The sequence below is a fragment of the Flavobacterium johnsoniae UW101 genome (genome assembly GCF_000016645.1).
GTDB classification, from domain to species: Bacteria; Bacteroidota; Bacteroidia; order Flavobacteriales; family Flavobacteriaceae; genus Flavobacterium; species Flavobacterium johnsoniae.
The window spans coordinates 4,323,901-4,785,273 of the sequence record NC_009441.1 but is presented as its reverse complement, the minus strand read 5'-3'; the positions used below and the strand labels follow the sequence as shown (position 1 = coordinate 4,785,273).

390 protein-coding genes, 1 pseudogene and 1 riboswitch (2 of these 392 cut by a window edge) are annotated in these 461,373 nt (G+C 35.3%); of the genes and pseudogenes, 239 read left to right on the top strand and 152 right to left on the bottom strand.

The window, feature by feature from the left end; translation table 11 throughout:
• Together FJOH_RS20705 and FJOH_RS20700 are read left to right on the top strand one after the other, a co-directional pair.
• A protein-coding gene (locus FJOH_RS20705) for a sensor histidine kinase (RefSeq protein ID WP_012025978.1) crosses the window boundary here: on the top strand, window positions 1-666 show its 3' portion. It extends 351 nt beyond the left edge of the window; only the last 666 of its 1,017 coding nucleotides appear in the window; the start codon falls outside the window, past its left edge; its stop codon occupies window positions 664-666.
• Complete coding sequence (locus tag FJOH_RS20700) at window positions 647-1,414, top strand: LytR/AlgR family response regulator transcription factor (protein ID WP_012025977.1); 768 nt, start codon at window positions 647-649, stop codon at window positions 1,412-1,414. The genes FJOH_RS20705 and FJOH_RS20700 overlap by 20 nt, the downstream gene beginning before the upstream one ends.
• A gap of 271 nt (window positions 1,415-1,685) precedes the next feature.
• Here FJOH_RS20700 and FJOH_RS20695 read toward each other — a convergent pair whose 3' ends face one another.
• From FJOH_RS20695 to FJOH_RS20685, 3 genes are all read right to left on the bottom strand, one after another.
• A complete protein-coding gene (locus FJOH_RS20695; RefSeq protein WP_012025976.1) occupies window positions 1,686-2,498 on the bottom strand; it encodes a helix-turn-helix domain-containing protein in 813 nt (270 codons plus the stop codon).
• Window positions 2,499-2,841: 343 nt separating this feature from the next.
• The gene (locus FJOH_RS20690; RefSeq protein ID WP_012025975.1) at window positions 2,842-3,720 is read right to left on the bottom strand and encodes an oxidoreductase; all 879 of its coding nucleotides are present in this window, start codon (window positions 3,718-3,720) and stop codon (window positions 2,842-2,844) included.
• A gap of 429 nt (window positions 3,721-4,149) precedes the next feature.
• Window positions 4,150-4,551 carry a DoxX family protein gene (locus tag FJOH_RS20685; RefSeq protein ID WP_012025974.1) on the bottom strand — a complete coding sequence of 134 codons (402 nt, stop codon included), beginning with the start codon at window positions 4,549-4,551 and terminating at the stop codon, window positions 4,150-4,152.
• Between the two features lie 138 nt (window positions 4,552-4,689).
• Here FJOH_RS20685 and FJOH_RS20680 point away from each other — a divergent pair, with 138 nt between their 5' ends.
• From FJOH_RS20680 to FJOH_RS20645, 8 genes are all read left to right on the top strand, one after another.
• On the top strand, window positions 4,690-5,292 hold the full coding sequence (locus tag FJOH_RS20680) for a Crp/Fnr family transcriptional regulator (protein WP_235023065.1): 603 nt from the start codon (window positions 4,690-4,692) through the stop codon (window positions 5,290-5,292).
• A gap of 358 nt (window positions 5,293-5,650) precedes the next feature.
• Window positions 5,651-6,205 carry a YceI family protein gene (locus FJOH_RS20675; protein ID WP_012025972.1) on the top strand — a complete coding sequence of 185 codons (555 nt, stop codon included), beginning with the start codon at window positions 5,651-5,653 and terminating at the stop codon, window positions 6,203-6,205.
• A gap of 5 nt (window positions 6,206-6,210) precedes the next feature.
• Entirely contained in the window at window positions 6,211-6,429 is a 219-nt protein-coding gene (locus tag FJOH_RS20670; protein WP_012025971.1) for a tautomerase family protein, read from the top strand.
• A gap of 4 nt (window positions 6,430-6,433) precedes the next feature.
• Complete coding sequence (locus tag FJOH_RS20665) at window positions 6,434-7,168, top strand: SDR family NAD(P)-dependent oxidoreductase (protein WP_012025970.1); 735 nt, start codon at window positions 6,434-6,436, stop codon at window positions 7,166-7,168.
• Window positions 7,169-7,618, top strand: coding sequence for a nuclear transport factor 2 family protein (locus FJOH_RS20660; RefSeq protein WP_012025969.1), 450 nt, complete (start codon window positions 7,169-7,171; stop codon window positions 7,616-7,618). It abuts the gene before it with no gap.
• 16 nt (window positions 7,619-7,634) lie between these two features.
• Window positions 7,635-8,720, top strand: coding sequence for an NAD(P)H-dependent flavin oxidoreductase (locus tag FJOH_RS20655; protein WP_012025968.1), 1,086 nt, complete (start codon window positions 7,635-7,637; stop codon window positions 8,718-8,720).
• 271 nt (window positions 8,721-8,991) lie between these two features.
• Window positions 8,992-9,092: riboswitch (SAM riboswitch) on the top strand.
• 236 nt (window positions 9,093-9,328) lie between these two features.
• Window positions 9,329-10,318 (top strand): TlpA disulfide reductase family protein, encoded by a 990-nt coding sequence (locus tag FJOH_RS20650; RefSeq protein WP_012025967.1) that lies wholly within the window; start codon window positions 9,329-9,331, stop codon window positions 10,316-10,318.
• A gap of 174 nt (window positions 10,319-10,492) precedes the next feature.
• Complete coding sequence (locus tag FJOH_RS20645) at window positions 10,493-11,965, top strand: aminotransferase class V-fold PLP-dependent enzyme (protein ID WP_123875724.1); 1,473 nt, start codon at window positions 10,493-10,495, stop codon at window positions 11,963-11,965.
• Window positions 11,966-12,209: 244 nt separating this feature from the next.
• Here the strand turns inward: FJOH_RS20645 and FJOH_RS20640 are convergent, their stop codons facing one another.
• A complete protein-coding gene (locus tag FJOH_RS20640) occupies window positions 12,210-12,587 on the bottom strand; it encodes a winged helix-turn-helix transcriptional regulator (RefSeq protein WP_012025965.1) in 378 nt (125 codons plus the stop codon).
• A gap of 92 nt (window positions 12,588-12,679) precedes the next feature.
• On the opposite strand from FJOH_RS20640, the gene FJOH_RS20635 reads away from it, so the two are divergent.
• The 5 genes from FJOH_RS20635 to metQ all read left to right on the top strand — a co-directional run bounded on the left by FJOH_RS20635 (window position 12,680) and on the right by metQ (window position 16,952).
• Window positions 12,680-13,678, top strand: coding sequence for an NADP-dependent oxidoreductase (locus FJOH_RS20635; protein ID WP_012025964.1), 999 nt, complete (start codon window positions 12,680-12,682; stop codon window positions 13,676-13,678).
• The gene (locus FJOH_RS20630; RefSeq protein WP_012025963.1) at window positions 13,675-14,169 is read left to right on the top strand and encodes a cupin domain-containing protein; all 495 of its coding nucleotides are present in this window, start codon (window positions 13,675-13,677) and stop codon (window positions 14,167-14,169) included. The genes FJOH_RS20635 and FJOH_RS20630 overlap by 4 nt, the downstream gene beginning before the upstream one ends.
• A 257-nt stretch (window positions 14,170-14,426) precedes the next feature.
• Window positions 14,427-15,458, top strand: coding sequence for a methionine ABC transporter ATP-binding protein MetN (gene metN / locus FJOH_RS20625; protein ID WP_012025962.1), 1,032 nt, complete (start codon window positions 14,427-14,429; stop codon window positions 15,456-15,458).
• Entirely contained in the window at window positions 15,451-16,104 is a 654-nt protein-coding gene (locus FJOH_RS20620; RefSeq protein WP_012025961.1) for a methionine ABC transporter permease MetI, read from the top strand. The genes metN and FJOH_RS20620 overlap by 8 nt, the downstream gene beginning before the upstream one ends.
• Window positions 16,105-16,139: 35 nt before the next feature.
• Window positions 16,140-16,952 carry a methionine ABC transporter substrate-binding lipoprotein MetQ gene (gene metQ, locus FJOH_RS20615; RefSeq protein WP_012025960.1) on the top strand — a complete coding sequence of 271 codons (813 nt, stop codon included), beginning with the start codon at window positions 16,140-16,142 and terminating at the stop codon, window positions 16,950-16,952.
• Between the two features lie 75 nt (window positions 16,953-17,027).
• Here metQ and FJOH_RS20610 read toward each other — a convergent pair whose 3' ends face one another.
• Complete coding sequence (locus FJOH_RS20610; RefSeq protein WP_012025959.1) at window positions 17,028-18,176, bottom strand: leucine-rich repeat protein; 1,149 nt, start codon at window positions 18,174-18,176, stop codon at window positions 17,028-17,030.
• A gap of 306 nt (window positions 18,177-18,482) precedes the next feature.
• Between FJOH_RS20610 and FJOH_RS20605 the strand changes: the two genes are divergently transcribed.
• Window positions 18,483-19,082, top strand: coding sequence for a murein L,D-transpeptidase catalytic domain-containing protein (locus FJOH_RS20605; protein ID WP_044047961.1), 600 nt, complete (start codon window positions 18,483-18,485; stop codon window positions 19,080-19,082).
• Window positions 19,083-19,163: 81 nt separating this feature from the next.
• Here the strand turns inward: FJOH_RS20605 and FJOH_RS20600 are convergent, their stop codons facing one another.
• From FJOH_RS20600 to FJOH_RS20585, 4 genes are read right to left on the bottom strand one after another with little or no spacing between them, the layout of a single operon-like run.
• Window positions 19,164-19,712: a hypothetical protein gene (locus FJOH_RS20600; protein ID WP_012025957.1), complete on the bottom strand. Its 549-nt coding sequence runs from the start codon at window positions 19,710-19,712 to the stop codon at window positions 19,164-19,166.
• A gap of 11 nt (window positions 19,713-19,723) precedes the next feature.
• A complete protein-coding gene (locus FJOH_RS20595; RefSeq protein ID WP_012025956.1) occupies window positions 19,724-20,242 on the bottom strand; it encodes a hypothetical protein in 519 nt (172 codons plus the stop codon).
• On the bottom strand, window positions 20,229-20,687 hold the full coding sequence (locus FJOH_RS20590) for a hypothetical protein (RefSeq protein WP_123875723.1): 459 nt from the start codon (window positions 20,685-20,687) through the stop codon (window positions 20,229-20,231). The genes FJOH_RS20595 and FJOH_RS20590 overlap by 14 nt, the downstream gene beginning before the upstream one ends.
• Window positions 20,688-20,693: 6 nt before the next feature.
• Entirely contained in the window at window positions 20,694-21,149 is a 456-nt protein-coding gene (locus FJOH_RS20585; RefSeq protein WP_012025954.1) for a hypothetical protein, read from the bottom strand.
• 247 nt (window positions 21,150-21,396) lie between these two features.
• On the opposite strand from FJOH_RS20585, the gene FJOH_RS20580 reads away from it, so the two are divergent.
• The 3 genes from FJOH_RS20580 (at window position 21,397) to FJOH_RS20570 (ending at window position 24,624) form a co-directional block, all read left to right on the top strand.
• The gene (locus FJOH_RS20580) at window positions 21,397-23,424 is read left to right on the top strand and encodes a sensor histidine kinase (RefSeq protein ID WP_012025953.1); all 2,028 of its coding nucleotides are present in this window, start codon (window positions 21,397-21,399) and stop codon (window positions 23,422-23,424) included.
• Window positions 23,421-24,164, top strand: coding sequence for a LytR/AlgR family response regulator transcription factor (locus tag FJOH_RS20575; RefSeq protein ID WP_012025952.1), 744 nt, complete (start codon window positions 23,421-23,423; stop codon window positions 24,162-24,164). The genes FJOH_RS20580 and FJOH_RS20575 overlap by 4 nt, the downstream gene beginning before the upstream one ends.
• Before the next feature lie 130 nt (window positions 24,165-24,294).
• On the top strand, window positions 24,295-24,624 hold the full coding sequence (locus FJOH_RS20570) for a hypothetical protein (RefSeq protein ID WP_012025951.1): 330 nt from the start codon (window positions 24,295-24,297) through the stop codon (window positions 24,622-24,624).
• 216 nt (window positions 24,625-24,840) lie between these two features.
• On the opposite strand, the gene nagA is transcribed toward FJOH_RS20570, so the two are convergent.
• From nagA to FJOH_RS20545, 5 genes are all read right to left on the bottom strand, one after another.
• On the bottom strand, window positions 24,841-25,965 hold the full coding sequence (gene nagA / locus FJOH_RS20565) for an N-acetylglucosamine-6-phosphate deacetylase (protein WP_012025950.1): 1,125 nt from the start codon (window positions 25,963-25,965) through the stop codon (window positions 24,841-24,843).
• A gap of 143 nt (window positions 25,966-26,108) precedes the next feature.
• On the bottom strand, window positions 26,109-28,037 hold the full coding sequence (locus FJOH_RS20560) for an OmpA family protein (RefSeq protein WP_012025949.1): 1,929 nt from the start codon (window positions 28,035-28,037) through the stop codon (window positions 26,109-26,111).
• Between the two features lie 11 nt (window positions 28,038-28,048).
• Window positions 28,049-28,972, bottom strand: coding sequence for a PorP/SprF family type IX secretion system membrane protein (locus FJOH_RS20555; RefSeq protein WP_012025948.1), 924 nt, complete (start codon window positions 28,970-28,972; stop codon window positions 28,049-28,051).
• A gap of 28 nt (window positions 28,973-29,000) precedes the next feature.
• Window positions 29,001-39,809 (bottom strand): T9SS C-terminal target domain-containing protein, encoded by a 10,809-nt coding sequence (locus FJOH_RS20550; RefSeq protein WP_012025947.1) that lies wholly within the window; start codon window positions 39,807-39,809, stop codon window positions 29,001-29,003.
• A 242-nt stretch (window positions 39,810-40,051) separates the two neighbouring features.
• A complete protein-coding gene (locus tag FJOH_RS20545) occupies window positions 40,052-42,433 on the bottom strand; it encodes an outer membrane beta-barrel family protein (RefSeq protein WP_012025946.1) in 2,382 nt (793 codons plus the stop codon).
• A gap of 140 nt (window positions 42,434-42,573) precedes the next feature.
• Here FJOH_RS20545 and FJOH_RS20540 point away from each other — a divergent pair, with 140 nt between their 5' ends.
• The 4 genes from FJOH_RS20540 to FJOH_RS20525 all read left to right on the top strand — a co-directional run bounded on the left by FJOH_RS20540 (window position 42,574) and on the right by FJOH_RS20525 (window position 48,609).
• Window positions 42,574-43,596: a sensor histidine kinase gene (locus FJOH_RS20540; RefSeq protein ID WP_044048459.1), complete on the top strand. Its 1,023-nt coding sequence runs from the start codon at window positions 42,574-42,576 to the stop codon at window positions 43,594-43,596.
• On the top strand, window positions 43,593-44,282 hold the full coding sequence (locus FJOH_RS20535) for a LytR/AlgR family response regulator transcription factor (protein WP_012025944.1): 690 nt from the start codon (window positions 43,593-43,595) through the stop codon (window positions 44,280-44,282). Before FJOH_RS20540 ends, FJOH_RS20535 begins: the two co-directional genes overlap by 4 nt.
• A gap of 200 nt (window positions 44,283-44,482) precedes the next feature.
• Entirely contained in the window at window positions 44,483-46,663 is a 2,181-nt protein-coding gene (locus tag FJOH_RS20530; RefSeq protein ID WP_044047960.1) for an HAD-IIB family hydrolase, read from the top strand.
• Between the two features lie 428 nt (window positions 46,664-47,091).
• Complete coding sequence (locus tag FJOH_RS20525) at window positions 47,092-48,609, top strand: glycoside hydrolase family protein (RefSeq protein WP_012025942.1); 1,518 nt, start codon at window positions 47,092-47,094, stop codon at window positions 48,607-48,609.
• A 68-nt stretch (window positions 48,610-48,677) separates the two neighbouring features.
• Here FJOH_RS20525 and FJOH_RS20520 read toward each other — a convergent pair whose 3' ends face one another.
• From FJOH_RS20520 to FJOH_RS20510, 3 genes are read right to left on the bottom strand one after another with little or no spacing between them, the layout of a single operon-like run.
• Complete coding sequence (locus FJOH_RS20520) at window positions 48,678-49,919, bottom strand: MFS transporter (protein WP_012025941.1); 1,242 nt, start codon at window positions 49,917-49,919, stop codon at window positions 48,678-48,680.
• Window positions 49,920-49,922: 3 nt separating this feature from the next.
• Window positions 49,923-50,135 (bottom strand): hypothetical protein, encoded by a 213-nt coding sequence (locus FJOH_RS20515; protein WP_044047958.1) that lies wholly within the window; start codon window positions 50,133-50,135, stop codon window positions 49,923-49,925.
• A gap of 11 nt (window positions 50,136-50,146) precedes the next feature.
• Entirely contained in the window at window positions 50,147-50,740 is a 594-nt protein-coding gene (locus tag FJOH_RS20510) for a TetR/AcrR family transcriptional regulator (protein ID WP_044047957.1), read from the bottom strand.
• 200 nt (window positions 50,741-50,940) lie between these two features.
• On the opposite strand from FJOH_RS20510, the gene FJOH_RS20505 reads away from it, so the two are divergent.
• The 5 genes from FJOH_RS20505 (at window position 50,941) to FJOH_RS20485 (ending at window position 56,470) form a co-directional block, all read left to right on the top strand.
• Window positions 50,941-51,342, top strand: a complete 402-nt coding sequence (locus FJOH_RS20505; protein ID WP_044047955.1) for a DoxX family protein — start codon at window positions 50,941-50,943, stop codon at window positions 51,340-51,342.
• Between the two features lie 277 nt (window positions 51,343-51,619).
• Window positions 51,620-51,955, top strand: a complete 336-nt coding sequence (locus FJOH_RS20500; protein ID WP_235023066.1) for a hypothetical protein — start codon at window positions 51,620-51,622, stop codon at window positions 51,953-51,955.
• Between the two features lie 102 nt (window positions 51,956-52,057).
• Window positions 52,058-53,713 carry a peptidase domain-containing ABC transporter gene (locus tag FJOH_RS20495; RefSeq protein WP_012025937.1) on the top strand — a complete coding sequence of 552 codons (1,656 nt, stop codon included), beginning with the start codon at window positions 52,058-52,060 and terminating at the stop codon, window positions 53,711-53,713.
• A 2-nt stretch (window positions 53,714-53,715) separates the two neighbouring features.
• On the top strand, window positions 53,716-55,071 hold the full coding sequence (locus FJOH_RS20490; RefSeq protein ID WP_012025936.1) for an HlyD family secretion protein: 1,356 nt from the start codon (window positions 53,716-53,718) through the stop codon (window positions 55,069-55,071).
• On the top strand, window positions 55,052-56,470 hold the full coding sequence (locus FJOH_RS20485; RefSeq protein WP_012025935.1) for a TolC family protein: 1,419 nt from the start codon (window positions 55,052-55,054) through the stop codon (window positions 56,468-56,470). Before FJOH_RS20490 ends, FJOH_RS20485 begins: the two co-directional genes overlap by 20 nt.
• Window positions 56,471-56,553: 83 nt before the next feature.
• Here the strand turns inward: FJOH_RS20485 and FJOH_RS20480 are convergent, their stop codons facing one another.
• Window positions 56,554-57,429, bottom strand: coding sequence for an SDR family oxidoreductase (locus tag FJOH_RS20480; protein WP_012025934.1), 876 nt, complete (start codon window positions 57,427-57,429; stop codon window positions 56,554-56,556).
• Between the two features lie 80 nt (window positions 57,430-57,509).
• Between FJOH_RS20480 and FJOH_RS20475 the strand changes: the two genes are divergently transcribed.
• Window positions 57,510-57,878, top strand: coding sequence for a winged helix-turn-helix transcriptional regulator (locus FJOH_RS20475; RefSeq protein WP_012025933.1), 369 nt, complete (start codon window positions 57,510-57,512; stop codon window positions 57,876-57,878).
• 143 nt (window positions 57,879-58,021) lie between these two features.
• On the opposite strand, the gene FJOH_RS20470 is transcribed toward FJOH_RS20475, so the two are convergent.
• Both FJOH_RS20470 and FJOH_RS20465 read right to left on the bottom strand, forming a co-directional pair.
• Window positions 58,022-58,411: a RidA family protein gene (locus tag FJOH_RS20470; protein WP_012025932.1), complete on the bottom strand. Its 390-nt coding sequence runs from the start codon at window positions 58,409-58,411 to the stop codon at window positions 58,022-58,024.
• A 95-nt stretch (window positions 58,412-58,506) separates the two neighbouring features.
• Window positions 58,507-59,109 (bottom strand): Crp/Fnr family transcriptional regulator, encoded by a 603-nt coding sequence (locus FJOH_RS20465; protein ID WP_012025931.1) that lies wholly within the window; start codon window positions 59,107-59,109, stop codon window positions 58,507-58,509.
• Between the two features lie 109 nt (window positions 59,110-59,218).
• Between FJOH_RS20465 and FJOH_RS20460 the strand changes: the two genes are divergently transcribed.
• The 14 genes from FJOH_RS20460 to FJOH_RS20395 all read left to right on the top strand — a co-directional run bounded on the left by FJOH_RS20460 (window position 59,219) and on the right by FJOH_RS20395 (window position 90,552).
• Window positions 59,219-60,283 (top strand): helix-turn-helix domain-containing protein, encoded by a 1,065-nt coding sequence (locus FJOH_RS20460; protein ID WP_012025930.1) that lies wholly within the window; start codon window positions 59,219-59,221, stop codon window positions 60,281-60,283.
• Window positions 60,284-60,735: 452 nt separating this feature from the next.
• The gene (locus FJOH_RS20455) at window positions 60,736-61,494 is read left to right on the top strand and encodes a hypothetical protein (RefSeq protein ID WP_123875722.1); all 759 of its coding nucleotides are present in this window, start codon (window positions 60,736-60,738) and stop codon (window positions 61,492-61,494) included.
• 11 nt (window positions 61,495-61,505) lie between these two features.
• The gene (locus tag FJOH_RS20450) at window positions 61,506-71,081 is read left to right on the top strand and encodes an Ig-like domain-containing protein (RefSeq protein ID WP_012025928.1); all 9,576 of its coding nucleotides are present in this window, start codon (window positions 61,506-61,508) and stop codon (window positions 71,079-71,081) included.
• 61 nt (window positions 71,082-71,142) lie between these two features.
• Entirely contained in the window at window positions 71,143-72,054 is a 912-nt protein-coding gene (locus tag FJOH_RS20445; RefSeq protein ID WP_012025927.1) for a PorP/SprF family type IX secretion system membrane protein, read from the top strand.
• Between the two features lie 2 nt (window positions 72,055-72,056).
• The gene (locus FJOH_RS20440; protein WP_012025926.1) at window positions 72,057-74,018 is read left to right on the top strand and encodes an OmpA family protein; all 1,962 of its coding nucleotides are present in this window, start codon (window positions 72,057-72,059) and stop codon (window positions 74,016-74,018) included.
• A gap of 187 nt (window positions 74,019-74,205) precedes the next feature.
• Window positions 74,206-75,189 (top strand): hypothetical protein, encoded by a 984-nt coding sequence (locus FJOH_RS20435; protein WP_012025925.1) that lies wholly within the window; start codon window positions 74,206-74,208, stop codon window positions 75,187-75,189.
• 4 nt (window positions 75,190-75,193) lie between these two features.
• Window positions 75,194-75,886 carry a hypothetical protein gene (locus FJOH_RS20430; RefSeq protein ID WP_012025924.1) on the top strand — a complete coding sequence of 231 codons (693 nt, stop codon included), beginning with the start codon at window positions 75,194-75,196 and terminating at the stop codon, window positions 75,884-75,886.
• Between the two features lie 303 nt (window positions 75,887-76,189).
• A complete protein-coding gene (locus tag FJOH_RS20425) occupies window positions 76,190-76,732 on the top strand; it encodes an RNA polymerase sigma factor (RefSeq protein WP_012025923.1) in 543 nt (180 codons plus the stop codon).
• An 88-nt stretch (window positions 76,733-76,820) separates the two neighbouring features.
• Window positions 76,821-77,876: a FecR family protein gene (locus tag FJOH_RS20420; protein ID WP_012025922.1), complete on the top strand. Its 1,056-nt coding sequence runs from the start codon at window positions 76,821-76,823 to the stop codon at window positions 77,874-77,876.
• A gap of 161 nt (window positions 77,877-78,037) precedes the next feature.
• Window positions 78,038-81,607, top strand: a complete 3,570-nt coding sequence (locus FJOH_RS20415; protein ID WP_012025921.1) for a SusC/RagA family TonB-linked outer membrane protein — start codon at window positions 78,038-78,040, stop codon at window positions 81,605-81,607.
• 18 nt (window positions 81,608-81,625) lie between these two features.
• The gene (locus FJOH_RS20410; protein WP_012025920.1) at window positions 81,626-82,981 is read left to right on the top strand and encodes a RagB/SusD family nutrient uptake outer membrane protein; all 1,356 of its coding nucleotides are present in this window, start codon (window positions 81,626-81,628) and stop codon (window positions 82,979-82,981) included.
• An 11-nt stretch (window positions 82,982-82,992) separates the two neighbouring features.
• The gene (locus FJOH_RS26350) at window positions 82,993-84,972 is read left to right on the top strand and encodes a TlpA family protein disulfide reductase (protein ID WP_012025919.1); all 1,980 of its coding nucleotides are present in this window, start codon (window positions 82,993-82,995) and stop codon (window positions 84,970-84,972) included.
• 21 nt (window positions 84,973-84,993) lie between these two features.
• On the top strand, window positions 84,994-87,588 hold the full coding sequence (locus tag FJOH_RS20400) for an alpha/beta hydrolase family protein (protein ID WP_012025918.1): 2,595 nt from the start codon (window positions 84,994-84,996) through the stop codon (window positions 87,586-87,588).
• Window positions 87,589-87,735: 147 nt separating this feature from the next.
• Window positions 87,736-90,552 carry a M16 family metallopeptidase gene (locus FJOH_RS20395; protein ID WP_012025917.1) on the top strand — a complete coding sequence of 939 codons (2,817 nt, stop codon included), beginning with the start codon at window positions 87,736-87,738 and terminating at the stop codon, window positions 90,550-90,552.
• Between the two features lie 147 nt (window positions 90,553-90,699).
• Here the strand turns inward: FJOH_RS20395 and FJOH_RS20390 are convergent, their stop codons facing one another.
• Complete coding sequence (locus tag FJOH_RS20390) at window positions 90,700-91,236, bottom strand: contractile injection system tape measure protein (RefSeq protein ID WP_012025916.1); 537 nt, start codon at window positions 91,234-91,236, stop codon at window positions 90,700-90,702.
• A 246-nt stretch (window positions 91,237-91,482) separates the two neighbouring features.
• On the opposite strand from FJOH_RS20390, the gene FJOH_RS20385 reads away from it, so the two are divergent.
• The 4 genes from FJOH_RS20385 (at window position 91,483) to FJOH_RS20370 (ending at window position 95,935) form a co-directional block, all read left to right on the top strand.
• A complete protein-coding gene (locus FJOH_RS20385) occupies window positions 91,483-92,250 on the top strand; it encodes a methyltransferase domain-containing protein (protein ID WP_012025915.1) in 768 nt (255 codons plus the stop codon).
• Between the two features lie 27 nt (window positions 92,251-92,277).
• Entirely contained in the window at window positions 92,278-92,916 is a 639-nt protein-coding gene (locus tag FJOH_RS20380; protein WP_012025914.1) for an NAD(P)H-binding protein, read from the top strand.
• A 143-nt stretch (window positions 92,917-93,059) separates the two neighbouring features.
• Complete coding sequence (locus FJOH_RS20375; RefSeq protein ID WP_012025913.1) at window positions 93,060-93,662, top strand: biliverdin-producing heme oxygenase; 603 nt, start codon at window positions 93,060-93,062, stop codon at window positions 93,660-93,662.
• Window positions 93,662-95,935: an ATP-binding protein gene (locus FJOH_RS20370; RefSeq protein WP_012025912.1), complete on the top strand. Its 2,274-nt coding sequence runs from the start codon at window positions 93,662-93,664 to the stop codon at window positions 95,933-95,935. The genes FJOH_RS20375 and FJOH_RS20370 overlap by 1 nt, the downstream gene beginning before the upstream one ends.
• Here FJOH_RS20370 and FJOH_RS20365 read toward each other — a convergent pair whose 3' ends face one another.
• Window positions 95,936-96,856 (bottom strand): phytanoyl-CoA dioxygenase family protein, encoded by a 921-nt coding sequence (locus FJOH_RS20365; protein WP_012025911.1) that lies wholly within the window; start codon window positions 96,854-96,856, stop codon window positions 95,936-95,938. It abuts the gene before it with no gap.
• 212 nt (window positions 96,857-97,068) lie between these two features.
• Here FJOH_RS20365 and FJOH_RS20360 point away from each other — a divergent pair, with 212 nt between their 5' ends.
• The 8 genes from FJOH_RS20360 to FJOH_RS20325 all read left to right on the top strand — a co-directional run bounded on the left by FJOH_RS20360 (window position 97,069) and on the right by FJOH_RS20325 (window position 107,785).
• Window positions 97,069-97,407, top strand: coding sequence for a hypothetical protein (locus tag FJOH_RS20360; protein WP_235023067.1), 339 nt, complete (start codon window positions 97,069-97,071; stop codon window positions 97,405-97,407).
• Between the two features lie 84 nt (window positions 97,408-97,491).
• Complete coding sequence (locus tag FJOH_RS20355) at window positions 97,492-101,871, top strand: CusA/CzcA family heavy metal efflux RND transporter (protein ID WP_012025909.1); 4,380 nt, start codon at window positions 97,492-97,494, stop codon at window positions 101,869-101,871.
• A 3-nt stretch (window positions 101,872-101,874) separates the two neighbouring features.
• Complete coding sequence (locus FJOH_RS20350) at window positions 101,875-103,005, top strand: efflux RND transporter periplasmic adaptor subunit (protein WP_012025908.1); 1,131 nt, start codon at window positions 101,875-101,877, stop codon at window positions 103,003-103,005.
• 174 nt (window positions 103,006-103,179) lie between these two features.
• The gene (locus FJOH_RS20345; protein WP_044048453.1) at window positions 103,180-104,991 is read left to right on the top strand and encodes a type VI secretion system Vgr family protein; all 1,812 of its coding nucleotides are present in this window, start codon (window positions 103,180-103,182) and stop codon (window positions 104,989-104,991) included.
• Between the two features lie 27 nt (window positions 104,992-105,018).
• On the top strand, window positions 105,019-106,539 hold the full coding sequence (locus tag FJOH_RS20340) for a hypothetical protein (RefSeq protein ID WP_012025906.1): 1,521 nt from the start codon (window positions 105,019-105,021) through the stop codon (window positions 106,537-106,539).
• Window positions 106,540-106,622: 83 nt separating this feature from the next.
• Window positions 106,623-106,859, top strand: coding sequence for a peptidase associated/transthyretin-like domain-containing protein (locus FJOH_RS20335; RefSeq protein WP_123875744.1), 237 nt, complete (start codon window positions 106,623-106,625; stop codon window positions 106,857-106,859).
• Window positions 106,860-107,047: 188 nt separating this feature from the next.
• Complete coding sequence (locus tag FJOH_RS20330; RefSeq protein ID WP_012025904.1) at window positions 107,048-107,401, top strand: hypothetical protein; 354 nt, start codon at window positions 107,048-107,050, stop codon at window positions 107,399-107,401.
• Window positions 107,402-107,452: 51 nt separating this feature from the next.
• A complete protein-coding gene (locus tag FJOH_RS20325) occupies window positions 107,453-107,785 on the top strand; it encodes a hypothetical protein (RefSeq protein WP_012025903.1) in 333 nt (110 codons plus the stop codon).
• Between the two features lie 216 nt (window positions 107,786-108,001).
• Here the strand turns inward: FJOH_RS20325 and FJOH_RS20320 are convergent, their stop codons facing one another.
• Window positions 108,002-108,919, bottom strand: a complete 918-nt coding sequence (locus tag FJOH_RS20320) for a bestrophin family protein (RefSeq protein ID WP_012025902.1) — start codon at window positions 108,917-108,919, stop codon at window positions 108,002-108,004.
• 296 nt (window positions 108,920-109,215) lie between these two features.
• On the opposite strand from FJOH_RS20320, the gene FJOH_RS20315 reads away from it, so the two are divergent.
• From FJOH_RS20315 to FJOH_RS20295, 5 genes are all read left to right on the top strand, one after another.
• Complete coding sequence (locus FJOH_RS20315; RefSeq protein ID WP_012025901.1) at window positions 109,216-111,204, top strand: GAF domain-containing hybrid sensor histidine kinase/response regulator; 1,989 nt, start codon at window positions 109,216-109,218, stop codon at window positions 111,202-111,204.
• 82 nt (window positions 111,205-111,286) lie between these two features.
• Window positions 111,287-111,652 carry a response regulator transcription factor gene (locus tag FJOH_RS20310; protein WP_012025900.1) on the top strand — a complete coding sequence of 122 codons (366 nt, stop codon included), beginning with the start codon at window positions 111,287-111,289 and terminating at the stop codon, window positions 111,650-111,652.
• A complete protein-coding gene (locus FJOH_RS20305; protein WP_012025899.1) occupies window positions 111,652-112,866 on the top strand; it encodes a YaiO family outer membrane beta-barrel protein in 1,215 nt (404 codons plus the stop codon). Before FJOH_RS20310 ends, FJOH_RS20305 begins: the two co-directional genes overlap by 1 nt.
• Before the next feature lies 1 nt (window position 112,867).
• Window positions 112,868-113,689, top strand: coding sequence for a hypothetical protein (locus FJOH_RS20300; protein WP_012025898.1), 822 nt, complete (start codon window positions 112,868-112,870; stop codon window positions 113,687-113,689).
• A gap of 12 nt (window positions 113,690-113,701) precedes the next feature.
• Window positions 113,702-115,135 (top strand): glycosyltransferase family 2 protein, encoded by a 1,434-nt coding sequence (locus FJOH_RS20295; protein ID WP_012025897.1) that lies wholly within the window; start codon window positions 113,702-113,704, stop codon window positions 115,133-115,135.
• 91 nt (window positions 115,136-115,226) lie between these two features.
• Here FJOH_RS20295 and FJOH_RS20290 read toward each other — a convergent pair whose 3' ends face one another.
• Entirely contained in the window at window positions 115,227-118,442 is a 3,216-nt protein-coding gene (locus tag FJOH_RS20290) for a TonB-dependent receptor (protein WP_012025896.1), read from the bottom strand.
• Window positions 118,443-118,809: 367 nt separating this feature from the next.
• On the opposite strand from FJOH_RS20290, the gene FJOH_RS27060 reads away from it, so the two are divergent.
• The gene (locus tag FJOH_RS27060; protein ID WP_167529960.1) at window positions 118,810-118,983 is read left to right on the top strand and encodes a hypothetical protein; all 174 of its coding nucleotides are present in this window, start codon (window positions 118,810-118,812) and stop codon (window positions 118,981-118,983) included.
• A gap of 88 nt (window positions 118,984-119,071) precedes the next feature.
• On the opposite strand, the gene FJOH_RS20285 is transcribed toward FJOH_RS27060, so the two are convergent.
• Entirely contained in the window at window positions 119,072-120,439 is a 1,368-nt protein-coding gene (locus FJOH_RS20285) for a sensor histidine kinase (RefSeq protein WP_012025895.1), read from the bottom strand.
• Window positions 120,429-121,121, bottom strand: coding sequence for a response regulator transcription factor (locus FJOH_RS20280; RefSeq protein WP_012025894.1), 693 nt, complete (start codon window positions 121,119-121,121; stop codon window positions 120,429-120,431). The genes FJOH_RS20285 and FJOH_RS20280 overlap by 11 nt, the downstream gene beginning before the upstream one ends.
• A 187-nt stretch (window positions 121,122-121,308) precedes the next feature.
• On the opposite strand from FJOH_RS20280, the gene FJOH_RS20275 reads away from it, so the two are divergent.
• Together FJOH_RS20275 and FJOH_RS20270 are read left to right on the top strand one after the other, a co-directional pair.
• On the top strand, window positions 121,309-122,088 hold the full coding sequence (locus FJOH_RS20275; RefSeq protein ID WP_012025893.1) for a polysaccharide deacetylase family protein: 780 nt from the start codon (window positions 121,309-121,311) through the stop codon (window positions 122,086-122,088).
• Window positions 122,089-122,220: 132 nt separating this feature from the next.
• A complete protein-coding gene (locus tag FJOH_RS20270) occupies window positions 122,221-122,643 on the top strand; it encodes an MgtC/SapB family protein (protein ID WP_012025892.1) in 423 nt (140 codons plus the stop codon).
• 59 nt (window positions 122,644-122,702) lie between these two features.
• On the opposite strand, the gene FJOH_RS20265 is transcribed toward FJOH_RS20270, so the two are convergent.
• The 10 genes and pseudogenes from FJOH_RS20265 to FJOH_RS20220 all read right to left on the bottom strand — a co-directional run bounded on the left by FJOH_RS20265 (window position 122,703) and on the right by FJOH_RS20220 (window position 133,393).
• Entirely contained in the window at window positions 122,703-123,827 is a 1,125-nt protein-coding gene (locus FJOH_RS20265) for a hypothetical protein (protein ID WP_012025891.1), read from the bottom strand.
• 171 nt (window positions 123,828-123,998) lie between these two features.
• A pseudogene (locus FJOH_RS20260) lies at window positions 123,999-124,357 on the bottom strand (hypothetical protein).
• 148 nt (window positions 124,358-124,505) lie between these two features.
• On the bottom strand, window positions 124,506-125,222 hold the full coding sequence (locus FJOH_RS20255; protein WP_012025890.1) for an urease accessory protein UreH domain-containing protein: 717 nt from the start codon (window positions 125,220-125,222) through the stop codon (window positions 124,506-124,508).
• 8 nt (window positions 125,223-125,230) lie between these two features.
• Window positions 125,231-126,307, bottom strand: a complete 1,077-nt coding sequence (gene hypD / locus FJOH_RS20250; RefSeq protein ID WP_012025889.1) for a hydrogenase formation protein HypD — start codon at window positions 126,305-126,307, stop codon at window positions 125,231-125,233.
• Window position 126,308: 1 nt separating this feature from the next.
• On the bottom strand, window positions 126,309-126,935 hold the full coding sequence (locus FJOH_RS20245) for an FKBP-type peptidyl-prolyl cis-trans isomerase (protein ID WP_012025888.1): 627 nt from the start codon (window positions 126,933-126,935) through the stop codon (window positions 126,309-126,311).
• A gap of 3 nt (window positions 126,936-126,938) precedes the next feature.
• Entirely contained in the window at window positions 126,939-129,209 is a 2,271-nt protein-coding gene (gene hypF / locus FJOH_RS20240; protein WP_012025887.1) for a carbamoyltransferase HypF, read from the bottom strand.
• A gap of 12 nt (window positions 129,210-129,221) precedes the next feature.
• Window positions 129,222-129,728 (bottom strand): HyaD/HybD family hydrogenase maturation endopeptidase, encoded by a 507-nt coding sequence (locus FJOH_RS20235; protein ID WP_012025886.1) that lies wholly within the window; start codon window positions 129,726-129,728, stop codon window positions 129,222-129,224.
• Between the two features lie 7 nt (window positions 129,729-129,735).
• The gene (cybH, locus tag FJOH_RS20230) at window positions 129,736-130,497 is read right to left on the bottom strand and encodes a Ni/Fe-hydrogenase, b-type cytochrome subunit (RefSeq protein ID WP_012025885.1); all 762 of its coding nucleotides are present in this window, start codon (window positions 130,495-130,497) and stop codon (window positions 129,736-129,738) included.
• Between the two features lie 15 nt (window positions 130,498-130,512).
• Window positions 130,513-132,249 (bottom strand): nickel-dependent hydrogenase large subunit, encoded by a 1,737-nt coding sequence (locus FJOH_RS20225; protein ID WP_012025884.1) that lies wholly within the window; start codon window positions 132,247-132,249, stop codon window positions 130,513-130,515.
• 16 nt (window positions 132,250-132,265) lie between these two features.
• Window positions 132,266-133,393: a hydrogenase small subunit gene (locus FJOH_RS20220; protein ID WP_012025883.1), complete on the bottom strand. Its 1,128-nt coding sequence runs from the start codon at window positions 133,391-133,393 to the stop codon at window positions 132,266-132,268.
• 186 nt (window positions 133,394-133,579) lie between these two features.
• Here FJOH_RS20220 and FJOH_RS20215 point away from each other — a divergent pair, with 186 nt between their 5' ends.
• From FJOH_RS20215 to FJOH_RS20195, 5 genes are all read left to right on the top strand, one after another.
• Window positions 133,580-133,921, top strand: coding sequence for a hydrogenase maturation nickel metallochaperone HypA/HybF (locus FJOH_RS20215; protein WP_012025882.1), 342 nt, complete (start codon window positions 133,580-133,582; stop codon window positions 133,919-133,921).
• Window positions 133,922-133,929: 8 nt separating this feature from the next.
• Complete coding sequence (hypB, locus tag FJOH_RS20210) at window positions 133,930-134,784, top strand: hydrogenase nickel incorporation protein HypB (protein ID WP_012025881.1); 855 nt, start codon at window positions 133,930-133,932, stop codon at window positions 134,782-134,784.
• A gap of 2 nt (window positions 134,785-134,786) precedes the next feature.
• Window positions 134,787-135,023 carry a HypC/HybG/HupF family hydrogenase formation chaperone gene (locus FJOH_RS20205; protein ID WP_012025880.1) on the top strand — a complete coding sequence of 79 codons (237 nt, stop codon included), beginning with the start codon at window positions 134,787-134,789 and terminating at the stop codon, window positions 135,021-135,023.
• Between the two features lie 10 nt (window positions 135,024-135,033).
• The gene (hypE, locus tag FJOH_RS20200) at window positions 135,034-136,044 is read left to right on the top strand and encodes a hydrogenase expression/formation protein HypE (protein ID WP_012025879.1); all 1,011 of its coding nucleotides are present in this window, start codon (window positions 135,034-135,036) and stop codon (window positions 136,042-136,044) included.
• An 87-nt stretch (window positions 136,045-136,131) separates the two neighbouring features.
• Window positions 136,132-138,336 (top strand): TonB-dependent receptor, encoded by a 2,205-nt coding sequence (locus FJOH_RS20195; RefSeq protein WP_012025878.1) that lies wholly within the window; start codon window positions 136,132-136,134, stop codon window positions 138,334-138,336.
• A gap of 82 nt (window positions 138,337-138,418) precedes the next feature.
• Here FJOH_RS20195 and FJOH_RS20190 read toward each other — a convergent pair whose 3' ends face one another.
• The gene (locus FJOH_RS20190) at window positions 138,419-138,631 is read right to left on the bottom strand and encodes a hypothetical protein (protein WP_012025877.1); all 213 of its coding nucleotides are present in this window, start codon (window positions 138,629-138,631) and stop codon (window positions 138,419-138,421) included.
• Between the two features lie 296 nt (window positions 138,632-138,927).
• Between FJOH_RS20190 and FJOH_RS20185 the strand changes: the two genes are divergently transcribed.
• From FJOH_RS20185 to FJOH_RS20160, 6 genes are all read left to right on the top strand, one after another.
• A complete protein-coding gene (locus tag FJOH_RS20185) occupies window positions 138,928-139,290 on the top strand; it encodes a hypothetical protein (protein ID WP_012025876.1) in 363 nt (120 codons plus the stop codon).
• 170 nt (window positions 139,291-139,460) lie between these two features.
• A complete protein-coding gene (locus FJOH_RS20180; RefSeq protein WP_012025875.1) occupies window positions 139,461-140,429 on the top strand; it encodes a hypothetical protein in 969 nt (322 codons plus the stop codon).
• A gap of 260 nt (window positions 140,430-140,689) precedes the next feature.
• The gene (katG, locus tag FJOH_RS20175; RefSeq protein ID WP_012025874.1) at window positions 140,690-142,963 is read left to right on the top strand and encodes a catalase/peroxidase HPI; all 2,274 of its coding nucleotides are present in this window, start codon (window positions 140,690-140,692) and stop codon (window positions 142,961-142,963) included.
• A 113-nt stretch (window positions 142,964-143,076) separates the two neighbouring features.
• Window positions 143,077-143,535: an RNA methyltransferase gene (locus FJOH_RS20170; protein ID WP_012025873.1), complete on the top strand. Its 459-nt coding sequence runs from the start codon at window positions 143,077-143,079 to the stop codon at window positions 143,533-143,535.
• 59 nt (window positions 143,536-143,594) lie between these two features.
• Complete coding sequence (locus tag FJOH_RS20165; protein WP_012025872.1) at window positions 143,595-144,443, top strand: helix-turn-helix domain-containing protein; 849 nt, start codon at window positions 143,595-143,597, stop codon at window positions 144,441-144,443.
• A gap of 134 nt (window positions 144,444-144,577) precedes the next feature.
• Window positions 144,578-145,075, top strand: coding sequence for a membrane protein (locus FJOH_RS20160; RefSeq protein WP_012025871.1), 498 nt, complete (start codon window positions 144,578-144,580; stop codon window positions 145,073-145,075).
• Between the two features lie 57 nt (window positions 145,076-145,132).
• On the opposite strand, the gene FJOH_RS20155 is transcribed toward FJOH_RS20160, so the two are convergent.
• The 4 genes from FJOH_RS20155 to FJOH_RS20140 all read right to left on the bottom strand — a co-directional run bounded on the left by FJOH_RS20155 (window position 145,133) and on the right by FJOH_RS20140 (window position 148,564).
• On the bottom strand, window positions 145,133-145,951 hold the full coding sequence (locus FJOH_RS20155; protein ID WP_012025870.1) for a helix-turn-helix domain-containing protein: 819 nt from the start codon (window positions 145,949-145,951) through the stop codon (window positions 145,133-145,135).
• Between the two features lie 29 nt (window positions 145,952-145,980).
• Window positions 145,981-146,976, bottom strand: a complete 996-nt coding sequence (locus FJOH_RS20150) for an SDR family NAD(P)-dependent oxidoreductase (protein WP_012025869.1) — start codon at window positions 146,974-146,976, stop codon at window positions 145,981-145,983.
• Window positions 146,977-147,113: 137 nt separating this feature from the next.
• Window positions 147,114-147,581, bottom strand: a complete 468-nt coding sequence (locus FJOH_RS26345; RefSeq protein WP_012025868.1) for a hypothetical protein — start codon at window positions 147,579-147,581, stop codon at window positions 147,114-147,116.
• 2 nt (window positions 147,582-147,583) lie between these two features.
• Window positions 147,584-148,564: a cytochrome P460 family protein gene (locus FJOH_RS20140; protein ID WP_012025867.1), complete on the bottom strand. Its 981-nt coding sequence runs from the start codon at window positions 148,562-148,564 to the stop codon at window positions 147,584-147,586.
• A 190-nt stretch (window positions 148,565-148,754) separates the two neighbouring features.
• Between FJOH_RS20140 and FJOH_RS20135 the strand changes: the two genes are divergently transcribed.
• Both FJOH_RS20135 and FJOH_RS20130 read left to right on the top strand, forming a co-directional pair.
• Window positions 148,755-149,879 carry a LytR/AlgR family response regulator transcription factor gene (locus tag FJOH_RS20135; protein ID WP_012025866.1) on the top strand — a complete coding sequence of 375 codons (1,125 nt, stop codon included), beginning with the start codon at window positions 148,755-148,757 and terminating at the stop codon, window positions 149,877-149,879.
• 252 nt (window positions 149,880-150,131) lie between these two features.
• Window positions 150,132-150,731: an MEDS domain-containing protein gene (locus FJOH_RS20130; RefSeq protein ID WP_159436646.1), complete on the top strand. Its 600-nt coding sequence runs from the start codon at window positions 150,132-150,134 to the stop codon at window positions 150,729-150,731.
• 19 nt (window positions 150,732-150,750) lie between these two features.
• Here the strand turns inward: FJOH_RS20130 and FJOH_RS20125 are convergent, their stop codons facing one another.
• Entirely contained in the window at window positions 150,751-151,731 is a 981-nt protein-coding gene (locus FJOH_RS20125) for an SDR family NAD(P)-dependent oxidoreductase (RefSeq protein WP_012025864.1), read from the bottom strand.
• A gap of 396 nt (window positions 151,732-152,127) precedes the next feature.
• Here FJOH_RS20125 and FJOH_RS27055 point away from each other — a divergent pair, with 396 nt between their 5' ends.
• From FJOH_RS27055 to FJOH_RS20110, 4 genes are all read left to right on the top strand, one after another.
• On the top strand, window positions 152,128-152,295 hold the full coding sequence (locus tag FJOH_RS27055; protein ID WP_165768449.1) for a hypothetical protein: 168 nt from the start codon (window positions 152,128-152,130) through the stop codon (window positions 152,293-152,295).
• A gap of 73 nt (window positions 152,296-152,368) precedes the next feature.
• Window positions 152,369-152,881, top strand: coding sequence for a PRC-barrel domain-containing protein (locus FJOH_RS20120; protein WP_012025863.1), 513 nt, complete (start codon window positions 152,369-152,371; stop codon window positions 152,879-152,881).
• A gap of 45 nt (window positions 152,882-152,926) precedes the next feature.
• Window positions 152,927-153,301, top strand: a complete 375-nt coding sequence (locus FJOH_RS20115; protein WP_012025862.1) for a DUF4440 domain-containing protein — start codon at window positions 152,927-152,929, stop codon at window positions 153,299-153,301.
• A 528-nt stretch (window positions 153,302-153,829) separates the two neighbouring features.
• Window positions 153,830-154,234, top strand: coding sequence for a response regulator (locus FJOH_RS20110; protein ID WP_012025861.1), 405 nt, complete (start codon window positions 153,830-153,832; stop codon window positions 154,232-154,234).
• A gap of 95 nt (window positions 154,235-154,329) precedes the next feature.
• Here the strand turns inward: FJOH_RS20110 and FJOH_RS20105 are convergent, their stop codons facing one another.
• Window positions 154,330-156,957, bottom strand: coding sequence for a glycoside hydrolase family 3 protein (locus tag FJOH_RS20105; RefSeq protein ID WP_012025860.1), 2,628 nt, complete (start codon window positions 156,955-156,957; stop codon window positions 154,330-154,332).
• An 889-nt stretch (window positions 156,958-157,846) separates the two neighbouring features.
• On the opposite strand from FJOH_RS20105, the gene FJOH_RS20100 reads away from it, so the two are divergent.
• The 13 genes from FJOH_RS20100 to FJOH_RS20040 all read left to right on the top strand — a co-directional run bounded on the left by FJOH_RS20100 (window position 157,847) and on the right by FJOH_RS20040 (window position 188,162).
• Window positions 157,847-160,939 carry a SusC/RagA family TonB-linked outer membrane protein gene (locus FJOH_RS20100; protein WP_012025859.1) on the top strand — a complete coding sequence of 1,031 codons (3,093 nt, stop codon included), beginning with the start codon at window positions 157,847-157,849 and terminating at the stop codon, window positions 160,937-160,939.
• A 12-nt stretch (window positions 160,940-160,951) separates the two neighbouring features.
• Window positions 160,952-162,892, top strand: a complete 1,941-nt coding sequence (locus FJOH_RS20095) for a RagB/SusD family nutrient uptake outer membrane protein (RefSeq protein ID WP_012025858.1) — start codon at window positions 160,952-160,954, stop codon at window positions 162,890-162,892.
• Window positions 162,893-163,037: 145 nt separating this feature from the next.
• Window positions 163,038-164,753 carry a glycoside hydrolase family 43 protein gene (locus FJOH_RS20090; protein ID WP_012025857.1) on the top strand — a complete coding sequence of 572 codons (1,716 nt, stop codon included), beginning with the start codon at window positions 163,038-163,040 and terminating at the stop codon, window positions 164,751-164,753.
• Window positions 164,754-164,808: 55 nt separating this feature from the next.
• Window positions 164,809-166,053 (top strand): SGNH/GDSL hydrolase family protein, encoded by a 1,245-nt coding sequence (locus FJOH_RS20085; RefSeq protein ID WP_012025856.1) that lies wholly within the window; start codon window positions 164,809-164,811, stop codon window positions 166,051-166,053.
• A 51-nt stretch (window positions 166,054-166,104) separates the two neighbouring features.
• Window positions 166,105-167,787, top strand: coding sequence for a sialate O-acetylesterase (locus tag FJOH_RS26660; RefSeq protein WP_012025855.1), 1,683 nt, complete (start codon window positions 166,105-166,107; stop codon window positions 167,785-167,787).
• A 22-nt stretch (window positions 167,788-167,809) separates the two neighbouring features.
• Entirely contained in the window at window positions 167,810-170,335 is a 2,526-nt protein-coding gene (locus FJOH_RS20075; RefSeq protein ID WP_012025854.1) for a glycosyl hydrolase 115 family protein, read from the top strand.
• Window positions 170,336-170,353: 18 nt separating this feature from the next.
• On the top strand, window positions 170,354-172,651 hold the full coding sequence (locus FJOH_RS20070; protein ID WP_012025853.1) for a glycoside hydrolase family 127 protein: 2,298 nt from the start codon (window positions 170,354-170,356) through the stop codon (window positions 172,649-172,651).
• 32 nt (window positions 172,652-172,683) lie between these two features.
• The gene (locus FJOH_RS20065) at window positions 172,684-174,240 is read left to right on the top strand and encodes a glycoside hydrolase family 43 protein (protein WP_012025852.1); all 1,557 of its coding nucleotides are present in this window, start codon (window positions 172,684-172,686) and stop codon (window positions 174,238-174,240) included.
• 42 nt (window positions 174,241-174,282) lie between these two features.
• Window positions 174,283-176,877, top strand: coding sequence for a xylan 1,4-beta-xylosidase (gene xyl3A / locus FJOH_RS20060; RefSeq protein WP_012025851.1), 2,595 nt, complete (start codon window positions 174,283-174,285; stop codon window positions 176,875-176,877).
• Between the two features lie 60 nt (window positions 176,878-176,937).
• Entirely contained in the window at window positions 176,938-178,881 is a 1,944-nt protein-coding gene (locus FJOH_RS20055) for a glycoside hydrolase family 97 protein (protein WP_012025850.1), read from the top strand.
• Window positions 178,882-178,975: 94 nt separating this feature from the next.
• Window positions 178,976-183,097, top strand: a complete 4,122-nt coding sequence (locus FJOH_RS20050; protein WP_012025849.1) for a hybrid sensor histidine kinase/response regulator transcription factor — start codon at window positions 178,976-178,978, stop codon at window positions 183,095-183,097.
• Window positions 183,098-183,648: 551 nt separating this feature from the next.
• Window positions 183,649-186,657, top strand: coding sequence for a SusC/RagA family TonB-linked outer membrane protein (locus tag FJOH_RS20045; RefSeq protein ID WP_012025848.1), 3,009 nt, complete (start codon window positions 183,649-183,651; stop codon window positions 186,655-186,657).
• A gap of 8 nt (window positions 186,658-186,665) precedes the next feature.
• Entirely contained in the window at window positions 186,666-188,162 is a 1,497-nt protein-coding gene (locus tag FJOH_RS20040; protein ID WP_012025847.1) for a RagB/SusD family nutrient uptake outer membrane protein, read from the top strand.
• Window positions 188,163-188,389: 227 nt separating this feature from the next.
• On the opposite strand, the gene FJOH_RS20035 is transcribed toward FJOH_RS20040, so the two are convergent.
• Window positions 188,390-189,850 carry an MFS transporter gene (locus tag FJOH_RS20035; protein ID WP_012025846.1) on the bottom strand — a complete coding sequence of 487 codons (1,461 nt, stop codon included), beginning with the start codon at window positions 189,848-189,850 and terminating at the stop codon, window positions 188,390-188,392.
• Window positions 189,851-190,634: 784 nt separating this feature from the next.
• On the opposite strand from FJOH_RS20035, the gene FJOH_RS20030 reads away from it, so the two are divergent.
• Complete coding sequence (locus FJOH_RS20030) at window positions 190,635-191,927, top strand: glycosyl hydrolase family 8 (RefSeq protein ID WP_012025845.1); 1,293 nt, start codon at window positions 190,635-190,637, stop codon at window positions 191,925-191,927.
• A gap of 230 nt (window positions 191,928-192,157) precedes the next feature.
• Window positions 192,158-193,072 carry a glycoside hydrolase family 16 protein gene (locus FJOH_RS20025; protein ID WP_012025844.1) on the top strand — a complete coding sequence of 305 codons (915 nt, stop codon included), beginning with the start codon at window positions 192,158-192,160 and terminating at the stop codon, window positions 193,070-193,072.
• A gap of 193 nt (window positions 193,073-193,265) precedes the next feature.
• Here the strand turns inward: FJOH_RS20025 and FJOH_RS20020 are convergent, their stop codons facing one another.
• The 7 genes from FJOH_RS20020 to FJOH_RS19990 form a co-directional block, all read right to left on the bottom strand.
• Window positions 193,266-194,657, bottom strand: a complete 1,392-nt coding sequence (locus FJOH_RS20020) for an endo-1,4-beta-xylanase (protein WP_012025843.1) — start codon at window positions 194,655-194,657, stop codon at window positions 193,266-193,268.
• A 348-nt stretch (window positions 194,658-195,005) separates the two neighbouring features.
• Entirely contained in the window at window positions 195,006-196,109 is a 1,104-nt protein-coding gene (locus FJOH_RS20015) for an IPT/TIG domain-containing protein (protein WP_012025842.1), read from the bottom strand.
• A gap of 8 nt (window positions 196,110-196,117) precedes the next feature.
• Window positions 196,118-197,641: a RagB/SusD family nutrient uptake outer membrane protein gene (locus tag FJOH_RS20010; protein WP_012025841.1), complete on the bottom strand. Its 1,524-nt coding sequence runs from the start codon at window positions 197,639-197,641 to the stop codon at window positions 196,118-196,120.
• Between the two features lie 58 nt (window positions 197,642-197,699).
• Complete coding sequence (locus FJOH_RS20005; protein ID WP_235023068.1) at window positions 197,700-200,759, bottom strand: SusC/RagA family TonB-linked outer membrane protein; 3,060 nt, start codon at window positions 200,757-200,759, stop codon at window positions 197,700-197,702.
• 485 nt (window positions 200,760-201,244) lie between these two features.
• The gene (locus FJOH_RS20000) at window positions 201,245-205,399 is read right to left on the bottom strand and encodes a hybrid sensor histidine kinase/response regulator transcription factor (protein WP_012025839.1); all 4,155 of its coding nucleotides are present in this window, start codon (window positions 205,397-205,399) and stop codon (window positions 201,245-201,247) included.
• Window positions 205,400-205,761: 362 nt separating this feature from the next.
• On the bottom strand, window positions 205,762-208,041 hold the full coding sequence (gene bglX / locus FJOH_RS19995; RefSeq protein WP_012025838.1) for a beta-glucosidase BglX: 2,280 nt from the start codon (window positions 208,039-208,041) through the stop codon (window positions 205,762-205,764).
• A 321-nt stretch (window positions 208,042-208,362) separates the two neighbouring features.
• Window positions 208,363-209,439 (bottom strand): calcium:proton antiporter, encoded by a 1,077-nt coding sequence (locus tag FJOH_RS19990; RefSeq protein ID WP_012025837.1) that lies wholly within the window; start codon window positions 209,437-209,439, stop codon window positions 208,363-208,365.
• Window positions 209,440-209,757: 318 nt separating this feature from the next.
• On the opposite strand from FJOH_RS19990, the gene FJOH_RS19985 reads away from it, so the two are divergent.
• The 9 genes from FJOH_RS19985 (at window position 209,758) to ppk1 (ending at window position 222,109) form a co-directional block, all read left to right on the top strand.
• A complete protein-coding gene (locus FJOH_RS19985) occupies window positions 209,758-210,336 on the top strand; it encodes an RNA polymerase sigma factor (protein WP_012025836.1) in 579 nt (192 codons plus the stop codon).
• 192 nt (window positions 210,337-210,528) lie between these two features.
• Window positions 210,529-211,377 carry a FecR family protein gene (locus FJOH_RS19980; RefSeq protein ID WP_012025835.1) on the top strand — a complete coding sequence of 283 codons (849 nt, stop codon included), beginning with the start codon at window positions 210,529-210,531 and terminating at the stop codon, window positions 211,375-211,377.
• Between the two features lie 150 nt (window positions 211,378-211,527).
• A complete protein-coding gene (locus FJOH_RS19975) occupies window positions 211,528-214,761 on the top strand; it encodes a TonB-dependent receptor (protein ID WP_012025834.1) in 3,234 nt (1,077 codons plus the stop codon).
• Between the two features lie 423 nt (window positions 214,762-215,184).
• Window positions 215,185-216,483, top strand: coding sequence for a hypothetical protein (locus FJOH_RS19970; protein WP_012025833.1), 1,299 nt, complete (start codon window positions 215,185-215,187; stop codon window positions 216,481-216,483).
• Between the two features lie 72 nt (window positions 216,484-216,555).
• A complete protein-coding gene (locus FJOH_RS19965; RefSeq protein ID WP_012025832.1) occupies window positions 216,556-217,410 on the top strand; it encodes a T9SS-dependent choice-of-anchor J family protein in 855 nt (284 codons plus the stop codon).
• Between the two features lie 38 nt (window positions 217,411-217,448).
• Window positions 217,449-218,237 (top strand): hypothetical protein, encoded by a 789-nt coding sequence (locus tag FJOH_RS19960; RefSeq protein WP_123875746.1) that lies wholly within the window; start codon window positions 217,449-217,451, stop codon window positions 218,235-218,237.
• A 42-nt stretch (window positions 218,238-218,279) separates the two neighbouring features.
• Window positions 218,280-219,632 (top strand): S41 family peptidase, encoded by a 1,353-nt coding sequence (locus FJOH_RS19955; RefSeq protein ID WP_012025830.1) that lies wholly within the window; start codon window positions 218,280-218,282, stop codon window positions 219,630-219,632.
• 25 nt (window positions 219,633-219,657) lie between these two features.
• Window positions 219,658-219,927, top strand: coding sequence for a hypothetical protein (locus FJOH_RS19950; protein WP_012025829.1), 270 nt, complete (start codon window positions 219,658-219,660; stop codon window positions 219,925-219,927).
• Window positions 219,928-220,087: 160 nt separating this feature from the next.
• On the top strand, window positions 220,088-222,109 hold the full coding sequence (gene ppk1 / locus FJOH_RS19945) for a polyphosphate kinase 1 (protein ID WP_012025828.1): 2,022 nt from the start codon (window positions 220,088-220,090) through the stop codon (window positions 222,107-222,109).
• Window positions 222,110-222,185: 76 nt separating this feature from the next.
• Here the strand turns inward: ppk1 and FJOH_RS19940 are convergent, their stop codons facing one another.
• Together FJOH_RS19940 and FJOH_RS19935 are read right to left on the bottom strand one after the other, a co-directional pair.
• Window positions 222,186-222,509: a nuclear transport factor 2-like protein gene (locus tag FJOH_RS19940; RefSeq protein WP_012025827.1), complete on the bottom strand. Its 324-nt coding sequence runs from the start codon at window positions 222,507-222,509 to the stop codon at window positions 222,186-222,188.
• Window positions 222,510-222,531: 22 nt separating this feature from the next.
• Window positions 222,532-223,314 carry an SDR family oxidoreductase gene (locus tag FJOH_RS19935; RefSeq protein ID WP_012025826.1) on the bottom strand — a complete coding sequence of 261 codons (783 nt, stop codon included), beginning with the start codon at window positions 223,312-223,314 and terminating at the stop codon, window positions 222,532-222,534.
• Between the two features lie 135 nt (window positions 223,315-223,449).
• Between FJOH_RS19935 and FJOH_RS19930 the strand changes: the two genes are divergently transcribed.
• Window positions 223,450-223,815: a winged helix-turn-helix transcriptional regulator gene (locus FJOH_RS19930; protein WP_012025825.1), complete on the top strand. Its 366-nt coding sequence runs from the start codon at window positions 223,450-223,452 to the stop codon at window positions 223,813-223,815.
• 104 nt (window positions 223,816-223,919) lie between these two features.
• On the opposite strand, the gene FJOH_RS19925 is transcribed toward FJOH_RS19930, so the two are convergent.
• A complete protein-coding gene (locus FJOH_RS19925; protein ID WP_012025824.1) occupies window positions 223,920-224,663 on the bottom strand; it encodes an SDR family oxidoreductase in 744 nt (247 codons plus the stop codon).
• A gap of 106 nt (window positions 224,664-224,769) precedes the next feature.
• On the opposite strand from FJOH_RS19925, the gene FJOH_RS19920 reads away from it, so the two are divergent.
• On the top strand, window positions 224,770-225,117 hold the full coding sequence (locus FJOH_RS19920) for a winged helix-turn-helix transcriptional regulator (RefSeq protein WP_012025823.1): 348 nt from the start codon (window positions 224,770-224,772) through the stop codon (window positions 225,115-225,117).
• A gap of 100 nt (window positions 225,118-225,217) precedes the next feature.
• Here the strand turns inward: FJOH_RS19920 and ilvN are convergent, their stop codons facing one another.
• Window positions 225,218-225,721, bottom strand: coding sequence for an acetolactate synthase small subunit (gene ilvN, locus FJOH_RS19915; RefSeq protein ID WP_012025822.1), 504 nt, complete (start codon window positions 225,719-225,721; stop codon window positions 225,218-225,220).
• Between the two features lie 688 nt (window positions 225,722-226,409).
• Here ilvN and FJOH_RS19910 point away from each other — a divergent pair.
• Together FJOH_RS19910 and FJOH_RS19905 are read left to right on the top strand one after the other, a co-directional pair.
• Window positions 226,410-227,183 (top strand): AraC family transcriptional regulator, encoded by a 774-nt coding sequence (locus FJOH_RS19910; protein WP_012025821.1) that lies wholly within the window; start codon window positions 226,410-226,412, stop codon window positions 227,181-227,183.
• Between the two features lie 78 nt (window positions 227,184-227,261).
• Window positions 227,262-229,052, top strand: a complete 1,791-nt coding sequence (locus tag FJOH_RS19905; protein ID WP_012025820.1) for a S41 family peptidase — start codon at window positions 227,262-227,264, stop codon at window positions 229,050-229,052.
• 135 nt (window positions 229,053-229,187) lie between these two features.
• Here FJOH_RS19905 and FJOH_RS19900 read toward each other — a convergent pair whose 3' ends face one another.
• Together FJOH_RS19900 and FJOH_RS19895 are read right to left on the bottom strand one after the other, a co-directional pair.
• On the bottom strand, window positions 229,188-230,450 hold the full coding sequence (locus tag FJOH_RS19900; protein ID WP_012025819.1) for an MFS transporter: 1,263 nt from the start codon (window positions 230,448-230,450) through the stop codon (window positions 229,188-229,190).
• Between the two features lie 149 nt (window positions 230,451-230,599).
• Window positions 230,600-233,917, bottom strand: a complete 3,318-nt coding sequence (locus FJOH_RS19895) for a TonB-dependent receptor (protein ID WP_012025818.1) — start codon at window positions 233,915-233,917, stop codon at window positions 230,600-230,602.
• A 432-nt stretch (window positions 233,918-234,349) separates the two neighbouring features.
• On the opposite strand from FJOH_RS19895, the gene FJOH_RS19890 reads away from it, so the two are divergent.
• Together FJOH_RS19890 and FJOH_RS19885 are read left to right on the top strand one after the other, a co-directional pair.
• The gene (locus FJOH_RS19890; RefSeq protein WP_012025817.1) at window positions 234,350-235,402 is read left to right on the top strand and encodes a DUF1852 domain-containing protein; all 1,053 of its coding nucleotides are present in this window, start codon (window positions 234,350-234,352) and stop codon (window positions 235,400-235,402) included.
• 33 nt (window positions 235,403-235,435) lie between these two features.
• Window positions 235,436-236,467, top strand: a complete 1,032-nt coding sequence (locus FJOH_RS19885; RefSeq protein ID WP_012025816.1) for a methionine synthase — start codon at window positions 235,436-235,438, stop codon at window positions 236,465-236,467.
• Window positions 236,468-236,560: 93 nt separating this feature from the next.
• Here FJOH_RS19885 and FJOH_RS19880 read toward each other — a convergent pair whose 3' ends face one another.
• Window positions 236,561-237,553 (bottom strand): bile acid:sodium symporter family protein, encoded by a 993-nt coding sequence (locus FJOH_RS19880; protein ID WP_044047941.1) that lies wholly within the window; start codon window positions 237,551-237,553, stop codon window positions 236,561-236,563.
• Window positions 237,554-237,716: 163 nt separating this feature from the next.
• Between FJOH_RS19880 and FJOH_RS19875 the strand changes: the two genes are divergently transcribed.
• Window positions 237,717-238,169 carry an Lrp/AsnC family transcriptional regulator gene (locus FJOH_RS19875; protein ID WP_012025814.1) on the top strand — a complete coding sequence of 151 codons (453 nt, stop codon included), beginning with the start codon at window positions 237,717-237,719 and terminating at the stop codon, window positions 238,167-238,169.
• Between the two features lie 255 nt (window positions 238,170-238,424).
• Here the strand turns inward: FJOH_RS19875 and FJOH_RS19870 are convergent, their stop codons facing one another.
• Window positions 238,425-240,185 (bottom strand): alpha-keto acid decarboxylase family protein, encoded by a 1,761-nt coding sequence (locus FJOH_RS19870; RefSeq protein ID WP_012025813.1) that lies wholly within the window; start codon window positions 240,183-240,185, stop codon window positions 238,425-238,427.
• Between the two features lies 1 nt (window position 240,186).
• On the bottom strand, window positions 240,187-241,908 hold the full coding sequence (locus FJOH_RS19865) for a flavin monoamine oxidase family protein (protein WP_012025812.1): 1,722 nt from the start codon (window positions 241,906-241,908) through the stop codon (window positions 240,187-240,189).
• A gap of 482 nt (window positions 241,909-242,390) precedes the next feature.
• Between FJOH_RS19865 and FJOH_RS19860 the strand changes: the two genes are divergently transcribed.
• Both FJOH_RS19860 and egtB read left to right on the top strand, forming a co-directional pair.
• The gene (locus FJOH_RS19860) at window positions 242,391-243,383 is read left to right on the top strand and encodes an L-histidine N(alpha)-methyltransferase (RefSeq protein WP_012025811.1); all 993 of its coding nucleotides are present in this window, start codon (window positions 242,391-242,393) and stop codon (window positions 243,381-243,383) included.
• A 12-nt stretch (window positions 243,384-243,395) separates the two neighbouring features.
• Window positions 243,396-244,583, top strand: coding sequence for an ergothioneine biosynthesis protein EgtB (egtB, locus tag FJOH_RS19855; RefSeq protein ID WP_012025810.1), 1,188 nt, complete (start codon window positions 243,396-243,398; stop codon window positions 244,581-244,583).
• A gap of 133 nt (window positions 244,584-244,716) precedes the next feature.
• Here the strand turns inward: egtB and FJOH_RS19850 are convergent, their stop codons facing one another.
• Window positions 244,717-245,025, bottom strand: a complete 309-nt coding sequence (locus FJOH_RS19850; protein WP_012025809.1) for a hypothetical protein — start codon at window positions 245,023-245,025, stop codon at window positions 244,717-244,719.
• Between the two features lie 260 nt (window positions 245,026-245,285).
• Here FJOH_RS19850 and FJOH_RS19845 point away from each other — a divergent pair, with 260 nt between their 5' ends.
• A complete protein-coding gene (locus tag FJOH_RS19845; protein WP_012025808.1) occupies window positions 245,286-245,861 on the top strand; it encodes a hypothetical protein in 576 nt (191 codons plus the stop codon).
• A 3-nt stretch (window positions 245,862-245,864) separates the two neighbouring features.
• A complete protein-coding gene (locus tag FJOH_RS19840) occupies window positions 245,865-247,985 on the top strand; it encodes a cation:proton antiporter (RefSeq protein WP_012025807.1) in 2,121 nt (706 codons plus the stop codon).
• A 104-nt stretch (window positions 247,986-248,089) separates the two neighbouring features.
• Here the strand turns inward: FJOH_RS19840 and FJOH_RS19835 are convergent, their stop codons facing one another.
• The 4 genes from FJOH_RS19835 to FJOH_RS19820 all read right to left on the bottom strand — a co-directional run bounded on the left by FJOH_RS19835 (window position 248,090) and on the right by FJOH_RS19820 (window position 250,897).
• Complete coding sequence (locus FJOH_RS19835) at window positions 248,090-248,374, bottom strand: hypothetical protein (RefSeq protein ID WP_012025806.1); 285 nt, start codon at window positions 248,372-248,374, stop codon at window positions 248,090-248,092.
• A gap of 206 nt (window positions 248,375-248,580) precedes the next feature.
• On the bottom strand, window positions 248,581-249,321 hold the full coding sequence (locus FJOH_RS19830; RefSeq protein ID WP_012025805.1) for an SDR family NAD(P)-dependent oxidoreductase: 741 nt from the start codon (window positions 249,319-249,321) through the stop codon (window positions 248,581-248,583).
• 77 nt (window positions 249,322-249,398) lie between these two features.
• Window positions 249,399-249,965, bottom strand: a complete 567-nt coding sequence (locus FJOH_RS19825) for a Crp/Fnr family transcriptional regulator (protein ID WP_012025804.1) — start codon at window positions 249,963-249,965, stop codon at window positions 249,399-249,401.
• A 227-nt stretch (window positions 249,966-250,192) separates the two neighbouring features.
• Window positions 250,193-250,897 (bottom strand): SDR family oxidoreductase, encoded by a 705-nt coding sequence (locus tag FJOH_RS19820; protein WP_012025803.1) that lies wholly within the window; start codon window positions 250,895-250,897, stop codon window positions 250,193-250,195.
• A gap of 360 nt (window positions 250,898-251,257) precedes the next feature.
• Here FJOH_RS19820 and FJOH_RS19815 point away from each other — a divergent pair, with 360 nt between their 5' ends.
• Complete coding sequence (locus tag FJOH_RS19815; RefSeq protein ID WP_012025802.1) at window positions 251,258-251,641, top strand: response regulator; 384 nt, start codon at window positions 251,258-251,260, stop codon at window positions 251,639-251,641.
• A 72-nt stretch (window positions 251,642-251,713) separates the two neighbouring features.
• On the opposite strand, the gene FJOH_RS19810 is transcribed toward FJOH_RS19815, so the two are convergent.
• Window positions 251,714-251,932, bottom strand: coding sequence for a hypothetical protein (locus tag FJOH_RS19810; protein WP_044047938.1), 219 nt, complete (start codon window positions 251,930-251,932; stop codon window positions 251,714-251,716).
• A gap of 149 nt (window positions 251,933-252,081) precedes the next feature.
• On the opposite strand from FJOH_RS19810, the gene FJOH_RS19805 reads away from it, so the two are divergent.
• Window positions 252,082-252,492, top strand: a complete 411-nt coding sequence (locus FJOH_RS19805) for a hypothetical protein (RefSeq protein ID WP_044048435.1) — start codon at window positions 252,082-252,084, stop codon at window positions 252,490-252,492.
• 99 nt (window positions 252,493-252,591) lie between these two features.
• Here FJOH_RS19805 and FJOH_RS19800 read toward each other — a convergent pair whose 3' ends face one another.
• Entirely contained in the window at window positions 252,592-254,088 is a 1,497-nt protein-coding gene (locus FJOH_RS19800; RefSeq protein WP_012025800.1) for a PAS domain-containing sensor histidine kinase, read from the bottom strand.
• A gap of 18 nt (window positions 254,089-254,106) precedes the next feature.
• The gene (locus tag FJOH_RS19795; protein ID WP_012025799.1) at window positions 254,107-254,589 is read right to left on the bottom strand and encodes a response regulator; all 483 of its coding nucleotides are present in this window, start codon (window positions 254,587-254,589) and stop codon (window positions 254,107-254,109) included.
• Between the two features lie 772 nt (window positions 254,590-255,361).
• Here FJOH_RS19795 and FJOH_RS19790 point away from each other — a divergent pair.
• Window positions 255,362-255,817 (top strand): response regulator, encoded by a 456-nt coding sequence (locus FJOH_RS19790; protein ID WP_012025798.1) that lies wholly within the window; start codon window positions 255,362-255,364, stop codon window positions 255,815-255,817.
• A 119-nt stretch (window positions 255,818-255,936) separates the two neighbouring features.
• Entirely contained in the window at window positions 255,937-258,204 is a 2,268-nt protein-coding gene (locus FJOH_RS19785) for an ATP-binding protein (RefSeq protein ID WP_012025797.1), read from the top strand.
• Window positions 258,205-258,251: 47 nt separating this feature from the next.
• Here FJOH_RS19785 and FJOH_RS19780 read toward each other — a convergent pair whose 3' ends face one another.
• Entirely contained in the window at window positions 258,252-258,716 is a 465-nt protein-coding gene (locus tag FJOH_RS19780; protein WP_012025796.1) for a response regulator, read from the bottom strand.
• 753 nt (window positions 258,717-259,469) lie between these two features.
• Between FJOH_RS19780 and FJOH_RS19775 the strand changes: the two genes are divergently transcribed.
• Window positions 259,470-260,300: a T9SS sorting signal type C domain-containing protein gene (locus FJOH_RS19775; protein WP_012025795.1), complete on the top strand. Its 831-nt coding sequence runs from the start codon at window positions 259,470-259,472 to the stop codon at window positions 260,298-260,300.
• 148 nt (window positions 260,301-260,448) lie between these two features.
• Here FJOH_RS19775 and FJOH_RS19770 read toward each other — a convergent pair whose 3' ends face one another.
• Both FJOH_RS19770 and FJOH_RS19765 read right to left on the bottom strand, forming a co-directional pair.
• Complete coding sequence (locus FJOH_RS19770) at window positions 260,449-261,441, bottom strand: serine hydrolase domain-containing protein (RefSeq protein WP_200799106.1); 993 nt, start codon at window positions 261,439-261,441, stop codon at window positions 260,449-260,451.
• 547 nt (window positions 261,442-261,988) lie between these two features.
• Complete coding sequence (locus FJOH_RS19765) at window positions 261,989-262,351, bottom strand: winged helix-turn-helix transcriptional regulator (protein WP_012025793.1); 363 nt, start codon at window positions 262,349-262,351, stop codon at window positions 261,989-261,991.
• Window positions 262,352-262,467: 116 nt separating this feature from the next.
• Between FJOH_RS19765 and FJOH_RS19760 the strand changes: the two genes are divergently transcribed.
• From FJOH_RS19760 to FJOH_RS26330, 3 genes are all read left to right on the top strand, one after another.
• Complete coding sequence (locus FJOH_RS19760) at window positions 262,468-262,914, top strand: nuclear transport factor 2 family protein (protein WP_012025792.1); 447 nt, start codon at window positions 262,468-262,470, stop codon at window positions 262,912-262,914.
• Window positions 262,915-263,076: 162 nt separating this feature from the next.
• Window positions 263,077-263,664 (top strand): Crp/Fnr family transcriptional regulator, encoded by a 588-nt coding sequence (locus FJOH_RS19755; RefSeq protein WP_012025791.1) that lies wholly within the window; start codon window positions 263,077-263,079, stop codon window positions 263,662-263,664.
• Window positions 263,665-263,763: 99 nt separating this feature from the next.
• Window positions 263,764-264,744, top strand: a complete 981-nt coding sequence (locus FJOH_RS26330; protein WP_012025790.1) for an SMP-30/gluconolactonase/LRE family protein — start codon at window positions 263,764-263,766, stop codon at window positions 264,742-264,744.
• Between the two features lie 190 nt (window positions 264,745-264,934).
• On the opposite strand, the gene FJOH_RS19745 is transcribed toward FJOH_RS26330, so the two are convergent.
• The 8 genes from FJOH_RS19745 to FJOH_RS19710 all read right to left on the bottom strand — a co-directional run bounded on the left by FJOH_RS19745 (window position 264,935) and on the right by FJOH_RS19710 (window position 272,495).
• Window positions 264,935-265,438: a 4'-phosphopantetheinyl transferase family protein gene (locus FJOH_RS19745; RefSeq protein WP_012025789.1), complete on the bottom strand. Its 504-nt coding sequence runs from the start codon at window positions 265,436-265,438 to the stop codon at window positions 264,935-264,937.
• On the bottom strand, window positions 265,435-265,689 hold the full coding sequence (locus FJOH_RS19740) for an acyl carrier protein (RefSeq protein WP_012025788.1): 255 nt from the start codon (window positions 265,687-265,689) through the stop codon (window positions 265,435-265,437). The genes FJOH_RS19745 and FJOH_RS19740 overlap by 4 nt, the downstream gene beginning before the upstream one ends.
• A 4-nt stretch (window positions 265,690-265,693) precedes the next feature.
• Window positions 265,694-266,968, bottom strand: coding sequence for a beta-ketoacyl-[acyl-carrier-protein] synthase family protein (locus tag FJOH_RS19735; protein WP_012025787.1), 1,275 nt, complete (start codon window positions 266,966-266,968; stop codon window positions 265,694-265,696).
• On the bottom strand, window positions 266,965-267,402 hold the full coding sequence (locus tag FJOH_RS19730; protein ID WP_012025786.1) for a 3-hydroxyacyl-ACP dehydratase FabZ family protein: 438 nt from the start codon (window positions 267,400-267,402) through the stop codon (window positions 266,965-266,967). The genes FJOH_RS19735 and FJOH_RS19730 overlap by 4 nt, the downstream gene beginning before the upstream one ends.
• Before the next feature lie 14 nt (window positions 267,403-267,416).
• Complete coding sequence (locus FJOH_RS19725) at window positions 267,417-268,469, bottom strand: type III polyketide synthase (protein WP_012025785.1); 1,053 nt, start codon at window positions 268,467-268,469, stop codon at window positions 267,417-267,419.
• Window positions 268,466-269,179 carry a methyltransferase domain-containing protein gene (locus FJOH_RS19720; protein WP_012025784.1) on the bottom strand — a complete coding sequence of 238 codons (714 nt, stop codon included), beginning with the start codon at window positions 269,177-269,179 and terminating at the stop codon, window positions 268,466-268,468. Before FJOH_RS19720 ends, FJOH_RS19725 begins: the two co-directional genes overlap by 4 nt.
• On the bottom strand, window positions 269,180-270,307 hold the full coding sequence (locus FJOH_RS19715; protein ID WP_012025783.1) for an NAD(P)/FAD-dependent oxidoreductase: 1,128 nt from the start codon (window positions 270,305-270,307) through the stop codon (window positions 269,180-269,182).
• Between the two features lie 340 nt (window positions 270,308-270,647).
• On the bottom strand, window positions 270,648-272,495 hold the full coding sequence (locus tag FJOH_RS19710; protein ID WP_012025782.1) for a glycoside hydrolase family 97 protein: 1,848 nt from the start codon (window positions 272,493-272,495) through the stop codon (window positions 270,648-270,650).
• A 228-nt stretch (window positions 272,496-272,723) separates the two neighbouring features.
• Here FJOH_RS19710 and FJOH_RS19705 point away from each other — a divergent pair, with 228 nt between their 5' ends.
• The 6 genes from FJOH_RS19705 (at window position 272,724) to FJOH_RS19680 (ending at window position 282,791) form a co-directional block, all read left to right on the top strand.
• Window positions 272,724-273,293, top strand: coding sequence for an RNA polymerase sigma factor (locus FJOH_RS19705; protein ID WP_012025781.1), 570 nt, complete (start codon window positions 272,724-272,726; stop codon window positions 273,291-273,293).
• Between the two features lie 201 nt (window positions 273,294-273,494).
• The gene (locus FJOH_RS19700; RefSeq protein WP_012025780.1) at window positions 273,495-274,631 is read left to right on the top strand and encodes a FecR family protein; all 1,137 of its coding nucleotides are present in this window, start codon (window positions 273,495-273,497) and stop codon (window positions 274,629-274,631) included.
• A gap of 227 nt (window positions 274,632-274,858) precedes the next feature.
• Window positions 274,859-278,401 carry a SusC/RagA family TonB-linked outer membrane protein gene (locus FJOH_RS19695; RefSeq protein ID WP_235023070.1) on the top strand — a complete coding sequence of 1,181 codons (3,543 nt, stop codon included), beginning with the start codon at window positions 274,859-274,861 and terminating at the stop codon, window positions 278,399-278,401.
• A 3-nt stretch (window positions 278,402-278,404) separates the two neighbouring features.
• The gene (locus FJOH_RS19690; RefSeq protein WP_012025778.1) at window positions 278,405-279,829 is read left to right on the top strand and encodes a RagB/SusD family nutrient uptake outer membrane protein; all 1,425 of its coding nucleotides are present in this window, start codon (window positions 278,405-278,407) and stop codon (window positions 279,827-279,829) included.
• 5 nt (window positions 279,830-279,834) lie between these two features.
• Window positions 279,835-282,273 (top strand): zinc-dependent metalloprotease, encoded by a 2,439-nt coding sequence (locus tag FJOH_RS19685; protein WP_012025777.1) that lies wholly within the window; start codon window positions 279,835-279,837, stop codon window positions 282,271-282,273.
• Window positions 282,270-282,791, top strand: a complete 522-nt coding sequence (locus FJOH_RS19680) for a DUF3347 domain-containing protein (protein WP_012025776.1) — start codon at window positions 282,270-282,272, stop codon at window positions 282,789-282,791. The genes FJOH_RS19685 and FJOH_RS19680 overlap by 4 nt, the downstream gene beginning before the upstream one ends.
• 253 nt (window positions 282,792-283,044) lie before the next feature.
• Here the strand turns inward: FJOH_RS19680 and FJOH_RS19675 are convergent, their stop codons facing one another.
• The 5 genes from FJOH_RS19675 to FJOH_RS19655 form a co-directional block, all read right to left on the bottom strand.
• The gene (locus FJOH_RS19675; protein WP_012025775.1) at window positions 283,045-283,620 is read right to left on the bottom strand and encodes a DUF4833 domain-containing protein; all 576 of its coding nucleotides are present in this window, start codon (window positions 283,618-283,620) and stop codon (window positions 283,045-283,047) included.
• A 23-nt stretch (window positions 283,621-283,643) separates the two neighbouring features.
• Window positions 283,644-284,069: a GtrA family protein gene (locus FJOH_RS19670; protein ID WP_012025774.1), complete on the bottom strand. Its 426-nt coding sequence runs from the start codon at window positions 284,067-284,069 to the stop codon at window positions 283,644-283,646.
• A gap of 1 nt (window position 284,070) precedes the next feature.
• On the bottom strand, window positions 284,071-284,757 hold the full coding sequence (locus tag FJOH_RS19665) for a CDP-alcohol phosphatidyltransferase family protein (RefSeq protein WP_012025773.1): 687 nt from the start codon (window positions 284,755-284,757) through the stop codon (window positions 284,071-284,073).
• Window positions 284,758-284,911: 154 nt separating this feature from the next.
• Window positions 284,912-285,718 carry a phytanoyl-CoA dioxygenase family protein gene (locus FJOH_RS19660; RefSeq protein WP_012025772.1) on the bottom strand — a complete coding sequence of 269 codons (807 nt, stop codon included), beginning with the start codon at window positions 285,716-285,718 and terminating at the stop codon, window positions 284,912-284,914.
• A 232-nt stretch (window positions 285,719-285,950) separates the two neighbouring features.
• Window positions 285,951-286,739 (bottom strand): SDR family NAD(P)-dependent oxidoreductase, encoded by a 789-nt coding sequence (locus tag FJOH_RS19655; RefSeq protein ID WP_012025771.1) that lies wholly within the window; start codon window positions 286,737-286,739, stop codon window positions 285,951-285,953.
• Window positions 286,740-287,724: 985 nt separating this feature from the next.
• Between FJOH_RS19655 and FJOH_RS19650 the strand changes: the two genes are divergently transcribed.
• Window positions 287,725-288,906, top strand: a complete 1,182-nt coding sequence (locus FJOH_RS19650) for an AhpC/TSA family protein (protein ID WP_012025770.1) — start codon at window positions 287,725-287,727, stop codon at window positions 288,904-288,906.
• Between the two features lie 380 nt (window positions 288,907-289,286).
• Here the strand turns inward: FJOH_RS19650 and FJOH_RS19645 are convergent, their stop codons facing one another.
• The 3 genes from FJOH_RS19645 to FJOH_RS19635 all read right to left on the bottom strand — a co-directional run bounded on the left by FJOH_RS19645 (window position 289,287) and on the right by FJOH_RS19635 (window position 291,342).
• Window positions 289,287-289,868 carry a hypothetical protein gene (locus tag FJOH_RS19645; RefSeq protein ID WP_012025769.1) on the bottom strand — a complete coding sequence of 194 codons (582 nt, stop codon included), beginning with the start codon at window positions 289,866-289,868 and terminating at the stop codon, window positions 289,287-289,289.
• Window positions 289,852-290,640, bottom strand: coding sequence for an alpha/beta hydrolase (locus tag FJOH_RS19640; RefSeq protein WP_012025768.1), 789 nt, complete (start codon window positions 290,638-290,640; stop codon window positions 289,852-289,854). Before FJOH_RS19640 ends, FJOH_RS19645 begins: the two co-directional genes overlap by 17 nt.
• Window positions 290,641-290,727: 87 nt before the next feature.
• Window positions 290,728-291,342, bottom strand: a complete 615-nt coding sequence (locus tag FJOH_RS19635) for a Crp/Fnr family transcriptional regulator (protein WP_012025767.1) — start codon at window positions 291,340-291,342, stop codon at window positions 290,728-290,730.
• 852 nt (window positions 291,343-292,194) lie between these two features.
• Between FJOH_RS19635 and FJOH_RS19625 the strand changes: the two genes are divergently transcribed.
• Both FJOH_RS19625 and FJOH_RS26325 read left to right on the top strand, forming a co-directional pair.
• The gene (locus FJOH_RS19625) at window positions 292,195-292,380 is read left to right on the top strand and encodes a hypothetical protein (RefSeq protein WP_044047933.1); all 186 of its coding nucleotides are present in this window, start codon (window positions 292,195-292,197) and stop codon (window positions 292,378-292,380) included.
• A 554-nt stretch (window positions 292,381-292,934) separates the two neighbouring features.
• Window positions 292,935-295,415 carry a PAS domain-containing sensor histidine kinase gene (locus tag FJOH_RS26325; RefSeq protein WP_159436647.1) on the top strand — a complete coding sequence of 827 codons (2,481 nt, stop codon included), beginning with the start codon at window positions 292,935-292,937 and terminating at the stop codon, window positions 295,413-295,415.
• A gap of 8 nt (window positions 295,416-295,423) precedes the next feature.
• Here the strand turns inward: FJOH_RS26325 and FJOH_RS19615 are convergent, their stop codons facing one another.
• Complete coding sequence (locus tag FJOH_RS19615; protein ID WP_012025765.1) at window positions 295,424-295,882, bottom strand: response regulator; 459 nt, start codon at window positions 295,880-295,882, stop codon at window positions 295,424-295,426.
• Window positions 295,883-296,419: 537 nt separating this feature from the next.
• Between FJOH_RS19615 and FJOH_RS19610 the strand changes: the two genes are divergently transcribed.
• Window positions 296,420-296,797: a response regulator gene (locus FJOH_RS19610; protein ID WP_012025764.1), complete on the top strand. Its 378-nt coding sequence runs from the start codon at window positions 296,420-296,422 to the stop codon at window positions 296,795-296,797.
• Here the strand turns inward: FJOH_RS19610 and FJOH_RS19605 are convergent, their stop codons facing one another.
• From FJOH_RS19605 to FJOH_RS19580, 6 genes are all read right to left on the bottom strand, one after another.
• On the bottom strand, window positions 296,798-297,700 hold the full coding sequence (locus FJOH_RS19605) for a magnesium transporter CorA family protein (RefSeq protein ID WP_012025763.1): 903 nt from the start codon (window positions 297,698-297,700) through the stop codon (window positions 296,798-296,800).
• 201 nt (window positions 297,701-297,901) lie between these two features.
• Window positions 297,902-298,573: an SRPBCC family protein gene (locus FJOH_RS19600; protein WP_012025762.1), complete on the bottom strand. Its 672-nt coding sequence runs from the start codon at window positions 298,571-298,573 to the stop codon at window positions 297,902-297,904.
• Between the two features lie 28 nt (window positions 298,574-298,601).
• On the bottom strand, window positions 298,602-298,826 hold the full coding sequence (locus tag FJOH_RS19595; protein WP_012025761.1) for a hypothetical protein: 225 nt from the start codon (window positions 298,824-298,826) through the stop codon (window positions 298,602-298,604).
• Window positions 298,827-299,064: 238 nt separating this feature from the next.
• A complete protein-coding gene (locus FJOH_RS19590; RefSeq protein ID WP_012025760.1) occupies window positions 299,065-299,553 on the bottom strand; it encodes a SpoIIAA family protein in 489 nt (162 codons plus the stop codon).
• Between the two features lie 80 nt (window positions 299,554-299,633).
• On the bottom strand, window positions 299,634-300,392 hold the full coding sequence (locus FJOH_RS19585) for an SDR family oxidoreductase (protein WP_044047931.1): 759 nt from the start codon (window positions 300,390-300,392) through the stop codon (window positions 299,634-299,636).
• Window positions 300,393-300,470: 78 nt separating this feature from the next.
• Window positions 300,471-302,660 (bottom strand): hypothetical protein, encoded by a 2,190-nt coding sequence (locus tag FJOH_RS19580; protein ID WP_012025758.1) that lies wholly within the window; start codon window positions 302,658-302,660, stop codon window positions 300,471-300,473.
• A 588-nt stretch (window positions 302,661-303,248) separates the two neighbouring features.
• Between FJOH_RS19580 and FJOH_RS19575 the strand changes: the two genes are divergently transcribed.
• Complete coding sequence (locus FJOH_RS19575) at window positions 303,249-303,494, top strand: hypothetical protein (RefSeq protein WP_012025757.1); 246 nt, start codon at window positions 303,249-303,251, stop codon at window positions 303,492-303,494.
• A gap of 183 nt (window positions 303,495-303,677) precedes the next feature.
• Here the strand turns inward: FJOH_RS19575 and FJOH_RS19570 are convergent, their stop codons facing one another.
• From FJOH_RS19570 to FJOH_RS19555, 4 genes are all read right to left on the bottom strand, one after another.
• The gene (locus tag FJOH_RS19570; protein WP_012025756.1) at window positions 303,678-304,256 is read right to left on the bottom strand and encodes an IS3 family transposase; all 579 of its coding nucleotides are present in this window, start codon (window positions 304,254-304,256) and stop codon (window positions 303,678-303,680) included.
• Window positions 304,257-304,320: 64 nt separating this feature from the next.
• Window positions 304,321-305,481 carry an IS3-like element ISFjo2 family transposase gene (locus FJOH_RS19565; RefSeq protein ID WP_012025755.1) on the bottom strand — a complete coding sequence of 387 codons (1,161 nt, stop codon included), beginning with the start codon at window positions 305,479-305,481 and terminating at the stop codon, window positions 304,321-304,323.
• Between the two features lie 379 nt (window positions 305,482-305,860).
• Window positions 305,861-309,352, bottom strand: coding sequence for a T9SS type A sorting domain-containing protein (locus tag FJOH_RS19560; protein WP_012025754.1), 3,492 nt, complete (start codon window positions 309,350-309,352; stop codon window positions 305,861-305,863).
• A gap of 16 nt (window positions 309,353-309,368) precedes the next feature.
• Window positions 309,369-309,896 carry a DUF6252 family protein gene (locus FJOH_RS19555; protein WP_012025753.1) on the bottom strand — a complete coding sequence of 176 codons (528 nt, stop codon included), beginning with the start codon at window positions 309,894-309,896 and terminating at the stop codon, window positions 309,369-309,371.
• Window positions 309,897-310,249: 353 nt separating this feature from the next.
• On the opposite strand from FJOH_RS19555, the gene xseA reads away from it, so the two are divergent.
• Window positions 310,250-311,698, top strand: a complete 1,449-nt coding sequence (gene xseA / locus FJOH_RS19550; RefSeq protein WP_235023071.1) for an exodeoxyribonuclease VII large subunit — start codon at window positions 310,250-310,252, stop codon at window positions 311,696-311,698.
• On the top strand, window positions 311,658-311,882 hold the full coding sequence (gene xseB, locus FJOH_RS19545; RefSeq protein ID WP_235023072.1) for an exodeoxyribonuclease VII small subunit: 225 nt from the start codon (window positions 311,658-311,660) through the stop codon (window positions 311,880-311,882). The genes xseA and xseB overlap by 41 nt, the downstream gene beginning before the upstream one ends.
• A 197-nt stretch (window positions 311,883-312,079) precedes the next feature.
• Here the strand turns inward: xseB and FJOH_RS19540 are convergent, their stop codons facing one another.
• The 6 genes from FJOH_RS19540 to dinB all read right to left on the bottom strand — a co-directional run bounded on the left by FJOH_RS19540 (window position 312,080) and on the right by dinB (window position 320,529).
• The gene (locus FJOH_RS19540; RefSeq protein ID WP_012025750.1) at window positions 312,080-314,443 is read right to left on the bottom strand and encodes an ATP-dependent helicase; all 2,364 of its coding nucleotides are present in this window, start codon (window positions 314,441-314,443) and stop codon (window positions 312,080-312,082) included.
• 291 nt (window positions 314,444-314,734) lie between these two features.
• Window positions 314,735-314,983 (bottom strand): hypothetical protein, encoded by a 249-nt coding sequence (locus FJOH_RS19535; RefSeq protein ID WP_012025749.1) that lies wholly within the window; start codon window positions 314,981-314,983, stop codon window positions 314,735-314,737.
• Between the two features lie 149 nt (window positions 314,984-315,132).
• Window positions 315,133-315,450, bottom strand: coding sequence for a DUF3606 domain-containing protein (locus FJOH_RS19530; RefSeq protein WP_012025748.1), 318 nt, complete (start codon window positions 315,448-315,450; stop codon window positions 315,133-315,135).
• A 187-nt stretch (window positions 315,451-315,637) separates the two neighbouring features.
• Window positions 315,638-316,258 (bottom strand): alpha-ketoglutarate-dependent dioxygenase AlkB family protein, encoded by a 621-nt coding sequence (locus tag FJOH_RS19525; RefSeq protein WP_012025747.1) that lies wholly within the window; start codon window positions 316,256-316,258, stop codon window positions 315,638-315,640.
• Window positions 316,259-316,287: 29 nt separating this feature from the next.
• Complete coding sequence (locus tag FJOH_RS19520; RefSeq protein ID WP_012025746.1) at window positions 316,288-319,344, bottom strand: DNA polymerase III subunit alpha; 3,057 nt, start codon at window positions 319,342-319,344, stop codon at window positions 316,288-316,290.
• Complete coding sequence (dinB, locus tag FJOH_RS19515; protein WP_012025745.1) at window positions 319,345-320,529, bottom strand: DNA polymerase IV; 1,185 nt, start codon at window positions 320,527-320,529, stop codon at window positions 319,345-319,347. It lies immediately after the preceding gene.
• Window positions 320,530-320,957: 428 nt separating this feature from the next.
• Between dinB and FJOH_RS19510 the strand changes: the two genes are divergently transcribed.
• Complete coding sequence (locus tag FJOH_RS19510) at window positions 320,958-321,407, top strand: response regulator (RefSeq protein ID WP_012025744.1); 450 nt, start codon at window positions 320,958-320,960, stop codon at window positions 321,405-321,407.
• A gap of 62 nt (window positions 321,408-321,469) precedes the next feature.
• On the opposite strand, the gene FJOH_RS27270 is transcribed toward FJOH_RS19510, so the two are convergent.
• A complete protein-coding gene (locus FJOH_RS27270) occupies window positions 321,470-321,790 on the bottom strand; it encodes a DUF6965 family protein (protein ID WP_012025743.1) in 321 nt (106 codons plus the stop codon).
• 384 nt (window positions 321,791-322,174) lie between these two features.
• Here FJOH_RS27270 and FJOH_RS19500 point away from each other — a divergent pair, with 384 nt between their 5' ends.
• On the top strand, window positions 322,175-322,642 hold the full coding sequence (locus tag FJOH_RS19500; protein WP_012025742.1) for a JAB domain-containing protein: 468 nt from the start codon (window positions 322,175-322,177) through the stop codon (window positions 322,640-322,642).
• 320 nt (window positions 322,643-322,962) lie between these two features.
• Here the strand turns inward: FJOH_RS19500 and FJOH_RS19495 are convergent, their stop codons facing one another.
• Entirely contained in the window at window positions 322,963-324,144 is a 1,182-nt protein-coding gene (locus FJOH_RS19495) for a WG repeat-containing protein (protein WP_012025741.1), read from the bottom strand.
• 129 nt (window positions 324,145-324,273) lie between these two features.
• Complete coding sequence (locus tag FJOH_RS19490) at window positions 324,274-324,573, bottom strand: hypothetical protein (protein WP_012025740.1); 300 nt, start codon at window positions 324,571-324,573, stop codon at window positions 324,274-324,276.
• A 309-nt stretch (window positions 324,574-324,882) separates the two neighbouring features.
• Between FJOH_RS19490 and FJOH_RS19485 the strand changes: the two genes are divergently transcribed.
• From FJOH_RS19485 to mobC, 3 genes are read left to right on the top strand one after another with little or no spacing between them, the layout of a single operon-like run.
• Window positions 324,883-325,272: a plasmid mobilization protein gene (locus tag FJOH_RS19485; protein WP_012025739.1), complete on the top strand. Its 390-nt coding sequence runs from the start codon at window positions 324,883-324,885 to the stop codon at window positions 325,270-325,272.
• On the top strand, window positions 325,260-326,525 hold the full coding sequence (locus FJOH_RS19480) for a relaxase/mobilization nuclease domain-containing protein (RefSeq protein ID WP_012025738.1): 1,266 nt from the start codon (window positions 325,260-325,262) through the stop codon (window positions 326,523-326,525). Before FJOH_RS19485 ends, FJOH_RS19480 begins: the two co-directional genes overlap by 13 nt.
• Window positions 326,526-326,557: 32 nt before the next feature.
• Window positions 326,558-328,534, top strand: coding sequence for a conjugal transfer protein MobC (mobC, locus tag FJOH_RS19475; RefSeq protein ID WP_012025737.1), 1,977 nt, complete (start codon window positions 326,558-326,560; stop codon window positions 328,532-328,534).
• A 123-nt stretch (window positions 328,535-328,657) separates the two neighbouring features.
• Here the strand turns inward: mobC and FJOH_RS19470 are convergent, their stop codons facing one another.
• From FJOH_RS19470 to FJOH_RS26870, 6 genes are all read right to left on the bottom strand, one after another.
• On the bottom strand, window positions 328,658-328,936 hold the full coding sequence (locus tag FJOH_RS19470; protein ID WP_044047925.1) for a hypothetical protein: 279 nt from the start codon (window positions 328,934-328,936) through the stop codon (window positions 328,658-328,660).
• A gap of 236 nt (window positions 328,937-329,172) precedes the next feature.
• Complete coding sequence (locus tag FJOH_RS19465; RefSeq protein WP_012025736.1) at window positions 329,173-330,357, bottom strand: DUF3570 domain-containing protein; 1,185 nt, start codon at window positions 330,355-330,357, stop codon at window positions 329,173-329,175.
• Between the two features lie 12 nt (window positions 330,358-330,369).
• The gene (locus FJOH_RS19460; RefSeq protein WP_235023078.1) at window positions 330,370-330,540 is read right to left on the bottom strand and encodes a DUF4266 domain-containing protein; all 171 of its coding nucleotides are present in this window, start codon (window positions 330,538-330,540) and stop codon (window positions 330,370-330,372) included.
• Between the two features lie 59 nt (window positions 330,541-330,599).
• The gene (locus FJOH_RS19455) at window positions 330,600-331,550 is read right to left on the bottom strand and encodes an FAD:protein FMN transferase (RefSeq protein ID WP_012025735.1); all 951 of its coding nucleotides are present in this window, start codon (window positions 331,548-331,550) and stop codon (window positions 330,600-330,602) included.
• Window positions 331,534-331,968: a thioredoxin family protein gene (locus FJOH_RS19450; protein WP_012025734.1), complete on the bottom strand. Its 435-nt coding sequence runs from the start codon at window positions 331,966-331,968 to the stop codon at window positions 331,534-331,536. Before FJOH_RS19450 ends, FJOH_RS19455 begins: the two co-directional genes overlap by 17 nt.
• Before the next feature lie 99 nt (window positions 331,969-332,067).
• Entirely contained in the window at window positions 332,068-332,265 is a 198-nt protein-coding gene (locus FJOH_RS26870; RefSeq protein ID WP_073099528.1) for a VIT1/CCC1 transporter family protein, read from the bottom strand.
• Between the two features lie 140 nt (window positions 332,266-332,405).
• Here FJOH_RS26870 and FJOH_RS27385 point away from each other — a divergent pair, with 140 nt between their 5' ends.
• The 4 genes from FJOH_RS27385 (at window position 332,406) to hemA (ending at window position 335,222) form a co-directional block, all read left to right on the top strand.
• Window positions 332,406-332,519, top strand: a complete 114-nt coding sequence (locus FJOH_RS27385; protein ID WP_316916991.1) for a DUF5777 family beta-barrel protein — start codon at window positions 332,406-332,408, stop codon at window positions 332,517-332,519.
• Between the two features lie 131 nt (window positions 332,520-332,650).
• Window positions 332,651-333,085 (top strand): hypothetical protein, encoded by a 435-nt coding sequence (locus tag FJOH_RS19445; RefSeq protein WP_012025733.1) that lies wholly within the window; start codon window positions 332,651-332,653, stop codon window positions 333,083-333,085.
• A 20-nt stretch (window positions 333,086-333,105) separates the two neighbouring features.
• Window positions 333,106-333,696 (top strand): globin family protein, encoded by a 591-nt coding sequence (locus tag FJOH_RS19440; RefSeq protein ID WP_012025732.1) that lies wholly within the window; start codon window positions 333,106-333,108, stop codon window positions 333,694-333,696.
• A gap of 221 nt (window positions 333,697-333,917) precedes the next feature.
• Window positions 333,918-335,222, top strand: coding sequence for a glutamyl-tRNA reductase (hemA, locus tag FJOH_RS19435; protein WP_012025731.1), 1,305 nt, complete (start codon window positions 333,918-333,920; stop codon window positions 335,220-335,222).
• A gap of 382 nt (window positions 335,223-335,604) precedes the next feature.
• On the opposite strand, the gene FJOH_RS26865 is transcribed toward hemA, so the two are convergent.
• Window positions 335,605-335,862, bottom strand: coding sequence for a hypothetical protein (locus FJOH_RS26865; RefSeq protein WP_123875748.1), 258 nt, complete (start codon window positions 335,860-335,862; stop codon window positions 335,605-335,607).
• An 81-nt stretch (window positions 335,863-335,943) separates the two neighbouring features.
• Between FJOH_RS26865 and FJOH_RS19425 the strand changes: the two genes are divergently transcribed.
• Window positions 335,944-336,396, top strand: a complete 453-nt coding sequence (locus FJOH_RS19425; RefSeq protein ID WP_012025730.1) for an Hsp20/alpha crystallin family protein — start codon at window positions 335,944-335,946, stop codon at window positions 336,394-336,396.
• Between the two features lie 295 nt (window positions 336,397-336,691).
• On the opposite strand, the gene FJOH_RS19420 is transcribed toward FJOH_RS19425, so the two are convergent.
• The 3 genes from FJOH_RS19420 to FJOH_RS19410 form a co-directional block, all read right to left on the bottom strand.
• Complete coding sequence (locus FJOH_RS19420) at window positions 336,692-337,243, bottom strand: zinc ribbon domain-containing protein (RefSeq protein WP_012025729.1); 552 nt, start codon at window positions 337,241-337,243, stop codon at window positions 336,692-336,694.
• A gap of 493 nt (window positions 337,244-337,736) precedes the next feature.
• Window positions 337,737-338,555 carry a helix-turn-helix domain-containing protein gene (locus FJOH_RS19415; protein WP_012025728.1) on the bottom strand — a complete coding sequence of 273 codons (819 nt, stop codon included), beginning with the start codon at window positions 338,553-338,555 and terminating at the stop codon, window positions 337,737-337,739.
• Between the two features lie 30 nt (window positions 338,556-338,585).
• On the bottom strand, window positions 338,586-339,581 hold the full coding sequence (locus FJOH_RS19410) for an SDR family NAD(P)-dependent oxidoreductase (RefSeq protein ID WP_012025727.1): 996 nt from the start codon (window positions 339,579-339,581) through the stop codon (window positions 338,586-338,588).
• Window positions 339,582-339,938: 357 nt separating this feature from the next.
• Here FJOH_RS19410 and FJOH_RS19405 point away from each other — a divergent pair, with 357 nt between their 5' ends.
• From FJOH_RS19405 to FJOH_RS19395, 3 genes are all read left to right on the top strand, one after another.
• Window positions 339,939-340,703 (top strand): SDR family NAD(P)-dependent oxidoreductase, encoded by a 765-nt coding sequence (locus FJOH_RS19405; protein ID WP_012025726.1) that lies wholly within the window; start codon window positions 339,939-339,941, stop codon window positions 340,701-340,703.
• A 67-nt stretch (window positions 340,704-340,770) separates the two neighbouring features.
• A complete protein-coding gene (locus tag FJOH_RS19400; protein WP_012025725.1) occupies window positions 340,771-341,205 on the top strand; it encodes an ester cyclase in 435 nt (144 codons plus the stop codon).
• Window positions 341,206-341,299: 94 nt separating this feature from the next.
• Entirely contained in the window at window positions 341,300-342,211 is a 912-nt protein-coding gene (locus tag FJOH_RS19395) for a helix-turn-helix domain-containing protein (RefSeq protein ID WP_012025724.1), read from the top strand.
• 238 nt (window positions 342,212-342,449) lie between these two features.
• Here FJOH_RS19395 and FJOH_RS19390 read toward each other — a convergent pair whose 3' ends face one another.
• The gene (locus FJOH_RS19390; RefSeq protein WP_012025723.1) at window positions 342,450-343,958 is read right to left on the bottom strand and encodes a sensor histidine kinase; all 1,509 of its coding nucleotides are present in this window, start codon (window positions 343,956-343,958) and stop codon (window positions 342,450-342,452) included.
• Between the two features lie 110 nt (window positions 343,959-344,068).
• A complete protein-coding gene (locus FJOH_RS19385; RefSeq protein ID WP_012025722.1) occupies window positions 344,069-344,362 on the bottom strand; it encodes a TIGR03643 family protein in 294 nt (97 codons plus the stop codon).
• Between the two features lie 246 nt (window positions 344,363-344,608).
• Between FJOH_RS19385 and FJOH_RS19380 the strand changes: the two genes are divergently transcribed.
• From FJOH_RS19380 to FJOH_RS19370, 3 genes are all read left to right on the top strand, one after another.
• Window positions 344,609-345,292, top strand: coding sequence for an SDR family NAD(P)-dependent oxidoreductase (locus FJOH_RS19380; RefSeq protein ID WP_012025721.1), 684 nt, complete (start codon window positions 344,609-344,611; stop codon window positions 345,290-345,292).
• A gap of 12 nt (window positions 345,293-345,304) precedes the next feature.
• The gene (locus tag FJOH_RS19375) at window positions 345,305-346,717 is read left to right on the top strand and encodes an SDR family oxidoreductase (protein ID WP_012025720.1); all 1,413 of its coding nucleotides are present in this window, start codon (window positions 345,305-345,307) and stop codon (window positions 346,715-346,717) included.
• A 192-nt stretch (window positions 346,718-346,909) separates the two neighbouring features.
• Complete coding sequence (locus FJOH_RS19370) at window positions 346,910-347,410, top strand: response regulator (protein ID WP_012025719.1); 501 nt, start codon at window positions 346,910-346,912, stop codon at window positions 347,408-347,410.
• Window positions 347,411-347,539: 129 nt separating this feature from the next.
• On the opposite strand, the gene FJOH_RS19365 is transcribed toward FJOH_RS19370, so the two are convergent.
• Window positions 347,540-348,496, bottom strand: coding sequence for an AraC family transcriptional regulator (locus FJOH_RS19365; RefSeq protein WP_012025718.1), 957 nt, complete (start codon window positions 348,494-348,496; stop codon window positions 347,540-347,542).
• A 98-nt stretch (window positions 348,497-348,594) separates the two neighbouring features.
• Between FJOH_RS19365 and FJOH_RS19360 the strand changes: the two genes are divergently transcribed.
• From FJOH_RS19360 to FJOH_RS19345, 4 genes are all read left to right on the top strand, one after another.
• Window positions 348,595-349,893, top strand: coding sequence for an amidohydrolase family protein (locus FJOH_RS19360; protein WP_012025717.1), 1,299 nt, complete (start codon window positions 348,595-348,597; stop codon window positions 349,891-349,893).
• 158 nt (window positions 349,894-350,051) lie between these two features.
• Window positions 350,052-350,459 carry a cupin domain-containing protein gene (locus tag FJOH_RS19355; protein ID WP_012025716.1) on the top strand — a complete coding sequence of 136 codons (408 nt, stop codon included), beginning with the start codon at window positions 350,052-350,054 and terminating at the stop codon, window positions 350,457-350,459.
• Between the two features lie 136 nt (window positions 350,460-350,595).
• On the top strand, window positions 350,596-351,513 hold the full coding sequence (locus tag FJOH_RS19350) for an alpha/beta fold hydrolase (RefSeq protein ID WP_012025715.1): 918 nt from the start codon (window positions 350,596-350,598) through the stop codon (window positions 351,511-351,513).
• Window positions 351,514-351,584: 71 nt separating this feature from the next.
• On the top strand, window positions 351,585-352,097 hold the full coding sequence (locus FJOH_RS19345; protein ID WP_012025714.1) for a RidA family protein: 513 nt from the start codon (window positions 351,585-351,587) through the stop codon (window positions 352,095-352,097).
• A 1,009-nt stretch (window positions 352,098-353,106) separates the two neighbouring features.
• On the opposite strand, the gene FJOH_RS19340 is transcribed toward FJOH_RS19345, so the two are convergent.
• The 3 genes from FJOH_RS19340 to FJOH_RS27430 form a co-directional block, all read right to left on the bottom strand.
• Complete coding sequence (locus FJOH_RS19340) at window positions 353,107-353,559, bottom strand: carboxymuconolactone decarboxylase family protein (RefSeq protein ID WP_012025713.1); 453 nt, start codon at window positions 353,557-353,559, stop codon at window positions 353,107-353,109.
• Between the two features lie 68 nt (window positions 353,560-353,627).
• On the bottom strand, window positions 353,628-354,203 hold the full coding sequence (locus tag FJOH_RS19335; protein WP_044048396.1) for a Crp/Fnr family transcriptional regulator: 576 nt from the start codon (window positions 354,201-354,203) through the stop codon (window positions 353,628-353,630).
• Window positions 354,204-354,326: 123 nt separating this feature from the next.
• Window positions 354,327-354,527, bottom strand: coding sequence for a DUF6965 family protein (locus FJOH_RS27430; protein ID WP_394330589.1), 201 nt, complete (start codon window positions 354,525-354,527; stop codon window positions 354,327-354,329).
• 1,439 nt (window positions 354,528-355,966) lie between these two features.
• On the opposite strand from FJOH_RS27430, the gene FJOH_RS19330 reads away from it, so the two are divergent.
• The 7 genes from FJOH_RS19330 (at window position 355,967) to FJOH_RS19295 (ending at window position 370,512) form a co-directional block, all read left to right on the top strand.
• Window positions 355,967-357,628, top strand: a complete 1,662-nt coding sequence (locus tag FJOH_RS19330; RefSeq protein ID WP_012025711.1) for a T9SS type A sorting domain-containing protein — start codon at window positions 355,967-355,969, stop codon at window positions 357,626-357,628.
• 3 nt (window positions 357,629-357,631) lie between these two features.
• A complete protein-coding gene (locus FJOH_RS19325; protein ID WP_012024729.1) occupies window positions 357,632-361,090 on the top strand; it encodes an RHS repeat domain-containing protein in 3,459 nt (1,152 codons plus the stop codon).
• A 13-nt stretch (window positions 361,091-361,103) separates the two neighbouring features.
• Window positions 361,104-366,365, top strand: coding sequence for a DUF6443 domain-containing protein (locus tag FJOH_RS26320; protein WP_012025710.1), 5,262 nt, complete (start codon window positions 361,104-361,106; stop codon window positions 366,363-366,365).
• A gap of 2 nt (window positions 366,366-366,367) precedes the next feature.
• The gene (locus tag FJOH_RS19315; RefSeq protein ID WP_012025709.1) at window positions 366,368-367,090 is read left to right on the top strand and encodes a hypothetical protein; all 723 of its coding nucleotides are present in this window, start codon (window positions 366,368-366,370) and stop codon (window positions 367,088-367,090) included.
• 465 nt (window positions 367,091-367,555) lie between these two features.
• Complete coding sequence (gene ltrA, locus FJOH_RS19305) at window positions 367,556-368,953, top strand: group II intron reverse transcriptase/maturase (RefSeq protein ID WP_012025708.1); 1,398 nt, start codon at window positions 367,556-367,558, stop codon at window positions 368,951-368,953.
• A gap of 214 nt (window positions 368,954-369,167) precedes the next feature.
• A complete protein-coding gene (locus tag FJOH_RS19300; RefSeq protein ID WP_012025707.1) occupies window positions 369,168-369,938 on the top strand; it encodes a hypothetical protein in 771 nt (256 codons plus the stop codon).
• A gap of 127 nt (window positions 369,939-370,065) precedes the next feature.
• Window positions 370,066-370,512 carry a hypothetical protein gene (locus FJOH_RS19295; protein ID WP_012025706.1) on the top strand — a complete coding sequence of 149 codons (447 nt, stop codon included), beginning with the start codon at window positions 370,066-370,068 and terminating at the stop codon, window positions 370,510-370,512.
• 129 nt (window positions 370,513-370,641) lie between these two features.
• Here the strand turns inward: FJOH_RS19295 and FJOH_RS19290 are convergent, their stop codons facing one another.
• The 5 genes from FJOH_RS19290 to FJOH_RS19275 form a co-directional block, all read right to left on the bottom strand.
• A complete protein-coding gene (locus tag FJOH_RS19290) occupies window positions 370,642-371,121 on the bottom strand; it encodes a hypothetical protein (RefSeq protein ID WP_012025705.1) in 480 nt (159 codons plus the stop codon).
• Window positions 371,122-371,294: 173 nt separating this feature from the next.
• Window positions 371,295-371,654, bottom strand: coding sequence for a hypothetical protein (locus tag FJOH_RS19285; protein WP_012025704.1), 360 nt, complete (start codon window positions 371,652-371,654; stop codon window positions 371,295-371,297).
• Window positions 371,655-371,704: 50 nt separating this feature from the next.
• Window positions 371,705-371,875 (bottom strand): hypothetical protein, encoded by a 171-nt coding sequence (locus tag FJOH_RS27050; protein ID WP_012025703.1) that lies wholly within the window; start codon window positions 371,873-371,875, stop codon window positions 371,705-371,707.
• 217 nt (window positions 371,876-372,092) lie between these two features.
• Window positions 372,093-372,344: a hypothetical protein gene (locus FJOH_RS19280; protein ID WP_012025702.1), complete on the bottom strand. Its 252-nt coding sequence runs from the start codon at window positions 372,342-372,344 to the stop codon at window positions 372,093-372,095.
• 77 nt (window positions 372,345-372,421) lie between these two features.
• Window positions 372,422-372,838 carry a helix-turn-helix domain-containing protein gene (locus FJOH_RS19275; protein ID WP_012025701.1) on the bottom strand — a complete coding sequence of 139 codons (417 nt, stop codon included), beginning with the start codon at window positions 372,836-372,838 and terminating at the stop codon, window positions 372,422-372,424.
• A 176-nt stretch (window positions 372,839-373,014) separates the two neighbouring features.
• On the opposite strand from FJOH_RS19275, the gene FJOH_RS19270 reads away from it, so the two are divergent.
• From FJOH_RS19270 to FJOH_RS19250, 4 genes are all read left to right on the top strand, one after another.
• Entirely contained in the window at window positions 373,015-374,739 is a 1,725-nt protein-coding gene (locus FJOH_RS19270; RefSeq protein ID WP_012025700.1) for a hypothetical protein, read from the top strand.
• A 19-nt stretch (window positions 374,740-374,758) separates the two neighbouring features.
• A complete protein-coding gene (locus tag FJOH_RS19265) occupies window positions 374,759-375,385 on the top strand; it encodes a hypothetical protein (RefSeq protein ID WP_012025699.1) in 627 nt (208 codons plus the stop codon).
• Between the two features lie 58 nt (window positions 375,386-375,443).
• Window positions 375,444-375,785: a hypothetical protein gene (locus FJOH_RS19260; RefSeq protein WP_123875767.1), complete on the top strand. Its 342-nt coding sequence runs from the start codon at window positions 375,444-375,446 to the stop codon at window positions 375,783-375,785.
• A 1,031-nt stretch (window positions 375,786-376,816) separates the two neighbouring features.
• Complete coding sequence (locus FJOH_RS19250) at window positions 376,817-377,290, top strand: hypothetical protein (RefSeq protein ID WP_012025697.1); 474 nt, start codon at window positions 376,817-376,819, stop codon at window positions 377,288-377,290.
• Between the two features lie 6 nt (window positions 377,291-377,296).
• Here the strand turns inward: FJOH_RS19250 and FJOH_RS19245 are convergent, their stop codons facing one another.
• Entirely contained in the window at window positions 377,297-377,587 is a 291-nt protein-coding gene (locus FJOH_RS19245) for a DUF6922 domain-containing protein (protein WP_012025696.1), read from the bottom strand.
• Between the two features lie 209 nt (window positions 377,588-377,796).
• Between FJOH_RS19245 and mobA the strand changes: the two genes are divergently transcribed.
• From mobA to FJOH_RS19160, 16 genes are all read left to right on the top strand, one after another.
• Complete coding sequence (mobA, locus tag FJOH_RS19240; protein ID WP_012025695.1) at window positions 377,797-378,231, top strand: conjugal transfer protein MobA; 435 nt, start codon at window positions 377,797-377,799, stop codon at window positions 378,229-378,231.
• Window positions 378,232-378,235: 4 nt separating this feature from the next.
• Window positions 378,236-379,531 (top strand): conjugal transfer protein MobB, encoded by a 1,296-nt coding sequence (mobB, locus tag FJOH_RS19235; RefSeq protein WP_012025694.1) that lies wholly within the window; start codon window positions 378,236-378,238, stop codon window positions 379,529-379,531.
• Window positions 379,532-379,989: 458 nt separating this feature from the next.
• The gene (locus tag FJOH_RS19230; RefSeq protein WP_012025693.1) at window positions 379,990-380,553 is read left to right on the top strand and encodes a hypothetical protein; all 564 of its coding nucleotides are present in this window, start codon (window positions 379,990-379,992) and stop codon (window positions 380,551-380,553) included.
• 4 nt (window positions 380,554-380,557) lie between these two features.
• Complete coding sequence (locus FJOH_RS19225) at window positions 380,558-382,228, top strand: hypothetical protein (RefSeq protein WP_012025692.1); 1,671 nt, start codon at window positions 380,558-380,560, stop codon at window positions 382,226-382,228.
• A 162-nt stretch (window positions 382,229-382,390) separates the two neighbouring features.
• On the top strand, window positions 382,391-383,308 hold the full coding sequence (locus FJOH_RS19220) for a tyrosine-type recombinase/integrase (RefSeq protein WP_012025691.1): 918 nt from the start codon (window positions 382,391-382,393) through the stop codon (window positions 383,306-383,308).
• A gap of 10 nt (window positions 383,309-383,318) precedes the next feature.
• Complete coding sequence (locus FJOH_RS19215) at window positions 383,319-384,188, top strand: tyrosine-type recombinase/integrase (protein ID WP_012025690.1); 870 nt, start codon at window positions 383,319-383,321, stop codon at window positions 384,186-384,188.
• A gap of 199 nt (window positions 384,189-384,387) precedes the next feature.
• The gene (locus tag FJOH_RS19210; protein WP_012025689.1) at window positions 384,388-385,482 is read left to right on the top strand and encodes an AAA family ATPase; all 1,095 of its coding nucleotides are present in this window, start codon (window positions 384,388-384,390) and stop codon (window positions 385,480-385,482) included.
• 1 nt (window position 385,483) lies between these two features.
• Window positions 385,484-386,167 (top strand): DUF4276 family protein, encoded by a 684-nt coding sequence (locus tag FJOH_RS19205; protein WP_012025688.1) that lies wholly within the window; start codon window positions 385,484-385,486, stop codon window positions 386,165-386,167.
• A gap of 245 nt (window positions 386,168-386,412) precedes the next feature.
• On the top strand, window positions 386,413-387,225 hold the full coding sequence (locus FJOH_RS27260) for a DUF6973 domain-containing protein (RefSeq protein ID WP_012025687.1): 813 nt from the start codon (window positions 386,413-386,415) through the stop codon (window positions 387,223-387,225).
• Window positions 387,194-387,649 carry a hypothetical protein gene (locus FJOH_RS19195; RefSeq protein WP_012025686.1) on the top strand — a complete coding sequence of 152 codons (456 nt, stop codon included), beginning with the start codon at window positions 387,194-387,196 and terminating at the stop codon, window positions 387,647-387,649. The genes FJOH_RS27260 and FJOH_RS19195 overlap by 32 nt, the downstream gene beginning before the upstream one ends.
• A 474-nt stretch (window positions 387,650-388,123) precedes the next feature.
• Entirely contained in the window at window positions 388,124-388,774 is a 651-nt protein-coding gene (locus FJOH_RS19185; protein WP_012025685.1) for a hypothetical protein, read from the top strand.
• A gap of 357 nt (window positions 388,775-389,131) precedes the next feature.
• Window positions 389,132-389,707 carry a tyrosine-type recombinase/integrase gene (locus tag FJOH_RS19180; protein ID WP_044047912.1) on the top strand — a complete coding sequence of 192 codons (576 nt, stop codon included), beginning with the start codon at window positions 389,132-389,134 and terminating at the stop codon, window positions 389,705-389,707.
• A 477-nt stretch (window positions 389,708-390,184) separates the two neighbouring features.
• On the top strand, window positions 390,185-390,751 hold the full coding sequence (locus FJOH_RS19175) for a hypothetical protein (RefSeq protein ID WP_012025683.1): 567 nt from the start codon (window positions 390,185-390,187) through the stop codon (window positions 390,749-390,751).
• Between the two features lie 4 nt (window positions 390,752-390,755).
• Window positions 390,756-392,435: a hypothetical protein gene (locus tag FJOH_RS19170; RefSeq protein WP_012025682.1), complete on the top strand. Its 1,680-nt coding sequence runs from the start codon at window positions 390,756-390,758 to the stop codon at window positions 392,433-392,435.
• Window positions 392,436-392,546: 111 nt separating this feature from the next.
• Window positions 392,547-393,464, top strand: coding sequence for a tyrosine-type recombinase/integrase (locus tag FJOH_RS19165; RefSeq protein WP_012025681.1), 918 nt, complete (start codon window positions 392,547-392,549; stop codon window positions 393,462-393,464).
• A 12-nt stretch (window positions 393,465-393,476) separates the two neighbouring features.
• The gene (locus tag FJOH_RS19160; protein WP_012025680.1) at window positions 393,477-394,343 is read left to right on the top strand and encodes a tyrosine-type recombinase/integrase; all 867 of its coding nucleotides are present in this window, start codon (window positions 393,477-393,479) and stop codon (window positions 394,341-394,343) included.
• 66 nt (window positions 394,344-394,409) lie between these two features.
• Here FJOH_RS19160 and FJOH_RS19155 read toward each other — a convergent pair whose 3' ends face one another.
• Together FJOH_RS19155 and FJOH_RS19150 are read right to left on the bottom strand one after the other, a co-directional pair.
• The gene (locus FJOH_RS19155; protein ID WP_012025679.1) at window positions 394,410-395,021 is read right to left on the bottom strand and encodes a hypothetical protein; all 612 of its coding nucleotides are present in this window, start codon (window positions 395,019-395,021) and stop codon (window positions 394,410-394,412) included.
• A gap of 25 nt (window positions 395,022-395,046) precedes the next feature.
• On the bottom strand, window positions 395,047-395,418 hold the full coding sequence (locus FJOH_RS19150) for a hypothetical protein (RefSeq protein ID WP_012025678.1): 372 nt from the start codon (window positions 395,416-395,418) through the stop codon (window positions 395,047-395,049).
• 105 nt (window positions 395,419-395,523) lie between these two features.
• Here FJOH_RS19150 and FJOH_RS19145 point away from each other — a divergent pair, with 105 nt between their 5' ends.
• The 5 genes from FJOH_RS19145 (at window position 395,524) to FJOH_RS19125 (ending at window position 398,995) form a co-directional block, all read left to right on the top strand.
• Window positions 395,524-395,745 carry a helix-turn-helix domain-containing protein gene (locus tag FJOH_RS19145; protein WP_044047910.1) on the top strand — a complete coding sequence of 74 codons (222 nt, stop codon included), beginning with the start codon at window positions 395,524-395,526 and terminating at the stop codon, window positions 395,743-395,745.
• A gap of 236 nt (window positions 395,746-395,981) precedes the next feature.
• The gene (locus tag FJOH_RS27145; RefSeq protein WP_081432677.1) at window positions 395,982-396,824 is read left to right on the top strand and encodes an RHS repeat-associated core domain-containing protein; all 843 of its coding nucleotides are present in this window, start codon (window positions 395,982-395,984) and stop codon (window positions 396,822-396,824) included.
• 7 nt (window positions 396,825-396,831) lie between these two features.
• Window positions 396,832-397,365, top strand: coding sequence for an STM3941 family protein (locus tag FJOH_RS19135; RefSeq protein ID WP_123875769.1), 534 nt, complete (start codon window positions 396,832-396,834; stop codon window positions 397,363-397,365).
• A 125-nt stretch (window positions 397,366-397,490) separates the two neighbouring features.
• Window positions 397,491-398,078 carry an STM3941 family protein gene (locus FJOH_RS19130; protein ID WP_012025675.1) on the top strand — a complete coding sequence of 196 codons (588 nt, stop codon included), beginning with the start codon at window positions 397,491-397,493 and terminating at the stop codon, window positions 398,076-398,078.
• A 254-nt stretch (window positions 398,079-398,332) separates the two neighbouring features.
• Window positions 398,333-398,995, top strand: a complete 663-nt coding sequence (locus FJOH_RS19125) for an IS1 family transposase (RefSeq protein ID WP_073099585.1) — start codon at window positions 398,333-398,335, stop codon at window positions 398,993-398,995.
• Window positions 398,996-399,748: 753 nt separating this feature from the next.
• On the opposite strand, the gene FJOH_RS19120 is transcribed toward FJOH_RS19125, so the two are convergent.
• On the bottom strand, window positions 399,749-400,312 hold the full coding sequence (locus FJOH_RS19120; protein ID WP_012025673.1) for a hypothetical protein: 564 nt from the start codon (window positions 400,310-400,312) through the stop codon (window positions 399,749-399,751).
• Window positions 400,313-400,353: 41 nt separating this feature from the next.
• Window positions 400,354-400,668 carry a DUF3892 domain-containing protein gene (locus tag FJOH_RS19115; RefSeq protein ID WP_044047909.1) on the bottom strand — a complete coding sequence of 105 codons (315 nt, stop codon included), beginning with the start codon at window positions 400,666-400,668 and terminating at the stop codon, window positions 400,354-400,356.
• Window positions 400,669-400,921: 253 nt separating this feature from the next.
• Here FJOH_RS19115 and FJOH_RS19110 point away from each other — a divergent pair, with 253 nt between their 5' ends.
• The 6 genes from FJOH_RS19110 (at window position 400,922) to FJOH_RS19085 (ending at window position 407,743) form a co-directional block, all read left to right on the top strand.
• Window positions 400,922-401,665 carry an NERD domain-containing protein gene (locus tag FJOH_RS19110; protein ID WP_073099587.1) on the top strand — a complete coding sequence of 248 codons (744 nt, stop codon included), beginning with the start codon at window positions 400,922-400,924 and terminating at the stop codon, window positions 401,663-401,665.
• A gap of 476 nt (window positions 401,666-402,141) precedes the next feature.
• Complete coding sequence (locus FJOH_RS19105; protein ID WP_012025671.1) at window positions 402,142-402,933, top strand: hypothetical protein; 792 nt, start codon at window positions 402,142-402,144, stop codon at window positions 402,931-402,933.
• 412 nt (window positions 402,934-403,345) lie between these two features.
• On the top strand, window positions 403,346-403,801 hold the full coding sequence (locus FJOH_RS19100) for a hypothetical protein (protein WP_044047906.1): 456 nt from the start codon (window positions 403,346-403,348) through the stop codon (window positions 403,799-403,801).
• Between the two features lie 77 nt (window positions 403,802-403,878).
• Entirely contained in the window at window positions 403,879-405,075 is a 1,197-nt protein-coding gene (locus FJOH_RS19095; RefSeq protein ID WP_012025669.1) for a hypothetical protein, read from the top strand.
• A gap of 3 nt (window positions 405,076-405,078) precedes the next feature.
• On the top strand, window positions 405,079-406,863 hold the full coding sequence (locus FJOH_RS19090; RefSeq protein ID WP_012025668.1) for an ATP-binding protein: 1,785 nt from the start codon (window positions 405,079-405,081) through the stop codon (window positions 406,861-406,863).
• Between the two features lie 184 nt (window positions 406,864-407,047).
• Entirely contained in the window at window positions 407,048-407,743 is a 696-nt protein-coding gene (locus FJOH_RS19085) for a competence protein CoiA family protein (RefSeq protein WP_012025667.1), read from the top strand.
• Window positions 407,744-407,817: 74 nt separating this feature from the next.
• Here FJOH_RS19085 and FJOH_RS19080 read toward each other — a convergent pair whose 3' ends face one another.
• Together FJOH_RS19080 and FJOH_RS19075 are read right to left on the bottom strand one after the other, a co-directional pair.
• Complete coding sequence (locus FJOH_RS19080; RefSeq protein WP_012025666.1) at window positions 407,818-409,062, bottom strand: relaxase/mobilization nuclease domain-containing protein; 1,245 nt, start codon at window positions 409,060-409,062, stop codon at window positions 407,818-407,820.
• Window positions 409,050-409,442: a plasmid mobilization protein gene (locus FJOH_RS19075; RefSeq protein WP_012025665.1), complete on the bottom strand. Its 393-nt coding sequence runs from the start codon at window positions 409,440-409,442 to the stop codon at window positions 409,050-409,052. The genes FJOH_RS19080 and FJOH_RS19075 overlap by 13 nt, the downstream gene beginning before the upstream one ends.
• A gap of 519 nt (window positions 409,443-409,961) precedes the next feature.
• Here FJOH_RS19075 and FJOH_RS19070 point away from each other — a divergent pair.
• Genes FJOH_RS19070 through FJOH_RS19045 form a run of 6 tightly spaced genes read left to right on the top strand, consistent with a single transcriptional unit; the run spans window position 409,962 to window position 413,875 of the window.
• Entirely contained in the window at window positions 409,962-410,702 is a 741-nt protein-coding gene (locus FJOH_RS19070; RefSeq protein WP_012025664.1) for a DUF6882 domain-containing protein, read from the top strand.
• A gap of 1 nt (window position 410,703) precedes the next feature.
• Window positions 410,704-411,636 carry a tetratricopeptide repeat protein gene (locus tag FJOH_RS19065; protein WP_044048383.1) on the top strand — a complete coding sequence of 311 codons (933 nt, stop codon included), beginning with the start codon at window positions 410,704-410,706 and terminating at the stop codon, window positions 411,634-411,636.
• Complete coding sequence (locus FJOH_RS19060; protein WP_012025662.1) at window positions 411,633-412,124, top strand: contact-dependent growth inhibition system immunity protein; 492 nt, start codon at window positions 411,633-411,635, stop codon at window positions 412,122-412,124. Before FJOH_RS19065 ends, FJOH_RS19060 begins: the two co-directional genes overlap by 4 nt.
• A gap of 44 nt (window positions 412,125-412,168) precedes the next feature.
• Window positions 412,169-412,825, top strand: coding sequence for a DUF4240 domain-containing protein (locus FJOH_RS19055; RefSeq protein WP_012025661.1), 657 nt, complete (start codon window positions 412,169-412,171; stop codon window positions 412,823-412,825).
• Window positions 412,826-412,874: 49 nt separating this feature from the next.
• Window positions 412,875-413,186: a hypothetical protein gene (locus tag FJOH_RS19050; RefSeq protein WP_012025660.1), complete on the top strand. Its 312-nt coding sequence runs from the start codon at window positions 412,875-412,877 to the stop codon at window positions 413,184-413,186.
• A 29-nt stretch (window positions 413,187-413,215) separates the two neighbouring features.
• The gene (locus tag FJOH_RS19045; protein ID WP_012025659.1) at window positions 413,216-413,875 is read left to right on the top strand and encodes a hypothetical protein; all 660 of its coding nucleotides are present in this window, start codon (window positions 413,216-413,218) and stop codon (window positions 413,873-413,875) included.
• Between the two features lie 74 nt (window positions 413,876-413,949).
• On the opposite strand, the gene FJOH_RS19040 is transcribed toward FJOH_RS19045, so the two are convergent.
• Complete coding sequence (locus tag FJOH_RS19040; RefSeq protein WP_012025658.1) at window positions 413,950-414,366, bottom strand: helix-turn-helix domain-containing protein; 417 nt, start codon at window positions 414,364-414,366, stop codon at window positions 413,950-413,952.
• 173 nt (window positions 414,367-414,539) lie between these two features.
• Between FJOH_RS19040 and FJOH_RS19035 the strand changes: the two genes are divergently transcribed.
• The 16 genes from FJOH_RS19035 to FJOH_RS18960 all read left to right on the top strand — a co-directional run bounded on the left by FJOH_RS19035 (window position 414,540) and on the right by FJOH_RS18960 (window position 428,230).
• Window positions 414,540-415,397: a hypothetical protein gene (locus tag FJOH_RS19035; protein ID WP_044047902.1), complete on the top strand. Its 858-nt coding sequence runs from the start codon at window positions 414,540-414,542 to the stop codon at window positions 415,395-415,397.
• A gap of 12 nt (window positions 415,398-415,409) precedes the next feature.
• Window positions 415,410-415,739, top strand: coding sequence for a hypothetical protein (locus FJOH_RS19030; RefSeq protein WP_012025656.1), 330 nt, complete (start codon window positions 415,410-415,412; stop codon window positions 415,737-415,739).
• 29 nt (window positions 415,740-415,768) lie between these two features.
• Window positions 415,769-416,098, top strand: a complete 330-nt coding sequence (locus FJOH_RS19025) for a hypothetical protein (RefSeq protein WP_012025655.1) — start codon at window positions 415,769-415,771, stop codon at window positions 416,096-416,098.
• Between the two features lie 362 nt (window positions 416,099-416,460).
• Window positions 416,461-417,024 carry a hypothetical protein gene (locus FJOH_RS19020; RefSeq protein WP_012025654.1) on the top strand — a complete coding sequence of 188 codons (564 nt, stop codon included), beginning with the start codon at window positions 416,461-416,463 and terminating at the stop codon, window positions 417,022-417,024.
• Window positions 417,025-417,028: 4 nt separating this feature from the next.
• Window positions 417,029-418,699, top strand: a complete 1,671-nt coding sequence (locus tag FJOH_RS19015) for an RNA-dependent RNA polymerase family protein (RefSeq protein ID WP_012025653.1) — start codon at window positions 417,029-417,031, stop codon at window positions 418,697-418,699.
• 177 nt (window positions 418,700-418,876) lie between these two features.
• A complete protein-coding gene (locus FJOH_RS19010; protein ID WP_012025652.1) occupies window positions 418,877-419,794 on the top strand; it encodes a tyrosine-type recombinase/integrase in 918 nt (305 codons plus the stop codon).
• 11 nt (window positions 419,795-419,805) lie between these two features.
• The gene (locus FJOH_RS19005; RefSeq protein WP_012025651.1) at window positions 419,806-420,681 is read left to right on the top strand and encodes a tyrosine-type recombinase/integrase; all 876 of its coding nucleotides are present in this window, start codon (window positions 419,806-419,808) and stop codon (window positions 420,679-420,681) included.
• A 98-nt stretch (window positions 420,682-420,779) separates the two neighbouring features.
• Complete coding sequence (locus tag FJOH_RS19000; protein WP_012025650.1) at window positions 420,780-421,292, top strand: hypothetical protein; 513 nt, start codon at window positions 420,780-420,782, stop codon at window positions 421,290-421,292.
• A gap of 5 nt (window positions 421,293-421,297) precedes the next feature.
• Window positions 421,298-421,768 carry a helix-turn-helix transcriptional regulator gene (locus FJOH_RS18995; RefSeq protein WP_044048381.1) on the top strand — a complete coding sequence of 157 codons (471 nt, stop codon included), beginning with the start codon at window positions 421,298-421,300 and terminating at the stop codon, window positions 421,766-421,768.
• A gap of 303 nt (window positions 421,769-422,071) precedes the next feature.
• On the top strand, window positions 422,072-423,124 hold the full coding sequence (locus FJOH_RS18990; protein ID WP_012025648.1) for a protein kinase domain-containing protein: 1,053 nt from the start codon (window positions 422,072-422,074) through the stop codon (window positions 423,122-423,124).
• 2 nt (window positions 423,125-423,126) lie between these two features.
• Entirely contained in the window at window positions 423,127-424,686 is a 1,560-nt protein-coding gene (locus FJOH_RS18985) for a tetratricopeptide repeat protein (protein WP_012025647.1), read from the top strand.
• Between the two features lie 106 nt (window positions 424,687-424,792).
• Window positions 424,793-425,056 carry a hypothetical protein gene (locus FJOH_RS18980; RefSeq protein WP_044047899.1) on the top strand — a complete coding sequence of 88 codons (264 nt, stop codon included), beginning with the start codon at window positions 424,793-424,795 and terminating at the stop codon, window positions 425,054-425,056.
• A gap of 20 nt (window positions 425,057-425,076) precedes the next feature.
• Window positions 425,077-426,126 carry a hypothetical protein gene (locus FJOH_RS18975; protein WP_012025646.1) on the top strand — a complete coding sequence of 350 codons (1,050 nt, stop codon included), beginning with the start codon at window positions 425,077-425,079 and terminating at the stop codon, window positions 426,124-426,126.
• Window positions 426,127-426,341: 215 nt separating this feature from the next.
• On the top strand, window positions 426,342-427,238 hold the full coding sequence (locus FJOH_RS18970) for an RHS repeat-associated core domain-containing protein (RefSeq protein WP_235023096.1): 897 nt from the start codon (window positions 426,342-426,344) through the stop codon (window positions 427,236-427,238).
• Between the two features lie 8 nt (window positions 427,239-427,246).
• Window positions 427,247-427,681: a DUF5958 family protein gene (locus tag FJOH_RS18965; RefSeq protein ID WP_012025644.1), complete on the top strand. Its 435-nt coding sequence runs from the start codon at window positions 427,247-427,249 to the stop codon at window positions 427,679-427,681.
• A 354-nt stretch (window positions 427,682-428,035) separates the two neighbouring features.
• Entirely contained in the window at window positions 428,036-428,230 is a 195-nt protein-coding gene (locus FJOH_RS18960) for a hypothetical protein (protein ID WP_044047896.1), read from the top strand.
• Between the two features lie 512 nt (window positions 428,231-428,742).
• On the opposite strand, the gene FJOH_RS18955 is transcribed toward FJOH_RS18960, so the two are convergent.
• Window positions 428,743-429,207, bottom strand: a complete 465-nt coding sequence (locus FJOH_RS18955; protein WP_012025643.1) for a JAB domain-containing protein — start codon at window positions 429,205-429,207, stop codon at window positions 428,743-428,745.
• Window positions 429,208-429,830: 623 nt separating this feature from the next.
• Between FJOH_RS18955 and FJOH_RS18950 the strand changes: the two genes are divergently transcribed.
• Both FJOH_RS18950 and FJOH_RS18945 read left to right on the top strand, forming a co-directional pair.
• Complete coding sequence (locus FJOH_RS18950) at window positions 429,831-430,565, top strand: hypothetical protein (RefSeq protein WP_123875709.1); 735 nt, start codon at window positions 429,831-429,833, stop codon at window positions 430,563-430,565.
• 186 nt (window positions 430,566-430,751) lie between these two features.
• The gene (locus tag FJOH_RS18945) at window positions 430,752-431,732 is read left to right on the top strand and encodes a hypothetical protein (protein ID WP_123875708.1); all 981 of its coding nucleotides are present in this window, start codon (window positions 430,752-430,754) and stop codon (window positions 431,730-431,732) included.
• A 276-nt stretch (window positions 431,733-432,008) separates the two neighbouring features.
• On the opposite strand, the gene FJOH_RS18940 is transcribed toward FJOH_RS18945, so the two are convergent.
• From FJOH_RS18940 to FJOH_RS18910, 7 genes are all read right to left on the bottom strand, one after another.
• Window positions 432,009-432,383: an ASCH domain-containing protein gene (locus FJOH_RS18940; RefSeq protein ID WP_012025640.1), complete on the bottom strand. Its 375-nt coding sequence runs from the start codon at window positions 432,381-432,383 to the stop codon at window positions 432,009-432,011.
• The gene (locus FJOH_RS18935) at window positions 432,361-433,869 is read right to left on the bottom strand and encodes a PIN domain-containing protein (protein ID WP_012025639.1); all 1,509 of its coding nucleotides are present in this window, start codon (window positions 433,867-433,869) and stop codon (window positions 432,361-432,363) included. The genes FJOH_RS18940 and FJOH_RS18935 overlap by 23 nt, the downstream gene beginning before the upstream one ends.
• The gene (locus FJOH_RS18930; RefSeq protein ID WP_012025638.1) at window positions 433,866-434,387 is read right to left on the bottom strand and encodes an ATP-binding protein; all 522 of its coding nucleotides are present in this window, start codon (window positions 434,385-434,387) and stop codon (window positions 433,866-433,868) included. Before FJOH_RS18930 ends, FJOH_RS18935 begins: the two co-directional genes overlap by 4 nt.
• Before the next feature lie 156 nt (window positions 434,388-434,543).
• Window positions 434,544-436,457 (bottom strand): UvrD-helicase domain-containing protein, encoded by a 1,914-nt coding sequence (locus FJOH_RS18925; protein WP_012025637.1) that lies wholly within the window; start codon window positions 436,455-436,457, stop codon window positions 434,544-434,546.
• A complete protein-coding gene (locus FJOH_RS18920) occupies window positions 436,454-438,835 on the bottom strand; it encodes an ATP-dependent nuclease (RefSeq protein ID WP_012025636.1) in 2,382 nt (793 codons plus the stop codon). Before FJOH_RS18920 ends, FJOH_RS18925 begins: the two co-directional genes overlap by 4 nt.
• A 242-nt stretch (window positions 438,836-439,077) precedes the next feature.
• Window positions 439,078-440,322: a relaxase/mobilization nuclease domain-containing protein gene (locus FJOH_RS18915; RefSeq protein ID WP_012025635.1), complete on the bottom strand. Its 1,245-nt coding sequence runs from the start codon at window positions 440,320-440,322 to the stop codon at window positions 439,078-439,080.
• A complete protein-coding gene (locus FJOH_RS18910; RefSeq protein ID WP_052295200.1) occupies window positions 440,307-440,702 on the bottom strand; it encodes a plasmid mobilization protein in 396 nt (131 codons plus the stop codon). The genes FJOH_RS18915 and FJOH_RS18910 overlap by 16 nt, the downstream gene beginning before the upstream one ends.
• Window positions 440,703-441,203: 501 nt before the next feature.
• On the opposite strand from FJOH_RS18910, the gene FJOH_RS18905 reads away from it, so the two are divergent.
• Genes FJOH_RS18905 through FJOH_RS18890 form a run of 4 tightly spaced genes read left to right on the top strand, consistent with a single transcriptional unit; the run spans window position 441,204 to window position 444,167 of the window.
• Window positions 441,204-442,424 carry an immunity 26/phosphotriesterase HocA family protein gene (locus FJOH_RS18905; RefSeq protein ID WP_012025633.1) on the top strand — a complete coding sequence of 407 codons (1,221 nt, stop codon included), beginning with the start codon at window positions 441,204-441,206 and terminating at the stop codon, window positions 442,422-442,424.
• Between the two features lie 29 nt (window positions 442,425-442,453).
• Window positions 442,454-443,110, top strand: a complete 657-nt coding sequence (locus tag FJOH_RS18900; protein ID WP_012025632.1) for a DUF4240 domain-containing protein — start codon at window positions 442,454-442,456, stop codon at window positions 443,108-443,110.
• A 55-nt stretch (window positions 443,111-443,165) separates the two neighbouring features.
• On the top strand, window positions 443,166-443,477 hold the full coding sequence (locus FJOH_RS18895; protein WP_012025631.1) for a hypothetical protein: 312 nt from the start codon (window positions 443,166-443,168) through the stop codon (window positions 443,475-443,477).
• A 30-nt stretch (window positions 443,478-443,507) separates the two neighbouring features.
• Window positions 443,508-444,167 (top strand): hypothetical protein, encoded by a 660-nt coding sequence (locus FJOH_RS18890; RefSeq protein WP_012025630.1) that lies wholly within the window; start codon window positions 443,508-443,510, stop codon window positions 444,165-444,167.
• A gap of 90 nt (window positions 444,168-444,257) precedes the next feature.
• Here FJOH_RS18890 and FJOH_RS18885 read toward each other — a convergent pair whose 3' ends face one another.
• Entirely contained in the window at window positions 444,258-444,674 is a 417-nt protein-coding gene (locus FJOH_RS18885) for a helix-turn-helix domain-containing protein (RefSeq protein ID WP_012025629.1), read from the bottom strand.
• Between the two features lie 173 nt (window positions 444,675-444,847).
• On the opposite strand from FJOH_RS18885, the gene FJOH_RS18880 reads away from it, so the two are divergent.
• The 13 genes from FJOH_RS18880 (at window position 444,848) to FJOH_RS18825 (ending at window position 454,476) form a co-directional block, all read left to right on the top strand.
• Window positions 444,848-445,705, top strand: coding sequence for a hypothetical protein (locus FJOH_RS18880; RefSeq protein ID WP_012025628.1), 858 nt, complete (start codon window positions 444,848-444,850; stop codon window positions 445,703-445,705).
• A gap of 11 nt (window positions 445,706-445,716) precedes the next feature.
• Window positions 445,717-446,055 (top strand): hypothetical protein, encoded by a 339-nt coding sequence (locus FJOH_RS18875; RefSeq protein ID WP_012025627.1) that lies wholly within the window; start codon window positions 445,717-445,719, stop codon window positions 446,053-446,055.
• Between the two features lie 28 nt (window positions 446,056-446,083).
• Window positions 446,084-446,413 (top strand): hypothetical protein, encoded by a 330-nt coding sequence (locus FJOH_RS18870; RefSeq protein WP_012025626.1) that lies wholly within the window; start codon window positions 446,084-446,086, stop codon window positions 446,411-446,413.
• A gap of 365 nt (window positions 446,414-446,778) precedes the next feature.
• On the top strand, window positions 446,779-447,342 hold the full coding sequence (locus tag FJOH_RS18865) for a hypothetical protein (protein ID WP_012025625.1): 564 nt from the start codon (window positions 446,779-446,781) through the stop codon (window positions 447,340-447,342).
• Between the two features lie 4 nt (window positions 447,343-447,346).
• On the top strand, window positions 447,347-449,017 hold the full coding sequence (locus FJOH_RS18860; protein ID WP_012025624.1) for an RNA-dependent RNA polymerase family protein: 1,671 nt from the start codon (window positions 447,347-447,349) through the stop codon (window positions 449,015-449,017).
• Window positions 449,018-449,233: 216 nt separating this feature from the next.
• The gene (locus tag FJOH_RS18855) at window positions 449,234-450,109 is read left to right on the top strand and encodes a tyrosine-type recombinase/integrase (protein WP_235023095.1); all 876 of its coding nucleotides are present in this window, start codon (window positions 449,234-449,236) and stop codon (window positions 450,107-450,109) included.
• 11 nt (window positions 450,110-450,120) lie between these two features.
• Window positions 450,121-450,996, top strand: coding sequence for a tyrosine-type recombinase/integrase (locus FJOH_RS18850; RefSeq protein ID WP_012025622.1), 876 nt, complete (start codon window positions 450,121-450,123; stop codon window positions 450,994-450,996).
• A gap of 40 nt (window positions 450,997-451,036) precedes the next feature.
• Window positions 451,037-451,660: a zeta toxin family protein gene (locus tag FJOH_RS18845; protein ID WP_012025621.1), complete on the top strand. Its 624-nt coding sequence runs from the start codon at window positions 451,037-451,039 to the stop codon at window positions 451,658-451,660.
• A complete protein-coding gene (locus tag FJOH_RS27040; RefSeq protein WP_165768443.1) occupies window positions 451,609-451,773 on the top strand; it encodes a hypothetical protein in 165 nt (54 codons plus the stop codon). Before FJOH_RS18845 ends, FJOH_RS27040 begins: the two co-directional genes overlap by 52 nt.
• 316 nt (window positions 451,774-452,089) lie before the next feature.
• Window positions 452,090-452,818, top strand: coding sequence for a hypothetical protein (locus tag FJOH_RS18840; RefSeq protein WP_012025620.1), 729 nt, complete (start codon window positions 452,090-452,092; stop codon window positions 452,816-452,818).
• A 6-nt stretch (window positions 452,819-452,824) separates the two neighbouring features.
• Window positions 452,825-453,460, top strand: a complete 636-nt coding sequence (locus FJOH_RS18835) for a hypothetical protein (protein ID WP_012025619.1) — start codon at window positions 452,825-452,827, stop codon at window positions 453,458-453,460.
• Between the two features lie 114 nt (window positions 453,461-453,574).
• Window positions 453,575-453,898 (top strand): DUF6572 domain-containing protein, encoded by a 324-nt coding sequence (locus FJOH_RS18830; protein ID WP_012025618.1) that lies wholly within the window; start codon window positions 453,575-453,577, stop codon window positions 453,896-453,898.
• A gap of 38 nt (window positions 453,899-453,936) precedes the next feature.
• Window positions 453,937-454,476, top strand: coding sequence for a hypothetical protein (locus FJOH_RS18825; RefSeq protein WP_012025617.1), 540 nt, complete (start codon window positions 453,937-453,939; stop codon window positions 454,474-454,476).
• A 36-nt stretch (window positions 454,477-454,512) separates the two neighbouring features.
• Here FJOH_RS18825 and FJOH_RS18820 read toward each other — a convergent pair whose 3' ends face one another.
• The 4 genes from FJOH_RS18820 to FJOH_RS18805 form a co-directional block, all read right to left on the bottom strand.
• Entirely contained in the window at window positions 454,513-455,109 is a 597-nt protein-coding gene (locus FJOH_RS18820; protein WP_012025616.1) for a hypothetical protein, read from the bottom strand.
• 25 nt (window positions 455,110-455,134) lie between these two features.
• Window positions 455,135-455,569 (bottom strand): hypothetical protein, encoded by a 435-nt coding sequence (locus FJOH_RS18815; RefSeq protein ID WP_012025615.1) that lies wholly within the window; start codon window positions 455,567-455,569, stop codon window positions 455,135-455,137.
• 28 nt (window positions 455,570-455,597) lie between these two features.
• A complete protein-coding gene (locus FJOH_RS18810; protein ID WP_012025614.1) occupies window positions 455,598-456,377 on the bottom strand; it encodes a hypothetical protein in 780 nt (259 codons plus the stop codon).
• Between the two features lie 181 nt (window positions 456,378-456,558).
• A complete protein-coding gene (locus tag FJOH_RS18805; protein WP_123869539.1) occupies window positions 456,559-457,179 on the bottom strand; it encodes a hypothetical protein in 621 nt (206 codons plus the stop codon).
• Between the two features lie 201 nt (window positions 457,180-457,380).
• Here FJOH_RS18805 and FJOH_RS18800 point away from each other — a divergent pair, with 201 nt between their 5' ends.
• The 3 genes from FJOH_RS18800 to FJOH_RS18795 all read left to right on the top strand — a co-directional run bounded on the left by FJOH_RS18800 (window position 457,381) and on the right by FJOH_RS18795 (window position 458,289).
• Window positions 457,381-457,584 (top strand): hypothetical protein, encoded by a 204-nt coding sequence (locus FJOH_RS18800; protein ID WP_035621482.1) that lies wholly within the window; start codon window positions 457,381-457,383, stop codon window positions 457,582-457,584.
• A 65-nt stretch (window positions 457,585-457,649) separates the two neighbouring features.
• Window positions 457,650-457,817: a hypothetical protein gene (locus FJOH_RS27035; RefSeq protein ID WP_159436659.1), complete on the top strand. Its 168-nt coding sequence runs from the start codon at window positions 457,650-457,652 to the stop codon at window positions 457,815-457,817.
• Between the two features lie 67 nt (window positions 457,818-457,884).
• Window positions 457,885-458,289, top strand: a complete 405-nt coding sequence (locus tag FJOH_RS18795) for a hypothetical protein (protein WP_123869541.1) — start codon at window positions 457,885-457,887, stop codon at window positions 458,287-458,289.
• A 21-nt stretch (window positions 458,290-458,310) separates the two neighbouring features.
• Here FJOH_RS18795 and FJOH_RS18790 read toward each other — a convergent pair whose 3' ends face one another.
• From FJOH_RS18790 to FJOH_RS18780, 3 genes are all read right to left on the bottom strand, one after another.
• Window positions 458,311-459,960, bottom strand: a complete 1,650-nt coding sequence (locus FJOH_RS18790) for a hypothetical protein (protein ID WP_123875707.1) — start codon at window positions 459,958-459,960, stop codon at window positions 458,311-458,313.
• 245 nt (window positions 459,961-460,205) lie between these two features.
• Window positions 460,206-460,457 carry a hypothetical protein gene (locus tag FJOH_RS18785; RefSeq protein ID WP_012025610.1) on the bottom strand — a complete coding sequence of 84 codons (252 nt, stop codon included), beginning with the start codon at window positions 460,455-460,457 and terminating at the stop codon, window positions 460,206-460,208.
• Window positions 460,458-460,561: 104 nt separating this feature from the next.
• Window positions 460,562-460,969, bottom strand: coding sequence for a helix-turn-helix domain-containing protein (locus tag FJOH_RS18780; protein ID WP_012025609.1), 408 nt, complete (start codon window positions 460,967-460,969; stop codon window positions 460,562-460,564).
• A gap of 173 nt (window positions 460,970-461,142) precedes the next feature.
• Here FJOH_RS18780 and FJOH_RS18775 point away from each other — a divergent pair, with 173 nt between their 5' ends.
• Window positions 461,143-461,373 carry the beginning of a hypothetical protein gene (locus tag FJOH_RS18775; protein ID WP_012025608.1) on the top strand. The gene runs 1,407 nt beyond the window's last position, so the window shows 231 of its 1,638 coding nt (coding positions 1-231); it begins with the start codon at window positions 461,143-461,145; the stop codon falls past the right edge of the window.

Sequence of the window (461,373 nt, the reverse complement as noted above, 5' to 3'; positions counted from 1 at the left end):
TTAATCAATTTAATTGTCTATATGTTCCTGCATTTGCTTTTTCAAAATTATCAAACCCAGCAAATGGGAGTAGAACTGGAGCGTACCAAAGCTGTACATCTTGGAGCGCAGTATGAACTTTTGAAACAGCAGGTCAATCCGCATTTTTTGTTTAACAGTCTAAATACTTTAAAATCGATGGTTGATATGCAGGATCCTCAGAGTTCTGATTTTATCCTGAAATTATCTGATTTTTATCGATTTACCCTAGAAAGCCGAAAAATGGATTTGATTCCGTTAAAAGAAGAATTGCAGATTCTGGATTCTTATGTATATCTGCTCAAAGCCCGTTTTGAAGATGGATTTGAAGTTATAAAAGAAATTGATGCCCAGCAGTACGATTGTGCAATTCCGCCTTTTTCACTACAGTTATTGATCGAAAATTGTATCAAACACAATATCGTTTCGCTTGATAAACCTTTGAAAATTAAATTATATACCGAAAATGATTTTCTGGTAATCGAAAACCCAATCCAGCTGAAACGAGGCACTTTGTCAACAGGCGTTGGACTGAACAATATCAATCAGCGATTCCTTCATTTGGTGAACAAAGAAATTGAAATTGACAAAACCGAAACCCATTTTAAAGTTAAAATACCACTAATTTATGACTATCATAATAATTGAAGATGAAGTAAAAACGGACAAAGCGCTTGGTCAGCTTATTTTGAGTATCAGACCCGATGCTCAGATTTTGTCGTATATTCAAAGTATAGACGGTGCTGTGAGTTATCTTTTAGAAAACGATCAGCCCGATTTAATTTTTATGGATATTCAGCTGGCGGATGGTTTGAGTTTTGAAATTTTCAAAAACGTTGAGGTTTTATCGCCGGTTATTTTCTGCACCGCTTTTGATGATTATGCAATCGACGCTTTTAAATCAAACGGAATCGATTATGTATTAAAACCTTTTTCAAGAGAAAGTATTTCGCAGGCCATTAAAAAAGCAGGCGAACTGAAAAATTTCTTCCAAAGAAACAAAAAAATGATGCCCGATTTCGATTATCTCTTAACAAGAACGGGCGAAAACAAAGGTAAAAGCAGTTTTTTGGTTTTTAAAAACAATAAATACCAAACCATCCAAACAGAAAATATTGCTTTTTTCTACATCAAAAACGAAACACCAACCATCGTAACTTTTGATAAAACAGAATATCAAATTACACAATCTCTGGATGAGGTTCATAAGCTGTTATCTCCCATTCAGTTTTTCAGAATCAACAGACAATATTTGGTGAACTTTTCGGCAATTAGAGAAGCAGAACATTATTTCTCAAGAAAATTGATTCTAAAACTGACCATTCCAACAGAAGAAAAATTATTAGTTGGGAAAGAGAAAGCAACGGCGTTTTTAAGCTGGCTGGAGAATCGATAGGTAAGGATTTAACCGCAAAGCTCGCTAAGTTTTTTAAAGCAGCAATTCTATAAAAACGCAAAGGTCGCAAAGCTATATGAATAATAGCTTTACGATCTTTTTTTTGCCACAGATTATTAGGATTAAAATGATTTAAAAAAATCTGTGGAAATCAATCTAATCTGTGGCAAAAAAACTTTGCGACTTCGCGTCTTTCCGAGATTAAAAAAAAATGCTCCCGATAGCTATCGGGATTGCGTAAACCTTTGCGTACTTTGCGGTTAAATAAAAATCAAACTTTAGAAGGAGGCATTCCAAACTGTTTTTTAAACGCAAACGAAAAATGCGATAAATCTTCAAAACCTACTTCCAAATAAACTTCAGAAGGTGTTTTTCCTTTTTCTTTAATTTGATAATACGCTTCCTGTAATCTTTTCTGAATGAGCCATCGGCTTGGCGAAATATCGAAAATACGCTGAAAATCCCTTTTAAAAGTTGCAAGACTTCTGCCGGTTAAATACGCAAAACGATCTAGTTGCACGTTAAAATGGAAATTCTTTTTCATAAACGCTTCCAGATCAATTTTTCCGGGTTCGTTAAAATCAAAAAGAATATCTTTTAATTCCGGATTGCATTGCAGTAAAATCGTAATAGCTTCATTTACTTTTAAAGCCTGAAGTTCTTCGGTAATTAATTGGTCTTCGTTTATGTACGGAATCAGCGAATTCATAAAGCTTTTTAATAACGGCACTTCTTTTAACTGAAGAACCATTTCTGTTTCCGGGCTTTTAATTAAACTCGTTTTTTGATTGTATTGAATAGAATAATCCCGAAGCGCTTCCTGATTGAGATAAATCGAAATAGACTGAAAAGCTGTATTAGGATCCGGTTGTTTGATGAATTTTATGAGCTGATTTCTTCTAATGAATCTAAAATCACCAGGATTAAAAACATATTCTTTACTGCCGTTATTAAGAGTCAGTACTCCCGAAATTTGGAAACTCAAAACATGCTGTGAAGCAAACTGTTCGCCTTCTCTGTTCTGTGTGTAATAACAGGAATAAGCAATTGGCGAGTTTTTCTGATTTATTTTAGAATCGTTCATATCACAAAATTATGAAAATTAAAGTTGGAGAATATTTTAAACACATAGAAACATAGATTATATTCTAAATAAAAGATGTTTAAAAAATCTAGATTTTCACACATAGCTTTGTCTTTAAAATATTTCACGCAGATTTTAATGATTTAAGCAGATTCAGCAGATTTTTTTTTAAATTTAATCTGCATAAATCTGCCAAATCTGCGTGAAAAAATATTAAGCTATGTTTGTTCAAAACAAGTGAAACGCCTTTATAGACAAAGAAAGCTATGTTTCTATGTGTTTAAAAAATTATGCGTTATAATGATCTCATTGTTATTGCCATTGATATTGCATTTTGTAATTGTTATTTTTTACCGCTAAACCATTTAGCTTGCGCAGAATCTAGAAAACTCTCAGAATCTACGTGATCTGTAGACAAACTTACATTCATCCATTTTTCCATTTCTTCAGTTCTGTCCTGATCAGCGCTTTGCAAGATTCCAATAGCCTCACTTCCCAGCACTAGATGCACAGGCGGATTTGGGTGTGAGGCGAGATCAACCATAACTTTTGCAGCTTTTTCAGGATCACCAACCGGAACAAAATTTCCAGCTTTAAAGAAATCGGTACGTTGTTTTACAGCTTCGTAACCTTCAATATCTTCAGCGTATGTCATTGATGCGCCAGCCCAATCAGTACGGAAACCGCCTGGCTCAACACTGGTTACAAAAATTCCAAGTGGTGCAACTTCTTTGCCTAAAGCCTCTGTAAACCCTCCAAGACCAAATTTTGCTGCCTGATACATTGTTAATCCCGGATTTCCAACACGTCCGCCAACAGAGCTGATTTGTAAAATACGTCCTGATTTCTGTTTACGCATGTAAGGCAGAACGGCACGCGTAATTTCAATTGGCGCATATAAATTAGTTTCTAACTGACTGCGAACCTGTTCGCTTGTATAAGCCTCTGCTGCACCAATAATTCCGAATCCTGCATTGTTAACCAAAACGTCGATTCTTCCAAAATGCTCAACGGCTTTTTCTACTGCCTGATGTACTTCATCATAATTGGTAACATCCAATTTTAAAGGCAGAATCTGATCCTGAAATTTTTCTTTTAAATCATTTAACTGATTAATGTCTCGTGCAGTTGCTGCAACTTTGTCACCGCTTTCTAAAACTGCCTCAGTAAGATTACGACCTAATCCTCGAGAGCTTCCTGTAATAAACCATATTTTGTTCATTGTAATTGTGTTTTTAAGTTCATTACAAATTTACGTCGAAAAGGAAGGTTGTTGCTTTGTTGAAAAGCTCAATTTAATTTGTTTTAAAGCTCAGGTTTTTAAGTTACAAAGGTGCAAAGGAGCAGAGGGACAAAGGTTTTTTTAAGGATTAAAAAGATTTTTTATGCATTTAAATAATTATTAATGTGCATAAAGTAATTATTAGTTTTAATTGCCTCCAGCTTTAGCTGGAGGTTACTTAAAGTCTGTTTGAGGGGCTTTAGCCAAAATTTTGAGTTCAGGTTAAAAGTATTTTGTTTCAAGCAGATTTAAAAGATTTAAGCAGATGTGAGCAGCTATTTTTAAAAATCTGCCCAATCTGCTTAATCTGCGTGAAATAAAACTTTGTTCCCGGATAACTATCGGGATTGTGAGATTAAATAAGACATCTTAATTTTCCTCAAGAACTCTTGCCTTATAAGTTACGCTGTATAATTTTCTAAACATGATATAAGTAACACTTACCATTACAAAAGCAATAATGGCATCAACAGTTGCGGGGAAACCTAAGACAACCAGTTTTGAAAAGAAAGCAAAGATGATGTCAAAAAATACGCCCGCAAATACCCATTCTTTTAATCGTAATAATTTGTTAGGAATTAATAAGGTGATAACTCCAGAAACCTTCATAACACCCAGGATGTAAATAAAATGTGCAGGATAACCTAAAAGTTGTGTGATTTCCCAAACTAATTTGTTTGTTGTCAATTCAAAAAATCCGCTGGCACCAAACCATAAAGAAGTTAAAATAATTCCTGTCCAATAAATAATTTTTGTTGTTTTTGCATTCATGATTTTAAATTTTAAGTTGTTAAACAGGACAAAATTGCGTCAACGGCAGTCGATTTCATATTGGTATTTTGGTGAAACGGACAAATTGAAATGCGAAATAGACAATCGATAAGTTCATTTGATTTTATAACTTTACAAATGACTTTCAAATCAAAAAATCCATTTAAAATGCAGGCTAAAACACTTTTACAAGAGCATATCGCTAAAACAGCTTCGCTTACTCAAGAAGAATTTGATTATTTCTTTTCGCATTTCAAATCTTTGACTTTTAAAAAAGGACAAACGATTATCAGCGAAGGCGATAAAGTCGATTGTGAATATTTTGTGATTTCAGGGTGTTTGAAAGCTTTCTTTATAAATGATGAAATCAAAATGTACATTCTTCAGTTTGCCATGCCAACCTGGTGGACATCTGATTATAATGCACTTTATAACCAAACTCCCGCACAAATAAATGTAGATTGTATTACAGATGCCGAAGTACTGTGTTTATCCAGCGCCGATCGCGAAAAACTCTGTGCAGAATTTCATCAAATAGAACATTTCTTTCGCTGGAGAACCAATAAAGGGTATATTGCTTCTCAAAAACGCCTTCTATCATTTATGAATAATAATGTAAAAACGCGTTATGAAGAACTTTTGGCTTTATATCCGCAATTGTACAATTTAGTGCCAAAACATTTAATTGCTTCTTATTTAGGAGTTTCCAGAGAAACTTTAAGCCGGCTTCATAATTCTTAGCTTTTTTAGCCACAGATTCCACAGATTAAAATGATTTTTTTAAGCAGATTTGTTTTCACGCAGATTTTGCTGATTTGAGCAGATTGTTTTATGGATTACTATAGTAACATTGCCTGTGGTTTTAACTACGGAAATTTAGATTGAAACTATACATTGTGTCCCTGCGGTTGAAACCGCAGGCAATGGTTTAAATTAGGTGTCATAATGTTTTAATTCTACATCTATATAAAAAACCTTAGGACCTTAGCAACTTAGTATCTTAGAACCTCAAACCTAAAAAAAACGAATGTGATCTACATCACCTAACCCATTTCTATAACCGCCGTTCCTTTGTATTGTACTTTTAAATACAATAAAAATGGAAACAATAAATTTTAATATCGTAAGCTCAAACAGCAGCGTAGAATGGACTGGCAGAAAAGTTACCGGTGCTCATAATGGTACAATTGGTATCAAAAAAGGTAATTTCATCTTTAATGATGGAAAAATAAAAGGAGGAAACATTGTTATCGATACAGCCTCTATCAAAATTCTGGACGTTACAGATGCGGCAACAAATGCTCAGTTTGCAGGACATTTGGCTTCAGATGATTTTTTCTCTATCGAAAAATTCCCAACTGCTTCTTTTGATGTTTTAAGTGTAAAAGAAATATCAAACACTGTTTATTTCCTGGAAGGAAACCTGACCATAAAAGATATTACACATCTTGTGGGTTTTGAAGCTGAAATAAAAAACATCAGTAATAGTATTTCACTTTCAGGGAAATTAATTATAGATCGTACAAAATACGATATCAAATTTCGTTCAGGAAATTTCTTCAAAGATTTGGGAGACACTTTAATCTACAACGACTTTGAGCTTGATTTTAATATCACAGCCGAAGCCGTTTTTTCAGGACAATCTAAAAACTAATTATCATGCCTTACGTAAAAATCGAATTGACCCGCGAAGGAGTAACACGCGGGCAAAAACAAGAATTAATCAGCGGTATTACCAATCTGATTACAGAAGTATTAAATAAAGATCCGCATTTAACCCATGTTGTGATTCAGGAAATAGAACTGGACGATTGGGGGTATGCAGGAGAACAAGTATCAGTATTAAGAGAAAAAGGCATAACAGCCGATAAAAAATAACATCATGAAAAAACAAACTATAATCGTTACCGGAGCTGCTTCGGGAATTGGAAAAGGAATCGCTAAATATTTTTTAGACAGAGGCGATAATGTAGTAATCAATTCGTTAACAGAAAGTGCATTAGAAAAAACGTTCAATGAATTTGGTGCAGGCGATAATCTGGCAAAATTTGCCGGAGATGTAAGCGATAAAAAAACAGGAGAACAACTGGTTAAAATTGCTTTAGAAAAATTTGGTTCTGTAGATGTATTAATCAATAATGCCGGAATTTTTGCCAGTAAACCATTTTTAGAAGTAGACGAAGCGTATTTAGATACCTTTCTAAAAACCAATTTAAAAGGAACTTATTTCACAACTCAATCTGTTATTCCGCAAATGCTTAAACAGCAGGGAGGCGTAGTAATTAATATCGGAACGCCATTGGTAAATCATGGTTTAGGCGGATGGCCCGCTTCGGCACCTATTTCAAGTAAAGGAGCAATTCATGCCTTGACGATTCAGTTAGCGGCCGAATTTGGAAAACAAAATATTCGTGTCAATACCGTTGCTCCGGGTGTAATTCGTACGCCAATGCATGGTGACAATGCTGATCAGAGTGCCGGACTGCATTTATTAAACAGAGTAGGAGAGACCGATGATGTTTCTGAAATTGTTTACACTGTTGCCAAAAGTAATTTTATTACCGGAGCCATTATTAATGTTGACGGCGGAAAAGGTGCAGGACACAATTTAAATTAAATGAAAACGATTTTATTAACTGCTTTTATGCTCTGGAATTTTCAGGGCATAAAAGCTCAAAATACAATTAAAATGGAAAATCAAATAGAAATTCAGGCTATTACAGATGCCATAGAAAATTATTATTTTAAAGGCATTTATGAAGGTGATGAAATACTTTTAGGAAGTGTTTTTCAACCCGGAACATTCCTGTTTGGGGATGTAAAAGGACAGCCTTATTTTAAAACAGTCGATTTGTATCTGGATGGTGTTAAAAACCGACAAAGTCCAAAGGATTCCGGTAAACCGTTTAAAGGAGAAATTCTGCATATAAGCGTTGTAAATTCTATTGCTGTGGCCGAATTAAATGTTAAAATGTATGACTTTAATTATCGGGATTTTTTATCTTTCCATAAGATTAACGGCCGATGGCTGATTGTTAACAAAATGCTGACTGATACCAGCAGATAATTTAAATCTTGAAGCAATGTGGTACAATACAAAAGCTAAAGAACTCTTAGGAATTGATTATCCAATTTTACAAGGACCTTTTGGAGGCAATTTATCAAGTGTAGAATTAACCGCTGCAGTTTCTAATGCAGGCGGATTAGGCGGTTATGGAGTTTATACAATGAGTCCGCAGGAAATTTTCGACATTGATAAACAGTTAAAAGCAGCCACAAATAAACCCTATAATATCAATCTTTGGGTTTCAGACCATGATATTCCCGAAGGCGGTTTAACCGATGAACAGTTTGAGAAAACAAAAGCCGTTTTTAAACCGTATTATGATGAAGCTGGAATCGCACTTCCGGAAAAACCAGCTCCATTTCAATCTAGATTTGAAAATCAGCTGCAGGTAATTTTAGACGTTAAGCCAAAAGTTTTCAGTTTTATGTTTGGCGTTCCCTCAGATGATGTTTTAGAACAATGCCGAAAATCAGGAATTGTAACAGTTGGAGCTGCAACAACTCTCGATGAAGCTGTTTTTTTGGACAGCAAAGGCGTTGATATGATTATTGCTTCTGGTTTTGAAGCAGGCGGACATCGTCCTTCTTTTTTAGATAAATCTGAAGTTTCTTTAACCGGAACTTTTGTTCTATTGCAGTTAATGCGCGAAAAAATAAAAACACCCATAATTGTAGCCGGCGGCATTGCTGATGGAAAAGGAATTGCAGCAGCTTTAACATTAGGAGCAAGTGCTGCGCAAATAGGAACCGCTTTTTTAGCTACAGACGAATCTAATGCACTGCCAATTCATAGAGAAATGCTGTTTTCTGATGCTGCAAAATACACCACACTTTCACGCGCTTACACAGGAAGACTCGGACGCGGGATTACAAGCCGGCTTGCTAAAGATATAATGGGAAAAGAATCAGATATTCTGCCTTTTCCATTACAGACTACTTTTATTGCTCCACTGCGAAAAGCAGCGCTTGATAAACAAAAATGGGATATGATATTATTTTGGGGCGGTCAGATTTCTCCAATTTTAAAACATACTAAAGCTTCTGTTTTGATGAATGCTTTGATTGAAGAAACTACAGCTTATTTTGATGGATTAAAATCATAATACTAAATAGAAACTCATTTCATAACCGAAATGAGTTTTTTTTATGTCATATAAAAACAAACTAATCAATTATATTGCAATTGATGTATGAATTTCCATTATAAATTGATTGCGTCTCTTAAAATTATAATTTCATGTAATTAGTTTAAATACAGTGATTTATATTTTGTTGAATAACACTTTTTCAATAAAAATGAAAAAAACTTAATTTATACTTGACTAATTCTGTAGAATTAATATATATTTGTATCACAGAAAATTTATATAATGATACTTATCCAGAAAGACTGAGGGAATAGGCCCAATGAAGTCTTAGCAACCTGTTGCCGAATAAGGTGCTAAATCCTTCCGCTATAAGCGGGCAGATAAGAAAGATTTCCTCAAAATCTGAATAAGTTCATCGATTAAAATTTATTAAAATGAAAACAGAATCAATTTTATACGCCGGTTATGAGCTTTTGAATATAATTTTAGAAGAAAATAGTCTGGCCGTTTTTCGAATGTAAAAACACGAATTCTCTCTTAAACCTTCTTTTTAAAATACAATCTGCTGATGGTTTTTTCATCGGCCTGAACCCCCTTTGTCTAATCTAAAAACTAAAAATAAAATGAAAAAAATACTATTAGGTTTTGCTTTGTTTCTTGGAGCTGTTCAAACTCAGGCACAGGAAAGTAATTTACAATTAAAAGGAACTGTTGTCGATACCGTTGCACAATATGTTTACTTACAGAAGTTTCACAATAAAATGTTTACCACAATAGATTCAGTAAAAGTAAAAGACGGAAATTTTAGTTTTAAAACAAAAGTAAAAACGCCTGAATTATACGGATTAAGTGTAAACACAGAAAGTTCGCCTTTGTATATTTTCCTTGAAAAAGAACCAATTACAGTAAAGCTGAGTCCGAAGAAATATTATACAGCTTCTGTCGTTGAGGGTTCAGCTTCTCAGGATTTGTTCGAAACCTATAAAAAGAGCAAAGATGCAGAAATCAGCAAATTTATAACTGAACATCCAAAATCTATTGTTTCTGCTTATGTCTTGTATAGAAATTGGTCATACAGATTAACACCTGAGCAGATTACACAAAATATTGCCCTGCTGGATAAAAGTCTTCAAAATACCACTTACGTGAAAGAATTAAAAGAACTGGCTGTTGTTTTAGACGGATTAGCAGTAGGTAAAAAAGCCCCGGATTTTACAGCCAATGATCCTAACGGAAAGCCAGTTCGTCTTTATGATAATCTAAAAGGTTACACTTTAGTCGATTTTTGGGCTTCATGGTGCGGTCCATGCCGAAGAGAAAATCCGAATATCGTAGCCGCTTACAAAGAATTTCATGACAAAGGATTCAATATTGTGGGAATTTCATTGGATAAAAAGAAAGAAAACTGGATTAAAGGAATTCAGGACGATAATTTAACCTGGACACATGTTTCTGATTTACTTTTCTGGAACAGTGCCGTTGCAAAATTATACGGTGTAGGAGCTATTCCGGGAAACTATTTAGTAGATTCAAAAGGAATAATCGTTGCAAAAAATCTTCATGGAGAAGAATTACAATCTACACTAAAATCACTTTTAGAAAGTAAAATTTGATAAAGAAATACGCAATCTTGTCATTCCGAGGAACGAGGAATCACACTAGAGAATCCATATAGAAAGTCGTCAATCTTTGTCGAGTTACATGTGTGATTTCTCCTCCGTCGAAATGACAAAAAGAAGAATAAAACACATGCAAATACAATTTAGTTAATTAAAATGATAAAGGAAATGAATGCTATTGAGCCAACAACAAAACCAACAGAGTCTGAATGTTACTTTTCTAAGTTTAGAGAAAATACAGTAGGAATTGATCATACTTTCGAATCGGTTTACGGAGAGCAAAATCTGATATATGCTGACTGGGTTGCCAGTGGAAGGCTGTATATCCCGATCGAAGATATAATGCTCAATAAAATCGGCCCAATGATTGCCAATACGCATTCACTTTCAAGTCAAACAGGAAAAACGTCCACGTATGCGTATCAGTATGCAAGAGATATTATTAAAAAATCGGTTAACGCTAATGAATCAGATGTTTTGATAACAACCGGAAGCGGTATGACAGCAGCTTTATCGAAACTGCAGCGTATTATGGCTCTGAGAACAAAATCAGATCAGGATAGACCTGTCGTTTTTATCACACACATGGAACATCACTCCAATCAGGTTTCGTGGTATGAAACCAATGCCGAAGTTGTGATTTTACCGCCTGATGAAAATAATTTAGTTGATCCGAAGGTACTTTCTCAGGAAATCAAAAAATATGCAGACAGAAGCTTAAAAATAGGTTCATTTACGGCCTGTTCGAATGTTACGGGAATTATTACGCCTTATCATGAATTAGCCAAAATTATGCACCAAAACGGGGGACTTTGTTTTGTAGATTTTGCAGCTTCGGCACCGTATGTCAAAATCGATATGCATCCAAAAGATCCAGAACAGCAATTGGATGCAATTTTCTTTTCGCCTCATAAATTTTTGGGCGGACCCGGAACCTGCGGTATTTTAGTTTTTAATGAAAAATTATACCAATCTGATTTTCCAGATAATCCGGGCGGGGGAAATGTAAAATGGACCAATCCGTTAGGAAAATATTGTTACAGCGATGTAATAGAAGTGAGGGAAGATGGCGGGACTCCGGGGTTTCTGCAGGTTATTAGAACTGCTTTGTCTTTAGAATTAAAAGAACAAATGGGAGTTGAGAAAATCAAAAAGAGAGAAAAAGAACTGCTTGACCTTTGTTTTTCGAGACTTCAAAAAATACAAGGATTATCCATTTTAGGCGATTTAACCACAGAAAGAATTGGCTGTGTTTCTTTTGTAATCGAAGATATTCATTACAATTTAATTGTTAGGCTTTTAAATGACCGTTTTGGAATTCAGGTTCGCGGCGGCTGGTCTTGTGCAAGTACTTATGCGCATTATTTGTTTAACATCAACGAAAAAAGATCGGCTGAAATTACAAATGAATTGTTACAGCGAAATCAATCCAATAAACCGGGCTGGGTGCGTTTATCACTGCATCCGATTATGACAAATGAAGCGCTTTTTTATATCTGCGATGCAATCGAGAAAATAGCTTCGAATTATAAAAAATGGAAGAAGGATTATGAATATAATCCGGTTTCAAATGAATTTGAAAACCCTGAAATAAAAGAAAATATAGCAGAAGAAGTAAATGAATGGTTTAAGTTAGTTTAAGTATAGTTAATTAAGTTTTAAACCCGACAGGTTTTTAAAACCTGTCGGGTTTATAATGAGTAATATTCCGTAGGAATATCTCGCTGGTAGAAAAATGGTATCGTTTTGTGTTATGTTCTGTAAGGACATTTGTTTGATTGAATTTGATATTTACGTCATTCATCAAACGTTCCTATGGAACGTGTAACCAAAATTCAATTTTTGTTCTACCGACCAAACATTTCCAACGGAATGTTTTTTAGAATTATTTAAGTGATTCGATAATCTTTTCCCGGTGTGCCAATCCCCAGTTAACTAAGGTTTCTGTAACCGGAAGCACTGATTTTCCATATTCGGTAATGGCATAAATTACGGTTGCGGGTTTGGTATCTTGTTCGGTTCTTGTAATAAGCAGATTAGTTTCAAGTTCTTTAAGTTCCTTGCTGAGCATTTTAGCCGAAATACCGTCAATTTCACGCTGCATTTTTTTAAAATGAATAACCTGATGAGTTCGGTTAGTTAAAAATCTTAGAATCATCAATTTCCATTTTCCGCCTAAAACGTCAAGGCTGTCACGCATTGCCATAAGTTCTTCAGAACAATTCGCTTCTCGAAGTACACCGTTATCATTAATTTTTGCCATACTAGTTTCTCTTTGGTAACCGGTTACCTTGGGTTAACCCATAACAAAAATAAAGTATTACGGCGATACTTTTGTAAACTAAAACGATAAAAATGAAAGCAGTTATATTACAGGAAAACCGAGAATTTAAGCTCGAAACAGTGGCAATTCCACAGCCAGAACGTAATCAGATTCAGGTAAAGATTACAGCTTCAGGATTTAACCCAATTGATTATCAAATGACTGAAAATAAATCTGAAAGAAAACTGATTCATTCACCAATTCTGGGACGTGAATTTTCAGGAATAATTACAGCAATTGGTACAGAAATAACAGAATTTAAAATTGGAGATGCCGTTTTCTGCGGTTCAGGCAGTATGGGATCTAATGGAACTTATGCCGAATATATTTGTGTTCCAGAGGAAATCGCAGTTAAAAAACCTCAAAATATTTCTTTTGAAGAAGCAGCAGGAATTCCATCGGCAGGACTTACGGCATTACAATCATTTAAAAGAATGAATGCTTCTGCAGCTGATTCGATATTTATTACGGGTGCTGCCGGCGGAGTGGGAAATATGTTTATAAAACTTCTTACAGCTAATAGTTTTAAAAAATTTTGGGTAACAGCCGGAAATGATGAAAGTATCGCTTCTTTGATAAACCTTGGAGTAAAACGAGAGCAAATCATCAATTATAAAAAAGAAAATGTATACGAAACTGCTCTTTCTTTAAACGAAAATAAAAAGTTTGATATCGTTGTGGATTTGGTTGGAAATAGTATTGCTGATATCGCTGCAAGACTTTTAAAAATAAACGGAACTTATATTGACGTCACAAATTTTTTAACGGCTGAATCCCGCAGTATTCTTTTTTCTAAAGGCGTTGCAATTTACAATATTTCTAATTATGCATACGGAATTGAGAAGCAGTATGAATATTACAAAAATGGTTTAAGTGAGTTGAGTTATTTAATAGAAAATGAAATAATTAGTCCACCCAGTATTTCTGTAATTGGTGAGCTAAATGCGGAAACTGTCAATAAAGCGCTGGCTATTTTGCGTGAGAACAAAACGTATGGAAGAAAATTAATAATGAAGATTAATAAAGAATGAAAACAATACCAAGAAGAATCGTTACGGGCATACGAAACGGAAAATCAATTATCGAACAAAATGAAATCGTGAGCAATGTATCAGAGCATTTTCCGGGATTAATTATTTCTGATATCTGGTCAACTGATAGTACACCGGCTAAATTTGAAGAAAAAAGAATTGAAAATACCGCTTTTCCCAATACACCAAAAAACGGAAGTTATTTTCGGTATGTACAAATTCCGCCCGATAAAGATTTAGGAATAGAAGCACCTCAAGGTCAGCCTCATCCGTTAATGCATCAAACTGATACTTTAGATTACATCGTCATTTTGGCAGGTGAGATTTATTTGATAGTTGATGAAGAAGAAACGCTTTTACAAGCTGGAGATATCGTAATTCAGCGTGGTACAAATCATGCCTGGAGCAATCGTTCAGATTTGCCCTGTATTCAGTTAGCTGTTTTACTGGATGCCAAAAAAAGAGTAATTAATTTCAAGGAATTGTTATAGTAATCTACTATTTTGATAGGTCAATAAAAGTTTTGTATTTTTTACATAAAAATTAAAAATATCTGTTTAAATTTGCAACCGCAATGAGAAACGAGAACCAGAATTTGAATTATTATTATAGCTGCAGTATGATGTGCTGTGCTATTGCTATGAAATTCACTGATCTGGCTTATATATAAAATAATACAATTTATTTCAAAAAGCCTTTCATGAAGATTTGAAAGGCTTTTTTGTTTTAAAACCTTGAATTTGAACAAATGATTGAATTAAAAAATGTTACCAAAATTTTTCATCAGAAAGACAGGATAGTTTCTGCTTTGGATGGTGTTTCGCTCATGGTGCCGCCAGGAAAAATCTTTGGTGTAATTGGAACTTCGGGAGCGGGGAAAAGTACTTTAATCCGTTGTGTCAATTTATTAGAGAGACCCACATCTGGAGAAATTATTGTAGATGGAAAGGCTTTAATGCAGCTTTCAAACGCTGAACTGGCGATTGAAAGAAGACAAATCGGGATGATTTTTCAGCATTTTAACCTGCTTTCTTCAAGAACTGTTTTTGAAAATGTGGCTTTTCCACTTGAATTAGTGGGAACTCCAAAAGATGAAATTAAAAGACGTGTTTTTGAATTGCTTCAACTAGTTGGTTTAGTCGAAAAAGCAAACGATTATCCAGCAAGCCTTTCGGGCGGACAAAAACAAAGAGTTGCCATTGCCAGAACTCTGGCTAATAATCCGAAGGTATTATTGTGTGATGAAGCTACAAGTGCACTTGATCCGGCTACAACACGTTCTATTTTGAATTTGCTGAAAGATATTAACCGTCGTTTAAATATCACGGTTTTATTAATTACGCACCAAATGGAAGTTGTAAAATCGATTTGTGATGAAGTTGCTGTTATCAGCCACGGAAAATTAATAGAACAGGGAAGTGTAGGTGAAATTTTTGCTGACCCTAAACATGAGCTGACAAGAGAATTTATTGCTTCGTCTCTTCATTTAGAAATACCAAGCGTTTACGAAGAAAAATTACAGAAAGAAGATAACGGAACCTTAAATCCGTTATTGAAGCTGGAAATGACCGGAAAATCGGTTAATGAACCTGTTATTTCAGAGGTTTCAAGATTGTTTGATACCAATTTTAAAATTGTGAGTGCACAAATGGATCAGGCTGGAGATGTAAATTTTGGTGTTATGCTGATTGAATTATCAGGAAAACGCGAAAACTACGACGCTGCGATTCAATATTTTATTTCAAAACACATTAAAACAGAAATTATAGGTTATGTCTGATTCACTTATTGACTTATTAGTAAAAGGAACCTGGGAAACCATTGTGATGACATTTGTGTCAGGCTTTTTTGGTTTTCTAATCGGACTTCCAACGGGAGTTTTGCTTTTCCTTACCCGAAAAAATCAAATATTGGAACAAAAGGTTTTAAACAGAATTTTGTCTGTTGTGGTAAACGTTTTCCGTTCTATTCCGTTTATTATTTTAATCGTTTGGATGATTCCGTTTACACGCGCTATCGTGGGAACTTCGATTGGTGTAAGTGCCGCTTTGGTTCCGTTGAGCATTGGCGCGGCACCATTTATTGCCCGTTTGGTTGAGAACAGTTTATTGGGACTTCCGTCAGGATTAATTGAAGCGGCAAGAGCTTTAGGTGCAACACCTTTCCAGATTGTATATAAAGTATTACTTCCAGAAGCATTGCCTTCATTAATAAATGCAGCATCGATTACTTTAATTACCCTTGTAGGTTATTCTGCAATGGGCGGAGCAGTAGGCGCAGGAGGTTTAGGACAAGTAGGATATCAGTATGGCTATATTGGTTATGATGCCTTAACAATGAATTCGGTTTTGGCTTTGCTGGTGCTATTAGTATTTCTTATCCAATTTGCGGGAGATGCTTTGTCAAAGCGATTTGACCACAGATAATCTCAATTATAATTAACAATTTACAATAAAAATATATGAAACGTACTATTTTAAAAACGGCTGGAGTTTTGGCTTTGGCACTTGTTTTATCAAACTGCGGAAAGAGCAAAAATAATGATCCTCATTTTATAAAAGTGGGAGTTGCTGCCGGACCAGAATTAAAAGTAGCAGAAGCTGCTAAAAAAGTTGCTAAAGAAAAATTTGGACTAGAAGTAGAATTGGTTTCCTTTAACGATTATGTAGTTCCAAATGAAGCTTTAAGCCAGGGAGATATTGATGCTAATGCATTTCAGCATAAACCTTATTTAGATGAGCAGTCTAAACAGCGTGGTTATAAACTTGCCATTATTGGTAATACATTTGTTTATCCAATTGCCGGATATTCTAAAAAAATCAAAAGTCTTTCTGAACTGAAAAATGAAAGCACGATTATTATTCCAAATGACCCAACAAACGGAGGACGTTCGTTGTTGCTTTTACAGAAAAATGGTTTATTGAAACTGAAAGACGGCGTAGGTTTACTACCTAAAGTAACTGATATAGTAAGTAATCCTAAAAACTTAAAAATATTAGAGTTAGAAGCGCCTCAATTACCTCGCGCTTTAGACGACGCTAATGTTTCTATTGCGATTATCAATAATACTTTTGCTTCTCAGGCGGGATTGGTTCCGTCACGTGATGCTTTGTTTATTGAAGATAAAGAATCGCCTTATGTAAACTTAGTAGTAAGCCGTGAAGACAATAAAAACGAAGAAAAAGTAAAACAGTTTTTACAGGCTTTCCAATCTCCTGAAGTAGAAAAAGCAGCCGAGCATGAATTTAAAGGCGGTGCTGTAAAAGGGTGGTAATAGATTAGAAAAATAAAAGACCTTCAAAAGGTCTTTTATTTTTTATATAAGTTTGATTTATTTTCTTAATCAAATCTATTCTATATAGTTTACAGTAGCACTTCTGTTTGAAATTGCATATGCAAGATCTGGTTCAGGTACTCCTGAATTAATTGTCTGTTGAATTACATTTGCAGTAATAATAACTCCAGTTTTCATAAGACGAAATACATTATTATTTACAGAAGCGCTAGATCCAATTGAAGTTGTACAAGATCTAATATCAATTGTTTGTAATCCAGTTGTATTCTCGAAAATATCATTTGATAATATACTTAAATTAGTAATTTTTGAAAAATCAATATTTTTAACTCCACATTGATAAAATGCCCTGTAACTATTTGTTATTAAAGTTTCTAGATTTGGAGTATTGAGTGTTTCAAGCAGTGGAGTATTAGAAAATGATGTTAATAAATTTCCAATAACTGCATTTGGCAGGTTTAATGTTTTTAATTTTACGCAATTTAGAACAAAATTTTGCGGAATAAAATTCAAAGCTGTAAGATTGATATTCTCTAAATTGATGCAATTGAAAAACATATTGTGCCCATTACTGCCGTTTGCTATCAATGTTAGATTAGGCGCATTAAACGTGACTAAGGATGACATTCCACTGAACATAGTTGTAGAAGCGTTTAAATTACATAGACTCACATTTGGGAAATGTAAATCTGTAATAAGTGTACAATTTTGGAAACACATATTGCCTAATGTAGTTACAGTTTTAAAGCTATTATTTAAATTAATAAGCTTCCTGCAATTAGTAAAACTTTCTGAGCTGACCTCTAGAAGGGAATTGAAATATATTGTTTCCAAGTTTACACATTCACAAAAAGATCTATAACCTAACTTGATCATTCCAGGAAGTCTGACCCAATTTAAATTTGATGCTAAATAAAAAGCATTTCCAAAAGGACAATCAGTGATTAATCCAAGTGTATCATTAAAATAGGTGATATCTGTATTTCCATAAAATGCACTTCCAGCTAATACGTAATTTCCTCCAGTCACATTAAATTGAATATCATTTCCAACAACACTAAAAGATTTGATTCTATTAACTGATATACCAAGTTTAGAAGCAATTAAAGCAGAAGTGTTTAAAGTGTTACCAACTCCTCCAATAAAAGTATTAGGTTTATATTTATTTTGACCAAAAATGGTGTTTTGAAGTAAGTTTCCCATATAGTTGTTTTTATATTTTTAAAATTATATTTAACAAAAATTGATTATAATATTATCATATAAAAAGAAGTGTACAGAACTTGAACAGATTTGCAAGGTAGTTTAACAATTACATAAATATTTGTAGTATAGATCTAAGATGTAGATTGTCTTTTCTTAAAGAAAATTTATAATAAGATGCTTCATTTAAAAAATGGTAAGTGATTAAACAATATGTCTTATTGTTTTGTTTTTCAGTCTTTTACTGGATGTTTAATTTTTTTATGCCAATTACATTTGCATCGTAAAAACTTGAAAAACAACTTTATGAAATTCTTAAGTCTGACTTTGTGTTTTGTATTATTTTCTTTTGGAAATCCTAAAGAAAGTAAAAATGAGATTAAACCCATAAATCTTGAAATGGAGCGATTTAGTTCTCAGCTTGCAGATGTAAAAGCAATGATTAAAAAGAATGCTTCTTATAATACTAAAATTGCCTTTTTTATTGATATGAGAATCAAATCAGGGAAGAACAGATTTTTTGTTTATGATTTAGAAAAAGATCAAATCCTTGAAGAAGGACTTGTTGCAAACGGCGCAGGTTCTGAAACAGGAATCAGGGGAGAATTAAAATTTAGTAACGAGCCTAATTCTAAATGTACTTCTTTAGGCAGATATACAATTGGTAAATCCTATAAAGGAATGTTTGGAAAAACTTATAAACTGGCAGGTTTAGACGAAACCAATAATAATGCAGCTAAACGTGTTATTGTTTTACACTCGTATTCTGCGGTTCTTAATGAAGAACAGGATTATTATATTTCAAACAGCCAGGGATGTCCAATGGTGAGCGAAACTTTCTTTAAAAAGCTGGAGAAAATAATCGACAGTTCAAAGTCGAGTATTATTTTGAATATTTATTATTGAGTTATGAGTTATGAATTATGAGTTTACAATTAACAATTAACAATTAACAATTCACAATTAATTCATAACTCATAACTTTTTTTAGAATCTTTTATACTCTACACCGTGCTTGTCGGCATAAGGTAAAAGTAAATCCATTACTTTTTTATATTTTTTATCCAGTTCGATTCCTTTTGTATCATCAAGCTGTTTTGCTGCAAGATTGATTTCTTCCTCACTTTTTCCGTCGTCTATCATTTTGGCAATTTTAGGGAAATCGTTTGTTTGAACTTCCTGAGCATATTCAAATAATTCAATTCCGGCTTTTATAATGGGTTCTGTTTCATCGGTTTTGCTTAGGGCGTTAATTTTTTTGATGTCTTCTTTAAACGTGTTTCCGTAATAAAAGTTAACCGCATCAACACAATTAGAAGAACGCATCGATTTTTGATCATCGGCAAGAGCTTGCAAACTTCCATTTTGTTTCTGCTGATAGTATTCTTTAAATACACGCTCAAAGCTTTGCGGAATTTTATTGGCATTTAAACCAATAAGTTCAAAAACTCTGTTTGGAGAACTGTCTGTAAAAAAATTACATGAAAACAATAAGGTTGATACAAATACTAAGGCGAAGATTTTCTGGATTTTCATATATAAAATAATTAAGATTGTACAGGTTGAACAGATGCTGTCAGCTGGTTTAATTTTGCCAGAATATGTTTTTCATATTCGACTTGTTTTTGATCGCTTTTTCTGCCTGAGCTGAAGTTTTCGCTGATGAAATAGTTTTTAATAAAATGGCTTTTTCTGGCGCCTAAACTATAGTGCCAGCTTCCCATTTCGGAACTTACAAAGATAACAGCTTCTTCTAATTTCATGATTTTTTTATCAGGAAATAATGGTGTCATTTTGTAAACCGCATTATTTCTGCTGTCAAAAGTATAGCGAATCCGGGCCCTTATGTAAATATCATACAAACTATGCAGTACGCCATAAGCTAATAAAACGTAAAGGGAATAAAACCATACTTCGCCCAGTTTCTCTTCAAAAAAAGGAAGTACAATTGCCGCAGCGATAATACCAGCCAAAAACCACTGCGATATTTTTTGCAGTGGTTTAACAGGCTGGAATGAAAAAGAATGGGCAGATTCTGTTATATTATATTTTTCACGAATGTTCATTGCTGTTCAGTATTTCATCAATTTCATTGGCCAGATTTTGAATTTTTCTGCTGGTAAAAGCTTGTGCAATCATGACACATTTTTCTTTTCCATCTTTTAAATAATAAGCATTCAGAGAAGTATTTGTAGTAAGCATATACTGCCTAATACGTACTAATTCGAAGTTTTGAAAATCTTGCAGCGGAATACGAACAGGCGGATTTATAATACCAATTTTTGCTGTTATTTCTTTTTTGTCCATGTCAATACTCACTTGCTTCATCCAAATTGAAATAAAGCACAGAACTGCGAGAATGTCAAAAATCCAAAACATAACAGCTTCATGGAGCCAAAGACCCGCAGCTGCAAAAGCTGCCATTCCAACACTCACTATAATGCCAAAACCATATTCTCGTTTCAAGGTATATTGACTGCCGTTTTTTTCAAAATATTTTAAATGCGTCATTGTCATTTATTGTATGGTTACACCATCGATAATTATAAGGGAGCAATACAATGAAAAATAAGAGCTTGAATAATCTCCGGTAAGCTGATCGCTCAAACTGTCTAATTTAGCGCCCTTAAATTCAAATTTTCTTGAAGGTGTTTTTCCGTACGTATCGACCATTGTAATCTGTCCGTCAAGACCGTTTTTGCTGGTTGCAAAAGCACGCAGTAAATTAATATCCTGCTTTTCAAAATCCAGAGAGAAAAAGTAGCTTCTGTTATCTGTTTTATCTTCAGGATCTTTATAATTGGCTCCTTTGGTAAACGAAACCGTAGCCGAACGTAAAGGAACCGTGATTGTTTTGTTTCCATCTTTTATTGAAATTTCAATTTTGGTGCGTTTATCATCGCTCTGTCCAAATGAAATTTGTGTTAGAAAACAAAAGCAGATTAATAGTAATGAAAGGATTTTCTTATTCATAATAAATTTGATTTTAAAATTATTTTAGACAGCAAGATTACTTCATACCAAATCCATTAACAATTGCGAATTGGTAAATGGAGTGTTTAGATTTTTATTTGGTTAATTTTGAAATATATCAGGAATAATGCGGTTTTACAGCCTTAATTAAGAGGTTGTAAGTAAGAGTTTTATCCTTTAAAAACACAGGTAAATTGTTTGGTTTGTATAATGACAATTTGTACTTTGCCGTCAATTACCACTAATTATGCTCCAAAAAATCACAATTGATCTTCAAAATTTCAGAAAACAAAAACGGCTTTTTTATGTTTTGTTTTTGGTTTTAACTGCATTCAAAATTCAGGCACAAGATATTTCTCCTATCGAAAAAATAGCAGCAGAAGGATATGCAAAACGTTTTTCTGATACTGTTTCCTGTATAAAAATTCAGAAACAGGCACTTCATCTTGCACACAAGAATAAGAACAAGGAAGACGAAGTAATTAGTTATGCTTATCTGGCGCTTACCCAAAGACGATTGCTTCATTTAAAAGAGTTTATGCATTATGCAGATACGGCTTTTTATCTTTCGCAGCATATAACTAAAATAAGAGCAAAAGCCCATGCATCGGCTGCAATGGGATCTTTAAAATCTTATATTGAAGACAAGCCCCAGGCATTGAATTATTTATTAGAAGCCTATACATTATTTTCTAAAGTCAATGCACACGATCAATGTGCTAAAATTGCTTCGGATATTTCGTATTTGTTTTCTCCGGCATCGCCTACCAAAGTCGAAAAATATGCCAGAGAAGCCCTTGCACATGCAGAAAAATCCGGTGATGCAGAAAGCCAATTGTATGCAAGGCTTGCTTTTGGCGGTTTTTTGGCAGATAATTTAGAAACGGGCGGGATTTTAGAATGGGCAGCGGCGGTTAAGTTTTTTGAAGAAACAGTCGCTTTGGCTGAAAAAAATGCAGACAAAATTGTGAGCAAAAGTAATATTGGAATTGCTTATGTAAATCTGGCTGATCTTTATACAAAAGGACCAAAGCCTATAGATGAAAAAGCTTTTTTGTGGAATCTGCAAAAAGCAGAAAGTATTGCGAAAAAGTATAATGTGAAAATTATTCTGCGAAGTGCCATTGGACTAAAAGGGTATTATTTTATGCAAAAGGGCGATTATATTAGGGCTGAACTTCTTTTTACAGAAGGTATTAATTATCAAAAAAGCCTGCCGTATACAGATAATTATCTTTTTACTGCTTTTTACAAGAGTTTAAAAGATGTTGCGGTAAAGAGAAAAGATTTTCAGGCGTATTACGGTTACGATACACTTTATTCAAAATATACTCAGTTAAAATATAAGGAATCTACGCAGGCGCTGCTTCAAAATGCAGATGCCCGTTACGAATCTTCTAAAAAAGCAGAAAGAATCAAACAGCTGGAACTGGAAAAAGAACTGGAGCAGAAGAATAAATTATTGGGTTATGGTATTGCGGGCGTATTGTTAATTGGTCTTGTATTTATGTTTCGTTCGTATTATTACCGCCAGCGTTATTATCAAAACAGAGAAGATTTTCTAAAGCAGGAGCAGGTGCATAACGAACTTAAAATGCAGCTGATGGAAAAGGAAACGATCGAAAATCTGGCTGCGCGATTGTCACTCGAAAGAAGATTGCTGCGTTCGCAGATGGATCCGCATTTCATTTTTAATGCTTTAGGGAATATCCAAAGCATGATTTTACAAAAAGATACTATTCCTGCGGTTTCGTATTTAAATAAATTTGCCAAGCTCACCAGACAGGTTTTAGAGCAGTCGCGAAAAGAAACCATTTCGCTGGAAGAGGAAATTAATACTTTAAAAAATTATATCGAATTGCAGCAGCTTCGTTTAAATAATGGTTTTGATTATGTTATTGAATGTGATGAAAATGTTGAAACTGATATTTTGATACCGCCTCTGCTCATTCAGCCGTTTATAGAAAATGCGGTCGAACATGGTTTAAAACCTCAGGAAAATAGTGTAAAAGGTTTGATCGAAATTTATTTTAAAGAAGATGAAGAACAGCACAGTTTAATTTGTACGATTAAGGACAACGGAATTGGATTAGCGGCTTCGAGAAAATTAAAAATAAACGATACGCATCAGTCGCTTTCGACTACCATTACTGACGAAAGGCTGTCTAAAATGCAGAAAGAAAACCCAAATGCCGGATTTACGGTTAAGGAACGTGATCCTGAAACTGACGGCCGCGGTTGTATAGTAATTCTAAATATCCCGATTTTATCATGATTTATAAAACGATAATTATTGAAGACGAACATCGATTAAGAGAAGCTTTGTCGATTATGCTCGAAATGGTTTCCGGCGATACGATTCAAATTGTTGGTTATGCCGAAAGTGTTCCCGAAGCTGTAAAAATGGTTGACAGACTAAAACCTGATTTGGTTTTTATGGATATTATGCTGAAAGACGGAACTGGTTTTGATGTGCTGCAGCAAATTTCATTTAATTCATTTCACCTGATATTTACAACGGCTTTTGAACAGCATGCCATTAATGCGTTTAAATACAGTGCTGTAGATTATCTCTTAAAACCAATTGATCCGCAGGAATTAAAAACGGCTATAGACCGCATTGCGATTCTAGAAGAAAGGGTTTTAGAAAAACAGCAGATTACAGAATTGCAGACGAATTTATCAAAAACGCCGGACCGGCTTGTTCTGCCTACGCAGGAAGCAATGTATGTGGTAAAATTGGATCAGATTTTAAGATGTGAAACTTCGGGTTCGTATACAACGTTTTTTTTAACAGACGGCAGAAAAATAATGGTTTCTAAGCCTTTAAAGAATTATGAAGATATTCTGCTTCCGCCGATGTTTTTCAGGGTGCATCAATCGCATTTAATTAATGTTAATTCTATTTTGAGTTATTCGCGTGAAGGAATGGTACATATGAACGATAAATCGGTTGTGCCGATTTCGAGAGGAAAGAAAGAACAGTTTTTTAAATTAATGAAAGATGAAATTTAATTTCGGATAGTTCCTGACGGTTTATGTATTCAATTTATGCAAATACCAATTAAAAGCAACCAATGACAAAGTGCGGGTTTGGGAGCTGTTTTATTGTATCTATTTTTGACCTGTAACAAATAATAGAACCATGAACAATAAAACTTTATCAATCCTGAGCTACGTAACCATTATTGGCTGGATCGTAGCCTTTGTACAAAGCAAAGATGCATCACCAAAAAGTGATCTTGTAACGTATCACCTTAAACAAGGTTTCGGAATTTTTCTATTCTCATTAGTGGTAAATATTTTACTTTCTGTTGTAGTCTCAATTGTGCCTTCACTTTATTTTTTAAGCTACATTGGTTATGTAATTTTCATTTTATGGATTTTCGGAATCATTAATGCGGCTAATGAGCAAAAGAAACCTATTCCTGTTATTGGGCAGTTGTTTGAAGGTAAATTTGGTTTCATTAACTAAACCTTCAATTTTACACTTTTAGCAGTGTTTTTTTATTTTTTTGGATAGTATTATTCTCTGTTAGGGAATACTAAAACAGATCAGTTTCTATTAGTTTAACTTGTAGTTTGTTATTGAGGTTACTGAGACGTTTAGAACGGCACGCAATGCTGACAATAATTCTGATTTGAAAAGAGACAGTTTTTAACTGTCTCTTTTTTTATGATTTAAATGCTGTTATACAGCAGGAAAATTTAAGGTTTCTATTTCTGATAAATTATCGTTGAATTTTACAAAACTGGCAGGAAATCCTGTTTTTATCTTTCCAATTTTATTTTCTAAACCTATGGCAGCTGCGACTCTTGATGTTGCCATTTTTAGGGCTTCATCTGCCGAAACATTTAAATGATTGTAAGCATTTTGTACAGCTTCAAGCATCGAGATTGTGGCACCGGCTAAGTTTCCGTCTTCGTTTCTGTAAAAACCGTTTTCTAAATGGGCATCAAAATTATCCCATTTAAAGTTTTCTACTTTGCGTCCCAGGAAAGTAGCGTCGCTTATTAAAAAGAATTTTTCCTGTTTGAGTTTGTAAGCCACTTTTGCGGCCGCATAATCGCAGTGTGCTCCGTCTAAAATTATGGGAGCATACACTTTTTCATTTTCAAAAACAGCACCAACCAAACCTGGTTCACGATGACCAAACTGTGTCATGGCGTTGAATAAATGGGTAACGAGATTGATTCCTTTTGAGAAATAATGCTGTGCTTCTTTATAACCCATTGTAGAATGTCCTGCAGAAATTGTTATACCGCTTTCCAGCAGCATATTTAATTGTTCATCAGTAAAACATTCCGGAGCAATGGTGATTACTTTTATAACGTCTTTTCCGTGTTTGATGATTTCTTCCAGTTCAGCATTTGTTGGTTTACGAACCTGATCGATGCTGTGCGCACCGCGTTTTAAAGGATTTAAAAAAGGTCCTTCTAAATGCATTCCAATTACACCATTATTGTGTTTTTTAATGTAATTGCGGGCAGCTTCAATTCCTTGTAAAATGGTTTCTTTTGATGATGAAATTAAACAGGGCAAAACATGTGTTGTTCCGTATTTCAGACTCGAATTGTAAATATCCTGAATAGTTTCTTCATTTGGAGTCTGGCTGAAATAATGTTTTTCTCCTCCGTTTATCTGAATATCTATAAATCCGGCACCAATATGTTTTCCCTGCAGATCGATGGTTTTTATATCATTCGGAATTTCTTTTTGTACAGAAAGAATAGTTCCGTTTTCGATGATAATGACTCCATTATCAATTATTTCGTCACCAGTATGTATTATGGCATTAACAATTGCCTGTTTCATTGTAGTTGTGTTTCTTATTTTTATTTGAAAGTGAATTTCCAGAATTACAAATGTATCAATATCATTCGTAAGTCATCTTATTTAAAAATAAAATAAAAGATGCACAACCTGCAAATTAAAATGTTTTAAGGTCGATTTTTGGGTTACATTTTGGTGATAATAAACTCGCTTCGTCTGTTCATTTGATGCTGTGCTTCGGTACACGGAACTCCGTTTGAGCAGTTATTAATAAGCTGTGTTTCTCCATAGCCAATGGCACTTTCGATTCTTTCCGGAGCAATTCCCTGCGAAATGATGTAATCTCGGGTTGCTTTGGCACGTCGGTCAGAAAGTTCCAGATTGTATTGATCATTTGCGCGGGAATCAGTATGAGATTCAATTTTTATGACTACGCTTGGATATTGGCTCATTAACAAAACGACTTTGTTTAATTCTATAGCGGCATCATACCGAACATCTGATTTATCGAGATCAAAGAAAATAATACCAATTTTGATTTTCAGTAAACCGTCTTTTCTTTCGATCAGCGATGGATCAAGACCAATAGGAACTTGTGTTATTCCAGAATTTTCTGGTGTAACAATCGCTTTTGTTGTTGTGGTAAAATTGTCTTTTGATGCTTCAATTGTATAAGGCGTACTGCAATTGATGTTTTCGCTGAATTCGAATTTTCCATCAATTTTAGAAACGGTTTCATCAACTTTTTGATTTTCATTGTTTTTAAGAGTTACAATAGCGCCGGCAATTTTGTTGTTGGATGTAGCATCAAAAACATACCCTTCAATAGCTTGTGTACAGCTTCTTTCGAAAGAATAAATATCATCATCGCCTTTTCCGGTTTTTCTGTTCGAACATACAAAACCTTTGTTGGTTTCTTCGTTTACGATATAACCAAAATCGTCTCGATTGCTGTTTAATGGCGCGCCAAGATTGTTTGGAGAATCGAAAATTCCGTCGTTTAATCGGCTTTCGAAAACATCGAGTCCGCCCAGGCCTAAAAATCCGTCAGAAGAAAAATACAAAGCTTTGTCAGTTATAAACGGAAACATTTCGCGTCCGCTGGTATTTATTTTTTCGCCTAAATTCTTTGGGTTTGAATATTGGTCTTCGCCTAAAATATCGACTACAAAAATATCTGAAGCACCAATTGTTCCGGGCATGTCTGAAACGAAATACAATTTTTTCCCGTCTTTGCTTACAGAAGGCTGCCCAACTGAATAGTTATCACTGTTGAACGGCAGTTCTTTTACGTTTTCCCATCGAACGGTTCCATTGTTGTTTTCTACCGCTTTTGCCGAATATATTTTTAAGTTATTAATGCCTTTGCTGTCTCTTTTTAGTTTTCCGTTGTAATTATTTCGTGTAAAATAAATTGTTTTTTCATCTGGCGAAAAAGCGACACAGGCTTCATGAAACTGGGTTGTGATTTCTTTACCAAAACGTTCTTTAAAAGTAACATTGGCTTGGGTTGGGCTTATTTTGCCTAATTGCAGGTTTAAATAAGGCTGATCGTTCCAGCCGTATTTTGCTGTTTTTAGATAAGAGGAATCTACGGTAGTAGAATATACCAAATCGCCTTTGTAAAACATAGGTCCAAAATCTGAATAAGCTGAATTGATTTCGAGGTTTTCGAGTAAAAACTGTGGTTTTATTTTTTTTATATCTTCGAGTGTTACGGTTTTAAGCGAAAAATTCTGCGCTCTGGAATCTGATGTTTTTTGTTTTTCAGAAAAGTTTTTCATCATTTTTTTTGCCAGATCATAATTCTGAATTCCCTGTAAAGACTGCGAGTATCTAAAATAGTATTCCGGAGAAACTTCGTTTGGATAATCTGCAATCAGTTTTCCGTACCATTTGCTGGCACTTGTCATTTGTGTATTAAAATAATGTGCATCTCCGGCACGCTGTAAAATTTCTTTTGAAACGTCACCGCTTTTTATGGACATTTCATACGATTTTGCGGCTTCGATATAATACATTTTATCAAACAAAGCATCTGCCGATTTGTTTTTGGTCTGTGAATACAGGATTTGCATTGCCAGAAGTAGGAGTATAGTAATTCTTCTTTCCATAAAGCATAGTTTTAAAAGAATCTGGGAGATTTTAATCCCTTTTTACGAGACACTAATTCAAATCGAAGCATTATTTCATGCGTACCGCTGTTGTAAGTCTGTAGTTCGGTTGTGGTATAATCATACGCATATCCAACCAAAAACTGAGGCGTAATTTGTAAAGAGGCCATTGCACTTACAGAATCTCCTGTACGATAAGAAGCACCAAGTGTTATAGCATTATTGAACATGAAATTGGCTGAAAAATCAGCGATCAGGGGTGCACCGGCAACGTATTTAACCAACACGGCAGGTTTAAATTTAGTATGCGCGGAAAGGTCAAAAACAATTCCTCCAATTAAGTAAACGTGCATTCTTTCGTTTACAAGATCATCGGCTATATCATCGTAATTATATCTTTCGCGGGTTAAAAAGTTAGGAATGGCAATTCCAATGTAATCTCTTTCGCCGTGCCAGTATAATCCGGCGCCTACAACGGGAAGGAATTTATTGGTAATGTTTTCGCGAAACTGAACGTCAGGATCTTTGTGGCTTCCTTTTGTCCAGTCGATGTTAATGACTCTTCCGCCGCCTTTAAGACCAAAAGATAATTTGTAAGTCTGCCCTGATTGTATGGTATAAGAGAAATTAGCATCAATATATTGTTCTTCTGACGGGCCTATTTCTTCGCTGACTACAGATAAACCTAATCCAAGATTTTTTGCAATGGGTGTATCCAGAGTAAAAGACTGTGTATTTGGGGCGCCTTCAAGACCCACCCATTGTGTTCTGTATATTCCGGTTATGGCTAAATGACCTAATGAGCCGGCATACGCAGAGTTTACACTTAGCGTATTATACATATACTGCGTGTATTGCGGATCTTGCTGTGCAGCAACACCAAATACAGAAAGCATCGTAATGATTGTGAAAATCTTATTTATATTTTTAATCATAGCCAATTCTTATTTTGGTTATCCTATTTTATTTTAAATAAAGCCATCCGGATTTTTTAGCCGAACCGTTTCCGAGATCAAGAACGTAGAAATAAGTACCTTCTGGAAGTGTTTTTGCAGATCCGTCGGCTTTTCCGTCCCAGGTATTATCATATCCTTTTTTGTAATACACTAAATTGCCCCAGCGGTTAAATATCTCTAATTGATTATCCGGATACTGTGTGATACAATCGATATAGAAAGTATCGTTTTGTCCGTCGTCGTTTGGAGAAAACTCATTGTAAATTTTCAAACAGTTTGGCGATACGGCTGCACTATCCTGATTATTGGATGAGTTGGTATCTATCTGATCCATTTTTACAAGATGGGCTGTATTTAAATAATCATTAAAATCTACTACTTTGGCGTTAATGGTTAAGGTTTGTGTGCTTCCGGCATTTACACTCGGGATTGCCCAGACACTAGTCGAGCTGTTATAAGTTCCAGATGATACTGTAGAACTGTTTAACAAATATCCTTTTGGAAGAATATCCTGAACCTCAACATTTGTGGCTGTCAGGTTTCCAAGATTTTCGGCGGTAATAGTAAAAATTACTTCACTGCCCATAGCGGCATCGGTTTGGTCGACTTCTTTATTTATGGCAATATCTGTTGAAGGAATATTTACAAACTCAGAATCTTCGTCGTCTTCGCTTTGATCGCCGTTATCATTATTCGGTTTACTGTCCGGATCAAACTGATTGCTTGCCGTTACCTGAGCGATATTTAAATAATCGTTTGCTTCTAATCCGTGCGGACTTCCAACAGTCGCCTGATAGGTTAAGGTTATACCGCCGACAGGAACGGTTAAGTCAACCCATTTTATAATGCTTTTACTAAATATTCCTCCATTAGTAATGCTGCTGATATTTGAAAAACCGATAGGAATTAAATCTTCGACAGCAACACCCGTTGCTGTACTTGGGCCTTCGTTGTTAATTTGTATCGTATAGGTTACTACTTCGTTTACATTTGCGTTTTTATTGCTGACTGTTTTCTCTAAACTTAAATCGGCAACAGCCACTTTAATCTGCAGACTGTCATAATCGTCTTCTGTTGTAACTCCGTTATTTGGCGTTGAATCCGGATCAGGCAGGTTGCTGGCAATAACTTCTGTAGTGTTGGTATATTGGCCTGCAGCTCCAGACGGTGGATTTACTGTTGTATAAATATCCAAAGACTGGTCTGTTCCGGCAGCAATAGAGCCTGCGTTCCAAACTCCGGTTACGTAATTATAAAGACCGCTTGTAGGACTGCTGGTTACATACGTGAATCCGGGAGGCAGTAAGTCTTTAACCATTACACCAGTGGCATCTGCCGGACCATCATTGGTAACTGTAACCGTAAAAATAACGGTCGAACCAACATCGTGCACGGCATCTTGGTTTAATGCTGTTTTAGCTATAGATAAATCGGCCATAACAATTACCGGCGTTACCGAAATGCTGTCGTAATCGTCTTCTGTCGCAACCCCATTTCCCGGCGTGCTATCCGGGTCAAATTGGTCTGCGGTCATGATTTCGGCAGTGTTTAAATATTCATCTGTGGTTCCGGTTGGGCTTTTTACAAAAACATTAATCAATAAGGTATGACTGTTGCCCGGAAGTATAGTTCCCGGTGTCCATATTCCGGTATTTTGATTGTAGCTTCCAGAGGTAGAATTGTAAAAAATGTATTCGTAACCAGACGGAATAATATCTTTTACGGTTACTCCGGTCGAAATACTCGGACCTGAATTGGTTACGGTTACAGAAAATGAAATCTGCGAACCAACATCGGGTGTAAGATTGTTGTTGATTACATTTTTCTCTATTGAAAGATCTGCGACAGCTGGAACAGGAGAGAGTAATACAGATGAAATGTCGTCTTCTCCAGAAACATTGTTATTGGGTGTACTGTCCGGATCTAATTCGTTTGAAGCATACACTTCGGCTGTGTTTTGATAGTTTCCGGTTAGATTTACTTTTGCAGATATTAAAAGCGATTCTGATCCTCCGTTTGGAATTGTTCCGATATCCCAAATTCCGGTTGTATTAAAATATTGTCCTGCGGTTGAGCTGTAAACTACATAATCATAACCGCTTGGCAGTAAATCGATGACTTTTACTCCGGTTGCATTTTGCGGACCGTCGTTTTTGACCGTGATTTCAAAAGTAACTGCTGCACCAAATATTGGACTCAAATTACCGCCGACAACTGCTTTTACAAGAGATAAGTCAGCCAAAGCCTGAGATGGAGTAACAGCAGCTTCTGCATAATCGTCTTCGGTTGGAACACCGTTATTTGGAGTTGAGTTTGGATCTGGCAGACTGCTTGCTGTTACCTCAGCAATATTGTTATAATTTCCGGCAGGATTTACCGTTGCTGTAATTTGCAATGTCTGCGAATCACCATTTAACAAAGAACCAATATTCCATTTTCCTGTAGTTCGGTTATAAGTTCCTTTGGTTGCTGTAAAACTGCTATACGTATATCCGTTAGGCAGTAAATCGGTTACTTCGACACCTGCAGCATTTTGAGGACCGCTGTTGGTAACTACAATTTCAAAAGTAACTAATGAACCTACTAAAGGCGTTGGATTATTTACGGTTTTGGTTAAAGATAAATTGGCTGCCTGATTGATTGGAACTGTTATTGCCGAATCATAATCGTCTTCCGTAGTAATTCCGTTATTTGGCGTTGAATCGGGATCGGGAAGAGCAGCGGCAGTAACTTCGGCAGTATTTAAATAATTTCCAGCAGTATTTACTGTGGCAATAATTTGTAAAGTTTCAGATTTTCCATTGATTAAATTACCCACATTCCATAATCCTGTTACGGGATTGTAAGTTCCTGTAGAAATAGTAAAATTAGTAAAGGTATATCCTGATGGAAGTAAGTCTGTTACTTGTACGCCTGTATTATCCTGCGGACCATTATTGGTTACTACAACTTCGAAAGTAACTAAAGAACCTGCTAACGGCGTCGCATTGCTCACTGTTTTAGTTAAAGATAAATCTGATGCCTGAGTTGTTGGCGTAATTGTGGCTGTTGCATAATCATCTTCTGATGCGGCACCATTATTTGGCGTTGAATCTGGATCAGGAAGATTTGCTGCTGTTACTTCTGCCACATTCAGATAATTTCCTGATGCATTTACAGCTGCGGTTAATTGCAGTGTTTCAGATTTTCCGTTAATTAAATTACCAACAATCCAAATTCCGGTTACAGGATCATAAGTTCCGGTAGAAATAGTAAAACTATTATACGTATATCCGTTAGGAAGTAAATCAGTTACTTGTACACCTGTATTATCCTGCGGTCCGTTATTGGTCACGATAACTTCAAAAATAACCTGCGAGCCTACTATTGGTGTTGTATTATTTACCGTTTTAGTTAAAGATAAATCCGATGACTGATTCGTTGGCGTAATTGCAGCTTCGGCATAATCATCTTCTGTCGTAACACCATTATTTGGTGTTGAATCTGGGTCAGAAGCTGAACTTGCTGTAACTTCAGCTGTATTCAAATAATTTCCGGAAGGATTTACCACAGTAGTTATTTGTAAAGTATGTGAAGCGGCAGCAGGAAGTGTACCCACATTCCATAATCCTGTTGTTGGATTATAAGTTCCAATAGTAGTGTTGTAGGAAACATACGTATATCCGGAAGGCAGTAAATCGGTTACTGTTACATCATTTGTTTCCTGGGGTCCTGCATTGTTTATTCCAATGCTAAAAGTTACCTGAGAACCAATTATTGGGGTACTGTTATTAACTGTTTTTGTTAAAGATAAATCGGCAGAAGGCTGAACTGGAACTGTCGCAGCTTCGGCATAATCGTCTTCTGCAGCTACACCATTATTTGGAGTCGAATCGGGATCGGGAAGATCACTGGCAGTAACTTCGGCAGTATTAGTATAAACTCCCGTATTATTAACAGAAGCAACGATCTGCAATGTTTCAGAATCTCCGCTGGCTAAATTGCCAACCGTCCAAATTCCGTTAGAGGTGTTATATGTTCCTGTTGAAACGGTAAAGCCAATAAAATTATAACCGCTTGGCAATATATCTGTTACCTGAACTCCAGTATTGTTTTGAGGTCCGCTATTGGTTACCACCACTTCAAAAATAACCTGAGATCCAATAAGAGGCGTTGGATTATTAACCGTTTTGGCTAACGATAAATCTGAAGACAACGTTATTGGTGTAGTAAGAACTTCGGCATAATCGTCTTCTGTCGTAATTCCGTTATTTGGAGTAGAGTCTGGATCCGGAATAGCAGCAGCTGTAATTTCAGTGCTGTTTAAATAATTTCCGGAACTATTTACAGTGGCCGTAAGCTGCAGGGTTTCAATTTTTCCGTTTACCAAATTCCCTACAGTCCAAACTCCAGTTGCCGGATTAAAAGCCCCTGTTGAAACTGTAAAACTATTGTACGTATATCCCGAAGGCAGTAAATCTGTTACCTGAACGCCTGTATTATCCTGAGGTCCGTTATTAGTTACTGTAATCGCAAAAGTCACCTGACTGCCCACCAAAGGCGTGGCATTAGTTACCGTTTTTGTAACAGATAAATCAGATGAAGGCGGTACAGGTGTTGTTGAAACTTCGGCGTAATCATCTTCAGTCGTAACGCCATTATTTGGTGTTGAATCCGGATCAGGAAGATCACTTGCTGTTACTTCGGCTTTGTTAAGATAATCTCCAGAGGCATTTACGGTTGCTGTAATTTGAAGTGTTTCAAATTTTGTATTCACTAAATTGCCAACGGTCCAAACACCAGTTAGGGGATTATAAACTCCTGTTGAAACCGTAAAACTATTATACGTATATCCGGAAGGCAGTAAATCAGTAACCTGAATACCTGTATTGTCCTGTGGGCCGTTATTGGTCACAATAATTTCAAAAGTAACTTGTGAACCCACTAAAGGCGTTGGATTATTTACTGATTTGGTTAAAGATAAATCGGCTGAAGGCTGGGTTGGCGTAATAACAGCATTGTCTTCATCGTCTTCGCTTTGATCACCGTCGTCGTTATTTGGTGTTGAATCCGGATCAGGAAGATCACTAGCCGTTACCTGAGCAATATTAGTATAAATTCCTGCTGGCATTACTTTGGCATCTATAATAAGAGATTCAGAAACACCAACATCTACCGTTCCTACATTCCATAAACCCGTCACCTCATTATAAATTCCTGCTGATGAGCTGTAGTTTACAAATTCAAAACCTGACGGAAGTAAATCGGTTACCTGAACTCCGGTTGCATTATTTGGACCGCTGTTGGTAATAACCAATTCAAATGAAACCTGGCTTCCCACAACCGGACTCGTATTTCCGGCTACTACATTTTTAACTAAAGATAAATCAGCAGACGGGCCTATAAAAGTAATTTCGGCTGTATCCTGATCGTCTTCTGTTGGAATATTATTATTTGGCGTACTATCAGGATCTGGTAAATCACTTGCTGTTATCTGAGCAGTATTTACATAACTTCCTAAAGGATTTACAAAGGCGCTGAAAGTTAGGTTTGTATTGGCACCGTTTGCCAAAACTAAATTGTTCCAATTTATAGAAGCATTGGCTACCTGATATAAACCGCCATTTGACACTGATCCCGGAATCAGCGTATAACCAACCGGAATAATATCCTGAACACTAACTCCCGTAGCATTTCCAGGTCCTTTGTTTACTACATTAATAGTAAAATTGACTTGCTGTCCTGCTGCTGCAGTAGTTGGTGAAACCGATTTGGTTAATTCTAAATCAGCTGATTTTAGGGTGACATTGGTACTTGCCATATCGTCTTCAGGAAGACCATTTCCCGGTGTACTGTCAGGATCGACCTGATGTGCTGTTTGTATTTCGGCAGTATTTACATAATTGGCAGCTGCTGCAACATTTACTTTTGCTGTAATTTGTAAAGTAAGCGAGTTTCCGTTGTTTAGGTTACCAACATTCCAAATCCCTGTTGTATTGTTATACTTTCCTGCTCCATTATCGCTTACATAGGTATATCCCGGAGGAAGATGATCTGAAACAGTAATTCCGGAAGCATTATTTGGTCCGCTGTTCGTTACTCTAATCGTAAACACAACATTGTCATTGATGCTGACCGATGTTGGTGAAACTGTTTTTTGAAGAGATAAATCGGCAACATCTAATATTATAGCTGCATCATCCTGATCATCTTCTGCCAAAACATTATTATTTGGTGTACTGTCCGGATCAAATTGGTCTGATGCAATTATTTCTGCGATATTAGTATATGATCCTGTTGATTTAATTACAGCCTGAAAAGTTAAAGTTATACGGCTTCCAACAGGAACAGTAAGATTACTCCACGTAATGGTATTATCACCAAGATTATATTGTCCGGCAAAATTTGCTGATCCCGGAACTATCGTATAACCAGAAGGAATATAATCCCGAACTGATACTCCGGTAGCATCAACGGTTCCTCCTAAAGAGTTATTATTGAAAATCTGAATATTGAAGGTTACGATATCTCCAGCACTTCCTGTTATGGGAGTAACTGATTTTGTTAATTCAAGATCTGCTACAGACAAAATAGTAAGAGTCATGGTATCTGATGAAACAGCGCAATTTCCGTTAGTTACCGTCCATCTTAAAACATACGTTCCTGAAATAGTACCTGTAACAGCTGTTGTAGGAGATGTTACATTAGTAAATCCTACTATACTTGGTCCAGATACCTGTGTCCATTCTCCGGTTCCAACGGCTGGTGTACCGGCATTCATATTTACAGGAGAAAACTGCGGAATAGTTTGATCTGGCCCTGCATTCGCAGTCGATGGCTGATCGTAGATGGTTACTATAACAGAATCCTGTGAAATACATCCGTTTAAATTTAAAGTCGTAACAGTCCAAAGAAACTCATAAGTCCCCGGAATTAAACCTAACATTAGAGAGTTTTCACTGTTTGGTGAAGCAATATTTGCAGTATTTGGGCCAGAAGTCATAGTCCAGGTTCCCAGACCTGAAGTAACGGCCTGAGCGGCCATTGTGGCGGTATCGACATCACATAATTCCTGATCCGGTCCTGCATTTGCAATGGAAGGCGGAATATCATTAAAAGTTATTTCAACAGTATCTGAAGAAGGCTGACATAACGATGGATTGGTAAAAGGTCCGTTTGTAACCGTCCATGTTAATCTGTATGTACCTAAAGTTGTAATATTAGACAGCGTGGTTACAGGACTGTTAGGATTATTGATTACTACGGCACCTCCGGATGGATCATCTCCCGGACTGGCAAAAGACCACGTTCCGATACCCACAGCGGGCGGAACAGCGGCAGTTTGATATGTGGTTTGACAGGCAGCAGTATCATCAGGACCTGCATCGGCAGTGCTTGGCGCTGCGTTCATTTCGATTCTTACTATATCTGATAATGTTCGGCAGGAATTACTTTCAAATACCCATTCCAGAATATAAAGTCCCGGAACTGTTAAACCTGTAACTGTAGTTAATGGGGCAGAAGGGGTGGTAATTACAGCAACACTTCCTGAAGGCTGATAAACAAAACGCCATTCGGCTACGGATACATCGGGAGGAGGCATATTTCCAGTCAGAGTTGCAGTTCCTCCAACATCAGCAATACATAAAGTTTGATCTGCTCCGGCATTTGGATCTATACTCGCGCCGCTGTAAATAGTAACATTTACAGTATCTGATGATCCCGGACAAGTACTGCCATTAGGATAGGTTACAGGACTGGTTGTATAAGTAAAAACATAACTGTTTCCGGGAACAACAGTTGCATTTGCAACATAACTGTTTGGAGGCGATTGTGTAATAACAACATCATTACTATTTCCTGTAGTGCTGGTAAGCGTCCAGATTCCCGTTGAGTTTTCATTTCCTTTAAGCTGAATACTGGTAACATCACAATAGTTCTGATCGATGCCGGCATTGGCGGCTGGTGCGACTACTACAACTACATCATCAAAAGTTCCCTGACACAGGAAAATGCTTTTTGCTGTAATCGTCCATCTAAAAGTATAAGTACCGGCAACAAGTCCGTTAATTACAGTATTTGGACTTGAAGGATTCACAATATTAGGCTGATTTGGCGCACCAGTCAAAACCGACCATTGTCCGCTTTCAAAGAAACTGTCATAAGTACTTCCGGCCATTGTAACACTGGTACTGCCGCAGATATTTTGATCAGGCCCTGCATTGGCTGCAATAGGCGGGATTCCAATAGTTAAATTAATATCATCAAATGCCTCACCGCAGACTTCGGCATTAATAGTCCATCTAAAAATATAAAAACCGCTGTATGCAAAAGTAAACACCGCATTAGGATCATGTTCGTCACTTATTGTATAACCTCCAACACCTGAAATTCTTGTCCAGGTTCCTACACCGCCGCTGCTTGGTGTTGCGGCCATAGTAATGGTATTACCGCATATTTCCTGATCCGGGCCCGCGTTTGCAGCAGGAGGTGTGTTGGCAATAGTAATCGAAACAGAACTTCTGTTAGGTTCGCATAATCTGGTTATGGTTTCAATTGCCCATGTAAATACGTACGTTCCATTTCCGGGAACCGTTACCATGGTATTTGGATCATTTTCGTCAGCAATAATAACTCCGGCAGCAGGCACTACCGTCCAGATTCCGGTTTCTAATATTCCCGGTGTATTTCCGCTTAGATTAAAAGAACTTGTGCCTGAAGGATAACAAGCATCCGGCCCGGCATCAGCACTGGATGAAGCAGTGGCATTATTTGTGGCAATAGTTACCGTATCAGAAATAGATGCACTGCAGGAAGGTCCCGGATGAAGATAAGCTATAGTCCATTGTAATTGATATGCAGATGCAGCTGTAGTAAAACCTGTTGCAATCGCGTTTGGATCATTTACATTAGAAAAAGTTATCGTACTTGGACCAGAAACCTGACTCCAGGTACCAATTTCGCCGCTTAAAGGAGGACTTGCGGCAAGAGGCACTTGTGAATTGGTGCAGACTATCTGATCGGGTCCTGCATCTGTTGTGCCTAAATTGCTTCCTGATACATGTATCGTTACATTAGAAACCGAGAAACCGCATTTTGCACCGCCGCCTTTTGTAATATATTCAAAAACATAAGTTCCGGGAATTAATCCGGTTACTTGCGTGTCAACTGCAAAATTGTCAACAATTACAGCTTCATTTGGCCCGCTCAGCTGACTCCAGAAATGCATTCCTTCATCTGTTGCAACTCCTGATAAAACCGTAGTTGTGTCTCCGCATGGCAGACTTACATCAGAACCTGCATTTGAAGGCGTTGGTTCGCCAGAAACTAAAATATTCAAAGAGTCGAAACCATAATCGCATCCTATAGGAAGTGATCCGTCTTGTTTTCGAACAAATTCAACAATATATTCACCAGAAGTGGTGAGCGTAAGAGTTAAGGAATTTCCAATATTGGTATAGGCAGTTGGAAAAGGACCTAATGGCGAACCTGCAGGACCGCTAACGATTCTATATTGGTTATAACCCGTTCCTGTAACCGTAAGCGGAATTGTAAATACAGTTGCATTACAGTTCCCTATTAAATCATCACCATTATTAGCGACAATCGTTCTTGTAGCACTATTAAACTGAACAATATAATCTTTAGTAAAAATACAGCCTGTATTACTGTTGGTAAGCGTATATCTAAATCTGTAAGGATCTCCGGCATCAGATATGTTAGTCACCAAAGTAGTAGGATTAGTCGGTGAAACAATTACTGCACCTGTGTCTCCTTCAATCTGCGTCCATTGTACCGTTTCACCGGCATATAATGGAGTCTGAGCTACAAGTGTTACCTGATTAATACTGCTGTCGCAAAAGAATATATTTTCATCTCCGCCCGGCAGTGTTGTTACATCCTGTGTGGCCGGAGGAACTGTAATCGTAACAAGATCATTTCCGGAGGCACAAGGTCCTGTAACCGTCCATCTAAAAGTATAAGTACCTTCAACAAGGTTAGAAATTTGAGTATCGTTAGAATTTGGACTGCCAATAGAAGGTGTATTTGGACCGCTTACAAAAGTCCATTGACCATTTTGCCCGTTAAGACCGCAGCCGCCATAAGTTCCCGTAAGATTTGTACTTTGTGTAGTAGTATAACAATTGCTTAAAGTTTGATCTGCTCCGGCAGAAACCGGCTTAACACCGCCGTAATTGGTAACCGTAATTTGAGATGTCGTTCTGCATCGCTGCCCTGCAGCATATTCTGGCCCTTCTATAACCCATTGAAGTGTTGTTGTACCGCAGCTTGTCTGCGGTAAAGTTATAGTTGAGGTAGGCAGATTTGGAAAATTGATTACAACTCCGGCATTGTTAGCGCCTACTATTTCCCAATGAGCCGTTTCTCCTGTGTTTTGAGGAGCATTAGCAGAAATTGTTAATGTTCCGGCACTATTGGGACAGCTTGTTATATTACCTCCCGCATTGGCAATAGTGATAGGCTGTACATTAACCACTTTATCCTGATACGCAAATACGCCGTCTCCGCAGGTTGCACTATATCTAAAAATATACGTGTTCCCTCCTGTGTAACCAGAAATCGTAGTCGTAGGATTGTTAGGAGAATTAATAACAACAGTAGGTCCTGAAATCTGAGTCCATAACACATTTCCAATAATGGGAGACGGGTTATTTCCAGTCAGTACCAGAGCATCTGTTTCGCAGATAGTAACATTAAGAATACCGGCATTTACAGAACAGTTTTGCCCATACAGGTCTGTTGTATAAATAAAAAGAATAAAAATACTTAAAACCAGTTTTTTGAAATACTTCCTAATTAGTATAGATTGTTCCATAGGCTTCGGGATTGAAAAGTGGACACGAACAATTTATAGAACCACGTTATATTAATAAATTTATGTTGTAAATTCAGGTAAAATGACGTTAGGCTGGGTAGAGTGGGGATTTCAAATTTACATAAAGAAAGATGTAAGAAATTTATTTAGATGTTTCAAGTTATAAAATGCAACCATTTTTTTGTTTTGAAACACTGTATTTTGGGCAGAAAATCAATTTTGATAAAAAAATAAGGGCAAAATTAATTTGCCCTGTTTCTTTCTTCTTCATTTCCGAAATTGCTTTGTTTAGACTGAATTTTTTGGTTTCCAAATTTATAGCTTAACGAAATTCTAAAACCTCTTGTATCGCTGTAGCTTTTTGCATTGGTTTTAATGCCGTTTGATTGGTAACTAATTAATGGTTTTTGTGCATTTAAAAGATCTTCGCCAACAATGGTAAGCGCCAGTTTTTTATTTAAAGTGAGAACTTTAACCGAAACATCTAAAATATGTAAAGTCGAAATATTAAAAATCTGATAACGTCCCGGAAGCTGCAACCCATAATTCACACCCAAAAACAAAGTTTTGGTATGGTTTATCGTAAAATCATTATTGGTATAAAAATACCCGTTATAACCTTCAATTGAATTTATAAAATCAGTTTTAGATTTTACATTTTGATAGTTCAGATTAAAACCTGTAAAACTGTTCCACCAAGACCATTTGTTGAAATTATATGAAGTCGAAAATCCAATTTGATATGTATCAGCATAATTTAAAGGCGTACTTCTCGTAACGTTTGTAACGGGATCGATAATTGATAATTCCTGTCCGAAATCTGAAACCTGAGAAAAATAAACAGAATTCACCCATTTTTGGTTTCGAATAAATGAAAACTCGAAATTATCAATAATAGAAGGTTTCAAATACGGATTTCCCTCTGAATAATAATACGGACTTGTTTTAATAACAAACGGATTTAGATAATCAAAATCAGGTCTGCGGATTCTTCGGCTGTAATTCAACGAAAAAGTATTGTTTTCATTCGGTACATACGTCACGTAAGCCGTTGGAAATAGTTTAATGTAATTATTGGTATTCGTTTGGTTTAAATTTTCTGAGAAACCTTTTGTCTGCGTAGCTTCAAATCGCAGACCAATCTGCGTTTCCCATTTAGGATTTATTTTTTTACTTCCGGAAAAATACAAAGCCTGATTGTATTCTTTATAATTAAACACATTCGACTGATTGGTATTTAAAACTGGATTTCCCGTTTCATTATCATACACCACAAGATTGTTATTTGTGTTGGTATGAAAAGCCTTTGCACCAAAACTAAGATTGGCCCAGACAGCAGGAAAGGTAAAATCGACAGCGGCTGAATAATTGTTTATTTTATTAAGATTGCTGTTTGTAGAAGAAAAAAAACTGTTAGAAATAACATTCTTATCAGCATCTAATTCATTGCCGAAAAAAAAGCGGTAATCGTCTTTTTGATAATTAAAATAATCAAGATCAACCGAAATATTTTTTCCTAAACTATCCAAAACAAAAGTATTATGAAGATTTACAGAATTCATTTTTGGAGCATTTTCAGCTTTTACATCAGATGCGATATAAGAGTTTACAGCATCATCAGTATATATAGTCGTAAACGGATTATTAGCAGAAACTCTATTATTAAAACTGCCCAGATAGCTCATTCCTGCAGACCATTTAGTACTTAGTTTATAATCTATTCCAAGACTTAAACTCAATAAATCGTTTTTAGTTTTATTGGCTGTTTGCTGTTTCCATACTTCATTTGGGTAATAAATTTTACTTTCAGAAGTTCTTAAAAGCTTTCCTGTTCCTTTGCTTACAGAAGTCTGTAGAGAAAGTCTATCTTGATTATAAGTAAATAATCCGTTAAGGTTGCCGCCTGCGTATGTTTTTTGTGTGTACGCACTTCCAATATTAGCATTCCATGAATTTGCTTTTGCCGTTTTCAGTTTAATATTAATTAATCCGCTGTTGCCTTCAGCATCATATTTTGCCGGAGGTGTTGTAATCACTTCAATACTTTTGATATTATCTGACGGAATAGATTTAAGAAATGCAGCCAAATCTTCCTGAGGCATTTTTTGTAAACGATCGTCAATCATAACCAGGATTTCTCCCTTACCCACAATTGAAATAACTTCATTTTGCACGCGAACCGTTGGAGTTGCTTTTAGTGCGTCTAATGCAGTTCCGCCGGCAGCTGTTACCGAGTTTTCTACATTAAAAACAAGTCGGTCAACCTTTTGTTCAACCAGTTTTTTTCTTGATTGTATCGTCACACTTTCAAGCTGCACCGTTTCTTTAATTTCAATCAATCCAAAATCCATGTTTTGGTCAAGTATAATTTCTTTGTTGAGGTATTCTGTTCCAAATTGTTCCAGTAACAGTTTGTAAGTTCCTTTTGCAGCTTTCATTTCAAAATTCCCTAAGCTGTCGGTAGAAACAGATACAAGTATTTTATTGTCTTTTAATAAACTGGCAATTACAAACTCGACAGCAGTTTTATTTTGATTTACTACTTTTCCTTTCAGTTCAAATTGCTGACCGAAAGAATTGATTTTAAACAGAAGAACAAATACTAAAAGAATAATTTTTTTCATGGTTTTAAATTAATTACCCTGCAAAACTGTATCGAAAAAAGGCTGAAAACTACTTTTATCGACAAACCCCCGCGAATAATCTACAAACCCTGTTTTGGGCTTTTTTTTGAATGTATATCTTTGAAAAAAATTACAAAAACATGCATAAGGGAACTTTATCAAAAAAAGCAGAAATACTAATTCATATTGTCTACTGGTTTTTGATGGCCTATTTTACATTCATTAAAAACCCAATACGAGCAAGACTTTATGTGCCGGATTTGTTTTTTATAACCTATCTGATTGTTTTTATCCTTACTTTCTATTTTCATTATTTCGCAGTAATGAAATTCGTTTTTAAATCCTTTCAATGGAAAAGATTTTTTGCAGGCGTTCTCGTTTCTTATTTGTTTTTTACAGCTTTAAGATGGCTGATTGAGCAGGTTATAACTCATATTTTATTTCAAAGAATAAATTATACCAATACTGCATTTTTAAATTATATGTTCGATAATCTGCAATACAGCAGTATGCCGATTATTTTGAGTTCCCTGCTTTGGTTTGTTATTTATTTTATCCGTCTTTTAGAGTACAACCAGATTATTTTAGAAGAAAACAAAAGCACGGAGATTAAATTTTTGAAAGCCCAGATAAACCCGCATTTTATTTTTAATACGCTCAATAATATTTATTCGATGGTTTATTTTCAGTCGGACAAATCGTTAACAGCGATCGAAAAACTGAGTCAGATTATGCGGTTTACGACTTACGAATCGCAGAAAGAAAAGATTAAATTATCAGATGAAATCGATTATATAAAAGCTTATATCGAGCTCGAACAACTAAGACATCAGGAAACTGCTTTTGTTGATTTGAAAACCGAAACCGAAAATGAGTTCGAAGAAATTCCGCCTTATATTTTATCACCTTTAATTGAAAATGCTTTAAAACACGGCAAAACTTCTACAGAAAATCCTATTACAATTGATTTAAAAGTAAAAGACAAAAAACTCATTTTTAAAGTTCTAAATGATATTGGAACACAAAAAAAAGACAAACTGGGAGGAATTGGATTAGAAAACCTCAAAAAACGATTAGAAATATATTATCCGCAAAAACATCAAATAAAATTTACGAACCAAAACAATCAGTTTACAGCCGAACTTGAAATAGATTTAAAATGAAAAAAATAAATTGTATCATATTAGACGACGAACCTTTTGCAGTAAAATTACTGGCAGATTATGCCTCAAAAGTGCCAAGGCTGAATGTTTTATATGCCGATTCTGATGTTTTTAAGGCCATTGAAATACTAAACAACGAATCTGTCGACTTGGTTTTTATCGATATCCAAATGCCGCAGTTAACCGGTTTAGAATTAATGCAGATGTTCAATCAAAAGCACAATTTCATTATTACTTCGGCGTATCCGGAATATGCTTTAGATGTTTTTCAGTTCCATGTTATTGATTATCTGCTGAAACCTATTGTTTTTAATCGATTTTATCAAAGTGTTGAGAAATTTATACGCTGGCAGGAAACCTTTCAAAATCTGGATTCAGAAGATTATTTATTTGTAAAAGCCGATAGAAAACACCATAAAATAGCGACAGATCATATTTTGTATATCGAAGGCTTAAAAGATTATATCCGAATTCATACTAAAGATGAAAAAATTATGGTTTTGGAGAATATGAAAGACATTTTAGAGAAACTGCCGTTAAATCAATTTGTGCGCATTCATCGTTCGTTTATTATTCCCAAAAACAAAATCAAGGTCATCGAAGGCAACCAGATTAAGATGACAAACGGGGAATTTCTGCCAATAGGCGAAACTTATAGAAAACTAATAAGTGACTGGTTAAGTTAAAAAGTAAAAAGCTCTCAAAATAATTGGGAGTTTTTTGTTTATAAAGCTGATTTTCTTCTTAATAAATTACAATTTCGTTTTAATAAATCAAATGTTTTCAGAGGCTTTTCATGTGGGAACTATGTAAATTTTAAATGTAATTATTTCTATTTTATCGGAATGGGCATAGTAAATTGAACTTTCAAATAACAATGCACCAAATGATGAAAAAATTACGAATATCATTAATTAATATACACGGACTTTTAAAAGGGTCAGGTCTTGAAATAGGAAAGGATGCTGATAATGGCGGACAGACGAAATATGTGTACGAACTGGCCGAGTTTTTATCACAGCATAAAGATGTAGAACATGTTCATTTATTTACAAGATTAATTGATGATCCTGCACTTTCGCCAGAATATGCAGTTCCTGTTGAAATAGTTAATGACAAATTAGATATACGCCGAATCCCGTTTCTGGGAAAAAAATACAAACCAAAAGAACAATTATGGGAAGGACTTGACACTTTTGTAAATGGCGTTGTACAGCATATTAAAGCACATAATATTTTTCCCGACTGGATTCATTCGCATTATGGCGATGCCGGATATGCCGCGGCAGAATTATCGGCAGTTTTAAATATTCCTTTTGCACATACAGGACATTCGCTTGGTTTTTATAAAAAGAAAAAACTGCTCGAAAGCGGTTTAAGCGAAGAAGAACTTGAAAAAAAGTTTAAGTTTAAACAAAGAATCGCTGCCGAAGAAAAAACATTAGAATTATCTGAATTTATTGTTACTTCGACAGAACAGGAAATAGAAACCTACAAAATTTATAAAAACTTTGAGATGGGAAAATACCATGCTATTTCTCCCGGAATCGACACCAGAAAATTTGCTCCTTATTATTTTCAGGAAACCGATATTGACAAACAAATGGAAGAAACGCAGCGAAAATACTGGGTTTCAGAAACCATTTCTAAATTCCTGACCAATCCGCATAAACCTTTTATTCTGGCGCTTTCGAGACCAGACCGTCATAAAAATCTTCATACGCTTATTGATGTTTATGGTAAAGACAAAGAATTGCAGAGTATTGCCAATCTGGTCATTTTTGCTGGAATCCGTAAAGATATTGCCAAAATGCCGGAATCTGAAAAAGACGTTTTAACCGATTTATTATTGTTGATGGATAAATACGATTTGTACGGAAAAATGGCGATTCCAAAAAAGCATGATGTCGAAAATGAAGTTTCAATTATCTATCGTTATGCCGCTGAAAAACGAGGCGTATTTGTCAATCTGGCCTTGCATGAAAATTTCGGTTTAACCGTTATAGAATCGGCAAGTTCAGGGCTTCCGGTTGTGGTTACGAAGAATGGCGGGCCTTCAGAAATTATTCCGGTATGCCAGAACGGAGAATTGGTCGATCCGCAGGACGAAAATCAAATTAAAAAAGCCCTTCGAAATATTCTGACCGATGAAAATAAATGGAAATATTATTCGAATAACGGCGCTATAAACATTCAAAAACATTACAGCTGGCTGAGCCACGTTAACCAATATGTTGAATTGGTCAACGAAAATTTATCCTTGTCATCTGGCGCAGGAATAAAAAAACTGCATTATCCTAATATTAATGTCGACCGCTTGAAAAGGAAAATCGATCATTTATTAGTTTCGGATATTGACGGAACGCTGATCGAACCTAAACTGAACAATCCGGGATTAAAGGAATTAAAAACACATCTTGTAAACCGTACAGAAAAAATGGCTTTTGCCATGGCTTCCGGCAGAAATCTAACGCTCGTAAAAAAAGTTATAGACGAAGAACAGTTTCCGCTTCCTGATTTTATAATTTGTTCTGTTGGTACAGAGATTTATTATACAAACGGTAAAGACTATATTCTGGACAAAGGCTGGGCAAAATTCCTCGCCGGACGTTGGAAAAGAGACGATATTGTCAATCGCTTAAAAGAAGTCAAATGGATTAAACTTCAGGAAGAAAACGCCCAGAATCCGTATAAGATTTCTTATTACTACGAAAAAGAACATTATGACCATGAAGAACTCATTCGGGTTCTGGGAACAGGCTGGTACAAAGTAAATATAATTCCAAGTCACGGTCAGTTTCTGGATTTTATTCCCAAAAGAGCTTCAAAAGGAAATGCGATAAAGTTTTTATGTCGTAAATGGGCTATTCCGCTAAGTAATGTAATTGCTGCCGGAGATTCAGGAAACGATATTGATATGTTTAGAGGTCCCGTAAAAGGCATTATAGTAGGAAACCGAAGCGCAGAACTGGCAGAATATGAAACCAGCAAAAGTATTTATGTTGCCCAAACTTTTGCTTCTGAAGGCATTTTAGAAGGATTAAAGCATTATAAAATAATTAAATAACAATGTTGGTTTAATGTGAAAATGCTCCAGAGAAGCGAAATATATATTGATTAAAAATATGCCGCTCCGCTGGAGCTTTATGTACATGAAAATAAATTATGCTATAAATATTATGCTCCTCCGGAGCTTTCATAGCAAATAAAAAATTAAATAATCGACAACTTTTGAAGGTATTAGGAGGATTAAACATTAAATAATCATGTATGTGAAAAATGCTCCAGCGGAGCATAATATTTATAGCATAATTTATATCGCAATATGCACACCGTGATTTTGAGCTCCAGCGGAGCGAAATATATATGGTTTAAAATATGCCGCTCCGCTGGAGCTTTATGTGCATGAAAATAAATTATGCTATAAATATTATGCTCCTCCGGAGCTTTCACAGTAAATAAAATTATAAACAACCAATTAAATAAGTAGTAAAAATGTATTCAGGATCAGGATTTAGCAACTGGGAAATAGGAGACGTTGATATATTTATAGACGAAAATGGTGTACATCATTTATTTCACCTGATTATTCCCAATCACGATTATATTGCCCACGCAGTATCAAAAGACGGACTTTCATGGAAAAGAGTAAAAAATGCTCTTTGGGTTGGAGAACCCGGTGAATGGGATGATGATATGTTGTGGACAATGCATGTGAGTAAAATATCAGGTGGAAAAGGATATGAAATGTATTATACCGGACTTAAACGTCAGGATAAGGGAATCGAACAGAAAATAGGAAGGGCGTTTTCAAAAGATTTAATTATCTGGAAAAAAGAAAACTTACATGGACTTCCTTTTAAAAGTGAAGCACCGCATTACGAAAGCCCGTCAAATAATCCTCGTGAATGGATTAGTTTTCGAGATCCTTTTAAATACCATTATCAGGGAGAAGATTATTTATTGATTTGTGCCCGAAGCGCTTCTGGACCAACTTACAGACGCGGCTGTATTGGAGTTGCGAAGCTGGAAAAAGAAGGTTTTGTACTTCAAAAACCACTTCATATTCCGTATGTATATGATGATGTTGAATGTCCCTGCGTTGTCGAAATTAAAGGGTCGCATTATCTTTTGGGTTCCATTAGAGAAGATATTAAAGTGCGATATTGGATGGCTCCTGATTTTAAATCAGAGTATTGTGCTTTTCATAATAATGTATTGCTGCCACAAGGAAATTATGCTGCGCGGGTTGTAAAAGACGGTGACCACTTTTTAATTTATAATTTTTATTTTGCCGATGGAAATGTAAATACGCATCGTGTAATTCCGCCTCCAAAAGAATTGGATATAGATAAAAGCGGAAGGCTTCTTTTAAAAACCTATCATCATTGGAACAATTTGTACCAAAAGACAATTTTGCAAAAAGACCTTCCGCAGCCAATGCCTATTTTAGGAAACCCAACTGCCGAATTTGAAATTGAGAATGAAAATAAATGGAGATTTGGATGCCGAAGCGGTTATGAAATTTACTGCTTCGAAAAACCATCGGTAGATTTTGTCTGGGAAGGAACACTTGCTGTAGAAGGAATGGGAAAAACCGGATTTGTAATTGAATGTGATAAAGAAGGAACAGGATATTATATTTCTATAGATTTTATGAACGGTTTTGTGCAGTTTAGAGCCTGGGGATTTAATGAAAAAGATGTGAAGAACAATTTCATTTTTGAAAACATTCAGACCAATCAATTTGAAATTCACGAAACCAAACAAATTTATTTCAAGATAATCCGTTACGGAAATTATTACGAACTTTCGATTAACGAAATCGTAAAGCTGACTTTACTGGATTTTAAATACAGCGAAGGAAAAATAGGAATCTACGTTTGTTCTGCCATAGTGGCCGTGACAGATTCACAAATTCACACGATTCCAGAACCCGAAAATGAATATGCAGCAGCTGACCCTGATAAATATTTGAAAGATTATATGAGAATCACACAGATTCAGAATTAGGTTGTAAAACAAAAAAACTCCCAATTGTATTGGGAGTTTTTCTTTTTATAGATTTTATTCTATAGAAATTAGAATTTATTTGGTTTGCTTTCCACAATCTTACTCACTTTAAATACTAAGTAAATCGTAAGTAACATAATGGCAGAAGCTACCATTGCTAAAATATCATAATGTTCCAGCGGTGCATAACTGTCTTTTTGATAGATAATTAATCCGGCAATTACAGCACCAAAACCTCCGGCCATTTGCTGTAAAGAGGAGTTAATACTCATAAACGCACCACGATCCTGCGGATCCGGAACAGCAGAAGTTAAGGTTGTCGACGGAACCATTCTGCTCATGATAGTTGCCATCATAAATACATTTATAACCAAAACAATCCAGAAAGGCGTAGGACCAAAATGAGAGTAAATATTAATTAAAATCACAGCAGATACGGTTGCAAAAGCAAAGATTTTAAATTTATTTACCTTGTCACTCAGTTTACCAATAAAAGGCATGGTAAATAGAGTAGCGATTCCTGTAATCATGAATAACAAAGGCAATTCTTCATTCGTAACTTTAAGGTTGTTAATGGCAAAAGCGCTTCCAAAAGGCATCATCATAAAGCCGCCAATAGAAAGCAGGGCAGTAGACAGAAAACCAATTTGATAATTCTTTTTTGAAATGGTATGCACTAAATGCATAATTGCTGTTTTTTCTTGTTTTAATTTCAAGTGCTCTGTAATAGGCTGTAATTTAGCATAAAGAATGATTGTGATTATAGCCGCCATTGCTGCAATCCATAAAAAAGGTACGTGCCATCCCCATGCATTTGCAATGTATAAACCAATCGGGATTCCAAGAACCTGGCTTACACCAAATCCCATTTGAATAAATCCCATAACTTTTCCTCTCTGCTGTAAGCTGAATAAATCAGCAACAATAGCAAGAGAAATAGAACCAATTACACCGCCAAATAATCCGGTAAAGATTCTTGCGGCAACTAAAAGGAAAAAGTTAGGTGCCAAAGCACAAAATAAAGTTCCTATAGTAAAACCGATGTAAAAGAAAAGCAGCAGTTTTTTTCGGTCAAATTTATCTGCAAAACCTGCAGTAAGCAAACCAGAGACTCCGGCGCTGAAAGCATAAGCAGAAACGGCAACACCAAATTGTGAGGCCGTGATTTTTAAAGTCTTCATCATAATATCTCCAAGAGGCGACATTACCATGAAATCTAATACAACAGTAAATTGTGTAATGGCTAATAAAAATATAACCAGTTTTTGATAGCCGTTAAAACTGGGTTTCTGAGTTTGATTTTCGTTCATATATTATTGTAATTCTTTGCAGTCAAAATCGTGAAAATTCAATAAATCGATTATTTGGCCTGCGTTTAGTTTTTCGCTTATAATTCTAAGTACACAGTCAATATCCTCCTGATCGATTGTCCATTGTAATATTGATTTATTGGCGTTTAGAAACGTCGCGATTTTGTTTTTACTTGACTCTGTTTTTATATTAGTTGCGAATATCAGTACATTCATAACATAAAAATTTAAGGTGTTAATGCTTTAATTATTAAGCTTAATGTTTCTTTTTGGACTTCTTTTGTTAACGTGAAAGGCGTGTTACCACCAAGTCCTCTTCCTTTTTCATGAAAACGAAGTAAATTGTATAAAGGCCCGTAAGCGATACTCCAGAAAACTTCTTTAGAAACAGGAACAATCTCTTTTCTTTCGATAGCTCCCTGCAGAAACTGCATCATGATTACCTTAAAATCAGCCAGGCTTTCTTTAATTATATCTTCGCCATAATTAGAGTTTTGAAGAATTTCCCAGCAGGCAATTTTATCTGTGTTTTCCATCATAAACGACGAACGGTTTTCCCATTGTTTGGCAAGACCTTCTGCAAAAGGCATGTCAGGAGAAAAATCTTTTAAAGAACTTTTAAAAAAATAAGTGCCCAGTTCGGTTCCCACTTTTTTGATCAAATCTTCTTTATCAGTATAATAAATATAAAGAGTCGCTACAGATATACCACATTCTTTTGCTAATCGATTCATCGCAAAGCCCTCGATGCCATGCTTTACAATCATTTCAATGGTTTTCTGTTTGACTATTTCTTCTTTATTAGTATCTCTCGTTCTCAATATAAAAGGATTTTGTTGATGCAAAGTTATAATAATAAATGAATGTTTGCTTATTTATGAAAAATATTTTTTTTTAGAATAATTATATTAAAACAAACTGTTAGGCTTTTTTTATTATTTTTACCATTAACAGCTATCATATTAACCTGATTTTGTATGAGATACTGATTTTGCTTTACTAACTTTTAATTACTAAAAAAATGAGAAAAAACAACGATTTTGGTCTGCTGATACTTCGTATTGCAGTAGGACTTTTGATGCTTCTTCACGGTATTGGAAAACTTGGCGGCGGTTTAGAATTTATAAGCGGCATGCTTGAAGGAAAAGGAATTCCGGGTTTCATTGCTTATGGAGTTTTAATAGGCGAAATTTTAGCACCTATTTTAATTATAATTGGTTTTAGAACCAGAATCGGAGCTTTACTTTTGGCAGTTAACTGTTTAGCCGCTGTTCTGTTAGTTCATTCTGCAGATATAGCTAAATTAAGTGATACCGGAGGCTGGGCAATAGAGCTCGTTGGATTATACTTTTTTGGTGCGCTTGCTTTATTTTTTACAGGCGGAGGAAGTCTGGCGGCTTCAAAAAACAACAAATGGGATTAAATAATAAAAACAGAAGTATATTACAGTTAATCAGTTATTTGTAATAAAATTCTACAGATATAAAAAAGAGGCTTTCGAGTCTCTTTTTTGTACATTCTTTTAAGAAAAAAATAACAGCATCAGTACCCAAAATACCCAAATTCTAATGTTATTTTAATGTAGCACCCAAGATTTCGTTCTAACTTGCGCCCCTTTAAGGATTGGAAAAATGTTGAGTCAAATTAAAAATAGTATTTTATGTAAATGCCTTCAGGCGTTGCTGATCGGCTATTTTTTAATGAGCAGTATTAACGTATCAGGCACCTTCGGAAGAATTATAAATAATAATACCGAAACACATTCTGTTAAAGGAATGACTTGTAATTTTTTAAAGAAAATTTTTAAATGCGACGGTATTCCCGAAGAACTGGATGATTACGAAACAAAAGATACCAAAACTACAAAACTTGCCAAAGGGATTCCGTTATTAGAATATCTTGTTCCGGCTCATACCACACTGGCTGGTTATAGTTTTCAGCTGCAGGCTAAAGAAAAAAATTACATAGACAATTCTGTTTTTTCGTTTGGGTTTCATGGCAAAATTGATATACCGCCTCCACGAGTTATCATATAAATACTTAATTTTGTAAGGATTAGACTTTTTTTTGTAATCCTTAATATGGTTTTTACCGTATATTAATATCTATCTATTAATCTTGTATTTATATATAAATTCATGACACCATTACAACGTTTTTACAACTTACTCAGACTGGATAAGCGCGATGTATATCAAATTATATTTTATGCTGCTTTTGCCGGTTTGGTCAACCTCTCACTTCCTTTAGGAATACAGGCGATTATTAATTTTATTCAAAGCGGACAACTGAGTGTTTCCTGGATTGTTTTAGTAATTCTGGTTACTATTGGTGTAGGTTTTGGCGGTATCTTAACCATTTTACAGCTTAGAATAGTTGAGAATTTGCAGCAGCGAATTTTCGTTCGTTCGTCTTTTGAATTTGCGTACAGAATGCCTTTAATTAAATTTAAAGAAATGTATTCTGAATATGCACCCGAAAAAGCAAACCGTTTCTTTGATACTTTAATGGTTCAAAAAGGAACAGCAAAACTATTACTGGACTTTTGTACGGCATTCCTGCAGGTTGGTCTGGGGATTATTTTACTAGTTTTGTACCATTCTTTCTTCATGGTAATAGGCCTTTTGTTTATTGCGATTTTGTATATCATTTTTAAATTTTCGTACAGGGACGGACTTGAAACGAGTCTTAACGAATCGAAGTTTAAATATAAAGTAGCAGCATGGCTTCAGGAAATTGCACGCAACCGGGAAAGCTTCCGCAGAAAGGGAGGTTTTGAATATGCATTAGAAAGAAATGACGGTTATGTTAGTCAATATGTCAATTACCGTGAAAAACACTTTCAGGTAATGAAAAAGCAATATATTCAGCTTACTATATTTAAAGTAATTGTTACAGCTGCCTTATTGTCGATTGGTGGTTTTCTGGTAATTCACCATCAAATGAACATTGGGCAGTTTGTGGCAGCTGAAATTGTAATTGTACTTTTAATCAATTCTGTAGAAAAAATAATCTTTGGTCTGGAATCTTTTTATGATGTACTAACCTCTGTAGAAAAAATTGGACAGGTTACAGATATGGAAACTTCATGTATCCCAAACACATCAGATGTAAGTGATACTGGTATTAATATAGAAACCGAAAGTGTAGCTTACAATTATCCGGAGCACAATAAAAAATCTCTTAAAAATATTAACTTGAAAATCTCTCAGGGAGAAAAAATTATTTTAAGAGGAACAAACGGTGCAGGAAAAAGTACATTATTGCGATTACTGGCAGGATTACTTGAACCGGAAAGCGGTGCAATGTATGTTACAGACAATTACATGAACCGTCTGGATGAAGATACTTACAGAGCGCAGGCGGGAACTTTTTTACAAGGCGACACGCTGTTTGCGGGAACGATTAGAGAAAATATTCTTTTTGGAAACGAAACACTTAATAATGACGATTTAAAATGGGCTTTAGACAACGTTGGTTTAACGCCTGATATTAAAACTTTCCCGAACGGACTGGAACATCAGATTCATCCGGGCGGACGTGAACTTTCGGCTTCTGATGTTCAAAAAATTCTTTTGGCAAGAAGCATCGTGAACAAACCTAATATATTATTCCTTGAAGATCCGGTTGATAAAATGGATGAATTGACTTCTGGTAAAATTGTTGATTTTTTACTTTCTGAAGAAAATGACTGGACGGTAATTGTTACTTCTAAAAATGACATGTGGAAGAACAAATGCGGCCGTATGATAACGATTGACGATGGAAAAATTATTAACGACATAAAGCTATAATCATGCTCAATATATCTAAAGATAATAATATACTTATAACTCCAGGCAAATACAAGTCGATTACAAGTGTTGCCAAGAGACCGCATTATCAAATTTTAAACAGGGTAATTATTGGATTTCTGATATTTTCAGTTGCCTGTCTGTTCCTGCCGTGGACTCAGAATATTTCGGGAAGCGGTTCAGTTACTACTTTAAAACCAGACCAAAGACCGCAGACAGTACATAATGCAATTGCCGGACGTATCGAAAAATGGTATGTTCAGGAAGGTGATTATGTAAAGAAAGGCGATACAATCGTTTTTATTTCTGAGGTAAAAGAAGATTACTTAGATCCTAATTTGGTTAACAATACCAAACAGCAGGTCGATGCCAAAAAAATGGCTGTTGAATCTTATGGAGACAAAGTAAACTCTCTTGATGTACAGGCTCAGTCGCTTAATACAGAAAGAGAGCTGAAACTGCAGCAGGCTCAAAATAAAATTAAACAAGCCCAGCTGAAAATTAAAAGTGACAGCATGGATCTTGAAGCGGTAAAAACGCAGTTAAGAATTGCTAAAACGCAGTTTGACCGTTCTACAGCGCTTAATAAAGAAGGTTTAAAGCCGCTTACAGATGTGGAGCAGAAAAGATTAAAACTTCAGGAATCTGAAGCTTATATCATTACACAGCAAAATAAACTATTAAGCAGTAAAAACGAATTGATTAATGCCAGAGTTGAAATTAATCGTATCACGGCTGAATATTCTGAAAAGATTTCGAAATCAAGAAGTGATAAATTTACCGCTTTAAGTACACAATACGATACAGAAGCCCAGGTAAATAAACTGGAAAACCAGTATACAAATTATAGATTAAGAAACGGTTTGTACTATATTACAGCGCCGCAAAGCGGTTATGTAAACCGTGCTTTACTGGCTGGTCTTGGAGAAACTATTAAAGAAGGAACTCCAATTGTGAGTATTATGCCGTCTAGTTATGATATTGCCGTTGAAACTTATGTTGATCCTATCGATCTTCCGCTGGTTCACCGCGGTGCAAAAGTGAGAGTTTGGTTTGACGGATGGCCGAGAATTGTTTTCTCTGGATGGCCGGGATTATCATACGGAACGTATGGCGGTAAAATTGTGGCAATTGAAAACTTTATCAGTGCCAATGGAAAATACAGAGTCCTGATTTCACCAGATGGTGTAGATAATAAATGGCCAAAAGAACTAAGTATTGGAGCAGGAGCGCAAAGTATTGCTCTGCTTGAAACAGTTTCTGTTTGGTATGAAATATGGCGTAACCTAAATGGTTTCCCTCCAAATTATTATAAAGCAGACGAAAAAGACGCAAAAAATGGAAAAGACAAAAAATAAATTGAAATACGTTGTACGACTGTTTTCTCTCTTATTTTTATTCGGTTTTTCGACTTCTTATGGTCAGGATTTTAATAAAGAGGAACTTAGTTACAGCGAGTTTTTAGGATATGTAAAAAAATACCATCCGCTGGTAAAACAGGCTAATCTGGAAATAAGCAATGCTCAGGCGGCGCTTATGGCTGCGCGTGGTGGATTTGATCCGAAAATTGAAGTAGATTACAGTAAAAAAGAATTTAAAGGAACCGAATATTATTCATTACTAAACAGCAGTTTCAAAATCCCGACCTGGTACGGAATTGAAATTAAAGCGGGTTTTGATGATACAGACGGACAATATTACAATCCGCAGAATCGTACGCCGGAAGCCGGATTGACTTCTCTGGGAATCAGTGTTGCACTGGGACAGGGAATGTTTATCAATCAGCGTATGGCTGATGTCAGGGAAGGAAAACTGCAGTTGAAATTAAGCGATGCACAAAGAAAACTAAAAGCAATTGAAGTTTTGTACAAAGCGAGTGAAGCGTATTTTGAGTGGAGAAAAAGCTACAATGAAGCTGAACTTTATAAAAGGTATTTAGGTTTTGCAAGCACTCGTTTTCAGGGTGTAAAAAAACTGATAGAGCTTGGCGATGCGCCTGCAATTGACAGTGTTGAAGCCGGAATTACAGTTAGAAACCGTGAATTAAACGTTGAAAACGGAAATTTGAAACTGGCAAAAGCGCAATTGTATCTGTCTAATTATTTATGGATTGAAAACGTTCCGGTTGAATTGGGAGAAATGGTAAAACCCGAAGAAAACTTAATTCTTACGCTTGAAGGAACACTAAAAACAGATGCTATGATGGTTGATGTTGAAAGTTTAGAATCTCACCCTAAAATTCAGGCTCTGGAAACTAAAATGGACATGCTTGAAATTGGCAGAAAACTAAAAGCAAATTCATTGCTTCCAAAATTAAATGTAGGCTATAATTACATTTCAGAACCTGCTTATTTTGATTCTTTTAATGCTGATGATTATAAGTTTAATGTAGATTTTAGTATTCCAATTTTCCTGAGAAAGGAGAGAGGTAGCCTTAAAATAGCCAAACTTAAAATTCAGGATTTAAAGTTTGATATTGAACAGCAGCGGCTTGAACTGAAAAATAAAATTAAAGCACAGCAGACTGAAATTGCCTCTTTAAAAAGACAAAAAAGAGTGATTGATAATCTGGTAAAAGATTATACGACTATGCTTAATTCTGAAGAAAAATTATTCTCTTTTGGAGAAAGTTCCATATTCCTGATTAATTCAAGAGAAAATAATCTGGTGAGCGCCAAGTTATCTCAGATAGGAATAGAGAATCAGTTTTATATTTCAAATGCCGAATTGTATAAGATTCTGGCAAATCCGGATTAATTTTTTTTCAGCTTAGTTATTGTTTTAAAAAAAAGCAGCAAATATATTTGCTGCTTTTTTTGATTGATATCAGAACTTACATTTTAGAATTTTGAGGCAAATTCTTTTGCAAAATCTCCCAGTTTTGTTTTTCCATCAACAGACAAATTGCTTTTTAAGAAATCTTCGGCAATTTTTCCATTGCGTAAACCTGTTCCCATTTCAGTATACAATTTAGCTATTTCTTCAGGAATTCCGGCTTGTGCCATTCCTTGAAGTGATTGTTCGTCTGTAAATTCAATCCACGGTAAATCAGATTTATCAATTGCAGTTCCTAAAACTTTAGCTAAATCTCCCGGTGTACGAACATCACTGATAATATAACGGATGTTTTTTCCAGATGGATTTTTTTCTAATTCTTCGGCTGCAGCCTGAGCAATATCTGCTGGGTGAACTAAAGGTATTTTTGCATCCGAAGGGAAATTTCCGCCCATAATTCCAGCTCTTTTAATCATCGGAACATCATTATAAAAATTGGTATAAAAATAGCCCGCTCTTAAAAATGTAATTGACGTGTTTAGTTCGTTGTACAATTTTTCGATATTGTAAAGTCCGGCAATTGGACCATTTCCGGTTGGTAAATCAGCTCCAATACTGCTTAACATCACAATACGTTTTATGTTGGTTGCTGCTATAGCTTTCGCGAAAGCGTTTCCTGCTTCGGTAGTATTTGCAATTACATTCTGGCCTCCCAAATTTGGCGGAGTCATGGCAAAAAGAGCGTCGGCACCTTTTAATGTTTCGGTTAAAAACGTACTGTCGCTTACTGAACCAATCGCTGCTTTGGCACCTAAATTTTCGATTGCTGCTTTTTTGTTTAAATCACTGCTGATTACTGTAACGTCGTGTCCTGCACCTAAAAGTTTTTCTGTTAAAGGTTTTCCGATGTTCCCTAAAGAACCTGATACTATAATTTTCATATATATAATTTTTTTTATTACAGTTACAAAGGTATCTTTGTACTTACTTTTATACAAGTACTTACCCTAAAGTATGTATCATGACAGCAATTAAAGAAACATCGACAATTCAGGAAAATAAGCAGTATGCCTTAGAAAAATGCCCCGTAACATTTGTAATGGAAAAAATAGGAGGGTATTGGAAACCTATAATTCTATATCATTTATCAACTGGCGATAAACGTTACAGCGAATTAAAAAGGGCAATTCCGACTGTAACCGAGAAAATGCTCATTCAGCATTTAAAACAATTAGAAGCAGATGGTTTGGTAATAAGAGAAGCAAAACCTGTTGTTCCGCCTTTTGTAACTTACAGACTCAGCACTGCCGGTGAAGGTTTGCTTCCTGTTATTGATGCTATGGCTTCGTGGGCTTTTAAGGTGAAAGACGGGGTTTATTCGGTGAAATGAAAAAGAGGTACTGAAATGAAAAAGAGGTACTGAGATGCTAAGGTTCTAAGCTTCTAAGTTTTTTACAATCTTTGTCAAAGCTTAAAACCTTGAAAAAGAAAGCTCAGTATCTTAGCATCTTAGCACCTCAGTACCTTAGCCCCTTATTTAACAACCGTAGCTTCAAGTTCTACTTTTAAGGTTTCAAAAAGGCTTTTTACTTCCATTAAAGTTGTGGCTTGTTTAATATTATGCTTCGCTGCCCAATCCTGAATAATAGAAAAATGAGGCCACAGTTCATGAGTTGCTGTAGTGTAAATATTCAATCTCACAATACCGCTGCATTCATAACCGGCTTCTGTTATTACTTGTTCGAGGTTTTTTATGGCAAGTTTTAACTGTGATTCCATATCTTCATTACTCGAAATTCCGTCTGCACTTATGGCGGTTTGTCCGGAAACGTATAATGTTCCCTGCGGATTTTTAACTTCTACGGCTTGTACATAACTGCGTTCGTTTTGCCATTCCCACGGATTTATGATTCTTTTTTCCATTCCTTTTTTATTTAAAATTTATACTGCAAAATTGTAAATAAGAAACGGAATCAGGTCTTGACATTTCTCACGAATAAAATGTGAGGTTTATCACATCAAGAAGATAATCTGCTTAGAGTTTCTCTAGAAACACCTAAATAAGAAGCAATTAAACTTTTCGGAATTCGCTGGATTAGTGAAGGATATTGTTTAAGAAACTGCTCGTAACGCTCTTTTGAACTGAAAGCCATTGAGGAAATAATACGGCGCTGCGAACTAAGGAATCCAAAAGTGGCTTTTTCCAGAAAAAAGCGTTCCATTTTCTGCAGACCGCTGCATAAGTTTTTATAATCTTCAAATGAAAAACAAAGTACTTCGGTATCTTCCAGACATTCTAACGACATTGTTGCTTCGGTCTGGGTAAAGAAAGCATAATAATCGCTTTCCCACCAGTCTTCCATGGCAAAGGAAACAATATGTTCTTTTTCGGAATCATCGGTGTAAACCAATTTTAAAAGACCTGAAACTATAAAAAAGGAATAAACGGATTTATCTCCTTTTTGAATTAAAAACTGATGTTTTTTGAATTTTTTTACTGAAAAGTGCTGACTTACAAATGAAAATTCTTCATCTGTCAGGGGTACAATTTTTTCAATATGTTCGCGGAATTTTAACTGCATAGGAATTTCAAAGTTATTTAAAATTATCAATGAAATCATATTTTTTTAAAGATTATAAAATTCATTTTTTTTATTTTTGTATGCTAAAATCCTTATTGACTATAAGGTAAGAACAAATTTATATCCGCCTCGAACTGCTTTAATTTTTATGACTTTAGATAATTGGCCTAAACATATTCAGAAATATCTTTTTTTATTAAAAGACGGTTTCTTTCAATTTCCTTATTTGTTCAATTCTCCGCAAATAATGTTAGATAGTATGTTGAAACTGCCTATTACAAGGCATTTTCCTGAAAAACGTCTTATTACTTTTAATACGTCATTGTGTAAAGCAAAAATGTATTACAGAGAAATGGATCAAGGTTTTTGGCTTTTGACATTTTATTTAAATATGAAGGAAAACATTATGGCGCTTTCGGGCTATGATGATAAGCACAGCAGTGAATATTACCTTTTAACTTTTTCGATTTTTGAATATAAATTTCCTTTGAAGGACGGCAGCGCTTTAAATCTTCTAAGTACTTGCTGGACAATCAGCAAACCTAATACAGAGATTTCCAGTTATTTTTATAAACAAGCCAATGGAAAATTCTTCAGCATTGCCATTAATAAAGATTGGGCTAAAAAGAATTTAACTTCTAAAAAATTCAAACAAAGAAAAACGATTTTAAATTTCCTGAATGGAAAAAGAGGATCTTATACCTGGCTGGACATTTCGCAGAAGGCGCATGAAGTTGGCGCTGAGTTATCTGATTTATTGGAAAAAGAAAACAATTTTGAAGCAGATAACATTGCGATCAAAAAGAAGTCAATGAAATTAGTAACAGAGTTTTTTGATAATTGTTTTATTGATACTCGTATTGAAGATAATATTTCTTTAACCAATCTGGATTATCTGAACGTATCGAGAGCAGAGAAGATTATCCTGCAAAATCTTCATCTTCCTTTTATTGGAATAGAGTATATAGCCAAAGAAGTTAACATGTCGACTACCAAATTAAAAGCAAATTTTAAAGCTGTTTTTGGATTTTCGATGCTGCAATACCATAAAGAAAAAAACATGATGCTTGCAGAACAGCTGGTTAAAAAATCAGATTTCAGTATTCAGGAAATTGCTGTTGTTGCAGGTTATGATTCGGCAGGAAGATTCGCTTCTAGTTTTAAGAAAAGATTTGGCAAACTGCCGTCAGAAGCTCGTTTTCAGGTGATTTGAAAACTAAAATTTCCAAAAAAAATATTTTCTTCCCATTTTGTGATTTAATTCTTTGTAAATCAGTAAAAACATAATTATTTCATTTATAGTGTTTTAAAAACACTTATTGCGGTTTTTACGTAGAGTTTTTCTCGCAGGTTATATAGATTCTTATTTCGACTAAAATATGTCCGAATTGACTATTCACAGCTTTATTTTTCCTCTACATTTGGCCGCGAAAGAAGTGATTGACGCTTTTTAGAAATTATATATTTCAGCTGTCAGCCCTTTGTCTTTGCTGTTCTTACAGCATTTTATAAAATTTTATTACAAACAGAAATGCGCCGGATTTCAAAAAAATGAAATCTGAGCGTACAGGGATTTTTTATGCTTTTTTGTGAATTTTTAATTATTGATTATATATGGTGAACTTTACTTATTTTAAAAACTTAACGTGTAATAAAAATCGGGCTTTGAAGGAATTCTTGGTTAGGTTTTTATTATTTTCTTCTGCTGAGAATGATTTTATGCAGATAGGAAAAAATGCTTCAACAACAAGTTTAAACTTTAAAAAACAAGTTGTTTCTCTTTTTATTTTCATTTTATTAATTGGTTATACATCTGAAGCTCAGAATCAAATTGGTTCCGAATCAAATCAGTTTTATAAAGTGATTTCATTTGGAGAAAAAATTGATTTCGGAACTATCGATGAATCTGTAACATGGACCATTGCTAATTCTGCAAAGAATATTCACGCTGCAATTCGTGGTAATGAAATTAACAACTATTCATTTGAAGAACCGGGAGAATACGAAATTAATTTTCACGAAAATAAAAAACATGATGAAGAATGCTATCATCCAGCGTTTGAAGAAAGATTTAAAGTAAAAGTTGAATCTGTGAGATTGACTTTTGATTTTTCTAAAATCACTTTTTCTGAAAAAATCACAAGAGGAAGAAATTATAAAGATTTGATAATTACTGTTCCGGCAAAAATTACAGCAAAAGACAATTCCAATACAAAATTACCTGCACCAGTAATGTCAGTTGCGGGATTAGGGGTTTCATTTACTGTTGAACCAGTAGAAAAAGAGATTGTTATTGGCAATAAAACACAATTATTGAAATATAAAGTATCAGGAATCGTCGATCAGGAAACGTATCTGATGTTTGATTTTTATGATTTTAATAATCAGGTTCAGACCTATAATCTTCATCAGGTAATAAAATAATCGAGTTATTTATGATAAAAAACTACTTTAATTTTAATAGTGTATTCAATGTAAAAAAGGCAATTCTTTTGTTTTTTGTTTTTTTTACATTCAGTCAGGTATCGAACGCACAATGTGCTATTCCAGTTCAAGGATGTTCAGGTACCAATTTATCAAATTTTGGTGCTGATTCTAATAACGATGCATCATCTATAGAATATGATAACTTTATTTCGAGTTTTCACAGTACCATCGTAAGAACTTCAGATGGTTCTCTTCAAGTTTGGGGAGAGAAAGTGGCAAATGATGGAACAAATGTAGTTTCACCTTTAACAATAAACAAAGCGAATTTTGCGGGTTTAAATTCTGGAGTTACAGTATTGAAAGCAGCACTGGGGAGTAATTCTACAAATGGTACCCAAGGAATAGTTTTGGCTACAGATGGATTGTATGCATGGGGTACAAGAGGTGCGGTTTTAGCTGCGAGCATTACTACCAATGCAACATTTCAGAAAGTCACAATTGCTTCAAATGCTAGCGGATTACCAACTGGTGTAAGTCCCAGTGATGTAAAAATGATGTTTGCTACTTTTAATACATTAGCTATTACGACATGCAGCGGCGATGTATGGGTTATTTCTCAAACGGCTAGTGTTAGAGGAAATGGAGCCGCAGGTGATGCTTTAAATTGGTATAGAGTAACAACTTCAGAGACTGGTAATCCATTTTTGACCAACGTTGTGGTTTGTAGAGGAAGTTATAACGGTCTTATGGCCCTGAAATCAGATGGTACAGTCTATGTTTGGGGTAATAATGTATATCTAGGAGATAATAATCCTAGCGAAGCTAGTCAAACTAGAGCGGCTCGAATGACACTGCCAGCTTCTATAACTCCAAAAATGATTGGATCTACATGTAATAGAGATAATCAAAGAAGTTATTATATATTGGCAACTAATAACAATCTGTATTCTCTTGGGGCGAATGCGAGTAAACAATTAGGAGATTGGTACACTACTGAAAGACAATCATGGGTACAGCCAAGGTATACTTCCCGTACTGGGCAAGTTATGAATAATATCAAATGGATTAGTGTACAAGAACATGATACTGAATATGGTGCTGTAAATGTAATTACCACTGATTATAATTTATATGCATTTGGACAGAATGATAATAGATTACTTGGTCGTGGAAGTAGCGGCTCTGTAGATCCACTAATGCCAGATGGTGTATCAGCTTCTGATAAAATTTTAGCTGTTGAGACAGGCGGACATACTTCAATGATTGTTAAAGCCTGTGAATCAAGATTTGGTTATGTTGGCCATAGAATTAATGGCAGTATGGGGAGTGGACCGACTACTACTACTGGTACTGAAAATTCTTATAATTTTACAACTGCTAATGTTCAAATCTGCGGTGCAGAATCAAATCCAGTTATTCAGCCTATTTCATTAGGAGGAGGACCAGATTCTAAATATTGTATTGATGATCCGGTTTTATTAAATCCTACTCCAGCAGGAGGAACATTAGAGCTTATAAGTGGTCCGGCAACCTTGAATACAAGTACAAATACTTTACGTTTTACAGGAGAAGGTACAGTTCAAGTTAGATATACAGTTACTACTTCGTGCGGAGGTACTACAGTAACAAACAGAAGTTTTGAAGGAGTACTTTGTCCTGCAGATCTTCAAATTTCAAAAACGGCAGATAATTCTAACCCAAGTGTTGGAAATAATGTTGTATTTACAATTACAGCCAAAAACAACGGGCCATATAAAGCTACAGGAGTTACCATAAATGATGCACTTCCATCTGGGTATACTTTTGTAAGCGCAGTACCTTCAACAGGTACGTGGTCTGCACCAAACTGGACAGTTGGATCTCTTACAAACGGTTCAAGTGCAACTTTAGCCGTAACTGCCACAGTAAAAGCTACAGGATCGTATGCTAATACGGCAAGTATTTCTGGAAATAATCCAGATAGTACAACAGGAAATAATTCGGCAACAGCTACACCTTTAGTTCAGACGAATCTTTCGGTAACGAAAACGGTAAATAATACTACTCCTAATGTGGGAGATCAGGTTACTTTTACTATTACAGCTTCAAATGCCGGACCTAGTGGTGCGACAGGCGTAACAGTTACAGATAATCTTCCATCAGGATATACTTTTGTAAGTGCAACGCCTTCTACAGGTACATGGTCTGCACCAGACTGGACGATTGGAGATCTTGCCAATGGTGCAAGTGCAACCCTTAGCATGACAGCAAGAGTAAATGCAACAGGTTCTTATGCTAATACTGCTTCTATTTCAGGTTCGCAAAATGACCCAACACCAGGAAATAATTCTGGGTCAGCTACACCAACTGTAAATCATAATCCAACAGCAGTATTAGATACTTATACAGTTGCAGAGGACAACACGGTTACTTTAACTCCATTAAGCAACGACTCAGATGTTGATGGTAATACTATTAGTATTGTTTCAATCAACGGAACAGCTTTAACAGGTTCAGCACAAGTTATCACAGTTCCAAATGGAACGGTTAACATTTCAGCAGCGGGAGTAATTACTTTTACGCCTTCAGCAGATTTTAACTCAACAACACCGATCAGTTTCCCTTATGTGATTACTGACGGAAACTTAACAGCTACAGCCAATATCGAAATCACGGTTACAGCCGTAAACGATGCGCCGGTTGCTGTAAAAGATGAATATACAGTTGCGGAAGACAATACGGTTACGTTAACGCCACTTGTAAATGATACAGATGTTGAAGGAGATACGCTTTCTATCGTGTCAATCAATGGAACAACATTAACAGGTTCAGCACAAGTTATTACAGTTCCAAACGGAATAGTTAACATCTCAGCTTCGGGAGTAATTACTTTTACACCTTCAGCTAATTTTAACTCAACAACGCCAATCAGTTTCCCTTATGTAATTACTGATGGAAGCTTAACCGCAACAGCTAATATCGAAATCACGGTTACAGCCGTAAACGATGCACCGGTTGCCGTAAAAGACGAATACACAGTTGCCGAAGACAATACGGTTACGTTGACTCCACTTGTAAATGATACAGATGTTGAAGGAGATACGCTTTCTATCGTTTCAATCAACGGAACAGCTTTAACAGGTTCAGCACAAGTTATCACAGTTCCAAATGGAACGGTTAACATTTCAGCAGCGGGAGTAATTACTTTTACGCCTTCAGCAGATTTTAACTCAACAACACCGATCAGTTTCCCTTATGTGATTACTGACGGAAACTTAACAGCTACAGCCAATATCGAAATCACGGTTACAGCCGTAAACGATGCTCCGGTTGCTGTAAAAGACGAGTACACTGTTGCCGAAGACAATACAGTTACTCTAACACCGCTTGTAAATGATACAGATGTTGACGGCGATACCTTGACAATTTCGTCAATCAATGGAACAACATTAACAGGTTCAACACAAGTTATTACAGTTCTAAACGGAACAGTTAACATCTCAGCAGCGGGAGTAATTACTTTTACACCTTTAGCTAATTTTAACTCAACAACGCCAATCAGTTTCCCTTATGTAATTACAGACGGAAACTTAACCGCAACAGCTAATATCGAAATTACGGTTACAGCCGTAAACGATGCACCGGTTGCCGTAAAAGACGAATACACAGTTGACGAAGACAATACGGTTACGTTGACCCCACTTGTAAATGATACAGATGTTGAAGGAGATACGCTTTCTATCGTTTCAATCAACGGAACAGCATTAACAGGTTCAGCACAAGTTATCACAGTTCCAAATGGAACGGTTAACATTTCAGCAGTGGGAGTAATTACTTTTATGCCTTCAGCAGATTTTAACTCAACAACGCCAATCAGTTTCCCTTATGTGATTACTGATGGAAACTTAACCGCAACAGCCAATATCGAAATTACAGTTACAGCCGTAAACGATGCTCCGGTTGCTGTAAAAGACGAGTACACTGTTGCCGAAGATAACACGGTTACATTAACTCCATTAATCAACGACACAGATGTTGACGGAGATATATTGACAATTTCGTCAATCAATGGAACAACATTAACAGGTTCAGCACAAGTTATTACAGTTCCAAACGGAACAGTTAACATCTCAGCTTCGGGAGTAATTACTTTTACGCCTTCAGCAGATTTTAACTCAACAACGCCAATCAGTTTCCCTTATGTAATTACAGACGGAAACTTAACAGCAACAGCTAATATCGAAATTACAGTTACAGCCGTAAACGATGCACCGGTTGCCGTAAAAGACGAATACACAGTAAATGAAGGAGCAACTTTAAATGTTCCTGCAGCTACAGGTGTTTTATCAAACGACACAGATGTAGAAGGCGATGCCTTAACAGCAATTTTAGTTACAGGACCATCTCATGGAACTTTAATTTTAAATGCAGATGGATCTTTCACTTACATTCATGACGGAAGTGAAACGATAACAGACAGTTTTACTTATAAAGCCAATGACGGAAACTTAGACAGTAATGTTGTAACAGTTGAAATCACGGTTAATCCAGTAAACGACGCTCCGGTAGCGGTAAAAGATGAATACACAGTTGCAGAGGATAACACAGTTACATTAAATCCATTAAACAACGATACAGATGCTGAAGGAGATACGCTTTCTATCGTGTCAATCAACGGTACAGCATTAACAGGTTCAGCACAAATTATCACAGTTCCAAACGGAACAGTTAACATCTCAGCTTCGGGAGTAATTACTTTTACGCCTTCAGCGGATTTTAACTCAACAACACCAATCAGTTTCCCTTATGTAATTACAGACGGAAATTTAACCGCAACAGCTAATATCGAAATTACAGTTACAGCCGTAAACGATGCACCGGTTGCCGTAAAAGACGAATACACAATAAATGAAGGAGCAACTTTAAATGTTCCTGCAGCTACAGGTGTTTTATCAAACGACACAGATGTAGAAGGCGATGCCTTAACAGCAATTTTAGTTACAGGACCATCTCATGGAACTTTAATTTTAAATGCAGATGGATCTTTCACTTACATTCACGACGGAAGCGAAACGATAACAGACAGTTTTACTTATAAAGCCAATGACGGAAACTTAGACAGTAATATTGTAACAGTTGAAATCACGGTTAATCCAGTAAACGACGCTCCGGTTGCTGTAAAAGATGAATATACAGTTGCAGAGGACAACACTGTTACTCTAACACCGCTTGCAAACGACACAGATGTTGAAGGAGATACGCTTTCTATTGTTTCAATTAACGGAACAGTTTTAACAGGTTCGGCACAAGTTATTACAGTTCCAAACGGAACAGTTAACATCTCAGCTTCGGGAGTAATTACTTTTACGCCTTCAGCGGATTTTAACTCAACAACACCAATCAGTTTCCCTTATGTAATTACAGACGGAAATTTAACCGCAACAGCTAATATCGAAATTACAGTTACAGCCGTAAACGATGCACCGGTTGCCGTAAAAGACGAATACACAATAAATGAAGGAGCAACTTTAAATGTTCCTGCAGCTACAGGTGTTTTATCAAACGACACAGATGTAGAAGGCGATGCCTTAACAGCAATTTTAGTTACAGGACCATCTCATGGAACTTTAATTTTAAATGCAGATGGATCTTTCACTTACATTCACGACGGAAGCGAAACGATAACAGACAGTTTTACTTATAAAGCCAATGACGGAAACTTAGACAGTAATGTTGTAACAGTTGAAATCACGGTTAATCCAGTAAACGACGCTCCGGTTGCTGTAAAAGATGAGTATACTGTTGCAGAGGATAACACAGTTACATTAACTCCATTAAACAACGACACAGATGTTGAAGGAGATACGCTTTCTATTGTTTCAATCAACGGAACAACATTAACAGGTTCAGTGCAAGTTATTACAGTTCCAAACGGAACGGTTAACATTTCAGCTTCGAGAGTAATTACATTTACACCTTCAGCAGATTTTAACTCGACAACGCCAATTAGTTTTCCTTATGTGATTACTGACGGAAACTTAACAGCAACAGCGAATATCGAAATCACGGTTACAGCCGTAAACGATGCCCCTGTTGCAGTAAAAGACGAATACACTGTTGCAGAAGATAATACTGTTACGTTAACTCCGCTTGTAAATGATACAGATGTTGAAGGAGATACGCTTTCTATCGTGTCAATCAACGGAACATCATTAACAGGTTCAGCACAAGTTATCACAGTTCCAAACGGAACAGTTAATATTTCAGCAGCGGGAGTAATTACTTTTACGCCTTCAGCGGATTTTAACTCAACAACGCCAATCAGTTTCCCTTATGTGATTACTGACGGAAGCTTAACCGCAACAGCCAATATCGAAATCACGGTTACAGCCGTAAACGATGCCCCTGTTGCAGTAAAAGACGAATACACTGTTGCAGAAGACAATACGGTTACGTTAACGCCGCTTGTAAATGATACAGATGTTGAAGGAGATACGCTTTCTATCGTGTCAATCAACGGAACATCATTAACAGGTTCAGCACAAGTTATCACAGTTCCAAATGGAACGGTTAACATTTCAGCAGCGGGAGTAATTACTTTTACGCCTTCAGTAGATTTTAACTCAACAACACCAATCAGTTTCCCTTATGTGATTACTGACGGAAGCTTAACAGCAACAGCCAATATCGAAATCACGGTTACAGCCGTAAACGATGCCCCAGTTGCTGTAAAAGATGAATATACAGTTGCAGAAGACAATACGGTTACGTTAACGCCGCTTGTAAATGACACAGATGTTGAAGGAGATACACTTTCTATTGTTTCAATCAACGGAACAGCATTAACAGGAGGTGTTCAGTCAATCACAGTTCCAAATGGAACAGTTAACATCTCAGCAGCGGGAGTAATTACTTTTACACCTTCAGCAGATTTTAACTCAACAACTCCAATCAGTTTTCCTTATATAATTACAGACGGAAGCTTAACCGCAACAGCCAATATCGAAATCACGGTTACAGCTGTAAACGATGCGCCGGTTGCTTTAAAAGATGAATACACAGTAGATGAAGGAGCAACTTTAAATGTTCCTGCACTTACAGGTGTTCTATCAAACGACTCAGATGTCGAAGGTGATGCCTTAACAGCAATTTTAGTTACAGGACCATCTCACGGAACTTTAACTTTAAATGCAGATGGATCTTTTACTTACGTTCATGACGGAAGTGAAACCACAACAGATAGTTTTACTTATAAAGCTAATGACGGAAACCTTGACAGTAACACAGTAACAGTTAAAATAACGGTTAATCCGGTTAACGATGCACCAGTTGCAAACAGTGATACAAACAATGTAATTGCTTCAACAGCTGGACCAACAACTATCAATGCTTTAACAGCAACAGGTGTTGACGGAACAATAGCTAATTATACAATTTTAAGCTTACCAGCAAATGGAGCTTTAAGTTTAGCAGGAAATCCAATTGTGTTAAGTCAGATATTGACACCGGCAGAAGCTGCAATGATAACGTACACGCCAAGCGGAACATTTACAGGAAACGTTACGTTTACATTTACCGCAACAGACAATTTAGGATTGTCTGCAGTAACACCTGCAACAATAACAATTCCGGTTGGTAATAATGCACCAGTTGCACATGACGATACAAATTCACATATTCCTTCAAGAGCAGGAGCAACAGCAATTAAAGCGCTGACTGCAACAGATACAGACGGAACAATTGTAAACTATATCGTAGTTACTTTACCATCTCATGGAGTATTAGCTTTATCTGGCGTGCCAGTTACAGCAAATCAAACTTTAACTCCTGCACAAGCTGCAATGTTAACGTATGATCCAAGCGGAGCATTTTCAGGAAATGATACTTTTACATTTACAGCAACAGACAATAATGGAGCAGTAGATGCTACTCCGGCAACAATTACAATTCCGGTAGATAAAACGGTATTAGTTGCCACTCCGGATCCTGTAGGTACTGTAGTAGGTATTAATGAAACAGTTGAAGTAGTAAATGTTTTAGATAACGATACACTAAACAATGATCCATTATTACTAACAGATGTTAAGTTAGATGTTTTAGTTCCAGATCCAAATAATGTATTAACATTAAAACCAGACGGAACAGTTGAGTTAATTCCAAATGCTCCTCCAGGAAACTATACTTTAACTTATGAAATCTGCGAGAAAGCAAATTCTTCTAACTGTACTTCAGCGTCAGTTACAGTAACGGTTGAAGCTCCGAAAATGACAGTAACAGCAAGCAGTTATTGTTCAGACAATGCGCCTTATGTTCAATATAATGTAAAGGCTGATAATTTCACGCCAAAAGGTTTAATAACTATTACCTGGATTGACAGTGCTAATAATGTTGTAGCGACTCAAACCAATATGCCTTTAAGCAGTACTGTTTTATGGCCGGGTACAGTTCTTGACAGTAATAACAAACCAATTGACTGGCCGGGATGGATATTCGTAAACGGACAATGGATTGAAGGTAATGACGGTTTCCAATTAACAAGACCAGCAGTTACTATGCAGTTTTCATTAAATCCGACAGAATCTATAACAGTGAATTATCCTGCAGCAGTTTCTGGATGTAATGCAAGACCTCATTTTGGTATTGAAGCAGAAAACGACGACGATAACATAATTGCTGACGGACTTAATGGTTCGCCGGAAGTAATCAATGTTTTAGACAATGATAAATTAAACGGTGTTCCGGTAAATTCTGCAGATGTTATTTTAACACCTCGTGATTTCCCAACAGGAATTACCTTAAACAGCGACGGAACTATTGATGTAGCTCCGGGAACTAAAGGAGGAAGCCATACTCTGACTTATCAAATTTGTGAAAAAGCAAATCCTGAAAATTGTACAGATGCAATAGTTAAGATTTTTGTCGAAGTGCCATCGATTACAGTAGTTATGAAAGTAGAATTAAACGATCATAACAAAAATGATAATGCAGAAGCTGGAGAAACATTAACCTACACATTTACGATTACAAACAATGGTAATGTTCCGCTTCATAATATTACAATTTCGGATTTATTGCCGGGAGTTGTAATCACAGGAGGACCAATAAGTTTAGGAGTAGGCGAAAGTGATTCACATACTTTCACAGGAACTTACACTCTGACTCAGGCAGATATTAATGCAGGTACAGTAGTAAATCAGGCAACAGTTACTGGAACTACTCAAAGCGGTATAAAAGTAGAAGACAAGTCTGATGCTGCAAATGAGAATGGAGATGCTCCAACAGAAATTGATGTAAACGGTTGTAAAATTAAAATCTTTAATGCTATTTCTTTAAACGGAGATAATATGAACGAGAGATTTTACATCAGAGGAATCGAATGTTACCCGGATAATACGGTTCAAATCTTTAACCGCTGGGGAGTTCTCGTATTCGAAAGAGATCATTACAACAATAATGATATTGTATTTAAAGGTTTCTCAGAAGGAAGAACTACTGTTAAAGAATCAAACGGACTACCAGAAGGAACTTATTATTATATAGTAAGATATAAGGATAACAATTCTAATCCTAAACAGGAGGCAGGATATTTATATCTAATTAAATAATAGTCCAAATCAATAAAATGGCTTAGCCATTAGGTTAAGCCATTATCTTAAAAATAAGTAAATGAAAAAAATAGCTTTAGTTTTATTGTTTTGTTCTGCCGTAGGATTCGCACAGCAGGATGCTCAGTATACACAATATATGCATAATACCATAAACATAAATCCTGCTTACGCTGGTTCAAGGGGAGTTATGAGTATTTTTGGGTTATATCGTACACAATGGGTTGGACTTGACGGAGCGCCCGAAACGAGTACTTTATCATTAAATACACCTATAAACAGTAGTAATGTAGGATTAGGATTTTCATTGGTAAATGATAAAATCGGACCGACAACCGAGAACAATTTTTCGGTAGATTTCTCTTATTCTATTCAAACATCTGCAACAGCAAAACTTTCATTTGGTATCAAAGGATCTGCAAATATTTTCAACCTTGATCCAAACAAGTTAACGCCGGAACACCAGGGAGACCCGCAGTTTTCTGACTTTAAAAATAAGTTTTCACCAAACGTAGGGGCAGGGGTTTACTGGCATTCAGATAAAGGATATATTGGTTTATCTGTACCAAATTTCATCCAGACCAATCGATATGATGATAACGATGTGGCCATTTTTAAAGAACAAATCAATTACTATTTAATTGCAGGTTACGTATTCAATTTAGATCGTTACGAAACCATCAAATTCAAACCTGCAATTTTAGGGAAAATGGTCGAAGGTTCGCCGCTTCAGTTAGATGCTTCGGCAAACTTTATGTTCAACGACAAATTTGTTGTGGGAGTTTCATACCGTTGGAGCGCTGCTTTAAGTGCACTGGCAGGATTTCAAATCAACAAAAGCATGTACATTGGTTATGCTTACGACCGCGAAACAACCAAGTTAAACAATTACAATTCCGGCTCGCATGAAATCTTCCTGCGTTTTGAATTTATGAAAGGTTATAATCGAATTACATCACCAAGATTTTTCTAATTATGAAAATGAAAAAAATAGTATATACACTTTTTTTATCCTTCTTTTTCTTTAACGCAATAGCACAAAAAGCAGTTTTAGCTAAAGCCGAAAAAGAATACAATGATTTCGCTTACGCGGATGCCATTGCCATTTACGAAAAGCTTGCAGCCAAAGGTTATGAAGATGAAAAAATGTTCCAGAGATTAGGAAACGCTTATTATTTTAATGCCGAACTGCCAAAAGCCGCCGCTTGGTACGATAAGCTTTTTGCCTTAAATGCACAGCAGGAACCAGAATATTTATACCGTTATTCACAATCTCTAAAATCAATTGGAGATTATGCAAAAGCAGATAAAATGCTGGACGCCTTCAATAAAAAAACAAATACAGACAGCCGAGGGATTTTGTTCGAAAACAACAAAAATTACTTAGAGCAGATTAAATTAAATTCTGGCCGATTTGATATTTCGAGTGCAAATGTAAACTCAGAAAGTTCAGATTTTGGAAGCGCTTTTTATAACAACAATTTAGTTTTCAGTTCAGCCAGAAAAATTGGTAAAGCAGAGGGAAAAACTTTTAAATGGACCAATAAATCTTTTACCAATTTATACATTGCTCCTATAAAAGCAGATGGAAATGTTTACAATCCGGTTCTTTTAAACAAAGAAATTAATTCTAAGTTCAACGAATCGACTCCGGTATTTACAAAAGATGGTAAAACAATGTATTTTACCCGAAACAACTATTTAGACGGAAAACGCGGTAAAAATGATAAAAATATCACTTTACTAAAATTATATAAAGCCACTCTTGTAGACGGAAATTGGTCAAACATAACGGAACTTCCTTTTAACAGCGACCGTTACAGTACAGCACATCCTGCTTTAAGTTTAGACGAAAAGAAATTATATTTCGCTTCAGATATGCCGGGAACTCTTGGACAGTCAGATTTGTACAGCGTTACTATTAATGCAGACGGAACATTCGGGAAACCACAAAATTTAGGCCCCTCAATTAATACGGAAGGAAGAGAAACTTTCCCTTTTATTTCTGGAGACAACGAATTGTATTTTGCAACCGACGGACGTCCGGGACTTGGCGGACTTGATATCGTAGTTTCTAAAATTTTAGAAAACGGAACATTCGATCAAGTACAAAATATTGGTGAACCAATAAACACAAAATTTGATGATTTCGCTTTTATCATAGACAGTCAGACACGCAAAGGATATTTTTCTTCAAATAAAAAAGGCGGTGTTGGCAACGATGATATTTACAAATTTACAGAAACCAAAAAACTGGTTTGCGAAAGAACTTTAACCGGAACTATTTTCGACAGCAGAGCCAGCGAAAAAATAGAAGGAGCAAAAGTTATTTTGTTTGATGAAAACCATCAGCAGATTGAAGAAGTAACCACAGCACAAGACGGATCGTATTCTTTTAAAGTAAACTGTAACAAGAAATATTTTGTTAGAGTTGAAAGAAAACAATATCCGGCAAAAGAAAGCAGTTTTGCGGTTACAACTAGTATCGATAACAAGTTAGATTTTACTTTAGAAAAAGAAAAAATCGCAGCTATCGAAATTCCGGAAATAAAAGCCATCAAAATTGGAACAGATTTAGGTAAAACCCTAAACATCTCGATGATTTATTTTGATCTTGGAAAATGGAATATTACAGATGCAGCTGCAGTTGAATTAGGAAAGATTTTAGCAGTAATGCAGGAATATCCAAAAATGAGAATCGATATACGTTCGCATACAGACAGCAGATCATCGGCAAAATCAAATTTGGTTTTATCAGATAAAAGAGCAAAATCTATTATGGCGTGGCTGGTAAGCAAAGGAATCGATGCCAAACGTTTGAGAGGAAAAGGATATGGAGAAAGCCAATTGCTAAACAGATGTAAGGACGGCGTTAAATGTTCTGAAGAAGAACATTTAAAAAACAGAAGAAGCGAATTTATGATTATTTCTATATAACAAAGTTCATTTTTTAAATTTTTAGTTTTAATTAAAAACCGGCAGTTTATACTGTCGGTTTTTTTATTTAATACACAAATGAATCATATTTTATGTAAATTTGATTAGATGAGTATCGAAAAAAATCTTACAACATACTCAGGCAGGTATAAAAACGTTTTTACAATATAACCCCAAATACTAAGGAATGAAAAAATATCTTTTGTCCGGATTTTGGATGCTCTATATGCTCTTCTTTGCAATTCCATTTCCAATGATTATATATTATGCTGTAAGCAGCGAATTCGATATCACAACATTAAAAGACAAAGATCCGTGGCTGGCATTAAGCCTTGTTGCTGTATCATTAATTCTTTGGCTGATTGTTATAATCGGTTTTTTCCAAAAATGGATATTGTCGAATTTTATAACGAAACAAAATCTCGAAAACATTAAAAGAAACGGTGTAATTCGTGAAGCAAAAATTCTAAAAGCAGTCAAAATATCAGGAAATAATGCCAAATACAATACGTATGAACTCGAATTACTGTTTAAAAATTTAGCCGATACCGAGATTACTCATAGAACAGAAATCAGCGATACAAAACCGCATGAACGACGTTTCGAAGCAGGAAAAAAACTAAACCTAATATTAAACCGAGAACCCAAAAAACTTCCGGTTTTTGTTATTGCAAATTCAGAAGGAGCAATAAATCCTATAGGTTTAGCTTTAAGAGTTTTGGGCTGGCTTTTGGTTCTGGCTCTGGTTGGCGGTTATTATTTTTATTCCTATCAGGACGAAAGCCACGGAATGGGCTGGAGATTTATGAGTTTTGGGCATCCTTTAATTATATGTCCTCTAGTCCTGATTTTCTACAGATATTTATTGAGATTTATCCTCAACAAACTCACAGGCGCAAACGGTGATTCTGTTTTAATTAAATTTAAAGGAATAAAAACCTGGGCAAAATTAATTAATGTAAGTCAAACGGGGACTTATATAAACGAACAGCCCATGATGCGTTTTGAACTCGAATATACAGACAACAAACATCATGTTCATCGAAAGAGCCTTAAAAAAATAGTAGGACTTCTAGAACTGGATATCACCAAAAAAGAACAAGTAGAAATTTTTTATTTAGCAGAAAATCCAAATCAGATAGCCCTTGCAGACGATTTAAAAAAAATGTAATAGAATGAGAAAATCAATCATCATTATAATTTGTTTTCCTCTTTTTTTAGGATGCGAACAAATCTCTAAAAGCATAAACGAAACATTCAGCCCCAGCGATTCACTGGTAAGTAAAGAAACAAATTCTGACACGAAAACCGAAGCTAAGGAAATCGATGTTCAGAAAATGATAAACGAAGCTTTAGACAAACACAACGCAGCTGTAAAACAGTTAGAAAACAAAACTACAGTTTTATTAAAAGACAAAAACGAATTAAACAAAGCCGAACAAGCTTTAAAAAAACTGCCTCAATATGCAGGAAAAGAAATCTTTGTTTATTCGACCTTATATTTTTACAATGATGGAAGAATAAATATTATGCTCCAGCATCCGGAGAATAAAAAATATGTTGATACATACGAATATAGAAATGGCGTCTGGTCAGATCCTAAACCAGTTCAATTATCAGTTCGCGAAGATGTTCAAAAACGATTAGTGCCGCTTAATACAATCAGTTTTACAAATGCCGCCAAAGTATTCGAAATCTACAATAAAAAAGTAGAAGAAGTTGAAGGAGCAAGTCCGGCAGCAAACATTTACATTTCAATATGGGACAATAAAATAAGATGGTATCCAACCTCAATCAGCGGCAGTCGCGAAAGATATTCAATACAGTTTAACGACGACGGAACATTAAAAACTTTTACACAGGATTAATGTTTTTTTTATCCAAAATTAATACGAATGACGTTTATGAAATTTTCTTTGTAGTATAAAGATTATACGATAAAAAAAGCAAGGAAAATTTCAGTAAAAAAATTTGTAAGTTTTGTTGTTATTCCAATAAATAAAAGAAAATTATTCTGAACAATAATTATCAAAAAAATGAAAACTGTAATCCTTTTTTTGAGTTTTGATAATTTTTTACATTGTTTGAAATAATTATGAAAAATTAATTGAAAATTTTTGAAATTCTTTAGATTTGTATATAAAACAAGTCATAAAGCGGAAGAATCTTCAATGAAGGGTGAAAAGAGAGATATTGATTTATGGAGTCAAATAAAAAAAGGAGATGTTCACGCTTATCATGAATTATATGATCGGTATATAAATGTGCTTTTTACGTTTGGAATGCAGTACACTAATGACGAAACTTTAGTGCAGGATGCCATACATGATATTTTTGTAGACCTTCACCGTTACCGCAATACAATTGCCTCAGATGTTGTTGTAAAATCCTATCTTTTCACATCACTTCGAAATGATATTTTTAAGAAATTAAAATCGCAGACCAAAATCGTACACCTCGATATTGTTTCTGAAGGTTCTTATAAAACCGATTCTGCCGAAGATGAACTTATCTTTAGTGAAACTACTTTAAATAAAAATGCCAGTTTAGCTCTGGCTTTATCTTCCCTTACCCCAAAACAGCGTAATGCACTTCATCTTCGTTTTAGCGAAGACCTCTCTTATGAGGAAATTTCTTCTACTTTAGAAATTAGCTTAGAATCATGCAGAACATTGATTTATAGGTCTTTAAAGGAATTACGAGCTAAGCTTTAAAAAAACTTTAAAAAAACATTATTTTTTTTGTCTATGTTTTTGCCTTTTAGTTCTTATAGGAATATAGAGATTCTAAAAGAAAAATATTTTGTACCCAAATTTCAAAATTTTACCAGAGAAAAATAAAATTGATCTAAAAGCAAGAATTGCCGAAAGTATTGCATTAGAGAAACAACGTGCCAGAAGAAAAAGGCTTCGCACAATTTCTTGGAGTGCTGCTGCTGTACTTTGCTTAGGATTAGGAATTACCATTGTATTAAAACAGGAACAAAAAGAAATAAGCCCAATTGAACAGTTTGCCAACAACAATAAAACAAGCGGTTCTTCTTTTGAAAAAAGCAATCAGGTGCAGCTGGTTTTATCAGATAAAGAAGCTGTTAATGTAAGCGACAGCACAACAATAGCTTATGATGCCTCAGGAAATAAAATCAGCGTTAACAACAAACAGATTAAACAGAAAAATTCTCTTGAACCGCAATACAATACCGTTTTAGTACCGTATGGAAAAAGAGCACAGCTAAGCCTTGCCGACGGAACTCAGGTTTGGCTCAATTCAGGATCAAAACTAATTTATCCTACCACTTTTGACGGCTCATCAAGAGAAGTGTTTTTAGAAGGAGAAGGAATTTTTGATGTAGCACATAATGCTTCAAAACCTTTTTATGTAAAAGCAGCGAATAATTACAGCGTGCGTGTATTAGGAACCTTGTTTAATGTAAGCTGTTATGCAAAAGATGCTAAAGTTTCGACAGCACTTTTAAGAGGAAAAGTACAGGTTTCTTATGCTAAAAAAGGTCTTTTTAGTTCAGATACGCTTCAGACAATTTTAAAACCTGGAACAATTGCTTCTTTAGATAAAAAACGAGAAACAATTAAAACCACTGCACAAAATGTCGAGCCTTTGTTTTCATGGAGAAAAGGATATTACGAATTCTCTCAGGAAAAACTTCCGCTGGTTTTAGACAAATTAACGCGCTATTATAATGTTGATTTTGTAATGAACAAAAAAGTAAGTTCCGGCGAAACATATTCAGGAGCTTTTAAACTTAACGATGATTTAGATAAAGTGGTAAAAACATTAGAAGCCACTACAGGATTCGAATTCGTTTACGATGCCGAAACAAGAAAAATAACTATTAACTAAGTATGAATGACTAAAAATTAAGAATGCCTATGATATAAAACAAATTTGAAAATAAAGTAATCTAACCAGACCAAAAAAAAACCAAAAGATGCGGGAACATCTCTTGGCTTATGTGAAATTTTAATTGCGTCTGCAATTATTGAAATAACTAAAACAAAATTATGAATAAAAATCATGATATAGGCCTGCTATTGCCTAAAAAAATCATCAACCTTACTTTTATTTTATTTATGAGAGTATTCATTTTAGTTCTGTATTTAGGATTAACCAGTATCTACGCTAATAGTGCCAAAGCACAAAATGAAATCTCAGTAAAGGTTCAGGGAGCTTCTTTGCAAACCCTTTTTACAACCATTCAGCAGAAAAGCGATTACGTGTTTTTTTATAACGACGATCTATTGTCTTCTGCAAAAAAAGTAAGTTTAAACCAATACGCCACCGTTACGGAAATTTTAGATACAGCTTTGTCAAACACAGGATTAACCTATACTATTATTGACAAACAAATTGTAATTAAAAAAAGTAAAAAAATACAGCCCGTTCAACAGCAGGAATATGATATTACCGGTACTGTAACCGATAAAAGCGGAAATCCTTTAATTGGCGTTAACGTAATTCTCGTTAGTAATAAAAGCAATTGGGACATAACACGCGAAAAAGGTGAATTTAGAATAAGAGCCGCAGCTTCAGATTCATTACGTTTTGATTATTTAGGATATAAATCAAAAACGGTAGGGATTAATAACAAAAGAGTAATCAACGTTATCCTGACACCAGATGTTATGGAACTTACAGGTGTGGCAGTAGTAGCTTCAAACGGATATACTGATATTCCAAAAGAAAGAGTAACCGGAGCTTTTGAAGTTATTGGAGCCAAAGAACTGGCCGAAGTTCCAACAGTTGACATTCAGTCAAGACTTGAAGGAAAAATGGCAGGTGTAAATGTAGATCCAAGAACAGGTTCAATCACTATTAGAGGAACAAACAGCTATAGCGGAGTAGGATCGCCTCTTGTAGTTATTGATGGTTTTCCGCAGCCTATAAATGATTTTTACTTTAGTAAAAGAGGCGTTTCGGGTTCTTCTATTTTAAGTTATCTTAATCCGGATGATATAGAAAGTATTACTGTTTTAAAAGATGCCGCTGCAAGTTCGATCTGGGGTTCACGCGCCGCTAACGGAGTAATTGTAGTAACTACTAAAAAAGGCAAAAAAGCAGAACCAACAATCAGTTTTACCACCACGACTACAATTGGTGAAAAAATAGATTTAGGAAAACTGCGCGTAATGAATACAGCTCAATATGTTGATTACGAAAAAGATTTAGTTGCAGGCGGATTTGTTTCAGACGATATCAGCAACTGGCAGGCTAAAAATCCTAGTGCTGCTCAGGAAATCATGTTCAGACAAAAAAGAGGCGAAATTTCACTTACCGAAAGAGATCAGTTATTAAACCAATTATCTCAAAATGACAATCTGGGGCAAATCAATAAATATTTGTTAAGAAATTCAATTACAACACAATACGATTTATCGGTAAGCGGCGGAAACGAGAAAAGCACTTATTATTTGTCTTTAGGCTATAATAAAGATCAGGCAGCAATGAGAGGAAACGAATCTCAGTCTTATAATATTACCCTTAATAACTCTTTTCAGCTAAAAAGCTTTTTAAAATTAAACACAGGATTTAATTACGTTTCTACAAACTATCAGGTTAATAATACTGCAAACGAAGCATTATCAAATGTATCCAGTTTTGCACTTCGTCCGTATGATATGATTGCAGACGAAAACGGAAATGGTCTTGATCGTTATATTATTTTCAGACCAGAAGTCGCAAAAGGATTTGAAGCAAAAGGATATCTGCCTTGGTCTTACAATTATTTAGATGAATTAAACTACTCTAATGTAGTAACAAAAGGCGCCAACATTCGATTAAATGCCAGTTTAACCGCAACTGTTACCAACTGGTTAAATTTTGAAGCATCTGGAATGTATACTTCAATTGCAAACAAAATCAAATCGTTAAGTGAACTCGACAGTTATTTTGCAAGAAACATGATTAACGAAGCCACATCTGTAAATACAGCAGGAAAATTAGTGTACGGTATTCCGGTGGGTTCGTATTTATACAATACCACATCAGGAAATGATTCGCAAAGCATGCGTATTCAGATGAATATCAATAAAAATTTCAATGACAATAACAGCCTGCACTTTTTAGCCGGTTCAGAAATTAGAGAAGAACGCAGAGAAGGTTCAAGCCAGAGATTTTACGGATACAATCTGGATACTAATTCTGGCCAGTCAGTAAACCCAACCGTTTATTATACTACAATTTATGGATGGCAGAATATCATTGGAACTTCAGATAACAGCATCAGCAAATACAGAGACCGTTATTTATCATATTACGGACTAGGTTCTTATGATTTTAAAAACAGATACCATTTATCTTCAAGTATTCGTTTTGACGATTATAACTTATTAGGAGCTTCAAGAAAAAACAGAGCGCTTCCATTATGGTCTGTTGGTACAAAATGGGATGTTAATAAAGAATTTTTCCTTAGAAATGTAACTTGGCTAAACGACTTAGCATTCAGAATTACTTACGGAAAAGCAGGAAGTGCACCGGGAGGCGGTTTCGGCAGCCAGAGTGCTGTTATTGGCGTAGGTTCAGTAGATTTCAATACCCAATTGCCAACAGCTTATATATCGGTTCCCGAAAATCCTGAGATCAAATGGGAAACAACATCAACCTTAAACTTTGGTTTAGATTATGCTGTTTTTAATAATCGCTTACGCGGAGGTGCCGATTTGTACTATAAAAAATCAAAAGATATTTTAACCAATCTGCCTTTTAACCCAACAACAGGCTGGGGCTATTTAAACTATAATACCGGAACACTTGAAGGACATGGAGTAGATTTAAATATTGCCGGAACTATTATAAATGCCGCTTTTAAATGGAACAGCAGTTTTAATATTTCATACAATACAAATGAAGTTACAGATTCTCGTTTTACAGCCACAACTACAAATCAATACTTATCTGGTGTAACTACATTAGGTAAACCTATTGGATATCTGTATGCTTATAATTGGGCAGGATTAGATGCAAATGGTCAGTCTACGGTTTATAAAAAAGACGGTACAGTTGTCAATGCAAATCAGGGAATTTCAACAATTGATAAAGATGATTTAAAATACATGGGAACTACGTTTGCTCCATATTTTGGAGGTTTTATGAACGACTTCTCATATAAAAATTTCAGACTTGGAGTACAGATTACCTATTATGCAGGTCACGTATTTAGAAACACAGTATTACAGAATTATCCTTCTTATACAGGAGTACAATATGGTGCTGTTGCCAAAGACGAACTTATTGCAGACCGATGGAGACACGCCGGAGACGAAGCAACTACAAATGTTCCTGGTTTAGCTAACATTAGTTATAATAGTTTGAATCGTTATCAAAATGCAGACATCAACGTACTGCCGGCAGATAACGTAAGATTACAGCAGGTTTCATTAAGCTATAATGTGCCAAGCCAATGGTTAGAAAAAACTTTTATAAAGTCATTGAGTTTCAATTTGGCAGCGAGAAATTTAGGATTATTGTGGGTTAAGAATGATTTAGGCATCGATCCGCAGTACTTATCAAATAATAACTATAATACATTGCCGCCGCAGCGTAATTATACTTTACAGTTTAATTGTAGTTTTTAATTTTAAAAAACAGATTTTATGAAATTTCTAAAATTCACACTATATATTTTCCTGCCGGTACTTTTATTAAACTCTTGTAGAGATTATGTTGAAGTAGAACCAGTGGGAAACAACAGAATCTTAAAATATACTTCTGATTACAGAGGTTTGGCAAACAATTATAACGATATGACTTCCTCAGGAGGAATTTATCTTCTTTCTAATGCAGACGCCGAATTTCCAACCACATACCAAAACGGTGTTTCCACAATCTGGGGTAATAGTTATACATGGCAGGATAGAATATACGATCCTTCACAAGGCGATGCAGACTGGATTGGTTTATACAAAGCAGTATATTACAGCAACGTAATTCTTAACGGAGTTATGGGAAGCGAGAAAGGAACAGATGCAGAAAAAAAAGAAATTTATGCCGAAGCCTTTGTACACAGAGCTTTTGCTTATCTGCAATTGGTAAATACTTACGGTCCGCAGTTTGATCCGGCTTCTGCCAATTCAGAAAAAGCAGTTCCGTTATTATTAAAACCAGAATTGTTTTCTTCTCTGGAAAGAAGCACAGTAGGACAGGTATACGACCAGATTATTTCTGATTTAAAAGATGCATTGGCAAATGATATTCAGGATTCACCACAGTTTAATGTACTGCCTTCAAAAAGAGCTGTTTATGCGCTGTTAGCAAGAACCTATTTATATATGGGATCATATCAGTTAAGTTTAGACAATGCAGAAAAAGCCCTTGCAATGCAAAACGGTTTAATTGATTTAAACAGTTTAGCAACAGGATTCAGCTATCCGGTTTTAATTCAAAATCCCGAAGTTATATTTTCAAAAACATTACTAAACGGTTATGTTGGCATTCCTTTGTCAAACGATTTATTAAACAGTTTCGAAACCAATGATCTGCGTTACAACTTTTACACAATGGCCGGAACAAATTTTTTTCCAACGTATACCGGGAGGGGTTTTGGAATACCAAGATACAGCCAGACAACGGGAATTAACGTTGGAGTATCAGTTCCTGAAATGTATTTAATTGCTGCCGAATGTTATGCCAGATTAGGACAAACGCAAAAAGCAATAGACAATCTAAATATCGTAAGAGCCAAAAGATATAAATCAGGCCAGACATATCAGGTTTCGGCTTCAATAAGCAAAGAAGCATTAGATTTAGTTTTGGTTGAAAGACAAAAAGAATTCATAGGAAAAGGATTCCGCTGGTTCGATCAAAAAAGATTAAATCTTGATCCTGCTTACCAAAAAACATATACCAGAGTTTTTAAAGGACAAACCTATACACTGGCACCAAACAGCGCTGGATATGTATTCCCAATCAATCAAAATTATATCGATTTAAACCCTGAATTAGGGAAATAAAAAACACAGCAATGCTAAAAAAAATAATAAATATCAAGTTACTGGTATTGGTTTTTTGTGCCTTTACCTTACAAGTTACAAGTCAGGAAACAAAGCTGAGATTAACCGGAATGGCAGATGTGCCCATTCCGGGTGCAGTTTTAAAGATGACCTATGATGCTAAAGGCGGACCGCTGGAAAACATTAAAGATATCAATGGTTATGCCTACGTTTTTAATGATTACCGATGGGAAATTGAAGACCTGAAAATGAAGAAAAACGGCGCTGTTTGGAATGTCGAATTTACGGTTCCAAAAAACTGTGCTTTCATGGCTTTCAAATTTTATGGCAATACCGATAATGGTCTGGTAACTGATACCGGACAAGACACCGGATATCTTTTAGTAGCCTTTAAAGAACCAAAAGTAAAAATGCCTGGTGCAGATTTAGCCTGGGCAACTTTTAGAAACAAAGATTTCAACGGTCAGTTTGGCGGTTATTTCAAAGAGTTCACTATCAATGGAGATGCTACAGAATATTGGTTAAAGAAAGAAGTAGCCGATAATGGAAACAGATTTCCTGAATTTTTTGATACCTATTTTAAAGTTTTGAAAGTACAAAAGCCTGAAAAATTTCAGGAATTAGGAAGCCGTTTTCTGGGAGATTTCACCAAAAATATGAAAGGAATGCCAGAAGAAGTATATCTGAAAGTGCATAACATTTACGCTTATGAATTAAAAGATAAAGCAAAAGCTGATTCTATAGAAAACGTAATTGTAAAACAATTTCCAAAAGGTGCTTTTTTAAGATTCAAAGCCTATCAAAAAATTATGCCTATTGCAGATGCTGCCGAGAGAAACAAAGTGATCACTCAGTTTTTAGCTGATTTTCCATACACAACAGATGTACCGGATTCGCAAAAATATTTCTATGACAACATCGTAAAAATGCAGTTTGGATATTACTTTGAAAATAAAGATTATAAAAGCGTTTTAGCCTTAATTCCAACCATGAATTTTGCTAATTTAAATGATGCTTACCATCAAAATATTTCAAAAGCATTATATCTAAAAGTAGTAGATCCTGCAGTTATCGAAACAATGGCAGTGCCGATGATTAAGCTGATGCAGGAAAAAGTAAACGATATGTCATACATGCAGGGCATTTACTGGTCACCAAATCAGGCTACAGAAAATGCAAAAACACAATTGAATAATGAATTGGTGATTCAGATTCGTATGTACGATATGTTGAAAAAATACAAAGAAGTTTTAGAAACTTTTGAATTACTGCCATTTCAAAAACGTTACGAAAAAGCCAGCATAAACGACATTCATGTTAGAGCTTTAGAGGCTTTAAACAAACCAATAACCGAAGTGCTGAAAAATGCTGCAAAAGCCAATACTTTATCAGAAGGATTAACAGCAAAACTAAAAGAAGCCTTTATAAAAGAAGGAAAAAAAGAAGCTGATTTTCCGGCTTATTTAGAGCAGTTGAAAAAAGAAAACAATTCTGAAGAAAAAATCACTTTAATGAATCCGGTTCCGGCTCCGGCAATCAAAGTTCAGAGCGCAGACGGAAAAACAAAAGAGTTAGTGTTAAACAGCGGCAAAATCATTGTAATCGATTTTTGGGCAACCTGGTGCGGACCTTGTAAAAAAGCATTTCCGGCTATGCAGCAATTGGTCAACAATTTTAAAGAAGACAAACAAGTTGAGATTTATTTCATAAGCACTCAGGAAACAAAAGAAGGCTATAAAAAAGAAGCTGCGGCTTATTTAAAAGAAAAAGGTCTAAAGCTTGACACTTATTTTGATTTAGTAAAAAAAGGCGGCGGCACAAACAATGCTTCATTTTCAAACTATGCGGCAATTTTTAAATCAAGCGGCATTCCTCGAAAAGTAGTAATCAAGAATGGCCAGATTCGTTTTACATCAGAAGGATATTCAGGTAATCCAGGACAGCTTGTAGACGAACTTACAAACGTTATTAATGCTTTAAAAAACGAATAGTTTTTTGAAAATCAGAAATATATGAAAAAAGTATTTTTACTGTGTACACTCGCTTTGAGTGTACATAGTTTATCGGCACAGAAAAAAGCGGTTGACGAATCGGCTTACCAAACATGGAAAAGAATCAACAGTAAATCATTGTCATATAATGGTAAATGGTTGTCGTACAGCACCGTATTTCAGGATGAAGAAAAAGAAAATCAAAAACAGATTATCATTCAGGAAGCTCCAAAAGGCAAACGTTTGGTTTTAAATAATACCAGCGATTTAAAGTTTATTGGAAAAAAAGACTGGATTCAGTACAGCGTAAACGACAGCACTGTTTTGCAAAATCTAAAAACAGGTGTAAAAAAACTCTGGAAAAGCAAACATTATACAAATGCTCTAGAAGGAACAGATTTTCTTTATTATACACGACCAGAATCTGCAAAAGGAGAATTTTTCCTGCAGCGTTTGGTTTGTTACAATTTAGAAAGCAATGACAGTGTGTTTGTAAGCAACATAAAATCGTCACGTTTTTTAAAGAACAAATCCATTGTATATGTGCAGATTGAAAAAGACAAAGTATTTTTAAAACAAGGAATTCCGGGAGGAAAACAGCAGACAATTTACACCACAAAAGCTTCAGATTTTGGCGATTTTCAGTTAAACAACAAAGAAGACGGCGGTACTTTTACACTTAAAACCAACAACAATGCTGATTTTAATATGGTGTATTATTTCAATTTAAAGACCAATTCAGTAACACCATTGTTCAATTATGATGATATAGTTTTAAACGATCCGTTATATTCAATCTCAAAAACGGCGTATAGTTTAAACGAAAATGGCAATTACATTCAATTGCAGCTTTTCTCTAACAAGCGTCCTGAAAACAATCAAATGCCGAAATCAAATGCCGAAATCTGGAAAACGGCACAAGGCGCTATGGAACGCAGGCAAGAAATGCTTCGCAATTCAAAAACGCAGCCAAGCGAACAAAAATACATTTACGATATTAAAAACAAAAAAGTCATTAAACTGGCTGCAACAGGAGAATTTGATCAGGTAATTATACCGGAATCAGGTAATTTTAAAGGCGTTTTTGCAATCGATAAAAAACCATACGCAGTAGAAGTTGACTGGACATTTAACGAGCGCAGCGATATTTACTGGATCGATGTTGCAACAGGAAAATCTACAAAAATACTAACAGGCGTTTTTGGCGGCATAAGCTTGAATCCTCAGGGAACTTTTGCGGTTATGTATGATGAAAAGCAAAAAGTGTGGACTGTTTTTGACAGCTCTTCAATGCAGTTTAAGAACATAAGCGCACAAATTCCTTTTCCGGTTTCAGATGATAATGTCGATATGAAATCAGCCAATACCGCTTACGGAATTGCCGGATGGTTAAACAACGGAAACACAGTCGTAATTTACGATGAATTTGATATGTGGGCAATTGATCTTTTAAATCAAAAAGCACCGTACACTTTGACAAAAGAATACGGAAGAAAAAACAAAATTGCACTTCGTTACGGCGAAGAAGGTTTTATAGGCGATTTTGAAAACAGAAAAACCGTAACTCTGGTTGGATTTGACACCCAGCATAAATCTAAAGGAATTTACAAACTCGCAGGAAATACAATAACCAAAGTATTTGCAAATCCGGATTACAATGTTAGAATCGAAGCCGTTTCAGCAGATGATTCGAGTGTTTTGTTTTCTAAAGAAAGTTATACCATTTTCCCTGATTTATGGTGGGGAACTGCTGCTTTTGGTTCACAGCAAAAAATTACAGACATCAATCCGCAGCAAAAAGAATATGCGTGGGGAACTTCAAAATTAGTGACCTGGAAAAGTTTCAGCGGCAAAGAAAATCAAGGAAACCTTTATCTGCCGGATAATTACGACAGCAAAAAAACATATCCTGTCATTGTTCATTTTTACGAAAAACATACTGCCGAATTAAACCAGTATCAGATGCCGGAATTAAGCAGCTCAAATATTAATATTCCTTTATTTGTAAGCCAGGGATATATTGTTTTTCAGCCAGATGTACATTACACATACGGAGATGTTGGAAACAGCGTTTATAATGATGTGGTAAGCGGTGTAGAATATTTAATATCAAAAGGCATTACAGAAAAAGGAAAAATTGGAATTCAGGGGCATAGTTTTGGCGGTTACGAAACGTCATTTTTAACAACCAAAACAGACATTTTCAGCTGTGCAATTGTAGGTTCGGGAGTCAGTAATTTTACGGCAAACTATCCCGTAATGCGATCAAACGGTATATCGACTATGTTTAAATACGAAGCCGATCAATACCGTATGGGAAGTTCTTTATATGATAATTTAGACGGTTATATCAAAAACTCGCCAATTTTTTCAGCTAAAAATATCAAAACGCCAATTCTTATTTTTCATAATGACAATGATCGTGCAGTGCCGTATCAGGAAGGACAGTCTTTATTTTTTGCACTTCGCCGTTTAGGAAAACAAGGATGGCTTGTGAATTATAAAAAAGAAGGTCATAGTCTCGATGGTGCCGAAAACAAAAAAGACTGGACAATCAAAATGCAGCAGTATTTTGATTATTATTTAAAAGGTGCAGCGCGCCCAGACTGGATGTAATATAAGCCGATACATTTATACAACCCGAAGACTGTTATTTGAAGGTTTCTTAGGAAGCCTTCAAACTAACAGCAGGAATTACTTATAGTAATTTCAAAAAACAATTCAGAAAAAATCAATCAAAAAAGAACATTAAATATCAAATAAATGAAAGCAAAGATATTTTTAGCGCACTTTTTAATACTGGGTTTATCTCAGGTTTCAGCGCAGTTTAAAACTACAATTCCGCTGCGGAAAGATGTAGTGCACGGAACTTTAAACAACGGAATGCAGTATTTTATTCTGCATAATGAATGGCCGAAAGAAAGAGCCGACTTTTATTTTGTGCAGAATGTAGGTGCTATTTTAGAAGATGACAATCAAAACGGACTGGCGCATTTTCTGGAACACATGGCCTTTAACGGAACAGAACATTTTAAGGGAAAAGGAATCATTAATATGCTGGCAAAACACGGTGTTACTTTCGGACGTGATATTAATGCCTATACAGCACACGACGAAACGGTTTACAACATTAGCAATGTGCCGGTTAAAAATCCTGTTTTATTAGATTCTTGTTTGTATGTTTTACACGACTGGTCAGGATTTTTGTCTTTAAAAGATGCTGAAATTGATGCCGAAAGAGGCGTAATTCACGAAGAATGGCGTACCAGAAGAAACGCTGATCTGCGAATAGGATCGCAGCTGGAACCTGTTTTATACAACGGTTCAAAATATGGAAAAAGAGACGTTTTAGGCGATATGGATCTTATTGATCATTTCAAATACAAACAACTTAGGGATTATTATAAAAAATGGTATCTGCCAAATCATCAGGCGGTAGTAATTGTGGGCGATATCGATCCTGCAAAAATAGAACAGCAGGTTAAAAAAATAATGGGATCAATTCCAATGCCTTCAAATCCGGCAGAACGTACTTATGAATCAATTCCGGATAATGATAAACTGCTGTACAAACTGGCAGTTGACAAAGAAGCACAGAAAACCTCCATTACATTTAATTTCAAAAAGAACAAACCGCTTGTTCAGGATTTTACAGAATTTGGAAACAGCATTGCAGAACAATTAGCGCTGCAAATGATGAACAATCGTTTTAGAGAATATATTGTAAACAATGAAACCGCTTTATTATCAGCAGGTGTAAGCCATTCGAGTTTAACACGTTTATCTTCATTATTTACCTTAACCGTAAATCCTAAAAACGGCAGATTGTTAGAAGCCTTTCAACAAGCTTATACCGAATATGAAAGAGCAATTCAAAATGGTTTTACAAAAGAAGAACTCGATCGTGTAAAAGAAAATATGCGTACTGGTTATCAAAATCAGTTAAAAAACAAAGATAAAATCAGTAATGAAAGCTGGGCTTCGCAATTGCAGAATTACTTTTTAGAAGCCTCTCCTGTAATGAGTCTGGAAGAAGAAGTTGAATTTGTAAAATCGACTTTGGATAAATTGGATATTAATGAGGTTAATAAACTCTTCCGTGCGCTCCCAACAGAGAAAAATCAGATTTTAACTGTTTCTGGTCCGGAAAAAGAAAACGTGACTTATCCAGCTGAAACTGATTATAAAACTGCAATTAAAAAAATAAAAGAACAAAAATTAGAACCTTACACCGAAACAATTGCAAACACAGACTTAGTAACTGATAAGCTGACTGCAAAACCAGTTTCTAAGAAATTTGAAATTAAAGGAATTGCAGCAGCAAAAGGATATGTTTTAGCAAACGGAGCAAAAGTCATTATTTACCCAACAACTTTAGCTCAGGATCAAATTTTGTTTTCAGCTTTTAGTCCCGGCGGGGTTTCTGTACTTCCTGAAAAAGATTTGGCATCTTCGCAGATTGCTACAGTTTTAGCCAAAAATTCAGGATTGGGAGATTTTAAAGTAACCGATCTTCAAAAACAGCTTTCAGGAAAAACCGTAAAAGTAAGCCCGTTTATTGGCGAACATTACGAAGGTTTCAGCGGAAGTTCAGTAAAAAAAGATCTGGAAACGCTTTTAGAACTCACTTATTTATACTTTAAAAATCCAAGATTTGAAACTCAGGCATACAAACGTATTATTGATTATTACAACAATGCACTGGAAAATGTAAACGAAAACAACAGTAAAATATTTGGCGATACAATTGCTTTATTAGATACCAATCATAATAAAAGAACTTTTTTGTTAAGCAAAGAAAACCTGAATCAGCTAAAGTTTGATGATGCTTCGAGAATCTATAAAGAGCGCATTTCTAATGCTTCAGATTTTACGTTTGTTTTTGTTGGAAACATTGCCGAAAACGATCTTGAAACCATTAATAAATATTTAGGGAATATTTCAGGAAATCAAACTCAGGAAAAATTTACCGATCATAAAATAGGAATGGCAAAAGGATCTGCCAAAGAAAAACTGGTAAGAGAAATGAGTGTTCCTAAAACCAGTATTTATGTACATATTGAAAACAGAAGCGTCATTTTTTCTGAAAAAAACCAAATTATGGCGTATATGCTTTCGCAGTTGTTAGACAAACGTTATTTAGATAAAATCAGAGAAGATGAGGGCGGAAGTTACGGTGTACAAACAGAAAGCGCATTGTCTAAAAATCCATCTCCGGTTTTTTCTCTACGTGTGAGTTTTGACTGCAATCCGGAAAAAGATGCTAAACTGCTTCAAATTGTGTATGATGAATTAGATACCATCGTAAAAAGTGATGTTTCACAAAAAGATTTATCAGATATAAAGGAAGATTTAATAAAAAGCAATCAGCAGAATATCAAAGCAAATTCATACTGGATGAACATTATTGTCGATCAGTTAAAAACAGGAGACAAGTTTGTAAGCAGTGCCGAATATGAAAAACTAATTAAAAGCATTTCTGTAAAAGACATTAAAAAATATGCAGGCGAAGTATTGACAAAAGCAGATAAAGTAGAAGTTGTAATGCAGCCTAAAACAAACGAAAGTACTTTAAAATAGACTTTCATTATTCTAAGAACGGCAATTCTTTACTTTAATTTTAATAGTCTCTGGAAAGAAAAAAACTTATGTTTCTTTTAAATTTGAATTAGTTATAAAATTTGTAGACTAGAAAGAGCTGTTTTGCCGGACAGCTCTTTTATTTTTTTAATAAGCCCAATTAATATATAACGGTTTATTCATCCACTGAAATTTTACAATTGAAAACGCAAAAGGAGATCTGTTGAGCAAAATATCATAAGCTCTTTTTTCTACTCTAAGTTCCCATTTGTCTTCCAGTTCGCTGAGAATTCCGTCGCGAATAAACCAATTTCCTCGAAAACCATCTACAGAACAGTCTCCTATTTCAGGCCAATGACTGATTACTGCTTGTAACATGCCTTGAATTAAGTTTCTTTCCTGATTTGTAATTTCAATTTCATCAGCAACCTTATCAGTTACAGAAAGACCGCATAAAATTTTATTCAGCGGTAAATACACTTCATCAGTGTTAGGCAGTCCGGTAACAACATACTGCAGATATTTTACAGCCTTTTTTTGATTTTCTAAACTAGTGAATTTGTTATTGACTGTAAGTTCAAGTCTTTCAAAAAGCATTGGAATGTAATTATTTATAATTACTACTCCAGCATTCCGTACAGCAATATCATTTTTAGTTGGAGTCTTCATCTTTAAAACTTCCATTCGGGGGTATTTTTTGGTTAGTTAACAGCGATATAAAATTATAAATCTTTTCGTAATAAAGCACAAGTATTTATACCTAAAAATGAAAAACACTTAGAATTAATTAATAATGTGAGTAAAAAACAAAAAACACTTGAAGATTTAATAATTCTGAATGCTAAAACAAGCAGGAAATTTGTACTTTAGTAAAACACTTGCATTTAGTTAACGCTGTAAGTTGTTTTTTTAATATAAAAATTGATATAAATGCCTTGGAATCCAGAAATATACAATACATTTAAAGACATTCGTTATAAACCATTTTATGATTTGGCTGATTTGATAAAGCCAGTCAAAAATAAGAAAGCCATTGATTTAGGATGCGGTACAGGCGAACAAACCGCTATTTTAGCAGATAAATTTAAAGAAGTCCATTTTCTTGGTGTTGATTCTTCGGCAGAAATGCTCGAAAAATCAAAAGCATTAGAAACAGAAAACCTGCATTTTCGCAGAGCATCAACCGAAGAAATGATTGAAAATGCCGAAAAATGGGATTTAATTTTTAGCAATGCCGCTTTGCAATGGTCGAATAATCATGAAATTTTGTTTCCTAAATTGATACACCTTCTTAATTCAAAAGGGCAGTTTGCAGTTCAAATGCCGATGCAACCAGAAAATAAACTCAACAAAATTTTAATCGAATTGGTTAACGAAGAACCTTTTAAAACGTATCTAAAAGGCTTTAAAAGAGATTCACCCGTTTTGAGTATTGATGAATATGCGCAGATACTATTTGACAGCGGACTCGAAGATATTCAAATCATGCAGAAAGTGTATCCCATAATTGCAAACGATCACGATACGTTGTATAATTTCATTTCAGGTTCAGCTTTAATTCCATACATGGAAAAACTTGAAGGCGGACAGAAAGAACTTTTTATAAAAACATACAAAGAAAGAATAGCAGAAAGTTTTCCTAAACTTCCGGCAATTTATTCTTTTAAAAGACTTTTGCTTTACGGAACAAAAGCATAAATACTTATTTTCTAAACACATTACAATATGAAAGCATTAGTAATTGGGGCGACAGGCTCAACAGGAAAGTTTTTAACAGAAGAGCTTCTTAATGATAACGATTATACTTCGGTTGTAACTTTTGTTAGAAAACCTTCCGGGAAAACGCATCTTAAATTAACAGAACATATTGTCGATTTTGAAAACGTTGGGCATCTTAAAAATTTAATTACAGGCGATGTTTTGTTTTCCTGCCTCGGAACGACTTTAAAAGATGCGGGCTCAAAAGAAAAACAATGGAAAATAGATTTTGATATTCCCGCTGCATTTGCTGCAGAAGCACAAAAAAATCAGGTAAAATCGCTTGTTTTGGTTTCTTCTTATGGTGCATCGGCTCAAAGCAGTGTTTTTTATTCTAAGATGAAAGGAAAACTCGAAGATTATATTGCTGCTCTTAATTTTGAGCAGTACATTATTTTTAGACCTGGACCATTAGTACGACAAGATTCTGATCGATTGGGCGAAAAAATAACCGTAAAAGTTATAGGAATACTCAACAAAATTGGACTTTTTAAAAAATTCAAGCCGCTTGAAACTTCACTTCTGGCCAAAAAATTAGTGAAAGCTCCAAAAATACTTTCCTCTGGAACTACGATAGTTGAGCTCAATAAAATTTTTGAATTTTAAAATTTGGTCTTCAATACAAAAAAAAATGACCGAAATTGAACTTGCTTTTTTTAATAATTGGAAATGTTTTTTTATAAATTTGTTTCAAAGAGAAGTAAAAAAACAGTTTAACTTTTCTTAAAAAATCAATATTATTACCTGCTATGACTACAAATACAACCACATTTCTGTCTTCGGATTTTTTAACAGATATAAAAACTCAAACTTCAGATTCTCATAAAAAATTAGAAAGCCTTCCTGTTTCTGCTTCTATCTTATCTCCGGACATGAAAATAGAAGATTATATACATTATCTTAATTTAATGCACGATGTTCACAAAAACACAGAAGAGCTTGTTTATCCGCTGCTTTCAGAAATTATTCCGGATTTAGACCAAAGAAAAAAGAAACATTTAATAGAAGAAGATCTTTTATTTCTTAACAGCAATAAAACTGCTACTTCTAAAGTTTTTGATAAGACAGAAATGTCTGTGCCTTTTGCTCTTGGCGTATTTTATGTTATAGAAGGGTCGAGCTTAGGCGGAAGATTTATATTAAAAAATATTGTAAACAACCCACAGCTTTCTAATGATCAGGGCGTATCGTATTTTAAAGGTTATGGAGATAAAACAGGCAGTTATTGGAAAAATTTCCTAAACGTGCTTGCAGAGTATGAACAAAATAATAATTGCGCAAATAGTATTATAGAAGGAGCTGTATATGCTTTTGATAGTATTTACAATCATTTCGGGAGCATAAAAAAATAATGAATATTAAAGATATAGTCAATCGCGATCTTGTTACCTTAACCAATTGTGAACACGAACCCATACATATCCCGGGAAGTATCCAGCCTCACGGTTTTTTGATAGGTCTTGATTCTGATTTGAAAATAGATTTCTGCACAGCAAATATTTCTTTATTTGTCGATTTACAGCATACCGATATTTTAGGGAAAAATTTTACAGCTATTTTTGGTTCAAAACAGCAAAAACAAATTCTTGATTATATCAATGAAGATAAAATTCAGAATGTATTTCCTTTAGAAATTAATTTATTAGGAAAGTCATTTCAGGTCAGCATACATAAAAGTTATGATATTTATGTGCTGGAAGCAGAACTCAAATTTGCCGACAGAGAAAAACTGGCCGATGTTTACACACAAACGATTCAGTTTGTGACCCAAATGAATAATACAACTTCGCTTAAAGACTTGTGCGCGCTGGTTGCAGAAGGAACACGGGAAATTACAGGTTATGACCGTGTAATGATCTATAAGTTTGACGAGCTGTATAATGGTGAAGTATTTGCCGAAAGCTGCCGTGAAGATCTTGAACCATTTTTGGGGCTGCATTATCCGCATACTGATATTCCGGTTCAGGCCAGAGAATTGTATATCAAAAATCAGCTTCGATTAATTGTAGATATTAATTATAAACCCGTTCCAATATTTACGATTGATGATAATAAAGAAAATAAAAATCTCGATTTAAGCCTTTCTATATTAAGAAGTACGTCTCCAATTCACGTAGAATATTTAAAAAATATGGGAGTTGGCGCAACACTTACCATTTCGCTTATTCATCACGACAGACTTTGGGGATTAATTGCCTGTCATCATTATTCTAAAAAGAATATTTCGCCGGAAATTAGACTGGCAGCAAAACTTCAGGGACAGTTTATAACTTCTCAAATTGATATCAGGCAATCAAATGATGAGAATGTAAGCGCGCAAAGAGCATCTTTAGCTCTTGAAGAATTAACGAGTTTAGAACTGCCGCTTTCAGATGACTCATTAGAAACGATTGTCAATACTCAGGAAATTTTAAATTTATGCAATGCCTCTGGTGTATCTGTTTCAACAAAGGATAAAATTTATAAAAGTACTTTAGCACCTTCTGATGATTATATCAGAACCTTAACAGAGCAGATTACCAAACAAATACAGGATAAAACTTTTGTTACCAATAAGCTGAGCGATTATTTTTCTGAAATAGAACGCTGTCCTGATTTTGCAGGTATTTTGTATCATTCTCTAGACAGTCACAGCCATATTATTTGGTACAGACCCGAAACAATATCTGAAATTAATTGGGGAGGAGATCCGGAAAAAGCGATTGTAAAAGACAATAACGGACTGCATCCTCGAAATTCATTTAATATTTGGAAACAGATTATAAAAAACCAGAGCAATACCTGGAAACAATATGAAATAAACACGGCAATACGCTATTCGCATACGCTTCACAATCATTTAATGCTGATAATGCTCAGCAAGGAAGAAGAAAAATATCGTACGCAGAGTGAGGTATTGAAAGAAACCAATTCAGAACTTGAAAACATCAACTGGATTAGTACACACGATTTACAGGAACCCCTGCGTAAAATTCAGATGATTACTTCAAAAATGCTTACTGAACTTGATGTTATTCCTCTGGAATCTATTCACAGCTCATTAGTAAGAGTATCAAAATCAGCAGGCAGAATGAGAATTCTGCTCGAAGACATTTTAAAATTTACCAGAATAAAAAACACCAGAGATGTACTGCAAAAAGTAGATTTAAATCAAATTTTAAAAACTACAACGGCAGAAATGAAAGAAAACATCAAAGAAAGCAAAGCGGTAATACAAAGCGAAAACCTTCCGGAAGTTTATGCCGTAAGTTTTTTAATGAGACAGCTGTTTTCAAACCTCATTCAAAATTCGCTAAAATATGCATCGCCGGACAGATCTCCGGTTATTAAAATCACAGCTTCTCAGGAACCTGAGCTGTTTGGGCATTTAAACAAAATTTACTGCCATTGGGTTAATTTTTCAGATAACGGGATTGGTTTTGAACAACAATATGCCGAAACGATTTTTAAAGTTTTCTCCAGACTTCATAATCAGGATGAATATACCGGTTCTGGAGTAGGTCTGGCTTTATGTAAAAAAATCATGCAGACCGTTGGAGGTAATATTGAAGCTGTTGGAAAAGTAGGAGAAGGGACCGAAATAAAAATTTATTTTCCGTGTGACCCGGAAGAAACTCTTTTGTAATTATATCCATTCTCCCGAAGCATCATAATTACCGGGTAAATAAGTAAGATACTGTACCATTCTGGGGTTCTTGCCTTTATTTGGCGTTGCACAATGCGGTAAAGTACTGTCCCAGATTATAAAATCGCCAGTATTGCCAATTACAGGTTCCGGTTTTAGTGTTAGAAGAGCTTTCTGTCTCGGATCTTCATCGGGTTCCAGATTATTCAGCCAGTCATTTATTTTAGTATGAAAACCTGGCACACAATGAAAAGCACCATCATCCGGGCCGCAGTCCGTAAGATAAAGCAGTCCCTGAAGTCCAAAAACAATAGGCTGTTTTAAACTCGTATCCCAATGAAGTCCGCTTCCTAAAAAACTAAAACTTTCATTTTCAGGCGGATTAAAACTTACTTTGTCAATAGTTTTATAAATATTCTTTGAATTGTAAAGCTGTTCATACGCTTTTTTTATTCTGGGAGAAAATCGGTTTTTATTTAAAGTTTCGTGATCAGAAAAATTAAGCATTAAACCTTTTTGATCCGGATGTCTCTTATACCAGGTTTCGTTATTATCAGGTTCCATTTCCAAGTATTCCCAAATAGCTTTTTGAGCCGCTTCACAGTCACTTTTTGAAATAGCATTTTTTACGATTACATAACCGTTTTCATTCCAAAATTGAAGATCCTTTTCAGAAAGAACATCTTCTAAGGAGTCTTCATCAACTAAGGTTGTTTTCTTTTGCCTGCTGGTAATCCATGTTTTAAAAGTTTCAAAATCAGGTTTTTCAAAATACAAAAACTGCAGAGTATCTTCCATGCTTATACCCAGCTCATATAAAGTCTTAATTTCCAGATCCCAGGTTTGAGAAGTGTCGGCAGCAGTAATTTTTACTGGCTGTAAAGAACGTTTCCATAGTTTTTCAAGAATAGTCCAAGGCATAGAATAAATATTTTTTTCAAGTGAAATTAAAAAAATGAATTGACTTGAAACCAAGTAATTGTACGGGATTTTTGTTTCTTTTATTTAACACAAGAATGCCCAAAAACAGTTTCTTAATCAAAATATAATAATTTAAGTTAGGTTTATTTTGTTTCATAAAGTAAATTTGCGATGTGCCACGAAAAATAGCTTACATATTTGTTTTTATTATAATGTCAAACATTGGCATTTTTCAGCAGTTTTATAAACTGCCGGTATTAATTGAGCATTTTCAAGAGCACCAGCAAAAAAGAAACTTAAGTTTCATTGATTTTCTGGAAATGCATTATTGGGGCGAAGATGAAAATGACAACGATGCTGACCGCGATATGCAGCTTCCTTTCAAGAATATTTCAGGACACTCATTACAGCTTGTCTTTGTTCCTGTAGAAAAACCGGTAATCTGTGTTCCTTTTAATTCTGGATTTTCAGAATACCGTATTATTCCATACACTTCAAATTTACATTCGAATCCTGCTTTATTCGGCGTGTTCAGACCACCTTTAGCATAATTATTTTTTAAAGAATTCTCTTTGCGGTTAAGGCATTTTTATGTTTTAACGGCATTGTATTTATTTCTAAAAATTTAATACATTATGCTTAATAAAATCATTCAGTTCTCAGTTAAAAATAAACTGGTAATTGGGATCTTTACACTGCTGTGGATTATCTACGGTGTGTTTGAAGTAACCCGTTTACCAATTGATGCCGTTCCTGACATCACCAACAATCAGGTTCAGATTATTACAACCGCTCCGTCACTGGGCGCAGAAGATGTTGAACGTCTTATAACTTTCCCGATAGAACAAGCCATAAGCAATATACCGCAGTTAAAAGAAAGCCGCAGTATTTCGCGTTTCGGGCTTTCGCTTGTTACGATTGTTTTCTCAGATGATACCGATGTGTATTGGGCGCGCCAGCAGGTTACAGAGCGTTTGCAGAAAGTAGAAATTCCCGAAAATGCCAGTTTACCCGAAATGGCGCCTGCAACAACAGGTCTTGGTGAAATCTATCAGTATGTTTTAAAGCCTCAGCCCGGTTTTGAGAAAAAATATTCGCTTGAAGATTTACGAACAATCCAGGACTGGACTATTCGCAGACAGCTTTTAGGAACGCCCGGAATTGCTGATGTAGCCACTTTTGGAGGGAAATTGAAACAATATGAAATTGCAGTAAATCCAGCCCGGTTAAAAGCACAAAACCTGACTATAAAAGAAGTTTTTACCGCATTAAGCAGTAATAACGAAAACACAGGCGGTGCTTATATTGAAAAAGGCCCTACCGTATTATATATCCGAAGTGTCGGGCTTACCCGAAACATTAAAGATATACAGAATATCATTGTAAAAAACACGCAGGCCGGAACACCTATTTTAATAAAAGATGTTGCCGAAGTAAAAATGTCTTCGGCTATACGTTACGGCGCTTTAACAACCGATGATTTTGGAGAATCTGTAGGCGGGATTGTCATGATGTTAAAAGGCGAAAATGCCAATAATGTTATTGCAACCGTAAAAAAACGTGTTACAGAAATTGAAAAAATCCTGCCGGAAGGTTTAAAAATAGAACCTTTTCTGGATCGTACCAAAATGGTAGATAATGCGATTGGTACTGTAGAAAAAAATCTAATCGAAGGTGCATTGATTGTAGTTTTAGTTCTGGTGCTTTTTCTAGGAAATTTAAGAGCCGGATTTATTGTTGCATCTGTAATTCCGTTAGCGATGTTATTTGCCATTATTATGATGAATACTTTTGGCGTAAGCGGTAATTTAATGAGTCTTGGTGCGCTCGATTTCGGTTTAATTGTAGATGGAGCCGTAATTATTGTTGAAGCCATTCTGCACCACATGCACAGCGCTAAAAAGTATAAAAATGTCGATTCTGTTTCGCAGGAAGAAATGGATAAAGAAGTTACCGGATCAGCAGGGCGAATGATGAACGCGGCTGTTTTTGGGCAGATTATTATCCTGATCGTATATCTTCCAATATTATCATTAGAAGGAATTGAAGGGAAAATGTTCAAACCAATGGCACAGACAGTTGCTTTTGCTATTTTGGGTGCTTTTATACTATCATTGACGTATGTGCCAATGGTAAGTTCTTTATTCATCAGTAAAAAAATAAGTCATAAACCAAATTTCTCCGACAGGATTATGGCAAAACTGGAAATCTATTATGAAAACTGGCTTTCGAAAGCATTAAATGTTAGAAAAGCAATTGTAGTTTCTGCCTTTGTTTTATTCGGAATTGCTTTGATATTGTTTGCCAGAATGGGAGGAGAGTTTATCCCGCAGTTAGAAGAAGGCGATTTTGCAGTAGAAACCAGATTACTGCTGGGAACCAATCTTTCGACCACAACAGAAACCATTCAGAAAATATCAACTGAACTAAAAAATAAATATCCCGAAGTCGAAAAAGTAGTCTCAAGAATTGGAAGTGCCGAAATTCCAACCGATCCAATGCCAATTGAAGGCGGTGATATGATTATTGTACTGAAAGATAAATCAGAATGGACAAGCGCATCATCTTTCCCTGAAATGGCTGATAAAATGACCGAAACCGTTAAGCAGATTGCTCCTGGAGTTACAACAGGATTTCAGTTTCCGGTTCAAATGCGTTTTAACGAATTAATGACAGGAGCCAAACAGGATTTGGTATGCAAGATTTATGGGGAAGATTTAAATAAACTGGCGGAATATGCTGAGAAACTGGGAGCTATAAGTAAAACAGTTTCGGGTGCGACAGATTTATATGTTGAAAAAGTAACCGGAATGCCTCAAATTGTAATTGATTACGAATGGGCAGAAATGGCAAAATACGGCATTTATGTATCTGATATAAATAAAACCGTAAACGCCGCTTTTGCCGGAGCGGCAGCCGGAAGTATTTATGAAGGCGAAAAACGATTTGATATGGTCGTTAGAGTTGAAGACAGCGGCAGAAAAGATATTTCGGATGTTCGTAATTTATTAATTGCCACACCATCCGGAATGCAGATTCCGCTTTATCAGGTGGCTTCTGTAAAAGAAGTCGAAGGACCAAACCAAATACAGCGTGAAGATGCTAAACGCAGAATTATCGTTGGTTTTAATGTCCGCGGGCGCGACGTTCAGTCTATTGTAGAAGAATTACAGAAAAAAGTCGAAACGCAGATCAAATTTGATCCGGGTTATTATATTACTTACGGCGGAACGTTCGAAAATTTACAGCAGGCAAAATCAAGACTTGGCGTTGCTGTTCCTGCTGCTTTATTTATGATTTTGGCATTATTGTATTTTGCTTTTAGATCGTTTAAAGAAGGTTTGATCATTTTTACCGCAATTCCGTTATCGGCAATTGGAGGCGTTTTTGGACTGGCTTTGCGCGATATGCCTTTTAGTATTTCGGCTGGAGTTGGTTTTATAGCCCTTTTTGGAGTAGCGGTTTTAAATGGAATTGTGTTAATATCAGAGTTTAACCGAATTCAAAAACAAGGCGAAGTTTCAGATCCTTTTCAAATTATTATTATCGGTACCAAAAACCGACTTCGACCTGTATTAATGACGGCTGCTGTGGCATCTTTAGGATTTCTTCCAATGGCTTTAAGCAACGGAGCAGGAGCAGAAGTACAGCGTCCGCTGGCAACTGTTGTAATTGGCGGACTTATTACAGCAACACTTCTTACGCTGTTTGTTCTTCCGTCTATTTATTTAATGACGTTTCACACTAAAGTATTTTCTAAAAAAATGAAAAAACATAAAATAGATAAACTGACTTTATTGTTAATTGGTTTATTGGTTACAGCTTCGGTTCAATCACAGCAAAAGCCAATTTCTCTTGAAGAATCATTGTCAAAAGCAATTCAGTATAATAAAAGAATTAAGGCTTCACAATTGAATGAAAAATCAAAAGAACAGCTTCAAAAATCGGCTTTTGATATTCCAAAAACCGTTGTAGATGCAGATTACGGACAGTTTAACAGCGGCGTAAATGATACCCGTTTCGGAGTAAGCCAGACTTTTGCTTTTCCTACCGTTTATGCACATCAAAAAAAGGCTTTAAAAGAAAATTATAATTCGGCGAAAGCCCAGTCTCAATTGACTTCTCAGCAGATTAAATCAAATGTAAGAAACTTGTTTTACGAGTATATCTGGCTGAAAAGCAAAAAAGATTTATTGACTTATGCAGATTCTATTTATCGATTAATGGAACAGAAAGCATCGCTTCGCTATAAAGTGGGAGAAACGAATGTTTTAGAAAAAACCGCTTCGCAGTCGGCAAGACAGTTTTATTCAAATCAGCTTACAATGATTAATAAAGATCTGGCAATAACACTGAATTCGTTTAATGCCGTTCTTCAGGACAGCACAGTTTATGAACCAGCTTTGAATAAAATAAAAAATGATTTTAATTTTTCGGTAAATGAAAAATCAGATGTTGCTTCACTTCCTCAGGTACAGCTTTCGAATCATGAAGCCGAAGCCGCAAAATGGAAATGGAGATCAGAACAAGCCAAAATGATGCCTGATATTACTTTGGGTTATAACAATTTAAGCATTATAGGCACTCAGACTAATTCGGCCGGTCAGGATGTGTATTACGACAGCAGCCACAGGTTTAATTATGTAAATGTCGGACTTTCGATTCCGTTGTTTTTTTCCAGTCAGTCAGCACGAAACAAAGCATCAAAGATCGAATACGAAAATTACAAAGCACAGGCAGAAACTATTAAAATTGAAACCAAAGCAGAAATTAGTAATGCCGTAAGCGAGATGGAGAAATACAAAGAAAGTCTGCTGTATTATGAAAATGACGGACTTAAAAACGCTTCGATTATTATTGATGCGGCAAACAGCCAGCTTGAAAATGGAGATATTGATTATCTGCAATGGGTAATGGTTATCAATCAGGCTGTAACGATAAAAAACGAATATTTAGACATGGTTAACAGTTATAATAAGGCTGTTAATACTCTTCGAACTCTTCAAAATTTATAAAAAATGAAAACTTATATAACAGCTGTTTTATGTCTTGTTTTGATGATATCATGCAAAAGTGATAAAAAAGAAGAACAAAAAACTGAAGTACAAAAACAGGAAAACACAATTGAGTTAAGCGATTCGCAGGTAAAAAACGCCAGATTGGCAACAGGAAATCCTGAGGAGAAAAATGTAAAAGGAATTTTAGAACTGCAGGGAACCGTTACGGTGCCTCCCAAAAGTGTAGTGAGCGTAAGTATTCCGTTAGGCGGCTACATTAAAAAAACCGATTTAATGGCCGGAATGCATGTTAGAAAAGGGCAGTTATTGGCTGTAGTGGAAGATATGCAGTACATTCAGCTGCAGCAGGATTATTTAACTGCAAAAGAAAAATACCAGCTGTCTCAAAGTGAATATAACAGACAAAAAGAATTGAATGCAAAAAAAGCAAGCAGTGATAAATTGTTTGAACAAACTGCTGCAGAAATGCAGACACAGCGTATTTATATGGCATCGCTTGCACAAAAACTTTCTTTGTCAGGAATTAATGTAAAAACATTATCGGCATCTAATATCAGTAAAACGGTTTCGGTTCTTTCGCCCATAACCGGTTTGGTTTCTAAAGTAAATGTAAACGTTGGAAAATATATTTCTCCTACTGATATGCTTTTTGAATTAATGGAAACCAGCGATGTAGTTTTGGTTATGAATGCTTTTGAAAAAGATGTTCATCTGCTTTCTGTTGGGCAGACTGTTTCTGTTTTTACCAATGCCGATCCTTCAAAAAAATATGCAGCAAAAATTGCCTACATCAATCAAAGTCTTAACGGAGACCGTGCCGCCGAAGTTGTCTGTAAATTGAATGCATACAACAATGCATTAATTCCCGGTTTATTTATTAATGCCGAAGCTGAATTTGAAAACGAAAAAACGCTTACAGTTCCGGAAGATGCAATTGTAAAATGGCAGAATAAGTTTTATGTTTTTTCAAATACTGAAAACCAAAAATACAAAATGATTCCGGTAGAAACGGGAAGTTCTAGTAATGGATACCGACAGATTAAATCATCTTTAATAGATAAATCCTCAAAAATTGTAGTCAAAAATGCTTACACGCTTTTAATGACCTTTATGAATGGAGGCGATAATTAACAATAAAACAAATAATACAAAACAAAAGGCTGTCAATTTAGACAGCCTTTTTGATTTATAAGCCTTCATTAAAAATTTACCTTATTCTGTTATAATAATACCTTTTAGAGGCTGTTTCTGAAAATTTGTAAAGATATGTTTACAAGTATATTAATTACTAAAAAACATGTTCTTATGGCAAGATTTTCAGATCAGGTAAAAATAACTATCGATGACTTTAGCAAAAATGTTGTTTATTATGACTTAGGGATCACTCAAAAAATGATGGATCACCATTATTTCTCTTTTGTCTGGCAGCATGCGGCAGAAGCAGTTATTGATCCGCTAAAACAAGCCGCTGCAATTCGCAGATACCAGGGGCGGGAAGTTATTTTTACTTTTAAAAGCCTTACCGGAATCCAGTTAATGGCAAAAGGAATTATTACAAATCTCGAATCTTATGATGTCGGCGGAAGTCCGGGCGGACTTTATGTAAAAGGAATAAGCCATACTATACTGCTTGATGATTTAAAAAAAGCCCGAACATTTTTAGACCGTAACCTGCAGGAAATTGCGCTTGATATTTTTGCTAATGAAACTGCCGGCGAATTTTATAACAGAGAGGCAATAGCGCCTACTTTTACCACAATTTTTGATTACAAAGCGCAGTACAACGAAACAAGTTTTAACTTCCTGAAACGACTTTCCGCCTGTTACGGACAATGGCTGTATTTTGACGGAATGCGCATGCAGTTTGGGCAGCTCAAAAACAGTAAGGTAAAACTTATCAATGGAGCTTCACTGCATAAATTTGGTATTCAGACTCATTTAGCATCGCATAAAACAGCTTTTGGAGCTTATGATTATAATAATGCAAAACAAATTGTCAGTTCTCAGCCCAAAACAAATCAGGGAAGCGGTGACGGTTTTTCCAGAACAGCTTTAGACAGGCAGGCATCGGTCGCTCAGCCCAATTTGTTCGTTGCCGCTTTTACCAATCAGGTAAAAAATGCATCTCAAATAGAAGAAATGGTAAAACTGCAAACGGCAGGCAGAGATGCAAACAGTGTTTTTTATACAGGTGTTTCGTATCTGCCAATAGGAGTGGGACAGATTTTTATTATTCAAAACGAAACTGTCGAACATGAACTTGTAGCTGTAGAAGTTATACACCATTCTGAAGTTCACGGTAATTATACCTGTGAGTTCAAAGCGATTCCTGCCGATGTTTCGGCACCGTATTATACCAATGTAGAAATTTTTGCAAAAGCAGAAAACCAGCCCGCTATTGTAATAGACAACAATGATCCCGAAAGTTTAGGACGTGTAAAGGTCAGCTTTTACTGGGGAACAGGAAGCACAAAAACTGAATGGATTCGTGTGATGCAGTATTATTCCGGTTCTTCAAGAGGAATGTACTGGAGACCAGAAATTGGGGACGAAGTATTGGTAAGTTTTGAAAACGGCAACATTGACTTTCCTTATGTATCCGGTTCACACTACAACGGACAGGCAAAACCTGAGTTTTTTGACAGCAAAAACAGTATTAAAGGCTGGAAACTCCGTTTCGGGATGTTACTAAAATTTGTTGAAAAAGTAGGAATCTGGCTTTCTGACCCAAGCGGAAATGAAATTCATCTAGACGAAGAGAACAAAAACATAAACGCCACAACGCCGGAAACTTTTACCATTAGAGCAAAAAATATTGTTTTTGAGGCAACGGAAAGTATTACAGTAAAAGCCGGAACTAATATTCTCGAAACTGCGGGTATAAATAAAACTTTACAGGTTGGGGGGATTATGGATACTCAAGTTATAGGTAGTAATCTACTTCATGTAAAAGGAGACTTTCATGAACAAATTGACGGTGATCTCCATTCTGAGACAAAACAAGATAGAAATACAATAAGTCATTCTGACTTTACTTCGCTAAGTCAAGAAAATGCTGAATTTCACTCAAAAAATGATATTCAAAATAATAGTACCGAGGATACTACACAAAATTAAAAACTATTAAATTGAAATTAAAAGAATATGTCTAGGACAAGAATTGTAAAAGGGAAAATTACTGAAATTACAGGCGGAACTTCAAGAATTTTTGCGAAGAGTATCAAAATTAATTCAGGAAGAAGCATAAATTATTATGCTAAAAATTATACTTATGGTGAGCCACAAGACCCGCCTGCATCTAAATATGCAGAGTTCGATATAGATTTTGAACTTAATATGGATGAGAATACTATGGTTCCCTTTGGTATTTTAGATTGTGAAAATAACATAGAAAATCCTTACTTCAGTTTTAAATATGCCTTAAGAAATGATGATATAGATTCTTTAGGCTTTAAAATTACAGACGAGGAAAATGAGATAATTTATCAAATGGGATATTTAAAACCTGTAATTATACAAGCCCGAAAAAAACCTTTAGTACTTTTTGAAGCAAAAAAAACAACTGAAGGACCACTTATTTCAAAAACCTGGGAATATCAAAAAATTTTTGAACCTTATGTTTTAACTGAACCAGATTATACCAAAAAAGGTGAATATCATTTAAACTGGGATGGTTTTGATAATGATGAAATATACGACAGTACACGTTTTGCAGGCAAAAAATTAAAAGCAACAATTACGGCAACTAAAGGGGACATTGTAAAAGCTAAAGAAATTGAACTTGAAGTATCATATAGTGAAGTGGATTGGGTTGATATAAAAATTGACAAAACCGCAAAACGTATCGATGTTACACTAAGAGTGAACCTAACAGATGGTGGAGAAATTGGATTGACCTGCCAGACTATAAATGCAAATATGTATGGAACACCTGCAAGGACAGTTTGCGATTGGGATAAAATACCTACTCCAATAATAAACCCAAGTGATCCTATTATAAAAAGCAGGACAAGAAGCTTTTCAGATTTAGAAAAACTTGCCTTAGATGGATTGAACTATCACTGGGGAAGAAATAAAAATCATGCAGTAGCAAAAAATGTAAATATTGGAAGTGATGTATTTGAACTATACATTAAAGCTGTTAATACTAAAAAATACACAATGAATGCGGTTAAGTTAACTTACAATACAAATAGTGATTGGATGCGTTCAGGAAATCCTAGCGAAGCTAAAGATGTTGTATCCACTTTTGGAAAAGTCATATCAGGACAGAGAATAGCATATAATATTGGATATTTGAATAATGTTGACTGGTATGAGATATCTAAACAAAATTGGTACTATGAAGATGAAAAGAAATATAAAGTTGATGAAAATTTTTCAGATACATCAGCACATGAGATAGGTCATACAATTCTTCAAGCCTATGGTGGAACTGAATATTCTTATACTCATGCAGGCACTTCTTACATAACGCAAGAAGTTATCAAAATTAGTAATGGAGGGAAAAGCTATTTCCATGAACTGAAAACAAAGGGAGAAATTGATTTAATGTACTACTATGAGGATGAACCATGGCCAGGAAATCGTGATTATGCAAAATATGTTGCATCCGAAAAAGATGCCTTAAGTTTACTTTGGTTAACTAAAATAAAAATATCATGAGAAGTTGTCTAATTATTTTTATGAATATCTTTTTTATATCGTGTAACAATGAATTAAAATATGGGTATGTATACGATATAAAAATGAATGTTCCAATTGAAAATGTTAAAGTGTTTGATGCTGATAACAATATCACAAGTTATACAAATAAAGATGGTTATTTTGAATTGTCATATACCCAAAATTACCCTTCCAAGCTAATTTTTAGTGCAAAAAACTATAAAATTGATACCCTTCCTTCTTTTGGATGTAGTAATTCAGGAGAGACATCAAATAAATGTTTTAGAGGACAAAGAATTTATCTTTATCCTCAGAAATAAATTCTATACTATATATATTTGATTTTATTAGTGAATTGAGTATTCCCTGCTGGCGCGAGCGTCTCACTCGTGTAATATTCCTTTTGAATTAACCACGATAAGACTCCTGTAATTAAAGATAGAAAAAGAACAGTAGCTAATGAAAATGATGTCTTAGGACTGTTATGGCTAACAAAAATAAACATAAAATGAAAAAAATAAATCTATTAATATTAGCATTATTATTTATGTCATGTGTAAAAGATACCCAAAGAGTAGAAATGAAATGTTATATATACGATTTAGCTTTAAAAACTCCAGTTAAAAATGTAGAAGTAGTACAATTATTAGATGGAAAACATGTAGTTATTACTATGTCCTCTGTAAATGGCTATTTTGAAGTAAGCAAACAAACCAAACTGACAATGGGAATAGAATCTCATAATTTGGGTAATTTAATTCTTTTAAAAAAGCAAGGTTATTTGACAGATACAATTGAAATATATGGAAACTCAAATGATTTGTATAAACGAGACTCAATTTTTATGAAAAGATCAGAATAAAAATTTCCCTTCTGACGAGAGTTTGGCTGATTAAACTTAAAATTAATTTGAATGAAAAAAAAAGTTTTGTGCTTAATTGGAATAGTTTTACTTGGAATAATATTGTTTTCTATTTATAGAAAACAATATGGATATATTAAAGATATAAAATCTAATTTACCAATAGAAGGCGTTTTAGTCAAAGATTTTATAAATCAAAAAAGATATACTGTTACAGATAAAAATGGTATGTTCTCGTTTTCAAATTGTAATGATTTATTAATTTCTAAAAAAGAATATAAATCAGATACTTTAAAAAAATATGGATGCAAACCTACAGGAAAATGCTTCAATGGACATGTTTTTTATATGACGCTTTTAGAACAAAAAAAAGATAAAAAATAGACAAACTAATGAGATATATAGAAACTATTTTTATAAAGTAATTAGTCATGAAACAAAATATTATACTCATTATACTATTCTCTACTGTTGGCGCGAGCGTCCCACTCGTGTAATATTTATTGTCTAGTCTAAAATGTATTGACAAATTTTATAATAGAATCATATAAACCAGCCATAGATTTTCTTGGTTGGTTTTTTAATTTTTGATCGTAAATTTTAAGTAATAAAATAGTCCTTTGGTTTTTCAACAGGAAGCATTTTTTTATTGTTTAATTCTAAAAGTGTATTCTCGATCATTTGCGACATCGCATCAAGAGCGAGATCATTTGGCTGTAACCCGAAGGGATCTTCGAGTTCGTCGGCAATGGCTTCAAGCGCTACAAAAGTGTAAGCAATAAATACAATAACAAATGGTGTAATCCAGCCCATTGTTTCGACAAAACCAAACGGAAGCATGAAACAATAAATATAAACTGTTCGGTGAAGTAAAACACTGTAAGTATAAGGAATTGGAGTACTTGCAATTCTTTCGCATCCGCCCACAATATCCGAAAGTTTGTTTAAATTTTCTTCAAAAGCCAATTGTGCCATGCTGTCAATTTTTCCTTCTGCTTTGGCATTTTTTACCCAAATTCCCAATTCTCTCAAAAGCACAATAGGTTTGTAATGTGCATTTTTTAGTTGTTCTGCTGTCTCTTTTGGAAGCAGACGGTCTAAATCATAATCGGGATTTGTATGTCTAAGCTGGTGTTTCAGACTGTAAACAAATGCCGTAAGAAGATTGATAAAATTGTCACGTTTTGCGTCGTATTCTTTGTCTTCTACAAGCGTAATGCTTTGGCGGGCAAGTGAACGTGTATCGTTAAGCAGGGCTCCCCAAAGTTTTCTTCCTTCCCAAAAACGATCATAACTTACATTGTTCCTAAAACCCAGGAAAATAGCAAGCGCAATTCCGAATAAAGTAAAAACCGCCGGATTAATATGTAGATTTTTTTCTATAAGAAACGGTTTGAAATACACGATCGAAAATGAAAATAAAAGCAGTAATAAAAGTCTTGGTAAAAGCTGCGGTAAAACAGAACCTCTCCATTCAAAGAGCATTTTAAACCACGTGTTTTTTTTCTTAATGATCATTTTTCAACACAGAATTAGGAGATAATATTGACTGAGAATTTAATGAAAACACATTAATACGCAGTGATTACAACAAAAGTAGAAAAAATAGAGGTTATTGAGTCTGTAAAAACGGATTGGTTTTAGAAATAATACAAGGAAAAATTATTGTTTTCGTTTTAATTTAAGAACACAGTTGTTTATTAATTTTAGGTCTTTGGTTTTCTCTGTCAAATTAACACCGTGAGTCATAAAATATTTTAATCCCGTTTTATCTCAAATTATTTTTATATTTATGCATTTTACCACTAGTTACAATGAAAACTCCAGAATTACCAATACCATCCAACGAACTAGAACGTTTAGCCGCTTTAAAACGTTACAATATACTAGATACGCTTCCTGACAATGCTTTTGACGATGCTACCAAACTAGTTTCTTATATATGCGGCGTGCCAATAGCGCATATTTCATTTATAGACGAAAGCAGGCAGTGGTTTAAATCTGAAATTGGAATTGGAATTTCTGAAGTGCCTCGTGAAATTTCTTTCTGCCGATATACCATTTTGGAATCAAAAATGGTTGAAATAAATGATACTTTTAAAAATGACAGGTTTAAAGACGATCCTAACGTAAGGGGAGGTTTTAATGTGAGATTTTATGCTGGTGTTCCTTTAACAACACCAGACGGTTATAATATTGGTACTTTGTGCGCTGTTGACCATGTTACGAAAGAATTAAATGAAGATCAGCGAAATGCACTTAGAATTGTTGCAAAACACGTAATCAGCCAGCTTGAACTTGGAACAAAGAACGTTCAGCTAGATGCACAGAAAAAAATTGCAGAAAGAGCCGTATTGGCAAAAGATAGTTTTCTGGCCAATATGAGTCATGAAATCAGAACGCCGTTAAATGCAATTATAGGTTTTACAGATCTGCTTGCGCAGACAAAACTTAATGCTGTGCAGCGAGATTATATAAACAGTGTGCAGATAGCAGGAGAAAATCTGCTTTTGATTGTGAATGATATTTTGGATTTGTCTAAAATGGAATCGGGTAATCTGACAATTGAAGCTGTGCCTTTCAATTTAAAAAACACCTTAAAACATGTTTATAATTTACTTAAAATAAAGGTTCCTAAAGAGGTTGAATTCAATCTTTTTCTTGATGCCGATATGCCGGAAATGGTTATTGGAGATGAAGGAAGATTAAACCAGATATTAGTTAATTTAATTGGTAATGCACTTAAGTTTACTCATGAAGGAGAGGTAACCGTTTCTGTAAAAATGATTGAAGAAACAGAAACCCATTATTCGCTTAAATTCTCGGTTAAAGATACCGGAATTGGAATTCCTCCCAAAAAACTTAAAACTATTTTTGAACGATTTACTCAGGCAGAAGACAGTACAACAAGAAAATTTGGAGGAACTGGTCTTGGCCTTAATATTGTAAAGCAGTTAATCGAACTGCAGAATGCCGAAATTAATGTAAAAAGCGAGCAGAATAAAGGTTCAGAATTTTTCTTTGTTATTAATTATAAGAAATCAGATAACACCGAAGAAACAATTGAAGAATTGACAGGTGAAAGTCTGGGGAAACTTAAAATACTGCTTTGTGAAGATAATGTTTTGAACCAAAAACTGGTAAAAAGCGTTATGCAGAATTTTGGTTTTGAACTAGATATTGCAGAAAATGGCGAAGAAGGAATCGAATTTTTATTAAAAAATGAATATGATTTGGTTTTGATGGATCTTCAAATGCCAATTAAAGACGGATATCAGACTACTGAATATATTCGAAACGAAATGAACTCAACCATTCCGATTATTGCAATGACCGCGCATTCGCTTATGGGCGAACAAGAACGATGCTATAATGTAGGAATGGATGGTTATGTGCCAAAACCTTTTAAACAGCCCGTACTTTTAGAAACCATAAAAACGGTGCTGAATCCAGATTATAAGCTTACACGAAAAAGAAGGGTAAATCTGTCTTTTATCAATGAAATGGCCTGCGGTGATTTAGGTTTTAGACAGGATATGATTAATCTTTTTATCGAAAAAATTCCTGCCGAAGAAGCTTTACTCGAAGAAGCATTTAAAAATAATGATTATCTTAAAGTAAAAAATTTAGCGCATAATATGAGATCCAGCATGGATATGTTTATGCTTGATGATCTTAGTAATTGTTTAGCTGTTATTGAAGAAGAAGCCAGAAACGAAAAATTTTCTAGTGAAGCTGCAGACAAGGCAGATATCTTTCATTGCGGTATAATTGAAGTAGTTAAATATTTAAAAGAGCTATGATAAAAGCGAAATAAATTTTAGCTTTACGTAAGTTTCTTGATTTTGCAAGATAAAGATTACCCCCAAAGACAAATTTTGAAACATGAGAATAATTTTAGCCGAAGATAATGATATCCTGCGCAAATCATTATCCTTTTTCTTAGAGTCTAAAGGATTTACAGTTGACCAGTTTTCTGATGGTAAAGACGCACTGGAAGCTATTAAAAATAATGGCTGCGATTTAATCCTTACAGACATAAATATGCCGGGCATAAGCGGAATGGAAATTACGCAGTATGTTAGGCAGACCCTAAATTCAGATATTCCTGTAATTATACTTACTTCTTCGGGAGTTGAACAGACAGAGCTTGATTCTTTTGACATAGGTGCAAATGAATTTATAGCAAAACCTATAAGTCCGGCCGTACTTTTGGTGAGAATTAATAAATTACTAAAAACACGTGTTTAATGAGATTTATATACTATTCAATTATCCTGTTGTTTATTTCTATTACTGCGGCAGGACAGGAAATTAATATTGATGAAACTCTGGCAAATGCAAGAAGTGAAGCAGAGAAAGGCAGTTATGATAAAGCATTATCATTAATTGATCCTTTACTTAAAAAATATACTGAAAATGAAGATATAAAAACTTTTGCAGGACGTGTATACAGCTGGAAAAAAGAATATAAAACAGCAATACAAACCTTATATCCAATGACAGACAGGATTAATCCTAATCCTGATGCTTTGCTGGCGATTATAAATGTGTATTATTGGACAGAAGATTTTGAAAAATGTATTTCGTACTGCGATCGATATTTGGTAACAGATCCTGATAATATTGATGTTTTAAAAATAAAAGTGACCTGCCTAGAAAAAATCGGAAGAGACAAAGAGGCACTGGAAATTATAGAAAAAGCATCGGTTAACGAAAACAGCACTCAGGCTTTTAAAGGAATCCGAACGCTTATTGGCCGTAAGACAAAAAATGCGGTTTCGGCTTCTTATTTAAATATTTCTACATCAAATCCGGGACAGGCGCCAATGCATTACGGTTATGTCGAATATGCGCATAAGTTTAGTAAATCAGCTCTTGTGGGGCGAGCAAATATCGGGCATATAGAAAATGATACTCAGGCATTGTTTGAAGCAGATTATTATCAGACTTTTTCAAAAAAAGATTATTTGTATGTGAATGCAGGTGTTTCAACCGGCGAAACGATATTTCCTGTGGCAAAAGTTGGTGCCGAATATTATTTTAGACCTCAAAAAAGATTTGATTATGCTTTAGGAGCCAGGTTTATGCATTTTGAGACAGATGATGTAACATTGCTGACCGGACAGATTTCGTATAAAATGGGTACTAATACAATTGCGTACAGACCGTATTATGATACCGGAAACGAGTTATTCTCTCATGTTTTAAGTTTTCAGCATACTAACGAAGAAAAAGAGCGTGTAGTGAGATTTGAACTTCAATATGGAAACGTACCTTATTTATACTTGTACAGCAATTTTACACAACCGCTAAAAGCCTATAGAGCAGGGGTGCAGTATCAGCACCGTTTTGGTGATTCATTTTTTGTACGTCCAATTTTTCTGTATGAATACGAAGAATATCTGCCAGGTGAATACAGAAACAGGTTTAATGCTCAGATAATTATCACGAAACGATTTTAAGATGACTGATTTATGGGAATTTTATAAGAGAGGAACATGGGTAGAGCCTTTTTTAACTTTGTCAATCTGCTTGTTTGTATTGACATCGTTATTCCTGTACCTTTTAATTATTAAAAGCCGAAATAAAAATATAATAAAAGCAAGACGTAAAATTGAATATGATGCCTTTATAGATAAACTGCTTTTTTCTGTAGTTTTTGAAGATATTTCTTTCTCAGATGTTTTAAAGAATAATGAGTATGTATTAATGTCTCAAAAAAAGTTTTTTAGAGAAGTTATTACAGAATCGGTTATAAATCTTCATAAAAATTATGATGGTATTTATGCAAAAAAATTAGAACAGTTTTACAAAGATTCTGAGCTTAAAAACGACTCATTTAAAAAACTGAAAAGTTTAAAATGGGATGTAAAGTGCAAAGGAATTACAGAACTTGCAGAAATGAATGTTTATCATGCTTTTGATCTTATTATAACCTTTTCCCGTGCGCGAAATAAAATTTTACAAATTACGGCAATAAATGCCTGTATTAAGCTGGCAGGAACAAAAGGAATTGTTCATCTTTCTGAACATACAAATCCTATTGACGACTGGACTCAGGTTAATATTATTCATGCCTTTAAAAAACATGATATAGGCGATACAAAAGGTATTGAACTTTTACTGGAATCACAAAATACTACAGTTGTTACACTTGGTTTAAAGCTTATAAAAGAGCTTAAATTGACTCAAAAACTTTCTTATGTTGAGCAATTAACAGAAAGGACTTCAAATACATTAATAAAGTATGAAGCTCAAAATGTTCTGCATACACTAACAGTTTAACAAGCATTGCTGATGACTTTTTTTAATCACGAAATAACAATCTTTACCCACATATATTTAATTCTCATATTGGCTTATGCGATATTGATTATGTCGTCTTATCTCATATTGGCTTATCTTTCCGGGAAGGAATTAAGAGGCTATCTAAAAAAGAATAGTTTTATAGATTATGATGTACTTCTAACAAGTGAATTTGCTCCTAAACTTTCCTTAATTGCACCTGCTTATAACGAAGGTTTTACTATTGAAGAAAATGTAAAATCGCTGCTTTCACTAAACTATAACCAATATGAAGTAATTGTTGTTAACGATGGAAGCAAGGACAATTCTATGGAGGTTTTAATTAATACCTATGATCTTGTCCTTACAGAACTTGCTTTTCATCAGCAGATTGAAACAAAAAAAATCAGAGGACTTTATGTTTCCAGAAATGCCGCTTTTAAAAAATTAATTGTAGTTGATAAAGAAAATGGAGGTAAAGCCGATGCTTTAAATGCCGGACTTAATATTGCACAAAATCCGTATGTTGTTTGTATTGATGTTGATTGTATTCTTGATAAAGATTCACTTCTAAAACTTGCAAAACCATTTCTGGAATCCAGTGGACAACGTATTATTGCAACGGGCGGTGTGGTGAGAATTGCAAACCAATGTATTATTAAAAACGGACGTTTGATAGAAGTAAATGTACCGGATCTTTTACTGCCAAGAATTCAGGTTTTAGAATATCTAAGAGCTTTTCTTTTGGGAAGAATGGCGTGGGGCAGACTCGATGGATTATTACTAATAAGCGGTGCGTTTGGTGCATTTGATAAAGAAATAGCATTGCTTGCAGGCGGTTACAGCACCAAAACAGTAGGAGAGGATATGGAACTTGTGGTAAGAATGCGCCGTTATATGCTCGAAAATAATTTGCCTTATTCTGTGCGATACATTCCAGATCCGCTTTGCTGGACCGAAGCTCCTGAAGATTTTAAAATATTTAAAAAACAGCGCAGCCGATGGATGAGAGGAACAATTGAAACATTAGATTTTCATAAAAAAATGTTCCTGAATCCAAAATATAAATTGCTGGGAATGCTGAGTATTCCGTATTGGACTTTATTTGAATTTCTGGCTCCTGGTATTGAGTTTATCGGACTTGTAATTACTATTGTATTTTTCATATTTGGACTGCTCAATTGGCATTTTTTCCTTCTGTTATTATTGTTTGTATACACTTTTGCTGTTTTCTTTTCGGTTATTGCTTTGTACAGCGAAGAACAAACGTATCATAAATACCCAAAACAAAGAGATTTTTTCAAGCTTTTACTAGCCGCTTTTATCGAGCCTTTTTATTTTCACCCTTTAACGGTTTATGCCGCTTTAATTGGTTATAAAGAAAAAGTAATGGGAACCAAAGGCTGGGGCGAAATGACTAGAAAAGGTTTTACAAAAAAAGAATAATTTTTACGGTTTTAAATTTTCCTTTAAATAAAAATCCCCTAGTTTCCAGGCATAGAAACTAGGGGAAATTAAAAAAAATAAAACACAATCTTTAGAACGAGTATCTCACACCAAGCTGTCCTTGGAATCGTGAAGCTAATTGATCTATAGTATAAGGTGCAGATGTAGGTTTTTGGAAAGTATAAGTAGGATCTCCAGTTGCAAGACCTCCTAAGTTTCCAGATTTTGTTAACCCAATACTGGCTGTTGAATTGTATGTATTTGGAACAAAATAACTTCTTCCCCAATCTTTATTAATCAGGTTTCCAATATTTGCCACGCTGAATGAAATTTGGAATGAACCTACTTTGTCAACTTTTATTTCGTCCATTAATTTCAAATCAGCCTGAATGTTCCAAGGCGTTGTATCACCATTTCTTTGAGTAAATGTTCCTCTTCGGCTTTTTAAGTAATCATTTCCATTAATAAAAGCTTCGTAATCTGCTACTTGCTGTGCAGCTGTTGCAGATGGAACTCCTGCATTATTTACCCCAATATATTTAGCCGCTTCTGCTGCATCTTTAAAGATATAAGCCAATCCTGCTGCTTGTCCTGTTCCTGCGATTGTTGAGTTAACAAATCCCCATGAAAAAGGATTTCCTGATTGTGCATTAAAATACACATTGGCAGAGAATGTATTGTTATCAGCTAATTTTACTGCATATCCTACATTAGAAACAATTCTGTGTTTGATGTTAAAATTAGAAGTTGCCAATTGAGGATCGTTAGGAGTTAAAGACTGATTCATCTGGAAGTTACTTTCCATCGAATTACGAATTCCGTTTGTTACGTCTTTTGAATCTCCGTAAGTATAAGCCACCATGAAATTAACTCCAAAATCGTATGTTTTTGAGATCATCTCAGTAATGCTGTATCTATATCCTTTGTTTGTATTTGAAAGTAAGTAAGCATTTGAAAATGCAGCATTAATATTAGCCGCATAAATTGGCATTTCGTGTTTTGTATCGTAAGAGAAATAAGTTGGATTATCTGTTTTATTTACCTGTTGAAATTCAAGATCACGAATTACTTTTGTATAAATAGCTTCGGTTGTAAACTTATATCCTGCAATAATTTTATCTATAGCAAGCGAATTTCTTAGTACAGCCGGCATTTTAAATTTATTGTCGATTAAGTCAGCTTGTACTTTTGGTGTTGCATCATGATATCCGTTTAATCCATTTGCAGATAAAGGATCACCAGCCGCTGCAACCTGTGCAGCAGTTAGGTTGTTTTTGTCGTAACTTCCATAACCTACACCATCATTATAATAAGCATATCCTAACCATGCAAACGGAACTCGGCCTGTAAAAACTCCAGATCCACCTCTTAAAACAAGCGTTTTGTCTTCGTCTACATTATAAGTAAATCCAATTCTTGGAGAAACTAAAGCAGTGCTGAAAAAGTTGTTTTTTATCTGGCTTAATGGCGTATAGCTGTAAGTTGTGCCATAGTTTGGATCAGCAGGAGAATTTTGAACCTGTGTGCTTAATTTTGGTTTATTAGGCAGATCAGTATAATCAATTCTAACACCCGGAGTAACTTTTAATTTGTTTCCAATTCTAATTTCATCCTGAACATAAACGCTGTATAGATTTACTTTGAATTTTGCATAAGGATTATTAAAGATTTCATCTCTTGTAGAACCATCAAAAGGATAAGTACCACGAACACGAGAAGGCAGTTTATTGTAAAAATCAGCTAATGATTTATAAGAAACCCTTCCGTTTAAAGCATTTACAAATCCGTAATTAATATCGTAGAATTCGTTGTGCGTACCAAACAATAAAGTATGATTTCCAGTTTTATAAGTAAGGTTGTCTGTAATCTCAGCAGTATTTTGTTTCATGTTGAAAACAGTAGCTTCACGATCGTTTCCTAAAAAGATAGTACCGCCGTTGTAACCAATTTCTACCTGAGGAAACATTACATTATTTGATTTTGGATCACGGTAATCTTTAATAGCCGAATAACTTGCTATAAAAGAGTTAGACCATTGGCTGTTAAAGTGGCTCTTTAATTCTAAAACCGTACTGATTGACTGGTTTTTCTGTGTAAAATCCATGTCTGAGAATCGGAAGTTTGCCGCATCGCGCTCTAAGTTTGTAGCCTGAGAAACTACTGTATTGTTTCGTAATGAGATGGAGTGTTTTTCGTTAATTTTCCAGTCTAGTTTGTTGAAAAATTTACGGCTCATTGCAAAATTGTTGTATGAATTGTAAGTTCCCGGATCAAAACCATAGTTCGTTTTAACAAAGTTCGAAATCTGATCTGCAGTAGCATTATCAACCAATGAAGTTAATTTTCCGTTTGCATCAGTTTGTCCGGCATTGTAGAAAATAGGATCTGTTCTTTCAGCATATTCCATATTTGTAAAGAAAAACAATTTGTCTTTTACAATAGGAAGTCCCAATCTGAAACCAATTTGGTAATCACCAAAAGATTTTGGCATTTTAGAACCGTCTCCGGCATTGTTTGGACCTGTAATAGAAGCATTTCTTCCGTAGCTGTAAATAGATCCGCTTACAGTATTTGTTCCGCTTCGGGTAACAGCATTAACACTTCCTCCTAAAAAGTTTCCTAATTTAATATCATAAGGAGCAATGTAAACCTGAATATCCTGTATTGCATCTAAACTTATTGAGTTAGATCGTGTACTGCTTCCAGGCATTCCTGATGTTCCGGACTGTCCTCCTAATGATGGACTGAAACCAATAGCATCATTATTTATAGAACCGTCGATTGTAACGTTGTTGTATCTAAAATTGGTTCCGGCAAAAGAGTTATTAGAACTTTGAGGAACTAATTTCGTAACGTCCTGAATTCCTCTGTTTATTAACGGAAGGCCATTTACCTGTTTTTCGTTGATATTGGTTCCGTTATTTTTAGAAGAAGGTTTAGAGCTTGTTATTACAACTTCTTCTAATATAGTATTATCAACTTTGCTTAGTACTATTGTAGGCAGATCATTGTCGCCAAGTGCTAAATGAATCTGAGAGTTAGTGTAATCTTTGGTGTCTTTACTTTTTATTTCTAATTCGTAAGGTCCGCCGGCATTTAAATTTTCAAAGCTGAATCTTCCTTGCTTATTCGTTACAGCTCTATAAACTGCGTTAGTAGGAATATGAGTCAAGGTTACTTCAGCATCTGCAAGAGGACTTGTACCATCATTAACTTTAGCAGATAAAGATGACGTTGTAATTTGAGCAAAAATGTTCCCGATGGTAAGGAGCATTAAAGCTGAAAAAAAGAGTTTTAGTTTTGTCATATTTTTTAGTTTTTATTTGACAAAGAAACTCAGTTTGTTTCGATCAGATTTAATGCTTTTGTTAACTTAAAATGATATAACTATTTATTGTTAACTTAAAATTATCAGCGTGTTATTATTGTGAAATCATTTTATCGCTTTAAAATCAATGCTTTGTGTAAATGTTTAAAAATAAATAGATTAGACTTATATTTAAAGTAGATTAGAAAAAGATTAGAGTGTTAAGTGAATGTTACCGATGAGAAAAATCGAAATTCTAAAGTAATAATCTATTAAGAATTTTTCACACAGATTTAAGTGATATAGCTGATTTTTTTTGTCTAATTAAATCTCCTAAATAGTGAGAATTAATTAAAATTCCGCAGGAATGATTTATATTGTAGCGACGGACTTTAATCCGTCGAAAATTGGGGCGTATTTTAGAGAGTTCCCATCGGAACGATTCATATTGTTGATTATTTATTACAGCGAAACCGGATTAAAATTTAGCTTTATAAAAATGGGCCGAACCTACGGTTCTTTGATTCGTGATCTTCCTTGATTGACCGGATTGAAATCCGGCCCTACAATATGGATTGAGCCCATGGCTCTTTATGTTACTTTGTATGAATATCTAATAATTAATTCTTTCAAGGAAATAATAAAGAAAAAGTAGTTCCTTTTTCGAGTTCAGAATCTACTTCTAATTCAATATTATGAAGTTTAAGAATCTGCATGGTAATAAAAAGTCCTAATCCCTGACCTTTAATATGGCGGGTGCGATCGCTCCTAAAAAACAGTTCAAAAATTGATTCCTGATCACTTTTAGAAATTCCGGCTCCCTGATCTATAATTTTTATTAAAAGCTTACCTTCTTCTGAATAAACCAAAACTTCAACTTTTTCAGGAAATGAGAATTTAATCGCATTATCTATAATGTTATAAAGAGCTGTAAAAAGCATATGTTTATTGGCATAAACAGAAAGCAGATTTTCCTGATCTGCAATAGCGTCGAGATTTACAGACACTTTTGATTCAGGATATTCAATTGCCTTTTTTTCTAATACATTCCATAAAATTTCATCTATTCTTACCAATTCCATTTGTTCTGGTTCAGAAATCTGTAATCCGGATAAAATCAAAAGTCCGTCTAATATAGATTTAAGATGAAAAGTATCTTTTCTGAGCGATTTTAGAACTTCTTCATATTGCTCGTTAGTTCTGGGCTGCTGCAACGATACATCAATATCACCAATAATAATGGTAAGCGGTGTTTTTAGTTCGTGCGATGCATTTTTTAGAAAATTCTTTTGTATTGTTACCCCGTTTTCAAGACGTTCTAATAAATAATTAAAAGTGGTTATAAGTTCTTTTATTTCATCTTTTCCGCTTACTGTGGGCATTTCGAGTCTCGAATGCAGGTTTTCTGTTGTAATGGTGTTTACTTTTGCAATAACATCTTCAAAAGGCCTGAAAGTTTGTCTTGCCAAAAATCTGCCTAAAAGAAAATTCAACGGAATGGCCAGCAGATAAAACCCAATAAACATTAAACCCAATACATCAAATTGACGGTCACCAACAGTATCAATTCCAGATACTACAATAATAAAATCACCCTGGTTATCCTTATAATATAAACCTGTAAATTGTCTGTCTTCTTTTATGAAATGCAATATTCTGTTTTTAGAAATTGCTTTTAATTCTTTGTCAGTCAGTGTAATATCAATATCGTCTTTCAAATACAATTCTTTGGTTTTTGCATTGTATATCCTGATCGTCTGATTGGTGATTTTTTTATATTGAATTTCTATTCTTTGGTAACGGGAACTGTCAACTTTTGTAATTTCATCTTTTTCAAAATAAAAAAAAGCAGTTATTAAGGCACTGTCTTCGAGTCTTTCAAAATAAAGATCCTGTCTGTGTTTTTTAAAAAGCAAAAAAGAACCAGCCAGAACGAGTCCAACAGTAAAAGCAAATAACAGCGTAGAATTTACAGAAAGTTTGTTTTTAAGATTCATGTGTTTTTTTCTTAAGCATATATCCGGTTCCTTTTACTGTATGGATCAAAGGTTCAGAAAAGTTTTTATCGACTTTGTTTCTTAAGTAATTTATATAAACATCAACCGTATTTGAGTTCATGTCAAGTTCAAGATTCCAGACAGCTTCTGCAATTGCAATTCTCGAAAGTGCTTTTTCGCGGTTTTTCATAAAGAAAATTAAAAGCTTAAGTTCTCTGGACGAAAGATTAAGTTCTTTTCCGTCTCTTGAAGCACTTTGTTCTTTCATATTGATTTCGATTCCCGCATAAGACTGAAAATCTAAAATTCCGGAGCTGAATTCGGCACGGCGAAGCTGCGCATTTATTCTCGCCAAAAGTTCTTCAAACAAAAAAGGTTTAGCCAAATAATCATCTGCGCCGGATTGTAAACCTTTTACCTTTTCGTGAGGTGTATCAAGCGCGCTTAAGATAAGAATGGGAACGATTATTTTTCTGTTTCTTAAAATCTCACAAACTTCAAAACCAGTAATATCAGGAAGCATAATATCGAGAATGATAATATCAAAATCATTTTCCATGACTTCGTTTACAGCTTCATATCCTTTTGAAACGGTTTTTACCTGATATAGGTTTTCTTCAAGACCTCTTAAAATAAAAGATGCAACACGCGGATCATCTTCTACTAATAATACTTTGTTCATTGCAAATGAGAAATTAATGTGATAAAAGTAATTAAAAGATGTAGTATTCCCCGAAAAAAAACAGGAAAGAATAAGAGTTTTAATGAGTTGTTTTGTTGTAAGTAAAATATTCTAAATTGTTTTCTATATTTGAAATGTTATTTCTGTAAAATTTATTTAAAGTCTCAATTTAATTCTAATCTGTTATATGAAGATATTCTTTTTAAAAACGACTTTGTTTTTAATGTTCTTAACTCTTTTTTCTTGTGAAACTAAAAAGCAAAAAGCCGAACCTAAGGCTTATAAAGCTGGAGTGATTTTGTCTTTTGATGATGCTTATGTCGATGAATGGGCAGAAGCGGATGCTGCTTTAAAAAAATACGGATGGAAAGCAACTTTTAATGTATGCCGAATAGATTCTATAGGAGCGCCCGAAATAAAAAAACTTCTTCAAATGCAGAAAGAAGGCCATGAAATTGCCGGACATGGTTATCACCATTATAATGCTTTGAAATTTGTAAAGCAAAACGGAATCGATGCTTATATGAAACAGGAAATAGATCCTATGATTGTTTCTATGAAAAAGAAATCGTTTAAAGTTACTTCGTTTGCTTATCCGTATGGCGAAAGATCGGATGAATTAGATAAAGCTTTGTCAAAAAAGTTTAAAATTATAAGAGGAAGAGCTTTTGGAGGTGAAGCTCCGGAAAAGCAGGACAGCTATTTTAATAATTCAAAAATCGTATTTGCTTTTGATATCGATAACAGTCACATTCATTTTAGCATTCCGTATGTTTTAGAACTGCTGGATTATGCTAAAAAGAACAATAAAATACTGCTTTTATGCGGTCATAAACCTGTAAGAAACGTGACTGAAAATTATCAGACTAAGATTGAAACTTTAGAATTTATATGTAAATACATGAAAGAGAACAATCTTAAATTTTACACTTTATCAGATTTAGATAATCTGCTTCCTGAAAATTAGTTCAAAAAATAAGAGCCTTTAATTTGAGATATAAATTAAAGGCTCTTTTGATAACAATTTTTTTAACATTATAAGAATATCCTAAACCATAAAAAAAACAGGCTATTTTTAATCTTAGAAAACAGAATAATTATGACTACAACCGAATTTTTCACACGACTGGTAATTGCCTTATTTGCCGGATTGATTATAGGATTTGAAAGACAATGGCATCATAAAGAAACGGGTTTAAAAACCAATATGCTTGTAGCAACCGGAGCCGCTGCTTTTGTTTTATTGTCTATAAAAGTGGCAGCAAATGCCCCAAATATCGATGTTACCCGTATCACGGCTCAGGTTGTTATGGGAGTTGGTTTTTTGGGTGCCGGTGTTATATTTAGAGAAGGTTCAAATGTACACGGATTAAATTCGGCGGCAACAATATGGTGCAGTGCGGCAATTGGCTGTATTTCTGCTTCTGGTTATTTTATTGAAGCTTTAATTTGTACATTTTTGGTAATTATTGTCAATACAGTTTTAGAACCTGTAGAAAAGTGGATGAGGAATAGGAAGTGAATTGACAATTGATAATTCACAATTATTAATTGTCAATTTTTAATTATTAATTTTTGTTTTCAGCCTTCTGTGTAGGGATCATTCCATAATGAATTTGGTTTTAGATAGACTTTATTCTCCTGAAAATCCAATATAGTATTGAATCTTTTTAGGAATTCGCTTCCTAAAATATGAGTTTTGAATTGTGCTGGATTGCTTGTTGCAAGCAGCTGAACCGGCACATCATTCAAACATAAATTTCCCAAAAACAATTTTTCATTCTTTACAGTCAAAACCGGAATTTCTTCACCTTGTCCGTTTTTTAAAATTGTTTTTTTTAAAACAGGCAGAATTTCTTTTGGATATTGCTGTTCCTTTATTAACTGCTGATCAAGCATCGCGGTACGCTGATAACCATTATCAAAAAGAAAACGCCCTTTATAAGCTTTATCTTTTATTTGCAGTGAACCCTGAATACAAAACAAAGTATGCGTAAACTCCATATCCAGTTTTGTGTAACTTTTGTCTCGTTTAGGCAGTTTCGAATGTATTATAAAAAGCTTTTTATCGTAATCAATTTCTACAATTTTACCATCAAATAAATTCCACCCAAAACGACCTGTAGTGCCTTGTCCTGATAGTTCAACAGGGAAAATCTGCTGTTCTCTCCAGATTTGGTTTCCAAGCTTAAAACTATGCCCGTTTAGACTCTTAAGTTGTAATTGTTTCAATATTTCATTTGTTAAAAGAAAATCAGTTGTTCCAGAATCGAATTTTAAATCAAGCGTTTCTTTATCATCTAATGTGACTTTAAAAATAATATTGTTATACTCCGAAAGCGCAAAAGGAATTGTATCGTGTATTTCCGGTTTCAGCTTTGAGAAATCTTTCAGAGCCGGACATTCAATGCGCGTATAGCAACTGTCTTTTTCATTTAGCAGAACTACAAAATCAGATTTTTTTCCCGGTTTTAGTTTTACGGTTAAAGAATCCTGATTGGTGTAAAAAGTAACGGTTTTTCCTTTCGGACTTTTGTTTGTTACATACAAATCAGGTTTTGTTTTGGGATCTAAGTTCCATTTTGTTTTTTCTTCATTTCCTTCTTTTATGTAACAGGTTTTAGATGAAGCTTTAATAGCAGGAATTTTTATTTGAGACTGACAAATCGTTACAAATCCCAGTATAAAAATAAGAGATATCTTCATAGTGTATAATTTCAATTTTTCTAAAAATCTATAGATGAAAATTAATCAATTTCAATTAAATAATATACTTTCGGCGAATTTTATAAGATATTTGGTTTTGCGTAAAAACACTTATTTTTTTGTTGTATGTATTTTATAATCAATTATAAAGCTTTTGGAAAAAGGAGAGGACTAGTTTAGTTTTTCAGTAGTTTCCAATCGTAAACAATGCTCAGTTCCTAAATAAAGCGGGTTACCGTGTTTTTCAGACCAAAAGCCGTCCAGAACATCTTTGGTAATGCATCTGTAAACCGCAACACCTTTATAGGTTTTATTATCGTCTCCTTTATAATTGAAATTTATAACCAGAATATTGTCTTTAAAGAAACCGTGTCCTTTTGTATCTGCGAATTGTTAATAATCCATTTGGCAATTATTCTATTGTTTTTGTCAAGCGACAAACTCAAAATTCCTTTATATGTTATTTGATTGCTTTCGTCCTGATTACTTCCGGAAATGGAAAAATTGCCAGCTAAATCCTGTATTGTCATTTACTTTTTTGATGTAGAAAATTAATTTACTGTTTAGTGATAATTTTGTTGGATACTATATAAAATATCAGTCAAACAGTACCATGCAAAAGTAAAGAATCTAATATTGATTTTAATAAAACAGTACGTTTTTTAGCTGCAGTAGATCTTAAAGTAAATTGGTATAAATGATTTTAAATCCGAATATAATGCATATTGCAGATGAAAGTATAATTAATGCATATTGGAGTTTTTGAGATTTAAGAATGCTTTTGGTAAATGGAATACTAAACAATCCTGATGCGATAAACATTCCAATTATTGATCCCACTCCAAAAATCAAAATATAAAGCAGACCTTCCAATGGTGTTTTCATTTGCGAAATAACCAAAATAACCAATGAACCGCTTCCTGCCAAACCATGTACCAATCCTACGCCAAATGCCGTTTTATAATTGGTTGATCCGTCATAATGAGCATGTTTAAAAGAGGCAATAGGATGCGAATGAAAATAAGTATGAGCATGCATGTGTGTATGCGTGACTCCGTTGCTGTGCGTATGTTCATGACTATGATAATACGTATGCGAATGCCTTTTTTTGTATAATAATTTAAACAAACGAATTATTCCTAAAACAATCAGCATTAAACCAACAACCGCTTCAAGATAGCTGAATACATTTTCGCTTATCGAAATTTTAAAACCAATCATAATAACGCCCACAATAAAAATAGTGGCAGTATGACCAACGCCCCAAAACATTCCGTCTTTTAAAGCATCTTTAATTTTAGTTCTATTTGTAACAAGATTGTTTACTGCCAGTAAATGATCAGCCTCAAAAGCATGTTCAAGTCCGGCGTAAACGGTAATAAGTAATCCAATCATTTTAAGTTTTATAGATAGTTGAAATAAGCGGCACAAGCACCTTCAGACGAAACCATTGGCGCTCCTAACGGAAAAGAAGGTTTGCATTTTTTTCCGAATTCAGGACATTCGTTTGGTCTTTTATTTCCCGTCAGGATTTGGCCTGCAATACACAAATTATCCGTTTTGCTATTCGTTGTTTCAATAGAAAATTTGATGTTCGCATCATACATTTTATAATTTTCTCTCAATACAAGTCCGCTGTTTTCAATTTTACCAATGCCTCGCCATTCCTGAGTTCCAATAGTAAAAATGGTATTTACGACTTCTTTTGCTCTCAGGTTTCCTTCTTCTTTTACCAATCTTGTATATTGATTTTCTACTTCATGTTTTCCTTGTTCCAATTGCAAAACGGTATGATAAATCGCCTGCACCATATCAGCAGGTTCAAAACCGGAAACGACGATTGGTATTTTGTATTTTTCGGCAATAGGATAATATTCTTCCAGACCTACAATTGTACAGACATGCCCCGCACCTAAAAAAGCATTTATGGTGCAGAATTTATCTGATAAAATAGCTTCCATTGCAGGCGGAACTAAAACATGAGAAACCAATAAACTAAAATTGGTTAAACCCAGTTTTTGGGCATGAAGAACGGCCAGCGCATTGCTGGGCGCAGTAGTTTCAAAACCAACAGCAAAAAATACAATTTCCTTATCCAGATTTTTAGCCGCAATATTTACAGCTTCTAAAGGAGAATATAAAATGCGTAAATCACCGCCTTCAGCTTTGGCCTGCAATAGACTTTTTGATGAACCGGGAACCCGAATCATATCTCCAAAAGAACACAGAACGACACCTTGTTTCATTAATTCAATTGCTTTATTGATTAACGAAACAGGCGTAACACAAACCGGACAACCCGGCCCGTGTATCATCCTAATGTTTTTTGGCAATAAATCCAGCAGACCGTTTTTGACTAATGAATGCGTCTGACCACCGCAAATTTCCATGATATTCCATGGTTTTGTGGTTATTTTATGGATTTCACTTATGTAGTGTTTAACCAGTTCCGGATTTCGATATTCAGACAGGTATTTCATTTTAAACGATATTTAAAAGTTCTATAATGAATACTAAAGTAGAGTTGGGCTGAATGATCGGCGGCGCTCCCATTTCGGCGTAAGCCAAATCATGCGGGATATAAATTTTCCAGCGCGAACCTTCGGGCATTAACTGCAGTGCTTCCTGCCAGCCTTTTATGGTCTGCAATACTCTCATTTTTTGAGGGCCTGTATCTTTGGTTGAATCAAAGACATCTTTATTTATCAAATAACCTTCATAAATTACATTTACGGTATCAGTTATTTTTGGTTTTCTGCCGTTTCCTTCGGTTAAAACTTCATATTGCAAACCGCTTGACAATACAGTAATACCTTCTTTTGAGGCATTTTTAGCCAGAAAAGCAGTTCCTATTTCGGCATTTTTAACTTTTAATTCTTCCTGCAGCAATGCCACATAATTGTTGAAAATATCAATAGAGCGTTTTGGCGAAATTTTTTCTCCGGATTTATCAAAAACTGATTTCATTCCGTCTACATAATCTTCATATTTTATTTCTTCAAATCCAATATCTTTCAGACTTAGAGCCATTACAACTCCAGCTGAATACGAAATTTTATCTTTTTCTTCGGTTTTACCAATGTGTCCTAATAGTTCTAAAATGTCCATAATTTATTTTTTTAGATGTAAATAATAATTGAGTTGTCCAAATGAAATATTTTCATCATTTGGAGAAAGTGTTTCATGAAAATGCAATTTGTAATTTGGCTGTAAATGATCTATAATTAAATCAACCAGAACAGAGTTTTGAAAAACGCCTCCGCTGAAAGCAATTTCTTTTGATTTTGAAAACAAAGCTGTTTTTTCAATGCACTTCACTAAAGTGTGATGAAAGTTTAAAGCAATAACATTACAGTCAATATTGTTTTGAAAAGCTTTAACGATCTGCACCAGCAGTTTTTTTGACGGGATTATATTCGTTATGTTTTCATCCTTTAAATAATCCTTTAGTTTTACGTTTGATTTGTAAAAAGCCTTTTGTGCCAGATTTTCTAAAAACATACCCGTTTGACCTTCAAAAGAAATGTTTCCTTTAAAACCCAATGTAAAAGCAACAGCATCAAATAATCTTCCTATCGAAGAAGTTTTTATAACACTGTTTTCAATAAGTTTACTGTAAACTGTTAATTCGTTTTTATTGAAAAAAGACTGAAAATAATCATCATTTTGACTGATAGAAAGCGCCGACATTTTTGGATTTAACGCCATTTTATCTCCTAAAATCCAGGGGAAATATTCTAAATGCCCTATTCGGGTAATTTCGTCGCGATTGTATTTAAAAAATTCTCCGCCATAAATTTCGTTTTCATTTCCAAATCCAGAACCGTCCCAAATAACGCCTAGAATTTTAGACTTTTTCCAAAGCTTTTTTTCTCCCAAAATCGCTGCAAAATGCGCTTCGTGATGCTGAACTTTTATAGTTTTCAGTAAAGGATTTTCTTTTAAAAAATCAGAAACAATTTTATTGTTATCGTAACTCGGATGCTGATCGTAAACTATTGTCTGCGGAACGAAATCAAAAAAATGCTGATAGTTTTGTATTCTATTTTCAAACCTTTTATACGTATCATAATTCAAGACATTTCCAATATATTCACTTTGATATATTTGCTGGTTTGAAATGGTAATTGTGTTTTTTAATGCTGCTCCTAAACAGAGTATTTTGTCTGAAGTATTATTCAGATGAAAATTATCAATATTTGGCGCCAGACCTCTCGCACGGCGCAAAACAATTTTTTGTTTGTTTTTTCTCGAAAACCGAATTACCGAGTCATCTTGTGAGTTTTGAATTTCAAGATTGTGATGCAGATAATAATCTGCAATGGAGTTTAAGGATTGAACGGCTTCATTTTGATTAAAAAAAAGGGGAGAACCATTAAAATTACCGCTCGTTGCAACTAATGGTTTCTGAAACAAATTAGAAATTAAATGCAATATTCCTGAATTGGGAAGCATTGCTCCAATAGTTTTCATATTGGGAGCTATTTCATTTACAGCTAATTTTTTTTGATTTTTTATGGGTAAAATTACAATAGGCGCCTGTGTCGATTTTAAAAGTTTCTTTTCTGTTTTATCATGTAATAAATGCTTTTTAATTTGTTTAAAATCAGAGAATAATACAGCAAAAGGTTTTGCTGAACGTCTTTTTCTATTTCGTAATTCCTGAACAGTTTGATTATTTGAACCATCGCAAAGCAGTAAATAACCTGAGGTATTTTTTACGGCAATTATTTGTCCCTGATTTAATTTCTCTGAAATAGATTCGAAAATTTCTTTGTTTGTTCCAGAAATAAGAGTTCCATTATTATCTGTAAATACAATCTGAATACCGCATTCAGGACATGAATTGGTCTGCGAATGAAAACGTATATCGTTTGGATTGAGGTATTCTTCCAGACAAGTTTGGCACATTTTGAATGGGCTCATACTTGTATTTTCTCTTTCAAAAGGAAATTTTTCAGCAATGGCATATCTGGGTCCGCATGACGTACAACTTGTAAACGGATAATAAAAGCGTCGGTTTTGCGGATCCAGAATTTCTTCTTTACAGTTTTTACATATAGCAAAATCGGGTGTCAAAGGCGCGTTGATCGAAATGCCTTTTTCTGTTGGTTTTATAAAAAAGAGGTCAAATCTTTCTTCCGTTTCAATTTCTGAAACCTGAATAGTATTAATTATCGCTTTTTTTGGATGTCTTTTTTTTAGTTGGGCTACAAATTCTCTTATTGTTTTTTCTTCTTCCTGCACAATTACAACAACACCAAATTCATTATTAGAAACAAAGCCTTTCAGGTTAAACTGAATGGCAGTATTGTATACAAAAGGCCGAAAACCAACACCTTGTACAATGCCTGAAATTGTTATTTGAAATGTTGGTGTCAAGAAAAGAGGGTATTAAATTTTTATTTTTTCTATCTGCTGTATAATTTCAGCCGTTACTTTTTCTATCGCAGCTTCTACTTTAGGTGAAAGCTGCATGCACATGGGATCCATTTTTAAAATGGTAATGGTGTACAAATAGATTTCGGGCATGGTATCTGTTATAGACAGGATTTCGACCATATCTTTAAGTCCAAAATTGTGTCCGCTCAGTGAAATAGGGAAGTCTTCTGAGAAACGCGGTTTCAAAAGCGAAATAGTTCCTTCTTCCTTGCCATCCATTGTAGCATCTACAATTATTACTTTTTGGTGACTTTCTATGTAAGGAATTAACGTAAAACCGCCAGTTCCGCCATCGATAAAAGATATGCCTTCCGGAAATTGGGCTTTATCAATTCGGTTTATAAAATGCACTCCAACACCTTCGTCTCCCATCAAATAATTTCCTATTCCGAGTACCAAAATGGTATTTCCATCAGAATGGAATTCGTCTATTTTTCTAATGCTGACTGCTGTTTCCATATTTTTTTTAGCTTAAATCTTCTGCCTGTGCTGTATTTTGATTTGTTATTTCAGTTTCAACAAGTTCATCTTCTTTTTTCACTCTTTCGGTTCGAACAAATTTATAACCGCTTACCATTGCCGATGTTTCTCCTAAACCTTCCAGCCAGTCATGAAAGAAAACCAGATAAATATGAACTATTGCAAACAAAATAAAAGTCCATGTTGTAAAATGATGTATCGCTCTGACGTTTAAATCTCCTCCAGCCGCGTTTACTACCCAGCCGAACATTTTAGGAAAAAACCAGGTCGAAGTAGGGGCATACATGGCAAATCCTGTTGCAATCATGATGAGTGCCATAAAAAACATAACGAGATAAGAGGCTGCCGCTACGCTGTTGTGACCTACAGCACCTGTTGGAGAGCCGTGTGTTTCTTCATTTTGAAGAAAAATATCATATTTAATAACATGCCACATTCTTTTAAAACCTTCTTTTTTAAAAGGGAAAAAGACACGCCAGTTGGCATATTTATTTCCTTTAAAAGCAAAATAAACTCTCAAAATCATGACTGTAACCAATAAGTAAGCACACATAAAATGAATCTCCCGAATGTATCCAAACCAAAATTGGTTTGAAGCTTCTTTGGTAGAAATGATTCCCGGCGGATTCCCAATAATAAATCCTGTAGCGACAAGTCCTGTAATAGCCCAGGCATTTACCCAATGAAAAATTCGTACGGGTAACTGCCAGATATAAGCTCTTTTGTAATCGTTAGTTTTTGTTGGCATACTGTTCAGTTTAAATTAAACGGTGCAGATAGTTATGTCATTTACTTCTTTAATGATATCGCCATTTTCGTCGTACAAATGCACGGCACAGGCAATGCAGGGATCAAAGGAATGTATGGTTCTAATAATTTCAAGAGGCAGTTCTGGATTTGCAATTGGCGTATTTAATAAAGTACTTTCATAAGGAGATCGCTGTCCTTTTGGATCTTTTGGAGAAGCATTCCACGTTGACGGCACGACCTGCTGATAATTAGCAACTTTAGCATCTTTTATTACAATCCAGTGGCTCAAAGCGCCTCGCGGTGCTTCTACCAATCCAACTCCCTGAGATTCTTTCGGCCAGGTATTGGTTTCCCATTTTTCCATATTGGCCATTTTAGTATCGCCGTTTTTGATGTTTTTAATTAAATCATCAAAAAACTCCAGATTCCAATTGGCTACTAATTGCGATTCTAAGGCTCTTGCAGCAGTTCTTCCTAAAGTCGAGAATAAAGCAGCGGCAGGAATCTGCAGTTTTGATAAAGCACCGTCTACGATATCTTTAAATTCTTCTCTCCCAGATGCATAACCAACCAGCATTCTTGCAAGCGGACCGACTTCCATAGCGTGGCCTTTCCATCTTGGTGTTTTAATGAAACTGTATTTTTCGTCAACATTTAAATGAGTGTAAGGCGGTTTTGGCCCCGTATAATTTATTTTTGTTTCTCCAGACCACGGCTGTCTTCCTGAATTTCCGTCTCCTTCATAATCATACCAGGAATTGTTTACATATTCTTCTACCGTTTTTAAATCTCTTAAATCTAAATCATGAACTTTTGTCAAGTCTTTGTTTAAAATAACTCCCGCTGGAAATTTAAAAGTATCATTGTTGGTATTATTATGACCCTGTGTTGGAAAATCGCCAAAAGTCATAAAGTTATGAAAGCCTCCAATAGCGCCCCAGTCTTTATAATAACCAGCAATAGCAAGTACATCCGGAAGGTAAACTTGTTCTACAAAACGTTTTCCTTCTTCCAGCAGCTGTCTCACAAAAGCAAGTCTTTCTGCATTTAAACCGCTTGCATCATCAAGATTAATAGAACACGCCATACCGCCCACTAAAAAGTTTGGATGCGGATTTTTACCTCCAAAAATGGCATGTACTTTTACAATTTCCTTTTGCCATTCCAGAGCTTCAAGGTAATGGGCTGTAGCCATTAAATTGGCTTCGGGAGGTAATTTCATCTGCGGATGTCCCCAATAACCATTGGCAAAAATTCCTAACTGACCGCTGGCAACAAACTTTTTTAATCGTTTTTGTAAATCTGAAAAATAACCCGGCGAACTTTTTGGCCAATTTGAAATGGACTGTGCCAATTGTGAAGTTTTTACAGGATCTGCATTTAAACCGCTCAAAACATCTACCCAGTCAAAAGCATGCAAATGATAAAAATGCACTACGTGATCGTGTAAATACAAAGCACCCAGCATAATATTTCTGACTATTTCTGCATTTGGAGGAACGACAATTCCAAGTGCATCTTCAACCGCCCTTACAGATGCTGTAGCATGAGTCGAAGTACAAACACCACAAGTTCTTTGTACAAACGCCCAGACATCTTTAGGGTTTCTGTCTTTTACAATATTCTCCAGACCTCTTACCATTGTTGAAGATAAGAAGGCTTCTTTTATAGTGCCGTCTGAGATTTCTACTTCGGCTCTTAAATGTCCTTCTATTCTTGTAATTGGGTCTACAACTATTCTCTCTGCCATTTTATTTCTATATAGGTTATAAATCCTCTAAGTGTTTTTCGTTTTCAGTTCCCTGACTAATTCTCTGATTTAATTCTTTTCTTTTAGATACATTCGAAAGAATCGCGTGAGCTCCAATTCCTGCGGCAACACCACCAAGAGCAACTTTGCCCAGTAAATCGGCGTTGGCCTCGATGCTTCCTGCATTTATAGAAGTATCTCTTGAGTAAAAGCTTCCAGCATCCCAAAAATCTTTGGCACTGCAGCCAATACATCCATGTCCGGATTGAATAGGATAACTCACACCGCCGTTCCATTTCATATTACCGCATGCATTGTAAGTACTTGGCCCTTTACAGCCCACTTTGTATAGGCAGTATCCTTTTTTAGCATTTTCGTCATCAAAGTTTTCAGCAAATAATCCTGCATCAAAATAAGGTCTGCGATAACAGCTGTCGTGAACTCTTTTAGAATAAAAAGCTTTTGGACGACCAGAACTGTCTAATTCAGGCAGTTTTCCAAATGCGACAACGTGTACAATAATTCCGGCCATAACTTCACCAATTGGCGGACAGCCCGGAACATTTATAATAGGTTTATCGGTAATAATTTTATTGATAGGAACAGCTCCTGTAGGATTTGGTTTTGCAGCCTGCACACAGCCTGTTGTTGCACAGCTTCCCCAGGCAATAATAGCTTTTGCTCCTGCAGCAGATTCTTTTAGAATATCAATAGCACTTCTTCCGCCTATACAGCAGTAATTTCCGTCAGCTCCCATAGGTACAGAACCTTCAACACAAAGAATGTATTCTCCTTTGTATTTGTCCATAGTTGCTTTTTTCGCAGCTTCGGCCTGATGACCAGAAGCGGCCATAAGTGTTAAAGTGTAATCTAAAGAGATTTTGTCTAAAATAATATCGGCAACAATAGGATGGTCTGATCGTATGAAAGACTCACTGCAGCAGGTGCATTCCTGAAAATGTTCCCAGATTACCGGGAGACGGGGGGTGTTTTCGAGCGCTTTGGTAATCTGACCAATTGCAGAACTCTGCACGCCCATATAGGCGCCGATGTAAGCAACAAATTTTAAAAAATCTCTCCTGCTATAACCTTGTCTTTCAATGCTGTTATAATAGGTTTCATTTACTTTTATTTCATCTTTCATGCTAAAATAGGTTTAAAGAAAGCCTTAGTTTATTTAAAAAAGTTCCTAAAAGCATGAGGAACTTTTTACTGAATCTATTTTCAAAACTATTTAAACATTTGATTCTCGGAAGTGATAATTATCAGGTTTTGATTTGATTCTTTGAATTATCTTTCGCGGTTGTAATAATCTGTTAAAAAAAAACAAATGCATGAGCTTTCGGTTGTTACTTCGATTGTGAAAATTGTTCAACAAGAAGTAGATAAGATAAAAGGTAAAAGCGTATTAGAACTCTATCTGGAAATTGGAAAATTATCAGGAGTAGAAATGTCTTCTTTTTATTTTGTGTGGCCGCAATGCATTAATGGAAATATTTTAAGCAACACGAAATTATTTGTGGAAGAACCAGAAGGAAAAGCCCGGTGTGCAGAATGTGAAACGGAATTTTACATTGAAAAAAGTTTTGACAGCTGCCCAAATTGTAAGAGTCCGTTTAAGGAAATTATTGCCGGCAGAGAATTGAAAATAAAGAAAATAATCATAAAATAAACTGAGTTATGTGTACCACTTGCGGATGCAGTTCTGATGAAAACGAAATACGATTTACCAAAATAGGAGAGAAACAATTCCATTCTCATTCCGGTCACTATCACCACCACGATCACGATCATGACCACCACCATGAGCATCATCACGACCATGATCATGACAACGACGATCACAATCATCATCATGACCATTTTCACAATCATTCTCATGAAATAAGTGTGATACAGTTAGAAAAGGATATTTTGTATAAAAACCAGCTTACTGCTGAGAGAAACAGAGGATTTTTTGAAGCCCTGAATATTTTTTCTATCAATCTGGTAAGTTCTCCGGGCTCCGGAAAAACCTCTTTATTAGAAAGAACCATTTCAGATTTAAAAGACAAAATTGCTTTTTCTGTAATCGAAGGTGACCAGCAGACTACAAATGATGCCGACAGAATCCATAAATTAAATGTTCCTGTAATTCAGATTAATACAGGAAAAGGCTGCCATTTAGACAGCGAAATGATATCAAAAGCCGTAAAAGAATTAAAACCCGTTCAGGATTCTGTTTTAATGATCGAAAATGTTGGAAATCTGGTTTGTCCGGCTATGTTTGATTTGGGAGAATTAAAACGAATCGTAATTATATCAGTTACCGAAGGTGAGGATAAACCGCTTAAATATCCGGATATGTTCTCAGGATCGCAAATCTGTATTATTAATAAAATTGATCTGCTTCCGTATTTGAAATTTGATTTGGAGAAACTGAAAGAATATGCAAAACAGGTAAATCCGCATTTGACTTTCTTTGAAGTTTCTGCAGCATCAGGAGAAGGTTTAGCAGCCTGGTACGATTATTTAACAAAATCTATAAAACAATAAGTATGTGTTTAGCAGTTCCCGGTCGACTTGAAAAAATCACAGATGAGCTTGATGAAACGTTTAGAATTGGAAATGTTTCTTTTGACGGTATTATCAAAGAAGTCAATTTAGCACTTGTTCCAGAGGCAGTAGAAGGTGATTACCTTTTAGTTCATGTTGGCGCTGCAATTGGAATTATTGATGAAGATGAAGCCAAAAGGACAATGGAGATTTTAAAAGAAATGGGCGAAGAGATTTAATGCATAAAAAATGGAAAAAGAACAGGAAGTAATTCACCTGCATCACGGAAGCGGCGGTGAACACATGACCAAATTACTCAATGAAGTAATTTTTAAGATTTTAAAAAATGATATTTTAGAAGTCCGTCACGATGGCGCCTTTTTAAACGTACAAGGAAATCTGGCTTTTTCTACAGATAGTTATGTTATTTCTCCCGTATTTTTTAAAGGCGGCAACATTGGTGAACTTGCCGTAAACGGAACTGTAAATGATCTTTCAATGTGTGGTGCAGTTCCAAAATACCTTTCGCTGGCCTTAATTATTGAAGAAGGTTTTAGTTTAGAAGAATTTACAGAAATTATAAAATCAATTAAACAAGCGGCAGATAATGCAGGTATTCAAATCGTTACCGGAGATACTAAGGTTGTAGAAAGAGGAAAAGGAGATAAAATTTACATTAATACTTCGGGAATTGGTGTTGTTCACAAAAAAGCCAATATCAAAATTAGAAATATCCAGCAAAATGATGTTGTTATCATAAACGGGCCGATAGCATCGCACGGAATGGCCATTATGTCGGAACGTGAAGGACTTGAATTTGAAAGTGATATTTTGAGCGATACCACAAATTTAAATCACATCGTTTTTGATTTAATAGAACAGTTTGGTGATAAAATTCATTTTTTGAGAGACGCAACCCGCGGCGGACTGGCTTCTGTACTGCATGAAATAACTACCGAAATTAATTTCGGCATTTCTCTTTTTGAAGAAAACATAAAAGTAGAAAGTCAGGTAAAAAGTGCCTGCGAACTGCTTGGTTTAGATCCGCTTTATGTAGCTAACGAAGGAGTTTTTGTCTGTATTGCAGCACCAGAAATTAAAAATGAAGTATTGAAGATTTTACAAAAAACAAATCCAAAGGCATCAGAGATTGGTTTTATAAGCGGAGAACATCCATCAAAAATAATTATCGAAAGTGCTTTTGGAGGAAAAAGAGTTGTAAATCCTTTAGTTGGAGAACAGCTGCCAAGAATTTGCTAAGCAGTATTTTTGAGTTTATTTTTATCTGAAATATTAAGTTGTAATTTGACTTTATATTTTATTATTTCGCATTTTTATTACACTTCTATGAGATTTTTATTTTTACTTTTCATTTTTATTCTTTCTTTTTCAACAAATGCGCAATCTGTAAGCGGGATTGTAAATAATACCGACGGAAAACCTTTATCAGATGTTTTAATTCGGGATTTGATTTCTAAAACACACGCTCATACTGATATAAACGGAAAATTTACATTAGAACAAACCAAAACAAATGACAGCCTTCAAATTTCTAAACAAGGTTATATTACACAAAAAATAAAACTGTCTTCAGATGCTTTTCTTTCTATTCAATTAGAAGAAAAACCTTTTTTATTAGAAGAAGTTACCATAACCAACAGTCTTAAATATTTAAATACTATTTCTAAAATAGATTTAGAGATTCAGCCTGTTTCAAATTCGCAGGATTTACTGCGAAAAGTTCCGGGGCTTTTTATAGGCCAGCATGCGGGCGGGGGAAAAGCAGAACAAATTTTCCTGAGAGGTTTTGACTGTGATCACGGAACTGATATTAATGTTACAGTAGACGGAATGCCGGTAAATATGGTTTCGCACGCACACGGACAAGGTTATGCCGATCTTCATTTTGTAATTCCTGAAACAGTTGATAAGATAGATTTTGACAAAGGTTCTTATTTTGTTGATAAAGGTGATTTTACAACAGCCGGATACGTTGGTTTTAATACTAAAAATGCCTTGCAGAATAGTTCTGTTTCTTTTGAAGGAGGTCAGTTTGATACTTTTCGCACCGTTGCTTTGTTCAATTTATTGAATAAGGAAAATCAGTCGGCTTATTTTGCAGGCGAATATATGATGACAGACGGATATTTTGATGCACCGCAAAACTTCAATCGAATTAATTTATTTGGAAAATATTCGGCTAAAATGACTAATGGCGACCGATTGGCAATTTCGGTTTCGCATTTTAAAAGCCAATGGGATGCGAGCGGACAAATTCCGGATCGTGCTGTAAACGACGGAACAATTTCTCATTACGGAGCAATCGATCCAAATGAAGGAGGAAATACAGGAAGAACTAATTTTAATTTACAGTACGATGCCAAAATTGATGAAAACAGCCAGATTAAAAACACGGCTTATTTAAGCAAATATGATTTTGAATTGTATTCGAATTTTACTTTTTTTCTTAATGATCCTGTAAACGGAGATCAGATCAAACAAAAAGAAAATAGAACCATTGTAGGTTTTCAGTCTGAATACGATCAAAAACTAAATGAAAAATGGCTTTTTAAATTAGGTGCAGGACTGCGAAATGACAATAACAAAGATGTAGAATTATCGCATACCGTAAATCGTAAAACTGTTTTAGAGTATTTGAGTTTAGGAAATGTAAACCAAACGAATCTTTTTGCTTATTCAAGCCTTGATTTTACGTCAGGAAAATGGTTAGTAAATGGAGGTTTACGTTTGGATTATTTCAAATTTGGTTACGAAGACCAATTGGCACCAACTTACAGCAATCAAACGCAGACGAAAGCAATTGTGAGTCCAAAACTGAACTTTTTATACACTCAGAATGATAAAATAAATTACTTTTTAAAATTAGGAAAAGGGTTTCACAGCAATGATACACGTGTAGTAGTGGCTCAAAAAGGAGAAAAAATCCTTCCGGAAACGTATGGAGCAGATTTAGGAATTAACTGGAAACCTTTTCCAAGAATGATTATCAATTCCGCTGTTTGGTATTTGTATCTGGCGCAGGAATTTGTATATGTGGGAGACGAAGCTGTTGTTGAGCCAAGCGGAAAAACAGAACGAAAAGGATTCGATTTTGGTTTTAGATATCAATTAACCAATTGGTTATTCTGGAATACTGATTATACTTATACACATGCAAGATCAATAGAAGAACCAAAAGGAAATGATTATCTGCCATTGGCTCCGGCTCATACTTTAATGAATGGATTTTCTGTAAAAGACCTAAAAGGATTTTCTGGAAGTTTGAGAACAAGATTTTTGGGAGATCGTCCGGCAAATGAAGATAATTCGGTAGTTGCCAAAGGATACTGCATCACAGATTTTTCAGTAAACTATCAAATTAAAAAGGTATCGATAGGACTAAACATCGATAACATTTTTAATACAAAATGGAAAGAAACGCAATTCTTAACAGAATCAAGATTAGCAAATGAAACTGATCCTGTTGAAGAAATTCATTTTACCGCCGGAACGCCATTTAATGCAAGATTAATTTTAAAATATAGATGGTAAAATCGAACATTTAGTTTTATAAAAAAATCCCTCAAAACATTTCTTTTGAGGGATTTTTTTATTTTTTTTATAATTGAGTCAGTTAAAACAGAATTTCTTCATTTGAACTGCTTTTAGAAGCATCATTTAAAACCTGACTGCAATTAAAATTATTTTTTTCAGGTTTTTCGTCCCAGTCTCCCCAATCTCCTTTATACGTTTTAATACAGATTAGTTCATTATTATCTCCTGAATATATCCGTGTACCACAAATACTGCTGTAGTTTTGGCTGTATTTTATTTTTAAATTTTCCATGATATGATGAGTTTAAGTTTTGTTTGGGTATGTTTTGACAAGTATTATTGGTATAAACATTGCGTTTATTAAATATATGTTTCGGAAGTAAAATTAATTCTATTGGTTTTCAGTTAGTTATATTATTTTTTAAAACACTTTCATAATTCACATTTTTAAAACAAAAAAAATTTAATGCTTTTTCAATTTACTGATAAATAGATTGTTATGAATATTGTAAAATCAATATGCAATTATGAAACATATAAAGTTTATAACAGTCTAAATTTGAAATATACACGCAAAAATTATAAGTTATGAGAACAGTTTTTAAGTTACACGTTATGCTGGTTCTGGTTTTAACAGGATTATTAGGTTCATGTAAAAATAATCAGGACGGATACAGTGATGAAATCCAGACGAGTGAAACGCCAATTGACAGCACAAAAACAGCTGCTGACACTACACAAACTGCTAATGGCTCTGGTGTGGGAGAAGAAGGGGCTAATACAGGAGCCATGAGTTCTGGAAGTAATAACAGTTCTGCAACAACAGCCGGAAAAGGAAGCGGACCAGGAGAAAGTGCTGAAGATGGTTCGACTTATTCAAAATCTTCAGGATTACAAAAAGACAGTATTAAGTCTAAAGTTAAAACAGCTAAAAGCAAAAATGAAAAATAGAGATTCTACATTTTATGTTTGTCTGCGTTAAAAAAGCCTCTGAATAACTTTAGAGGCTTTTTTGATTTTTATAATGATTTGTACGAATTTTAAATAAAAATATTCCATCTTTATATAAGTATCTGAAAAGATATAACAATTGCAATAAACCAGAACCAATAGAATACTCCATGAAGAATATTTTACTTTTTATCCTCTTATTCTGTACGATATGCAATGCACAGGATACTCCTAATGCAGATATTGCCAAAGAAATTTATTCACCGTCAAATAAAGAAAAACTTGCTGCAGATGCATATGAGGTTTTTAAAACCAATAAATTTCTAGATTTTAAAAATAGGGAAACCCTTATAGAAAAAATTGAAGGTGCTGTTTATAAGAAAATGGATTTGAATGATTATTTCCCAAATAAAAAAGATTGGGATAAAATTGAAAAGGAAGATATAACCACATTTGAAAAAGAAAAAAATGCCCAATATTCTTATTCAAATAATACTTTAACTGAAATTAAAACAGAATTTGGAAGTTATAATGTCCGCAAAGAGATAAAAACAATTTACAATTCTAAATGTTTTGTACTTCTGTATGAGAAAAAGTATTTTGTTGGTGACAATTACAATCGTACAGAAAGCACCATTAATGAGTATATTAATGACAATCAAGTTGTGAAAATAATTAGAAAAATAGAATATCCTAAGAAAGAGAATAATTCACAATCAGTAATCAGGGTAAAATACGAAGATGATATTTTAAACATTGCCAGCGAAAACGGAAGTATTTTATGTGAATTTATTGAGAATAAAATGCCTGCTGAATCTATTTCTAAACTGACTCCAAACCAAACCACAGATTATTTTCGTTATGCTTTAATACAACAGAACATAGGTGCTGCAAAAAAACATTGTACCGAAAAGATGGCACAGAAAATTGAAAGTGTTTTATTGCCTTATCCTAATATTACAGATATTAACAGTTTGGGAGGAAGTGGCAGTTTTGGTGAAAAAGTAACGATCAATGAAAATTGGGGCATTATTTTGAAAGACAACAAAACAGAAAAATGCAATGTTGTTTTACGATTTGTTAAACAAAAAAATGGCTGGAAAATAGATGATTTTGAGATTATAAAAAAGCCTTTATAACAAAGTTTTGTTTTAAGTATCTATAAAAAATAGTAACTTTAATATTCTATGATAAAAAGCTTTAGTAACATATAATAGTTTTATTATTGATTTTAGATATCTGCTGATAAAACTACCCTAATATATTATTTAATGGTAAAACTAATTTGAAAATATTTTTCAATAAGTTTTATCTATCAGAAAAGAATTAGAAATGATAAATACTCAGGATTTTCTCTTTCTATACTTAGTAATTTAGTAAAAAATAAAAATTTCGAATTATGGAGAATCAATCAAACGACATTAGCAAGTGCCCTTTTCATAATGGCAGTATGGATAATCAAGCCGCATCAGGTACAAAAAATAATGACTGGTGGCCTAAACAATTAAAGGTGAATATCCTGAGACAGAATTCATCTCTATCAAATCCTCTCAGCAAAGATTTTGATTATGCAGAAGCTTTTAAAACTCTTGATCTTGAAGCTGTAAAAAAAGACCTTCATGTACTTATGACAGATTCACAAGATTGGTGGCCGGCAGATTTTGGTCACTATGGAGGGCTTTTTATCCGTATGGCATGGCACAGTGCGGGAACTTACCGTGTACACGACGGGCGAGGCGGAGCAGGAGCGGGACAACAGCGTTTCGCACCTTTAAACAGCTGGCCTGATAATGTGAGTCTTGATAAAGCCAGAAGACTTCTTTGGCCCATAAAACAAAAATACGGACAAAAAATTTCGTGGGCTGATTTAATGATACTGACAGGAAACGTGGCTCTTGAATCTATGGGTTTTAAAACTTTTGGATTTGCAGGAGGAAGAGCAGATGTATGGGAACCGGACGAATCTGTTTACTGGGGTTCTGAAACAACATGGCTGGGAGGCGACGAACGTTATAATAATGGTTCTGATGGTGTGCCGAAAGATCATGGAGTTGTTTCTGCAGATGATGATGCCGACGGGAAAGTTCATTCAAGAAATTTAGAAAAACCTCTTGCAGCAGTTCAAATGGGACTTATATATGTAAATCCAGAAGGTCCTGACGGAAATCCTGATCCTATTTTAGCAGCAAAAGATATACGAGATACATTTGGCCGAATGGCTATGAATGATGAAGAAACGGTTGCTTTAATTGCCGGAGGCCATACTTTTGGTAAAACTCACGGTGCCGCTTCATCTGATCACGTAGATAAAGAACCTGAAGCTGCTGGTTTAGAACTGCAGGGTTTTGGGTGGAAAAATAGTTTTGGATCAGGTAAAGGTGCTGATGCTATTACAAGCGGACTTGAAGTTACATGGACCAAAACTCCAACACAATGGAGTAATAATTTCTTCGAAAACTTATTTGCTTTTGAATGGGAACTTTCTAAAAGTCCGGCAGGCGCGCACCAATGGGTTGCAAAAAATGCCGAAGCCATTATTCCTGATGCTTTTGACAGTACAAAAAAACATCTTCCAACAATGCTTACTACTGATTTATCTCTAAGGTTAGATCCAGAGTATGAAAAAATATCACGCCGCTTTTTAGAAAATCCTGATCAGTTTGCCGATGCCTTTTCCCGTGCCTGGTTTAAGTTAACACATCGTGACATGGGACCGCGTGCACGCTACCTTGGACCAGACGTTCCTCAGGAAGTATTGTTGTGGCAGGATCCTATTCCAGAAGTAAACCACAAATTAATAGACGAAAATGACATAAAACAGCTGAAAGAAAAAATACTAAATTCAGGATTAAGTATTTCTCAGTTAGTTGCCGCTGCTTGGGCTTCAGCATCTACTTTTAGAGGTTCTGACAAGCGAGGCGGTGCAAATGGAGCACGTGTAAGACTGGCTCCTCAAAAAGACTGGGAAGTAAATAACCCAGCCAAGCTTGCTCAGGTTTTAAGTAAATTAGAAACTATTCAAACAGAGTTTAATGCTTCGCAAAATGATGGTAAAAAAGTTTCTTTGGCTGATTTAATTGTTTTAGCAGGTTCTGCCGGAGTCGAAAAAGCGGCTAAAGATGCAGGAAGCTCAGTTACAGTGTCTTTTAATCCTGGTCGTATGGATGCATCTGCAGAAGAAACTGATGTTGAATCATTTGGATATCTGGAGCCAAAAGCAGATGGTTTTAGAAATTACAGAAAAACAAAATCAGCAGTTTCTACAGAGGAACTTCTTATTGATAAAGCGAATTTGCTGACTCTTACAGCACCTGAACTTACGGTGCTATTAGGAGGTCTTCGTGTACTTGATATTAATGCAGACGGTTCAAAAAATGGTGTATTTACACATCGTCCGGGTCAATTGACCAATGATTTTTTTGTAAATCTGTTAGATATGAATACACAATGGCAGGCTGTTTCAAATGATAAAGAACTCTATGCAGGAAATGACAGAAGCACAGGCCAGCCTAAATGGATTGCAACACGTGCAGATCTTGTTTTTGGATCTAATTCAGAATTAAGAGCTGTTGCAGAAGTATACGCAAGCACTGATGCAAATGAAAAATTTGTAAATGATTTTATTAAGGCATGGACTAAAGTCATGAATCTGGATAGATTTGATTTAGCTTAATAGCTGAATATTTATAATTGTATATAAGACGCCATTAATTGGCGTCTTTTTTTTGATACAAGTCATCCTGATAAAAATTGATTTCTATACTCACAGTTTGTACTTTTGCCCTTATGAGTGATAATTTTACAAACGAATATTTTGGCATAGGAATACAAAATGGTAAAACACCAGAAAACTTAGGTGTTTTGTGGAGATCAGCACAAAATCTGGGTGCATCTTTTATATTTACCATAGGAAACCGATATGCCAAACAAGCCTGTGATACCCACGATGCAGTAAAAGCAATTCCTTATTTTCATTATGAAACTTTTGAGGCCTTTTTTGAAAATTTACCAAAAGGCGCACGTCTGGTTGGAGTTGAATTATCTGAAAAAGCAGTCGATTTAGAAACCTTTGAACACCCAAGACGATGCGTTTATTTATTGGGAGCAGAAGATCATGGTTTATCGAAAAAAGCAATGGATAAATGCCATCATTTAGTAAAATTTAAATCGGAAAAAAGTTTAAATGTTGCTGTGGCGGGAACTGTTGTGATGTATGACAGGAATTTATCCAAACCAAGATCTTAAACGAAAAATTTAATAATTTGTATTTCATAATAGTTAAAGAAAATTAGCAGATTTTTTTTATGATAAACGACTATAAAAAGCATGATTTATATGGCATGACATTAATTCAAAAAATTGAATTAACACCGCCGTTTAAATTTGATTTTCCAATTACTGAACAGGCTTGCTTTTTATATGTAAAAGAAGGAGAGATTGATTATTATATTGATAATGAAAATGTGAATGTTTCTACAAATTATTCCTTATTAGTGAATTGTATGGATTCTGGTAAGCAATTGCACAATTCAAATTCCAATAATAATTGTGAAATAGTAATTGTAACGTTCTATCCTAAAATATTAAAGAAAATATACGAAAAGGAACTTCCATTATTGTTTCAAAGACCTGAAAGTTTAATATCGAATAAATCAAGTGAAAGAATAAATAACGATTTTCTAATTCAAAAGTATATTGAAGGATTATTGTTTTATTTTGAAAATCCGTCTTTAATCAATGAAGATATCTTAGTTCTAAAATTAAAAGAAATTATACTTTTATTATCTCAGACACAAAATTCAGAATCAATACAGCTGATATTATCCCAGCTTTTTTCTCCAACGACTTATAGTTTCAGACAAATAATCGAAGCAAATTTGTTTTCGCAGCTCACTATTGAAGAATTAGCACAACAGAATAATTTAAGTGTTTCATCGTTTAAACGCGAATTTTCAAAAATATATCACGATACTCCCGCTAATTACATTAAAACTAAAAAACTTATGAAAGCGGCAGAGATGCTTCAGGTTTCTGACCAGCGTATTACTGAAATAGCTTTTGACTGCGGTTTTAATGATCTGGCAAATTTTACCAAAAGTTTTACCAGCAAATATGGTATCAGTCCCACAAATTACAGGCAGAAACTTAAATAGTAAATACTAATTAGAATTTTATTTAAAGTTTTTCATGAACGAAATCACCAAATAATTGAACTATTTGACAAAACCATTTCTGTTAATCTATCGGAAGTTTGTACTGTTTTCAAACAAATTTAAATTAATACAAAATGGGATTATCAAGTTTAGGAATTTTTCACACTATTATTGGTGTAGGCGCAATTATAGCGGCGTTAGTAGATTTTATCAAATATGGTAAAATCAATTTGAACAAATTATCTGGTAAGATATATTTTTACGGAACGATGATTACATCGTTGACTTCATTAGGAATCTCTAAACATGGAGGTTTTAATCCGGGACATGCTTTTTCTATTTTTATAATCTTTTTGATACTGGGAGCTTATTTTCTAAATGCAAAGAGAAAAAATAGTGTGAGAGCCCGTTATTTCGAAAATTTCTGGTTGTCATTTAGTTTTTTTCTTTCACTGGTTCCAACAGTCAATGAAACTTTTACCAGAATTCCTGTTCATCACCCTTTAGCAAAAAATATTACCGATCCAATAATAGGAAGAACACTTCTTTTTCTCCTTTTACTTTTTGTTATTGGTTCTGTTTATCAGTTTTTTAGACAAAGGTTGATTAATAGATCTGAAATTTTAGAATAAAACTCAGGACTATATTTAATAGTAATCCTGTTCCATAACCGGAACAGGATATTGTTTTTAATACTCAGTATTTGATTTTTGTACTCTCGCGGGAGAATATCCAAACTGCTTTTTGAATGCTGAGGAAAAGTGCGATAAATTTTCAAAACCTGTTTCAAAACAAACCTCAGAAGGTTTTTTGTTTTTTTCTGCCAGCTGGTAATGTGCTGCTTCCAGTCGTTTTCTGGTAAGCCATCGCTGCGGTGTTATGTTATATGCCTTATGAAAATCACGTTTAAAAGTGGTAAGACTGCGTCCTGTTAGATATCCAAATTTTTTTAAGGACATATTAAACATAAAATTTTTTTCCATAAAAGGTATCAGATCAATTTTTCCCGGTTCTTCAAAGTTTGATAAAATAACATCGATGTCTTTATCAATTGTATGTAGAATCGTTATGGCTTCGGTTATTTTTAAAGAAGCAATAGATTCCGGAAAATTATCCTGCATATCAAAATACGGAATCAGCGAAGCCAGAAAACTTTCCAACAGCGGATGTTTATGAAAACTAACAATTTTTGATCTGGCAGTTTTGTGTTCTGATTTTTTTTCACTGTAAAATTCACGCAGTCGTTCCGTTGACAAATGCATAGCAACGGCTTTATGAGGCAGTCCGTTTTTGGGTACGTTGATTATTGCAGCCAGCTGGTTTCTTGGAATTATAAAGGTACTGCCGGGACCAAATATAAAGCTCTGGTCGGCTTGAATAATTTTAGTTTCACCAGAAATTAACCATACCAATAAATGATCTGAGAATGCCGCTTCTGTTTTAAAAAGCTTCCCAGTATAATTAGAAAGTTTAATTTCCGGAGTTATATAATTTACCGTATAATCCATATTTTGAATGTGTTTATAAAGATACAAATTTAACGTACATCAAATGTAATTCCAGTAAGCTGTTCCGTGAGCTTCCATAATTTTTGAACATTTGATTTGTCTAATGAATAGGTCGCAATACCTCCTGTAACTGCCATATTTTCATTTATTTCAGCTATATCCACGTGTTCACAGTAAACTCCTCCTATATGATTTAGAAGCGGACTCGTTGCAGCCCATATACTTGTTGCCGCACCCTGCGGAATGGTTTTTAATGAGGCCGCTACTTCTGGCAGTATATTTCCTTCTGCATCGCTGAAACCTAGTTTTTGGAATAAATCAATGGGAGCTTCTCTCGATAATTCTGTTTCTCCAACTGCTCCTGGACATAAGGAATAACTGCGGACATTGTAAGCTTTGGCGCGGTTGTCAAATTCCAAAGAAAAAAGATTGACCGCTGTTTTAGATTGTCCGTATCCAAGCAGTGTTTCGTACTCACGGTTCAGGAAATTAGGATCTTCAAAATTAAAATCAGAAAATTTATGTCCTCCAGAAGATACATTAACCACTCTGGCGCCGTCTGCTTTTTTTAATGCCGGCCAAAGCCCGGCTGTTAATTGAAACAATGCGAGATAATTGGTTGCCAGCTGTGATTCGTACCCGCGTATGTCTCTGCGAAGCGGTACCCACATAATCCCGGCATTGTTAATCAAAAGATGCAGTGATCTTCCTGTATTTATAAATTTCTGTGCAAAGGAATGGATAGATTCTGGCTGCATTAAATCCATTTCTTCTATCGTTACATTTTCTATTCCTTCAAGGTTTCTTTTGGCTTTTACAATGTCTCTTGCCGGTACAATGACATGAGCTCCTGCAGCAGCAAGTGTTTTAACAGTTTCGAGACCTATGCCTGTATTTCCGCCTGTTACAATTGCTGTTTGTCCTGCAAGATTGATTCCTTTTATAACTTCCTCTGCTGTTGATGCTGCATTAAATCCTGAATTTAACTTTTTCTGCAAGGCACCTTGATAATTATTTTGTTCCATCTTTTTAAATTTTTATTATTAATGATTAGACAAAATTAGATGTGACAGCAAAGATTTGTTTTGTTTAAACGTCCTAAGATACTTTGTTTAAACGTCTGTTTTTTGAGGCAAGAATTTAGAAATCAGAACTAATATCTTTAGGGAGTCTCTGCCATACGCTGGGATAGTATTAAAAGCAGTCTTTTATTTTTATCATTAATATAAACTTTTTTTAAAGGATGCCCGGCATATAATTCATATTTTGGATTATTGTTTTCGATAAATTGTACTTTTTCTACACTAATTATTTTATCAGGAATATTGGCGCCATACCATAGTGAATCTGCTTTTTGTCTCCAGGTCACTTCATATAAAACAGATCCTTTTGGATAAGCATTATCAGCTTTAGTTTTTGCATGCTCAAAAGCGGTTTTATTACCGTATAAAGTTGACATTGAAGCTTTATTTGGATTAATAGAAAATGTAATAGGTGACAATAAGAGAGGGTTTTCCGGTAATTCATCTAAAATTGATACAGAAGCTTTTTCATTCACATTGTCTTTATTTGTGTTGCATCCGTAAAGTGTAATTATAAGAGCTGTTATGATGGAGTGAATTGGTTTCATAATTATTGGTTTTTGCTGTAAATATTAAATTTATTGATATCAAGATGCAGGGGTGATGTAAAAACATAATCATTGTTTTTAACAGGACTATGACAGGAAATACATTCCTGATCAAAGCTGACGCTGTCGCCATACGGCTTTAAATCTTTTCCTTTCCATCTTGCCCAGCCCCAGCCTTTTGAAGACTCATATTTTTTTGAATCCTTTATCATGAATTCGACCTGAATGAATTCGCCGGGAGATACACTTCCATCAGCTTCTGTTTTTTGCTTCCAGGCAGTTTTGGCGAAAATAGCACCATCTGGCCACGGATTTGTTTGATGTTCTGCAATCGCTTTTACAGCGGTTTTATTTCCGTATATAATTCGCATGCTGCCATTGTCAAAACGGTCAGTTGTACTAATAGCTTTCCAGCTTCTAAAATCTGGGATGTATGAAATTTTATTTAATGACGGTTTTACTTTCTTGTAGTCAGTTATTTTTTTATCTGGATGATGTACTGCATCTGCTTTTGATATAGAAACAGATGATACTTCTGGATTTGTTTTTCGGGCTGCCAGGGTTTTTACATAATTTTTTAAAACCGTTATGGAGCGGCTGTCTAATTTTGCTGAAGGATGAAGGGCTGTGTAACTTAAAAGAGGCATTTCGCCTAATAGAATCTTATTGAAAGAATAAAACATAACAGCACTCTGTTTTTGCTTGTCTAATGTATCCCAATTAGAAAAATTCAATGCTTTTCGGCCATCTTTAATATGCGAATCGACTATAAAATTTGCAGGTGTTATTTTATCAAACCATGCAAGATTTACAGAGTTAGAATGGCAGTCAAAACAAGAATTTCTTAAAATAGTATTTACCTCTGAAGGAACGTTCGTTAAATTTTTTGCAGGTGAGCTGTATTGGATTTCTTTGGGTTTCCAAAACTGCAAAACAGTAAATACAAACAGTAAAACTGCTAAGATCATAAGTCCTTTTCTCATTGTTTTATTTTTTTTAGTTAGAATAAATAATCAAATCAAAATTAGGCTTAATGCCAGTATTTAAAAGGTTTAATAAGCTCAAAGGGAAATTTTGGACCTTAAAGCCGAAATATTGAAAGATGAATAAATTGCTTATTTTAGCCTAAACAAAATTTTCTAAACGATTTTCATTTAAGGAATATAAAAATACATGAAAAAAGCACGGCTTTATACTTTGACACTTATAGGTATTAGTATTGTTGTTCTAATTATCAGTTTCATTTCTTCCACTTACCTCTATCACTCAGCTAAGGAGAAATTGTGTAATAGTAAATTAGAATCAGGAGAAAGAGAAGTAAGGGAAATTTCACGGCTTTTAGAACAGCAGCTTCGCGGCGGTTTGTCTAAAGATCAGGTAATTCATAATCTTCAAATAAGTATAGAGAATACAGATATAAAAAGTGATTTTATCTGTATGTATGATCAAAAAGGAATTGAACTGTGTCATCCTAATCCGGCATTAGTGGGTTTAAAAATCAAGGAAGATAATTCTCAGGTTAACAGAACAGGACAGAAAGAGTTTAAACCCTTAAGTACAGTTTTGGAACAGGGAGAAAAAATAGGAGGTATCCGCACATTTCCTAATAACCCGGAAAGAAAATCAGAAATTATAAACATAAATCCTGTTGCCGGAACTGACTGGATGGTTGCTTCACATGCTAACCTTGCAGTTTTAGAGGAAGAACTTTCTGATCTGTATCTGCAGTTTGCAGTAAGTCTTTTTTTGAGTACAGTATTTATAAGCATTTGCTGCTACATAATGATACGGCTTATATACAGAAAGTATGAGAGTGTTTTTGATCTTGAAAAAGAAGAGTTAAATTATAGAGTAAACGAACTTCAGATTTTGAACCTGCAGTTAAATTCAAATCAGCAGAAACTGCAAAATTTGACCCATGATACCATTGAAGATGATAAATCAAAAGATTCTGAAACTCCAAAGAAAAGAATACTGACTTATCATAAAGATGAATTGATAAAGCTGGATATAGAAAATATAGCCTATGTTTTGCTGGATACCGGAATAACTTACATTTATACTTTTGACAATCGTCAGTTTACAAGCAGCAATAGTCTTGACGAGATAATGAAATGGCTTGATCAGACCATTTTTTACAGGGCAAACAGACAATTTATAGTCAATATTAATTCTATCAGCAGTATATTGCTTTATGGGAAAAACCAATTGAAATTGATTATAAAACCTGATTCAAAAATTGATATTATTATTAGTAAAAATAAAGTATCAGAATTTAAGAACTGGTTAGACCAGTAATTAATGAAAGCGAATGCTGTTAAAGCTTCTATATACCATTTAAATCAGGATTGTAGAATATCCCTTTATTTTTTCAGGAATTTATTATTATAAGATTATTCATGTTTTTTGTTTTTGGATACAGATTTAAAAAGGTAAAAAATCTTAAATAAATTTTAAACTTTTATATGGTGAAGTTGAGTTGAAGAAAATTAATTTGCGTACATTTGAGATATGAATAAAGAAGCATTTTTTTCAGTTTGCGGCGAATCATTGTCAGCACCAATGCACATCTGCGGTTTTTTCGATTCCAGAGAACAGCAGTATGATGTAATCATTCCATATATTATGGAAGGGCTGGAAAGCAATGATAAAGTCATTAACATTCTGGAAGGAAACCGCCACGGTGAACATTGCCGCTGTCTCTCGGATAATGGTGTATCAATTTCAGATAAACTATCGAGCGGTCAATTAGAAATTTTAGCTTCTGAAAATACCTACATCAAAGATGGCGAGTTTGCTTCAGAAAAGATGTATAAAATGCTTGAACAGACTTTGTTGTCAGCGTCAAGAGCCGGTTACGAAAGTGTTAGAGCCTGCGGAGATATGGTATGGGCACTTAAGAATCTGCCAGGAACAGATGAGCTTTTAAAATACGAGGCTAGTCTAAATGTACTTACTCCTCAACATTCCTGTTCATTGATCTGTATGTACGATATCAATAGTTTCAGTCAAAGTACGCTTACAGATATCCTGCTGACCCATCCTTATGTAATTAAAGATGGAAAGATCAGCAAGAATCCGCATTATATTGAACCTTCAACTTTGATTCCAAATTTTTCCGATTTTTCATCAAGCCCTCTACAATCCTAAAGTAAAACAGTACCATGCTTTATTTTTTATGAAATAAAAGCAGGCCGATACCAATTCCAATTCCGGCAAACATTGCCAGTTTAAGATCTGATGTGTTTTTTGCAGATGGATTTCCGTAAACTCGCAGCGGTTCTTTTGACTTCGTCAAAACATTACCGGGGTTATTTTCCTTATTCTTATTAAATTCCATTTTAGTACGCACAACTGCAGATGCAGCGTTGATAATTACTTTAGGAAATAATCTGTAAAGGTTTGTGGCGGCGGCAGCCTTAAAATCTGGGAACAGATCTTTTTTAGGATTTTTAGCGAGTTCTACCATTTTAGAGGCTGTATCACGAGGATCTGACGCAATAAAAGGTATTGTCATATCAAAACCGGAATATTTTGCTGAATGAAGATTACCAGTAGAGTTTTGGAGCTGCGGATAAAGATTGCAGATGTGAATGTGCTTTCGGTTTGATATTTCACCCTGCAGGCATTCCATGAGACCCCTTATTCCATATTTGCTGGCAGAATAAACCGCACTGTAAGGTGCTGGCATATAACCGCCTATCGATATGTTATTAATTAAAATACCTTCATTTTGTGTTTTAAAAATTTTAATGGCATTATAAGCTCCGTGCATGTAGCCAAACAAATTGGTCTTGATTACCTGATGATGGATTTCTAAAGGGATTTCTTCAAATTTCCCGCTGGCCATAACTCCCGCATTGTTGACCCATATATCGATTTTCCCTCCTATTGATGCAGCTGATGCGGCTACTTTTTCTACCTGCTCTGGAATAGACATATCTGCCGAAACGCCAACAGCCTGCATACCTAATTCACGGCAGAATTTCACTATTTCATCTAATCCTTCCTGTCCTCTGGCCGCTAAGATCAGGTTGCATCCTTCATGGGCAAATGCTTCCGCCGCAGCTCTGCCTACACCGCTGCTTGCTCCTGTAATGACAACGTTTTTCCCTTTAAGGCTATTTTGGACTATTGTTTTATCTGTCATAATTCTATTATTTAGATGGTTAACTTATAAATTGAAGTGGGTGAGTATATTTTTGAATGTCGTGACACTGCTTTTTTCATTAGCTCTGCTTGAAGTGCTTTTTATAAAAAGTTTTTTTTCTGAAGTTCTTGAACTCAGTGTTCTGTTCTTCTGATTTAGAAATTTCATAGCGCATAATTTAATAATGAATAATTGTTTTGCGGTAATTATAAAATTATGCTAAAAGATTTCGTTGCGGTTATATAATTTTTAATGTTAATTACTTAATTAAGAGGCTGCTTGTGGAATGACTTACTGGTAATTTTATAAAATCAGAATGAAATTAAATACTTCTGTAAGCTGTAGATGTTTGTAATTTTATTGTAGTTAAAATATTTATAATCAAAATAATAAGTTATGGCAGAAATTAAAATTGAGAAGAAAAAGCCTTTATGGCCATGGATTGTGGCAATCCTGTTAATCGCGGCTGTTGCCTATTATGTCTTTATACAAGATGATGGGACAAATAATAATATGCGCGTAGAAACCGAAAATGCCGTAGGCACAGACACTATAGCAAAATAATAAAGAGCAAGACAGGCACGATTAGTTTTCAAGTCTGTCAAAAAAATTAAGTGTAACACATAAACAAAATACCATGGATACGAAACAAAGAAATTTATACCGACTGGATGAACTTTCTGATTATAAGATTGCTTCTAATTACTCAGATGTAAGAGGATGGAAAATAGTAGATGCTGACAACCGCACTATAGGAACTATTGATAACCTTTGGGTGAATAAGGATATGCAGCGAGTGATTTATCTGGATGTTAAGGTCGATAAAAAATTAATAGAAGACGGACGCAAGGAAGTACACGATGCTATTGCTTACGACAATGGAAAAGAGTTTGTTTATAAGGATGGAGACAGCCACATTATCATTCCCATTGGATCGGTAAACATTAATAAAGACACAAAGATTGTTATGGCCAACAGCATAGGATATGACACCTTTAGAAATACAAGCAGATATAACAGCCAGGATAAGTTCGACAGGAACTATGAAAGAAATGTAATGCGATCTTATTATCCTTCTAACGATCCTGAATTTTATGACAGTGATGATGATAAATTTTACAATCGTCGAGAGTTCGAAAATCATTTATAATTTCATTACTCCAGTATAACTGTTCAATAATAAATAGAATTAATTATGGAAACAGAGATTTTTAATTTAGAAAAAAAATATTGGCAGGGCATGGAGGATCACCAATATGAAACAGTAAAAAATCTCACTCATTTTCCCTGTATAATAGCTGGAAGAAATGGAGTGCAGAGTGTAGATGAACCCAGTTTTAAAAAAATGTTTGAGTCCGGCGAAGGCGATAAAATAAAAGTATTGGGTTATTTAGATTTTATATCTCAGCAGCCGACCCAAGAAACTGCGGTAACAGCTTATATAATCGAATTATTGGATACAAAAGAAAATAAATCTGTCAAATGTGCCTGTACTTCTACATGGATAAAAGAAAATGACCGCTGGCTGTGTATGCTTCATACCGAAACAGAATTATCTTCTAAAAAATAAAAAAATGAATATATTGCAGAACAGCATTCCACAGCTTTTAATCATTGCTTTGGAATGTTTTTCTTTTTCTGAAACCTTTGGGTCTACAACTGGATATTTTCTATAAAAATGAGTAGTTATTCTTCCCAGCTCAATTCATAAAAAAGCAGGTCTTCTTCCTGAGTCGTATCTTCTCCAATTCCTTCAGGCGCATAATAGTGTTTTTCGTATTCCATGTTTTTTCTGTTTATGTGGTTAGTTTAATACTCTCTCTCAGAGATATTGGTTTCATTAAAATTATTTTTTTTACTTTAATTTGTTTTATATAATTTCATTTCAGCCTTTTAAAATTTACATCTTTCAGGCTTCAATTTTTAGCACTTATCTGAGTACATATAAGTGTAAATAGTATGTTATTACAAAGTTTTTCAGACTTATTACAAATTAGTGTTAGTGTGCTGTGATATCGTTTTATTTTGTTATAAAATTGTATTCGATTTAAAGACAAAACGACTTTATTCCAGACTTTTTCCCTTAAATAGTAGTGGCATGAAATACAAAAACATATTACTAGTCAACGATAATACAGATGATGCAGAGATTTTTGTGTCAGTTTTGAATGCAATCAGCCATGAAATCAGATCTTCTGTAGAGGAAAGTGCACTTGAGGCTTTAAAAAAGCTTAAGGATTCAAAAATCTGTCCTGATATAATCTTTTTGGATTATAATATGCCTTATTTTGATGGGAGCGGATTCCTTAAATTACTTCGTGATATTAAAGGCCTAAGAAAGATTCCAATTGTACTTTATTCCCGAAATTCAGGAATTATGCTGCAGGATGAAATAGACAAATTCAAAAGAGTGAAATTTTTGAAGAAACATGGCAGCTTCAAAAAGCTTTTTGAATCATTGCAAAAAATAATTATAGGTAAAAAAAGAGAAGATTGTACTTGAAATTATAATTTCATGCACGGATTAGATTTAACTACAAATTCTTAAATAAAAAAGGTTTTGAGTATTCTTAAAACCTTTTTTATTGCAGTTGTTTTTTAGTTTTCTAATTGCATAATTTTAGAAACAACATTGCTTTTTGTCAGCAGTTTTTCATCTGGCTGACTTCCTCCAATTGAAATTTTGATTTTGCCTTCATATTGCTTTAAACTGCCTTCTGGTGTAACATACGAAAGATCTTCAGGAGAAAGATTAAAAGTAATTGTTTTATTTTCACCAGGTTTTAAATTGAATCGTTCAAATCCTTTTAAACTTTTCAAAGGTGTTTTTATTGCTGTATCCTGATTAATTAAGTACAGCTGCGCCACTTCTTCGCCTTCTGTTTTTCCGGTATTTGCTACTTTAACCAAAATAGAAACTGACTGTCCTTTTTTAATTTTAACTGGTGTTTTTAAATCACTGTATTTAAATGAAGTATAACTCAGTCCGTATCCAAAGCCGTATAGCGGCGTTCCTTTAAAATAACGATACGTTTTATTATCCATTTTATAATCTACAAAAGAAGGTAAATCTGAATCGTTTTTGTAAAAAGTAACAGGAAGTCTTCCTGCCGGGTTATAATCTCCAAAAATTACATCGGCTGCTGCGGTTCCTGCCGATTGTCCGCCGTACCAGATATTTAATATTGCCGGAATATTTTCTGCTTCCCACGGAATGGCTATTGCGCTTCCCGTCATCATGGCAAAAACTACTGGTTTTCCAGAAGACTGAAGCGCTTTTAAAAGTTTGGTCTGCACCTCCGGAAACAGGATAGAGGTGCGGTCACCTCCTTTAAATCCGGGAAAATCGACAGGCATTTCTTCTCCTTCCAGCTGTGGCGAAATACCGCCGGCAAAAATAAAAGCGTCAGCATTTTTATGATGTTCAATTAAATCTGCAAAATTGGTTTTTACAAAATTTCCGGTCTGCAGCGATACTTCTGCTTTTCCTTCTCCCTGCCAATATTCCAATACTATTTTATAAACTGTATTTTTTTTGGTTTCAAGTTTAAAAGTTTTTTCTCCCCATCTATTCTTCTGCCAGGCATTTACAACTTCTTTTCCGTTTATTATAAAACGATAACCGTCATCGGCTTTAAGTTCAAAAGTAACAGAACCGTCCTGATCTGCTGTAAAGTTTGTAGTATAACGCGCAGAGAAATGATTTGCTTTGATGTTTTGAATTACAACTTCTCCTTCCTGCCAGAAATTATTGATTTCTGATTCGCTTCTAACCGCTTCAGGCTGTCCTGAAAGAGTAGTATTATTGTAATATTCAGCTTTGAAACCTTGTTTGCCTTCGTATGAGTATTGATTCTTCAAGTCTTTGTAAACCAGTAAAGTATCATTTGTAAAGTTAACTGCTTTCTCATAAATAACTTCTGTATCAGGACTCACTTTCTCTTTAATACCCTGCAAAACTGTAGTCAGTTTAGACGGAGTTCCGTTATAATTTCCCAATATTGAAATAGCATTGTCGGCGTTTGGTCCCAGAACCACAATCTTTTTTAGGTTCTTATTTAAAGGAAGAATATTTTTTTCATTTTTAAGTAAAACGATCGACTGTCTTGCCATTTTTAAGGCATGTAACTGATGTTCTTTGCTTTCTAAAACAGAAGATGGGGTTTGGGCATATTTGACCATTGATACTGGATCAAACATTCCAAGTCTGAAACGAATCATAAAAAGACGTTTTACAGAAATATCAATCTGTTTTTCGCTGATTTTTCCATTTTTAACAGCCTGAACAAGTGCTTTATAAGCATCGGTGCCGCAATCAATATCAGTGCCATGAAAAACGGCATCGGCAGCAGCAGATTCAGCATCGGGATGTGTTTTATGATTCTTAAAAAAATCGTCAATCGCCCAGCAGTCTGAAGTAACATAACCGTCAAATTTCCATTCTTTTCTCAGAATATCATTCATTAAAATGTCACTTGCACAACAAGGCTGTGTTCTAAATGCATTGTAAGCACACATAACACCGGCTACATTCGATTCGGTTATTAATTTTCTAAAAGCAGGAAGATAAGTGTCCCAAAGTTCATAAGGCGTTACATCAACATCAAAAGTATGTCTTAGCGATTCCGGACCGCTGTGAACAGCATAATGTTTAGCACAAGCGGCCGCTTTTAGGTATTTAGGATCATCTCCCTGTAGGCCTTTTACAAAAGCATCACCTAAGACAGCTGTTAAGTAAGGATCTTCTCCATAGGTTTCCTGTCCGCGTCCCCAGCGAGGATCACGAAAAATATTGATATTTGGAGTCCAGTAGGTGAGTCCCAAATAACGTTCGTTGGTTCTTTTAAGTTCAACCGCTTTATTGTATATGGCCCTGCCTTCAAGAGCTGAGTAGTCGGCCATTGTAAAGAGTGAATTTTTATCGAAAGTTGCCGCCATTCCAATAGCTTGAGGATAAACCGTTGTTTTAAATGGAGTTCTCGCAACTCCATGCAAAGTTTCGTTCCACCAGTCATAAGCAGGAATACCTAATCTTGCAATTTCAGGTGACGAATTTAGCATTTGAGAAACTTTTTCTTCTAATGTTAAACGACTCACAAGATCATCAACTCTCTGTTCAAAACTCAGTGACGGATTTTGAAATTGAAAATCATACTTTTTGTCTTGTGAATAGGAATAAAAGCAAATTAAAAATATGAGGCAGTATATCGTTTTTTTCATCTTCATGGAATTATTTTTTTGGTGTAAAAGAATTAAGGTTAGATAGTAAAGGTGATTGCAACCGATTGTGTAAATAAAATAAATTTTTTCCAATTAGATATTATTATGCTTAAAAAATAATGGTATTTGTATTAAATAGAGAGTAGTATTGATTTTTATTGACTTTATTTAGGTATTTATAATTATTTTATAAACTGACTGATTGCTTTTTTATGTTGTACCAGCCATTTTAAACTATATTTTAATAAGAGAAGAGGGGATTAAATTTTTGGAATTGCATTTCAAAAAATGATTTCATAATTTATTACCTATTTATATAAGATAGTTTAAAAATATATAGCTGTAAAAAGTTATTGTAAAACAAATAAATCATTAATCTGCCTCTATATACTATTGTAGTATAAAGTTGTATTAATTGATTTATAAAAAAATGGATTGAACTTATTCTTAAAAAAATGAATACTCTCTGTTTGAACACTGTATAAATTAACAACCGATTGTTTAAATTGACTTTTTCGTCGTTTTTTGGCTTTAATTTATTTTTAATTTCTATAGTTATTTACAGCTTTTGTATTGAAATATCTTGTATTTAACATTATTTTTACTTCAATTTTTTCTAAATACACCAAATATTTACTCTTTTATTCTTTTGTTAAATTTTATAAAAAATCATTTTATAATTGATAACAATCGATATCTTCTGAAATGTTTTTTTAATAAAAAATCAATATTTTAATTGTAAAATTAGTTTTTACATTTTTTTTTGAGGCTTTTTTTTTGTAATTATCAATAAAAATTTACACAACCGATTGTGTATTATTTGTTTTTCTATATATTTGTTTTAAATACACTTATTAACTAAACCAAAGTTCTAACTTAATTTAAATCAATTTTTATGACTAACTTTTTTGTTACAAGTAAGCACAAGCGTTTTAAATGCTTATGTTTTTTGATGTTAATGCTTGCGTTTTCCTATCATATGGATGCGCAGACAACAGTCACAGGTATGGTATCAGATGCCAATGGACCAATTCCTGGAGCGAATGTAAATTTAAAAGGTGCTAAAAATGGAGTAAGCACCAGTTTTGATGGTAATTATTCTATTAGTGTTCCTTCAAATGGTACTCTTGTTTTTAGTTTTATAGGTTTGAAAAGCAAAGAAGTTGCTGTAAACGGACAAAAAACTATTAATGTTACTCTTGAAGAGGATTTAAGTACATTAAAAGAAGTTGTTGTTATTGGGTATGGTACTCAAATGAAAGAGTCTGTAACAGGTTCTGTTGCCTCGATAGGAGGTAAAGAGTTAAATGAAGTTCCTGCTGCAAACATAACGCAGGCTCTTCAAGGAAGACTTCCGGGGGTCGAATTAACACAGACTTCTTCAAAACCGGGAGCGGCAATGCAGATTCGTATTCGTGGAACCAGATCACTTACAGGAAGTAATGATCCTTTGATTGTACTTGACGGAGTTCCATTTGCAGGTTCGATAGGAGATATTAATCCTGTTGATATTAAATCTGTTGATATTTTAAAAGATGCTTCGGCAACTGCTATTTATGGTTCGAGAGGAGCAAATGGTGTTATCATGATTACCAGTAATAAAGGACGTAAAAATCAGCAGGCAACATTTAGCTATAATGGTTTCAGCGGTATAAAGCAGGTTTTTGGCAAATATCCAATGATGAATGCTGAAAGGTTTGCAGCGCTTCGTGATTATGCCGGATTATATACAGATGGTGTTGATGAATCTAGAAGCACAAATACAGACTGGCAGGATTCACTTTACGGAGCTGGTGAAATGATCAGCCATGATGTGAGCGTTGCAGGTGGAACTGAAAAAGGTTCATACAATGCAGGATTAGGTTATTATAAAGAAGAATCGGTTCTTCCGGGACAAAAATTCGAACGTTACAGCCTTAGAGCGGGTGTAGACCAGCAGATTGGAAGTGCATTTCGTATAGGATTTACAACAAATAGTAATTACGCTGTAACAAATGGAGATAACATTGGAACAGGAACTATTTTAGGAACTTCTCCGCTTGCAAATCCTTACAGAGCTGACGGATCTTTGAAAAGAATAGTAAGTATGGGTGCTGATGATCAGTGGGTTTACACAAGACAATCAATTAAAAACTTAGGTGAATCGTATATTAATTTAACCAGAGCTTTTAGTTCATACAATAATATTTTTGCAGAATTAAAAATTCCGGGAGTTAAAGGTTTAAAATACCGTCTAAATACGGGATTGAATTTACGTACTTCAAACAGCGGTTATTATGAAGGGCAGGGAGTTTTTGATGTAAACCCGGCTACTTTGTCTAATGCTTCTATAACGAATGCATTGTCTACTCAATGGCTTATTGAAAACCTTTTGACATACGACAGAACATTTGCTGATAAACATACAGTAAACTTTGTTGGTCTTTATTCAAATGAGCAGTATACAGGAAACAGCTCTCAGATTTCAAGAAATGGAATTACTTCTGATGCATTTCAGTTTTACAATTTAGGTCAGAGTGAAGAAGAAGCAGTTATAAATCCGGCAAATCAGGATTATACACAATGGGGACTTCGTTCTTATATGGCCAGACTTATGTATTCGTATGACAATAAATACTTCATTTCAGGAACGATACGATCTGATGGATCTTCAAGATTATCTGACGGTAATAAATGGGTAACTTACCCGGCAGTTTCTGTGGGTTGGAATGTTTCAAATGAGTCATTCATGAAAGGCATTAAGGAAACAGTTAATTTAGTGAAACTGCGTGCTGGTTATGGAGAAACTTCTAATCAGGCAGTAGCACCTTATGCTACTTTGGGAGCTTTAAGCACAAGACCTTACAATTTTGGAAATACAAATTCTACAGGTGTTTATGTAACAGAACTGCCAAACCCAAATTTAGGATGGGAGTTTTCTACTACATGGAATTATGCTCTTGATTTCGGATTATTTAATAATCGTCTTTCTGGTACTTTAGAATATTATAATACACAAACAAAAGACCTTTTACAAAGAGTAGGACTTCCTGCAACATCTGGTGTAAGCAGTTATGTAGCTAACGTGGGAGCTACAGAAAATAAAGGATATGAAATATCTTTAAACGGAGTAATTCTTGACAATCCGGAAGGATTAAGCTGGTCTGTTGGGTTTAACTTGTATGCTAACAAAAACAAACTGGTTTCTCTTGCTTCGGGAGCAGAAAGAGACGAAGCAAACTCTTGGTTTGTGGGACGTAACATAAACTCAATTTATGATTATGAAAAAGTTGGAATCTGGCAGGAAGGTGATCCTTATATGTCAATTTTAGAACCTGGACCAACAGGAATCAATCAGCAGGGAACAGTTGTGGGATCAATCAAGGTAAAATACACAGGAGATTTTAACCCAGATGGATCGCCAACCAGAGCTATAAATGCAAATGACAGACAAATTATAGAAACAGATCCTGATTTTCAGGGAGGTTTCAACACAAACTTAACTTACAAAGGTTTTGATTTTTCAGCAGTTGGAGCTTTTAAAAGCGGTGGTGTATTAATCAGTACGCTTTACGGCGGTGCAAGTTACCTTAACTTAATGAACGGCCGTAGAAGTAATGTTGAAGTTGATTACTGGACGCCAGATAACAGAGATGCAGAGTTTCCTAACCCAAGAGGTATCAGAAGCGGGGATAATCCTAAATACATTTCAACAATGGGGTATTTTGATGCTTCTTATGTTAAAATCAGAGCCCTTACTTTAGGATATACATTAGATCAGGATTTTATTAAAGATTTAGGTATTAATAAACTAAGAGTTTATTTTACAGCACAAAATCCATTTGTATTTTTCTCTCCTTATCATAAAGCATCAGGAATGGATCCTGAAACCAACTCATTTGGAGATGAAAATCAGGCAGTATCCTCTTACCAAAGAAGATTTTTGGTTATTGGTACTAATACCCCTAGTACCCGAAATTATTTATTTGGACTTAACTTAACATTTTAATCAAGAAGAACTATGAAACGATATATTTTTAGAAATTTAATAATAGGATCTGTAGTTTTATACTCCTTTGCCAGCTGTACTGATATTCTGGAAGAAAAGCCGCATGATTTTTATGAACCGGGTTATTTTAAAACAGAACAGGGAGTAATACAAGGATTAACCTCTCATTATGCACACCTTCGTTATATTTACGGACAGGCTTATTTTTATAATGCTACACAAACAGGTACAGATGAAGCAACGTATGCGCAGAGTGCAGACGGAAATTTTAAAGATCATGATTTATCGGGAGTTGGTGTAATTAACCCTAATTCAAGCCGTTCAGATGTTTTATGGAACAATTCATACAATGATATCAACACGGCCAGCGGTATAATCGAGAACGGAGCTGCTGTAGGAGTTTCAAGCAGTCTTATTGCCGAGTCAAAATTTTTCAGGGCTTTCGATTATTTCTTATTGGTTCAGACTTTTGGAGGTGTGCCATTAGATTTAGGAGCTGGAGAATTGAAATTTAACAGTAAACCTTCGAGATCTTCAAAACGTAATACAGTTCCAGAAGTTTATACAAAAGCTGTTTTTCCAGATTTAAAAGCAGCAGTTGCTGAACTGCCGGATGCTGCCCGATTAACAGGTACTGCAACCAAAACATTAGCTCGTTTAATATTGGCAAAAGCGTATTTGACTTATGCATGGTGGCTGGAAAATCCAAATAATATTCCAACTTATCCTGAAGCACCGCGTACAGATCCTGACGGACATAATGCACAATGGTATTTTCAGCAGGCTTATGATTTAGCCGTAGAAGGAATTAATAATCCTGGTCCTTATGCCTTACTGGATTCTTTTTATGATGTAAACGCAGGTCCAAATGACAGAAACAAAGAAGTAATGTTATATGCAGATCATACTGAATCAAGCGAATATTACAATGGAGGAAGTCTTACTTACGGAAGCGGCGGAGCTCCTGATAACTTCGCAGGCTGGATGGTAACCTGGAATTACACTTCTATTAGAAGTAAAAACGGAAGCGCTTCGGTTTCTTCTGTTCAGCGTGAAGCCAATCAGTTTTTAGGACGTCCATGGACAAGAATGGCGCCTCCAATTGAAGTTTTTACCAAAACTTTTGCAGATAAAACAAATGATTCAAGATATGACGGAACTTTTGCAGCAGTTTACCGCGGTAACTGGAATTTGCAGGGAACAGGTCTTACAACTGTGCCGACTTTAACCAATGCAAACGGATTAACGATTAAACCTGGCGACGCTGTATTAACTTTTTTAAATGATGAACCATTAACACCAATTACTTATCCTTCTGGACAAGGAGACAGCGGTGTTGGAGCAGGAATTTTACCGGGAAGAGCAGATTATGTTATTTCTCCAAACGGAATAAGCAGAATTGTATATCCAGGTTTCTGGAAATTAGGACCATATCGTACCGATAATGCGGGCGGATTAGGACAACCTAATGCTGCAAGTACAAGACCTTACCCTGTAGCAAAATTCTCTGAGTTGTATCTGGTTGCGGCAGAAGCTGCTGTTAAAGGTGCAACAGGAACACTAAGTGCAAGAACTCTTGTAAATGTGATAAGAGCAAGAGCAGGAAAATGGCGCTGGGATAATAACGGAAATACAGCAAAAATAGCAGACAACAGTGCGGCTATGACTACTGCAACCCCGGCAATAATTGATATTAATTACATTTTAGCGGAACGTTCACGTGAGTTTTTTGGAGAAGGATACCGCTGGTATGATTTAGTAAGAACTCAAAAATGGAATGAGATTGCAGGAAAATATTCAATTGGCGGATCTAACTATGGTCAGCATACACCTGAAGTTGTAACCAGAACTATTGATGCACATCATTATTTAAGACCAATTCCTCAAGGACAGCTAGATGGTATGGAAATGAGTGCAGATGAAAAAGCTAAATATCAAAATCCGGGTTACTAGATTAACTTTTTAAACAAATTTAGATCCTATTTATAAGAGTTGATTTTACGGTTACTTTTTGATGATCTTAAGTTTGTAAGTTGAAAGCCGAGGGCATTTTCTCTCGGCTTTTTAATATTTTTTTGAATAAATAAATAATACACAAATGATTAAAGGAAATATCTTTTTTTTACTGGCAGCAGCACTTCTGTGTTCTTATACAGGAACTGCTCAGAAAAAAATGCAATCAAAAAAAACAGCTGTTTTTTCTAATGTCGTTTACAATGGTGATGATCAGATTTATAAAAATAATCCATTAAAACCAGACGAATTTTATACGCCTATTTTACAGGGATGTTATCCAGATCCTGCCATTACCAAAAAAGGAGATGATTACTACATGGTATGTTCTTCATTTGCAATGTTTCCCGGCGTGCCTATTTTTCATTCCAAAGATTTAGTAAACTGGACAGATTTGGGAGGTGTTTTAAACAATGTATCCGAATTTAATCCGCATGATACCGGAATCAGCGCAGGAGTATATGCACCCGGAATTACCTACAATCCGCACAATGATACTTTTTATATGATTGTGACAGCCTTTTCAGGTGGCCTTGGAAATATCATTGTCAAAACAAAAGATCCCATGAAAGGATGGGGAAGCCCTATAAAATTAGACTTCGGCGGTATTGATCCTTCAATCTTTTTTGATGAAAATGGCAAAGGATATATCGTTCATAATGACGCACCCGATAAAGGAAAAGAATTATACGAAGGACACCGTGTAATTAAAGTTTGGGAATATGATCTTACTACTGATAAAGTAATTCCCGGCACCGATAAAATTATTGTAGACGGAGGAGTAGACCTTTCTAAAAAACCTATTTGGATTGAAGCACCGCATTTATATAAAAAAAATGGGAAATATTATTTAATGTGTGCCGAAGGCGGTACAGGAGGAAATCACAGCGAAGTTATTTTCACCAGTGATAGTCCAAAAGGCCCTTTTAAACCAGCATCAAATAACCCGATTCTTACCCAGCGTTATTTTCCAAAAGACAGAGCCAATAAAGTAGACTGGGCAGGCCACGCTGATTTAATACAAGGACCGGACAATAAATATTACGGTGTTTTCCTGGCAATCCGACCTAACGAAAAAGACAGAGTAAATATAGGAAGAGAAACTTTTATACTTCCTGTAGACTGGTCTGGCGAATTTCCTGTTTTTGAAAACGGATTAGTTCCTATGCAGCCAAAACTAAAAATGCCGGCTGGAGTTACAAACCAAACCGGAAAAAATGGGTTTTTTCCAAATGGAAATTTCACTTTTACCGAAAATTTCACTTCTCAAAAATTAGATTACAGATGGATAGGATTAAGAGGTCCTCGCGAAAACTTTAGTTCAGTAAGTAAAAAAGGTTTAGAAATAACGCCTTTTGAAGTAAACATTAAAGAAATGAAACCTACTTCGACACTTTTTTACAGACAACAGCACAATACTTTCTCATTTACAGCATCAGTTGATTACAAACTGCAGTCAGAAAAAGATCTGGCAGGAATTGTATGTCTTCAAAATGAACGTTTTAATTATGTTTTCGGGATTACTAAAAAAGGAAATGATACTTTTATAATACTGGAAAGAACAGAAAAAGGACAGTCAAAAATTATAGCAAGTTCTAAAATCAAAATAACAAATACACTTCGTCTGCAGGTAAAAGCTGCGGGAGACAATTATGAATTCAGTTATGCTGTAAATGGAGTTGATTTTGAAAATTTAGGCGGAACCGTTTCTGGCGATATTCTTTCAACAAATGCTGCCGGAGGTTTTACAGGGGCATTAGTAGGTTTATATGCTACTTCGGCTAATGATGCTCATCCATAATCAGGATAAAAATTAATTTTTTTTATTCGAAAATGAACTTATAATTTTTAATAAAATGAATGTAAAAATAAAGTCTGTTAAATGGATCGTACTTTTAAATCTGCTGTTTGTAATGGCAGGGTGTACATCGAATAAAGCATTAATTAAAACGGGAGATAAAAAAGAAGATCAAAACTGGACAGGCACCTGGGCAACAGCTCAAATGCTTGTTGAACCAAAAAATATGCCTCCTGAACCCGGATTAGCACAGAATACACTTCGTCAGATTATTAAAGTATCGCTGGGCGGTAAACAGATTAGACTTCGTTTTTCTAATCTGTTTAGCGATCAGCCTGCCGTTCTGAAATCGGTAAGTGTTGCCAATGTTACAGAAGCTCCGGCTGTAGATATAAAAACACAAAAAATATTGAGTTTTAAGGGCAGTCCGCAAGTAACACTGGGAGCTGATGAGGTAGTATATTCAGATGCTTTTGATTTTGAATTACAGCCAGGACAGCTTTTAGCCATTACCATTCATTATGGCGAAATTTCATCAAACGTATCAGGTCATCCCGGTTCCCGCACAACTTCTTATATTTTACAAGGCGATCATATCAATAACGAATCTTTTGCAGGAGCAGTAAAAACAGACCATTGGTATTCTATTATGGGAGTCGACATTAGTTCAGTTAAAAATGAGAGTAATGTTGTATGCTTAGGAAATTCAATTATCGACGGCCGCGGATCTGGAACAAACAAACAAAACCGCTGGACAGATATTTTAGCATCACGTCTAAATGCGAATAAAAACACAGCCCATATTGGTGTGCTTAATTTAGGAATTGGAGGGAATTGTGTAGTAAGGGGAGGATTAGGACCAACGGCCTTAAATCGTTTTGACAGAGATGTACTTTCTCAAAGCGGGACCAAATGGCTTATTATTCTGGAAGGAATAAATGACATTGGCGGCATTCGAAAAGCAGAAGATGCATCAGTCACAGCAAAAGAAATTATAGAAGGCTATAAAGTTATGATTGATAAAGCCCATGCCAAAGGTATAAAAGTATTTGGCGGTACAATTCTGCCATTTGAAAAATCCTTTTATGATGCGCCTTTTAAACAAGATGCACGAGATATTGTAAACGAATGGATTAGAACCAAAGGCAATTTTGATGCTGTAATTGATTTTGATAAAGCAATGGCTTCAGACGTTGGCTCTAAAACAATTTTGCCAGATATGCACGACAACGATTTTTTACATCCCAATGAAAAAGGATATCAAAGAATGGGAGAAACCGTTGATTTAGATTTGTTTCAATAACACGATTTCACAAGACTAATTTTTAATTGCAAATTTTAATTAAAGTATAAAATGAAATTAATAATCAGGTTTTCAATATTTACGATTCTTTTTTTAACAGCACAGAAAGGATATTCCCAAGATCCGAATTTCCATGTGTATTTAAGTTTCGGACAATCGAATATGGAAGGTTTTGCCAAAATAGAACCTCAGGATAAAACAGGTGTCAACGAACGCTTTCAGGTTTTGTCGGCAGTTGACTGTCCTGAAATGGGACGCGAAAAAGGGAAATGGTATACAGCTGTTCCGCCTTTATGCAGATGTACCACAGGACTTACCCCAATGGATTATTTTGGAAGAACTATGATATCGAACCTTCCGCAGAATATAAAAGTCGGTGTTGTAAATGTTGCTGTTGGAGGCTGTAAAATAGAACTTTTTGATAAGAATAATTTTGAAAGTTATGTCGCTAATTCTCCCGACTGGTTAAAAAATATCGTAAAACAATACGACGGTAATCCATACGGGAGATTGGTAGAAATGGCTAAAATTGCTCAGAAAAAAGGCGTTATAAAAGGCATTCTGCTTCATCAGGGAGAATCAAATACAGGCGATACACTCTGGCCTCAAAAAGTAAAAATTGTTTATGATAATTTAATTAAAGATCTCAATCTTGATCCGAAAAAAGTACCATTACTTTCCGGAGAAACCGTAAATGAAGATCAGAATGGTAAATGCGGCAGTATGAATAAGATCATTGCAAAACTGCCTCAGGTACTGCCAAACTCTTATATTATTTCTTCAAAAGGATGTAAAGCAGATGCTGATTTCCTGCATTTCAGCCCCGAAGGTTACAGAGAATTAGGCAAACGTTATGCCGATAAAATGCTGTCCCTATCAGGATATATGCTATTTAACGGCAAAGAACCTTTTATTGTTCGTGCCCCTCTTGGATTTGATGAGGTAAACGCAAATGCTCCGCAAGGCAAGGTCGAAATAGTAAGTTACGAATCTAAAACAGTAGGTTCAACCAGAAAAGCAACTATTTATACGCCTCCGGGATTTAATAAAAATAAAAAATATCCGGTTCTCTATCTGCTTCACGGAATAGGTGGAGATGAAAAAGAATGGCTAAACGGTGGACAGCCCAATGTTATATTGGATAATCTTTATGCTGATGGAAAGCTTGAACCTATGATCGTAGTAATGCCAAACGGCAGAGCAATGAAAGACGACAGAGCCGGCGGCGATATCATGGCGGCAGATAAAGTAAAAGCTTTTAGTGTTTTTGAAAAAGACCTTTTAAACGATTTAATTCCTTTTATCGAAAAAAAATATCCGGTTTTAAAAGACAGGGAACATCGTGCTATTGCAGGTTTATCTATGGGAGGCGGACAGTCTTTAAATTTCGGATTGGGGAATTTAGATCAATTTGCGTGGGTTGGAGCTTTTTCGGCTGCGCCTAATACAAAAATAGGAACAGAATTATTAGCAAAACCCGAAGAAGCAAAAAAGAAACTCAAACTGCTTTGGATTTCATGCGGTGATAAAGACTGGCTTATAGAAAACAGCACCCGCACACATGATTATCTGGCTAAAAATAATGTTCCTCATATTTACTACATCGAGCCGGGAGTACATGACTTTAAAGTCTGGAAAAATGGACTTTATATGTTTTCACAGTTTTTATTTAAAGAGGTTGATCCCTTAGTTTTTCAAAAATACAGCATATCTGCCTATACTATCGAGAAGTAATTTTTAATTAAGAGAAAATAAAATGAAAAGTCTTTCAACATGGATTGCTTTATTGATTATTTGTATTTACAGCCCTTTAAAAGCGGCAGAACCTTTCATTACCCATGAAAAAAGTTCTAACGTTATAGTGCTGAAAGAAAAATCAGTACAGCCGTCTTTTTTCATAAATACTACGCTTGATGCTGGTATCATGCGCGCCGTATACAATCTCCAATCAGATTTTGAAAAAGTTACGGGTTCAAAACCTGTTATTCTAAATCAAAACCCAGCAGATTCTTCTCCTCTTATTATAATTGGAATGGCAGGAAATTCAGTCATTGATGATTTAATAAAGCAGAAGAAAATCAACGGAAAAGATCTTAAAGGGAAAAATGAAAAATTTATTATCCAGCACGTCAAAAATCCATTTAAAGGAGTTGAAGAAGCCATTGTAATTGCCGGCAGTGACAAACGCGGGACAATTTACGGCATATATGAATTATCCAGACAAATTGGAGTTTCACCTTGGTATTACTGGGCAGATGTTCCGGTAAAGAAAAGTGAAACACTTTATTTTATAAAAGGAACGTACAGCGATGGAGAACCGGCTGTAAAATACAGAGGAATCTTTTTAAATGATGAAGCTCCCGCATTGAGCGGCTGGGCAAAAAAAACATTCGGCGGATTTAATAGTAAGTTCTATGAGAAAGTTTTCGAATTATTACTTCGTTTAAAGTCCAATTATATGTGGCCTGCCATGTGGGGGAATGCTTTTTATGATGATGATCCGTTAAGCGGACCTCTTGCTAATGAAATGGGAATTATAATGGGAACATCCCACCATGAACCAATGGCTTTGGCTCAAACAGACTGGCACCGTTATATCAAAAAAAACAATCTTCCTAATGTTTGGGATTATTCTAAAAACAAAACTGTTTTAGATGAATTCTGGAAAAGCGGTATCGTACGAAGTAAAAATTGGGAAAAACTAGTAACCATAGGTATGCGTGGAGACGGCGATGAAGCTATGAGCGAAGGAACTAATATAAGTCTGCTTGAAAATATCGTAAAAGAACAGCGCCGTATTATTTCGCAGGAAACCGGACAAAGTACAGACAAAACACCTCAGGTTTGGGCTTTATACAAAGAAGTTCAGGATTATTACGATCAGGGAATGCGTGTTCCGGACGATGTAATTTTATTATTCTGTGATGATAACTGGGGAAATGTCCGTAAACTTCCAGATTTAAGAAAACCTCTGCACAAGGGCGGTTACGGTATGTATTATCATTTTGATTACGTTGGAGGTCCAAGAAACTCAAAATGGATTAATATAAGTCCGATACAAAGAGTATGGGAACAAATGAATCTTAGTTATGAGCATGGTGTAGATAAAGTCTGGATTGTAAATGTTGGTGATCTTAAACCAATGGAATTTCCTATCAGCTTTTTTCTCGATATGGCATGGAATCCTAAGAAATTTAATCCGCAGAATTTATTTGAATTTACCGAAAAATGGGCTGCAGAGCAGTTTGGAGAAAAACATTCAAAAGAAATTGCCGGATTTTTAAATACGTATCCCAAATTCAATCGTCGTGTAACACCAGAAATGCTCGACAGTCAAACTTACAGTCTTGAAAATTACAATGAATTTCAAAATGTAGTAAACGATTATAAAAATCTGGCACTTGATGCCTACAGAGTTTATAATGATTTACCAGAGGAATATAAAGATGCTTATTTCCAGCTCGTTTTATATCCTATAGACGCCTGCAGTAATCTCTATGAAATGTATTTTGCACAAGCGTTGAATAAAAAATTATACAAACAGAAAGATATTCAGGCTAATTATTATGCCGATTTGGTGAAGACTAAGTTCGCACGCGATTCTGTTCTTCAAAACAAATACAATAACGAAATTGCCAATGGAAAATGGCCTCACATGATGGATCAGATGCATATTGGTTACAAAAACTGGTTTGATACTCCTAAAAATATTTTACCTGAAATACAATATATTACAGCCTCTGAAAAAACAGAACGAAAAGTATTTGTAGAAAAAGACGGTTATGTTTCTATAGAAGTCGCACATTTTTCTAAAGTAAACGATTCAAAAAGAATTCATTGGGAAACAATTCCTGATTTTGGAAAAACAAAAAGCGGTATTACGACATTACCTCAAAACCTTTATCCGGACACAAAGGAAAATATTTTTGTAGAATATGAAATTGATTTTACTTCGACTGGAACTTTTAATGTTGAATTATTACTAGCGCCTACACTTAATTTTAACAGCAACAAAGGCCTTCGTTATGAAGTTTCTTTTGATGATGAAAAACCACAGCTTGTAAATTTTAACGGAAAATATCGCGGCGAACTCGGAAAATGGCAGGCAGAACACATGATCCATTCCCTTACGTCACACCAGATTTTAAAACCAGGCAGACATACACTGCGTTTTCGCGTACTGGATCCCGGAATAGTTCTTCAGAAGATTTTAATAAATACCGGAGGATTAAAACCGTCTTATCTGGGTGCGCCCGAAAGTGACAGGGTTTCACAGGATTAGTTTTAATTCAATAAAATTATGGTAAATATCTTTGAGAAATATAATAAACTAGGATGTTTAATAGCAGTATGCATTACATTTTCAGCAGCAGCTCAAATGAAAACATTTCCGTTACAGGAAGTGAGATTAGAAGACGGACCTTTTAAAAAGGCACAAGATGTTGATCTTAAATATATACTTGCCCTTAATCCCGATAAGCTTCTTGCGCCTTATTTAATTGATGCTGGTCTTCCGGTAAAGTCAACTCGTTACGGTAATTGGGAAAGTCTGGGGCTTGACGGTCATATTGCCGGACATTATTTATCGGCCTTGTCTATGATGTATGCTTCTACAGGAAATCCTGAGCTTAAAAACAGATTAGATTATATGATTTCTGAATTAGCCAGATGTCAGGATAAAAACGGAAATGGATATGTTGGCGGGATTCCGCAGGGAAAAGTTTTTTGGGACCGCATTCATAAAGGAGATATTGACGGAAGCAGTTTTGGCTTAAACAATACCTGGGTTCCCATTTACAATATCCATAAACTTTTTGCAGGATTAAACGATGCTTATCAATATACAGGAAACCAGCAGGCAAAAGAAGTTTTAATAAAATTGGGAGACTGGTTTATTGAAATGATAAAACCGCTGAGTGACGATCAGATCCAGAAAATTCTAAAAACAGAACACGGAGGCATCAACGAGTCTTTTGCAGATTTATATCTTATTACGAAGGATAAAAAATATCTGGAAACAGCTCAAAAAATTTCCCAAAAGAGTTTTTTAGAATCTTTAATAAAGAAAGAAGATAAACTTACCGGGCTTCATGCCAATACTCAAATTCCTAAAGTTATTGGTTTTGAAAAAATTGCTTCTATTTCAGCAGATAAAGAATGGTCAGAAGCAGTTACTTTTTTTTGGGATAATGTAACTCAAAAACGAAGCGTGGCTTTTGGCGGTAACAGTGTTTCAGAACATTTTAATCCTGTCAATGATTTCAGCGGCATGCTTAAGTCAAATGAAGGACCGGAAACCTGTAATTCCTATAACATGGAACGTCTCAGCAAAGCCTTATTTCTGGAAAAACAAGAAATGAATTATCTCGATTTCTACGAACGCACACTTTACAATCATATATTGTCAAGCCAGCATCCGGAAAAAGGAGGTTTTGTTTACTTTACACCCATTAGACCCAATCATTATCGGGTTTATTCACAGCCCGAAACCAGTATGTGGTGCTGTGTAGGATCAGGATTGGAGAATCATACAAAATATGGAGAATTAATTTACAGCCATTTTGATGAGGCTGTTTTTGTCAATCTCTTTATAGCATCAACCTTAAACTGGAATGAAAAAGGAATTGTAATCGAACAGCGTACAAAATTCCCTTATGAAAACAGCACCGAAATTGTTCTTAATCTCAAAAAAGCAAAAACTTTTGATTTAAATATCCGTCGTCCAAAATGGGCAGAAAACTTTAGAGTATTCATCAACGATAAAGAACAGAAAACAGAATTAAAACCATCGGGTTATATCAGTCTTAAAAGAAAATGGAAATCAAAAGATCATGTACGTATTGAATTTGAAACGAAAACCCATTTAGAGCAATTGCCTGATGGTTCTAACTGGAGCGCTTTTGTAAACGGCCCAATTGTTTTAGCTGCCAAAACTTCTAAAGAGGCATTAGACGGATTATTTGCGGATGACAGCCGTATGGGGCATGTCGCTTCGGGAAAATACATGCCAATGGATAAAGCTTATGCGCTTGTAGGCGAAAAAGCAAGTTATGTTTCCAGACTTAAAGAACTTGGCAATATGCGTTTTGCTTTGGATTCTTTAGAATTAGAACCCTTTTTTGAACTGCATGATGCACGTTATCAAATGTATTTCCAAACTTTTACTAAAGATGAATTTAAAGAAAAACAGGAAATACTGCGACAGCAGGAAATAAAAGAAATGGCGCTTGAAGCGAATACCATAGATAAAATTAATTGCGGAGAACAACAGCCCGAAGTTGATCATTTGTACAGAGGAGAAAAAAGTAATTCAGGATATGACGACGGCCGATTTTGGAGAAATACCCAGTCTTATATTTCCTATCAAATGATAAACAAAGACAAATCAGGAAAGTTCCTTGATATAAGTATTTTGGATACAATCAATGCCAATGATATTACTATAACGATCAACAACAAACCAGCAGAAATAGTCTCTTTAGAAAATAAAAAAATCAGGCTCGATATTGCAAAACAAGACGTTATAGCAATTAAAATAACAGCTAAAGACGGAAAAGTAAGTCCTAAGTTTTACCAATTACGAATAGTAAAAAATTAATCGGAAATTTTAAAAGTTCAGAAAATAAAACCATGAAAGTACTCTATAACCTATTAGCGATTTTTTTAATTCTTACCGGATCTAATGCGCAGGATAAAAAAGCCCAAAACCCTGTAATTTTTGCAGATGTTCCAGATTTATCCATTATCAGGATCGGAAGTAATTATTATATGAGCAGTACCACAATGCACATGAATCCGGGCGTTCCTATAATGAAATCAAAAGATTTAATTAACTGGAAAATTATAAACTATGCGTATGATACTTTAGGAAGCAGTGATGAACTAAATCTGGATAATGGCAAAAACACTTACGGACGAGGTTCATGGGCAAGTAATATCAGATTTCATAACAATATGTTTTATGTAACCACTTTTTCCCAGACTACCGGAAAGACGTATGTATATACCACAAAAGATATAGAAAAAGGGCCTTGGAAAGAAATTAGTTTTAGTCCCGCGTATCACGATCACAGTATTTTGTTTGATGACAATGACAGAGTTTACATGGTATATGGAAATGGTAAACTTTTTATTAAAGAACTACAATCAGATTTATCAGGAATAAAAGAAAACGGACTAGATCAGGTATTGATTGAAAATGCCAGCAGTCCGGCAGGAAATAACATTATGCTGGGAGCAGAAGGTTCTCAATTGTACAAGATAAACGGAAAGTATTATCTGTTTAATATTGTCTGGCCCAAAGACGGAATGCGTACAGTGCTTATTCACAGAGCCGATAAAATTGCAGGACCGTGGGAAGGAAAGATTGGTTTACAGGATTTAGGTGTTGCACAAGGAGGTTTAATTGACACCCCAGACGGAAAATGGTTTTCGTACTTCTTTAGAGATTATGGAGGCGTTGGCCGTATTCCATATTTTGTGCCTGTAAACTGGGTCGACGGGTGGCCTGTTTTGGGTGAAAATAATAAAGTGCCTCAATATCTTGATTTACCCGAAAGTAAAGGATTAATTCCGGGAATTGTGAATTCAGATGATTTCAGCCGAAAAAAAGGAGAAAAAGATCTGTCTTTAGTCTGGCAGTGGAACCATAATCCTGATAATTCGTTATGGTCTGTTCAGGAAAGAAAAGGATACTTACGATTAAAAACCGCTTCTATAACTAACACTTTAACTCAGGCAAAAAATACGCTTACACAAAGAACGTTTGGACCAGAATGTTCAGGAACGACACTTTTGGAAGTTTCTCAAATGAAAGATGGTGATTTTGCCGGACTTACTTTATTTCAAAAAGATTTTGGACTTGTTGGCGTAAAAGCAGAAAACGGATCAAAAAGAATTGTCATGATTGAAACAGTAAACGGCATTTCAAAAGAGATTCAAAGTGTTCCTTTCTCCGGAAATAAAATCTATTTCAAAGCTTCATGCAATTTTAAAGACAAAACAGATTTAGGACACTTTTACTACAGCCTTAACGGAAAAGAATGGATAAGCATAGGAAATGAAATAAAACTGCCTTACACGCTTCCTCATTTTATGGGCTACAGATTTGGTCTTTTTAATTATGCAGAGAAAAGCTTAGGAGGTTATGTCGATTTTGATTACTTCCATCTTGAGAATAAAAATTAAATGATAAACGAACAGCAGCATCTTTAATTCAAAAGAAAAAACATGAAAAATAATTATCTGTATCTTTTAAGTTTACTATGCTTTTTCAATTTAAACGCACAGCAGTATCCTTATAAAGATCCGTCGCTTAGTTCTAAAAAACGTGCAGAAGATTTAATTTCCCGATTAACGCTCGAAGAAAAAGCAGCTTTAATGTGCGATCAGAGTGATGCAATACCCCGATTAGGAATTAAAAAGTTTAACTGGTGGAGCGAGGCTTTGCATGGTTATGCCAATAACGATAATGTTACTGTTTTTCCTGAACCAATAGGTATGGCGGCATCGTTTGACGATCAATTGGTTTTTCGTGTATTTGATGCCGTTTCAGATGAAGGCCGTGCAAAATACAACCAATGGATACAAAACGGAAATGAAAACAAACGTTTCTTAAGCCTTTCGGTCTGGACGCCCAATGTAAATATCTTTAGAGACCCACGCTGGGGGCGCGGACAGGAAACCTATGGCGAAGATCCTTATCTGACTTCCAGAATGGGAGTTTCGGTTGTAAAAGGACTTCAGGGACCAGCAGATGCAAAATACCGAAAGCTCTTGGCCTGCGCTAAACATTTTGCCGTTCATTCAGGACCTGAATGGAGCAGACATGAATTGAATTTGAATAATGTAAAGCCGCGTGAACTATACGAAACCTATCTGCCTGCATTTAAGGCATTAGTACAGGAAGCCGATGTAAGACAGGTAATGTGTGCGTATCAGCGATTAGACGATGAACCTTGCTGCAGTAACACCCGATTATTACAACGTATTCTTCGCGATGAATGGGGATTTCAATATCTGGTAGTTTCAGACTGCGGTGCTGTTACTGATTTTTATACCACACATAAGGTTTCATCAGATGAGGTTCATGCCGCATCAAAAGCTGTATTGGCAGGAACTGATGTAGAATGTGTATGGGATAAATATCCGTTTAAAAAACTTCCGGAAGCCGTTGAGAAAGATTTAATCAAGGAAGAAGAAATTAATAAAAGTCTGCTTCGTGTTTTAATAGGCCGTTTTGATTTGGGCGAAATGGACGATGACTCGATTGTGCCTTGGGCTCAAATTCCGGCAAGTGTGCTGAATAGTAAAGAACATCAGCAATTGGCTTTAGAAATGGCTCAAAAGTCAATGACACTTTTACAGAATAAAAATAATATTCTCCCTTTAAATAAAAACGTAAATAAAGTGGCAGTTATAGGTCCAAATGCTGATAACGAACCTATGTTATGGGGAAATTATAACGGAACTCCCAATAAAACCATTACTATTAAAAAAGGAATTGAGGGAAAACTGGCTGCAAATAAAGTCCTGTATGATAAATCTTGTGATTTAGTTGAAGACAAAGTAACAGAGACTTATTTTGATCAAATTTCTTTTGAAGGAAAAAAAGGAATGAAAGCAGTTTATTGGAATAACCCTAATAGAGAAGGAAACAGTGTTATTTCGCAGCAAATATTAAATCCTATAAAAATGACCACAGCAGGTCAGCATGAATTTGCTTCAGGAGTTAAACTAGAAGGATTCTCTGCAAAATATGAAGCCGAATTTACAGCAAAAGAAACCGAAAACCTTGTTTTTAAAACCGGAGCGACTGGTGCTTTTGAATTGTTAGTTAACGGTAAATCGATCGCAAAGTATACCAATTGGCGTACTGTTCCTGGAAAAATCCCGTTTCCAGTTGAAGCAGGCATGAAATATAAAATCGAAATTCTTTTTGCACAATCCAATGATTGGCAGGCTAACTTAGAATTTGATTTTGGAAAAGAGTTTGATATCGACTTCAAAGCCTTGATTCAAAAATTAAAAGGTATTGACACCGTAATTTTTGCAGGAGGACTTTCGACTTTATTAGAAGGAGAAGAAATGCCTGTTTCTTTCCCCGGTTTTAAAGGTGGTGACAGAACTAATATTGAACTCCCTGCTGTGCAGAGAAAATGCTTAAAAGAACTTAAAGCAGCAGGTAAAAAAGTAATTTTTGTAAACTGTTCTGGATCTGCTATTGCTTTAACACCAGAAACAGAAAGCTGTGATGCTATTCTGCAGGCGTGGTATCCGGGAGAATCAGGAGGACAGGCTGTCGCCGATGTACTTTTTGGAGATTATAACCCTGCGGGGAAACTGCCAATTTCATTTTATAAAAACTCAGATAAATTAGGCGACTTCGAAGATTATTCTCTTAAAGGGCGCACGTATCGTTATACCACAGATGTTTTGTTTCCTTTTGGTTTTGGCTTAAGCTATTCTAAATTCGATATTCAGGCTGGAAATCTAAGTAAAAACAAGATAAAACCGAATGAAGATACACAGCTGAAATTTTCAATAAAAAACAGCAGTAAGCGCAGCGGAACAGAGATTGTTCAGGTGTATGTCCGAAAATTAAATGATACAGAAGGTCCGTTAAAAACATTAAAAGCTTTTAAACGAATTGAGTTAAAGGCAGGCGAAAAACAAAATGTTACAATCGATTTACCCGCATCTTCATTTGAGTTTTATGATGCTAAAACCAGAGGAATGAATATAGCTTCCGGCGAATACGAAGTGTATTATGGAAACAGCTCGGATACTAAAGATTTAAAAATGACTAAAGTGGTTATTCAGTAAACTAAAGACTGCCTCTTAAATTTCTTTATCAAATAAAAAGTAATTAATCTACAGCGAATTATGAGTTTTAAATATGTTTTATGTTTATGTCTGTTTAGTTTTTTAAGCCTAAATGCACAATCAGTTATAAAAAGCCCCGATGGAAAACTTAAAGTTTCTCTTTTTGTTTCTAACGGCCAGCCTTTTTATAGTATTTCTTATAATGAAAAAACGTTTTTAGAAAAGTCACCTCTTGGTCTTAAAACCAATGTCGAAGATTTTACAACCGGATTAGCTTTAAAAACAAATCCGGTTCAAAATAAAATTGACGAAAACTACCAGCTTCCTAATATAAAAAACAGCAATGTTCATTATGAAGCCAATGAAGCTGTTTTCTCTTTTACTAAGGAAAATAAAGCAGCGATTGACATTATATTTAGAGTGAGTAATAACAATGCGGCTTTTAAATATAAAGTATATCCGCAAAAGGAAAGCCGTTCCTGCGTGGTAGAGGGAGAAGCTTCAGGTTTTCTTCTGCCGGAAGGCACCACGACATTTCTTTGTCCGCAGAGTAAACCCATGACCGGATTTGCCAGAACTATGCCCAGCTATGAAACCTCATATACATTAGACGAACCTATGGGGAAAAACGGAATTGGAGAAGGATATACATTTCCTTGTCTTTTTAAAGTGAATAGTAACGGATGGGTTTTAATTTCTGAAACCGGTGTAGACAGTGGTTATTGCGCCAGCAGATTAATAGGACACGAAAAAGGATTGTACACTATTGGTTTTCCAATGGCAGGAGAAAATAACGGAAACGGAACAACAGCTCCCGGTATACCGCTTATTGGCGAAACGCCGTGGAGAACTATTACTGTGGGCGAAACTCTGAATCCTATTGTAGAGACAACAATTCCTTTTGATTTAGTAAAACCAAAATACGAAGCTTCAAAAGAATATAAATATACCAAAGGTTCGTGGAGCTGGATTATAAAAATGGATAACAATACTACGTTTCCGGTGCAGAAACAATATATAGATTTTAGTGCCAGGATGGGATATGAGACCATTTTAGTTGATGCACTTTGGGATACTCAGATAGGAAAAGATAAAATCGCCGAACTGGCACAATATGGGACCGAAAAAGGTGTCGGCTTGTATTTATGGTACAATTCAAATGGATATTGGAACGATGCGCCTCAAGGACCAAGAGGAATGATGGATAACAGTATCATTCGCCGTAAGGAAATGGCGTGGTTAAAAGAAATTGGTATAAAAGGCATCAAAGTAGATTTCTTTGGAGGCGACAAACAAGTGACCATGAAATTGTATGAAGATATTTTGAATGATGCTAACGATTTTGGACTGATGGTTATTTTTCACGGCTGTACATTACCAAGAGGCTGGGAGCGTATGTATCCTAATTATGCTTCAAGTGAAGCGGTGTTAGCGAGTGAAAATCTGCATTTTGGACAAGCAAGCTGTGACAAAGAAGCGATGAATGCGTCAATACATCCATTTATTAGAAATACAGTAGGAAGTATGGATTTTGGCGGAAGCGCTCTAAACAAATTTTACAATAGTGACAATACTCCCAATAAAGGTTCAAAACGAATTACTTCAGATGTGTTTGCTTTGGCGACGGCCGTACTTTTTCAAAGCGGTGTACAGCATTTTGCACTGGCACCAAACAATTTAACTGATGCTCCGGATTGGGCAGTAAAGTTCATGAAAGAAGTTCCCACGACTTGGGACGAAGTTCGTTTTTTAGATGGATATCCGGGTAAATATGTTATTCTGGCCCGCAGAAAAGGAACAAAGTGGTACATCGCAGGAGTTAATGCTCAAAAGGAAACCTTAAGCTTAAAATTAAAACTTCCAATGATGGTTTCTGATGCATCATTAACCTGTTATTTTGATGATGAAAAACTAAACGGAAAAGTAAAAACAGTACATCTTAAAAAGAACAAGGAAATAGAAATAAAAATTCCAGCCAACGGTGGAATACTAATAGTGAACTAAATTATAAAAAGAACATCTTCTGATATAATCTACCCAATATTGTGTTTTTATAAAATCAGCCATATATAGATTTTAATTTAAAAATCATTTAAAAATGTTTTCAAAGAAATGTTTTGCTGCTTTGTTTTTTATTATCAATAGTTTGTTTTCTCAAAATACATTTGAAAACTATCGATTTCGTCTGGTAGATAATACAACTTCAAAAAGCGGTATATATACCATTGCGCAGGATCAGTTTGGAATTATGTGGATGGGAACAAATGGTGCAGGATTGTATAAATATGACGGAATCAATTATATTGGTTATGAACAAGACTCCAAGCGAAATAATTCTATAAACAGCAATTTAATTTATACGGTTTATGTAGACAGGCAGAATCATTTGTGGGTGGGTACTGATGAAGGTTTATGCATATACAATAGAAATTTAGATACTTTTGAAAATATTGATCTTCGAAAAAAAGAAGACAAAGAAACTGTAGTTTCTGTAAAAAGTATCATAGAAGACAATAATGGCAACATTTTTTTAGGAACATTTAATAATGGTCTTCTCAGGTTAGATACGAAAACACATGAAATTACAAGGTTTAAACTTGATACTCCAAATGTTTCAAATTATTTAATCAATTCTTTAGTAAAAGATAAAAAAGGCACTATTTATTTAGGTACTAATTTTGGTCTAAAAGTAGTAGATCCAATAAAAAATGAAGTCAAAAAAGTAATCCTTCCTAAAGACAATGATTTAATCTCAGGCTCAATTGTATCTATGTTTTTTGACAGCGGCCAAAACCTATGGATTGGCAACGGATACAAAGGACTGGTAAAAGCCAATTTATATGCTGCGGTAAAACAAGCTGTCTCTTTTCCAATTACCAAAAAAAGAATCATGTGCATTCGCGAAGCAGATGATCACACCATTCTTTGTGCTACTGAAAATGACGGTTTAATCATTGTAGATGAACTGGGTGCTGTTCAAAAAAAATATGTAAACAGCAAATACAATAATCGCAGTCTCGGATCTAATTCTGTATGGTCTTTACTTGTAGACAAAGAAAAAAGAATCTGGCTGGGGTATTATAATAAAGGTTTGGGAGTTTTTGACCGCATAAACAGTAAGGTAAACGGAATAGAAAGTCTTCCCGGAAACCCGCAGTCGCTGCAAACCAATTGTGTTACCGGTATTGCCAAAGATCATCTGGGTCAGTTATGGATTTCTATGGAAGGCGGGGGCGTAGATATTTACAACCCCGAAACCAAAAACTTTCAACATATTACAAAATCAGACACCCGTTTTTATTCGGGATTAACAAATGACAATATCACAAAAGTTTTTATTGATCAAAAACAAAATGTTTGGCTTGCCAGCTGGAACGAAGGAATCTTTTTTCTAAAAAAAGGAAGCAGCACTTTTATTAATTACAATACAAAAAATACTCCGGATCTCACCTCCGACAATATAATGAGTATTGCCGAAGATTCCAGAGGTGTAATATGGATTGGAACTTTTTCAAAAGGACTTCATTATTACACACCAGCTGACGGGCGTTTTCATCATTGCAATCAGAAATCTTTTTATGCAATTGGATTAGCAAATGCAGACATTCGGAAAATCATGGTCGATTCTGATGATGAAGTCTGGGTTGGTTCTACAACCGGCTTATATAAAGTAAGTACAACGAATTTTATAACTTTTTCAGTAATGTCCCTAAGAGATAAAATGTCTGCAAAGCTTAAAAATCGTAAAAGCACGCATACTATCAATACTTTGTATCAAACTAAAAATAAAGAAATCTGGATTGGAACCGATGGTGCGGGATTGTTTACCTACAATAAAAAAAAGGATGATCTAAAATGGTATATAGATTTTAACGGCCTTCAGGAAAAATCAATAGCCTCTATTGTAGAATCTAATGATGGTGCGATATGGTTAAGCGGCAAAAAGGGAATCAGCAGGCTGGACTTAAAGAGCAAAACAACAGTAAATTATTCTACCTATGATGGTTTACTGGGGAATGATTTTAACAACAATTCGGTATTAAAAGATGAAAACGGAATTCTTTATTTTGGAGGTTATGAAGGCTTAAATTATTTTGATCCTTCAAATTTAAAAAAAAGCCGAAAACAGCTTCCAATTTATTTCACAGACCTGAAGCTATTTAATAAATCTGTAAAACCGCTGGAAAAAAACTCACCGCTTATAAAAGTAATATCAGAAACAAAAAAGATAATCCTTAAACATGATCAATCTGTTTTTACGATCGATTTTATTGGTATAAATTATTCTTTTCCCGCCAGAACAGAATTTGCTTATTACTTAGAAGGGTTTGAAGATTCCTGGAACTATGTAGGCAGTAAACGCTCAGCAACCTACACAAATCTTGCACCCGGAAAGTATATTTTTAAAGTTAAAGCTTCTGAAAAAAACGGAGTCTGGAGCCAAAAACCTTTAGAATTAAAAATTGAAATCCTGCCGCCCTGGTGGAAAACATCATTTGCCTATTTATTCTATTCTTTATTAGTATTAGCAGCGATTCATTTTGGCAATCAATATTATCAAAACAGGTTTAAACAAAAACAATTAATACAATTTGAAAAGAAAAAAGCAGCTCAAATTGAAAAATTAAATGATAAAAAGTTACAGTTCTTTACCAATATTTCACACGAGTTTAGAACACCGCTTACTTTAATTTTAAATCCCTTAGCCGATTTACTTAAAAACAACAGCACAGAACTTTCAAACGGTGTTTTGAATAAGCTGCAGACCATTCAAAAAAGTTCTGACAGACTTTCAAGATTAATCAACGAGCTGATGGATTTTAACCAGCTGCAGTTTAATAAAATGCCGCTCAAAGTACAGCAGTTAGAAGTAGTGGGTTTTACAAAAGATATTATAAGTTATTTTGATGAAGAAGCCCTGAGCCGTGGGATTGACCTTAAATTTGAATCGGATAAGAAAACATTAAAAGACTGGGTCGATCCGAAAATGTTCGAGAAAATTATTTTTAATGTAATATCAAATGCTTTTAAGGTTACTCCAGATAATGGAAGAATAACAATAAAATTAGTGATGAATCAGGAATTGGTTTATTTTCCGTCATTGACTCCTGCTTATACAAATCCTTCTTTTTCGGTTATTGTTGAAGATACCGGCGCAGGATTGGACAAAAAAGATATTAAACGAATTTTTGATCGTTTCTATCAGGTAAATAATTTGAATAAAGCCTATTACGGAAGTACAGGAATAGGTCTGGAAGTAGTTCGCGGTTTTGTTGAACTCCACAAAGGAATTATTGAAGTCGAAAGTGTATTAGGAGCAGGCACCACTTTTAAATTAATATTTCCCACAGGAAAAGACTTTTTTAGTGAAAATGAAATACTGCATGAAGAATTAAAAAAGGAGAAAAAAATAAGTTTCACGCCCATAGTTGAAAAAGAAGAAATTCAATTACCGGAAGATCAGGAAAAACAAGATCGGGTGTATACTATTTTGATTGTGGAAGATAACACAGAACTTAGAAATTATCTAAAAAACGAACTTAAAAAAGAATACAAAGTACTGACTGCCGAAAACGGTCAGATTGGTTTGGAAACTGCTTTACAAAAACTGCCCGATTTGATTTTGACCGATGTAATTATGCCGGTTATGAATGGTTTAGAGTTGTGTAAAAGTATTAAAGCAGATTTAAAAACAAGCCATATTCCGTTAATGATGCTTTCGGCAAAAGCATTAATAAAAGATAAACTCGAAGGAATAGATTCCGGTGCAGATATGTATCTGAGTAAACCATTTGACATGGATATTTTAAGGTCCAGTCTGGTACAGCTGCTAAAAAGCAGGCAGATTATGTTCAATAAATTCTACAACGGCATTACGCCAAAGGCAAAAGAAAAAACCACCACGCTGGATAATGAATTTATAAAAACAGTGCTGCATTATGTTAATGAAAATATTAACGAATACGAACTCAGTGTTGAGGTTCTGGCATCGAAGGTATTTTTAAGCCGAAGCCAGTTGTACCGAAAAATAAAAACACTTACAGGAGTTTCAGTAAATGAGTTTATACGCAATGTACGTTTAGAAAAAGCAAGAGAATTAATAGAACTTGGCAATGATAATATAACCGAGATTAGTATTAAAGTTGGTTTTAGTTCTCCTTCATATTTTACAAAATGTTATAAAGAAAAATACGGACAACTGCCTACGCATAATAAATAGTCAGTTTCTTTTTTAATTATTTCTAAAGACGGTTTTATACCGTCTTTTTTTTTTGCTCTAACAGCAGAATTTTTTTTACATATGAAGGCTTTAATTGTTGAAAATCAGAATGATTAATGTCAGATTTCTTTTGAAGTAATTATCGAATAATTGCAATCAGCATCTTTTTTTATTTCATACATAAAAAAAGAAACACATTATTATTAAAATCCTATTTCTGTTTTTTTAGTAAATGGCTTAATAACAGTCAATTAGGCGATTTCTGTAGTTTTCATGCTACAAAATTGATAGTTTTTGCATCATTTTTAATAGGTAAAATTTAGGTTAAGCTTATATTTTTGGATTGTAAGAAAACTAAAACAACCCATAAAACAAGTATTAACAATTTTAAAAATTACAGTATGAAATGAACACTAACTTATTTATTAAATCCTTATTTGAATAAAATTAGAAGAGCTGCAACAGCTTTTCAATTTTATAAGTAAGCCTGCAATAAATAAAAAAACTTTACAACCGAATAACTATTTAAACTAATCAAAAAACCAATTGAAATGATGTTAAAATTAAAATTTGCAATAATTACATTGCTAATAATCAGCAGTCATACTATAATGGCACAGTCTAAGACTATACATGGGGTGATTACAGATCCTTCGGGGTTTCCTCTCCCGGGTGCCGGTGTTAATGTAGAAGGTTCAAAAAACAGCACCTCTACAGATTTTGACGGAAAGTATACTTTAAAAGATGTTAATCCTACAGATAAAATTACCTTTTCGTTTGTAGGTTTGATTTCTCAAACAATTACAGTAGGAACAAGAAGCAATATTGATGTCACACTGGCATTATCCACACAAAATTTAAATGAAGTTATAGTAGGATACGGAACGCAAAAAAAAGCTAAAGTAACCGGAGCAATCTCTACAGTAGGTTCAAAAGATATTGCTGCAGTACCCATTACAAATGCAGAATCGGCTTTACAGGGAAGAGCTGCCGGTGTTACTGTTGTAAATGGCGCGCCGGGTTCTAATCCTACCGTTACCATTCGTGGTTTGGCTACTATGGGAAATAGTGCTCCTTTATACGTAATTGACGGAGTTTTGACAGGAAACCTTTCGGGACTGAGTCCTAATGATATTGAATCGATGTCTGTTTTAAAAGATGCTTCAACAACAGCTTTATATGGTTCAAAAGCTTTTAATGGAGTAATTATGGTAACCACAAAAAAAGGAAAAAAAGGACCAGGTCAGCTCACTTTTAGCACTTACGCCGGTTTTCAAACTATTACCAAAAGATATGATGTTTTAAATACACAGCAATATCTGCAGTATGCTAAAGATCTGGGAAGTGATTTAACAGCAAGAGCAGCTGAATTTGGAAACATTAATACCAACTGGCAGGACAAGATTTTTCAAAGCGGTTTAATGCAGGATTATAATTTAAGTTTTTCAAATGGTACCGAAACTTCTACAGCCCGTTATTCTGCCGAATATTTAAAGCAGGAAGGAGCCGTTATTAATACAGGTTTTGAACGTTATTCTTTTAGAGCCAATAATACACAGGATATCGGCAGACTTAAAGTAGGAAGTAATATTGGAATATCTTTCAGTACAATCAATCCGGAACGCAGCTCAGGAGGAAGAACATTACTTGAACATGCAATAAAAATGGCGCCTTATTTACCAGTTTACAACGATGCTAGTTTAGGAGGTTATCAAGGACCAAGCGCTATTGACGGCAATGATGCAGAAAATCCTGTTCGTGTAGCAAATTTAGGGTATCAAAAAATAAACAATCTCTCAATAATAGGAAATATCTACGCTGAATTAGAGATTTTAAAAGGTTTAAAATTTAAATCACAAGTTTCATTGGATTACTACACAGGTAAAGATCATACATTCGTACCGAGCTACGCTGATGGTTCTTACCACAGACAGGCGTTTTCTACAACAAATGAAACCAACTCGCAAGGCCAGACTATTGTTTACGATAACAGCTTAACATACAAAACTACTTTTGCTGCAAAGCACAATTTAGAAGTTTTAGGTGTTATAACGAAAATTGACGGAAAGTCACAAAATCTGGTAGCAGGAAGCCGTTACAATATTTCAGACGAAATTGATCAGCTGCGATATAATGAAGGAAATTTAAGTTCTGCAAATTACGTAGAAAAGAATATTGGATATATTGCCCGTATCAATTATGATTATGATGATAAATACCTGCTGGCTGTTTCCGGACGCCGTGATGCATCTTCTCGTTTTGGAGCTAATAACCGCTGGGGGAATTTCTATTCAATAGCGGCAGGATGGAATATAGCCAAAGAAAGTTTTATGGAGAATTCTATTTTCAGCACTTTAAAACTTAGAGCAAGTACAGGAACAACCGGAAATGACAGAATAGACAATTACCAATACGCAGCTACATTGCTTGCTGATTATAATTACCCAATTGCAGGCGGAAATGCACCGGGTGTATCTCTGGGAGTTGCTTCAAATCCTGATTTGAAATGGGAGTCTAAAAAGGATAGAAACATAGGTGTAGATTTTGGTTTGTTTGACGATCAATTCACAGGATCTTTTGAATATTTTAATAATAAAAGCAGTGATATCCTTTTTGCAGTTCCTTTAGCAGCTTCTGTTGGATCTGCCGGAGGCGGAACTCAAATTCAAAATATTGCCGATGTAAAAGTATCCGGATATGAAATCAGTTTAAGTTACAATGACAGAAAAGGAGATTTCACATGGTCTGCTACAGCTAATTTAGGAACAAGTAAAAATGAAGTAACAAGTTTAGCACCGGGAGTTACCAGTGTATTGGGAGGTCCAACTGCAAGAGCAGGTTTAGAGAACTTTTCTAGACTTGAAGTAGGCCAGCCGTTATTTTACTTTTATGGTTACCAGACAAATGGAATTTATCAAAACCAGGCAGAAGTAGATGCTGTTTTTGGACCGGGTCAGACAAATATACAGCCGGGTGATATTAAAATTGTGGATCGTGACGGAAATAAAGTCATCAATTCAAACGACAAAACGAATATTGGAAATCCATATCCTGATTTTACGTATGGTTTAAATATTACTGCAGCTTATAAAAAGTTTGATTTTAACTGTTTCATTACAGGAGTTCAGGGGAATGATATTTACAATGCCAATACTTTTGACTTAAAAGGAATGAATCGTTTGTTTAATGCCAGTACTGATGTTTTAGACAGAGCAATAGTTGCGAATGGAGTCGTTACAAATCCATCGGCAACTCTGCCTAGAGCGCAGGGAGCAGATATTAACTGGTCTTCAGCAAATCAGCGCTATATTGAAGATGGTTCTTATACGAGATTAAAAAATATCACATTAGGATATACCTTATCAGGAGAAACATTTGATAATCATTTTTCAAATATAAGATTCTATGTAAGCGGTCAAAACCTTATTACTATTACGAAGTATACGGGATTAGATCCTGAAATTGCACGTGCAGACGGAAACGCAAATTCTGCAGGTATCGACTTAGGAAGATATCCACAGCCTAAATCAGTAATTTTTGGACTTGATGTTAAATTTTAATTTATAAGATGATGAAAAAAATAAAATATATAGTTGCAGCATTGTTGGGAGTTTTTGCAATGCAGTCATGCGACACTGCGGAATTAGAATTAAAAAATCCAAATACGCTTTCGCCCGATACTTTCTTTAAAACTGCAGCACAGGTAGAATCTTCTGTAAATGCAGCGTATGCAAATTTACAGACAAGAGGACTTTATGCCCGAAACCTAGCTTTTGCAATGGATCTTATGGGGCAGGATGCAGCAGGAAATCCCCAGTTAGAAGGGAATAAAAAGCCTTTTCAGGATTTTTCTTTTAATGCCGGAAATGATATTATTCAGTATTATTGGGAATCTTGCTTTTTAGGAATATCCAGAGCTAATTTTGTACTGGATAATGCAGATAAGATTAATGCTCTGCCAGATGTAGTTTTATCACAAGAGAGAAAAAATAAATTTTTGGGAGAAGCACATTTTTTAAGAGCTTATTATTATTTCCTTTTAGTAAATCGTTTTGGTGATTTACCAATTTATAAAACCGGAACTATTGTAGGCGCGGCAAGAAGCCCTAAAGCAGAAGTTTATAATTTGATTAGAGATGATTTTGAATTTGCTTCTCAAAACCTTCTTTCTAAGAATGGTGAACAAGCAGGAAGAGCCACAAAAGAAGCTGCTTATGCTTATCTGGGTAAAGTATTACTTTATGAAAAGAAATACGATCTGGCTTTAGCCGCTTTAAACAATGTTACAGGATTCAGCCTTGAAGATAAAGGCAGTTTTTACAACAACTTCATGGAAGAAACAGAACATGGAAAAGAATCTGTTTTTGAAATTGAATTTAATGAAAACAACGGAACTGGTAACAAATGGGATGATGCAGGAAATAGCGGCGGAACTGGTTTTGCTGAGTCAACTCTGAGAGGACAGGAATACGGTAATTTGAGCTGGTTTAATGTGTATCCGCCAGATGCGCTGCTGGATTCTTATGAGGCTGGAGATTTACGTTTTGACGATACTTTTTATGTTCCGGGTTCAAAATATTTAAAAGGAACCCTAACTATGACAGCGCAAAATTTTAATACATCTGCAGGACTTAGAAGAGCAGGCTGGAAAAAATACCAGAATTATTATAAAAAAGAGGATGAAGCAACACAATCGAGTATCAACTTCAAAGTTATGCGTTATTCAGATGTACTGCTTATGAAAGCAGAATGCGAAAACCAAAGAGATGGAGGTTCACAGACTGCCGCCATTGCCTATATCACACAAGTAAGAGATCGTGCAGGTTTAACAACTGCCATTGCTCCAACAAAAGAAGCTGTTTTTGCTGCAATTGTGCACGAACGTAAAGTTGAATTTGCAGGAGAGCAAAGCCGTTTTGATGATATTATCAGATGGGGCATTGCGAGCACAGAGTTAGCAGGAACAGGTTTTCAGGCTGGTAAAAATGAATTATGGCCAATTCCAAACAGAGAAACATCTTCTAATCCAAATATAAAACCAAGCGATAACAATCCTGGTTATTAATGATTAAATTATGTTAGATTGAGTTAAGTAAGTTAGTATTTAGGTAAACAGCGCATTTTAATGCGCTGTTTATTTTTTTATAGGGATGTGAAAAGTCGAAAGTCGAAAGTCGAAAGTCGAAAGTCGAAAGTCGAAAGTCGAAAGTCGAAAGTCTGCAATCTACAATCTAAATTCTACAATCTAAATTCTAAAATCCAAACCCTACAATCTAAATTTCCCCATCATCATTATCGTCTTTCTTTCAAATCAGTTTCAATTTGAATTTCCATTTTTTTATCTATTACATAAAAGCATAATAGAACAGCGCTAATAATAAATATAAAGCCGGGATAAATACTTATTGAAAGTTTAATTCCTTCTACCGCTGCAGGGACCTGATTAACTTCTTCGGCTACATAACCATATTTAGAAAGAAAAGCCGCGCCTAACGCACTGCCAATACTAATGCCAATTTTTAATCCAAATATCATGGCCGAAAAAATGACAGCGGTTGCTCTTCGGTTGTTTTTCCATTCGCTGTAATCAGCTACATCAGCAATCATAGCCCATAATAGGGGAATAGTTACCCCATAAATAAATCCATGAAGTAATTGAGTCAAAAATACCATAGCAACGGCTGATCTGCTGTAAAAATTAAATGCCAGCAGACTTAACGCAGATAAAAAAATGAAAGTAATATAAACGTTTCTTTTGCCAAAAGCATCAGCCAGAGGTTTTGAAAACATAATTCCGAAAATCATAAAAATAATTCCTCCGGCATTAAAAAGGCTGAATGCAGAAGTCGGCGCATCCTTCGGCCAGTGAAAATCTATAAAACCCATTGCTGTTAAAGAATGATTCAAATGTTCGATAAATGCTGTAAAACCAATATCATGTAAAAAAATAATTTGGGCATCCGGATCCAAATAATATTTAAAGTAAAAAACATACATACCGCCTTTTAAAGACAAAGTGATAAATACCAGAATAGTAACCAATAACATAACCAGCCACGGACCGTTTTTAGATAAATCCATAAAATCCTGCTTAACGGTAGATTCCTGATTTTTTGCCGGAATGATTCTTTCTCTGGTAGTAAAAAAAGTAACCACAAAACAAATCACTCCAATAACAGCAAATAGTATCATGGTATTTTTAAAACCAACAGCTTTATCGCCATTTCCTAAAATTAAAACAAAAGGCAGTAAAAGTGACTGAACTATAAATTGGGCGATCATTACAGCAACAAAACGATAGGAGGAAAGACTGTTTCGTTCTTTCATGTCGCCTGTCAAAACACCGCTTAAAGCTACATAAGGTAAATTGTTTGCAGAGTAAATTAATACAAGGAAGAAATAAGTCAGCAGGGCATAGGCTATCTTTCCTGATATTCCAAAATCCGGACTTAAAAAAGAAAGAACAGCAGCAATTCCAAAAGGTAAAGAAGTCCATAAAATCCAGGGCCTGAATTTCCCCCAGCGCGTTTGAGTACGATCTGCAATAACTCCCATAATGATATTAAAAAAAGCACCAATAAAACCGCCCGTAAAAATAATTACACTTGCTGTGCCGGCTGGAATTTTATATACATCTGTGTAAAAGAAAGCCAAAAATGTAAGCAGAGTCTGAAAGATCAAATTCGCTGCAAAATCACCTAAACCGTAACCTATTTTCTCCAGTACAGAAAGTTTCTTCAATGTAGTATTCATAAATATATCAAGTGCTTTTTTATTGGCTTTTATTTTACCATTTTAATTGCTTTAAAGTGTTTTTTATCAAATAAATAAACACTTTATCTCATTCCTTATATAGAGAACGCTACTGTAAAAATAGCCTGAAAGTTGAAATAAGTGTATCATTTTTGAAGCCTATACTATCATTTTTGAAGCATGAGTTTGTTTCAGTAAATCTATCGAATATAAATGCCTGTTTTTATTTGAGAAATTGAAAAATATAATTTTTAAAACTCGAACTTTTATTTGAATAAAAATGAAAATTCTTTTTTTCAATATTCAAAAAATCAAACATAATTACACAACCAGTTGTTTTGTTTGTTTTTTATTTTATGTTTAGATGAATTTTTATATTGTATTGTGCTGATAAATAGTTGTTAATGGGTGTTTTTTGATCGTTTATATTTTTTGCGAGTTCTTTAATAAAAACAATAAAACTCATTTTAATCATTATTTTTAAATTGCAAATTATTCTTGTTGTTGCGTATTATTTGTTTTTTGTTCTTTAATAATGAATATATGTTTTTTAAATTAGATGTTTTTTAAATAATTAGTATAAAATTAAATTACAATCGGTTGCGTATTTATTGTTTTTTGATTATATTTGTTATAAATACACTTATAAATAAAGCTGAGAACCTGAACGCAATACAATAGCTTTATTATAGAGTTGAGTTATGTTAGTTAGTTTTTCAAAAAGTCGAAAGTTTAAGCGCTTTCGGCTTTTTTTAGGATAAAAGAAAATCAAAAACCAAAAAATATGACAGTACATCATAATATTACCAATGGATACCTGAGTAAAATACATCTTCTGCTATTGATTTTTGCTTTGATTGTTCCAGCTTTTGTTATTAGCCAGAATAAAAAGAAAATAGATAGAGAACTCAAAAAGCCTCAATACCGTAATCTTTTTAAGGAAGCAGGTTACAGCCAGGATGATATTGATAAGAAATTAACCAAAGCGTATTATGATGTTTTTGAAGGACCGGATAAAGTTTATTTTGAAGAAGGAGATTCTTTAGGATACGTCTCTGATGTTAAAAACAAAGATGCCCGTACCGAAGGCATGTCCTACGGAATGATGGTTGCTGTTCAATTCAATAAAAAGGATGTTTTTGATCGTCTCTGGCGATGGTCGGTTAAATATATGCAGCATCAGGACGGACCAAGAGAAGGATACTTTGCATGGAGTGTTAATCCGCAGACTAAAAAACAGAATTCTGCAGGTTCTGCTTCAGACGGCGAATTGTATTATATAACGAGTCTGCTTTTTGCTTCTAATAAATGGGGCAATGATACAGGAATTAATTACTATAAAGAAGCCAGAAGAATTTTAGATGCCATGTGGAAAAAAGACGGCACCGGAAATATCTATAATATTATAAATACGGAACACAAACAGATTTCCTTTGTACCGGAAGGCGGCGGTTACAACTGGACAGATCCTTCTTATCATGTTCCTGCTTTTTACGAAATATGGGCATTGTACGCCAAAGACGGTCACGAACAGTTTTATAAAGAATGTGCCGAAGTTTCTCGTAAATTTTTGCACAAAGCCTGTCATCCTGTAACGGGTTTGACTTCAGATTATACTGAGTTTAACGGCGAACCGCATCCAACTCCATGGCTTCCTCCCGGATTTCGTTATGATTCCTGGCGCGTTCCTATGAACATCGCAATGGATTATACCTGGTACGGAAAAGACAAAGAATGGCAGGAAGATTATGCGAAGCGATTTCAAAATTTCCTGAGATCAAAAGGATTAGAAACTTATGAGGATCAGTTTAATCTGGATGGTTCTACTCCGGAATTTATTCTTCAGGCAGGACCGGTTAAAAAGCTGAGACATTCAATTGGGTTAGTAGGAACAGCTGCTACAGCATCATTAGTAAATAAAGATAAAGCAAGTATAGATTTTGTTCATGCGGTTTGGAATGCCAAACTAGAACCTTATGAAGACGGTTACTTTGATCCGTATTATGATGGATTAATGTACCTCTTCAGTTTAATGCATCTGAGTGGAAATTACCAAATTATAGTCCCAAAAGGTTAACCCATTTTTTTGTCTGGCGAAGCAGGTTTTACACAGACAAATCAGGAATAATCGTTTTTTAAAAAAAAGGAAACTTTTCAGCGTCTAATTTCTGTTTTTCTGCATCAATTTTTTCATAATAACGTAAAATACAACATCTATGCTATTAACTGCCTCAAATGTAGTATTCTGTTGTATTATATAGAGTTATTTTTATTATTTAATAAATATTAACATCTAAACCACAAATTATGAGAAAGTTAAACAGTATTACATTATTGATGGCATGTGTCTTAGGATTTTGTTCCTGCGCTGAAAATTCTGCAACAGAAAAAACATCAGAGGAGATGAGTACAAATGGAAGTACTAAAAAAATAGCCGGAGCTCCCTGGGTAAAACAATTTGAAGATACCTTTGATGTAGGCTCGAATTTGTCACAATGGACAAAAGAACAACGTGCCGATTACAATTCCTGGTATTGTGATTATGCCAGTTCTGTACCTACCACACAATGGCGCGACGGAAGACAATGTTTGGAAATCAAGACTACAAAATTAAGCACGTACAAGTACCAATCTGGTTTTATTACTTCTAATTACCAATACAAACCGGAAAATAATACAGAGTATATGCTTTCGGCTAATATTAAATTAATAGCGATGGATGGCGGGACTTATAAGTCTTTTAAAGATACTTATGGTGCGTGGCCGGCTTTTTGGTCTGTACAAGGAAACGGCTGGCCTACAAAAGGAGAAATCGATATTATGGAAGGTTATTCTTTTGCGCCTAATGCAAGTCGTTTTACTTCGAACATTTTTTATGGAACTACTGTTGGAAACAATTCATTAGGAAATTCTGCTGAAAGAAATTATCCGGCTAGTTTTAATATTGACGGAAATAACGGATGGCACTTATATGAATCTTTCTGGAAAATGCAAAACAATGTAGTTACCGTAACCATTAAGGTTGATAATGTAACAGTTGCCACGTATACAAACAGCAGTGTATCGAATTTAAATTTTAATAATTTTGGAACACATGCTATTATTTTTAATGTAAATGTAGGTTCAAAAGACTCGAATTTTATTGATCCTAATAAACTAAACTTATTTTCAACTGTAATGATGTGGGTAGATGATGTTACGGTTTACAAAAGACCAATTTAATATTGCCATTTTAAGAGTCAATTTTAACACATAGAGACATAGATCCCCAGGCCTTAAAAAAGGCGTTTCACTTATTTAAAATAAACATAGGGGCTATTTGTTAGAAAAATAACTCATAAATCACGATCAAATAAAAAAGCCTGCGAAATCTATGTTTCGCAGGCTTTTATTTTTTATTAGGTAATCTTCAGATTTAATCTAAACCTTCTAAAAATCCGGTATGTGAACTTTTGACTGCAAAATTAGAATCATACAATAAAGGCCAGTCATTTCCTGGATGGTTCAGTTCAGTGCTGTACAGAATCCATGATTCATTATCTTTCATTCCCCAAATGGTTAAGGCATATTTATTTGCTGCCGGAAGCGCATTATAAATTTTTACTATTTCTTTGTATTTTGCTTTTTGAGCCAGTCTTCTTTCGTTTGTAAAACTAGAAATATCATTAAATTGGTTTACTTGTATATCCAATTCTGAAACATGAATTTTTAAACCTTTTGCCACCGCTCTGTTTAGATCTGTTTCTATCTGTGCTTTGGTTGGGCTCAAATAAGTGTTGTGCATTTGAAAACCAACACCGTCAATAACTTTTGCAGTTTTTAAATCCTCTAGAATAGCAAACACTTTATCTTGTTTTGCAATATTAGTTGACGTAGCATAATCATTATAGAACAACAATAATGAAGTGTCACCTGCAGCAATTGCAGCATTTCTGGCCCATTGAAAACAGTCTTTTACATAGTTTGGTCCCATTCGCTGCAAGAAAATTGTATTTCTCATAGCACCGCCGTTATCATCAACAGCTTCGTTAACCACATCCCATGATTTTACTTTTCCTGCATAATGTGTAACCACATCTGTAATGTATTTTTTTACTTCTGCAGCAAACTCAGCATCAGTTCCAGAGAAATCTTTCAGCCACTGCGGCACTGCATTATGCCATACTAAAGCATGACCGTGCACATTGATGTTATTGGCATTTCCGTACGCCACAATTTTATCAGCTACAGTCCAGTTGTAAACACCGCTTGCAGTCGAAATTTGATCCATTTTCATTTCGTATTCTGCAGAAATACTGCTGAATTCATTTCTCAGGATAACATCATAAGGTGTTCCGTTTGTAAGCTGTGAAGCTTTTATTGCCATACCTACAAAAAACGGGTTCGCTAATTTATTTACTTTAACCTTTAAAAAAGTAGGATCTTCGGGAATGCCATTAGAACCTGTAGTAACAACACTAATCACATTTGAATAATCCGAAATTTGGGCTTCTGTTTTAGCTCTCACTCGGTAATAATATTGTGTTCCGCCGGTTAAACCTGTTACAACTTCATTTAAATCAGTAACTTCTTTTGAATTGTAATTAGGAAGAATAGTGGTAAAATCTTCGCTGGTTGAAACATCCAAAAGATAACTTTTTGAATGGGAAACATAATTCCATTTTGCTTTAAAACCGTTATCATTTACATCTTTTGGAGCGTTGGCAACTGGTGTTTCCAGAATTTCAGCAGCGTCGTTATCGTCTTTTGAACACGCATTTAGAAAAAAGACGACGCTTATCAGCATTAATAAAAATTTACTTTTCATACTGTTTTTTATTATAGAATATTCTCTATTGTTAAGATGAATACTCTGATTTATAGTTTCTGTTTTTTATTATATAACACATTGGTTGTAATTACTTTATTCGTTTTTCAAGAATCATAAAAAAATAAACTCATAGAAACATAGATTACAAAGCCTTAAAAAAGGCATTTCATTTATTGAAAATAAACATAGTGCGCTATGTGTTAGATACATGTTTCTTTTTATAGTCTTTTTCAAGAAATAAAAGCTATGTTTCTATGTGTTAACATAATTATACCAATGGGGTTATATAGTTTACTTTATAAAAGAGGCTGTTTTGACCACAGCCTCTTTTTAATTTAAGAGAAATTATTGATAACGAATTTTAATATTATCAAATTTAATGGCACTTGGATTAGGTGAATCTCCCTGAGCCACTCCAACTTTAATTTCGTTAATTTTAGAAGGGTTTAAAGTTGCAGCTGTATTAGATCCAAATCCGTAATTATCTTTAAAATCAGCAATTGAAATGGTTTTTGTAGACCAGTTTACATCGGTTATTTTAAAATTATATCCATAATTTACGCCGTCGATAGTATTTAACTGGATTGCAAAATTAGCCCCAACAACATTTGCACTTACATCAATATCGATAAAAGCTTTTGTAGCATCTGTATTAGAAGCACTTAAGAAACTGGCTCCGCCGCCGCCACTGCTTCCGTTATAACCATTTGCATTTGAACCGCCCCAGGCTAACGTAGTGTAATTTCCTGTTGGACCGCCTGTTGAAGCGGTATTAAAACTTTCTATATCGCCGTAAGAAGTCCATTCTGTTCTGGCTCCATTTCCGTCAAAATCAGATACCAACACGATCGTTGCAAAGTCGATTGTTTTCTTTGCAGTACCACCCGGTGTAGTAATAGCAAGTTCTGATCCTGAAACGGCATTTGCAGGCAAACCAATAACAATAGAAGAAGATGATTTTACAGTATAACTTACCGCTTTTCCGCCTAAGGTTACTGATGAAATATTATAAAACCATGTTCCTTCAATTTCCAATGGAAATCCCGGAGTTGCTACTGCCGGAATTATTTTTGTAATTGTTGGATCAGGCTGTAAAATTTCAATATTCTTAGTTACCGAACCAGATGCGGTTGTAAATGTAATGGGCTGAACACCAAATCTGCTTCCTAATTTTTCATCAAAAGGAATAGTGAAAATAAACGATTTATCTGAATTATAGTTGGGATTGAAAGTGATGTTAATAGTATTATCCAGCGTAATTTTTTTTAATCCCTGCAAACCATTGCCTTCAACTCTGACTTTGTTTTGAGGGAACGCCTGATTAAGTAAATCTCCGGGTTCAGCAACCATAGCTTCTACGTTTGCAGTAACCGCATCGTCATTCTGGCAGGCTGTAAAAGAAGCCAGAGCCAAAAGAATCAGAATTCTATATTTTATTTTATTGATCATGGTATAAGTTAGTTAAAGTTAAATGGAACCGGAGGTTCTAATAATGATGGATTAGTATCAATAGCAGACTGTGGTAATGGCAGTTCAAAATAATTGCTTCCCGGAGTTATCTTTCTTGAAATCAATTCTGTTCTGGCATCATCAGAATAAAAACCAACTTCCTGCTGTGAAATAATAGCTGTTGCTTCTGCTAATCCACGGCGTTTAAGGTCAAAGAAATATTGTCCTTCCAGTGCAAATTCAACTCTTCTTTCGTTAAACAATTCATCTCTTGTCAATACTGTTTTAGCCGGCAGTCCTGCTCTTGCTCTTACTTCATTAAAAGAACTTAAAGCAGATGCAGAAGTTGTAGAACCAGCTCCGGCCAAAATCGCCTCAGAATTCATTAATAAAATATCAGAATATCTTAAAATGATGGTGTTTTGTGAAGTTCTCATAAAGAATACATCGTTTCTTTCTGCGGCAGAACCTACAATGTATTTTCTGAAATTAGCCGCTGTAGAAGAGTATATTTTTTTATACGTAAATCCGCCTTGGTTTTTTAATAATTCAGGGTAGAAGTCACCATCTGTCATGATTGTGCTTTTCTTTCTGGTATCTTTGGGTTCGAATCCATTTTGTAATGAGATAGAAGGAAGATAAACGCCCCATCCGTCACCACCGCCTGTAATTCCTGTACCTCCCGGAACGATATAAGCCTGATTGGTATTTTGTGTTCCCCATTCTGTTGCAATAGCTTTCCATTGCAAAGCAAACATACTTTCGGCACTGTTATTATTTTCCGGACTGCTGAATAAGTTTCCGTAATCCTGAATTAAAATATATTGGTTACCAATAATTTTTTGAGTTAAAGCGGCACATTCTCCATATTCATTTAATGTCAAGTGTACTTTTGCCAAAATTCCCATTGCTGCATATTTGGTCACATATCCTTTTTTTGCAGCTCTTTCTGGTAAATTTTCAACGGCATATTCTAAGTCTTGTTTGATGAATTTATAAACATCAGAAACAAGATTTCTTTTTGGCTGTGCTGCAGAACCTGCTTTATTTATGATTGGCACAGCTCCAAAAGTTCTTACCAGGTAGAAATAAGCATTTGCTCTCATGAATCTTGATATGGCGATAGCATTTTTATAGGATGCTTCCGGCAGTTCGCTTTTTCTGTCCTCAACTAAACTCATTAAATTATTAGATTGATCGATAACCGAAAACAACGAAACATATCCTTCTGTTAGAATTGGGTTTTGTGACGTTACCTGAGCATCTTTAAACTGAGCATAAGCACCATCAAAAGTAAAAGCATTACCGGCGTACATATCTCCAACAGCAATCAGGAATTTATCATTAAAGGTGAACCACGGTTTAAAATACAAACTCTCGGCAATTCCGTCAAAAGCCGTAACGCCTTCAGGTAAATCGCCTGGTGTTAATTGATTTTCAGATGGTGCATCCAAAAAATCATCTGAACAAGAAAATAAAGACAGCAATGGTATCAGCATTCCCATCATAAAAAGTTTAAAAAGTTTTTTCATAACTATTTTTTTATGTTAATGATTATGAATCATTAAGTTAAATGTGTTTTTATTAATCTTAGAATTCTAAATTCACTCCTGCAGAAATTGTTCTTGGCACTGGGTAACGTCCTAAATCAATTCCGCTCAAGGTTATATTCTGGTCTAAATTTCCAAGGGCAGGGTCAAAGCCGCTATATTTTGTAAATGTGTATAAATTTTGAACGTTTACGTACAATCTTACTTTAGAAATAAAAGAGTTATCGAATATTTTGCTTGGTAAATCGTAGCTCAACGAAACATTTTGAATTCTTAAGTAAGAACCATCTTCCACAAATCGATTCGAAATTCTTCCGTTGCCATTTGGATCGTTAAGAGTAATTCTAGGCACATCAGTATTTTCGTTTACACCAGGTTCAAAAGCATGTATTGCCTGAGTGCTGACATTTCCAAATCTGTCCCCAAATCCCGGATAAATTCCGTCTATGTAATGACGTGTAAAATTGTAGATCTGGTTGCCTTGGCTTCCTGTTAAAACTATTCCAAGATTGAAGTTTTTGTATCTAAAGTTATTGGTAACAGCATAGGTAAAATCAGGAATAGCATCTCCAATAGCAGTCTGGTCTTTACTGTCAATTTTTCCATCGCCGTTAAGATCCTTAAAACGAATATCTCCAATTCCTGTTCCTGCTTCCTGAACTGGTCCTGCAGCTAGTTCAGCAGCATTTTTAAATAAACCATCGGTTACATAACCATAAAATTGTCCTACCGGCTGTCCTTCTGTAGTTCTGGTAACGTTGTATAAGTCGAATTGAACTTTTCCTAATAACGATTTACCTTCACCTTGAAAACGAGTCAGCTCGTTATTGTATTTTGAAAAGATAATTGTAGTGTCCCAGTTAAAATTTTCGGTTGCAATATTTCTTGTATTCAAAGTAAGTTCGATACCTTTTGTTACAATTTCACCCGTATTCAGGTAATAATTTAGCGCACTTTGATTTGATTCGTCATTGATTTGTTTGGTTAAGAAATCAGATGAGTTTTTAACATAATAATCAAAATCTAATTTTACTCTATTGTTAAGCATTGCCAATTCGAAACCAGTATTGAATGATTTAAGAGATTCCCATTTGATATTTGGGTTTCCTAAATTGTCAATTGTCGGCGATACACCACCAAACGGAGAAGAAAGCAATGACAAGATAGTCTGGTATCTGTTTGCGGGAATGTTTTGATTTCCAACTGTACCATAACCTGCTCTGAATTTTAAGTAATTGATACTGTTTGATAATGGTTCAAAAAACTTTTCGTTACTAACTGTCCATCCTCCTGAAAAAGAAGGGAAATAACCCCATTTATTATTAGGTCCAAAGTTGGATGAAGCATCTGCTCTTATTGAGGCAGAGAAAGAATATCTATCAGAGAAACTATAATTTAACCTTGAAATATAAGAAGTCATTGACCATCTGCCAGAACCATTTCCGTTTACTGCCGTATCAATATCACCAATATTTAAATTTGTGAAATTTTTGTTTAAAAATTCACCTGATCTGTAACCGCTTAAATATTCATAACGGCTTTCCTGCGCTTCCTGACCTAATAAGAAAGTAAAATTGTGTTTCTCGCTGATTGTTTTATTGTACGTCAAATAGTTTTTGATGTTCCAATAATAACTTTGATCCTGCTGTTTGAATGATTTGTTTAAAAGTTCATTTACGTTTCCTAAAGTATATTTAGGGGCAAAAGTGCTGCTTTTTGCAAAATTTAAATCGTATCCTAATTCAGTTCTAAAAACTAATCCTTTTATCAGCGTAAAATCGGCAAATAAATTTCCGTTAATTTTAAATCTTTCGGTAGTCGAATTATTGTATTCAGACAAAGCGATTGGGTTAGTTGCCTCATTTGCCGAAGATCCTAAACCGCTGGTTGGTCCTGCATAAGAACCATCTGGAGTTCTAACTGGTAACTCTGGAGATTGTCTTAAAGCGTTCATAACCAATCCGCCTCTGTCATCGTTTCGTACTACTTGCTGAGATGATTTACTAACTGATAGGTTGTTCCCAATTTTAAGCCAGGATTTTACATTAGAATCAACGTTTAATCGCATAGATAATCTGTTGAAATCTGAATTTAAAACAATTCCTTCCTGATCAAAATAGTTTAAAGAGGTATAATAACGTGTTCCTTCTTTTTCGCCTGAAAATGACAGCTGATGATTGTACATGGTAGCAGTTCTAAAAAGTTCATCCTGCCAGTTTGTTCCATTTCCTAATAAATTAGGTTTTTGATATTGATACGGAACTGGTTCACCATTTAATTTATAAATTTTTGCCTGATAAGCGGCGTATTCAGGCAGGTTTAAAACATCAACGGTATTTCTTATTTCCTGAGTTCCTAAATAAGTTTCGTATGTAAATTTTGATTTTCCTTTTTTCCCTTTTTTGGTTGTAATCAAAACGACACCGTTAGCTCCGTTAGCACCATAAATAGCAGTTGCCGATGCATCTTTTAAAATGTCAATAGTTTCAATATCTGAAATATTCAGACCAGACAAAGCTGAATTTTTAGTTTGTCCGTTTCCTCCGCCTAAAGCACTGAATGAAAATGTGTCGTTGTTTTTATCTGCAAAAACCGGAGTTCCGTCAATAACATACAAAGGTTCATTTCCGTTAATAGACGTAATCCCTCTAATCTGCACAGAAATTCCTCCTCCGGGTGTTCCTGAGTTTTGAGTCACGTTTACACCTGCAGCTTTACCTACAAGCGCCTGATCGATAGAAACAAAAGGTTTGTCCTGAATTTCAGAAGCTTTAATAGAGGAAACGGCACCATTTATATCTTTTCTTTTTGATGTTCCATATCCAATAACAACTACTTCATTTAATTTTTCGAGGTCACTTATCATGGTAATCTGCATAACTGATTTTGTGTCTGCTGGTATTGAGAGGTTTTTATATCCTACATAACTAAAAAGCAGCAACGCTTTTGGCTCTACATTGTTTAATACAAAACTACCGTCAAAATCAGTAACGGTTCCGTTTTTTGTTCCTTGTACTATTACGCTGACACCAGGCAGGTTGGCACCGCCAGATGTTACTTTACCTTTAACAGTTTGAGCGTAGAAAAAATTTCCCCACATACATACTATTAAGCACAATAGTTTTTTTAATGTTCTTTTCTGCATAAAAATTTGGTTGTTAGTTTACTTTAATAATTAGTTAATCGTTAAGTTTTATAAAAAACATTTAAAATTTGGGTCTTTTGCCTGTTGGTATTTTTGAGTTTTGACAGCGGCACTTTTTTTCTTAAATATTTCTTAACGAAAGTATATTGTAGAGGTGTTGTATTGTAGAACGGATGATGCATATTGTGCAACAGATGATGCAAAAAAAACATCTGAACCCCCGAAATCAGTAAAATAAACACCCTGATGCATCAAAACAAGTACTGAGGTATTGCTAATTTTTTTGCATAAAAAATACTGTTTGTTTAAAATATCGAGTCAATATTTTTTATATGTTGATTTTTGCCTGAAATTCGAAAGTCGGTTTTTTGAAAAAATTCACTGACAAAAAAAGAGCTTCGATTGTAATCGAAGCTCTTTTAAATTGATTTTTATCTGCTTTATTCTTTTGTTCTTTTTTCCTGAGTAGGCAGATAGCCGTATTTAATTTTATAACATTTGGCAAAATAGGAGGGAGAAGTAAAGCCAACTTTATAGCTTATCTCATTAATATTATTGTTGCCTTGTTCTATGAGCTGTTTTGCTTTTTCTAATCGTACATTTCTAATAAATTCGTTTACAGAAACGCCTGTCAGTGTTTTTATTTTTCTGTACAGCTGGCTTCTGCTCAGGTAGATTTTAGAAGACAGGAGTTCTACAGTCAATTCCGGCTCGCTGATATTTTCATTGATGAAATGCAGAATTTTTTGAATGAAGTCATTATCCAGTGATGTTGTTTTTTCTTTTCCTTGTTTGGTAATGCCGCTGTAAAATTTCTTAAACATGATCTGTCTGCTGGTAATAAGCTGCGCCAGACTTGATTTTAAGATATCCAGTTCAAAAGGTTTACTCAAATACATATCTGCGCCAGAATCTATGCCTTCTAATCGGTCTTTGACCATTGCTTTTGCCGACAGCATTAACAAAGGAATATGACTTGTTTTTAAGTCTCCTTTTATGTTTTTACACAGCTGTAATCCGTCCATGACCGGCATAATGACATCTGTAATGATTAAATCCGGTAATTTTTGTACGGCAAGTTCGTAGCCTTTTTTACCATTTTCGGCTGTAATAACTTTGTATGATTTGCTTAGTTCCTGTTTTAGGTAATTTCGCAGTTCAGGATTGTCCTCAACAATTAAAACGGTATATGATTTTGCAGTTTCTTCTGCAGCGTTGTCGATTGACGTTTCTGTAAAATCATCTTCATCTGTTTGATTATTAGCGGCGTCAAATAAAAATTGATTTTTGTTCTTTTCTATTTTAAAAACCTCATCGATAATTTCACTTTTCTTATAAAACGAATTGCCTAAAGGAAATGTGACTTTGAATTTTGTGCCTTCTCCAACTTGGCTTTCAACCTCAATTTTTCCTTTATGAAGTTCAATAAATTCTTTTACAACCTCTAAACCAATTCCGGTGCTGCCATAATAATCTTTGTTTACATTATTGACCTGATAAAAGCGGTCAAAAATTCTATTGAGATCTTTTTTGCGTATTCCAGAGCCGGTATCCGTAATGGTTATAGAGTAGGAAGGAACTTTTTCTCCATCAATTATTAAAGCATTATCTGTTTCGGCTGTGTCTATAAAAATGGTGATAGAACCATTATCAGGCGTAAATTTGAATGCATTAGAAATAATATTAAAAAGTATTTTTTCCAGCATTTTAGGATCCAGCCAGTCTTCAAGTTCATCTTGAGATGATTCAAAGTTAACGGTTATGTTTCTGGCTGCTGCCTCTTCATCAAAATAGCCAATAATTCCTTCTGTAAAAGCTGTGACATCTACTTTTTTAGCCTGAAGTGAAATTTTATTAAACTCTAATTTATTAAAATCCATAAGCTCATTAATAAGTCTCGAAAGTCTGTCAGAGCTTTTATGTACAATTTTTAATTTATTATGAATTTCAGGTGATAATTTTTTGCTTCTTAAAATGTCTTCCAGCGGATTAATAATAAGCGTTAAAGGTGTTCTGAATTCATGTGAGATATTAGTGAAAAACTGTAATTTTTTATTGTTTAATTTTTCTAGCTGAATAGATTTTTCTTTTTCTAAGATAATGGCCTGCTTCGCTTTAAATCGGTTTTGATAGATTTTATTTAAGTATCTAATCAGGAAAATTAAAATAGCGGTATATATTAAATAAGCCCAAATAGTTTTCCACCACGGAGGAAGTATTTTTATTTTTAATTCTAATTGACTGTTGCTCCAGGTACCGTCTGCATTGGCTGATTTTACTTTAAAAGTATAATTGCCCGGCGCCAGATTGGTATAGGTTGCCGTTCTGTTATTTCCGGCATAATTCCAGTCTTTTTCAAAACCTTCCAGATAATAAGCGTATTGATTTTTTTTAGAATAATTGTAGTTAATTCCCACGTATTCAATCGTAAAAACCGATTGTGTATAGTTGAGTGTAATTTCTTTAGTCTGCGAAATTACTTTGGTTAAAGGCGAACCTTCTTCATTTGGTTTTACAGATTTATTAAATAATTTGAAATCGCTGAAATACAATCTTGGTGCTTTTTCTGCTTTTTTAATTTCGTTGGGATTAAAATAATTTACGCCTTCGTAACCGCCAAAATACAATTCTCCATTTCCATCTTTAAAGACGGCGTTATTATTAAAATCGTTGTCAATAAGACCGTCATCTTTATTAAAATTGGTGCTTTTTTTATTTTTAAAATCTAGTTTTGTCAAACCAGATCCGCCGCTTACCCATAAAGAACCATTATTGTCTGAAATTATAGCACGAACAGATTTTTCCTTAAAACCCGGAAAATCATCATAATTAGAAAATATCTTATTTTTTTTATTGTAGCTAAATAATCCCTGACCATCTGTTCCTATCCAGATCGTTTTATCGTTAGATTCATAAATAGATAAAATAGTTTGAATGCTGTTGTGTTTATTTATGCCGCTAAACATGGCATCGCGCATTTTCGTTACTTTAAAATTTGTTTCATCTTTTAAACTAACCTGATACAAACCTAAAATTGTTCCTACCCAAAGTACATTGTCTGAGTCTACAAAAACTTTGCGGATAAAAGCGTTATCTAAGGTGTTTTCTGCAAATGGTTTAGAATCGCAATGTACAAATGTGCTGGTTTTATTATCAAAATAATGCAGTCCTTTTATAAAAGTTCCTATCCAGATTCGGCCTTTAGAATCTTCGGCAAAACTAAAAATCCGATTAGATTTCAGTCCGGATGTATTAGCTGTATTGTAATTTACGAATCGGGAAGTTCCATTTTTTAAAAAGTAAATACCGCGGTCCCAGCTTCCTATCCAGATATTTTGCTTGCTGTCTATAAATATGGTCTGAATATCAACTGCATCTAAACCGGAATAATAGTTTTGATTTGTCTGGTTAACGTGAATGTAACTTTTATCAATAAGGTTATAAATATCGAGTCCGCCGCCTTCATTGCTTATTAATAAATTTCCTTTTTTATCTTTTATAACAGATGTTACATAGCTGGTCTGTAAAGAATTATCGTTATTGGCAAGAGATTCCAGCGAATTGAATTTGTTATTGGGTTTGTCAAAAACACCAAGTCCTTTATTGAAATATCCCAGCCAAAGTCGTTTTTCCTTGTCTTCATACAGCGACCAGACAGAATTAGATTTTAAACTGAAATTATTGTATTTGCTGTGCAGGTATTTTCGTAGTACTTGCCCTTTGTAATTTACAACCAGTAATCCGTCATTTTCTGTACCGCATACAATATAATCCAGACTGCTTTGTACAATAGACAGGATTTTATTTTTGGTAATAGGGTAATTTTCAAATTGGTAATTATCGGTTTCGGGTTTAATTTTTATCAAACCATTTTCTGTTGTTCCCAGCCATATATATCCAAATTTATCTATGACAAGATTTTCTATATCGTCGAGTAAAGGTTCTCTTTTAAATTTGTCTTTATAAACCTGTTTTACTTTTCCGTTTAAGTCGATTTCTAAAAGGCCGTAACTGGTTCCTAAATAAATAATTCCCTGTTTACTTTTTATCGAAGATTTTATTAAAAAATTAGGCTTGTCCAACACTTTTGACTGCACTAAAGAAGCCTTTAAAGTCTTTATATTAAGTTTGAATAATCCGAAACCATAAGCGCCTAAGAATAAGTTGCCGTTATTGTCTTCAATAATTGTTTTTACAGTAATGGGCTCACTATATCCTTTTGTTATAACATCTTCAATATTAATCTTGGTAAAATTATCTAAATCTCTGTTGTACAAACATAAACCTTCATCAGTACCAACCCAGAGGTTATTATTAGAATCGATAAACGTGGCATAAATAAAGTTGCTGTTTACAGAGCCGGGTTTTTTATCGTATTTGTATCCAAAATAATTTACACCGTCATAACGATACAAACCCGCACCGTTTGTGCCTATCCATATAAAACCATTATTATCCTGAATGATAGAAGAAACAGCTCGTTTTGAGGTAGTTTCCTGTATGCTTCTAAATTGATAGCTGTCAAATTTACCTTGAGAAAACAGGCAGTTTATAAAGCTGAAAAAGCATAAAAGGATAGTGGTGGTATTTTTCATTTAGATGTAACAGTATTGATTATCCGCTTGTTTGTAAAATGTTTTTTTAGGATATAGAAAACAATATTAATAAAACTAAACAGAACACTTAATTTTTTTTATTCAAATCTGGCATATTGCCAAAATCCTGAGTATGATAAATAGCCAAATAAGGAATTATCGTACTCAGGATATATAGTTGTAAAAAAAACTATTCTGCTGGAGTAGTTTTTTTAACACATAGAAACATAGCTTTTGTTTACTTAAAAAAAGGCGTTTCACTTATTTTTAATTCACATAGCTGTGTTTGATAAATGAGTTTCTTTTTAACTTTTCTTCACAAATAATGAATCTATGTTTCTATGTGTTTTTTTTTAAATACTTTATTTTAGTTCAAATTTAGTTGTAAGTCCATCATTAGAATTCCAGCCCACCATAACATTGAATAAACCTGGTTCTACTAAAAATTTACCGTCATTGTCATAAAAACCAAGAGCTGAATCAGTTAAAGTAAACTGAACTGTTTTAGTTTCTCCTTTTTTTAATTCGATAAGTTCAAAACCTTTTAATTCTTTTACAGGTCTTACAATACTGGCGGCAGGATCGTTTATGTACAATTGAACTACTTCTTTTCCGTCAAAATTTCCTGTATTGGTAACCTCAACAGAAACTTTAATTTTTTCTCCTTTTTGAAATGAAGGTTTTGCAATTTTTAAATTTTTATAAATGAAAGAAGTATAGCTTAATCCATAACCAAAAGGATATAAAGGCGTTTTTTCTACATCAGAATAGTGCGACCAAAACACATTTTTATCTTTATCTGTAGGTCTTCCGGTATTGTATAAATTGTAATAAATAGGGCATTGGCCTACATTTCTGGGAAATGACATTGGCAGTTTACCACTTGGGTTATAATCTCCGTATAAAACCTGTGCAATTGCGTTTCCGGATTGTGTTCCTAACTGCCAGGCTTCAACAATAGCAGGAATATGTTCTGCTGCCCATGGTAAAGCTAACGGACGTCCGTTGTTTAAAACCAAAACAATATTTGGATTTACTTTATAAACTTCTTCTAATAATTGCTGCTGGTTTCCAGGTAAGTCTAATTCTGTTCTGCTTCGTCCTTCACCGCTTTGAAAACCAATTTCACCCAGCACCATTACTACAACTTCTGCTTCTTTTGCTGCTTTTTTTGCCGCTTCAAATCCAGAAAAATCGGTTGTATTAATTTTTACTTCGTCTACGAATAATTGTTTATTTAAGGCTACATCTGTTCCTTTTTCATAAACTAAGGCGCTGTTTTTATATTGCTGCATTCCTTCTAGTACAGAAACAGCGGTATTATCATCAGCAGCAATTCTCCAGCTTCCTAAAGGGCTGTTTTTATCATTTGCCAAAGCACCAATTAAAGCAATTTTAGCTCCCGATTTTTTTAAAGGCAGAAGGTTTTTATCATTTTTTAATAAAACAATCGATTTTTTTGCCATGTCCAGAACGTCATCATTATTTGCCTTGCTGCCAATGTTTGCCTTTTCACGGGCTTCATCACAATATTTATAAGGATCGTCAAATAAACCTAATTCAAATTTTACTCGAAGAATTCTGCGTACAGCATCGTCAATCACGCTTTCTTTTACAGATCCTTTTTTTACTAACTGAACTAATTCTGTTACATACACATTCGATTCCATATCCATGTCTGAACCTGCAATAGCCGCTTTTTTAGCCGCATCGGCTGCATCTGCAGCGTAACCGTGAGTAATCATTTCGGCGATAGAAGCCCAGTCAGATACTACAAATCCTTTAAATCCCCAGGCACCTTTTAAAATGTCTCTTTGCAAAAAGACACTTCCTGTTGCCGGAATACCATTTAAGGTATTAAATGAATTCATAAAAGTGCGTATTCCGGCATCTACCGTTGCTTTAAAAGGCGGTAAAACGGTATTGTACAATTTAGAATTGCTCATATCTACACTATTGTATTCTCGGCCTGCTTCTACAAAACCATAAGCGGCAAAATGCTTCGCGCAGGCAACAATAGAGGTATTACTGAAACTTTCACCTTGAAAACCTTTTACTCTTGCCGTTGCAATTTTACTTCCTAAATATGGATCTTCGCCTGCACCTTCCATAACTCTCCCCCATCTGGCATCATTTGAAATGTCAACATTAGGAGCAAAAGTCCAGTTTAATCCTGAAGCTGAAGCTTCGAGTGCTGCTACTCGTGCCGAATTTTTGATGGCTTCTAAATCCCAGCTTGCCGCTTCTGCCAACGGAATAGGACTTAGGGTTTTGTATCCGTGTATAACATCAAATCCAAAAATAAGCGGAATTCCAAGTCGGGTTTCTTCGACAGCGATTTTTTGTACTGCTCTGACTTCCTTAACACCGCGAACGGTAAGCATAGAACCGACCCATCCTTTTTTTATGTTATTGTATTTTTCTTCATTAGAACCAGATTCTGGTTTTGGTCCGGTAACATCCCATGAACCATTATATTGATTCATTTGACCTACCTTTTCTTCTAATGTCATTTCTTTCATCAAAAGTGAAATACGGTCTTCAATTGGTTTTTTGGTATCCATATGTTTTTTGGTTTGTGCATATCCGTTCATAGAAACAGCTAACAGTAGAAAGGCATAATTTTTAATTTGTTTTTTCATTAGGTGGTTTTGTTTATATCTTAAATATTTTTGGTATTAGTTGTTGAAGTTTATTTTTTTAATGAATAATATAATTTTGCTGTTTTATTTGTGCGAAATCGGCATTATTTAAGGTTGTAAATTTAGTTTTACAACAATAATTTCAATAGTAAATTTGATGCATTATGTAATACAAATGATGCATTTGCAGTCTTTTGGACTGAAAAAAAGTAAAAGAGATGTTGTGTGCAGTGAAAAAGGACAGTGATTCTAAAAAAATAAAATGCATCAAAGAACAAATCATAAAGTTTGTTCTTTGATGCAGATACAGCAAAAAGAAAATTACGGATATATCATAAGGAAAATAAAAGCAAATAAGTTAACCAGAAGTACAACTCCGTAAACTATATTCGACTTTCCTTTACTAAGTGACAGCATTACGGTAAATACAGATAAAGCTAATAAAACAATAGATTTAATATCGAGCCCTAATATAATGGGCATATCCATTATAATGCAGACTGCCGCAACGCTGGGAATCGTTAATCCAATACTTGCCAAAGCTGAACCCAAAGCTAAATTTATACTGGTTTGTAATCTGTTTTTTCTTGCTGCGATAATAGCAGCCACAGCTTCGGGCAGCAGAATAATAATGGCAATTATAACTCCAACCAGACTTTTTGGAAGTCTGTAACTCACAATAATACTTTCGATAGTAGGTGAGAGTGTCTTAGCAAGTAATACTACAATGCCTAAACTGACAATTAGAAATACCAAACTGGTATAGAATGTTTTAGTATCAATTGTAATACGTTTAGCAGTATCGTCATTCTCATCCTCACCCTCAGTCAGGAAATATTGACGGTATCGTGTAGTTTGTGCAAACAGAAAAGAGGAATAAATTACTATGCAGGCAATAGAAGCAAAAACAAGCTGCGGTTCTGAATAATATGATCCTGAAACACTTTCTGTAAAAGTTGGAAATACGAGTGTAAATACTATAATTGAAATAAGGGATACTAAACCAATGGTTACAGAAGAAGCAGAAAAATTCTGCTCATAATGTTTTAAACCTCCAATTAAAAGACAGAGCCCAATAATTCCGTTAAGAATAAGCATGGTTGCCGCATATACTGTATCTCTGGCAAGTGAAACTGCTTCCGGGCCATCTGACATCATTAAGGATATAATTATCGAAACTTCTATTACGGTAATTGATATGGCCAAAATAATTGTTCCGTAAGGCTCTCCAACTCTTTCTGCTATTATTTCGGAATGGTGTACAGCCGACATAACGCTTAAAATAAGTAATATACTAGCTGCAATTTGAAAAATACTGCTTCCCTCTATAAGTCCGCTGAAGAAAAGGATCCATGATAATGCCGGAATGATAATAGTCCATTGTAATAATCGTTTCATTTTTTTAATTTAAAAATTAATATTTGGCCAAAATCCCAACAAAACTGGCCTTTCCCAATTTGTAATATAGGGCTTTTTTGCCGGAATTGATAAAAAAACAGGGTCAAAAGCTTAAATTATAACTAATCTGCATTAAAAAATCTTCAAATTTGAATTCTCGAACAATGTTAGTCTAAGTTTTTTTAATGCGATTTAAGCGAAGCTCAAATTGGGAGTTCATCAATATTAACAAATTATTAAATGACAAAAATCAAAAAATAGCAATAAAGGTTTATCATACTTTTGTAAGGGTCTTCTTTAACAATTGAAATTTTTATTATGAGTTCTAATTTGATTATACGGTTACGTGCTGGTGATGATTCATGTTTTAAACAAATATATGATTTATACCATTTTAAGGTATTTTGTTTTGTTAAAAAATATACTTCACAATTGGCTGATTCTGAAGATGTGACACAGAATGTTTTTATTCATCTTTGGAAATACCGTACAAAATTAGACCCTGAAGTCAGTCTGGAAGCCGTTCTTTTTAAAAGCTCTAAGCAGGAAATTTCAAGATGGTATAAAAAACAAAACCGAATCTTTTCGGTTGAAGATGATAAATTAATAAAAGAACTTGACAGCAAAACACAGTCTGAAGAAGAAGTGAGCCTGCAAATGGAAAAAATAGAATATCTTCTGGATAAAATCCCTGCTAAAAGAAGAAAAATATTCAGTCTCCATAAGTTTGAAGACCGCAGTTATAAAGAGATTGCCGAAGAAATGGATATGTCTCCGGGGGCTGTTGCAAACCAAATTTCTAAAACCTTACAATTTCTTAAGAAAAACTCTGTAAATAATCATGAGTTATATTGGTTTGCTTTATTCTTTCTATATCAGACAGAATTAGTTTCGTAGAAAAATTAGAATATCCATACCTTTTTGCCGCATTTAAGAAGTATTTTTCATTCTAAAACTCAGCTGCTAAATCTTTACTCACATTAAGAAAACGTTAATAGTAATACTGCCCCGTGATATTTGCATAAATGGAAATCTAATGTAGTTGAATTGATATGTGTACTTAAATTTCAATATTAAATTTTAACTCTAATGAAGTCCAAAAGAATGAAAGAAGAATGGAATGCAATACCTAACCGAGGAATACTTCCTAACGATACGCAGGCCAGAATGTGGAACAATATACGCAGAGTTACTATTGATAAATATAAAAAGATATACAACTGGACAGTTGCCGCTTGTGCAGTGTTTATTATCTCAATTGGAAGTTACCAATTCTTCAATCAGCATAAAAAAGCAGAAATTGGAATTACTTCAACGATTACTTTTAAAAATGATATTCGGCTTATAAACCTTCCAGACGGAACCAGAGTATGGCTGAACCAAAATTCTAAAATAGAATATCCGGCACATTTTTTAAATACTGAAAGAAATGTGACTTTAAAAGGTGAAGCATTCTTTGAAGTAAAACGCGATCCTTCAAGGCCATTTGTAATTACTTCCGGTACAATAAAAACAACAGTTTTAGGAACTTCATTCAATATTAAAGCTTATAATGAAAAACAGCCTGAAGTAAATGTCAGAACCGGAAAAGTTAAAGTTGAGGGAGAAACTAATTCTGTACTGCTTTTAAGAGGTGATAAAGCTGTTTATACCGCAGAATCTTCTAAAGTAAAAAAAGAAAAGACCAATGTTCTGGAACCAGAATGGAAAAAAGCACTTTTGTATGTTGATGGTTTAACTCTGGAACAGGTTTTAGAAAAATTAAAAGAAGAAAATAATTTTGAGGTAAATTATTTAGAAGATGATTTAAAAAACCTAACCATACAGGGTACGCTGGACAGCAGACAGGGGCTTTATGAAATGCTTCAGACTATCGCTTTTGCCTTAGAAATAAAAATCAGATCTACTGGCAATAATACCTATTTAGTCAGCAGATAAAAAGCATATCAAATTTTTACTAACGTTTTTGCCGCTTATAATTCTTTAAAAAAGTTTTATAAGCAGCCAGGGATTTCCATGTCCTGATTTAAAGATTTAATCAATTATAATATTCAAAAACAAATTCTAATAAACTAACAATTATCAATTATGAACAATGATTTTTCCAGGCAGTATGCTCTTGTCTTGTGGATTTTATTTTTTGGAGTTTTTCTCGGAACAAATACTATTTATTCACAGACCGGCACTGTATCCGTTGATTTTAAAAATTCGTCACCTCAAAAAATTATAGATAATTTAAAATCACGTACTCCTTACCAATTTATCTACCAGAAAGACCTAGATCTTAGTTCGCCTCTTGTAACGCTAAAAAAAGATAACGTTTCGATAGATGAAATTTTGAGTGATCTGCAAAAGATGACCAACTTAAATTTTAGAAGAAACGAAAATAATATAGCCGTAAATAGTAAGGACGCTGACAAAAAAAAAAAGAAAGGAAAAATTACAGGTAAAGTTGTAGATATAAACGGACTTTCGCTTCCGGGCGTTAATATAAAAGTATCGCTGCTCAATTTTGGAACACAGTCTGATATTGATGGTAACTATGTTTTAGAATTAGAACCTGGTGAATACACTATTGAAATTAGTGCTATTTCTTTTCAAACACAGCAAATTACCGGCGTAAAAGTAACTGAAGGAGAAGATACACCATTGGTAGTTTCTTTAAAAGAAGATGCACAGTCGCTTAAAGAAGTTGTAATTGTACAAAATTATAAACAGGCAACAGCTTCTGTTCAGGGATTGTTATTACAGCAAAAAAAAGCAGCACAGTTTTCTGATGGTATTTCAGCAGAGCAAATTGCCAGAACGCCGGACAGAGATGTAGCAAGTTCTTTAAAACGTATTACCGGAGTTACTACAATCGATAATAAATATGTAGTTGTACGCTCGATGGGAGAAAGATGGAATCAGGCAGTTATGGATGGAATCGCGCTTCCAAGTACAGATGCTTATCAGCAAAATTTCTCTTTTGATATTATTCCAACTTCTATGGTAGAGAGTATTGTGGTGAGTAAATCTGCAACTCCAGACATGAATGCTAATTTTGCCGGAGGATATGTAGAAATAAAAACGAAAGACATACCAAAAGAAAATTTTACAAGTTTTTCAATAAGTTCTTCATATAACAGCCGAAGTGCTTTTAAAGAAAGGTTAACCAAATCAGAGGGTAAATACGATTACTGGGGATTTGATGACGGCCGACGCGATTATCCTAATTTACAGCCAATAGAAATTCCAACAAATGAAGCTTCTTCGGGGCCGTTTATAGAACAGTCTAAAAAATTTACGCAGGACAATTTTTCTACTTATAAAACTTATGGCGCGCCGGGAACAACAATTCAGTTTGCCATAGGAAGGTCTTATAAATTAAAAGACAACAATAAATGGGGATTTGTAGGATCTCTTCTTTTTAAAAATACTCAGGAAAAACTGGATATTGAGCATACAGAAAGAGGAAGATTTTTAACGAATACCAGATTTGTACAAGAAGGACAGGGCGGAAGGGAATATTCTGTTTTTGAAAAATTTGGATTTAAAAATTCTGGTGCTAATTACAATTTTAATTCCACTTTGGGAGGAATGTTTAATACTGCAATTCAACTTGGCGATCATAAAATTACAAGCCGTAATACAGTAATGCATATCTACAACAATCAGCTCAATCAAATTACAGGATGGGACAAAGGTACCGGTGTTCCTGAAGTTTTAGATGGTACAAACCTGCCTTCAACAACAGAAACAAATTATCCAGTATATCAAACTTTTATTCAGAATAAAATAGAAGGAAATCATCGTTTTAATAAGTTGGAAGTGAACTGGTACGGAAGTTACAGCAGTATAACAAAAGATACAAAAGATGCCACTTTTTTAGAAACATTTCGAAAAAATATTGGCGATGATATGCTCGAATATCATAGTGTTTATAATAGCGGCGGAAGATTTCCTTTCAGCAGGGACAATTATACTAATGACGAATCTGATTATAATTGGGCTGCCAGTCTTGACTATTCATTCAATTTAGGTGAAAATAGTAAAAACGATATTAAAGCAGGTTATTTTGGAACATACAAAAAAGCTTCAAATCAGCAGCGTTCTGCAAAAGTTGTAACTGTAGGGCAGGGTACAGACAGAGCAGATATATACGAACCTCTTTCTGAATTTTTAGATGGCTCACAATATTATTATGGAGGTTTTGGCTGGATGGATTATGGTAAATACGGAGACAAATACGAAGGAGAAGTAAAAATTCATTCACCTTATTTAATGCTTGATAACAAAATTGGACGCTTTATTAGATTTGTATGGGGAGTAAGGGCAGAGAGCTACGTCTACAATGAAATTTCAAATCAGTTTGAAGCTCCGGGAGAATTTCCTTTAACCAACGTAGACAAGAAATGGCAGTTCCTGCCCTCAGCAGGTTTAACCATCAGCCCAACTCAAAAAACAAATCTAAGACTTGGTTATAACAGGTCTGTACTGCGTCCTCAATTTGCAGAACGCGTAGGAACTCCATACTATGATCCGATACGTTCAGCTAAAATTTTGAACTGGTCTGCCGGAATGATTTCTAGTGTATCCAATAATTATGATTTAAAATTAGAATGGTTTCCCTCCGGCGGTGAAGTTTTATCATTTGGCGTTTATCATAAAGATATTAAAGATCCTATTGAATCTGTAGGGACGGTAAATGGTAATTCAGGAATTATTTATAATCTAAATTCTAATAATGCCAAGTTGTGGGGTGTAGAAATGGAGTTTTATAAAAACCTTTCTTTCTTAGGTGATGGTATTATTTTAGAACAATTGTTTGTTTCAGGAAATGCATCCTTTAACGCTACAAAAGTGACTTCTTATGTAAATGTTGATGGAACTGGAGGTCTTTATGAAGCTAATAGACCGCTCTATGGTCAATCGCCCTATACTTATAACCTGGGTTTAGATTATACAGGAGACAGACTAGGTTTCAGCGTTAGACATAATGCTATTGGCGATCAGTATATTTTAGTAGGATTTGAATATTCTCGTGAAGAAATTAGAATGCCGTATTCTACAACAGATGCTCAGATAAGTTATAAGTTTTTTAAAGATAAAAATCTGGAGTTAAAATGCAGTATGAGAAATATTTTCGATACAGGAATTCAAACCTATAACAATGCTAACAGCTACTCACATCTCGAAGATGTATCGTATGGTTCAAATCCGCGTGACCGATACACATTAGGAGCAAATGCAACTAAAAAATACGACGAAGATATTGATCAGGTAATATTTAAAGCTTTTAGCGGACGAACTATAAATGTGTCTATTAATTACTCATTTTAAACAGCTGTAAATCAATAATAAAACCAACGTATTAAGAAACTGTTAACAATAAAAAACAGTGGTGATATTTTGTTTTTATAAAGTCTAATATAGTTGTAGTAAGATTAATTTTTCAGCATCATTAATCAAGGTCTATTGTTTTTTTATTCAGTTTCTGTATGGTCTTTTAAATACTTGCAGTGTTATAAAAAGACCTGCAGCGACTGCAGAAAAAATCAAAAGAATGGAAAGCAATCCTTTCATTGCGTTGGAAACCCTAAGAATGAAAGATGGAATTTAGGTATAAGCCCCCGGCGGTAAAGCGGAACCAGTTTATCAAAAAGATCTTTACCAAAAACGAGAAAGACCTAAGGAAAGATATTTTGCTGCTCTCTCCAAAGGCCTAGTTTGATTAGCAGCAAATATAGCAATAATTAAATTATTATGAAAAAATTTTTTCTATTTGCAATGGTGGCTCTAGTTGTGAGCTCTTGCCAAAATGATGATTCTTCTGCAGATTCTTCTTTTTCAATGAAAGCTTCTGGTGCTGATTACGTTCATCCTGCAACGGTTCAAACAGTAAGCGGTGCTATTACAAGCAACACAACTTGGACAAACGACAGAGTTTGGGAAATCGATGGTGTTATCACTGTAAAAGATGGTGCTAAATTAACTATTCAGGCTGGTACATTTATTAAAGCAAAACCTCTTGCAACAGGTATTGCAACGGGAGTTTTGGTAATTACTAAAACAGGTCAGATTGATGCACAGGGAACTGCAGAATCTCCAATTATTTTTACAAGTTATAATTTATTAGACGACAACGCTAATACTGTTGCTTCGCCAGGAGATTTTGGGGGAGTTGTTATTTTAGGAGACGCAGAGGTTAATACTGGTTCTACAACAAATATTGTTGAAGGATTAGATGACCAGCCTAATTTTGCTGAATTCTACTATGGAGGTTCAAACAATGCTCACAATGCGGGAATCCTAAGCTATGTACGTATCGAATTTGCAGGACGTATTTTAGATACAGATGTTGAAATCAACGGTTTAACATTGGCTGGTGTTGGAAACGGAACTACTGTTAACCACATTCAGGTATCTTATGGAAAAGACGATTCATTTGAATTTTTCGGAGGTAAAGTAAACGCTACTCATTTAGTATCTTTTGCTCCGGATGATGACAACTTCGATTTCGATTTTGGTTACACAGGAAGCATTACAAAAGCTATTGCACTTGCTGACAGTAATTCAACTCACAGTTTAAGCGGTGGTAATCCTGATTCTAACGGTATCGAATTAGATAACAATGCAACAGGAGCAATTACTTCAATTATTACACGTCCGGTTATTTCTCAATTGTCTATCATTGGTGTTAGTTCTACAACAGTAGCTGATTTGTATGAAAATGCAATTCACGTGCGCAGAGCAGGAAACATCAGCCTTACAGATGTGACTGTAACAGGATACAATACAGGAATTAGATGGGAAGCTCCATCAGTTCCAAGCGGTTCATCTTATTTAAGAGTTTCAATCCACGGATTTGATAACGTAGCGTTGCCAGCAGGAACAACTTTGTCTGGGCCTGGTACAACTACTTCTACAGTAAACCCAGCTACAAAATGGAGTCTTTCACAGCCTTTCTTTAATGATGGTTCTCTTAATTTTACAGGAGCTACCGGAGCATTTAGAACAGAAGCTAACTGGACTAACTCTTGGACAAAATTTTCTAATTTCTAATTAGATAAAAACAGCTTACTTACATAAATACTGCATGGGCAGAGAAATCTGCCCATATTTAAAATAAAAAATATGAAAAAAACTTTACTTTTTTTAGCTTTTACGATGATTACAACCCTATCGTCTGCTCAATATACAATCTGGGAAGATGATTTTGATGATTCTGATGCTTCAGACTGGATTTTATTAGACCAGGATGGAAACGGCAGTAACTGGACAGCAAGAAAAAATATTCAGTTTGATGCCAATACAGGAGCTATTGTAGGAGGAACTTATGATGTTTTAGGAACTTATAATATAGATCTAACCAATGGTGGAAGCCAATTAGAAACAAGCGAAAATAATCTTGCAATAAGTCCTGTTTTTGACACATCGTTTTATTCAGGAAAAATTACATTAACATTAAACGCACAGCCAAGTGTTTATGACACTAATGAGGATATTTTAATTTATGGTTCTACATCACCTGATCCTGCTTCATTTACGCTTATAAAAACGGTTACTTTAGAAAGAACAACAATAGAAGATGCAGAGTTTAAAGATTATACAGTAGATATTTCACAATTTGCAGGTAAAACTGAAGTATACATTGCTTTTGGAACTATTTCTAATCCTTTTATTGGTTATGAAATTGATAAAATTTCAATTATGGCCGAAGCTTTATTAGGAACCGATGATAATACTTTAAAATCGTCATTATGTTATTTAAAACAAAACCCTGTTCAGGACAATCTCGTTTTAGAAATAGCAGAAGAATACAAAAACGAAGAAACACTTTTAAAAATATATAATACAAGCGGTGTTTTACTAAAAGAGTCTTCTTACAGACCAGAAGGATTATCTGTCAGCGATTTATCACAAGGCATTTATTTCCTTTCTGTAAATAATAATGGTGCATCAAAAAAAATAAAATTTATCAAAAAGTAATTTGATTTTCAAATCAACTTATGCTAACAAAAACAAACATGAAGAATTTATTGCCGGGTTTATTCATTTTTACAATTTTAGTTACTCTTGTAATATCCTGCTCTCCTGATGAGCTGGTGCCTTTTTACAGTGATCAAACCAATCAGCCGGGAAAAGTAACTATTAGTGGTTACAGTGTTTTAAACGATTCGCTGCAAATAAGTGTAAACGACAAAATCATTGAAATTAATAAAGACAAAAAAACAGCCTTTGTAAAAAAAATTGAGAAAGACTATGACTTCGTTTATTTCGGTAGTCAGGAAAAAACCTTTTCAATTATAAATAAAACCACTAAAGAAGTATTGCATACCTATCATTTCAATGCACAAAAAGTAAAAGATACGCTTTCTTTTTTTGCAAAAGATAATCTTTGGATCGATAATATTTCACGTATAAAAACAGGAGTTTTAAGCAAGCCCGGCAACAGCGGTTACCGATTTATTTTCCCAAATCAGAATGTATATTCTAAAAGCGGTTATACTGGCAATATTGATGGAATTATTCGCAAAATTAACGGACAGGTTCTTGGCACTGTAGAAAATATTAATAAAGAAAAGTTTAGTCCTTTTATTGAGTTTCCATTTAGTTCGCCTCCTACGATTTTAATGGAACTTGTAAAACACGGCACAACAGAATCGTATATTCCGGGTCAAAAAGTAACTGTTATTATGACTATGACAATAAATAAATCAAAACTGATTGTTCTTGAAGAAAAAAGAGATGCAAACGGTGCTTTTTCTGGTGTAGATGGTATTTTGAACCTTACGGATTATTTTGTTTTTAAATAATTCATTACGAATATAAAAACGATACTAATAACTAAACTATAAATGAGATATACCAAAATTACATTCTTGTCGATGCTTCTTTTTTTATCTGTTTTTATATTCTCATGTTCAGATAACGATTCTTCTGCTCCGGTTTATGAAGAAGGCACAAATGAATATGTAAATGAGTGGATGTATCAGCAGATGAAAAGATATTATCTCTGGAATACTTCAATGTCACAAAAAGGCAGTTTGTCTATTTTTCCTCAGGATTATTTTGCGGGTCTTCTCGAAAAGGGAGACAGATATTCTTATGCTGTGCATCCCGAACTTCCTGAAACAGCAGGGCAAAGCTTAAGACGTAAATTTGGATTTGACGTTTCCTTTTTTGAATTTGAAGCAAAATATTATGCCGTTATTCTATATGTGCTCGAAGATTCTCCTGCTAAAAGAAACGGTTTAAAAAGAGGACAGCTTATCACAAAAGTAGAAGGAACGCCGCTGAACCAGAATAATTACGATGAACTGTATTTAAAAATGACATCGGCTTCACAGCTTAACATACAAACCGTTTCTTATACAGCACAAACCGGATTTTCTAATTTAAAAGAAGTTTCAATACTTCAGGGGTATACATTTTCACAGCCTGTAAAATATACAGTTATTGAAGATAAAAGCAAAAAAATCGGATACGTCGAAATCTCTCATTTTGATGTGGGGCAGGCACAGTTATTTCTTCAGACTTTTCAGGAATTAAAAAATAAATCAATTACAGAACTTGTTGTAGACTTGCGGTATAACGGAGGCGGGGATATCGCGTCTGCTGCAGCATTGAGTATTATTCTGGCTCCGGATATTCAGTCTGGCAGTCTTTTTATAAAATTTGAAGGAAATACTAACGGCGGAAAAGTTGATCAGTCATTTAAAGAAGCTTTAGCAGGCAACGAATCTAAAATAAGTTTTGAGGCACTGCGCGGCGCACATCCTTCTATAAACAAAGTTTATATTTTATGCGGTAAACATACAGCATCCGCTTCAGAGCTTATTATAAACAATTTAAAACCTTATATGGAAGTTATAACGATTGGTGATAAAACATTTGGCAAAGATGTTGCCGGTTTTCCAATCGAAGATGATAGAATATCAGGCAAGAAAGGCTGGACTTTGTATCCTGCAATATATAAAATATTCAATTCAAGACACGAAGGCAATTATTCGCAGGGAATTGACCCGCTCATTTCTGTAAATGAAATTCAGCAGCCAGAAGTTTTTCCATTAGGAAACAGTTCGGAAATCTTATTAGCCAAAGCTTTAAATTCTATTACCGGAAATACAGCCAAAACCTTTTCTCCCTCAGTAAAATGCTTTCCCATTTCAGTAAATAAATCAGATACTGACTTTTTGATAATTCACTAATTCTTAAAAAATATTTTATATAATTATGCAGGGCATTGATAAAAGAGAACATCGAAATCTGGAAGATGTTTTTAAAAAATATAAAAACAGTTATCATAATTCTAAAATTGATTTAGAGGACAATCGTAAAATCTGCCAGAATATGGAAGAGCTCGATGTCCTGTATAACAGTTTTATGATTCTGCTGAGTGAATTGCAGAGATGTACCAGAAATTATGAACATAAAAAAACGGTTACAAGAAGCATAATTCACAAAAACCTGAGAATATTGCATGCAAAAAGCACTTCAAAATAAATGAATATCAACACAAAAACGTCAGGAGATATTGTGATATGTTAGTATTAGGTTATTTTTTGGTTAATTGCTTGGTTTTATGATAAATTGAACGAAAAATAATGACTTAAATTTACGAAGTTAGTATTGTTAATTCAGTTTTAATCTCAAAATGTAGCAAGTGCAAAACTATCTTATTCCTTCAGAAATATCTTGGCTTTCTTTCAATAATTGTATTTTGGATGAAGCAGAAGACTTAAATAATGCAGTATATGACAGAATTAAATTTTTGGCTATACATTCCTCTAATCTGGATGAGTTTTTCAGGGTTAAAATAAATAAACTCCTAAAAAAGAAAACTAAGAAAAGCAGTGACCTTCTGGAAAATGTTTTAAATGAAGTAAACCTTCAGCAAAATAGATTTGGAAAAATATGGAGTTATTCGATTCTGACTGAATTGGCTTTAAATGATATTATATATTATGAATATCAGGAACTATTGCCGGAACATTTAAATGAGATCGAATATTATTTTAAAAGTATTATTCTTTCTTATATACAAGTAGTTTATATTACGCTGAATCAGCCTAAAACCTATTTCTTAAACAATCGCAGTTTATACTTTTTAGTAAAACTTAAAGACAGCAAAGGCAATTATAATTTTGTTTATTTAAATATTCCTTCTGATAAACTAGATCGTTTTAAACAGCTGCAAAGCATAGAAAACATACATTATATTATTTCAATTGATACTATAATTCGAAAATGTTTATCACTTATTTTTCCATCAGATAAAATCATTTCGTGTAATGCCATAAAATTAAACCGAGATGAAAATTATTTGATAGAAGACGAAAACACAGGCGATTTAATAGCCAAAATTGAAGCAAAGGTTGAAGAGCGAAAACGAGGTTCTGCTACACGATTTCTGTATGATTCTAATATGGATGCTGATTCTTTTTCGATCTGTAAAAAAGCATTCAAACTTTACAAAAGTGAAATGATAAAGGGAGGAAGCCATCATAATTTTTTCGATTTATTCAGATTTCCAAATCCGGTTACCCCAAAGTTACAGGGAGCGTATTATCCAAATCTTCCGCATCTGCCTTTTGAAAACAATAAATCAATTTTTGATGTCATAAATAAAAAAAATCAATTACTTCATTTTCCTTATCAATCCTATTATTATGTGCTTCAGTTTTTTAATCAAGCAGGAATTAATAAAAATGTTACCGAGATTAAAATTACGCTGTATCGCATTTCTTCTCAATCCTTAATCGCAAATGCTTTAATAAGCGCTGCAAAAAATGGAAAAAAAGTAACCGTTTTTGTTGAAGTAAAAGCGCGTTTTGACGAACATAATAATTTGTACTGGTCTAAAGAAATGAAGAAAGCAGGCATAAAAATTATTCAAAGTCTGCCGAATTTAAAAGTACACGCCAAAGCGGCCATGATTACCATGAAAGATAAATACGGTAATAAAAAGAATTATGGATATCTGTCAACTGGAAATTTTAATGAAAGTACGGCAAATATATATTCAGATTTTGGTTTTTTTACAGCAGAAACGGCCTATACAAATGATTTAAAGAAGATTTTTTCATTTTTAAAAACCAAGAAAAAAACAACTGAACCAAAACATATTTTAGCCGCTGGTTTTAATATGAAAGAAAAAATACTGGAATTAATAGATACCGAAATAAAAAATAAAAAAGCAGGCAAATCGGCTTCGGTATTTTTAAAAGTAAACGGACTGGATGAAAAAGATATTATTGATAAACTTATTGAAGCAAGCAGGGCAGATGTTGAAGTTACATTAATAGTTCGTGGAATATGCACGCTTTTACCGGGAATTAAAAAAATTTCACAAAATATAAAAATCTATCGTATTGTCGATATGTTTTTAGAGCATTCCAGAATTTACAAATTTGCCAATAACGGACAGGAAAAAATCTATTTATCTTCTGCCGACATGTTAAGCCGAAATTTAAACAGAAGAATCGAAGTGGCTTTCCCTTTGTATGATGAAAGGCATATTGAAGAAATCAATAAAATAATTCAGCTGCAGTTAGAAGATAATACAAAAAGAAGAATTGTAAACATTCAGGGCAGTAATGAATTAGAAAATAAGGATAATGAAAATCCACGTCGGGCTCAAACAGAAACTTACAACTGGATAGCAGATGCAAATAGAATATCCTGAATTAGTTTAAAAAAAATCTGAGCTGTTTGCTCAGATTTTTTTTAGATATTTATCGCATTTTAATGTCGTTGGTTTCTTATCCTGTTACTTTTAAATTCTGGATTTTTCCATCTGCGATATCAAAGTGAAATTTTAGGATAATTGGACTTCCGTCAAATGTACCTGAACACTCAGCTGATAAAATACTTGAAGTGCCGTTTTCTGTATATTCAAGAGGTTTCATTACTGATCTGTACTTTTGGTTTGATTCTTCGATCCAATTCTGAATATCCAGTTTTCCATTATGCGTTTTGCCTTCGTCAAACACTTGGGCATTTTCAGAAAAACAATTGGCGTAGGCAATGCTGTCAAAACTGTTCTGTGCATTAATCAGGTCTGTTATTACTTTCGGTAAATTCATATTTTTTTATTTTTACAGATTATTAAATAGTTGGTACAGTTCCGCCGTCGATTACAAATTCAGTTCCTGTTAAATAACTGGCTCTTGGTGAAACAAGAAAACCAACTAATTCGGCTACTTCTTCCGGTTGTGCAGGTCTTCCATAAGGTATTCCGCCTAATGCATTCATGACATTTTGCTGAGCTTCTTCTACAGTAATATTAGAGTTTCTTGAAATCTCACCCAGCCAGGCTGTCGATGCTGTTGTATTTATCCATCCCGGTGAAACGGTAAGTACGCGAACACCTTTTGGCGTAACTTCATTTGATAAACTTTTACTATAATTTATCAATCCGGCTTTTGCGGCAGCATACGGTAAAGTAGAATCAAACAAGGGCAGTCTGCCTTGAATTGAAGCTATGTGGATAATAACACCACTTTTTTGATCTATCATTTGAGGTAAAAATCCTCTGTCCAGTCTAACAGGAGCAAGGAGATTAGCCTGCAGTGTTGATTCCCAGTCTTCATCAGTTAATGCCTTAAAACCGCCGGCGGGAGTTGTTGATGAACCAAGGTTGTTTACAAGAATATCCAGCTTTCCATATACTGATAACACTTCACTGATTACTTTTTGTGTTCCTGCAGCTGTGCTTAAATCCGAAGCAATGAAACGCATATTACTGTTTTCTTTTTCCGGTGCATTTCTTGCGGTAATAATAACTGTTGCACCTGCTTGCTGCAGCCTTTCTGCAATTGCTATTCCAGTGCCTTTTGTACCTCCTGTTACTAAAGCAATTTTTCCTGATAATTCATTTTGATAATCCATCTTGTATTTGATTAAAATTTCTATTGTACAAATCTCCGAAGTACGTTAGTTCCTCACAAGTACGGAGTTACGATTCATATAGGGATAAATTTTTCCCCTATTGCACGGATTGGGATATACGTTTAAATTTGCAATATGTATGAAAGAAAAACAACCCCAAACTTAAATTGCGGTCTTGACCTGATAGGTGAAGTACTTTACGGTAAATGGAAAATACGTTTGCTCTGGTTTATAAACGAGGGACACAAACGACCAAGTGAATTACAGCGTAAAATACCAGATGCTTCTCGCCGGGTTTTGAATATTCAGCTCAAGGAATTGGAGGAACATGAACTTGTTTCAAAAATTATATATCCTGTTGTGCCTCCAAAAGTAGAGTACAGCCTGACTGATTTTGGGAAAACATTAATTCCTGTAATTTCTGCAATTGGGAATTGGGGAGATGAGCATGAGGCGCGTTTACGAACGTTAATTTTGAGACGTTTAGACTCAAACCAATAATATATAATTTGAGAGCTGCATCAATCTAAATAAAAAATGCTAAATCACATGATTTAGCATTTTAATTATATCAAATTATCGTAATTTAATATTTAATGATCAATTTATTTTAGAGCATAGTTTATATATCCTCCGTCTGCCAAAAGCTCTGTTCCAGTAATAAAGCTTGCATTTTCTGAAGCAAGAAATAATACAGTTTTGGCTATTTCAGATGAATCTCCTAGTCTCTGCATTGCTGTAGCACCCGCCAGATATTCTTTTGCTTCCTCAGGTACTGCATTATGAAGTCCAGGTGTAGAAACCGGACCGGGACTTACAATATTAACGCGTATTTTTCTGCCTGCTAATTCATTTGCCGCAATTTGAGCAATTTTGTTCAAAGCTCCTTTGGTAGCCGAATATATACTGCTTCCTAAATTAGAAGCTGTCGCCACTGTAGAGGAAGTAAATATTACTGATGAACCTTCGGCTAAATGCGGCAGTAATTTTTGAAGTGTGAAAAAATGACCTTTCACATTGGTATTAAACTGTGCATCAAAATCGGCTTCAGTTACATCTTCGATTGAAGTAAATCTTGCTATTCCAGCGTTTAAGAAAAGAACATCTAATGGAGCGTTGTTTTCTGCGAAAGCTTTTTCTAAAAGAGAAAGATCAGATAAATTGGCAGTATCAGAAACTATCGTTTTTAATTTCTGACTATTAATTTCGTTAGCAGCTTTTTCAAGGTTTTCGCTGTTTCTTCCGGTAATCCAAACATTTGCGCCTGCTTTTATAAACTCTTTTGCTGTTGCTAATCCAATTCCTGTAGTACCTCCGGTAATAAGGACATTTTTATTGGTAAAATCCATTTTTAGTATGTTTTAAAATTTATACAGGCAAAGTTAGTTTAGTGAAGTTTATTATTGTTACTTTGTAACTAAAAGTAACAGTAACATTTGAGTAACCAAGTAACCTATGAGTAACGAATGTCAGATTGAACATAAAAAAGAGATAATGGCTGTCCACGATACTATGGACATATTAAATGGAAAATGGAAAATTTCTATTATTTCATCCATCTGTTATCATAACAAAAGAAGGTTTACAGATATTTTAAATGATGTAAACGGGATATCCAATAAAATGTTAAGCAAAGAATTAAAGGAATTGGAAATCAATAAACTTATCAAACGTATAGTTTTAGATACTCAGCCTGTAACTATTCATTATCAGCTCACTGAGTATGGACTGACATTAAAGACTATCATAAATGATCTTGCTGAGTGGGGGATAAAACATCGCAAGGTGATTATTGAAGGTTAGTGCAAAAGCAAACAAATAAAAAACGAGTTAAGAATATTGTTTAAATATTTTTAACTCGTTTACTTGTATTTGTTTTGTGATATTTCTCTATTTGCCGATGTTAGTAAATATCGAAAGCATGACTATTGCTGGCAACTGCAATTCGGGCAGTTTTTATAAATTCGATTAATCCAAAGTTCCTCAATTCTGCAGCCAGATTATCGAGTTCTTCTTCTTGTCCTGTTGCTTCAAACACAATGAAATCTTTTTCTATTGTTATAAATCTGACGCTTTGTTTTCTAAGTAGATGGTTCATATTTTCCTCGTTAATGAAACTTGAAGTTATTACTTTAAACAATCCCATTTGTTTCCAGATGATTTCTTCGTTAGTGCTGCAATAGCATTTGAAAACCTCGATTATTTTTTCGATTTGAAGCGCAATATTTCTGGCGATTTCAAAAGTTTCTTCTATAACCAGAGTACATCTGTACATTTTATCAATTTCGCAAGTAGAGATATTAAGACTTTTTATACTGATTTTTCTTCGCGAAAGTATGACCGTTATTTTATTAAGTAATCCCATTTGATCTTCTGTGTAGGCGGTAAAAGTATATTCCTGTTTCATTTAAAAAGTGTCTGATTTTTGAATTATTATTAGTTTGTGTTTTTTAGAAATAAAAAAACCTTTCTCATTTATGACTGAGAAAGGTTTTTATTGCACAATAGAATCCTGCCTCGTCATAACAAACGAATAATGATAATTGCGCTAATGATAATTTGTACTGAATTTTTCATGTATATTCTAAATAAAAAAACCTCCCAAAAAGGGAGGTTTTAAATTGTATCTGTGTACTTATTTATATAACATCCCTGATCATTATCTAATGATAATAATTCTGCTAATGATAGTGATGTTAATTGAGTTTTTCATTTTGTATTTCTGATATGCGGCAAATGTATTGATTTTTATAACGTTAAAAAAAGTTTTTAATGAAACTATTTGTTTCAAAGCGAATGTATTTTAGAATAATTTTTTGAAGGCAGAAGATTATTCCAATAGTTTTTTGACCATTTCATCTGAATTTGACCTGTAGTCATATTACTTTGATTACAGGCAAGAATGACAGAAAAAGTATCAGGTTAAAGACTGCTGCGTTATAAATAGAGACAGATTTCAAGAAGGTGTATTAAGTAAATAAATCCTGTTTATATTTGTGTTGTAAACGAAGTATAAGATACTCTTTTTCTGCATGAAGTATTGAAGAGATCAATTATCATAATGGAATGTTTTTTATTAGTTTAATCAAATACTTATGACAGTTGTAAAAAATCATAATACATTTCACAAACTTCCCATTCTAGACGGTTTAGAGCTTTTGAATGCCCAAAACAATACGGTAAGCTTTCCTTATCATACACACGATACATTTAACATTGCATTAATTTTAAAACATACTTTTGACACTAAGCTGACTAATAAATATCTGCAGGCACCGGCAGGGACCTTATCAATAACAAATCCTTTTGAGGTTCATGCGACACCCTGTGATGGAAAAACCGGCAATTCATTTTTTACCTTTTATATTGCACCGGATGTTATGAAAATGATCAACAATAACAACGACGTTTTTTTTGATCACAAGATTATTTATGACGAACAGCTGTTTCGGGAATTTTATTTCTTGTCTCAAAATTTTGAGAGTATTGAAATTGAAAAAGCATTGCTGGCAGTATTAGAAAGTCTTATCCGACGCTGGGGAAAAAATCAAAAATTTAAAAACTCCGAAATTAACTTGTTCTCAAGGTTTTTGGAAGATAAGATTAGTGAAAAATTTTCATTAGAAGCAGCAGCAAAAAGTTTTGGACTTGACAAATATAAGTTTTTGAGACTATTTAAATATGAGACAGGAATGACGCCAAACAGTTATGTCATTTTAAAGAGAATCGAAAAATCAAAAATTCTGCTCAATGATGGGATTGATTTAGCTGATGCCGCAATCGAAAGCGGATTTTACGATACAGCGCATTTTTGCAGAAAATTTAAAGAATTCACCGGAGTAACACCTCTGCAGTATAAAATTTCTTAAATTTCCTAATACTGCAATATCGTACAACAGAGTTTTGTTACAGCATTGTATTTTTGGGTATTCTAATTCTGATATGAAATGAAAAAAAGATTTTTCTCAATATTTTTAGCACTATGCGTTTGTATTTCTCTTACTGCACAGCACAAAAAGCAGACTATCAAATTAAACCAGCTGATTGACAATCTTGAAATAAAAAGAGGTGAGGAGCATTTTTTTAAAATTAAACTTACCGCAGACACCTATTATGCTCTAAATGTACAGCAGCAGGGAATAGATCTTATAGTTTCGATTATAAACAAAGAAGGGAAACTAATGGCCGAAGTTGACTCTCCAAATGGCAAGAACGGTCCTGAGAAAATTTTGTTTTCTCCTGACAAAACCGATGAATTTGAAGTTGGGATTAAACCTCTTGATGAAAAATCAAATTCAGAGTCTGGAAAATATACAATTCGACTGCAAAAAGTTCCTAATACACTTGAAAAAATCCCGGTTAAAAATCTTCTTTCTGATTTTGATTTACTCCAGAATGCCTATTACGAAACCAGAGTTGGTCTTTGGTACAATTCAAGAACACAATTTGACAGTATCTGTAATCTGCAGAAAAGCAAAATAAAAGCACCTATGAATGCTTTAGAATTTTACAGGATACTTGCTCCGGTGGTTTCGTTTACCAAGGAAGGACACTGCAACATTAAAATTTCTGATGAAACTACAGCTTTTTTAAAGCAAAAGGGAACTTATCTGCCATTTGGAATTAAAGTTTTAGATAAAAAAATATATGTCATAAATGATTATAAAGATTTCAAATTAAAAGGTCTTGTTCTTTCAAAAATAAACGGTGAAGCCATAGAAAATATCATGGCAAAAATGCTGGAAATTGAGCCCGCAGACGGATTTAATATGACGAGTAAATACCGATGGATTGAAGGAGCATTTTCTAAATATTATGCACGTTATTTTCCTGCTTCCAAATTTATTACACTGGAACTTCTAAATCCTGATAACAATACTAAAATAGTTTATGAAAACATTCCTTCCTGCACTTTTAAGGAGTTCACAAAACTATATGAAGAAATTAAAAAGCAGGTTCCTAATTATACATTCAGTAAATCATCTGATTTTTCTATAGATCCAATAACTTCAACAGCAGTTATTACGGTCAACACTTTTAGTTTGGGAAGTTATACTGATAAGCGAAAAGGATTTCAGTTATTTCTGGAAAAAGCCTTTGACAGCATTTCTTCTCAAAAAATAAAACATCTGATTATTGATATCAGAAAAAATGAAGGAGGAGAGCAGGGAATGGAAGATCACTTTTTATCTTACCTGACCAATGAAGAGTATAAAAAATACAAATATGTAGAGATTCCAGGGTTTACCTATTCATTTCTGGAGCATACTAATTATGCAGGTCAAAAAGAAATCCTGATCGAAGAATTAAAGGAGGATTTTTATCTTTCAACTGACGGCAGATACTTAAATAAAGAGGGACATTATATAGGGGAGAAACCGAATATAAAAAACTTTAAAGGAGACCTTTATATTTTAATTTCGGGTCTCACTTTTTCGGGAGGTTCAGAATTTGCCGCACTGGCAAAAAACTATACTCATGCAAAATTCATTGGTGAGGAAACCGGCGGTGGTTATTACGGGAATTCAAGCGGCAGTTTTCTAAGTTTCACTCTTCCTAATTCTGCTGTAACAGGCCGTATTCCCTTATGTAAATTTGTAATAGAACCTAAAGCTGATTCAATTCCCTTTGGGCGCGGCGTTTTGCCTGATTATGAATTACAGCCAACCATCAAGGAGTATCTTGCAGGATATGATAGTGAAATGGAATATGTAAAAACACTGATTAGAAAGAAATAAATAAAGGATCAATTTTGCTCTACATGATTATCAAAATTGTTAGTTAAAAGGATTGCTTTTTTCTCTTTACTTTTTTCTTTCAGATCGCTTTTAATTACTGAAGATTATCAGATAAAGTCCATTTTGTATGAAGCTCTATTTGATAATTTCATCAGTCATATCAATAGTTTTTGGATGCAGGCTCACCAGTTGTAAAACAATTGCACTAAAAACTACAAATAAGAGTAGTACAAAAACGTGTCTCATTCCTCCATTATCAGCGGCTTTTCCTAAAAACTCTGTAATAACAGCTCCTGCCGAAATACCAACAAAATTCATAATTCCATATCCCGTAGCCCTGTAACGGGGAGCAACGAACTGACAAAGAATAGGCATATTATTGGTGTCGTATATTCCAAATCCAAGCCCGAAAAGAACAGCGCCAAAAACAATAGCTGCTATGTCACAGCAATAGCCAAATAAAAACAACGCTGGGATGGTAAGAAACAGTCCAATAACGCTGGTGTAAATTCTTCCTTTAAGATGTTTCATTACCCATCTGTCTGAAATGGCACCTCCAATTAAAACGCCAAAAAAGGAAGACATCGAAATGGTTACCGTTGCAATTGGTCCTGCAAGAGACATGTCTAAATGTAAAGTTTCAGTAAATAAGGTGGGTAACCAGTTTTTGGCCGCCCAGCCTGGTAAACTTGGTGCAGAGAAATAAAAGAGCAAAACCCAAAAGGAGATATTACCGAATAATATTCCTAATCCTTTGAACATCTGCCTGAATTCATTGCCGACAGATGACTTTTTTGTGGGATCTAAGAAGTATGTTTTCTTTTCTTGTATAAAAAATATCAGTATTAAACTGTAAAGTACACCAAATAAACCTACTGAGTGGAAGCTGAAATGCCAGGAAAAATACTTAGAAATAGTGGCACCAAAACCACCAAGTGCCTGTCCTAAATAAATTCCGGTGGTATGAATCGCAATGGCAAAAGAGCGTGTTTTTTCCTGATGGTAATCTGCAATTAAGGATAAGGCAGCCGGAATATAAAAGGCTTCGCTAAAACCCATAATGCCGCGCAAAATATAAATCTGATTGAAAGTTGAGGCATAACCCATCGCCATAGTCACCCCGGACCAGATAAAAAGACTTCCAATGATGATTCTTTTTCGGTTAAACCGATCTGCTATAATTCCGGAAACAGGACTCATAAGTGCATAAATCCAAAGGAAAACAGCCATCAAAAGACCGAAATTTTCAGCTTTAGCCAATTCGGGAATATCATCCATCATTGCTGATTTCATAGTCGACAGCATTTGTCGGTCTAAATAATTCAATAAAGCAACAAACCACAGCAGGCCAACAACAATCCATGGATAGGATTTTTTTTCATTCAATTTAGCAATCATTCTCTTTTTTCAAAATAAAGGCCGAATATACGAATTCAAACGCAACAGGAAAGAATTGTTTTCTTTATAAAAAGGCACTAAATATAAAAGCCCTCTCAAGTAAATGAGAGGGCTTTTTTTAAAAAACAATAAACAATAAAAATATTTTTTTAATTACCAAAAGTATATCTAATAGTAAATTGTGCCTGCCAAACATCAAATGTTGATGTGTTTTTTTGGAAAGTATCTTTTATTAGAGTTCTCATTCCATTTGTATCTGTTTGTGTAGCTAACTGATAAACTGGTATGTTTCCTGCAGCTGTTGAGTTGTAAGCCAGAACGTTTGGATTAGTTGCTCTTTGTGTAACTCCCCAGTCTTTATTAAGCATGTTTGTAAAGTTTAGAATATCTGCCCTTACTTGGAAAGAATTCTTTTTACCGCCTATTTTAATATAGATATCCTGAGTAACAGAAAGATCTAATCTGTGAAGCATTGGAAGGATAGCTCCATTTCTTTCTGCATACTGACCTCTTCTTGTACGAAGGTATTTATCCTGGTTAATGTAAGCATCGAATGCAGCCTGTTGTTGTGCTTCAGTGTAAGTGGTTACAACATTTGCACCATTTACAGTATTAGTAACTGATAATGGAGCGAAACGAATTTCAGAAGCGCTGTTTGGTATGTACATAAGATCATTTCCATTTACTCTGTCTCCATTCATATCTCCTCCGTAAGCATACGTAAATGGGTTTGCCTGTTCACCAATATAACCTAAGTTAATAGAAGTAGCACCTCCTAAACCTTTTCCATATTCAATTCTATAACCAAGTACCCCAACGATTCTATTCGGTGTATTGTTATTTGAAGCCGAAACAGCTAAGTCATTATTTCCATTGATAGATCTTGCACTAGTCCATGAACCAGATGCGATTGATCCCGGAGAAATTAAATCTGCAGCTTCAGAATGTGTATAAGCAATCGATCCCCAAAGACCGTTTTGATATGGATATTCTAATTTGAAAGTAGTAGAGTAGAAGTATCCTTTATCAGAGTTTGTTAAAACAATTCCATTAGAAACATTATCATTAACTCTGGTTCCTGCATCATTTCGAGAGTATCTTGGTCTGTTGTCAGGGCCTCCAAAAGTTCCTACTGGTGCATCTAAATTTGCGTTATAATAATTGATAGCATTAATGTTTTTCTGGATGATTCCTTCAACAGTACCTACGAAACCAAAAGGAAGTTTTTGATCAACTGCCATTGTTGTTTTCCAAACCTGAGGATATTTGAATTTTTTGTCTGTAAAAGCTAAATCAAAACTTGTAGGCAGGGTTGGAGTTTCTGGTGTAAAATATTGTGCAGGTCTAGGAGTAAAACCGTATCCGCCTGCAGCCAAAGCAGCACCGCTGACATCAACAAATCCTGTAAGAACACCATTGTTTCCAATTTGATTTGAAAGGTAAACTGAAGGAGCTCTTCCTGTGAAAATTCCTGAACCTCCGCGTAGTAATGTAGAAGCATCCCCGTTTAAATCCAAGTTGAAACCAACTCTCGGTTCAAATAAATATTGTGCATCAGGCATCTCTCCTGTATTGAATTTTTCTCCATTTGCAAAAGTCATCGCAGTTACTGTTGGATTCTCTAATGCTGTATCAGCAAACCAAACTCTTGAAGCTCTAAGACCAATGCTTAATTTAAAGTTGTCGCTCAATTTAATTTCATCTTGAGCATATAAATCAAGTTTGTTAGATTTTAAAATCTGCAATGGTTCTTCACCGCCAGGTAAAGCAGAATATCTGTATTGGAAACGTGCAGGTGAAGTTGCTGTAGCCGAAGACGGAGCACCTCCATTTGCTGCAGATTGATCAGCAGCTGCATAAAAATCAGCTAAAGAGTTAAATACATAAACTCCGTTTGAACCAGAGAAAAACAAGTTGCTTGATTTGAAATATTCAAAATTAGCACCTAAAACAATAGAATGTTTTCCGATAGTCTTTGTTAAATTATCTGTAAAGTGAAGAGTAGAGTAGCTAAGTTTATTACCTTGTGTAAAAGGATCTAAACCAACTGAAATATAAGTATTTGCTCCATTCTTAATGTCAATCGTTGGAAATAAGCCGCCACCTTGAAGCCCTCTGTCTTCAATTTGTTTGTCATAACCAGCAATAAAGTTGTTGTACCATGAGTTTCCAAATTTACTGTTTAATTCTACCACAATAGATCTTGTGTTATCTAAAATGGTATAACCGCTGTTTTTATAAGACATAGCCAATACACTTGTTCTTCTGTTTCCAAAACCTAATGAGTTTGAATTTGAAGTTAATTCGTCAGAAGATGAATTATGGAATACGTAACGAGCTGTAAGTTTATGATTATCGTTGATATTCCAGTCAATACGAGTTAAGAATTTTTTAGATGTTTTATTTGCATCATAATTTTCCCATGGACCTGTTTCATATCCAAATTTGTCTTTCATGTAATTTGAAAGTGTCTGCATTTCAGTATAAGTCGGATTAGAAATCTGCGAACCTCCAGACGGAGAGCCAGTAGATGTCCAAGTAGTAGCCGGGCTTGTATTTTCGATAGTTTCGAAGTTACCAAAAAAGAATAATTTGTTTTTGATAATTGGCGCACCAACACGTGCTCCCCATATTTTTTCATTAAATGTTCCAGGTTTGATTGTTACATCTTTACCAGGATGAGTTCCAATAAAAGTCTTTTTGTTGTTTCTGAAAGAATTGTAAACAGACCCTTCAATCTCATTTGTACCACTTCTGGTTACAGCATTGATACCTGATCCTAAAAATCCAGACTGACGAATATCAAAAGGAGCAATGTTTACCTGCAGCTGCTCAATAGCGTCTAAAGAAATTGCTGTAGATCCTGTTCTTCCTCCAGCTTGTGACTCTGAACCCAGACCGAATCCATTATTAAAAACAGAACCGTCAATTGTAAAATTGTTCAATCTTGAATCCTGTCCTCCAAAAGTACCATTGGCACCAGCATTTGCGTTGTATTTTGTTACAGAGTTTACAGATCTTGATCCTAATACTGGAACAGCTGTAATTTCTCTGTTTGAAAACTGTTGTGATGCTCCAGTTCGGCCTTTGTTAAAGTTTCCTTTTGATTTTGTAGAAACCACAACTTCTTGAAGGGCATTTGATTCCTCTTCAATTTTAATGTTAACCGTTAAATTACTTCCTAATCCAACGTTAATATCAGTTATTTCAGAAGTCTTATATCCTACGTAACTAACTTTAACAGTATAGGGTCCGCCTGGTCTTAAACCTTGTGCAGAATAACCGCCGTCATAATCAGAAGTAGAAAAATACTTTGTACCAGTAGGTTTGTGGATAATTTCTACGGTAGCTCCGGGAAGTACTTCTCCTTTGGTTGATCTAACAGTACCTGACATAGCTGATCCAGTTACCTGCGCATGTCCTAATGTTGTTAGAAGAATAAACAAAACAAATAGAGTTTTTTTCATTTTGGTGTATAAGTTTATAAATTTTTTGGCAAAATTATAACATATAAGAAGGAAGGTGTTAATACAATATTAACAAAAGGGTATTTTAAGTTTTCCTTGTAAATGGAGGAATTTGGCTGGTCTTTTTGAAAAGCTTGTAACTGAAAAAGCTGATTCCAAAGGAAGATTACTTTTCTTTTAGATAAATTGATTTTATTATTTTAAGATATCAATTCCACATCTTTTTGAACATTCTATATACTCCAAATCAATCATATTTAAGTTTCTCTAAAGAATAATTATCTGTTTTTTTTAGTATTGTATTCTTGAAAAGATAAATATTCTTTAAATATACTGGTAAAAGGAATATTTATCTGAGTTTTACTCATTGCTAAAATAATTCGTCTTTTATATTCAAATTTGCAAGGTAAAAAAACTAAAAGTTATCATCAAATGAAAGCGAACGTACAAGAAGATTTAAGAATAAACGAAAAGCAAGATATTGAAAACATCCAGAATGCAATAAAGAATGATTTTACATTTACATTAGAGAGCACTTGTTTAGATGAAAACTATCACCCCTCAAGTCAAACGCGTTTGACAACCAATTTTGCAAACTTGGCTAGAGGAGCTAATCGCCAGCAAAACTTACGTAATGCCTTAAATATGATTAACAATCGATTTAATGCATTGGCTCATTTGGATAATCCAAAAGGTGATCGTTACCTTGTAGAACTTGAAATCATCACAGTAACGATGAATATTGATGATAAGAATGGTAGTAACACTCTGCCGTTGATTGAAGTTTTAAAAACGAATATTTTTGACCATAAGACTGGCGAGCGTATTGAAGGTATTGCCGGAAATAATTTCTCTTCTTATGTTCGTGATTATGATTTTAGTATTTTGTTGATTGAGTACAATAAAAACAAAGCTAATTTTTCTATTCCTGAAGATTTTGGTGATTTGCACGGAAAACTTTATAAGTGCTTTGTGAATTCAGTCACTTATAAAGAGCACTTTAAGATGTCACCTATCATTTGCCTAAGTGTATCTAGCAACAAAACTTATACCCGCACCGAGTATCAGCATCCGGTTCTGGGTTTTGAGTATCTGCAGAATGAGTATTCTCTCACTGATGAATATTTCTCTAAAATGGGCTTAAAAGTTCGTTTTTTCATGCCTCAGAACAGTGCGGCACCAATGGCTTTTTATCATTCCGGAGATCTGCTTGCTGATTATACTGATTTGGGACTAATCAGCTCAATCAGCACTATGGAGACTTTCCAGAAGATTTATCGCCCTGAAATTTACAATGCAAATTCAGTAGCTGGGAAAATCTATCAACCTAGTCTTAAACACGAAGATTTTTCGCTGACTCGCGTGGATTATGACCGCGAAGAGCGCAGCCGACTGGCTGTAGAACAGGGTAAATATGCAGAAGAGCATTTCATTAAGCCTTACAAAAATCTACTGGAACAATGGTCTGCTGATTTTTCCCTTTAATTAATTACAACAACACATTAAAATTATTTTATTATGAAGAAATTATTATTACCCACCTCAATTGTTGGAAGTCTGCCCAAACCTGCCTGGCTTGCGCCACCTGAAAAACTTTGGTCACCTTGGAAATTAGAAGGAGATCAGTTACTTGAAGGGAAACAAGATGCTTTGCGCATTTCTTTGCATCAACAACAATTGGCTGGGGTTGATATAATTTGTGATGGTGAGCAGACACGCCAGCATTTTGTAACTACTTTTATCGAGCATTTAAGCGGTGTAGATTTTGAAAATCGTAAAATTGTAAAAATTCGTAACCGTTATGATGCGAGTGTTCCTGTTGTTGTTGGTGAAGTTGCACGTCAAAAAGCAGTTTTTGTTGAAGATGCTAAATTTTTACGTAAACAGACTAATAAACCTATAAAATGGGCATTGCCAGGTCCGATGACAATGGTAGATACCTTATACGATGACCATTACAAAAACAGGGAAAAATTGGCGTGGGAATTTGCAAAAGCGCTCAATCAAGAAGCAAGAGAACTTCAAGATGCGGGAGTAGATATTATTCAGTTTGATGAACCTGCATTTAATGTATTTTTTGATGAAGTAAACGATTGGGGAATGGCAGTATTAGAAAGAGCTATTGAAGGCTTAAACTGCGAAACTGCAGTACATATTTGTTACGGTTATGGAATACAAGCAAATACTGATTGGAAAAAGACATTGGGTTCTGAATGGCGTCAATACGAAGAAATTTTCCCAAAAATTCAAAAATCTAATATTGATATTGTGTCATTAGAATGTCATAACTCACGTGTACCTTTTAATTTAATGGAACTTGTTCGTGGTAAAAAAGTAATGGTTGGTGCAATTGATGTGGCAACAAACACTATCGAAACACCAGAAGAAGTAGCTGATACCCTGCGAAAAGCTCTTGAGTTCGTAGATGTCGAAAATCTTTACCCTAGTACAAACTGTGGTATGGCTCCATTATCCCGAAATGTAGCCATAGGGAAGTTAAATGCTTTAAGCGCAGGAGCAGAAATTATACGCAGAGAACTTGCTGTTTAATTCAATGTATTAATTATAAAATGGAGCTTTTTTTTTAACTCCCTCTGTCCGTAGAGTTAAGATACTCTACGGACTAACAACTGGCTCTTAAAATTATACTTTTTTTCGTCGAGCCATACCCTGAGCGATGATACTTGCAGCAATCAATTGCAAGGCATGATAAATCATAAGCGGCAACAATACGATACCGGTGATAGTACTGTGCTGAAAAAGCACTTTTGACATGACGGTGCCGTGTACCAACGACTTTTTAGATCCGCAAAATAAAACCGTAATACGATCTTCATCCGAAAAACCAAGTAAGCGGCTGAGAAGCCCGACACAAAGGAATACGGCAAAAAACAAGACCATCATTCCTGCAGCGAGTCCCGCAAGCTCAAGGGCTGTGAAACCTTCGAAAAGATGTTGTGTGAATGACTTACAAAACGATGTGTAAATGATGGTAAGGATGATAGCCTGGTCGAAATATTTGAGCTGTTTCTTGTATTTTTCAGCAATGGCTCCAAAACGAGAGTTGAGGCTGATGCCAATGATGACAGGCAATAAGACTTGAAAAACCAACTTTATTACGATATCAGTGACATCAAAATCGCCTGTTGCAGAAGCTATGAACAATCCAACCCAGAGCGGTGTAACGATTACTCCGATCAAACTGGAAATACTCGCATTGAAAATAGCTGCGGGAATGTTGCCCTTAGCAATAGAAACCATGACCACTGAAGAGGAAACTGTGGATGGTAAAGCTGCCAGAAAGAATACACCCAGCCAAAGCAGCTCAAAACCTGCGTTGATAAACAAAGGGCGAAATGCCAAAACGATAAGCGGAAAAAACAAAAAGGTTGTGAACTGAACGACAATGTGCATTTTCAAGTTGGCAAGTCCGGCTTTTAATTTCTCAACACTCAGGCGCAGGCCATAAAAAAAGAAAATCAACGATACACCTGCATTGGCAATCTCTTCCAGCGAAACAGGTTCTTTGATTATGCCCGGCTTCGGCAAAAAATAAGCCAGCAGGATCATGGTGCCTATCATTAACAGGAAACCGTCGAAACCTGCTTTACTTAATACTTCTAATAACTTTTTCAATGTGCTCTTATTTTAATAGATTTTTATACTGCAAAAGTATATTTTGAAGGTCATTAAATCTTTGGTTTTATTAAAATAAGGTTTTTATGTTGTTTTTTGTTACATTTGAAGATTATTATTCTTTTTTGTAAATTAATTTAACCTTTTTTAAGTAAAATATTCTATGGAGCAGATAGACGATGTTGATCTTCAATTACTAAATATACTTCACGATAATTCTAAATATACTGTGAAAGAACTGGCCAAAATGGTAAATCTTTCGGCATCACCTGTTTTTGAGCGTATTAAAAGATTAGAAAACAACGGTTATATTAAGAAATATATAGCTCTGCTGGATGCAGAAAAACTAAACAGGGGATTTATCGTTTTCTGTAATATCAAACTTAAACAGCACGATCGTAATATTGGGAATCAGTTTGTTAGTGATATTATGAAAATAGAAGAAATTGTAGAATGTTACAATATCTCAGGAGATTACGATTTTTTAATGAAAGTTTCTGCCAAAGATATGAAGCATTATCAGGATTTTGTATTTAACAAATTAGGCTCAGTTGAAAGTATAGGGAGTACCCAAAGTACCTTTGTTATGTCAGAAATAAAAAATATGTATGGATAGTCCTGTGATGGTTTATTGGTTTGAAATTGGTAAAGTTTTTTTATCTGCTTAAATTTTTCCTCAACTAAGACTTTCATTTCATCAAAGTCCTGCTTTTTCCAATTAAGCAGTGTATTAAGTTTCTGCCACAAAAGACATGCTGGCGTTTATTTTTAAAATTCGCCTTAGCTTTTGCGGCAGAAAATGTATTAAGTTCATTCGGTAAAAAGTATGTTTCTGCCGGTTGAATAATTTTAAAATGTGCCTATTTTGAAATTAACATAAACTCCAGTCTTTATCCAGAAATTCATCTTCTCCAGGCTCCTCTGTCTTATAAGCAATTGATTCAGGAATAGATGTTTTAGGAATGTTTACATGAACGATAGTATTTTCTTTAATGTTCTCAAGATGTTTTAAAACTTCGTTAAGTTCGTCGAGAGTGCTGACTTCAAAACCTCTGCCTCCAAATACATCAACAAGTTTTGCATATTTCCAACGGTGCATCTGGTTGTAATCATAAATATCGTTTAGATCGGGAATGCTGTATTCAACCTTTTCTGCACCGCGAAAAGGATTTGGATTAACAAGCATTTGTTCAATACCATAAATTCCATTATCCAAAACAAATACAACCGTATCGTGTTTTAGTTTATTCTGTGTAGATATAGCTTGGCATGTTTCCTGAAAAGCACCGTCTCCAACAAATACTACGGGTCTTTTATCTGGTCTGGCACATTTTATTCCGGTGGCGGCGGGAACGGAATAACCTATCGAAAGCCATGATGCCTGCGCTACAAATCCATTTGGTTCTGCAATACGAATTCCCTGTGCACCCAATAAAGGAAAACCGGCATCTGCCACTACTATATGCCTTTCGTCAATAAAAGTATTGATCCGTTTGAAAAAGGTATCATAAGTAAGCGTTGGTTTCGCATTTTTTCTAATGCTTTGATCCGCTACAAAAAATGATTCAGGCAGCTGTTCTGCGTCATACATTTCATAAGCACTAAATTTAACTTTAGTAAGTTCTTCTTTTAGAAATATCATAAAATCCCGCAACGATACATTGGCGATGTAAGAGGCGCCAATCCTTACACCGCTGTGATTGGCAAGTACAGTATCATCTTTCCAAACATCAAAACCACCCAGGTTTTTGCCTGTGGTCCATACGCCAAGGCCGATTTTAAGCTGGGCTTTTTCGAATTTTTCCTTGACATCTTTTGGCGATGCCTTACCGTTAAAAACGCCTTTGAACTTAGGATGGTTTTCCGACACAATTGATTTTCCAAGTATTGAGGTCACAAATTCTGTATCGGTTGTTTCAATCAAATCCAAAAATTCTTTTTGAATACCATAGCGCTGGATCTCAATTCCTCCCCAGAAAATAATTTCTTTGCCCTGTGCCATTGCAGCTACTCTTTTAGCAGCCTTGCGTGCACTTGATTGACATTTAGATACTTCTCTTTCTGCTAATGGAGCGTCAGGCGGATTGCATTCCATTCGCCAGGCATCTTCAAAAACTTCTAGATAAACCGGTCTTCCATATAAAATACAGGCATTCAGTACGGAATCAATTTTGTAAGGAGCATCAGATGAACCCGTAATTTGTTCTGCTGCAACGGTAACGTTTCGAAAAACATTGATATTACTATACATGTCTCCCGTCATATGTGATGCCAGCATACCCTGAACCAGGCTTCGCTGCTGGTCTTTGTTGGTAGGCCCTCCATTAATAACAAGCACGGGACAATGCTCTACATAAGAACCTGCAACTGAATTAAGCAGTGTAAATGCGCCTACGCCATAGGTTACCGCTACTGCAGCGAAACCGTTTTGACGTGCATAGGCATCAGTACAGTGTCCGGCATTTATTTCATTTGTGTCGTTAACGATTTTAATTTTCGCATTTTTATCTTCGTGAATTGTATTTAAAAAGGGTGCAGTATAATTGCCTGCAATCCCAAATAAATGTGTTAATCCTAATTGTTCAAGACGTATCTGCAGGTATTTTGCAACGGATATTTTTTTCTGTCCCATCTTAAATCGGGTTATTAAGGTTACCAGTATTTTCGTTGACTTCAAGCGCGGTGCGGATTCCAGATTCAATTGCACCTTCAATCCAGGCATGTTTCAGAGAAGTATGCTCACCTGCAAAATGTGCTTTTCCATTCCATTCAGTTGAGATGATATGGCGCTGCAATAAGTGCAATTGTCCCGGATTAAAGATTGCGGCTTCACCATAAGCATACGGGTCGCGCATCCAGCTTTGTGTTGCGCCGCCAATTAATTTTCCGTTTTTGTACTTGCGCTCCTTAATGCTCGAGCTGATTACGGCAAGGTCGATAATACGCTGCTGTTCCTTTTTATCATCAGAGTGCATAATGGCCAGGTTCTTAAGTGCATAAAAATACCTGTCATCGTCATCCATAGAATCCCAGCGGCTTGCTTCATCAGACCAGCAGTAGGATGCTAATACAACGCCATGTCCGTTACTGCCTAAGTCATTGCTCGGGTAATAGGTGAAACGGTTTGAAAAATCAGTAATCGTACCGCCGCCAACAATATTATAAGGTTCTTCCTGCCACCATTTCTCGCGAAATTCCAGCAGTATTTTAGTTGCAGAATCATAATGCAGTTCGCGGATCGCTTTTCTTTTAAGCTGCTTGAACTGTGGTGTTACATACACATGTCTTAAAGCTGAAAACGGTATTGTGACAATTATTTCATCAAATTCCAGGTCACTAACAGGTGTTTTTAAGGCTTTGAATCCTGCATCTTCATAAAATTGAAAGTCACGCTGCACCTCAATATCCACCTCAACCTTCACCTTATCGTTAACGAGCATCATTTTAGTCATCCTGCAGTCAAAATAGGTGTTTTCTTCCAGACTGTGAGCTTTGAAGAGTGCATTTGGCAGCAGATCGCTTCCTCCGACAATTTCCAAAAAGCGAGTAGAATCTTTGATGATATTCTGTTCAATAAAACTCTGGATAAAGTCATAAGCCATTCTGGACTCCAGATTCTGCATAACCCCAATCATCTCGATGGCGTTCTCTGAATACATCGAATTTTCCTTTAAAAAACGACGCATCGAATATTCTCCGTAACGCTCAATAAGCAAAGGCCAGTTTTTCTCAGGATCTTCTGCAATAAAAGCTTTAAGAGGATTAATAAGATTAGCCATTAACTGGTCGGCACGCATGTTTTCACTGCTGCTCAAATGAAAGTCCAGCAGTTTGTTTACATCAACGACCTTAGTTGTATCTTTTGGAATATATTCATTTTGAACAACACGTTTGCGGTTAACATAAAAAAGGGAATTTCTGGTCACCTCAGGCTCAGGTTTAGAAGGGTCTGCTTGATGTGCGATTGCTTGTTTTTTGTCAACAGACAGATAATAAAATGGCTCCGTTTTGAGTCCGAGTTTATCGATGTATTTGAGCACCATTTGATGTATGGTTGGGATGCGCATTGCACCAGCTTCACCATAGACACTATCATCTTCAAAATATTTTTTGTCTTTAGAGTTCCTAAAAGTCTTGATTCTGCCGCCCACTCGGGTGTTTGATTCGATTATAGTAACATTATGGCCAGCTTGTTTTAACATACCTGCTGCTACCATTCCAGCCATTCCGGCACCAATAATTAATACGTCTTTTGGTTTATCCGTAGGCGGGATTCCCTGGTCAATGTACTTTAAGTACTGCTGGATAATAATGTCATTGTCTTCGTCAAGTAAGCCGTGTAAGTAGTTTTCCATAATCAGTTTGGTTATTAGTTTATTATTTAAATGAGGTAGGATTTAGAGTCGAATAGACCAATTTTTTCTTTTAGTAATTAGATAAATAGGAACGTGCATGGTTAATGGATTAACGGTTTGCATATTAAATCGCTTGCAGGGCGGTTTACCCTTAGACTGTTTTTCAGCATCGCGTTTATAATAACCATCGTAAAGTGCTTGATTGGAATCTAAATTATAGCAGATATAAAATAAACCTAAAAGAAATGACATGAAGCGGAAATTATTGGGTATAAGAGTGATTTTATATGCAATAAAATTTTTAAAACACCACTGCACCTTTATGTATCAAAAGCTGCTGTTTCAGTTTTTTTAAGTTAAGATTCTTTTTAATAGAGAACTCATTAGAGCGCGGCAAGGTATACCTTTATGTAAATAGCAGGCTTCATCATATAATGGTATAATGGGAACTGCAGTACCACAAATGCAAAAAACAAAAAACAATGAAGTTATCAGAAACATTTACAGCACAAAATAAAGAAACAGAACAGCAGACAGCCAATACTTTTCTTGAGGATGTAACAGCTGGTCTGCGGCAGCATCCCAAACAGCTGCAGTCGAAATATTTTTACGATCAGCGCGGCGACAAGCTTTTTCAGGAAATCATGAGCCTTCCAGACTATTACCTGACCCGATGTGAAATGGATATTTTTAAGAGTAAAACTGCTGAGATAGCCTTAGGCATCAGCGCAGATAATACTCCCTTTGATTTAATTGAACTTGGGGCAGGAGATGCCTCTAAATCCATACATCTGCTGCAATACCTGAAAAATCTGGACACTGATTTCAGATATATGCCTATTGATATATCTGGCAATATCCTTTCGGTTTTAGATGAAAGACTGAAAAAAGAAATACCAGGGCTTGATATAGTTAGTCTTGAAGGAGAATATTTTCAGATGCTTTATAAGGCATCTCAGCTTTCTTCCCGTAGAAAAGTGATCTTGTTTCTGGGAAGTAATATAGGGAATATGGAACTGGAAGAAGCATACCGATTCTGTTTTGAACTGCGTAAGAATCTTAATAAAGGCGATGTTGTCATGATTGGTTTTGACCTGAAAAAAGAACCTAATACTATATTAAATGCTTACAATGACGCAGAGGGAGTGACTGCCTCGTTTAACCTGAATCTGCTGGAGCGTATCAATAAAGAGCTTGGTGCTGATTTTGTGTTAGATCAGTTTGAACATTATGAAACTTATGATCCGGTTACAGGTGCCTGCAGAAGTTATCTGATCAGTCTTGCGGATCAGAACGTTTCTCTTGACGGCGATGTATTTCATTTTGCTGAAAACGAACCTGTTTATATGGAAGTGTCTCAGAAATTTTCCATAGAAGACACCCAAAAAATGGCATTACAGTCTGGATTTAAGACGGTTTACAGCATTATGGACAGCAGAGAATGGTTTGTGGATGTTTTTTGGACAGCCGTTTAAATAAGAATAATTATGGAACAGACAATAACACATTTTGATACCCGCCTTTTACTGGCAAAGTATAAAAAAATACGCATGCAGTCAGAGCTGCTCTGTAGTCCGTTGGAAACAGAAGATTATGTAGTGCAGCCCATCGCAGATGTGAGTCCTCCTAAATGGCATTTAGGGCATACGACCTGGTTTTTTGAAACCTTTATTCTTATTCCCCATTTTTCAGGTTATAAGGAATTTAATACGCAGTATAATTTTGTTTTTAACAGTTATTATGAAACAGTAGGCGCAAGAGTTTTGCGTACGGACCGCGGTAACTTGAGCCGTCCGTCGGTTGCTGACATTTATGCTTACAGGACTTATGTAGACCAGCAGATGGAGGTTTTTCTGGAGCATTCAATGCTTTCAGATGAACTATCTGCTATACTGGAATTAGGTTTGAACCACGAACAGCAGCATCAGGAGCTTCTCCTGACAGACATTAAATACATACTGGGTCATAATCCTCTTTTCCCACCTTACCGTGAAACAGACAGAGTGGAGGAAGATTTAAAACCTTCCATAGATGCTGGGTTTATTTCAATGGCTGAGGGTATTTATGAAATAGGATTTAAAGGCACTGGTTTCAGCTTTGATAATGAGTGGGGACTGCATAAAAAATATTTAGAAGCTTTCGAGATCGCAGCTTCCCTTGTAACTAATGGAGAATATCTGCAGTTCATACATGAAGGCGGCTATGAGAATTTTGTGTGGTGGCATTCGGAAGGATGGGATTGGGTAAAACAGCAACAAGCAAAAGCACCTTTATACTGGCATTTTATCGATGGAAAGTGGATGTATTATACACTTAGCGGATTACAGGTTGTTAATCCGCATGAAGCGTTATGTCATGTTAATTTTTATGAAGCTTCAGCCTTTGCCGCGTGGAAAGGCATGCGCCTTCCTACAGAAGAAGAGTGGGAGGCAGCCTGCGGTGATTTTAATTGGGGAAAAAGATGGGAATGGACAGCAAGTGCTTATCTTCCTTATCCCAGATATACTAAACAGTCTGGAGCCATTGGTGAATATAACGGAAAGTTTATGGTAAACCAGATGGTACTGCGGGGAGGCTCAATTGCTACCCCGGAAGGGCACACCCGCGCTTCCTATCGTAATTTTTTCCATCCAAGACACCAGTGGCAGTTTTCAGGAATCCGTCTTGTAAGATGAGACAAATTGATTCCTGTCCATAGTATTTCACGAACGATAACCAGAATTTTTAAAATAATTAAGTGTTTATTCTTTTTTAACTGAAAAGAAATAATTAGGAAAATTTTGAGAATAAACACTTGAGATTGGCTGTTTAATAATAGGTTGACTCCAGGTATGGGTCGTAGATATCTGCATCCCACTGGTTATCATCAAATTCATCCAAAAGATCATCTTCAGATTCAGGATCAATTATACTTTCGTTTTCGGATTGGTTATGAGCTGCATGCAGAAATTCGCAGTCAAAGTCAGGTTCATCCTCAAATTTACGGTATAAATCTGTTAGAAGATCTAAATTTTGTATTTCACGTTGAGTTGCCGCGTGTGAAAAATTGCTGTTAGACTGTCTGCTTGATGGAGATAATGATGTAATGACTGGAAGCACTGCTGCTGTGGTTTTCATAATGTAATTTATTTGTGGTTCTATAATTGTCTGAGGCAAAAATAACCGATTGGGAAAGCTTTTAAATTACAGAATTCTGCCTTGGAGTTACATAATTTTGAATTATTAAATAGCTTGTAACTGTGTGACTTACTTTAAATGAAATTTACTTATTACAGCCGACTGTGCAGAACTTTAATGCAGGCTTCCGTTTTTTTAGAGCCCTTTTATTTTGTAAGGCGGTATATTTTGGTTAAATTGTATATCCAAAAAAAACTTTTATGAAACAATTATCCCTATTATTAATTCTTACCTGCATTTTTATCTCATGCGAAAACAGAAAAGAGCAGGAACTGCTCAAGAGAGAAAAGGCTTTAACTTTAAAGGAAGAAGAATTTGAAAAAAAAGAAGCTGACTATAAAGTATTATTAGCCATGCGAGACAGCATCTCTGCCCTAAAAGATACTGTCAATAATGATGCTGAATTAATAACGGAATGGCCTGAGAAACTTAAAGGATTTTGGAACAGTAAGATGCTGTGCAGAGAATCAAACTGCGGCCAGTATGTTATAGGAGACCAGCGTAATGAAACTTGGGAATTTGTATCTGATTCGACAGGAATTTTTACAAATGTTTTAAATAATAAAAAGCTGGTAAGAGTATTTAAGGCAAAATACCTTAAAGACAGGATACTGCTTGAATTCAGCAGTGACAGTGTTTCTAAAAACAGAGTAAAAATGAATGTGGTTCTTGATGATATCAAAGAGAATATTATTAAAGGCACACAGACTATCACTGGACAAGAGAACTGTTCTGCCAGGTTTTCGGTTGAACTTACACTTCCTCAAAAAAAATAATTTATGTTATTAAGTATACAGCATGTCAGTCTTCCTATTGAAGATCCGGTATTAAAATTCCTTATCGAGCTTATTATAATTTTATGTATTCCTCTTTTACTCAATAAAATAAAAGTGCCGCACCTGCTGGGTCTTATTATAGCCGGTGCCGTTATTGGTCCAAATGGATTTAATGTTCTTGCCAGAGACAGCAGTGTAGTGGTGACAGGTACTACTGGACTGCTCTATATAATGTTTCTTGCCGGACTTGAGATAGATATGGGCGATTTTAAAAAAAATAAATGGAAAAGTATCACTTTTTCGCTCTATACCTTTATTGTGCCATTTGCACTGGGGCTTGTGGGTGGTTATTACATACTCCATTTTTCGCTTTTAAGCTCGGTATTATTTGCCAGCCTTTTTTCTTCCCATACTCTTATTGTATATCCAATGGTGAGCAAATTAGGGATAGCAAAAAAGCTTGCGGTAAATGTAACGGTAGGCGGCACGATGATTACAGATGTACTTTCGCTTGTAGTACTGGCTGTTGTGGTGGGCATGTCACAGGGAGAAGTTGGAACTTCCTTCTGGGTTAAGCTTTCTGTTTCCATGCTTGTATTTGCTTTAATAGTTCTGCTTCTTTTTCCTGTCTTGGCGCGCTGGTTTTTTAAGAATGTCGAAGACAAGATTTCCCAGTATATTTTTGTTATTGTGATGATTTATCTAGCTGCTTTATTGGCAGAGCTCGCTGGAATAGAAGCCATTATTGGAGCATTTTTTGCCGGTCTTGCGCTAAACAGGCTGATACCGCACAGTTCATCACTTATGAACAGGGTAGAATTTGTAGGGAATGCTATTTTTATTCCATTTTTCCTGATTAGTGTTGGTATGTTGATTGATTTTAATGCTTTTATCCAGAGCTGGGAAACACTGGGAGTAGCTGCAGTTATGCTTACAGCTTCAATTGGAGGGAAATACGCGGCAGCTTTTTTAACGAAAAAGACTTTTAGATTTACAAATGATGAAGGCAGTCTTATTTTCGGTATGAGTGCGGCTTCTGCGGCAGCTACGCTTGCTTCAGTAATGGTGGGATATAATATTATCTTATCCGAAAATGAAGCAGGTGAGCCTGTCAGACTTTTAAATGAACATGTGCTTAATGGCAGTATTCTGCTTATACTTATTTCCTGTACTATTTCGTCATTTGTGTCAATGGCAAGCGCTCAAAGGATTGCCGATGCAGATAAAGAAGAAACCGCGGCAGGTGCAGGTGATGAGGAAGAAAAAATTCTGCTGGCTGTAAATCATGAACATACAGTTGAGAAAATGGTTAATCTGGGGCTTCTCATAAAAGGCAGAAACAATAAAGACAAACTTTTTGCACTTAATGTCATTAACGAAGACAAAAGTGAATCATCTTCAAAAAATGCAGAAAAACTGCTGGGTGCGGCTGTAAATATAGCATCCTCTGCCGATGTTAAATTAAATCCGATAACCCGTCATGATAATGATGTGATTGCAGGGATTAATAATGTGGTAAAAGAACAGAATATTACTGATTTGATTATTGGCCTGGAAGAAGAAAAAGGATTTTCTTCATCCTTTATTTATAATCTTTATAACGGCTACCTGCAGAACAAGAATATAAATCTGATTATTTATCATGCGGTTCAGCCGGTGTCAACCATTAAAAAATATGCTGTGCTTATCCCTGCTGATGCTGAACTGGAACCGGGATTTTTTCATTGTTTATTAAGAATTTGGAACATCGGAAAAAATACGGGGGCTAAAATGAGTTTTTATGCAAACCAGAAAACCATTGGTGTATTGAAGAGTATTATAGTAAAGGCAAATATTGAAGCTGTTTTTAATCCTGTGACCTCATGGCAGGAAGCTGAAAATACTGCGGGCAGTCTGGAAGAAGACGAAGGTCTTATTATTTTAATGGCTGACAGGGGTATGCATTCTTATTTCCCTCAGATGAAAGAAGTGCCAGAAATTTTAAATAAAAAACTGAGCAGTAATAACTATATATTAATTTATCCTTTCACAAAAATTGATAATACGGTTATAGAAAAAAGAGCTGTAAGCAATCTTGATGATTTTGCTGATATCGGAAAAATTATCGGCCGAATTTTTAAGTAGAACTTGGTGTACTTCTTAGAGATTTAATGATAAAAAGTTGCTGTCTTTTTATTAAGACAGCAACTCTATTTATTTTGTGATTTGTCAGTTACCGGCAGTAAAAACTAATTGCATAAAACTTTATGATTTACTTTCATCAGACCCTTTATGGTAATAACACTTCGGTCGGTATCAGAATTTAAAAATATAAGCCCCTGATCATTGAGATACAGTAAAGCATCTAATACTGAAGACTGATGCATTTTTTCAACGTATAAACAATCTGTAAAAGACATAGAGGTGTTAACGATCTGGTTAACCAGCCTGGTAAGCTCTTCCAAAGAACAGCTTGTTCCATATCGTTCTGCAAGTATTTGCAGTACTTTTAATACAACAGGTGATGTTTCCATGATAATACGGTTTTTATTCATATACGAGAATAAATACATTTTAGTTTTTGCCGCGGGTTTCTTCTTTGTTATAAACTTTGTAAAATTTTTATTGAGTTTTTATCTCATAAAGGGGAGGTTGGCTGGAGTGGAGGTTGATTTGAACAGCATCACCACAGCAGTAAGAGGTTGAATAAAAACAACCTCTTACTAACTAAAATACTCTTTTACCACTGTATCAAACCAGTTTCTGGATTTGTTTCTTCACTGAAAAATCCGCCGGTTGGTCCAGCATTATCAATTATGACATATTTAATAATTCTATTCGCTGCTACTTCGACTTCACCACCATTAAAGAACGTAAAATCGGTTTTTGTAAGCCCCGGACAAACAGCATTTACCTTAAAATTGGTATTCCGCAGTTCATATGCTAACTGTATGGTATACATATTCAATGCTGCTTTGGATACAGCATATACTCCGTATTTGGCATAGCTGTAAGCAGGCCATTGCGGATTACTTTGTAATGCAAGAGAACCAACACTGGTACTAACATTCACTATTCGGGGTTCCGAAGATTTTTTCAGCAGATCAATAAAGATTTGCGTTACATTGGCTGTACCAATTAAGTTGGTATTAACAGCATCCAAGTATTGGACGCTTGAAGCTTCCAGTACAGTATAAGGAGGGCTCCCGCCGTTAATACCTGCATTATTGATCAGAACATCTAAAACTGATACCTTTTCAACAATTTTCTCACGTGCTGTCTGTATTGAGCAAAGGTCAGTAACATCCAATTCTATACTTTCAACATTTGAAAATCCTTCTGCCTTGAGTTTCTCGAGAGCCGTCAGACCGTTACCTGGATTGCGGCTTGCAATAAATACAAAAAATCCCTTTTGTAAAAGCTGCCTGGCAGTTTCAAAACCAATTCCTTTGTTTGCTCCTGTAATTAATACTGTTTTCATATTTTGTAATTTTAAAATTTCAATACAAAATTCAAGTATTAAACAGCGGTGTCATTTACCATTTGGTAAAAAGCCCATCAGCGTATGTTTTTCCGGATTCTGCTTAGAGATTGTTGTGTTACTCCCAAATAGGTAGCTATATAGGATAATGGAACGCGATTGATCAGTGAAGGATAATTTTCCATAAACTCCAAGTATCTTGTGGTTGCATCCTGAGAAATAACCGGGCCTTTTCTTGATTTCTGGTGCATGCACAACTGCACCATTTTATTTTTAATAGTGTCCCACTCCACAATAATACGGGAGAGTTCTTCCCAGTCTTTCTTAGAAAATATAATGAGGCTGCAATCTGTAACGGCCTGCAGATATTCGGAAGATGAAGCCTGAGCCTCAAAGTTAACGTAATCACATACCAAGCTGTTTTCGCTGATGAAACAACGGGTGATTTCTTCGCCTTTATTATTATAATAACAGCCGCGGATAACCCCTTGAGTGATAAACCCAACCTGTCTAGGAATTTTTCCAGCCTCAGAAAAATAATCGTCTTTTTTTAAGTTGAAGATTTGTCCCTTACTGATCACAAGGTCAATCTGCTGTGTATTGAGACTGCCAAACTGCAGGATATATTGAATCATTTTTTCCATTTGTGCAATTTAAAAAGAATATGTTTTCTCTGATTTACCATTTGGTAAAAAATAAACTGTGATACTACTTTTTAATAGCGGAATAATTTTGTATTATTAAAATATCTGAGGATTATTTACCGTCTGAAAATCAATTATAAAGCATTGTTTTTTTCGGACAGACAAGCTTGTGTTTTAGATTGTGTAAGTGTAATTATTGCACATGTATTTTTGACAGTTCATTTTATTTATTTCGTTTTCGTTGGACGGACTTCTATTTTGCTGGGCAGCACATTAGGGTTCATTCTTAAGAGATCCACGACCATCTGTCCTATATCAGAGGGCTGGATTTTCCATTTATCCTCTTCACTTGGAATATGGCTGTTGAAGTTGGAAGTAACCGACCCGGGCATAATAGTAGTGCACTTTACATCATAATCACGCAGATCCAGCATGGCAGCCTGGGTAAAGCCCACCAGGCCAAATTTTGAAGCATTGTAACCTGCGCCTTTAGCAAAGAAATTTGCTCCGGCCAGGGAGGCAATTGAAATGTAATAGCCTTTGTTTTCTTTGAGCTGTTCCACTGCTGCTTTCAGGGTATGGAAAGCCCCAGTGAGATTCGTGTCAATCATCGTATTCCATTCCTCAAGTGACATTTCGTCTATAGGTGCAAATTTTCCGATTCCTGCATTGGCAATGACAATATCCAGTTTACCGAATTCAGATACGATATGTTCAACAGCTTTGCGTTCATCATTGAAATTTCTGATATCAGACTGCAGGATCAGTACATTTTGTTTCCCTAATGCCTGCTGCGCCTTTTCAAGTGCATCGGTATCCCTTCCTGAAATAGCTACTTTTACTCCGTTTTTTACTAAAGCTTCTGCAATACCAAAACCGATGCCTTTTGCCCCTCCGGTTATATACGCTGTTTTGTTCTCTATGTTCTGCATAGTTATTTTTTACTTTTATTGTTTTTACTTTCTTATCTAAGTCTGATGTTTTGTATATATTTTGTTTAAAAACAAGATAGGTTATAAAAATACGATAAATTAAAATATTCTCACTTTTCTATTTTATTGTAACACTTGCTGGGACTAGATGTTTCTTTAAATAAAAGAGTATTTAATTCTGTCAGCTAAAGCTGACCAACTAAGTTAAAATTAAGTAATAAGGTTTCATAAATGCAGCGATTTAACTCAAATGTAAATAGAATAATATAAATTTGAATTTATAATCGTGTATGCTGCTCTTTGATCATATGATTATATTTGTAAACCTATTGCAGTTTGACTGCTCTTAAAAAAAGAAATATGTCCTATAGAAATATACTTTTGATTGACGATGACCAAGACGATACACAGTTTTTTGTGGAAGCGGTACAGGCGGTAAATAAAGAGGCTGTATGCCTTACTTCAGAAAATCCGGTCAAAGCACGCAAAGAACTAGAAACAACCGAACAGCTGCCAGATATTATTTTTTTAGATTATAACATGCCGGCAGTAAACGGGCTGGAGTTTCTCAAACGCATGGGGCAGATCGAACGTCTCAAAAATATTGAGGTTATTGTTCTTTCCACGCCTCCAGAAGAAGTCATGGTGCCCTGGCTGGACCGTAACAATATCAGGGTTAAATACATCTCAAAACCAGTCCACATGGAAGAGCTTCAGGAAATACTAAAGGAGCTGTTTTACTAGAACGGCATGATCTAAGATTTCTTAATGGCAGCTGTAAATGAGCAACAGGTGCGGATAATTTTGGCTTAACGGCTATCCGTTTATTTTTTCCTTATGGTGCTGCGCGAGCCATTTTTCCATTTTGTGGAGCAGCTCTATTTCATTGAAATTTCCCGATGGATCCGACAGGCCGTTTATGGTTCTTTCATAATTGAAACGGTTGGACTCAAAAAGACAGGTAAATTTAGGGTATTCATGATGTGACACCATCCATTGGTTCTGGTCTGTTCTTTTAATTTTAAACTTTTTCATTCTGGTACTGCTGCTAAAGGCGTATATTGGGTTAGATGGGGAGCAAAGTTAGCACTGTGATTTATAGATGGCAATACCTGATTTCATGGATATTTTGTTTTCCCATGACCGCCACTAAGATCAAAAAAAATATACCTTATCATATTAAAATGAACATATCTATCAAAATCAAAGTAATACTACCTGTGTTTTTAGTTCTGGCAGGCTGCAATAATTCACAAAGAGAAAAAGAATTGGAACTTAAGGAAAAAGAATTATTGTTAAAAGAAAAAGAACTTTCTATAAAAGAAAATCAAAACAACAGACCTAAAATAACTACAAATGATGCCGTCAGGCTCGCAGAAAAACAATTCAAAAAGTATTTGCCAAAAAATTTAGAATCCCATGATGCAGTACTTGATGGTACGGAATCCTATACTGGAGATTTTACAGGAGACGGCATTGAAGACGTCGCAATCTATTTTTCTCTTGTTCCAAGAGATGGAGGCAATGCAATTGTCGGGCAGGGCTTAACCCTATATCAGAATAGCGGCTATGATGTTAAAGTTATTGCAGGATGAGCTTTTGCGGTATGTCTCTATATGATTACTGATTTTAATCGCACCAAAAGCAATTCGTAATGAGCTGCTTTAGTCTGTAATTTTACATGTAAAATTACATTAGTGTAAAATTGATGCCGGTAAGATAATTTCAAAAACAGCACCTGTAGTTTCAGGTTTAACATACATCATTTTCCCGTTATGGCGTTCAACTATTTTTTTGCAGAGCGCCAGTCCTAACCCGGTTCCTTCATACTCATCTTTCGAATGCAGCCTCTCAAAGACATTGAAGATTCTCAGGGAATTTTCGATGGAAATCCCTATACCGTTGTCCGTTATTGTAATTAGCAGTTTTTCAGAGTCAAAACTACATTCAATTTTGATATGAGAATCAAAATTATCACGAGAAAACTTCAGGGAGTTGGCAATAAGGTTATAAAACAGCTGATGGAATAAAATTTTTGACCCGTTTAAAAGAGGCATTTTTTTGTGCTCAATGACTGCATGTTTTTCGAGAATTTTTATTTCAAGATCTTCCTTTATATTTTCAATAATATGGTTCAGGTCGACAACTTCGTTCAAATCCGGACTTCCGGCAGAGGAATAGTTTAATATAGAGTCAATCATTTCTGTGAGACGTGCAGCGCTTTTATTGATTTTATGGGCATACTGGCTCATTCTCGGTTTTTTATCATTATCTAAATCTTCTTTAAGAATATTGGAGAACAATAGCAATTTGCGAACCGGCTCTTTTAAGTCATGGCTGATCACGTGCCCAAACTGTTTCAGGTCATCATTAGAGCGTCTGAGTTCAAGTGTGCGCTGTTCCACCAGCTGCATAAGCTCCTGGGCATTTTCTTTCTGTACAGTAATGTCCTGAGCTATTCCTACGATAGTATTCTCCTTATCATCACTCTCTGATAGTGAACCGGAAAATCGTATCCATTGCAGTTTTTTATTGTTTATCACCCTCAGCTCACAGTTTAAGTCTGCTGTTTCTGAGAGTGTTTCGAGCGCATTGTGCCATAACGCTATATCTTCCGGATGGATAAAAGACACCAAAGTATTGAGTGTAAACTCACGCTTTTCCAGTCCAAAAAAGTTTGTAAAACGTTTTGATCCTCTCATAAGACCTTTTTTGATATCTATCTCGAATATTCCAAGCTGCGAGGATTCAACAGCTAGTCTTAATTTCTTTTCAATTTCTATAGTCTGCTGCCGGGCAACATTAAGTTCTGTTACTTCAGCAGCCGTATTCATTACGCCGTAGACTTCTCCTTCCGCGCCGAAAATGGGCGTAAAGTTGTAATTGAAATAGTGCGGTTTCAATTTGCCATTTACAACAATGTCAACTCGTGCATTTTTTGCTTCATATGATTTTCCTGTATGCAGCACCTCGCGGAGCTGATCAAATATCTGCTGGTTTTCAAGTTCAGGAAGAATTTCTGTATAGTTTGTCCCTATCACATCAGGTCCTTTTCCATAGGTTTTAATCATGGACTGGTTTGCCAGTACAATTTTCATTTTATCTCCTGTGTATACTCCGATTGGAAAAGGCGCTGTATCTATAACATCACGTAAAACCTTTTCTCTTATTGATTCTGGAAGATCCATCATGCTGGCAAAAAATAATAATTAAATTTTAATGTGAAAGTTCTCAAAGGCAGGCTGCCGTACATCTGTGTGAGATACCAGAGACATCGCTTTGCTGATCAGTCTGGAAAGATGATTGTATTCCGAAGGTTTTGTAATGAAATAATTGGCGCCAAGCGAATACATTTTCTGAATGTCGTCGGGACTGTTACTGGTACTGAAAATAACAATTACATGGTTTTTTAACTCCGTTGAAGTTCTGATTTTTTCTAGACATTCGGGTCCTGATACTACAGGCATGTTAAGGTCTAAGAAAATCATGTCTGCTTTTGGATGCGGTGGGCCCTCAAGCAGTGTTAGCAATGCCCCCCCGTCATTTGAAACAGACAGCTTGACATCCGGAAAGTTAGTTTTAAAAACATCGGAAAAAAAATCACAGTCATCTAAATCGTCATCTGCCAGCAGAATATGTTTAAATAATTTTTGAGTCATAATAATTTCATTATCATAGTTCTTTATTAGCATAAGCACAAATATGCATTTTAATAGCCCATAACGATGGGTAAATATATCCAGAATTTTTAATACGACCTATACTATTAATATAATAAGCCCGCTTAAAAAGCCCGCAAATATTTTTAAAATCATGTTCTGAATCTTTAAAATTCCTGCCTCATGAAAAATAAGTGCCTGATTAGGTAAGATAGATAAGAAGAATTATATGCTGGAAATGTAAATGACTTCATATATGTATATAAATTTATTGCAAAAATCAAAAATAGGTTAGTCTGCTTATTTTTTACTTACATAATTCTGTGCTGTTTTTATATAATTTAAAAGTTTTAGATTGAATTTATCAGTTATTTCTACTTATTACAAATTGTTAATAGTAAATGAATTATGTATAACAGGTTGCATTATAAATATTTAAATTATGTAATATAACTTATTCAATCTATAAACTTAGCATTTTTGTATTTGGTTAACTTTGCTTATAATGTTTTATTAATTGAATTGATATTGCTGTAAAGCGGATTGAAAATATAAATAGTGTAAAGTTTTTTTTATTTTTATATCCTTTAAGAGATTTAATATTTAAAAAATTACCTTATTATAACAAAATAATCATTATCAATTTCTTGAAAATATAAGCATTTATTAAAAAAGAAATTATTCTTGATTACTTATTAATTTTAGAAATAATTTTCTCTTTCTCTTGTTTTCAAGAGAATGTATACCTAAATTTACTTACATCATTGCGGCTCAAAAATAGTGCTGTAATACTATATTAATATAAATGAATAGAAAGATAATTTTACTGGTGGATGATGATTGTGATGATGCTGAATTTTTTAAGTGGGCAATGGTTGGAACAGAAGAAAGTTTCGCCGTTAAATTTGTGGACAGTGGTGATGCTGCGCTGGATTTACTGTCCCAATTAGATTCACTGCCTGATTTGATATTATTGGATGCCGGGATGCCGAAAATGAACGGCTGGGAGTTGCTTAAGCTTATTAAGCAGGATCTGCGTTTTGGAGAAATACCAGTTGTAATGATGGCTACTTCATCAAGAATGAAAGGTATTGACGACGCTCATTCTTTAGGTGCGGAAGCATACATTGTAAAACCTTCAGACTTTGATGAATTAAAGCAGATCATGCAGCAGCTTTGCATTGGTGTGCAGACAGATTTAAAAAGCACGCTGGCAGACATGCGCTCCAATTTACCAGAAAATATTTATACATTTAATTGATACAATAAGCAATTATTTTAAATATAAAATATCGACAATTTTATAATTGTTGCAGTAACGTTACAGATGTAGTTTCCAGCTCTAAAAGCATGAAGAGTGCTTTCTAAATTCAGTTATTAATGAAGTTTAAAGATATAGTTAACCGTGATTTGGTTACGTTGACCAATTGCGACCAAGAACCTATACATATTCCGGGACAAATCCAGCCGCATGGCTTTTTAATTGGGCTTACTAATGATTGGATAATAGACTATTGCACCAGTAATATTTCATCTTTCATTCCTCTAAGCCATACTCAGGCATTAGGAAATAAATTTGCAGCTGTTTTTGGTACACAAGCGCAGGAACGTATTTTTAGTTATATAAATTCAGATACGGTGCAGGATGTGTTTCCTTTGGAAATAGAACTTCTTAACGAAAAGTTTCAGGTCAATATTCACAAAAGTGATGATATTTATGTTTTAGAAGCAGAACCTCAGTTCGACAAACAGATTCTGGCAGACGTTTATACACAGACTATCCAGTTTGTGACACAGATGAACAACACAAAATCGCTGAAAGATCTCTGTGCCCTGGTAGCAGAAGGTACAAGGGAAATAACTGGGTATGACCGTGTAATGATTTATCGTTTCGATGAGCAGTATAACGGTGAAGTTTATGCAGAAAGCTGCAATAAAGATCTTGAACCATTTTTAGGATTGCATTATCCGCATACTGATATTCCGGTACAGGCCAGAGAACTTTACATAAAGAACCAGCTCAGGTTGATTGTAGATATTAATTATCAGCCAGTTCCTATTTTTACAATCGATGACAGCAAGGACAAAAACCTTGATTTAAGCCTTGCGATTTTAAGAAGCACATCGCCCATTCATGTTGAATATCTTAAAAATATGGGTGTCGGCGCAACGCTTACTATTTCACTTATACACCATGACCGTTTGTGGGGTCTTATTGCATGCCATCATTATTCGAAAAAGAATATTTCTCCTGCGGTGCGCCTTGCTGCAAAACTTCAGGGGCAGTTCATTACCTCGCAGATTGATATCCGGGAATCAAACGATGAAAATATTAATTCAAAGAAATCCATTGAAGCATTAGAGCGTTTAACAGCTCTTGATCTGCCGCTGTCTGAAGATTCCTTGAACGTTATAATCAAAATGCCCGAGCTGCTTGCCTTATGCAATTCAGGAGGAGTTTCGATAATGTTTCGAAATAAAATATACAGAAATGGTCTGACTCCAGAAGATGAACAGATAGAAGCTTTAGTGGAGCGAATAGAGAATAAGAGAGTCGCCGAATTTTATGCGACCAGAAAAATCAGCGATGATTTTCCTGAACTGGAAAGATCTTCCAATTTTGCCGGAGTAATTTATCATCCTCTTGGAAATTCCAATCACATCATCTGGTACAGGCCTGAAACTATCTCAGAAATTCACTGGGCAGGTGATCCGGAAAAAAGCATTGTTAAGGATGAAAAAGGGCTGCATCCAAGAAACTCATTTAATATCTGGAAAGAGACTGTTAAAGGACAGAGTACTATCTGGAGACAGTATGAAATAAATGCAGCGGCTAAATATGCCCATTCTCTTCATAATAATCTGATGATGATTCTGCTGAGTGAGGAAGAAGAAAGATACAGACTTCAAAGTGAAATCTTGAGAGAGACTAATTCTGAACTGGAAAATATAAACTGGATCAGTACACATGATCTTCAGGAACCTCTTAGGAAAATACAAATGATTACCTCTAAGCTGCTTTCTGAAAAAAAAGGCGACCGCGAAGATCCTGAATTTGATTCACTGGAACGTGTATCAAAATCTGCTGCAAGGATGCGTGGACTGCTGCAGGATATTTTGAAATACACCCGTATTAAAAACACCAGAGAGGCAGCTGAAAAAATTGACCTTAATCTCATTTTTGAAGATACATTAGATGAAATCAGCGAAGCGATAACTGAAAATAATGCGGTTATTGAGTGTGAGAAACTTCCGGAAGTTAATGCAATTGGGTTTCTCATGAAGCAGTTGTTTTTAAATATTATTCAAAACTCCTTAAAATATGCTTCGCCTGACCGATCACCTGTAATTAAAATTACGGCTTCGCAGGAGCCGGTACTTATAAAAGAATCGTTTAATGTATATTGTTCCTGGGTTAAATTCTCGGATAATGGTATCGGTTTTGATCAAAAGTACGCAGATTCAATATTTAAAGTTTTTACAAGACTTCATACCCAGCAGCAATACAGCGGCTCTGGAATTGGACTGGCGCTGTGCAAAAAAATTATGCAGACATTAGGAGGAACAATTACAGCAGAGGGAAAAGTGGACCAAGGTACCTCCATTACCATTTATTTTCCCTGTGATTCGCAGGATACCCTTATCTAAAATTTAATATTTAAGAAAAAGCAGCCTGATTCCGGCTGGCAGAAAAATCAGATCGTAATATTGAAATTTTCAAACGACGGCTGTTTGGTATGCGTCTCGGCCGCTAAAGACATAGCTTTGCTGATCAGCTTAACCAAATGCTGGTATTCAACCGGTTTGGTAATAAAATAGTTGGCTCCCATAGCATACATCTTTTCGATGTCAGAAGGGCTGCTGCTGGTGCTGAATATAATTACGATATGATTCTTTAGCTCAAGTGATGATCTGATTTTTTCCAGGCATTCTGCTCCTGATAGTATCGGCATGTTCAAATCTAAAAATATCAAATCGGCTTCCGGATTTGGAGGACCTTCAAGAAGATTGATTAAAGCGGCGCCGTCATTTGAAATGGAGAGTTTAACCTCTGGAAAATTCTCGTTGAAAACTTCAGAAAAAAAATCACAGTCATCCGGATCATCATCCGCTAATAAAATATGTTTATATGTTTTTTGGGTCATAATTCCTTGCTGCATTATGGCATTTTATCAAAGGTAAGATTTTTATGAATTTTGACAAATACCATGAAATTGTGCAGCTTTTCTTCTAAAATTTGTGGACAGCCGTTCTACAATAGCAGCAGGTTTCAAAAATACAGTTCCTTGCTGATGTATAAAAAGCCATATAGGGCAGTCTAGAAAGGTTTGGGCAGTATACAAAATAATGTCGGAACTAAATATCTGTACCAGCTTTTGATATCTCTATATGAAAAAAATGTTATATATAACAATGTTATATTTACATAATTTCCATTTCTAATATGGAAATTATGTAAAAAAAAGTTTTTAAAAAATATCTCTTCCACTAAGAAGGCTGCCTTTCTTTAAAAAGCGCCTAAAATCTACTCACCGGATTATTAAAAAGTATCAAATTCAGCTTGATTTTTATTGAAAAATAGTTTTATAATTATAGATATATTCTTAACTTAAATATAGTATTTGATCGTTAAAAAGCAAAAAACATCGATGTAATGCCTTGTGAAATGGTATTCACTTTAATTTTTTTTTGAGAATGGCCACTCAATTAACTGTTTTTTGCCAGACACTTTTCAAATACAATCTTTAATTTTAAATAGCAGCGATAGCAAAAAAACTACTTTCATTTACGTATAAAAAAAGTTGTATTTTCAGAACATTTAGAATGTTCATGATTTTCTATTGATGTTATTTAAATTTTAGAGAAAGTGTGCGCCGGCGCGTAATCCTTTAATAATTTTTAAATCAACACCTATGAAAAAACATTTCACCTCACCAAAATATTTTTTTATGCTATGGATTTTGCTGCTAGCTTCAAATCCTGTTCAATGTAATGTTTCGCCTGTAAGCATCGGATTTTTTAATTTTAAAAAAAGTCCTTCTTCAAAGACATTTGCCCCGCCGGAAGAAGAGAAACACCGCGTTTGGCTTAATTTAACTAATGATCAGGGGCTTTTCAAACAAATTTTGATTGGTTATATACCCGGAGCGACAAATGGATGGGATCATAATTATGATGCTCTGACCATGGATGCTAATAAATATGCTGATTTTTACAGCATTAATGAAGATAGAAAGCTGGTTATTCAGGGACGGGCAGTTCCATTTAACCCTGCAGATACTATACCTTTGGGCTATAGATCCACTATCATGGGTAATCTTAAGATATCTATTGATCATGCAGATGGTAATTTAACGGATGCGGATATTTATCTGCAGGATAATCAGACTGGTATTACGCATAATTTGAAATCCGGTCCTTATACATTTTCAACCCTTACTGGGACCTTTACTGATCGCTTTGTAATTAAATACGCCGGTAAAAACCTGGGAGTAAATGAATCTAAAACAATTGCCGATACCTTTACAGTTGTTTCTAAAGGTAAGAGCATTATTTTGAGATCAACTGATAAAACGCTTCGAGAAGTCAATGTTTTTGATATAACCGGAAAATTGCTCTATAGTAATCAGAAAATTGGAGACCGCCAATTAGAGATTCACAGTATTTGCTCCGGCACTCAAGTCTTAGTAGTTAAAACTACATTGGAGAATGGAGACATAATAGCCAGAAAAGTGCTCTTCTGATCTTTATAACGTAAAAAATAACCCGCAGCTATCGTTTGAGATACTGCGGGCTTTTTTATAAGATATGATTTGAAAATTAAAATCCGACTAAGCTTTTGCAGAAGAATTAGGTAGAGCTCCAGCATGGATTAATGATGAAATTAACTATTCAGAAATAAAAATCTGCTAGTTTTTCGATAATTTCTTCTGGACCAGCACCCGTCAGATTTGTAAAAAGAATGATGGCAAGTTTATCTTCAGGGTAAATAATAAAAGCGGCGCGGCCACCGCCAATAGAGGCAACTGCAAAATGGTTTTTCCTTGTAATTACCGGCCATCCTAAAGCATAAGCATTTAAAAGTCCGCCAAAGCCGTCATAAGAACCATTTTTCAATTTTACCGGTTCCCAAATGGCAGCTATATCTTTATTATTGTTAAGGAGTTTACCCGTTTGAAGTCCGATTATCCATTTTGCCATTTCTTCAGCTGTTGTAAATGCACCTGCATCGGTTATCATTTTTGATGGAAATTCTTCATAAGTCTCCTTTAATTTTACTCCCTTGATATATTCACCCGTTGTTTTGTCTTGACTATAATAGCTGTAAGTCGGGCATTTATTTTTAATTACATCATAAGAGTTTCCGTAGAATATTTGTTTGATTCCTAAGATATCAAACTGATTTTTTCGGACAAACTTTTCAAATGGTTCACCACTGCATTTTTCAATAATCCGCTGTAATATATAATAGTTAGTCGCATTATAATTAAACTGCTCCCCAGCTTCTGATAGTAATGGTAATTTTTTTACTTTCAGCCACGCTGAATCCTGCCCCTTATCTCCAATTAAGCCTTTCTCATCTTCAATGTCCGGAAGCCCCGATGTGTGGCTCATCAATTGTTTAATAGTTATTTTTTTCCAGTTTTCAGGAATTGAATCCATATAGATGGAAATGCGGTCATTAATATTGAGTTTGTTCTGGTTCTGTAATTGCATCACAGCAACTGAAGTAAAAACTTTAGAGATTGAATTTATTGAAAAAACAGTATTCTTTCTGACAGGTACCGAAAATGGCAGGTAAGCGGTTCCAATAGCTTGAGACAGCACAATTTTATCATCTTTCAGCACTATCAGCTGGCATCCTGGAATTTTTTTGTCCTCCATTTCTTTTTTGAGACAATTGATGATTTCTGTTTTTTTATGCTGGGACAAAACCAGATTAAATGAAAAAAATGATAGCAGTAAAATAAAAAAAATATTTCTCATCGGATTGTTAAGTTTCTCAAAGTTAAAAATATTAACGTATATCGAGTGTAAATCTAATCAGCTGCCACTGAAGCGGCTGTATCCCTAAGTTGTTAAATTTAATTAATTCAATTGGATTTTTTCTTTACTTTTCTTTTAGCTGGTGATTGGACAGTCAGAAGAGGTTTGTGGTCGGAATAAGAAGATTATCTATTACTCTATTATAAAAGAATCAACAGCTTGCTATTGATACAAAAGGGAGAGTAATTCAAAATAGTATTTGAATCTGCCGTAGACGGGTAGTATAAATACTGGTTTTTTTCTTTTATAAAAGTAATATTAAAATTAATTCTGAATTATTGTGGTCAATTAAAATTGAATAATTGTGTTCAACGCATTTTGAAACTACTGGTCAAATTATACAAAGTGCAGGGCTGATTAACCAATTTTCAATTTTAAGACTATTTCATTTTGCATGTAAACATTTGTGTCGTTTTCCCCACTGTTCCATTTGCTGGATTATCGGTTTTAATTCATAGCCAATTTCTGTTAACTCATATTCCACTTTAGGAGGGACTGCAGCATATACCATTCTCTTTATGATATTATCATGTTCCAGTTTCCTGAGCTGCAGGGTCAGCATACGTTCGGTTATATTAGGTATAGATTTTTTTATTTCGCTAAAACGCATTTTGCCTTGTAACAGCCAGGAACAAATTACAAGTGACCATTGGCCGCCAATTATGTTTGCGGCGTATACCTCTGAACACTCATCTTCTAAGATTTTCTTATTTTCAAAATTGGTGCTTGTAATCTTAACTTTCGACATAACTTACATTTTTGATAGTACCTTACAATTGGTTGTCAATAAAGCTAATATAACTTTTATGTTATAGCTTCGCAGAACTATTAGTTAATAATTTAAAGTTCAAAATTAAATCAAAAATGATAACGATGAAAAAAGGCTTGACAAATATTTTATTAATGATGGCTGTACAGAACATTTATTCTCAAAATGAAAACTTAAAATTTAAAAAGACAATAAACATGAAAAACACATCTATATTAGTTAATGCAAACGAACATGTAAGAAAAGGAGAATACGAAGCATATTTATCGTATCTCACTGAAGATACCAAATGGGTCTTTGTAGGTGAGAGAACCCTTTTGGGAAAAGAAGCAGTAAGGCAGTATATAAAAGATTTTTACCTTTCACCGCCAGTATTTGATATGGAAAAAGCCATAGAAGAGGGAGACTTTGTCACTGCAACAGGAAACATTGCCTTAAAAAATGTGAATGGAGAATATGATCACTATTCCTATTGTGACATTTGGCGATTTGATAATGGTAAATTAGCCGAATTAAAAGCATTCGTTATTGAGAAAAAATAAAAAATAACAGTTTTACAGGTTTGGCTTTTGTGCGAATGAAATAGAAGAGGTGCGTACCAACTTAGCAGTATTCAAAATTAGTTTTATTGAAAGAGATTGTAAAAATCTAATTTATTTTCAGCCGGGCTTTGCTGTTCAGGTTAACAGCGGTATATTTGTTATGTGAAAGATTTACTGCCCGTTATAAATTATATTTCAAGATTTGTTGATTTAACCGATGATGAGAAAAATCATCTAGCCTCTTTTTTGAAAATAACTAAGGTAAAAAAAAGACAGTTTATAGTCCAGCCTGGTTTTGTATGCAAATATAAAAGCTATGTGGTAAAAGGAGCTTTCAGGGGCTATCTGGTAGATCATGAGGGAAAGGAACATACTTTGTCATTTGCTATTGAAGATTGGTGGATTTCTGATTACAGCAGTTTGATTTATCAGGAACCCGCTACCTTGTTTATTGAAGCGCTCGAAGATTCCACTCTTATCCAGATTGCTTACGAAGATGAACAAAAAATTCTAGCGCAGATTCCAAAACTGGAAAAGTTTGAGCGGATCATCACCCAGCGTTCCCTGGCATTTCAGCAGAAAAGACTTCTTTCTAATTTCACTAAAACTGCAGAAGAGAGGTATGAGGAATTCATGAATAAATACTCCGTAATTGCTTCACGTGTGCCTCAGTATGCACTTGCTTCCTATTTGGGTTTCAGCAGTGAATATCTAAGCAGAATCCGCAGCAGGAAATCCTCAAAAAGTTGATCTAGTTCAACCTTATTTCTTAAACCAGTTCATTTTTATTTCTGCTTTTCTACACCAGATTTGCATTGTCAATAAGACAATAATCTAAAATGAAATAAAATGAAAAATACCTTTTTTATGCTGCTATGCATGGTTGTCTCAGCAGGATGTGACAGCGAAAAAAAAACATCGGGTACTCCAGTGGTTCTTAAAGGCAGATATACGCTGACAGAGACTGGACTTTATCCTGAAGGGATTGACTATGATTTAAACAATGGAAGGTTTCTGTTGAGCTCCCTTTATAAGGGTGTTGTCTATTCAGTAAATCCAAAAGGCGAAATGGCTGTTTTTGCATCAAGCAGTAAACTTGTTCTGCCTACAGGCGTTTTTACAGATGAAACCAGAAACCGATTAATAGTGGCTAATGCTGATTTAGGTGTTTCGCAGAAAAGCACCGCTTCAAGTGCCGGAACAATTGCCTCGGTAAGTGTTTTCGATCTTTCATCAGGAGCGTTAATCAAAGAAATTGATTTAAAAAATTTCACGCCAAATAAAGGTTCGTGTCCAAATGATATTGCGGTGGATAATGAAGGAAATATTTATATAACCGATTCGTTCGCTCCCAATATCTATAAAATTGATCTTAATTATAATGCGTCGATATTTGCCAGCAGTATGCTTTTTACACCCGCCGCTGATAAATTCGGATTAAATGGAATTGTTTTCCACCCAGACGGCTATCTGCTGGCCGTAAAAACAGATGACGCTAAGCTGTATAAAATTTCTCTCCCTGTTCCGTCATCCGTTACTGAAGTGAAGGGAATGTCTTTCAGTTCTCCAGACGGCATTGAGCTTGATAAAAACAATAATCTTGTGCTGGTAGAAAACGGCCTAGGCCAGGGTACTGCATACACGTTTTCCAGCAGTGATAAATGGAAAACGGCCGTAAAAATCAAGCAGACCAATATTGGAAAGCAGGAATTTCCAACCACAGCGGCAATGGCATCAGATGGGAATATATATGTTGTGAATTCGAAATTAGGAGAACTTCTTTCGGGAGATCGATCGCAGTCAATTTACACCATTCAAAAAATAGACTGATTTAGACAAGGTGCTTTAGCTTGTTTAGATTACATTACACACAAAAAGGCTGCATACCGTCAGAGACTCATTTTGGCGGTCTGTAGTTTATTAGAAGCGAATAAATCTTATGTAAAAAGCTTTAAACCTACGATAAAGTATAATAATTGTTGAGAAGAGCACTTTATGTTGTGGAACCGGCTCTTTTTAATCAACTGCTGATTGTGACTGCTTTTTCAAACCTTCCATGATGGCTTATTGAAATATCCTGCAATCTATTTTGTGAAGAAACATCTAAATAAGGAATTCCATACTGATCTTTTACGATTGATTTTTTTTCAACCTCTATTACTTTATTCAGATCATCTAAAACGCTCACCGCTATGGTATGAATACTGTCTTTTGAGAAAAGGGTTTGAGTATAGTAGATGTTTTTCAAGCAGGTAACTTTTCCATTTATAGAATTCTGGTTTTGTGATTCTATCTTGCATATCAGCTTTTTAGGAATATATTCCCTTATTTTTGTTTTCCGATTATGCACTTTATAAGCGGCTTCTTTCATGCTCCAAAGTATCCAAAGCATACTTTCCGGATCTGTAGATTTTTCAATGAGCAATTGTTCCTCATCGTTAAATAGTTTTGCTATAAATCCACTGCGCTGCCAATTGCTTTCCCTGCGGGTCTGCAGAATATCGATGACATCATTGCCTATCATTTTTCGGCCAGTTTTGTTTCTATGATTTCTACCGCCGTTTTTACATCCAGCATACGCTCCATATCCGTGTTGTCAATCACAACATCAAATGTTTCTTCAATATCCAGAATAATGTCTACCAAATTAGCCGAATTGATGCTTAAATCATTTATGAAATCAGTATTTTCAGTAAGGCTTTCAAACGCTTGGATATTTGCTGCATATGGCTTTATAATTACTTTGAGTCGAGCTATAACTTCTTCTTTGTTCATACAATTATTTTTGAAATTTTTTAAATATTACACAGGCATTTACATCACCAAAGCCAAAACTTGCCTTGGCAATTATATTAGGTTTACAATCAATTGTTTGTAAGGGTATTTTTGAAGAGTTTATATGAGCACTTATTTCAGGATGAAGATCTTCACAATTCGTATTTCCAAAAACAAAACCTTCATAAAGCTGTAGTACCGCCGCGATGCTTTCTATGCTTCCCGCTGCGCTTAAACAGTGTCCTGTCATGCTTTTTAAGGAGTTTATATACGGAAAATCAGTTCCCTTCCGGTTTAAGGCTTTCGTCCAGTTTTCAATTTCAAGACTGTCCTTTGCAGTGGCGGTAAGATGTCCGTTTATGGCATCTATATCATCGGCAGAAATACCTGAATTTTGGATGGCTTTTTTAATGCATTGCTGTACGGCACTGCTGTTAGGAGCGGTCATGCTTCCATTGCCGCGCTGTCCCCCGGAATTTACGTTACCGCCTAATATTTCAGCATAAATCTCCACACCGCGTTCTAAAGCACTTTCCAGATCTTCGATTACCAATGCTCCCGCGCCGCTTGCGGGTACAAATCCTGCGGCAGTAACACTCATGGGGCGTGAACCCTGCTCAGGTTTGTCATTAAATTTTGAACTGCAGACACGTAAAGCATCAAATCCTGCCCAAATGTAAGGTCCGCTGTCGCTTGTACTTCCTGCCAATATGCGTTTTGCCTGTCCGGATTGTATACGCTCGTACGCCATTATTATAGCTTCCGTTCCCGTTGCACAGGCAGATGAATTGGTGGTAACCTGGTTTCCGAGTCCCAGTTTCCCGCCAAGATAAGCACTGATACCGCTGTTCATGGTTTGTGCCACTACAGTACTGCCTAACCTTCGGGTTTGTAATTCATCTATCTTATAAATGCTTTCGCGGAATTTATCGATGCCTGAGGTGCCAGATCCAAAAATAGTACCGCTGTCCCAATCCGGCTCTTCATTATTTTCTATTGGTAATCCGGCATTTTCCCAAGCTTCCATTCCAGCAATAACACCGTATAAAATACCCGTACTGTTAAAACCGCGAAGTTCAAGTTCTGTAAAATATTTTGACTTGAGTTCTTCGGATATTTCAGGTCTACCCGCTATCTGACAGGAAAACTGGAGTTCCTCCAGCTGCTTGTCATGCCTGATTCCTGATATTCCATTTTTTAAAGCATGGCTGAAGGCAGCAATTCCAACGCCGTTTGGAGCTGCAACACCCAGACCTGTTATGACAACTCTTCTGCTCATAATTTATTGGTAATCATGCCCGACAGAATGCCTTTGCAGACTTCCTGTCCAGCTTGGTTTTTCATAATGACATCACATTTTAATTTTCCAAACCTGAAAAATGATTTTTGAGCAGTTACCGTTACTTTTTCATTAGGGTATACGGGTTTTAAAAACTGCATATCAGCTGATGTAAATGCAATTACAGTGTCTTTATTAAAAGCATCCCCCAGCAGATATATTCCAAGACAGACCATTCCAATCTGTGCCATAGTTTCAGTCAGGATCACGCCGGGAGTTACATGATTACCTTTAAAATGTCCTCTGTAAAAATCAAGGTCTTCCTTAAAAGTATAAGTTCCGGTAATACTATTTTCATTCACATCAAGCAGTTCATCTACAAATAAAAAGGGCTTGCTGTAAGGCAGTCGTATTATAATATCCTGTACTGTCATAATCTATTTTCTAATTACCATTGCAATAAAACTCTTTGTGCCGAAAATCCTGGACCAAAACTAAGCATAAGTCCTCTTTCTCCCGATTTTGGATTTCCATCCATAATACGTTCTAAAACATATAATACAGTGGCACTCGACATATTGCCATACTGCTTGAGAACTTCTTTTGTATCGTCTATATTTTTTCCCAAACCTGCAAAAAGCGATTCAACGGTCGTCACAATCTTTTTGCCGCCGGGATGAAATATCATGTGGTCTATATCCTTGATTTCTAAATTGTTTTTTTGAAGAAACGGATGAATAATATCGTCAAAATTAGAAGCAATAGTGTCGGGAACTTCAATGTCTAAAACCATCTGCAGACCAGTATTGGTAAGTTTGAATCCCATCATATGTTCAGCTTCATAAAAATGGTACATTTCTTCCTGTAGTATTTCCGGACCCGGATCATCTTCGTAAGAAGATAACAAACAGCAGGCCGCACCGTCTCCAAAAATAGCGGCACTGACAATATTAGGCATTGAAAAATCATCAAGCTGAAAGGTGGCAGTTGGTGATTCTACAGCTATGACCGCTGCGCGTTTTTGTGGATTTGCCTTCAGAAAATTTTTAGCATATATAATTCCTGATATACCGGCAGCACAGCCCATTTCTGTAACAGGAAGACGTACAATATCCTGTCTCAGGTTCATTTTATTGATTAGGTATGCATCTAAGGAGGGAATCATTATGCCGGTACAGCTTACGGTAATGATATAATCCAGAGTTTTTGGATCCCAATCTGCTTTTTCAAGTGCTTTTTGAAGCACCTGCTCGCCCAATAGAATAACTTCACGCGTATAAATGTCATTTTTTTCTTCAAATGACGTGGCAGTAAAAACTTCTTGCGGCTCCATTATTGAATAACGTTTATCAACGGCGGCACCTTCAAATATTTTTTTTACTTTTTTTATAAAACGTTCATCCTGCCCGTCAAGCCAGCCTTCCAGCATAGGAAGTATGTCTTTGGTTTCGCGTGAATATTGCGGCAGCTGCTTGGCAGTTGTTACTATTTTTACACTCATTTGTTTGTAATTATCCACTGGTAGCGAAACGCCCATTTCCAGTTTATGGTATAGTTTTTTAAATTCGTTTTTTTAGAAAATTCTTCCAGTTCCTTTTTCTTAAATCCTCTTAAAATTGATACCAGTCCATCTTTACGTGACATGCTGCTTAGATTAAAAATAAAACAGATCATTTCAAAAAGCCGATATGCCATTTTACTTCGATGCAGGTCATTAATGATGATTCCCGCCGCGGCATTTTTCTTAAAGATAGTAATTATATTTAATATTTCATCATCTGTAAAATGGTGCAGGGTAAGAGTGCATAAAACGATATCATACTTCACTAGTTTAAAATCCTCACTAAAAATATCCATGCATTGGTATTCAATATTGGGATATGATGCAGACAATGTTTTGGCATAATTTATAGTAAAATCGTTGGCATCTATACCGATGATTTTAAATGTGTAATTTTTCCTTTTACTGAATCGTGCCAGCATACGAAGCATATCTCCATTGCCGCATCCAATATCGGCTATTGTGATTGTTTTAGTGCGGTCCAGTTTTTTTAGTATTTTTTTTACGCCGTGAAGTGTTACTTTATTCCCGCCTAGTAATTGATTAATACGAGCAATTTGATCAAGGGCTTCTTGTAAATCTTTTCCCTGAAGAAAAAAATCATCCATTATTTCTGATTCCTGCGTTCTATATTGCGTGTTTATCGGCATTTAATTAATTGTTATAGGTTTTCCGTGCGTTTGTTTGATGATCGCTGATAAAAGTTTGGGAAATGATGCTGTTATGGCAGTAAATACATTAGTAATTGTTCTATGGGTCAGGATGTGCGCCAGAATTCGCCCCATCCATATTCTTTTACCAAAGTGTTTCTTCCATTCTTTGGTATATTTTTTTTCTAATACTTTGCGGGACGCTTTATCATCTGAATAATATTCCAAGATTAATTCTGATGCAATTTTAGCACTGTGAACTGCCATGGCCATTCCGTTACCGCAAAGCGGATGAATAAGACCGGCAGTATCTCCAATCATTATAATATGGTTCTCTACCGCTTTTTTTTTCTCAAAAGAAATCTGGCTTATTGTAAGGGGTTTTTCAAAAAGAAGCATACTGTTTTCAAAAACAGCTTTAAGATGTTTGTTTTTGTAAAGTACACCCTCCTGGTAATCCTGAATATTTTTGTATTGTTTGAAAGTGGCATAATCTGCCAGATAACAAATGTTTATAATATTGTTTTCTACTTTAGCAACACCACAGTAGCCGCCTTTAAAGTTATGCAATGCAACAAGATCATCCTCTAAATTACCCGAATAATGGGCTTTTACAGCCAGCCAAGGTGATTTTTTATGGAAGAAGCTGCGATCTAAAGCCTGATCTAAATTGGAACGTTTGCCAAATGCACCCAATACAATTTTAGCCGTTAAAATTTGATTTGAAGAAGTAACAGTAAACAGGTCATCACTGAATGAAACATCAATAACATTTTCTTTTATTATCAAACAGTGGTTTGCTATTGCTTTTTGATATAAAAAATCATCAAGGGCGTACCTGCTTATGCCGAATCCTCCCAGAGGAAGTTCTACCATTGCCGTTTTTCCATTACTTGCAGTGAATTCAAATTTGGAAATGCTGGAGGGATTAAGTTCTGTAACATCGGCGCCAAGCCAAGTTAGGTAAGGTAAAATTTCATTGGAAATATATTCACCACAGACCTTATGTCTGGGGAAATTAGATTTTTCGATAAGAATTACTTTTAGATTTTTTTGAGACAGGTGTATAGCCGCTGTCAAACCTGCGAGTCCGCCGCCAATAATTAATACATCTGCATTGATCTTCATACAAGCAATTTACGAAAAAAAGCATTTAAAGAAAAGAAAACAGAGCTGTTATTTCTAGTTGAAACTTTTTTAAACAACGGTGAGTTTATTTCTGAAAAAGAATGCTGCTATAGAGAAAAGCCGGTATATCTAGATTTTGGTATAAGTATTTTAAAAAGATTTGAAAGTCAATATAAAAAAAGAATCTCCTGCTGAAGATAATTTAAGCGGATTTTAGTGTATTAATTTGATTTTTGTCCATAGAATCAGCCAGTAAATCACTATCGTTTTTAGTAAATAAAACGGTGTCAAAACTTAATCCCTTGAAAAAAAACTTCGATAGTCTTATCCTTAAAATCAACTATTTTTCTTTTTGTAATAAAATACAAGCTCCTCCTCCTGGAGCAAGTTTAATAGGAATAAGGTCGTTGCGGTTCACTTCTTTAGAAATGGTTTTATGGCTTACTTTATTGGTTCTGAAATCGGCATCGTCTCCGTCTTGAACAATGACCGCTTTGTAAGTGCCTTTTTCTAATACTTTAAGCGGAATGTGAATCTGACGGCTTTCTTCATTTGTCGCTGCAGCTATCAGCCAATCTCCTTCTGCATTCTGACGTGCCATAACAATATATTCTCCAATTTGACCACTGATTGTTTTACTTTCCTGCCAAGGCTGTTTTTGAGCACTGATAAACTGTAATAATTCCGGATATTTATTATAGTTCTCAGGAATATCAGGAATGATGGTTGCGCCAGAAAATGTGATCAGGGTGCGGGCTGCTTCCGCTGTAAGGGTAGAAGGTACCGGCATTGGATTGTCAACTCGTCCTTTTTGCTCCATATCAAAGGTCCCGTTGTTCATATCAAGAGGTCCTGCCACCATATTGACAAATACAGAGGTAACAAATGTCTTGGGTTCAAAAACTCTGCGCGCATCCAATTGTGCTTGGCAAAACTCACGGGTAACCGCGTTTGGCCATGTTCTCATCTGACCGTAGGGATGAACTGGATCATCATGAAAATCGACCATTAAATGGTTTTCAGCACAAAGTTTGGTTATATGCTGTGTATGCGCGTTTTTCTCCTCTGGACTGCCCTGCATAAAACCATATTTTACACCAGAAGCTCCCCAGTCACCATATTGCTTTAATGTTTTTTCTAGAGGATAATTTTTTCCTCCAACATCATTAAGATACAGCCAGATTCCTATATTTTTCTCTTTTCCGTAAGCAATGATCTGATGTACCTGCTGTACTTTACCTCCTTTTAAAGGATCTGATTCTTTGCTGAATTCTTCACCGTACCAGTTGGCATCCAAGACCAGCGATTTCATTCCGTTGGCAGATGCCAGATCGACCATGCGTTTCCAAGATTCCAATGACATCTCATATTTGAATCCATCAACTGCTGCGCCATCAATGCGCCAATCCCACACAGCGACACCCGGTTTTACCCATGAGAAATCTACATTCTTTACAGGTTCAGGATTAAGTAATTCAATCAGATGAGAATCAATTAATTCTCCCGGAGTTCTTCCATGCATCACAACTCTCCATGCCTTTGCATTTTTAGAAGGCACTGAGAAGAGATTCGTTCCTTTATGCGGCTGTAAAAGTAGGGGTTCACCGCTTTCAAGATTGGCCTCGTGCACTGCCATGTAACTATTTTCAGCTGCTTTAACAACCATGATCGGTTTTCGGGTATCAGCTGCTTCGTGCAGTTTTTCAGGACCAATATTGTGCTGCTCGCCATTATAGTACCAAGCAGAATAGTTATCTGCAAAGTTAAATTCTGTCAATTCTTTCTCCGACGTTAAACCTTCATATCTGAAAGCCATTCCATCATTGTACACTCTTACTTTTATTTGATAGGAAGTAAGATCTATTATGGTTTGGTTGTAATGATCAGGCACATTTTTTCTTTTCCCCCAAATAGGCTTCCAAACACTTTTTACCGATGAAGTGCTCACTTTATTCCAACGAATATTGTTTACTGCTTCTAATCCAAGCCTAGATTTTTGTATCAATAGATGACCGTCAGCCCGAAAAGTGTATTCAATTGTGTTTGCAGTGGTTTGTTCAATTTGAACTACAAGTTTTTTATCTGGGGAAGTGATTGTGACCGATTGTTTTTTTGATTGTGCAGACAGCACTGCAGAAAGTTGAACCAATACAGATACAAAGACAATTAATTTCGTTTTAAATTTCATTTTTTGCTTTTTATTATTCCGGAAAAGAATTCTGTCTTATTTCGGGTAGATAGCAGATACTACGTAAACTTTAATTTTTTTTACGCTACTAACAAAACTAGTGAATCCGAATAATAAAAACCAGATAATTTAAGCTACTGATTGCATAAAAAATCGCAGGTGCCTCTTTTAGCTTTTAACATAAAAAATGTTTAATATTGCCTTTTTGATTAGCACCCCTTCAATTTAATGTCTGTTTATAACGAATATACTGATGATTTCTTATTGAATCTTCTTAAGGAAGATAATCAGTCAGCGTATACAGAGATTTTCGAGCGATATTCTAAACTTTTAATTAATCATGCGTATAAAATTCTTGAAAATCAGGATGAAGCAAATGATGTAGTTCAGGAAGTGTTTCTCTCAATCTGGAACAAACGTTATGAATTAAACATTACAGGTTCCCTTTCTTCTTATTTATACAAATCTGTAAAAAACAGAGTACTCAACCACATTGCTCATGAAAAAGTGGTTTCGCGTTATGCTGATTCAATTTCAAACTTTATAGAAGAAGATTATGTTTTTGCGGATTCGAATCTGCGAGAAAAAGAATTAGAAGCTATAATTGCTAAAGAAATTGCACTGCTGCCTGAAAAAATGCGTGAAGTTTTTCTGTTGAGAAAAGTAGAAGAGCTTTCGTATGATGAAATTGCGCTTCAATTGAATATTACGGATAAAACAGCCAAACAGCAAGTGTATAATTCTCTTAAAATTCTTCGAGAAAAGCTGAAATCTATGATGAATCTTTTTGTTTGGTGAATTATATTTATGTTTTTTGTTAATTTTTTTGAATGATTTTCAGTTTTGTAACTCGTTCGTTATTAAACAGAAAGCTAATATTTCTATCCATTTCTTAAAGATATAGTAATAATTTTTTAATTTTTTTTTGTCATTGTCTATGACAAAATCTCTTTCTAACTGTCTTACTATTAAACAAGACAAAAATTTCGTGTAGTAATTATGAATAAAACCCAAATCTCAGAATTGCTTAAAAAATATCAAGAAAAAACTTTATCTGATGAAGATCTGGATAAACTTGATGCGTGGTATTTGAAAAAAGCGTCAAACAGCAATTTACAGCTTAATGAATACGAGCTGGAAGATAGTTACAAACTTCTAAAATCGAAATTACCGCTGCAAGAAGAAACTAAAGTAGTTCGTCTTTGGCCTCGAATAGCTGTTGCGGCTTCAATTGCTGTACTAATGGGTACAGGAATATTTTATTTTACACAGCCAAAAGAAGAAAAGGTTCAGGTTGCCACAAAACCACAGGAAATTGCTCCGGGAGGTACTAAAGGTGTATTGACACTTTCGAACGGAAAACAAATTGTACTTTCTGAAATTACGGCAAAAGATACTATTGCGCAAGAAGGAGAAGAAAATGAAGTAACAATCAAGATGAACGCAAATGGAGAAGTTACCTATATTATAAATCCAAATACAGACGGAGGTAAAGATGATAATTCATTCAACACTCTTTCAACACCAATAGGAGGACAGTATAATATTATTTTAGCGGATGGTACCAAAGTATATCTAAATGCGGTTTCTTCTATTAAATATCCAACACAATTCAACGGAGATAAAAGAGTTGTTGAGTTAGAAGGTGAAGCTTATTTTGAAGTAGCCAAAAACAAAAACAAACCTTTTATTGTAAAATCCAATAACCAGTCTATTGAAGTATTGGGAACACATTTTAATGTTCATTCGTATAATAATGAATCGGTTGTTAAAACTACTTTGTTAGAAGGAAGCGTAGCTGTTACTTATAAAAATCAAAAAGCGATTTTGAAACCTGGACAGCAGTCTGATGTATCTGATAATTTTTCTAAAATTAAAGTAAAAGAAGTAGATCCGGAAGAAGCGGTTGCCTGGAAAAACGGCCGTTTCAAATTTGACAATGCCGATCTGAAAAATGTAATGCGACAGTTGGAACGCTGGTACGGAATAAAAGTAGAATACCGTGGGAATGTCTCTGATGTTCGTTTTAACGGAGGTACATTTAGAAATAAAAATTTGTCTGAAGTATTAAAAGTACTTGAGCTTAGTAATATAAAATTTAAGGTTGAAGGAAAAACAGTAATTGTAGATCCCTGATTTTAAGTTTACCTGAATATACTGTGACTATAAACTAAAAAACCAGAAGCAGTTGCGATGCTTCTGGTTGTTATAAAAGTGTATAGCCAGTATAAGTTGTCCACCTATTGTTTAACTATAACCAATGTAAATGTATGAAATTAAATTTACAACCAAAAAAACCTTACAAAAATCTTGGAAAAAAGATTCCCAGATTTAATTTTTCTACCTATTTAACCGTGTTTATAATGCTGTTTTTCAGTTATTCAGCACAAGCACAAAATGTTACCATCAATTTTAAAGATGCTTCTCTTGAAACAGTTTTGAAAGAAGTGGCGAAACAGGTCAATTATGAAGTTTTTTATACTCAAAAACTGCTTAAAGATGCTAAACCTGTTACGATTAATGTAAAGAATTCATCTTTAAAGGAAACTTTAAACCGAATTTTCAGCACTCAAAATTTGAAGTACAATCTTGCCAATCAGACAATTGTAGTAACCGCTTCAAAAGATAAGACAGAAAGCTTGGGAAACGACCTAATCCGCGTAAGCGGAAAAGTTACCAATAATAAGAACGAATCTTTTCCGGGTGTAACAGTAACGTTATCAGGAACAAACAAAACCAGTATTACTGATTTTGACGGAAGTTTTACATTTGATAATGTACCCTCCAATGGAATTTTAGAGCTTTCCGGATTAACAATAGAAACAAAGTCTATCGCAATAAATGGCAGAAATACGCTAACCGTTATAGTTGAAGACAAAGTGGCTGCAATGAAAGAAGTGGTAGTTACAGGTTATCAGACTATTGCAAGAAGTAATTTTACGGGTGCAATTTCTAAAATTGATGAAAAAACATTAAACGAAAACATCAACTCTAATTTATCAAGCGCGATTGAAGGACGTGTTGCGGGTTTGATGTTTCAAAAAAATCCAAGCGGACTTGGTTCAGATCAGCCTATTTTAAGAGGAATTGGTACATTTTCTTCAGATCAAGTTGGTTACAGCCCGCTTGTAGTAATTGATGGTTTACCAACTGAGTTAACTTTAGATGAGATAAATCCATATGATATTGAAAGTGTAGACGTTCTAAAAGATGCGGCTGCAGCTTCTATATATGGTTCAAGAGCGGCAAACGGAATTATCGTTTTAACTACCAAAAAAGGAAATGGTAAATTAAAAGTAACGATAAACTCAGATTTCTTTATTTCAGATAAACCAAATTTGAGAGATATGAATTATGCCTCAACAAGCGATATGATCGATTTTGAACAGGCAGTTTACAATAGAGAAAGAGCCAGATTTGCAGACACTGCAACTATGTTTAGCAGTTATGGAGACATTGGAAACAGTAGTTCGAAATATTACAGTCCTCTTTATCAATTAAATAGAAATTTAGAAGAAGGAAAAATTGACAATGCTGCTTATAACAGCACTCTTGCACAGTGGAGAAAAAACGATTACAATAAAGATTATCGTGATAATGTTTGGCAAAATGAATTAAGACAGCGTTATAATGTTGCCTTTTCTGGAAGTACAAGTAAGCAGAATACTTATGTATCGCTTAATTATGACCAATCAAAAGGTCGTATAAAGTACAATAGCGGACGCAATTTTAACCTTTACGCAAAAAGTAGTTTTCAGGTAAATAACTGGTTAAACGCTACTTTTGGAGTAAATGGAACTTATAGTAATGAGGATGTTACAGAATACGATCTTGGCAATTATGATATTCAAAAACGATACGAGCGTATTACAGACGATAACGGAAATTTAGTTCAGTCTTCATTTTCATCAGTTAAAGATGGTTTTACTTCCAGTGGTGCTCTTAATCCAGCTATGGTCGAAAAACTGGCGGGTTTGAGTGGTTTTAAATCGACGAATTTTAATGTTTTAGATGCTCTTAAAGAAGGTCTTGAAGAACAAAATTCATTGAGCTTAAGAACTTTCGCTAATATTAAAGCTAAATTGTGGAAAGGTTTAAGTTATAATACCCAATTTCAATATGAGGTAAGAAAAAATGACAGGGAACAGTACTACGATATTAATTCGTATAGAATGCGTTATGCTATTAATGCATTAACAGGATATAATCCAACCACAAATGCATATACGTACGTTGAAGGTTTCTCTACAGGAGGACGATATAAGCAGTCAAGTTCTCAGGCGAGCAATTATTCTTTTAGAAATCAGTTAGATTTTAATCAAGAATTTGCAGATGGAAAACATTCTGTTAATGCCTTGGTTGGTACAGAAATGCGCGAAACTTTTCTTCCAAGATCAATCGAACAGGTACGTTATGGTTATGATCCAGTGACACTTAGTTCTGCTGTATTGAACAATCTTGCATTGAGTCAGACAGGAGTTCCTAGTTATATCTTCGGAAACAATAGAACGTTGTCAGCTTTAGGAAGAACACAGCAGGAAATTTTACACCGTTATTTTTCAATTTTCAGTACTGCGAGTTATACTTATTTATCTAAATATAACATTACAGGAAGTTACCGTATTGATAAAGCCGATTTATTTGGAGTTGATCCAAAGTACAAAAACCGCCCTTTATGGTCTGCAGGTTTAGGATGGAATGTCAGCAATGAAAATTTCATGAAAGAAGTTAAATGGGTAACTATGTTGAAATTAAGATCTACTTACGGAATTAATGGAAACGTAGATCAAAGTACAACACCTTATATAACGGCAACGAGAAGAAACGATAATTTATATCAGTCGTTGCAATATACAAACATCACGGCACAGCCAAATCCAATGTTGAGATGGGAAAAAACTCAAAGTACCAATGTTGGTATTGACTATAGCTTATTCCGTGCTAAATTAAACGGTTCTATCGATTTGTATCACAAATACAGCACTGATTTATTAGCCACTACAGATCTTGATCCTACAGTTGGAGCTTTATCAAGAAGAATTAATGCTGGAGCACTTTTAAACAAAGGTGTAGAATTTACAGTTGGTTCTGAATGGTATAATAATGGTAATTTCCGCATTAATTCAAATTTAGTTTTTGCCTTTAACGAAACAACTGTTAAAAAAGTAACAAGAGCACAAACTACAGCTGCGTCATATGTTTCTTCACCAACTAATTTCTTTGTAGAAAATGATTTCTTCAATAGTATGTATGCTTACCAATATGGAGGAACGGTAAATGGCTATCCGTATGTTTTAGATGAAAACGGCAATCCATCTATTACTTTTGATGCCAATGGAAATCCCATTTCAACAAGTATCAAATCGATTACCAATCCAGATGCTTTAGTAAATGTGGGAACTTTAATGCCAACTTATACAGGTTCATTATCACAACGTTTTTCTTATAAACAATTCGAATTAAACTTCTTATTTGTTTTCTCTGGCGGAAATGTAATGCGTAAAGAAACGATTGACATGAGTTCTGATGCTGTAAATCTTTCTGGTATTACAGATCGTTATACAGATGCAAATCCAAACGGAAATACTCGTTTGTATGTAGATTTCGACGAAAGTGTTAGAAATTATGCAGGAACTATAAGCAGTCAATGGAGAAATTCAACTGCAAATGTTGTAGATGGTGATTATATTAAATTGAGAAACATTTCTTTTGGTTATAGTCTGCCTAAAGCTTTTGCAAATCGAATCAGTATAACATCGGCAAAATTTACTTTCCAGATGAATAATATTTGGTATTGGAGTGCTGCCGGAAATCGTATAGATCCAGAAGTTTACACTGTAAATTCTGGCACACGCAATTTACCATTGCCAAAAACATATTTATTTGGATTTAATCTTACTCTTTAAAAAATGAAACAGATATATATAACAGTACTGTCTTGTATGATGTTAACGATTTCATCATGCGAAGATTACACGGAAATCACACCCAAAGGCGCTTTAGTTATCGAAACTCCGCAGCAATTCCTTGAATTAGTATCTCTGCCTGGACGTGGTTATCCAATTAACAACTTTCAATACTTATCAGACGATCAATGGATGAGAGAAGCCAATGTGATAGGAAGAACTCCAAACATTGATATCATTAATTTTACATTTGATGAAAGTGTAGATAGAGTTTCGTTAATAACTGGTTCTAGTTTTTATAATCAAGCTTACAGTTACATCAACCGATGGAACACTATTATTTCACTAGTAGATAATAGCAAAGGAGATGAAAATATCAAAAGATTAGCAAAAGCTGAAGCTAAGATTTACAGAGCTTATGATCACTTTTTATTGGTAAACACTTATGCAAAAGGTTACGATCCGCAGACTGCAGCTGCAGACGGCGGAATCTGTATCATGGAAAAATTTGACCTTGAAACACAGCCTTCAAAATCTACTGTGGCACAGGTTTATGATTTTATTCAAAGAGATATCGAAGATGCGTTACCTTATCTTCAGGAAAAACCTGTTGATGTTTATCATCCTTCTTTAGCATTTGCTTATGCGTTTAAAGCCAAAGTTCATTTGTTTAAACGTGAAATTGCACAGGCTCAGGCAGCAGCTGAAAAATCATTAAGCTATAATAATCAAATATTTGATATGGTAGCTTACAATAAACAAGGAGGCCCAACTGCAGCAGCTGTTCCGGCTGCAAATAATATTGAAGTATTGAGTTATATGTACATGACAGGGTATAACGAAATGAATTTCGGACAGCTTTATATCATCAGCCCGGAATTAAGAACTTTATTTGGAACAAATGACGCGCGTTTCAATTTATTTTTCAATTCAACTAGTACAACCAATCTCGACCAAGGTTCAGGCACAGCGTATTGGGGCACGCAGTACACAAGATTTTTCTATCCTACAGTGGGTATGAAAACAACTGAAGTGTATTTAATTCTTGCAGAATGCTATGCAAGAGACAATAAACTTAATGAAGCAGTTGGAGTCTTAAATGCCTTAAGAGCAAAACGTATTCTTTCGGGTACTGTAAATTTAACGGTTCCGGCTACAAGAAAAGAAACAATGGATTTGGTAATAAATGAAAGAAGAAAAGAACTGCTTTTTGGTTTTAACCGTTTCTTTGATTTAAAGAGATTAAATACAGAAACTGAGTTTGCCAAAACCGTTACAAGAGTATTTCCATTGGTAAACAAAACTGTTCCTCAAAAAACATATACATTACAGCCCAACTCTCGATTGTATATTATTCCGTTTCCATTATCTGCTTTGCAGAAAAACCCGAAATTGACCCTAAACACAGACGAAAAACTTCCATTTTAATTTAGATGAAGAAATTATTTATAATGCTGATCATGCTGTCTTTTGGACAGCATGGTTTTGCTCAAACTCCGGAAAAAAAAGCCGACAGCACCAGCACGCAGCCAAAAGGAATGCAGGCTTACAATAAAGTGATCACAGATAAGGCCAAAAGCAAGTCGGGTCTTTTTATGGTAAGTCAGGTCGATACAAAATACTATTTTCAAATTCCAGACAGCTTGTTTAATCGTTATATGTTGGTAGTAACCCGTTATCTTTCGACTCCGGAAGGAATGGGAATTTTTGGAGGGGAAAAGGCCAACGAGCAGACTATTTATTTTGAAAAAGGGGCAAATAATACTGTTTTTTTAAGATCATTACAGTACAGACAAGATGTTCGTTCTGCTGACTCGATGCTGGCAAAAGCATTGGCGGGAAGCAATGAAAATCCAATTGTTGCGGCTTTTCCAATCAAAACAACTAATCCGGATAACGGAAATGTGGTTATCGATGTAACCGATGTTTTCAAGAAAGACAACGCAATGTTTGCTATTGAAGGCAAAGAAAAAACAGAGAAAAAATTAACCTCTCTTGCTGATGATAAATCTTTTATTGAAAGTATAGATACCTATCCGATTAATATAGAAGTCAAGACAACAAAGACGTATACAAGTTCTACAGCAAGCAGCGGCAGTATTACATTGCGATTAAATACTTCAATTGTATTGCTTCCAAAAACGCCAATGCGTAAACGTTTTTTTGATGAAAGAGTAGGGTATTTTGCTAATAAATATGTTTTGTTTGATGATGATGAACAAAGCGCACAGAAAAAATTTATTGTACAGCGTTACCGTTTAGAGCCTAAAGAGAAAGACATCAAAAAGTATCTAAGAGGCGAATTGGTCGAACCAAAAAAACAGATCGTTTATTATATTGATCCTGCAACACCAAAAAAATGGCGTCCATACCTAATTGCAGGAATCAACGATTGGCAGAAAGCTTTTGAAGCTGCAGGTTTTAAAAATGCAATTATAGGTAAAGAATGGCCGGAAAATGATCCAGCAATGAGTTTGGAAGATGCAAGATATTCTGTAGTACGATATCTGGCTTCTGAAACACCAAATGCTTATGGTCCCAGAATCAGCGATCCGAGAAGCGGAGAAATTATGGAAAGCCATGTTGGATGGTATCATAATGTGATGAAATTAGTCCAAAGATGGTACATGATTCAGGCAGGACCATTAGATGCAAGAGCCAGAAAAATGCATTTGGACGATGAATTGATGGGACAATTAATTCGTTTTGTTTCTTCGCACGAAATTGGGCATACCATTGGTCTGCGTCATAATATGGGGGCGAGCAGTGCGACTCCTGTAGAAAAACTTCGTGATAAAAAATGGGTGGAAGAAAATGGTCATACCGTTTCTATTATGGATTATGCCCGCTTTAATTATGTAGCGCAGCCGGAAGATAACATTAGTCCAAAAGGAATTTACCCAAGAATAGGGATGTACGATAAATGGGCTGTAAAATGGGGTTATACCTATTATCCAAACGCTGAAGATGAGTTTGAAGAAGAAAAGACCCTTGCTAAATTAACGACAGAAAGTTTAACGGCTAATCCTAAATTATGGTTTGGAGGAGAAGGAAAAGACGAAGATCCTCGCAGTCAGTCAGAAGATTTGGGAGACGATTCTGTAAAGGCAAGCGATTATGGAATTAAAAACCTAAAACGAGTAGTTCCAAATCTGGTTGAATGGACCTATCAGCCAAACGATGCTTACGATAACCTATCAGATATGCATAAAGCAGTTGTATCGCAATATAGCCGCTATTTGTATCATGTATTGAAAAACATTGGCAATAATTATGTAACCAAAAGAACGGTTGACGAAAAAGGAGCGGTTTATCAGCCAATTCCAAAAGCAAAAGTAAAGGCAGCTGTTGATTATGTTGGCAGACAATTGTTTACAGCACCATTATGGATGTATCCAAAGGAAATTGAACAGCTTATTGCGTTGAAAACGGCAGACCAAATATCAGATCAGCAGAATCAGGTTTTAAATATGCTTTTGAGTTCCGGAATGCTTTACAACATTAGTGTGAAAGCCATACAGTTTGAAGGAGCTTACACCGTTCCGGAGTTTTTAAATGATCTGGAGCAGACGGTTTGGGTAAAATTCAGCGGTGACGAAAAACAAGATTTTTACAGAAGAAGTTTGCAGCGCGCTTATGTCGAAAAATTAGGCATGCTTTTACTGCCAAAAGAATTAGAGCCTGGAAAAGCAGCCAATGCAGCGCAGCGCAGCGATGTGAGATTGTACGCGAAACAGCACTTAGTAAAATTAAGAGATGATGTTGTTAAGTTAATGAACGGAACATCAGGTTTAAGTAAAGATCATTACGAAGCAATCTTGATCGAAATGGACAAAATAGTTACAAAATTAAACTCAATTACAACGATATGAAAAAAGTATTAGTGATCGTATTCATCTTCTTAAGCGGTCTGACTCAGGCCCAACTAACATCAAAAGAAGAAGTAGCGCCAGAATTGGTTCAAAAAAGAGAAGAGCAGAAAAAGGAAATTACTAAAAATTATCTGGCTTTAAAAAACAGTTTAATTACTTCAGATAGTTTAGCGGTGGTAAAAAACGCAGAAGCTTTAAGGAATTCTTTAAAGAACTTCAAATTTAAAAAGCTGAGTTTAGAACAAATGAATGCAGCGACAACAACAAGAAAAGCAATTTCAGATTTAGCAGCTGAAATGGCATCAACTAAAAATATTAATAAACAGCGCAAAATTTTTGAAACACTTTCTGTGAAATACTGGGAAGCGGCTTCAAAATTCAAAGCAGCTGATGCAGCATTATACCTGCAGGTCTGCCCAATGACAGGTGCTGTATGGACAAGTGATAGTAAAGAAATTAAAAATCCTTATTATCCCAAAAATATGCTGACTTGCGGTGAAGTAAAAGCAAGTTTGTAGTTTTTTTAATTTGAATTAGTTTGATAAATACGGTATTCTGAAAGGAGCCGTATTTTGTCGTTTATCATATTTTTTATGTATGAGAAAAAAATATAGTAAAAGGATCAAATGCCGGGCCGAAAGGGCTGGCATTTTTTTATTACCGACATTCATTCTAAGTAATTGTCTTTGCAATCAGTAGATTTACCTAAAATCTTATACAGCAAAACTATAAGAGATTTATGCAAAGGCTTTTGGAAATTAAAACTCTGATTTAAAATACTATTCTTTCCGTAATTTTTTGATTTGAGGAAGCATCAATTCCGGTAACTTCGGCATACTTTACGTTTGGTAACCAAAAAGATCCCCCTTCAATACGCACAAATATTTTTTCTACCTGTATCCTTTTCTGATTTACATTTACAAAAACATGATATTTTTGATCTGAATCCATCTTCTCCAGGGTTAGGGGAAACTTTTTATAGGATACAAATTGAAACTCAAACTCGTCATTATTTAAGGTTTTACTTTCTATTCCATATGCAAATTTGCGTTGTATATAGCTGAAATTTTTTTGTTCTCCTTTCTCAGCATATCGAATCCAGTAGGCTTTTATAGGATTGCTTTTGTTTATTTTCCCATTTTCCTGATAATTTAAGGCATACACAGCAGTGTTTGTATTGGGATCTCGCTGAATGTAAAACAGCATGTTATCTATATTCTTGGGTGTTGGAAAATTTAATGGTGATGGATTTTTGGATTGTGCCAGTAAATTTTGAGCCATTATATTTACTAAGATCGTTATAACGATTAGGGATTTTGTAAAATAATTAAAGGGTAATTTATTCATAACAAAATACTTATGATTTAATTTTATTTTAAGACATTTTGTTTTTTGTTTAACCTAAAAACCCAATATTTAATCAGCGGGTAATTAAATCCATACGAAACAAAACTATCTGTGATTAATCTTCCGATTCTGTAATCGATTTGAAATGTTTTTTGTAAAATTAGTGTGCCAAATGATTTTAATGAAATACTTCCTAGTACAACTACCGCAAATTTAAAAAGCTGACTATTGATGTGGCAGCTATACCCACATTGATCTTTAAATACCCAAAATCTATTGATGCTGAAATTGATGATTGCACCAACAGTTCCTGAGATTAAAATAGAAAAGGTAAAATGCAGCTTAAATACTTCTGTTAATAGAATCATTAAGGTATAATCGGTAATACCGCCTAAAAATGCCGCAACTTGTGCCTGCAGAAAAGTTAAAACAGCTTTTTTTCTGAACATTTCAGTCTGTTTTTTTATCTTTTAAATCGCCCAGCTTTAAGAGTTTCATGCTGTCTATCGTATTAATTATAAATAATGCAATAGTGATTAAGCCTGCCAAATAGGTAATTGATCCAGTAAATAAAACTTCTATAATTAAAATTAAAGCAATAATAAATCGAAGTTCTGTTGGACCAACAAAGCCGGAATCAATACTATATTCATTTGTAATTTTATACCGTAACTGACTGATGATGATCGACCAGCCATACAATGCAACAAAAGCAAAGGCTAATACTTGTGTGCCATTTTTAGCATAAATGTAGTAGCCAAAGCCTATAAGTACAATACCAATCCAGTCGGCGATAATATCGAGTGCAAAACCATACCAGCGGCGCGGGGTATTTCTATAATAAGCCAATCTTCCATCTAAAGAATCGCCTAACCAATTTACAGCCAATCCAATAATACCCAAAAGCAAATACCAATCAACCAAATAAGTTCCTAAAACAAAAGCTAAAAATACGAATCCTGAACCAAGAGTTCCCATTAAAGTAAGCAGGTTTGGCGAAATGAATTTAGGCACTTTTGGAAGCAAAAATACAATCGTTAACTGTTCTGCTCTTTTTAAAATATTAGTCCGCTTGCGGTCTGAAAATGTTCTTTGCGCAATTGCATTATAATCCTCAACCTGTATTTCTTTTCCCATTATCAGCCCAATATTTGTAAACCTGACAGTATAGCCAATTCTATTTTTGCCATTTTCAATTTGATTTTTCTTTGCTTGCTTTTAAAAAAATCGGTGGTACTTTTTAGTTTACCTGATCTAACCAGATAACTAAATGCGAGAACAATCAGCATAATTATTTAACAATTCCTGCAAAACGCTGATAGAAAACCGTTGGACTATTCTCGTTTTTAGGAGCATATTTCCCTGCGATAATCGGAATATAAATAACTCTTCTTCTGCTTTCTTCGCCACGGATAGATGATTGTGCAACTCTGTGCCACAAACGTCCATCGTGAATAGTTAAATCTCCAGCTTCGGGATTGATGGAAACTTCTTGTGGATCAGGTTGATGATCTAAAAAGTATTTTTTACGGAAAAGCATTTGATAAATACTTTGCTTATGTGTACCCGGGATGATTTTAAGACCGCCATTTTCAGGTTTTAAAGTACTTAAGTGAATACCCACATTTAGCATCGGGTTTAATTTTCCACCATAAAAAATATCTCTTAAGCCATCTGTGTGCCAGCCCATTTTTGTAAACTTACTTTCCGGCCCGTTGATATAGTGATTGAAAACCATTCCGTCTTTTTCTTCAGTACCTAATCTTGCGCCATCGCCGGCCAATGGCAGTAAACCATTGAATCTTGGATCGAGTAAAAGACCGCTTAAGGTCTGATGATGCTGGTTGATAAAAGCAAAGCGCTGCACAATAGGAGAGCCGTCTAAATCCTTTCCGTATTTAATAGGAACACCGTTTACTTTTTGAAGATCATTGTCAATCCATTGTTGCTCTACTTGTTTCGAGGCTTCAATGATGGATGAAACAGTTTCCGGATTTATAAATTTTTTGAAATGGATAAAGCCATGTTCGTTAAAAAAGTTTATTTGCTCATTATTTAATTGCTCAGCAAGGGTGAAGGTTTTATAAGAAGATACCATGATAATATAGATTTAATAAATGAAATAATATAGTTTGTAATTTTATCTAAAACAGAATAACAACAACAGCAGCAACAAGACATTAGCATGTTGGCGTGCATTCGGTTTTCAGATAAACTAAACATATTTTTTCTTTTATTTGACATACTCTATAGAATTAGTAGAATTTTATACAAACTTACTATAATTTTTCTTTTGCAAAGAATATTTTTTTGATTTTTTTTGAAAAAAATTAAATTTTATAAATTCCAGCAGCGGTTTTTTCTATAAAAGCCTTTGGCAGTATACGATTGGCATAAACCGAAATGATATTAGTAAAACCCGGAATAACTTCTGATTTTTTGCTGAACATAGCTTTTACTGCCATTTTTGCAACTTCATCAGGCTGCATATTAAACTTTTCAGCCATTTTGTTTAAAGCACTTAAACCAGCTCTTGCAGCAAAACCAGTATCAACCGGACCCGGACTAAAACAGGTTACTGAAATTGAAGTTTGGGCAAGCTCGAAACGTAAGGCACGGGTAAATGATAAAACAAAAGCCTTAGTAGCCGAATAAACAGCCAGAGTAGGTACAGCTTGATATGCAGCAGTACTCGATATATTTAAAATATAGGCTTGTTTTTGTTGTGAAAGTATGGGTACTAATAAATGTGAAAGTTCAACCACTACGTTCATGTTGAGCTGCATCATGCCAAGCTGATCGTTTAGGGAAGATGCACTAAAATCACCCCACACCCCATATCCGGCATTATTAACTAGAACTGCAACCGGATAGTTATTACTTTTTATCCAATTGGTTATTTTTTGTGATGCGCCATTTATTGAAAGATCAATCGATAAATAAAAAATATCGATGTTATACTTAACTTCAAGATCATCAGATAATGCTTTCAATTCCTGATCACTTCTTGCGGCAAGCAGCAATGGATAACCCTGTTTAGCTAATTCATGAGCGATAGATTTTCCAATTCCTTTACTGGCGCCGGTTATCAAGGCATACGGTTTAGTTGTATCGCTCATTTGTATTAATTTTGGTAATCAAATATAAAGATTAATTTTAAACTATAGGAGATTAATAAAATGCTTTGATTTATTCTTTAAGGGGCTCTTGAAGATGAATTAATAGTAGTACAAAAAGCATGGTAATGCTTTTTTTCGGCTGTGACTTTAATTTTAAAAAACTGAAATCACAGTATAAATACTGGATTCTATATTCATTTAACCAAGTCTGCAATCCGTAGAATAACATTTATTTTCTCAATTGATTAAAAAGATTTAGAAATTTTTAATAAAGTTTCTAAACCTATACTGAAATAGTAGTTAGTTATAATTTTCTTCTTTTTTTTCAGACTTATTTTATTTTTGATTTTGACCGGTGACGGGAGAGGTAGGATGGAATGGAAAGTTTATTTTAATAGGAAGATTATTTTAGGGTCAGTTTATTTCTAATGGTTAAATAAGATTAGTAAAATATTGGTAAGGATTCTGGTTTCGCTGTTATTTTACGCCTTAATTTGTTGAGGAAATTTAAATCATTAAATGTCGTTGGACTGAAGTTAAAAATTGAGTTATTTCTTTAATATAATGTTAGTTTTGCTTACTGGATAGACAATTGAATTAATTGTGTTTTAAATTTTATTAATTTTATAGAATTAATATATTTGCATCGAAATAAAATCTGACAAATTTTTTATTGATGAAGCTGTGAGTACGATTTAAAAAACATCGGACCAATTTTGCAAAAGTTGTATAGAAGATTGTACTGTGAAATACATTAATAAGTGTATTTAAATGAATGCGGAGGCGATGCAGGATGCTGTGATGGATGCTGCGGCTACTGCAGACGAAAAGTGCGACTGCTAAGATTATCCAATCCTGGTTAACAAAGTAAAAGAATTGCATGCAGTTCCTTTGACATTAAAATTTAGAGATGCCAATGCAGTATTTTTAAAAAAAACTGCTTTTTGACTGTTCTGAAATCAACTGTTTAGAAAATACAAAAAAAATGTTCAAACCGGCTCTTCTTCTTTTTTTAGTTTCCATTTCTCTATCTGCCCAGAAATTAGGCAATAGAACCGCATTCGAACTAAGGGGTGCAGGTAAAGGATTAAGTATTGATAAGATCTACCTGGTTTACGAAGTTGGCGACAAAAGAATTTATGACTCAGTTAAAATAGATAATAGCAAATTTATTTTGAAAGGAAATATCGATTATCCCATTAGAGCCACTTTATGCAATAATCGAGAGTTTAGTATGAGCAAAAGTAATTCTATAGAATTGTTCCTTGAACCAGCGATAATGGAAATTAAGTTAGATTTTTATGATTTTTCAACAGCAGAGATGAAGGGCAGTAAAACACAAGACGAATATTCCCAGCTTCAAAAAGTAAAAAATGTCGTATTTAGTAAAAGAGATTCTATCTCATTGCTTATAAGATCGTATTTTGACAGGATCACTGCCGCCTCAGACCCGCAGATTAAATTGGAACTGGAACATCAATTGGAAATTTTGGAAAAGCTGTCAGATGAAAATAAAATCGCAGAAATGGAGATAGATTTTAATTTTATCAGACAGAATCCATCTTCGTTTACAGCGCCCTCTTTACTTTATTACAGATTGGCTAAGAAAGAAGGGCTTTTACATTCTGAAACTATTATATCTCTTGCTGATGGGTTGTCAAAAGAAGTAAAAGAATCTCCGTTGGGAGTAAGGCTTTTTAAAAGGATTTCTGATTTTAAGAACAGTAAAGTGGGAAGCATTGCTCCTGATTTCATATTAAAGGATTACAATGGACAGATAGTGTCTTTGGGTTCCTTTCGGGAAAAAAAATATGTTCTGATAGATTTCTGGGCAAGTTGGTGCGGGCCTTGCAGGCAAGACCTGCCTTTTCTTAAAGATGCCTATGAGAAATATAAAGATATGGGATTTGAAATTATCAGCATATCGAGAGACAATAATCTGAATTCATGGAGAAAAGCAATAGTCGATGAAAAAATAGGATTTTGGAAGCATATATCCGTTGCCGAAAATCAGACAAAAATGGAAGATAATTACCTTGTTACGGCAATTCCTGTCAAGATTCTGATTAACAAACGGGGCGAAATAATTCGACGATGGAAAGGTGGTGGAGATGAAAACAAAATGCAATTAAAAAAAATACTTGAAGAAACTTTTGACAGAGATTAGATTCTATAAAACATTTAGATAACCCCCTTAATATACGACCGAAAACTTTGCGTATCTTTTTCAGTATTTAGAAAAAGAAGAATTGCCAATTGATAAATGAAAATAGTTTTTATGCAATGCTTTATGTTGGTCTTAAAACTAAATTAACCGATTCTGCACCCAATTAAAATTAAGACTCTATTTCTCCCATTAACCTCTTTGTGGATATCGGGTCCACTTTTGTCCTGACGGATGTTGTTCTTCTTTGTATAAAAAAATGGTAGTGTGCAGATTAGATATTTTTATAGTTTAACCGCGCAGCTAACTGAAAAAGAGAAGGCCTGCTGGCCGTCTCTTTTTTGTCTTTCATTTTACATTTTAATGAAATTTAGAAAAGAACATTAATGAATAAACGTTGTAGTCCAGCCTATTCCAAACTGATAACCTGATTGCGCCTTGTCGACTATTAAAGGTAAAAAACCATATACTCCGATATAATTGTTGCGATTGATCTTATATTTTGGAGCAAAAAGTAAACCATAATTTATAAACACTTCACAGTTGGAGTAATCTGTTTCAAATCCTGCACGCTTATTTACCAGGGTTCCCTTGGTATATGCAAAACTGGCACCCAGAGGAACTTCGAAATTTAATTGTATTTTGGAGAAATTTAAAGAATAGCCAAGGTTTATTGCAGGCACCAGTCGCATGTCAACATCATTCCTTAAATATGCTAACGGTTCTGATTCGCCTTTAAAATCAAAATAAGCAGCAAGAAATATTCCTACTGTAAAATAATGTTTGCTTTGGGATAAGGGTACTGTATACTTGCTATACACACCATAATAGATGGCTTCATCACCGGCTATAATTGCCCCGCCTTCTATTGAATTATTGTTTTTTCTGCCGTTTTGAGAGAAAGTAAAATTAAAATACAATAAAGTAAAAATAACAAGAACGCTTTTTCTAATTGCTGAACACATAATCTAATCCCTTTTTAAATCCTTCATTAACAGCACCTGAATGGCCGCTTTTTTTAATATATTCTGATTTGTGCTTAAAGTTTGAAAAAGACCTGCTGTCTAATGTATTATTCATTTGCTCAAACGATCCCAGTGAAACACCTCCTTCCAGAGTTCCCATGCCATTGAAAAATTTTACCGGCAGATCAGTATGTGTATCTGCATATTTTTTTTCGTATTCGAAAATAATGCCTGAGTCATACCAATAGGATGTTCCAATAGCCACAAATTTGTCAAAAGGGTTTGATATTCTGTCCTTAGCCATAACGTACTGAGTAAATAACCCTCCAAATGAGTTGCCAATCAATGTTTTATTGTTGGACTTGTCTATATTATATCTTGCCTCTAATTCAGGAATTAATTCATCTTTTAAAAACAGATAAAAATTGTCAGCCCCGCCTGAACCTTTGTCATATGCAGTGGGTGTGTAGTCTCTATTTCGTTTTTCACTGTTGCCGATGCCAATAAATATCGATGGTGGCATACTGCCCCTTAGGACTTTGTTTGAAATTAACTCAGAAATAGTATTAAAGTGCAAATCACCATCCAGACCAATTACTAACTGATTAACTGATTGCGGACTATAATTTTGCGGCAGATATACATAAATAACGTAGTCTTCTTTATGTATAGTTGATTTTAAGACAAACTCTTCAGTTGTCCCAATGATCTTAAAATCCTCAGCTCTACTGCAGCTGATTAATAAAATCAACAATAATGAAATGTATCTCATGTGTGTAAAAGTTATTATTTTTTTTACAAAAATAGAGTAACTTTATACAGTAAAACTTATTCGAAATCAAGAAATTCCGATAAGATGCTAAGTCTTTTTTAGGTACTTTTTTTTAACTCTGCTATATGTTTCAGGAGTTAAACTCAGATAGTTGGCAATTAGTTTTTGAGGAACTTCTTTTAAAAAATCCTCTGATTTTGCGATTGAAAGTAAAAATAATTCAAATTTTTTATAAGCATTTTTATATTGTAATACCAAAGATCTTTTTTCTCGTTCCAAATGAACCTGTTCATATAATTTAGTGTAGATGTAACAGAAATCGTGGTTTTCCAGCAGTAATCTCTCAGCATCAGATTTTTCTATATATATGATTTCTACATCAGTTAGAGCTTCTTGTATTTGGTTTGAAGGACTGTTTTCTACATAGCTTGTAAAACAGTTATAGCTCATGCCGGCAAGAGAAAAATCGATTGTGCATAAATTGCCATCCACAATTACATACTGATGGACAACCCCTTTTAATACTAAACTGGTTTTAGTTTCAATTTGTCCTAGATCTAAAATTATTTCATTTTTTTTGTAGGTCTTCTTTTTACAGATTTTTGCAATAGGTTCAAAATTTTGGTTTGATATCGAGTGAACCTGATTAAAAAAATTAAACAAAATTTGCTTTTCTGATGATTGAATGTCGGTGTGATTCATTTAGTTTGCATGTATGAAACATTTTTGGGATTACGTGCTGATTTCAATTTCGCAAATTACAAAAGCTTATCTGCGGCAGATGAATTTAGAAAATTATCTAAACACCAGTTTTTATAAAATCGTCATTACTAAACAATTTAAGTCCAAAAAACGAATGATAATTTCCGATGATGCAAAGTCATTTTGTGCCATTGTTGTTCATTTTTAGATCTCGGTTAGTCTGCAAGACCGTCGATGTATTGCAGCTACATCTCAAAGATACACCGTTTTTTTATATTGTTTTAGTATTATTTTAAAGGAAAGAAAATAACAGTAAAATGATCAAACTTACTTTATTGATTTGGTGTATAATAAAAAATGTAACCAATTGGCGACATCTGTCTGAGTGACCTTACAAGGATTCGAAGAGTGTTTTCACTGGAGATTTGAACCTTTTAATGTAATTATTCCTTAGTTAGTTAGTTAGTTAGTTAGTTAGTTAGTTAGTTAGTTAGTTAGTTAGTTAGTTAGTTAGTTTTTCTTCTCTTTTAGATTTTTTTTAGTTTTTGTTTTGTTTTTGTTTTGTTTTTGGCCAGCGATGGGGGAGTTGGGAAAAGAAAACTTTCCCAACCTTTTACATCACAGAAGCATCTATCTAGGTAGAAACTGGAAACGAAAAAATCGAATGATTATGAATCCCTATCTGAAGGTTTTAAGCATGAATTAGACGAGGTCACTTTAGAAAAAATAAATGAAGTTAAAAAAGATAGCTGGACAATTTTTTCGTCAGATATTACAAAACTTGACTTTAAGAATTTAGACACTAAAAGATTATAACTAAGAATAATAAATTTAATTGGAAAAGATTCCAAAATGAGCGATTACAATATAGAAGGCACACCTTTCAGCGTTAGTTTTTCAGATTATTTTGATAGTCAGAAAGCTGAATTTAAGATCATTCAAGAAAAAGAAGCATATCCAAAAGGAAACGAATGTAATAAACGAGTTAATGTATTGATTAACAATATTTTAACTCGTTTATTTGTTTTTATTTTGTAATATTTTGCCTTCTACTTGCCGATGCAGAAATTAGCACTTCTGTATTTACAAGGGTTTTTAATGGTCGAGGTACAACTGAGGTACAAAAATTTAACAAAGGATTACAAAATAAATACAAATAAAAAATCGAAATTAAAATCTGATATAAGGACTTTTTGATCTATATTTTTAAGAACACATTAAACCAGTGGTTAAAGCAAATTTAATAAATTTTTTATGAAGATACTTTTTGATAATTATTTAGTTTTCAAAATACTATTTCTTTGTGTCTAATATAATGGTTATGTTTTTTTGCAATGTTTATCTTTTTAAGAATGTGGGTGGATCTGTCATAATTTACTGTTTGATTTGTTAATCATGTGTATGAAAAAAGATATTTCGATATTTTTCGAAACTTATATTATTTCTTTACGGTTTTATAAAATTCCCATTTTTACTTTGAAGAAAGCTTGATTCATGGTGTTTTAAGATGTAATTTGCTAGTGCAGATATTTTGAAATATTGCGGGTATGCCAAAATTGCACTACTTTTAGAGCTGAACCAAATCTATGACCGTGAACACAGAAGACCAATTGCCTGAGTATTCATTTTTGAAAAAGGGAGGTGAAGCCGGATCCATTTTACTGCAAAAAGACTGGAGCATCACAGCTCTGGGCACTCCGAATAACTGGACGGAAAGCCTTAGAACCGCTGCTGGAATCATGTTTTCTTCACGTGTGCCCATGTTCTTAGTCTGGGGTAAAGAAAAAACTCTTTTGTACAATGACCCTTTTATTATATTCCTTAGAGAAAATAATAAACATCCTTATGCATTAGGAAAAACACTAACAGATGCCCTGCCCCAGGATTGGCTGGTGGTCTGCGATGCGGTGCAGGGAATTATTGAAAAGGGAATTTTAAAATCCGAATCCAACATTACTGCCACAGTAATGAGAAACGGATTGCAGCAGAAAGTATATCTTACTGCAGGTTACAGTGTCATAACAAATAAAAACGATACCATTGAAGGCGTTTTTGTGACCTGTCTGGAAAATTCTGCCGTTATCCCGGATATGATCGGTTCAAGTTCTGTCCGTTCGCAGCTTAACAGCCTGCTGATGCAGTCGAATGCAGGAATTGCACAGGCCAATATCCAGGGGCGCGTTGTGGAAGTGAATGACCGCTACTGCCAGATGCTAGGGTACAGCCGTGAAGAAATCCTGCTGATGAATTTAGGTGAGCTCACTCATCCGGATGATTTGCAGCGAAATATGCTGTTGTTGCAGGACTGCATTGAAAACGGAAAAGATTTTTTAATTACCAAACGTTATATATGCCGTGACGGATCCGTAATCTGGGTTAATAATAGCATTTCAGTTGTTATGGACCAGCTGGGTGAAAAGTACATAACGGCCATAGCTATCGATATTACTGATCAAAAAGAAAAGGAGGAAAAACTGCTGGCTAGTGAAGCTCATTTACAGCTTTTAAGAGATACAGTGCCGGCCATGATTTTTTATCTTGACCAAGAGCAGCGCTATGTCACTTACAACACTGTTTTCAAAGAGTGGTTTTCCATTGAAGGCGATCAGGCCGTTGGGAAAACTGTTCGGGAATTTTTGGGTGAAGCCGCTTATGCAAAAACGCTTCCTCATCTTAAAATAGCTTATGGCGGAAAACAGGAAAAATACGAAATGTTTGCGCCGTCAAGAATGGGAATTAAAAGATGGCTCAGTATCGTTTATACACCCCACAAAAACCCTAAAGGAACTGTTGTGGGACTTATCGTGCATGCTACCGATATTACGCAGAGTAAACTGGCAGAATTCGCCCTTCGTGAAAGCGAATCAAAGCTATTGTCTGCCGTAGAGGTGGCCCAGCTGGGTACTTGGTCGCTGGATATTGCTACGGGTATCAGCACCGTCTCGCAGCGCCATGCCGATATGTTTGGACTGAGCGGTACTGTGATGCCGGCCGAGGCTATCAGGACTTTGATCAGACCTTCGGATTATAAACGTGTAACGGAAGCCTTTTTAGGAGCCCAGAAGCAAGGTTCTAACGGCAGTTACGAGGCAGAGTATAGAATTATGCATGGGAAGAACGGCAGGGAAAAGGTTATTCATGCCGTTGGACGGACCCATTTTGATGAAAATGGAAATGCTTTGTTTATAAGCGGTACTACTCAGGATATTACCATTTACAGGGAATTGCAGCTGGCGTTGGAAAGCGAAGTAGAAGTGCGAACCAATGAACTTGCTGTTGTTTTAAAAGAACTTCAGGAAGCCAACAAAGAGCTTGAACAATCTAATAGAGCTCTAAAACACTCCAATGAAGAGCTGGCACAGTTCGCCTATGTTGCCAGTCATGACCTTCAGGAACCCCTGCGCAAAATTCAAATATTCGCTGCCATGCTGCAGGATGGGAATTCAGGAAGGGATCCAAAGACGATTATTGGCAAAATAACTGCTTCAGCGGCGCGTATGAGCCAGCTGATCTCTGATCTGCTTGCCTTTTCAAGACTGATCCAGCCTGAAAAAAATCTCCAGACAGTGGATCTTAACCGGCTGATGGAAAGCATATGGACTGATTTTGAACTGACAGTTACCGAAAGTGGAGCCGAATTAGATTTCGATAACCTGCCTGTGCTGCAGGCTGTGGCATTACAGATGAACCAGCTGTTTTATAATCTGGTAAGCAATTCGCTTAAATTCATTAGTCCGGACAGGACTCCGAGAATAAAAATAAGTTCAGTGTTGCTGCCTTATGAGCAGGCCGCCTTACTGAGCAGTTCGGTACTGCTTTCTGTAAACTACTTCCATATATCTTTTATTGATAACGGTATTGGTTTTGAAAAAGACCACGAACAGCAGATTTTTGAAATTTTCAAGCGCCTTCATGTTCAGACGGTTTTTCCGGGCAGCGGCATCGGTCTGGCATTGTGCAGGAGGATTGTTATGAACCATCAGGGTTTTATGTACGCTGAATCTCAAATTGGACAGGGAAGCACTTTTCATATTTTCCTTCCTGACCTACCTGCCGGAGAAATCCAGTACTAGTTTTTATCTTACCTTTTGTAAAGACTGTAAATTTTCTCACTTGTAAAAAAGTTGTTTTTGGTCACAACGTGACTCTGCCAGTCTATTGAAATTACATATTCAAGGGATTTTTTTAGATCTTTCAATGAAATTGACTTCTGTACATAAAGCGAAGCGCCAAGATCCAGGCATCTGTTGACAGTATCTGAATTGTTGGTTGTGGAAAGAATAATAACCGGTATATTTTTAAGGTTTTCCGCTTTTTTGATTTCCTGAAGAACTTCAAATCCGTCTTTAATGGGCATATTCAGATCGACGAATATAACAGAGGGATATGGCGGCGGGTTTTCCAGCTGCAACAGCATCTGGTCACCAAATTCAAAAAGACTGATTTTTTCACCGATCTGCTGGGTTACTTCTTCAAAAAACATTCTGTCATCCTCATCGTCATCCACATAAAATATTGTTGTACAGGTGTCTACTGCCATAAAATTAAATTCAGTAGGTAAAGGTAAAATTTTTGAACTGATTAACTAGTAAAACTTTACATTTTTGACTGGTTTTCAAACAGTGAAATTTCGCTTTTAATCTAGACATACATAAGCTTTTAGAGAGTGGCTGCTCTTTCGAAAAGAGTGCACTGGCAGCGATTTCCATGTTCGTATTTTTGCCGATAATGAAATAGGGATGGACAGCTTGCTAGGGAAAGATTGTTGCTATGTTCCAGCACTTTCACCTAAGGGAGAGTGAGGTAATGGGATCGGCTTGATTTATTCAGACGTATAGTCGAAAAACATAACGGGGGTGTAAGTTTTACCAGTACTCCCGGTGAGAATCCTACTTAGGGATTTATCTTCCCAAAAATTTAATCGGAGGTTCTTATGTTGGTGCTTTTAAATATATTGGAAACTGTGTTGAATTTGAAAATATTTTTTTTTCTATTTTTACAATTACTGCAAACCCCAGTAAGATAAAATACGTATTTATAACTACTGCGGTTAAATAAAGCAGTTAAAATAAAAGTCATGTTATATAAAAATATTTTACTGATTGACGATGATCATGATGATGCTGAATTGTTTCTGGAAGCCGTTGCTTCTCTTAACAAAGAAATTTCAATACGATGGATAGCAAGCCCTCGGGCTGCAATGGAAGAATTAATTTCATCAGAATACCTTCCGGATCTTATTTTTTTGGATTATAATATGCCCCTAATTAATGGAGGGGAACTGCTGGAAAAGCTAAAAAGTAATAACAGGCTTTCCAGTATCCCTGTAATTTTAATATCAACCCCATCTGAGGAATTCATGAAACTGAAGCTTGAACAAAATGCAATCATAAAGTACTTTAAGAAGCCTAACAGTTATTCAGAACTTATTGCGATACTCGATTCAATTTTGTAATCAAAGCCATTTCTTTCTTTTAAACCAGAAAAAAATCAAAATAGATATAACAAACATTGATATAATGGTGAGAGGGTATCCAAAAGGCGATTCTAATTCAGGCATAAATTTGAAATTCATCCCATATATTCCCACTATAAAAGTAAGCGGCATAAAAAAGACCGAGAAAACCGTCAGGATTTTCATAACATCATTAGTTTTACGGGCAGAGAGGGAAAGATAAATATTGAGCAGGTTGTTGGCATCTTCCTGTACCTGATCATAGAGCAGGACCAGCTTGGTATGCAGGTCACGTACATCACGCTGCGCAGGACGTTCTTCTCCCTCCGCTTTGATCGAGTTTACCACTTCGTTGCTCAGCAGGAGCAATTTTTTGTAGAGCCCTGCACGGTTTTTCAGATAATAAATGTCTTCGATCATATCATCGGGTATATTTTTCTTTAAAAACAGGGTGGATTCATAAGAATCAATATCGGCAGATAGTTTCATGGCAGGTTCTTCAAATGAACGAAGGGCATCACCCACAATATGTATGGCAATTCCTGAAGCAGATTTTATTCTTCCTGTACTAACCAGGCTTTCCCTGATATTCTTAATCAAAGGCTGTGCACAGCGGTGTATGGTAATAATAAACTTATCAGTAAAAAACACGGCAATTTTGCTGCTCAGGCTTTGTATGGTGGGAAGTTTCTGTTTTTCGTCGTGCAGGAGCCTGATAATAAAAAAATGAGTATCATTATGCTCTTCATATTTTGGAAGATGATCTGGATCGAGCGAGTCGAGCAGGGCATACGAATTCAGGCTGTATTTACTGCTGAATGATTCAATGTCTTGCTGTGTAGGATTGTATATATCAATCCAGGTGATCTCAGTACCTTTTATCTGACAGCTGCTTAGTGCCATAATCTTTTTTGTTTGTATGGTGAATTGGCAATAAGACGTATAAGACGGAATTCTACAATATTTTTCATCATGATTTTATAAGTAGAAATTTTTCTTTTTTTATTAATGTTTTTATTTAAAACCAGACAGGAAGTAAAAACCTTTTGAAATCCTGATTCAAAAGGTTTTAAGAAACAATCAAAAAATCTTGTTTATAACTGTTTATTGTTTGGTTTCAAGGTAAGATTTAAATCCTTTAATATCATCGCGTACGATTTTCTCAAAAATAGGGTTCAGCAGTTTTGCTGCACCTTGACCGGCAATTCCCAGAGGGGCACGATAAGATATGGTGATGTCTATTTCGGTGGTGTCTCCATGAGCTTTGAACAGTACTTTTCCAAAGTTTTTAACCGGCGCATCATGGGTAGACTGCCAGCTTAACATCTTTTCCTTTTGGTCTTTAATGATTTCCGCTTTCCAGCTCAGTGATCCAATGCCTGCTGGTCCTTTAGCGGTCCATTCTGATTGTGTACTGTTGATTGTTTTCACTGATTCCAGATGGTTCATGAATTTTGGAAGATTCTCTAAGTTGCGCCAAAAGCCATAAACCTCACTAATAGGTTTATTGATAGTAATATTGGTCCTAATATTAACATTAGAGCCTTTGTCATTTTTAAGATGATCTACAGCGCTGTAAATTGGGCAATAGCCGCTGATACCTCTGGCAAGCATGGCGCCTCCAGATGTAATCTGCGAAATGTTTTTCTTTTCCTGGGTCAAACCTTTGTACAACAGATAAGATCCTGCCGCTGTCATAAGGATGCGTTCAAATGGAGAAACATTTATATTGCTTTTTGAGCTTACTTTTCTATTGGATATAGTTGAAGTGTGCATAGCTTATATTTTTAAAAATTATATACTGTTAACTATTAGTTGCGGCGCTTCCTGTGCTTCCGGCACCTCCAGAATTGTTGTTGCCGCCTTCTTTTTCATAACGGTCAGGATCTGTTCCGTCTTCATCACGCTCTTCGCCCCAATCTCCTGTGTTGACATGCTCATTTGGATTCTTATCTGCAGCTGCATTTAACTGTTGGTGGTACGGACATTTTTGAAGTTCCTCATTGCTGTAATTATGTAAATTTTTCATGACTATTAATTTTAATATTTTAATAATCCTAAATTAAAACAAGATGATGCTTTTCAGATTACATGGTAAATTGTTTTTTTTATCAAATTACCATTGCATTGCAGACACATTTTGGTAAAATTATTAGAAGTATAAAGTAATAAAAGCAATTACCGGAAGTATAACATTCTCAATACTTTTCTAATCTTTTAAAAAATAATATGGCATCAGATATAAAATGAGATTTGTAATATCTAAATTATGGTTTGTAATTATAATCAATATCATCAGAATCTGAATAGCCGTTAGATTGATTTTCTTCACCTAAATCATCAGGATCAATAAAGGGTTCATTTCCTACTTCCTGTGTATTAAAAACCGGAAGTTCTTTTCCCTGAACCCAGTTTAAAGCCTCCTGAAAACTTTCTTTTTTATAACATCGAAATTCGCCTGATACAATGTACCGAAATGAATTGGTAAAAGAAATTGCTTTTTCACATTCTGTTACCACAGCTGTACGATTCCATTTTCCAAGATTACGAAGTCCGATCAGAGTATCCTCAAGCCAGGCAGAAGTATTGAAATTTTCGACTTTGTTATCAATTAAAAATAAAAAATTGATCTCGTTGATTCGTTTCATTAAAGCTGTTATAGAGGGAATTATTACTGTTTTGTAATCATATGCCGTAATCTCACCGACAGTTTTAAAAGCCGCTGCGTTGTCTGATGTTTCAATTTTTAGGATCATATTGAATAAAAATTAAATCTATTTTTCTTTGGGGAACATTTTAGCTGCTTTATAAAAATCAGCAATGCTTCCTGGTTCAATTAAATAAGCTGAAGATGAGGTCTGATCTGCATTGTTACAATATCACATCTTTTGGGCTGGGAAAGACAAAATAATGTACTCATTGCAATATCGTATGCTTCAAGCATCTCCATTTTTTCTATCTTCTCTTCCTGTTCTGCATTGGTTCCGGGCTGCATGTCGCTTGTCACCGCTCCCGGTTCAATTAATGAAACTTTAATTCCTAATGGATTTAATTCCTTTCGCAGCGAAGTGCTGAATCCTCTTATAGCAGATTTAGTTGCTACATATATTGTACTTTTTGCTTCTTTACTTTCTGCACTCATCGATCCGATATTGATAATATGTCCTGATTTTTGCTGCTTCATCCTTGATGCTGCTTCCTGAGCAAATGCGAGATAACCGGTAATATTGGTATCTATAATATATTTATAATCATCATAGCTTTCGTTAGTTATTCCTGGAGCTCCCAATGCCGCATTGTTGATGAGGATGTCAATGCCGCCGAGTTCATTGTCTGCTATTTCTAAGATTTTCTGAATATCTTCTTTTTTAGTGACATCTGCTGGAGTACCGTAAACTTCGCTTCCGGGAAATTGTTTTTGAATATCTGCAACGGCATTTTTGAAATCCTTCTCATCTCTTCCAAAAATCAGCACCCTGCCGCCAAGTGATACCAGTACATCGGCAATTGCTTTTCCTATTCCGGTTGTTCCTCCTGTTATCACTATTTTTTTATCTTTTATGTTCTGTCCAAAATAATCTGTTAATTTTTCCATTCTATATTTTTTTATAAAGTAATTACTATTTATTGTTTGAGTATTGCGCATTCTGCCATTTTGATACTTTGCCTTGATTCAATATTCCCATTTAATTTTAACCAGACCTCTGCCTGAAATTTTATAGTCATGTATTTCTGCAGTCTTGTGGAAAGCACTGAGAAGTTTCTTATCCTGAAAGACAGTCATTTTAATACTTCTCTTACCCAATTTCAGTATTTTCAAATTGCAGCACATTTCCTTATCGCCGTCAAGATGGATGGTAATTGATTTTCCTGTCTTGCTTTGGTGCATAATGGGATAGTCGATAAAAATTAAAAAGTCTTCATCGATTTTGATGTATTGTCTTGGTACCACGCCAAATGCCATTCCGGCACCGTAAACTTCCTGACCTACCTGACCGCTTTTTTCCCAGCCATTGTAGAGATCTTCCAAAGGGATCCACAAATCATGCTGGAGCTCACCAGTTTTTACTTCATCAGAAAGCATTTCTTTCGGAAGTAAGGGAGGATAGTAGTAGGCAATCCTGTTAACGGCATATTTAACAAACTCAGGAATGAGTGTCTTTACTGCAGGCAGTAATTGCACATCTTCGGCCTGAATTAAATATTCTGATAAAGCGGCATATACTTCCAACTCTTCATATGCAGCAGTGTAAGGCGCATCATTGAGCGGAAATATCGAAAAGAAATTGGTGTAATTTTTTCCAAATCCATACCTGCAGTCATACAGCTGTACATTTTTAAATAGCCCGGCAAGACATATATAACTAAGATCGAGATATAATTTTTTTGAGGTAATTTTATATAATTCTAACAAAGCGCCGGCAGCAAAGGCAGTATTATTGGCTTGGTATAAAATAGAAACGCCGAGATCCTCTAGTTTTTTTGCCGCTTTTTCAGCTTCTTTTAAATACCGTTTTTCTTTTGTCAGCTTATATACTAAAAGCATTAAATGAGTGTAGGAACCCGGAACATCATTTTCTCCTCCGGCTCCGGGTGCAGTTTCTTTTTTTATAATTTCCAGTGTTTCCATGTTGTAAAATACAGGCCATTTATAATCAAAATGATGGGCGGTCCTGATTACATAATCAATAGAATCTAATAGAAGTTGCTCAGCTGTTTTATTACCATGAAGCGCCAGTCTTGCCAAATTCATAAGCGGATGGTGGAGGTACCAGGAATCCATCACCATTTCTTTTTTCTGTTCTTCTGAGCCATCCAGCAGCTGCGCAAGAGAGGGAAGCCAGCGGTTTATACACTTTATTTTTGGATCGTAAAATGCAGGAAGTCCTTTAATTAAATCATCACATACCGGTTGTTTCTCGCTGCTCCATTTTTCATATTCTTTGAAAGGAATTAGTACAGCCAGCTGCACCATACTTTCAGCGGGAGTTTCATAATCGCATAAGTAGGCATTTAGATACGGGATTCCGTTTTTTTGAGTCCATGCACCCTTATTATTTGTTAAATCGGTAATTACCTTTTTTGCAATGTCTGGCCAGTTGTTATATTCAATTTCAGGCTGTTGCAGCACTTTATATATCTTGACAAGATTGTTTAAAAAGTGTTCGCAAATGACAGCTGGTTTATTTACAACTTCAGTCTGCAGTATGACATAAGCATCTGAAAGGATAAAAGCTTTACCGGCAGGAAGAGGCAGTTTATCAGTGGAGGGCAGCTGAAAACCAACTTCAGGCCATTTTCCGCCAACTGTATTTTTAGATTCAGTTTGAGTAGCTTCACAATATTCAGATAATGAGGTGAGATTTTGGAAATAAAAAAACGACCCAGTCTTAGGTTTTGTTATGCTGGCAAACAATAATCCTGAGCGGGATCCAAATTGTTCCATATGAATTATACCATTCGTATTTTCAACACTTCCATTTTTTGTCAGTGGAATAATGTCACGGGGCCAGAATGGTATCATCAACGGAACAGCAGCCGTAAATGTGGTGGTATAGTGTAAGACAGGCACTGCTGTATCCGGAAAATTTATGCGGACTTCATAACTGCCAAGTCTTGAATCCAGAATAACCACAATACTATCCTGGTCATCAAATAGATTGGATAACTCAAAACAGCTGTTCATGGCAAAGGCGGCACGAAAAGCTATTTTTCCGCTATTGGGCATAATGGCTGTAATCCAGAGAGAATCACCTGTGTTATAAAGCTGATAGGTAAAGGAACTAATTTTTCTTTCTAAAAGTATTTCACTATTTTCAATATCTGCCTGAGCAGTCGCGCTCCAAGGGGTAACTGTATGCATAATGATAAATTTAGTTCGTTATATAATATGCTTAGTAATAAGCATCAGCCGCATTTAGTTCCTGCGGTGGAATCAATCTGGTATTAAAGATAAATTCCCGCTATCACCGTACCGAAAGAGATAGCCATAAAGTAAATGAATAGTCCGTACCTGCGTAAAAATGCCTCCATGATATTTTTATTTGTAACAAATTTCAGCAGAACCACTACTTTATTCTTTACATAATTTATTTTACATTTTATAAGATTTTGTCTAGTGAATCCAAGAACTGTATTCATAATATTATATTCAACTGAGTGGCAGGGTAATTTGTTTATTACGAGTGTATTACCAGTTTTCTGAATGTTTTGGAGGCAATGTTCTCATAAATATCCAAATAGAAACACGGCCTGCAGTTTCCATATGCGCAAGGAGTAGTCTATACTCTTATTTAAGGTACGGATGAAGCGTATAAATAGTAATAAAGAAAGAATAGAATATTTTTGGAATCTTGACCTATTTTTTTAACAATCTCTATTATAGCAGTAATTGCCTAAATTATTATATTTGATTAGAATAATTCCGATATAACTATACAAATCTTTCACAATGGAAAAAGCAATACAATTAAAAGTGAGAAAAGATTTGGACGCACGCCAGCAGCTCACTGTCATTAAGCTTAAAGGGAACCTGATTTCAAAAGGATATACCGAGATTATCCATATTCTAGATCAGGATGACGAGTACCATATCAACACTTTTGAAACGGATTCAGACAAACGTAATGAAGTCCAGCAGTATATTGCGGCTTTTATCGATCAGGAGAATCTTGTAGATACAATCACATTAAAGTAAATCCAATTTTCAAACCAGAGCCCGCCCTATATCAAGCCGACGGGCTCTGAACTTTAATTCTGATAAAAAGCATTGAGTCTTATTGGATTTAAACTTTCATTAGAAATAATATAGAAATATTTTTGATGACAAGACCTTTTTTGGTAATTACTTGTCTACAAAGTACTGCATTCTGAAAATATCTTAAACTTTGCATTCTAAGTTTAGTTCCTTCATGTATTTTTTTATTGTTTTACGAGCTACTTTATAGCCCAGATTTTGAAGTTCGACCTTAATCCGAGGCGTACCATAGCGTCTTTTTGCATTATGAAATATGATTACTATTTCTTTTTTAATTAATTTCTTTCTGGTCTTTTTATTTGAAATAGTCTGGTTTTTCCATGTATAATAGGTGTCTCTGTTAAAATTTACTGCTTCGCACATTAATCGTACAGGATATTCTTTTTCACTTTCTAACATAAAGCTAAATAGGATTTCATTTCCTTGGTCAATATATTTCAAAGCACTTTTAAAAAATTGGTATTTTAATTCAGATCTTTTAATTTTCTGTTCAAGTATTTGAATTTTACTTCCTTCTTTTAGGGGCTTGTCTTTTTCTATATTTGCATTTTGAGCTTTTTGAAAAGCTATTTTCCAATTGTAAATAGCACCCGGATAGAGCCCAAGTTCTTTTTCAAGTTTTCCAATATTCTTTTTTTCGCAGCTCAGCTGAACAGCTTTCTCTTTAAATAACTTGTTATATGATCTGCGTTGTTTTTTCATACACTTATGACATTTCAATTATGTTTTTAAAAGCAGGTACATATTAGTTTTGTATCCATCCATACTATGAATTTAAAGTGTTAAACTCTTCTATAGTTTTAAAATTCAGCGACGTGTGGATTCTTTTTTTATTGTACCAGTTTTCAATAAATTCAGATATCTGATTCCTCATCTGCTTTGGTGTCATGACTCTATTTTCACCTCTGATCAATTCCCTTTTTAAGGTGCTGAAAAAGCCTTCCGCAACGGCATTGTCAAAGTGGTTTCCTTTACCGCTCATACTTCTAATGCAGTTGTAGGACTCCAGTTTTTCCGCGAAGGCTTTACTGGCATATTGAACACCGCGATCAGAATGGAATACCAGGCCCTCCTCGGTTTTTCGATTGCGTACAGCCATTTCCCAGGCCGGTATTGTGGTTTTTATTGTGGAAAGTTCCGAGCTGATATTCCATCCTATTATTTTTCTATCATACAGATCCATGATTATGGTCAGGTATAGAAATCCTTTAGTGGTATGAAGATAGGTAATATCAGAAACCCAGAATTTACCAGGTTCGGAAACTGTAAAGTTTCTGTTTAGTACATTAGGTGGAGTGTAAAGACTGTGTTTTGAGTCTGTTGTTGTTATTTTAAATTTTTTTTTAATCCTGCGCAGTCCTAGAGTTTTCATATGAAATGATACTCTCCTGTGATCTATAGTAAAGCCTCGGTTGTTGAGCTCTTTTGTTATTTGATTCTTGCCTTTGAGCTTTTTAAAATCTAAAAAAATGGAAGTGATCTCTTTTCGTAATAAGATTAAATATTTTTTTTTCTCTGAAATACCTTTGTATTTCCAAGTTAAGTATCGGTTTGAACCAATACCTAAAACCTCGCACATTCGCACAACACCGTATTTTTTTTCATTGTCTTTTATAAATTGATAGGCTGGCAGGTTTCCCTGCAAGAGAAATGGCGCTCCCTGTTTTAAAATTTCAAATCTCAGTTCGGATTCCTTTTTTCTTTTTTCGAGCTCAAAAGTTCTTTTCTGATCCGGATGAACCCTGACAAATCCCGGTCCCTGAAAACTGGCGGTTCCAAACTGCTGAAATTCCTTGCGCCATCTGGTAAGTAAGCAGGGCAGTATCCCAATTTCTTCAGCATATCGCTTAAGGCTGTTTTTTTCATAGCTTACTTTAACTGCATTTATTTTGAAATCACGATCATATAATTTTCGGTTTATTTTCATAATTCAATTTCAGTTATTTAAATTATTAAGTTGTACCGTTGTACATTTTGGTTTTGAGGATAACTAGTTGGTATATTGAAGGTAGAGTAAAATACCAAGATGATAAATATAAAACGGACCTTTTTAATTCTGATTAGTTCACTTACAGTCACGTCCGGGACAGGGGGAGAAGGTTCATATCAAGATATTTGAGACCTCCTTTGAGTATAGGAACGAATAAAAGCAGTTTATTGCCGGTTTAATCAGCAGAAAAACCTATCGAGACGATTTCGTTTCAGTAACAAAGATTTAATTTAATCCGTTCAGAGTCTTTAAAAAAAGAAAACCTTTTGGGATCAACCCAAAAGGTTTTTTATCAAAATTGCTAGTTTCTTTTGTTTTATTTGACCAGAACCTGATGGCTTTCAGTCTTACCATCAACATTTATTCTAAGCACATAAACACCGAGCGGCAGAGCGGAAACATCAAGCTGGGCCGTGTGATTTTTAATTGTCACGGCAGATTTCAGATCACCTGAAATATTATAAAGTTCTGCGCGGATTAGACTGCTGGAAACCGGCCTGTAATTTTCATCTGCCAGATTTATATTTATAATATTACTGCTTGGGTTGGGATAAATTTTATAACTGGTTTGATTACCGGCAGATCTGCCCTCTATTGGTCCGATTGGTTCCAGTGGACCGGGATCTAAGAAACCAAGACAAGTGATTGCAACGCCTCCTGGAATTGAACGGACTACCCCGCATCGAGAGGTACAGGTCAGTGTGTAATCCAGAACAGGACATTCTATTTCATCTGCCATATATTGCGGAACCCAGAAAATATATATGCCGTTTGTTCTTCTTTCAATATTAATATTTACAGGAACACCTTTTATTTTAAAGTCAGAAAAGGTATACTCGCTGTCAGGATTATTGGGGTAAACCCACATATTGAAAATCAGATTTCCATTGGCAGGATAGTTGTTGTATAGATCGGTCGGATATTGGAAAACGGTTTTTTGCGCTCCAAAATATTGATTGTCTCCAATTTCTACATACTGAGTCATGGTTGAACCGTCTGTAGGGAAAGTTGCCGTAAGCTGTCCTGTTCCCGCCATTCCGGTATTTTCCTGAACTGTAACGGAATATCCAGAAGTAGAAAGTATAGTTAAGTTGGGCGTAACCGACCATTGTATTACAGGTATATCAGGACAGGTTCCAGGAATGGTGTAGGTTACTGTCTGGTTTTCACAGATATCATGAGGGCCTTCTATAGAAGATGTGTAATGTATATTTCCAACATTGATTGTTTTGGATATAGTTTTGTAACCGCATTCAGGACTGCTGAGTGTAAGGCTTAATACAATCTGACCCGTTGCTCTGGGAGCCAGCAGCTGAAGTGAAATTGAATTTGTTCCGTTTCCGGTAAGAGCAACCAGATTGGCGCCTTGCGTTACACTCCAGGTATAACTTTGGGCAGCGTTGGGAACACTATATACCGCTGTATTACAAAGCGAACTGCTGCCGCTGATCTGCGGGTCAGTGCATATGAAGGAACAATTTGATTGGATAGGGTTGGGAGAAGGATTTCCCACTGCATTAAGCTCAGAGGCCAGCCAGTCTCCGTTTCTTTTGTTAAAACTAATGTGAGGTTTGTTATGTGCAGCGGTGTTTGTATTGCTTATATCAGCCGTAAAATTTGCAAATGGACTGTTTTTAGGAGCCTGAGGCGGAATGGCGCCAATATAAGAGTTTGTATAATCAGCATTTGTCAATGATATATTTCTTTTTCCTATATCCAATGCACTTGCAGTTGGAATAAAGTTAAAACGATCTCTGATCATCACATTCAAATCAGGGATAGTATTGTTTGAATTTAGGTTTTTAGTATCATAATAACCACCTCCATAGGTATCAAAAGGCAATAAGTTTGAAGGCTGGTTTTTGCCAACGTTAGTGAAATCAACTGTGATTTTTACGAGCCAGAATATTTTCTTTGTATATGAAATTTTTCCTCTGTAGATTCTATTGCCTTCAGAGGCATACAATGACTTTGCCTGAAAATCCGCTGCATAGGTAGAATGTCCCGGATGCAGTCCCAGAAACGCTACGGTGTAAAAGTTACGGTTTATAAATTCACCGGCCAGGGTGCCTCCCAGGGGATTGATTACTAAACTTGCCAGATCTTCTAAAAAATTTAAACTTTTATTGTATTGAACATTGACGATGTCATCTCCGGGATTAAAATTCTGCGGTGTACCGCATTCACTTCCGTTGCTTATAGCAATATTGCGGCACTGAAGGGGATAACCTCCGCTGTTGGGCAGTCCTTTTGATTTTAATTCGTTGTAAAAGCTGGTATATTCGGTATTGTCTATGGCATAATTTGTATTTACAAAATTGGCAATTAACTGTTTGGAGGCCGGGGCATCAAGAATTGACAGCGAATTCACAACATTATATTTATCATCGGCAATGGGAATAGTTACTAAATTCCCCCAGGTAGTATTGCCCACCTGTGCAAATTGTTTGGTAATATGACGAAACATGTATTGAAGTGAAACCGGTATATTGGCTCCCTGCTGGGGTGAATCATGTGATATAAATAAACTGGTCTGATGATCTATGCCTCTTTGTTCCATATCAGCAAGCGCATATCGGGCAATTACACCGCCCATGCTTTGTCCCAAAACTACTGTTTTTGCGTTGGTTACTTTACGGGAATTTACATAACTGATTACCTGTTCGAGCACATACGCATTTCGCTGCATGTAATCTACCCCGTTATCCCAGTCAACGTAAATGATATCATAATGCTTGCCTTCCCCAAAAAGTAAGTTTCTCAATTCGATGCTGCTGGAATTCATTACAGAGGTTCTAAAAGTGGCATAATCCGTATTCCCATATGTTTTTTCTGGTTCCAGTAAAATGCCCAGGTCAAAGCCTTCTACAACAATTAACGGATTTCGGATTCCCAGACTTGGTTCCCCGGCATAATCTATAGTCAGTTTGGCAGAACCCGTCATGCCCAGATAAGGTATTGTTCCCGTTATCTGAACCGGTGATTCATTCGGATTTACTCTGCACAATTCGCATACAGGTTTTGGCGGCGGCCATATAAAATCACCGAAATTTTCTTCTCTTCCAATTTTCATTAAAGAGTGGCTGTACAGAGAAGTCCCGTCAGAGAGATTTAATTTATACTTCCAGATTTTAGTTCCTGTTGTGGTATAGGTTACGGTGATATTTTGATTCAACGGCACATTTACATAGCCTGAACCATTACTGAAATCAATTTGGATGCTGGATACTGAGTTTTGTGCATTACTTAAGAATATGCTCGATGGGATCCTTACCTGCAGCACTTTGCTGTCCTCCTGCATAACGCCCGGCGACATAGCAAACGCTTTCATTTCCTGATACGGATTCTGCCAGACACCATTTACAAATTTATCATAAAATATGTTGTTCGACAGTGTGAGTTTGTTGGATGAAAGGGCATTAGCGGCAAATTGTGAATATTTATAGAACAGACCGCTTACGGTCAGTACCCCGGATGTTTTTTCTGAATTCCACAGAGTATCGTATTCGGCAGGACTAATCCAGGCGGGGCTGGATGCCTGAACCCTGCTGGTAAGAAGGGTTTTATAAATCTGTTTTAATATTGTTTTATTGCAATAGGTGCTGTCGCTTAATATACCGTTAAAAGCAGGTACATTGGTAAATTCCATTCCATAATCGAGTAAAATTCCATTGGGTATTCTGGAACGGTCTAGAGAACCAAAGATCTGGTTCATTTGTGAGCTGAATGTTGTATTAATTTCTTCCTGTTGGGCATTCATGCTGCTGTAAAAGAAAAGCGTAAAAAAGAGAAGTAAAATTTTCTTCATATATTATATTTAAGGGTTAGTATTCCATATCAAACCGGCCTTCCCGTACTTCAACTTTTTCGCCTTTATCATTAACGGCATCAAACCAAAATGTACCGCTGATGGTGGCTTTTTTGTAATCATGGTTTGTGATTTTTAATTCACCTTTAACAATGGAATTGGTCTGATAGAGATTATCACTAAAATCCTCACTGAACACCGCATACTCTCCAAATTTGGAATTTTCTCCATATTCTTTTAATTGGTACACCTTATTTACTTCAAGTGTTTCATTTAAACTGGCAACATTGACAGTTCTGATTGTATTGCTGATTTTTTCATTAATGGCAATACTGAAGTGTTTCTGATCTGTATATTGACAAAACAGCGGAGCCGGCAGATTGCCTTTGGGCAGAAAAGCTTCGCCATTAACCAGACATCCTGCAGTATTAGCTCCCGTAGAAGTTAATACAGGAAGCTGTTCTAATGCAGTTTTTGGGTTATCGTCTTTATCGCAGGAATTCAAAAATGTCAGGAAGACGAATAAAATTAGCAGATTTTTCATGGTTTTTAAGGTTTATATAAAGATGAAATATTTTTTTAAATATAGGATAAAATTTACATTGTGGTATTGTTATGCCAATTTAATTTTTAAGTTTTTTCTTAACTGTTACTAAATAATGGGGCTGGAATCCAGTATATTGCAGTACCGTATGGACAGCAGTTCTTCGCATGCCGATTTTTACGGTATAATAAAAAAAATTGTATAAAAAGTTGGAAGTTATCTGCCGGCTCAATACTATAGTTTTCTAATAAAGCTGTTTATTAGGATCCTAAAGAGTACTTTGGAGATTGCGTTGTATTATTAGTACCTTAGCAGAAATAAAAACAAGCAGAGAAAAAACATAAAGTGCAGCCTTGAAGAAAACTATGCAGCCAGTCCAGTATATAAAACTCTCACAGCTCAACGACCAGATCCAGGATACGATCAATGCCCGCTTTAAGGGACAGACCTACTGGGTAGTGGCCGATATTACCAATCATTCTTTTAAAGCGGATAAAAAGATCCATTATTTTGAGCTGGTTGAGAAATCAGATAAAAGCAGTGCGATCACAGCAAAAATAATGGGCAAGAGCTGGGGATCCGGAGCACTGAGGATCCTTGATTTTGAAAGCAGCACCGGACAGCGCTTTACCAACAACCTGCATGTGCTGGTGCAGGTAAGCGTGGATTTTCATCCGCTGTACGGCCTTTCGGTGAACCTTCTGGATATCGACAGCAGTTTTATGCTGGGGATTTTGGAACAGCAGCGCAACGCGACACTTGAGAGGCTTGTAAAAGAAAATGATTTTATACACAAAGAAGGTGATGGGTACTCTACGCTGAACAGCCGTCTTAAACTTGGGGCAGTAATCCAGAGAGTTGCGGTCATTTCTTCGAGCAGTTCAGCAGGAAACGAGGATTTCCGCCACACCATGCAGCATAATGATTTTGGCTATGTTTTCCAGATCGATGACTATCACACCGTTGTTCAGGGGGACAATAATGCCAAACTTTTTTTAAACAAGCTTATTGAGGTCTACAATACTGGGATTCCTTACGATGTCATTGTTATTACAAGAGGCGGCGGATCACAGTCCGATTTTCTGATTTTTGACAATTACAATATTGGAAGGGCTGTCGCTAAATTCCCTATTCCTGTTATAACCGGCATCGGGCACCAGAAAAATATCAGCATTACCGACCTCATGGCCCATACCCATACTAAAACGCCAACCAAGGCCGCGGAGTTCATCATTGCCCATAACAGGAGTTTTGAGCTGGGAATACTAGCGCTGCAGAAAAACATCGTCATAAAATCCCAGCAGCTTTTTCTGCAATATCATAACGAGCTTAACAGTCTTAAAAATGCTGTTGCCCATAATGCCAGGAAATTGATCTCAGTGCAGAAAGAAGAACTGATGATGGCCCGGCAGCATATTGTTCAGACAGGAAGATCCCTGTTAAATGACAAGAAACAGCAGCTGCTTTTAACGGCGCAGCTTACCCTACAGCGGCCGCAGGGTATCATCCAGCAGAAAAACAGTAATCTGCGGCACTTAAAAGCAAACTTAAAGATTTTTACCAGCCATTACCTGCGCAGCCGCAAACTGCAATTGGAGGACTGCCGGAAAACCATAAAACTGCTCTCTCCGCAGCATGTACTGAGCAGAGGGTATGCTGTTGTACGGGTTCATGATAAAATTATAAACGGAGCCGGCAGTATACAAGAAGGAGAGCAGATTGAAATACTATTAAAAGATGCCATACTGAAAAGTACGGTCAATGAAAAAATTCATTATGATGGAAAACACACTGACTTATGAGGCAGCTGCCAAAGAACTGGCATTAATTGCCAAAGAAATGGAAGATGAAACGATCTCTGTGGATGAGCTGGCTGCCAAAGTCAAAAGAGCATCTGAACTCATTGAGTTCTGCCAGGCAAAACTTAAATCTACCGAGACTGAAGTAGCTAAAATTATCAGCGCGATGGAGAACGCGAAGGAGTGAATCTGTGTCATGCATACTAAAACCGTGTTTTCGGCGTTATAGCAGTATATACGCCGATTAAAAGCGCCTGCATGATAGTCTGCTGGTCTTATACAAGCCGGAAAACGTACAAAAGCCCATTGTTTACATAAAAAAACACTGGGCTTTTGCATTGCTGCTGGATGAAATGTAAAAATAGAGAAGCAGCAGCAGGACTTTTAAAGCTTCCACCATTTTTTTGAATCTTTTTTGTCTGGCTTCGTATTTTCACTTAGATCCGGCATAGGGCCGGAATCAAAAATACTGTCAGAAGATAACGACGTGATGCCCTGTGGTTTCAAAGCAGTATCCTGCTCAAAAGGGTCAGGTGCTGTTTTCAAATGCGCTGCCAGATCCAAAAGTTCTTTCGGCCCTTCAGCATCCCCGCTGTCTTCGGAGAAACCCGTCAGATGTTTGAACCCAAAATCGATGGGTTTTACTTTTCCCATATCAAAAAAATCCACCAGATATTCTTTTTTTTCCAGGTCGACCGTTTGTATTTTTCCTTTATTCCAGACCGGATGCATTACGAAATCCCCTTCTTTGAAAGCTGTATTTTCCTGCAGCTGTCCAGGGCTTTGATGATTGCGGCTGTTTTCGATAATCTGCTGGGAGAGTTTTCCTTTGCGGACATAAAATTCGTCTTTGATCTCAAAAAGGAACCTTGATGGATATTTATTGAGTCCTGTGGTAAAATTAAAACCTTCGGAATCAGTCATGTAAAATCGTTTTTCTGCCCGTGTAACGGCCACATACATGAGCCTTCTTTCCTCTTCAATAGCACGTGCCCTTCTTTCTTTGACAGAAAGGGCGCTGGGCAGTACACCTTCGGTAAAACCGCACAGGAAGACATAGGGAAACTCAAGTCCTTTCGAAATATGAATGGTCATCAGTTTAACCTTGTCCTGATTTTCGGTATCAGTATTCAGATCGGTGTAGAGGGATATTTCCTGGAGATACTCAATAATGTCCACCGGAGCATTGTTTTCTTTTTCCAGCAGCAGCATCGAATTGACAAGTTCCTTAATGTTCTCAAGCCTGTCTTCATCACCGTCTTTGCGGTATAGTTCAGAAAGCCCGCTTTTATCGAGTATAATTTTGACCAGATCTGAGATGGACTTTGTTTTGGCTGTTTCACGCAGCTCTGCAATCAGTTCCAGGAATTCAACAGCGCCTTTTTTTGCCAGTTCTTTGTCGGTGATGTTGCGCTCCAATGCCTGTAAAAGGGAAAGGTTTTGTTCCCCTGCCAGAAGACTGAGTCTTTCGAGGAACTTTTTGCCAAGTCCCCTGGCAGGGTGGTTGTGCATGCGCAGAAAGGAGAAGTTGTCTCCCTGAACAATGAGCCTTAAAAGAGAGAGCACATCTTTAATCTCTTTTCTTTCAAAGAAACGGATGCCCCCAAAAATAGAGTAGGGAATATTATCTTTGATAAGGGCCTGTTCAATATTTCTTGAAAGGTGATTCGAACGGTATAATATGGTGATATCGGAATATGCGGCCTGTTCAGCCTGCAGTATTTCCTTGATCTCAGAAGCAATCCACTGGCTTTCCTCAAAGTCATTCTTTCCGTGAAAATGCACCACTTCAAAGCCTTCGGGTTTGTCGGTGATCATGTCTTTGTCGACCCTTACCGTATTGTTCTTGATGATGTGATTCCCGATCTTGAGGATGTTCGGCGTAGAGCGGTAATTGCGGTTCATGATAATGGTCTGGGTATCGGGGAACATGCTGTCAAACTCAACAAGATATTCCGGTTTCGCCCCGCGCCATTCATAAATGGTCTGGTCGGGATCCCCGACAAGGAACAGGTTTTGATGTACACGAGACAGGATTTCCACCAGATGAAACTGGTTCTCTGAGCTGTCCTGCGCCTCATCCACCTGAATGTAATGCAGGTTTTGCTGCCATTTTAAAAGCACATCGGGATTATGGTCCAGAATAAAAGCAGTAAAATGGATCAGATCATCAAAATCCAAAGCATAATTGCGTTTGAGTTTGTCCAGGTAAATCTGAAAGATACGGCTGGATAATGAATCACTTGGGTCAGGTTCAAACCCTTTATTTTCAAGTATATACCCCAGGTAATTTGAAGTGCTTTTCTGCTTGGATATAAAGCGCAGCACCTGTTTGAAAGTCAGGTGTTTGGAGTTGATCTGAAGTTCGTTGAAAATATCACGCAATATGCTTTTCTGATCTTCCGCGTCCAATATTATAAAATTCTTTGGAAAATGTATTTTGTTTATTTCTTCACGGAGGAACCTTACGCAGAAGCCATGATAAGTGGTAATAAAAGCCAGATCATAGGTATCACCGATGAGTGCCTTGACGCGTTTTTTCATTTCCTGGGCGGCCTTGTTGGTAAAGGTTACACAGAGTATATTGGAGGAGTTTATGCCAAGTCTGTCCACAATGTAGGCAAAGCGGGAGGTAAGGGCTTTTGTTTTTCCAGATCCCGCACCGGCAATAACACGCACGTATCCTTCTGTGGTTTTCACTGCTTGGAGCTGGCTGGGATTGAGATTTTCTAGAATCGGGTCGTTCATTTTTTGAAGCAATATTTTTTGATCTAATTCCTTTTACAAAACAGTTAGATCAGTACCTGTTATGCAAATTTAGACAATTAATTTGAAGAGGTAATAAATCACAGACAACAGAAAATAGCATCAAACAATGATAAAAGTAATGGTCGTAAAGCTTTCAGGTAATATTCTGCAGCATAACGGCTCTGGTATTCAAAGTAAAATCCTGAAGAGAATTCTTAAATTAGTTCAATTAAAAAATCTATTCAGGATCTTATCTCGTTTTCTCTCTGCAGGAGAGTTTCAAACAGCGGTTTAATTGTCTTCATCCTGGTCTTCAACCGCTTTTTCCTCGTCAAGGGTTCTTCTGTCAGCATCAGGATCACGTTCATCGGGACGAGGATTGGGATGTTCTGAAGTATCGCCGTGTATACCGGTAGTATCATTTTCGTGCTGGTTGATCGCCGGATCTTTTTTCTCCATAAGTTCTGAATTTATGGAATCATCTGCCGCGTGATAACTGCGTTCATCCTGATCGCAGTTATCGTAATTTTCTCTAGACATAATCTTCTGTTTTAGTGTTATATTAAAATTTAGTAACGTTTTCAATAATTTGATTTATAGTTTTTTAATTTTATGTTATTCATTTAAAACTTTAAGATGGATAATTGTAAAAAATAAACTAAATATTTTTGCATACGGCTTTTAAAAATTTAAAGCTGTGATAATTTTGAGGGGTCTGTTGCCTCTTCAATGCTTTTTCCTTCAGGATTATCATAGCGGCTCTTTTGATGATCATCATGCCATGGCCCGTCTTTTAAATGAACTGCCTCTGAGGCACTCTCTCTGCAGGGAGGATTTTCATTAAGATGTTCGATTACTTCTTCTACACTAGTGCCGGCTGCCCTCACAGCATCTTTTAATATCTCTTGCGGCACATTTAGTTTTTCTGCCCATTGCTGGATTTCACTTTGTTCGGAGATATTGATATGTGTAGTATTCTCTTGTCCTATGTTGTTTCTATCGTCCATGATTATTAATTTTATTAGTTTACCCAAAGTTAACGTGAGTAAAAACAAAGCTGTTATATTATATAACTGGATTATTATAGGATTGCAATGATTTCCAATTGTTTATAGTTTGCATCTAAAACAATAACTTAAGGACAGTAAGCCTGTATAAAAGGAACAATAGGTATTAAAATGATCTAAGGAAACTTTAGGTTTCCCTGACTTGACGAACAGTAAGGTTGATCCGCGGCAATACAGCACGAGCCGTCTTGGGCACCTGATGTTCCCAATACGTATTGGTGCTTCCTGCCATAAGCAGAAAAGTGCCATGGTGCAGGGGAATTTCTATCGGCGCAATATGTTTTAGTGTTTTATGGCGAAGCCTGAACAGACGTGTTTCCCCAAAAGTCACCGAGGCTATGTTCATATTCTTATTGCTGGAAGAAGTTTTATCACTGTGCCATCCCACACCATCTGTGCCGTCCCTGTACAGATTAAGCAGCACGGCATTAAAACGGATCTGGGTTTCATTTTCTACACGCTCACGGATTTGAAGCAGTTCCGAAGGCCAGTCTGGATTGGATTTTCTCTCCGGTCTGTTGGTATCGCCGTACCATGAAATCATCCTTGGGGCTGTTACAACCTTATCATACATCGGCATTTCGTATTCCCGCCACTGCGTGCCGTGGTATAAAACCTTATAATAGTAATCCGATTCGGCTTTGCTGAAAAAATTATCTATCAGCAGCAGGTCAGCATCGGGTACGTCAAATATTCTTTTGCCGCTGTTTCCCGATGAAAAAATTTCGGTCTCATCAAAAAGCATCATTTCTTTTAGTATTAGAATTAATTAGGGGACTAATCTGTCATTTTATGTCTGGGCAGGTTAATTTCATGCTCCTGCGGATAGGGCGCCCTGTGGGTCATGCTGACATCTTCTCGCAGTTTCTGCTGGGTTTTGTATTTCCAGTCGTTTTCATGTTCGTATCGGGGATCCGGTATAAAGGGCATTTTAGCCATTTTGGTAACCGTAATGGTAGGGAAGTGGTAATCTACCTCAACGCTGCCCAATAACAGGTAACAGCCGCCGCCCTGAAAGGGATAATCCTTGAGGCTTCCCGTAAAATGGGCCGTGTCAAAGAACTCGCCTTGTGCATCAATCCAGGTGCCGAAATACATAGCGCCCATTTTAGTAGGCACATGTTTGCGCGAGATCAGATACGCCAGCATACGCACCTGCTTTTTATGATGCCCCAGCAGGTCCTTTGCCATCACATCCCCCCGGAAAGAAGTCTGCAGCAGCTCAAAAGGCGAGCAGGAAACCGGAAAACCCAGAAGTTCAATCTCATCGAAAGCATCCTCAAATAAAGAGCGTTCCAATGCAGGAAGCTGAAACTCTTTGGCGGGTTCCTGTATAAGTTTCAGACTGCTGCTGTTTGGTTTATAATTAACCAGCAGCAGCCTTGAGATGACTAAAAGCTGGTTTTTGGTTTTACCGGTAAAATGAAAAGCCCCTATAAAAATTAGAATCTGCACCCCTTCAATGCCTATTGGGATTCGGTTGATAAAATCTTCCAGCGATGTATAGTCCCCATTTTTACACCGCTCTTCTTCAATCATAACAGCTGTTTTGTATTCCAGCCCCTGCAGGTGCATAAAGCCCAGATAGATGTTCTTTCCGTACAGGGTGGTTTCATACCCGCTTTTATTTACACATGGGGGATGGATAATGCCTCCTGACATCCTGGCTTCATGCACATAGACTTCCGTACGGTAAAACCCGCCCTGATTGTTGATTACCGCTACCATGAATTCTATGGGATAGTTTACCTTTAGATACAGGCTCTGGTAGCTTTCCACCGCATAGGAAGCGGAGTGCGCCTTACAGAAAGAATACCCGGCAAAGGATTCAATCTGGCGGTAGATTTCTGCGCTCAGCGCCTGAGGATGTCCCTGAGCGGCGCAGGATGCAAAGAAATTGTCCTTTACTTTCTGCAGTGCCGCTTTAGAGCGTCCTTTGCCTGACATGGCACGGCGAAGAATATCACCGTCAGCGGCAGGAAGCCCGCCAAAATGCTGTGCAATTTTAATTACGTCTTCCTGATACACCATAATGCCGTAGGTTTCTCCAAGCTGCTCCTTAAACACCGGATGGAAATACTCAAACTTATCGGGATGGTTGTGCCGGTAGATGTATTCCTTCATCATACCGGACTGGGCCACTCCCGGACGTATGATAGAAGAAGCGGCTACGAGCGTTTTGTAATCACCGCATTTCAGCCGGCGCAGGAGACCGCGCATGGCGGGACTTTCAATATAAAAGCAGCCAATTGTTTTTCCTGCAGCTAAAAACTGGTTGCATAGGGCTTCATCTTTAGAAATCGAGGTGTCACGGATATTGATGCGTATTCCGGTGTTTTTCTCAATAACTTTAACGCTGTCATCAATATGCCCGATGCCGCGCTGGCTCAGGATATCAAATTTCTCTAGTCCAATGTCCTCTGCGGTATGCATATCAAAAAGCACAATGGGAAAGCCTTTGGGAGGCATTTCCAGCGGTGTATAGTTGGTAATTGGCTCTTCAGAAATCAGGATACCGCAGGAATGCATGCTGCGCTGGTTAGGGTATTTTTCGAGCAGCATGCCGTACTGCTGCACCTGTCTGACTACTTTGTTAGTGGGGTGCAGGTTCATCGGGTTTTTGGCCAGCGCATCGAGTTCTTCTTTCGGCAGTCCGAAAACCTTACCCACTTCTCGAAAAATCGAGCGGTATTTGAATTCCACATTCGTCCCGCAGAAAGCCACATGATCGGCTCCATAACGGGAAAAAATATATTCAAGAATAACATCACGCTCTTTCCATGACCAGTCTATATCAAAATCAGGAGGGCTCTTACGGTTCAGGTTCAGGAAACGTTCAAAATACAGGTCCAGTTCCAAGGGACAGATATCGGTTATACCCAGGCAATAGGCGATAATACTATTGGCACCGCTGCCGCGTCCAATATGCAGAAACCCCTTGCTGCTGCTGTAGCGGATAATGTCCCAGGTGATGAGGAAATACCCGCTGAATTCAAGCTGGTCAATCACTTTTAGCTCTTTGATCATTCGGGCCCCGGCCTCGGTATTGTCTTTTCCGTAACGCCATTCGAGTCCCTGCTGGGCCAGGATAGTCAAAAGTTCAATATCGGTCTGGCGGTTTTGTGTATAATATTTTTTATTTTTAGGAGTGCTGTAATCAAATTCAAAATTACACTGCTCTATTATGTACTCTGTGTTGGCAATGATCTGAGGGTAATGCTGATAAAAGAAAAGCAGTTTTTCTAACCGCATCATTGTATCAGACGCCCTGCAGCAGTCTTCAGGTTTAAGCCTGGAGCCTAAAACATTCAGATCTATGGCACGCAGAATTTTATGAAGCTGGTATTCGGTTTTGGAGCGGAAAGTTACCGGCTGGAGCACCACCATTTTATGCTGTCTGTCCTTCCATTCAGACAATACCAATTTTTGCAGTTCTTCAGGCTGGATGCCGATATATTCATTCTCTCTTAACACCTGGGGCGTATTTTCAAGGGGATAAATAAAGAAAGCATCTGCAATCTCAGGAGCATGCAATGGCAGGGGAGTTCCGTCAAAATTATGGCCGGTCAAAAAGCGGTTCATTCCCGCAAGTCCCTGCGTATTTTTTGCCAGTCCGATATAATGCAGCTGGTGCCGGCAGCGAAATTCCATACCTATAAGGGGCTTTATGCCGGCTGTATTGCATAGTTTTATGAAATCGTAAATCCCTGTCACAGTATTGATATCGGTCAGGGCCATGGCTTGAACACCCAGCGACACAGCCAGCTGCACCAATTCCTCAACCGGAATAGTGCCGTAACGCAGCGAGTGGAAAGAGTGGCAGTTGAGATACATTTAGTCTGATTTACGTTTTAAAATTTCATTTTTATTGTTGGGTTTGAAAGAAGCGCCGGCACAGCGCATTACCGCATCAAAGCCGTAACGGTTTTTCATGCGGTCCATAGCCTGATAGAGCGCCAGCATTTCTTCAGTATCATTGAAAAGATCAATCTGATAGGTCCCTCTCACCAGCCCGCTGAAACGCACCCCGATAAGACGCAGCCTCATACGGCGCTGATAGAGTTTGTCAAACAATTCCGTTACGGTCTGGGTCAGGATATGATCCGCAGAGGTATACTGCACACGGCATTGTTTGGTTTCGGTATCAAAGTTGGCATATCGGATTTTAACCGTTACAGTTGATGTGAGCCACTGTTCGGAACGGAGCTGGTAAGAGAGTTTTTCTACCATCCCCAGCAGCACCCTGTTCAGCTTTGGTATGTCAATCGTATCCTGGGAGAAGGTATGTTCAGTGGAAATAGATTTTCTTTCCGTGTAGGGTTCTACCGGATTATTATCAATACCATTGGCTTTTTTCCAGAGCTCGATTCCGTTCTGGCCGATCATCCGCTGGAGCGCTTCAGCCGGCATTTCGGAAAGGGTCTGGATTTTCCTGATCCCGATCCGGGAAAGGAGCTGAAATGTCTTTTCACCCACCATCGGGATTTTACGGATAGAAAGCGGATTTAAAAAAGACTGGACCAGCTGCTGCGGGATTTCAAGGTTCTGTTTCTGCTTTCCTTCCCCTGTGCCGATTTTAGAAACGGTTTTGTTAACCGAAAGCGCAAAGGTGAGGGGAAGGCCGGTTTCTTTTGTAATGCGTTGGGCGAGTTCATCGGTCCATTTATAACTGCCGTAGAATTTATCCATTCCGGTTATGTCCAGATAAAATTCATCTATGCTGGCTTTTTCAACCACAGGCGCTTTTTCCTGGATAATTTCAGTAACCTCATGGGAGAGCCTTGAATAGAGTTCCATGTCGCCTTTCATGATTTTGGCCTGAGGACATAACTTCATAGCCATATGAATCGGCATGGCAGAACGAACCCCAAAACGGCGTGCCTCATACGAACACGATGCCACGACACCTCTATCACCGCCGCCAATAATAAGCGGAATGCCGTTAAGTTCAGAATTCGTCAGTCTTTCACACGATACGAAGAACGTGTTCATGTCAATATGTACAATGGCCCGGTTCATGATCTGTTCATTTTTATACAGATCAAAATTAGTACAGATAAGAACATTTTTTAAAAATAAAATGTTCTAAATAATAACAAAATTTTAAAATCCTTATTTTACAAGTGCTTCAAAAATTCATTTTTAAGGCTCATATTGCTTTATTCAGAATTTACAGCATCATTAGTATTGTAAAATTCGAAGTGTTCGAAAAAGTAATGCAACTCTCTTTTTTTTGAAAAAAAATCAAAAAAATGTTAATCATTTTGAAATTTTCAGCTTCTTTTTAGTTTTGTAGTAATTTATTTAATTTTAAGACTTAACTTTGTAAGCTATTAACTGCTTCACGGATGTAAGTCGATTGTTTATTGATTTACAAAGGTTTATTTACAGACGTGTGAAAATCTTTCGATTCTTATCATCTGCTGTCTGCACTAAATAAATGAGTCATGAGTAAATTAAATCACCCACAGAAATTTGTATTTATAGCTGACGATGATGAAGATGACAGAATGTTGTTTTTTGATGCGGTAACAGATTTAAATCTCCCAGTTGAAGTGAAGGCTCTCGAAGACGGACAACAGCTTTTGAATGCCCTTTATGATTCCTTAAGACGGCTCCCTGAAATTATTTTCCTTGATATTAATATGCCGGGTAAAAATGGTTTTGACTGCCTCGAAGAAATCCGCGCAGCAGATGACTATTTCAAGGATATAAGGATAATTATGCTTTCGACCAGCGGCAGCCGCTCCCATATTGAACTTTCCTATAAAATGGGGGCCGATTTTTATGCGATAAAACCCAGTACTTTCCAGGGACTCAAAAACTTGATTGCAAACCTATTGGGAACGGACTGGGCTCTTTTCACAAAAAGCGAAAAAAATTTTCTGCTGGCTTAATAATTTTTGCTGTTTTTTAACAGGCAGATACCCAATATACTATCCTGATTTCAGACCTGCCATTATAGGTTTGAAGCTTCCTCTTCCTGTTCTTGTATTTCTTCTGCAGGACTATTCTCTATCCCGGATACCGTTTCTTCAAGGGAAACAGTTGGTTCAGACGAAGCGGCTTTTTGGACTGTACTGCGCTTTATCAGCAGGTAAAAATCCCTGAGATGCCACCATGCAGGACATCTCTCAATCGGGCCGTTAAAATTGTTAATTCCAATGTAGCAGCTTTTTAAAAAAACCTGCGTATCGTTGATTTTTGCCCATGGAGTCCATACGACTTCTTTGGGCGGCGGATTGTTCTCAAAATAGCGTTTTATTTCTTCATGATTCATGCGGCAAAAATAGTTCAATAAGGTACATAATACAAGGCAGCAAGCGGTCTTAGATCATATTTTCAGCTGTTTTTTTGTATGGTTTTCCCACCGTTTTGATGGTCAGCTGTTTGCCTGAGCCGTACAACTGTTTTTTTTATTGTAACAGTGCTGACGAGTACTTCCTGCAGTTTGCTCCGACATGCTTTGACTTTTTCAGGCAGATATTCCGGGGATGTAAATACCGTTTAATTCCATCACAAAGTTCGGGCACAGCGGCTCGGGGCGCTGCAAAAAATTCCCCCATAAATGCAGGACAGCCGTCCTGCTTTATTGCGTTGCTTTCTGCGCTTGCTCCCTTCTGCCCGAAGGCGGTGCTAAAATTAATCTTAAATATTTAGCATCATGAAAACTCTACAAAACAACAGCTGGAAAAACGTGTCAGAAATCGATCTGATTTATAAAACAAAAATTAAAAATTCCCAGAGACCCCATGTTACATCTTCCCAATATGCCTATAGCCTGATAAAAGACTGCTGGGATCCCGGCAAGATTGAATTTCTGGAGCAGTTCAAAGTACTGCTGCTCAACCAGTCCAATAAAGTACTCGGCATTTATGAAGTTTCCTCAGGAGGCATCACCAGCACTGTAGTGGATGTCAGACTGCTCTTTGCCGCGGCGCTTAAAGCCGGTGCCGCAGGGCTGATCATTGCCCACAACCATCCATCGGGAAATGTCCTGCCTTCAGAACCAGACAAACATATTACCAAAAAGATTTCCATGGCAGGCGAAGTTCTGGATATCAAGCTGCTGGATCATCTGATTGTTACCTCAGAGCATTATTATTCCTTTGCAGATCAGGGCGCTTTATAGCGCCTTTTACTATTTTTTAAACCTCTTAATACGGTTCTGGAGTGCTGTATGGGAAAAGCTTATAATCCTGTAAGGACGTGCGAAGATCTTGTAAGGCAGTAATTGCTTTATTGGCGTAAATTTGATGGTATATCGGTAAGGATACTTTTGTGATCATTCAGAAAAAAGAACAGGGGACCGGCGGGGTTCGTCTGGAGGTTCTGCTCAATGATTTAGTTAGTTACCGCATACCCTTTCAGGCACCCGCCGGCTGCCGAAGAACTCCTTAAATTTTTAGGGAGTTTTTTCGTTTATGGCTGCAGGCAGTTACCCATCATGCGCTACAAGTATATGGTAATGGCATCTTCCATATCAAGGATGCTCATGTCGGCTCCCTCTCTGTTAAAGAATATGATCTTGTCGCTGTAAAAACGATTGTATTTATAAACAGGCTCTACTATGATTTTGTTCTGGGAGTCAATAAGTCCCCACAGACCATCTTTGACGTACCACACCCCGTCTTCCTGTTCACCCCGATAATAATACATCAAACCTGAAGGATTGATTAAAAACAAATCATCATTAAAAGTATGATCAATCCAGTTGTACTCAAAGGGAACAATAAGACTGCCGCTGTGGTCATACACGCCCCATTTTCCACCGTCCAAAGTATAAAAGCATTCGGCTCCCTGTGCCTCTTCCGATTCGTAATCACGGCCTATTACCGCATTTCTTTCTTCGTAAACCAGAATAAACTTTTCACCCATAAAAATCAGATCATAAAGGGGCGGAATTACAATTTTGAAGCTGTCATCCAGCAGTCCCTGTCTGCCGATCATCGTGGTATAGTCTACATAATCGCTGTAGAATACTCCTATGTCATAAACAGTATAAAAGGAAGGATGGCTGGCAAAATTAACCAGTCCGTACTCAAGGGTTTTAAGCAGTATGCCGTTCTGGTCATAGATCCAATACCTGCTGCTTTCTTGGTCTTCATTAGTAATTTGTTCTCTGGCTTTGAAAATTTTTAGTGCAGCATTGTACTTAATTTCCCTGAAATTTAAAGGAATAATTATGTCAAATTTTGCATTCAGTATGCCCGCGTAATCATCAATAAAGGCCAGATAATGGTCTGCATTAATGTCTTGTAATGAATCGTACCGTGCAGGAAGCAGGATTTCAAAATTTTCATCCAGCACGCCCGCTCTGGTAGTTTTATAATTATCAGGCTGCTCTCTCAGTTCACTATAAAAAAGGACGTTTCTTTTGGTGAGAGACTGATAAACCGAGTAATAATTATGGGTGTCTATAAGAACCTCTGCCGTTTCCGAAACTTTCAATACTCGGGTTTTATCTCCCTTGTCCTTGTAGATATTAAGAACAACAAATCCTCTTGTATCGCGGAATCCAAAAAAACTGCCGTACTTCAGGTTCAGTCTGCTGCAGATGAGATCAAAAACAGCTCTGGTCTGCTGCATTTCAGTTTGTCTTTCTTCAAATCCTTTTAGTTCTTCCGGGGTCATATATTTGCTATTAACTGTTCAAAAATAACATAAAAATTATAATGTATTTAATACTCTCAGGAGCAAAATGACTTTCAGCCTGATACCAATAAAAAAGCCGTCAGTTATTTGGGCTGACGGCTTTTCTTTTTAGCTTTTACTGTTTTTTTCTGTTCCAAGACCGGCGAGTTTTTCATGGAGTTCGGTAAGGCCGGCCCTGGCCAGGCAGTCAGCGGAAAGCTGTTTTATTTCTTGAATGTTTTCCTGGGCAGTGCGCCGCAGAAGCATCGAAGGACTGCTGTTGTTTTCAAGCAGGCCCCGCTCGATAACATGGTGTAAAAGAAGTACGTTTTTTCGTGAAATTTTCAGATCAATCCTCACTGGCTCATTCATGCCCGGGATACTCAGTATGGTATCAAAAACCTGGGCGGCATCATTTTCTGTCAGCATAATTCACATGTTTTAAATTTATAATCTACCTATTCAAAGATAAGAAGATGCTTTGATAATACCCCGTTCAAAATATGGCCGGGATAGGCGGAATCCGGCGGGCTTTTCTATTTTAGCCCGAAGATGAGTGAAGCGATTCTTTACGGCTTTACTTTTTAAAAGACAGCAGGACTGCCTCGTTCCTGCAGTCGGCCAGATGTCCGTTTGTTTAACAAACGCATCCGGCTGGCTTGTGCTCGGAACTCGCGCGCAGTGATTTTACAAGAAGGAGACTGACAAATACTGTTTAAAAAATGAAAAGCAAACAAGATGAGGAAAGACAATGCAAACCGAAACCGTATTGCTGCCGTGCGTTTTACCGCCGCTGAATTTACTGCAATAGAAAAAAGATTTAAGGCATCCACCTGCCGTCAGATGAGCCAGTACCTTAGGGCATGTGTTTTGAATAAGCCCATAACAACCCTGTATCGCAATGCATCCCTGGATGAATATATGCTGGAAATTATCAGGCTCAGAAAAGAGCTCAGCGCGCTGGGAAATAATTTTAACCAGGCTGTTAAAAAACTCCATACCCTGAGACAGCTTCCCGAATTCAGGGATTGGATCACCAGCACCGAAGCCCAGCGCGCAGAGCTGCTGGAGAAGATCCAAACCATTGAGAGACTAATGGAGAAAACGGCTGAAAAATGGTTGCAGTGATAAAGACCGGACACTGCGTGCGGGCGGTTGTCAATTACAATGAAAACAAAGTCAAACAAGCAAAGGCCCAGTGCATCGGGGAAGGGAATTATCCTATGGAAGTTTCGCGTATGAACCTTTCAATGAAACTCAGCCGGTTGCTGCATCAGAATGCCCTGAATGAAAATGTGAAAAGAAACAGCGTGCACATCTCACTGAACTTTCACCCCAGCGAGAACTATTCAAAAGAAAAGCTGCTCCAAATTGCGGCCGCTTATATGGAAAAAATTGGTTTTGCGCAGCAGCCGTATCTGGTCTACCAGCATCATGATGCGGGGCACCCCCACATCCATCTGGTGTCCATCAAAGTAAGGGAAGACGGATCGAGAATTGACATGCAGAACATCGGCAGGAACCAGTCGGAAAAGGCCCGAAAAGAAATTGAAAAAGAGTTTAATCTGGTGCGGGCAGAAGGGAATAAAAAACAGGAGACACCGCTGCTGAAACCTGCCGCTGCGGGTAAAGTTCTGTACGGGAAAACCGAATCCAAAAGGGCGCTCTCCGGGGTGCTGGAGTCCGTGCTTTTGAACTATACATACGGTTCGCTTGCCGAGCTTAATGCCGTGCTGCAGCTCTATAATATCAAGGCCGACAGGGGCAGCGTCGATTCGAGGATTTTTAAGTCCGGCGGACTGGTGTACCGCATACTGGACCAGGATGGAAAAGCGGCAGGGATTCCCATCAAGGCAAGTGATTTATCCCTGCGCCCCACACTTGGTTTTCTGGAAAAAAGATTTGCCTTGAACAGTACCGAAAGGATCTCTGAAAAAAAGAGGATCCGAAGTGCTGTGGACCGTATTTTTTTCGCAAAGCAAATCCGTCTGGACAAGCTCATGCTGCTGCTGGAAAAGGAAGGAATCAGTATGGTGCTGCGCAAAAGTGATGCCGGTCTGGTATACGGTCTGACCTATGTGGACCATGTTACCAGAAGCGTGTTTAACGGCAGCGCGCTGGGAAGAAATTACAGCGCCAAAGCAGTATTGGAGCGCTGTGGGGCTGCGGGCGGGAAAGAGAAGCCCCAAGCGGCCGGTGAGGTTTTGAAAAACAAAGCAGATCTAAGTGAGAAGCAGTCTGCTGGGAATACCATTCAGGGGAGCAGCACCAAAGAACTGGAAGAACTCATGAAGCCCGAATGGCAGGGAGAGTACAGCAGCGGAAAGTTTAAGGCAAGACGCAGGAAAAGAAAAAGAAAGAGACGTTCGGATCTGAATTAATCCTGAACCAGTAACCGTAAAAACAGACAGCTATGCAGACAGGAGAAAATGAACAGGCACTGAGAAAAATACTCGATATGACAAGACTGATGAGCATCATGGTGCTGCTGCTGCATTTTTATTATTACTGTTATGGGGCATTCCGGTTCTGGGACCTGACAGGAACTTTAGCAGATCAGATTTTAACTTCGGTTTATAAGACCGGACTGTTTGGCAGTTTTCATTTTTCCAAATGTATTTCGCTGGGGCTGCTTGTGATTTCACTGCTCGGCGCCAAGGGAAGAAAGGACGAAAAAAGACAGTTTAAAACGGCTTTTTATTATACGGCTTTCGGACTGGCGCTGTATTTTCTGAGTGGTACGGCGCTGCTCTTTTACGGGTCCGAGCCGCTTCTTGCAGCGCTGTATATAGGGACAACTGTTCTGGGTTTTCTGCTGGTGCTCTCGGGAGGCACAATGCTCTCCCGCATTATTAAAAACAGACTCCCTGATGCGGATATTTTTAACAGCGAAAATGAAACCTTTCCCCAGGAAGAACGACTGCTGGAAAATGAATATTCGATCAACCTTCCGGCGCGTTATTACCGCAGGGACAAAATCCGAAACAGCTGGATCAACATCATCAATCCTTTCCGCGGCCTGCTTGTTTTGGGTACGCCGGGTTCAGGCAAATCCTATTTTGTAATCCGTCATCTCATCACCCAGCATATTGCCAAGGGATTCAGCATGTTTGTCTATGATTTCAAATACGATGACCTGTCCAAAATCGTTTACAATACTTTTGAGAAATACAAACACGCCTACACAGTGGTGCCGAAATGTTACTTCATTAATTTTGATGCAATCATGCACCGCTGCAATCCGCTGGATCCGCAGAGTATGGAAGATATAACCGATGCCTCGGAATCCGCACGCACTATCCTTCTGGGGCTCAACCGGGAGTGGATCAAACGCCAGGGCGACTTTTTTGTGGAATCGCCGATCAATTTTTTATCGGCCGTGATCTGGTATCTCAGAAGGTACAAGAATGGGGAATTCTGCACCCTGCCGCACGTTATTGAACTCATGCAGGCCGACTATGACAGCCTCTTTACCCTGCTGCGCACCGATAAGGAAATTGAGGTGCTCATCAACCCTTTTGTCAATGCATATCTTAACGATGCCATGGAACAGCTCGAAGGACAGATTGCCTCGGCTAAAATAGCCATGGCCCGGCTTTCTTCCCCCCAGCTCTATTATGTATTATCGGGAAATGATTTTACCCTGGACATTAATAATCCCCTGGAGCCCAAGATTGTCTGCATGGGAAACAACCCGCAGAAAATACAGATTTACGGCGCTGTTTTATCGCTCTATGTCAACCGGCTGATCAAACTGGTCAACAAAAAAGGAAAGCTCAAATCCAGTCTTATTTTTGATGAGTTTCCCACTATTTATCTCAACAACATGGACAGCCTGATTGCTACGGCCAGAAGCAACAAAGTGAGCACCTGCCTGGGGATACAGGATTTCAGCCAGCTCAGAAAAGACTATGGGCGCGAACAGGCCGACGTGATCATGAACCTCACCGGAAATATCATATCAGGGCAGGTGGCAGGGGATACGGCCAAACAGCTTTCGGAACGTTTCGGGAAGATCATGCAGGACAGGGAAAGTATTTCCATCAACAGTTCGGATGCCTCCATCAGCCGCTCCAGACAATTGGAAGCCGCCGTGCCGCCATCCAAGATTTCATCGCTCAGTTCAGGGGAATTTGTGGGCATGACTGCCGATGATCCGCAGTGCCGCATCAAACTGAAAACCTTTCACTGTGAGATTGTAAACGACCATGAAGCGCTGCGCAGGGAAGAGGAAAACTATACGGAAATACCGCCTGTGCGGCATTTGGATTCCGGGATGATACAGCGGAATTTCCAGCAGATCAAGTGTGATGTGCAGGATATTATTTATACCGAGATGGAAAGACTTCTCAATGACCCCGCGCAGCAGCATCTTATTGTAAAGAAGTGAGATCTTTTCGGGTATTTTCTTTGGCGTGTTTTTGGATGACTGCCTGTGAAATCTTATGTAGACCACTGCCCTTAATGTTGATTTCGATCAAAAGATAAGACGGTCAGGCACCGGCAGCACAAACTAATTCCATAAAAGCTTGTTATTTACTTTCATCAGGCCCTTTATGGTAATTACACTTCGGTCGGTATCGGAATTTAAAAAGATAAACCCCTGATCATCCAGATACAGCAAAGCATCTAATAGGTAAGACTGGCGTTGTTTTGCAGCGTACAAACGATCTGTAATTGAGCTGTGAACCTTCAGGTGAACCAGACTGGTCAGCTCTTCCAAAGAACAGCTTTTTCCATATCGGTCTGCAAGAGTCTGCAGTACTTTTAATATAACAGGTGATGTTTCCATGACAATACGGTTTTTATCCCTATAGACGGGCATACATGCATTTTGGTTTTTGCTGTGGTTTCTTTCATATTATTATAGACTTAAACCTTTTGTGGTAAAAATGGCATGCCCTTGAAAAATGGGAATGGTTTGTTTTTGGCTGCTTGAATAGAGATATTCGCATCTCAGTATTGCTTTCTTGTTTTAAGAGCAACGTAAAAAGCCCAATTTTATATTTGGGCTTTTTATATCCAATGCTATTTATACTTGATGTTTAAACTAATGATATCAGAGCTCATGTTAGTGGTTCTGTTGTAATGTCCGTAACGGATCTCAAGAGTATTCCAGTGTTTAAGCCCAAAGATTCCATTAGGGGGAGTAAATTTCATTCCCATTCCAAAGAAACTGCTCTCGAATTTAGACAAGTCATAGTTGCTGGTGTAATATTGATCAGCTGCAGTATGCTGTGCATAACCTTTGAAATACTTTGTGCCGCTCTGAGTGTAGTACCTGTAAAACGGACTAAATGAAAGTGATTGTGTTACCTTCACCGGGATTTCAAGATCGGCAGTATGCGCCTTTAGGCTCCAGTCATCAGTATAGTAACGATAGTAAGCCCGTATAATTATAGCATCACCCAGAAAATAACTGGCCCTGATCCCCAAGGGTATTTTTAATCTGCTGTCGGGCATTTTTTCCTGATGAACCGAATAGTCGTTAAAATATACCCTGTGAAACGGCAGGCTTAAATAGCCGTTCTGGCTGATTAAATCAGCCACGAAAAGCAATTGCAGGTTTTGGTTTACTATTTGGGAATAGCTCAGGGTTCCGGCAAACGTATTGCGTCCGGCAGTGTCATAACCTTCGCTTCCCGGGCTGCGAAGTTCAAGGGGGGCAATGAGTTTGAGCTGGTCAATAAAGGTTTGAAATTTAGCAGTAAACTCGCCGTTTCGGTCTCTTGTTTTCTGGGAGAAGCTGATATTTGCTCCAAATGACTGGTAGTCAAACTCTGTAGAGGACGAAACCCCGATGCCGATCGTTCTGCCTTTTTGCTCATTTTCTCTAAGATACATCAGGGAAGGGTAGAAGCGGTTGTCTGAGGAAGAAGCGGATGAATTGGCGCTCAAATCAATCCTATCGGATGAGGCTGAAGTGTAATGGTCAATTCCGGCTTCAATATCAAAAGTATGTTTGATTCCGGTCTGTCCGTACTTGACCAGTTTAACATCAATGGTGTTGGCTATATCGGTCAGATGCTCCGAACCTATGCCGCCGGTAACAGCCGAATTGTTCCCGTCTTGTTTGTAATAGCTCGATACCAGGTTTACCTCTTCGAGTTTTAATTTTCTGCTTTTGTATCCTGTGGAGTCACTTGGGACATCCTGCGCCTTGGCCTGAAAGAGCATCAGCAGCGCAAATCCGGTAATGAATTTTCTTTTCATTTCTTTTTGCTATTAATTACAGCCGCAGCCGCCGCCGCTTTTTCCTGAATTTGCCCCGGAAGCTCCCTCTCGGTAGGATTGAAAACTAAGTTCTGTCTTTTCGATTTTTCTATTGGAAAGCACCATTTCAGAATCGTTGATTTTTCCCTTCTGGTATTCTTTTACCGGGGTGCAGGAACCCATAAGGATACCGGCAAATGCAGTACTGCATAAAAGTTTTAGACTTTTTTGTTTTGGTTTTTTCATCTCAGGTGAATGTTTTTTGAAGTGTAAATTTGATTACTCTCGTCAATGATAATACAATATAGATCCGGTATCTGATCTATTAAAAACAGACCTGCCTGAATGCCCATTACCGCAATAGGAGTGGCCATGGCATCGGCAAATTCAGCGTTGGATGCAATGACGGTCACGCTTTTTATTCCGGTTATCGGCAGTCCCGTTTTTGGGTCAATGGTGTGGGAATATTTTTTACCGTCGATTGTTACGTATTTTTCATAATTACCCGAGGTAGCCACCGCTTTATTAGAGATTTCCATATAAGAGAATGCTGCGTTTGGAGAATCGGGATCCGCCACGCCGATGGTCCATTTTTGCCCGTTTGGCTGCAGTCCCCAGGCGCAGAGATCTCCGCTGGCATTGATGATGCCGCTCTGCACATTATGCTTTAAAAGTACTTGCTTGGCCTTTTCTGCGGCATATCCTTTTCCAATACCCCCAAAACCGATCCGCATGCCTTTCTCTTTCAAAAATACCGTCGTGTTTTCCCTGTCCAGGATAATATTTCGGTAATTGATAAGATGGACCATTCTAAGTGCTGTCTGGGAATCCGGCAGGCTGTTCATGGATTTATCAAAATTCCAGAGACTTTTGTCTATGCTTCCATAAGAAATGTCAAAAGCGCCCTGTGTAATTCCTGAAATTCCAATTGACCTTTCGATAAGATCAAACACTTCCAGATCAATTTTGACCGGCCTGATTCCTGCATTTTCATTGATCAGATTGGTCTGGCTGTCCGCTTTGTAGGTGGTCAGGAGTTTTTCGATCCGCCTGATTTCTTCAACAGCCAGGTTGATGTACTCATTACCGGTCTTTTGATTCTCGGCCACAACGGTAATGGTAAAACTGTTTCCCATCAGTTTTAGCGACTGGGAATACTTCTGCGTTTTGGGAATGTTATTTTCGGCTGTCACAGATCGCTTTTATTTCGGCAGTCCACTCCTCAGGTGTTTTTTCGGGTTTTCCATGCCAGGTTTTGATTACTCTGCCCTCAGCATCCAAAAGAAGCGTTAAGGGAAAACTGCCTTCCTTGTTATATATTTCGGCTAATGCTTCGTTTCGTTTCACCTGTTCCGGGGTTCCGGTATTTTTCTTTTTTCTCGGAAAATCAGCATTAACCAATACTAAATTTTGATCTGCCATAGCTGTAAAGGCAGGATTTTCAAAATAATCCCTTCGTGTTGCAATGCAGGGGCCGCACCAGTCCGAACCCGAGAAATTCAACAGGATTAATTCGTGCTTTTCCTTTGCCGTCTTTTTAGCATTATTAAAGTCAGGTTCCCAATTTATAGGCAGAACCGTTACCAGCAGGAGTAATGTAATGAGTTTCATTTCCAGTTGTTTTAGAGATATACGATAAAACGAATTGAGCGGTTTCTTATTTTTTTAAATTGCTTAAGATTGGCTTAAATTTTAAAGCAGATTTTATTTTTATGAGGTCTGCACCCCGAAAATGTATCCGGCCAGTGCGGATGCGGCCATTGCAAAAGTACCCCAGATACAAATACGCAGGACTGCAGTCAGCATGTTTGATCCTCCTGCCCTGGCGGCCAAAAAGACCGACAATGCCAGAAATGCGATAGAGCGGCCGTATTGGTAAAATACCGTTTGAAATTCCCAATATGCCATAGGATTTGGAGGAAGATATTAATTCTCTAAGCTGCTGGTCCTTAAATATGGATTATGCGGCGCATTTAAACAGGGCGCCAAATTCTCTTTAATTCATTATTTATAGGTTTTGATCTGGAAACCGGCGGTCATGTTTTCAGATCCATTTTACCAGTTCACAGGCAATTGATCAGGCTGGGTATCTGGGAAGAATCACTGGCGACTGGACAAAAGGAGATATATTTTTTGGATTTAATCTTACCAGAGTTTACTAGTACCTGCTTTATAATTAAATTATTAGGTAATTTCTGTATTTAAAACGATTCTAAATTGATCAATTTGTAATTATTTCTAAAACCGCAGGGCTAAAGTACACGTAAGTAACTTTAAAAAACTTACAAAAATTATGAAAACTAATAAAATAATCAAAAAAGGACTTTTTATACTCAGCGGAATTATTGGAGTCTTTATCGCCATTTTGCTTTTTCACATTATAACAGCCAAACCGCCCGTTTATGACACCCCAAATCTTCAGGTAAGCAGAATCGATTTTAAATCAGACATCGATTCTATGCAGGCCAGAAAAATCTGTGCCGACCTGAGAAACATAAAAGGTCTGACATCAGACTCTATTATCGTTAAAAGAAATGTTGTGGTCTATTTCCATAATAATAAAATTACAAACTCGGAGAAAGTTTTCAACGAGCTGATGGCTAAAGGTCATTATGATGCGCAGCGTTATATACTGCCGGCAAATTTAGCAGACAAAGAAGTCTGCCCAATGAACCAAAATAGTTTGAGCTATAGACTGTCTCAAAAGATAAATCGTTTTTTTAATTAACCCTTTAATACTTTAAATTTATGAAAGTTTATTCAAAACTTACACTTAGTGTACTAATTGCTGCATCGGCAGCTATGATTTCCTGCAGCAGCAATGACGATGAAACCCCAGCACCGATTAAGGCTTCTATCTATGAGCGATTAGGCGGAACTAAAATGGTTTCTGATCCTGATAATTCCGGCCAGATGATTGAGCAGGGACGTTTGAGTTTCCGCAAAGTGGTAAATTCAACTATCGGATTGATTGTTGCCGATATCCAATCGAATGCTTCAGGCAATCTGCAGGCACATTTTGCTCCTTTGCTGGCAGAAACGGGAACGACCCAGTCTACCAATATTGCTAAATTATCAGATAATCTGACTGATTTCTTTTCGTTTAATACGGGAGGAACAAATGCTGTAAATACATATTCTGGTTTGAACATGGTTGCAGCTCATGATCCTGCAAAAAATCCTCGTATGGGAACAAAATCCAGTAATGCAGACTATACAAAATTCGAAGGATATGTTGGAGCTGCGGCCAATGCAAATGGTGTTGCTTCAAATACAGAACTTTATACCGATATAGTTGCTGTTTTGGAATCATTGAGAACTCCTATAGTTCAAAAATAAATTTCTTCTCAAAACGCTGCCTTTTTCAGGCAGCGTTTTATATTTCAATACTATTTGAAGTATATAAATATTTTTGAAAAGCTGTCAGCTTTATAATATAAGGAAATTATATAAAACCGCAGTTTAAATCCATTTATCCCATAGTGATCAAAAAGCACTTCCGGCGCTGTTATATAAATCTGCAGTTACTAATTTTTGAACTTTTTAAGGAAACCATAAATATGGAAAATTTTAATATGCCCAGATCTACGACTTTTTACGCATTAGGATTAAGTTACAAGAAAGCAGATGCAGTTATAAGAGGAAAATTTAGTTTAGATGCCCAGGCACAATCTGATTTATTGCTGCAGGCTAAGGCAGAAGGCATAGAATCATTGGTTGTTACCTCTACCTGCAATAGAACTGAAATTTATGGTTTTGCCCATCATCCTTATGAACTTATCAAACTGCTTTGCGAAAACAGCAATGGCTCCATAGAAGAATTTCAGCAGGCTGCTTATATATATAAGAATGAAGAAGCTGTCAGCCATATGTTCCGGGTAGGAACAGGTTTGGACAGTCAGATTTTGGGTGATTTTGAAATCATCAGCCAGATTAAAACCGCTTTTAACAATAGTAAACAGGAAGGCTTGGTCAATACATTTCTGGACCGGTTGGTAAATACAGTTATTCAAGCCAGCAAAAAAGTTAAAACTGAGACGAAAATTTCTTCCGGGGCAACGTCAGTTTCTTTTGCATCAGTGCAGTATATAATCCGAAATGTGGCAGATATTGGAAGCAAAAATATTTTGTTATTCGGAACAGGGAAAATAGGAAGAAATACGTGCGAAAACTTAGTAAAACATACTAAAAACAGTCATATTACTCTTATAAACAGAACAAAAAACAAAGCCGAATTATTGGCTGGCAAGCTGAATGTTATTGTAAAAGATTATGCTGATTTAAAACAAGAACTGCACCAAGCCGATGTGCTGGTTGTAGCTACAGGAGCACAAAATCCGACTATTGACAAAGCATCGCTTGCTTTACAGAAACCCTTATTGATTCTGGATTTATCCATCCCGCGCAATGTAGATGCCAATGTAGAAGAAATACCCGGTGTAACTTTAATACATCTGGATGCATTATCTCAAATTACGGATGACACGCTGGAAAGAAGAAAACAGCATATACCTGCTGCAGAAGCCATTATTGATGATATGAAATTAGAACTGAATACCTGGGTAAACGGCCGAAAATGTGCTCCGACTATTCATGCATTAAAATCCAAGCTAAATGATATTGTATCTGCCGAATTTGCTTTTCAAAAAAAGAAAATAACCCATTTTGATGATGCTCAGATGGATTTAATAAGTTCCAGAATTATTCAAAAATTGACAAACCATTTTGCCAGCCATTTAAAAAATGAAAACACTTCAGTGGATCAAAGTATTGAATTTATTGAAAAAATATTTCAGATCGGACAGCTTGCACCCAATAAGACTTCTTCACCAATAGCTGATAAATACAAAATCAATCTCTCATAAATACATAATTTACTATTAAATCGGAATAGTAAGTCCAGATATGATGAATTACGTTTTTTGAGTGGGCACAAAATAAAAAATGAATTTCGGAATATGGAAAGGCTGTGATTTAGAGGTATATTTTATGCAGGCTGAATTCTCACTGCTTCAACTATTATGGGGTTATGGAGTGTTTTTTAGGCATTTATTTTGTGCTTGTACTAAAAAAAGTGTTTTTGCTGCACTGGGCCAAAGGTTTATTTTACCCTGTTAAAAAATTGTTTTTTGTTTCAGAAAAAGAATATTTCCCAGGGAGACTCCTAAGGAATCTTCCCTGTCTTACCGGTCTGTTTTTTCTTGTGATACCGAGCAGCTATTTTTCATTTTCCTGCGCGGCAGTATCTTATTTTGCGGATCCTGCAGGGTAGGTAAGAGCTATGATGGTCTTTTCAAGAATGAATCTCTTATCTTCAAAGCGGCAGGTATTGGTTTTAGTGATAAACCGTTTCTCCATGGTTCTGACCCGGCAGTGTTCGGGGAATTTAGACCGGAAGATCTTACCCTTCTGATGTGAAGCTTTCCTTCCTCTATAAAGACAGGGTAAAACTGACAATTTTTCGCTTATGAAAACTGAAAAAATGTCATTTTTTTTCTCTGGCATAATTTTGGTTTTTTTTGTGACTGGCACTGCAAAAGCAGTGTATGTTCAAAAATATTGTATAACAATTAAAAGTAAAATGTTATGAATCTTATCAAAAGAAATGCAAACCAGCATCGTGCTTTGCCGCATACGTTCTTTGATGACGTTTTTGGCCGCGAGCTTTTCAATTGGGAAAACAAAAATTTTTCTACAACTAGTACCACCCTGCCATCGGTAAACATCAAAGAGACTGCAGAACATTATGAAGTCGAAGTGGCCGCCCCCGGCCTGGAGAAAGACGATTTCAAAGTGACCCTTGACGGAAACCTGCTGACTATTTCTTCGGAAAAAGAAAATAAGCAGACCATCGAGCAGGAGAATTTTACCCGCAGGGAATTCAGCTACCAGTCTTTCCAGAGAAGCTTTGAGCTGCCTAAAAATGTGGTCGACGAAGAAAACATCACTGCACGTTATGTGAATGGCCTGCTTCATCTGTCCATACCCAAAAAAGAGGAAGCCAAGCAGAAGCCGCCTAGAATGATTGAAATTGCCTGATTTCTAATCGATTATTTTAACCTTTTTTATTTTAAAGCTGTTCTCCGGGACAGCTTTAATTATTACAAAAAGCTATAGCCATCTTCTCTGCCCTGGCCGTGCTGTGCCGTTTACGGCAGTGCTGTTTTGCAAAATTTCAGCCGGCATTTGTAAATATAGGACGTCCCCCGGCAAGGGACCACTGGGCTGTAAAGGAGTCCGCTAGTAGTAGCTGTCTGATCTGGCCGGACTTTTGCCAGTTGTTAATTTGATGCTGCCACAATACTTGAAGGGTAATTCTGTACAGCTTATACAGCTATTTGTACATTTGCGGCGTCACAGTATATTTGGTAATAAAGGCGCCGGTCTTATCTGCGTAGGAGTAATTTAAAGTAATATCATTATCTCTGAAAAATTTCATATCAGGATGGGTTTTTGCATACTGGAGCACCTGAGGAAAAATATATTTTTTAACAGTATCCACCTGGACTTGCTCTTTTGTGATCCCGACCAGTACATAATTGTATTGAATGGTTTTATCCGGTAAAACCGAAATATTTTTCAAGGTAGTATACTGATCCACACTCATGGGACAGGTTTTATTAAATTCATTGGCAAATTCAGTGAGCTGCTTGTCCATGGATGGTTTAAAAAAGAATTGCGTAGCAGCAAACATGATCGCAAACCCGATGGTGAAACCTAAAAGTGTTTTCAAATCAAATTTTTTATCCGTTTTTGCTGCCTTTCGGGGTGCAGTCGCAGTGCTGCTGTTTTGATCTTCCGTGCCATGTAATTGATAACCGCAGGCAGAACAGTATTTCGCGTTTGTATTATTTTCATTCTCACAGTTCAAGCAGGTATTTTTCATGCATTCCTATTTTTTTATTTTTTAATGAGTCATCTGGTAGTAATCGAAAGTAAGTGTTGTATATAGAAATTTTAGTCTGATAAAATTACTGATGACGAATTTAAATAAAAACGATGCAGAAATGTTACGGGTTTCCACATTTTATAGGTTTTTAAATTGGTTGAGTTCCAAAGTTAGCGGTACGAGATCTTGGATTTCTACTTTTTGATGTAAGCAGCGCTTTAAAAATAGTTAGTTCTAGTAATCTTCTTTCTTTTAGGTTGATTTTATATTTTTGGAGAAATGGCTGAAGTGCAGCGGTATCGGTAAAATTTCAATAAAATGCAAAGGGGGCTGCTATTCAAAATAAATAGCGAAGAGTGTGATTTTAATCATTACGGCACATGTGAATAGTATGCGCCGCGATCCTGCCGCAAATTTTGAAACAGCAAATTAATTGTAAATTTGCCATAGCTTTTTGTATCGTTTTTAAAAAAGGCACTCAGAAAGAGCGCTAACAGTTCGTATTGCTTTTTTTCAGTTGAGTTGGCGGGTAGCCAAATTGTTTTTTGAATGCAAATGAAAAATGCGATAAATTCTCAAATCCTATCTCGTAAAAGATATCAACAGGGTTTTTATTATTTTCGGCAAGCTGGTAATGGGCTAATTCTAATCTTTTTTGGGTTAGCCAGCGTTGCGGTGTAGTATTGAAAGCCTTATGGAAATCGCGCTTAAAAGTGGTAAGACTCCGGCCTGTTAAATAGCCAAATTTTTCCAAAGGCATATTAAACATAAAGTTTTTCTCCATAAAAGCAGTTAAATCAATTTTATCAGGTTCTTCAAAGCTGGCCAGTACAGCATCAATAGCGGGATCAATGTTTCTAAGAATTGAAATTGCTTCAGTGATTTTCAATGAAGCGATATTCTCAGGAAAGTTGTCCTGCATGTCAAAATAAGGAATCAGCGAAGCCAGACAGCTTTCCAGCAGAGGATGTTTATGGAAACTGAAAATTTTTGGTACGGCAGTTTTTAATTTTGCATTTTGGTGATCGTAAAATTCACGAAGCCTGTCAGCCGATAGATGCATCGCAGCTGCTTTGTGGGGCAGTCCATCTTTTGGAATATTAATGATTGCCGCCAATTGGTTTCTGGGAATTAAAAAAGTACTGCCCGGGCCAAATACAAAAGTTTGATCTGCCTGGATAATTTTGGTTTCACCTGAAATTAACCACACAAGCAGATGGTCATTAAAGGCGGCTTCCGTTTTAAACAGCTTGCCGCTGTAATTGGAAAGTTTGATGTCTGGGTGTATGTAATTGACCTGATAATCCATAATTGCTTGTGCGGTATAAAGATACAAATATTAACTAAGATCGAAATGTATTCCGGTCATTTCCTGGCTTAATTTCCATAAACGTTTTGCATTTTTTTCATCTAATGAATAAGGTGCAACACCTCCAATAATTTTTTCATTTGAATTTAAAGATGCTATATCTGCGTTTTCACAATACACACCGCCAATATTGTTAAGCGATTTGCTTGTCGCAGCCCAAAGGGTTGTGGCTGCACCTTGCGGGATCGTTTTTAATGACGCGGCTACTTCCGGCAGTATATTTCCTTCAGCATCACTGTAACCGAGTTTTTGGAACAAATCAGCTGGCGCTTCTCGAGCTAATTCTGTTTGCCCAACAGCGCCCGGACATAAGCAATAACTTCTCACATTATACTTTTTTGCACGCGTGTCTAATTCCATAGAAAAGAGATTCACCGCTGTTTTTGACTGTCCATAGGCCTGTAAGGTCTCATACTCCCGATTTAGAAAATTAGGATCTTGAAAATTAAAATCTGAAAATTGATGCCCTCCTGAAGAAACATTGACGACTCTGGCGCCATCAGCTTTTTTTAGTGCAGGCCATAATCTTGCCGTAAGCTGAAACAGTGCCAGATAATTGGTGGCTAATTGTGATTCATAGCCTCGGGAATCCCTGCGCAGCGGCACCCACATAATCCCTGCATTGTTAATGAGCAGATCAAGCGGTCTTTCTGAATGCAGATACTTTTCAGCAAAAGCATCAAGAGAACCGGGATTCATTAAATCCATGTTTTCTATTATTACATTTGGAGTTCCCTCGAGATTTCTTTTCGCTTTCTCTGCATCTCTGGCCGGTACAATGACCGTTGCCCCTGCCGCCGCAAGTGTTTTGGCCGTTTCCAGGCCAATGCCTGTATTCCCGCCCGTTACAATGGCAGTTTTCCCTGTAAGGTCAATTCCTTTTATAATTTCCTTTGAGGTAGATTTTGCGTCAAATCCCGAACCTGTGGCTTTCTGTAATTTTCCGTGATAATTATTCTGTTCCATTTTTTTAATTTAAATTATTTTAACAGGACAAAATTAGAGGATGAAACAAGCAGCCACTTTGTTTAAACGTCTTAATATGGTTTGTTTAAACGTCCAAAACAAAATGATCCCTGCCATCTTCTTTACTGCTGCTGTACTGGTATTACAAAGGAGCTGTTATTCCATACGCCTGCCGGCATTTTTCCCCTGGCTGTGCTTTCAATTTTACCAAAATGCGGGTTATAGATATTCAATAATCTAAATTGCGTTTTGAAAATTCCATGTTACCGTTTTTGGCTACTTAAATTATGGTTTTGGCTAAATTTTCTTTCCTGTATCTGCGCAAATTTGCAGCATAATAATACTAAAATAATCATTATGTCATCACAAAGTAAAATTGCAGTAATAACAGGAGGGAGCCGCGGTCTTGGAAAAGACATGGCTGTAAATCTTGCCAAAAACGGATTGGATATAGTTTTAACCTATAACACTCAAAAACAAGCAGCAGAAAATGTTGTAAAACAAATTCATGATCTCGGACAAAAAGCGGCCGCTATAGCATTGGACGTCTCAGATTTTTCCAGTTTTGATTTTTTTGAAAAAAATCTTAAAGACCAATTAAACAATTATTTCAACTCAGATGGTATTGATTATCTGATCAATAATGCTGGGTTTATTCACTATGCAAATTTTGATGTTATCACTGAAACTCAATTTACAGAAATGGAAAATGTACATTTTAGAGGCCCATTTTTCCTTACTCAAAAATTACTGCCTTTAGTAAGAGCTTACGGAGGAATTGTAAATGTTTCATCTGGACTAACCCGCTTTGCCACGCCGGGATTTGCAGCTTATGCGGCACTAAAAGGAGCAATGGAGACATTGACAAAATATCAGGCAAAAGAACTTGGCGCAAGAAACATACGAGTAAATGTTATTGCTCCGGGGGCTGTTGAAACTGATATTATGGGAGGTGCGGTACGAGATAATGTAGAAATGAACCGATACCTGGCCTCGCAAACGGCTCTTGGAAGAGTCGGAGTACCCGAGGATATTGGAGGAGTGGTAGCCTTTTTATGCAGTGATGCCGGCGGGTGGATTAATGCGCAGCGTATCGAAATTTCGGGAGGTTCAAATTTATGATCAAGCTTAAAAATAGTTAGCATATTGTTGAAAAACTGAATTTTACAGATAATTAGAAGCATATAAAATGGAAAAAGAAGATAATGGAGTTGTAAAAGCTCTGACGAAACAGGAAATAAATACCATTGAAAGGTTTTATGCAGCGTGGAACCTTAAAAAGCCAGAAGTACTGGATGAAATCTGCATGCCCGACTGGAAAGATATTCCACTGGCACCGCAGCAAGAAGATAATCCAAAAGGACTGCAGGCAATTATGAAATTTTTGTTCGAATTATGTCCCGATATAGAAATTGTAATTCATGAGATATTTGGCAGCCATGAGCGTGCAGCGGTAAGAGCTTCAATGCAGTTTACGCATGTAAATGAAATTATGGGAATTGCTCCAACGAATAAGAAAGTAACAGTAGCGCTGCACGAATTTCATTATTTGAAAAATGGTAAACTGACCCATACCTGGCATTTAGAAGACTGGTTTGGTCTTGTAATGCAGAGCAAGCAATAAAAATCAAATAGCATATTGTCTAATAATTTTTTGAATATACTTTTAAAAGTACCCATGAGAATTAAGAGTGTCAAAAAACTGTAAATTTGCAGCTATGGAAGTAATTAGAATAAAAAGCATCACAGAGTATCATCGGTTTAGAGGTCTTCCAAAGCCGGAACATCCACTAGTAAGTCTGGTCGATTATTCACAGGTAAAATTCCCGGATGATGAAAATACGACAAACATGGTGATGGATTTTTATTCTATTGCTTTAAAACGGGATATTGGAGCCAAGCTCTATTATGGCCAGCAGCTTTACGATTTTGACGAAGGTATAATGTCATTTATAGCACCAGGGCAGGTCCTGCGACTGGAGCAGGATCCTGATTCATTACATAATGGCACGGGGTATTTATTGCAAATTCACCCAGACTTTTTATGGAATTCATCATTAGCAAAAAATATTAAGAGCTACACGTTTTTTGATTATTCAATTAATGAAGCACTATTTCTTTCTGAAAAAGAAGAAAATACCATTGTAAGTATTTTTGAAAATATAAGAGACGAATACCATACCAATATTGATAGATTTACGCAAGATTTAATAATTGCGCAGATAGAATTGCTGCTCAAATATTGCGACAGATATTACAGCCGCCAGTTTCTTACAAGAAAAATCAGCAGTCATCAAATACTATCAAAAGTGGAAGATTTTTTGAATAATTATTTTGATGATAAAAACCGGGATGAAAGAAATCTTCTTTCTGTCCAGACCGTTGCTGATAATATGAATGTTTCCTCAGATTATTTAAGCAGTTTACTGAAGCTTCATACAGGTCAGAATACGCAGCAGCATATTCACAATAAACTCATAGAAAAAGCGAAAGAAAAACTTGCTGCCACTAATTTGTCAATTGGTGAAATTGCGTATGAACTGGGATTCGAACACCTTCAGAGCTTTAGTAAATTCTTCAAAAACAAAACAAATGCAACACCTTTAAAGTTCAGAGCTAAGTTTAATTAATTCTTTTGTATTTTCAAGTTTTTTCAAAATTCTCTATTTAAATAAAAAAGCAAAGCGGTCTTAAAGAAGAGTCGGAAACTAAAATGAAACTAAAATGAAAATAAAATGAAAATAAAATGAAAATGATTCAAAATAAGCATGTTAAATAAAGTTAAACAATAAATGGCGTCAATTGTCTTCAATTGTACTTAATATCTATGTAAAATTCCTCTAATGGATTGGTTGTAAATTTCAATTTCTACAGCGTATCGGCTTTTTGTTGTAAAGGAAGGGTCACCGTAAATTCAGCGCCGTTGTCCTTTTCCCCGGCTGCAGTTATTTTACCATTATGCCTTTCGGCAATCTTTCTGCACAGGGCAAGCCCAAGGCCATTTCCCTCGTACTGGTCTTTGGAATGCAGTCTTTCAAATGCCGTAAAAATCTTTTCTGCAAATTCAGCCTCAATTCCAATACCATTATCCTTTATTTTTATCTGTACAAAATCCTGGCCGTCACTATTGATGATGCTGCTTGTTATGATAATCCTTGGAGGCTGGTCCGCTTTGGAAAATTTTAAGGCATTTTGCAGGAGGTTATAGAAAAGCTGGTTAATTAAAATCGGCGCTCCCTGAATCTCGGGAAGATCAGAAGTAACTAAAATAGCACCTTTTTCCCTTATTATGAGCTCAAGGTCTATTTTTATGTCTTCAATAACCTTATTAACATTAATTGTTTCTATAACCTGTGAAGTTTTGTCAAGGGTGGAATAGGTCAAAATTCCCTCTATGATATTTTCCATTCTCTGGGCAGACTGGCTTACTTTATGAAGGTATTTTTTAGATTTTTCATTAACATTTTCTTCTATGTCATTTCGTAAGAGTGTATTGAAAAATTTAATTTTTCGCAGCGGCTCTCGAAGATCGTGGCTCACTACGCTGGCAAAATGCATCAGATCACTATTGGAACGCGTGAGCTCATTTGTACGGCTTGCGACCTGCTTTTTTAGTTCCTCCTGAAATTCCTTATGCTCGTGTATATCCTGAACAATACCAATGATGGTCTTTGCAGACCCGTCTTTGTCCTTGATAATCTTTCCGTTGATTTTAGCCCAGCGGTAGGAGCCGTCATCATTTAAAATCCGAGCCTCATAGCATATTTTTCCCGTTGCCTCCGCCTGCTGATGGGCTTTTTCGCGCGCATGAAGGTCCTCTGGGTGCAGCTTTGCAATTAAATCGTCATTTGTTGTTTCGCTTCCAATGGAACAGATCGTATTGAAATTTGCTGAAGTCTTGATTTTTTTGGTTTCAAGGTCTATTTCATAACTTCCTATCCCGGAGCTTTCTATGGCTATGGTTAATTTTTCATTTGCTTTCAGGGTTTCTTCTTTTGCTTTGTGCAGATCTGTGATGTCAGCGCCGGTGTTAAGCACGCCATAGACTTTTCCATGCTCGTCAAAAAGCGGAATAAAACTATAATTAAAGTAATATTCGGTCATAATTCCCTGCATGACCAGATCTACTTTTCTGCCCACAGCATGAAAAGCTGTTCCGGTTTTAAAAACGCCAAGGGCCTCATCGAGAATCTGCTGGTTTTCAATTTCAGGAACAACACTCAGATAGGTTTTTCCAAGTACATCATTTCCTTTGCCCCATGTTTTGATCATGGCATCATTGGCCAGTGCAATTTCTAAATTATCTCCCACATATACCCCGATGGGAAAGGGAATAGCATCAATTATATTTTGTAATAGCGCAGGATTTCGGTACATAGCGTTAGGTTTGTTTGGTATATTTTAATGGCGAAGCTATTATTTTTTAGGAGTTTAGGGTTACATGAATTCTGCATTTTGTATCATAATTCCAATAATACAGATTGTCTCTATTGTTTCTGGTTTGATTTTTTGTTATTGGAAATGGTCCGCTGCTCACTGTACTTAAAGCGGTTAACTCCCGCACTGCGTTTCCGAAGATGCTTTGTTTGACAGTTTTCTACCCTTTTGCGCCAAAGTCTATAGCTGCAGGGTTTGAGTTCCTTCTTCATTAAGGCTTTTACATCAGCCTCCTGAAATGCAAACTGGCAGGCAATGGCCTCGAAAGGAGTTCTGTCTTCCCATGCCATTTCAATGATGCGGTCCAGGTCAGGATCGGCAAAGTTCCGTTTTACTTTTTTCATAATTGCTTTTTTTTCGGGATTCCCAGTCGGGAATTAAGGAGAGCATAGCGAAGTTAAATAAAATAGTTTTTATTTTGTTTAATATTTATTAAAAATAGTTAAACAATTATTATCTTTAACATTAAGATATCATCTTATATGAAATACCGCTTTTGGTCCTTTTGATATTTTATAAATACTATCTTATTTAATTGAAAATCATAGCATAAACAATCAGAACGGTTCTTTAATTCTAATCTTAAAAAAATGAAAACTATTGTAATTGTTGGCGGCAGTAAAGGAATCGGTAATGGTGTTTTAGTGCAGCAGCTGGAAAATTATAAGGTAATCAATATCAGCAGAACAGCTCCCGATATTACCCATCCAAATTTAATTCATTTTTCAGTTGATGTGCTCCGTGATGCTTTGCCTGAATTTGAAAGTATAGATGCCCTGGTGTATTGTCCGGGGTCCATAAACCTCAAACCCATTCTGGGCTTAAGCCTGGATGATTTCAGAAAAGATTTTGAAATTAACGTGATGGGTGCCGTCAAAGTGATTCAGCATTATCTGCCTGCGTTAAAGAAAGGCGAAAAACCTTCTATTGTTTTATTCAGTACCGTTGCGGCAAAGCTCGGAATGCCTTTTCACTCCAGTATTGCAGCCTCTAAGGCAGCAGTGGAGGGTCTGGTTAAATCGCTCGGTGCTGAACTTGCCCCGTTAATTCGTATAAATGGTATTGCCCCGACTATTACAGAGACTTCTTTGTCGGAATCTATTTTAAGAAACGACCGTATGAAAGAAAATATGATCGAGCGCCACCCCTTGAAAAATTACCTCAAGCCCGCAGAGGTGGCCCGCATGGCAGGGTATCTTATTTCTGAAGATGCAGCATCAATTTCAGGCCAGATTTTCGCGATGGATTATGGTTTGGTAAGCTTTAAATTGTAAAACAGCTCAGAGATGAAAATTTTATTAACAGGTGCTACAGGTTATATCGGCAAGAGGCTGCTGCCCTTGCTCCTGGATCACCGAAATGAGGTGGTCTGCTGCGTCCGGGATAAAAACAGGTTTTATTTTCCTGAACAGTTTAAAAATAAAATACAGGTCATTGAAGCTGATTTTCTGGATCCGGAAAGTCTTAAAAATATCCCTGATGATATAGATGCAGCTTTTTACCTGATCCATTCCATGTCCGGCGCTTCCAATTATGATGAATTGGAAAGCATTTCGGCACATTATTTCACTCAAAAAATAAACCAGACAAATGCAAAACAAATTATTTACCTGAGCGGAATTGTAAATGATAAATCACTATCCAAACATTTATCATCAAGAAAGGCGGTGGAAGATATTTTAAAGACCGCAGCAGTGCCATTAACTGTACTTCGGGCGGGAATAATAGTAGGATCAGGAAGTGCCTCTTTTGAAATAATACGCGATCTGGTGGATAAACTGCCCATTATGGTTACCCCTAAATGGCTCAATACAAAATGCCAGCCGATTGCTATTAGCGATGTTTTGGAATTTTTAATCCGCTCGCTGTTAAACCCGGTAGTTTATAATGAAAGTTTTGATATCGGGGGACCTGATATTTTGACCTACAAGGAAATGCTGCTGGAGTTTGCCAGAGTAAAAAAACTCCAAAGATACATTTACACCGTACCGGTGATGACCCCGAAATTATCGTCTTACTGGCTGTATTTTGTGACGTCAACTTCTTTTAAGCTGGCCTCGGCGCTGGTTAGCAGCATGAAAGTAGAAGTCATCTGCGGAGATAACAGAATTAATAATTTACTGGGAGTTACACCTATTGCTTACCGTCAGGCACTAGAGAGGGCTTTGAAAAAGATCAGTGATGATGATATCATCTCGAGCTGGAAAGACTCCCGTGTCAGCGGACAGTTTAAGGGAAATGTTTCCCAATACCTGAAGGTTCCAAAAAAGGGATGTTATATTGACAGGAGAAAAAGAGCAATCATAAACAGGGAATATACCATTGCACGAGTTTGGTCCATAGGCGGGGAGACAGGGTGGTATTATGCCGACTGGCTTTGGGATCTGCGCGGGTTCATCGATAAGATTTTTGGCGGTGTAGGCACAAGGAGGGGAAGGACACATAAAAAGGAAATACATGCAGGAGATGCACTGGATTTCTGGAGGGTGGTATACGCCGATAAGAAGCAGGGCAAACTGGTTTTATATGCCGAAATGAAACTTCCCGGCGAAGCGTGGCTGGAATTTAAAATAATCAACAATACCTTGTATCAGGCGGCCACTTTTAAACCGCGCGGTATTATGGGCAGAATCTACTGGTATGCTGTCTTGCCATTCCATGGTTTTATATTTAACGGCATGCTTAAAAAACTCATTTAAGGATACAGCGGACAACATGGGCTGGCTCGCAACTATTTTACAGCTGGGGGTTATGGTATTGGGATACCTTATTTTACTATACTGCAGAGTTTAAAAGGGTTTGTAAAATGAGATCATGGGAGTATTCTTTTTACAGCATATAATTTCATTTGGACATTTTTAGTACATTTAGACATTGCAAAACTGCTTGATATGATAAGTGTTGATAATCAGGATACTGAAAGCCCAGAAGAAAAAGAGCCGGTAAAAATTCTGCTGGCCGAGGATGATACCGAAGACCAGGAATTATTCATCGATGCCCTGGATGAAGCGAAGATTGCTTCTGAGGTAACGACTGTTGAAAACGGGCAGGAGCTCCTCGATACGCTCAGGGATGAATCCCAGAGCGATCCCGATATTATTTTTATAGATGTCAATATGCCCGTTAAAGGGGGTAAAAAGGCGCTGGAAGAAATAAAGAAAGACGATGAGCTTCGCGGCATTCCCACCGTTATGCTCTCCACCTGGGACCATCCTTCGGATATTGAAGATGCCTTTGCTAAGGGGGCGGACCTTTATGTGCAGAAACCAAATTCTTTTAACGCTTTTGTGCTGCTGCTGAAAAAAGTCTTTCTTCTGCACTGGGCAAAAGCCTTATTGGGTCCAGTCAGAAATTTATTTTTTGTTTCGGAAAAGAATGTCGGAAAGGAGTAAAGAACTGCTTTATAGTCTGCGTGTTTGACCTTGCGCGATCATTTAATTGATTTGGCTGCTTTAGTTTCAGGCTGCTCAGGGAACTTTATAAAACTTTGGGCTGTCGAAAACCCGGTCTATTCTTAAATTCTATTTTAGTTTTTGGAATGATTTTGGCTTTATTCCAATATGTTGTTCAAAAGCTTTGGCAAAATGACTTAAATTAGAAAAACCCATCTTAAAGCCAACCTCTGAAACAGTCATTTTATTTTCTTTTAGCAATCGTGAAGCTTCCTTCATTCTGAACTTTTGGTAATAGCTAAACAAACTGTCGCCAAAAATTTGTTTAAATAATCTTTTAAACTTTGATTCGCTCATCCCTACTTCTGAAGCCAGGTGTTTTATAACTGGAGCCACAGCAATGTTATTCAAAATTAGATCTCTCACCTTATAAATTTTTTGAACATCAATTTGATTTAGTGCGTGTGTAGTTGGATTTTCTCTTTTAAAAAGCTCTTTTAGAGTCAGGCATATTAATTCTTCGGCTTTGATTTTAAAAAAGAAATCAGTCAGGGAATCCGGAACGTCAGTCTGAATAATTTCCATGGCCACCTGCTGAATTTTTGGCGAAAGCAGCTCTTCAAATAAAATCGGCTGTTCGCTGGTAATAATATTTCTGAAAATTTCATTGTGAATATTCACTCCTAGAGTTTTGGCTAATTTATCGGAATCAATTCCAATGAAAATAGAATTGAATTTAGTTCTGCCCGGATAGAATGTTTCAATATTAAGTTTTCCCTTAAAAATTTGAATTGAAGGAAGATTTCCTGAATATTTGTTTTTTGAATCAGCATCAGGAAAAATAGTATTGAAAGAAAATAGTATTCGATTCAGTGTATTTTGACCTCCTAGTCTTTTCGCAAGCACATTGTCATTAAACTCATAAAAACTTACAAGCATATTTATGGAATTGTCTAATCTAAATCCTCTTAAATAGCCTTTCCCTTTATTATCGGGTATCACTAATATTCCATTGTTTACTTCTGTGCCTAATAAATCGGCAAAACCCGCTAAGAAACCGAATTCTTCCTTTATATGTAATTTCATTAGAATGACCTTTTAGAGCTATTATTGTGCCAAATGTAGCTATTTTAATCATTATTGACTAGATAACTTTGTCGGAAAATTATTTTAAACGATTCAAAATGACTAATACTAAAAGTAAAGCCATCATCAATGCCAATGTATTTGATGGCAAAAATGTAATTGGTAAAAAAACAGTTGTCTTTAGTGGCGGGGTAATTACTTCAATTTTAAATGACTTACCAGCTGACATAGATGATGTGATTGACGGTGAAGGCTGTACTCTGCTGCCTGGTTTAATAGATGCCCATGTGCATACCTCTGTAGAGTTTTTAAAAGATGCATTAAAATTTGGTATAACTACCGAATTGGAAATGATGGGAGGATTTACAAGTAAAGGACGTGAAAGCCAATTAATAGGAGTTACCGGTGCTGCCGATGTGCGTTCTGCTGGTATGGGCCTGACAGCTCCCGGCGGTCATCCTGACGAACTTATTCCTAAAGGTGACGGCATTCCTGAATTTGTCTTAAAAGAAATGGAGAAAATGACTGAAGAAGAAAAGGCCGTTTTTGCAGCTGCCCACCAGGCTCAAAAAAAAGAAGAAGAATTAAGTGCAGATGTTACTTCACTTAACGGAGCGATAGATTTTGTGCGTCGTCAGGTAAATAACGGCGCTGATTATTTTAAAATAATGATTGAAGAAGGAACTGTAATGAATGCACCTGGATTACCTCTCATTGAAACTCCTGTATTACAGGCAGCGGTAGACGAAGCTCATAAATTAGGCAAAATTGCCATAGCCCACGTTTTAACAGCAGAGGCGGCAAAAACGGCGGTTGAAATTGGTGTTGATGGTTTGGCACATTTGTTTATTGACAGACCAGATTGGACGCAAGATCTTATTGAAGCCATCGCCAGCAAAGGAATTTTCGTAACACCCTGCCTGGTATTGAATTCATCGATTATAGGAAATTCTGCCTGTCATGTTGCACATGATGAAAGAGTTGAAAATAAATTGAATGAAGACTGGAAAATGACAATGTGTTCTTGTTTCAATACTTTTCCAGAAGGCAGTATGGAGGATAACTTTAATAATGTGAAGGATTTGCATGATGCTGGAGTAGATATACTTGCTGGAACAGACGTTTCAGTACCGATGCCCCATTTAGGAGGTCTTGCCCATGGTGTGAGCGTTCATCACGAAATGCAGCTGTTGGTACAAGCCGGATTAAGCCCCATTGAAGCATTACAATCTGCAACATCGGTAACTTCCAAAAGATTTAATTTATCGGACAGAGGATTAATTGCTGAAGGAATGAGAGCTGATTTGTTATTAGTAAAAGGTGATCCTACTAAAAATATTTCAGATTCTCTGTCTATAATGGGTATATGGAAAGAAGGAGAATCTTATTACAGCTAGTTTTACAGGATTGCTTTATTCATAATACTCATAACGCCGCTTTTGTCCACTTCATTTCTCAGTTTGTCCATCTGGGCAATATTATTAGTTCAATGCAGGTAATGCCATGGTACTTTTGACAAGGAAATTAATAAAACAAATACATAAAATTATACAATATGAAAACTTTAAATTTTGCATCAGCCGCAGTTTCTGCTCTCAGCTTTTTAGCATTGATTCTTACAAGTACTGTTTCTGCTCAGCAATCAGGAATAAAACGTACAGATTTACAACGTTACGATCTTACTGTACCGGGATACCAAACGGTTCAGGCACGCATCGATTTTGAAGCTCATACCGCTTTTGGAAAACACTCTCACCCCGGTGAGGAGGTTATTTATGTCCTTGATGGCGTACTAGAGTATGAAGTTGAAGGTCAGTCTGCTGTTAGGTTAAAGGCTGGGGAAGTACTTTTTATTCCGGCTGGCGTAGTTCACTCAGCAAGAAATAACAGCCATGTAAAAGCTTCTGAGCTGGCAACATATATAGTAGAAAAAGGAAAACCAGTTTTGGTAATGCAAAAGTAAAGAGCTGATTATTATTAAAATTTATAACAACATAAAATTATTAATCTGATTTATAATTAAAGAAACCGCAATTTTGTCCGGTCAATAAGAAATAAAAAAAATAAAAACTTTAAATAATAATTAAAACACAAAAGAAATGAAAACCAATTTAAAAACAATCTTAACAACAAGCTTCGCCATTTTTTTAGCAGCAGTAACAACTGCATTCTCTCAAAGCCAAAGAAAACCGGCAAGCCTTGGAAGAGAAGAATATATTGAAGTAGAAAAAAATGTAAAACTGCATGTAACGGATTTAGGAGAAGGAAAACCGGTTGTACTAATTCACGGATGGCCATTGAGCGATGCGATGTACGAATACCAATATGCAGAACTTATCCAGAAAGGATATCGCGTTATCGGAATCACCTTAAGAGGTTTTGGATTATCAGACAAACCGGGCGGGGCGTATAACTATGATGTTTATGCAGATGATATCAAAGTGATTCTGGACAAACTTAAAATTGAAAATGCAACTATCGGTGGATTCTCTATGGGAGGTGCGACAGTTATTCACTATGCAGCAAAATACAATGCGGCCCATGTTTCAAAACTGGCATTGTTTGGTGCGGCAGCGCCTTTATGGACAAAAAGAGCTGACTTTAACTATGGTTTCTGGACAAAAGAAGATGTAAATGGTCTTATTGCCCTTAATAATACCAACAGACCACAATTGTTTGAGAATTTTGGAAAAATTTTCCCGGCCAATGAAACAAGCGTATCTGCAGGACAAGGTGCATGGCTGGGAACTATTCAGGCGCAGGCTTCTCCCTATGCAATGGCTGAATCTATGAAAGCACTTCGTGATACAGATTTAAGAGAAGATTTGAAAAAAATCAAAATTCCAACTCTTATTCTTCACGGAACACAGGACAAAATTTGTTCTTACGAATTAGCTGAGCAAATGCACAAATCAATTAGCAATTCTACTTTGGTTCCATTCGAGAAAAGCGGTCATGCCTTGTTTATTGAAGAGCTTCCAAAATTTAATGCCGAATTGATCAAATTCATAAAATAAGTAAAAACAAAATCAGGAAAGCTGTCTTTTAAAGACGGCTTTCTTTTTTAGATAATTATAAGAGGGAAATAATGAAAAATATAGTAATGCTTGCATTAGGACTATTGAGTTTTAATTTGTCAGCACAGAGTCCGGAGAAAAAATTAAGTCAGTTAGGAATTCAATTGCCCCAAATACAAGAATCCTTAGGAAGTTATGTGGATATGGTGCAAGTTGGAAATCTGGTCTTCCTTTCGGGAAGAGGACCGCTTAAAGCAGATGGGAAATACATTGTCGGCAAAGTAGGACAGGAACTCACCACTGATGACGGTTACCGAGCCGCCAGATTAACGGCTATAAATCAGCTGGCGATACTTAAAGGTGCTTTTGGAAGCCTCAATAAAATAAAAAGAATAGTAAAGGTAAACGGTTATGTAAATACTGCCGATTTGTTTACTGAGCAGTCAAAAGTAATGAACGGCTTTTCAGATTTATTAATTGAAGTGTTTGGTGAGCAGGGCAGGCATGCGCGTACTTCCGTGGGGGTGTATACCCTTCCGCAGAACATGGCCGTTGAAGCAGAAATGATTATAGAAATGAAATAACTGCTTAAGCAGAATTAAATTCGCTCCGCCATTCGAACCTAATTTGCGAAGACTTTGATTTTAATGATTTAAGCTTGATGACAAGAGTGATAAGCCACGATTCTGCCACAAAATTTCAAATGGAGGATTATTGGTAAAATTGTCATTTTTTTGTGGCAAAAAGAGGCTGACCTGTGCTGTCATAAATGTCAATTACCGCAGTAAGGTCAAGACAGCCTTAATCGGTCTCAAACAAGATGCTTGATTTTAAAAAGTCTTTTCCGTTTATATTATCAATAATTTAATGATCAGGCCCAAAACGGCTTCGTCCGGTGAAGGCAGGGCCGGTTAGAGGATAGAATCTTTTAGTAATTATCCGGATAAGATCAGGGGATCTAATACTTGTTATTTAGAAAATTTCTCCAGTTGGTTAGTTGGTTAGTTAGTTAGTTAGTTAGTTAGTTAGTTAGTTAGTTAATTTTTCTTCTTTTGTAGTTTTTTTTTATTTTGACCAGTGAAGGGGAGGTTGGCTGAAAGGGAGGAGTATTTGAAAAATTGGTCGCAGGCTATAGGTCCGATTTAATATACTCGAATTTAGTCTTTTTAAGTATTGATTTTATTTAGTATATCCTATTCAGAATTCGATGTGCGATGATTGTACCACAAAACGTTCCTCACTGAAAAAAAACTGTAAATTCGCCTCAAATGTTTGTGGCATACATGTTATCAACTCCACATAGTCAATATGGCTTTTTGAGTCTATTTATAAGGGATTTTTTAGATATGCTTTAATTGGGTTGTTGAAAGGGAAGGCCGAGCTAAAAGGCAGTTTTTAGAAGAAATCTTTTTTTATTTTAGTCATATGCTGCCGGGGGCTGAGTTCTTATTTTTGAACTGTGATGCTGCTGATTGGCTTTGGTATTCATGAAAAAGAAATGAGCCCGAAACAAACGGGCTCATTATTATCAGACCTGATTATAATTCTAAGGTTTTGTATGGAGTCTTTTTAAGCCCGCATTAGCTTGCAGTTTTATGCCAGACTTTGTCCTATAGGCAGTCGGGTGCTCAGTACAACCCTGTTCCAAAGATTGATGGTAATTACGGCAGTTATGATATCTGCAATCTGTTTTTCGCTGAAAAAATGCACGGCGCTTGAATAGGTCTGGTCTGATAATCCCTGTTGATGTATTAATGTTATTTCTTCCGTTATCGCCAGCACTGCTTTTTCTTCTTCTGTAAAAATATCCCCCGCTTCCCTCCAGGCGCTCAGAAGAAAAATGCGCTGGTTTGTCTCGCCGTTTTTAACCGCGTCCTGGGTATGGATGTTGATGCAGTAGGCGCAGCCGTTGATCTGCGAGGCGCGGATCTTTATGAGTTCTTTGGCTGTCTTGGAGATGGAAATCTTTGAAAGATAGCTTTCAAGGCCGATCATCGCTTTCAGTGCATCAGGGGCGGCCTGTTTGATGTTTAGTCGTTTTTGCATGGTATTGTTCTTTTAAAATTCTTCAATGCAAAATTGCAGGATAAGAAAATGAAAAAACTTAAACCAGTTTAAGAAAGAAGCCTTCTTCGGATCTCGCTCAAATATTCGGGGGTGAATCCCAGATAGGAAGCGATCAGGTACTGGGGAACACGCTGGATGAATTCAGGGTGGTTGCGGACTGCCTGAAAATAAAATTCTTCTTTTGAGAACGAGAAAAGGAATTTGATGCGTTTCTGGGCCGCAGCATAAGCCCGCTGGTAGACAAAACGGAAATAGCGCTCCATCACCGGAAACTCCTCCAGCAGCTTCTGCCGCTTCTCGGGAGTGATGCAGAGCAGTGTGGATTTTTCCACTGCCTGAATATAAAACTCTGTCGCGAGCTGGTTCTCGTAGGCAAAGTTATCGGTTAGCCACCAGGTTTCTATCGCAAATTCAGTGGTCTGCTCGGTGCCTTTCTCGTTGATGTAGAATTTTCTGAGCAGCCCCTCCAAAACAAAGTAATGGTGCCGGCAGATCTGTCCCTCTTCTAGCAGGTTTTCTTTTTTGGCCGCTTTCTTGATGTCGAAGAATTTGATGATCTGCTCGAATTCATCGTCAGTGACCTGTGCGAACTTGGCTATATGGTTTTTGAATATATCATGCATTGGAGTTAATGGCTTATTGGTTTTGACTCTTGGCCTGCTTCTATAATCCGAACGGCGCTGTTGCATCCTTTTTGGTCTTGGTGCAGCCTGCAGGCTTTTTAGGCAAATATAGCAATAATATGCCTAGGTCTTTTCTCCATGAAGATCCGATGTCTGCCCGGGCTGGGGGGTTTCTTTACAGGCGGGGGACATTTCCAACGGTCCGCTGAAAGTCCTGATTCCTGTATAGCAGCTTTTTAAAAAAAGCTGGGAATCGGTAATCTTTGACCAAGGTTTCCAATCGACCTGTAAAGGAGGAGACGTATTGTCAAAATATCGTTTAATTTCTTCGGGATTCGTAAGGCAAATTTAGGCAAAAATCCCTGTCCTGTCAAGGGGTGCCGGATTTTGGAGGTATTTGTGCGCAGTTTCTTCAAGCGGGTCTGCCACTCACAGGACTGGATGTCTGTTTATTAAAGTTTTTATATGATGTTATTTTTTAGGGCTGGTTTTTAGATTTGGTTTTTTAGGTTGGTTTTAGATTTAGTTTTTTGGAGCTTTTTCCTAGTTAGTTAGTTAGTTAGTTAGTTAGTTAGTTAGTTAGTTAGTTAGTTAGTTAGTTAGTTAGTTAGTTAGTTAGTTAGTTAGTTAGTTAGTTAGTTAGTTAGTTAGTTAGTTAGTTAGTTAGCTTTGTGTTTATTTTATTTTTGTTTTGACCGGCGATTGTGGAGTTGCGAAAAGAGTGTGGTTGATTTTACTATCAGATGTATTTGATAGTTGTCAAATTGCGAATAATTTAATTTGATTTGTTTGGTGCTGGTTCGAGTCCTCTTGCCGCTCAGAAGTTTATTTAAATAGTGCAACCCTAACAGTACAATTCTCGAACTATCTTAAAGATGATTTGAAAATTCTAATGTCGCTTTAATGTTTATTCTGCTTCGAATTTTACTCAGTTCATTTAAAAAAACATTTTTAATTTATTTCTCGTTATGTTTTTGCGGAATTAAAGCAATTAAATTTGCTAAGGAAAAAATAAAAAAAAAATATAAGGCTAGATAGTAAATAAGTATCCGTCTTTATAACTCAAATACTTTGATATTGAAATACAAACATTATAACTAAAATTTTCTAACTCCTTTTTAAATACAAATCGTATTCATATAAAGTTTGCATTAGAAGTTATAGTTATAAAAGGTTATTTAATCTTGAAAGCAGAACAATTATTTGACAGATTTTGAAATTTTACGATATTTCGCTCTGCCAATATATATTTTTAGATAATTTGTATATTTTTTTTTGAAAAAATGTTTCTATCTTTTTTACACAAATTAATCTGACCACCGGCGATTTCTATTGACTTGAAAATAAATATTTAATTACTTTATTTGTATGTGTCGGATTTTTTCAGTCTGTGTAATTTAATTACTTAATGCTGTTATCTAAAATAAGTGATTTTTAATTATCAATTGACATAGAAAATCTTCTTCTATTTAAAATGATTTTGTATAAAAATTCCATAGTCAAAAACAGTAAATATACCTATTGCACCATCAGTGGAAAAATTATTTATTTGCCTTTTTTTAATCAAAAAATAACTAATTAAACTTAGATGTGTATCATGTCAGTATCCTCTTGATAACGTTACTTTGACTAACTTCTTTTTTACTTATTATCAATTTAATAAACTCCAATTTGTGTTAAGGTTAAATCATTACGCTTTTTTAATTTCTACATAATAACCATTTATTTAATCTTAATTTATTACTTCAGGCTAAACCAGAATTATGAAAAAAAATTACCTGTTATTTTTTATTTTATTGTCGTTTTTAACTTACTCACAAGATATTCTTTGGGAAAAGTCTTATGGCGGCATTCATGCAGATTACCTTTTTGATGCACAACCTACAGCCGACTATGGGTTTATTCTGGCTGGCAGCTCCCTTTCTAACAAAACCGGAAATAAAGACGAAGATAATCATGGAGATCTTGATTATTGGATCTGGAAAATGAATGAAAAAGGAGAACTCGACTGGCAGAAAAGTATTGGAGGAAATGGATTTGATCTTCTTCAAAGTATAAAAGGAACCAGAGACGGAGGTTTTATTCTGGCAGGAACTTCAAGTTCAGGAAACAGTTTTCAGAAAAAAGACAATTGTAAAGGCCTTACTGATTTTTGGGTTATCAAACTAGACGCTTCCGGTGGAGAGCAATGGCAGAGAACTATTGGCGGTGATGGTCAGGATGAACTTTTATGTGCTTTCCAGACCAAAGACGGCGGTTATATTTTAGGCGGCTCATCGAGTTCAAGTCCTTCTTCTGTTACAAATATTAAGGCAGAAGGAAAAATGGACGCTTTTCTTCAAACAGATTTATACAGCAAATCAGAAAAAAGCCGTGGTAATATGGATTACTGGATCGTAAAACTCGATAAAGAAGGAGTTATTGAGTGGCAGAAAACTTACGGTGGTAAATATGCTGATGTATTACGAAGCATGGAACAAACAGCTGATAACGGATATATTTTGGCTGGATATTCAAACTCACCTGTTTCAGGAGATAAAGCTGACGCTAATAAGGGAGTGGGTGATTACTGGATCATTAAAATAGATGACTCAGGAGCTGTTCAATGGCAGTCAACGTATGGAGGAGATGGTGATGACCAGCCTTATGTAATTCATCAAACGGCAGATGGCGGCTATATTTTAGGAGGTAATTCTAACAGCACAAATCCTTTGACCACCCTTGGAGGAATCGTAAGTAATGGAACTGATTTTTGGATTTTGAGACTAGATCATGAAGGAGGAGTTGTATGGAGTAAAACTTATGATTTTGGAAAAGTAGATATTTTAACTTCCCTTGTTGAGAATAATGATAACACATATTTAATTGGAGGTTACGCAAAATCTGAAGCTAAGCAGTCTTTGCTTGGAGATGCCGCGAAAAAAGCCGGGACTGGAAAAGATAAGGAAGGAATTAATGATTATATCGCATTAAAGATAGATGAAAAAGGAGAAGAATTATGGAAGAAAACCGTTGGAAGTGCCGGAGAAGATATTCTGCGAAAACTTATAGAAACCAGAGACGGCGGCTATTTAATGGCGGGAACATCAAATTCAGGTTCTTCAAAAGATAAAAGATCAACCATAGGAGGAAATGATTTTTGGGTTGTGAAGCTGAAAGATAAGGCTAAAGTTGAAAAAGTAAAAGCAAGTATTGAGGCTATTCCAAATCCTGCTGTTACTTACACCAACGTAATTATAGGCTATGATTTTACAGAAGGAACAGCTTCGGTCATTGATATTTTAGGCAGGATTTTACAACAGTTCAGTATCAACAGCAGAACCGTTCCTGTTGACTTAAGTCATTATGCAGAGGGAATTTATATCATTAAAATTAAGACTGATGTAAAAACAGAGTCAGTTAAAGTAATTAAAACCGTACGATAGAAAATGTTTAAAATAAACTACAATTTAAAAGGCTTAATTAGTATTTTTCTTTTTATGCTGATGTCCACGCTTACTTATGGGCAGACAGAAAATGATCCAAGTAAATTCGTTCCTAATATTATACCGCCTTCACCAACAGCTTACGGATTAGGAACATATGGCAACACACCTGTTGGGTTGTTCACAGGTTCTCAAAACATTAATATTCCAATTTATACTTATAAAACAGCAAATTTAGAAGTGCCTGTCAGCATGTTTTATAGTTCGAATGGCGTTAAGGTTGACGAAATATCATCAAACATCGGGCAAAGCTGGAATTTAAGTTTTGGAGGAGTTATAACAAGAATAGTAAGAGATAAGCCGGATGAAGAGAGAGGAGAATATCCTATTCCGATCTCAATGACAGAAGAGATGGGCCGATATTCGCCGCAAGCTCTTGAATTTTATCAATATATTGGAGAAAATGATGTAGATACAGAAGCCGATCTTTTTAGTTTTAATTTTGGAAAGTATTCAGGCAAATTTGTATTTGACAATGATGGAGGTATAGTTTTAATGCCTGCTCAGGATTTTCAAATAAATTGTACTGTTTCTTCTGACGGTTTTGATTTTGTAATAACCACACCTGATGGGGTGAAGTACTTTTTTAATGATAAGGAAATTACTTCTCAAAGAGTTGTTGGATCAGGACATTCTATTCCCATTACGACTATATCATCGTGGTATTTAAGCAAAATTGTTCATCCAAAAGGTGACGTGATTCAGTTTTTTTATAACAGCGAAGTTTCTAATTACATAACTTCAAAATCGCAGACTTTCAGAATGTTATCCCCAAGAATACAATATGATCAAGGTGGCAGTCTTGAAAATTTTTCACCTTCATTAAGCTCAGTTTGTGATCATACAATTACTTTAAATGGAAAATCAATAAAATCGATAAAAAGCACCAACCCAGAATATGGAGAGATTTCATTTACATATCTTTCTTCTGCAAGTGCTGATGTTACATCTGGAAATCGAAAAATCGAAAAAATAATTGTAAAAGATAAAACAGCAAAAGAAATTGAAAATGTAGGTTTTACATACACTACTACAACAAATAAAAGGGTTTTTCTTGATAAGATCCAATTTAAAGATATTAATCAAAACTATCAATTCGAATATGAGGATAGAAATAATCTGCCTCAAAGATTATCATACAGCCAGGATCATTGGGGATATTTTAATGGAAAAAGTAATTTAAACTTAGTTCCTAAAGGTATTACTCTCTACGAATTTAGTAATGTAAATTATAATGGAGCAGACAAAGAACCTGATTCAGATTATGCAGTAAAAGGACTGCTGAAAAAAATTACTTATCCAACAAAAGGCTATACTATTTTTGATTATGAGGCTAATACATATTATGGAACTAAGCTGGTTTATCCTCCTAAAACTTATAAAAGTTTAAATGTTGTTACTACAGAACAAACTTATAGTGCCGTTAAAACAACTAGTTTTATAAACCCTACTCCTCAAGACATTTCATTAGTAGGCGGAGTAAGCTTTAACTGCTTAGACGCAAACTTAAATGTTGGCAAAAATCAAGCATATATAAGTGTTTATGACAACACAACAAACAAATATATTCCACTAAAAAGATCAGACAATGAAAGTGTTGTCAGCAATGGTAATATGTATACAATAAGACCAAATACAGAGCCGGAGGCAAAAAATCTTTTTTTTACTGCAGAACTAAATCACGAATATAAACTGACTTTAGAGGCTGATTTCACATGTACATCATCTACTTTAAATTTTAATTACTACCCAACACCTCCAGTTGAATTAGCGTCAAATATTAAAACAGGAGGAATAAGAGTGGCACAGACTTTAGATTATTCTTTAAATAAACCCGAGCCTGTAGTTAAAAAATTTCTTTATGCGAAAAAAGATGACCTAAGCAAATCAAGCGGGAACAAAGGACAAGACCCTTATTATATTGATCGTTTTAGAGTCGATCGAATTATGGAATCTCCAGTAGCAGGGATTTATGGAGTCGTTACCAGTAAAACGTTAGTGAATCTTTCTTCCAGTAGTCTTGTTTCTCTATTTGATACAGGAAATTCAAATGTTTTTTATCAATATGTCACTATTTCGTATGGGAATAATTTCTTAAATGGAGGTGAAGAGCACGAATTTATTGTACATCGTGATGCTCCTGATGGATTTGTGTTTGGAAATTATGAAGTTAGAAATGCACCTCTAAGTAATTTGGGCTGGGATAATGGTTTATTAAAAAAAATCGATTATTTCAATAAAGAGCTAAAGACAATAAAAGAGACAATTAATATTTATGAAGAAAGATATGAGTTTAGAAAAGAAGTAAGATCGTTTAGTTCAAGGAAAAATTATGAAAAGATTGCTTCTGCATCGGTTAATTATGTGTGTACTCAAGCGGATTTATCAAAGAGGACCAAATATATATCATGTGTTGCTGTGCATAAACATGTTTATTCTGACAATCTTGTAGACAACTTAATTAAAGGTAAAAGCTATTATACCTGTATTGCTCCCGGTAATGATAATAAAACAACTTTTATTGAACATCCTTGTTATGGAGTACAATTGCCAAAAACAATTTCAAACCTGGAAAATATTGATAACCTAAGTATTGTATCTTATAAAAATATAGGTTTTTGGTATTACTTAAAATCAAGTCAGGACATTACTTATGATGTTAGTGGATCAAATCCTATTTGTAATACTGCAATTTACAATTACAATGGCATTAATCATGTGCAATTGTCATCACAAACTAAAACTAATTCTAAAAAAGAAACAATAACTACTAAATATTTTAATGCAAAAGATGCCGAAATGTCTGGAAAACCATTTGCAGCAGAATTGGCTGAAAAAAATATTCTTTCCCCGCTAAACACACAGACATTTACAGGAAATAATAAATTATCAGAACAGTTAATAACTTACAATAATTTATTATTGCCAAATGCTGTGTATTCTGCTAAGTTTCCTAATGCAAATAGTAATATCACAGGTATAGGAAATCTCGAGAAAAAGATTGTTTTTAATCAATATGATGATAGAGGTAATATACTCCAATATACACTAGACGGCGGTGTTCCAACGGCAATTATATGGGGGTACAATAAAACACAGCCAATTGCTAAAATAGAAAATGCTTCTTATAGTGATGTGCAGAATTATGTTTCAAATCTCCAGACTAAATCTGATACGGGAACTGAAATTGACCTTCTTAGTAATTTAAATAGTTTGAGAAATGCTTTATCAAATGCCATGGTAACAACTTACACCTATTTGCCTATGATTGGAATTAGTACAGTTACAGATCCAAAAGGAAACACAACAACTTATTCTTATGACGAATTTAATCGTTTAAAAACTATTAAAGACGCACAGGGGCATGTAGTGTCTGAAAATCGATATCATTTTAAAAACTAATTAGTAAAAAGAAATGAAAAAAAGAATATTTATATTACTATTTCAAATAACTGCTTTTTTCAGTTATTCTCAGGATACAATAATAAAGTCTGTAAAATCTAATTTAAAAATTCAGGCTGTTGTTGATCCAGGAGGCGGGGATCCCACAGGATATCCTTGGTTTAGAGATGCAGATGGAGACGGGTACGGAAATCCTGATGTATCTGTTATAAAAAATACTAAACCTAGCGGTTACGTTTCTAATAAGACAGATCTCGATGATGGGAATAAATACATTACAAATATACCTCCTCATACTGTTTATCAGGATAAAGATGGGGATGGGTTTGGAAACTCAAGTGTAATTTCATATGCGAGTACCAGTCGCCCCGGATATGTTGACCAAGATGGTGATTGTAATGATAACGACGCTTCTATAAACCCGAACAATGTGTGGTATAGAGATGCGGACGGCGATGGTTATGGCTGGAGTTCTTCTTCAATGAAAAGCTGCCTGCAGCCTTCAGGTTATGTTAAAAACGCCTCTGATTATGATGATTCGACAGGTAATATCACCAATATCGCACCGCAGTATTTTTTTCGTGATGCAGATCTTGATGGTTATGGAAATCCATCTAATTACGTCTATTACAGCAGTATGCCAAATGGATATGTAGCTAATAATTTGGATTGTGACGATTTTGAATACTGGATAAACCCTAATACGACTTGGTATCTTGATGCAGATCGCGATGGATATGGGGATAGCAGACAGGTTATTGTTCAGTGTACACAGCCGGCAGGCTATATACGTACTGCGGGAGATTATGATGACTCAAATCGAAATATAACAAATATACCGCCGCAGATTTTTTATTATGATGCAGATAAAGACGGCTTTGGTAATCCGTCCATAAGTGGATATTTTAGTGTTCATCCTAATGACTGGTCTTTCAATAATCTTGATTGTAATGATAATGACCCGTCAATAAACCCTTTAAATGTTTGGTATTATGATGGTGACGGTGATGGCTTTGGCTGGAATGCTTTAAAAATTCAGAGCTGTACTCCAGTAGCAGGTTATGTAAGAAATAATTCAGATTACGATGATACGAATGCAGAGGTTACTGACCGCGCGCCGCAATACTATTATCAAGATAAAGATCGCGATGGTTATGGGGATCCATATGCGAGTGTGTATCGCAGTTATGCTCCTTCTAATTGGGTTTCCAATGGAAATGATTGCAATGATAACGACGCATCTATAAACCCCAAGACAAGATGGTATCTTGATCAGGATGGAGATGGTTATGGAGAGCTCTACACTGGCGGCGTATTAAGTTGTTTACAACCTGCAGGGTATGTTAATAATGTCTTAGATTACGATGATTCAACAGTAAATATTACCAATATAGCTCCCCAGTATTTTTATCAGGATGCTGATGGAGACGGGTATGGAAATAAAAATAAAAGTGTTTATTACAGCGTGCCGCCTGCAGGCTATGTGGCTAACAGTGCAGATTACAGCGACACAGATATTTATATAACTAATATTGCACCTCACACCGTTTATAAAGATGGTGACGGAGATGGTTTTGGATACGCATTGAACATGTCTGCAGCAAGTGTTTCCAGACCGGGATATGTAGATAATAATACTGACTGCAACGATAACGATGCCTCAATTAATCCTAACACAATATGGTATTTAGATGATGATTTAGATGGTTTAGGAGATCCTGCTAATTTTGTACAGCAGTGTGGCATTCCAAATGGAAACTATGTTTTAAATAATTTAGACAACTGTCCTCTTATTACAGGAACATATTCAGACTGCTCTGCCGTAACAACACCATCAACAGATCAGAATTATATAATTACCAAAACCTATAAACAGCCTTTAACCGCTATAGTAGATTTTCCTGCAGCAGATCAGGCACAAAGCAGTATTACCTATTTTGACGGACTGGGCAGACCCATACAGCAGATTTCAAATAAACAATCTTCATCTGGAAGTGATATTATTACGCATATTGATTACGATGATATTGGAAGGCAAATTCAGGAATATCTGCCTTATAAATCACAAGGCACAACAATGGCATATGAAGAAAGTGCCAAAGACAATACGATAACTTTCTACAGTAATGATGCTTATGAAAATACCACTAATCCATTTTCTCAAAAAATGCTTGAATCTTCACCTTTAAACAGAGTTTTAAAACAGGCGGCACCTGGAGCTTCATGGGCTATGGATAGCGGTCATGAGATTAAATTAAGATATGATACCAATACAGATGGAGAAGTAAAATTATATAAAGCAAATACCTCGTGGAATGCCGATTCTGGATTGTATGAAATTAGTTTTCAGGATTCGGGATCGTATGTTAAAAACGAATTGTATAAAAATATAACCTATGATGAAAATACAGGAAGCAGTCCTGTTGAATCTTCAGGGTCAACTGTAGAGTTTAAAAATAAAGAAGGACAAGTAGTTTTAAAAAGAACCTATAATAATGGAGAAAAACACGATACCCATTATGTTTATGATATTTACGGAAATTTAACCTATGTAATTCCTCCAAAAGCAGACGGTGTAATCAATACAGATATTTTAAACGATTTATGTTACCAGTACAAATATGATTACCGCAATCGTTTAGTTGAGAAAAAACTGCCGGGAAAACAGTGGGAGTTTATTGTCTACGATAAACTTGATAAACCTGTTGCCACAGGTCCTGCATTCTCTCCGTTTAAAGACGACAGTTCAATAGGATGGATGATTACTAAATACGATGCTTTCGGACGTCCTGTTTACACCGGATGGAGTAATCAGACCTGCAATTCTGCAGCGAGAAAAGCATTTCAGGATACCAAAAATAATGAAACAGTATCATTTGAAACCAAAGAGGCATCAGGCTCTGTTGATGATATACAGGTATATTACAGTAATGCGATTGAACCTAAAAATATTAAACTTTTAACGGTTAACTATTATGACAATTATGCTTATCCAAACGCACCAGCAGTTCCTTCTGCAATAGAAGGCGATCCTGTTTTAAGTAATGTAAAAGGTTTGGCGACAGGAAACTGGACCAGAACTTTAACTACGGCTTCAAATAAAGATGGAGAAATCAGTACAACCTTATACGATCTTAAAGCACGACCAGTACGCACCTATATGCAAAACCATTTAGGAGGCTATACTCAAACCGATGTTAAGCTCGATTTTACAGGGAAAACTCTTTATAGTATTTCAAAACACAAAAGAACCTCAGGTGCTGCAGAATTAACTGTAAAGGAAGAATTTGCATATTCTCCGCAGGATCGTCTGCTTACGCACACGCATCAGATAAACGGAGGTGCGGTAGAACTTCTGGCTTCTAATACTTATGATGATCTGGGACAGCTGATAAGTAAAAAAACAGGAAACAGCACCGGAAATCCATTGCAGAAAGTGGATTATAAATACAACATTAGAGGCTGGCTCACGGCAATTAATCAAACAGGCAATCTGCAGGCAGATTTAGGTTTAACCGATTTATTTGCTTTTAAAATTAATTATGATAAACCAAGCAGTTCAGATATAACAAGTTTATATAACGGAAACATTTCTGAAACAGCATGGCGTACCTCAAGTGATTTTTCACTGCGTTCGTATAGATACGAATATGATAAACTAAACAGATTAACCTCTGCAGTATATGCAAAACCCGAAGATGCCATACCAGTATCTGGTGCTTACAATGAAAGTTTAATGTATGATAAAAATGGTAATATAAAATTCTTAGAAAGATTTGGCGGCAGTGACGCGCCTTCGATAACTTTTAAGATTGATGATTTGACATATTCTTATCGAAATGAAAACTCAAACCAGCTGATGAAAGTTACAGAAAATCCTGCTGGAAATGATAATCAAGGGTTTAAAGACAATAATAAAACCGGCGATGACTTTGATTATGACGATAATGGAAATATGATTCTGGACAAGAATAAAAATATTACATTAATAACTTACAATCATTTAAATCTTCCTAAAAAGATTACATTTGGAACAGGAAACTCAATTGAGTATATTTACAACGCAGCCGGACAAAAACTTGGTAAAATTATCAATGAAGGATCTCTTGCAGTCAAAACGGATTATCTAGGCGGTTATCAATATAAAGACAACGTTCTTGAATTTTTCCCTACAGCAGAGGGATATGTTAAAAACACAAATGGTGCATTATCCTATGTGTTTCAGTACAAAGACCATTTAGGCAATATACGTTTGAGTTATACTAAAAATGCACAAAACGGTCTTGAGATTATTGACGAGACCCATTATTATCCATTTGGATTAAAACATGAGGGTTATGTTGCGCTGCAAGAAAGCAATAATAAGTATAAGTACAATGGCAAGGAGCTTCAAGACGAGCTGGGGCTTAACTTTTACGACTATGGGGCACGTAATTATGACCCTGCAATTGGTAGATGGATGAACATTGACCCGTTAGCAGAACAATCCAGAAGGTTTAGCCCTTATGCCTACGCGTTAAACAATCCCGTGTTCTTTATTGATCCAGATGGGATGAAAGCGCAAGCTGGACAGCATGGAAGTTATTATGACTGGGATGAAGGCGGATATAGGACTGCGGATGGAAAAGAAACAACGTTCGAGTCTGCATTAGCAAGTCACGCCAACGATGATGATTCAGGAATCTCTCCATTTTCAACGGGAGATTTATTTGCATTAGCATCTAGTCATGGTGTTACAGATAAAATGAAAGCTGGTCAAGCTTTTGAAAGAGCCACTTTAGATTATCTAAACCTTCCAAGTAATGAAAAAAAATTTGGAAGTTCAGATAGAAAGATAAAAACAGAAGGGCAATACAGTAATGTAATACCAGATGCTGTATCTGATATTAGTGTCTTTTCTCTATTTGGTGAAGCAATAAATAAAGATAGTCATTTTCATGAAGTGAAAGCGGTCACAGGCTGGTTAAACCTGGAATCGGGATCTTCTCCGTATCAAATGTTAGGATTAATAGACGCATCTGCAAATTCAACTGAAGGGGGCGTTCATGGTCGATCAATTGTAACCTTGTACACTACTAGTAATACATTAATTTCACCAGCTTTAATAAAATATGCTAATGATAAAAATGTTACTCTTAAATGGTCAGTAGCATATATGAATAATGGTTTGTTGTATTTCACTCCTCCAACAACATTATCATATTCCGCGCAACGAGCAACTGTGAAATTTCCAATTGGGCTTCCTCAGCTTCAAGGCGTAGAAATAAAATTTTAACTATGGACAAATTTCTTAAAAATATAGTGCTTATATTTATTTTAAGTTCTAATTTATTATATTCTCAAAAGCAAAAAACAACAGATATGAAAGCTAAAAATTTATCTTATAAAGAAGGTAGCGCACTAATCGTTAAATATAATTTTAAAGAGATAGATTTCGATCCAAATGATAAGGAGCATACATTTTATATAAATGAGGACAAGCAGTTTCTTATTTATTTTAAATTCATTGGCGATTTTACTTTATATCCTTCAATGGAGTATTATATAAAAGTAATGGAAACATCTGACGACATTTATCCGATAATCAATTTTGATAATTTTCAAGATAAGATTGAGGAAAGAATATCTTTTTTAAACAATCTTCTAGGCACAAATATATCTAGCCTTGATAAGCAACGTGATGTAGAGGCTTTTGACAAAGCTATTAAGGATTTTGGTATTAAAAAGATTGATTTTAATTCTTTATTCATGAACTTCTTTTCATATTATTACGTGGTTCTACGCAATGAATTAAATTACCAGAATATAGAAATCCAATCTGAAGATGGTCGTTATGATTTTTTTATATTTTCAAATGAAAAAAATAAGACGGAAATATTAAGTAGTTTTTACAGAATGATTATCGATCCAGATGATGTAATAAATTTTAATCTGCGGGTTGATATTGTTACCAATCCCTTTATTATCCCAATTGGTAAATCAAATTTGAAGACTAATTAAATAGAACTATTTTAAGGATGAACATTTTTGTTCATCCTTTTATAGTGTGCCCAGCATGGGCGATAACTCTAGGGTGTAAGTCCCGAGCACGCCTTTACAGTGGGAAGTGTTAGCTGAATGCAAGGGTGTCCATCGCGAGGTGGAATCTGAAGGAAGCAGTAGGCAAACTCTTGGCCTGACGAACAGAAACTATATACAAGGCCAGAAATGTTGGATAAGGTTGCTATACAAACCGAAGTCCCAAACTGTACGGGAACATTATGGTAAATATAGCAGGCAGATGAGAGGAAAGTTATCGTTTCTTACCTGGGGAGGTCTTATAGACATAGGGAAGTTTTTTTTTACAGAACTATGGATAACAACTGCCATAAGAAGTCAGCAGAGGTCATAGTAGGTACTACTTGGTACTGAAGGACTGAACTTAATTAAGTGAGCAGTAAATGAATGTTACCTGTGAAGGGACGAATGCAGAAAATATCAAATCATTTTGATAACTACCTTGGGAAGGATAGGACGGAATCCGAGAGCTACCAAGGAGTGCAGACCTTTATTGGGATAACTGAAAACAACCTCACGGAAGTACATTTAGGTCAGGGGAAGCTATTAGAGCTAATCCTTAATCCTTCCAATATGAATCTGGCATATAAAAGGGTCAGATCCAATAAAGGAAGCTTTGGAATAGACAAGTTGTCCACTGAGCACTTACAAGAATGGCTCTTAAAACATAAAGAGTCGTTGATCGAATCGCTAGAGAAAGGGAAATACAAACCTCAGGCTGTTCGAAGAGTTGAGATACCTAAAGAGGGAGGTAAAACAAGGTCGCTTGGTATTCCTACTGTTGTAGACCGCTTAGTCCAACAAAGTATTATCCAAATCCTAACGCCTATTTACGAACAAGAATTCCACACAAGTAGCCACGGTTTTAGACCTAAAAGAGGCTGTCATACTGCTTTGAAAGAAGTAGAGAGTCACCTCAATGATGAGTATTGCTATGTAGTGGATTTAGACTTAGAGAAATTCTTTGATACTGTGAATCACAGTAGGCTTATAGAACTACTATCAAAGAAAGTCAAAGACCCACGAGTGATATCACTTATCCATAAGTATCTAAGAGCTGGTGTTGTTGTGGTGAACAAATTCGAAGAAAGCGTATTGGGCGTTCCTCAAGGCGGACCATTAAGTCCGTTGTTGAGCAATATAATGCTCCACGAACTGGATAAGGAACTCGCCAGACGCGGACACCGCTTTGTACGCTACGCAGACGATTGTCTAATCTTCTGTAAAAGCAAGAGAGCATGTCTTCGGGTCAAGGAAAGTATAACTGCGTTTATTGAAAGCGTATTATACTTAAGGGTAAACAAGGAGAAAACTACAGTGGGATATATCAGAGGAAAGAAATTCCTTGGATATAGCTTCTATAACAAAAGTAAAGGGAAATGGGGACTTTGCGTACATCCGAAGAGTTATGGTAAACTCAAAGACAGGCTAAAGGAAATTACTAACCGCAGTAATGGCATGGGGTACGAAAAGATTAAAGAACTCTTACGATATTACTTGCAGGGTTGGATATCCTATTTTAAACTAGCCGATATGTCAAATAAAATTAAACGTATAGATGAATGGCTTCGATTTAGAATACGCATGTTAATATGGAAAAGCTGGAAGAAGATAAGCACTAAATACAACAATCTAAAAAAGATTGGAGTTAAAGACAATCAAGCCTACCAATGGGCTAATACCCGAAAAGGGTATTGTCGAACTGCGCTTAGTCCAATCCTGCAAATAACTCTAAAGATGCAAACTCTAAGAAAAGCTGGATATACGTTCTTGACTGACATGTACCTAAAATGTATCGTAAATTAAGAACCGCCTTGGTACGGATCCGTATGCCGGGTGGTGTGGAAGGTCACCTAGGGAAATAATCCCTAGGTTCCTATCCGATTATAGAACATAGTGTTTCTAATTGTTTCAAGAAATACCTGTAGAATATAAAATTTATATTTGTAAGTGTGATGGGGGCATATTGACAATTTAAGTGATAAGTTTTATAATAGGTATAATTTTAAGTTTAAATTTTATGAAGACGGAAGAGGTTAATGACTATAAACAGGGAAAAGTAAGTTTACTTATTGACTATTTAAAGAAGAATAAAAAGAAGATAGATAACTATAATAATCAATTAGAAACTAATGGGGCATTTGTTTATGTTTTAAGCAATAGTGAAGTTGTTTTATTGCCCGGAAACTTATCATCGTATGAAAACGGACTAATAATTAAAAATGAGGAAGTTCTAAAAAAAATGATCAAGAATGATTATTTTCCTGTGAATGTAGTGGACTTCTATCAATATGAAATCTATAAAGATAAACTTATGAACTTGCCAGATCATGTAAATGAAAATATCACAAATTTAGAAAGAGATTTAGATATTGAAATATTGCATAGAGCAAAGTATGATGAAGTATTCTTTAAGGTATTTAATGAAGCTATTAAAAAGATAGACTTTAAAAAGAATAAAGATAAATATACCTTATCGTTATCAATTTTATTAGGCGAAATTATTATCAAAAATAAAGGAGGCTATTGGCAGATAACTAAAGAATATGGTACATATAATCCATATTATGTTCCTTCTGTTGTTTTAAATGAAAGTAAAATTGAATTAGCTGTTATGGAAAAAATAATGAGTGATTTAGAGCAACCTCAATTTTTTGATCTAAAATATTCATATAATTATTTAACAGACCCAAGATTTAATATGCAATTAAATCCTAGTGCGCAAAAACTATATCAGGATATTAAAAAAGAAAGATTTGGTAATTTTCATCGGGGAAACATTAATTTATGAGGATGGTAAAACTTAAAGTAATATAATTTTTCTAACAGTTGAGGATAATAAATGGAAAGTTGCTATGGATGAGGAAAAATAATTGTTGAAATTACTCATATGATTTTCAAAAATACATCAAACAAAAATGAAACATAAATTTACATTGCTTTTAATTTTAGTATCAATGACGCAGTTTGCACAAACAAAAACGGAATTTGAAGGTGACAAAATAAAAGTTTCTTTTAGCAAAAATATTGACAGCCAAAAAACAGCTATAAAATTCACGCAAGGAACTTGGAATGTAACCTTATTTAGCTTATTTGAAAATAACCAAATCGTTGAAAATGCTTTCCCATCAGAAGCTGGAATTTATAATCTGACTATCACTTATTCAAACGATTTATATTACAGTGAGATAGCGTTGTATAGAATACCACCTAAAAAGGAAAAAATATCCTTCGATTTTTATGAAGCTTGCGGAAAAATATTTTGCCGAATCAAATCTGATTATGCTCAAGAATTGAATAAAGAAATTGTTATGAATAAGTTTGATAATGAAATACAAGAAATTATAAACTCTGTAAAAGATTAAAAAGCTAAGTTATAATACGCTTATATGGTCGTTTTGACATGCTACTAAAATGTGGTAGCAAAGTTTAAATGATATATTCCATGAAATGATTTTATTTATATGGCAATTAAAATTAAAGTTATAGTGCATTTAAGAAATATGCTTTCGCTTTTTAAATACTCCTATTGTTAAATTTATAATATAAATTGGTTGTCCAATAAATAATATCAAGATAGATAGAACTATAAGGGTTCGATTAATTAATTGATAATTGTCGAATAGAGGAAAAGGACTTTCAAGAAAAGCTTTGCTATATGCAATTACTAACCAATAAACTAAAAAACTTCCATTTAGGATTACGGAATGAATTAGGGTCAATCCGATAATAAGTTTTTTCTTCATTGCTTTTTGAACAATCCAATATCCCAATCCTGTAAGATAATAACCTAAACTTAAAAATAGAGCTACATAAAAATGTCCGATTACAAAATATGTGTCATGAACATTTATATCGAAAGTATTATCTTCAGTATGATCTTGGATTAATCCAATCAGAAGTATTATTGAAGCAACTAACCAAAATAAATTATAGATCTTTATTTTTTTTAAATTCAAGAAATTTTCAGTCATATTTTCTTTTTTTATGTCTTCTGTTTACCTTTTTATGAGGATGCCCACGTCCGTTTATATCAAGTTTATTTTTAAATTCGATTACGTTCATTGTGGTTACTTTAAAATTAGATTATCCTTTCTCTATTATATTGTTCAAATAACAATTTCTCAAATATATAAAACCACTCATTTTACGTAGTGGTTTTTCTTTTTTTCTTAGTGTTGTTTTTAATCCAAAATGGCACTTCCATAATTGTACCGTCATTGCATCTCAGGGTATCTTTATATTGAGGTTTTAAATCGTATACTTTCTGCGGTTTCCCTACACCTAGGTCGATTTCTCTCCATTCCCATAGACTCTCGTCATTTATATATTTTGCATAAGGATGTGTATAAGGCACTTTATCACCAGGCTTAAGCGGACAGGTCTGGCAGGGAGTTATATCATAATGCCGGAACTCAAAGTTCAGAAGATCAGTAGTGTCTTTTTTCTGTTGGGCAGAAATAAAATTACAGGTAAAAAGTAAGGAAATAAAGAGAATTTTTTTCATTAGTAGAAGTTGTATTTTGACAATTATATAGTTTTTTATTGGTTCAATATCTATTTTTCATTTTCTTGTTCTAATTTTTTTAAAACTTCTAATTTTAGTGCTTCAACCTGCTCTTTATATTTTTTCGCTTGTTCTTCATGTTCCTTTACTCTTCGGTCGTGGGTAACCTGTTTCAAATGAAGTTCATAATTTATTCTGTCAAGTTCTTTTTCTAAAGCCAAAGTATGGACGTGATTCTCAATTAATAAAATGCATAATGCGATGGTAATTACCGACAGTATTACAAGAAGAAATTTGGTGTTTCTTGGATTGTTAAATTCTAGAAGTTGTAACGCCAGTGTTTTTAAGTGTTTGGTTTGTAGTTTGTTGTAAATTTACTAAAATTTATCTAAAAAAATCTGTTATAGCACTTAGAAAAGATTAAGACACAACTATTATCTATACTTTCAGCAAGGTGACAATATTTGTTAAGTTATTAGCTGAAATATAATCTACAATATAATTCTCTGCTTCTTTTTCGAGTACTCTATAAGTTGAAAAAGTATTTACATAGAAATCTTCATTTTCATCTTGAATATGAATAATTTCTGTAAAGCCTTTAGTAATTAATGTCCCTTTTAGTTTTAATACTTTCAGCTCACTATCTCTGTCAATTTCTTTCTTTACTCTTAGCTTTATAGTTATATTCATAGTATTTCGTTTACAATATTTCACAACAAAAAAGAGACCGAAGTCTCTTTTTGGAATTAATATGTCTTTTATAAAGCCTATTTAGCTTTTAGTAATTTTTCCAAATATTCGATTTTATCTTTCTCGGCTTGCAATAATCTCTCGTAAAGTTTTTTATTCTCGTCTACGGATTCCATTAGCTTGTCTAAAGGATGAAAAGTACAATGATTTGTTCCGAAATTAAATGCTCCTGTATTATTTGTATCATTAAAAGTGTTAAAATAATTAAACACGCCTTCTTCTGAAAAATTCTTGATCGCTTCCACGCTTACTCCCAGAGCTTTTGCTACTTCCATAAGTTTTTCTTCTTCTATCGTCTCGCTGTTTTCCATAATTGAAATAGCCTGCTGGTTTGTTCCCAAAGCCTGCGCCAGTGCTTCCTGCTTCATGTCTTTCAGTTCACGGATACGGCTGATTTTTCGCCCTATATGATTTGGTTTTGTTACTGTACTCATAGTTCAAAGATAATAATTAAGAATAAAAAAGGCAGTCCAGTGTGCGATATAGAAATTAGTCTTGTACGGTACGGGACATATTGATTCCGTACAGAACAAGTAATTGCTTACTTGCCTGTGTGTTAGACAAAAATACAACTTTTCACTTTTATGTACAACTTCAAATTATCAAATTTATGGATTACCAGTTAAAAATTCCAGAGAGCCAGCCAATGCGGGAGCAATTGGAAGGAGCTATTAATGACCTGCTGACTTTTGTACAAGCAGGATCGATCTACATCTCCAATAACGGCGGGAACGGTCTGCCGATCATAGTAACCTTTATACTCAAAAAGAACTGCGGATACAGCGGGGATTCATTGGAGATAATATCGAAAAAAATAACGGACTTCCATCCAGACTTTATTTTCAAGTTTATCAATGCTTTCAGGGCTTCACAGGGATTCAAAGAGGGATTTCCCTATCTTATCCGCCACTGTACTGTCAATGAGCTGGTTTATTACCAGCCGGACAATAAAGTATTTTATCCCTTAAATGGCGATGCAAAAGACCTTATGCACTGGGCACAATTTTCTTTTGAGGATAATATGCAGGATATTGTTTACCATTTTAAAACAGCATCCGCCCACATGAAGAACAATGACAATAAGGAAGCTGGCTATTTCATGTGTCTTGCTATTTGGAACCTCTACTGCTGTTATACGTGGCTTCTTATCGGTGAGATCGGCGAAGACATGGGCAGGCCGAGCTTGGTGCATGAATACAAGAAAGTCGTGAGATTTGTTCCATACCTGAGAGAAATACTTGATTACGATATACCTGAAGACAGGGAAATTATTGACAGGCTCAGTAATGCCCATACTTACTATCGTGACAATACGATCAATTTTGATATCAATCCAGCAGTCTTGGAAAGGGCAAAGCTAAAGTTTGAGCTTTTGGAAAAAGAGTTTCGCAGTCTTTTTTGGGGTTATAAAAAAGGTTTCAAATCAAAAATGAAACGGTTCGGCAACCAGTCATTTTCAGGACAGTCAGTCCTGACTGAAAAAATGAAGTCGAACTATTTCATAGGACATGCACTTTCAGAAGTAAGCGAGACCATTGCAGGTTTTCTTAAAATCCGTGCCGTTTACTGCTTTGGATATGCAAGAACCAACAGCAATGATGAGGAAAAAAGCAAGAAGCTATTCAATAAACATTTACCCGGCTATCACTTTTACCTGCTTGTAATGAGCAGTGAATACAAGGAAAATGCGATACCGTTATTACAGTATCATATAAAGGAAAAGTTTGGAAACAGGTATACGGCTACCATTTTGATCCACAGGGTAAAGAATCTCCGATCACAGAACAATAACCAAAAGTACTTCCTCAATAAGGTTATTGAAAATGGCATTCCGGCCTACTGCGACAGCCAGTATGCCATCTATCCGTTAAATGCAGATCCCCAAAGGGATATTGAATTTACAAGCAACTACTGGAAGAACCGCATGCTTGGGGCAGAACAATTCCTGATGACAGCCGAGCAGTGCACCGAGCCAGAGGAGGCACTGGTAAAAAATGCTTTGGTTCAGCAGGCTGTCCAGCTGGTAGCGACTGCCCAGCTAGACCTTTTTCTCAGCTACCATCCCACTGTCTATTCTATTGCTTACCTGTTCCGTCTCTTGCAATGCATCCCTGAAATAAAAATGCCCTTCTCAGATTCACAGCTGGACATAAAACTCAGGGAACTGCTTTCTGCCAGCATAGACATGATAAAGCACAAAGATCTTAATGTGGACAGTATTGAAGACAGCAATCTGCTCTTCACCAAATGTGAAGAATTTTATAATGAAATGTACACACTTGGATATACTGAACTGAAAAGACTGGATGATTTGAAACAGCAGGACGAGATTTAATAACAATAATTTTTTTACTATGAAAAAAAATAAAAACTTCAATAAAGATCAAAAGCTTGTAGAATCAGCAGAACAGGCAAAGAGAGTGCTGGATATGCTCCTGCCTGATTTACAAAAGAATCTCGAAAATGGGATTTCGGAACTTCTTGGCAAATTGAAAAATCCCAAGATTGATTTATTACAGGACAGGTATCCCGACCTTCTGCAGGAATACGGTTTGGAAGAATTGCTTTCAGGTAATCCTGAAATTGCTGACACCGATATACAGGATGTTAAAATAGCGGGACTACTCTCGTGCCTTCAATTACTGATGCATTTTTGCGATGAACTGAAAGAAAATCCAAATCCTAATAATATGTCTTTTGAAAGCCTAAGGTATATCCTAAATTCCATTGCCTGCTCACGGTTCGTAAATGAACTGCTCCTTGTTGTGATATCAGTTGTCGGAACAGAATATTACCAAAATTTCCAGCAGAGAATTCAAAACTTGGATTTAAGTTTTGAAAGCGCAAAGGGTCTGGAAAATGATCCTGATTTCCAGGAACATATTGACCTTATGGCTTGGTTTGCATTAGTCAGGCTATTTTTAGAATCGGTCTATACCTATTTCAGTATTTCAGATCAAAATCTCAAAAACACGACATGATTAAAACTTCAAAAAGTAGACTGGATAAATGATTAATCAATTTAAAAAAATAAAGATCATGGAAGATGATAAAATCAAATTAAATGACCTCATTGAGAAACCTGAAAATTATTTTATAATGCTCAGACCGGCATCAAAAAAAAGAAATGACTTGCACAGTGTCGAGATAAATGTAGAGGGATATTCAGACCTGTTCAATCTGATAATGGATTTGCTCAAGGCAGGAGCGCTTGCTTTGGAGGGAATTGAAGCCAGTGAGGAAAATGTCAGAGATCCTGAAAAATATGTTGCAAGCCTGCTTAGGGTAATAGAAATGCTGATCCCAATGGAAGAGGGAGAGTTGCTGGACATACTTTACTATAAGCACTTAAACGAGAAAAATGAAACTGATTCCAAATAACCCTATCTCCAATTATAATTTTAACAAAACGGCGACTTTGGAGACGTTTTCCAGCCCCGCAGGGCAAGTGGTTTTGAGATGCGGAAAGTATTTCAAGCATCTCAGAACACAACTTGCTATTTTCTCTCGAAAATAATATTACCGATGGTTTTTAATTGAAAGGGCTTGAAGCCCTTTTTTTTTATTTTGGTAACGTAACGTTATTGAATCTAATTGTAAGGGCAGGCAGTATTGGAATCCTATCCGATAATAAATGCAGTTATAACTTTCGGCAGTTTTCAGGCTTCCCGCCAGTGTACCTTTTATAACGACTGGGATTATATTGCATCTATGGAGCGTACTAAAGGCATATTTCTGTAATGTCGATTGCAGGAATAGAGATTACCGGAAAGGTAATTTATGTGTAAACAATATTCAATTGCATAGTTATGTACAATTTCGATTAAAGGTTTCTTTCTAAAAATAGTACAGGACTACTTAACTACAGATTTACCTACCTACCTACCTACCTACCTGCCTGCCTGCAAGCCTGATTACTTGCCTGATTGCTTGCTTGCATACCTTCACAGATACTTGCCTGCCTGCATAACTGCTTTTAAAACTATAAAAATACTTTTATCAAATATTCTTTTGCGGAAATTTGGGAAGCCTTGGAGAATTGCTCCCTACAAAACCTCGCACGAGAGCGGAGCCTGTACAAAAAACCAAAAAATATATTTTTCCAAAGAAAACAGAAAAACGGAAAAAAGAAAAAGAAAACAATTTTACAGGACGGGATGCAGACAGGCCAAAAGGAAACGGAATAAGTCCCGAAGGGTGGTTTGCGAGGGACGAGCAAAACATTATGCCGTAAGCTTTTGGACAGGCTGATCCAGCCCGTCCTACCTTGGTTTTCTTTTTATTATTTCTTTTGGCAGAATATAATCCCTTCCACTCTAAATCTGGACATATAACGCCAATCAATGCCTTAGAGTGCCAGAAAGAAGAATAAAACGCCCTTAATATTATCTTTCGGCGTAAAAATCAAAACGATGAAAAAAGACAAGCATAAAGACAAAACGGAGAAGAAAAAGAAAAAACCGATACAGCATAGACCTGAAGAGGAAAAAAAGAAGGAAATTAAAAAAAAGGGTGATAGGACAAAAGCTCCGTTTATGCAGGTAGACAGGGGCGGTGACATCTTAAGCAATTTCTTCTCGAATTTCCTCAGACAGCTTAAAAATCCCAGAAAAACCGGACTGGGCAGACTGTTAGGCAAACTAGTGTTTGTTAAAATTGAGGAAGGTCAAAAGAAGCCTGCGCAGAAGCCTGAAAAGCCTGTGGATATAATGGGGCCAGTTAAAACGGTTTTTCGTCATGTGGGCAACAGCGGGAACAATTTAAGCCCAAGTGAAAAAGAATCCCTGAGACAGCGTCAAAATCAGCCTCTTAATATTCCAGTCAAGCCGGAACAAAGTAAAGATGAGGAATTAAATAAACCAAGAAAAACCCGTTTGGGAATGTAGTTATCACTAAATCCAGTGATACGGTTTGTCCTTGCGGTTCAGGTAGCAGTACATCTCTTCCTTTTTCAGTTCAGGAAAGAATCTTATTGCTCGGTCAATGGCGTAATTAGGAAGAAAATAAATCTCGTCACGAATAGCCGTTACAACTTTTTCAAAACCGTAGAAACGGACAATCTCGTCGATCTCCTGCTGATCTCCACGTTCTACAACACGGGCAATAACAGCCTTATAGGCTTTATCAAAGTCCATCGCATCTATATCCACATCCCAAAAAAGTACCGGGTCTAATTTAGGCATCCTTCTATTTCCTTTTTCATATAATAAATATACTGATTTTTAGCCTAATACTAAAATTGTTAGCTCCTGAATTCAAGTCTTTAAACATATAATTCACAGTTAGACATCACAAGCCAAATGCTTCCACATGGTTCCAAATCCAAGTGAAATTGCCAGTAATAAGATAGATTGCCTTTTAAATTCTTTAAAAGGCACAAGCAATAATAATTATGGAAAATAACAGCAGAACCAACCCGCACAAAGGAGGCAGGCATCCTAAAAATGACCCTGCCGTGAACCGCTATTCCATCAGCCTTAATGCGGAAGAGAATGCCCGATTCCTGTCCCTTTTTGAACAGTCCGGCATGAATGTAATGGCACACTTTATTACAGCGTGCATTTTCCAAAAGGGCATCACGACGATAAAGGTTGACAAGACGGCAATCGATTATTATGTGCGCCTGACTTCGCTATTTGGTCAGTTCAGGGCTGTGGGCGTAAATTACAATCAGGTCGTAAAAATGCTGAATAGTAATTTTTCCGAAAAGAAAGCCCTGGCATACCTGTACAAGCTTGAAAAACAGACGGCAGAACTTGCTTTTTTATCACAAAAGATAATACAGCTTACGGCGGAATTTGAAGAAAAGCACCTGAAAGAAAAGTAATGACATGATAGCGAAAATATCAAGAGGCAGTAGATTATACGGTGCATTGGCCTATAATTACCAAAAGGTAGAGAAACAAGATGCGCAGATTCTCTTTACCCAGAAGATTATCGAATCGCCTGACGGCAGTTACTCCCTACAGCAATTATCACGTTCTTTTGAACTGCACCTGCTGGTCAACCGAAAAACGGAAAAACCGATACTTCATATCTCGCTCAATCCTGACCCCAAAGATACCGTAAGCGATACCGATTTTGAGAATATGGCGCAGGAGTATATGAAGCAGATGGGCTACGCAGACCAGCCTTTCGTGGTATTCAAGCACACAGATATTGACCGCACGCATATCCATATCGTGTCAGTCTGCGTGGACGATGAGGGCAGGAAAATATCAGACAAGTTCGAGAAAAGGCGTTCGATGGCCGTCTGCCGGACATTGGAAAAGCAGTACGATCTTAAAGTGGCTACTGAGCAAAAAGAAAACCAGCAGAGCCCCATATTCAAACCCATAAATTATAAAGAAGGCGATATAAAAAGCCAGATGGCTTCGGTTGTCCGCCATCTGCCCAAATACTACCAGTTCCAGACTTTCGGGGCGTACAATGCCCTTCTTTCCCTTTTCAAGATTACTGCAGAAGAAGTCAAGGGCGAGTATAACGGGATTCCAAAAATGGGATTGGTATATTTTGCGCTAAATGACAATGGAGAAAAAGCTGGGCATCCGTTCAAGGCTTCGCTCTTCGGAAAAAGTGCCGGATTATCACAACTGCAATCCCATTATGAGCAGAGCAGGATAAAACTAAAAGACAGTCCTGCCAAGGGAGCAGTTAAAGGCAGGATCGAATCCGTGATGCAGACTGCTTCTAACGAATCTGATTTTAAGAAAAAACTATTGGAACAGGGCATCAATCTTGTGGTTCGCCGAAATACCCAAGGACGTATTTACGGGGTCACTTTTATAGACCATAATTCTAAAACAGTCTGCAACGGATCAGAACTTGGTAGAAACCTTTCAGCCAATGTATTCAATGACTGGTGGAATAACGGCAAAAAAGAAGATCTGCCAACAAAAGAAAACACTGCTTCACAGAAAATTATTCCTGCAGAAGATCAGATTAAAGAGCCACAAAGCCCGTCTGCCTTTTCAGGGAAGGAAGATATGCCTGAAAATGGGCAGGATAACACTATTTTTGAAGCCTTTGGAAGCTTACTGCCTGTAGCGCAGGGAGAAGATTTTCAGGAAACTGCCTTTGCAAATCAGATGAAACGCAAGGATAAGCGCAGGAAACCAAAGCTTTAAGTCCGTTTCCAAGCCTGTGTTATTTACATCAAATGTATGAAACACGATTTTCAATGTACCGTATATAAAAAATTGATAGGATACATTATTGGGATTTTTTTAATTGCCTGCCATTAAAAATACAATTCCCCGGTTATGTACCAAACCATCTCCTTTATTTATCGTATCAGGTGTCCGCCCTGCGATTTTCCGCAATTATGAAAACCCGGTCTGGGCAGGCTCATTTAATCAATATCTATCTGCAAGATTGCCGGGTACTACTGCCCAGCGATGAAAAACAAATTGTCTTCATTACGACATCACAAGACAAATAGTGCCAGCAGTGCCTATAATGCAACAACTTCAAAAATGCATTTTTATATTTACAGGAAGACGTTCATATCTTCCTTGTGATAATACAGGACTGCTGAGGGCTTCGGTCGCCTTATCTCCGAAATAATAGAAAATCATTACTATTTATGGAAACTTTAGAAACACTGTTCCGGTCTTTTGAAACAGGCATTCGAAGTGCGAAGGCTTTAAAGCCCAAGGAATACCTAAAAAGCATCGGGCTGGAATATTCAGATATCCGGATCGGCTTTAATTCAGGACAGTTCCATCATCGCAAAACGCTCAAGACCAAAGATCAGTTTGAAAAACTTGGGGTATTGACCAAAAGCGATGTCGCAGTTCGGGACGATTCCATGACAGCTTATACCGTCTTCGGACGCTATGGGCTTATTTTTCCCCTTGTCAATCAAGACAAGAACATAGTGAATTATTATGCACTGCGTTTTGATCTGGACGAGCAGAAACAGGAATACCTGAACAGCGAGGGAATCTATCCCGCCTATCCGCATCCACTAACCAAGAAGTTATATTTAGCACCGACTATTATTGACTGTGCAAGTCTGATACAGAGCAAGGTACTGGATCAAAGGGAAGCGGTCATTGCCCTGCATGACGGGGAACTGCTGGAACAGCATTTAGAAATTATCAAATCATTATATGAATTAGAAGAAATAATAATCTTTAAGCGGTGAGAAAATGGAAAAGATCAGATTACAAATGCAGGAGATCAGACCCGATGTTCCACTCTCAATAGTGGAGCTTCCCGAGGGGCATAGTCTGAATGACATGTGGGTCAATTATGGAACGGATGGAATATCGAATCTTTTAAAAAATGCAAAAACAGAAAAGACAGGAAGTACCCTGCAGATCGTAAACGGCTACAAAATCAGCTATACGGGCATTGCAGGAGTATTTTATGTTGTGGGCAACCTGCCGATGGATTTAGGAAACCTGAGGGTGTCATTACAAATTGTGGCACATACTACACAGAAAAAACACAGGCTGAAAGTTGACCTTTTTGATTTTGGCAGTGTGCAGAGCCAGTGCGGGGAACTTTCCGAAAAGCAGGGCTTTGACTTTCAGGAACTCGAAACAGACTTTTTACAGTTGACGGATTTATTGGAACAGCATCGGGAAGCACTCTTTGAAGCGGAAATAAACCCCGTAACGGATCGCTATTCGGAAAAGGAACTTACACCGCAGGCACATGAGAAAGCGGTCGAATTCCTTTCAAAACCGCAATTGCTTGAAAACATAAACAAGCTGTTGGAGCAGAACGGAATTGTTGGGGAGGAACAAAACAGGATGGTTCTTTTCGTGCTCGCTTCGAGTTATAAGATGCCGTACCTCATGCACGCCATCGTGCAGGGATCAAGCGGGGAAGGAAAAAGCCATCTGATTAACGGGATCGCCCAATGCATGCCTCAGGAAGATGTGATGAACATGACCCGAATTACAAGCAAATCCTTATACCACTACAGGGATAAGGAACTTATCAATAAACTGATTGTGATACAGGATTTTGACGGACTTGATGAAGAGGCGCAGTACGCCTTTCGTGAAATGCAGTCGGCAAAGTTCCTGACAAGCTCCACAGTAGTCAAAGACATTTTTGGAAACAACAGGGGAAGAATAAAACAGGTACAGGCACACTTTGCCAGCATGACAACCACGACCAAAGCCGAGGTATATTATGACAATATGAGCCGTTCGGTAATCTTGGGCGTGGATGAAAGCCAGGCGCAGACCATGCGGATCATAGCCATCCAAAACAAAAAACTAGCGGGAAAAGGAAACAATGAAAATGAGTTGCAGGCAACCCAGCTTCTCAGAAATGCCATGCGTGTACTGAAATCCTACGAGGTGATTAATCCATTTGCAGACAAGCTTATACTTCCCCTTGAAGCCAAGATGCTCAGAAGACTAAACAGCCAGTTCCAAAACTTTGTTTCACAGATTACGATCCTGCACCAGTACCAAAGAAAAACAGACAGCAAAGGCAGGCTTATAGCCACAAAGGAAGATGTGAAATCTGCTGTTGATATTTTCTTTAGTTCCATTATCATCAAAGTGGATGAACTCGACAAAAGTACAAGACAGTTTTTTGAGAATCTAAAAGGCTATGTAAAGAGCCAAAAGAACGGTACAACGCACCGTTTTACCAATAGGGAAATCCGCCAAAAACTCAATATCAGCAAAACCTCTTCTTTCCGATATATGCTGTTGTTACAGGAACTCGAATACATTCAGGCAATTGAAGGCTCGGTAAACAAGGGTTTCAAATATGTAATAAGCTACTGGGACAATATGGAAAAACTCAAAAGCAAGATCAAGAAAGAGCTGAACAGCCAACTCGAACAATTTTAAAACACAAAAAACACACAAAAAAAGGCAAAAATGGAACGCCCCGGAACGCCAGCGGAACACCGAAGCCCAGTGTTTACTGACCATACGATACTGGTGTTCCGTGTTCCACGGAGTGCGCAAGCGACGGGTTTCAATTATAATAATTACAGAACACTAAAAAAGATGAAAAACAGGATACAAAATAAAGATTTCCGAAGGCTCTTGGATGCCTTTGACAGTTTTATAAAGGTCAGGAATTACAAAACAGGAAACAGCAGAATGTACCAGAATACCTTGATAGAATTCTTGGTCTGGCTGGAAGAATCGGGAATCAGCAGGATTCAGGAGCTGACTTCCAAAGAATCTATTAAATACTTTGAGTATTTAATAGCACGGCCAAAGCTCAGGGGCGAAGGAACACTGTCACAGAAAAGCATCAAATTTCATCTTTTCGTACAGGGATTGTTCCTTTTGAACCTGATGGAAAACAAGGAAATTGAGAACGGGTATTACATACCCAGTTATGAGGGAGGCAATGAGAAAGCCAGAAACACACTTAGTGTTGAAGAAATAAAAAGCTTATATAAAAATGCAGAGAATGAACTTGAACGGGCTTTGCTCTCTGTAGCTTATGGATGCGGGCTGAGGCGTTCTGAAATCAGTGCGCTGGATTTAAAGGATGTAAAGCTGGCTACGGGAATGGTTGTTGTCAGAAGCGGAAAAAACAGCAAGAGGCGTGAAGTTCCCATGAGCGATACGGTTATGGGATACTTAAAAAAGTACATTCAGGAAGAGCGCAGTCAAAGGCTTGCGGGAAAAAACCAGACGGAAGAAGCCTTTTTTATTAATTCCAAAGGCAGGCGAAGTACAGGGGAAAACCTGAATGATATCCTGAAAAAAATGATAGAGCAGACTAAGAATTTTGAACTTATCCAAAAGGATATTACGCTCCACTGCCTCAGGCACAGCATTGCCAATCATCTGGCTGAGAATAATGCAGGGATTGATTTTATAAGAAGGTTTCTGGGGCATTCCGATATCAATACAACCTATATCTACGCTCTTAAAAACAAGAAACGAAAACCGATCGTAACCTTTTAAATAATCAGCTATGCCAAAACAGACACTAGAGCAGTTCCTGCTCCAAAGTTATAGCCCACAGACCGTATCAAGCTATTTGTTTGCTATCAATCACTTTTTAAAATTAAATCCGAAAGCCAAGCGGTACAAATACGGAAATATCGTCAAGTATATGGAAGAAATAAGCACAAGGCAGTCCAATAGCAAATATCGTGTTGTCATTTTATCGGCAATCAAAAAGTATTATGATTATTTGGTAATGAGCGGTTACAGGAATGACCATCCGTGCAAACGCCTGAATATAAAAGTAAACAGCAATCAGGCGATACAGGTGCAGGATCTGTTCAGCAGTCCAGAACTGCAACTGCTCTTGGAGCGTGAGAACCGTTACAGGCATTTGGATATCAGGAATAAGGTAATACTGTCCCTTCTGATCTATCAGGGACTGACAAGCGATGAAATTATAAGGCTTACTGTAAAAGATATTGATTTGGATAATGGGACGGTTTATATCAAAGCTTCTAAAAATCTCAATAAACGAAGAATGAACCTAGTGCCAAGGCAGATGATTTTGTTTTTCAATTACCTGCAGGAAACCAGATTGGAAATGCTTCGCTGTAAAACCGAAAAACTAATTATTACAAAGCTTGGCAAGCCTATGTCGGTCGACAGTATCCATGCAATGATTGAGCCTTTAAGGGGATTGTTTCCGGATCGGAAACTCAATCCGCAGACTATTAGAATGAGCGTGATCTGCAACTGGCTCAATGAGAAAAATATTTCTTTAGAGAAGGCTCAGGAACTGGCGGGACATAAATGGCCGGGAACTACGGAAAAATATATCAAAGTAAACAGCTCGCATCAGAGAGAAATAATTAATCGATATTTTCCAAGTATTTAAGCGAATTAAGCCCAAAGTATCAAGAATTTTTTGGTAACTATTCTAAATAATGGATTGACTTTTTTTGAAAATTAGCACTTTTAAGTTACATTCGCTATAAAATTCCATTTGTTTTAATGCTTAATGAGCCTATCAAGATAGGTAGTGTTATCTAATTAAGGATAATGAAAGTAGTATTAGAATCATAATCAGAAAAAAAATGATAAATTATATTCATATAGACGGTTACAAATCTATAAAGGAAGCTCATTTCCTCTTAGATCCTATTAATGTTTTAATAGGTTCAAATGGTGTTGGGAAATCAAATTTCATATCTTTTTTCAAGATGGTGAATAATATTTATGAGGAAAGACTAGAAAATTATTCAATAAGAAAGGGGGCAGAAACCTTTTTACATTTCGGCAGTAAAAATACTAGAGAAATAAAAGGAAGACTTGAATTTGATAATACAAATGCGTACGGTTTCACATTACAGCCAACTGAAAGTAACAGTTTAATATTGGCTGATGAGACGGGATTTTTTAATAGTGAGAAAGGTTCTCAATTTTCGGTTAAAGGTGTTTGGTATCCTCAGAATATTAGCAGGAATTCTAAAGAGAGTAAATTGAGATCTGCTAAAGGTTCTATTCCCACTTATATAAATCAATATTTATCTAGTTTTAAAATATATCATTTCCATGATACGAGCGATACATCGCCTCTTAGAACTCCTGCCGATATAAATGATAATATTGCATTAAGAGAAGATGGGGCAAATCTTGGAGCATTCTTGTATTTACTGCAGGAAAGATATGAGAAGCACTTTAAGAGAATTGAATATGTTGTTAAGTCTGTTGCTCCGTACTTTGAAAGATTTCAATTACAGCCGGACAGATTAAATGAGAACAGAATTAATTTAGAGTGGACTGAAATCAACCATCCAGACATTTTATTTAATGCATCACATTTTTCTGATGGGACATTGCGTTTTATTGCTTTGGCGACTTTGTTAATGCAACCTAATATGCCACAAGTAATAATCATTGATGAACCTGAACTTGGGCTTCATCCTGTTGCAATAAATACTTTGGCAGGGTTGATAAAGAAAGCATCTGCTAAAAGTCAAATCATTATATCAACACAGTCGGTAAATCTGGTAGGGAATTTTGAACCTGAGAACATAATTACTGTTGACAGAGTGGACGGTCAATCTGTTTTTAACAGGTTAGAAAAAGAAAATTTAGAAGGCTGGTTGTCCGATTTTACATTGGGAGATCTTTGGCTGAAAAACATAATTAAAGGACAGCCATATTAAGATGAAAAGAGTACACATTATAGTTGAAGGGCAAACGGAAGTTAGAGTCTTTTATTCGATCTTAGTGCCATATATACAATCTAAAGTTGAGAATGTATATATTGAGATTACACCTATCAAGCATTCTGCAGGCGGTATTGTAAAATATTCAAAATTACTTCCTGAGCTTAGGAACCACCTTGCTGATAAAGAAAAAATTGTTACTACATTCTTTGATTATTACGGTCTCCTGGAAAAACATAATTTTCCGAAGTACAAAGAAGCAAAAATTGATCAAACAAACTCAAAAGTTGGTGTTGTATTAATGGAGGATGGACTTAAAGATGATTTGGCTTCGCAAGGAATCAGTACAAAAAATTTTATTCCCTATATACAGTTACATGAATTTGAAGCACTGCTTTTTTCTTCTGATGAAGGTTTTGAATTTCAATATGATAATCCGAGAGTACTTAGAGATTTAAAAGCAATTTCTCCCCGCTATCAGACACCTGAAGATATTAATGACAGCCCTGTTACAGCACCATCTAAAAGAATAATTGGAATTTTAGAGAAACAAGGGGAAAAGTATGAAAAAGTTATCGATGGAGATGCCATTTCAATTATGGTTGGGATTGAAGCCATGATGGAGAAGTGTCCAAGATTCAAAGCATGGGTCGAAACCCTTATTTTAAAAATACTTGCATAAACAATAAATTCTTATTAATTTAAGATAATATAAGCTCTCAGAAATGAGGGCTTTTTTTGTCGGATAAATAACCAGATTTTTTATTAGGAAAATAACCGAACTAAATCTACTTTCGTATTATAGGAAAATGTTGCTGGACGTTCTTTATATTGAGATTTTTTACAAGGGTTTGTTTTGTATAAAAAAGGTTTACAGAACCCTATAAGTATAAGTTCCAAGGTCAAGAGCGTCAGGATGAGTTATCATTGAACTGGGACAGCTTTAAGTATAGAAATTATGATTACGCTATTGGAAGATTTATGAGTTTAGACCCGTTAGCGGAAAAGTATAATTTTCAATCACCTTATAATTTTTCTGAGAATAGAGTTGTTGATTCAAGAGAATTAGAAGGTTTAGAAGCAATTCGAATGACAGGAGTTGGTGGAGAAACAAGTTTAATGACAAGACCTGCTAATAGTAACTTACAGAAATCAGCTTCTGTGGCATTTGCTTATTTTCATCCAATTGCCGCTAATTCTATTGGTTCAATAGAAAGAGGAAGTACAAATATTTCGAGTGTTAGTGGTCGTATTGCCAGACACATGACAGATAATGGAAATATGTCTGGAGGTATTGGTTCAGAGAGTAATGCATTTAGACACTCTTTATGGTCAGCGACTATGAGTACTAGATTTGGAGAAGAGATTGCTACTCAAGCTGGAAATGCGCATGAAGGAGCAAAGATTTTCACTTCTTTATCAATTGATTTTAATGAACCATTAGTTCAGAATGCAGATTATGCTGATTCTGTAGTAGATTTGTTAAACAATGAAATAGGTCGTCAGATTTCAGAAGGAATAGGAAATGAGTTTACTAGTCAAACAGACATAGCTAAAGAGGTGTTAAATGTGCAAAGAACAAAAGGTTTATGGGAAGTAAGTACAGATAAAAACGGAAATATTTCAATATCCAGAAAAAAAATATCAGAAAAACAATATAATGCAAGTATGCAAATACTTAATAACTTAGATAGAAATGGATTCAGCGATGAAGATAAAACAAACCTTGAGAATAATTAATGTCGTAATTGTTTTTTTTACTCTAACTTCATGTTTTGAAGATAATGCGACAGATTCGACATTTGAAAATTTAATTAAATCAACCTCAGTTGACATACAAAAAACTTATGAAATTAAATTGGATAAGAACATTAAATTTGATTATGATAAATTATTTATTTTTGAAGGTCCTAGATTTCCTTCTGAAATAGAAGGAGTGACAAAGATTAAATATGATGATGTATTGGATGATGGTGACAGGTTATACCTTTATGTAAAAGGGAATATTATAACTAAAAAAGAAAAGTCAACTTCTAAAGATGTTAATATCCATCGCCTAATGAACGAGCAGGGATATACTGTTCTTTATCCTAATACTGTCATATTTGCCAAAAAGCAAAAAAATGGAGATGATTTTTATTATGATACTTTTATAAATAACTAGTCTCTTAAATTTTTAGAAAGCCATTCCATAACGGAGTGGCTTTTGCTTTTATAGTAGTTTAAAGTGTACCAAACCGTTAAAATAGAACTCAGATTATCCTGTATCTGCTGGAAGTATCAATAGAATAAAAAAACGGTTTTTATGGCTACCCTCCCTCCCCGAATCGCCTGTTTTGATACCAAATACCCAGATTTTAAGATTCAGGTTACCTGCCTGTGACCACAGATGTACACTAACATCAACAAATACCCATCGATGCTTCAATCGAAAATTCCGCAATTTTTGAAACTTCCCAGACCAGTGTCTCATTTTGGAACAGTTATTTTCCTAATCAAAAAAGTTTTTTTTAAAAAAAAGTACCAAAAAGCTACACTTTTCCAGATTCGTTAGTATTTATTGTAAAGATGCTTGACTAACTCTCTTGTATGGAGTTCCTGTATCTAAGCAATAACGATATACTAATCAATCAACAAAATGAAATATGAAGATTTAAAGAAATTTACAATAAGCACCAAAGCAAGCAAAAGCACTATCTACAGATTCTACAAAAAGAATGAAGACCTATTTTCTGAAACTAAAAAGCCAAACGGAAAAAGATTATTTCCGAGTGACCATGCCAGATATTTTGACAGCGAAATGATGTTCGATGAGAACAAAGTCCTAAGACAAGAAAATCAATCCATGAGAAACCTCATTGATTGTCTGGCAGACAAAGAGAGCCTGCAACATACCTTCTGGCAGATGGGCTGGAGTTTCTTCTTCACGGTAGCTTACAAAGCGGAGCGCAACAAGACCAGCTGTTTTAAGCAGATGCACGGGCTTTATGATTATCTGAGCAAAAAATATCAGGATTCAACGGAACTGCGCTTGTTCTTTACGACAGAACCTTTTGCCAACAGAAGCGGTCACCACAATCATTTCGTTATCCATATCGGAAATAAAAAGCTTCATGAGCAGATTGTGACCGACATTCAGCAGTACTTCAACTACGACAGAACCGATGTGAGCATTTATGACCGATACAAAGCTGGACTGTTCTACATGAGCAAAGAAAAGCTGAACGGAGAGGACTGGGATTTTATCAGCAACACTGCCAACACCAAAGAAGATGAGAGTCAGGCTTAAGTTTTCCCAGCTCAAACGAGTGCTGATGACCGAACCGCTCAAACTTCCCATCAGTTTTAAAAGAGAAAATTTTACCGATAGAGAATTTTCAGAGTTTTCACGATTGATACAATCCAAAGAACGAGGCTAAAGACCTCGTTTTTTTGTGCTCTGAAATGATTTAAAAATCCGTGAGCCCAGGAAATCCAGGATTTTTCTTGCCTAATCCAAAATAGACCTGGAAATTTGTTTCACTTTTCAAAAGAAGTGAAAGCGACCATGTAAACCTAATGAAATCAACGGTTTACAAATAATGAAGAATCGACCGCTTTCAGATACATATATTAAGGTAGAAAAGTGAAACTAAAATTGAGAATTATGGCATTAAAAGGACAAAAGACAACAAGTGATTTTTTAGAGTGGGACAAGATGCAGACCATCGTCTTGAAGCTGGAGCGTGATAATGACCTGAAATTTGCGCTACTCATCGCAACAGGTTCTTACATTGGTCTTAGAATTTCAGACCTTCTTCAACTAAGATGGAATCAGGTTTTGAATCAGGATTACTTCACAATTACGGAGAAGAAGACCAAAAAGACCAGAAAAGTGACCATCAACCCAGAACTGCAGACTATCCTCAGCCGTCTGTTCAATCAGCTCCAAGCCAGCGAAAATGATTTGATGTTCGCCAACCGCTCAGGAGATAAGCCGTTCAGCATCCAGTATGTGAACAGCAAGCTGAAAGACATTTTTGCCAGATACAACGTAAGAGGTCAGTATTCAAGCCATTTTATGAGAAAAACCTTAGGAAGGAGAATTTGGGAGGTCAATAAGTACAGTGACCAAGCCTTACTGCTTTTGTCTCAGCTGTTCAACCATTCGAGTGTATCGACCACTAAAATCTATCTTGGAATCCGAGAACAGGAAATCAGCAATCTGTATCTGAGTGTTTAAAAGTAAGAAATAGATTTCTTTTTTAAGCTTATCTAACTGAATTGAGTTAGGTAATACGGATTAAATTTAAAAAAACAGCAGTCAATAGTGTTAATTTTATATTAATAAATGTTAAATATTTATAATGCATTTTAACAATTGAAAAAATGATGAAAAATCAACTTATTTAAAATCAATGCTTTGCTTATATCTTAGGGTTTAAGTTGTTCATGTTGAGCCGTTTACATAACGTGATTGAGTTAGGTAAGAAAAAAAACTCAAAAAAATCACTTACCTTTGTCAAACAAAATCAAAGGAAAAGATTATTGCAAGAATCCTTTCGCCATTCTGACAGCTAAAGAATGGAAATAGAGCAAACTGTAAAGCTGAACAGCAAGCTCTAAAAATCACAAACATGTTTCAATTGACTATTCGACCTAATAATCGAAGCGGGATTTTTATGCCCAAAAATTACCTAAAAAAACTAAAAAATAACTTATGAAAAATACATTAGAAACACTTTTCCAGTCATTTGAAACTGGCATCAGAAGCTCCAAAGCGATAAAACCGAAAGACTATCTGAAAAAGATAGGACTGGACTATGCAGAACTTAGAATCGGCTTCAATTCAGGACAATTCCACCATAGAGAAACCCAAGAGTTCAAAGATGATTTTGAGGCTCTAGGAGTGCTTAAAAAGAGTGATGCGGGCGTCAGACAGGAAGACTTCACAGCCTATACAGCATTTGGCAGATACGGACTGATTTTTCCGCTGGTTGACAAAGAGAATACAATTGTAAACTACTTTGCTCTGCGCTTCAATCTTGAAACGCCAAAACAAGAATACCTCAACAGTGAAGGAATCTATCCAGCTTATCCCAGTCCGCTGACCAAGAGGCTCTATCTCGCTCCAACGGTCATCGACTGCGCAAGCCTTATGCAGTCCAAAGCACTGGAGAACAGGGATTCCGTTATGGCGATGCACAACGGAGAGCTTCTGCCACAGCACTTGGAAGCCGTAAAATCACTATGCGAACTTGAAGAAATCATAATCCTAAAAAACTAAAACGATGCAAAACATAAAAACCCAGATACAAAACATAAGACCAGAACTGCCAGTAAGCATGATTCAGCTTCCAGACGGGCACAGCATGAACGATATGTGGCTGAACTACGGAACTAGCGGAATCACTGACCTTCTACAGAATCCAGTGAGAGAAAAAGCAATCGCAAAGCTGGAGATTCTAAGCGACTACAAAATCAGCTACAAAGGAAAAACGGGAACTTTCTTTGTGATTGGAAGCCTTCCGATGGATTTGGGAAACCTAAGGCTGACTATCCAGATAATTCCAGCCGAGAGCCAGAAAAGACTGCGTGTAAAGATTGATTTGTTCGATTTTACAAGCGTAGAAAACCAGTGCAGGGAACTAAGCGAAAAACATGGATTTGACAGCACGCTTTTGGAGGCTGACCTTCTGCAGTTCACTGACCTTCTGGAAGACTACAGAGAATCACTCTTCAACGCTGAAATGAACCCAGTAACCGACCAGTATTCGGAAAAGGAGCTCACACCGCAGGCAAGCGAAAAAGCAGTGCAGTTCCTTTCTAAACCCAAGCTTTTCGAGAATATCGACAAACTGCTGGGACAGAGCGGAATTGTAGGAGAAGAAGAAAACAGGATTCTGCTGTTCACGCTCGCTTCAAGCTACAAAATGCCGAGTCCTCTGCACGGGCTGATACAAGGAAGTTCAGGCGAAGGCAAATCACACCTCATCAACGGGATTGCGCAGTGCATGCCTCAGGAAGACGTTCTTAACATGACCAGAATCACAAGCAAATCCCTGTACCACTACAGAGAGAAAGAGCTCATCAACAAGCTGATACTCATACAGGATTTTGACGGTCTGGATGAAGATGCGCAGTTCGCATTCAGGGAAATGCAGTCTGCTGGACTTCTGAACAGTTCAACGGTGGTTAAAGACCCGCTTGGCAACAGCAGAGCAAAGGTAAAAAAGGTTGAAGCCCATTTTGCAAGCCTTACCGCCACGACCAAAGCAGAGGTTTACTACGATAACATGAGCCGTTCTGTGGTGCTTGGAGTGGATGAAAGCTTGGAACAGACCTTGAGAATCATCAAAGTGCAGAATCAGAAAAATGCAGGAATCAGCAATGCGGAGCGTGAGCAGGAAGCCAAACAGCTCCTGAGAAACTGCATGCGTGTTCTAAAGAGTTATGAAGTCGTGAATCCGTACGCAGATAAGCTCATGCTACCGCTGGAAGCCAAAATGCTCAGAAGGCTCAACGCCCATTTCCAGAACTTTGTTTCCCAGATTGCAATCCTGAACCAGTACCAGAGAAAAATGGACGAAAAAGGAAGACTGATAGCCACCGAAGAAGATGTGAGAAATGCTGTTGAAATTTTCTTCAGCTCCATCATCATCAAAGTGGACGAGCTCGACAAAAGCACCAGACAGTTTTTTGAAAAGCTAAAAGGATATGTGAGAAGCCAGCCCAACGGAACAACACACCGATTTGCGACCAGAGAAATCAGGCAGGAGCTCAACATCAGCAAAACCTCAGCGTTCAAGTATGTCCAGACCTTACAGGAACTGGAATACATACAGGCGGTTGAAGGTTCGCCAAACAAGGGATTCAAGTATGTAATCAGCTATTGGGACAATCTTGAAAAGCTGAAAGCCAAGATTAAGGAAGACCTGAGCAGACAGTTAGACCAGCTGAAAACCGCCTAAAAGAACACGTCAGACCCAGCAATTGCTGGCAATATAACGCTGGTGTTCCCAATTTTGCATAATGCGCCTAAGGAATATTTTCGAAATGATGACCAAAAAAACAGCAAACCAATGAAAACAGCGATAAAAAATACAGCATTCCAGAATCTTCTTAGAGATTTTGACAGCTATGTAAAAGTGAAGAACTACAAACAGGGAAAAGGAAGCATGTACCAGACCGCAGTATCGGAATTTCTTATCTGGCTGGAAAAATCAGGAATCAACAGCATCAGAAAAGTGACTGGAAGAGAATCGGTAAGCTATTACGAGCATCTGATAAGCAGACCCAAACACAGAGGAAACGGAACGCTCGCAGAAAAGACCATCAAATTCCATCTTTTTGCTCTGGGTCTGTTTGTCCTGAACCTGCTGGAGAACAATCAGATTGAAAAAGCATACTACATTCCAAGCTACTCGGGAGAAAGCGGAAATTCCAGAAATGCGCTGAGCGTTGAAGAAATCAGAATGCTCTACCAGCATTGCGAGAACGATTTACAGCGGGCTCTCATCTCAACAGCTTACGGATGCGGACTGCGGAGGTCGGAAATTGAAGCCCTGAACACAAGAGACATCCAGCTCTCCAGAGGAATGGTAATTGTCAGGGACGGAAAAGGAAGCAAAAGACGTGAAGTTCCGATGAGTGATATGGTTGCTGGACACATCAAAAAATACATAGCCGAGGAACGTTATGAGAAGCTGAAAGCCACAAATCGTACTGAGGACGCCTTTTTCATTTATGACAGCGGTAAGCGGATGAATGGCGAATATCTCAACAGCATGCTAAAGAAAATCGTTGGGCAGACCAGCAGTTATGAGCTTATCCAGAAAGACATAACGCTCCACTGCCTCAGACACAGCATTGCCAGCCACCTGATGGAAAAGAACGCAGGTATTGATTTTATCCGTGGATTTTTAGGTCATTCCCAAATCAATACCACCTACATCTATGCCGTAAAGAACAAGAGAAAAAAGCCAGTTACAACCTTTTAAACCAAACAGCCTATGACTAAAATAACAATTGAAGAATTCCTTCAACAAGATTACAGCCCGCAGACCGTAAAGAGCTACATGTTTGCCATCAATCACTTTTTGAAGCTGAACCGCAAAGCCAAACGATACAAATACAAGAATATCGTTGAGTACATGGAAGAAATCAGCCAGCAACAGCCCAACGCCAAATATCGTGTAGTTATCCTCTCGGCTATCAAGAAGTATTACGACTATCTGGTTATGAGCGGTTACAGAGCTGACCATCCCTGCAAAAAGCTCAATATCAAAGTCAACAGCAATCAGGCAGTTCAGGTTCAGGATTTGTTCAGCTCAGAAGAGCTCCAGCTTCTTTTGAACCGTGAGAACCGATATGAGAATCTGGACACCAGAAACAGCGTTCTTTTGAGTCTTCTGATTTATCAGGGATTGACCAGCGATGAGATTATCAGGCTCAATGTAAAAGATATTGATTTGGATTCGGGAACAGTCTACATCAAGTCATCCGCTAACCTCAACAACAGAAGACTCCAATTGTTAGCCAAGCAGATACTGCTGTTCTCCAAGTACATCAGCGAAGTCAGACCCAGAATGCTCAGAAGCTCAACTGACAAGCTGATTATTACAAAGCTGGGAAAACCCATTGCAGTGAACAGCATCCACGCCATGATTGAGCCGTTGAAGCCATTGTTCCCAGACAAGAGCCTCAACCCGAAGACCATCCGAATGAGCGTTATCTGCAACTGGCTCAACGAAAAGGAACTGCCTCTGGAGCAAGTTCAGGAACTTGCGGGACATAAGTGGCCTGGCACTACCGAGAAGTATTTCAAAGCAGACAGCCAGCAACAGAGAGAGCTGATAAACAGATACTTTCCGCTGTGATAATCTGACCTGATAGCATAAAAAAAGAGAGATAAATCCCTCTTTTTCAAACTTGTAATAATCTCTCTATTCAGCTACAGCAGTCAGAGTGCCTTTCGAAATGCTGAATGACTTCTCGGTTATCCTGCTTCCGTTGCAGAACCCAAAATCGGAGTACGGATTCTTGTTGGTCAGATTATCAACTGAGAACTCAGCTTTTAGTGTTGTTCCGTCAAAGCTGGTTATCTTGATTTTTCCCGCTGTTCTAGTACCTTCAAACAAATCAGTGCTTGTGTAGCAGACCGCTTGGTCATAAGCCAGAGGAATGTCACGTACTCCAGAATTAAGATAGCTGAAAGAAATGTCGTATGTTTTTCCAGCAGTCAGCTTTGCATCAGAAGTCACGATTTGAAAATACATATCGCCCGAATCACGGTTGTCATTTGATGCGGGACTTTTGATGATGAAACTCCCGTAAATGCTGTATTCGTTCTCAGCAGTGTTTGTAGACTCGCTTTTCGCCCATGTAACGTCAATTGCCGAACCTGAAACATCGGTAGCGGTCACATATTCCGTTTTATTGTTCAATGTGAAAGCGATGGATGATTTTGAATTATCCGCATTTCCCTGCTCGGAATCATCAGACTGGCAGTTGGCGAACAGGATGCTTAGAAGTGCAAAAAGTACAATTTTTCTCATGTGTTTAAAATTAGATTGGATTAAATTATTGGCATTTATCAATTTCTTTGTCAACGTAGTGGAACAGTTCGTCAGCGTAGCTGTCAGGTAAATCGTTATCCTCAATGACATTTCGAACCATCTGCGGAACATACAGATACCTGTTGTTGTCAAGACGGCTCAGTTCCCTCTGGTGGTTTGTTTCATTGTTGATAGCTTTTACAGAAGCGTAGTCTTCGCAGTACTTTTGGATGATTGCTGTCTGCGCCCATGCTTTGAGTTCATCTAGGCTTTGTGTTTTCGGATGCTCTTGTCTGTATTCATTGTGGATGCGGAGACTGTACATGTAGCCTCCAAAGCAGAGAAGCGCAAAAACAAGAACTGCACCTCTAACGATAATTTTCAATGGATTATTCATTTTTTAGTTTTTAGGATGTGTTAAAATTCGGGCAAACATAGCATTAAAAATTCAATTCGGCAAATATGCCGATGATTTAAAACGGCATTATTCGACTTTTGAACAATGTCAGAAGAATTTTTAATACAGTTAGGCAATAACATAAATGCCAGAGCCAAAGCTAAGTTCAAAACTAATTTGGAGTTTGCGTCTGCATGTGAAATTGATGAAGCAAGCATCAGACGTATATTGAAAGGAAAACAGAACTTTTCAATTAAAATCTTCTTAAAAATCTGCACTGCACTTGACATTAAAATGTCTGAACTGCTCTCAGAGCAAAACTTGTAGAACTTACATTTATTTTCAATATTGATTCGCAATAAAAAACACTAATTCATAAGTATTTGAGTTAGTGTTTTTTCAGTTTTGTAAGTATCGAAATGAAATAGAAAGTCTTTTTTTTAAATGAAAAAGATTACATTTGAATTGCTAGGATATAGAGAAAAAGGACGTTCTTATTACACAACAGCAAGTTTGTAAATCCTTATAAGTATAAGTACAATGGCAAGGAGCTCCAAGACGAGCTGGGGCTTAATGTTACAGCGATGGACTGGCGACAATACGACCCAGCTATTGGTAGGTTTAATGTAATTGACCCATTAACCGAGTTAGCCCCTATGCATAATCCTTACAGGTTTGGTTTTAACAATCCTGTTTACTGGTCTGACCCATCTGGTCTGTTTGAAAACGATAATCAAGGTCTAGCAATTTGTCCAACGTGTCCAAATACACCTGCATTTAAACCGCTAATTGATGACCCCAATAATATATATGATTATGACCCTCAAACACAAACTGCTAGTAAAGCTACTGAACTTAATGAAGTTGTTGTACAAGGAAAATCTAAAAAAAGTAGTGCAGTAGATCATGCAAACTCTATTAATGACAGAATTGGAGACGGCGCTGATATTTTAGCATTAACTAATAATAAAGGTGGTTCATTTAGGTTGACTAACAATGGTAGTTATAACCCACGAAACTTTAGTTTTAAATATTATAAATCTAATTGGATTGGAGGAAGTGCAGCAAATATAAAGACGTTTAATGTAAGTAAATTAATAAAAAGAGGCTCCATTGCTACTACCGTTATTCTTGGAACTATAGAAGTTGGACAAGGAGTAGCTGGCGATTACCAAAACTACCAAAACACTGGATATACTAACGGTGAGAATACAGCGGTAGCAACCGCAAAAGTTGGGGCTGGTATTGCTGTTGGTTGGGCTGCAGGAGCTGCGACAGGAGCAGCAGTTGGAAGTCTAATTCCAATACCAATTGTTGGAACAGTTGCAGGAGCCATTGTTGGAGGAGTTGCAGGATATTATGCGAGTGAAACAGCAGGAAATTTAGTAGAGAAAGCTTATGAATAATATACAAATGAAAACAATAATAATAGAGAAAAATAAAAAATACTTCAAAAGAATTGCAATAATACTATTGATGATTTTTGTCTTATGTGGACTGGTAATTTTTTTACGCTATCCTTCCGAACACACCTATTTTTTACTTCCAACAAAAAATGCGGTAATTATATTTTCTATAGTTGGTATAATAACTTGTGCTTTGATAATATTTTTACTCATAAAAAGTATTTTTCGAAAAGATATTTTCTTAAGAATTGACCAACAAGGTATATTTAATGGTTTTTTCTTATATTCCAAAAAACTAATCAAATGGGAAGAAATCAGTAAGATAGAAACAATTAAATATAATTATAACAATTACATAGCAATATTTTTAAAAGAAACTCCAAATAATGAAAAAGGTATTAGTTCACTTTTTTTTAAAATGAATGAAAAATCTATGGGTACACCTTATATAATTACTTCTGGGGATTTAGATTGCTCTTTCGACGAATTAGAGCGATTAATCTTAGAAAGCTATAATCAGAGTAAACAAATTAAAAATTAGTACAGTACTATAATCATTAACAAACTCGACGTATCGGATATGTCCACGTTAGATAGTGCAGAATTATATTTTGTGCCTACAAAAGAGAGCAAGCAAAACAAGTCAATACTAGAAAAGCCACTTCAATGAAACGGAGTGGTTCCGAAACAGGAACTTCAACAGGTGAAGAGCATATAAATAAAAAAATGAAAGAAATAATAATAGCGTTAGATAAGAAAAAATTAATACTTCTTCTATTTGCAGGAGTGGTTTTTACTTTTTTTAGTTTTTGGATTATTTTAAAACCCTCAGATTTTGTTAATTTCATTACACGGAGTGAAAATATTATATTTATAGCAGGGATTTTAGGATTAATAGTATTTGGTTTTGGTTCAGTTTTATTGTTCTTTAAATTGTTTGATAATAAGCCTGGATTAATTATAAATGAAAGAGGCATAATCGATAATAGTAATTCAAATTCTATAGGTTTGATTAAGTGGTCAGACATTACTAAAATTAGTCAGAAGAAAGTTGTATCAACAAAATTCTTGTTAATAGAAATAAGTAATCCAGAAGATTATATACAAAAGGCAAATCAAATTAAGAAATTGTCATTAAAACAAAACTTAAAAACCTATGGTACACCAATTACAATAACATCAGTAGGCTTACAATGTTCTTTTGAAGACTTAGAGCAAATGATTTTGGAAAGCTATGATCAAAACAGGCAATAATCCATCAGATGTGTTGATAAAAAAGAAATATTAAATTCCATTTATAACAAATAAGCGTTAATCCTGCTCCGCAGGATCGGGTAATGTTTCAAAGTTAGTGATATGAGATTTTGAAATTCTAACCTTTTGAAATTGAACAAATTTTAGAAATAAATAATTTAAAGATGAGTAATAATGCTCATCTTTTTTGTTTTAATATTGCCTTAAATAAGCTAAAATGAGTAAAAATGCGACATAGTGTTCCAAAGTTAGTGATGGTAATAAATTGTCCAAAATGTAAAGAGAAAAAGGTTATTAAAAATGGGACAACAAAAAACAATAAACAGCAGTATTATTGCAAAATGTGCTTTTACCGTTTTATACAAAATTATACAAATCAAGCTTACAAATTAGATATTAATCAAAAGAATGTTCAATTAACCAAAGAGGGATTAGGTATAAGAAGCACTGCAAGAATATTGGAAATATCAGCCACAACATTATTGAAAAGAATTGTGTCAATTGGCAGAAAAATTAATCAGCCGATTATAAGCAAATGTAAAACTTATGAAGTTGATGAAATGTGTACTTACATAGGAAGTAAGCAAAATTTTATCTGGCTGGTTTATGCATTGGACAAGAATTCTAAAACTGTTGTCAGTTTTAATGTTGCTAAACGAACCAACAAAACTCTAAGCCGTGTTCTGGATACTTTAAAACTATCTGAAGCAAAAAAGATATTTACTGGCAGACTTAAAAACTACAGGTATCTGCTTGATGAGAAAATGCATTCAGTAAAACGTTTCGGGACAAACCATATCGAAAGAAAGAATCTGACACTCAGAACTCATCTGAAAAGACTCAACAGGCGGACAATCTGCTCCAGTAAAAGTTTATTGATTTTTACTGCTGTTTTGAAGATTTATTTTTGGATTTGAGCAATAAAAGAGTAAGTTTATCCTTTAAAATCATGTTCTTAAAAATTTAGCATTTAACAGGTAAATACTTGTAAAAACAGTCACAGACCCTTGTAAGTAATTTTTTAATTGCATAGAGAATATAATTAAGTTTATCCGAGCAAAATAACTTAATTTATTCATAATTAACAAGTTTATTTACTTGAAGTAAACATTGTGAATCTACAGACCAAAAATGAAGTAGGAAAGAATAAACTTAACTTTTTACTTCTGTTTCTCTAATCTGGAGGTAAATAATCTTCTCCCTTTTCATAAAAGAAGAAGCTATAAGAATCAATCGCTAACATCGGCTAGAAAAAATCAAAATAAAAATAGTCTGTAATCGAAACCCTGTCAGAGAAACAATTTTAATAAATCATCTTCAGTTTGTGACGCTCGTGAAGTCAAAGTTGTCTCAAGGTAGTCCAAAACAAAAAGCTCCAGATTTCTCTGAAACTTTTGTCTTAGTAGCGGGAAGCATTCAATTATCTAACCAATTTATTGCGGATTATTACGAGATAATTGGTATTGCATCTTAAATTAATATTCTTAAAGTTTCATAAAACAAAATGGTAATAACTTATAATATGTTGTTTACAATTTTAAATTTGAAGTATTTATATTTAAGGTTTTTATATTTATTTTGCCGTCTCTGAAGTAGATTTTTTACAGTTTGATCTTATTATTTTTGTTGAAATTTTAAGCTTCATCCTGTCTTTATAAATGAGAAAATATTTATTTTTTTAATTCATCTATTTTACTCCTAGCTTCCGTGAATGATATTTCAATAAGATTTCCGTTGTTAAGAAACAAAGTATTGTCTGATCCATGCTTTTCCAATTTGATATACCAATTAGCCTTTCCGGAAGAAACGTAATAACCTACCTCAAAACCATCAGCGGTTACAAATTTGTTTTCTAAATAATCAGGATTGAGGGCAATATCTTTCTCCATTTCCGGCTGTAATATTTTTAAAGCCTTTATTACTTCTATTAAGTCTGTATATTCAATTGAAGCTGTGCTTTCTCCGTATTTACCTTGTTTCGAAATTTGATAAAAATATGCCGAAATACTTCCACTTACTACTTTTCTTATCTTGCTTTCTGCGTTTCCGTAAGAAGTCTTTAAACTTGATAGTTTTGTATCTATATATTTTGTAATAATTCCTGTTTTGGAATTAAATACATCCATTTTCGTTTTGACATTTTCTGAATTGTTCTTCGTTTCTTGTGAAATAATATCTGAGCAAGACAGAAGTGTAAAGAAGATAAAGAGTCTTAATTTTAATTTATGTGCCATATCTATTTATTCATAAGATTTTTAATATGTTAAGTTGCTAATTATGCCGTGATCCAATCATAATCTATTAAATGTTCTAAATTGTCAGTCAACTTATTATCAGGATTTGATCTCAAGTATTTGCCACTATTTCCATTGATAACTTGAACTTTTTCTCCTACATTCCATTTTGATTGATTATAATTCCAGACCCATGTGGTAGCACTATTACCACTAGTTTCAAGCAATAAGATTGCTTCCATTTTAGTCTTCTTTACCGCTCTAGAAGTTGAGTTCTCACTTACGGTGTGGAATGCATAATGAGTTATAACGTTGTCTGAGTTTTTCCATACACCAGAAATTCTAAATTGTCCCATAATTTTATTAGTTTAATAATTATAAGTCAAATTTATATTATGTAAAAAAACAAATTTTATGGAAAACCGTAATTGAAACATATTTTCTGATCAAAAAAGATATTGAGAACAGGCGTATAAGATATTTTTTTCTAAAAAGTTCAGATTTATCTTTTTCTTCATATCTAAATAATTTGCCGAAGATTTTTATATAATATTTAGTTGATAGTATTCTCTTATGCTTTATATTAGATCAAATTTAAAACTAGAATTTATGGAACTAATTTTATTAATTCTATTTTTTTTACTAATGCTTATTTTTGGTTCTTATAAGTCAAAAATTAAAGGGATAATTGGAGAGAAAAAGGTTTCTTCAATATTATATTTTTTAGATAAGTCGGATTATAAGGTTATTAATAATGTGATCATAAAAACAGGTAATATAAGTGCTCAAATTGATCATATAGTAATTTCTAGTTTTGGAGTTTTTGTTATTGAAACGAAAAATTATAAAGGATGGATTGTGGGATATGAAAACTCTAAATACTGGACTCAAGTAATATATAAATATAAAAAAAAGTTTTATAATCCCATTCTCCAAAATGCAGGGCATATAAGAGCCTTGAAAAACTACCTAAAAGGATACAAAGATTTAGAGTATAGATCTATTGTCGTTTTCTGTACAAAAGCCAGGATAAAAGTAGACTCCGACAGTGACGTTGTTAATGCAAATAGTCTTATAAAAACGATTAAAAAATATTCAAGTGTAAATCTATCGAAAACCGATAAAGAAAATATTTTTCAAATAATTAGTACTTCTAACTTAGTAAAATCAATTGATCAAAGAGAACATATTAATTCTGTTAAACAAAGAATTAATTTTCTTGATAAGAAGACAATCCAAGAAATTAAATGTCCAAAATGCGGAAATAAAATGATTCAACGCCAAGGGAAATTCGGAATTTTTTTGGGATGTAAATCGTATCCAAAGTGTAATTATACTCAACAAGAATTTTAATAAACTTTGCATGGAAAATACTGCTAGTGACATCTCTTGAAATCGAAATAAATAAAATTTCAAAAAATGTTGTATATAAAAATTCAAATGTTCTACGAAACTTCGAATAGCTTATTATTGTTATAGCATGATCAAATATTTTGCATAAGGCTATTTCTTTAGTAAATGTTGTCTGACCGTCAATCATATGCACAGAGTCAACAAAATATTTTTTTTACTTATTTCTGCAACATATTATATATGATTATGGTTTTCCGTAAATCCTTCTCATAATAAACATTAATATTTGATATGAAATCGCAGGAGGTTAATTATTTAGTTCACTACGCAAAATAACTGCGTACTATGTAAAGACCTTTGGATTAATAATATAGAAATGGATGTTAAGAATAATAATTACGTCTAAATTATGTATTGAGTAATTCGGACAATAACTTCAATTATTTAAATTAAAGAATTAAAAAAAAAAAATTAATATGGATCAATCAATTAAATTACCACACATAAAATTCAAGCCCACTATCAAACAAAAAATAGACTTCCACCCAAGTGAATTAAACAAAATTACAGTTCCTGAAGAAAGTAAAATGCGAGCTAAAAAATATCAAAAATCTAATGAACTAAACGATGGTTCTGTTATTTTAATGTTTGAAGATAACATTGTTTTTGGATTTGATTTTCTATATAACAATGAAAAATATATGGTTCAGGAAATAAATCCTGCCACTATTTTCTATTCTAACGCCGTTATGTGTCATAGGTTATTAGTGTCTAAGAGAAATCAACTAATTTCTGGTTCGCCTAAAGTAAAGGGATCAGCTCTAGAGAATACAAACCCAAGTGATTTTGCAAATTTTTTCCAAGTTTCTGTAAATATGATAATAAATCTTCAAGCTACTGTAGAAAGTTTTGCTAATAGATTAATACCAACAGATTTCGAATTCTTAGATGCAAATGGTAATGAATTTCAACCTTCAATATCTCATAAAATTAATACTGCCTTACCTTTATTAAAAGGAAAAAAAGTTAAGAGAAAGGAAAGTAATTATCTGAGACAATTAATAGAAATACGAAATGAACTTATCCATTTAAAGCCTGCAGGTGATGTAAATTCAGCCTATAAAATAGTTTACCGTAAACTAATTAATTTTAAATATTTTGAAGTACTGCAAGCAGTAAAAACATTTGTTAACTTTTATGAAGAAGGTTTGATAGAAGAATGCTCCTGTAAAAAGGAATTTTTTTATGACATCTCTGTAGTTGAATAATTATTAGACCATGCTTTTAAAATACAGAGCCTAATTATTTTATTGTTGAAATTTCAGATATTTTAAAAGCTGTTTATACAACCAATTTTATGTGCTAAAAGAATTTCAATGATGACAGAATGATTTAAATTGTCTTAAAAAGGCTAAGAAATTGGATAAAATATTTCTTCTATTAGAAGGCAAAATTATTTTATAATGGCTTGTCTCAATATGTGTGTAATAAACAAGTTTGTATTAGTGTTGTATTGATGAATAAAGTTAGAAGTCAGCGTCTTGTTAAAAATAAGTATTTATACTTGTTGCCAATTGATCAAAATATCCGAGGTTTAATATTTATTTTCAATGAAGGAAAACCTCTTTCGTCTAATGATAAAAATAAATACCTTAAAATAATAATACTTAAATACTAGTGATGAACGAAAAAGCGATGCATAAAACTAATAAAAATAATATTATATCTTTAAAAGGTTATCCTTCTGATCATGCTTTTAAAGCTTATGAAGAAGGTTATTATTTTGAGGCAGTTGCAGTTTTACATGGGTTTATCGAAGGGCAAATGAAATCATTATTTCATTTGCATGCCATAACTATTTGTAAGACATCAATTTCTGATACATGGGATGTAAATGACAAGATTTCATATATAATGCTAGCTCACGTTTTATTTGTTAGTAATCTAATTAATCGGAATCAATATGATATCTTAATTAGCTTTAATTCTGTACGCAATGAATTGATGCATAGATTTTATTTGGATAAATATGACAAAGATAGTAAAGGATTGTCGAAAGCAAAGTTATCTTCATGTTTCAAGCCAGCCTATAATTTATTATATGAAATTATGGAAAAAGCAGATAATTTGATGTAATTAAATTAGAATTATATACAATAGACAACTTTTTCAGTAGACTTAAATTTGTAATATACTTTAAATACTCATAAATTATGGACGGCGGATATTATGCAATAAAAGGTTTTGAATTCCAAATAGATAAAACAATTCTAGAAATACTTAATACGAATAATGAAAATAAAAAAATTAGTATTGAGCAGATTCAAGATATTAATAGTTCTGATTATGTGATGCAAATTAAATATAAAGAAACTCAAGATTATACTCCAAATAAAATAAGAGAGCCTATAGTTCAATTAATTGATGAGTTTAAAAAAAATGACCAAATTAATTATAATCTATTTTGTTTTTTTAAAGATAAATCTGAGCAAAAAAAAAAAATCACATTAGTTGAACTTGAAGAGATACTGCAAGTCACATTAAAAAGTAATTCTTCAAAAAAGCTGAAAGCTCTTAAACTAAAAATCGATTCATATAATTTAGCTGATAAAAAGAATTTCATAAAAAAATTTAATTTAATTTTTGCTCCAAATTTTCAAATACAATTTGAGGAGGTGATATCAAAAATAAGAAATTTAGGTTTTTGCAAATCTGATGATGAAGCAATTTTCTATTATTCTTCAATCACAGATTATTTTAGAAAACTGGTTGTAAATAAAACAGATCCAACAAATAGAAGTTGCACACAAAAGGATATAATAAATTATATTAAAGATGGTAGAAATTTAGTTTTTACATCTTCGTTTATTGACTATAAAGGAGAAGTAGAATATCTAAAATTTTTAAAAACTAACTTTATAAAACCTGTAAAGAACCAAGAGAATTTTATTTTTATCGGTAATGTGGTGCAATCTAGTGAATTAACAATTGGTCAATTAATAGTTAATTTAATTGACAAATATTATGATAAAGCAACTTATGATATAAAGCCTTTAACCTTTATTGTAAATGATAAGGAGATATTTGAAGTAAAAAAGGAGATGTCAAGAAGCAATCTTTTTTTTAATGATGGATATGAATCGATTCTGTTCAATTCTGAATTGTTTTTTCAGAAGCCTATTATAAATAGGAAAACATCTGGTGGTAAAGCAACAGAAAGTTTAGCAAAGTCATCATTTAAACTCAGAATTATTTCGAAAAATACATTCGATAAAAACTATAATAACGAAATAAATCCAAGAAGAGTTTATTATTTCATGGAAGATTTGAATAATAAATTAGAAGAGAAATCTTTCATAAAAATAGATCAAATAGATACAAAACAAGTTCAAAAACTTTTTAATACTTAAATCATGACTTCAGATAATTTTAAAATAGTAAGTGTTTCCTCAAGTTTTATAAAAATTGAAGTAATAGATCCTTCTTTATTTGAAAATCAATTTAATATTGGAAGCTATATAAAGATCCCATACAAAAATATTGAAAATAAGTATGTGGTTGGTGTAATTGAAAATTATAATATAAAAGATAATAATATTTCGAAAGGAGATGGAATTGAGGAAACAATATCAAATGGACCATCTTTTGTTCTTGAGGTTAAATTAACTGGTACAATGACTAAATTTAATGATTCAGATTTATTTGAAAGAGGCGGTCATGGTATACCCCTTCCTCCAAATAACGGTATTGAATTGTTAAATGAGAAAGAATTGAATAATATATATTCAGGAAAATTAGTAGAGAATGATAAATTTTGTTTTTCTAAATTAGTTCAAAATGTAGAGATTGATGTACCAGTTAGTGGCAATAAATTTTTTAATAAACATTTTGCAATTGTTGGCTCGACCGGTTCAGGAAAATCTCACACTGTTGCTAAAATACTACAGGAGGCTTTAATTGCCAAAAAAGGAAGCTATGAAGGTTTAAACAATTCTCATATTGTAATTTTTGATATTCACGGTGAATATAAAACAGCTTTTCCACAAGCAAACTATATTGATATACAGAACCTAGTATTGCCATACTGGCTTTTAAATAGTGAAGAATTGGAAGAATTGTTTATCGAAACCGAGGCTAATGATCATAATCAAAGAAGTGCATTTCAAGAGGCTATTACATCAAATAAGAAATTAAAAAGCACATTAGATCCAAAATTGAAAGCAAAATTAAATTATGATTCTCCATCTTTTTTTGATTTAAATGAGATCTTAATATATTTTAAAAACAGGAATAATGAGCAAAAACAAAAATCAAATACTATAGAATGGTTTGACTTAAAAGGTGAAAAATTTATATTTAATGAAGAGACAAATCATAATTTATTTTCAGGAATATTAAAACCGGTTGACGGAGCAACTACTGGCACACAAAATGCCAGATTTATTAATTTTATAAATAGATTAGAAATTAAATTAAATGATAAACGTTTAGATTTTTTATTAGGTGATGCTTCAAAAAAAATAACTTTTATAGATACTATCAAGCAATTCATTGGTTATCCTTGTAAGGTACAAAATGAAGAAGGCGTAATCAACAAAGAAAAATCAAATATTACAATAATTGATTTAGGAGGTATACCTTTTGAAGTGCTTAGTATAACTGTCTCACTGATTTCTAGAATGCTCTTTGAATTTGGTTATCATTCCACTAAACTTGCTAGTCATGAAGATGATTGTGAAGTGCCTTTGTTATTAGTATATGAAGAGGCACATAAGTATGTTCCAAAATCTGACTTGGTAAAATTTAGAGCCTCTAAAAATGCGATTGAACGAATTGCTAAGGAAGGTAGAAAATATGGAGTTACATTATCGATTGTAAGCCAAAGACCTTCTGAAATTTCAGATACAATTTTTTCTCAATGTAATAATTTTGTAACGATGAGGTTGACTAATCCAGAAGATCAAAATTATGTAAAAAAATTATTACCCGATACTTTAGGGAATTTAACAGACTCTTTATCAACTCTTCAATCTGGAGAGGCTCTAATTATAGGAGAAGCAATTGCTTTGCCTTCATTAGTAAAGATAAATCGATGTGAACCAGAACCAAAATCTTCTGATATTAAATATTTTGAAATTTGGAAAGATCCTTGGATTGATGCTGAAATTCAAAAGGTTATTGGTCTTTGGCAAAAATAATCTTTTTTAAAAGTAATGTACGTAGTTTGTGCGAATTATTGTTTTTTATGTGATTTTAATTTCTATAAATTCCTCTTACTTTTAGTGATATTTACAACGATGACTGATCAGACTAATTTGACTAGAACTGTTTAAATAAAACGTTATTAGTAATTTTAATCAATGAATTTTAAATAATTATAATATGTCTGAATATGCTGTTACTGTTGATGGAGAATTACTTGATTCAAATTTGTTTGAAGAAAAATCTTGGGATCAATTAAAAAAAGATTACAAGATTGGCGATTTGAAAATGATATGCTGTGGAGCTAATGCCGTTCCTAAAACGAGTATTAAATACAATAGATTTTTTGCACATCAATCCATTGAATGTACTACTGCGCCAGAGACTATCTGGCATAAGACATCAAAAAAGATTATAGTGGAGGAATTTTCTAAATTAGGTTTTAGAGCAATTGAAGAGCAAATTGGGAATGGATGGATTGCGGATGTTTATGTGGAATTAGATGGTCGAAAAATTGCCATTGAACTTCAGCAATCTCCTCAAACACTTAAAGTTTATTTTGAAAGACAAAAAAAATATTCAGAATTTCAAATTGAAGCATATTGGCTATTATTTCCTCCTCGATATCTTACAATTATTAAAGCAATAAAACATTATCGATTAAAAAATGAGTTCAATAATAAATGTCCTAATGCAGGTTTTTTTCCATCATTGAATAATCTTCCTGTTTTCTATATTGATGATATTGAATATAAGATCAAAGGTGTAGGTTTATTCAACCACACAATAGAAGATTTTGTAATTAGTATTGTAAATAACAAACTATCTTATCTCAGTACTTGGTATATAGAAGGAAAAAAAACTTTACTAAAATAGTTTATCTATAGTATGGATGTACTAACGAAAATAGGAGACAAAGTTAAGGGTGTAATTTTACACCCTTAATTATTTTAAATCCCTTTATAAAGACTTCTTTTCTTCTTCTGTTTAAATTTTTTCGAAACATAGTCATTTATCTTTTCCCCACGGAGCAGTATAGCAACCAGATTTTCTTTTACAAACTCTTGCGATTCGAGATTTTGAAAGATTTCTGAATCGGTTGAATTGGACTTTTGGTATTTCCTTTCAAGTGCAAGAATGTTCATTGCACAGCTTTCCTGTATTCCTTTTGCACTGAATTCTTTACTCAGACTGCTTTCATTGACAACGGTCTGTGCTTTAAAGTCGATAAAAGTAATTCCATAAAGATTTCCCTCACTGCTTTTTCTTAAAATAGTATGAATCGCTTCATCTTTGAGCCTTTCGGATAATCTCTCTACGGAAGTCATTCTTTCATCATAAAAAGCCTGTCTCAAAGCATTTCTGACATGATTTTTGCAATATTCCTTCTTTGTTTCGTTTACCTTGAATTTTTCCTCCAGAAATTTTAAGGTAGGTCTGCTGTAGAATTCACTGGCTTTTATGGGCACGCCTATCGGTTTTGAATTTTGGTCAAGTATCTTGTAAAGCAATCCATTATTTTTAAAAACTCTAGATTCCTCGCTTCCTCTGTCTGCATGAACATAGTAGAGGTTTAAAACCGCGTTGAGTTCAGGCAGGCTTGAATATTTATAGTCAAACAATACCTGATTTAAAACTGAATTGATTGCCTTTCTGGACTCTGCTTTTCCGTATTGGACTCTGCCGACATCTATCGGATTTAATGAAAATTGTTCTTTCTGTTTTCTTCCTTCGGCTTTTACAAGCCCGAACATTTCTTCAATTTCTTTTCGGGCAGGTTCTGATTTTCTGATTCCCAGTAAATGCAGATCGATTCTTTTTCCGTCTCTCTGAATGTTGTTTGTCACTATATGGCAGTGCGGATGCCCTGCATCATGATGCTGGTATACTAGATAAGGCTGTCTGCCGAATCCCAGTTTTTCCATATAGGTGTCTGCAATTTCAGCCAGTTTTTCTTTCGAATGATTCTCCGATGGATCAAAGTTGAGCGAGATGTGCACTGTGTTTCGCTTCGCATTTGTATTGAGTTCTGCCAGTTTCAAGAAGCGGTTTAATTTTGAAGTGAAATTCAGTTTTTCCAATTTCAATGGATAATTCACAGCACTTATACATTCAGCCTTTCCGATCTCAACTTTATTTTCGTTGTAATTCAGAATACCTCTTATGGACGAGCTTGTTTTTATCACTGCAACCATTTTTCTGCGATTTTGTGGGTGTGGACTGAAACCTCCTCCATTTTATCAAAAAGCCTTTCTCTTTGGATTTCGAACAGATAAAGATGTCCTTTGAATTCGGGAACTGTTTTGAGCGTGTTTATTTTTCTGGCAATCTGATTGATATTATTGCCTATTGCCCTTAATTCGGAAGTAAGTAAAGCTGTCTCTTCCATCAGTTCGTCTAACGACTGGTTTCTGTAAGTGGCTACAATTGGTTTGTTGAATAAGTGGCTTCTGATGTGGTCACTTAATTTTCGGCAGGTGCTTGCTCTGAATCTTTTTTCCAGTTCGGCATACTCCAATGGAGTGAATCGCAGTCCCACGATTCGTGTTCTGTTTGATTTTTCTCTTTTCATCATCTTTCATTTTCATTGTTATCAAACTCTTATCTTTTAAGTTTCTCCACCGCCGAGTTCCGAGGCAATGGGTGGCAAGATAGGCGGTTGTTAAACAACCGTTCATCTTGCTGATTGCAGGAACGTGGCAATCTTTGGAGATTTTTAAAAGTCAGCAACTAAATTAAAGAGAATTTTTCAATTTATCATGCGCAAAATATGGTCATGATGGCCGTAGGCTGTTACAATAGATAAATACTTAAAAAAAGAAAAAGGAAAAAAAGAAAGCAGTCTTCAATTGGACTTTCAGACAGTTGAAGTGCTATAAGTCCCGAAGGGCATTTTTTGAGGAACGAAGAAAAATGTTATGCGCACTTCTCTGGCTGTGTCCAATACCTTGCTTTGCTTTTTTTTATTTGCTTTTTTCACTTTGAAGAGAAGAAATTGTTTTTATATTCGTACAAAAATAACACTTAGCATTTTAATCAGAGTTTGTGATTTGCTTATACATTTACAGCTAGGATTACTATAAAAACATTAGATATGGCATATGAAGATTTCTTAACAGATTGTTTTGGCGAATTACAAAAAATGCAAGATGATTTAAATAAAGCGTATGATATTAATTCTTTTACAAGTTGGAACTATGACCAGCCGAGTGGCATTATAACACTATCTAAGCCTGATAAAACTATTAATTTCAGATATTATCAAGTTGGAACTTATTCCACAGCATCTAAAACTTGGAAATGGTCGTGGGACAATGAAAATACATCTAAAAACGTAGTCGTTGATATTGAAAAAATTAAAGGTTTTGGAATTGCAAATAACTATGAAAATCTAATTAATGGGGAATTTCCATCTTATGATGAGATAGGATGGGAATTATCTTCTATCTGCTGTAATTTAATAGGCGGTATTGGCGTGTATAGGCCTGTTGTTGATCACTTAAAAATTCACATTGTATTAACTGAACTGATTGATAATGATTTAGCAGAAAGAGAAAAGACCAAATATGTTGATTGCGAAAATCATGAGAGAAGAAGAAGGGCATTTATCTGCCAGCATTTAAAAGAAGGAAGCAAAAACGGATTCGAAGAATCATTTGAAACATTTGAAGATATGGAATTCGAATATGAAGATGATGATTTTGTGGCTTGGTGTAACGAATGTGAGAAATTGAGAATCAAAGAAGGTGGTTTGTCAGAAAAATGCTGGGAAGAAGGCAAATTTAAAATTGTTTGTGAAAAGTGCTATTTCAAAATTAAAGAAACAAATACCTAAAATGAAAAATCAAATTCTGATTTTATTAATATTTTTAAAAACGTTAGCAGCCCAAGGGCAAAGTAAAATGGAAAATAAATTTATCACTTGGGATGATTTTGTAAAAGGATTTGGTAAAGAGATGGTTTCCGCTGAAGACGTATTTAAAAATATGTCTGACAGTGGATTGAAAGACAATTGTCTAACTAAAATGGATTTTACTTTTATTTCTGACGATAAGGAAAATCTAATCCGATTATCTGAATTCTTAAGTTCCCATTATCCATATGTATTGCATGAAGTTAAAAAATACGGATCACTTTGGGAAGTAAACGGAGAAACAAATGAAATACCAATGACTGCAGAAAATTTAATGTATTGGAGTTTGGATATGTACAAAAGAGGATATGAATTTGATTCAACTCTTGATGCTTATGGAGGATTATTTGATCCGCGAAGCCCAAATTTTCCAGACTTGGCCAATTCGAAAGCGGAGTACTATTTTGATAAAGGTATTGACTGTTATAACAATGGAGATTTAAGTGGCTCAATATTTAATTGGTCATTGGCAATTGCAATTGATTCGAAAGATTCAAATGCTTATTATTCAAGAGCAATTGTAAAGAATGAACTTTACACTTGGAAATCTGCTCTTAAAGATTATGACAAAGCTATAGAGATTGCTCCAAAATTTGGAAGTGCTTTAATAAATAGATGCGGATTAAAAGATGAAAACGGAGACTATCAAGGTGCGATTGCAGATTATGAAAAAGTACTGCAGTTTGATGATTCATCACTTGAAAATAAGCAGCAGGCATATTTTAATCTTGGAAATACAAAACTTAATTTAAACGATAAAAGAGCAGCTTGTGAAAATTGGAATAGAGCATTAGAACTTGGTGCCGATTATGCTAAAGATAAAATTGATGAATACTGTAAAGGAAAAAAGAAATGAATTTTCTTAAAACTATTTTTGGCAGTAAAAAGCCAGTTATACAAAGTATTAGTGTAATAAAATATCCTGATAGAATTTTCTTTGAAACTTATTATAAAATAGTCAACTCATATTCTACAAGATCGAAAGAAATTACAATCTCAGAAATCAATATTTCAGATTTTGAAATAGGTAAAACAATTCTTAAACATCTCGACTTATCTAGAACAATAAAGAATTTTACTAAACAGGAAAGAGTAGAAAATTATGAAGCGTACAAAAAAATTACGGGATTAAAATCTATAAAAGCTCAGATGAAAGATTCAGTTTATGTATCTATTAGCCGCCAAAATAATCAGATTACATTCTACCCGACAATTAATGGGGGAACTTCTGGCCAGCGAAAAGGATATCATTTCTTAGACGAAGAAAAAATCGTTATTGAAGATAGTGAAGATTTTCAATCAATTGGAGAAGCATTGAAATTAGCTTTTGAGAAATGTAGCTGAATAACAGAAGTTTTAAAAAAAAAAACAGTAGTTAATAGTAGAAAATGAAAAAGTTTAAAATCATATTATTTTTAATGTTGACGATAATTTCATGTCAGTTAAAAAACAAAAATGAATCAGAAGGAAAAAGTAAAAAGATAGCTAGTGAATTTATAAAAGGAAATAAAATGGATGAAACTGAATTCTGGAAAATAATTGATTATTCAATTGCAAATTCCAAGAATGATAAATTAGAACAGGAAAAAACAATTGTTGAGAAACTATCTGCCTACAATCCTGAGCAAATTATTGAATTTGAAATAATTCTTAGACAGCTAATTATTCAAGCAGATGATTTTAAAATAATGGGAGCTCAAAAAATTATAGAAGGATATGTTTCTGATGACAGTTATTTATATTTTCGCTGTTGGTTAATTGGTAAAGGAGAAGAAATTTATAAGGAAACCATTAGAAATCCTGATGTTTTGTCAGATAGCATTAGTAGAGAAGATGAGTTCGATTTTGAGGAACTATTATACGTTTCAACAAAAGCATATAAAATAAAAACAGGTAAAATTGAAGAAGATGCAACCTTTCCAAGGGATGTCGCATATCTAAAAGGTTTAGATTATGATTTTGGGGCACCGCCAACGAAAGGCGTGGATTGGAAAGAGGAAGATCTACCAGTAACATATCCTAAATTATGGAGGTTCTTTAATTAAAAAATAGCCAATATTTATCGAAATAAAATAAACAAAAAAAATGTGAGATATGACATTAAGCCAAGCGATAATAAAATGTATGGATTATATAGATACTGACGAGTCTATGTATTCAATTTATGCTAAAAAAGTAAATGGAAGATTCCGTCCAGATTCAGAAGCTTTAGTTTTAAAATTGACAATTGACGAAATGGAAATGAAATCAATTGAAGTGGCTGAAAAAAAATGTCCAGGATTTGACTATTTTTTAGAAATATTTGTTTTAAAAGATTTTTACGAAGATTTATTAAAACTTGAAGAATTCAAATCAGATACGAAAAAGGTAGAAAGAATTATTTATTATGCAGAATTTGATGCTTAAATAAAACGGATAATTATTAAAAACATGATATGATAGAAAAACTGCTAAAAAAAACTAACGATAAAAAGTTTTATAATGATTGCGATTTGAAGCTTGAATCTTATCGATTTGAAACTTCAACTAGTTATTTAGAAATGATATTCTCGATTAATCAGAACAGTTATGATATACCTATTGAATATGAAGAATGGAAATTATCATGTAGAAATACTGAAAAATTTGACGGTTTTTTTTGGAGCTTAACTTTGCCCTACGTTAAAATGAAAATTTTGCAGCATCATCCTCTATTGTTAATCTTTCATGAAAACGAAATTGAATGTGAAATCACGGGCAGGCCATCGAATGTCAATGAATTTATTGGAGATGTCAGTTATGCTCTGGAGAGAGAAACTGGAAATTGGATTACCGTCAATGAATACTTTTGGAATAATGAGGAATTCTACCAAAATTATGCAAAGAGAACAATCATGATGCCTAAGTCTCTAGGGAATTCCATACTGAAAGTTTGTGAAAAGCATGATATGGGCTTTCAAATAAAAAGTGAACTTGTTGGTGAAAAAAAGGGATATGCAGATAAACCAAATGCTAAAATTCTCATTTTTGGCAATGAAGATGTTAGTCCTAATGATTTTAATCTTAGACAGCCATATATAATCGCAGAAGAATTTACCGCAGAAAGAATTAAATAATGCGACGGAATATAAAACAAAAAAGAGACTCTAAAGTCTCTTTTTGTGCGAATTAATATATCTTTTATAAAAGCTTATTTAGCTTTTAGCAATTTTTCCAGATACTCAATCTTATCCTGTTCGGATTTCAATAATCTTTCGTAAAGTTTTTTATTTTCTTCGTAAACTTCAACTAGTTTGTCAAGAGGATTAAAATGACAAATATTTTGGTTACCTATTGGTCCTTGATTAATACTATTGTCACTAAAAGTGTTGAAATAATTAATCACTCCTTCATCAGAAAAATTTTTAATTGCTTCCACGCTTACTCCTAAAGCTTTTGCCACTTCTTTCAATTTTTCATCATCTATTTCTTCACTATTTTCTAATATCGAAACAGTCTGCTGGTTTGTTCCCATAGCCTGTGCGAGTGCTTCCTGTTTCATGTCTTTCAGTTCACGGATACGGCTGATCTTGCGCCCCATGTGGTTTGGTTTTGTTAATGTACTCATAGCTCAAAGATAATAATTAAGAATAAAAAAGAGGAATTCATGTATGATACAAAAAATCTCATGTACGGTACGGTAAAATTTGATGCCGTACGGTACAAGTAATTGCTTACTTGCCTGTGTGTTAAACAAAAATACAATTTTTCAGACAAGTATTAACTAAAATGAGTAAAATTATGAAAGCAATTCAAAACACCGCATCCGATTTAATTTATCGAGTTATTTCACAGAACATCGATCCAATTGGCATTTACTGTTTTGCAGAGAAGAAAAGCAGTTATACTTTTAATGAGCCTTTCCAGAAACCCGCTCAGAAAGAAAAGCATGTCCATCTTTATCTGCTGGTTATAACCGAAGAGTTCGAGGATAATATCGGCAATGACCTGACCGACAAGATAAAGAGCAGATCAAGAGGCCAGATAACGGTAACGATTCTCATGCACAGCCTGAGAAACATCGTCAAATTATATGGAGACCAGCAGTATTTCTTCTGGAATATTTTTAAGAATGCGCAGAGGATCCATATAGATGCATACAGATCACCAATAATCTGGGCGAAAAATCCAGAAAAGAGATATGTGAAAAGCACTTCAGCATACGCAGGAGACAGAAGAAATGTTAGTGAATCGATCTGGGATCTTATCTATAATAACGACCAGTATTTTTCCTATGAAGTCAGAATGTGTTCCCTTCATCAGATAGTGGAACAGACCTGTCTTTCCCTTATAAGGGTATTTCTTGGATATACCCCTAATCATTTTTCTCTGGGCTACTTATTTGAGCTGTGCGAATACTTCACAAGCATGACTTCTGAATATTTTCCCCGAAACAGCAGTGATGAAAAAAACATGTTCAAGATTTTGAAAAAGAACCCAAATACGCTTCGATTCAGCAGAACAAACAGTTTTGGTTACGATTATTATGGAATGATGGAAGGCAGATGCCGTGATTTTATGAAAGAAGCGGAAGCCATGATCCAGAAGGAATTGGAGAGGCTTGAGGGAATTCATCAGCAGGAAGTTTTATCAGCATAAAAAAATGAAGTTATGGAAACCGATAAAATAAAAAAACTGGAAGACATCAGGGTGTTAAGCGGAAAACTGCTTAATGCCCTGAAACCAGCTGACGACAAAAGGGGCATGTATAATGCAGAGATAAGGGTTTATGACTATTGCGAACTCGGTTCTGTTGTAAGGAATCTGATGAAGCTGTGCATTATCGCTTTAGATCAGGACAGCGCAGAAGTTCCCCCCACGATTGAAAACCAATATATTGATGTGGGGCTTATACTGGGAATTGCTCTTCAGCTGTTTCCAGTTGACGAGTTTGAATTTTTAAATGAGATTACGGATCTGTTTTCAGAAGAAACAGAATAGCGCAGATTAAAATTTAATATTTTAAAATTATGGAAACGGACAAAATAAAAACACTGGATGAATTTAAAGATTTTGCATCTTATCATTTTAAGCTTCTGAAACCCATTCAGGACAAAGAGGGGGAGTCAATACGCGAGATAAAATTTTACGGCTACTCGGATATGACATGTCTGGGAGTGAATCTCATTAGAATGTGCCTGAATATAATTTATTCGGACGAGCTTGATAACAGGGAAATATACATAGGCTCTGTTCTGGAGCTTGCCCTTCAGCTGATTCCAAGGGCTGAAATAGAAGTTCTGGATGAAATATATAAAATGGTGAATGAGAAGCGGGAAACTGAGGAGTCTACCCAATGACGCCAAAACCGCGTTCATGTACATATTATCTCCATGACGCTCAGACAAAAGAGCTTTATCTTTGTCTGAATTAAAATTACGTTCTACGGCTTTCACAAGTATATTTTACCATTGAAAGTGAAAGCAATACCAATTATCTTTGAAATTATCCCCACCAAATTTTGAGCAGGATGCGCATTGAAATCTGGTTTATCTTTGCAGTAGAAATCTACTAATAGATTTCTATTCTCATAAACTGCCGTTCCCTGTCACAGACGGCCTTTAATTAACGCCCATACCGCACTTCCGCCTGAAAGATTATTTCAGGCAGGGCATCGCTGTGTTTATATCAGCGCAGAAACCAATTAAAAAAATTAAAGCATATGGAAAGTTTAGAATCGCTGTTCCGTTCATTTGAAACTGGCATCAGAAGCGCAAAGGCTGTAAAGCCCAAAGCGTACCTGAAAAGCATCGGACTGGAATATTCAGACCTGAGAATAGGCTTTAATTCGGGACAGTTCCACCACCGCAAGACCCTTAAATCCAAAGAAAGGTTTGAGGAGCTTGGAGTAATAACCAAGAGTGATGCAGGAGTGCGGGATAATTCTCTGACTGCCTATACCGTCTTCGGACGCTACGGGCTTATATTCCCCCTGCTGGACAGAGACAGTGCGATTGTAAACTATTTTGCGCTTCGTTTTGATCTGGACAGCCCTCGGGAGGAATATCTAAACCGGAAAGGAATCTATCCTGCATATCCCCATCCGCTTACCAGAAAGCTCTATCTGGCTCCGACTGTCATTGACTGCGCCAGCCTGATGCAGAGCAGAATACTGGATCAGAGGGAAGCGGTTATTGCACTTCATGACGGTGAACTGCTCGATGAGCATATTGAAATTATTAAATCATTAAATGGACTGGAATCAATAGTAATCTTTAAGCGGTGAGAAAATGGAGAAGATCAGATTACAAATGCAGGAGGCAAGACCAGATGTTCCGCTTTCAATAGCGGAACTTCCCGAGGGGCACAGTCTGAATGACATGTGGGTCAATTATGGAGCGGAAGGGATATCGAATCTTTTAAAAAGCGCAAAAACGGAAAAAGCAGGCGAAGGACTGCAGATTGTAAACGGCTACAAAATCAGCTACAAAGGCCTCTCGGGGACTTTCTTTGTTCTGGGAAACCTGCCGATGGATTTGGGAAATCTCAGGATTTCGCTTCAGATTGTGGAATACAATACCAACAGAAAGCACAGGCTTAAAATCGACCTGTTCGATTTTGCAGGAGTTCAGAGCCAGTGCACGGACTTATCCGAAAAGCAGGGTTTTGATTATGACAGCCTTGAAAAAGATCTGGTAACGCTTACCGATCTTCTGGAACAGCACAGGGAATCGCTTTTTGAGGCTGAAATAAACCCGATTGCGGAACGTTTTGCCGAAAAAGAGCTTACGCCTCAGGCGCAGGAAAATGCAGTCGCATTTCTCACAAAACCAAAACTTCTGGAAAATATAGACAGCCTTTTGGAACAGAACGGCATCGTTGGGGAAGAAGAAAACAGGATCGTGCTTTTCATTCTGGCATCGAGCTATAAGATGCCGTACCTGATGCACGGACTTGTTCAGGGATCAAGCGGTGAGGGAAAAAGCCACCTGATAAACGGCATTGCAGGATGCATGCCTCAGGAGGATGTGATGAACATGACACGCATTACAAGCAAATCGCTTTACCATTACAGGGATAAGGAACTGATTAATAAGCTGATTGTCATTCAGGATTTTGACGGGCTTGATGAAGAGGCGCAGTATGCCTTCAGGGAAATGCAGTCGGCCAAGTTCCTGACCAGTTCCACTGTGGTAAAAGACATATTCGGAAACAACAGGGGAAGGATCAAACAGGTGCAGGCGCACTTTGCCAGCCTGACCACAACCACAAGAGCTGAGGTGTATTACGACAACATGAGCCGTTCGGTGATCTTGGGCGTGGATGAAAGCCAACAGCAGACACTGAGGATCATTAAAAAGCAGAACCTTAAAACAGCAGGACATTCAAACGGCGAAAAGGAAGAGCAGGCAAAACAGCTTTTAAGAAATGTGATGCGCGTGCTTAAATCTTACGAGGTTGTAAATCCCTTTGCCGATAAGCTCAGCCTTCCGCTGGAAGCCAGAATGCTCAGAAGACTGAACTCGCAGTTCCAGAACTTTGTCTGCCAGATTACAATCCTGCACCAGTACCAGAGAAAAACCGACACTAAAGGCAGATTAATCACTGACAAAGCTGATATAAAATCAGCCGTCGATCTTTTCTTCAGTTCAATTATCATCAAAGTGGATGAGCTTGATAAAAGCACGAGACAGTTTTTTGAGAAGCTGAAGGACTTTATAAAAAAGCAGAAGGAAGGAACATCAAAAAAGTTCACGGCAAGAGAGATCAGACAGGGGCTGAATATCAGCAAGACATCTGCTTTCAGATACATGCAGTTACTTCAGGAATTGGAATACATCCAGCCTGTCGAGGGGTCATTCAACAGGGGATTTAAATTTATGATCTCCTACTGGGATGATATGGAAAAACTCAAAACCAGAATCCGAAAAGAACTGCACAGACAGCTTGAAGAGTTCTAAAAAAAAACAAAAAATCAGAAGAAAACTAGAAAAGTGGAACACCACGGAACGCCAGCGGAACACTGGAAGCCTTGAAAACACTGGCAATACGATACTGGTGTTCCGCGTTCCGCGGAGTGTGCACGAGGGTGTTTTCAAAATCCAAAAAAAACAGTATTTAATTAAAGGAAAAAGGCAATGAAAAAAACGATACAGAGCAGGGAATTTCTAAGGCTCACAGTGGCCTTCGGAGAATTTGTAAAAGTCAGGAACTACAAGCAGGGAAGATCAAACCTTTATAAAAACATCATAACGGAATTTCTGATCTGGCTGGAACAGGCAGGAATCAGCAGAATTCAGAATGTAACTTCTAAAGAATCCGTGAAGTATCTGGAATATCTTTCTTCAAGACCAAAGAAAAGGGGAAACGGCATTCTGGCTGAAAAAACAATCAAGCTGCATCTTTTTGTGCACGGGCTGTTTCAGGTTTATCTGCTGGAAAACAAAGAAATCCAGAATACCTATTATATCCCATCCATAACAGGCGGAACTCAGAAGCCTAGAAACATTCTAACGATTGAAGAAATCAGGCTGGTCTATGAGCATGCCGAGAATGAAATGGAAAAGGCCCTGCTTTCCATTGCCTACGGATGCGGACTCAGACGATCTGAAATTGCCAGCCTTGATCTAAAAGATGTCAATCTCATTAAAGGAATGCTGGTTGTAAGGCAGGGAAAAGGAAACAAAAGACGTGAAGTTCCAATGAGCGATACGGTTCTGGACTATCTTACAAAATATGTCAGGGATGAAAGGCCTGAAAGGCTGACAGGGAGAAACCAGAATGAGGAAGCCTTTTTCATCAACAGCAGAGGCAGAAGATCGACAGGAGAAAACCTCAATGAGATTTTAAACAAGATGATTGAGCAGACAGGAAAATTCGAGCTTGTCCAGAAAGAAATCACGCTTCACTGCCTTCGCCACAGCATTGCCTATCATCTGGCAGAGAATAACGCGGGAATCGATTTTATACGCACTTTTCTGGGGCATACCCAGATCAATACCACCTACATATACGCTGTCCAGAACAAGAAAAGAAAACCAGTTGTAAACTTCTAAAAACCTAACCAATGGAAAACAAGAAACCCGATCTGGAAAATTACCTGAGAGGAATTGTAGCAGAGAAGACAGCGCAAAGCTATCTCTATACAATCAATCATTTTTTAAAGACCAATCCAAAGGCTAAAAGATACCAGTACAAAGATATAGTCAAATACATGGATAAAATCAGCCAGAAACAGTCAAACGTGCAGTACCGAATCAGAATACTCTCAGCCATTAAAAAATATTATGACTATCTGGTGATGTACGGCTATAGAAATGACCATCCCTGCAGAAAACTTAATATCAAGATTAAGGGCAACCAGACCATTCAGGTGCAGGATCTGTTCAACAGAACAGAACTGCAGCTTTTAATGGAACGCGAGAACCGCTACAAACATCTTGACATGAGAAACAATGTTCTGATTTCACTTTTGATCTATCAGGGGCTGGCAAGTGATGAAATAGCAAGGCTGGCTGTAAAAGATATTGATCTGGATAACGGCACAGTTTACATAAAAGGCTCTGCCAATCTCAATAAAAGAACGCTGGAGCTTGTGCCTAAGCAGATGATACTGTTTCATAATTACATAAATGAAACACGTCCTGCCTTACTGCGCGGGAGCAGTGATAAATTCATATTGACAAAGCTTGGACAGCCCATTGTTGTGAACAGCATTCATGCCATGATTGAGCCGTTAAGAGGATTATTCCCAGACAGAAAACTAAACCCTCAGACTATCAGAATGAGCGTGATCTGCAACTGGCTTAACGAGAAAAACATTTCATTGGAAAGAGTTCAGGAACTGGCAGGGCATAAATGGCCGGGAACGACCGAGAAATATATCAAAGTCAACAGCTCACATCAGAGAGAACTGATAAACAGATATTTTCCAAGTATTTAATGCAATAAAGATTGATATTAAACTAATCTTAAAGTGTAAATAAATTATACAAAATGTATAATTTATTTGTACATTTGTCTAACGAATAATTTCAGATAATGAATGTAAAAATACTGAAAATTGAAACGGATGATTTAGTAAATGCTGAAATTTTAGATATTAAATCAGTTAAAGTTAATCTGCCTTCCATAACAGACGGATGGAGATTCAATTTTAAAAAGCATTCAAAAGAAACAGGCCATGAAACTTATATTTTAGTGAGTGAAGAAACTCCAGATATAATTGAAGGGTGTCTGATCTTTGAAATGAAAAGCAAGATTGAACCCTATATGGCTTTCGTTGAAGTGGCTCCGCACAACAGAGGGGACAGCAGAAAATATGATAAAGTAGCAGGCTGTCTGATTGCTTTTGCCTGCAGGCTGAGTTTTAAATACGGCAAAGATGATTATTTAGGATATTTGGCTTTCGATGTTTTAGAGGAAGAACAAGAAAATCAGATAAAGCTCATGGCTGTTTATTCAACAAAATATTATGCTCTAAGATATGGAGAGACAACAATGATTATTCCTCCTGTGGGCGGTGAAAAATTAATTACAGAGTTTTTAAATTAATGGATATGAAAAATAAAGAAATTCAAATTAGTGATATTTGGAATGACAAGAAAAAAGCTGACTTAAAAGAAATTATTAAATCACATTCTTCCACACAATCCAAAGAACAGATATTAAAGAATCAATTGCTTTCTATTCAGTTTAAATTGGAAGATTACATCCAGAGTGAGAATGAAACGCAGATTTTAAAAATTCTCGATTTTGTTAAGATGTATTTGAAAGCGCTTAATCTTTCTAAAAAAACATTAGCAGCTCATTTTGAAATGCGAGACAGTAATCTTCATAAGTATCTATCAGGAGAAAGAAAATTAAATGCTCAGCTTGCATTAAAGCTCAGTACTTTTTCACATACTAAACCAGACCAATGGTTTAGAGTTGAATTAAAGAATGAAATGATTCAATTGAAGAAAGAAGAATCTGCAAATATTGAAGTATATAAAAAATACGATTACCGTAATTTATTAGAAGCAGTGTAAAATTCATTGTAAACTAAAAAAGCCCTCTATTATGAGGGCTTTTTTATAATTAATATATAAAATCTTAAACAATCTAAGTTTTTTTGAAATTAAAAATCACTTTAGATTACGGTTATCCGTAAAAGTTAAAGTGTCAAGTATTATATATTTGATCGGATAATATTTTATCAATGATAAAATTACTATCAACGAGATTTTCTAAAAGATTAATGCATATTTTTAGCTAGTTTTTTTTTAAAAAACTGATAATCATTTATTTATTGGGATTCATTAAATTGCAGAACATATAATAACTTAAAACATATGACAGTAAAACCTGATTGTGCGGCAGAATCTCTTGAAGGCAGAGTATTAAAAAATGGTTGGAGAGTTAATAAAAAAATAGAACCTAAACCTGGCTCATCAGGTGGATTTTTCAGTGTTTGTTATTTGGTTAGTAACGGCGAAAAAGAAGCTTTTTTAAAAGCAATAAACTTTAATGCTTTTTTTCAGTTGCACGCTGGTAAGAGTATAATGGATATTTTAAATGAACAGTCAGCAGCTTTTAAATTTGAGAAAGATTTACTTTTGAGATGTAAAAACAATAAATTATCAAAAGTTTCACTTATTCTTGATGAAGGTGAAGAGCACATTCCTGATTTTACCATTCCAGGTGTCCCTTATTTAATATTTGAAATGGCTGAAGGAGATTTGAGAGAACACATAAATTTTACTAAAAATGTTGAAATACATTGGAAGTTGAAATCTCTACATAACGTAGCAGTTGCTCTAAAACAATTACATGGAGTTGGAATATCTCATCAAGATTTAAAACCTTCCAACATTCTTCTTTACGAAAATAAGACTGTTACTAAAGTTGGAGATTTAGGAAGATCATTATGTATGGATATTGCTGCACCACATGACAATGGTGGATTTACTGGGGCTAATTCTTATACACCGCCAGAGTACTTGTACGGTTATTCAGAGTCAAATTTCTTCAAAAAAACAGGTGCTACGGATATGTATCTTCTAGGAAGTTTAATTGTTTTTTATTTTACAGGAGCAAACATGACATCATTAATAGGTAAAAATCTTGATCCCTCCTTTCACTGGACAGCTTTCAGAGGCAGTTTTGATGACATTAAAGACTATTTAGTTCATAGCTTCCCATTAGCACTTAAAGAGTTTAAAAAGTCTATAGACAAAAAAGATTTGGCGGAAGATTTGGCAGAAATTGTTAAAATATGCTGTTACCCTATACCTGGAAAAAGAGGTTTTCCTGTCGTATTTTCAACTACTAGAAACCAGTATGATTTCGGTAAGATAGTTACTAAACTGGATATTTTGGCAAAAAAATCTTATTTAAAACTTTAGTTATGGGAATGTTTGACATTAAAGAGCGAAGATTAATTCCTAATTGGAGGGACTTTAAAAGAACTGTGCAATTGGGTGAGTTGAGTATATCAAATAAAAATATTGATAAAGTAGAAATAAATATCGATCATGTCATTCATGATTGGGGCTATAAAAAAAATGCAGGAACTGCTGCTGAAATGATTAATGCCTGCTATATTTCAGGAATTGCTAATATTTTAGAAATTAAGGAAGCGATTGACTTTATCCATAAAAATCCTGAAAATAGTTCTGAAAGTTTATTAGAGCTGATTAATATTATTAATGAAAGTTCACAACAAGGGCATCAACAAAATTTCAAGCATTTATTAGAGACTGATTACGAAACAATAGAACAGTTCCAATCTCTTATTAATAATAAAGTTTTATACAAACTAATTAATAAAACAAAAAATAAAATAAGAGAAGAAATTCTTAATCCAATTAATTGGATTGAATTAGCACGTTTATATTCTATAAATGGTCAATCAGATCAGGCAAAACCATCAGTATTAACAGCTTTACATTTAGCCCCTGATAATCGTTTTATATTGAGATCAGCAACTAGATACTTTATTCACAACGGTGATTATGATCAAGCACTTTATTATCTAAAAAAATCTAAATCATTAAAAAACGACCCTTGGCTTATTTCTGCTCATATTGCCACTTCTTCTTTAATGAATCGATATTCGCCATTAATTAAGACAGGTATTAGTTTAACTTCTTCTGGTCAATTTTCAAATTTTGAGTTAACGGAATTGTCTGGTTCTCTCGGTACATTAGAATTTAATGCAGGATCATTTAAAAATGCAAAACGATTATTTGAAAAATCTATGTTGGCTCCAAATGATAATAGTCTGGCTCAAATTGAATGGATAGCAAAAGATGACTATAGATTTAAAATAAACCTCTCTGAATTTGATAGTGTAATTAATCCTTTTGAGGCATATGCTATTGATAAGTTTGAAAAAGGGGATTGGAAAGAAGCCTTTTATAACTGTTTAAAATGGTTTTCGGATACTCCATTTTCAAAAAGGCCAATATTACTTGGCTGCTATTTAGCAGGTTCATTGTTAAATGATGTTGATGCTGCAATAACGCTGTGTAAAATTGGACTAAAAGCCAATCCTCATCATGTTGTACTATTAAATAACATCATTTACTATTCAGCATTAGCTGGTAAATTTGAAAAAATTGACCATTATTTTGAGCAAATGAATATTTCTACTTTTGAGGATTTGCCAGAAAATGATAAGCCTGTTATTCAAGCTACTGCTGGATTGACAAATTTTAGAAGAGGAAAAATAGATGATGGGAAAAAATGGTATAAATTAGCGATTGTAAATAGTGAAAAAATTAAAAACGATTACTTTAAAAATTCAGCGATTCTTAACTATACCAGAGAATTGATAATAAGCAGACAGCCAGAAAGATTTGAATATATTGAGACTGTTAAGAAAATGAAATTAGTAAATAAAGATTTAATATTTATAAAAGAAAGTATTTTAAAATTAAATCAATCAAGTGAAATAGTAATTTAGATTCTCTCAAGTTTTAAAAATAATGCTATAGAGTTTACAAGTATCTTTTAAATAATTTTTTAACTTACTTTAGATCAAAGTTGGTTTTCACATCTAAAATATAAATATGGAACAAGAATCGAAAATTTTTTCAATAATAGAGAAAATAAAAACCCCATTATCTATAACGGGCATAGCATTATTAATCATGTATTTGGTCATTAAACAAATTCTTGGATTAAATATTTATGAAAATGTTGGTGCTGAGAATACTTTTAAAATTATTGACAAAATAATTAATTATCTTTTTGTGATAGCGATTGTTTCATTGGCATTAGGTATTGGAGCTTATTGTATATCTAAATTAAAAAAAAAGCAAAGCCGGAAATAATAAATGTTTCGGTAGATAATATGGTTAAAGACTTTGCAATTGAAAGATTTTTCAAAAAGCATAATTCGAGTCATAAAAATAAATATATTGAAATCTTAGATCTTAAATTTATAAATAATGGTGATGGAACTGCTTACATAACAAGTGTTGATGTTGAGATATTAAGCTGTAACATAAATAGGTCGCCAAATCTAGTTTTAGAATGTGATATTGAGGATGGAAAAATTAAAATTTATTGTAAAAATTTAGGTTGGGGATCAGCAAAGATCAAAAAATCAATTTTATCAAATTCAGAACTGAAGAAAATAACAAATCAACAGTCATTTGAGTTAATAATTGAATCTGGTGATAAGAAAAAGATTTTAGAACTTGAACTTAAAATTGATAAGCTCGAGTTTGATGAGATTTTATTGAAAAGAAGCAAGATTTTTTCCCAAATTTCTGAATTGCTTGAGTCAAAAGACAGTAATGTTTTTAATTATAAAGAAATAGATCTTTATTTGTCAGAAAATGAAAGATGGCATATTGAAGAGTACTTTGAAAATTTAAAAGTGGTTCCGATTTTTGAAGAGAGACAAAAATGGCATATCCAATATTTTAAACACAAGCAAGTTCAACATGTTCCTGTCAATGAACATCCCCGAATTACTGTTGAATTTTTGGATGAAAATGATAATGAATATAAAAAGAATTTCACAATTGAAAAGTGTGATCTTTGGTTTAATGAAAAAGAGTTGATAAATAACCCAAAACAGTTATACTATAGTCTAAGAAAACCTGAAGATATCTACTTAGTTATTTTGTGTCCAGAAAAAAATAGAAATAAGAAATATAATCTTTCACATTATATTAAAGGTGGTGATGTTGAAAGACTACATTTTTTATTTGCTTCTGAAAAGACGGCAGATTATGTTGTTCGATTTGTATTCTATTTTAATAAGGGTGAAAAAATCCAGTCGGATTTATTCAAATTATCACTCTATACAGAAAACAGAAAAGACTTTTTTTATGATAAAATTCATGATGGTAGCCATTTTGCATTCAATGATGGTGAATGGAGGCTTGAATGACATTTAAACTTTTAATATATTTAGCCTACTACAACAATAAATTATTTAATTGATTATTTCAATGGAATTAATTACTATTAAAAAATTTTTGAACTACGTTCTTATTTATATAGAGATTTTTTGCAAAGGAATCATTCTTTCTATAGAAAAATTTTGCGGACCCTTATAAGTATAAGTACAATGGTCAGGAGTTCCAAGACGAGATGGGGCTTAACATGACAGCGATGGACTATCGTCAATATGATAATGCTTTAGGAAGATTTAATTCTATTGATGCTTTATCAGAAATGAATTATTCTGTATCTCCTTTCACTTTTTCTTATAATAATCCTATTTTTTGGTCTGACCCAACAGGATTACTTTCTCAAGCATTTGTAGATTCTTTAGTACAGAATAGTGATAATGATAAGTCTACCAAATGGGTAAATGATGGCGGTGGAACTTTCTCAAGAGAAGATGGAAGAGGAATGGCTGACCAAGAGACGGGAGAGTTTACTGGGTTTGATGCTTTGAAAGAAGTCACGGTTACAGGTAGAAAAACTTCTGGTGGTGGCTCTCATCTTGATGGTAATATTGGTGGACTTGCACAAAGTAAAGCTTATAGTTTCGGGAAGTTTTATGAAGGATGGAGGAGTGATTTTAGGACTAAACAAATTGATGATACTCAAGATTGGATGGCTGGATTAGGAACTGCTGACCCGTCGGGAATAATTGATGGGATTAATGCAGTTGGATATTTATTAAGAGGTCAAACAGGCAATGCGGCGATTGCGGCAATTGCTATACTACCATATGTAGGAGATGCAGCTAAAGGTGCTAAATATTCTAAAGGTGTTCTTAGTGCTTCGGAATTATTAAGAATTGAAAATGCCGCAACTAGAATTGGTAAACCTATAACCGTTGTTGGTAGTAGAGCTAGTGGAACTGCAAAGGCGTATTCGGATTGGGATTATGTAATAGAAGGAGGATTAAATAGTAAAAATTGGAGTAAAATTAAAAATTCTTTGCCAGGTGCAAAATCAACTATTGATAATATGGCTAGAAATATTGATATTTTTACAGGTGCAGTGAGAACGGAATTGCCACACATAACAGTATTACCTCGTAAATAAATATAGAAATGGAATTATTAAAAGAGATTCAAGTAAATAAATTTGGACAAAATTTAGTTGAAATAAATGATTTGTCGAATGTATTTAGTTTACTAACTTTAAATGAGAAAAAAGAATTTTTGAACGATATTCTTTTTCTAATAATGCAATCAAAACCTAAAGAAGAAGATATTGAAAATGCAATTAAAGAAAGTAATTTAAAAAAAACTTATACACCATGTATTTTAATTCAAAAAGGTGTTGCAAATCATAATTTAAAGAAACTTTTAGAGTTGCCAGAAAACGAGATTAATAAATCGTTTATTCTGCTTTTGCATTTGTTTAAAATATCTTATAGCAGAAGATTTGAAATTGAAAAGAACGATGAGAATAAATGGTGGTACTGGGATTTATCTGATGATGAAAAAGTGAAAGCTATAATAGAAAATCGTGGAATTTTATAGATTAATTTTCACAAAGCCATTCCTTAAATGGAGTGGCTTTTGCTTTTATAGCACTTGAAAAGTGGTTAATGTATCGGATGTGTTGATAAAAAGAAACATTAAATTCCATTTATAACAAATAAGCGTTAATCCTGCTCCGCAGGATCAACGCTTATTTTCTTTATTAAGGTTTTATAAGACCCTGATGTCCCAGGTGCTGCTGATGGAACAACTGGTGGATTTGGCAGACTGGGAGAAGCATTAATAGAGGCAGTCTGGAAAGTAACGATTTTAAAAATTCAGGATTTATAGTATTTTCTAGAACATTAAATCAAATAGGAACAACTCTAACAAATAAAAACAAAAAATAAGACTATGGCAAAAGAACCTTTCGCAGCGAAACTTACCTCAATTTGGATTGGGGGATTTTTCTTTTGGATTATAAAAGGATTTAAAGGTAGCATTAGTGATCAATACATTCAAGCGTATGAAAACAGAAATGTTTGGACAGGATATATATTAATGTTATTATTTGCGGGTATAATAGGATATTTTATATTCAAAAATTGAGATTTATTGTTTTAAAAGCAATATGTAATCTTAGTTTGATGTACTAACGATAATTAGAGACATAGTTAGGGTGCCTTTTGGGTAATGTATCAGATGTGTTGGTGGTTAATTATTGCATAAAACATTTGCAGATTATCAATGATTTATATTGGTAATGTTATTAGATGTGTTGGTGGTTAATTATTGCATCACACATTTACAGATTATCAATGATTTATATTAATATCGTATAAAAATTTGGTAATGTATCAGATGTGTTGGGGGTTAATTATTGCATCTAACATTTACAGAAAATCAGATATTTACATTAATATAGGATAAAATAAAAAAACAGCCTTTGGGCTGTTTTTTTATTTTATAATGCCTTAAATCGAAAAAAATGAGCTTAAACCAGACTAGGTGTTACAGATGTGTTGGGGATATTCGAAAGATGATAAAGTATGGAAAGACAAAGCCTGGCATTCAAAGATAAATTTGCAGAGTATTCCAATATAAAAAATGGTACATGGCGCCTATAAGGCTCCTTCATCCGCAAAGGAGTAGTAAGTCTCCGAGGTTATGATTAGATGATCCAATAGTTTTATATCAAGCAGTTCACCTGCCTGTCTGATCTTTGCAGTCATATGTTTATCTGCTTCTGAAGGGCTTGTATTTCCTGAGGGATGATTATGTGTAATCATAATGTTTGTAGCATTTGCTTTAAGGGCTGCCGAAAATATCATGCGAAGATCTACTATAGTTCCTGTTATTCCTCCCGAGGACATTTCGTAAAGTCCTAAGGCTTTGAATGAATGATTCAGAAACAAGATCTTGAATTGTTCAAAATAATCTATCTTACCCTGATCCCATGAGGATTTCAAAAGTAAGTAAGCGTCTTTGGATGATTTGATCTGAGGTCTTTCAGAGGTTTTGATTTTTGATTTGTAGATTAATTCAATTTCCGATACAATCTGCCATTTTTGATTTAAAGTTTCCATAATTTTTAAATTTTAAATTAATTATGGAACATCAATTGGAAATCATCCAGCAAGCGCAAAAAGCAACGCAATAAAGCAGGATTTATATCCTGCATTTATGGGGGAATTTTTTGCAAGCGCCCGCAGGTGATTCCCGAACTTTGTGACTAAATTAAATGAGATATTATAATATTGTATATTCAAAAAACAAATTCAATTTATAAAACTATGGTTCGAACCCCTCCGGGGTCAAATTTAAAAACAAAAGTGTGCCAACTATTAATCTTGTAGATTTTTCAATTCTAGTGACCTTGACGGTACAGAATTCGAACCATTTAATGGCAGATTTGAAAATTTTAAATTATGCTTAATTTTTTGATTAGACGCTAATATTACTCTTGATTATCGCGTTTGTGCTGATTCAATAAAAGTAACAAGTCCTCTGAATTTTACACCCTTGTCAGCACGAAAAGCATTCAACGAATTAAAAGTTCTTTTGTTTATTTACAAGTTTATTATTATATATTTGATAATAAATTAATACTGATCCTTATCAGATATATCTGCCCAATTTTGGGTGATAGGTCTAATGTTGTCAGTAGTATATACTAGTTATGCCTCATGCTAAATCGCAACATACGAAAATGAGTAAAGTAAAGATTAAATTGATAATACTTGGACAACTCCCTGTTGACCTTGACAAATTAAAATTATCAAATTGGAAATCAGAAGTATTTGAAATTGTTGGACAAATAGACAACTATTCTATTGTCAATAATGCCGACGGTTTAAGTTGGGAATTTTCAGATGAAAATATTGAAGAACAACTTCCTGAAAATTATGACGGAGATTTTTTGATAGCAATGACTCATGTTCCCTTAGAGAACAATTATTATGCAAGACGTTTTGCCAATAATAGAATTTGTATGACATTTTATGAAATGGCAGACATACTAAATATTAATAATATTCCAATTGAAAATTTAGTTTATAGACTTCTGTATTCTTATACTTTAATCTATAAAAGACATGGAAATCGAATGCCGTCAAGAGACGAAATTACATCTTTTACACACGACGAAACGAGAGGTTGTTTATTTGATATGAACGGTATAAAAAGTGATGTGGTTTATTCAACAAATAATCCTATTATTTGCGACCAGTGCGTTCAAAAATTGACTGCTGAAAAAGTGCCTTTAAATATAATATCTGAGATTAAAGAAGAACTTAAATCTGTAAAAAAAGGAATTTATTACAGACTTGCTGACTTAATTAAAAAATATCCTGTTTGGGCAATTTTACTCTCTACAATTTCAGCATTTATAATTGGTACTTTAGGCTCATTAATCGCGACAATTATTTGGGAAAAACTAATCTAAAAAAAGCACGAAGGCAACAGCTAATTAAGCGTAAGTTGGGTATTGGTGTCTATTAAAAGTTGGTTTTGTATTTGCAAAATTTGAGTTTAATTGAAATAAATCGCATTTTAATCCCAACCTGTGCCTATTAGCAGAAGGTTGTAGGAAATGCTAGCCAAAACACTTAAAAACATCAGAATAACAAAAATGGATAATAAACCTCTTGAAAAACAAGCACAAAGCTTTATAATCTCTCAACTTATAAAATTTGACTTTAAGGTAAATGAACTTTCTTTCGACGAAAAAGGTTCGGACTTATATATAATCAAACAAACAAAAAAACATCATTTAAAATATTTGACAATACAATGCAAAGGCAGGAAACTTAATGACAAAAATACTTCGGTTAGAATACCCGTTTCATACGTTGAAAATAATTTTATCTTATTTATTTATACTATAGACGATGAGAAAAATGAAAATCTCTTTTTGTTTTTCCCAGAACAAATTAAAGAGTGGAAAATAAACAGCAAAAATGAGTATTCCGTGTCTATAAATAAAGATAGAATAAAACAGATAGGTTTTCAAGAAAAGATTTTTAATAAGCAATTAGCATATAAGATTGATGAACTCTTGAAAGATGTAAAAGAATATACTTCAATATTTATTGATGGCATATTTTTAGAAAAATCCATAGATTGGGCATACAAAACTTATTCTGAAATTTGGCCAGAAAAAAAACTCAAAAAGCCTAATTTAATTGATGTTATTAATAACATTCTTGAATTCTATAATCGATATAAAACCGAAAAAAAAATAATAAATTGTACTTTGTTTTTAAGTAGTTCTTTTAGTTTAGAACAACGAATTAACATTGACTATGAAAACTTAAAATTTCAAACTAAAAATGGCAATCAAGTAAGGATACTTATTAATAAAACAAATGAAATAATTGCTTTTGAAATATTTGAAGAATTAGATCGTTTAATCGACAATGATAATATAGTTCTTGTAGCAAGTGATCAGATATATGAACATGAACTTTCACAATTAAAAAGCAAAGGATATGACATGATCATTGTTAGGTCAAATTATCGCGATGGTAGTGACATGTATTCAGAATTTCGATGGGGAGATGTTACATTAGCTATAGGATTAGCATTTGGATTAGAGCGTCACGAATTATAAGCACTTCCTACAACAGCTACTACAGCGGATTTGGGCAATTGCAAAAAAAAAGTTAGTACTACCAAACTTTCAAGAACAGAACATAAAGATTTAATATCTTCAATAAACTTTTTAAATCTTTCATTACAAAACCAAAATACAGAAGTTGCAACAAATAATCGCCAAAATAATTAAAGTCCATTTTATCATATTAGGTTTTTAAAAAGAATATTTAAATATTTAGTGTAAAAAAAGAATATAATTAAAAGCTTAATTTTGAGCATATTTCAAATCTATTTATTTCTTGACATACGAAAAAGATTGAGGAGCAGTCAGTCCATACTTTTCCATTATATTATAAGTTTGGTTATATCTTTTAAACTTCTTAATTTTAATTGCATAACCTTTCTTCTTATTAGCAAAATATTCGTCAAAAAAAACTTTTTCAACTGCCGTAAATTCCTTTGTTTTCTCCCATAGAACAGTAATATTTTCATGAATTATTTCATCTATTTCAAATTCACCAATAACTCTGCTTACAGGAGAAGATGCATATATTATTACAGTTTTTACATTAGGTGCTTTAAATATTGATTTCCTTAACTCGTAGGTCTTCTCTCCGTTTAAAATTTTTTCTGCGTAATAAGGTTTAATCGACAATATAACTTTCATTTGCTCTTGCTTCTTTTAAAAATTCTTCAAATTTAACGTTTTCAATTTGAACAAAACCTCTAGGTACATCATTAATTGATTTAATAACTCCTAATTCTATTAATCTTTGTAAATTAACTTTTGGCTTCGGAAAAGAGTCTATGTAAAGGAAATTTACAATAAAAGGCCTGTTAAATTTATTATAGTTCCACCAAGTTTTAAGTTCATTATCATCAAAAACGCTTCTTTTTCTACATAATCTTATAAAATCCTCTTCACTAGTTATATTTAAAATGACATTTTCTACAACTCCAATAGTTGATAACACGCCCGCATACTTTCCTCCCGTTCTATAAAATAAAATTATGTCCCCTGGCTTCAAATCTTTTCTATAAGAACGTGAAATATAAACTTTTTTTAATGCATTTCTATGTGGTTCATTTTCTATATAATCTTGTGGAGATTCATTGTTAAGTATCGAATCTGGAAATAATTCTGTATGATAGTCAGGGTAAATAGGATTGATAAATATTCGTGATCTTCTCCCAACAAATGGAAAACACTTTCGTGGATTGTCTAATAAAATTTTTGCGAAATCCCTAACATAAACATTCTCAACCCCATTTTTAGTCGATTTAGTTCCCCAATATTTAAATCCCCATTCCTCAAGTAAACTAATTAATCTTTGTTGCTCTTCCCTTTTATCAAAGATTGTAACATAGATTTCATCAACGTTATTTACTAAAGCATTATCAAAAATCACTTTTAAGAATCGCTCACCAAGTTTATATCCTGTTGAAGTGACTTTAAATGTACCTATTTTTAATCTTTTTTTCGAAGAGAAGGGAGGAATTATGTCATTGTAATTCTCATCAGTGTTTTCTATTTTGAGAAACAGAAAAGCTTTAACTTCATTTTCTACTAGACAGATATAGGATTCTTTGTCTGCCTTAGAATTGAACCAGTTTTCAAATTCCGCATAATCATCCTTAAAAGAATCAAAAAAACTATCCTTAAGATCTATATTTCCAAAATATTCTTTTTTAACTGATAATACTTTATAGTCAGAAAGGGCTGGATTTTCAAAAACTAATTTTTCAATAAAAGCATCTATCTTATAGACTTTATCTGAAATTCCAAGTATTTTAGCTTTTCTGTGAATTCCTTTATCTTCTGTAATTAAAAAATTTACTCGATTATTAACTAATTCGTTTAGTATCGATGTATCATTACTATCGTTAACCGATTTATCAATTAATCTTAGTTGATTTATTCCTTCTGTGTCTGGAGAAATAGTTTTAAGCACATTGTAGTTCTCAACTTTAACTTTCATAGTGTTGACTACATCAATATCCTTGTATGTCGAAATTTCTTCAATTGACAAGGGGTGGACACATTTTTCAAAATGCATTTTGTCCAACCAATTAAATAAAAGGCCTATGTCTTGATTGTATACTTTACTAGCTTCTCTATGGACAATGATATTAGTATCTAAAAGAATTCTCATTTTATAAAATTTAAAAGTTGTTCTAAATTTAATTCCTCACTATCAATACAAAGGAGAGGAATTTGCAATAATGTACTTATTTCAGTCGCAAAACTGATTTCCAAATTTTGAAATTCAGTAATTAAATTTATATCATAAATTAGTGCGTCTCTTTTCTCAATTCGATTCTTAATTACTTTAGGATCTGCTGTCAGAAGAATTAATTTTGAAGGATCTATATCTTTAAAAGTTTGAGTAGGAATTTTTTCTGGTACCCCATCCTTATTCAATATAGAGTAATGCCCATCTAATAAGTATGTTTTATTATTACTTATAATTTTATTTAAATTAGTCAAAAGACGATTTTGCATTTGATCAATATCACTAACCTTTTTTTCTTGGCTCGTACTTATTTCTTGCCATTTTAAAACTTCACTAGCTGTTAAATGTGTTAGGTCAGTTCTCGTTTTTAGGATTTCGCAAACAGTTCCCTTTCCACTTCCGTGAATTCCACCAATAAATATAATTTTTCTGGACATGCTCCTAATTTTTTAAAACTGTTAATTGACGTAGTTCTTTTTAAGGTATCGAACAAGAATATAATATTTTCAATAATACCAAAAATATTAATTATTCAGATAGAAATTAACAGGTATTAAATACGTTTTATCATGAAACATTTTATTAATTAAACATTATTTTTCATTGGAGATATCTAATTCTATCTTAATGGAGTTTTTTTTAAAAATCCCTGTTTCAGTGACCGCTTTTTTCGCAGATCTGGGATCGTTGGTAAATAATACTACAGCTAAATCTGTTAAAGCCCTAGAGCAACAAACATAAAACAATCTACGAGTTCTATCTTGTGAAGTTTCTCTACCATTACCAGCATTTGTGACATCTGTATCAGAAAGCTCCTTTATGCCTAGAAGTCTTTCATAAGAGTACGAAGTTGATCGTCTTCCCTCTTCATCATCTAACACCACCATTACTCTATTAAATTCAGCACCTTTTATACTGTGTTGAGTCGAATATGGTGACTCTTCATTTAAATATCTCTCATATCCCCATACTTGGAAAACTGGACATTTAAAAAAATTAGCAATAACTTGATCCGTAACACTTATGTCTTCATCTTCGAGAGAACCTTTAGAAGCTTTATTCAATCTTGTTCTAATTCTATCATCAAAAGATATTAAATTATTAGATTCCAAATAAGAAAAAAGATTTTCGACCGTAGCAGGACTTTCTATTTTTAATAATTTATTAATGATTTCGAGATGAACTTTTAATTCATTAAGTATTTTACTTGGTTCACTTTCTGGTAATTGTAGATGTGATTTTTGTAAAAGTGGACAATATTGTCGAAGTAAATTAACCACTTGAAAATGTTCTCCATTTCTATAAGCATTAATAAGTGGTAATATATATTTTAAGAATGGCATAAGCGCCCAAGATGTCCCTTCACTGAAACTCATACTCAAAGAGTCTGTCGAGCTGTCTTTAAAAGCCGAATACAATTCTGCAAACTTTAGACGGTTGGCCGCTATTCTATGCTCAATAACAAGTACTTTTAAATCTGCTTCCTTTTTGTCAGATTTCCAAAGAGGATCTTTAAGCTGATCAGCAAGATAACTGCGTACTAAAGCTATTTTTTCAGCATGTCGCTCATCCGCTTGCAATATAAAAATTTGCGCACTCCCATTTATTAATTGCCATTCTCCATCAACGAACATTTTCCTGCCCCCAGTCTGCTTCTTTAATCCGTCTCCTAGTGCTCTTATTTTGTTTATAACATCTAATACATTCTTAGAGCATCTAAAATTTTCTGGTTTCCTTATTTCTTGCCACCCTGTTTCAATAACAATTGCTCCAGAACCTGTATGATAAATTTTCTGCATAGGATCTCCAAAAAAACCTAAACAGAAATTTTTGACATTCATTTGAACAACTTTCATTGCTTTAACAAACTCGGGTATAGTATCCTGACTTTCATCAATGAAAAAATATGGATATTTATTAGACAAAATAATTTGTAAAAGAGGGTTAGAAATAATCATTTGCGGTGCCATTGCAATAATGTCACTATGACCTAAAATACCATCTAAATATTTGCTTCCTGTTTCATATTGAAATTCGCTAACAGTATGAAAGTTCTCTTTCATATGTAGATATTTAGCTGTTTCTAATTTATTGTTGTCCCGTGTACTTTGCCATGTCCTATTACTAAATTTTGCTCTAGCTTCTTGTAATTCTTCAAGCTTAGAATCTATCTTCGATGAAACCCACTTTTTAATATCCTTTTGAAAAGGCCTAATAAGTTCCCATAGAAAGCTATGGATTGTTGATACGTGAAAAAAGCTGTCATGTCCGACATCGTCCAATATCTCTTTTTCAGCAGCAGTGGTATAAGTTATGCAAGCAATTTTCTTCCCTTCTTGCCGTAAATTTATACCTTCCGTTTCTTCTATGTATTTAAGCGACTTTATAAGAGAAGTGGTTTTACCTGATCCCGCGCCTGCAATCATTACAAAGCTCGTCTTCGTCTTTAAACAGTTACGTAATTTCTTATCAGCAGGAGTATCTGGTTTATTTATTCTTCCGCTCATATTTGATCTTGTTTTTTATTATTTTTTTTTGGCTTAGGATCTTTTTTTTGCACTGTTATTGTCTTCTTAATAATCTGTTGCTCTTCGGATAACTGTTTTTGCAACCATTTTAATCCTAAATCGATATACGATGGAACTTTCCATTCTTCGGAATTTTTCATCATCAGTCTTAGCGCAAAATCAGTTTTATTAAAATTATTTAAGTTAATTCTCCTATACAAACGATCCTTAACTTCATCAAGTGATCGGTTATCAATTAATGTTATAACACGCAATTTCAAATCTTTATGCTCAACTTTTTGCGTCCAAGCCAAATTTTCTAATGCAAATGCTTCCTCAATGGTTCGCCCAGATATTTTTTTGCTTTTACCTTCCCAAGTAACTTTTTGTGGCGTTTGGTATGTTATAAATACATGAGACTTAGATATCGCAGATGGAATTTGAGTTTTTGCATCATCATTTGCTTCGAATAATTCTGAAATTTTTGATAATTTTGGCAACCATTTTATTAAAGTCTGATTTGAAGTGACAGCGTTTTCTGTATCGGTTGGACACTTCCCATTTTTATTTTCTTTTTTTACATCTTCATCTTCATCTTCATCTTCATCTTCATCTTCATCATCTTCATCTTCATCATCTTCATCATCTTCATCATCTTCATCATCTTCGTTTAAAATATTGCTAGCAGATTCCCCATTTTCTAAAGAATCTGGACTATCTTTAAATGGTGTTTTATTATCAAAACACACGGTTGAAGACAAGGTTTTCGATGTTTCATCTCTTCCTAACATACTGTCAATATCCGTTATTATTAAGCATTTTAACCCTAAGAAATTTATAAGCTTTTTGAATAGGTGAGCGAAAGCACCACCAACTTCTATAATAGTTATATAAGAAGCATTAAGCTCAGAGGCACTTTTATTGATCATCATGGGCAAAAGCAATCTTTCAACATTTCCTTCTACTAAAATTGTTCCATCAGCGAAGAAAAGATCGCAATGAGTTAACTTCATATATTGCTGAAGAAATTTTATTGTCTTTGGTCTCGAACCATCGTAAAATGTAGAAAGATTTAGAACATTTGACTTTTGATGTCCATCATCATCTATTTCTCGTTGAAAATAACGTATGGGCTTAAAACCGCTTTCGTAAATTATGTGAGGGGAATGAGTAGATATTACAACTTGTGTAGCAAAAAACTCACTTGTTTCAGCTTTTTGAATTACCTTACGAATTTCACGAATAAAAACCTGCTGAAGCTGAGCGTGAAGATGAACTTCTGGCTCTTCAATAATTACTAGATGAAGTGGTGCTCGATTTTCTTCATCGTCCATCCACCGAGCATGAAAATCAAGAATTTCAATTACCATATATATAAGATTCTTAAATCCTAGACCATTATATTGGTCAGGTAAAGCCATTAACTCTGGATCGTCACTAAGAGCATAATGTAATTTAGTCTGACTAGCAATCATCTCAGAATTCAAAGCTGCTTTAATAAGAAGTTTAGGGTCATTAAAGCCTCTGTATCCTAAATTATTTAGACTTTGTAATGTTGGTGCAAAAACTTCGGATAAGTGAGCTGTCAATTCTTTTTCAGAATTATCAAGAGCTCGCATCGCTTCATAATCGTTTTCTTTTTTCCTAAGATTTCTCTCGTAAAAACGATTCATTCTTTTTGAGAGGTCTTCAGATCTAGCCGAGTTGTTATCTGTAAGATGCCTTTGAGCATTTAGGATATCAACTTTTATTATTGATTTTATTATCTTACTCCCAGATCTATCTGTGTCGTTTCCTAATGTTAGCGGTTCATATCCCTCCTCCTGATTGAAATCATTGTCAAATTTTTCAAAGTCAAGAACATAGAATTTAAAATTGAATTCTTGATTAAGATTTTTCCGTAGATAATCAGAGAGATTTTTAGGCCAAGGATGATATTGTTCTTTTTTGTTCGCGACTGCCTTACTTTTAGCCTGTTTATAATTTTCCATAAGTGTGGAAACATCCTTTACACTGAATTCAACTCTAGCTCCAACAGGAGCATTTTGCCATTCTAAACTTGGTAGTAAATCTAATACTCTATGCAAATCTGAACTTTGAATTTGAAACCATAAATCGAGAGAAATTGACGGGAATTCCGAGGCTTTTAGTAAAGTTTCCGAGTTACCTAAATCATCGAATATTTTCCAACAATGACTACTAAAGTCATGCAAAGAAAATTTAGCTTTTTGATCTTCTAAAAAGCGATATAAAAGATAGGTAGCCGAAGTTTTTCCACTATTATTTGCGCCAACAAAAATTGAATCATCTTTTTCTAAGTCAATTTGAGTTTTTTTTAGCCTTCTAAAATTTTTAACTGTAATAGATTTTAAATGCATAAAAAAATATATTATTATAAGTTACTGTAATAAGGTAATATTAAATAATATTACTGAGATGTCATTAGAATATTCATTTTTACTCATGCTCTTGCAAGCATGAATTCGCTCAAATATATCTCAATTGAAATCTTTAATAACAAGTATTTATACTTGTTATTAAAATTTTAATATTGGTTATTTTAAAATAAAATTAATACTATAAATTGTCATATAAATACGGTTTTCCGTAATTAAAGATTTTATATTTTTCTATGTATTTTTTTTCTTTTTGTTCGTTTGATTTGTTCTGAAATATAATCATATACTTTTTCCCCACGAAAAAGTATATCAACAAGATTTTCTTTTACATACTTTTTCGATTCAATATCTTGAAAATTCTCAGAATTTGTTGAAACAGAATTTTGATGCTTTCTTTCAAGTTCAAGAATATTCATAGCACAGCTCTCCTGAATTCCTTTTGCACTGAATTCTTTCCCCAGACTGCTTCCGTTGAAGACGGATCTGGTTTTATGGTCAACATAGGTTATTCCGTAAAGCTGTCCTTCATTGCTTTTTCTTAATATCATATGAATGCTTTCTTGTTCCAATATCTTGGATAATTTTTCGGGCGAAAATATGTTTTCACGAATAAAAGCTAGTTTTATGGCATTCTTTACATGCCTTTTGGATGATTCTTTCTGCACTTCATTAGTTTTAAACTTTCCTTCCAGAAATTTTAAGGTAGGCCTGCTGTAGAATTCGCTTGCTTTTATGGGCACTCCAATCGGCTTTGAATTCTGGTCAAGTATCTTGTAAAGAAGTCCGTAATTTTTAAAAACTCTCGATTCTTCGCTTCCTCTGTCGGCATGAACATTGTAAAGGTTTAAAACTGCATTGAGTTCAGGCAGGCTAGAATATTTATACTCAAATAGAATTTTGTTTAAAACTGAATTGATCGCCTTCCTAGACTCTACCTTTCCGTATTGAATTTTGCCTACATCTATCGGCTTTAAAGAGAAATCTTTTTTCTGCTTTCTTCCTTCAGCTTTTACCAGTCCGAAAATTTCTTCTATCTCTTTTCTTGCAGTCTCTGATTTTTTAACGCCTATCAGATGCAGATCAATTCTTTTCCCGTCTCTTTGAATATTGTTTGTGACCAAATGCAGGTGCGGATGCCCTGCATCATGGTGCTGATACACTAAATAGGGCTGTCTTCCAAAACCTATTTTTTCCATATAAGTTTCTGCAATTTCAATCAGCTTTTCTTTAGAATGATTTTCCGAAGGATCAAAGTTGAGTGAAATATGAACGCTGTTCCGCTTTGCATTTTGATTCAATGATGACAGTTTTAAAAAGCGGTTCAGCTTATGGGTAAAGTTTAAATTCTCTAATTTAAGAGGATAGTTCACGGCACTGATGCACTCAGCAACTCCTTCCTTAACTTTGTTTTCATTGTAATTCAGAATGCTGTTTATGGAACGGCTGGTTTTTATGACTGCAACCATTGTTCCGATATTTTTTGGGTGTGGCTTGAAATTTCTTCCATTTTATCAGAAAGCTTTTTTCTCTGCACTTCAAACAGATACAGATGCCCTTTGAAGTCGGGAATCATTTTCAGTGTATTTACTTTTCTAGCAATCTGATTGATGTTGTTTCCAATTGCACGGAGTTCTGAAGAGAGAACGACGGTTTCTTCCATTAAATCGTCCAAAGACTGGTTGCGGTAAGTGCTTGTGATCGGTCTGCAGAATAAGTGTCTGCGAATATAATCGCTTAATTTTCTGCACGTGCTTGCCTTGAACAGGCTTTCAATTTTTGCATACTCTTTCTCTGTCAGGCGCAGGGTTATCCTGCGTGATCTGTTTGAATTCTCTCTTTCCATCATTTTCCCTTTTCATTGTTTTCAAACTCTCTTCTTTTAAATTTCTCCACCGCCGAGTTCCGAGGCAATGGGTGGCAAGATAGGCGGTTGTCAGACAACCGTACATCTTGCTGATCGCAGGAACGAGGTGATCTCTGGAGATTTTTAAAAGCAGGCTTCTAATTTAGGAAAAATATTTAAATGTATCATGCGCAAAATATGGTCATGATAGCTGTAGGCTGTTACAATAGATAAATGCTTAAAAAAGAAAAAGGAAAAAAAGAAAGCAGTCTTCAATTGGACAGGCAGACAGGTGAAGTGCTATAAGTCCCGAAGGGCATTTTCTGAGGAACGAAGAAAAATGTTATGCGCACTTCTCTGGCTGTGTCCAATAACTTGCTTTGCTTTTTTCTGTTAAAAAATGAAAACTTATATCTTTAATTATTGATTTTGAGATTTTAAAAATACTATTTTAGTTGTTTTATAAATTAATAGTAAGCTGTTTTACTTAAAACTAAAAACGTGATGAATTTTGAATTGTCAAATAGGGAAAGAGAATATCTTGGGCTGGAAGAAATAAAACCTAATTGGGAAAAAGTGATTTTAAAAGGAGATACTTACCGCGAACCAAGTATTTTATATTTTGAAGACAATATCATTAAAAGACATATTATATCAACTTCAAATCAGTACATAGAGACCCAGTATAATGAAATAACCAAAAATAGAGAGATTTTAGTTCCGAAGACAGCTAAAGGAAAGGAACAGAAATTAACTGCTTCAGTTTTGTCTACAAAAACTCCTATTGGCGTATATGTTTCCTTAAATGTTTTCGGAGATTTCTGGATTGGCAATCACAGTACTAAAACGACTTTTTTTTCGAGCTATTGGGAAGACAGAAAAAAAAGGAAAGAAAATAAATTGAGCTATTGGATTGAAAACTTCATAAATAATTCTGACGAGAATCATTTACGAGAGATCAGTAAATTCAAAAATGCTAATAAGCAAAATGTAAAATATAAATCAGGTGATTTTTTTGCATATAAAGTTGATAGAACAAATTTTAGTTTTGGAAGAGTTTTATTAGATATTACTAAGCTGAGAAAAAATAATATCCTTGAAAAAAGTCACGGATTAACTCTATTAATGGGAACTCCTGTTTTAGTTAAGTTGTATCCATATATTTCAACGAAGAAAAATATAGATATTAAAATTTTGGAAAACTTGACAGCCTTGCCGTCTGATTTTATGATGGACAATCATCTGCATTATGGAGAATATGAAATTATTGGAAATAAAAAGTTAGAAGATAGTGAATTTGAGTTCCCTATCTCTTATGGTAGAAGTATTAGTTATGAAAGTGCAAATGTTTTTTTGCAATGGGGATTTATCCATAAAGAACTTCCTTTGACTAAATTCAATAAATATATAAGTGGGGAAAATATTTTCCTGCCTGAAGATAGTGCTTCAAGATTTATGTCAAATCCTTACGGATATTATTCTTGCGGTTTCAGCACTCATTATTACAAAACCGATATTATTGAAACGATTAAGAATAATAATGTTTTTGATTTCAATCGTGATCCATATTACAAAACTGAATTTGATTTAAGAAATCCAAAAAATGATACGTTAAAGAATGAAATTATGGCAGAATTTGGATTAAATTCAAATTTAAGTTACGATGAAAACTGTAAGATAGCTGGTATTGAATCAACTTCGAAGATTTTAGAAAATTTAAAATGAATTACATAAGATTTTATTGAGAAAAAAGAATGAAAAAAGTTAAGTTCATAGTGGTATTTCTAATGTTTACAATTATTTCATGCCAGCATACAAATAAAAATGACATAGAAAAATCCAATAAAACAGTTTTAGAATTTATAAAAAGTGATAAAATGGATAAGGATGAATTCTGGAAAATAATAGATTATTCAATTGCAAATTCCAAGAATGATAAATTAGAAAAGGAAAAAATTATTGTTGAAAAATTATCAGCTTATTCTCCTGAGCAAATTATTGAATTTGAAATAATTCTAAGACAGCTCATTATCCAAGCTGACGATTTTAAAACAATGGCTGCTCAAAAAATTATTGAAGATTATGTGTCTGATGACAGTTATATATATTTTCGCTGTTGGCTAATTGGAAAAGGGGAAGAAATTTATAAGGGAACTATTAGAAATCCTGATTTTTTGTCAGACAGAATTGCTCAAGACGATGATTTTTATTTTGAAGGTTTGCTGTATGTTGCGACATCGGCCTATAAAATAAGGACAGGCATAAAAGAGGAAGATGAAAGCTTTCCAAGAGATGTGGCAATTCTAAAAGGTTTAGACTATGATTTTGTGGCACCGCCAACAAAAGGCGTGGATTGGAAAGAGGAAGATCTACCGAGAACTTATCCTAAATTGTGGAGGCTTTTTAATTGAAAAAAACTGCCCATATATATGAAATGAAGTAAACAAAACAAACATCGTAGAAAATATGATATTAAGCCAAGCAATTATAAACTGTATGGATTATAAGGATACTGAGGAATCTATGTATTCAATTTATGCTAAAAGAATAAATGGAAAATTCCAGCCAGATTCAGAAGCTTTAGTTTTAAAATTGACATTTGAAGAAATGGAAATGAAGTCGATAGAAATAGCTGAAGAAAAATGCCCAGGATTTGACTATTTCTTAGAAATGTTTGTTTTAAAAGATTTTTACGAAGATTTACTAAAACTAGAAGAATTCAAAACAGATATTAAAAGGGTCGAAAGAATTATTTATTATGCAGAATTTGATGCTTAAATAAAACGGGGAATTATTAAAAAACATGACATGATAGAAGAACTTCTTAAAAAAACCAATGATAAAAAGTTTTATAATGATTGCGATTTGAAGCTTGAATCTTATCGATTTGAAACTTCAACTAGTTCTTTAGAAATGATACTTTCAATTAATCAGAACAGTTATGATATACCTATTGAATATGAAGAGTGGAAATTATCATGTAGAAATACTGAAAAATTTGACGGTTTTTTTTGGAGCTTAACTTTGCCTTATGTTAAAATGAAAATTTTGCAGCATCATCCTCTATTGCTAATCTTTCATGAAAGCGAAATTGAATGTGAAATCACAGGTACGCCATTGAATGTCAATGAATTTATTGGAGATGTCAGTAGTGCTCTGGAGAAAGAAACTGGAAATTGGATTACTGTCAATGAATACTTTTGGAATAATGAGCAATTCTACCAAAATTATACGAAGAGAACAATCATAATACCTAAGTCTCTAGGGAATTCCATACTGCGAGTTTGTGAAAAACATAAAATGGGCTTTCAAATAAAAAGTGAACTTGTTGGTGAAAAAAAGGGATATGCAGATAAACCGAATGCTAAAATTCTAATTTTTGGCAATGAAGATGTTAGCCCCAATGATTTTAATCTTAGACAGCCATATATAATTGCGGAAGAATTTATCGCAGAAAGAATTAAATAATGCGACGGAATATTTAATTGTAATTTTATAAAACAGAAAAGAGACTCTAAAGTCTCTTTTTGTGTGAATTAATATGTCTTTTATAAAAGCTTATTTGGCTTTTAGTAATTTTTCCAAATATTCAATTTTGTCTTGTTCAGATTTCAATAATCTTTCGTACAGTTTTTTATTTTCTTCGTAAACTTCAACTAGTTTGTCAAGAGGATTAAAATGACAAATATTTTGGTTGCCTATTGGTCCTTGATTAATACTGTTGTCACTAAAAGTGTTGAAATAATTAATCACGCCTTCATCAGAAAAATTTTTTATTGCTTCCACGCTTACTCCTAAGGCTTTTGCTACTTCTGCCAATTTTTCATCATCTATTTCTTCACTATTTTCTAATATAGAAACAGTCTGCTGGTTTGTTCCCATAGCCTGTGCGAGTGCTTCCTGCTTCATGTCTTTCAGTTCACGGATACGGCTGATCTTGCGCCCCATGTGGTTTGGTTTTGTTAATGTACTCATAGCTCAAAGATAATAATTAAGAATAAAAAAGAGGGATTCATGTATGATACAAAAAATCTCATGTACGGTACGGTAAAATTTGATGCCGTACGGTACAAGTAATTGCTTACTTGCCTGTGTGTTAAACAAAAATACAATTTTTCAGACAAGTATTAACTAAAACGAGTAAAATTATGAAAGCAATTCAAAACACCGCATCCGATTTAATCTATCGAGTTATTTCACAGAACATCGATCCAATTGGCATTTACTGTTTTGCAGAGAAGAAAAGCAGTTATACTTTTAATGAGCCTTTCCAGAAGCCCGCTCAGAAAGAAAAGCATGTCCATCTTTATCTGCTGGTTATAGCCGAAGAGTTCGAGGATAATATCGGCAATGACCTGACCGATAAGATAAAGAGCAGATCAAGAGGCCAGATAACGGTAACGATTCTCATGCACAGCCTGAGAAACATCGTCAAATTATACGGAGACCAGCAGTATTTCTTCTGGAACATTTTTAAAAATGCGCAGAGGATTCATATAGATGCGTACAGATCGCCTATAATCTGGGCTAAGAATCCAGAAAAGAGATATGTGAAAAGCACTTCAGCATACGCAGGAGACAGAAGAAATGTCAGTGAATCGATCTGGGATCTTATCTATAATAACGACCAGTATTTTTCCTATGAAGTCAGAATGTGTTCTCTCCACCAGATAGTTGAACAGACCTGCCTTTCCCTTATAAGGGTATTTCTGGGATATACCCCGAATCATTTCTCACTGGGCTACTTATTTGAGCTGTGCGAATACTTCACAAGCTTGACTTCTGAATATTTTCCCCGAAACAGCAGCGATGAAAAAAATATGTTCAAGCTTCTGAAAAAAAATCCAAACACGCTTCGATTCAGCAGAAGCAACAGTTTTGATTATCTGTATTATGGAATGATGGAAGGCCGATGCCGTGATTTCATGAAAGACGCAGAAGCTATGATCCAGAAGGAACTGAAGAGGCTTGAGGGAATTCATCAGCAGGAAGCTTTATCAGCATAAAAACAGAAGTTATGGAAACCGATAAAATCAAAAAACTGGAAGGCATCAGGGCGTTAAGCGGAAAACTGCTTAATGCCCTGAAAAAAGCAGAGGATAAAAGGGGTATATATAATGCAGAGATCAGGGTTTATGGCTATTGCGAACTCGGTTCTGTGATCAGAAACCTGATGAAGCTCTGTATTATTGCTTTAGATCACGACAGCGCAGAAGTTCCGCGTACAATCGAAAACCAATACATTGATGTGGGGCTTATACTGGGAATTGCTCTTCAGCTGTTTCCAGTTGACGAATTTGAATTTTTAAATGAGATTGCCGATCTGTTTTCAGAAAATAATGAAGAAGCAGAATAGCACAGATTAAGATTTAATATTTAAAATTATGGAAACTGATAAAATAAAAACACTGGAAGAATTTAAAGATTTTGCATCGTATCATTTTAAGCTTCTTAAGCCTGTCAAGGACAAAAGCGGGGAATCTATACGTGAGATAAGATTTTACGGCTACACGGATATGACGTGTCTGGGAGTGAATCTCATTAGAATGTGCCTGAATATCATTTATTCGGACGAGCTTGATAACAGGGAAATATACATAGGCTCTGTTTTGGAGCTTGCCCTTCAGCTGATTCCAAGGGCTGAAATAGAAGTTCTGGATGAAATATATAAAATGGTGAATGAGAAGCGGGAAACTGAGCAGTCTTCCCAATGACGCCAAAAACCGCGCTGATGTACATATTATGTCCATGGCATTTATACTAAACAGGTTTATCTTTGCCTGAACCTTATAATTACGTTCTACGGCTTTCATAGGTATATTTTACCATTGAAAGTGAAAGCAATACCAATTATCTTTGCAATTATCCCCACCAAATTTTGAGCAGGATGCGCATTGAAATCTGGATTATCTTTGCAGTAGAAATCTATTAATAGATTTCTATTCCCATAAACGGCCGTTCCCTGTCACAGACGGCCTTTAATTAACGCCCATACCGCACTTCCGCCTGAAAGATTATTTCAGGCAGGGCATCGCTGTGTTTATATCAGCGCAGAAACCAATTAAAAAAATTAAAGCATATGGAAAGTTTAGAATCGCTGTTCCGTTCATTTGAAACAGGCATCAGAAGCGCAAAGGCCGTAAAGCCTAAAGCTTACCTGAAAAGCATCGGACTGGAATATTCAGACCTGAGAATAGGCTTTAATTCGGGACAGTTCCACCACCGCAAGACCCTTAAATCCAAAGAAAGGTTTGAGGAGCTTGGAGTCATAACCAAGAGTGATGCAGGAGTGCGGGATGATTCTCTGACGGCCTATACCGTGTTTGGGCGCTATGGGCTTATATTCCCCCTGCTGGACAGAGACAATGCGATCGTGAATTATTTTGCGCTCCGTTTTGATCTGGAAAGCCCTCGGGAGGAATATCTAAACCAGAAAGGAATCTATCCTGCATATCCCCATCCGCTTACCCGAAAGCTCTATCTGGCGCCGACTGTGATTGACTGCGCGAGCCTCATTCAGAGCAGAATACTGGATCAGAGGGAAGCGGTTATTGCACTTCATGACGGTGAACTGCTCGATGAGCATATTGAAATTATCAAATCATTGAATGGACTGGAATCAATAGTAATCTTTAAGCGGTGAGAAAATGGAGAAGATCAGATTACAAATGCAGGAGGCAAGACCAGACGTTCCGCTTTCAATAGCGGAACTGCCCGAAGGGCACAGTCTGAATGACATGTGGGTCAATTATGGAGCGGAAGGGATATCGAATCTTTTAAAAAGCGCAAAAACGGAAAAAGCAGGCGAAGGACTGCAGATTGTAAACGGCTACAAAATCAGCTACAAAGGCCTTTCGGGGACTTTCTTTGTTCTGGGAAACCTGCCGATGGACTTGGGGAATCTCAGGATTTCGCTTCAGATTGTGGAATACAATACCAACAGAAAACACAGGCTTAAAATCGACCTGTTCGATTTTGCAGGCGTGCAGAGCCAGTGCACGGATCTTTCAGAAAAGCAGGGTTTTGATTATGACAGTCTTGAAAAGGATTTGGTAACGCTTACCGATCTTCTGGAACAGCACAGAGAATCGCTTTTTGAGGCTGAAATAAACCCGATTGCGGAACGTTTTGCCGAAAAAGAGCTTACGCCTCAGGCGCAGGAAAATGCGGTCGCATTTCTCACAAAACCAAAACTGCTTGAAAATATAGACAGGCTTCTGGAACAGAACGGCATTGTGGGGGAAGAAGAAAACAGAATCGTGCTTTTCATCCTGGCATCAAGCTACAAAATGCCCTATCTGATGCACGGGCTTGTGCAGGGTTCAAGCGGTGAGGGAAAAAGCCATCTGATAAACGGCATTGCAGGATGCATGCCTCAGGAGGACGTGATGAACATGACACGCATTACAAGCAAATCGCTTTACCATTACAGGGATAAGGAACTGATCAACAAGCTGATTATCATTCAGGATTTTGACGGGCTTGATGAAGAGGCGCAGTATGCCTTCAGGGAAATGCAGTCCGCCAAATTCCTGACCAGCTCCACTGTGGTAAAAGACATATTCGGAAACAACAGGGGAAGAATCAAACAGGTTCAGGCGCACTTTGCCAGCCTTACCACAACCACAAAAGCTGAGGTGTATTACGACAACATGAGCCGTTCTGTGATCTTGGGCGTGGATGAAAGCCAAGAACAGACGCTTAGAATCATTAAAAAGCAGAATCTTAAAACAGCAGGACAGTCAGACGACCAAAAGGAAGAGCAGGCAAAACAGCTTTTAAGAAATGTGATGCGCGTGCTTAAATCCTACGAGGTTGTAAACCCGTTTGCCGATAAGCTCAGCCTTCCGCTGGAAGCCAGAATGCTCAGAAGATTAAACTCGCAGTTCCAGAACTTTGTCTGCCAGATTACAATCCTGCACCAGTACCAGAGAAAAACCGATACTAAGGGAAGGCTGATCACCGACAAAGCAGATATAAAATCAGCCGTAGATGTTTTCTTCAGTTCCATTATCATCAAAGTGGACGAGCTTGATAAAAGCACCAGACAGTTTTTTGAGAACCTGAAAGACTTTATAAAAAAGCAGAAAGAAGGAACATCAAAAAAGTTCACGGCAAGAGAGATCAGACAGGGACTCAATATCAGCAAGACATCTGCTTTCAGATACATGCATTTACTGCAGGAATTGGAATACATCCAGCCTGTAGAGGGTTCATTCAACAGGGGCTTTAAATTTATGATCTCCTACTGGGATGATATGGAAAAACTAAAGACCAGAATCAGAAAAGAACTGCACAGACAGCTTGAAGAGTTCTAAAAAAAACAAAAAATCAGGAGAAAACTAGAAAAGTGGAACACCACGGAACGCCAACGGAACACCGAAATCCTTGAAAACACTGGCAATACGATGCTGGTGTTCCGCGTTCCGCGGAGTGTGCAAGCGTTCGTTTTCATCACTCAAAAAAACAGCATTTAATTAAAGTAAAAGACAATGAAAAAAACGATACAGAGCAGGGAATTTCTAAGGCTCACAGTGGCATTCGGAGAATTTGTAAAAGTCAGGAATTACAAGCAGGGACGGTCAAACCTCTATAAAAACATCATAACGGAATTTCTGGTCTGGCTGGAACAGGCAGGAATCAGCAGAATCCAGAATGTGGCCTCAAAAGAATCTGTGAGGTATCTGGATTATCTTTCTTCAAGACCAAAGAAAAGAGGAAACGGCATTCTGGCTGAAAAGACCATCAAACTGCATCTTTTTGTTCAGGGGCTTTTTCAGGTATATCTGCTGGAAAACAAAGAAATCCAAAATGCCTATTATATCCCATCCATCACTGGCGGAACGCAGAAACCCAGAAACATTCTCACAATAGAAGAAATAAAACTTGTTTATCATCACGCTGAGAATGAAATGGAAAAAGCTCTGCTTTCCATTGCCTACGGATGCGGACTGAGAAGATCAGAGATTGCCAGCCTTGATCTGAAAGATGTGAACCTGATAAAAGGAATGCTGGTTGTCAGGCAGGGTAAAGGAAACAAGAGACGTGAAGTTCCCATGAGCGATACGGTTCTGCAGTACCTGACAAAATATGTCAGGGATGAGAGGCCTGAAAGGCTGACAGGGAGAAACCAGAATGAGGAAGCCTTTTTCATCAACAGCAGAGGCAGAAGATCGACAGGAGAAAACCTAAATGAGATATTAAACAAAATGATTGAGCAGACTGGCAAATTTGAACTTGTCCAGAAAGAAATCACGCTTCACTGCCTGCGCCACAGCATTGCCTTTCATCTTGCAGAGAATAACGCGGGAATTGACTTTATACGCAGTTTTCTGGGGCATACCCAGATAAATACAACCTACATCTATGCGGTGCAGAATAAAAAACGCAAACCAGTCGTAAACTTCTAAAAACGTAACCAATGGAAAACAAGAAACCAGATCTGGAAAATTACCTCAGAGGAATTGTAGCTGAAAAGACAGCGCAGAGCTATCTCTATACAATCAACCATTTTTTAAAGACCAATCCAAAAGCTAAGAGATACCAGTATAAGGATATAGTAAAGCACATGGATAAAGTCAGCCGGAAGCAGTGCAACGTGCAGTACCGAATCAGAATACTGTCAGCCATCAAAAAATATTACGACTATCTGGTGATGTACGGCTATCGAAATGACCATCCCTGCAGAAAGCTTAATATCAAAATTAAGGGCAACCAGACCATTCAGGTTCAGGATCTGTTCAACAGCTCGGAATTACAGCATTTAATGGAACGGGAGAACCGCTACAAGCATCTTGACGTGAGAAACAATGTTCTGATTTCCCTTTTAATCTATCAGGGGCTGGCAAGCGATGAAATAGCAAGGCTGGCTCTAAAGGATGTTGATCTGGATAACGGCACAGCTTACATTAAAGGTTCTGCCAATCTCAATAAAAGAACGCTGGAGCTTGTGCCTAAGCAGATGATACTGTTCCACAATTACATAAATGAAACCCGTCCTGCTTTACTGCGTGGGAGCAGTGATAAATTCATATTGACAAAGCTTGGACAGCCTATTGTAGTGAACAGCATTCATGCCATGATTGAGCCGTTAAGAGGACTATTCCCTGACAGAAAACTAAATCCGCAGACAATCAGAATGAGCGTAATCTGCAACTGGCTTAACGAGAAAAACATTCCATTGGAAAGAGTTCAGGAACTGGCAGGTCATAAATGGCCAGGGACAACTGAGAAATATATCAAAGCGAATGCTTTGGAACAGCGGGGATTGATAAATAGATATTTTCCAAGCATATGACAGGTGTTTATTAAAATTGAAATTTCTTATCTTTGTAACAATGAATAAAAATCTTTATATAATAGCAGGCTGTAACGGTGCAGGTAAAACTACAGCCTCATTTACAATTCTTCCTGAGATATTGCAGTGTAAAGAATTTGTAAATGCGGACGAAATTGCCAAAGGGCTTTCTCCTTTTCAGCCCGAAAAGGCAGCCTTTGAAGCGGGAAGGATAATGCTTCACAGAATCAATGAATTATTAGCCAACAATGAAGTCTTTGCTTTCGAAACGACTTTAGCCACTAAAAGCTATAAGCAGAAAGTGATTGCAGCTCAGGAAAAAGGCTATAAAGTGGTGCTTTTGTTTTTTTGGCTCAATAGTGTTGATCTCGCAATCGAGAGGGTTAAAACAAGAGTTCAGGAAGGCGGTCACAATATTGAAACCGATGTTATTAAACGCAGGTATAAAAATGGAATAACTAATTTATTTGATATATATTTGCCTATAGTTAATGAGGCATTGATTTTTGACAACACAGCTGTAAAAGCTGAATTAATAGCACAAAAAACTTTAGGCAATGACATTGAAGTTATAAATGAAATCAAGTTCGATAAACTCAAAAATGACCAATCATGGGAGAACACAAAACAACAACAACGACACCGACTCAGAAGAAGATTATAGAGGCAATGGATAAAGTTTCTGAAAAACTAATTGAGTTTAAAAAGAAAAATAACAGCGATTTGGTTGTTATGCAGGACGGTAAAATCGTAAGGATAAAAGCCAGCTCTTTGTAAAATATTATTCAATAACAGTGAAAAGCTCTCAGAAATGAGAGCTTTTTTTATTTGCAGACTAAAAAATTATTAGGAAAATAATTAAACTAAATCTACTTTCGCATAAGCTGGAAAATGCTAAAAGAACGTTCTTTATATAGAGATTTTTTGCAAGAGGTCATTTACTGTATAGGAAAATTTTACAGACCCTTATAAGTATAAGTACAACGGCAAGGAGTTCCAAGACGAGCTGGGACTGGGACTTTATGATTATGGTTGGAGAAATTACGACCCTGCAATTGGAAGATGGATAAATCCTGACCCACTTTTAAATGATTTGAAGTTTACTTTTGATGACAGTCAAGTTGATGAAGACGATGACGATGAAGTTTTAGAAGCAATAATTACAAAAATTGATACTGGAGGAGGGATTTATAATCCAGATAATCTAAATCCTTATGGCTACGGTTATGATAATCCAGTAAGTTTTGCTGACCCAGATGGGAGATGCCCTATTTGTCCATTTATTCCACTTGCCATGTTACTCTTTGCTTCCGAACCTGCTATGGCACCCACGAAAGACCATGCTGGTGATTCAAGAAAAATGTCAGAAGCAAAAGAAGCAAAAGGTGCTATGATATTGTCGACAATTCCAATAGCTAGAGGTGCTTCAGCTCTTAACAAGCTCTCAAATGCTACTAAAGGAAAATCAACGATAAAAGAAAATGCAGAAAAAGGCAAGAAATGGGAGAAAGAAGTAACAAAACAATTAAAAGAAGAAGGGCACGATAATGTAAGTGAGCAGATTACTGTTAGTCCTAATGATGGAAAAGGTGGCACTACACCAAATGTTCGAGTGGATAACATGAGTAAAAAAGATGGTAAAATTAGACTTACTGATGCAAAGTCATCAAAAACGGCTGGTAATACAAAAAATCAAAAAGTTGGATATCCAGCACTTGAAAAACATGGAGGTACAGTCGTCGGAAATAAAGGAGCGGCACATGGTTATCCTGCTGGTACAAAGATACCGCCGACAAAAGTAGATATTATAAGACCTAAGTAAAGAGAAATGAGAAATTACGAAATAAAAGAAAAATTACTTTCCAAATTAGAGGTTGTATTATCGCAATACAATTACAAACTGAAGAAAAGTGCCGATGAGTTTATCCATAAAAATAAAGACGGATGGTTTAAGTTTCAACTTATTTTTTTAGAGAGAGATGATGATTGGGAAATAAATTTGGGAATGCTTATTAGAATTGACAATATTGAAAACATTTATCATAAAGGCTCGTATTTTGAACCTAAATATCATAAAACTACACCTACAATTGGAATCACGGTTGAAAATTACATTAATGATGGAAATGAATATCGTTTTGATTTAATAAAATCTCAAGATGTAGAGACTTGTTTCAACGGTATATTTGAGCTTTTTAAAGAAGTCGCAATACCATTTTTTGAAAAATATAAAAGTATAAATGAAATTGAGAAAGCAATAAATGTAAAAGAAGGAAACAGTATTTTTTCTGGGATAAAATACGAAGGTAACCTCGGAATAATACTAGCTAAGCTTGTTAATAATCCTGATTATGAATTTTTTAAAGCAAAATATTTGAAATATTACACAGAGGATTATGACGGATTTTATTTGGAAGAATATCTAAATATCATCAAGGTTCTAGATTCTATAGTCCTTCAATAAATTTTCACATGTAAATAAGGGATGTGCAAACTAAAAATGTAGACAAAGTTAAGGGTGTATTTTTGCACCCTTATCTTTTTTGATTACAGTAACAAAATTAAAAAAAATAAAAATATGTCTATTGAAGATAAAAATCTAATAGATCTTATTAGCGTAGATAAACAGGGAATATTAGTTCTGACGATATCTGATCATTTAAAGTGGGATGATAAGAATGAACATTTATTACTTTTACAAGAGAAGATAAATAGTTATCTGGATTTCATTGAAAACGGTCAATTGGATGAAAGCTATCCTGATAAAGCTGATAAAAAAATTATGATACAAATTGTTTTTAAATATCAGCCGAACAAAACAGCTGAAGATTTTTTAGAAAAAGCTGGAGAAACTGTTAAAGGAATTGGTTATGGTTTTAATTTCTATCAGCTTAATCAATAAATGATAATGTCAGACAAAATTTTAAAGAAAATATAAATATGTTGCAATTTGATCCTGAGATATGGGGAACAGTTTCTGATTGGTTTATGGTAGCAGTTACTACGTTAACAGCTTATTATCTGTACAAAACACTAAAATCACAAAAAGAAGTTCAGATAACTCAAAATAAACTTTTTGAAATTGAGAGTGTGAGATTCAGGGAAAGTATAAAACCTGTTCTTAAGTATAATATTTCTGAAAACATTATTACTCCTCAAGAAAGAGAAAAAAGTAGAGTTTATACGATTGAAGTTACTAATGATTCTTATAATACGGCATTAGAAATTTCAGTTGATCATCCAGAAAGAGACGATATTAAAAGAGTAGCTTGGGCACCACAGAAGCAAAATCATCTTAAAAAGACGGATGGAATTTATCTAATTCACTTTTTGATTGAAAAATTTAGCGATAATCATTTGATAATTTTCAGTATTGAATATAAAGATCTCTCTGGAACAAAATATAAACAAGGTGTTCTTTGTAGAATTGATAGTTATGGGAATGAAATTAATCCTTATCTGCCTGAAATTATAAATTAGATAAACTAAACGATTTAAGATAATATTAAAAGATAATTACAAATCGTCTAGTGCAGTTTTTTTTACTGTTGAACTATTGATTTTGTCAAAATATGCTAATTTAACGAAACAGCTTGTTACACTTTTATGATCAATTGATAATTGTATTTTTCCCTTGTCTGTTTCCCAAATCGAATAATATTTACAACGGTCAAACTTAACATCAAACATTTTTGTTCCATCATCTTTGGGCTCAGAAGAGCGGTTGTCAAACTTCTCAACCACAGCAGAAGGTTTCCCATATTTTTCTGTCAGCATCTCTTTTAGATTAATATAATTATCGTAAAGAGTTGACCAAGTATCTTTTTCAGGAAAAAGAACGGCTATTTTGTGGACTAAATCTTTCTGGTTTAATGTAGAAACGCCTACATAGCAGTCTTTATAACCTGCAAAATCTCCCTGCAATGTTGCCACTCCATCTTTCGTGCTTAGATGGTCGAATCCATTTTGTTTCATTTTTAATACATATTCTTCAAGCGTGCCATCAAGCGGAACACCTTTAAATACCAAATGTTTTGAAGTATCATCTTTTGTTTGCGAAAAAGAATTGTAAATAGGCAGTAAAAGAGTTAACATGATTAAAATTTTCTTCATAATCTATTATTTTTAATTTCTTTAATTAATGATGATTGCTACTTTCAGTTCTCGGCAGTTGATCTAAAACAATTTCTTTACGGTAAGTATTAAATAAAGTTAAGAAAAAGAGACTGAACTTATCTTTGAGCTGTTGTCGGCTAGTTTCAGTTTGACTTTGAGCGCAATTATTATAACTAACAACAACTTCATTGAATAATGTAATTTCATTAGCATAACCATAAAGTTGAATTAGTTTGTTCACTTCTGACATTAAACCCTTAATATCATTTTCAGCAGAGAGCTTGTTTGTGAATTCCCATAGCTCTACTATTTTTTGAAATAAAATAAATCGATATTCTAATCTTTTTTCAAGTTTCTTTGACTTAAGATTGAGAATTGGTGTTATAATAAAACCCGTAATTGAAATAATAAATCCTATACTTCCTAGAATTAAAGCAACAATATTTGATGTATCCATTCGCTTACTAATTTTGAAAAACTTAATTTTATTTTTGATTAAACTTAAAAGTTTTATCTCCAATTTTAACCTGAGTATTAATGCCTGAGTGGATTAGAGACAGGGCTAAGTCGAAAGGCTCTTTAGCATCTTTAGGTTTATAGGAAACAAACACTTCAGTCCCTTCGTAAAAATTCATCACCATTGCAATTAAACCAAATTGATCTGGCTCAAAGAATTGATAATTGAATATTTTCGGATTTTCACCTTTTAATTCATGGGGAATTTCATCAGTTTTAAGTTTTTCTTTTACCATTGCAGTCATGGTTGCTGTTGTCTGGTCATTATATTTTATAAATCCCATTAGCATTTTTATTTCGCCTTCAAAAGTATATCCAAACTCATTATAATAAAGACCATATGCAATATGTTCAAAACATTTTAATAATCTCTCATAATTAGGATTGCCATGGAGTACAGGAAACTTTTTTCCATTCTTTGTCTTTAATGTGTAGTTTTTCGCATTTCGTATAATTTCCTTGTCTAAAAAATCTTTACTTTTTCTGCGGAGGGCCCTGTCAATTTTGGTCTGTGTCTGTAAATATCCAATAGGATTATTTCCAACGATGCTGGCAATTGTAACCATTAGAAATTCGTCATCATGTGACTTATTTGAGTTATGTTCATCACATGAAGGAACAGTTATTAAATTATTTCTAAAATTTAAACCAAGAATATCTTTTGCTTCAGGAAATAAACTTATTGGAGGAACATGTTCTCTTGAAGTAGCTGGTGCTCCACATTTATAGCAGTATTTTATTTCATCCATAATAATCGTGACTTTATTTTTAACAGACTATTTTGTAGATGTTGTCTGTTTGTCATTTCAAATTTAAGGTTTTATATGAAATTATCTAAAATTCTTACAGATTTAATTGAGCGGATAATTTCAAGAAACAGGAAGAAGAGAGTCATATATCTATTTTACGATTTGACCAAAACGAGAGATTTTACGGCATTATTTCCTTATAGCTAATTATAATTACAGATTCTTCAAAAGCACTATAAATTTGCCCAACACTAGTTAAATTTTCTTTTCCTTTTTCAATTAAAAAAAATTCTAGCTTTTTCAGACCAGTGGGATTTTTACTCAGTACATTTCTCCAATCAGCTTTTCCTTTTATGAACTTTAAAAAACTCTCCTTGTCTTCTACTACAAAGTATTTTCTTCTTGGGTCTTCTGAGGTTAGAAGACCTATGTAATTACTAAAATAACCTCGTCTCCTTAATCCGTTAGAGCTTTTATCGTTCCATCTGCCAAATTTAAATTCAGCAATCCTTAAATTAGTTTCTAAATCAAATTTTTCTTTATGATTTCCAGCACCAAGCGATAAGTATTGTAATTTTTCATTTTCTTCAAGCCATTTTTTCTGTGCTATCATTATGCCTGTTGCATGAACAATTTCATCAATCTGGGCGGAAGCTTCTTTAATTATTTTGGAAGCGGAGAAAATATTTTCAAAATCATAATCCGAAACTACTGTATCGAGTTTTTCTAATGTTTTGAAGGTTTCCCGTATATCTAAGTTTTTAAATTTATTAATTATGCTGAGTGCTTCTATTAAATCCATTTTTTCAATTTTAGTATTTAAATGTTCAGTCGCCACATGGCTATGCTCATTTTTTTGCAATGATGTCCTTTAAATATTGAAAGAAAGAAAGAAAGAAAGAAAGAAAGAAAGAAAGAACATCATTTCAAATAATGAGTCGTTCGAATCCTTAAGCTTTTATCTTTCTGTTATCAAGAAAGTTGAAATTTTCAACCACTTTTCATGTTTGGAATAAATAATATTGATGCTGATTTCGATGTCACAGCAAATATAAAACAGCCTGCTTTAATTTGCTTCATCAAAAACAAATCAGTATCAGATGAATTTTTGATGTCCTATTTTATTTTAAAGCCTGTAAATACCTTGCAGGCATTGAGTTTTTTTAAGCGTCCTGATTTAATGTTTAAAACCTTGACAGGCGAATAAAAAATAATTAAAAAAAAATCAACTTTTTTAAAAAATAGGAATATTTATATATAAAGGAAAATATTATGGATACAATTGTACAGTTAGTGGTGGTTATTTTTGTCTTTATCTTTGTGATGACTATTGTTTTAAATTTTGTAAAAAAAGACAGAATACCTCTTATGGGAGATTTTTTTGAGAAAGTCCTTCCAAGATTACCAATCAGTAAAATATTTTCAAGAAAAAAGAAATAAGCTTTTTGGGAAATATATAATAAGCTTTTTGGTACTTTTATTAATGAAACTAAACGTAAAAAATCTAATGAACAATATAATTACGGGTTACAATTATGATACACCCGAAGATGCAATAGTTTCTTTAGAAACTGCATTTTCAAAAAAGGATATAGTAAATGCTATTGCTTCAAAAGATTTTGAAGCAGAAGCAAAAATAGTTTTGCGCAGGACAAATGTAGAGATTAATGAAGAAACTGTTGATCTGACGGCAAAATTACTTGAACTCTCACTTGTTGAGTATATTCTAAATAATGGGTTTCCTGATTTTTCTATGGTAAAAAGGCAATTTTCTGAATTAAGTGAAATAGATAATCATTTGTTTTTCATCGAGGAAATATTAATCTATGAGAATGGTGAAACTTTCAGTAATATAGTTTTTCTAACATATGAGAATGAAAAATGGAAAGTAGCTATGACTGAGGAGAAATAATCTTAATGTGATGCTTAAGAATTACTCCATTCTTTCACAAATTTCTTCGAGCTGTACTATTAATTCTTTTTTGAGCATTTTCTGAAGATTTCCTGTACTTTCTGAATTTTTAATACAGAGAATCAGATCCTTGAAAAGATCAGTATTATCGAGAAAATAAGTTTTTATGTTTGAAAAACCGTGGCGCTGTTTAAGCAGGCTCGTAAACTGGACTAAAGTTCTATTTTCACAGCTTTGGAGGTGCGTCCATAAACTTTGGGCGCTGAAATTCTGAAACAGCTCTTTGTTTATGTTATATTCATCAAATACATCTTTCATCTTCTCCAAGTCATTCTGTGCAATAGCATTTAAAAGTGAATTCGTTTTTTCTTTTTCAAATTCTTTCTCGCTTTCATTAATATACTCAATAATTTTATCTCTTAAGATTGTATCATCAGCAGGATTTTGATCCATATCAAATGAAAAGTTTCGTGTTCTCTTAATAGGTACAAAGTCTTCTTTGGCAATAAGAAGTCCTTCAAGCAGAATTTCCCTTATCTCATCTTTTGTATGGTTAATAATAAAATTTTCAGAATAGAAATTTAAAAATTTAGAAATCTGCAGATAATCTGAGATTTCATATTTGCCTTGTTTTGCAAAAAGTAAGAACCGCTCAATATTTTCATTAAATTCCTCATTAGATAACTGTCTGAATTTATTTGTTGCAACATTTGTGAAGGTAGCATTTTCAATTGTAGGCTCAACAGGAATACGGCTTTTAAGTTCATTATTAAATTTTTCAAGATCCAAATAACCTGTGAGTATGAACTGGTATACAGCTGGATAAAAAAAGTAATCCTGTATATAATTGGAAAGATATCTGTTATAGAATTTTTCCAGTTCGCTTTCTTCTTTTTGAGTTTTTTCAGCTTTTTTCGAAAGTAAACTAAATGAAGGGTCGAAATTGAACATCACATAGGCTGGATTCAATAAATCAAGATCATTAAAATTGTTATAGTTACTGGAATTCAGATTACCTTTTTTAAACTCCAGTGTAATAATCAATGTAAATAATATAATTTCTTTTTTAAATTCTAGATTTGATTTTAAAACAGGAAATAATTTATTTAAAGCTTCAAGGTAAAAAGATAAATTCCTTAGATTTTCTTCTTTAAACTCTGCTAAAATTTCAAGTATATATGATTTATTCTGATCTAGGAAAGATGAGAATTCAGGATCCGGAATTTTATATCTCTCAATAAAAAATGGGAAGATATAATTTAAATCATTACTGAAATTTAATACCCTGCCAATAACTTTTTCTTTAATAGAGTTATACGTGGATTTATTTACATCCTCACTATCCGGTATTTTGGATTCATCAGATAGAATGAGAACTTTCGAGTTTTTATGTTCAACAAAATTATTGATATATCCCAGCACTTCGCTTAAAGGAATATTACATCTTTCAAGGTCATCAAAGCATATTACCTGCTTTGAAAAAAGTGCAGTGTCAACTTCAACATCTTTTAAAATTTCTTCAGGACTAAAATTGTATTTACTCTGTATAATTTTTCCTCCTATATTTTTTAAGAGATTAAGTGTCGAGACAGCCTTTTTTGTATCTAATTTATTTAGAAAAGGGATAAGTTTAATCTTTAACTGATAATCTAGTGTTTCTATTTTATTCAATCCATTTAATGAAATATATAAAGTTTTGAAGTTATTCTCGTCACAGATTTTACTTAAAGAGTCTTTCCAGAAATAAGTTTTACCGCTTCCCCAGCTACCATTAATAAGTAAAGCATAATTCGAATTAACTGTTTTTAAGTAATCTTCAAATATTACTTTGATATGTGAACTGTCCATAGACTGAATATTTTTTTGTTAAGAAATGCGTTTGTTATTATGTGAAGCAAACATCAAAAAATGACTGTTTACTCTTTCAGAAGTGTTATAATATCTGTTACATTATTAGCTGAAATAAAATCTAATAAAAATTTCTCAGCTTCTTCTTTTTGCTCTTGAGAAGTGGTAAAAGTATTTAAGTAAAAATCTTGATTTTCATCTGCTATGTGGATTATTTCAGTGTAGCCTCTTGTAATTAGAGAGCCTTTAAGCTTTAGCACTTTAAGCTCTTTATCCCTTTCAATTTCTTTTTTCACTCTAAGCTTTATCGTTTTATTCATGGTATTTATTTTGGTATTTTAAAAAGTCAGAACAAATAAACTTTAAAAACAAAAAAGAGACTTGAAAGTCTCTTTTTGGAATTAATATATCTTTTATAAAAGCATCATTTTGCTTTTAGTAATTTTTCCAAGTATTCGACTTTATCTTTTTCCGCCTGAACCAAACGCTCATAAAGTTTGATCTGCTGTTCGTGGGATTCGATTAATTTATCTAATGGATTAAAATTGCATACATTATTTGCAAAAGTATTATTGCCTGAATCGTTAAAAGTATTAAAATAATTAAACACACCTTCTTCCGAAAAATTCTTAATTGCCTCTACACTTACACCCAATGCTTTTGCTACTTCGATTAGTTTTTCTTCTTCGATAGTCTCGCTGTTTTCCATAATAGAAATCGCCTGCTGGTTTGTACCCATAGCCTGTGCCAGTGCTTCCTGTTTCATGTCTTTCAGTTCACGGATACGGCTGATTTTACGCCCCATGTGACTTGGTTTTGTTGATGTATTCATAGCTCAAAGATAATAATTAAGAATAAAAAAGTAAGTCCTATGTATGATATAGAAATTTTACTGTACGGTATGATACAAATTGATACGGTACAGTACGACTAATCACTTACTTGCTCGTGTGTTAAACAAAAATACAATTTTTCACACAAGTATTAATTAAAAAAATTAAAATTATGAGTAGTGCAATTCAATTTCAAGATCAGAAAGAATTGGAGAATGCCGTTAGAGAGCTCCAATCATTTATGGACATTACAGCGGTCACCCTGCATGAGGCAGAGACCGCAGGTAAAAGAGGTTATATACTTACTATAATCTTAAGGGAAGATTCACAGCAGATTGCATCGGAAATGTATGACTGGGCGGATAAGGTTTTAAAAAAGTATCCGTCCGTTCCTTATGTAATT

Coding starts and splice junctions, on each gene's coding strand:
- FJOH_RS20700 (WP_012025977.1), top strand. CDS start 647: ATGACTATCATAATAATTGAAGATGAAGTAAAAACGGACAAAGCGCTT.
- FJOH_RS20695 (WP_012025976.1), bottom strand. CDS start 2,498: ATGAACGATTCTAAAATAAATCAGAAAAACTCGCCAATTGCTTATTCC.
- FJOH_RS20690 (WP_012025975.1), bottom strand. CDS start 3,720: ATGAACAAAATATGGTTTATTACAGGAAGCTCTCGAGGATTAGGTCGT.
- FJOH_RS20685 (WP_012025974.1), bottom strand. CDS start 4,551: ATGAATGCAAAAACAACAAAAATTATTTATTGGACAGGAATTATTTTA.
- FJOH_RS20680 (WP_235023065.1), top strand. CDS start 4,690: ATGACTTTCAAATCAAAAAATCCATTTAAAATGCAGGCTAAAACACTT.
- FJOH_RS20675 (WP_012025972.1), top strand. CDS start 5,651: ATGGAAACAATAAATTTTAATATCGTAAGCTCAAACAGCAGCGTAGAA.
- FJOH_RS20670 (WP_012025971.1), top strand. CDS start 6,211: ATGCCTTACGTAAAAATCGAATTGACCCGCGAAGGAGTAACACGCGGG.
- FJOH_RS20665 (WP_012025970.1), top strand. CDS start 6,434: ATGAAAAAACAAACTATAATCGTTACCGGAGCTGCTTCGGGAATTGGA.
- FJOH_RS20660 (WP_012025969.1), top strand. CDS start 7,169: ATGAAAACGATTTTATTAACTGCTTTTATGCTCTGGAATTTTCAGGGC.
- FJOH_RS20655 (WP_012025968.1), top strand. CDS start 7,635: ATGTGGTACAATACAAAAGCTAAAGAACTCTTAGGAATTGATTATCCA.
- FJOH_RS20650 (WP_012025967.1), top strand. CDS start 9,329: ATGAAAAAAATACTATTAGGTTTTGCTTTGTTTCTTGGAGCTGTTCAA.
- FJOH_RS20645 (WP_123875724.1), top strand. CDS start 10,493: ATGAATGCTATTGAGCCAACAACAAAACCAACAGAGTCTGAATGTTAC.
- FJOH_RS20640 (WP_012025965.1), bottom strand. CDS start 12,587: ATGGCAAAAATTAATGATAACGGTGTACTTCGAGAAGCGAATTGTTCT.
- FJOH_RS20635 (WP_012025964.1), top strand. CDS start 12,680: ATGAAAGCAGTTATATTACAGGAAAACCGAGAATTTAAGCTCGAAACA.
- FJOH_RS20630 (WP_012025963.1), top strand. CDS start 13,675: ATGAAAACAATACCAAGAAGAATCGTTACGGGCATACGAAACGGAAAA.
- metN (WP_012025962.1), top strand. CDS start 14,427: ATGATTGAATTAAAAAATGTTACCAAAATTTTTCATCAGAAAGACAGG.
- FJOH_RS20620 (WP_012025961.1), top strand. CDS start 15,451: ATGTCTGATTCACTTATTGACTTATTAGTAAAAGGAACCTGGGAAACC.
- metQ (WP_012025960.1), top strand. CDS start 16,140: ATGAAACGTACTATTTTAAAAACGGCTGGAGTTTTGGCTTTGGCACTT.
- FJOH_RS20610 (WP_012025959.1), bottom strand. CDS start 18,176: ATGGGAAACTTACTTCAAAACACCATTTTTGGTCAAAATAAATATAAA.
- FJOH_RS20605 (WP_044047961.1), top strand. CDS start 18,483: ATGAAATTCTTAAGTCTGACTTTGTGTTTTGTATTATTTTCTTTTGGA.
- FJOH_RS20600 (WP_012025957.1), bottom strand. CDS start 19,712: ATGAAAATCCAGAAAATCTTCGCCTTAGTATTTGTATCAACCTTATTG.
- FJOH_RS20595 (WP_012025956.1), bottom strand. CDS start 20,242: ATGAACATTCGTGAAAAATATAATATAACAGAATCTGCCCATTCTTTT.
- FJOH_RS20590 (WP_123875723.1), bottom strand. CDS start 20,687: ATGACGCATTTAAAATATTTTGAAAAAAACGGCAGTCAATATACCTTG.
- FJOH_RS20585 (WP_012025954.1), bottom strand. CDS start 21,149: ATGAATAAGAAAATCCTTTCATTACTATTAATCTGCTTTTGTTTTCTA.
- FJOH_RS20580 (WP_012025953.1), top strand. CDS start 21,397: ATGCTCCAAAAAATCACAATTGATCTTCAAAATTTCAGAAAACAAAAA.
- FJOH_RS20575 (WP_012025952.1), top strand. CDS start 23,421: ATGATTTATAAAACGATAATTATTGAAGACGAACATCGATTAAGAGAA.
- FJOH_RS20570 (WP_012025951.1), top strand. CDS start 24,295: ATGAACAATAAAACTTTATCAATCCTGAGCTACGTAACCATTATTGGC.
- nagA (WP_012025950.1), bottom strand. CDS start 25,965: ATGAAACAGGCAATTGTTAATGCCATAATACATACTGGTGACGAAATA.
- FJOH_RS20560 (WP_012025949.1), bottom strand. CDS start 28,037: ATGGAAAGAAGAATTACTATACTCCTACTTCTGGCAATGCAAATCCTG.
- FJOH_RS20555 (WP_012025948.1), bottom strand. CDS start 28,972: ATGATTAAAAATATAAATAAGATTTTCACAATCATTACGATGCTTTCT.
- FJOH_RS20550 (WP_012025947.1), bottom strand. CDS start 39,809: ATGGAACAATCTATACTAATTAGGAAGTATTTCAAAAAACTGGTTTTA.
- FJOH_RS20545 (WP_012025946.1), bottom strand. CDS start 42,433: ATGAAAAAAATTATTCTTTTAGTATTTGTTCTTCTGTTTAAAATCAAT.
- FJOH_RS20540 (WP_044048459.1), top strand. CDS start 42,574: ATGCATAAGGGAACTTTATCAAAAAAAGCAGAAATACTAATTCATATT.
- FJOH_RS20535 (WP_012025944.1), top strand. CDS start 43,593: ATGAAAAAAATAAATTGTATCATATTAGACGACGAACCTTTTGCAGTA.
- FJOH_RS20530 (WP_044047960.1), top strand. CDS start 44,483: ATGATGAAAAAATTACGAATATCATTAATTAATATACACGGACTTTTA.
- FJOH_RS20525 (WP_012025942.1), top strand. CDS start 47,092: ATGTATTCAGGATCAGGATTTAGCAACTGGGAAATAGGAGACGTTGAT.
- FJOH_RS20520 (WP_012025941.1), bottom strand. CDS start 49,919: ATGAACGAAAATCAAACTCAGAAACCCAGTTTTAACGGCTATCAAAAA.
- FJOH_RS20515 (WP_044047958.1), bottom strand. CDS start 50,135: ATGAATGTACTGATATTCGCAACTAATATAAAAACAGAGTCAAGTAAA.
- FJOH_RS20505 (WP_044047955.1), top strand. CDS start 50,941: ATGAGAAAAAACAACGATTTTGGTCTGCTGATACTTCGTATTGCAGTA.
- FJOH_RS20500 (WP_235023066.1), top strand. CDS start 51,620: ATGAGCAGTATTAACGTATCAGGCACCTTCGGAAGAATTATAAATAAT.
- FJOH_RS20495 (WP_012025937.1), top strand. CDS start 52,058: ATGACACCATTACAACGTTTTTACAACTTACTCAGACTGGATAAGCGC.
- FJOH_RS20490 (WP_012025936.1), top strand. CDS start 53,716: ATGCTCAATATATCTAAAGATAATAATATACTTATAACTCCAGGCAAA.
- FJOH_RS20485 (WP_012025935.1), top strand. CDS start 55,052: ATGGAAAAGACAAAAAATAAATTGAAATACGTTGTACGACTGTTTTCT.
- FJOH_RS20480 (WP_012025934.1), bottom strand. CDS start 57,429: ATGAAAATTATAGTATCAGGTTCTTTAGGGAACATCGGAAAACCTTTA.
- FJOH_RS20475 (WP_012025933.1), top strand. CDS start 57,510: ATGACAGCAATTAAAGAAACATCGACAATTCAGGAAAATAAGCAGTAT.
- FJOH_RS20470 (WP_012025932.1), bottom strand. CDS start 58,411: ATGGAAAAAAGAATCATAAATCCGTGGGAATGGCAAAACGAACGCAGT.
- FJOH_RS20465 (WP_012025931.1), bottom strand. CDS start 59,109: ATGATTTCATTGATAATTTTAAATAACTTTGAAATTCCTATGCAGTTA.
- FJOH_RS20460 (WP_012025930.1), top strand. CDS start 59,219: ATGACTTTAGATAATTGGCCTAAACATATTCAGAAATATCTTTTTTTA.
- FJOH_RS20450 (WP_012025928.1), top strand. CDS start 61,506: ATGATAAAAAACTACTTTAATTTTAATAGTGTATTCAATGTAAAAAAG.
- FJOH_RS20445 (WP_012025927.1), top strand. CDS start 71,143: ATGAAAAAAATAGCTTTAGTTTTATTGTTTTGTTCTGCCGTAGGATTC.
- FJOH_RS20440 (WP_012025926.1), top strand. CDS start 72,057: ATGAAAATGAAAAAAATAGTATATACACTTTTTTTATCCTTCTTTTTC.
- FJOH_RS20435 (WP_012025925.1), top strand. CDS start 74,206: ATGAAAAAATATCTTTTGTCCGGATTTTGGATGCTCTATATGCTCTTC.
- FJOH_RS20430 (WP_012025924.1), top strand. CDS start 75,194: ATGAGAAAATCAATCATCATTATAATTTGTTTTCCTCTTTTTTTAGGA.
- FJOH_RS20425 (WP_012025923.1), top strand. CDS start 76,190: ATGAAGGGTGAAAAGAGAGATATTGATTTATGGAGTCAAATAAAAAAA.
- FJOH_RS20415 (WP_012025921.1), top strand. CDS start 78,038: ATGAATAAAAATCATGATATAGGCCTGCTATTGCCTAAAAAAATCATC.
- FJOH_RS20410 (WP_012025920.1), top strand. CDS start 81,626: ATGAAATTTCTAAAATTCACACTATATATTTTCCTGCCGGTACTTTTA.
- FJOH_RS26350 (WP_012025919.1), top strand. CDS start 82,993: ATGCTAAAAAAAATAATAAATATCAAGTTACTGGTATTGGTTTTTTGT.
- FJOH_RS20400 (WP_012025918.1), top strand. CDS start 84,994: ATGAAAAAAGTATTTTTACTGTGTACACTCGCTTTGAGTGTACATAGT.
- FJOH_RS20395 (WP_012025917.1), top strand. CDS start 87,736: ATGAAAGCAAAGATATTTTTAGCGCACTTTTTAATACTGGGTTTATCT.
- FJOH_RS20390 (WP_012025916.1), bottom strand. CDS start 91,236: ATGGAAGTTTTAAAGATGAAGACTCCAACTAAAAATGATATTGCTGTA.
- FJOH_RS20385 (WP_012025915.1), top strand. CDS start 91,483: ATGCCTTGGAATCCAGAAATATACAATACATTTAAAGACATTCGTTAT.
- FJOH_RS20380 (WP_012025914.1), top strand. CDS start 92,278: ATGAAAGCATTAGTAATTGGGGCGACAGGCTCAACAGGAAAGTTTTTA.
- FJOH_RS20375 (WP_012025913.1), top strand. CDS start 93,060: ATGACTACAAATACAACCACATTTCTGTCTTCGGATTTTTTAACAGAT.
- FJOH_RS20370 (WP_012025912.1), top strand. CDS start 93,662: ATGAATATTAAAGATATAGTCAATCGCGATCTTGTTACCTTAACCAAT.
- FJOH_RS20365 (WP_012025911.1), bottom strand. CDS start 96,856: ATGCCTTGGACTATTCTTGAAAAACTATGGAAACGTTCTTTACAGCCA.
- FJOH_RS20360 (WP_235023067.1), top strand. CDS start 97,069: ATGTCAAACATTGGCATTTTTCAGCAGTTTTATAAACTGCCGGTATTA.
- FJOH_RS20355 (WP_012025909.1), top strand. CDS start 97,492: ATGCTTAATAAAATCATTCAGTTCTCAGTTAAAAATAAACTGGTAATT.
- FJOH_RS20350 (WP_012025908.1), top strand. CDS start 101,875: ATGAAAACTTATATAACAGCTGTTTTATGTCTTGTTTTGATGATATCA.
- FJOH_RS20345 (WP_044048453.1), top strand. CDS start 103,180: ATGGCAAGATTTTCAGATCAGGTAAAAATAACTATCGATGACTTTAGC.
- FJOH_RS20340 (WP_012025906.1), top strand. CDS start 105,019: ATGTCTAGGACAAGAATTGTAAAAGGGAAAATTACTGAAATTACAGGC.
- FJOH_RS20335 (WP_123875744.1), top strand. CDS start 106,623: ATGAATGTTCCAATTGAAAATGTTAAAGTGTTTGATGCTGATAACAAT.
- FJOH_RS20330 (WP_012025904.1), top strand. CDS start 107,048: ATGAAAAAAATAAATCTATTAATATTAGCATTATTATTTATGTCATGT.
- FJOH_RS20325 (WP_012025903.1), top strand. CDS start 107,453: ATGAAAAAAAAAGTTTTGTGCTTAATTGGAATAGTTTTACTTGGAATA.
- FJOH_RS20320 (WP_012025902.1), bottom strand. CDS start 108,919: ATGATCATTAAGAAAAAAAACACGTGGTTTAAAATGCTCTTTGAATGG.
- FJOH_RS20315 (WP_012025901.1), top strand. CDS start 109,216: ATGAAAACTCCAGAATTACCAATACCATCCAACGAACTAGAACGTTTA.
- FJOH_RS20310 (WP_012025900.1), top strand. CDS start 111,287: ATGAGAATAATTTTAGCCGAAGATAATGATATCCTGCGCAAATCATTA.
- FJOH_RS20305 (WP_012025899.1), top strand. CDS start 111,652: ATGAGATTTATATACTATTCAATTATCCTGTTGTTTATTTCTATTACT.
- FJOH_RS20300 (WP_012025898.1), top strand. CDS start 112,868: ATGACTGATTTATGGGAATTTTATAAGAGAGGAACATGGGTAGAGCCT.
- FJOH_RS20295 (WP_012025897.1), top strand. CDS start 113,702: ATGACTTTTTTTAATCACGAAATAACAATCTTTACCCACATATATTTA.
- FJOH_RS20290 (WP_012025896.1), bottom strand. CDS start 118,442: ATGACAAAACTAAAACTCTTTTTTTCAGCTTTAATGCTCCTTACCATC.
- FJOH_RS27060 (WP_167529960.1), top strand. CDS start 118,810: ATGATTTATATTGTAGCGACGGACTTTAATCCGTCGAAAATTGGGGCG.
- FJOH_RS20285 (WP_012025895.1), bottom strand. CDS start 120,439: ATGAATCTTAAAAACAAACTTTCTGTAAATTCTACGCTGTTATTTGCT.
- FJOH_RS20280 (WP_012025894.1), bottom strand. CDS start 121,121: ATGAACAAAGTATTATTAGTAGAAGATGATCCGCGTGTTGCATCTTTT.
- FJOH_RS20275 (WP_012025893.1), top strand. CDS start 121,309: ATGAAGATATTCTTTTTAAAAACGACTTTGTTTTTAATGTTCTTAACT.
- FJOH_RS20270 (WP_012025892.1), top strand. CDS start 122,221: ATGACTACAACCGAATTTTTCACACGACTGGTAATTGCCTTATTTGCC.
- FJOH_RS20265 (WP_012025891.1), bottom strand. CDS start 123,827: ATGAAGATATCTCTTATTTTTATACTGGGATTTGTAACGATTTGTCAG.
- FJOH_RS20255 (WP_012025890.1), bottom strand. CDS start 125,222: ATGATTGGATTACTTATTACCGTTTACGCCGGACTTGAACATGCTTTT.
- hypD (WP_012025889.1), bottom strand. CDS start 126,307: ATGAAATACCTGTCTGAATATCGAAATCCGGAACTGGTTAAACACTAC.
- FJOH_RS20245 (WP_012025888.1), bottom strand. CDS start 126,935: ATGGACATTTTAGAACTATTAGGACACATTGGTAAAACCGAAGAAAAA.
- FJOH_RS20235 (WP_012025886.1), bottom strand. CDS start 129,728: ATGGAAACAGCAGTCAGCATTAGAAAAATAGACGAATTCCATTCTGAT.
- cybH (WP_012025885.1), bottom strand. CDS start 130,497: ATGCCAACAAAAACTAACGATTACAAAAGAGCTTATATCTGGCAGTTA.
- FJOH_RS20225 (WP_012025884.1), bottom strand. CDS start 132,249: ATGGCAGAGAGAATAGTTGTAGACCCAATTACAAGAATAGAAGGACAT.
- FJOH_RS20220 (WP_012025883.1), bottom strand. CDS start 133,393: ATGAAAGATGAAATAAAAGTAAATGAAACCTATTATAACAGCATTGAA.
- FJOH_RS20215 (WP_012025882.1), top strand. CDS start 133,580: ATGCATGAGCTTTCGGTTGTTACTTCGATTGTGAAAATTGTTCAACAA.
- hypB (WP_012025881.1), top strand. CDS start 133,930: ATGTGTACCACTTGCGGATGCAGTTCTGATGAAAACGAAATACGATTT.
- FJOH_RS20205 (WP_012025880.1), top strand. CDS start 134,787: ATGTGTTTAGCAGTTCCCGGTCGACTTGAAAAAATCACAGATGAGCTT.
- hypE (WP_012025879.1), top strand. CDS start 135,034: ATGGAAAAAGAACAGGAAGTAATTCACCTGCATCACGGAAGCGGCGGT.
- FJOH_RS20195 (WP_012025878.1), top strand. CDS start 136,132: ATGAGATTTTTATTTTTACTTTTCATTTTTATTCTTTCTTTTTCAACA.
- FJOH_RS20190 (WP_012025877.1), bottom strand. CDS start 138,631: ATGGAAAATTTAAAAATAAAATACAGCCAAAACTACAGCAGTATTTGT.
- FJOH_RS20185 (WP_012025876.1), top strand. CDS start 138,928: ATGAGAACAGTTTTTAAGTTACACGTTATGCTGGTTCTGGTTTTAACA.
- FJOH_RS20180 (WP_012025875.1), top strand. CDS start 139,461: ATGAAGAATATTTTACTTTTTATCCTCTTATTCTGTACGATATGCAAT.
- katG (WP_012025874.1), top strand. CDS start 140,690: ATGGAGAATCAATCAAACGACATTAGCAAGTGCCCTTTTCATAATGGC.
- FJOH_RS20170 (WP_012025873.1), top strand. CDS start 143,077: ATGAGTGATAATTTTACAAACGAATATTTTGGCATAGGAATACAAAAT.
- FJOH_RS20165 (WP_012025872.1), top strand. CDS start 143,595: ATGATAAACGACTATAAAAAGCATGATTTATATGGCATGACATTAATT.
- FJOH_RS20160 (WP_012025871.1), top strand. CDS start 144,578: ATGGGATTATCAAGTTTAGGAATTTTTCACACTATTATTGGTGTAGGC.
- FJOH_RS20155 (WP_012025870.1), bottom strand. CDS start 145,951: ATGGATTATACGGTAAATTATATAACTCCGGAAATTAAACTTTCTAAT.
- FJOH_RS20150 (WP_012025869.1), bottom strand. CDS start 146,976: ATGGAACAAAATAATTATCAAGGTGCCTTGCAGAAAAAGTTAAATTCA.
- FJOH_RS26345 (WP_012025868.1), bottom strand. CDS start 147,581: ATGAAACCAATTCACTCCATCATAACAGCTCTTATAATTACACTTTAC.
- FJOH_RS20140 (WP_012025867.1), bottom strand. CDS start 148,564: ATGAGAAAAGGACTTATGATCTTAGCAGTTTTACTGTTTGTATTTACT.
- FJOH_RS20135 (WP_012025866.1), top strand. CDS start 148,755: ATGAAAAAAGCACGGCTTTATACTTTGACACTTATAGGTATTAGTATT.
- FJOH_RS20125 (WP_012025864.1), bottom strand. CDS start 151,731: ATGACAGATAAAACAATAGTCCAAAATAGCCTTAAAGGGAAAAACGTT.
- FJOH_RS27055 (WP_165768449.1), top strand. CDS start 152,128: ATGGCAGAAATTAAAATTGAGAAGAAAAAGCCTTTATGGCCATGGATT.
- FJOH_RS20120 (WP_012025863.1), top strand. CDS start 152,369: ATGGATACGAAACAAAGAAATTTATACCGACTGGATGAACTTTCTGAT.
- FJOH_RS20115 (WP_012025862.1), top strand. CDS start 152,927: ATGGAAACAGAGATTTTTAATTTAGAAAAAAAATATTGGCAGGGCATG.
- FJOH_RS20110 (WP_012025861.1), top strand. CDS start 153,830: ATGAAATACAAAAACATATTACTAGTCAACGATAATACAGATGATGCA.
- FJOH_RS20105 (WP_012025860.1), bottom strand. CDS start 156,957: ATGAAGATGAAAAAAACGATATACTGCCTCATATTTTTAATTTGCTTT.
- FJOH_RS20100 (WP_012025859.1), top strand. CDS start 157,847: ATGACTAACTTTTTTGTTACAAGTAAGCACAAGCGTTTTAAATGCTTA.
- FJOH_RS20095 (WP_012025858.1), top strand. CDS start 160,952: ATGAAACGATATATTTTTAGAAATTTAATAATAGGATCTGTAGTTTTA.
- FJOH_RS20090 (WP_012025857.1), top strand. CDS start 163,038: ATGATTAAAGGAAATATCTTTTTTTTACTGGCAGCAGCACTTCTGTGT.
- FJOH_RS20085 (WP_012025856.1), top strand. CDS start 164,809: ATGAATGTAAAAATAAAGTCTGTTAAATGGATCGTACTTTTAAATCTG.
- FJOH_RS26660 (WP_012025855.1), top strand. CDS start 166,105: ATGAAATTAATAATCAGGTTTTCAATATTTACGATTCTTTTTTTAACA.
- FJOH_RS20075 (WP_012025854.1), top strand. CDS start 167,810: ATGAAAAGTCTTTCAACATGGATTGCTTTATTGATTATTTGTATTTAC.
- FJOH_RS20070 (WP_012025853.1), top strand. CDS start 170,354: ATGGTAAATATCTTTGAGAAATATAATAAACTAGGATGTTTAATAGCA.
- FJOH_RS20065 (WP_012025852.1), top strand. CDS start 172,684: ATGAAAGTACTCTATAACCTATTAGCGATTTTTTTAATTCTTACCGGA.
- xyl3A (WP_012025851.1), top strand. CDS start 174,283: ATGAAAAATAATTATCTGTATCTTTTAAGTTTACTATGCTTTTTCAAT.
- FJOH_RS20055 (WP_012025850.1), top strand. CDS start 176,938: ATGAGTTTTAAATATGTTTTATGTTTATGTCTGTTTAGTTTTTTAAGC.
- FJOH_RS20050 (WP_012025849.1), top strand. CDS start 178,976: ATGTTTTCAAAGAAATGTTTTGCTGCTTTGTTTTTTATTATCAATAGT.
- FJOH_RS20045 (WP_012025848.1), top strand. CDS start 183,649: ATGATGTTAAAATTAAAATTTGCAATAATTACATTGCTAATAATCAGC.
- FJOH_RS20040 (WP_012025847.1), top strand. CDS start 186,666: ATGATGAAAAAAATAAAATATATAGTTGCAGCATTGTTGGGAGTTTTT.
- FJOH_RS20035 (WP_012025846.1), bottom strand. CDS start 189,850: ATGAATACTACATTGAAGAAACTTTCTGTACTGGAGAAAATAGGTTAC.
- FJOH_RS20030 (WP_012025845.1), top strand. CDS start 190,635: ATGACAGTACATCATAATATTACCAATGGATACCTGAGTAAAATACAT.
- FJOH_RS20025 (WP_012025844.1), top strand. CDS start 192,158: ATGAGAAAGTTAAACAGTATTACATTATTGATGGCATGTGTCTTAGGA.
- FJOH_RS20020 (WP_012025843.1), bottom strand. CDS start 194,657: ATGAAAAGTAAATTTTTATTAATGCTGATAAGCGTCGTCTTTTTTCTA.
- FJOH_RS20015 (WP_012025842.1), bottom strand. CDS start 196,109: ATGATCAATAAAATAAAATATAGAATTCTGATTCTTTTGGCTCTGGCT.
- FJOH_RS20010 (WP_012025841.1), bottom strand. CDS start 197,641: ATGAAAAAACTTTTTAAACTTTTTATGATGGGAATGCTGATACCATTG.
- FJOH_RS20005 (WP_235023068.1), bottom strand. CDS start 200,759: ATGTGGGGAAATTTTTTCTACGCTCAAACTGTTAAAGGTAAAGTAACA.
- FJOH_RS20000 (WP_012025839.1), bottom strand. CDS start 205,399: ATGAAAAATACCACCACTATCCTTTTATGCTTTTTCAGCTTTATAAAC.
- bglX (WP_012025838.1), bottom strand. CDS start 208,041: ATGAAAAAACAAATTAAAAATTATGCCTTTCTACTGTTAGCTGTTTCT.
- FJOH_RS19990 (WP_012025837.1), bottom strand. CDS start 209,439: ATGAAACGATTATTACAATGGACTATTATCATTCCGGCATTATCATGG.
- FJOH_RS19985 (WP_012025836.1), top strand. CDS start 209,758: ATGAGTTCTAATTTGATTATACGGTTACGTGCTGGTGATGATTCATGT.
- FJOH_RS19980 (WP_012025835.1), top strand. CDS start 210,529: ATGAAGTCCAAAAGAATGAAAGAAGAATGGAATGCAATACCTAACCGA.
- FJOH_RS19975 (WP_012025834.1), top strand. CDS start 211,528: ATGAACAATGATTTTTCCAGGCAGTATGCTCTTGTCTTGTGGATTTTA.
- FJOH_RS19970 (WP_012025833.1), top strand. CDS start 215,185: ATGAAAAAATTTTTTCTATTTGCAATGGTGGCTCTAGTTGTGAGCTCT.
- FJOH_RS19965 (WP_012025832.1), top strand. CDS start 216,556: ATGAAAAAAACTTTACTTTTTTTAGCTTTTACGATGATTACAACCCTA.
- FJOH_RS19960 (WP_123875746.1), top strand. CDS start 217,449: ATGAAGAATTTATTGCCGGGTTTATTCATTTTTACAATTTTAGTTACT.
- FJOH_RS19955 (WP_012025830.1), top strand. CDS start 218,280: ATGAGATATACCAAAATTACATTCTTGTCGATGCTTCTTTTTTTATCT.
- FJOH_RS19950 (WP_012025829.1), top strand. CDS start 219,658: ATGCAGGGCATTGATAAAAGAGAACATCGAAATCTGGAAGATGTTTTT.
- FJOH_RS19940 (WP_012025827.1), bottom strand. CDS start 222,509: ATGAATTTACCGAAAGTAATAACAGACCTGATTAATGCACAGAACAGT.
- FJOH_RS19935 (WP_012025826.1), bottom strand. CDS start 223,314: ATGGATTATCAAAATGAATTATCAGGAAAAATTGCTTTAGTAACAGGA.
- FJOH_RS19930 (WP_012025825.1), top strand. CDS start 223,450: ATGTATGAAAGAAAAACAACCCCAAACTTAAATTGCGGTCTTGACCTG.
- FJOH_RS19925 (WP_012025824.1), bottom strand. CDS start 224,663: ATGGATTTTACCAATAAAAATGTCCTTATTACCGGAGGTACTACAGGA.
- FJOH_RS19920 (WP_012025823.1), top strand. CDS start 224,770: ATGAGTAACGAATGTCAGATTGAACATAAAAAAGAGATAATGGCTGTC.
- ilvN (WP_012025822.1), bottom strand. CDS start 225,721: ATGAAACAGGAATATACTTTTACCGCCTACACAGAAGATCAAATGGGA.
- FJOH_RS19910 (WP_012025821.1), top strand. CDS start 226,410: ATGACAGTTGTAAAAAATCATAATACATTTCACAAACTTCCCATTCTA.
- FJOH_RS19905 (WP_012025820.1), top strand. CDS start 227,262: ATGAAAAAAAGATTTTTCTCAATATTTTTAGCACTATGCGTTTGTATT.
- FJOH_RS19900 (WP_012025819.1), bottom strand. CDS start 230,450: ATGATTGCTAAATTGAATGAAAAAAAATCCTATCCATGGATTGTTGTT.
- FJOH_RS19895 (WP_012025818.1), bottom strand. CDS start 233,917: ATGAAAAAAACTCTATTTGTTTTGTTTATTCTTCTAACAACATTAGGA.
- FJOH_RS19890 (WP_012025817.1), top strand. CDS start 234,350: ATGAAAGCGAACGTACAAGAAGATTTAAGAATAAACGAAAAGCAAGAT.
- FJOH_RS19885 (WP_012025816.1), top strand. CDS start 235,436: ATGAAGAAATTATTATTACCCACCTCAATTGTTGGAAGTCTGCCCAAA.
- FJOH_RS19875 (WP_012025814.1), top strand. CDS start 237,717: ATGGAGCAGATAGACGATGTTGATCTTCAATTACTAAATATACTTCAC.
- FJOH_RS19870 (WP_012025813.1), bottom strand. CDS start 240,185: ATGGGACAGAAAAAAATATCCGTTGCAAAATACCTGCAGATACGTCTT.
- FJOH_RS19865 (WP_012025812.1), bottom strand. CDS start 241,908: ATGGAAAACTACTTACACGGCTTACTTGACGAAGACAATGACATTATT.
- FJOH_RS19860 (WP_012025811.1), top strand. CDS start 242,391: ATGAAGTTATCAGAAACATTTACAGCACAAAATAAAGAAACAGAACAG.
- egtB (WP_012025810.1), top strand. CDS start 243,396: ATGGAACAGACAATAACACATTTTGATACCCGCCTTTTACTGGCAAAG.
- FJOH_RS19850 (WP_012025809.1), bottom strand. CDS start 245,025: ATGAAAACCACAGCAGCAGTGCTTCCAGTCATTACATCATTATCTCCA.
- FJOH_RS19845 (WP_012025808.1), top strand. CDS start 245,286: ATGAAACAATTATCCCTATTATTAATTCTTACCTGCATTTTTATCTCA.
- FJOH_RS19840 (WP_012025807.1), top strand. CDS start 245,865: ATGTTATTAAGTATACAGCATGTCAGTCTTCCTATTGAAGATCCGGTA.
- FJOH_RS19835 (WP_012025806.1), bottom strand. CDS start 248,374: ATGGAAACATCACCTGTTGTATTAAAAGTACTGCAAATACTTGCAGAA.
- FJOH_RS19830 (WP_012025805.1), bottom strand. CDS start 249,321: ATGAAAACAGTATTAATTACAGGAGCAAACAAAGGAATTGGTTTTGAA.
- FJOH_RS19825 (WP_012025804.1), bottom strand. CDS start 249,965: ATGGAAAAAATGATTCAATATATCCTGCAGTTTGGCAGTCTCAATACA.
- FJOH_RS19820 (WP_012025803.1), bottom strand. CDS start 250,897: ATGCAGAACATAGAGAACAAAACAGCGTATATAACCGGAGGGGCAAAA.
- FJOH_RS19815 (WP_012025802.1), top strand. CDS start 251,258: ATGTCCTATAGAAATATACTTTTGATTGACGATGACCAAGACGATACA.
- FJOH_RS19810 (WP_044047938.1), bottom strand. CDS start 251,932: ATGAAAAAGTTTAAAATTAAAAGAACAGACCAGAACCAATGGATGGTG.
- FJOH_RS19805 (WP_044048435.1), top strand. CDS start 252,082: ATGAACATATCTATCAAAATCAAAGTAATACTACCTGTGTTTTTAGTT.
- FJOH_RS19800 (WP_012025800.1), bottom strand. CDS start 254,088: ATGATGGATCTTCCAGAATCAATAAGAGAAAAGGTTTTACGTGATGTT.
- FJOH_RS19795 (WP_012025799.1), bottom strand. CDS start 254,589: ATGCTAATAAAGAACTATGATAATGAAATTATTATGACTCAAAAATTA.
- FJOH_RS19790 (WP_012025798.1), top strand. CDS start 255,362: ATGAATAGAAAGATAATTTTACTGGTGGATGATGATTGTGATGATGCT.
- FJOH_RS19785 (WP_012025797.1), top strand. CDS start 255,937: ATGAAGTTTAAAGATATAGTTAACCGTGATTTGGTTACGTTGACCAAT.
- FJOH_RS19780 (WP_012025796.1), bottom strand. CDS start 258,716: ATGCAGCAAGGAATTATGACCCAAAAAACATATAAACATATTTTATTA.
- FJOH_RS19775 (WP_012025795.1), top strand. CDS start 259,470: ATGAAAAAACATTTCACCTCACCAAAATATTTTTTTATGCTATGGATT.
- FJOH_RS19770 (WP_200799106.1), bottom strand. CDS start 261,441: ATGGAGGACAAAAAAATTCCAGGATGCCAGCTGATAGTGCTGAAAGAT.
- FJOH_RS19765 (WP_012025793.1), bottom strand. CDS start 262,351: ATGTCGAAAGTTAAGATTACAAGCACCAATTTTGAAAATAAGAAAATC.
- FJOH_RS19760 (WP_012025792.1), top strand. CDS start 262,468: ATGATAACGATGAAAAAAGGCTTGACAAATATTTTATTAATGATGGCT.
- FJOH_RS26330 (WP_012025790.1), top strand. CDS start 263,764: ATGAAAAATACCTTTTTTATGCTGCTATGCATGGTTGTCTCAGCAGGA.
- FJOH_RS19745 (WP_012025789.1), bottom strand. CDS start 265,438: ATGATAGGCAATGATGTCATCGATATTCTGCAGACCCGCAGGGAAAGC.
- FJOH_RS19740 (WP_012025788.1), bottom strand. CDS start 265,689: ATGAACAAAGAAGAAGTTATAGCTCGACTCAAAGTAATTATAAAGCCA.
- FJOH_RS19735 (WP_012025787.1), bottom strand. CDS start 266,968: ATGAGCAGAAGAGTTGTCATAACAGGTCTGGGTGTTGCAGCTCCAAAC.
- FJOH_RS19730 (WP_012025786.1), bottom strand. CDS start 267,402: ATGACAGTACAGGATATTATAATACGACTGCCTTACAGCAAGCCCTTT.
- FJOH_RS19725 (WP_012025785.1), bottom strand. CDS start 268,469: ATGAGTGTAAAAATAGTAACAACTGCCAAGCAGCTGCCGCAATATTCA.
- FJOH_RS19720 (WP_012025784.1), bottom strand. CDS start 269,179: ATGCCGATAAACACGCAATATAGAACGCAGGAATCAGAAATAATGGAT.
- FJOH_RS19715 (WP_012025783.1), bottom strand. CDS start 270,307: ATGAAGATCAATGCAGATGTATTAATTATTGGCGGCGGACTCGCAGGT.
- FJOH_RS19710 (WP_012025782.1), bottom strand. CDS start 272,495: ATGAAATTTAAAACGAAATTAATTGTCTTTGTATCTGTATTGGTTCAA.
- FJOH_RS19705 (WP_012025781.1), top strand. CDS start 272,724: ATGTCTGTTTATAACGAATATACTGATGATTTCTTATTGAATCTTCTT.
- FJOH_RS19700 (WP_012025780.1), top strand. CDS start 273,495: ATGAATAAAACCCAAATCTCAGAATTGCTTAAAAAATATCAAGAAAAA.
- FJOH_RS19695 (WP_235023070.1), top strand. CDS start 274,859: ATGCTGTTTTTCAGTTATTCAGCACAAGCACAAAATGTTACCATCAAT.
- FJOH_RS19690 (WP_012025778.1), top strand. CDS start 278,405: ATGAAACAGATATATATAACAGTACTGTCTTGTATGATGTTAACGATT.
- FJOH_RS19685 (WP_012025777.1), top strand. CDS start 279,835: ATGAAGAAATTATTTATAATGCTGATCATGCTGTCTTTTGGACAGCAT.
- FJOH_RS19680 (WP_012025776.1), top strand. CDS start 282,270: ATGAAAAAAGTATTAGTGATCGTATTCATCTTCTTAAGCGGTCTGACT.
- FJOH_RS19675 (WP_012025775.1), bottom strand. CDS start 283,620: ATGAATAAATTACCCTTTAATTATTTTACAAAATCCCTAATCGTTATA.
- FJOH_RS19670 (WP_012025774.1), bottom strand. CDS start 284,069: ATGTTCAGAAAAAAAGCTGTTTTAACTTTTCTGCAGGCACAAGTTGCG.
- FJOH_RS19665 (WP_012025773.1), bottom strand. CDS start 284,757: ATGGGAAAAGAAATACAGGTTGAGGATTATAATGCAATTGCGCAAAGA.
- FJOH_RS19660 (WP_012025772.1), bottom strand. CDS start 285,718: ATGGTATCTTCTTATAAAACCTTCACCCTTGCTGAGCAATTAAATAAT.
- FJOH_RS19655 (WP_012025771.1), bottom strand. CDS start 286,739: ATGAGCGATACAACTAAACCGTATGCCTTGATAACCGGCGCCAGTAAA.
- FJOH_RS19650 (WP_012025770.1), top strand. CDS start 287,725: ATGTTCAAACCGGCTCTTCTTCTTTTTTTAGTTTCCATTTCTCTATCT.
- FJOH_RS19645 (WP_012025769.1), bottom strand. CDS start 289,868: ATGTGTTCAGCAATTAGAAAAAGCGTTCTTGTTATTTTTACTTTATTG.
- FJOH_RS19640 (WP_012025768.1), bottom strand. CDS start 290,640: ATGAGATACATTTCATTATTGTTGATTTTATTAATCAGCTGCAGTAGA.
- FJOH_RS19635 (WP_012025767.1), bottom strand. CDS start 291,342: ATGAATCACACCGACATTCAATCATCAGAAAAGCAAATTTTGTTTAAT.
- FJOH_RS19625 (WP_044047933.1), top strand. CDS start 292,195: ATGAGCGATTACAATATAGAAGGCACACCTTTCAGCGTTAGTTTTTCA.
- FJOH_RS19615 (WP_012025765.1), bottom strand. CDS start 295,882: ATGGCAGTAGACACCTGTACAACAATATTTTATGTGGATGACGATGAG.
- FJOH_RS19610 (WP_012025764.1), top strand. CDS start 296,420: ATGTTATATAAAAATATTTTACTGATTGACGATGATCATGATGATGCT.
- FJOH_RS19605 (WP_012025763.1), bottom strand. CDS start 297,700: ATGGCACTAAGCAGCTGTCAGATAAAAGGTACTGAGATCACCTGGATT.
- FJOH_RS19600 (WP_012025762.1), bottom strand. CDS start 298,573: ATGCACACTTCAACTATATCCAATAGAAAAGTAAGCTCAAAAAGCAAT.
- FJOH_RS19595 (WP_012025761.1), bottom strand. CDS start 298,826: ATGAAAAATTTACATAATTACAGCAATGAGGAACTTCAAAAATGTCCG.
- FJOH_RS19590 (WP_012025760.1), bottom strand. CDS start 299,553: ATGATCCTAAAAATTGAAACATCAGACAACGCAGCGGCTTTTAAAACT.
- FJOH_RS19585 (WP_044047931.1), bottom strand. CDS start 300,392: ATGGAAAAATTAACAGATTATTTTGGACAGAACATAAAAGATAAAAAA.
- FJOH_RS19580 (WP_012025758.1), bottom strand. CDS start 302,660: ATGCATACAGTTACCCCTTGGAGCGCGACTGCTCAGGCAGATATTGAA.
- FJOH_RS19575 (WP_012025757.1), top strand. CDS start 303,249: ATGGAAAAAGCAATACAATTAAAAGTGAGAAAAGATTTGGACGCACGC.
- FJOH_RS19570 (WP_012025756.1), bottom strand. CDS start 304,256: ATGAAAAAACAACGCAGATCATATAACAAGTTATTTAAAGAGAAAGCT.
- FJOH_RS19565 (WP_012025755.1), bottom strand. CDS start 305,481: ATGAAAATAAACCGAAAATTATATGATCGTGATTTCAAAATAAATGCA.
- FJOH_RS19560 (WP_012025754.1), bottom strand. CDS start 309,352: ATGAAGAAAATTTTACTTCTCTTTTTTACGCTTTTCTTTTACAGCAGC.
- FJOH_RS19555 (WP_012025753.1), bottom strand. CDS start 309,896: ATGAAAAATCTGCTAATTTTATTCGTCTTCCTGACATTTTTGAATTCC.
- xseB (WP_235023072.1), top strand. CDS start 311,658: ATGAAAAAATTCATTATGATGGAAAACACACTGACTTATGAGGCAGCT.
- FJOH_RS19540 (WP_012025750.1), bottom strand. CDS start 314,443: ATGAACGACCCGATTCTAGAAAATCTCAATCCCAGCCAGCTCCAAGCA.
- FJOH_RS19535 (WP_012025749.1), bottom strand. CDS start 314,983: ATGTCTAGAGAAAATTACGATAACTGCGATCAGGATGAACGCAGTTAT.
- FJOH_RS19530 (WP_012025748.1), bottom strand. CDS start 315,450: ATGGACGATAGAAACAACATAGGACAAGAGAATACTACACATATCAAT.
- FJOH_RS19525 (WP_012025747.1), bottom strand. CDS start 316,258: ATGATGCTTTTTGATGAGACCGAAATTTTTTCATCGGGAAACAGCGGC.
- FJOH_RS19520 (WP_012025746.1), bottom strand. CDS start 319,344: ATGTATCTCAACTGCCACTCTTTCCACTCGCTGCGTTACGGCACTATT.
- dinB (WP_012025745.1), bottom strand. CDS start 320,529: ATGAACCGGGCCATTGTACATATTGACATGAACACGTTCTTCGTATCG.
- FJOH_RS19510 (WP_012025744.1), top strand. CDS start 320,958: ATGAGTAAATTAAATCACCCACAGAAATTTGTATTTATAGCTGACGAT.
- FJOH_RS27270 (WP_012025743.1), bottom strand. CDS start 321,790: ATGAATCATGAAGAAATAAAACGCTATTTTGAGAACAATCCGCCGCCC.
- FJOH_RS19500 (WP_012025742.1), top strand. CDS start 322,175: ATGAAAACTCTACAAAACAACAGCTGGAAAAACGTGTCAGAAATCGAT.
- FJOH_RS19495 (WP_012025741.1), bottom strand. CDS start 324,144: ATGACCCCGGAAGAACTAAAAGGATTTGAAGAAAGACAAACTGAAATG.
- FJOH_RS19490 (WP_012025740.1), bottom strand. CDS start 324,573: ATGCTGACAGAAAATGATGCCGCCCAGGTTTTTGATACCATACTGAGT.
- FJOH_RS19485 (WP_012025739.1), top strand. CDS start 324,883: ATGAGGAAAGACAATGCAAACCGAAACCGTATTGCTGCCGTGCGTTTT.
- FJOH_RS19480 (WP_012025738.1), top strand. CDS start 325,260: ATGGTTGCAGTGATAAAGACCGGACACTGCGTGCGGGCGGTTGTCAAT.
- mobC (WP_012025737.1), top strand. CDS start 326,558: ATGCAGACAGGAGAAAATGAACAGGCACTGAGAAAAATACTCGATATG.
- FJOH_RS19470 (WP_044047925.1), bottom strand. CDS start 328,936: ATGGAAACATCACCTGTTATATTAAAAGTACTGCAGACTCTTGCAGAC.
- FJOH_RS19465 (WP_012025736.1), bottom strand. CDS start 330,357: ATGAAAAGAAAATTCATTACCGGATTTGCGCTGCTGATGCTCTTTCAG.
- FJOH_RS19460 (WP_235023078.1), bottom strand. CDS start 330,540: ATGGGTTCCTGCACCCCGGTAAAAGAATACCAGAAGGGAAAAATCAAC.
- FJOH_RS19450 (WP_012025734.1), bottom strand. CDS start 331,968: ATGAAACTCATTACATTACTCCTGCTGGTAACGGTTCTGCCTATAAAT.
- FJOH_RS26870 (WP_073099528.1), bottom strand. CDS start 332,265: ATGGCATATTGGGAATTTCAAACGGTATTTTACCAATACGGCCGCTCT.
- FJOH_RS19445 (WP_012025733.1), top strand. CDS start 332,651: ATGAAAACTAATAAAATAATCAAAAAAGGACTTTTTATACTCAGCGGA.
- FJOH_RS19440 (WP_012025732.1), top strand. CDS start 333,106: ATGAAAGTTTATTCAAAACTTACACTTAGTGTACTAATTGCTGCATCG.
- hemA (WP_012025731.1), top strand. CDS start 333,918: ATGGAAAATTTTAATATGCCCAGATCTACGACTTTTTACGCATTAGGA.
- FJOH_RS26865 (WP_123875748.1), bottom strand. CDS start 335,862: ATGCCAGAGAAAAAAAATGACATTTTTTCAGTTTTCATAAGCGAAAAA.
- FJOH_RS19425 (WP_012025730.1), top strand. CDS start 335,944: ATGAATCTTATCAAAAGAAATGCAAACCAGCATCGTGCTTTGCCGCAT.
- FJOH_RS19420 (WP_012025729.1), bottom strand. CDS start 337,243: ATGAAAAATACCTGCTTGAACTGTGAGAATGAAAATAATACAAACGCG.
- FJOH_RS19415 (WP_012025728.1), bottom strand. CDS start 338,555: ATGGATTATCAGGTCAATTACATACACCCAGACATCAAACTTTCCAAT.
- FJOH_RS19410 (WP_012025727.1), bottom strand. CDS start 339,581: ATGGAACAGAATAATTATCACGGAAAATTACAGAAAGCCACAGGTTCG.
- FJOH_RS19405 (WP_012025726.1), top strand. CDS start 339,939: ATGTCATCACAAAGTAAAATTGCAGTAATAACAGGAGGGAGCCGCGGT.
- FJOH_RS19400 (WP_012025725.1), top strand. CDS start 340,771: ATGGAAAAAGAAGATAATGGAGTTGTAAAAGCTCTGACGAAACAGGAA.
- FJOH_RS19395 (WP_012025724.1), top strand. CDS start 341,300: ATGGAAGTAATTAGAATAAAAAGCATCACAGAGTATCATCGGTTTAGA.
- FJOH_RS19390 (WP_012025723.1), bottom strand. CDS start 343,958: ATGTACCGAAATCCTGCGCTATTACAAAATATAATTGATGCTATTCCC.
- FJOH_RS19385 (WP_012025722.1), bottom strand. CDS start 344,362: ATGAAAAAAGTAAAACGGAACTTTGCCGATCCTGACCTGGACCGCATC.
- FJOH_RS19380 (WP_012025721.1), top strand. CDS start 344,609: ATGAAAACTATTGTAATTGTTGGCGGCAGTAAAGGAATCGGTAATGGT.
- FJOH_RS19375 (WP_012025720.1), top strand. CDS start 345,305: ATGAAAATTTTATTAACAGGTGCTACAGGTTATATCGGCAAGAGGCTG.
- FJOH_RS19370 (WP_012025719.1), top strand. CDS start 346,910: ATGATAAGTGTTGATAATCAGGATACTGAAAGCCCAGAAGAAAAAGAG.
- FJOH_RS19365 (WP_012025718.1), bottom strand. CDS start 348,496: ATGAAATTACATATAAAGGAAGAATTCGGTTTCTTAGCGGGTTTTGCC.
- FJOH_RS19360 (WP_012025717.1), top strand. CDS start 348,595: ATGACTAATACTAAAAGTAAAGCCATCATCAATGCCAATGTATTTGAT.
- FJOH_RS19355 (WP_012025716.1), top strand. CDS start 350,052: ATGAAAACTTTAAATTTTGCATCAGCCGCAGTTTCTGCTCTCAGCTTT.
- FJOH_RS19350 (WP_012025715.1), top strand. CDS start 350,596: ATGAAAACCAATTTAAAAACAATCTTAACAACAAGCTTCGCCATTTTT.
- FJOH_RS19345 (WP_012025714.1), top strand. CDS start 351,585: ATGAAAAATATAGTAATGCTTGCATTAGGACTATTGAGTTTTAATTTG.
- FJOH_RS19340 (WP_012025713.1), bottom strand. CDS start 353,559: ATGCAAAAACGACTAAACATCAAACAGGCCGCCCCTGATGCACTGAAA.
- FJOH_RS19335 (WP_044048396.1), bottom strand. CDS start 354,203: ATGCATGATATATTCAAAAACCATATAGCCAAGTTCGCACAGGTCACT.
- FJOH_RS19330 (WP_012025711.1), top strand. CDS start 355,967: ATGAAAAAAAATTACCTGTTATTTTTTATTTTATTGTCGTTTTTAACT.
- FJOH_RS19325 (WP_012024729.1), top strand. CDS start 357,632: ATGTTTAAAATAAACTACAATTTAAAAGGCTTAATTAGTATTTTTCTT.
- FJOH_RS26320 (WP_012025710.1), top strand. CDS start 361,104: ATGAAAAAAAGAATATTTATATTACTATTTCAAATAACTGCTTTTTTC.
- FJOH_RS19315 (WP_012025709.1), top strand. CDS start 366,368: ATGGACAAATTTCTTAAAAATATAGTGCTTATATTTATTTTAAGTTCT.
- ltrA (WP_012025708.1), top strand. CDS start 367,556: ATGCAGAAAATATCAAATCATTTTGATAACTACCTTGGGAAGGATAGG.
- FJOH_RS19300 (WP_012025707.1), top strand. CDS start 369,168: ATGAAGACGGAAGAGGTTAATGACTATAAACAGGGAAAAGTAAGTTTA.
- FJOH_RS19295 (WP_012025706.1), top strand. CDS start 370,066: ATGAAACATAAATTTACATTGCTTTTAATTTTAGTATCAATGACGCAG.
- FJOH_RS19290 (WP_012025705.1), bottom strand. CDS start 371,121: ATGACTGAAAATTTCTTGAATTTAAAAAAAATAAAGATCTATAATTTA.
- FJOH_RS19285 (WP_012025704.1), bottom strand. CDS start 371,654: ATGAAAAAAATTCTCTTTATTTCCTTACTTTTTACCTGTAATTTTATT.
- FJOH_RS19280 (WP_012025702.1), bottom strand. CDS start 372,344: ATGAATATAACTATAAAGCTAAGAGTAAAGAAAGAAATTGACAGAGAT.
- FJOH_RS19275 (WP_012025701.1), bottom strand. CDS start 372,838: ATGAGTACAGTAACAAAACCAAATCATATAGGGCGAAAAATCAGCCGT.
- FJOH_RS19270 (WP_012025700.1), top strand. CDS start 373,015: ATGGATTACCAGTTAAAAATTCCAGAGAGCCAGCCAATGCGGGAGCAA.
- FJOH_RS19265 (WP_012025699.1), top strand. CDS start 374,759: ATGAAAAAAAATAAAAACTTCAATAAAGATCAAAAGCTTGTAGAATCA.
- FJOH_RS19260 (WP_123875767.1), top strand. CDS start 375,444: ATGGAAGATGATAAAATCAAATTAAATGACCTCATTGAGAAACCTGAA.
- FJOH_RS19250 (WP_012025697.1), top strand. CDS start 376,817: ATGAAAAAAGACAAGCATAAAGACAAAACGGAGAAGAAAAAGAAAAAA.
- FJOH_RS19245 (WP_012025696.1), bottom strand. CDS start 377,587: ATGCCTAAATTAGACCCGGTACTTTTTTGGGATGTGGATATAGATGCG.
- mobA (WP_012025695.1), top strand. CDS start 377,797: ATGGAAAATAACAGCAGAACCAACCCGCACAAAGGAGGCAGGCATCCT.
- mobB (WP_012025694.1), top strand. CDS start 378,236: ATGATAGCGAAAATATCAAGAGGCAGTAGATTATACGGTGCATTGGCC.
- FJOH_RS19230 (WP_012025693.1), top strand. CDS start 379,990: ATGGAAACTTTAGAAACACTGTTCCGGTCTTTTGAAACAGGCATTCGA.
- FJOH_RS19225 (WP_012025692.1), top strand. CDS start 380,558: ATGGAAAAGATCAGATTACAAATGCAGGAGATCAGACCCGATGTTCCA.
- FJOH_RS19220 (WP_012025691.1), top strand. CDS start 382,391: ATGAAAAACAGGATACAAAATAAAGATTTCCGAAGGCTCTTGGATGCC.
- FJOH_RS19215 (WP_012025690.1), top strand. CDS start 383,319: ATGCCAAAACAGACACTAGAGCAGTTCCTGCTCCAAAGTTATAGCCCA.
- FJOH_RS19210 (WP_012025689.1), top strand. CDS start 384,388: ATGATAAATTATATTCATATAGACGGTTACAAATCTATAAAGGAAGCT.
- FJOH_RS19205 (WP_012025688.1), top strand. CDS start 385,484: ATGAAAAGAGTACACATTATAGTTGAAGGGCAAACGGAAGTTAGAGTC.
- FJOH_RS19195 (WP_012025686.1), top strand. CDS start 387,194: ATGAAGATAAAACAAACCTTGAGAATAATTAATGTCGTAATTGTTTTT.
- FJOH_RS19185 (WP_012025685.1), top strand. CDS start 388,124: ATGAAATATGAAGATTTAAAGAAATTTACAATAAGCACCAAAGCAAGC.
- FJOH_RS19180 (WP_044047912.1), top strand. CDS start 389,132: ATGGCATTAAAAGGACAAAAGACAACAAGTGATTTTTTAGAGTGGGAC.
- FJOH_RS19175 (WP_012025683.1), top strand. CDS start 390,185: ATGAAAAATACATTAGAAACACTTTTCCAGTCATTTGAAACTGGCATC.
- FJOH_RS19170 (WP_012025682.1), top strand. CDS start 390,756: ATGCAAAACATAAAAACCCAGATACAAAACATAAGACCAGAACTGCCA.
- FJOH_RS19165 (WP_012025681.1), top strand. CDS start 392,547: ATGAAAACAGCGATAAAAAATACAGCATTCCAGAATCTTCTTAGAGAT.
- FJOH_RS19160 (WP_012025680.1), top strand. CDS start 393,477: ATGACTAAAATAACAATTGAAGAATTCCTTCAACAAGATTACAGCCCG.
- FJOH_RS19155 (WP_012025679.1), bottom strand. CDS start 395,021: ATGAGAAAAATTGTACTTTTTGCACTTCTAAGCATCCTGTTCGCCAAC.
- FJOH_RS19150 (WP_012025678.1), bottom strand. CDS start 395,418: ATGAATAATCCATTGAAAATTATCGTTAGAGGTGCAGTTCTTGTTTTT.
- FJOH_RS19145 (WP_044047910.1), top strand. CDS start 395,524: ATGTCAGAAGAATTTTTAATACAGTTAGGCAATAACATAAATGCCAGA.
- FJOH_RS19135 (WP_123875769.1), top strand. CDS start 396,832: ATGAAAACAATAATAATAGAGAAAAATAAAAAATACTTCAAAAGAATT.
- FJOH_RS19130 (WP_012025675.1), top strand. CDS start 397,491: ATGAAACGGAGTGGTTCCGAAACAGGAACTTCAACAGGTGAAGAGCAT.
- FJOH_RS19125 (WP_073099585.1), top strand. CDS start 398,333: ATGGTAATAAATTGTCCAAAATGTAAAGAGAAAAAGGTTATTAAAAAT.
- FJOH_RS19120 (WP_012025673.1), bottom strand. CDS start 400,312: ATGGCACATAAATTAAAATTAAGACTCTTTATCTTCTTTACACTTCTG.
- FJOH_RS19115 (WP_044047909.1), bottom strand. CDS start 400,668: ATGGGACAATTTAGAATTTCTGGTGTATGGAAAAACTCAGACAACGTT.
- FJOH_RS19110 (WP_073099587.1), top strand. CDS start 400,922: ATGGAACTAATTTTATTAATTCTATTTTTTTTACTAATGCTTATTTTT.
- FJOH_RS19105 (WP_012025671.1), top strand. CDS start 402,142: ATGGATCAATCAATTAAATTACCACACATAAAATTCAAGCCCACTATC.
- FJOH_RS19100 (WP_044047906.1), top strand. CDS start 403,346: ATGAACGAAAAAGCGATGCATAAAACTAATAAAAATAATATTATATCT.
- FJOH_RS19095 (WP_012025669.1), top strand. CDS start 403,879: ATGGACGGCGGATATTATGCAATAAAAGGTTTTGAATTCCAAATAGAT.
- FJOH_RS19090 (WP_012025668.1), top strand. CDS start 405,079: ATGACTTCAGATAATTTTAAAATAGTAAGTGTTTCCTCAAGTTTTATA.
- FJOH_RS19085 (WP_012025667.1), top strand. CDS start 407,048: ATGTCTGAATATGCTGTTACTGTTGATGGAGAATTACTTGATTCAAAT.
- FJOH_RS19080 (WP_012025666.1), bottom strand. CDS start 409,062: ATGGTTGCAGTGATAAAAACAAGCTCGTCCATAAGAGGTATTCTGAAT.
- FJOH_RS19075 (WP_012025665.1), bottom strand. CDS start 409,442: ATGATGAAAAGAGAAAAATCAAACAGAACACGAATCGTGGGACTGCGA.
- FJOH_RS19070 (WP_012025664.1), top strand. CDS start 409,962: ATGGCATATGAAGATTTCTTAACAGATTGTTTTGGCGAATTACAAAAA.
- FJOH_RS19065 (WP_044048383.1), top strand. CDS start 410,704: ATGAAAAATCAAATTCTGATTTTATTAATATTTTTAAAAACGTTAGCA.
- FJOH_RS19060 (WP_012025662.1), top strand. CDS start 411,633: ATGAATTTTCTTAAAACTATTTTTGGCAGTAAAAAGCCAGTTATACAA.
- FJOH_RS19055 (WP_012025661.1), top strand. CDS start 412,169: ATGAAAAAGTTTAAAATCATATTATTTTTAATGTTGACGATAATTTCA.
- FJOH_RS19050 (WP_012025660.1), top strand. CDS start 412,875: ATGACATTAAGCCAAGCGATAATAAAATGTATGGATTATATAGATACT.
- FJOH_RS19045 (WP_012025659.1), top strand. CDS start 413,216: ATGATAGAAAAACTGCTAAAAAAAACTAACGATAAAAAGTTTTATAAT.
- FJOH_RS19040 (WP_012025658.1), bottom strand. CDS start 414,366: ATGAGTACATTAACAAAACCAAACCACATGGGGCGCAAGATCAGCCGT.
- FJOH_RS19035 (WP_044047902.1), top strand. CDS start 414,540: ATGAAAGCAATTCAAAACACCGCATCCGATTTAATTTATCGAGTTATT.
- FJOH_RS19030 (WP_012025656.1), top strand. CDS start 415,410: ATGGAAACCGATAAAATAAAAAAACTGGAAGACATCAGGGTGTTAAGC.
- FJOH_RS19025 (WP_012025655.1), top strand. CDS start 415,769: ATGGAAACGGACAAAATAAAAACACTGGATGAATTTAAAGATTTTGCA.
- FJOH_RS19020 (WP_012025654.1), top strand. CDS start 416,461: ATGGAAAGTTTAGAATCGCTGTTCCGTTCATTTGAAACTGGCATCAGA.
- FJOH_RS19015 (WP_012025653.1), top strand. CDS start 417,029: ATGGAGAAGATCAGATTACAAATGCAGGAGGCAAGACCAGATGTTCCG.
- FJOH_RS19010 (WP_012025652.1), top strand. CDS start 418,877: ATGAAAAAAACGATACAGAGCAGGGAATTTCTAAGGCTCACAGTGGCC.
- FJOH_RS19005 (WP_012025651.1), top strand. CDS start 419,806: ATGGAAAACAAGAAACCCGATCTGGAAAATTACCTGAGAGGAATTGTA.
- FJOH_RS19000 (WP_012025650.1), top strand. CDS start 420,780: ATGAATGTAAAAATACTGAAAATTGAAACGGATGATTTAGTAAATGCT.
- FJOH_RS18995 (WP_044048381.1), top strand. CDS start 421,298: ATGAAAAATAAAGAAATTCAAATTAGTGATATTTGGAATGACAAGAAA.
- FJOH_RS18990 (WP_012025648.1), top strand. CDS start 422,072: ATGACAGTAAAACCTGATTGTGCGGCAGAATCTCTTGAAGGCAGAGTA.
- FJOH_RS18985 (WP_012025647.1), top strand. CDS start 423,127: ATGGGAATGTTTGACATTAAAGAGCGAAGATTAATTCCTAATTGGAGG.
- FJOH_RS18980 (WP_044047899.1), top strand. CDS start 424,793: ATGGAACAAGAATCGAAAATTTTTTCAATAATAGAGAAAATAAAAACC.
- FJOH_RS18975 (WP_012025646.1), top strand. CDS start 425,077: ATGGTTAAAGACTTTGCAATTGAAAGATTTTTCAAAAAGCATAATTCG.
- FJOH_RS18970 (WP_235023096.1), top strand. CDS start 426,342: ATGACAGCGATGGACTATCGTCAATATGATAATGCTTTAGGAAGATTT.
- FJOH_RS18965 (WP_012025644.1), top strand. CDS start 427,247: ATGGAATTATTAAAAGAGATTCAAGTAAATAAATTTGGACAAAATTTA.
- FJOH_RS18960 (WP_044047896.1), top strand. CDS start 428,036: ATGGCAAAAGAACCTTTCGCAGCGAAACTTACCTCAATTTGGATTGGG.
- FJOH_RS18955 (WP_012025643.1), bottom strand. CDS start 429,207: ATGGAAACTTTAAATCAAAAATGGCAGATTGTATCGGAAATTGAATTA.
- FJOH_RS18950 (WP_123875709.1), top strand. CDS start 429,831: ATGAGTAAAGTAAAGATTAAATTGATAATACTTGGACAACTCCCTGTT.
- FJOH_RS18945 (WP_123875708.1), top strand. CDS start 430,752: ATGGATAATAAACCTCTTGAAAAACAAGCACAAAGCTTTATAATCTCT.
- FJOH_RS18940 (WP_012025640.1), bottom strand. CDS start 432,383: ATGAAAGTTATATTGTCGATTAAACCTTATTACGCAGAAAAAATTTTA.
- FJOH_RS18935 (WP_012025639.1), bottom strand. CDS start 433,869: ATGAGAATTCTTTTAGATACTAATATCATTGTCCATAGAGAAGCTAGT.
- FJOH_RS18930 (WP_012025638.1), bottom strand. CDS start 434,387: ATGTCCAGAAAAATTATATTTATTGGTGGAATTCACGGAAGTGGAAAG.
- FJOH_RS18925 (WP_012025637.1), bottom strand. CDS start 436,457: ATGAGCGGAAGAATAAATAAACCAGATACTCCTGCTGATAAGAAATTA.
- FJOH_RS18920 (WP_012025636.1), bottom strand. CDS start 438,835: ATGCATTTAAAATCTATTACAGTTAAAAATTTTAGAAGGCTAAAAAAA.
- FJOH_RS18915 (WP_012025635.1), bottom strand. CDS start 440,322: ATGGTTGCAGTCATAAAAACCAGCCGTTCCATAAACAGCATTCTGAAT.
- FJOH_RS18910 (WP_052295200.1), bottom strand. CDS start 440,702: ATGATGGAAAGAGAGAATTCAAACAGATCACGCAGGATAACCCTGCGC.
- FJOH_RS18905 (WP_012025633.1), top strand. CDS start 441,204: ATGAATTTTGAATTGTCAAATAGGGAAAGAGAATATCTTGGGCTGGAA.
- FJOH_RS18900 (WP_012025632.1), top strand. CDS start 442,454: ATGAAAAAAGTTAAGTTCATAGTGGTATTTCTAATGTTTACAATTATT.
- FJOH_RS18895 (WP_012025631.1), top strand. CDS start 443,166: ATGATATTAAGCCAAGCAATTATAAACTGTATGGATTATAAGGATACT.
- FJOH_RS18890 (WP_012025630.1), top strand. CDS start 443,508: ATGATAGAAGAACTTCTTAAAAAAACCAATGATAAAAAGTTTTATAAT.
- FJOH_RS18885 (WP_012025629.1), bottom strand. CDS start 444,674: ATGAGTACATTAACAAAACCAAACCACATGGGGCGCAAGATCAGCCGT.
- FJOH_RS18880 (WP_012025628.1), top strand. CDS start 444,848: ATGAAAGCAATTCAAAACACCGCATCCGATTTAATCTATCGAGTTATT.
- FJOH_RS18875 (WP_012025627.1), top strand. CDS start 445,717: ATGGAAACCGATAAAATCAAAAAACTGGAAGGCATCAGGGCGTTAAGC.
- FJOH_RS18870 (WP_012025626.1), top strand. CDS start 446,084: ATGGAAACTGATAAAATAAAAACACTGGAAGAATTTAAAGATTTTGCA.
- FJOH_RS18865 (WP_012025625.1), top strand. CDS start 446,779: ATGGAAAGTTTAGAATCGCTGTTCCGTTCATTTGAAACAGGCATCAGA.
- FJOH_RS18860 (WP_012025624.1), top strand. CDS start 447,347: ATGGAGAAGATCAGATTACAAATGCAGGAGGCAAGACCAGACGTTCCG.
- FJOH_RS18850 (WP_012025622.1), top strand. CDS start 450,121: ATGGAAAACAAGAAACCAGATCTGGAAAATTACCTCAGAGGAATTGTA.
- FJOH_RS18845 (WP_012025621.1), top strand. CDS start 451,037: ATGAATAAAAATCTTTATATAATAGCAGGCTGTAACGGTGCAGGTAAA.
- FJOH_RS27040 (WP_165768443.1), top strand. CDS start 451,609: ATGGGAGAACACAAAACAACAACAACGACACCGACTCAGAAGAAGATT.
- FJOH_RS18835 (WP_012025619.1), top strand. CDS start 452,825: ATGAGAAATTACGAAATAAAAGAAAAATTACTTTCCAAATTAGAGGTT.
- FJOH_RS18830 (WP_012025618.1), top strand. CDS start 453,575: ATGTCTATTGAAGATAAAAATCTAATAGATCTTATTAGCGTAGATAAA.
- FJOH_RS18825 (WP_012025617.1), top strand. CDS start 453,937: ATGTTGCAATTTGATCCTGAGATATGGGGAACAGTTTCTGATTGGTTT.
- FJOH_RS18820 (WP_012025616.1), bottom strand. CDS start 455,109: ATGAAGAAAATTTTAATCATGTTAACTCTTTTACTGCCTATTTACAAT.
- FJOH_RS18815 (WP_012025615.1), bottom strand. CDS start 455,569: ATGGATACATCAAATATTGTTGCTTTAATTCTAGGAAGTATAGGATTT.
- FJOH_RS18810 (WP_012025614.1), bottom strand. CDS start 456,377: ATGGATGAAATAAAATACTGCTATAAATGTGGAGCACCAGCTACTTCA.
- FJOH_RS18805 (WP_123869539.1), bottom strand. CDS start 457,179: ATGGATTTAATAGAAGCACTCAGCATAATTAATAAATTTAAAAACTTA.
- FJOH_RS18800 (WP_035621482.1), top strand. CDS start 457,381: ATGTTTGGAATAAATAATATTGATGCTGATTTCGATGTCACAGCAAAT.
- FJOH_RS27035 (WP_159436659.1), top strand. CDS start 457,650: ATGGATACAATTGTACAGTTAGTGGTGGTTATTTTTGTCTTTATCTTT.
- FJOH_RS18795 (WP_123869541.1), top strand. CDS start 457,885: ATGAACAATATAATTACGGGTTACAATTATGATACACCCGAAGATGCA.
- FJOH_RS18785 (WP_012025610.1), bottom strand. CDS start 460,457: ATGAATAAAACGATAAAGCTTAGAGTGAAAAAAGAAATTGAAAGGGAT.
- FJOH_RS18780 (WP_012025609.1), bottom strand. CDS start 460,969: ATGAATACATCAACAAAACCAAGTCACATGGGGCGTAAAATCAGCCGT.